The sequence below is a fragment of the Nocardia sp. NBC_00511 genome (assembly GCF_045161165.1).
GTDB lineage: Bacteria > Actinomycetota > Actinomycetes > Mycobacteriales > Mycobacteriaceae > Nocardia.
Genome location: NZ_CP107849.1, coordinates 2,585,973 through 3,043,982, shown reverse-complemented (window position 1 = coordinate 3,043,982; position 458,010 = coordinate 2,585,973). Strand labels below are relative to the sequence as shown.

Here is a 458,010-nt window from a genome sequence, read left to right as displayed (position 1 = left end):
GCACGCGCGCGGCCTGCAGCAACGACGCGGTGATCGCCTCGGCGCGGGTTGCCTGCTCCGCGGCGGTCTCCTTGGGCAGCTTGTAGGCGCTGCCGACCGCGGTGAAGGCGGCGGCATCGGCGTCGGCCAGCGCCAGCGAACGTTCGCGCGCGGCGTCGGCGGCCTCGATGATCCGGTCGATGACCGGCCGATTGTCCGCGTCCTTGGCTCGGGTGGTGTAGCGCGCCACCATCGCCACCAGCGCCGCGCCCTGCGCCGCGTGCAGCGCGGCGACCGCGCCACCGCCGGGCGCGGGCACCTTGGCGGCCAGCTCGTCCAGGTACCCCCGCAGCGTCGAGTCACCGAAGGTGGTGGTGTCCTGAGTCATGAGGGGTGGCCTCCCTTGGCAGTACGCGGAATTCGTGCGATTTCGCCGCCTACCGTAGCCGTTCGTCGACTCCGCGCCGTAACCCGGTCGCTGTCGGTATGCCAATAGTGGGTAAGGTCCCGCACATGCGTATCGGACTGTCGATCAACTACACCGACGGCTTCAAGGAGATCGCCGCCGAGGTCGCCGACCTCGAGCGGGCGGGCCTCGACATCGTCTTCGTGCCGGAGGCGTATTCGTTCGACGCGGTGTCCGCGCTCGGCTACCTGGCCGCGAAGACCGAACGGGTGCAGCTGGCCTCGGGCATCCTGCAGCTCTACACCCGCACGCCCACGCTGACCGCGATGACCGCGGCCGGTTTGGACTACGTCTCCGACGGCCGGTTCATCCTGGGCCTGGGCGCGTCGGGCCCGCAGGTGATCGAGGGCTTCCACGGCGTGCCCTACGACGCCCCCATCGGCCGAACCCGTGAGGCGCTGGAGATCTGCCGGCAGGTCTGGAAGCGCGAGCGCGTCCAGTACCAGGGCAAGTACTACCAGGTCCCGCTGCCCGAGGGGCAGGGCACCGGCCTGGGCAAGCCGCTCAAGCTGATCAATCACCCTGTGCGCGAGAACATTCCGGTGCTGCTGGCCGCGCTCGGCCCCAAGAACGTGGAGCTGGCCGCCGAGGTCGCCGAGGGCTGGCAGCCCATCTTCTTCCTGCCGGAGAAGGCCGACGCGGTCTGGGGTGAATCGGTGAAAGCCGGTCTGGCCAAGCGTGATCCGGCCCGCGGTGACCTCGAGATCTTCGCCGGTCCGGCCCTGGCCATCGGCGACAATGTCGACAGCTGGCGTGACGGCGTCAAGCCGCACCTCGCGCTCTACATCGGCGGCATGGGCGCCAAGGGCAAGAACTTCTACCACGCACTGGCCACCAAGTACGGGTACGGCAAGGAAGCCGACCGCATCCAGGAGCTGTACCTGGAAGGCCGAAAGGAAGAGGCCGCCAAGGTGGTTCCGGACGATCTGGTCCGCGATATCAACCTGATCGGTTCGGCCGGATTCGTGAAGGAGCGCGTGCAGGCCTTCCGCGAGGCCGGTGTCACCGTGCTGAACGTGGTGCCGATGGCCGGTACCCCGGCCGAGCGCGTGAAGCTCATCGAGCAGCTGCGCGAACTCGTCTAGTAGACACCGCGAAACGACAACGAGCCCGGGCGCGCAGCAAGCGCCCGGGCTCGTTGTCTGCTGTCAGCGCAAGGCGGCCAGCGCCTCCTCGAGGGTGGTGTGCAGTGCGAAGACCTGATCGAGGCTGGTCACTTTCAACTGCCTGCTGGTGGCGGGGCCGTCGGCCACCACCGCGATACGGGTGCCGCCGGCGCGTTTGTGCGCGCCGACCAGTACCGCCATGCCCGCGGACGCCAGGAAGCTGACCGCGGACAGATCGATGACGAGCGCGGCGGGTTTACCACCCAGGGCCGCGTCGACCGCGTTCTCCAACGCGGGGGCGGTCGCCAGATCGACGTCGCCGGCCACGGTGAGCACGGTCGCCTCATCGCGTTCGGTGACCGAGGTGGTCATCGTGTCGGCGAATGGATAGCCGTCTCCGGAAGTGTTGGTCACGTTTGTTAAATCTGCCATGATCCGTCCGTTCGCGCTGCATCGTCGGCCACATCGGTACTGGTTCGGTAACCGGCACTGTCATGAAAACCCCGGATACCGTGCCACTTCGGTGTTTCGGAAGAAGTCTGCCGAAAACGTGTCGGCAGGCGGTGATTCACACCCGTCCGGCCGCCGAGAATGAAACGGCCGGTAGTCTCACCGACATTCGGACCCGGGTGCCCGGTCCGGAACTGTCGATGTCGAGTTCCTCGGTGAGCGCCCGCATCATGGTGATGCCCCGGCCCCGATGCCCGGGATCGATCGGTTGCGGTCGCCACGCACCGGTATCGGTCACCTCGACGGTCAGCGTATCCACTTCGCATTCCGCGCTGATCCGCACATGTGCGGGCGTACCGTCGAGGTACGCGTGCTCGATGCTGTTGCTACAGGCCTCGTTCGCGGCCGCCACCAGATCCACCGCGGTGTCGTGCGGCACCGCCGCGGCCGCCAGCCACGAGCGCAGCGCGCGCCGGATTCCGGACAGTTCGTGCGCCTGCGCGGGCACCTCGAGCCGCAGCGATTTCGGCGGTTGCCGATAGACCACCAGGGCCACATCGTCGTCGTAGCCGCCCTCGGGCCGTAGTCGCGACAGCACGGAATCGGCCACCTCGCGCGGCAATCGGCCTGCGAGGCCGGTCAATTCGTCGGCGAGTTCGATGAAGCGGTCCCCGATATCGACGCCGCGCTGCTCGACCAGACCATCGGTGAACAGCACCAGCGTCGAACCCGGAGCCATCGCGGTGGTGGCCTCGGGCCGTCGCGGAATGTCGAAGGTGGCCAGCGGAACCGCGCGCCCGCCTTCGAGAAGCCTGCCGCGCGTATTGGGTTCGGCCAGCACCGGCGGCATGTGCCCGGCATTGGAGTAGCGCACCAGTCCGCGCACCGGATCCAGGATGGCGGCGCACACGGTGGTGCACATGGCCCCCGGAATCCGTGCTGCCACCGCGTCGAGTTCGGCCAGCAGCTGGGCCGGACCCGCGCCACGCAGCAGCAATGCCCGTGCGGCCGTGCGCAATTGACCCATCACCACCGCGGCCGACAGTCCACGTCCGACGCAGTCGCCGACGACCACGCCGATGGTGCCGTCCTCGAGGCGCACCACGTCGTACCAGTCGCCGCCGATCTCCAGCGGCGGCAGCGCGGGCTCGTAGTGCACCGAGAACCGCGGCGGCAGTTCGATCGGCCCGAGCATGGCGCGCTGCAAAGTCAGTGAGGTGGAACGGGCTTGGTCGAAGTTGCGGGCCCGCTGCACCGCCAGGCTCAGATGCCCGACCAGCAGCGAGAACAGCGCCCAGTCGCCGGGCGCGATCACCCGCGGCGCCGCGAACCGCAGCCACAGCGCCGAATCCCCGCTCTCACCGAGCGGCGCGACGATGCCCTCGGAACTGGTGGTGCCCTCGGGAATCGCGAACATGGTGCGCCCCGGCTGCAACCGTGCCCGATCCAGCAGCGCCCGCGCCCGCGCGTCCAGCACCTGCCGCGATTCCGCACCGTCGGCCGGAAGATCTTCGGACACATACAGTTCCGGCCCGGTGTGGCGGTTGGGCCACACCGACACCACCGCGGCCTCCGCGCCCACGGTGCGCCGCAGCTCCTCGAGCCCGATGGTCAGCACCTCGACCACACTGGTGGCCGCGCCGACCGCCGTCGCCAGCCGCGACACCGCCTGATCACGTGCCTGCGCATCGTGTTCGGCGGTGACGTCGCGCAGCGTGCCGACGAAAATCCGTTCGCCGTTCTCGGGTTTCACCAGCGAACTGGTCGACACCGCCAGCCACAGCTGCCGTCCGTCGCGATGCTTGATCGGCGTGACGAACCGGGACGCGTCGGTGCCCAGCGCCGGATAGCGCGGGGCGTTCGGAATCGTCCACGGGTGGGGGAGTTGGTAGGGCAGCCCGTCGGGCCCGTACCCGGTCAGCGCCCCGAACGCCGAGTTCACCTCGACCAGCGTGCCCTGCGAATCGACGACGAAGAATCCGTCCTGCAGCGACTCCACCAGCGCGGTGCGGAACACGTCGCGGCCCGCGAGATCCTCCGCGCGCGAACGCTCCTGCTCGTAGCGCCGGTTGCCGTCGAGGAACCCGCGCGTCGCCACATCCAGTGCCGCCATGGTCTGCAGCAGGAATTCCAGGGCCGCCTCGGAGCGGTCGGTGCCGTCGGGCACCGGCAGCACGCCGTCGCTCTCCAGCAGCCGGAAGTGATGCTCGGTCAGATCCAGGATGCTGACGCCCTCGACGAGGGCGCGGCGGCCCAGTTCGAAACCCTCGGCGAGGGTGATCTGATTGGGCGCGCGCAGATGCAGGCGGAGCGCGGCGGCGTACGCCTCGCGGAACGCCGCCAGCACCGTGCTCACGCCATGGCCCGTTCGCCCGGATTCGCTGTCATCACTTGGCCCCTGGAACTGGTTGTGCGGCATGGGAATGCCCGCGGTGGCGGGCGGCCAGCACCAGGGCGTCGTCGGTGTCCTTGGCGTGCCGGGCCAGGACGTCGGCGGTGATCTCGGCGGTTGATTTGCCCAGATCGATATCGTCGGCGAAATTGCTGGTGATGCCGTCGGTGGACATCAGCAGCAGGTCGCCGGGGCGCACCGGCACGGTCTGCGGTGACAGGTTCGGCGGCAGCAGATAGCCGACGATGCCACCGCCCAGCAGCGCGGTGGCACGAATGGCGGGTTTGCCCGGAGCCGCGGCGACGATGCGCGATTCGACATTGCCGACGCCCAGCCAGTGCACCCGGTCGCGAGAATCGAAGAGCGCCAGCGACACTGCCGCACCGCGGGTGTCGGACATGGCGCGATGGCACAGCAGCAACAGCACATCCAGCGGCTCGGCTCGATTCTCCGACAGCACCTGGGCCGCGCGGTCGGAGGCGTCGGCGGCGGCGGCGCCGTGGCCGAGACCGTCGAGGACCGCGAAGAGCACCGAACCACCACCCGCGTCGAGGATCACCGACCGATCACCCGAAACCCGTTGTCCGGGAAGCGCGCGCCCAGCGACGGCCCACTCGACCGCGCCGATGAAGCCGTCCTCACGCACCGGTGGGCACCCACTTCCACATTTCGACCAGCGTGCCCTGGCCCGGGCTCGAGGTGATCTCCATGCCGTCCATCAGGCGCTTGGCACCCGGAAGTCCAAGTCCCAGACCACGTCCCGTGGAGTAGCCGTCCTCCATGGCCCGCACGATGTCGATGATGCCGGGGCCCTTGTCCTGGGCCTGCACCACCATCGATCGGCGACCCTCGCGATCGGCGATCGCGAGCCGGATCTCCCCGGTGCCCGCGTAACTCGTGATGTTGCGCGCCACTTCGGAAATGGCGGTCGCGATCATGGTGCGATCAGAGAGCGAGAAGCCGAGTTTGCTTGCCAACTCCAGCCCCGCTTGCCGAGCGGTCACGATGTCGTTGGACACGTTCACCGCGATCACCAAGTCGTCAGCGGCCACGATCACGACTGTTTCTTTGGCCGCGATTGAGGATCTTCCAGTTGAGCCAGGCCAGCCCTTCTTCCAGATCCAGTGCGGTGTGCATGTCTTCGAAGGTGAGCCCGAGTTGCACCATGGCGAACGCGACTTCGGGCTGTAGGCCCACGATGACCGTCTCCGCACCGCGCAGCTTGGTCATGTGGGCGATGGTACGCAGCGAGCGCGCGGCGAAGGAGTCCATCACGTCGATCGCGGTGACGTCGACAATGATGCCCTGCGCGCGATAGCGGCTGACATAGGTCATCAGATCGTCTTGCAGGCGTTCGGTATCCGCGTCGGTGAGAGCTGACTGCACCGACGCGATAAGGAAGGTGCCCTGCTTCAGAATGGGTACCGGCATCTGCCCCGCCCTGGTTACCTTGCGTCGCGATCGGTGACGCGCGACACCTCGTAGCCGAGCAGGCGCTCGGCTTCTTCGATGCCACCCTGGAGGTCGCCGACCGCGTTCATCTTCGACAGATCCAGCCCGATGGTGACCAGGGTAAGCGCGATCTCGGACGACAGGCCGGTAATGATGACATTCGCACCCATCAGTCCGGAGGCGTCGACGGTCTGCACCAGGTGGTTGGCCACCGTGGAGTCGATCGCGGGCACACCGGTGATGTCGATGACGACCACCTTCGCACGGTTCGCTCGGATCGCGCGCAGTAGCTGCTCGGTCAGCTGCCGAGCGCGCTGCGAGTCCAGCACACCGATGATCGGGAGGATGAGCAACTGCTCACGCACCTGCAGCACCGGCGTCGAGAGTTCTCGAATCGCCTCCTGCTGCTGGCGGATAACGCGTTCGCGCTCCTGCACGAAGGACACGGCCACGGTGTTGGCGATGCGGTTGGCGGCCGGTTCGTAGGCGTCGAGAACCAGCTTCAGCAACTCGAAGTCGGTCTGGTACTTCTCGAAGAGGCTGCGTGCCAGCACGTCTCGCAGCAGGAGCACGATGCCGACGACCTCGTCGGTCTCGACTCCTCTGGGAATGATGCGTTCGGACAGGTCGCGGGCGTAGGCCTGCAGGGCTTCGACGCTACCGGTCTCGAGGACCTCGACGTAGTTGTCGTAGACGGAGGTGGCTTCGGAGAAGATTTCCTCGGGCGTCATGGCGGTGAGCAGCTGGGCATCGGTGATGCGGCGGGCCCACTCCTCGCGCAACTCGGTGCGATTCTGTCGCAGGTGCTCGACCAGCTGCGGGAGCAGGTTGTCGACGGGACCCGCGGGCAGCGAATCCGTCGAGAGACCGATGGACACGTCGGACATGGAAATTCCTGCCCCTTTCACTAAGGCCAGGTCGGGTGCTCACTTCAGGTCCGGTCAGCCGACCGTGCGCTCGGTGCCGACTACCGTCGGAAGCCGTTGCCGAGCCTAGTCTTACCCACTACCCCGTGGGTGCCAAACCAAACCGAGGTGGGCCGCCTTTTCCTCACGCGGTCGGCTCCTCGCGCGACTCCGGTCGCCGGTGGTGTGCCAGCAGCGTGTCGTAGATGTCGGCGAGGGCATCGAGCTGACTGCGATCGAGGACGTCGATCATGTGCCGCCGCACGCTGTCCACGTGTGCGGGAGCGGCGGAATCGAGCACCTGCGCGCCCTTTTGGGTGAGTACCGCGGCGGTGCGCCGGGCATCGTCGGGAATCGATTCCCGGGCGACCAGCCCGCGCTTCTCCATTCGCGTGATCTGATGGGAGAGTCGGCTCTGCGACCACTCCAGCACCGCGGCGAGCGCGGCGAAACTGCGCCGATGATCGGGCGCGTCGGCCAGCCGGGCCAGCACGGTGTATTCCACGTAGGTGAGGTTGGCCTCGCGTAGCGAATCACGTCCCACCGCCGCGGCGATGAGGTCGCGGGTGAACACGAATCCCAGCCACGCACGCATCTCGACATCGTCGAGCCAACGGGTTTCGATCACGGTTCCACTCCCGGAGTCTGATCCCATGCTAAGTCCTCCCCACCTCCGACAATCGCATCATGCACAGGTAACACCTGCTCGGTTGAAGGTGCAACCTGCGAAGTTCGCAACGTGGATGCGAACACGTCCCCTGCGCGCTAGCGCTGCCTGCCGGTCGGCCGGTGGGGCCCGCTCGGTACAGTCACTCTGCTTGAACCGTCGGCTGACAGCCCCCAGCCCTGCTCGAGGAGTGCGATTCGTGACCGCGCCTGACTTCCTGTATTCGGATCTGCTGCCCATCGGCAAGGACGAGACGCCGTACCGGCTGCTCACCACCGAGGGTGTGAGCACGTTCGAGGCCGGTGGCCGGACCTTCCTGCAGGTCGATCCCGAAGTGCTGCGGCTGCTCACCGCCGAGGCGATGCACGACATCAGCCACTACCTGCGGCCCGCGCACCTGCAGCAGCTGCGCAAGATCATCGACGATCCGGAGTCCAGCGGCAACGATCGCTTCGTGGCGCTGGATCTGCTCAAGAACGTGAACATCTCCGCGGGCGGCATCCTGCCCATGTGCCAGGACACCGGCACCGCCATCGTGATGGGCAAGAAGTCCGAGGGTGTGCTCACCGGAGCCGATGACGCGGAATGGATTTCGCGCGGCGTGTTCGACGCCTACACCAAGCTGAACCTGCGCTACTCGCAGCTCGCCCCGATCACCATGTGGGACGAGAAGAACACCGGCAACAACCTGCCCGCGCAGATCGAGTTGTATTCGCAGGCAGGCGATCCCGCACAGCCGTCCTACAAGTTCCTCTACATGGCCAAGGGTGGCGGTTCGGCCAACAAGTCGTTCCTGTACCAGGAGACCAAGGCCGTCCTGAACCCCGACCGCATGCTGGAGTTCCTGGACGAGAAGATCCGCTCGCTGGGCACCGCGGCCTGCCCGCCGTACCACCTTGCGGTCGTGATCGGCGGCACCTCGGCCGAATTCGCTTTGAAGACAGCCAAATACGCCTCCGCGCACTACCTCGACAACCTGCCCACCGAGGGGTCGATGGCCGCGCACGGCTTCCGCGATCTGGAGCTCGAGGAGCAGGTCTTCAAGCTGACCCAGTCCTTCGGCATCGGCGCGCAGTTCGGCGGCAAGTACTTCTGCCACGACGTCCGCGTCATCCGCCTGCCCCGCCACGGCGCGTCCTGCCCGGTCGCCATCGCCGTCTCCTGCTCGGCCGACCGTCAGGCACTGGCCAAGATCACCCCCGAGGGTGTGTTCCTCGAGCAGCTGGAACGTGAACCGGCGCAGTACCTTCCGGAGCAGACCGACTCCATCCTCGGCGGCGACGTGGTCCAGATCGACCTCAACCGCCCGATGGCCGACATCCGCGCCGAACTCTCCAAGTACCCGGTGAAGACCCGCCTGTCGCTGACCGGCCCGCTGGTGGTGGCGCGCGACATCGCGCACGCCAAGATCAAGGAGCGCCTGGACGCGGGCGAGCCCATGCCGCAGTACCTGCGCGACATGGCCGTCTACTACGCCGGTCCCGCCAAGACCCCCGACGGCTACGCCTCGGGCTCCTTCGGTCCCACCACCGCCGGCCGCATGGACTCCTACGTCGATCAGTTCCAGGCCGCGGGCGGCTCGCACGTGATGCTGGCCAAGGGCAACCGCTCCGCGCAGGTGACCAAGGCGTGCAAGGAGCACGGCGGCTTCTACCTGGGTTCCATCGGCGGCCCCGCCGCCCGCCTGGCCCTGGACTGCATCAAGTCCGTCGAGGTGCTCGAATACGCCGAGCTGGGTATGGAAGCCGTCTGGAAGATCGAGGTCGAGGACTTCCCCGCCTTCATCGTCGTCGACGACAAGGGCAACGACTTCTTCGCCGAAACCTCGAAGCCGATCGCCCTGCGCGTGCGCGAGCGATCCAAGGAACGCGTCTGACCCGGACGACCCAGGAGACGAACGGATGCGAGTGGTGAGCGAACGCGGAACTCCGGCAAGGCATACCGGTGCCCGCCGGGTAGCGGCGTGGGCGGTACTGGCCAGCGCAGGTCTGGCCGGTGGCTCCCTGGCCGCCGCTCACCCCGCCCGCGCCGACCTCGCACCCGCGACCACCGCCGGACCCGGCTCGGCCGTCAACGGTGAGGGCGTCCCCACCGCCAAGGCCATCGCCGCGGGCACCGAGGGCCTCGACCCGCGCCTGGCCGCCGCCTACTCCGCGGCGGCCTCGCAGGCGTACGCCGAGGGTGTCTCGCTGTCGATCACCTCCGGCTATCGCACTCCCGCCGAACAGGAATCGCTGTGGGAGGACGGCATCAACACCTACGGCAGCCCCGAGGCGGCGCGCCGCTGGGTGCTGCCGCCCGGAGAATCCACCCATGTGACCGGTCAAGCCATCGACGTCGGCCCGCAGGAGGGCGCGGCGTGGCTGGAGGACCGGGGCAACCACTGGGGCCTGTGCCGCATGTACGACAACGAATGGTGGCACTTCGAACTCGCCACCGTCCCCGACGGCTCCTGCCCCGCCCGTCTGCCCGACGCCAGCATGCGCTGAGGTCGGACCCTGCGCCGACCGCTAGCCGTCGGAATCCGCTGCGTCGCTCCAGGTTTCATCGCCGCTCATCGGTCGCAGCCAGGCCACCAGTGCGGTGCGGTCGTCGTGCGAGTCGCGACGGCGATAGCGCAGGGCGTCGATCATGCGATGGGCCCCACAGGGTTCGGTCCAGCGGGCGGCCAGCCAGGCTCGGGTCTGCGGAGATTCGGTGATGTCTTCCGCGAGACCATCGGTGGTCAGGACCAGCGCTCCGCAATACCGCATCGCCGCCGTGGCCACCTGGATGATGTCGCGCGGATTCGGATGCGGCAGTGGCGATTCCACGATATTGCTCGGCTCCTCGCGGTCGACCTCGGCGAAGACCGGGGTGTATTCGGCGTCGTCGAGCAGGTAGGCCGCCGTGTCACCGGCCCGCGCGAACAGCATCGGCCCGCCGTCGGCGGTGAGTGGCAACCGGCACAGCAGCAGCGTCGTGTGTAGGTCGGACGGATGCCAGCCGGGCAGCTGCGCCCGCTGGATCCCGATCAGCTGGATGTTCGCGTATTCGATGGCTCGGACCAGTGTTTCGGTGCCGTCCGTCACCGCGTCGGCGTGCGTGATGGCGGCCGCCTGCGAACAGCACAGTCGCGCCAGCAGTTCCGCGCCGACCTGCGCGGTGCACGGCCGGTATCCGAGCCCGTCGGTGACCGCGAGGATCAGCGCCGACCCGTCCTGTGCGGGCATGAAGAAGTAGGAGTCCTGCGCGGTGGTGCCCTCGGACTGATGGATCGTCCCCGCGATGCTGGCCGCGGCGACCCACCGGTCGCGCAGTTCGCCACCGTCGGCACGAACACTGGGCAGCGCGAACGGCAGCCCCGACATGATCGGCAACGGCTGCGCCGCAGGGCCTTCGCCGATGGCGGGTGCGTCGGTGGCCAGTTCTCGCGGGCTCGGCAGCGGTTCGCGGGTCTCGAAAGGCTCCGGGAAGCCGATCGGTTCGGGCGGCGCGAGGTCGACCGGGCATTCGTGGATCACGGTGTCCAGATGGTGTTTTCCCCAGGAGAACATCAACGCACCACCACGGCACGGGTGTTTGCTTCGCACATACCGAATATCACGATCTCGGCGGCCGTTCGGTTGCGGCCGGAACGTGATCCTGCGCTGCGGACAGGAAATGTCGGCGGGCGTTCGACATTCGCGAACGATGGTGAATCCGGCACGGCGGGTATCGCTTTCGAGAAGGGAGATCGGTTGCCCGGCATGGCATGCCGGGCGCCATGAACGCTAGTTTCGACGGCCCGGGTGAACCACGCGGTAAGCCCTGTTGACGGCCTGTTCGGCCAGCTCCCGGGCGTGCGATGGGAATTCCGGTCCGGAAACCGCCGGACGCGCGTCACCGCCGTCTGCGGTAGCAGGCTTCCGCGGCTCGCTGCAGCCACATCTTCGATTCCCAGCGCAGCGAGGACCGCTCCAGCAGGATCGCGAGCGCGTACATGGCTTGCGGCTGCCCGAGTTCGGCCGCGCGCCGCCACCACCCTTCGGCTTCGTGCAGCCGCCCGCTCTGCCGCAGCAGCTCCCCGAGGTTGAACATGGCGTCCGGGTCGCCCTTCTCGGCCGCCCGCTCCCACCAGGTGTGGGCTTCCCACCGCTCGTCGCGTCGATACAGCGTGATCGCCAGATCGTTCATGGCCTCGACCTGACCGGCGGTGGCCTCCCGTCGAAGATCTTCCAATTCCATTGCGCAGCGCCTCCTCTCGCCTCGGCCGGGGCGATGCGGTGACATCGCGTGCCGGTCGTCTACGACGCTAGGTTCCGCTGCCTTTCGAGAGCTATCGGAATCCTTAAAAGCGCGCACATCCGCGCTGCTCAGCGACTCGGGCGCGCTTTCCGGACCGGACCTAGCCGAGTGGCCGGTCGAGCTGGAAGAACCGACTGCTGCGCACACTGCCGTCTCGCCGCACCAGCGTGTCCTGGCGGACTCCCAGATCGGTCGCACCCAGTTTCAGGATCGCTGCCGCCGACCGGCCATTGCGTTCATCGGTCCGGAATCGGATCCACTGCGCGTCCTGCGCGAACAGCTCCTGGATCATCAGTGCTTTCACGATGGAGTTCACTCCGGTACCCCACACCGCCGGATCGAACTGTGTCGCACCGATTTCCACGCCCTGGGATGCGGAAGCGTCGAACAGCAGAGATGTCATCCCGACAACTCTCCCACCCTGCCGCACCGTGAACGCCGCCCGCTGCATCCCCGCCGCCGGACCCCGCACCAGCCCATCGAGCTCGTCCGCATCCTGCGGCAGCTGCCTCGGAATGTGTTCCCACACCCGCTCATCCCGCAACGCCTCGAACAACTCCACCGCATCGGCGGGGGAGTACGGCCGCACCGACACGTCCCCACCTTCGAACCCTGTTTCGGGCACGCGCACAGGCCAAATCACTCGACCATCCTTGCATCCGCTGACATTTCGCTGCCCTTCGCCACGTGTCGATAGTGTGGAGCCCGGATGTTTCAACGGAAGGGATGCGATGACGTCGAACGAGGAACTAACCGGTCGCACATATGTGGTCACCGGTTCCGCCTCGGGTATCGGCGCGGCGACCGCAACCCTGCTCCGCGCGCGAGGAGCCGAAGTGATCGGCTGCGACCTGGACAATGCCGAAGTCCACGCCGACATCTCCAACCCCGAGGGCCGCATTTCCCTGATCGACCAGATCACCGCGCACGGCCGCATCGACGCGGTGCTCGCGATCGCGGGCGGCGGCAGAACCGGCCTGCTCCAATCGAACTACTTCGGCACCGTCGCCACCCTGGAAGGCCTCCGCCCCCTCCTCGCCCGCGGCAACGCCCCACGCGCGGTAGCCGTCTCCTCGACCTCCTCCCTCGCCCCGGCCGACGACCGCATCGTCCAGGCCTGCCTCGACGGCGACGAGCCCACCGCCATCGCCCACCTGGAAACCCACGCTCCGATGGACGGTTACGGCATCGCCAAACGAGCCCTGAACCGCTGGATCCGCCGATCCGCCCCCACTCCGGACTGGGCAGGCTCGGGCATCGCCTTGAACGCGGTCGCTCCCGGCGTCGTAGACACCCCGGCAGCCGCCTGGATCCTCGCCGATGAAGAGGTTCGGCAAGCCATCGAAACCACGGCCCCACAACCATTCGGCGGGTTCCCGGGCAAACCGGAATGGGTTGCGTCGGTTCTGTGCTGGTTGACCAGTCCTGAAAACCAGTTCGTCACAGGGCAAATCATTTTCGCTGACGGGGGTGCGGAAGCGAAACTCATCGGCGACCACCATTGGCAATGAATCCAGGTTCTGAACGTGAGTCCGAAGATGGCTGTCATCGCTGGTTGAGAAACGTTGAATAGTCTTATCTAACAACGGAATTGGGCTATTCTACTTTGCTATTGAGGAGTAGAATGGGGGTATGAATTCGGGGGAATCATCCAACATGAGCGGTATGGCCGACCTGGTCGCCGCGGTGAATGTTGTCGCCTCCACCGATTTCACTCACTTCTCCGAGGATGAGCTCACGGAGTTCTTGCAGCAGTGTGAGATGTGCAAGCGTGTGTTGTCGGCGATGGATTCCCGCCTGATCATCGAAGTCTCCGACCGGTCGATGCCGCAGACTTCGGGTGCGGGTGGGGTGGTGCGGTACCTGCGGGATACGTTGCGGCTCACGAAATACGACGCCACCTGCCGCGTGAAGGTCACCGAACAGGTCGGTGAATTCCGGGACCCCACAGGACATCTGCGCGAGCCAGCGTTGGCGGCTACCGCGCACGCCTACGAGATCGGCGAGATCTCCCGCGACCATGTTCGCAACATCATCGAAGTCCTGCACCAGCTGCCCGACGCGGTCGACGCCGAAACGCGTACCGAGGTCGAGACGCAGTTGCTGGATTACTCGCGTGAGGGCTGGCCCGACGACCTCCCGCGCATCGGTCGCGAGATCACCGCGCGCCTGGATCCCGACGGTTCTTTGACTACCGATGCGGATCGTAAGCGTATGCGGGGCCTCATAATTGGACGTCAGCGCGCCGACGGGATGTCGTGGGTGCAGGGCTGGATCCTGCCCACAGTACGAACGGTGTGGGACGTCATCATTTCGAAGTACGCGCGCCCGGGTGTGTGCAACCTCGATGATCCCGAGAGCCCGAACTTGTTCTACGGCAAGGTCGACAAGGCTGTGCTCGAGGCTGCTGCGCGTCGCGATACTCGTACCGCAGCGATGCGTATTCATGACGCGTTGGCGATGATCCTGAACCCGGACATCGATGCCGCCAAGCTCGGCAAGCACCGCGGCCTTCCGGTCCAGGCGGTCATCACCATGAGCCTCGAGGATCTGGAGAACGCGGCAGGGATCGCCAATACCGCGACCGGTACGCAGCTTTCGATCAACGAAGCCTTGAAGATGGCGGCGGGCACCAAGCCGATTCTGGCGATCTTCGACCGTCACGGCATGCCGCTGCACCTGCGTCGCGCTCGCCGCCTGGCAAGCTCCGCCCAGCGTCTCGCCCTTATTGCCTCCGAGAAGGGTTGTACGCGACCGGGTTGCGACGCACCACCGAGCATGTGCGCCGTGCATCACGTCACCGACTGGGCAAAAGGCGGACCCACCGACCTGCGGAACCTGACTCTTGCCTGCGATCACTGCCATGCGTTGGTGAATGACGGCCCGAACGGCTGGAAAACCGTGGTGATGGGAAAGGATTCCCCGTTCGCTGGTCGGACCGGGTGGATCGAGCCTGTGCAGGTCGATCCGACGCAGACTCCACGCGTGAATCATCTCCATCACCGGGCGGAGCAGATCGCGCAGTCGGTGGCACGTAGCCAGAATCGGCGCGCACGCCTGGCGTATCAAGCGCGCATCGCCCACCGCGCACCCGAATAGCGGGCAGCCGCATCTCGGCCCGCCACATCCACCACAGCATTCCTCGTGCTGAAGGCTGCCCGCTGCACGGCCTGACACTGCTCATGTCCGAGCCCCGCCGTATCAAGGTCAGGGAGCTCTCACCGTGAAATTATGTCCGGTTCACCACGGTGAGAGCTCCCTGACCTTGGTTCGGGGCGGGAGGTCTCCAATGCGAGAGTGGCTGGGGCTTTTGTCTTTTCGGGTTTGTCTTGAAGGGTGATGCGTGCAGTCCGTGGGCTGGGACCGAGGGTCACGGCTCCCAAGTCGCGTCAGCCAAAGTCCGGTAGGGCAGGCGAGGTAACCACGCTGAACTAAATCTCTGAGCCTGCATTGTGAACCGGTGATGGGTTTATCCAAGGGTAGGAGGGAGAGCCTCATCCAGCGACTATCACGTCCTCCGCTACGAGAGCAGAACCTCATCCCACCGTCTAGGACCCAACCAGTCACTGTCTTGCCAACGAGAGTTCACCTAGGCCGGTATCCATTGGGATGCAAACGACCGGAGACCAGGTCAGCGATGGTGCAACAGGTAATGAAGATCAACCCGGTGGTCTGGATGTCCGGAATCGGCAGCTGATCAGTCATGTCCGGGTATTGAGGGGTTCAACTGGTAACCGTACCGTCGCGATCAGAGGTGCACGGCGGACGGAGATGTGATGCTGGAACCGCGACTTCGAACCATGTGGCTGGCCAATGCGGCGAGCGGCGCGGCGGCGGTGGCCGTGCGTGCTCCGCGCCCGGTGTTCGCCACCGAATCCTGGCGTGGCGACCGCGATACCGTGGTGGCGTCGGATCTGGAAGTGGTGACGGTGACCGATCGTTCGGCCATCATCACCTGGACCACGCGCTCCCGCAACCGGGCGGGGAGGTTGCGTCCCGCGCCCGCCGATACCGAGGTGCGGATCCGGCCCGCTGACGGCCGCGGGGCTATGCGGACCGCCTTCTACGAGGCGCGGGAGACACCGTTCCACTATGCCGAGATCGACGGGCTGGAAGCCGGGCGGAGCTACCGGTTCGAGGCGTATTCGCAGGGGAGAAGGGCGGTTCCGGCCCGCACCCTGGTGACCAGAAGGTCCGGTACACCTGAATCCACCGGTGTGTTCACGACTTTGACGCCACCACCCGGGCGGCTGTTGCGGGTGCTGGCGCTGGCCAACGACGTTCATTTCGGTGAGACCGTGAGTGGACTGTGGGTTGCAGGGGTTTTCGAAGGTCTGCGCCACGACAGTGAGCAGTATCCGGAACTCATGGTGCGGTCGATGCTCGCGGAGCTGCGCCGACCCGACCGGGGGGCGGACCACCTGATCGTTGCGGGCGATCTGACCGATTCCGGAACCGCCGAGCAGTCGCGTGGCGTACGGCAGCTGTTCGACGAGTGGGGCACGCTGGGCCGGGACTACTTCGTATGCAGGGGAAATCACGATGTGCGTCCGCCCGAGGAACCCGATCACTGGGGTGCGGTGTTCCACGAGCGGGAACGGCTGGTCGAGTACTTCGCCGGTGGGCTGCGGCTGATCGGCCTGGACACCACGCGTGCGCGTGGCGCGGGTGGCACGCTCACACCGCCGCAGCTGGCGCATCTGCGTGAGCTACTGCGTGGCGAACCCGATCGGCCGACAATGATTTTCGGGCACCACCCGGTGACCCGGCATGCGGCGGTGAGCAATCCGGGCGGACCGGGCTTCGTGCTCGACCGCACCAACGCCGCCGCCCTGCATGCCATGTATCAGTCCGCGCCGGGAGTGTTCCTGCACCACAGCGGGCATACGCACCGGAATCGCCTGAGTCGTCCGGATTCCGGTACGGGCGTGGAGTTCCTCGAGGTCGCGGCGGCCAAGGAGTATCCGGGCGGGTACACGCTGCTGCGCATCTACGAGGGCGGCTACATGGTGAACTTCCACAAGACGCGGGCTGATGCGGCGCTGCGCTGGAGCACCCGAACTCGCAGTCAGTACATGGGCATGCATCCGGACCATTCGCTGGGCAGCTTCGCGGACCGCAATCACGTTGTGCGCAGGGACTTCTCAGGACTGCGAGCGGAGCGCCCCGCGCGTTGAAGCGCGACACGCGGGACGCGGGGGTCGAATGTCCGGGCAATGCGACCACAATGCCGGTGCCGTTGGGCATACTCCCTGGTGCGAGTGTGCACATTCCTAGCAACGGAGGCATGGGTGGCCAGGCAAGGCAGGCAGAACCGTTCGACCCACGGCACGCTCAGACAGCAACGTCCGCCCGTCCGTCCCGCGCCTCGCCGTCCCGCCGCCCGCGACACCGTCGCCTCCACCGGGTGGCTCATCGTCGAACTGCCCACCGCAGTGCTTTTGGCGGTTTTCGTGGGCACCGGCTGGCTCGGCTATGTCCAGCACGCGGGCACCCCGGCGCAACCGCGTTCCGCCGTCGTGGTCCCCGCGGGCCCCAGCGGGCACTGACGCCGCTTTCCGGCCCCGGACAGCAAACAACCCGGTCCAGCATCGCTGGGCCGGGTTGCGTTGTGCTGAGGGGTCTTTGCGACGTCAGTCGTCGAGACCGCTGCCGTTGCGGGAGCGGGAGGCGGCGCGGGCGCGGCGGCGGGCGGCCTGGAGCTCTGCGAGTTCCTGCTCGAGCGTCTCGGCGATCCGGAACTGGCCGGTGTCGTAGACGTTGAGCGGCGGGCCCGGATCGGTCAGATCGGCGAGCGGCGACTTCTCGTCCTCTTCGGTGACCTTGCGGCCCTTGGCCGTTGCCGAGGTTCGATTGTCCTTCTCGACCGGCTTGGCCGGTTCCTTGCGCGGCGCTTCGTCCGCCTCGACAACCGGGCCCGGTTCGGGCTGACGCGGCTTATCTGCCTCGATCGGAGCCGCGGGCAGTGCGGGTGTAGAAGTCTGCACGTGGGCCTGTGTGGGCACGTGAGACGGTCGGGTAGGGAAAGTGACCACCGTCGGCATGTTCCGCCGAAGCTGTTCACCGGGATCGGGCAGATCCCGAATCTGGTCGGTGGCGCGGACGATGGCCAGGCCGTAGCGTCCGGACGCGGCATTGTGGATCAGCAGTGCCACGCCGATCATGACCGGTGCGATCGCGTGCACGGCCGCGTCGTACCAATCGCTGGTGCGGGCATAGGGATACGTGTTCAAGACGACCGTCAGGCTCAGCAACGCCATCTCGGCGACCACGACCTGCCTGCGGCTGTCGATCACACCCCACTCGGCCACCTTGTTGGTGCCGATCATGATGATCACGAGGCAGACACTGATCATGCCTTCGAGCAGATAGCTGAACCAGTAGAGCGGATCTCCGGGCCCGCCGGGCGCGATGTTGTGCTGCACGTTGACCGCGGACCACAGCATGCCGGCCGCGACCACGCCGGCGAGCGCGCGCTGCGACCACGCCCGATGCTTGTACAACGACGCCAATTTGGCGTGTGGGCTCGATTCTCGCCGTTGTGCGGCGATCGCCTTGCGGGCGAGCAGCAAGTCGCGAATGTCGGCCTTCTCAATCTCTTCGGTGGTCTGCCGGGCACGGTCGGCGGCGCCCGCCGCGGCCTCGGCCTGCTTCCAGCGCTGCGCGCGTTCCTGCTCGCGAATGCGTTCGGCTAGGTCGCGTTCGGCGACGAGCTCGTTCTCCGACAGCGCGTCGGTGAGGGCGGGATCGTATTGGTATGCCAGCCGACCCCGAGCTCTCTCGACCCGCTGCGCCAGCTGAGTGACGTCGTCCTCGCGGGAGTGTTCAATCGTCACATGGACCCCCGTCCAAGGAGTTTCGGTGGCTCACAGATGATTCCGGTAGGGATCGGCACGGAGACTATTTCTAGTCCATACACGGCCAAGTGCGAAACTGTTGATTAGCCAATGGTCCAATCCTTACGGCGCGCCGCCCTGCGACACGCGGAATCTAGTGTGTGTCGGGGCAGTACGGCAGACCGCTCGGACGACCTGTCCAGTGGGATTGCCGAACCGGCTGACTGCAACAGGTTTCGGTGCGGAAACCCGGACATACCCCATGAAACACGCGTGGTCGCGGCCGAATCGAAGATCGACACGGCCCGCCGCGTGAGTGAGTCCGCCCGGGCCTGCGGCGCGTCGACCGGTCGTGAATCAGCCGCTATGGGACACATGGGATCGACGGACGTTTCGTAGCGTGACGGTCGCGTCCGTATCCACCCCCGAATGTCAGCTCGTCAGTTCGAGTTCCTCGTCGAGCGGGATCGCACCCTCCAGGCCGTGCGGGAGGCGGCGGCGGTTGGGGGAGCCGAGGGCGGTGGTGAGGTCGGTGCCGTCGTGTTCGGCGAGCAGGTCGGCGGAGTCCCAGACCAGCAGGGTGGCGCTGACGGTGTTCTCGGCGGCGGAGTGGGCCAGATCGTAGTGGGCGCAGGCGGGGACGTGGGGGTAGGTGATCCAGAGGTCGTAACCGGTCATGAACAGGTCGAGGTCGAATTGCACGGAGAGGCCGAGCAGTTCGCTGCGGCCGTTGTCGTCGACACCGGCGAACGCCTCGTCCAGGGCCAGCAGGCGGGGGGCCTGCGGGTCCGCGGAATCGAGCATGACGTGCGCGGCGGCGAAGAGCGGAAGGTGCAGGGAGACCGACTGTTCGCCGCCGGAGAGGGCGCTGTGGCGGGCCACCGTGAGGCGGTCCTCGCTGCCGTCGGCGTTCACGATGGTGAACGAGAAGGTGCGCCAGGTGCGGTAATCGAGGGTGGCGGCGAGGATTTCGGGGAACGAGCGCTCCGGGTGGGCGGTGCGGGCGGTGCGGATCTCGGCGGCGAAATAGGCGCGGATGGTGGCGAGGTCCTCGGGCGTGAGATCCGCCGAATCCCGGTCCAGCAGTTTGCAGACCGCGCGGGCGGGCTCCGACAGGTTGTCGGCCAGCACCCAGTGCACGCCGATGGTGTTGCCCGAGGACATGCGGCGCTGCTTCATCTCGGCACCCATGCGGGAGATGAGTTCGCGTGCGTCCGAGGTGCGTTCGTGGATCTGCTGGGCCAGCCCGGTCAGCAGCGCGTCCTCCAGGATGCGGCGCTCGGCATCGGTCAGCAGCAGCTCCTGATCGCGGCGCGCCCCGCCGATGCGCTCGGCGAAATCGGCCAGCGCGGACAGGCCGTGATCGTCGTGCACCTGCACCACGGTGAGACCGTCGGCGGCATCCCAGTGCAGGCGGTAATCCTGGCGGGCGGCGGTCAGGGCGGCGTCGAACTCCTGCAGGGCGGTGGTGACCGCGCTGCGGGTCGTCTTGCGGGCCGCCTCACCGGCACGCACCGAAGCCGTTGCGGCGGCCAGGTTCTCGAACAGGGCGGCCACCTCGGCGGGCAGCACGGTCGGCTCCTGCTCCGGATCGCTGTTCTCGATGCGGTAGAGCAGCTGCTCGGGCGTGGACCAGGCGGCGTCGCTGCTGGGCCAGCGGCTCTCGGCGGGCGCGCCCAGCAGGCTCAGCAGATCCGGGCGGGCGTAGGGGGCCAGATGCCGGACGTCGGCGAGCAATTCGGTGAGCGCGATACCGAGGGCGTCGTGGGCGGCGCGATGCGCGCCCTCGGCCGCGCCGACACCCTCGATCGCCTCGTGGGCGGCCTTGCGGGCCGCCTTCTGCTCGGCGCGGGCGGCGTCGATCTTCTCGCGGGCCAGTTCGAGTTCCCGGTCGATGTCGGCGGCACCGGCGCCGAGGGCCTCGCGCAGCATCTCCAGTTTGCGTTGCTGCTCTTCGTATCCCGAGCTCGCGGCCTCGGCCTCCTCGGCGAACGCCTCGGCGAGATCCTTGGATTCGTCGAGGCGGTCGCCGGCCTCGCGGGCGCGCTCGTGCTCACGCTGGTGGTCGCCGCGCAGGCGCAGCAGGGCGGTGCCCGCGTTCTCGAAATGCCGTACCGCGGCGGCCAGCGCGTCGAGTTCGGCCGGATCGCGGGGCGCCTTGTGATCGGCGGCGATGGCGCGAACCTTCTTGTCGGCGGCGGAGTATTCGGCGACCGCCTGATCCAGATCGCGTTCGGACTGTCCGGCCGCCTCGGCGCGGGAGCGCAGCATGCCCGCGGCCTCCGAGACCGCGCGCAGCGCGGCGGTGACGGCGGTGGCGCGCGGAAGTGCCTTGGCGGCAGTCGAAATGCGGGCCAGCTCGGCGGTGGCGGCCTGTTCGGCGGATTGGGCGGACTCGGCCTCGGTTTCGGCGGTCGCGATGGCCTCGGCCAGTTCGGCGAGGCGCAGTTCACGGCGGCGGGCGCGCGCGGTGGTGCCGATGAATTCGGCGTCGGGCTTGTGATGGCGGCCGACCTGTACGCCGAGGCGGTAGCGGCCGTCGGTGGCGATGGCCGTATCGCCCTCGGTGCCCACGGGCTGTGCGGCGGCACCGGTCACCGGGTTCGCGAGTCCCGCTGCGCTGTCAGCGGATTCACCAGCGGTGGACTTCCCCGACTTCGGTGCGGCGGTTTCCACCAGGGCGATGCTGGCGAGTACCTCTGACACGGTCTTGCGCGGCACCTTCAGGGTCGTGGTGTCGTCCTCCACGACCAGCACGTCGGCCAGGGTCGGGCCCGACGGGCGCTGCTGCGGCGGCAGTGGCACCAGGAACTGCTCGGAAGCATGCTGCGGCAGTTCGGCTTCCGCGCATACCCAGGCGTCGAGGAGATTGGCCGCCTGCAACGCGGCTTCGACTCCGGCGGCCACATCCGGTGCGATGTGGTCGGCGAAGCGCACCAGCTGCCACAGTGGGGCTCCGGCGCGCGGGCCACGCACATCGGTGCGACCCGCGAAAGCCGGTGGCGCGTCGTCGTGTTCGGCGGCCACCTGTTCGCGTTCGGTGCGCAGTTCGGCGGCGCGTGCGGTGGCCTGGGCGGCCCGCAGCTTGGACTCCTGGCGGTCGGTGCGGATCGTCTCGGTGAGCGGCTCGCTACGCTCGGCGAGGACCTCGGCGGGGGTGAGCGGTGCGGCGGCATGGTCCTGCGCCGCAGCTGTGGTGGTGGGCTCGGTGCCCGTGCGGTCGAGGGCGTCGTTGAGCGCCTCGAAGAGGCCGTCCTGAACCGGGGCGTAGACCGCGCGATGCTGCTGCCACCAGTCGCGCAGGGCGGCAGCGGTTTCCGAGCGTGCCAGTGCCACCGCGGCTTCGGTTTCGGCGAGTTCGGCGGCGGCGGATTCGCGCAGTTCGGTGGCGCGCTGGCCTGCTCGTTCGGCGCGGGTGCGTTCGGCGGCGGCCTGGTCGACCAGGGTGAGGGCGCGGCGGACGGCGCGGACGTCGGCGTCACGCTCCTCGGCGTGCGAGCGGACGGTTGTGGTGAGGTGGTCGGCGCGGGCCTGTTCGGGCAGGGCGGTCCAGTTGATACCGGCTTCCTCTGCGACGGAACGCAATTCGTCCTCGCCGCGGGCCAGGGCGGAGGCGGCGTTGCTGACGGCGGCGCGGGCGCGCTCGGATTCCTCCAGGCGCTGATCCACGGTTTGGCGGGATTTCATCGCCTTGTCGCGGTGCACGGCGGAGGAGGTTTCCAGGCGGCGCACGGCGTCGGCGAGGTCGTCGAGCTGCTGCTTGCCCTCGTAAGCGCTGGAGCGCTGCAGGGTTTCGCGATCGGAGAGGGCCTGCTCGTAGGAGCGGTCGGCGTCGTCAGCGCGGGTCTCGGCGGTGGCGCGGTCGGTGTCGCGGCGTTTGCGCAGGGCGGCGGCCGCGTGCAGGGCGGTTCCGGCGTGGGTGACCGCGTCCAGGCGGGTGCGGACCTGGTCGGCATCCGTTTTCGCTTGCACGGCAAGGTATTTGCGGTAGACGCCGACGAACGCCTTGGTGGCGGAGTCGGCTTGGATCAGGCCCTCGAGGGTGCGGCCCACCTCCTCCATATCGCTGAAGGAGCGGGCGGCGTCGAGGATGAGCTGTTCGTCGAGGGGCCGCAGGCCGTCGGTCAGGGCCTGCGAGAGTCCGCGCGGGTCCAGGTTCTTGGCCAGCTGTGGACGGCGCAGTGTCAGAATCAGATTGATCAGCTGGTCGTAGCGCTGCTGACCGAGCCCGAACATGCGGCTGTCGATGGCGGCCCGGTATTCCACCGGCCGGTCCACGATGGTGTCCGACCCTATCTGCTCGGCCAGCTGCTTGCGAGTCAGTGGCCGGTCGTCGGGGCCCAGCAGTGAGAAGTCCACGCCCACTCGGCCGTCGGCGACGAAATACCAGCGGGTGACCTTGTCGTTGGAGCGGGTGGCGCGCATGCCGATGCCGATGGTCACCGTTTCCGGCGCGTCCCAGCTGCCGCGCGCGAACTCCATCCACACGTACGAGTAGGCCGATTCCTGCTTGCGGTAGAGCAGGTTCGACTTCATGGTGCGCTCTTCACCCGCGAACGGGTTGAGTCGCCGTGGCTCGATGCGCCCGTCGAAGACGAACGGGAACAGCACCTCGAGGGCCTTGGTCTTGCCGGAACCGTTGGGTCCGCGCAGCACCAGACGCCCGTCGGCGAAGCAGAACTCCTGGTCGCGGTAGTCCCACAGGTTGACGATGCCCGCGCGGGTGGGGACGAAGCGCACTCCACCGTGAATGTCGTCGGCCATCAGTTCCCCGATCCCTTCGCTGTCGAGCTGCCTACTGCGGCGACTTCGCCGACTTCCGTTGGAGAGATGAACAATTCGGTTTCCGCGCGGGTTCGGATGGTGACGATGGCGCCGCGGTAGCGGGCCAGCGCGGGCAGGATCAGCAGCCCGTTCTCGACCGGTTCGACCAGGCGCAGCCGCTGCAGCAGCGATACCGCCTCGCCGGTGAGGCCGGGCACGTCGGCCTGCCATTGGGCGGCGAAGGTATTGCCGTAGCGGCCGGTCAGCATTCGCACGGTGTCACCGACCCAGGACGACTCCACGAACGGGTACCGGGTGATCTCCGGCTCGGTCTCGGACTCCTCGTCCTCCTCGGCAATCCCGAAGGCCGCCACCGGATCCGCCAGCGGCGCGAACACCGAGGCGGACGGGATGGCACCGTCGAGTTGTTCGACCAGATCGGTGAAGGGCCGGTCCGGACGCGGCATCCTTGTCACCGGATCGTCGAGATCCAGTACCAGGTCGGCGATTTCACCGGCCAGCAGCAGCGCCACCTGGGCGAGGGTGCCGGTGCCGGGGAAGCGGACGTCGGAGAGCCTGCCCGAACTGTCGATCAGCGCGACACCTTCCGCGCGGCGCTCGGCGCGCAGGCCGGTCACGTACTCGACCTCGGCGACGAGTTTCTCCTGCGCCAGCAGTCCGCGCTCCGGCTCGCCGAGTTCGTCGGCGTACACCACCGGTTGTTCCACCAGTGCGCGGCGCACCTTGCGGGCGGCCAATGCCATTGCGGGGGAGCGGGTGTCGGCTCCGCCCGCCTCCTCGCCCAGCAGTCCGGTGACACTGTTGAGATGCTGTAGCGCCCGGGGCGGCCGGAACAGCGCGAACACCACGGCCCGATCGATGTCGTAGAGGGCTTCACCGGCTTCCGGATCGCTCGCCCAGCCACCCGCGTCACCGTCGGCGAGGGTCACCGCGCCGCGCGCGGCCAGCCAGCCGACGGCGTCGACGAACGCGTCGCGGTCCGCGGCCCGATCCGGTGCGAGTTCGAGGCCGTCGACGCGCTCGGTGTAGGAGGCGACCTGATCGGCCAACTCCGACAAGGTGATCTGATCTCCGGCGCGACCCAGCGCGGCCAGGCTCAGGGCCAGGTAGGCGTAGCGCCGACGGTCGAAGAGGCGGTCGCCGGTGGTGCGGGCCGGGCGGCCGCTGTCGAGCACGTCCAGCACCGGGAACAGGCGCGCGGTGGTCTCGGTGACCTCGAGGCGGTAGCCGAACAGGTCGGCCAGATCCTCGCGCAGTTCGGTGGCCCAGCGCCGCAGCAGCGGCAGCGCGATGCGGTCGGGATAGGTCGCGGTCACCAGGTGGTTGGCCAGGATCACCCGGGCGGCCCGCTGGTAGCTGTCGAGGGCGAGGGAATCGATGCGGCGCGCGTGCATCAGCTCCCGCCCTTCCGGCGCAGCGCGGCGGTCTCGCGCACGTCGAGTCGCCGATTATTGAGGTGGAGAACGCCTTTGGCGGTGCGCACCAGCGTGGAACCCGCGCATTCGGAGACCGTGAGGGTGACGCCGTTGTCGGAACCGCTGGTGCCCGGGACGCGGCCGCTGACCGGCACCCACGCGGTCGAGGCGGCGTCGAGGAGCTTGAGCAGCACCTCTGTCTCGCCCTCGTCGAGTTCGCGCTCGTGCAGATCGGCGGCGGCCAGCGAGCGTGCCGCCTGGGCGCGGGCTCGCTGCGTGTCCAGCTGCACCTGCCGCAGCCTGCGGATCCCGGCGTCGTTGCGTTGCAGCCGGGCGGGTGCGCCGGGGGTGGGTGGGCGGCCGGTCTCGGCGAGGGTGCGCGCGATCTCCAGAGGCGGTGCGTCCCACCAGGATCGGATGGCCGGGATCACATCGGCGTCGGGGTGGTGCATGGCCAGGTGCCGGGGGCGGCCCAGGCCGAAGACGGCGTCGTAGAGGGCGTGTGCGGCGTCGGCGCTGGGGGTGGCGGTGAACCAGCCCGCCAGATGCCGCAGTGCCGATTCGCGGCTGACGCCGCCCTTGCGGGTCTCGGTCACTCGGCGCAGCAGCGAGAGCACCGCGGCGATGGCGCTCATGGTGGCCTCGCGCAGCCGGTCGCATTCGGTGATCGAGCTCTCGCCGTCGCTGATGAACCAGGCCCGCAGTCCCTGCCATCGGGCCCGCCAATCCGCTTCGCGCTCAGCGGGACTCAGCAGGAAGCGCTCGTCGCAGCGGGCGGCGCGTTCGATCAGTTCGTCGACGCCGGTGTCCTCGACCTCGTGGATGGCGGTGGCCAGGCGTGGGGCGAAACGGGCGAGGTCCATGGAGAATTCGCGCATGTGTGCGAGCAGTGCGTCCTTGTGCGCGAGGAACGCCTCCGGGGTGGCCTCGGTGATGCGGACCAGGTCGCCGAGGGTGAGGTAGAAGTGCGCGGCCCGGTCGGCGAGATCCGACAGTGCGCGGTCGAGGCGGTTGAGCACCCGGTAGACGCGGGGTGCGTCGGCGCCTTTGTTGGCCTCGGCGAGGGTGTGCAGATCGGCGAGTAGTTCGGGCAGCACCAGGCGGGAGAGCGCGGCTTCGTCGAGGCGGGCCTCCAGCACATCCGAAACTGCCCGATATGCCTGATATCCCGCCTGCGAGAACTGATAGACGAAGTGCCGGTTGCGGTATTCGGCCAGGGTGGCGGCCCGGGTGCCGTCGTAGCTGCGCTCGAGGACGGACCACTGGTGCAGCTGCTCGAGCAGCGGGCCCACCTCGGTGGCCGTCAATTGTGGTGCGCCCGGGCAACGTTCGAGCGTCGCCGCGACATCCGAGGCGTGCAGCAGCACCACATAGGCCGCCCGCGCCGTGTCGAAGGCCCGCAACACCCACAGGTAGTCGGCCCGTTTCTCGGCCGTGGCGAAGGAGAACAACCGCAGCCGTTCCGAGTGCGGAAACTCCTCGGACCCGGCCCGGCTCGGGTCGGGCAGCAATCCGTCAGCGGACTCGGTCACCGGGAGAAGGTTAGTACTCCCCGCCGACCGGTTCGGAATCGTGCCGAGTGTCGGCGCGCCCGATACCGGCCCCGGCGACCGAATCGCACCGTCAGCGCGCGGGTCAGTTGCCGAGCGCGGCCAGGCCCGCCTGCGCGAACTTCTCGTCCTGCGTGCCGCTGGGCGCACCCGCGACCCCGATACCGGCGATCGGGGCACCACCCTTGGCGGTCACCGGGGTGCCGCCCGCGAGGAACAGCGTGCCCGGAATGTCGGCCAGGTGCGGGGTGGTGCTCAACCGGTCGGCCAGCTGCGAGGTGGGCGCGTTCCAGGAGACCGCGGTGAAGGCCTTCTGCTGCGCGGACTGATACGACTGCGGCCCGGCGCCGTCACCGCGCAGCACCACCACCGTGTTGCCGTCGCGATCGACCACCGCCACGGTCACGTGCTGGTTGTCCTTGCCCGCGGCGTCGAGTGCGGCCTGTGCGGCCTTGGTCGCGGCGGCGATGGTGAGATGGGTGCTTTGCTGCAGGTTCGTGTTCGCGATATCGGCGACGACCGGGGTCTTGCTGCCCGGATCCGGGTCCTGGGCGTTCACCGACACCACGCAGATGACGCCCGCCGCGACCACGGCGGCCGCCGCGCCGCCGATGATCAGCTTCTTGCGGGGAGAGGTGGGCTGCTCGGTCATGACGGATCCTCCGGGTTCCTGGGCGTGAAAGCTGTTCTCGCTGTTCGTCATCCACCTTGCTGCGCGTTGGGAGCCGGGACATCGGCGTACCGGGTGCGAATCGGCGGGCGGTCCGGGGGACGCGGGTATCAGCCGATCGGATGACCCGGGCGGGTGGGTGAGCACGGCAGAATGAGGGTGTTTGCCGGACCGATGCCGCCGAGGAGGTGCCCGCATGCCGTCGTCCCCGCCCACCGACACCCGCCTGCTCGGCACCCTGGTGCACAGCGCCTTCTACGTGCTGCTGGCCGCGTCGCTGCTGCGATTCCTGCTACGGCACCACGACAATCCGCGCGCACCGTGGGTGATCGGACTCTCGCTGGGGCTGGCGCTGCTGTACGCGGTGAGCGAGGTGCGTGCCTCGCGGCGGCTGCTGTGGTTCGCGCTGCTGGTCAGCGGGTGGGCCGTACTCGTCCTGCTCGCACCCAGTTTCGCCTGGTGCGCGGTGCCGTTGCTGTACACGGGGTTGCGCCTGCTGCCGCTGCGCGTCGCGCTGGCGCTGGTGACCGGACTGACCGCGCTGGTCGTCTACGCGCAGGTGAGACTCGCAGGCTGGGCCGACCCGAATCTGCTGCTCGCGCCGCCCGCGGTCGCGGCGCTGACCACCGCGCTGTTCGTGGGACTGCGGCGGCAGAACGAACGCCAGGCCGCCCTCATCGCGGATCTGCGCGCCACCCGCGCCGACCTGGCCGCCACCGAACGCCGCGCGGGCGCCCTCGCCGAACGCCAGCGGCTGGCCATGGAAATTCACGACACCCTCGCGCAGGGGCTGTCGAGTCAGCGCATGCTGTTGCAGGCCGCCGACCGGATCTGGGACAGCGACCCGGCGACCGCGCGTCGGCATGTGCGCAGTGCCACGGCGGGGGCCGAACGTGATCTCGCCGAAGCCCGGCGATTCGTAAGTGATCTGGCCCCAATGGATTTGGCGAGCGGCGGCTCGTTGGCGGCCGCGCTGTCCGCTCTGGCCGAACGGGAGAGCGGGGATGCGCTGCGGGTCGGCGTGCACATCGAAGGACAGTCGTCGGAGCTGCCCGGTGGTGTGGAGGCGGCTCTGCTGCGCATCGCGCAGGGTGCGCTCGCCAATGCTCGCGAGCATGCCGACGCCACCGCCGTGACCCTCACCCTCACCGACCTAGGTGACCGGCTCGTGCTCGACATCGCCGACGACGGAAGGGGTTTCACGCCAGACCGGCTCGTCGTCACCGGGCATCGCGGCCACGGTCTGCCCGCCATGCGGGCGCGGCTGCGGCAGCTGGGCGGCACCCTCACCATCGAGTCCGCGCCCGGTGACGGCACCGTCGTGTCGGCCGCGGTGCCGTTGGAGCGGATATGAAAGCGACTGTGCGCCTGGTGATCTGCGATGACCACGCGGTCGTGCGTGCGGGTCTGCGCGCCCTGCTGGGCAGTGCGCCGGACATCGACGTGATCGCCGAGGCGGGCAGCGGACCCGAGGTGGTCGCGCTCGCCGAACGGCTGCGACCGGACCTGGTGCTGATGGACCTGCAGCTCGGCGGCGAGATGGACGGTATCGAAGCCACCCGCCGCATCGCGGCGTTCGCCGACCCCGCGCCGTATGTGCTGGTGCTGACCACCTTCGACACCGACGCCGACATCACCCGGGCCATCGCGGCCGGAGCGACCGGGTACCTGCTCAAGGCCGAGCGGCCCGAGGACCTCTTCGCCGCCATTCACGCTGCGGCACAGGGTCGTACGGCGCTGTCGCCGCCGGTCGCCGACCGAGTCATGCAGCGGATGCGCAATCCGCAACCGGCGCTGACGGCCCGGGAGACCGACATCCTCGGCCAGTTGGCGGGTGGGCTGGGCAATCGTGAGATCGCCCGTACCTTGCACGTGAGCGAGGCGACGGTCAAGACCCACCTGGGCCGCATCTACGACAAGCTGGGCGTCGACACTCGCGCCGCGGCGGTCACCGTGGCGCACGAACGGCGTTTGCTGGGTTAGCGGGTCGACCCCGCACCACGGTTGCCCGGACTTCACCCGAATCGGGTGAGCCCGCACCGGGGTGCGGTGGATCAGACTGCGGGCATGGCTCGCTCGTATTTCTCACCCGGCGACGGATGTCCACCACTGCGCTCCGATCCATGCAATGATCGCCATTGCTGATCATTTGCTGTAAGCGGAACGCAATGGCGGAACCGGACAGGTGGTGACAGTGGTCGACCACGGCCAGGACAGCGACACAGCGGGCGGATCCGGTGGCGAACCGGAGCCCGTCCCGCTCGACTACCGCTTCACCCTCGCCAATGAGCGGACCTTCCTGGCGTGGATTCGTACCGCACTCGGCCTGCTGGCCGCCGGTGTCGCCGTGCACACCCTGGTCCAGCCTTTCCATCACGCTGGAGTGCGGCGCACCCTGTCGCTGAGCTGCATCGTGCTGGCGATCCTGCTGGCGGCGGGCGCGTACACGCACTGGCGTGACGTCGAAGAGCGGATGGGCAAGGGTGAACCGCTGCGCAACACCATATTGGTGCCGGTGCTCGCGGCCGGTATCGCGGTCGTCTCGGTATTCGCGGCCGTCGCGACGGTGTGGCCGTGACCGCGCCGCCCACCTATCCCGCCGAGCGCACCGCGCTGGCCTGGCGACGCACCGCACTGGCCGCCATGGGCACCGCGGCGCTGTTCGTCAATCACGCGGCCACCAGCGGCTGGCATCAGGCGGCCATCGCCCCGGCCGTCGGCGCGATCGTGCTGCTGTTCATCGCCGGGATCAGCTTCCGGCGCAATCATTCGCTGCACCACGGCAATTGGGGGCACGGCCCGGTGGTGGTGGTGACGACGGTCGCCGTGCTGGTGGTGACCGTGGTGGCCTTCGTCATCGGCTGCACGGATCCCGTTGGGCACCAAATCTTCTCGACCCTGAACACATTCCCGAATACGTCGGAGCTCCCGGCGGCAACAGGAGGTTGACAGTGAGTGCGGTAACCGAACCGAGCAAGTTCATCATCGAGCAGAACGAGCGCGCCGCCAAGGAGCTGCCGTTCGCCGACACCGCCGATCAGGAGGCCGTCGACCGGGGCTTCATCGCGGCGCTGGAACCCGGTGTGGTGAAGAACGCGGCCGGAAAGGTGGTCTGGGACAACGACTCCTACAGCTTCCTGCAGGGCAGCTGCCCGTCCTCGGTGCACCCCAGCCTGTGGCGGCAGTGCGGGCTGGTCATCAGGCAGGGGCTCTACGAGGTGACCTCGGGCATCTACCAGATCCGTGGCCTGGACCTGTCCAATATGACGATCATCGAGGGCGAGACCGGTGTGATCGTCATCGACCCGCTGATCTCGAAGGAGACCGCCGCGGCCGGGTTGGAGCTGTACTTCGCGCATCGCGGCCGCAAGCCGGTGACCGGGCTGATCTACACCCATTCGCACGGCGACCATTTCGGTGGGGCCATGGGTGTGATCACCGTCGAAGACGCCGAGTCCGGCCGAGTCCCGGTGATCGCGCCCGCCGGATTCCTCGAGCACGCGGTCGCCGAGAACGTCTACGCCGGAACCGCGATGGGCAGGCGCGCCCTGTACATGTACGGCGCCGAACTGCCGCGCGGCCCCAAGGGCCAGATCGGTGCGGGCCTGGGCCAGACCACCTCGCTCGGTGAGATCACCTTGATCGCACCGACTCTCGATGTCACCCACACCGGGCAGGAGGAGACGGTCGACGGGGTGCGCATCGTCTTCCAGATCACCCCCGGCACCGAGGCGCCCTCGGAGATGAACTTCCACTTCCCGGACCATCGCGCGCTGTGCATGGCCGAGAACTCCACGCACACCCTGCACAATCTGCTGACCCTGCGCGGCGCGCTGGTACGCGACCCGCACGTGTGGGCGAGCTACCTCACCGAGTCGATCCTGCTCTACGGGCGCGAGTCCGACGTGGTCTTCGCCTCCCACCACTGGCCCACCTGGGGCACCGAGACCCTGGTGGAATACCTGGAGCTGCAACGGGATCTGTACGGCTACCTGCACGACCAGACCCTGCGCCGGTTGAACCAGGGCTACGTCGGCGCCGAGATCGCCGAGATGATCGAGCTGCCGCCGGCGCTCACCGAGGTCTGGCACACGCACGGGTACTACGGGTCGGTCAGCCACAATGTGAAGGCCATCTACCAGCGCTACATGGGCTGGTTCGACGGCAACCCGGCACACCTGTGGGAGCATCCGCCGGTCGAGGGCGCCAAGCGGCACGTGGAATTCATGGGCGGCGCCGACGAGGTGCTGCGGCGGGCGCGGGAGTATTTCGATCGCGGCGACTACCGCTGGGTGGTGCAGGTGGTCAACTATGTGATCTTCGCGGACCCGGACAACAAGGCCGCCAAGGAACTTCAGGCCGACGCCTTCGAACAGCTGGCCTTCGGCGCGGAGAACGCGCCGTGGCGCAACTTCTTCCTCTCCGGCGCCTACGAGCTGCGCAACGGTAAGTTCCCACCGCAGGTCGTGGCCGGATCCCCGAGCATGGTGGCGGCGCTGACCGTCGACCAGGTCTTCGACGCGCTGTCGCTGCGGATCGACGGACCCAAGGCGTGGCACGAGAAGGCCGTCAGCGATTGGCATTTCACCGACGAGAACCGGGTGCACCGGCTGGAATTGCGCAACGGACTGCTGGTGCACTACGACCGTCGCGACGGCGACAAGCTGCCGCCCGCGGACGTCACCTTCACCCTGACCCGGCCCGCCATGATCGGGGTACTGCTGGGTGGTCAGGATTTGAAGGCCGCCGCGCAGGCCGGAAAGATCTCGATCGACGGTGACGTACAGGCTTTCGCGAAGTTGACCACGCTGTTCGACGAGCCGGACATGAACTTCGACATCGTCACCCCCTAACCACCCCTGACGACGCTGGGCCCGGCCGGAAATCGGCCGGGCCCAGCGCTTTTCGCGACCACCTACATCAGGCCGCGGTGAACTCGTCCAGGCGCGGCTGAGCATAGCCAGGTAATTGCCTGATTCCATGGACCGATTCGCATCTCACCCGTTTCGGGTGATTGCAGGCGTCGACCGGCTCGATAGCTTGGAAGTCGCCGAAGAAGTCCGAAAATGGAGTGGAGCTCGAATGAATTTCCCGCTGATCAACCTCGGCTCGGCCACCCTGGATCTGGCCGAGACGATCACCTCGATCACCGCGCAGGTGACCTACATCCTGCAGTCCTGGGGCAGCGCGTAGCGATATCCCGAGTCCCCGCCTCGATCCGCCCTGCCCGGTGGTGATCGAGGCGGGCGGGCCGGTGTGACGGACCCTCATCCCGTCGCACCGGCCCTTTTTCGTGTCGGCAGGGCGGGTTCGGATCGTCAGAGCAGGCCGGTGCGTCGTGCCTGATCGAGCGCCTCGGTGCGGGTGCTGGTCCCCAATTTGCCGTAGATGCCCCGCATGTGGGTCTTCACGGTGTTGATGGAGACGCCCAGATCGTCGGCGATCTGCTGGGTGGTGCGGCCGGACGGAAGTTGTTTGAGCACCGTGAGTTCCGTGGTGGTCAGCCCCGGATGGGCGGTGGCGCACTCGCGTTCGCGCCGTGCCGCCGGGTGCAGGCGGATTCGGTCGGCGAAGGCGTCGTCGTGGCCGAAACGACCGCTGAAGGTGGCGAGCAGGTCCAATGCGGCGGGCACCTCGACGAAGGGGCGGATCAGGTGCTCGGGTTCCGCGCAGGACAGGGCGGTCGCCATCGCCTCGTAGGCCTTGAGCGAATTGCCCAGGGCCGCATGGGAGGTCGCCTCGAGTAGTCGGGCCAGCACCGTCATCATCGGATTGAGCCCGGCCGCCGGCACGAGCAGCGGACCGGTCAACACCAGTGCCGAGCGCGCCTTGTTCACCGCCTGCGCCAGTGCCGCCTCGCACAGTGTCACCGCGGCGAGGTCGCCCGCCACCTGCCTGGCCTCCTCGATCAGGTGAGCGGCGGGGCGGCTGTCCGGAATCCGCAGCAGCGTCCACACGGCCTGCACCAGCAGTCCCTGGATGAGCGGCGGATGCGAACGATGCAGCAGCATCGACATGCTGTGCCGCAGACCCTGCGCGGCCGCGTACCGATCCGTGGCGGTATCGAAGGCGAGCAGCTGGGTCACCACATGTTCGTGACTGTCCGGGCCGAATTTCCCGCGCCGGGCATACCCGGCCAGCTCGGTGGCGAAGAACTGAATACCCTTGTCGTCGCCCTGCATTCGGGCGGCCAGCGCGGTCATGACGACCGCCTGCAGCGCGTCGTGCGAGTCGAGCAGTCGGTGTTCGGCGGCGATGTCGAGGGCGCGTTGCGCGCGTTCGCGCATGGCTGCCACCCGGCCCTCCACCGCCGACACCACGGCGAGCCGGACCGTCGAGCGCAGCGCGAGCCGGGCGTGGCGGGCGGGTTCGGCCAGCGTCGACGCGCGATGCAGTCGCTGCTCACCGTCCGCGCTCGCACCCCGCATGAGCAGCAGCATGGCGTCCTGCACGGCCGCGTAGGCGTCGATATCCGGATTGCCGGTCGGAGTGGAGTTTTCGACCGGACCCGACTGGTCGAGCCGGCCGCCGGTGTGCACCGCCAGCTCCACCGACACCGCGCGGCGCATGGTGCGCAACCAGTCCGCGGGCACACAGGAGCTGGGTTCGGGCACTCCGTGTGGTGAATGCTGTTCGGCGAGAGCGAGATAGGCGGTGGCTGTGCTGTTTTCTTCCCGCGACAGGGCATCGAGTGCGCGTAGCAGCCGGATGTAGGGGTCGACGGCGAGCATCGGATCGGCCCGATCGAGCTGCGCGAACAGGGCCGGTCCGGAGCCGTCCAGTACCAGGCCGAGCGCGTTGTCGCGCAGGAACATTCGCCTGGGACCCGGGCCGGGAACGTCGAGCAGGTGGGGGAGGGCAGCGAGTGGGCGGCCCACGGCGGTGCACCAGCGTGCCGTGGTCAGTCGCAGCACGGTGAGCGCGGTCTCGTCGAGGCGGCGGGCCTCGGTGCGCAGGCAGGCCAGCAGCTGCGGGTGATGGGTGAACCACAGTGCGCCGTCGCGGGACTCGCGGGCGAGTGGGATGTGGTGGCGGTCCAGCTCGTCGAGGAACGGCCGGGCCGGACGGCCGATGAGCTGATCGGCGAGCTGTTCGGTGAAGGCGTCCGGAACGGCGGTGCGCGTGAGGAATCGACGCTGTGGCGCGGGCAGATCGGCGAGTACTTCGGTGGAGAGGAAGACGGATACCGGATGCGGTGGCAACGCCAGCACCGCCAGGCCGGTGGTGTGATCGTCCGGATATTCGGCCAGGGCGCGGCCCGCCATCCGCACCAGTGCGGGCCAGCCCTGAGTCAGCGCCGTTACCGTCGCCAGCTGGCGGGCGTCGAGGCGACAGCCGTGCTGGGCGCAGACCTCGCGGACCTCGGCGGGGGTCAGCGCGAGTTCGCGTGGCCCGAAACGTCGCATCCGCCCGCGCATTTCGAGGTCGTGCCACTGCGGCGGCAGGTCCTTGCGGGTGGAGATCACCACGGTCAGCGTGGGCGGCGCGTGCCGGACCAGATGGTCGAGTTCGGCGAGCGAACCGGGGTCGGTGATGCGGTGCGCATCCTCGAGCACGAGCATCGTGCGGGCGGTGCTCGCGGCCAGGTCGTCGAGCAGCCGAGCGGCGGGACGGCTTCCGGTGGCGGGCGGCAGTCCGAGGTCGTGGCGCAGCGCGGTCCAAGAGTGCTGTGCGGCAACTGGATCGCCCGGTACGAGCCGGGCGACGCGGAGGGCGGGATCGGTGGAACGCAGCCGGTCGGTCCAGTCGTTCAGCAGTACGGATTTGCCGCTTCCGGCCGGGGCCGACAGCAGGATCACGCCTCCGCGGTGCGCGGCCTCGTCCAGGTGACGCAGTAGCCGCTCGCGGTGCAGCGTGGGAAATACGAGTGGGGTCTGCTCCGGTGTCGTCGAGCGGTCCGGTCCTGCGGACGGGAAGTCGTGCTGTCCCGCGGTGCTCATCGATCCTCCTGCGTCGAAAACTGCGGCTGTGCGACAGCCGACTGCAGCAACGTAGCGGCAACTAATCTGGAAAAGGTGCATTTCGGGCAGTCGAGTCATCCGCGAGGGCTGCGGCGGACCGGGTTCGGACGCGCGGGAGCCACTGGGGCAGTGCCCGATTCGCGAGGGTGAGAGCTCGCGACGTCGTCGTGCGCCGCGTCAGTGCGGCAGCGTCAGGATGGCGCTCAGGGCCCGGCGGACCGCCTCGGAGGCGGCGCTCGCGGACATGCCGCGGCGGTCCACCAGGTGATGGCGGTAGGGCCAGCCCGCGGTGGCGTCGATCATGTCGAGCAGGTGGTCGCCTTCGTCGCGGGCCAGCTCGGCCGCGAACACCTGACTCAGGCCGTCGCGAATGCGCTTGTCGGTCAATCGCATTCGCTCGTCGACCGGGGGCGTGCGCAGCGATTCGACCAGGCCCAGCACGCGCGGTTCGCGTTGCAGGGTGAAGATCGCCTCGCCCTGGCGCACCACCGCGTCGATGCGCTCATCGAGGGGCAGCTGCGGATCGACGTCGGCGATCAGCGTCTCGACCTGGGCGGACTGCTGATCGACCGCGGCGGTGAGCAGGGCGATGCGGGTGGGGAAGTGCACGAAGATGCTGCGCTCGGACACGCCCGCGCGCTCGGCGATGGTGCGGGTGGTCGGGTCGAAATCGCCCTCGTGCACCGCTGAGAGCAGGCCCTCGATGATGGCCCGGTGGGTCTGCTCGGGATTGCGTCGTCGCCGGGGAGCGCCGCTCTTGCCGTCGCCGGTGGCGGTGCCCGCGCCGATGACTCTGCCCTCGCTCATGAGAGGAATCCGATCACATCGAGCCGCGGCGTGTGCGCGCGGGCTCCGGGGCTGGGTGGGTGAGGTCACCCGATCAGTATATTGCAGTGAGACTGCAATAGTGATTAAGTGTGTTCCACTAGGCAGCGACGCGATGGCTAACCATCCGCAACGCGCTGCCGGTCATGTCAACCGTATGGAGACAGGAGAGCGCTGATGACCGACGAGGACCTCACCAACCACGGGGACGACCGCAAGCCCGGCGGATTCACGGTGTCGCGACGCGGAGTGTTCGGAGTCGGCGCTGTCGCGCTGGCGGCGGTCGGTGTGGGTGCGGCGGTCGCGGGCTGCGATTCGGACACCTCCTCGGGGACCGAGGCCGAGGAGACCACCAAGGCGCAGGCCGACCCCAGCGCACAGATCGTCGATCAGCAGCGGCAGGTGCGCTCCGCGCTGCCCTTCTCCGACACCCAGGACTTCGCCGACACCGACCGGGGTTTCATCGCGAAACTCGAACCGGGCGTGGTGAAGGACGACAAAGGAAATGTGGTGTGGGACGACGAGTCCTACGGCTTCCTGTCGGGCACCTGCCCGAACTCGGTCAACCCCTCGCTGTGGCGGCAGGGGCAGCTGGTGGTGAAACAGGGCCTCTACGAAGTGGTTCCGGGCATCTACCAGATCCGCGGCCTGGATCTGTCGAACATGACCATCATCGAGGGTAAGACCGGCATCGTCGTCATCGATCCGCTGATCTCGGTCGAGACCGCCGAGGCGGGGCTCGCGCTGTATCGCGCGCACCGCGGGGACAGGCCGGTCACCGGCATGATCTACACCCACTCGCACGTCGATCACTTCGGCGGCGCGATGGGCGTCATCACCACCGAAGACGCTGCCTCCGGGCGGATTCCGGTGATCGCGCCGCAGGGGTTCATGGAGCACGCGGTCGAGGAGAACATCTTCGCGGGCACCGCCATGGCGCGGCGCTCGGCCTACATGTACGGCGCGCAACTGCCGCGTGGTGAGAAGGGCCAGGTCGGCGCCGGTCTGGGCATGACCACCTCGGTCGGCACCATCAGCCTGATCCCGCCCAACAAGGACGTCACCCACACCGGGCAGGAGGAGGTCGTCGACGGCGTGCGGGTGATCTTCCAGATCACGCCGGGCACCGAGGCGCCCTCGGAGATGAACTTCTACTTCCCGGACTTCCGGGCGATGTGCATGGCGGAGAATGCGACTCACACGCTGCACAACCTGCTCACCCTGCGCGGGGCGCTGGTGCGGGACGCGCACGTCTGGTCGCAGTATCTGACCGAGACCATCAATATGTTCGCGGGCATCTCGGATGTGGCGTTCGCCTCGCACCACTGGCCGACCTGGGGCGGCGACAAACTCACCGAATGGTTGTCGCTGCAACGGGATACGTACGCCTACCTGCACGATCAGACGCTGCGCATGCTCAATCAGGGCTACACCGGCATCGAGATCGCGGAGATCATCCAGATGCCGCCCACCATCGAGCAGAAGTGGTACAACCACGGCTACTACGGCTCGGTCAGTCACGACGTGAAGGCCATCTACCAGCGCTACATGGGCTGGTTCGACGGCAACCCGGCGCATCTGTGGGAGCATCCCCCGGTCGAGTCCGGCAAGCGGCACGTGGACGCCATGGGCGGTGCGAACGGGGTGCTGAAGGTCGCGCGCAAGGCCTACTCCGACGGTGACTACCGTTGGTGCGTACAGGTTCTCAACTACCTGATCTTCGCCGAGCCCGACAATCAGAAGGCGAAGATGTTGCAGGCCAGCGCCTTCGAGCAGCTGGGCTACGGTTCCGAGAACGGCACCTGGCGCAACTTCTACCTCTCCGGGGCCTACGAGCTGCGCAACGGGACCTTCGGTACGCCCACGAAGGCCAACTCCGCCAGCATGATCAGCGCCCTGAGCGTCGATCAGGTCTTCGACTCGGCGGCCTTCCTGATCAACGGGCCCAAGGCGTGGGATCTGCACCTGGTCAACGACTGGGTCATCAGCGACCAGAACCGGACCTACCGCACCGAGCTACGCAACGGTGTGCTCATCCACTACGTGGTGCCCGCGGACTTCAAGGGCCAAGCGCCCGACGCCACCTTCACGCTCTCGCGACTGGAGCTGATCGCCACCATGACCGGCGCGAAGGACATCGTGAAGGAAATCCAGTCCGGCGCAATCAAAGTCAGTGGCGATCCGACCAAGCTGGCGCAGCTGAAGACCGTGATGGACAAGCCGGACCCGAACTTCAACATCGTCACACCGTGAGATGTTGACCCAGCCGTCGCGGCGTGACGATGTCCCCCCTCCCGTCACGCCGCGACGACCCATCGCCGTCAGCGTGCGCGGCGGGTGATCCGCTCGGTCTGCTGTTCGGACTGGGCGGCCACCGCGGATCGCTCGACGGTCATCAGGCTCTCGGAGTGGTGCTCCTCGTGGTACTTCGCCGCACCGCCATTGATGCCGAACAGCCGCTTGCTCCACAGCAGCCAGATCACCGCGACCAGGTTGACCAGCAGCGCGCCCACCCGCAACACCGTCACCTTCTCGGTGAGCTCGTAGATCTCCAGGGGCAGGAAGATCGAGGTCGCGATGACGGCGAAGTACTCACCCCAGCGCTTGACCAGCCACAGGCCCACCGCCTCGATCAATTCGATTGCGGCGTAGGCGAACAGGCCGACCGCGATCCAGGTCAGCACATTCGGCGAGAGCGTGAACGCCTTGTCGATGGTGTGAATGATCTTCGAGTGATCGGGATTCCAGCCCAGCTGATCGGCCAGCTGCCGGATCAGCGGCAGGTCCTTGTCCCAGTTCTGCTTCCAATCACCCTGGGCGCTGCGCAGTTTCAGCGCGCCCGCGCCCAGCAGGATGAACACGATGCCGCGGATGACCCGCTCGGCGGCCAGCAGCCGCATGATGACGCGGTCGCGCAGTAGGCGGCCGCGCGGCACCTCGGGGGCGTCGTCGGCCGGTCCGGTGCGCCGTGGTTCGCCGGGCACGAAGTCGCCGCAGCGCAGGCAGCGCCAGGATTCTCCGGCCGGGGTGGCGACGTGGAGGCGTGCCGCGAGCTCGGGCTCGGTCGGGGCGTAGGTCTCGTGCCCTCGGGCAGCGCAGGTCCACAGACTGAAGTCCATGCGCTGGAGCGTATCCTTTTCAGCCCGCCGCGAGCGCGCGCAACTGGTCGAGATAGCTCCGGGTCCGCGGATCGCCCGGGTAGCGCTCGATCATTTCGCGGGCGGCCTCCCCGGCCACCCACATGAGCGAGGGCAGCGAGCGGCGCTTACCGGCGAAGGCCCGCATACCCTCGTCGACTGCGAGCTCCAGATTGCGATCGCGCACCGCGACCACCGCCAGGGTCAGATGCGCCTCGGAGACCCGCATGGGTTTGCGGATGCTGCCGTCGGGGCGGGTGGCGGCCGCTATCACCTGGCGGGCATAGCTTTCCGCGAGCCGGTCGTCGCCCGCGGCACGGCAGCAGTCCATGGCGTAGAAGTCGAATTTGCCCGGGTCGACCACGAAGTGGTTGTCCAGGTTGGCCGGGTGCTCGATGGTGTCGAGGATCGAACGGCCCTGGGCGAGCGCGATTTCCACCTGGTGGCGGTCGCCGAGCCGGGCCCAGGCCTTGGCGCGCTGGGCGGCGAGCTGGACGCCGACGCCGAGCCGGTCGGTGGTGGCGTGGGCGGCCTCGGCGGCGTCGATGGCGCCACGGTAGTTGGCCTGGGTCAAGGCGAACCAAGCGGCCATTTCGGCTCCCCACCCGATGATTTCGGGGTGGTCGGCCTCGTGGCCGAGGGACAGTGCGGCGCGGCGGGTGGCCTCGGCGGCGGTGCGCCAGCCGAGGTCGTAATCAACGCAACCGACCAGTAGGGCAACCCATCCCGCCAAAACCAGGACCTCCCGGTGCTGTCCCAGAGTCAGACGGCCGTCCAGCAGCGAGGTGATGCGGCGCAGCCACGCGGTGCCCTCGGCATGCAATTCGTGCGGGTCGGCACACGGATACTCCGAACACAGACGGTCGGCGGTGATCCGAATGGCGTCCAGTGTCGCGGCCGAAACATCCGACATACGAAGCCGTCCGATGAACTCGAGGGTGTCCATGCCGGTGGCGGAAAGCATTTCGTCGTCCCGATTGGGCCGCGCCTTGGGAAAGAAAGCGGCCGTGACGGTGTCGAATGCCGCCGCGATGATCGGGGCGTAGAAATCGTCGGGGCGGGACTCACCGGATTCCCAGCGCCGCCAGTTGCGCAGCAGAGTGCTGTCGGTGGGGAGATTGTGGCTCGATTTGGACCGCATGGCCCGAACCGCGTCGGCTTGAGACCACCCCCGAGCGTCACGTTCGGCTCGCATTCGGACAGCCCAGACAGGTCGATCGTCAGCGGCGGACACGCTCTGTAGTATCTCACCAGTTAACGCCGGATGGACCCGGATAGGGCATCTGGATGTCAGTGGGTTGACATCTGCAATTGCATTCGCGAGAACGCCATGCTGGTGACCGGGCACACTTCAAGACAGCGGTCCCCAATCCAACGGAGGTTCGGGTGGAAGCGTTGATCTATGGGTACGTGCGTGATGATCTGACCGACGGTCGTAGCGAAGAGCTGGAGAACGCCATGTGCGGCCTCGCTCAGTCCGCCGGTCTGTGCTTCGCGGCCACGTTCCATGAATCGACTCCCGGCGACGGCACCGCATTCGCGGAGCTGACCGCCGAACTCAAGCGTGCCGATGCCCACCATGTGGTGGTCCCGTCGCTCGATCATCTTGCCGGGCAGACGATCCCGCGTGATCTGCTCATCGCCAAGCTGGTGCACGAAGCGTCCGCGCAAGTCTGGACGGTCGACCACTAGCACCGAGGTAGCCCGCCTGCTGGCTACCTCGATAGGCACTGTGGCTGCCCGGAAACAGTTGTCGCACCTGCGTTCGTGAACGCAGGTGCGACAAGGTTTTCGGGACAATTCGGGACATTCCTCCCGAAAGTGACAGTGCTACAGGCGAAATCCGCTAGAGGCCGAATCCGCCCCGGCCGCGCCGGCGCAGATACTTCTCGAATTCGGCGGCGATGGCATCGCCGTCGATCTTCGCCATGGCGTCGTTCAGGTCGACCTCGGCATCGCCGCGCTCCTCGAGGGAACGGACATACTCCGCGATTTCCTCATCGCCCGCGGTCATTTCGTTGACCGCGCCCTCCCACTCCTCGGACTGCTCGGGCAGCGCACCGAGGGGGACCTCCACATCGAGCACGTCCTCGACCCGGTGCAGCAGCGCGATGATGGCCTTCGGGTTCGGCGGCTGAGAGACGTAGTGCGGCACCGCCGCCCAGAACGAAATGGCCGGAACACCCGCTCGCACACAGGCATCCTGGAGCACCCCGGTAATACCGGTCGGTCCCTCGTAGCGGGTCTGCTCGAGATTGAAGCGCTCGGCGGCTTCCTTGTTGTATGCGGTACCTGTCACCGGAACCGGACGCGTATGCGGGGTATCGGCCAGTAAAGCGCCGAGGATCACCACCGTCGTCACGCCGAGCTGCTCGACGAATTCCAGGATGTCGTTGCAGAAACTGCGCCAGCGCATGTTCGGCTCGACCCCGCGCAACAGCACCACGTCCCGGTCGCTGCCGGGCGGCGAGCAGACCGACAGCATGGCCGAGGGCCACGCGATCTCCCGGGTCACTCCATCCACCTGGCGCACCGTCGGGCGGTTGACCTGATAGTCGTAGTAGTCCTCGGAATCGAGCTCGGCCAGCGGCTGCGCGTCCCAGATCAGTTCCAGATGCTCGACCGCCCCACTGGCGGCGTCGGCGGCATCGTTCCAGCCTTCGAAGGCGGCCACGAGCACCGGATCCCGCAGCGTAGGCAGGTCCGATTCGGGTGGCACCGGGGATTCACTGGCGTTCACCCGGTCAGCCTACGGTGTGGGCTGCACATGCGTATCAGCGACGCGCAATCGCGCGGTGCACGCGGAATTCAGCTTGTCGCAGGCTCCCACTACTCTTGAGTACATGTCTGTACGCAGCCGCGCCGAATTCGACACCACCCTACTGGACACGCTCAGACGGCGTGTTGTCATCGGGGACGGTGCGATGGGCACGATGCTGCAGGCCGCGGATCTCACGCTCGACGATTTCCGTGGCCTCGAAGGATGCAACGAGATCCTCAACGAGACCCGCCCGGACGTGCTGCGGCACATCCACCGCGCCTATTTCGAGGCCGGGGCGGACGCCGTGGAGACCAACACCTTCGGCTGCAACCTGCCCAACCTGGCCGACTACGACATCTCCGACCGCATTCGCGACCTGTCCGAGCGGGGCACCCGCCTCGCCCGCGAAGTAGCCGACGAGATGGGACCGTCGGCCGACGGCACCCCCCGCTACGTGCTGGGTTCCATGGGTCCGGGCACCAAGCTGCCCACCCTGGGCCACGCTCCCTATGTCTCCCTGCGCGATGCCTACGCCGAGGCCGCGCTCGGCATGCTCGACGGTGGCGCCGACGCCATCCTCATCGAGACCTGCCAGGACCTGCTGCAGGTCAAGGCCGCGATCACCGGTAGCCACCACGCCATGACCAAGGCCGGTCGCCGGATCCCGATCATCACCCACGTGACCGTGGAGACCACCGGCACCATGCTGGTCGGTTCGGAGATCGGGGCGGCGCTGACCGCGCTCGAGAACCTCGGCATCGACATGATCGGGTTGAACTGCGCCACCGGCCCGGACGAGATGAGCGAGCATCTGCGCCATCTGTCCAAGCACGCGCAGTTGCCGGTCTCGGTGATGCCGAACGCCGGTCTGCCGGTGCTCGGTGCCAAGGGCGCGGAATACCCGCTCTCGGCCGAGGGCCTGGCGATCGCGCTCAGCCAGTTCGTGTCCGAGTTCGGGCTGTCGATGGTCGGTGGCTGCTGTGGCACCACCCCCGAGCACATCCGGCAGGTGGCCGCCGCGGTGCGCGAGGTCGAACGGGCCAAGCGCACGCCGCTGCACGAGCCGAGCGTGTCCTCCATCTACTCCGCGGTGCCGTTCGAGCAGGACGCCTCGATCATGATGATCGGCGAGCGCACGAATGCCAACGGCTCCAAGGCTTTCCGCGAGGCCATGCTGGCCGAGGACTGGCAGAAGTGCCTGGACATCGCCAAGGACCAGACCCGCGACGGCGCCCACATGCTGGACCTGTGCGTCGACTACGTGGGACGCGACGGCGCCAAGGACATGCGGGAGCTGGCCTCGCGGCTGGCCACGGCGTCCACGCTGCCGATCATGCTGGACTCCACCGAAACCCCGGTGCTGAAGGCCGGTCTGGAGCATCTGGGCGGCCGCTGCGCGGTCAACTCGGTGAACTACGAGGACGGCGCGGGCCCGGATTCGCGCTTCCAGCAGACCATGCGGCTGGTGTCGGAACACGGTGCGGCCGTGGTCGCGCTGACCATCGACGAGGAGGGCCAGGCGCGCACCGCCGAGCACAAGGTGGCGATCGCCGAGCGGCTCATCGAGGACATCACCACCAACTGGGGCCTCGAAGAGTCCGACATCATCATCGACACGCTGACCTTCACCCTGGGTACCGGTCAGGAGGAGTCGCGCAAGGACGGCATCGAAACCATCGAGGCCATCCGGCAACTCAAGCGCAAGCACCCGAATGTGCAGACGACGCTGGGGCTTTCGAATATCTCCTTCGGTCTGAACCCGGCCGCCCGGCAGGTGCTCAACTCGGTGTTCATGAACGAATGCGTCGAGGCCGGACTGGATTCGGCGATCGTGCACGCCTCCAAGATCCTGCCCATGGCGCGCATCCAGGAGGAGCAGCGCCAGACCGCGCTGGATCTGGTCTACGACCGCCGCACCGAGGACTACGACCCGCTGCAGAAGCTGATGGAGCTGTTCGAGGGCGTCTCGACGGCCTCGTCCAAGGCGTCGCGTGCCGAGGAGCTGGCGGCGCTGCCGCTGTTCGAGCGGCTGGCGCGGCGCATCGTCGACGGTGAGCGCAACGGCCTCGAGGCCGACCTCGACGAGGCCATGAAAGAGGTTCCGCCGCTGCGGATCATCAACGAGACCCTGCTGTCGGGCATGAAGACGGTCGGTGAGCTGTTCGGGTCCGGGCAGATGCAGCTGCCGTTCGTGCTGCAATCCGCGGAGGTCATGAAGACCGCTGTGGCGCATCTGGAACCGCACATGGAGGCCACCGACGACTCCGGCAAAGGTCGCATCGTGCTGGCCACCGTCAAGGGTGACGTGCACGACATCGGCAAGAACCTGGTCGACATCATCCTGTCCAACAATGGCTACGAGGTCGTGAATCTCGGTATCAAGCAACCGATTTCGGCGATCCTGGATGCCGCGGTGGACAAGAAGGCCGACGTCATCGGCATGTCCGGGCTGCTGGTGAAGTCCACGGTGGTGATGAAGGAGAACCTCGAGGAGATGAACACCCGCGGTGTCGCGGAGCAGTTCCCGGTACTCCTCGGCGGTGCGGCGCTGACTCGCGGCTACGTGGAGAACGATCTCACCGACGTGTACGCCGGTGATGTGCACTACGCCCGCGACGCCTTCGAGGGCCTGAACCTGATGGACCAGATCATGACCCGCAAGCGCGGTGGCGGTCTGGATCCGGATTCGCCGGAGGCCATCGCCGAGCGCGAGAAGACCGCCGAGCGCAAGGCCCGCCACGAGCGCTCCAAGCGGATCGCCGAGCAGCGCAAGGCCACCGAGAAGCCGGTGGAGGTGCCCGCGCGCTCGGATGTGGCGGTGGAGGCCGTGGTGCCGGTGCCGCCGTTCTGGGGCAGCCGGATCGTCAAGGGCCTGTCGGTGAGCGAGTACTCGGGGCTGCTCGACGAACGGGCGCTGTTCCTGGGTCAGTGGGGGTTGCGCGGTCAGCGCGGCGGTGAGGGACCCTCCTACGAGGAGCTGGTGGAGACCGAAGGCCGTCCGCGGCTGCGGTATTGGCTCGACCGGCTCATCGCCGAAGGTGTTTTGCAGCACGCCGCGGTGGTGTACGGCTACTTCCCGGCCGTCTCCGAGGGTGACGATGTGATTGTTCTCACCGAGCCGAAACCCGATGCGCCGGAACGCTTCCGGTTCACATTCCCGCGCCAGCAGCGCGACCGGTTCCTGTGCATCGCGGATTTCATTCGCTCGCGCGAACTGGCCGTGCAGACCGGTCAGGTCGATGTGATGCCGTTCCAGCTGGTCACCATGGGTCAGCCGATCGCCGATTTCGCCAATGTGCTCTTCGCCGAGGACAACTACCGCGACTACCTGGAGGTGCACGGTATCGGTGTGCAGCTCACCGAGGCGCTCGCGGAGTTCTGGCACCGGCGCATCCGCGAAGAACTGACCCTGGAAGGACATTCGGTCGCCGAGTCCGATCCCGCCGATGTGCTGGATTACTTCAAACTCGGATACCGTGGCGCTCGGTACTCCTTCGGCTACGGGGCCTGCCCCACCTTGGAGGATCGGGCCAAACTCGTGGACCTGCTCGAGGCCGGACGGATCGGAGTGGTGCTGTCGGAGGAACTGCAGCTGCATCCGGAGCAGTCGACGGATGCTTTCGTGCTGCTGCACCCCGAAGCGAAGTACTTCAACGCTTAGAATTTCCAAGAGGTTTCCGGGCTTTCGCGCAGAGTTGCAGGGTGCTCGGCGCGAAAGCCAGCAGGAGGGGCACCACCACATGAGCTCAGACCGGTTGATTGCGGGGCGGTACCGGCTAACGGATCCGATCGGCACCGGTGCGATGGGGGTCGTGTGGCGCGCGACCGACGTGCGATTGCGGCGCACGGTCGCGGTCAAGCAGTTGCTGCTGACCCCGGGGCTGACCCGGGCGCAGGCCGTCGAGGCGCGGATGCGGGCGATGCGTGAGGGGCGCATCGCGGCGCGACTGCATCATCCCAACGCCGTCACCGTGTTCGACGTCGCCGACGAGGACGGCCAGCCCTGGCTGGTCATGGAATACGTCGACGCGTTGAGCCTGGCGGCGATCATGCGGGAGAAGGGGCCGTTGGATCCGGTCGAGGTCGGCCGGATCGGGGCCAAGGTCGCCGAGGCCATGGCTGCGGCGCACAAGGCCGGGATCGTGCATCGGGATGTCAAGCCCGCCAACATTCTGGTGGCCGACGACGGCACCGTGAAGATCACCGACTTCGGCATCTCGCGGGCCACCGGCGACGTCACCGTCACCTCGACCGGCTTCCTGGCGGGCACGCCCGCCTACCTGTCGCCGGAGGTGGCGCGCGGCGAGAACCCGGAACCGTCCTCGGATGTGTTCGCGCTGGGCTCAACGCTTTTCGCGGCCGTCGAGGGCAAGCCGCCGTTCGGTGAGGGCGACAATCCCCTCGCGGTCCTGCATTCGGTGGCGCGCGCCAAGGTGCCGCAGCCGAAGCGCGCCGGTGCGCTCGGGCCGGTGCTGATGGATCTGCTGGCCGCCGAGGCGGACGACCGGCCGACCATGGAGCAGGCGGCCGAACGATTGCAGGCCGTCGCCGAGGGGCGGGCGCCGCTGGTGTCGGTGCAGGCCACCAAGGTGCTGCCGTCGGTGGAACCCGGTGCGGCCGCGGCCGCCGCCGCTGCGGCGGACAAGACGACGGTCATCTCGACCGGTGGTACCGGTGTGCCGGGTAACGCGGACGACGCGACCATGCACGTCGATATGGCGAAGCCGGCGGCCGGTTCGGGTGGCGCACCGCCGCCCACCGGGACTTCCGGACTGAAAACCGGTGGTGCGGACCGTGATCCGCGACAGCGCGTGCTGATCGCGGCCGGGGTGGTGGGTGCGCTGGTCGTGGCGGTGCTGCTCGCGGTGGTGCTGAGCCGTGGCGGCGACAGCAACAATCAACCGGTGGCGGCCAGTCCGGCCAGTTCGGTGGCGAGCCCGGCCACCACACCGTCGGCCGGGGGCTCGACCCAGTCCGGTGGCGGAACCGACGCCGGTGGTCAGCAGCCCGCCCGCACCGGTGACACCGGTGCGGCGACCCAGGCTCCGACGACCGCGCCGTCCTCGTCGGCACCGAGTAGCAGTGCCGCGCCGAGCAGTTCGGCACGGCCGAGCACCACGACCCCGGTGCCTCCGACCACCACGACGGTTCCGCCCGCTCCGGCGGCGGCGGTGTCGGTGGCCTCGTTCGTGCAGGGCTACTACGGGATGCTGCCCGGCAATGTGGGTGGCGCCTGGGGGATGCTCTCGCCCGGCTACCAGGCCTCCACCGGCGGCTACAACTCGTACGCGGAGTTCTGGAACAGCGTGTCTTCGGTGAGCGTCGGCGGCGTCACCCAGCAGGGTGACAATCGCGCGGTGGCGAACCTCACCTACCACCTCAAGAACGGTCAGACCACCAGCGAAAACCGTTGGGTGCAGGTCGATTCGTCCAGCGGCCGGCCGTTGATCGCGGCCTCCGGCGTCTGATTCGGGCCGCGTGCACGCGAAGGCGTGCACCGGCACCGATAGGGTGAACACCGGTTCAGACCGGTGTGTGCGCCCCGACGGGCGCCGGAAGGAGTGACGGCGCGGTGGCGCGGTTGGATGCGGTGTTGTGGGACATGGACGGCACGCTGCTGGACTCGGAGAAGCTCTGGGATCTGGCACTGCGTGAACTCGCGGGCGAGCTCGGATCGGAGCTGACCGACGGTGTCCGGCACGCGTTGATCGGCGCGTCCGGGCCCAACGCCATGCAGATCCTCTTCCGCGGGCTGGGGCTCGAGCCCACCGAGGCGGCCACCACGGCGGCGTCGGACTGGATGGAGCAGCGGGTCACCGAACTGTTCCACGGGCCGGTGCCGTGGCGGCCGGGCGCGCGCGAAGCCCTCGAGACCTTGCGCGCGGCGGGTGTGCCGATGGCCCTGGTGACCAATACCAAACGGTCGCTGACCGAATTCGGGCTCGACACCATCGGCCGGGAGTTCTTCGGGGCCACCGTGTGCGCCGACGAGGTCCCCGAGGGCAAGCCCGCCCCCGACCTGTATCTGCGCGCCGCCGAGTTGCTCGGGGTCGCACCGGAACACGCTGTGGCCATCGAGGATTCGCCGACCGGCGCGATCGCGGCGCAGGCGGCCGGATGCACGCTGCTGGTCGTGCCGTGTGAGGTCGCGGTGCCCGACGCCCCGGGCCGCACCTTCCGCGACAGCCTCGTCGGTCTCACCCTCGAGGATCTGCACGACCTGATCCGGGTCCGCGCCGCGTCCTGATCCGGCGGTCTCAGACCGTCTTTCGATAGTGCTCGGCGATCTCGTCGGAGGTGGTCACCCAGATGCCCGGATGGTTGACGACGTAGTCGAGGGCCTCGTCGAGGTAGCGGTGCCGGAAGGCCTGACCGGTGACGAACGGGTGCAGGGCCAGGGCCAGCACCCGTCCGCTGTCGGCGGAATCGGCGTAGAGCTGATCGACCTGATCCTTGACCATGCGCACGAAGTCGGGTCCGGTCAGGCCTTTGCTGACGAAGATGCCGATGTCGTTGAGTTCCACCGAATACGGAAGGCTCAGCATGCCGGGCACATTCAGGCGGTAGGGCTGATCGTCGTTGGTCCAGTCGAGCACGTAGTCCAGGCCGAGTTCGGCCAATAGCGCCGGGGTGTCGAAGGTTTCGGTGAGGCCGGGTCCCATCCAGCCGCGCGGCCGCTGCCCGGTGGCCTTCTCGATGGTGGTGACGATCTCGCGCAGGGCCGTGCGCTCCTGCTCGAGCGGCAATCCGGTGTGCAGATGGCTGTTGCTGCTGCCGTGCGCGAGCCATGCCCAGTCGCGGTCGCGCCCGGCCTGGATGATCTGCGGATACCGCTCGGCCGCATCGGAGTTCAGCAGGGCGCTGGCGCGGATGCCGTGCTTGTCGAAGAGTTCGAGCTGCCGCCAGAAGCCGACGCGTGGGCCGTAGTCGCGCCAGCCGTAGTTCAGCGCGTCGGGGGTCAGGCCGGTAGTGCCCTCGTAGATGGCGGTCCCCGGCAGATCGACGTAGAAGTGCTCGATATTGAGCCCGACGTAGAAGGCGACGCGTTTGCCGTCGGGCCAGTGGATGGCGGGACGCTCGGTGATGGGGGAGTAGTCGTAGAGGGTCTGGTCTGTGCTCATGTCGCTATGCTCGAACCTTCACATACGTGTGAAGGTCAACCGAGAGTCGTTGTGAGGTGGGACATATGAGGATCGGCGAGCTGTCCGAGCGCACCGATATCGCCCCGCGGCTGCTGCGCTACTACGAGGATCAGGGGTTGATCCGGGTGGGGCGGCTGGCCAACGGCTACCGCGATTACGACGAACGGCTGGTCGATCAGGTCGTGCACATTCGCGGTCTGCTCGATGCCGGGCTGCCGACCCGCATCATCAGGCAGATCCTGCCCTGTCTCGAGGACCCGTCCGATATCCACTTCGCCGATGCCACACCGGAGATCATCGGGACGCTCGAGCAGCAGCGGGATCGGATGAGCAGGCGCATCGAGCTGCTGACCCGCAATCGCGACGCCATGACCGGGTATCTGGATTCGCTGCGCGGGTGCATGCGGGGCTGAGCGGTTCCCATTCGTCCAAGGCGGCGGGCGTTCGATCGCCTAACCTGCGGGTATGGACAATGCGCTGAAGTCGTTGCGGGCGCTGTGCACGGCGCTGCCGGAGGTGAGTGAGCGGCTCAGTCACGGAGAGCCGACGTGGTTCGTGCGCGGCAAGAAGGTGTTCGTCATGTTCGCCGACCACCACCACGACGATCGGCTCGGATTCTGGTGCCCGGCACCGGCCGGAGTGCAGCAGGAGTTGGTGGCCGCCGCGCCGGAGCAGTTCTTCCGGCCGCCCTATGTCGGGCATCGCGGGTGGCTGGGGGTGTATCTCGATGTGGCGGTGGATTGGGCGGAGATCGCCGAGATCGTCACTGACGCCTACCGGATGGTCGCTCCGAAAACGCTTGTCGCCCAACTCGACAGCCCGGGCACCGGTCCGGTGAGTACACCGGACCGGTGACACCTCGTCCGCGTCAGCGCAGCGGACCGAAGAAATCGCGCAGATCCCGCGCCAGCGTCGCCGGATCCTCCATGGCCGGAAAGTGCAGGCCGCGTTCGAATTCCGACCAGTGCGCACCGGGCGGGGCCGGGACCACCCGGCGGACCGTCTCGTCCGCGCCGAAGATCGCGAAGCCGTGCGGGACGGTGGCGGGGACGCCCCAGTCGGTGGAGTGCGACTGCTCGTAGAGGGTGTGGGCGGCCGAGGCTCCGGAACCAGTGAACCAGTACAGGCTGACCGTGGTCAGCAGTTGATCGCGGTCGATGGGCAGGTCGGTCCAGGTTTCGAATTTCTCGGCGATCCACGCCAATTGCAGCAGCGGGGAGTCGGTGAGGCCGTAGCCGATGGTCTGGGGGCGGCTGTTCTGGATGGCGAGATAGCCGGAGCCATCGCGGCGGAAGCTGTTCATCCGGTCGAGGATCAGCTTGTCGACGGGATCGTTGGGGTCGAGACCGTCGGCGAGGCCGGGCAGGAAGGTCGCGACATTGGCGGCGGTGCGCGGGTCGGTCACCACGTGCACGCCGGTCACGTGTTCGCCGTCGAGGCCCGCGACCATGCCGGAGACGCCGCTGCCGACATCGCCGCCGTGCACGCCGTAGCGGTCGTAGCCCAGACGGGCCATCAGCTCGATCCAGGCGCGGGCGGTGCGGCCCATCGACCAGCCGACATCCGAGAGCGGGGTGGACAGGGCATACCCGGGCAGCGAGGGGGCGATCACGTGGAAGGCCTGGCCCGCGGCGGGATTCACCAGCAGGTCGATCAGGCCCAGGAACTCGGCGACCGAACTGGGGAAGCCGTGGGTGAGCAGCAGCGGCTGCGCGTCCGGGTGTTCGGAGCGCACGTGCAGGAAGTGGATGTGCTGGCCGTCGATCTCGGTGGTGAACTGCGGGAAGGTGTTGAACGCGGCTTCCTGGGCGCGCCAATCGAATTCGGTGCGCCAGTAGTCGGCGAGTTCGCGCAGCTCGGCTTCCGGGATACCGCGCTCCCAGCCGGTGCCGGGCAGCTGGGTGGCCCAGCGGGCATGCGCCAGGCGGTCGTGCAGGTAGTCCAGGTCGGACTGCGGAATGTCGAGGCGGAAGGGGCGGATGTCGCTGCTCATGGCTTCAAGGTAGAAGCCATCGCGGAAAGGTTCGTTCCGCGATCGGCGGCTACGATCGGGAAATGTTGGAGACATCGGCCCGGCTGCTGCGCCTGCTGTCGCTGCTGCAGTCCCGCCGGGACTGGACCGGACCCGAACTGGCACAGCGACTGCAGGTCACCGGACGCACCATCCGCAACGACATGGAGCGACTGCGTGAACTCGGCTATCCGGTGCAAGCCCGGTCGGGCGTCGACGGCGGCTATCGGCTCGGGGCGGGCGGCACCCTGCCGCCGCTGCTGCTCGACGATGACGAGGCGGTCGCGGTGGCGGTCGGATTGCGCACGGCGGCAAGTGGATCCATCGCCGGGATCGAGGAGACGTCACTGCGGGCCCTCACCAAACTGCAGCAGATCCTGCCCTCGCGGCTGCGGCACCGGGTGAGCGCCTTCCAGCACACGCTGCCGGTACCCGCCCGCGGCCCACGCGTGCACCCGGACGTGCTGACCGCCGTGGGCGCGGCCTGCCGTGACCACGAGCGGTTGCGATTCGACTACCGGACCCACTCCGGGGCGGCGGCCCGGCGTTCGGTGGAACCGTATCGCCTGGTCAGCAACCGGCAGCGCTGGTATCTGCTGGCCTGGGATCTCGACCGCGACGACTGGCGGACCTTCCGGGTCGATCGGATGGATCCCCGCCTACCGGCCGGGCCGCGCTTCCCGCCCCGGCCACTGCCGCCCGATGCCGAGATCATGATCCGGGTGGAACGCGGGGTGGGGGAGGCCACCTGGCGATTCCGGGCGCGCGTCATCGTCCACGCCTCCGCCGCCCATGTCCGCGAACGCATTCCGATTCCGGTCGACGTCGAGGAACTGGCCGCCGACCGCTGCGCGTTCGAGCCCGGCTCGGATCATCCGGCGCAACTGGCGCTCTACCTCGGCATGCTGGAGGCCGACTTCGAGATCGTCGACTCGCCGGAACTCGTTGCCGCGCTGCGGGTGCTGATCGAACGTTACGGGCGCGCGGTCGGCGACTGAGTCATCGGCGGAAATGGTCGTCGAGCACCGGCACCGGATCCAGGTCCGAGATCGCGTGCCCCGCAGCGCGGTGGTCGGTGAGGTCCTTGCCGTCGCGCGCCTGCACCACCCGCACTTCGCCCACCGAATCACTCAGTGACCGCGCGACTTTGGCGGCATGGCGGTAGCCGGGAGCGTCTCGGTCGGCGACGACCCATACTCGCCGCGCGCCCTCGAACCAGCGGGCGTGGTCCGGGTGCCAGGCGTTCGCGCCCCCGGCATTGCAGGTGGCGGTGAGGCCAGCGTCGGTCGCGGTGAGCACGTCCGCCTCGCCCTCGCAGACATAGATGTCGTGTCCGGCGCGCACCGCCTCGAGCAGCTCGGGCAGGCGGAACGGGAGGTGCCCGAAACCGCCGGGCTCCCAACCGGAATCGGTGCGCCGATACTGGAAGAAGGACTTCACATAGCCCTGCCGATGCAGCGCGACCTCACGAATCACGCACCCGGCGGATCGCCCGTCCGGATGCCGGTACAGATAGGTGGCCGCCTGCCGCGGCGGTTTGATCCGCGGCCCGGGATCGGGTTTGTGCACCGACAGCGCCAGCCCGGCCGCGAGGATCGCTCGATCCGCCAGCGCGAGTTCGGTTGCGCCACTGCGCTCGCCGGCGCCGCGGCGGGCGCCGGGCACATCGAACAGATCCCGTACGCCCAGGCCGAGCCGTTCGAGGATCTCCTCGTCCGGGCAGCCCGCGAAACACCGCACGATCGTGCGCTGCCGCGACGGGTTGTAGACGACGCCGAGCGACGGATGATGCCGCCGCCCGTCACCCTCGTGCACCGGACACAGGTACCGCACCCAGTCGCCGCTGCGCCGCCCCGGGCCCGACACTCGATCGAGCGCCGCGGTGATGGTGTCCCACGATCGATCGGTACCCATGCCGCAGTCCTCTCACCTCCGGTATACCCCGGTGAGCGGGGTCGGCACAGTGCGCGAATCGAGCTGTGGCCCAACCGGAATGCGCCGGAAATGCGGGTCGTGGCCGCCTGGTGTTCGTGGTCCCGATGCTGGCGAATAGCGTTCCCGCGCTGACGGATTCGCGGGCGAGATGCCGTCGCAAGCGCGTGCGGTGGCGCGCACGGCGTGTCGCGCTGATGGATCCGCTGGGACCGATCCTGGATCGCGGCGCCGGGAGCCACGCCGTTGCGGGGCCCGGCGATGGGGGATCGGGCTCGGGTGAGGGTCGGCCGGGTGGGAATAACGGCTGGTCCCGGTGCCGCGGACCGGCACGTCGGTTTGCGGGGAGGACGGTCGGTATCACATCAATATTCTTGGCACACAGGAAAAGTGAGTATTCACAATCAGGCGACATCCCGGGCGTGTCGGTCGGTTTTGCGGCAAGAATGAGCGACATGGTTGCGGCTGAGGATGGGTTGAACTCGGGCGGGACGGTGCCGGGGGTGGATCTGGAGCGGTATCCGCTCGACGAGCCCGGCGGCGAGCGATGGGTGGCGGCCGTGGCGGTCGCACGTGCGGCCCTCGGCGAAGACGGCTGCTGTGTGCTGCCGGGGTTCATTCGCCCGGATCTGTTGGGCACCTTGCGTTCCGAGGGCGCGGAGCTGGCGCCGCGGGCGTACTACACGGTGGAGCAGGTCAACGCCTACAACATTCCCCTCGACACCGAATTGCCGCCCGCTCATCCGGGTCGCATCGTGCTCGAGCGCGGAAACGCCTTCGTGGCAAGGGATCTCATTCCGGCCGAGGCGCTGATCCATCAGCTCTACACCGATACCCGCTTCCAGCGGTTCGTCGCCGACTGCTTCGGCCTCGACGAACTGCACGTGTACACCGATCCGCTGGCGGGGCTGTGCCTCAACGTGGTCGCACCCGGAATGTCGCACCCCTGGCATTTCGACACCAACGAGTTCACCGTCAGCATGCTCACCCAGGAGCCCGAAGCCGGAGGCGTGTTCGAGTACTGCCCGAACATCCGCTCGCGCAGCGCGGAGCACCTCGGGGACGTGCGCGCGGTGCTCACCGGCGACGGCGAACCGTTCGTGCGCCGCCTGGCGCTGCGGCCGGGGGATCTGCAGTTGTTCCAGGGGAGATTCTCGTTGCACCGGGTCGCGCCCGTAGCCGGTGCGGTGCAACGGCATTCGGCGATCTTCGCCTACAGCGACACGGCCGGGGTGATCGGCACCGCCGAACGCTCCCGGCAGCTGTTCGGGCGGGTATTGCCGCAACACCTGGTCGCCGGCGCGGTGCGCGGCGACCGTCTGCTCGACTGAGAGGGGACCAGCGCGTGCCGGTTTCGTTGCACAGCTCCACCGGAAAAGCCTCGTTCGATCACATCTACGACCGGTCCGATCCACGCGAATATTACGCGCGCATGGCCGAATTGGACTATCGGATACCGGAATTGGCGAAACCGCATTTTCAGCGACTGCTCGCCGAATATCGGACCGCCACCGGAATCGCCGCCCCCACCGTCCTGGATATCGGCTGCTCCTACGGCGTCAACGCCGCGCTGCTGCGGCTGGACGTGGATATGGCGGAATTGGCCGGGCACTATCAGGGCCGTGCCGATGACGACACCGCCGGACTGATCGAGCGGGATCAGCGATTGCTGGCCGGATCCGACCGGTTGCCGGGCGTGCGGTTCCTCGGCATGGACGCCTCCGGACCCGCCCTGGACTACGCGCGGGCCGCCGGATTCCTCGACGACACCGTGCACGCCGACCTGGAGTCCGCGGACCCGACCGACGCGCAGCGCCGTACGCTCGCCGAGGCCGACCTGGTCATCTCCACGGGCTGTGTCGGTTACATCAGTGACCGCACGCTGCTGCGGGTCGCGCAGGCGCACGGCGGAAAACTGCCGTGGATGGCGCATTTCGTGCTGCGCATGTTCGACTTCGATCCGATCGCCACCCGGCTGGCCGCGCTCGGCTATCAGACCGAACTCGCCGACGGATTCTTCGAACAGCGCCGCTTCGCCTCCGGCGATGAACGGGAGCGAGTGCTGAACACGCTGCGGGACAAGGGGATCGACACCGAGGGCTACGAATCAGAAGGCTGGCTCTACGCGCGCCTGTACCTCTCGCGCCCGGACGGGGCCGAGGCCGTCGAGCAGTGAGGCTGGGAATACCCCGGACGAACGCTGTGAACCCGTGCTTACCGAATCGCCGGGTGAATCCAAACGACATGTGGGATTCACCTGAAACCGCCCCCGATATTGTTACCGTGATTCGGTGGGTCCAGCGAAGATCGTAATTGTCGGCGGTGGTTTCGCGGGTGTCGAGTGCGCCCGCTATCTGGAGCGTCATCTGCGCCCGGACGAAGCCTTTGTCCAATTGGTCACTCCCGATGCCGGATTGCTGTATCTGCCGCTGCTACCGCAGGTCGCCTCGGGCACACTCAATCCACGCTCGGTCTCGGTGTCGCTGCGGCGGGTGCTGCGGCGCACCGAGGTGGTGCCCGGCATGGTGATCGGCGTGGACTCCGGGCTGCGGCAGGTCATCGTGCGGCGGCCCTCGGGCGGCGAACTGGCCCTGGACTACGACCAGCTGATCCTGGCCGCGGGCAGCATCACCCGCATCCAGGACGTGCCCGGCCTGCACGAGCACGGGTTCGGGATGAAGACCCTCTCGGAGGCCATGTACCTGCGCGACCACGTGCTGCGGCAGTTGGACGTGGCGGCGGTGCGCGGCGAGGAGGACGACGACCGCGAGCGGCTCAACTTCGTCACCATCGGCGCGGGCTACGCGGGCACCGAGACCACCGCGGTGCTCAACAAGGTGTGCCAGGCCGCGGCCAAGCGATACTTCCCACGCCTGGAATCGAGCATGGTGCGCTGGCATCTGGTCACCCACGGCGACCGGATCATGCCCGAACTCGGCCCGCGCCTGGGCGCGGAGGCGAAAAGGATTCTGGCCGAACGCGGTATCGAGCTGATCTCCGGCGCGTCCGCCCAGGAGGTGACCGCGCGCGGCGTGCTGCTGACCAACGGCCGGTTCATCCCGACCCGCACCGTGCTGTGGACCGCGGGCGTGGCCCCCAGCCCGCTGGCGGGGCACCTGGGCGCGGCTACCGCCAAGGGCCGCATCATCGCCGAGGCCGACCTGAGTGTGCCCGGCCTACAGGGCGTGTGGGCGATCGGTGACGCGGCCGCGGTGCCGGACCTGGCCGACGGCGGCGACGGCTGCATCTGCGCTCCCACCGCGCAGCACGCCATTCGCCAGGGCCGTCATCTGGCGCGCAATCTGCTGGCCACGCTGCGTGGCGAACCGATCGCGCCCTACCACCATCCCGACCTCGGCATGGTGGTCGATCTGGGCGGCAAGGACGCGCTGGCGCGACCGCTGGGCATCGGATTGCGGGGCATCCCAGCACAATTCGTGGCCCGCAGCTATCACCTGATGGCGTTGCGCACCGTCGTCGCGCGGGCGCGGGTGGCCTTCGACTGGGGCGTGCACGGGCTGTTCGGTGACGACTTCCTGCGCATCGGCTACGGCGACTACGACCAGCACACCATCGGCGGGTTCGAGCAGACCGGATGCTATCTCGGCAACGACGAGGTGCCGCTGCTGCTCAAGGCCCTGAGCGAGACCGGGGAAGCCGACCCGGTGTAGCTTCGCGACCCGCCGCGAGCCGTCCACCCTACCCGCATGAAAACTGTTGTGGTGCAGCAAAACAGTGTCTGAGGTCGGTTTCGCGCGAACGCTGGCGCGCAAGCGGGTCGATGGTGAGAATGGGGGCTGTGTCCGCGACGGGGGGCGGACACACGTGTGCAAAATCCAGGCTGCCCGAAACTCCATCGACCACGAGGACAATCCTTGAGCGACAGCACCTTTGCCTACGATGAGCAGCTGCCCCGCGTGCCCCTGCCCACCCTGGAGGAAAGCTGCACCCGCTTCCTGCACTGGAGCGCGCCCCTGCTCACCTCCGACGAGTACGCCGCCACCGCGGCCACCGTCGAGGACCTCTTGCGCCCCGACAGTCCGGCCCGCGTCCTGCACGCCGACCTGGAGCGCTACAACGAGACGCCGGGCGTCGGCAGCTGGCTCGACGAGTTCTGGCCCTCGCGCTACCTCGGCCGTCGTGACCGAATCGCGTTGAACGCCAACTTCTTCTTCCTCTTCCGCGACGACACCGCGCTGGCCACCTCCACCAGCGCCGACCAGAGCGAACGCGCCGCCGCCCTCACCGCGGCCGCCGTGAACTACAAGCTGCGCCTGGACCGCGAGGAGATCCCGCCCGCCACCCAGCGCGGCACCCGACTCAATATGGCGCAGAACAAGTTCCTGTTCTCCGAGACCCGCATCCCGGGTGCGCCGCAGGACACCGTGCGGGTGCCCTACAGCGCGGACTGGCCCGGCCACTCCGAGGCCCGCCACATCGTGGTCTTCTACCGCGGCAACATGTTCCGGATGGACGTCATCGGCCCCGGCGGCGCACCGTACACCGTCGAGGACCTGACCGCCGGCCTGCAGGCGCTGATGAAGGCCGGGACCCGCCGCGCCGCCACCAATGCCGCGCCCGGACACCTCACCACCCTGGCTCGCGCCGACTGGGCCCCGGTCTACGCCGCACTGCGCCCGGCCAACTCCGCCGCCTTCGAGACCATCGAGACCGCGCTGTTCTGCGTCTGCCTCGAGGACTTCGCGCCCCGCGACACCCACCACGCATGCGATCAGCTCCTGCACGGCGACAGCGGCAATCGCTGGTTCGACAAGGCGGTGTCGTTCATCGTCTTCGCCGACGGCACCTCGGGCATCAATGTCGAGCACTGCGGCCTGGACGGCACCACCATCCTGTCGTTCGTGGACACCCTGCTCGAGGCCCCGGTCACCGCGCACACCGAGCAGTCCGGCGCACAGCCGCAGGGCCTGCCCGCCGCGGAACCGATCGACTTCCTGCTCGGCCCCGAGTCCAAGACCGAGATCGCAACCGCCGCAGCCTCGTTCGCGCAGTTCGCCGCCGACACCGCCACCACCACGGTGTCCTTCGACTTCGGCACCGCGCGCGCCAAGCAGCTCGGCATCTCCCCGGATGCCCTGGCGCAGTTGAGCTATCAGCTCGCGCACCGGCGCAGCAAGGGCATCACCGGCGCCACCTACGAATCCATCGCCACCCGCCAGTTCCGCAACGGCCGCACCGAGGCCATGCGCGTGGTGACCCAGGAAATGCTGGATTTCGTTGCCGCCGTCGAGGATTCGGCCGTCGACCGGGACGGCAAGCTGGCCGCCCTGCGCACCGCCGCCGAGGCCCACGTGCGCCGCGCCCAGGAATGCCAGCGCGGCGAGGCGCCCGAACAGCATCTGTGGGAACTGCAGTGGATCCAGCGTCGCCGCGGCGAGGAGCTCGGCGCGACCGAGCCGATGGCCTTCTTCGACAGCCCCGGCTGGATCATCTCCCGCGACGACTACCTGAGCACCAGCTCGGCCCCGTCGGTCAATATCGAGTTCTTCGGATTCGGGTCCACCAGCCCGAAATGCATCGGCATCGCCTACGTGCTGCTGCCCCAGCGTTTCAACCTGTATCTCGCCACGCCCAAGCACGTGGCGCAGCAGATGCACGAGTTCGCTGAGCAGCTGCGCATCGCCGTGGCCGAACTCACGGGGCTGCTGGGCGGGTAGCGCAACCCGCCACCGTACAACCGATTGCGGGGAGTGTGCGCTCGTCTGAGAGAATGACTCCCCGTGAAATCTTTCGAAGCCCTGTTCGCCGAGCTGCAGGATCGTGCCGCCAATCGCCCCGAGGGGTCCGGCACCGTCGCCGCGTTGGACGCCGGCGTGCATGCGCAGGGCAAGAAGGTCTTGGAGGAGGCCGGCGAGGTTTGGATCGCCGCCGAATATCAGAGTGATGCCGAGCTCTCCGAGGAGATCTCGCAGCTGCTCTATTGGGTGCAGGTCCTGATGGTGGGCCGCGGTCTGCGGCTCGAGGACGTCTACCGACATCTGTGATGCGCCGATTCACCGCACAGCCTGTGCGGCCGATGTCCGCCCGTCCACCGTCGTCTCGTCCTCCCACCCGTCCCGAAAGGACCCCCTATGCTTCGCGTCGCCGTCCCCAATAAGGGCGCACTGTCCGAATCCGCCGTCGCCATCCTGTCCGAGGCGGGCTACCGCAAGCGCAGCGATGCCCGCGACCTGACCGTGCTGGACACGGCCAACCAGGTCGAGTTCTACTTCCTGCGGCCCAAGGACATCGCGATCTACGTCGGTTCCGGCGAGCTGGATCTCGGCATCACCGGTCGCGATCTGGCGCTGGATTCCGGTGCGCCCGTTCAAGAACGGCTTCCCCTGGGCTTCGGGCGCTCCACCTTCCGCTTCGCGGCTCCCGCCGGGCAGGAGTGGAAGGTCGCCGACCTCTACGACAAGCGCATCGCCACCTCCTACCCGAATCTGGTGCTCACCGAACTGGCCAAGCACGGCATCGAGGCCGAGGTCATCCGTCTCGACGGCGCGGTCGAGATCTCCATCCAGCTCGGCGTCGCCGACGCCATCGCCGATGTGGTCGGCTCGGGCCGCACGCTGCGCCAGCACAACCTGGTCGCCTTCGGCGACTCGCTGTGCGACTCGGAGGGTGTGCTGATCGAGGCCAAGGGCGCCGACCAGCGCGACAAGGCCCGCAACCAGCTCGTCGCCCGCGTGCAGGGCGTGGTCTTCGCCCAGCAGTACCTGATGCTGGACTACGACTGCCCCAAGGACCTGCTGGACGCCGCGGTGCGGATCACGCCGGGCCTGGAGTCGCCGACCATCGCCCCGCTGACCGATCCGGACTGGGTCGCGGTGCGGGCGCTGGTCCCGCGCAAGAACGGCAACGAGCTGATGGACCAGCTCGCCGATCTCGGCGCGAAGGCCATCCTCGCCACCGACATCCGGTCCTGCCGCGCGTTCTAGGCCTTCCCGCTACGGTGCGACCGGATCTGATTCGGTCGCACCGGACGGGAAAGGCGGTGTGGTGCCGCCGAATTCGGGGCACAGCGCCTTGAATTCGCAGTAGCCGCACATCCAGCTGCGACTCGGCGGGAAGTCCCCGGTCTCGGCGGCGGTCACGATGGCCGCCCACAGGGCCGACAGGATCCGCTCGAAACGCAGCAGCTCCTCGGCGTCCGGCTCATAGCTGAGGGTCACCCCGTCGGCCAGATACATCAGGCGTAGCTCGGCGGGCGCGGCGCCCAGCGTGCGCAGCAGGACCAGCGCGTAGAACTTCAACTGGAACAGCGCCCGGGTCTCGTAGGCCGGGCCGGGCGCTTTACCGGTTTTGTAGTCGATGACGTGCAGGGCCCCGTCGGCGGCGCGGTCGATGCGGTCCACGATGCCGCGCAGCGGAGTGCCGTCGGGCAGTTCGGTCTCGAGGAAGGTCTCGCAGGACTGCGGGTCGAATCCGGCCGGATCCTCGAGCTGGAAGTAGACGTCGAGCAGCTTGCTCGCCTCGGCCAGGAAGGCGGCCAGATCCTCATCGGGGATCAGGCCCTCGACCTCGGGGCGGGACTCGCGCACGCTCGCCCACGCGGGTTCGATCAGGGCCTGCGCGGCGGCCGGGTCGCGCTCGGTGGCGGGCAGGCCGAAGAGGGCCTCCAGCACGGCGTGCACCAGGGTGCCGCGCACGGCCACCCGCGAGGGGGCCTCCGGGATCCGATCGATGACGCGCAGGCGGTATTTCAACGGACACTGCTTGAAATCGATTGCGCGCGAAGGGGACAATGCGGGACCGCGCGGACCGAACCGCGCGGTCTCCGGGGTAGTGATCGCGGTAACCGACATACCTGGCAGGCTAAACGCAAGCACCGACAAGGTGCATGCGAATCCGCAGCAGCAACAACCACGCAGAACGGAGCTTCATGACGGGCAGACGCACCGGCCCTTTCCAGATCGGTGACCGGGTCCAGCTGACCGACGCCAAGGGACGCAAGTTCACGGTGATCCTGGAGGCCGGCAAGGAGTTCCACACCCACGCCGGCCACATCGCCCACGACGACCTGATCGGCTCGGACGAGGGCTGCGTGGTGAACTCCGCCAAGAACACCCCCTACCTGGCGTTGCGCCCGCTGCTGACCGACTACGTGCTGTCCATGCCGCGCGGCGCGGCGGTCATCTACCCCAAGGACTCCGCGCAGATCGTGCACGAGGGCGACATGTTCCCCGGCGCGCGGGTGCTCGAGGCCGGTGCGGGCTCGGGCGCGCTGACCTGCTCGCTGCTGCGGGCGGTCGGACCCGAGGGCAAGGTCATCTCCTGGGAGATCCGCGAGGACCACGCCGAGCACGCGGTCAAGAATGTCGAGCGCTTCTTCGGCGAACGTCCCGCGAACTGGGAACTCACCCTCGGTGATGTCGCCGATTACGCGGGCGAGCAGGTCGACCGAGTGGTGCTGGACATGCTCAAGCCGTGGGACGTGCTCGACGCCGTCGCCAAGGCGCTGATCCCCGGCGGTGTGTTCCTGGCCTACGTCGCCACCACCACCCAGCTCTCGGAGGTGGTCGAGGGCCTGCGCCGGCAGGGCTGCTGGACCGAGCCGCACGCCTGGGAGTCCATGGTGCGGCCGTGGCACGTGGTCGGGCTGGCGGTGCGTCCCGAGCACCGCATGCAGGGCCACACCGCGTTCCTGGTGAGCGCGCGCCGCCTGGCCGACGGCTTCACCGCGCCGCGTCCGCAGCGGCGGCCCTCCAAGGGCTGAACCGGTCCTCGAAACGGCCGCGCGAAGATATATTTCGCGACCCGGATCGCGCACGACGAAACGCACCCCCGCCCGAATGGGCAGGGGTGCGTTCGGTTTTCGAGGATCTCAGGCGAGCACTGTCAGCAGGGGGCCTTGCCCATGGCCAGGATGGTGCAGGCGGTGCCCTCGGAGAGCTGCCAGCCCGCGTCGGTGTGCTGCCAGCTCATCGGGACGCCGGGCATGGTGCCGTGCGGGGAGACGATGGCGACGCTGGCGTCGGCGGCATCGCCGTTGGCCCGCACGTCCGAGACGTTCCAGCCGATGGTGCCGTAGTTGGCCAGGCCCTGATTCATCTTGTCCAGGTTCGCGGTCCGCGCGCCGCCGTTGACCATGAGCCCGGCCTTGTCCGCCGACGAGACCGTCGGATCGGTGAAGCGGGTGAGCGTGTTCTGCAGTTCCTCGGTGCTGGGGGCGGGGGTGTCGGCGTGGGCCAGACCCGCTCCGGACAGCAGCGCAGTGGTCGTGGCGAGGACGGTCAGGCAGGTGCGGGCGGAGCGAACGAACATGGGACGAAAGACCTTTCGAGGTGCTGAGGTGGGCTTACTGACAGGCGGCGCGGGCCATGCCGAGGATGGTGCAGGCGCCGGCGTCCGACAGCTTCCAGGCGCTGTCGGTGTACTGGAAGCTCATCGGGACGTCGGGCATGGTGCCGTGCGGCGAGGTGACCGAGACCTTGGCGTCGGCCTTGGTGCCGTCCTGCTTGATTTCACCGACGGCGAACCCGACCTGGTAATGAGCAAGTCCCTGGTTCATGGTGTCGATATTTCCGAGACGCTTGTCGCCGTCGACGACTAACTTGGCTTTGTCGGCAGCCGGTTTGGCCGGGTCGGCGAAGGCCGTGAGGACGCTCTGCAGGGTGTCGGCGGTCGGCGCGGGCGCGGTGACGGCGGCGGCCGAACTGGTGGTGGTGCTGCCCTTGGCGTCGGAGGAACTCTTGTCGTCGGAGCTGCATCCGGCCAGGGATGCCGTAACGGCCGCCACGGCGGCGACGGTAGCCACGGAAACACGAAGCGTCCGCGTGGCGTTGCGCATACCAGAAGTCCGGCAGGTGGGAAGGAGCATCAACGGCGCCTTTCGGCTCGGGCCGGCGATTAACTCGCCGGTAATAGGTTAGGGCAGGCTAACATGTCGGTCCGGCCAACTGGCCGCAGCCTAGATGTGATCACGACGAAACCATGTCGGAAAGCGGGAACGGTTATCGCCCGGTAGCGTTGATAGACCGGGACTGGGAGGAGCAGCATTATGAGCCCCAACGAACATTCGGATTCGGCCGCCTGGAGGGAACTCGAGGCAGTCCGAGCCGAGTCGGCTGCACTCCGGAGGCAACTCGCCGACACGCCGGATCGCACACGGGAATTGGAAGCGCGCGTCGATTCGCTGACGATTCGCAACACCAAACTGATGGATACCCTCAAGGAAGCGCGTCAGCAACTCGTCGCGCTCCGTGAGGAAGTGGATCGCCTGGGCCAGCCACCCTCCGGCTACGGCATCCTCATCGGCGTGTACGACGATCAGACGGTCGATGTGTTCACTTCCGGGCGCAAGATGCGGCTGACGTGTTCACCGAATATCGACACCACCACCCTCACCTACGGTCAGACCGTGCGTCTCAACGAAGCGCTGACCGTCGTCGAGGCCGGTAATTTCGATGCCATCGGTGAACTCGGCACGCTGCGCGAGATTCTCGACGACGGGCGTCGTGCCCTGGTCGTCGGGCACGCCGACGAGGAGCGGGTGGTGTGGCTGTCCGGGCCGCTGTCCGCGCTGGTCGACGTCGACAATCTCGACGATCCGGATCGCCCCATTCGCAAACTGCGGCCGGGTGATTCGCTGCTGGTCGACTCCAAGGCCGGCTTCGCGTTCGAGCGCATCCCCAAGGCCGAGGTCGAAGACCTCGTGCTCGAGGAAGTGCCGGATGTCGACTACGAGGACATCGGCGGCCTGACCCGTCAGATCGAGCAGATCCGCGACGCGGTGGAACTGCCCTTCCTGCACAAGGATCTGTTCCGCGAGTACGCGCTGCGCCCGCCCAAGGGCGTGCTGCTCTACGGCCCTCCCGGCTGCGGTAAGACATTGATCGCCAAGGCCGTTGCCAACTCCCTGGCGAAGAAGATCGCCGAGGCACGTGGCGAGGACGCCAAGGAGGCGAAGTCCTTCTTCCTCAATATCAAGGGTCCCGAACTGCTCAACAAGTTCGTGGGCGAGACCGAGCGTCACATTCGGATCATCTTCCAGCGGGCACGCGAGAAGGCCTCCGAGGGCACCCCGGTGATCGTGTTCTTCGACGAGATGGATTCCATCTTCCGCACCCGCGGTTCGGGCGTCTCCTCCGATGTGGAGACCACCGTTGTGCCGCAGTTGCTTTCGGAGATCGACGGCGTCGAGGGCCTGGAGAACGTGATCGTGATCGGTGCCTCCAACCGCGAGGACATGATCGACCCCGCGATCCTGCGGCCCGGCCGCCTGGACGTGAAGATCAAGATCGAGCGCCCGGATGCCGAAGCGGCACAGGACATCTTCTCCAAGTACCTCACGGAGACGCTGCCCCTGCACTCGGAGGACATCGCGGAGTTCGACGGCGACCGCGGCAAGTGCGTGCAGGCAACCATCGAGCGTGTGGTGGATCGCATGTACGCCGAGAGCGACGACAACCGCTTCCTGGAGGTCACCTACGCCAACGGTGACAAGGAGGTCCTGTACTTCAAGGACTTCAACTCCGGCGCCATGATCCAGAACATCGTGGACCGGGCCAAGAAGTACGCCATCAAGTCGGTCCTCGAGACCGGCACCCCGGGTCTGCGCATCCAGCATCTCTACGATTCGATCGTGGACGAGTTCTCCGAGAACGAGGACCTGCCCAACACCACGAATCCCGATGACTGGGCTCGCATCTCGGGCAAGAAGGGCGAGCGGATCGTCTACATCCGCACGCTGGTCACGGGCAAGAACGCCAGTGCCAGCCGCGCCATCGACACGGAATCCAACACGGGTCAATACCTGTAGAGGTCTTCTGGTGAATCGGGCGAGCGGATCGTCTACATCCGGCTGCGTCCGATTCACGGGCAAGAACGCCAGTGCCAGCCGCGCCATCGACACCGAGTCGAACACCGGCCAGTACCTGTAAGGCCGATACGCGAAGGGCCCGTCTCCTTTTGGAGGCGGGCCCTTTCGCATGGCGTGAATCGGGGTGCGGCGGATCAGCTTCCGGGGACGAAGCCCGGGTAGACCCAGTGGCTGACGCCGCCGCCGGGGGCGAGGTAGCCGGTCACGTTGGGGTAGTTCATCGGAAGTCGCTTCAGCTGATGCGGATTGCCGTCGGCGTCGGCCTGGAAGCAGCTGGTGGCCACGCCGTGGAAGCCGGAGCACACGATGCGGGTGCTGTTGCCGTACGGGGAGGTCAGCCGGGCACGATCCACCAGGGGATTCCAGTAGTCGAGATCGGCCGGGGTGAGGAAGTCGTGCGCCTCGTAGACGTAGATGGCGCTGTTGGGCTGCTGCACCGGCCATTCGTCGGCGTGGGCCGCGCCCGCGCCGAGGGCGAGTGCGGCGCCGGCGGCCGCGGTGAGCGCGGCGGCGGTGGTGAATCGGGTGATGCGTCGGGCGTTGGTTTTCACGGTCCCCTCCACAGAACGTCGATTGATGTCGGTCATCGATCAGTCCATCGGTTCCGCCGCGGTTGCTGTGACCTACCTGTGAATTATGTGACGCGACTCACTGTCCATCCGCTGTTTCCGGCGTCGCGCCCGCTACCCGGGGTGGCTGTTATAGTCCGATGAGAGTTGGTGCGGCACGGTCATTTTCATAGCGGTGTCGTGGGAGGGTGGGGGAAGACCGGTGGATATCGCCGACGGTAGCGCCTTCGCGGGCTACCGCGTCGAGCGCACACTCGGATCCGGTGGGATGGGCACGGTGTACCTGGCCCGGCATCCGCGGCTGCCGCGCTCGGACGCGTTGAAGGTGCTCTCGGCCGAAAGATCGAGCGGTGAGCGGTTCCGCACCGCGTTCCTCTACGAGGCCGAAGTGGCCGCGCGGCTGCGGCATCCGAACCTGGTCGCCGTGCACGACCGGGGCGAATACGACGGGCGACTGTGGATCGCCATGCAGTACGTGCCCGGCACCGATCTGTCCGGGCTGCTGCGCCGCGGCGGAGCGCTCGAACCCGCACGTGCCGTGCACATTCTGACCGAGGTCGCGCGTGGACTCGACGAACTGCACCGGGCGGGACTGCTGCACCGTGACGTGAAGCCCGGCAATATCCTCATCGCCGAGGAGCCCGGCCGGCTCGATCGAGTGCTGGTGACGGACTTCGGGATCGCGCGCCGTGCAGACGAATCCGCCGCGGCCGAGGGCGGATTCACCGGGACGCTGGCCTATGCCGCGCCCGAACAGCTCGACGACGGCGCGATCGACCGGCGGGCCGACGTGTACGCGCTGGGCTGCACGCTGTTTCAGATGCTCACCGGGTCGTTGCCGTTTCCGCGTGAGACGCCCGGCTCATTGATCTACGCGCATCTACAGGAGGAACCGCCGCGACCCTCGGCAGTGAATCCGACGGTACCGGCGGCCTTCGACGCGATCGTGCTGCGGGCGCTGGCGAAGCGTCCGGACGACAGGTACGCCGAATGCGGTGAGTTGGCGGCAGCGGCACAGGCGGCATTGCGGGATCCGGTGGTGTCCGCCCCGGTCGCCGCGAAACGGTTCGGTCGCCGCCGTATCGCGGTGGCGGCGGTGGCGTTCGTGACGGTGGCGGCTGCCCTCGTCGCCGGTGCGCTGACCTGGGGTGGGCGCTCCGGAGGTTCGTCGGCGACACCGAACCGCCCGATCACCGGCACCGTCGAACCGGCCGAATGGGGCGCGTACGCGTATGTCGCCGAGGCCTTTCCGGATCTGCTGCCCGCCACGCCGTTCGGTGGCGGCTATCAGGAGCTGACCGGGTGCTTCGCCTCGGATTTCACCGACAAGAGTGGGCGGGCGGTGCCGATCGGGACGTCGGTGGCGGTCCCGGATGTGTACTGCATCGGTGATGCCGATCCGGTCTTCTCGCTGATTCTGGTCTGCAACGCCGACCGCAAGCCGATGACCCCGGACTTCTCCGTGGCCAAGGTGGAGGGTGACGAAAAGTGGTCCCGGCCTTCGGGTTCCGGGCATCTGTACTGGGGCACCGGAGCGTTGACCCTTTCGGGCGGCGGCAGCCTGGCGATCGACGACCGTGCGCTGGGCGTGCTCGATCTGTACTTCGATGACCCGGGACGCAGTTTCTGCCGGATCGAGGTGTACGGGAATACCCAGACCGGAGCCGAACTGCGCGCGAAATGGTGGCCCGATGCGCCGTTGTAGAACCCTCGTGCTGCTGCGGGCGAGCTTGGCGGCGGTACTGCTGCTCGGTGCGACAGGCTGTGTGGTGCGCGGACATTCGGTGCCCCAGTATCCCGATCCGCAGGCCCTGGATGTGGGGAAGTACAGCAGCCGTCCGCTCGACGAACCGCCCGGCAACGACAAGTACGGCCGTGTCGTCGAGGCGGCGCGGTTGGCCGAAGCGTTGATCGACCCCACCGAAGCCGATGCGGCGTTGCAGTATTCGGTGGCCTCCGACGGCGTCTACCTGCTCTCCACACCGGCCAAGGCGACGCTGCTGCTTGCCGCGCCGGTGCGGGCGGTACTGGACCGGGAGGGCATGGTGACCGGTGCGGCGGTCGGCGGCACCGATGTCGACCCGGGCTACAGCGGTCCGGTGACGGGCGCCTCCCGAGTGCTGTCGATGATGGTGCTGCGGTTCCCCGACGCTGCGGCCGCGGCGCGGGCGGCGACCGCGATCGATGCCGCGGACGCCGCGGTCAACCCGGACAATGTGTCGGTGGCGATCCCGGGTTACCCGGCGGCGCACGCACATTGGCGGCCGAGCGTGCCCACCCTGGCGGCGACCGTCGCGGACGGCGTCTACGTGCTGAGTTCGATCGCCGGTCACACCTCCACCGATGTGGCGGCGCTGACCGGCCTGGTGCGCAAGGGTTTCGACGCGCAGCTGCCGCGCCTGCGGGATTTCGTTCCCACGCCCGCCGACCGGGTGGCGAGCCTGTCCCTGGATCGGGAGGGCATGCTGCGGCGGCTGGTTCCGGAGGCCCCGGGCCGCTGGCCGTATCCCAAGGTGATCGTGAATGTCCCGCAGCGCGACGCGGTCTGGACCTCGGTGATCCGCGCTGAGGGTGTGGTGTTCGGGCCGCGCGCGGCGCGGCTGTGGAACGGTCATTCGGCGGCCGATCCGCCGATCGAACTGGAGGCCGTCAACGGCGCGACCCAGCTGTTGCGCATGCCGACCAGCGCCGCGGCGCGCCATGCGCTCGAGAAGTTCGACACCAGGCGCTCGACGGGGTCCACACGTCCGGTGTCCGGTCCGCAGGGAGTACCCGACGCGCTGTGCGCGGAGCACACCTCCATCCCCGAGGGCGAACCGAGCCGCTTCCTGTGCGAGGTGATCTACGGGAAGTACCTGGCGCGGATGCAGGGCAGTCAGCTGCACAATCTGCAGCAGCGGCTGACCGCGCAGTACGGCCTGCTGGTGAACGGCGACAGCTGATGACAGCGCCGCTGGCACCGGGTGAGATCTTCGCCGGATATCGCATCGAACGCGTCCTCGGGCACGGTGATCGGGGCGCGGTGTATCTGGCCGCGCATCCGCGGCTGCCCCGCTTTGTCGCGCTCAAGGTGCTCTCACCCGTGCACAGTGGCGATTTCGAGTTCAGTGCCCGCTTCATTCGCGGTGCCGAACTGGTGGCGCGGCTCGAGCATCCGGCCATCGTGCCGGTGCACGATCGCGGGTTCGAGCGCGGATGCCTGTGGATGGCCATGGGATTCGTCGACGGCGTCGACGCCGGGGAATTGATTCGACGCCATCCGGACGGAGTGGACCCGCGGACGGCGGTCCACATCGTCACCGAGGTGGCGCACGGTCTGGACGAGGCGCACCGGCGCGGACTACTGCACCGCAGCGTCCGGCCGAGCAACATCTTGCTGGAACCCGTTGCCGGGCAACCGGATCGGGTGTTCATCTCTGATTTCGGCATCGCCCGGCAGACCACCTCCACCGAGGCGCTGACCGAGGCGGGCACGCTGGTGACGAGCCTGGCGCACGGTGCGCCGGAGTTGCTCGCGGGCGGCGACCTCGACGGCCGGGTCGACGTCTACGCGCTGGGGTGCACCCTCTACGAATTGCTCACCGGGACACCGCCGTTCCCGGCCTCGAGCCCCGCGGCCGCGGTCCGGGCGCACCTGACCGAGCCGCCGCCACGGCCCAGTGCGCGGCGTCCCGGGCTGCCGCTCGCGATGGACGCCGTGATCGCCGTGGCGCTGGCCAAGGATCGTGATGACCGCTTCGCATCGTGTGGTGCGCTGGCCGCGGCCGCCACCGCCGCGCTCGACGGCACGACAATGCCGGTGCCGCGAAGTCGTCGGCGGTTCGGCAGGCGGACCGCCGTCGCGCTGGCGGTGGCAGTGGTCGCGGCTGTCGCGGTCACGGCCACGACTCTGCTCGTGGGGCAGGGCAATTCACCCGCCCCGGCGGCAACCTCGGTGAGCGCCTCCCCGAATCCTGTCGTCGCGGACACCCGGAATGCGTGGGGCGCTTACGAATTCATGGTCCAAACGTTCCCGACCCTCTTGCCCGCGGATCCGTTGTCCACCGGATTTCAGGGCGTCCGCTGTGTGGTGATCAACAGTGACGGTGGCCGCGTCGAACCCACCTCCACTCCGGGCGCGCTGGCGGGTATGCGCTGCGCGGGCAACGGCAACCCGTTGGACTGGCTGTTCATCTACTGCAATACCGACCGCAGCCCCGCCACACTTCCCGCAGACTCCGAAATGTCCGCGGTACTCGGCGACCAGCGCTGGCAGCGTGCGACCGGGTCCGGCCGCCTGCGCTGGGGCAACGACATCGGTCTCTACGGTCAGCCCACCGGCAATATGGACATTCAATTCGACAATCCCGCACAGAGTTTCTGCCGCATGGTGGCGGCGGGCGGCGCGACCGGCCAGGACCTCTTCGACCGCTGGTGGCCGACCGCCCCGCTGTGACTCACCCGTTGAGGGGCCGGTCCTCGGTCCAGTCGACGGTCAGCAGGCGTTCCTGGAAGCGCCACTCGGCATCGTCCTGGACGAAGGTGTCCTGGTAGCGGATCCGCATGACGAAGATCCGCGGTCCGGTATCGGTGTCGTAGACATGTGAAGCGGTGCAATAGGTTTCGCCGCGAATGGGGTCGGCGGCGAGGTCGAGCAGCTGATTGGCCACCACATGCTGGGTGACGCGATACCGGTCCAGGGATTTCATCGTCGCGGCGATGTCGTCGCGCCCACGCACGGTGGTCGGCGGCCGATCGGCCCACTGAATGACGAGCGCGCCGTCGGCGGTGAACAGTCCGGCGATGTCGGCGTCGCGCCGACGGTCCGCGTAGGAGGCGTAGAGCTCGACGAGTTCACGTAGAGCCGGTCGGGTTTCGAGATGATCCACGCCTCCAGTACTACTCCCCGGCAGCGGTGGCATGCCGCGCGGCAGGTCGGTGGGGATGCGGGTGCTATCCGCGCCGGACCCGCCGATAGGTCGGTTCCGCGAGTGCGGCGGTGGCCAATTGGCGTGCCACCTCGGCGATGTCGTTGACGGGTAGTGCGGCGACGGTGATCCGCAGGTGGTCGGTGAGGGGGTGGTCGGTGGCCTCGAAGGGGCCGCCGGGGGCGGCTTTGATGCCTGCGGCGGCCAGGGAGATCATGGCGGCGTTCTCGTCGGCGACCGGGAACCAGAGGTTGATGCCGTCGCCTCGGGTGAGGTGGATGCCGTGGCGGGACAGGGCTTTTCGGAGGGCTTCGGCCTTGCCCCGGTAGACGGCTCGGGCGTGGGCGACGGTGGCGATGGCGGTGTCGTCGGTGAGCATGTGCAGCAGGACGCGCTGTAGCAGGCGGCTGGACCAGCCGGGGCCGAGCATGCGGCGTTCGATTGCGGGGTCGAGGAATTCGGCGGGGCCGCCCGCGACGGCCAGGCGCAGGTCCGCACCGTGGGATTTGGAGTAGGAGCGGATGTGGACGGTGCGGGCGGGGAGGCGGGCGGCCAGGGAACGCAGGGGGGAGTGGGCGATGCCCGCGCTGTGGTCGTCTTCGAGGATGAGGGGGGTGGATCCGGCGACGACCGCGGCGTCGGCGAGGACATCGGCCAGGGCGCGGACGCGCTGGGGGGTGAGGGACGCGCCGGTCGGGTTCTGGGCTCGGGGTTGCAGCAGGATCAGGGCGGGGGAGGTGGCGGCGAGGGCGACCGCCAGACGGTCGGGGAGCATGCCGGAATCGTCGAGTTCGACGGGGACCGCCCGAGCGCCCAGGCGGGCGAGCAGGTCGAGAAACGGTGGGAAGCACGGGTCTTCGACGACCACGGCGTCACCGAGGCGGACGTGGGCGCCCAGCAGGCGGTCGACGGCGTCGAGCGCGCCGTCGAAGACGGTGAAGCGTTCGGCGCGGGCGGGCCAGTCGGCGCGGACGGCCGCCTCGAGTTCGGGGAGGACGGCCTCACCGAGATAGGTGGCGGACAGGTCGTCGAGGTACCCGTCCGCGGCGAGGGCGCGCAGGGCGGCCGTCAGATCCGGGAGCAGCGCCGGATCGGGGGTGCCGCGTGCGAGGTCGATGCGAAAAGCGCTGTCGGAGTGCGGATGTAGCCGCTGGTAGCGGCTGGCGGCGGGCGCGGACGGCGGGTGCGGGGTGTTCTCGACGAAGGTGCCCGCGCGGCCGCGCGCCACGATGGCACCCGCTCCGGCCAGGGCCCGCCACGCCTGGGTGACCGTCACGGGGGAGACCTTCAGTTCGCGGGCGACCTCGCGGACGGTGGGCAGCCGGGAACCGGGTGGCAGTGTGCCCGCCCGGATGAGGTGGCTGACAGCTGCCGCGATGCCCGCCGCGGTGCGGTCGTGGGCGGCGGTGGCGATCGCGGCGGTGTCGTCGTTCCCGGCCGCGTGCGGTGCTCCGAGTTCGCTGGTCACTGGCTCATTGTGCGTTCGATGGTGGGGCGGGTCCGAGGGGCGTGCGCGGAGATTTACGGTCACGAAACCGTTTCGTCCGTCTTGTAACACAAGTGAATTCGTTTCCCGTGCAGTATGACAAAGCATGGGAATCGTTCGAGCGGCGCTGGTGCAGACGAACTGGACCGGTGACAAAGAGTCAATGATCAAGGCGCATGAGGACTATGCGCGGCAGGCGGCGGCGGCCGGGGCCAAGGTGATCTGCTTTCAGGAGCTGTTCTACGGGCCGTATTTCTGCCAACTGCAGGACACGAAATTCTACGACTACGCCGAATCGGTGCCGGGGCCCACGGTGGACCGGTTCGCGGCGCTGGCCCGGGAACTCGGGCTGGTGATGGTGCTGCCGGTGTACGAGCAGGAGCAGCCGGGGCTGCTGTACAACACGGCCGCGGTGATCGACGCCGACGGCACGTACCTCGGCAAGTACCGCAAGCATCACATTCCGCACGTGAACGGGTTCTGGGAGAAGTTCTACTTCCGGCCCGGCAATCTGGGCTGGCCGGTATTCGATACGGCGGTCGGGCGGATCGGCGTATACATCTGCTACGACCGGCATTTCCCGGAGGGCTGGCGGGCGCTGGGGCTGGCGGGCGCGGAGATCGTGTTCAATCCGTCGGCGACCTCGCGCGGGCTGTCGAGTTATCTGTGGAAGCTGGAGCAGCCCGCCTCGGCGGTGGCCAACGAGTACTTCATCGGCGCGATCAACCGGGTCGGCATCGAGGAGTACGGCGACGACGACTTCTACGGCACCAGCTACTTCGTCGACCCCGAAGGCAAGTTCGTGGGTGACGTCGCCTCCGACACCGCACCCGAACTCGTGGTCCGCGACCTCGACATGGATCTCATCAAGGTGGTGCGCGACCGCTGGGCGTTCTACCGCGACCGCCGTCCGGACGCCTACGGGAAGCTGGTCGAGCCGTGAGCCGCACCTTCATCCGCGGCGGAATCGTGGTGTCCGCCACCGGATCTCAACTCCTCGACGTCCTCATCGACGGTGAGACCATCGCTGCGGTGCTGCAACCGGGTTCGACGGCCCTAGGCGTCGACCTCGCCGCTGCCGCCGACACCGTCATCGACGCCACCGGCAAATACGTGGTCCCCGGCGGCGTCGACGGGCACACCCACATGCAGATGCCGTTCGGCGGCACCGAGGCCAGCGACACCTTCGAGACCGGCACCCGGGCCGCGGCCTGGGGCGGCACCACCACCATCGTCGACTTCGCCATTCAGAAGCCGGGGGAGCGGGTGCAGGACAGCCACGCGCTGTGGCAGCAGAAGGCCGCCGGGAAATGCGCCATCGACTACGGCCTGCATCAGATCGTCGGATCGGTCGACGACGAAGCACTGAAGGGCATGCGCGAATTGGTGTCCGAGGGGGTGAGCAGCTTCAAGCTGTTCATGGCGTATCCGGGCGTCTTCTACTCCGACGACGGCCAGATCCTGCGCGCCATGCAGACCGCCGGGGACCTCGGTGCACTGCTGATGATGCACGCCGAGAACGGCATCGCCATCGATGTGCTTGTCGCACAGGCGGTGTCACGTGGCGAAACCGCGCCGTACTACCACGGTGTCACGCGCCCTTGGCAATTGGAGGAGGAGGCCACCCATCGCGCCATCATGCTGGCACAGGTGACGGGTGCGCCGCTGTACATCGTGCACGTCTCGGCGAAGCAGGCTCTCGAGCAGATCGCGCACGCACGCGGCAAGGGGCAGAACGTCTTCGGTGAGACCTGCCCGCAATACCTTTATCTGTCACTGGAAGAGAATCTGGGCGCGCCGGGATTCGAAGGCGCGAAATGGGTGTGCTCCACGCCGCTGCGTGCCCGCGCCGAAGGTCATCAGGACGAGCTGTGGCGCTACATCCGCACCGGCGACGTCACCACCGTGGCCACCGACCACTGCCCGTTCTGCATGAAGGACCAGAAGGATATGGGCGTAGGGGATTTCAGCAAGATCCCCAATGGTATCGGCGGCGTCGAACACCGGATGGACCTGATGTTCCAGGGCGTCAAGGACGGCCGCATCTCACTCGAGAAATGGGTGGAGGTGTGCTGCACCGCGCCCGCGCGCATGTTCGGCATGTATCCGCGCAAGGGCGTGATCAGTCCGGGCGCGGACGCGGACGTGGTGATCTACGACCCCAACGGGCACACCAGCATCGGGCTCGGCAAGACCCATCACATGAACATGGACTACTCGGCCTATGAGGGCTACGAGATCGACGGGCACGTCGACACCGTGCTATCGCGTGGCCGGGTCATCGTCGAGGGCGGCGACTACCTCGGCGCGGCCGGGCACGGCCGGTTCGTGAAACGCGGACTGTCGCAGAACCTGCTCTGAATCCGAACCAACGACGGGAGAGTACCGCATGGACATCGGTGTGGTGCTGCAGTGCACGCCGCCCGCCTCGCGGGTGGTCGAGCTGGCGAGAATCGCCGAGACGCACGGGTTCTCGCACGTGTGGACCTTCGACTCGCATCTGCTGTGGCAGGAGCCGTACGTCATCTACAGTCAGATCCTCGCCGCGACCCGCAAGGTCGCGGTGGGGCCGATGGTGACCAACCCGTCCACCCGGGACTGGACGGTCACCGCGTCGACCTTCGCGACCCTCAACGACATGTTCGGCAATCGCACCGTGTGCGGGATCGGGCGCGGCGACTCGGCCGTGCGCACCCTGGGCGGGCGGCCCGCCACCATCGCGACCCTGCGCGAATCCATCACCGTCATCAGGGAATTGGGCAACGGCCGCAGTGCGCAGGTGGGCGACACCGTGATCCGGTTCCCGTGGGCGGTGGACTCGCGGCTGCCGGTGTGGGTGGCCGGATACGGGCCGCGCGCACTGGATCTCACCGGGGAGGTGGCCGACGGATTCATCCTGCAACTCGCCGACCCCGACATCACCGCCTGGACCGTCGCGCGCGTGCGGGCGGCGGCCGAACGCGCCGGACGCGACCCGAAGGACGTCACCATCTGCGTGGCCGCGCCCGCCTACATCACCGACGGCAGCGCGGCGGGCCTGGAACACGCCCGCGAGCAATGCCGTTGGTTCGGCGGCATGGTCGGCAACCACGTCGCCGACATCGTCGGCCGCTACGGCGCGGACAGTGACGTGCCCAAGGCACTCACCGACTACATCGCGGGCCGTCAGGGCTACGACTACAACGAGCACGGCCGGGCCGGAAACACCCACGCCGCGTTCGTGCCCGACGAGATCGTCGACCGCTTCTGCCTGCTCGGCACGCCCGATCAGCATCTGACGCGGTTGCGTGAACTCGAGGCGATGGGCGTCGACCAGTTCGCGGTGTATCTACAGCACGACGCCAAGACCTCCACTCTCGAGGCGTACGGCGAATCCGTCCTGCCTCGGCTCGCGCATCCGGTCGACGCGACGGTGACCGCGTCGTGACAGTGGGATCCACCGTTCGCCGCATACGCTTTCGCGGCTGGGAGCTGCTGTATCCGGTCGCGGCCTTCGTCTTGCTGATCGCCGTCTGGGAACTGGTGAAGGCGCTCGTGCCCGCCGGCGGCGTCAGCATCGGGCAGCAGCGGATCCTGCCGCGCACCACCGATGGCGCGCTGCCGCATGCCTGGGCCGTCGTCACCGTGCTGGGGGAGCGCGACGGTAAGACCACCGTGGGCGCGACCCTGCTGCGGACGGCGGGCTTCACCCTCGAATTGGCGCTGCTGGCCCTGGTTCTCGGCACGGTGGTCGGGATGGCTCTGGCCGTGCTGATGCAGCGGTTCTCCTGGGTGGAGCGCGGGCTGCTGCCGTATGTGATCGTCTCGCAGACGGTTCCGCTGATCGCCCTGGCTCCGCTGGTCGCGGGCTGGGGCGGGCGGGTCGTGATCGCGGGCCGACCGTGGCAGCCGTGGATGAGCATCGTGGTGATCGCCGCCTACCTGGTGTTCTTCCCGGTCGCCATCGGCACGCTGCGCGGGCTGCAGTCTCCGGCACGGGCTTCGGTGGAGCTGCTGCACAGTTGTGCCGCCGGATGGTGGGCCACGCTGCTGCACCTGAGGTTGCCCGCCGCGGTGCCGCACCTGCTGCCCGCGCTGCGGCTGGGGGCGGCCGCGGCGGTGGTCGGCAGTGTGGTCGCGGAGATCTCCACCGGGACGGCGGGTGGGATCGGCCGTCAGATCATCGTGTTCTCCCAGCAGTCCACCGGCAATGCCGCCCGGTTGTACGCGGCCGTGGTGGCGGCCGCCCTACTCGGGCTGGTGCTCACCGGCCTGGTGTCGCTGGCCGAGGTGGGGCTGCGCCGCTACAGCCGTCCCGGTCACACCGCGGCAGGCGCTCGGTGAGCACAGTTCTACCCGCTCTACCCGGAGGTGTATCGGTGACCGTCCAGCCCATCCCCGCTGTCGAATTGGCCGGGGTCGGAAAGATTTTCAGCGCCGGTGCGGTCACCGCGCTCGCGGACATCGGGCTCACCGTGGCCGCCGGTGAATTCGTCTCGCTGATCGGACCGTCCGGCTGCGGCAAGTCCACGCTGCTGCGGATCATCGCCGACTTGGAACAGCCCAGCGCGGGAACCGTTGTGGTGCACGGCAAGACGGCCCGCCAAGCGCGCCTCGACCAGGATTACGGCATCGCCTTCCAGCAGGCGGGACTGCTGGACTGGCGCACCGTGCAGGAGAACGTCGAACTGCCGCTGCAACTGCACGGCGTCGCGAAACGCGAACGCCGGGCGCGCAGTGCGGAACTCCTCGAGATCACCGGTCTCACCGACTTCGCGCGCCGCTTTCCGGCCGAACTCTCCGGTGGGATGCAGCAGCGCGTCGCCATCGCGCGCGCTCTGGCCCGCAAACCGCCACTGCTGCTGATGGACGAACCCTTCGGCGCACTCGACGAGATGACCCGCGAACGCATGCAGGGTGAACTGCTGCGCATCGCCGAGGAGACCGGCGCGGCAGTCGTTTTCGTGACCCACTCCATCCCCGAGGCGGTGTTCCTCTCCGACCGGGTGGTCGTCATGTCCCCGCGTCCGGGCCGCGTCACCGCCGTCCTCGACACCGGCGGCTGGGATCGCGCCGCCGAGGAGGACGTGCGCTCCACCGACGCCTTCTTCAGTGCGGTGGCCGCCGTGCGCGCCGCCCTGCACGAGGGGCCCGGCACCGTCGCGAAAACCACTGCGGGACAGGACCTCCGATGAACCGGATAGCGCGGAGCTGGCTGCCGCCGGTGCTCTTCGGCGTGATCCTGCTGCTGCTGTGGCAGGTGCTCACCGTCGCCGCGGGCGTCCCGTCGTTCCTGCTGCCCGCACCCAGCGATATCGCGAAAGCCTTCGGCGACAACCACACCGCCATCACCGAGGCCGCCGTCGCCACCGGCAAGAACGCCCTGGCCGGACTGCTGGCCGGAGCCGTGCTCGGCATCGCCGCGGCCATCCTGGCGGTCCGATTCCGGGTGGTCGACGGCGTTCTCGGCGCGCTCGCCACCGGTGCGGCCGCGGTGCCGATCGTGGCGCTGGCGCCGCTGCTGAACTCCATGTACTCCACCACCACCGATCTGCCGCGGCGCGTGGTGGCCACGATCGTGGTGTTCTTCCCCGTCTTCGTCAGCACCGCACGCGGATTGCGTCAGGTGCCGCGCGTGCACACCGACCTGATGACCGCCTACGCCGCCAGCGGCTGGCAGATCACCCGCACCGTGCGGCTGCCCGCCGCGCTGCCGTACCTGTTCACCGGGCTGCGCATCGCCGCTCCCGGCGCGGTGATCGCCGCCCTGATCGCCGAATACTTCGGCGGCCTGCAACACGGTCTGGGCAGCCGCATCACCTCCGCCGCCGCCAATACCGCCTATCCGCGCGCCTGGGCGTATGTCGTCGCCGCCATGATCCTCGGCCTGCTGTTCCTGACCGCCGTCGTCGCGCTGGAACAGCTGACCCGCAGACCCCGCACCATCCTTGGGAGATCGAAATGAGAAACACCACCGCAAGATTCCGCGTCCGAGCCTGTCTGGCCGCCGCCGTCCTGGTGGCGGCGGCGGTGACCGGATGCAGCACGACGAGTTCGACGACCACGTCCGACGGGCTCACCAAGGTCAAACTGCAGTTGCAGTGGTTCAAGCAGGGGCAGTTCGCCGGATATCTGGCGGCGGTCGATCAGGGCTTCTACAAGGAGCAGGGCCTCGACGTCGAAATCCTCGACGGCGGAACCGATATCGTGCCGCAGACGGTGCTGGCGCAGGGGCAGGCCGACTACGCCATCGCGTGGGTGCCCAAGGCCCTCGCCTCGCGCGAGGCCGGGGCGGGCATCACCGACGTCGCCCAGATCTACCAGCGCTCGGGCACCAAGCAGGTCTCGTTCAAGACCGCGAACATCAACAGCTCGGCCGACCTGAAGGGCAAGAAGGTCGGAAACTGGGGCTACGGCAATGAATTCGAGCTGTTCGCGGGGATGACCAAGGCCGGACTCGATCCCGCCAAGGACGTCACCCTGGTGCAGCAGCAGTTCGATATGAACGCATTCCTGTCCCACGACATCGACGCCGCCCAGGCCATGTCCTACAACGAATACGCGCAGCTGCTCGAGGTGAAGAACCCGGCCACCGGAAAGCTCTACACCCCGGCCGATTTCGCCACCATCGACTGGAACGACCAGGGTGTGGCCATGCTGCAGGACGCCATCTGGGCCAACACCGAGAAGCTGAAGGACAGCAAATACGCCGACCAGACGGTGAAGTTCGTCGCGGCCTCGCTCAAAGGCTGGGCGTTCTGCCGCGACAATCTCGACAAGTGCCGCGATATCACCGTGGCCGCGGGTTCCACGCTGGGCGACAGCCATCAGCGGTGGCAGATCAACGAGGTCGACAAGCTGATCTGGCCGTCGCCCAACGGGATCGGCATGATCGACAAGGCAGCCTGGGACCGCACGGTGCAGATCGCGGAGACCACCAAAAATCAGGAGGGCAAGACCGTCCTGACCAAGACGCCGGATGCCGACGCGTACAGCGTCGAGTACGTGACCAAGGCTCTGGACCTGTTGAAATCCCAGAATATCGATGTCACGGGCAATTCCTTTGCGCCGCAGACGGTGTCGCTGACGGAGGGCGGCAAGTAGCCGCCCTCCTCGATCGGCCGATCAGCCCTGGGCGGCGGAGACGCTGTCCAGGGTTACGTCCGCGGCGGGAGTGCCGTCGCCGGAACCGTCCACCACACCGGCGGCGGCGATGTTCTGCAGCACGTCCATTCCGGCGGTGATCTTGCCGAACGGGGTGTAGTTGGCGGGCAGCGAGGAATCCCGGTACACCAGGAAGAACTGGCTGCCATTGGTGTTCGGACCGGCATTGGCCATGGCCACGGTGCCCGCGGGATACGTTGCGCCCGCGAGGTTCTCGTCACCGAAGGCGTAGCCCGGGCCGCCGGTGCCCTTGGCGGTCGGGTCACCGCACTGCAGCACGAAGATGCCCTGCGTGGTCAGCCGATGGCACTTGGTGTGATCGAAATACTGCTGTCCGGCCAGGAATACGAACGAGTTCACGGTGTGCGGGGCGCGCGCGGCGTCCAGACTCAGGGCGATGTCACCGCAATTGCTGTGCAGCGTGGCGTTGTAGGCGGCACCGGTGTCGATCGACATGCCGGGCTCGGACTGCCACTGCATGCCGTTGGGCTGGGCGGGGGCGGCCGACGAGCAGCCGGGCACGGTGTCGTGCCGGGGCGCGGGGGTGGCCTGGGCGCGTCCGGAGATCAGCACGGTGAGCGCCAATCCCGCGGCGAGCAGGCCGATCCGCCGTAGTGCCTTGCGGTCCAACCGGATTCGGCGGGAGGTGCGGGCGTCATCGGCGTGCGGTCGCTGATCGGTGCTCACAGGCGGGGTGCTCCTTCGGCCGGAATGGCGGGACGGACCTTGCGGTCGGCATCATTGCACCTGCGGGCCGCGCGCGCCACGAGTTGGCCGGAACCGAGCGCCCGACGCGCCCGGATCCCACCTATGCGCCGAGCCGGGCGCGGGTCCGGTCGTTGATCTCATCGGTGCGGGACGAGTGCTGCCGCAGACCCGCAACCTTGGAGCATTCGTCGCCCGGGCGGGCTCGTCGGCCGTAATCGTGATGCAGCTCACAGTTGTGCGTAATGTATATAAGTGCTGCTGGAACACGTTCTAGTTCAGTTTTTCTGATGGAAGTCTGAGATTTTCCTGTTGAAACGGTCTCCGGGAGAATCTGAAGCATGCATTATTCACTCGTCTACATTGAACACCTGATGATGAGGAGTGGCACGTGACCGGATCCGCCGAAGATTTCCTGGCCCAGGTCTTGATCAAGACCATTCAAGGCCTGTTCTCGGGTAGCGGCGGTGGCCAGGGTAGCTCCGGCACCGGCGCCTGATACGCCTGTAGAACAGAACAGCCCATCGAATCGCGCGGGATTCGATGGGCTGTTCGCTGTTTCGGGGTCCGGCCTCAGCGCAGTAGATCGGGGATCATGGTGCGGGTGTCGGGGACGAAGGGCCAGGACGGATCTTCGAGGTGGGAGCGGAGTTCCTCGTCGGTCCACCACCAGCCGTCGGCGATCTCCTCGGGCTGATGGATGATCGGGCCGTCGTAGCGCAACTCGTAGGCGAACAGATGGCAGCGCATCGGCCGGTCGGCCCAGACCCCGTTCCAGGAGCCACTGGCCAGGGGCAGGGGGCGCTCGTCGCGGGGGCCCAGGATGATGCCGAGTTCCTCGCCCAGTTCGCGGACCGCGGCCTCTCCGGGATCCTCGCCGGGGCCCAGGACGCCACCGGCGAGGCAGTCGTGCATGCCCGCGAACACCGACTTGGTATCGGTGCGGCGGTGCACGTAGACGCGGGAGCCGTCACGGGAGCGGACCAGGACGCCCGCGCTGGCGTGCCAGATGCCCTGCGCGTAGACCACCGAGCGCTCCTCGACACCGATCTCGCGACCTGTCGCGTCGTACACCGCGATCATCTCCGCCATGCCGACAGCGCTCCTCTCCTCGGTGCTTCAGCCTCGCACAGCACCCGCCTACGGGTACGCCGGGATCCGGAAAATGATCCCCGCTGGGTCGGCGGATACGGCCGAATGGACTCCGCGAGGTCGAGCGCACCTCGGCGATGCCGCCCGGTCCCGACCACCGCGGCGTAGCCTCAGGGACGCAACCGTTTTCGTCAGGGAGGACGAGACCATGCCGCTGCCCCGAACACTCGCGAAGATCAACCGAAGGATCAGCAATCCGGTGCTCGGCGTGATGGCCCGCCTCGCACCGGGATTCGGGATCGTGATCCACCGGGGCCGGAAGTCGGGGCGGGTGTATCGATCCCCGGTCATGGTGTTCGCGCGCGGCGACGGCTATCGCATCGCCCTCACCTACGGCCGGGATGTGGACTGGCTCAAGAACATTCGCGCGGCGGGCACCTTCGAATTCGAGACCCGGGGGCGCACCGTCGAGCTGACCGAACCGGTGGTGGGGGAGGACGCCTCCGCGGGCTGGGCGCCGCCGGTGGTGCGGCAGGTGCTGGTGGCGCTGTCGGCGCCCTACTACGTGCAGGCCCGCCGCCTACCCTGACCGCCCGCGCCGCTGCCCAGTGTCAGTGCGGCGTCAGGCGGATGATCACCGTGCCCTGCTGCCAGCTCTGGTACGCGTCGGCACGATTCGGCGTGCCGTCGGCGTCCCGGGTGATTCCGGCGAACTTGGCCCACTGCCGGTTGTCGCGCGCGATCGCCTCCGCCAGTGTCACCACGGTCTCGCTGTCGCTGATCACCTCGGCGTCCGCGGTGAAGCGCGGCCCACCCGTCGACACCTGGACCGGAACATCCTTGCGGATATTGCGCGCCCACGGATGCATGGCCGTGCCGATCAGCAGATTGCCCTCGTGCCGGGTGTAGGCCAGGGGAATGTTGTACTCCTTGCCGGACTTGCGCCCGACCACGGTCAGCACCAGCAGGCTCTTGCCGACCTGACCCGACAGCACCGGCACTCGCAACAGCGTGCGAACGAACCGGTTGAGCAGGCCCTGATAGGGGCGGATGGCCTCGGGGCCGGAGGTGGTGGGGGTGCCGTACGGGTTGGGTGCGGGCTGCTGTTCGGTCATGGCGTCGCTCCTGAATCGAAATGCTTTGCACCACAGCTTGATAGACATCGAGTCTAGGTCGCTGCCGGGATCCGGTGCGGGCACGCGGTAGATTCGCCTGGTCCGCAGCACGACCAGCCGTCCAGGAGCGCGTGTTGACCGATGTGGTGGATAGCCCGGCCCCGCCGGAACGATCCGGGCGGCAGACGGTCGACGACCGGCCGCCGATGGCGTGGCGAGCGGTGGCGGCGGTGGTCGTCCCCGCCGCGATCGTCCTGATTCTCTCCGCGAGCCGCTACGGCTACTTCGGTGACGAGCTGTACTTCCTGTCGGCCGGGCGGCGACCCTCCTTCGGCTACGCCGACCAGGGACCCGTGCTGCCGCTGCTGACCCGGTTGATGGACCTGCTCGCGCCCGGCTCGTTCCTGGTGTTGCGGTTGCCCGCGGTGGCGCTGACGGTGCTGGCGATCGTGCTGTGCGCCATGCTCGCCCGTGAATTCGGTGGCGGGCGCTGGGCGCAGGTGCTGGCGGCGGCGGGGTACGCCACCTCGCCGTTCCTGCTGTTGCAGGGTGCGATGCTCACCACGAATGCCGTCGATACCGCGCTGTGGGCGATCATCACCTGGCTGGTGGTGCGCTGGGTGCGGACCCGTGACGATCGACTGCTGCTGGCCGCCGCGCTGGTCACCGCGATCGACATGCAGGTGAAGTGGCTGATCCCGTTCTTCTGGATCGCGGTCGCGGCCAGCAGCATGGTGCTCGGGCCGCGCGAGCTGGTGCGGCGGCCACTGCTGTGGGCGGGCGGGGTGATCGTGGTGGTGGCCACCATTCCGGAACTGCTGTGGCAGCGCGAGCATTCGTGGCCGCAGATAGAGATGGGCCGGGTGATCGGCGACGAGCAGGGCATTCTCGGCGGGCGGCTGCTGTTCGTGCCCATGTCGGTGAGCCTGGCCGGATATCTGGGCGCGCTGTTGCTGCTGTGGGGGCTGGCGGTGCTGCTGCTGTCGCAGACGTTGCGGCCCTACCGGTTTCTCGGTGTCACGCTACTGCTGCTGTACGCGGCGTTCCTGATCACCGGCGGCCGGATCTACTATGCGGCGGGCATGTACGCGGTGATGATCGCGGCGGGCGCGGTCGGACTGGTGGCGACGGCGACGCGGGCGGCACCGCGATGGCGCACCGCGCTGACGGCGGGAACGATCGTATTGACGGTCGGGGCAACGGTTTTCACGCTCTATTCGACCCCGTGGCGGCCCGCCGACGAGGTGCGCCCGCCCAAGGACGATGCCGAGGCGGCCATCAATATCGGCACCTACGGCTCCTTCGGCTGGCACGAACTCACCGACGAGGTCGAACGCGTCTACGACGGCCTCACTCCGCCGGAGCGCGAGCACGCCGTCATCATCGCCGACACCTATTGGCAGGCAGCGGCTCTCGACCAGTTCGGTCGCGCGCACCTGCCGCCGATCTACAGTCCCAGCCGCGGCTTCGGCTACTTCGGCACGCCACCGGACGACGCGTCGGTGATGCTGGCGGTGGGTGGTTACGAGGCGGCGTGGCGCAGCCAGTACGAGCACGTCGACCCGGTCGGCAAGGTCGACACCCGCCTCGGTTTCCAGGGCAACACCCAGGGCGTCACCATCTGGAAGTGCTCGGGCCTGAAGAAATCGTGGACGCGGGAGTGGCCGCACTGGATGCATCTGTGAGCGCGGGACGCAGTCGCCGGACCGTGGCGGCGGTGCCCTCACCGAGCTGGAAGCGTTCCACCGCCGCCGCCAATTCCGGTAGCCGCGCGGTCAATTCGTCGCGCAGCGCGCCCTGCACCTCGAGCTGACCGAGCACCCCGATGGTGGCCAGGATGGTGCGGCCGATCGGAATGTACTGCGGCGGCGCGGTGAGCTGGCGGCCCACATTCGACAGCCGCGGTTCGATGACGCGCTGTACCTGTTTGCGCAGAAACGCCTGGGTGAGGTGAACCTCGCGCTGATGGAACAGATCGCGGATCGGAGCGATCATGGTCACCAGGGCCGCGATGTCGAGGTCGCGTTCGGGGCGCACGAAGCCGTGCCGCCGCAGCGCCGTTTCCAGATCGGCGTCGGTGCCGTTGAGCGCGGCATCACCGATATCGCCTGCCAGGACCGGGAATTCGAGCGGGAACGGCGAGCACGCGCCGAAGTCGACGACGCCCAGGCGCCCGTCGCGCAGGATCCGGAAATTGCCGGGGTGCGGATCGGTGTAGACCAGGCCGGTGCGCGCGAAACTCGACATGACGAACCGGGTCACCAGCAGCCCCACCCGACTTCGCTCGGCCGGAGCGCCGGAGGCGATGATCCGGTTGAGCGGGATGCCGTCGAGCCATTCGCCGACCAGCACGTCGCCCTGCTGCGCCACCACGTCCGGGACCACGAAATCCGGATCGTCGGCGAAGGCGGCCGCGAAGATGCGCTGGGTGGCGGCCTCTTTCGTGTAGTCGAGTTCCTCGATGATGCAGGCGGCGAACTCCTCGGCGAGTCCGCGAGTATCCGCGTCGGGTGCGAAAACCTTTGCCAGGGGCGCCATCCGGCGAATCTGCTCGAGGTCGGAGCGGACCGCCTCGCGGGCTCCGGGATACATCAGCTTCACCGCGACCCGGCGGCCGTCGGACCAGGTGGCCCGATGGACCTGGCCCACCGAGGCGGCGGCCGCGGCGCGAGGTTCGAACTCGGCGAACAGGTTTCGCCAATCGGGGCCCAGACTCGTGGCCATGGCGTCGGCGACCGCACCGGGCAGCATGGCCGGGACAGAATCCTGCAATCGGCTCAACGCCTCGCGATATGGTTCGCCGAGCTCGGGCGGCAGGGCGAGTTCGTAGAGGGCCAGCACCTGTCCGAGTTTGGCCGCGCAGCCCTTGAGCTCGCCGAGCACCTCGAACATGTGCTGGGCGGTGCGCGCCTGGATATCCAATTCCACGTCGCGCGAAGCGGTTCCGAACGCCCGTCGCCCGATGCCGCCGACGCGGCGCGCGGCGTAGGCGACCGGCAGGGCGGTGATCTTGGCATTGCGGACGGCGGTGCGAGTCGGCGGCAGTCCGTCCGGCTCGGTCCGGCGGCGGCGTGGTCGACGTGGCTCACCCTGGCGCGGTTCGGGCATCGATGTCCTCCGAATTCCGGGGGTGTCTCAGTGTGTTCGCCGAGTGACCCAGTGTGGCATGCCGTCGATCTTCCTGGGTAGGTCAGAAACCGGCATCGGGCGTGTCATTTTCGGGTAAATGGCCCATTTACAATGCCAGCAAACTGTCTCAGACTGTTCCTGACGCAAAGGAGCGGATGATCATGAAAGAGCCCATCGGCGCGGTGGCCCTGCGCCCGCGCGAGGTAGCCTTCGACTTCTCCGCCACCCCGCTGCACTGGATACCCGGTGAACCCGTCGCCTCCCACGCCATCTCCGGGCTCAACCTGATCCTGCCGCTCGGCGAGCGCGGCTTCGTCGAAATGTTCCGCCGCGCACTGCCTTACGTCACCGACGAGGACCTGCGCGAGCAGATGATCGGCTTCATGGGACAGGAGGCCGTGCACGCCGAATCCCACGATCGGGTGATCTGGGAATTCCTGCGACGGCACGGCATCGACCCCGCGCCCATCCTCGCCGAGGCCGAATACCTCTTCGACCGGGCCATCGTGCGCCTGGACACGCTCCCACCGCAGCTGCGCCACCGGGTGGTCGCCCAGATGCTGGCCGTCATCGCCGGACTCGAGCACTTCACCGCGCTCGGCGGCGACTGGCTGCTCAACCAGGACTTCGAAGCCCTCGACGCCGATCCGGCACTGACCGATCTGTTCCGCTGGCACGGTGCCGAGGAGGTCGAGCATCGCAGTGTGGCCTGGAACGTGGCCCGCTACTTCGGGGCACGGCGGCCGCGACTGGTCACCATCTATCTCGGGACCAGTGTGGGATTGCCCGCCGGGCTGGTGGCCATCGCCTGGTGGCTGGTGCGCAAGGACGTGAGTCTGCCGAACCTCGGACCGGTGCAGGTGTTGCGGGAGATCAACAGCGCGATGCGGCGTGGCGTGCTGCCCCGCTGGGGTTTGATCGGCGAGGGTTTCAGGTCGTTCATCCGTCCCGGCTACGACCCGGCCGACACCGGCGACACCGCGCAGGCGCTGCGGTATCTGGCCAAGTCCCCGGCCGCCAAGCTGGCGCACGCCTCATGACCGAGGCCCCCGCGTCACCCACCCTCGAGGGTCGGATCGCCGAGCTGCGCGGGCGCGGTGTGCCGCCCGCGTTCTGGGCGCCGCTGCGCCGCGATCCGCTGTTGATGGTCGCCGACAAGCTGATCGCGCCGGGCGCGCGGATCCTGGCGCTGCTCTCACCACGCGGTATGCCACGCGAAACCTACGGCCACGCCCGCGAACTGGTACTGGTCGATCGCGAACCGGTGGCCGCCGACGCGGACGTGGTGAGCTTCGTGTTCGCGCATCCGCGTGGCGCGGTGCTGCGGACGTGGTGGCCCGGCGCGCACCTGGACGTGGTGCTGCCGTCGGGGCGTATGCGCCAGTACTCGCTGTGCGGCGACCCGGACGACCCGTTCCACTATCGGATCGCGGTGCGCCGGATTCCGGGCGGCAGTGGATCGATCGAGCTGCACGAGGAGCTGCGACCGGGTATGCGAGTGGGTTTTCGAGGACCGCGAAACGCGTTCCCGCTCAGCCTGACCGGTCACCTCGGCACGTCACCGCGGCTGCGGTTCGTGGCGGGCGGCATCGGCATCACCCCGATCCTGGGCATGGTCCGCGCCGCCGATCGGGCCGGCGCGGACTGGTCACTGATCTACACCGGCCGCCACCGCGACTCACTGCCCTTCCTCGACGAGCTCGCCGGCTACGGCGACCGGGTCACTGTGCGCACCGACGACATCGACGGCCTGCCCACCGGGGAAGACCTGGTGCCGCAACCGGATTCGGAGCTCGCGGTCTACGTGTGCGGGCCGCCCGCGCTACTGGACGTGGTGGCCGCCCGGGTGGCTCACGTCCCCGGTCTGGAATTCCATCACGAGCGGTTCGCGCCGCCGCCGATCGTGGACGGGCAGCCGTTCACCGTCCAATGGGGCGGCGGCGGACCGGTGCTGGAGGTGCCCGCCGATCGCAGCGTGCTCTCGGTGGTCGCCGAGACCGACCCCGCCGTGTCCTACTCCTGCCGCCAGGGGTTCTGCGCCACCTGCAAGGTTCGGGTGCTCGCCGGGACGGTCGAGCACCGCGACACCGTCCTCGACGCCGCCCAGCGCGCCCAGGGCGACATGTTGATCTGCGTCTCCCGCGGCCTGCCCGGACAGCGGCTGGTACTCGACGCGGGACCGGCCAGGCGAGCGGACACCGTCGGCTGAAAGAGCTGGGCGCGGCGGGGTTTCCGCGCTCTCATACTGCCGTCGTGCGGGTGCTGGGGGCTCGCGCGGCGGAGTGCGGGGGAACGGCCGCGGCGTCGGCGGGGACGTCGCGGCCGGTGTCCGTCAGTGGGTCAGGCTCGCGCGGGCGATGGCGAAGCGGGTGAGGCTCGGCGGGGTCAGACGGGAGCCGTAGTAGGCCAGCCAGGCCTCGGGGGTCACCGGGACCACCGCCCGATTGTGCTGCACCGCACGCACTATCGCGGTGGCCACCTTGGACGGGGGATAGCTGCGCAGCCGGTAGAGGGTGTCGAAGAGCTGCTGGCGGGCCTGCTCACGGTCGGCGGTGACGCCCGAGAACTCGGTGGTGCGAACGATATTGGTGTGCACGATGCCCGGGCACACCGTGGTGACGCCGATCCCGTCGGCGGCCAGTTCGGCGCGCAGGCAGTCGGAGAAGGTGAAAACGGCGGCCTTGCTGGTGGAATAGGCGCTGAAACCCTGCTGCGGACTGTAGGCGGCCATGCTGGACACGTTCACGATGTGCCCGCCCAGACCGCGTTCGGCCATCAGCGTGCCGAAGGCGCGCGAACCGTGCACGACGCCGTTGAAGTTGATGTCCATGACGCGTTCGAAGCTCTCGGGCGGAGTCTTCAGGAACGGGGCGGCCTGCCCGATACCCGCGTTGTTGACCACGATGTCGGGGACGCCGTGCACCGCCGCCACCTCCGCGGCGTGCGCGGTGACCGCGGCCCGATCGGCGACGTCGAGGGCGTAAGGGTAGGCGGCACCGCCGGATTCGGCGATGAGGGCGGCGGTGTCGCGGGCGGCGTCCCGGTCGATATCGGAGACGACGACCTCGGCTCCGGCGCGCGCGAACGCCAGGGCGGTCTCGCGGCCGATACCCGAACCGGCTCCGGTGACGACCACCAGGTGATCGTCGAAAGGCCGACCGGACGGGCGGCCGACCTCGGCGCGGCGCAGTTCCCGGGCCGGTTCCTGCCCCGAGACCGCGTCGACGAGTTGGATCGCGGCCTGCGCCAGCACCCGCGGATGCGAATACGGCACCCAGTGACCGGCCTTCAGGTCTCGTCGCCACAGCCGCTGCGTCCACTCGGCCTCGTCGTCGAAGACCGCGGGCCGCACCGCCGGATCGTAGGCGGGCACGATCAATTGCACGGGCACCCTGGTGTGCCGATCCCGAGCCGAGAACACCTTCCCGACAACGAGATTCGCGCGGTAGATCTGCAACCCGGCGGCGGCGTCGGCGGTGAAGGTGTCACCGAGGGTGACCTGCTCGACCGGCGTGCCCTGGGCCAGGCGCAGGCCGAGCCGGAAGGTCCGCTCGGTGAGGCCGCCGCGCACCAGGGCGGGGGTGAAGGGGGCCATGAACGCGAATTGGTAGGCGACCGAGGCCAGCTGGGCCAGCGGCGCGACCAGATTGCGTGGGGTGGGACGGGCGAAGCGGCGGCGCGCCCAGCGTCCGGCGTGATCGAGGTTGGGGCCCGACACCGAGGTGAACGAGGCGATGCGCTGCTCGGCGTCGGGTTCGGTGACGGCCTCCCAGACCGTCACCGAACCCCAGTCGTGCGCCATCACGTGCACGGGGGCGTCGGGGCTCATCGCGTCGGCGACGGCGCGGAAGTCGGTGGCCAGCTCCGCGATCCGGAAGGCCCGGTAGTCCTGCGGATCGGTGGACGCACCGTGGCCGCGCGAGTCGTAGCGCACGATGTGGAACCGGTCGATGAGATGCGGAATCACGTTGTCCCACAGCCGATGCGAGTCCGGCCAGCCGTGCACCAGCACGATGGTCGGCCCGTCCGGGACGCCCTGCTCGTAGACGGCGATGTCGATCTCACCGTTGCGGACGGTGGAGCGCCGGGGCTCGGAGATCACCTGCGGCTCGGCCGGTTTCGACCGTCGGGGTGTTCTCTTGGGCCGATCGGTGTCGGTGTTGCTGTCGGTGCGCGGCGCCATTGCAGCTCCTCTGTCTCGGACAGTTGGACGAACTCAGCTTGATATGCCCGAGCGAAGCTGTCAATGGCGACCAATAGTGCTTCAGAATCCCCTTAATAGACTGACTGAGACGGCATTGCTAGTGCTGGAAGGAACCGGCCGGTGCCAGCGGCACCACCAGGCTCGACGGGAATACCGAATTCTTCTGGATCTGCTGCGAGGTGCCCAGCATCCGACCCAGATCCGCCGGGTTCGGAATCGTCGACGGGAAGGTGCCGGAGGTGATCCGCAACCGCAGCGCATGCCCCGCCTCGAGCCGATGGAACGCCGGACGAATCTTGATATCCATCCGCACCACCGCGCCCGGGGCGAGCAGCTGCTCGTTCTCCTTCAGCACGGTGTGCTCCGGGGCGTACACGGTGCCGTCGTCCGACTTCCAGGTCTTGGCGTCGTCGAGGGTGCGCTGACTGGCCAATTGCGCACCGCCGGTGATGTTCACGGCCGTGCCGTCGGGCGCGACATCGTCGAGCCACACCTGGAAGGCGGCATCGGTTCCGGTCGAGGACGCGTACAGCGAGACACTCGACGGCCCGGCCAGCACGGTCGGCTCGGTGACCGCATCCGTGGTGTAGGCCAGCCCGGCGGTCGGGCCCTGCACCCATTCGGTGCACGGATTGGAGACGGTGAAGATTCGGAACACGAAATCGAGCAGGCCCGCGGTGTACTGGCCCAGCGTCTCGCGATTGCAGATGGTGTCGATCCCGGTGTAGCTCAACTGATCCGACGCGTCGGCGACCGACGGCTTGTCGGCGACCAGCCGGTTACCGTCGAAGTAGCGCTGCTGGATGGCGGCCTGCTCGAACGGGTAGCGCGCGGTGTCGGCGGCATTGTTGTTCGCGTCGATCACGTGCAGCGGGGTGGGGGTCTCGTCGACGCCGTTGTGAATGTCCTTGAGCCAGCGGTCGAACCACGCCAGGGTGATCTGATCGGTGTCCATGCGTGAGCCGGGACCCAGGCCCAGACCGACGTGATACCAAGGGCCCATGAGCAATTGGTAGCGCCCGTCCGCCTGCTGGTCGGGAGCCATCGGCGCGAACTGGTCGCGCCCGGCCGCCAGATTCTGCAGTTGCGCGTAATTGCGCACCGCGCCTTCCTGATACAGGTCCCACCAGCCGTCCACCTGGTACATGGCGATGCCCCGGTCGACCAGATTGTGCAGGTCGGTCTCGAAGCGGCGGTCCTTCCAGAAGTCGTTGTCGTAGGCGGTCGCGCCACCGGTGTAGGCGTCGAACAGCAGCTTGACCGTGCTGGTGTCCGCTCCGACAAGGGCTTTCAGGTGATCGCCGAGGGATTGCAGGAAGGTCTGCGGCGTCACCACGGCGGTCAGGAACGGGCCGATGAGGCTCAGATACGGGACCATCAGCGAGATGACGGTCAGCAGCAGCGGGCTCATCATGCCGTCGTGGTTGAGCACCTCGTCGAAGATGTTGTTGGGCACCGCGAACGGGACGATCGCCTTCAACGGCGAATCGGGGCCGACGGTCTCCGCGGTCCGCATCGCCGACAAACCCGGGAACGAATACCCGTACATGCCGACCATGCCATTGGATCCGGGCAGTTTCGCCGCCCAGTCCACCAGCTCCGACCCGTCGTGGCCGTCCTGCTGCGACGCCGGACTCCACGCACCGGTCGAGCCACCCGTGCCGCGCACATCCGCGGTCACCTCGATATAGCCGTGGCGCACCAGCACGTCCTGCATGCTGGTGGCCTGGTTGATGATTCGACGCGCGTCCTTCAACTGATCGGGCAGCTGAATGTGCAGATCGTCGATGACGCCGGTGATGGCCGCGACCAGCGCGCTCGTCACCGCGCCGTAGGTGGTGAAGTTGACGATCACCGGGAACTCGCCGGTGGCGCGCTGCCCGGTGGCCGGATCGGTCGGATACCGCACCTCGGCCTGCAACTGGGCACCGTCCGACATCGGAACCACCTGCCCCAGTTGATATCCCACGCCGTAGGGGGCGGGCGTCTGCTGATATCCGGCGGGCAGGCCGAAATTCTCGGGGGCGTCGGGCACCGGTCCGAAGACCGGCGCGGCCCCGGCGGGCAAGGCGGCGGAGACGGTCATGGCCAGGACGGAGAAACCGGCGATGGCCAGCGGCGCGAAACGGCATCGACGCGGCCGGGACTTCCTACTCAACGATCTACCTCTGCGGATGGTCGGGGGCCGCTGCGGCAGCGCCGAATTCGTCGAACCGCGCGACCTCGTCGTCGGAATTCAGCACACCGCACAGGGGCCCGGGCGCACCACTGGCAATCGCCAAGAGTGTGACCGGGGCCATTGTGCACAAGACCAAAAACCTGGGTCTGTGCGCAGTCGAGGCGTGCCGTGCCCGGATTACGGTGCGAAGGAGGCGGATTCGAGGCGGCGCGCGATGCGGGCCGCGGACAGTGTCATCGCGTCGGTCGGACGATGCGGGTCCAGTGCGGTCAGCTCGTGCACGCGCGCCAGCCGATAGGTGACCGTATTACGGTGGATATTGAGCAGCCGGGCCGTCGCCAGCTGGTTGAACCCGGTGTCGACGAACACCGCCAGGGTCTCCGCGAGCAGCGGCTGCGTGTCGAGCGGGGCGAGCACGGCGGCCAGCCCGGCGCGCGCGGGACCGCCTGCGGCGACCGTGTATTCGAACATCAGATCCGGACGGCGGCACAGCACCTGCGAACGATCCAGGCAGCGGCCGAGTTCGGCGAGCACCCGGGCCTCGGCGAACACCTCCGGCACCGCTGCCCGGCAGTCGGCGGTGGCGACGCCGACCCAGAACGGGGCGGGTGTCACGCCGCGTGCCGGCTCGGCCGGCGGGGTGGTCTGGCCGACCGCGAGCCGCGGCGCGATCAGCGGACCGCCCTGGGTGGGCAGTCGGCCGCTGAGCGAGGCGAGGGTTGCGCTGCCGTCGTCGCCGGGATGCAGCGGCAGCAGCGCGGTCCAGCCGCCGCTGTCCAGGCGCAGGAACACGCCCGGAATGGCCTCGATGCGATGGCGCAGTTCGCTGGTGTCGCTGCCGCGGGCCGCGCCCAGGCGGAAGACCGCGACCAGGAACGCGTCCGGCACCGAGATCGCCGGTTCATCGGCCCATTCGATCGGGTCGTGCCCGGTGAGCAGGGCGTCGGCGATGGCGCGGCGGCGTTCGAGCAGCTCCCACCGCGGATCGTGGGCCCGCTGCACGCAGGCGGTCGCGATCCGGGTGGTGAGCAGCGTGATGTATTGCAGCAGCGCCAGCGCGGCATCGTTGAGCAGGTCGCGTTCGGCCTCGGTGGCGGCGGTCGTCTTCAGGCGCGACCAGATGTACTGGGCCCCGATGCTGTAGCGGCCGAGCACCTCTTCCAGGGGTTCCCCGTCGCGGACCCGGCCCAGCGCGATCTCCACCACCTCGTGGGTCTCTTCGGGTGTCGGCACCCGCCCCGAGCGCACGAAGTCGAAGAACAGATCCACATTGAGCTTGGTGCCGCGCTCGAAACCGGTGGCCACCAACGGTTCCGGCAGCGTTCGATAGGGCGGCACGGAGGCCGGGATGTCGTCCCGTGCCACTACCGCACGCCGATACAGCTCCTCGAGCGCCCGGTCCCGCAATCGCGCCTGCATAACTCTCCTACTACCCGTACAGCGACTCGATAGTAGCGGCGTAGTTGATAGCTATCGGTTTGCGCCTCAGTTTTCCGGTGGCCGTCAGGTTGTCGGAGCCCGGGGTCCAGACGTCCGGCAGCACCGCGAACCGCTTGATCTGCTCGACCCGCGAGAGCTTGGCGTTCGCCGCGTCGACGCCTTCCTGCAGGCTGGCGAGCACGGCCGGATCCGCGGCCAGCGCGGGCAGGCTCCGATCGGTTAGCTGGTGACGCTCCGCGAAGGCGGCCGCCAGATCGGGGTCCAGACAGATGAGCGCGGTGTTGTAGGAGCGGCCCTCACCGATGGCCACCACCGTGCCCGCCAGCGGTGTGCTCTCGGTGACGGTGTTCTCGATATTGGTCGGCGACATGTTCTTGCCCGCCGCGTTGATGATGAGTTCCTTCTTGCGATCGACGATCTTGAGGAAGCCCTCGTCGTCGAGTTCGCCGATATCGCCGGTGTGCAGCCAGCCGTCGGCGTCGAGGGTCTCGGCGGTCTTGTCGGGGGCGTTGCGGTAGCCGCGCATCACCATCTTGCCGCGCACCAGGACCTCACCGTCCTCCGCGATGCGGACCTCCGCGCCGGGTAGCGGGCGGCCGACCGTGCCGATCTTGATGCGGTCGGGGCGGTCGACGGTCGCGCCCGCGGTGCATTCGGTCATGCCGTAGCCCTCGCACAGCGGCAGGCCCAGGCCGAGGAAGAACTCGTGGGTGTCCTTCGGGATGGGTGCGGATCCGGTGACCGCGATGCGGATGCGATCCATGCCCAGCTGTTCACGAATGGTCTTGAGCACCAGGCGATCTGCCAGGAGGTACTGCGCGGCTTCGAACGGGTTGAGGCGGCTGCCGTCGGACTGTGCGCGCGCCCGGGCCCGCCCGGTGCGGATCGCCCAATCGATGAGCAGCCGTTTGACCGGGCTGGATTCGGCGGCGAAGCGCTCCTCGAGGGCGGCCTTCACCTTCACCCACACGCGTGGCACGCCCAGGAACACCGACGGCCGTACCTGGGCCAGCGCGCCCGCGACCTGCTTGAGATCCGGGCAGGTGGTGATCTCCGCGCCGGTCAGCATCGAAAGATAGTGCGCGAACCAGCGATTGGCGGCGTGCGCGTCCGGCAGGTACGACACCACCCGGTCGGCGGGGGAGCCGCCGCCGAATTCGTCCACCACGCGGGCGTTCTCGATGAAGTTGGTGTGCGTGAGCTCGACGCCCTTGGGTGGTCCGGTGGTGCCGGAGGTGTAGACGATGGTGAGCAGACCTTCCGGATCCACCGCGCGCCAGGTGGCCTCGAAGTCGAAGCCGTCGGCCGGGTTGTTCTCGATGTCGGCGATCGAGACGCACCCCGCAGGCGCCTCGTCCACACAGATCACGTGGTCGACCGTGACACCTTGTGCCGCAGCCTTTTCCACCGCTTCGAGCACCTGCGGTGCGAACTGGCGTTCACAGATGATGGCCTTGTTGCCCGCGTTGCCGAACTGGTACACCAGCAGATCCACCGGGTTGGTGTTGTACACCGAGAACGGTGTCGCGCCGGTGTGCAGGATCGCGGTGTCGCACAGGTGGAATTCGGGCCGGTTGGTCATCATCAACGCCACGGTGTCGCTCGGGCCGATCCCCAGTCCGGCCAGGCCCGCGGCCAGGGTGCGCACCCGGGCGCCGTATTCGCGCCAGGTGATGGCGACCGTGCCGTCGAGGGTGCGTAGCGCACCGTGATCCGGGTAGGCGGCCACCTTGGCCTGGAACGCCTCGCACATGGTGCGCGGGGCGGTCCCCGCAGCGGTTGATGAACTCACGGGTACAGCACACAGCACAAAGGACACGGCGGTCCACTGGCAATGGAGAAGATCTGTATCCGCCGATTTGTGCATAGTGACAAGGTGGGGTGGGTGCCCGGTCGGACCGGGCGGGCGCGGCGGCCCGCGGATGGTTCGGCTTGCCGGACAACCGGATTCGAGTCCGCCGGTCATGCATGAGACGTATCGTCGATACCACGAACAGGACCGCCGGACCCCGACCGGGCCGTCCGATCGGGTAGGCGTGCGCGCGAACGAGGAGCAGCCGTGATCACCCCTACCACCAGCGGAGTGCAGGACTTCATCGACCGGCAGGAAGTCGAATACGTCGACATCAGGTTCTGCGATGTGCCCGGCATCCAGCAGCATTTCTCGGTGCCCGCGAGCATGTTCGGCGACGACCTCGTCGACAACGGCCTCGCCTTCGACGGCTCCTCGGTGCGCGGCTTCCAGGCCATCCACGAATCCGACATGCTGCTGCTGCCGGACCTGCGCACCGCCCGGCTGGATCCGTTCCGGGCCGCCAAGACCCTCAATATCAGCTGCTTCGTGCATGATCCGCACACCCGCGCCGCCTACAGCCGCGACCCGCGCAATGTGGCGCGCAAGGCCGAGGAATATCTGCGCTCCACGCAGTTGGCCGATACCGCGTACTTCGGTCCGGAAGCCGAGTTCTACATCTTCGACTCGGTGCGCTACGACACCACCATGAACGGGGCCTTCTACGAGGTGGATTCGGTGTCGGCGGACTGGAACACCGGGAAATTGCGCAATGCCGACGGCACCCTCAACCGCGGCTACAAGATCCGGCCCAAGGGCGGGTACTTCCCGGTCGCGCCCTACGACGCCGACGTGGATCTGCGCGACCGCATGTGCACCAACCTGCAGAACGCCGGATTCGAACTGGAGAAGGGGCATCACGAGGTCGGCACCGCCGGACAGGCCGAGATCAACTACCGGTTCAACACGCTGCTCGCGGCCGCCGACGACCTGATGCTCTACAAGTACATCATCAAGAACACGGCCTGGGAGGGCGGCAAGACCGTCACCTTCATGCCCAAACCGCTGTTCGGCGACAACGGTTCCGGCATGCACGTGCACCAGTCGCTGTGGCGCGACGGTACGCCGCTGTTCTATGACGAGGCCGGATACGCCGGGCTCAGCGACCTGGCGCGGCACTACATCGGCGGACTGCTGCATCACGCGCCGTCGCTGCTGGCCTTCACCAACCCGACCGTGAACTCCTACAAGCGCCTGGTCCCCGGCTATGAGGCGCCGGTGAATCTGGTCTACAGCCAGCGCAATCGGTCCGCGGCCGTGCGAATTCCGGTGACCGGGGCCAGCGCTCAGGCCAAACGCCTCGAATTCCGTTGTCCGGACTCCTCGGGCAACCCGTACCTGTCCTTCGCCGCGATGATGATGGCGGGCCTGGACGGCATCACCAACAAGATGGAGCCCGCGCTCCCGGTCGACAAGGACCTCTACGAACTCACCCCCGAGGAGAGCGCCGAGGTCACCCAGACGCCCGGCAGCCTCGATCAGGTCATCGACCGCCTCGAGGCCGACCACGAATACCTCACGCAGGGCGGCGTTTTCACCGAGGACCTGATCGAGACCTGGATCCGCATCAAACGCGACAACGAGATCGCCGAGATCAATGTCCGCCCGCACCCCTACGAATTCGAGCTGTACTTCGACGTGTAGACACTCGCGGGCGCGGGATCGCACCGGTCGCGCATCGGCGAGCGACAGCGCAGTACCATCCGGGGACGAGCGGGGGCCGAATCCGAGGGTACGGCGGGGCCGAGGAGGCGACGATGGTCGATCAGCGCGGCAGTACACGGCACGGCAGCTACGGCGTCGACGCGCCACCGGTGGTGATGGGACTCGCATCCGCCATGGTCGTCTGTATCGCGGGCATTGTCGTGTCCGCGTTCAGCGGGATCGACTGGCTGGCAGGGCTGTTCACGCTCGGCGCGGTGTGGAGTGTGGGCCAGCTCGGGCTCTACCTGCACGCCACCCGGCGCGGGAAGTTCGCGGTCTGGAATGAGCTGTTGGACGAACTCGCGTTGCGCGGCGACGAACGGGTGCTCGATCTCGGCTGCGGCCGGGGCGCGGTACTGCTCGCCGCCGCGCGGCGGCTGCCCACCGGCGAGGCGGTCGGCATCGATCTGTGGCGCAGCGTCGACCAGTCCGGCAATGCCGAGGAGGTCACCCGGCGCAATGCGGAGGCCGAGGGCGTCAGCGACCGCGTCGAACTGCTCACCGGCGACATCACCGCACTACCGTTCCCGGACAACAGCTTCGACGTGGTCGTGTCGAGCCTGGTCATCCACAATATCGGCGTACCGGACGCCCGGATCGCCGCTGTCACCGAAGCCCTGCGGGTGCTGAAACCCGGTGGGCGGCTGCGCATCGCCGACATCCAGCACACCGATGAATACGAGACCCGGGTGGTGGAACTGAAGGCCACCGACGTCGCGCTGCGGCCGCTGGGCTGGCGGATGTGGTGGGGCGGGCCGTGGATGCCGACCCGCCTCGTCACCGCCACGAAAGCCGCCGAGCGGTGACGGTCAGGCCGCGTCGGGACGTTGACCGCCGGAGGCGATCGTGAGGATGTCCTTGTTGCCGTCGGCCCAGGTGGCGGTCATGGTGACAGTGCTTATCCGCCAGGTGTTCTCGATCAGGGTCAGCCCGATGCGGTAGGTGCCGCCCAGCGTCCAGCGCGGGGAACCGAAGGTGTTGGCCAGCAGATGGATCGCCTGGAAGACGGCGGTCAGTTCGGCGCGGTCGCCGTCGACGGTCACCAGGTGGTTGCCCAGCAAATGCTGGGTGGCGTCGAAGGAACCGATGAGCTTCTCCCAGTCGGCGCGGATCTGGCCGGGGGTGACGGTGGCGGGGGAGCCGCCCCAGATGCTGGTGTAGTCGAGGGTCACCTCATCGGCGAAGACCGACTCGAAGGTGTCCCAATCGCGAATGTCGATGTACCAGAACAGGCGGGTGGCGGCGTCGATGATGTCGGCGCGCTGCTGGGCGGTGGCGGTCATGTCAGTTCTCCTGTGCTGCGGTGGAATTGGTGACGGGAAGCAGGTCGCGTTCGGCGAAGACCTGGCGGGCGACGGTCATCGCGGTGAGTACGCGCGGGAAGCCGGTGTAGGGGAGGGCCTGCAGGATCGCCTCGACGAGCTCGCCGGGTGTGACACCGGCCCGCAGCGCCGACCCGAGGTGGGCTTCCAGCTGCGGCCGGGTGTCGCCGAGGGCGACCAGGGCGCCGAGGATCACCAGCTCCCGGCGTCCCGCATCCAGGCCGGGGCGGGAATGGATGTCGCCGTAGGCGAATTCGACGGCGAAGCGGTGCAGATCCGGGGCGATGTCGGCGAGCTCGTCGTAGACGCGGGCACGCACTCCGCCCGGCCCGCCGAGTTCGGCCTGCCGCGCCGCCCCGAGGCGGTAGCGTTCGTTCATACGAGCAAGCCTGCCGCGTGCGCGTCGCCGTAACCAGCGCACGCGGTGCCTCGTACTGCCAGGGCCACCCACGACCACGCTGTGCCAGACTGGCCGCCATGGCGGTGCGTGAGGATCTGGCGGAATTCCTGAAATCCCGGCGCGCCCGCATCGATCCCCGCGACACCGGGCTGCCGCCTTCGGGAATGCGGCGGGTACCCGGGTTGCGGCGCTCCGAGCTCGCCCACCTGGCCGGAATCAGCGCCGAGTACTACCAGCGCCTCGAGCAACGCCGCGCCGCCAACCCCTCCGGTGAGGTGCTCGACGCGCTGGCCGTCGCGCTGCGGCTCAACACCGTCGAAAGCGACCACCTGCGCACGCTGGCGCATCCGGCTCGCGGCGGCGACACCGCGGCCACGGCCGCGCGACCGGAACTGTTGCGGATGCTCGACCTCATCGACAAGGCGCCCGCCCTGGTCATCACCGATCTGTTCGACGTGCTGGCCGCGAATGCGCTGGCGCACTACGTATTCGGTGACATGGCGCACGAGAACATGGCGCGCGCACTGTTCTTCGAGCCCGAGGCGCGAGAGTTCTACCGGGAGTGGCCCGAGGTCGCCGCCGCCACCGTCGCCCAGCTGCGCCGCGTCGCCGGACGCTACCCGGGCGACCCGGCCACGCAGGCGATCGTCGACGAACTCGCCAGCGGCAGTGTCGAATTCGCGGAGCTGTGGCGCGCCGGGGATGTCGAGCTGCGGACCTTCGGCGGCAAGCTCATCGACCATCCGCACTCGGGCGAGCTTCGTTTCAGCTACGAGAACCTCGAACTGCCCGGCGATCCGCGCCAGCGCATCATCACCTTCACGCCCGAGCCCGGCACCCTCCTGCCGACGCTGTAGCGCCCTTTACCTCACGCGTAATCGCTTCTGTGCCGCGCAACGAACAAGCTTGGTACATGAGCGAATACGACAACATTGCACAGCGCTACATCGACACCTGGAACGAGCAGGACGCGGGCAAGCGCCGCGCTCTGATCGACGAGCTGTACACCGCCGATGTGGCTTTCACCGACCCGCTGGTCGAACTCACCGGCACCGACGCGATCGACGCGATGGTCGCGGGCGCACAGCAGCAGTTCGCCGGACTGAACTTCGGGCTCGGCCCGGTCGACGGGCATCACGACATCGCGCGATTCACCTGGACTCTCGGCGCGCCGGGCTCCGACCCGTTGGTGGTCGGCTTCGATGTCATTACATTGGTGGACGGACGGATCAGCCGGGTCCTGGGCTTCCTGGACAAGGTTCCGGCCTGAGTCGTGAGCAGGTAGCGGTGCGGGCGAGACGCGAGAATCGCCCGCACCGAGCCATGTTCACGATCGGGTGCGGGAATGTGGTTGTGACGCAACGTGCCACGCGATAGACGTCGTGGGTCATGTGGGGTGGCATCAAACTATGACGTTTACCTCACTGCCCGCGCGTGGCAGGTGAGCGGCCATACGATCCGGGGCTGACATATGCGGGAAGGCGAGTAGGCCATGGATCGAAATGCGTTCGTCGAGGTGATGAACGAGGCGAGCGGCATGCTGGAAGCCGGGCTGGCCGAGGAGGCGCTGACCCGACTGACGGCGTTCGACGACACCCTCACCGACGCGCCCGACCCCAAGGACTACGGCTGGATCGTGTCCTACCGCTTCCGGGCCGCCTTCGCGGCCGGCGATTTCGCGCAGGCCCTCAACCTGGCCACCCACGGGCCCGCCCGCTTCCCCGCCGACATCCCGCCCGCCACCCTGGCCACCATGTACTCCATGGCCGTGGAGGCCGCCACCCAGCAGGGGCAGGCCGACGCCGCCGTCACCATGGCCGACCGCTGCCTGGAACTGCGGCGCGGCAACGGCGATCACGCCGAGGTCCTGATGGCCGCCATGACGGCCTGCACACTGCTCGGCGATATCGAACGCCACGATCTGGCCGGCCGCTACGCGCAGCTGCTGATCGCCGAGGGCGTCGGCCACGACGACTACCGCGGCTACGGCTACTACGCGCTGTGTGCCGCCATCGAACAGGGCGTCGGCGGGCATCTGGTCGACACGTTGCGCGCGGGCCGCGAATGGCTCGAGAGCCAGGACAACGAATTCGCCCGGGTGGCACTGGAATACCTGGAGAACGCCCCCGCTCTGCAGAACCCGCACGGACCACCAGCCGCCCCGGCCCCGATCGAACCTCCGCCGCTGCCACCCGAATTCGTGGTGCCGCCGGTGGCCAACCCGAACGCCGTGGATCCGCTGCTGGTCAACCTGGACCTGGCCGATCCGCTCGGCACCAGCCTCACCGTGAGCGACCCGCCCGCCGCGCAAACCCAGTACCTGCGCGTGGGAGACGGTGCGCCGCAGGTGGTCACCGCGCCTGGGCAGCCGCCCGCCCAGCAGGTCGCGGGCGGCGAGACCGCCGACGCGCTGATGGACGCCAACCGGCCGGGCATCGCGGCGGCCGCCTATCGCGCGCTGGTCGACGACGCGGTCGCCTCCGGATCGCCGGATCCGCTGATCATGGGCAAGTCCGTGTTGGGGCTGCTGACCGCGCTCATCTTCGACAATCGGGTCGGGGAGGCGCACGCGGTCTGGATCGACGAGCAGAGCCCCACTCACCTGGGCGTGTGGTCGCTCGAGAACGGCCAGACCTCGGTGCACGACGCCATTGCCTACAACCTGGTCGCGGCCTTCCTGCACTCGCTGAGCACCGGCGACCGCAATGCCTCCAACCACGCCGTCGACAGCCTGATGGCGCGAAACCTGGAATGGGCCTACGAGAACGACCCCCAGGTGGTACCCGCCATGATCAATACCTGGCGGCGGCACCTCTACGAGATCCACGAGGGCGACCCCGGCCCCGAATACCGCTGGCAGCTCACCCAGGCCGAACAGCGCTGGGGCGGGCCGATTTCCGACGGCGGCCTGTACTGGCTGCGCCCCTACCGCTGGGTCGTGGACTGGGTCTGAACCGCCGCGCCTAGGCTACGAACCATGGCAGCGACGGAAATCTGGCACAACCAGCAGTGCTCCAAGAGCCGGGCGGCGAAGGCCGTGCTCGACGGCAGCGGCAGCGACTATGTCGAACGCCGCTACCTCGACAACCCGCCCAGCGCGGCCGAAATCCGCGACGCGCTGGCCAAACTCGGCCTCGAACCCTGGCAGATCACCCGCACCGCCGAGGCGGAAGCCAAGGAACTCGGCGTGTCCAAGTGGGGAAAGACCCCCGCCGACCGCGAACAGTGGATCGAAGCCCTCGCCGCTCACCCGCGACTCATCCAGCGCCCCATCGTCTTCACCGATGACGGCCGGGCGTATGTGGCGCGCGACGACGAAACCCTCGACCGACTGCGCTGATTGTCTGGCGTGGCCCTGCGCGGCACAGGTCGCGCAAGGCCTGGGATCACGGGGAGACCGCTGACGAGTGGCCCCGATGGCGGGTGGGCGATCGGAAGTGTCGGCGCTGAGGCGTTTCCGGAATCCGAATTCGGCGAACCGCACGACCGCGGGCCGCACGCCGACCGTCAGTGCAACGCGAAGACCGGGAATCCCGGTGCGATGGCGATCAATTCGGCATCGGTGCTGTTCTTGGTGATGCCCTCGAAGAAACGGCCGACTTCCCAGCCCCAGCGGTCCAGGTAGGCGCGCAGCAGCGGGAGCTTGTCGGCGTCGGGAACCTCGGTGGCGGTGAAGGTTTCGCTCTTGCGGCCCAGGCGCAGTTCGCCGGTGCCCGCGACGCGCAGGTTGCGCACCCACTGGGTGTGGCCGCGCGGGGCGACCAGGTAGCGGTCCCCGTCGACGGTCAGCAGGTTGACCAGGGTGGTGCGCCATTCGCCGGATTTGCGGCCGCGCACGGCCAGTAGGCGGGAGCCGGCGACGCTGATGCCCAGGCGCGGGATCCAGTTGGCGATGCGGTTCATGATCGGGTCCAGGCCGGTGGGACCGAGGTAGCGGGTGGCGGCGGTGTTGGGGTCCATGGCGGTTGCTCCTAATCTTCGAGAGCGGTGCTCTCTGTTGCGACCAGTGTGCTCGCAGCGCGACGCGACTGTCAAGAGCAGTGCTCTCGATATTTGTCGGTGATCCGAAACGTGGCACACTGGCCGCATGAGCGTGCCCCGCACCGCCCGCGCCCGGGCCCGAGCCGAGATCACCCGTGAGATCACCGACGCCGCCCGGCGGCAACTCGCCGAATCCGGCGCACCCGCCCTGTCGCTGCGTGCCATCGCCCGCGAACTGGGCATGGTGTCCTCGGCGCTCTACCGCTACTTCCCGAGTCGCGACGAACTGCTCACCACGCTGATCATCGACGCGTACAACGCCCTCGGGGACGCAGTCGACGCGGCCGTGGACGCGGCCGGGACGCCGCGCGCGCAGTGGCGGGCCATCTCGAACGCGGTGCGGCAGTGGGCAACCGAGCATCCGCACGAATACGCGCTCATCTACGGCTCGCCGGTACCGGGCTACCAGGCGCCGGAGAGCACCATCGGCCCGGCATCGAGGGCGGGCATCGCGGCGCTCACCATCGTCCACCGTGCTTGGGAGAGTGGACAACTCGTCGAACCCGACGACAGTCTGACCCCGGAGCTGGCGGCCCAGTCCGCCGCCATCGCCACTGTGATCGCGCCCGGCCTGCCGCAGGTCGTGGTGGCCCGGGTCTTCATCGCCTTCACCCAGCTCTTCGGCGCGGTCACCTTCGAACTGTTCGGGCAACTGAACAACAGCATGGATCCGGCGGGCCCGTTCTTCGCCTACGCGGTCGACACCCTGGCCGACCTCATCGGGCTGCCCGCCTAGCCGCACGCCCGAAAGCCGAGAACAGCTCGGCTACAACGGGAACGGTGGGGTACCGACGCCGACGATGCGCAGATTTCCCCACGGGTCGCGTTCCTGCAGGGTGCCCGGCGCGGGCGCGCTGCCCGGCACGGTCAGAAAGACCTGTCCGCGACCGGGTTCCGGCAACTCGATCCCCTCGACCGCCGAAACCCTGCCGTACCAGTGGAATTGGCCGTCGGTCGGATCCATATGCCCGGTCAGCGCCACCCGGACCGCCACCTCCGCGCCCGGCGCGTCCAGCAGCGCCGGGCCCGAATAGTCCGGGGCGGGTGCGGGTTCGGTGGATCGGTCCGGGACGCGGGTACTGCTTCGCCGCCCGCGTCCGAACCTCACAGCAGCCCCTGGCGCTGCCAGATGCGCTTGCCGACGGCCCCCATCAGCCCCTGCTTCTCCAGGAACGCACCGAGATTCGCCGCGCCCAGTCCGAGCGCCCGCTTGGAATGCGGATTGGCGCGCGCCATCCGGCGGGCCGCCCGCCCGTCCTCGACGCCCGCGCGAGCGTACATGTGCCAGTTGGTCATCAAGTGCACGAACAGCGGGGCGGCGAAGGCCACGCACAACCGGGTGTACCGCAGTTCGGCCTGCGACATGGTCGGCACCCGGTGCGCCAGCGCATCCCGGGCGAACCCGATGTGGCGGGCCTCCTCGGTGACGTGAATGCGCATGGCGCGCGCCACCAGTGGCTGTAGTTCGGGATCGTCGAGGGTGCGCCGCTGTAGCGCGTCGAAGATCTCCTCGCCGACCAGTGCGCCCACCCACACCATCGAGCCGCGCAGAAACAGTTGCAGCGCACTGATGGTCAGGCGCTCATAGCGGTTGGGCCAGTACGGCCGGGCCTCGATGCGGTCGATGAGCTTGCCGAACATCATCATGTGGCGGCACTCGTCGCCCATCTCGGTGAGGGTGTAGTGCGCGTGCCGCGAGGTCGGGTCGCCGTTCATGAGTTCGCGCAGCAGCAGCCGGTTGAGCAGGTTCTCGAACCAGATGCCCACCGAGAGCACATTGGCCAGTTCCTGCCGCGATAGTTCGCGGCGCTGCTCGTGGGTCATGGATTCCCAGAGCGGGGTGCCGTAGAGCGAGACCACCTCGGGCGGCAGGAAGAGTTTGTCGGGATCGAGGGCGGCGTCCCAGTCCAGGTCGACGACCGGGTCGTAGGACTTCTTCACCGATCCGATCAGCAGGCGGTGTGCCAAGGGCTCCCTGGAGGTGACGGCGTTGTCGCCCATGGCAGCTCCTGACTCTTTTAGTGATACAGGCTGTTACACTCAGATTAGTGGTACACGCTGTATCGGTCAATGATCGGATGGGTATCGTGAGCCGGGTGACCGGGACCAGACGCAGAGAAGTGGAACCGGCGCGCCCCGCCGCCGACGGCCGCAGCACCCGCTGGAACGGCCACAAGGCCCGCCGCCGCGCCGACATGCTCGACGCCGCGCTCACGGTCATCGAGGACAACGGCACCGAGATCTCCGTGCAGCAGATCGCCGACCGCCTGCACGTCCCGCGCCCGGTCGTCTACCGGCACTTCGACGGCCGCGCCGATCTCGACGACGCCATCCGCCGCCACATCCTCGACGCGCTGCTCGCCGAACTGCTACCCCGGCTCAGCCCCGACGGCACCGTGCGCGACGCCGTGCGCGGCGCGGTCGGCACCTATGTCGGCTGGGTGGCGCGGCACCCCAACCTGCACCGCTTCCTTTCGGCCGGGGATCCGCCCGGCGATGCCGCACTGGCCGGGGCCCGCGACCGTATCGGCGGACGGCTGGCCGATCTGTTCGCCGACGCCCTCGAACGGTTCGGCATCGATCGAAACCGCGCCCGCCCCATGGCCTTCGGCATGGTGGGCTTCGTCGACGGGGTCGTCAACAGCTGGCGCGCGGTGCCCACACTCAATTCCGAGCAGGTCGAGGGCATACTCACCGAGTCCGTGCTGTCGTTGCTGGAGGGCAATGCCCGTAGTCTGGACGTGCCGCTGAGCCGCGACACCGTCGTCGCCGAACTGCTCTCACGCACCGAGGCGGCACGGGCGTGACCACCGCACCGAGGATTCCGATGGCCCCGCGCTCACTCGCCTGCCTACTGCTGCTCGCCGGATCGGCCGCGGTGGCGCTGGCCCCGGTCGCGTCGGCCGACGAGGACGTGGCGCTGCCCGCCGGTCTGCACTGCGATGTCCTGGACTGCACCAACGACACCGACACCACCTACACGGTGTCGGGCTACATGTGGTGCGAGAGCAGTGACGCCGACGGCAACGGCGGGGGATCCTCGCAACAGGATCCGTTCACCGACAAGGTCCCGGCGCACAGCCGATACCGGCTGTCGAGCTGCACCAGCGGCGAATCCCCGTATCTGCGCCGCATCGACTCGGTGAACTAGCCGCGCGCCAGCGCTCGATAGCCGCTGTGCCACAGCCATTCCACCGGGCCGCGCTCGAAACGCCGTAGCCACAGGTGTGCGAAGACCAGCATGAGCGCGCACACCAGCAGATAGATCCCCACCGTGAACGGCACCCGGGCATCGGCCGAGACCCGAGTCGTCAACCCGAGACCCCAGCCGTAGCAGAGGAATCCGGACACCAGGTTCTGTAGGACGTAGCAGCTCAACGCCATTCGGCCGACCTCGGCGAAGCGGCGGGCCGGGAAACCCGGTGCGGGGCGACGCGTGTAGAACTCCGCGACCAGCGCCAGGATGCCGAGCGAGACCAGCGGGGCGGTGCCGTAGCGGGTCAGCAGGATCAGATCCCCGCCGGTCATCCCGGCGACCAGGTCGATCGGCGCGGCCACCGCGAAGCCGAGCACCATGAGGCGCTTGCGGATTCGCGCACCCGAGGGTTCGAACACCCCGGCGCGAAACAGCCGCGCGCCCAGCAGGAACAGGGCGATCGACATCGGGAAGATGAACAGCGGCTCCAGGCGGAACACCAGCAGGTGCTCCCAGCGGAAGGCCACCAGATCCCAGAACGAGCCGTCCGCATAGGGATTCGGATCCAGTGGTTTGCGGGGCGTCGAATCACCCTGCGGCGCAGCGACTATGACGACCGCGATGAAGGTCAGCATCGCGATGTGAATGCTCGCGGCCACGATCAGCCAGACCCGCTGCGCCCGCGGGCCCGTCGCCAGCACGAACGCCACCACCAGGCCGGTCACGGCATAGCCGGTCAGCACATCGAATTCGGCGACCAGGAAGAAGTTCAGCACGCCGTCGAGCAGCAGCAGTGCGGCGCGAATCGGGTAGCCGCCCGGCCACGCTCGGCCCGCGCGCGCCGCCGATCGCTGCTGAATAGCCAGTCCGATACCGAACATGATGGTGAGCAGACCCAGGAACTTGCCCTGCGCCAACTGCTGCAGGAACCGCTCGACCCACAGCCACACCCCGTGCGGTGCGTCACTGTGTGCCACGTAGCCCAGCAGGCCTTCGCCATTGGTGAAGATCCAGATATTGGTGCCCAGCGTGCCCAGGATGGCGATCCCGCGCAGCACGTCCAGGGCGGGCAGCCGCGACGAACGCACTTCGGCGGGAACGGGATCCGTGATCGATTCGACCATTCGGTCATTGTCGCGTCACCGCTGGTGGGAGCGGATCGCCCGCGCGGCTGATACCGCGTGCGACTCGCGAATGACCCCAACCCGGACAGTCCACCCGCGTAGGGGTGTGTCCTTCGCCTAGGCTCGAGGCATGCAGCGCATCATCGGAATCGAGGTCGAGTACGGCATTTCGACGCCGACCGAGCCGTCGGCCAACCCGATTCTCACCTCCACCCAGGCGGTGCTCGCCTACGCCGCGGCCGAGGGCGTGCCGCGCGCCAAGCGCACACGCTGGGACTACGAGGTGGAATCACCGTTGCGCGACGCGCGCGGATTCGATCTCGGACGGCTCAACGGGCCCGCCCCGGTGATCGACGCCGACGAGGTCGGGGCGGCGAACATGATCCTCACCAACGGGGCTCGCCTCTACGTCGACCACGCCCACCCCGAATACTCCGCGCCCGAGGTGACCGACCCCCTCGACGCGGTCATCTGGGACAAGGCCGGCGAACGGGTGATGGAGGCCGCCGCCCGCTACGCCTCGAGCGTGCCGGGCGCACCGCGGATGCAGCTCTACAAGAACAACGTCGACGGCAAGGGCGCCTCCTACGGCACCCACGAGAACTACCTGATGAGCCGCGACACCCCGTTCAACCAGATCATCACCGGGCTCACCCCGTTCTTCGCCTCCCGGCAGGTGATCTGCGGTTCCGGGCGGGTCGGGATCGGGCAGTCCGGCGACACCGCGGGCTTCCAGCTCTCGCAGCGCTCGGACTACATCGAGGTCGAGGTCGGCCTGGAGACCACGCTCAAGCGCGGCATCATCAACACCCGCGACGAGCCGCACGCCGACGCCGACAAGTACCGCCGCCTGCACGTCATCATCGGCGACGCGAACCTGGCCGAATGGTCCACCTACCTCAAGGTCGGCACCACCGCGCTGGTGCTGGACCTGATCGAGGCGGGCGAGGACCTCTCGGATCTGCAGCTGGCGCGCCCGGTCACCGCCGTGCACACCATCAGCCACGACCCGACCCTGCGCGCCACCGTCGCGCTCGCAGACGGCCGCGAACTGACCGGCCTTGCGCTGCAACGCATCTACCTCGATCGGGTCGACAAGTTCATGAGCCGCACCGGAGTCGAGGACGCCCGCGTCACCGACGTCATCGAGAAGTGGGCGCACGTCCTGGATCTGCTCGAGCGTGATCCGCTGGAATGCGCCGATCTGCTCGACTGGCCCGCGAAACTCCGTCTGCTGGAAGGCATGCGCAGCCGCGAGGGCCTGTCCTGGGCCGCCCCCAAGCTGCACCTGGTCGACCTGCAGTACTCGGATGTCCGCCTGGACAAGGGCCTCTACAACCGCCTGGTGGCCCGCGGCTCCATGCAGCGCCTGACCACCGAACAGCAGGTCACCGACGCGATGACCAACCCGCCGACCGACACCCGCGCCTACTTCCGCGGCGAGTGCCTGCGCCGCTTCGGCGCGGATATCGCTGCGGCGAGCTGGGATTCGGTTATCTTCGACCTCGGCGGCGACTCGCTGGTGCGCATCCCCACCCTGGAACCGCGCCGCGGCACCAAATCCCACGTCGGCAAGCTCCTCGACGGCGTCAAGACCGCCTCTGAACTGGTCGAGCAGCTCACCCACTAGGCAGGTGAGAGGGGCACGGAGGCTGAACTCCGTGCCCCTTTTTCGTGTCCGCGACATGGCTGCCGGGAGATCGCGGGAACAGCACAATGATGTTTAATCCGGCATGTTGTCGCCGGTGATGGGTACTGTTGGGGCTACGAGCATCGGGTCTTCTCCGGTGCTCGCCGATGATCACAGAGGAGGTCGGCTGCTATGGCACAAGAGCAGACCAAGCGCGCCGGTGGCGGCGACGAGGATGAGGGCCCGGTCGGAGACGGCGCTGCCGGACAGGAGCGGCGCGAGAAGCTCGCGGAGGAGACCGACGACCTGCTCGACGAAATCGACGACGTGCTGGAGGAGAACGCGGAGGACTTCGTCCGCGCATACGTGCAGAAGGGCGGCCAGTGACCCAAGGTGACCCCCTGCGGCTCCAGTTGGGGTTCGCCCAATCCTCCTTCTCCGAATACCTGCGGTTGCACGCTCCGGAACTGTTGCCGGGCAACGACTTCCGCTCCGTCGGCACGCGCCCTAATCCGGGCGTGCCGTCGGATATCGCTCCGCACGGCACCACCATCGTCGCGGTCTCCTACCGCGGCGGTGTGCTGATCGCCGGTGATCGCCGGGCCACCATGGGCAACCTGCTGGCCAGCCGCGACATCGAGAAGGTGTACATCACCGACACCTTCTCCGCGGCGGGCATCGCGGGCACCGCGGGCATGGCGATCGAGATGATCCGCCTGTTCGCGGTGGAGCTCGAGTACTACGAGAAGATCGAGGGCGTCCCCCTCACCTTCGACGGCAAGTCCAACAAGCTGTCGAAGATGGTGCGCGACAACCTTCCTGCGGCGTTGCAGGGCCTGGCCGTGGTGCCGTTGCTGGTCGGTTTCGATCCGGATCAACTCGATCAGGACAAAGCCGGCCGCATCGTCTCCTACGACGTGGTCGGCGGACGCAGCGAGGAGCGTTTCGGGTACACCGCGGTGGGGTCGGGTTCACTGTTCGCCAAATCGTCGCTGAAGAAGACCTACACCCGCGGGCTCGATCAGAGCCGGGCGTTGCGGATCGCCATCGAGTCGCTGTTCGACGCGGCCGACGACGACACCGCCACCGGCGGGCCCGACACCATGCGCAATATCTACCCGACCGCCATCGTGATCGACGCGGACGGCTCCGAGGAAGTCTCTCGCGAGCGGCTCGAGGAGATCACGCGGGCCATGGTGCAGGAGCGGGCCGCCCAGGCGGCGGAAGGGATCGGCGAAGCATGACTCTGCCGTATTACGCGTCGGCCGAACAGATCATGCGCGACAAGACCGAACTTGCGCGCAAGGGCATCGCACGCGGCCGCAGTGTCGTGGTGCTGGTGTACGACAAGGGTGTGGTGTTCGTGGCCGAGAATCCCTCGGCCACACTGCACAAGGTCAGTGAGCTCTACGACCGGGTGGGTTTCGCCGCGGTCGGCAAGTACAACGAGTTCGAGGCGCTGCGTCGCGGCGGCATCCTGCAGGCGGATCTGCGTGGGTACCAGTTCGATCGGCGTGACGTCACCGGCCGCTTCCTGGCCAACCTGTACGCCCAATCCCTGGGCACCATCTTCACCGACCAGCTCAAGCCCTACGAGGTGGAGATCTGTGTCGCGGAGGTGGGATACCCACAGCAGGACTCGAACTCGGTGCTGTACCGGATCAACTTCGACGGATCCATCGTCGACGAACGGGAATTCGTGGTGATGGGCGGCAACACCGACCCGATCGTCACCGCGCTCAAGGGTTCCTACCAGTCCGGCCTGGATCTGCACGGCGCCGTCACCCTCGCGCTGGCCGCGCTGCAGAAGGCAGTGCCGGAGGGCGACAAGGACAAACGCGCGGTGGGCGTCTCCTCGCTGGAGGTGGCAACCCTCGAGCAAGGCCGTCCGCGCCGGGCGTTCCGTCGCATTCAGGGTGCGGCCCTGCAGGAACTGGTGACCGGCAAGGTTCCCAGCGCCTCCGCGGCCGCCGAAGCCGACAAGCCGTCGGGCGGGGACCCGTCCTAGGGCCCGAGCAGATCCCGCTATTCGGGATAAGGCGCCTTTGCACTCGCTATAGCAGAGTGCAAAGGCGCCTTGCTTTTTCGCTGGCTACGGTGCGTGCAGCGTTGCAGCCACTGCTAAATCGTTGTGAATACGTTTGCACAAGCTGTCTCACAGCGCCCTTACCGGGGACTTCAGCGCTGTAATGTCGATAGGGTGCAGCGACGAATCATGGGGATCGAAACCGAATTCGGGGTGACGTGCACCTTTCACGGTCACCGTCGGTTGAGTCCTGACGAGGTGGCCCGGTACTTGTTCCGCCGGGTAGTTTCCTGGGGCCGTAGTTCTAACGTGTTCCTCCGCAACGGTGCCCGGCTCTACCTTGATGTCGGTTCCCATCCGGAGTACGCGACGGCCGAGTGCGACAGCTTGGTGCAGCTGGTCACTCATGACCGAGCCGGTGAGCGGGTGCTCGAAGATCTGCTCATAGACGCCGAGCAACGCTTGGCGGAGGAGGGTATCGGCGGCGATATCTACCTGTTCAAGAACAACACCGACTCCGCCGGAAACTCCTACGGCTGCCACGAGAACTTCCTCGTGGTGCGCGCGGGCGAGTTCTCCCGGATCTCGGATGTGCTGCTGCCCTTCCTGGTTACCCGTCAGCTGATCTGCGGGGCCGGCAAGATCCTGCAGACGCCCAAGGCCGCCACGTTCTGTCTATCGCAGCGCGCCGAGCACATCTGGGAGGGCGTCTCCTCGGCGACCACCCGCTCGCGCCCGATCATCAACACGCGTGACGAGCCGCACGCCGACGCCGAGAAGTATCGGCGCCTGCACGTGATCGTCGGCGACTCCAACATGGCCGAGCCGAGCACCATGCTCAAGGTGGGGTCGGCGTCGCTGGTGCTGGAGATGATCGAGGCGGGCGTCGCGTTCCGAGACTTCGCTCTGGACAACCCGATTCGCGCCATCCGTGAGGTCTCCCACGATCTCACCGGTCGCCGTCCGGTGCGGCTGGCGGGCGGCCGGCAGGCCTCCGCGCTCGAGATCCAGCGCGAGTACTACGCCCGCGCCGTGGAGCATCTCCGCAACCGCGACCGCGACCCGCAGGTCGATGCCGTGGTGGATCTGTGGGGCCGCACCCTGGATGCCGTCGAGGCGCAGGATTTCGCCAAGGTGGACACCGAGATCGACTGGATCATCAAGCGCAAGCTGTTCCAGCGCTACCAGGACCGCTACAGCATGGAGCTGTCCGATCCCAAGATCGCGCAGCTGGATCTGGCCTATCACGACATCAAGCGCGGCCGCGGCGTCTTCGACCTGCTGGCCCGCAAGGGTCTGGCCAAGCGCATCACCGAGGACGAGGCGGTCGACGCGGCGGTCACCACGCCGCCGCAGACCACGCGCGCCAAGCTGCGCGGTGATTTCATCACCGCCGCCCAGGAGGCGGGCCGCGACTTCACCGTCGACTGGGTCCACCTCAAGCTCAACGATCAGGCCCAGCGCACGGTGCTCTGCAAGGACCCGTTCCGCTCGGTCGACGAGCGCGTGGATCGGCTCATCGCCTCCATGTGAGTGGTAGCCGAAGGCTCGTAGCAGGCCGTGTACCCGTGGGGTGCACGGCCTGTTTCGTCACCGCCGTCGCGGGAAGTCTGTGAGTTTCGGGTACCGCCGCGCCACACGGCGCCGACGCGCCCATTACTCTCTACGGGGTGGCGATATCCAAGGTCGAGCGGTTGATGAATCTGGTTATCGCGCTGCTGTCCACCCGGCAGTTCCTGACCGCGGAGCGGATCCGCGAATCGGTTGCCGGTTACGAGGATTCCGCGAGCGACGAGGCGTTCAGCCGGATGTTCGAGCGGGACAAGAACGAGCTGCGCGATCTGGGCATTCCGCTGGAAATCGGTGCGGTGAGCCGGTATTCGAGCGTCGAGGGCTACCGCATCAACCGGGATGCCTACGAGCTGCCCGATATCGACCTGACCAGCGCGGAAGCCGCCGCGGTCGCGGTCGCGGTGCAGCTGTGGGAGTCCCCGGAGCTGGCGGCCGCCGCCGAGAGCGGGGTGCTGAAGCTGCGCGCGGCCGGGGTGCACGTGGAGCCGGACGCCGCGGTGTCGGCGGTGCCCGCGGTCCCGGCGCGCACCCGCGGTTCGGAGCCGGTGCTCGGCAAGCTGCTCGCCGCCATCGACGCCGGTCGGTCGGTGACCTTCAATCACCGTCAGTCACACGGGGATCCGGTGGAGCGGGATGTGCAGCCGTGGGGTGTGGTCACCCATCACGGCCGCTGGTATCTGGTCGGGCACGACAACGCGCGCGACGCGCAGCGGGTGTTCCGGATCTCCCGCATCGACGAGGACGTCACCGAGTACGGCCCCGCCAACGAGGTGCACAAGCCGGAGGGCCTGGACCTGCGCGCGGTGGTCGCGGAGGTGACCGCGCAGACGCCGATCACCGGGTCGGCGACGGTGTGGGTGGCCGACGGCCGCGGTCAGGAGATCCGCCGGCTGGGCCCGATCATGGAGGAGCGGTCGCTGGGCGGTCGCCAGGGTTCGATCGTGGAGGTGCCCATCCGTTCGCGGGACTGGCTGGCCCGGCTGATCACCGGTCTCGGTGCCGACGCGCTGGTGCTGGCCCCGGTTGAATTGCGCGACAATGTGATCGCGCGCTTGAAGTCGGTGCTGGAGCGGACGGAGGTGTCGGCATGAACGCGCGAGCGTCGGAGGGTGCCAAGGAGCGCCGGGGGAGTGCGACGGCGTCGAGCCGGTTGTCGACCCGGCTGGCGCGGCTGCTCAACATGGTCCCGTATTTCCAGGCCAATCCGGGCATCAGCGCGGCGGAGGCGGCGGCCCAGCTGGGTGTGTCCACCAAGCAGCTGATGACCGACCTGAACCAGCTGTGGATGTGCGGACTGCCCGGGTACGGTCCCGGTGACCTGATCGATCTGTCGTTCTCCGAGGAGAGCATCGAGGTCACCTTCTCCGCGGGCATCGACCGGCCGCTGCGGCTGACCTCCCTGGAGGCGACCGCGCTGCTGGTGGCGTTGCGTTCGATCGCCGACCTACCCGGCATGGTGGATCCGTCCGCGGCGCAGTCGGCGACCGCGAAGATCGAATCCGCCATCTCCGGAAGGGAATTCGAGGGTCCGATCCTGCCGGTCCCGGTCGAGGCGCCCGCCGTGGCGACCGTCCGGTCCGCACTCGCGCGCGAGCATGCCCTGCGCCTGGTCTACTACTCGGCCAGCCGCGACGTGGTCTCCGAGCGGGTGGTCGATCCCATCCGAATCGTGCTGGTGGACAACAACAGCTACCTGCAGGCGTGGTGCCGCCAGGCCGAGGGCGTGCGGCTGTTCCGCCTGGATCGCATCGACGAGGCCACCGAGCTCGACGAGCCCGCGCGCCCGCCCGCCGAGGCCGCCGCCGACGAGACCGCGGCCCTGGACCTGTTCGTCGATGATCCCGCGGTTCCGTTGGCGCGCCTGCTGATTCGCCCCGACTACGCCTGGGTGCTCGAGCAGTACCCGATGCACCGGGTCACCGCGCACGCCGACGGCAGCGTGGAGGCCACCATGCGCTTCGCCACCCTGGACTGGATGGCCCGGCTGCTGCTCGGTTTCGGGGCGGGCGTGACCGTGCTCGGCCCGCCCGAACTGGTCACCGGCGTGCGGGAACGTTCGGGGTCGGCGCTGGCCGCCTATTCCGTGCTGGCCGAGGAGGTCGGTACCGCTTGAGTTTCCGCGTACAGGTGCTGGGGGCGGGCAGCATCGGAATCTACGTGGGGGGCAGGCTGGCCGCGGCCGGTGCGGAGGTCACGTTCGTCGGCCGACCGCGCGTACTGGACGAGATCAACGCCAACGGGTTGCGGCTCACCGATCTCGACGGCGGTGACGTCCGGGTCAAGCCCGCGGCGTTCCGGACCGCGACCGAGCCGACCGGAGACGCCGACCTGGTGCTCGTCACCGTGAAGTCCGCGGCCACCGCGAGCGCGGCCGCCGAACTCGCGGGCCTGGTGAAACCCGGGACCGTGGTGATCAGCCTGCAGAACGGCATCGGCAACGACACCGTCATCCGCGAGGTGCTGCCGTCCTGCGTGGTGCTGGCGGGCATGGTGATGTTCAACGTGGTCCAGCACGGGCAGGGCCACTTCCATCGCGGTACCGCCGGGATCGTGGAGGTCGCCGACGATCCGGTGCTCAATCGGTTCGCCCCGGTGTTCGGCAAGTCGGGCCTGGTGTTCGAGCGGCACGCGGATCTGCTGCCGATCCAGTGGGCGAAACTGCTGCTGAATCTCAACAATCCGATCAACGCGCTCTCGGGCCGCCCGCTGCGCGAGGAGCTGGGTTCGCGCGACTACCGGCGTTGCCTTTCGCTCGCTCAGCTCGAGGCGCTCGCGGTGATGGATCGCGCACGCATCCGCCCGGCGCGACTGACGCCACTCCCCCCGACGGTGATGGCCCGGCTGCTGGCCGCACCCGACGGGCTGTTCCGCCGGGTCGCGGCGAAGGTGCTGGCAGTCGATCCGGTGGCGCGCTCCTCGATGGCCGATGACCTGGCCGCGGGCCGCAAAACCGAAATCCCTTGGCTGTGCGGTGAAATCGTGACCCTGGGAACCATGGTAGGAATACCCACACCGGTGAACCAACGGCTCGTCGAACTCGTGACAGCTGCGGAGAACGGTGACCGCCGCACCTGGTCGGGCGCGGAATTGCTGGATCAGCTCACGACCGCCGCACGTGTCGGTGCGACGAACGAGGGTTGACAACAAGGTTGGCCGTATGCGGGTCCGGTAGCATCGGACCCACCACAGTCTTTGGAGGTAAAGAATGACAGGCGCCATCAGCCCGTGGCACTTGCTGATCGTTGTGCTGATCTTTTTGCTGTTCTTCGGCTCGAAGCGCATGCCCGACGCGGCCCGTAGTCTGGGTCGCTCGATGCGGATCTTCAAGACCGAGGTCAGCCAGATGCAGAGCGAGGGCAAGTCGGGCGAGGCCGCTCCGGAGGCCCAGGCTCAGCCGCAGCAGCAGCCTCCCGCGCAGCTGCCGCCCGCTCAGCCGGTGCAGCCGGCCGCCCCGCTGCCGAACGACCAGCAGAAGGCCTAGACAGCAACCAGGTTCCCGGGGTGAGCTCCGCTCATCCCGGGTGAGGCGTTGTCCGGGTCCGGGGCGCTCGCGGGCTGCCCCTTCTTCGTTGGCCGCAAGGCGGAGGCAGTCACACTCACATGCGCATCCCGTTCGATCCCCGGCGCAGTAAGCGCCGCGTCAACCCCGACGGCACCATGTCGTTGGTCGACCACCTGCAGGAGTTGCGGCGGCGCTTGCTGATCGCGCTGGCCTGGGTGGCGGTCGGAACCCTGTTCGGGTTCTTCTGGTACTCGCATTCAATTTTCGGGATCGACAGCCTCGGCGAGATCCTGCGCGGTCCCTACTGCGATCTGCCCGCGTCCTCGCGCGCGAATCTGAGCGCCGACGGGTCGTGCAAGTTGCTCGCGACCGCGCCCTTCGAGCAGTTCACCCTGCGCTTGAAGGTGGGCACCACCGCGGGCATCGTGGCGGCCTCGCCGTTCTGGCTGTATCAGCTGTGGGCGTTCATCACCCCCGGCCTGTACGCCAAGGAGCGCAAGTACGCGGTGTCGTTCGTGGCGGCGGGCGCGGCCCTGTTCGTCACCGGCGCGGTGCTCGCGTACTGGGTTGTGGCCCATGCCCTCAGCTTCCTGCTGACCATCGGCAACAACGTGCAGATCACCGCGCTCAGCGGTGGGCAGTACTTCAGTTTCATCATCAAGCTGCTGGTGATCTTCGGCGTCAGCTTCGAAACCCCTTTGCTGATAGTCGGTTTGAACTTCCTGGGCGTGCTCACCTATGAGCGGCTCACGAAGTGGCGGCGCGGCTTGATCTTCGGCCTGTTCATCTTCGCGGCCATCGTGACCCCGCAGGACCCGATCTCCATGCTGGCGCTGGCGCTGGCGTTGACGGTGCTGTTCGAGATCGCGGTCCAGTTCGCGCGGATCAACGACAAACGCAAGGCGCGCAACGCCGCCGAGTGGTCGAACCTGGCCGACGACGAGGCGTCACCGCTCGGCGAACAGCCCGGCGGCGTGGACGCGCCGGACCCGGTCGAGCGTCCGGAGCCGGTGAGCGCGACACCCGTGGAGAAAACAACGCGAGGCATGTCGGATTACTCCGATACCCTCTGACCGTGGCATCCAAGTCGCTTGCTGGCGAATTGGCGGCATTCGCCGCCGAACTGAAATTCGAGCTCGATCCGTTTCAGCGGCAGTCGTGTGAGGCGCTCGAGAGCGGGCACAGCGTGCTCGTCTGCGCGCCCACCGGCGCCGGTAAGACCGTGGTCGGTGAGTTCGCGGTCCATCTGGCGCTGGCCTCGGGCGGAAAGTGTTTCTACACCACGCCGATCAAGGCCCTGTCGAACCAGAAGTTCGCGGATCTGACGGCGCGCTACGGTCGCGAGACGGTCGGCCTGCTCACCGGTGACCAGTCCATCAACTCCGATGCCCCGGTGGTCGTGATGACCACCGAGGTGCTGCGCAACATGCTCTACGCGAGTTCGGATGCGCTGCGCGGGCTTTCGTACGTGGTGATGGACGAGGTGCACTACCTGGCCGACCGCTTCCGCGGCGCGGTGTGGGAGGAGGTCATCCTGCACCTGCCGCCGGAGGTGCGCCTGGTCAGCCTGTCGGCGACGGTCTCCAATGCCGAGGAGTTCGGCGCCTGGATGGAGACGGTGCGCGGGGACACCGCGGTGATCGTGGACGAGACGCGGCCGGTGCCGCTCTCGCAGCACGTGATGGTGGGGCGGCGGCTGTTCGACCTGTTCGACGCGAAGTCCAATGACGCGCGCGTGGTGGTGGACGAGGACCTGCAGCGCTATATCAAGCATCGCGAATCCACTGACCGGATGGACAATTGGGCGGTGCCGGGGCGGGGTGGGCGCGGCGGTCAGCGGCGTTCGTTCCGGCCGATGCCGCGTCCGGAGGTGATCGCCCGCCTCGACGACGAAGGGTTGCTGCCCGCGATCACCTTCATCTTCAGCCGCGCGGGTTGTGATGGGGCACTGGCACAGTGCGTGCGATCGCGGCTGGATCTGTCCCGGGCGGAGGATCGCGAGGAGCTCGACGCGATCATCGAACGGCACACCGGGGATCTGCCGCGCAGCGACCTCGAGGTGCTCGGCTACTGGGAGTGGCGCGAGGGCCTGCACCGTGGTTTCGCCGCGCATCACGCGGGCATGCTGCCCGCCTTCCGGCACACGGTCGAGGAACTGTTCGTGCGCGGTATGGTGCGGGCGGTATTCGCCACGGAGACACTGGCTCTGGGCATCAACATGCCCGCGCGCACGGTGGTGCTGGAGCGGCTGGTGAAGTTCAACGGCGAGAGCCACGCGGAACTGACGCCGGGGGAGTACACGCAGCTCACCGGGCGCGCGGGGCGGCGCGGCATCGATGTCGAGGGGCATGCGGTGGTGCTGTGGCAGCCGGAGGTCGACACCAGTGCGGTGGCGGGTCTGGCCTCCACCCGGACCTTCCCGCTGCGCAGTTCGTTCAAGCCGGGCTACAACATGTCGATCAATCTGGTCGATCGCGTAGGTGTGGTGGAGTCGCGGGCACTGCTGGAGCGGTCCTTCGCCCAGTTCCAGGCCGACCGGTCGGTCGTGGGTCTGGTGCGCGGCATCGAACGCAACGAGGCACAGCAGCGCAAACTGCGCTCGCAGCTCGGTGACGAGAGCTTCTTCGAATACATCCAACTGCGCGAACGCATTCGCGAACGCGAACGCAGCCTGGAACGCCAGGGCCGCACCGATCGCCGCCAGGCCGCGGTGACGGCGTTGAGCGCGCTGCGCCGCGGTGACGTGGTGGCGATCCCGTCCGGCCGCCGACAGGGACTGGCGGTGGTGCTGGAACCCGATATGACGCCGGGTGATCCGCGTCCGCTGGTGCTCACCGAGGACAAGTGGGCGGGCCGGGTCTCGGCCGCGGACTTCCCGGTGCCCGCGGAATCGCTGGGCCGCCTGCGGTTGCCCAAGCACGTCGACCATCGCACCGCGCGGGTGCGTCGGGATCTGGCCTCTGCCTTGCGCAGCACCGGGCTCACCGCACCGCGCCACGGCCGGGTCAGCGCCAAGTCCAAGGCCGCCGACGATCGCGATCTGCAGACCCTGCGCCGGGCCCTGCGCAACCATCCGGCACACGCGCGCCCGGATCGAGAACAGTTGGCGCGCATCGGTGAACGCTACAACCGCCTCGAACGCGAGACCGAGCATCTGCGCGAGCAGGTCGCGTCCACCACCAACTCCCTCGCCCGCACCTTCGACCGCATCCTGGCCCTGCTCGAGGAGCGCGGGTACGTCGCCGACGGTGAGGTGACCGCCGACGGCCGCCGCCTGGCGCGCATCTACGCGGAGACGGATCTGGTTGTGGCCGAAAGCCTTCGGCAGGGGTTGTGGCGCGGTCTGGGTCCCGCGGAACTGGCGGCCGCGGTGTCGATCCTGGTGTTCGAATCCCGCCAGGAGGGCGGATACCTGGGTGCTTCGGGCCCGACCGAACCGATTCGCCGCGCGGTCGACGCCAGTATCGGGGTGTGGACGAAGTTGCGCGCCGACGAATCCCGCCACCGGGTCGCGCCCACCCGCGAACCCGACCTCGGTTTCGTCACAGGGATCTACACCTGGGCGCGCGGCGACGACCTCGCCGATGCCCTGATGGCCAGCGGTGATCGCGGAAACCCGCTGTCCGCGGGCGATTTCGTGCGCTGGTGCCGACAGGTCATCGATCTGCTCGACCAGATCCACAGCACCGCCGACGATGTCGAGGTGGCGGGGACCGCGGCCAAGGCGGTGCGGGCCATCCGGCGGGGTGTCGTCGCCGTGGACGCGGCGTAGTAGAAACGACTGTGCTTTGATTCTTTGATGTACCGACCGCAGTGGGGACACGGCGTGATCCCGCTCGGGGGGCTAGCGTGAGGACAACGAATTTGCGAGTGGAGGCAAGCACATGAGCGGCCCGTACGGACCGAACGACGCCCCTGGTCAGGGGGACGGACGCAACGATCCGACGCAGCAGTGGGGTGGCGGTCAGCCCGCGCCCGGCGGCGCCGGTGCTCAGCAGTGGGGTGGTCAGCCGCCCGCGCAGCCGACCACGCAGTGGGGTGACCAGCAGCAGCCCGGGCAGCAGCCCTGGGGTCAGAGTCAGCCACAGCAGCCGCAGCAGCAGTGGGGACAGAGTCAGCCGCAGTGGCAGCAGCCCGGCCAGCCCGAATGGGGCCAGCAGCAGCCGCAGCCGCAGGCCGGTCAGCAGTGGGGGCAGAGTCAGCCGCAGTGGCCGCAGCAGGGTCAACCCGGTGCGCAGGACTGGAGTCAGCAGCAGCCGGGTCAGCCCGGTCAGCAGTGGCCGCAGCCCGCGCAGCCTGCCGGTGGCAAGAAGAAGACCGGCCTGTTCATCGGCATCGGCGCCATCGTGGTGCTGGTGCTGGCCGGCGTCGTGGCCGGTGTGGTCTGGCTGACCAGCAAGGATCAGCTGGACAACAGCGCCGTGCAGTCCGGTGTGCAGAAGGTGCTCAAGGATTCCTACGGCATCGACGATGTCCAGAACGTGAGCTGCCCGTCGGGCCAGAAAGTCCAGGTGGACAAGACTTTCGACTGCACCCTGAAGGTCGGCGGCGACGCCAAGAAGGTCACCATCAAGATCACCAAGGATGACGGCACCTACGAGGTCGGCCGTCCCAGCTGATCGCATAGCTGCAACGCAACGGCCCGGTCACGAGAACACCATCGTGACCGGGCCGTTGTGTTGCGAAGCGCCCCTGGATGATTGCTCTACGGTCGCGTCCTCAGGCGTGTGCATGTCGCGGTGAAGGATCCGGTAGGGCGTACGCTTGGGGCGTTCGTGATCAATCGAGGCCCCGGGGTGTGCGATGAGGTTATTGGCGAATGCAATCTTTGGTAGCGGATTGGTAGCGGTCGTTGCCGGCGCGCCTGCGGCAATGCCCGCAGCGCAGGCTGATCCACCTGCCCCGGTGGTGGAGGACTGCATAACAGGCCATGCGACCGTCCAACCCTCCAGAATGTTGATTGCCTGTGGCGATGGTGGGATTACGGTGACCGACATCGCCTGGACGAGCTGGGGGCCGGAGCGCGCCGAAGGAACCGGCACCGAGCATCGTGTCATTTGCCAGCCCAATTGCGCTGCCGGACACGAGATTACGTTCGGATCGCACATCACTCTGCGCAAGGCGACCGATCCTGGTCCCTACTTCTCGGAAGTTGTGGTCACCGACGAGAACGGCAATCCCGAAGTCTGGCCAAGGATTGCCCCGCGCTGACCGGATGCCGTACCCACCCAGCAACTCAGGTTCGAGGCGAGGCGGCTTCGCTGGAAGTCCTGCGCGAGTGCACGCTCAGCGCTTGGCCATTGCGGTGAGTAACCGTTTGACCGGGCTCTCGGCGTTGTAGGCGACGGCCAGTTCGGCCAATCGGTCCGGATCCGCCGGGGTGGCGGGCAGGAGGTCGGGGCCGGACATGTCGATCTTGGCGTCGCGGACCACCCGGACCACGGGGGCGGCGGCCTTCAAATAGTCGTCCGCCGCAACGAGTTTCGCGCGTACGCCCTTGGCGAGGTCGGAGTCCGGGTCGGCCGCGGCGGCGCGCAGTGCCTCCACCGATCCGAAGCGGGTGATGAGCTGGGCGGCGGATTTGTCGCCGACGCCCGCGACACCCGGCAGGCCGTCTGAGGCGTCACCGCGCAGGGTGGCCATATCGGCGTAGGCCGGGCCCGCGTTCTCCTGCGGCACACCGTATTTGGTGGATACCTCGGCGGGGCCCCACAGCTCCGCCTTCGACAGTCCGCGCCCGACATAGAAGACCCGCACCGCTGGAGTGGGCGTATCCCGTACCAGCTGAAGCAGATCGCGGTCACCGCTGACCACGATGACCTCGCTGTCGCGTTCGACGGTGGCCAGGGTGCCGATCACGTCGTCGGCCTCGAGACCCTCGGCGCCCGCGGTGGCGATGCCCGCGGCCGCGAGCACCTCCATGATCATGTCCACCTGTGGGGTGAGGGTGTCGGGCACTTCTTCGGCCACGACCCCGTCCACCACGTCAGCCTCCTCGGCGACGCGATGCGCCTTGTAGGAGGGCAGCAGGTCGACACGGAACTGCGGGCGCCAATCCAGATCCAGGCACACCACCAGGCGGCTCGGCGCATGCTGTTTGACCAGCGCCGCGATCATGTCGGTGAAGCCGCGCAGCGCGTTGACGGGTCGCCCGTCGGGGGCGGTGATCTTCTCCGGGATGGCGTAGAACGCCCGGAACCACAGGCTGGCCCCATCGAGCAGCAGCAGCGGACCGGCGGCAGGGTTGCTCATAGCCCACGACCCTACCGGGACCGGCCGACAGTCCCGGGTATGACGGTTGCGAACCTCTCGGGTGGCTGGAGGGTGGCTGAGGGACCGGGTAACGTCGGTCGGCATGAGCTCTCATGACGAGTCACGGTTCGCGGCGGAGGTCTACGGGGCGCGCTTGGAGCGGGCGGCGGAGTTGGCGCGCAACGCGCACCTGGACGCACTGCTCTGCACGCCGGGCTCCGACCTGCAGTTTCTCATCGGTTCCCGGGCGCAGTCGTTCGAGCGGCTGACGTGTCTGGTGGTGCCCGCCAGCGGTGAGACGCCGTCGGTGGTGATTCCGAAGATGGAGCTGGCGCAGTTGAAGGGCTCTGCCGCCGGTGAGCTGGGTTTGCAGGTGGTGGACTGGGTGGACGGGGTGGACCCGTACCGTCTGGTCAGGAATGTGCTCAATGCCGGTGCGCGCGTGGCGGTTACCGAGGTGATGCCCGCGCTGCACCTGCTGCCGATCGCCGATCAGTTCGGTTCGCTGCCGGTGTCGGCCACCCCGCTGCTGCGCGAACTGCGAATGCGCAAGGACCCCAGCGAGATCGAGGCGCTGCGCCGGGCCGGTGCGGCCATCGACCGGGTGCACGCGCGCATGGGCGAATTCCTGCGCCCGGGCCGCACCGAGGCGGAGGTGGGCGCGGACATCGCGGCCGCCCTGGTCGAAGAGGGCCACACCGAAGCCGAATTCGTGATCGTGGGCAGCGGCCCGCACGGTGCGGACCCGCACCATATGGTCTCGGCGCGGGTGATCGAGCCCGACGATGTGGTGGTCATCGATATCGGTGGCCCGGTGGAGCCCGGCTACTTCTCCGACTCCACCCGCACCTATGTGCTCGGTGAGCCGAGTGCTGAAGTCGCCGAACAGTTCTCGGTGCTCGAGCGTGCGCAGGCCGCCGCGGTGGCCGCGGTCCGTCCGGGCGTCACCGCGGAGTCCATCGACGCCGCCGCGCGCGACGTGCTGGCCGCGGCCGGTCTCGCCGACTACTTCGTGCATCGCACCGGTCACGGCATCGGACTGTCGGTGCACGAGGAGCCGTACATCGTGTCGGGCAACGATATCGCGTTGCAGCAGGGCATGGCGTTCAGCATCGAGCCGGGCATCTACTTCCCGGGCCAGTGGGGCGCGCGCATCGAGGACATCGTGATCGTCACCGAGGACGGCCGTGAATCGGTGAACAACCGTCCGCACGGACTGACCCGGCTGTAGTCGGCAGCAGCCGGGGCGGGGACTGGTCGGCTCGATGTCGGTTGCGGCAGCGCGTTTTTTCGAGGCCGCGGGTCGAGTCGCGACGGCTGGTGACATCGAACATTCGCTGTCACCGCCCGTGGAGTCGGCCCGCGTCGGAACGCCGGGGAGTCCGATCGCCGTAGTAGATGCGGCGCTCTCAGTCCTCCCCGAAAGTGGCCGCGTAGCGCCAGAATTCGTGCAGGCAGGTGTCGGGTTCGGGGCTGTCCATGCCGACCTGGGTGAGCAGGATCGCGACGGTGCCGGTGCTGGGAGTCAGGTGGGCGCTGGTGCCGGTGCCGCCGACCCAGCCGTAACGGCCGGGCACATTCCAGGGATCGGTGCGCGTGATGTCGACCGCGCCGCCGAAGCCCCAGCCTTGACCCTCGAGGAACAGCTCGCCGAAGGCTCGGTGCGCCGGCTCGGTGTGGTCGGTGGTCATCAGCCGGATGGAGTTGGCGGACAACAGTTTCCGTCCATCCGAGGTGACGCCGTCGGCGAGCAGCAGATCGGCGAAGCGCAGCCAGTCACCGGCGGTTCCGGCCAGGCCGCCGCTGCCGAGCGGGAACGCGGGCAGGGTGGCCCACTGTCCTTCGGGGCCGTCGGCGAGTTCCAGGCCGTTCGCGCTCCGGCGGTAGTAGCTGGTGAAGCGGGAGCGCCGGTCGGGCGTGACGACGAACCCGGTGTCGCTCATGCCGAGCGGCTCGAAGATCCGTTCCGCCAGGAAGTCGGGCAGAGACTGCCCGGAAGCGCGCACGATCAGCGCCCCTTGCAGTACCGAGCAGGTGTCGTATAGCCAGGCGGTGCCGGGCTGGCTCAACAGCGGGACGCGGGCCAGGTCGGCCAGCCACTCGTCCATCGGCGGGAAGCTCTGCACCTCGCGTCCGTCGCGCTGGACCGGGAACAGCGCCTGCACGGCGGGCAGGTCGAAGTCGGAGGCGAACCCGTATCCGGCCTGCGCGCTGAGCAGATCGAACACGGTGATCGGCCGATGCGCGGGCGCCAGTTCGTCGATCGGGCCGCCGGGCGTGCGCACGACCATCGGATGCGCGAGCTCGGGCAACCACGGGGCGATCGGATCGTGCAGCCCGAAGACCCCGTCCTCGATGAGCATCAGCAGCGCGGCGGCGGTGACGGGTTTGGTGATCGAGGCCCACCGGAAGATCGAATCCGCGGTCATCGGCACGGCGCCGTCCGCGTGCGCGACCCCGACGGCTGCGATCTCGCGCCGATCGCCGCGGGCGAGGAGCCCCACCGCGCCGGGCACGGCGCCCCGATCGACCTGCGCCTGCAGTACTTCTCGAAGTCCGGACATGCTCGCACCTCTCTCGTCACCGTTGTCAGCAAGGACGGTGTGGCGGCCCGGAATTCATCGGTGCCCGCGAATCGGGCCCCGCGCGAACGACTTCCGAGCGGTTCAGTGCCCGGGCGCGGCCACCCCGGGCTTGAAGACGCTGCTGGCCAGCACTCGTTTCACGGTGATGGCGATGACCACGCGGGTCGGGTTCTCCCGGGGCTGCCGGTAGCGTCCCGCGTAGCGCTCGACGGCGTCGGCGACCGAGTCCGGATCCTCGAGGATGGTGGCGGGTCCCTCGAGGGTGAGCCAGCGCGGTCCGTCGACCTGGCTCACGGCGGCGTAGCCGGAGCGGCGCACATTGTTGACCTTCACCGACCCGTTGTTGGTGATGACGCGGGCGATCCCGGCCTCGGGATCCCAGGTGAATCCGACGGCGACCACGTGCGGGGTGCCGTCGGCCCGCAGGGTGCTGAGGGTGGCGAGGTGGCGTTCGGTGACGAATTCGGCGGCGGCGGGCGACAGCTCGGGGTGCGCGGCGGTGCTGGTCATGTCCTCGACGCTAGCAATCGGGTGGACAAGCCGATCGGGCGCACAGGCGGGGTGGGGGTGAGTGGCACACTGTGGGCCATGGGTTTCGGATCGCGGGACGTCGATGCGGGTGTCGTGCTGGTGCTGGGTGGGCGCAGTGAGATCGGGCTGGAGGTGGCGCGGCGGCTGTCTCCGGGACGGACGGTGATTCTGGCGGCGCGCCGCAGTGACGAGTTACAGGAGCAGGCACGCGAGCTGGTGATCGCGGAGGCGGCCGCGGTGCACTGCGTCGAGTTCGATGCCGACGATCTGACCGGTCATCGGCCGTTGCTGGAGAAGCTGATCGCCGAGCACGGACGCATCGGCGTGGCGGTGGTGGCGTTCGGGATCCTGGGCGATCAGGCTCGGGCGGAAGCGGATTCGGCGCACGCGGTGGAGATCGTGCAGACCGATTTCGTGGCGCAGGTCAGTGTGCTGACCACCCTGGCCAACCTGCTGCGCGAGCAGGGCGACGGCCAGATCGTGGTGTTCAGTTCGATCGCCGGGGTGCGGGTGCGCCGCGCCAACTATGTGTACGGGTCGGCGAAGATGGGCCTGGACGGTTTCGCGTCCGGTCTGCAGATGGCATTGCACGGCAGCGGAGTTCACCTGCTGATGGTGCGCTCGGGTTTCGTGATCGGCCGGATGACGGCGGGTATGGCGCCCGCGCCGCTGTCGAGCACCCCGGACCAGGTCGCCGACGCGGTGGTGTCGGGCCTCTACCGCCGAGTGCGGGATGTGGCGGTGCCGCGTCGAATCCGTTTGCTGTTCCTGGCTATTCGCTATGTCCCGTATTCGCTGTGGCGTCGGGCACCGCGATGACGGGCACGTCCGGAGTGTCGGAACCGATCCTCGTGGTGGGGATCGGGGCCGACGGCTGGGACGGTCTGAGTGGCTCCGCGCGACGCGGTATCGCGGCGAGCGAGGTACTGCTCGGCTCCGCAAGACAATTGGCGCTGATCCCGCAGGATGGCACCGCCGCGGCGCGGGTCGCGTGGCCGACTCCGCTGGTGCCCGCCCTGCCCGGTCTGCTCGAGCAGTACTCCGCTCGGCGGCTGTGCGTGCTGGGCAGCGGCGACCCGATGTTCTTCGGCATCGGTGTGACGCTGTCCAAACTGGTTGGGGCACAGGCGCTGCGCGTGATCCCGCAGCCGTCGTCGGTGTCGCTGGCCTGTGCGCGGCTGGGTTGGGCGCTACAGGAGACACCCGTGGTGAGCGCGGTGGGCCGCCCGGTCGAGACGGTGCTCCCGGAGTTGGCGCACGGGCGCAGGATCCTGGTCTTGAGCGCGGACGAGCACACGCCGGTCGTGCTGGCGGAACTGCTGGCGCGCAATGGGTTCGGTGAATCAGGGCTGACGGTCCTCGAGCAGCTGGGCGGGCCGGGGGAGCGGGTGCTGACGGGCACTGCCGCACACTGGCCGCAGGTGCCCGGAGACCCGTTGAACCTCATCGCGATCGACGCGGTCGCCGACTCGACGGTCCCGCGCCTGACCCGGCTGCCCGGTCTGCCGGACGACGCGTACGCCGGTGACGGTCAGCTCACCAAGTCCGAAGTGCGCGCCCTGACCCTGTCGGCGCTGGCCCCGGCACCGGGTGAGCTGCTGTGGGACGTCGGTGGTGGTTCGGGCACCATCGCCATCGAATGGTGTCGCACCGACCCTGCCTGCCGCGCGGTCACCTTCGAGCGAATCGAGCCCCGCCGCAAGCAGATCGCCGAGAACGCGACCGCCCTCGGCGTCCCCGGCGTGCGGGTCCTCGGTCCCGCCCCGGAATCCTTCGCCGAGCTGCCCGCCCCGGACGCGCTGTTTCTCGGTGGCGGCCTCACCCAGCCCGGCATGGTCGAGGCCTGCTGGGAGCGGTTGCGCCCCGGCGGCCGCCTGGTCGCGAACGCGGTCACCGCCGAATCCGAGTCGCTGCTACTGCAATTGACGGCCCGTCACGGCGGCACGCTGCGCCGCTTCCAGATCTACCGGGCCGAGGCCTTGGGCGGCTTCACTTCGTGGCGCCCGCAGCTCCCGGTCGTCCAGTGGTCGGTCGTGAAGTCCGACTGACGTTCTGCCACAACGATGTTCGCCCGCCTCGGCACCCTCAGTGCTGACGCGGTGCGAGCATCCGCTGCAACAGCGTCTGCAACCGCCGCTGTTCGGCGACCGTGAGTTCCGCCGTCATCGGCGCGAAGAGCCCGTCGATCTGATCCCGCAGCCCGTTGATCAGTGTCCGCCCCGCGTCGGTGAGCACGATGTCGACCGCACGCCCGTCCTGTGGATGCGGTTCGCGCCGTAGCAGCCCGCGCTTCTCCGCGCGGCTGACGAGCCCGGTCATGGTCGATTTCTCCAGCCCGAGATGCTCGGCCAGCGCGGTGATGCCCGCGCGGGTGTCGCGCAGGATCCCGAGTACCCGCACCTGGGTCAGCGACAGGTCGTGCTCCGCGCCGATTCGATTCAGCATGGCCGTGGTCACAAAAGTGCTGTGTACCAGGGTGTCGACCAGGCTGTCCTGTTCGTTCGCGCCGGTCGGTGTGGGTTCGGTCATATCGGAAGCATAGTTGACCTGGTTCGTAATGCCAACTAATCTAGTTCGTAATACCAACCAGTTGAAGCTGTCGATCAGGAGTCCGCCATGAAGGCCGCAGTAGTTTCCGCATTCGATTCCGTGCCCGCCTACCAGGATTTCGACGAACCCGTCGCATCGTCGGAGGTCGAGCAGATCGTCGAGGTGATCGCCGCGGGTCTGCACCCGCGCGTCCGCTCTCAGGCCGATGGCACGCACTACACCAGCACCGATGAGCTGCCGCTGGTCCCCGGTATCGACGGAGTCGGGAGAACCGCCGACGGATCGCTGCGCTACTTCGTGCTGCCCGACACCGTCCTGGGTTCCATGGCCGAACGCACCCTCATCGATGTACGCCGCAGCATCGCGCTCCCCGAGACCGTCGACCCGATCGCGGTGGCCGCCGCGATGAATCCGGCCATGTCGTCGTGGGTGGCACTGCGGCAACGGATTTCGTTCCAGCCCGGCCAGAGCGTCCTGATTCTCGGCGCGACCGGCAATGCGGGCCGGATGGCGGTGCAGGTGGCGAAACTTTTCGGCGCGGACCGCATCGTGGCGGCCGCACGCGATACCGCACGGCTGGCCGAACTGCCCGAACTGGGAGCCACCGACACGGTGCGCCTGGGTGATGCGACCGCCCTGGGCAAGACCGCCGCCGACGTCGACGTGGTGATCGACTATCTCTGGGGCGATCCGACCGCGGCAGCGATGGCCGCCCTCGTCACCCAGCGCCCCGATCGCGCAAAGCCGTTGTCCTGGATGCAGATCGGCTCGGTCGCGGGCGCCACCGCCCCCATCCCCTCGGCCGCACTGCGAGCATCCCGATTGCAGATCGTCGGCAGCGGTCAGGGTTCGGTCGGCACCCGGGAGATCCTCGCCGAGCTCCCGGCGCTGGCCACCGAAATCGGCCGGGGCACTTTCGATATCGACGCACAACCGGTCCCACTGTCGGAGGTGGAGACGGCCTGGTCGGAGTCGGCGCACACCACCCGCCGGATCGTGCTGACCCCGGAACTCACGCCCCGCGCGTGAGTCCCGGGGTGGCGATCAGGCGACGACCTCGTTGAGTTTGCCGGTGGCGACGTCGAAGACGAACCCGCGCAGCGAGGTGGTGGCGGTGACGAACGGGCTGGCCTCGATGCGCCGAATCGACTGCCGCACATCCTCGTCGAGGTCCGGGAAGGCCTCCGCCGACCAGGCCGGTTTGATCCCGGTGTCGTTCTGGATGGCGCGTTTGAAATCGTCGTCGGTGAAGGTGAGCATCCCGCAGTCGGTGTGGTGAATGAGGATGATCTCGGTGGTGCCCAGCAGCCGCTGGCTGATGGCCAGTGAGCGCACCTCGTCGTCGGTGACCACACCGCCCGCATTGCGGATCACATGTGCCTCACCGTCTTTCAGGCCGAGGATGCGGTACACGTCGAGCCGGGCGTCCATGCACGCGACCACGGCGACGTGCTTGCTGGGCGGTAGGGGTAGCGGCCCGGCGAACCCGCTCGCGTATTCGGCATTGTTGGCCAGGTAGTCGTCGGTGGCGGACATGGTCGCTCCTTCTCCGAGGGGTGGTGAAGACATGCACATGTGCGCATCGACCGTGGTCGCAAAGGCCGTCCGGGGCAAGGTATCGGCGCACCGTGAGGCTAACGGTGGACGCGGTCGAGGATGATCAGCGGCGTGAGGTAGTGCTCGGTGACGACGCCGCCCAGCTCGTGCACCGTGTCGGCGGCCTCCGACACCTCCTCGCCGGTCCAGTTGCTGAAGGTGGTGAACAGTGCGCGGGTCTGCTCGGTGTCCAGGTCGATCACCCACCGGAAATGCTCGATCCGGCGGACCACGAAATGTCCGGTCGCGATCAGCCGCCGCGCCCACATCTCGGTGTCGAGTTCGGTGGACGCGTGCCGCCCGGCCTGGTCGTCGCGGCGCGCGGTGATGGCGGCGACGCGCTCCCGGAAAGTGCTGACGGGCATGGAAGGATCGCCGAAGACATTGCGCCACACCGCGAAACGGCCCCCAGGCCGTAACGCTCGATGCACCTTCGGCAGCACCGTGTCGAGATCGAACCAGTGCACCGACGTCGCCGCGACGGCCAGATCGAAACTCGCGTCCGGCAGTGTCACGGCTTCGGCGGTGGCGACCCGCACCTCGGCACTCGGCCAGTGCGCGCGCAGCCGTGCGGCGAGCCGAGCGCCGGGCTCGACCGCCGTGACCTGCGCTCCGGCCGGCAGCATCGGTCCGGTGGCCAGTCCGGTTCCGGCCCCCAGTTCCAGCACCCGGGTGCCCACGCCCAGTAGGTGTTCCTCGCGCAGGCAGGTCCACAGCGCGTCCGGATATGGCGGCCGGGCCTGGTCGTAGAGCGCCGCGTGTGCCTCGAAGTGCATGGGATCCGGCATCCGGGGGAGTCTACGAGCCCAGGAACTTCCCAGGTGGACTGGAGGTGGGCGACAAGTTCGGGGACGAGGCTTCAGGGCATGACAGAGCTCGCGATCGCGCCCCGCGGGGCGGAAGACATCGAAATGTTCGGCACTACACCGGTTTTGGATGTGGTGATCCCCGTCTACAACGAGGAGCGGGATCTCGGGGTGTGCGTGCAGCGACTGAACCGGTACCTGGCGGACGGTTTCCCGTTCTCCAGCCGGATCACCATCGCCGACAACGCCAGCACCGACGCCACCCTGCAGGTCGCCGAATTGCTGGCGGAGGAGTTCGACCGGGTACGGGTGGTGCACCTCGATCAGAAGGGTCGCGGCCGTGCGCTGCGGACGTCCTGGCTGGGTTCGGACGCCGCCGTGGTCGCCTACATGGACGTGGATCTCTCGACCGATCTCAACGGCCTGCTGCCGCTGGTCGCGCCGCTGGTGTCGGGTCATTCGGACCTGGCGATCGGCACGCGCCTGGACCGTCGCTCCCGGGTGGTGCGCGGACCCAAGCGCGAGTTCATCTCCCGCTCCTACAACCGGATCCTGAAAATGTCTCTGCACGCGTCGTTCTCGGACGCGCAGTGCGGTTTCAAGGCGATCCGCACCGATGTGGGCCGCCGGGTGCTGCCGCTGGTGGCCGACAACGAATGGTTCTTCGACACCGAACTGCTGGTGCTGGGTCAGCGGGCGGGGTTGCGCATTCACGAGGTGCCGGTGGACTGGATCGACGATCCCGACAGCCGGGTGGACATCGTGGACACGATTCGCAAGGACCTGCTGGGGATTCGCCGCATGCGCCGGGCGTTCGCGGCGGGCGCGCTGCCCGTGGACGAGTTGCGCCGCACCATCGGCCGCGCCCCGCTGGCCACGGTTTCCCGGCTGTCCGCCGCTGTCTGATCGCTGCCGGACGCTCACAGGAAACGTTCAGCGGGCGCAAAGGTTCGGTGGTGGAACCGGGCACAGGATTGACGCCATGAGGAAGACATCCGGGACGAGCCGCCGATGAGTGTGCGCGAGAGCGTGGGCCGGCGGGTGTCCTCGGTGCCGCTGCGGATCGGTTTGGTCGTGGCAATGGTGGCACTGGCGGCGGTGGTGTTGGTGGCGTCGGGTTTCGCTGTGACATCGGCCTTGTCGAGATCGTTGACCACGCGCACCGACGAGCAGCTCTACGACGCGGCGCGCACCTGGGGCAAACCGCAGGCCATGAAGCAGGTGACGGCGGCGGACGGGCGCACCCACTGGGTGCCCGCGGACGGCACGCCCGTCTCCCCGGATCTGGTGAAGTCGGCGACCGAACAGCCGCGCAGATTCTACGAATTGCGCACTGCCCCAAGCGGTCAGGTGTATTTCGAGTTGACCAGTGATCGCGACAATTCCATTCCGGACCTGTCGGGCCGCACCGCGACCTCCCCGATCACCGTCGATTCGGTGGACGGCTCCTCGCCCGGCTGGCGAGTGCTCAGCACCACCAACAAGTACGGCACCACCACTATCGGCATGTCGCTGGCCGACAATCAGCAGACGGTCTCGCATCTGATCCTGTTCGAATCCGGTACGGGTTTCACGGCTTTGGTGCTGTTGACCGTCGGCGGCTACCTGATCGTGCGGCGCGGTCTGCGCCCGCTGCGGCAGGTGGAGGAGACGGCCGCCGCGATCGCGGGCGGTGATCTGCATCGCCGAGTTCCGGTGCGCGGCATCGATACCGAGGTCGATCACCTGGCGCGCTCGCTCAACGAGATGCTGGTGCAGATCCAGCACGGGGTGGTGGCCACGGAGGCTTCGGAGGAGGCCGCGCGGCGTTCGGAGGCCAAGATGCGGCAGTTCGTCGCCGACGCCAGCCACGAACTGCGTACCCCGCTCACCACGATTCGCGGGTTCGCGGAGCTGTATCGGCAAGGGGCGAGCAAGGATCCGTCGATGCTGCTGGCCCGCATCGAGGCCGAGGCGGCCCGGATGGGCCTGCTGGTGGAGGATCTGCTCATGCTGGCGCGGCTGGACGCCAAGCGCCCGCTGGCCCGGAAACCGGTGGACCTGTTGACGATCGCCGGTGACGCCGTGCACAACGCGCAGGCCGTGGCCGCCCATCAGACCGACGGCAGCACCCGGTCCATCCGGCTCGAGGTGTCGCCCGGTGAGGGGACGTTGCAGATCATCGGCGACGAGGCGCGGCTGCGTCAGGTGCTGGCCAATTTGCTCGGCAACGCGCTGACCCACACGCCCGCGGGTACGCCGATCACGGTGCGGCTCACCCCGAGTGTGGACGAGGTGCGCCTGGATGTCTGCGACGAGGGCCCGGGGCTTTCGGAGGAGGCCGCGGCGCGAGTCTTCGAACGCTTCTATCGCACCGACGCCTCGCGGGCTCGGGCCAGTGGTGGCAGCGGACTGGGTCTGTCGATCGTGCAGGCCCTGGTCGCCGCGCACGAGGGCACGGTGAGTGTGAGCAGTGAACCCGGCCAGGGTGCGACGTTCACGGTGACCCTGCCGCGGCAGTCGGTCGAACCCGAGGTGGGGTACGCGAAGATAGGACAGTGACCAACCAGACCGCTCGCCCCGTGCCGCCGCCCGCCAGTGCGTCGATTCTCGTGCTGACCCTGGCACATCGGGTCGAAGCCGAATTGGGCGCGGCGTTGGCACCGCTGAATCTGACGGTCGCCCGGCTCGCGCTGCTCGGTCATATCGCGAGCGTGCCGGGCGCGTCGTTCAGCGATCTGGCCCGCTTGGGTGCGATCAGCGTGCAGAGCGTGCACGCCGCGGTGAAGGCGATGGTGGCCGCGGAGCTGGTGCGCGATCGCACGGCGCGGGCGGGCTCGGCGTCGACCATCGAGCTGACGGCCAAGGGCCGCAGGCTGTTGCGATCCGCGGAGGTGGTGGTCGCCGAGGTGGACGAGCGATTGTTCGGGCCGGACGCCGATCCCTTCCAGCATCGGGTCGGTAGCGCCATCGTGGCCGCCTTCATGAACCGAAACGTCTCCTGATCCCCGGTTTCCGCGAGTGCGGTGACGTTTCCCACAACCTTCAACAAGGCTGAAGCTCGAGCCCTAAGCTTCAGCTTGACTGAAGGGTGGACGCTGTTCATGGACAAGGCATTGCTGTCGATACACGTGCTGGCCGGAATCATCTTCGTGGGCGGTTCTGCCGTCGCCGCGAGCCTGTTTCCGCGCTACGCGCCCCTGGCGACCGTCGGCGAGGCCGTCGACACCGAACGAAATCCGGCCGTGGCCAAGGCATTTCACCGCATCACCGGCAGCTATGCGGTACTGGCGCTGAGCGTCCCGGTGATCGGCATGATCCTGGCCGCGATCCAGGGCCGGATGGGTGAAATCTGGATCACCCTGGCCATGGTGCTCACCTTCGCCGCCGGTGGCCTGCTGGCCGCGTTCATCCACCCGATCCAGCGCGAGGCCCTCGACCGCCCGGACGACGGCACCCGACTGCGCAGGCTGAGCATGCTGGCGGGCATCTACAACCTGCTGTGGGCCGTGGTCGTCGTCCTCATGATCGTGCGCCCCGGCGCGCACTGACGACGGTCACGCCGCCGGGCAGCCGAACAGCACCGCCTCCATCAGGCGAATCACCCACTGGCGCGGGCAGATTCGATCGTGGTCGCCGAAGACGCGCACGTAGTCGACGACCAGGCCGAGGGCGGCGTGCACGAGAATGCTCGCCTCGACCGGTGAGAGCCCCGGCCGGGCCGCGGCGAGCAAAGCGGCCCATTCGGTGACCACCAGGCGTTGCACGGCACGCAGCGTCGCGCGCTCGGCATCGGAGACATGGCCGAATTCCGAGAAGTAGACGAAGGTGAGGTCGCGTTCGTCGAAGGCCCCCGCCACGTACATGTCGACGAGTTTGCGCAAAGCCTCACCGGGCCCGGCGGATTCGGCGGTGGTGGGGCCGATGACGGCGGACATGCGGTCGGCGGCCCGGCGGAACGCGGCGGTGAGCAGGTCGGCCTTGCCCCGGTAGTAGCGGTAGACCGCCGACGCCGAGGGCAGCCCCGCCGCTACCGCGATGTCCTCGACGCTCACATTCGGGTAGCCGTGCGCGGCGAAGAGCCGAATCGCGTTGTGCAGCAGCAGTTCGTGCTTGAGCGCGGGTGGATGCTCCACTGCGCGCGGCGGCGCGGGCGGTCCCGCCGAGGCGGGCAGCTCCACCTCCACCAGTGCCCAGCAGGTCGAATTCAACAGGGCGGTCAGCGTTTTCGCGGCCAGCGCGATGCGATGGTCGCCGAGGCTGCTCACCGTGGACAGGATCGCGACCGCCCGCACCCGGCAGTCGGCGGCGTCGAGCCACGGCCGGTACTCGGCGATGAGCGTGCCGAGCATGGCGATGGCGGTGGCGAAACACTCGTCCACCGTGTGTTTGTCGGCGCTGTCGAGGTAGCGGGCCTCCCAGCGGGCCAGCCCGGTGGTCTGTCGGTTGGTGAGGGTATCGGCGATGATGGCGTCGATGGCGTGCCCGAGCCGCTCACGCGGTGTCGCGGCCGCGGTGCTCTCCGGCAGCGTCACCGCGGCCACGGTCAAGCGGCCCAACCGCAGCAGTTCGCTCGCGAACAGTGCGTACTTGCTCGGATAGTGCCGGTAGAGCGCGGTGGAGGTGATGCCCAGCTGCGCCGCGATGTCCTCCATGCTGACCCGGTGATAGCCGAGCGCCGCGAACTCGGCCGCCGAGACCGCCGCGATCTGGGCGCGCCGGTTCTTGGGGCGGCGGCGCACCGCCCCCGCACCCGATTCGGGGACGGGCGGTTTCGCGGTGCGGCTCACTGCTGCGGCTGCTGCGCCAGTGGCGAATTCACCTTGTTCACCAGCCAGCCGTGCCCGGATCGTTCCATCCGCATCACCATCGACAGCTGTCCCGGTGCGGGCTTGCCCTGGGTGCCCACACTGGTGATGGTCTGCCCGATCACCACGATCGCCTCCGCGGAATTCTCGTCCCCGCTGCGCAGCGCGCACTGCACGTCGGTCGCCTTGGATACCACCTGCCCCTGCGTGAGCACGTCGCGCAGATCCTTACTGGTGGAGTCGAACTGCTTGCGCCAGTCCCCGGTCGCCCCGTCGAGCACGGCGGTGAAATACGCGTCGAGGTTCTTGGCGTCGTAGGTGGCCAGCACCGGCGCGTACTTGCAGGCGGCGTCGCGGGCCTCGTTCTGCGCCTCGAGGATGCGCTGGTTGTGGTGATCGCGCTGATAGAACACCACACTCGAGGCGATGGAGGCCACCAGCGCCAGGACCACGACGACGCCCAGCAGCAGTCGCGCTCGCGGTCCGGACGCCCGTGAGGTCAGGCTCGGCAGCGGGATCCGCCGCGACTTCTTGTCGCCCGCAGCCGCATTCGGCGACAGGGCATCCCCCGGAACGGGGACCTTGTCCGATTCCGCCGCCGACGCGGTCGTGAATTCGGTGACAGCCGTGTCGTTCTCGGTGTCCGCGGAGGCGTCTTGCGTGGTGCAGTCCTCGGCTTCGAGATCCGCCGATGGTGTTGCCGGGCTGACCGTTCGGGGTCGCTTCACGGCCACCGGTGCAGTCTTGCCGTCGCTGGTCCCGGTGTTCTCGGACTTCGCGCCGAGGGTTTCGGTATCGGTGTTGTCGACGTCGGTGTCGCTCATGGGTTTTCTCCTACCGGGGGATGGGCTGGGATAGTTCGTTGCCGGTGACGCCCGGCGGGGCGGAAGCGCCGTTGTCCGGGATGTCGGGGCGGGGCGCGTTGGCGGAGCCGCGGATCTGGATGGCGGGATCGCTTGTCACGCAGTAGTTGTAGAGCCGTATCCGGTCGTCGGTCTGGACATTGGTGGGTACGACCGGGATGGTGTCGTAGTCGCAGGTGGGGCGCGGCCAGGGATCGACGAGGGTGTAGTACGCGCCGTCGTGAGCGGGGACGCCGAGCGCCTCGGTGCCGACCCGCAGCGCCGGGAACAGCGCGGCGATGGCCGGTGCGCGCAGCTTGGCGGCCTTGGTGACGGCGACGAAGTTGGTGACCAGGTCGGTGATCGGGTCCTGGGTGTCGGTGATGAATCCGCCCAGCGTGGCGAGCTGGCCGGGCCCCTGCTGCAACAGTTTCCGCAGTTCCTGGTCGGCGGAGGCGAACTGGTCGAACAGCACGCTGCCCGCCTTGGTGAGGGTGCCGAGGTCGGGTTGCGCGTGCTGGGTGGTGCCCGCGACGACCTCGAGGTTCTCGATGAGCTGCCGGGTCTGCGGCAGCAGGTCGTCGAGCCCGTTCATGGCGTGGCTGACGCCGGAGATCATGTTGCGCAACCGATCCGGGCCACCAGCGAGGGCTTTGTCGAGTTCGTCGATGATGACGTTCAACCGGTCCGGGTTCATCCCGCCGATCAGGTCGCTGAGGTTGGTGAACACCGATTGGATCGGCACCGGCACGCTGGTCTGCGCCCGCGTCACCGTCGCCCCGTCGTGAAGGTAGGGGCCGGTGTCGGAGTCGGGCCGGAAGTCCAGGTACTGCTCACCGGCCGCCGAGAGCCGTCCGACGGCGACGGTGCCGCCCACCGGGATTCGGGCACTGTCGTCGATGCGCGCGATGGCGGCGACCCCGTCGCCGGACACCCTCACATCGGTGACCTTGCCGACCCGGCTGCCCCGGAAGTTGACGTCGTTGCCGGGCAGCAGTCCACCGGACCCGGTGAGTTCGATGGTGACGTCGTAGGTGTGCGGCAGCGGATCGAACCGCAGCACCGCGCCCCCGATGTATCCGCAGCCCAGCACCAGCACCGCGATCAGGCCCAGATTGGCGATGGCGATGCGCCGGGCGAGCACCCAGCGCCACAGCGGCGAGTTCATCGCGTGCCTCCCTGATCGTTGCTCGGCTGTCCCGAATCCGGTTGCGGCGCAGCGGGTTGCGTGGCACCAGGGGTCTGCGGCGGGCTGGTGAGCCGCCCGAACACCTTCTCGAGCACCTGCTGCAGGCTGCCCGCGAACTGCCCGACGTCCCCGAGCTGCGGCCAGCGGCTGCCACTGGGATCGGTCAGCGCGCCGATGCTGAGGTAGGACACGGTCGCCGCGACCGCGAGGGCGGGCCCGCGCAGGCTGGCCATCAGTGACGGGTAGATGCCGTGCAGTCCGTCGAGCGCCCCGGTGAGCTGATCACTCTGCGCGAACCCGGACATCAGCGCCTGAATGCTGTTGAACAGGCTCACGAAATCCCCACCGGTGGTGTTGGAGAAGTCGCCGAGCGCGTCGGTGGTGGTGGCGATCTTGGTGAGCAGATCCACGATCTGCTGGTTGTTCTCGCTGACCAATCCCAGCAGCGCCGGAAAGCTGTCGGCGGCCGCCCCGAGTTCGGCCTTGCGCCGGGCCAATTCGCCCGACAGGCCGTTCAATCCGGTCAGCACCGCGTCGATGTCCCCGGTGCGCTGGTTGAGTGCCCCGATGGTCCCGGTCAGCTCGGTGATGAGGTGCGAGAGTTCTGGTGCGCGCCCGGCGAACATGGAGTTCATCTGGGTGGTGATCTTGGCGGCCTGGTTGATGCCGCCGCCGTTGAGCAGCAGCGAGATCGACATCATGAGTTGTTCGACCGAGGCCCCGGCGGCGGTGTGGTCGGTGCCGATGGTGTCGCCGTCGTGCAGCGGTTCCCCGGCCTCCTGCGCCGAGGGCAGGGTCATGGCCACGAACATGTCGCCCAGCGGAGTCGCCTGCCGCAGTTCGACGGTGGTGCCCTTGGGCAGCCGGATGTCGTCGCGGATGAGCATGCGCACGTCGGCCAGGAAGTTGGTGGTCCTGATGGCGGTGACGACGCCGATATCGGTGCCGCCGATCTTGACGTGTGCGTGGTCGGGCAGGTTGAGGGCGTCGGTGAAGGCGGCGTGCACGGTGTAGCCGGGCCCGCCGATGCCGGGTTTGGGCAGCGGCAGGCTGTCGACGGTGACCGCGCAGCCCGACGCGGTGACCAGTGTGACCGCGGCGAGCAGCCCGCCGATCGTGCTTGTGCGGAGTCTCATTTGGCGTTCGTCATTCCCAGAAGTGCTGCGGTGAGCCCGAAGTCGGGTCCGAAGTCGGCGATCTTGCCGGTTCGGCAGCCGTCGAGCCGCAGCTGGATGCGTTCACAGAAGGTGGACAGCGCCTCGCTGTCGAGCAGTGATTTGTCCAGCAGCGCGTGCAGGCGCAGCGCCTGGTCGTCCTTGCTGGTGGCATTGGCGAGGTTCTGGAACATGAGCGGTCCGACGTCCACGATCTCGGTGAGTCCCCGGGCGTTGGCGCGCATCTGGGCGGTGATGGCGACGAAGCGGGTCAGCGCCCCGGCCAGTTGATCCCTGTTCTGCCCGACCAGGCTCGCGGTGTTGGTGACGAAGTCGTCGAGTTGGGTCAGCACCGCCTGGATGCCGGGCGCCTGCTGCCCGAGCAGGTCGACCAGTTCGGTGAGCCGCCCGCTGAAGTCACGCACGGTCTGATCGTTGGTGGCGATCACCTGCGTGATGTCGTTGAGTTTGATGATGGTGTTGGAGATCTGGTCCTTGTTGGCGAAGGTGACCTCGAACGCCGACGACAGTGCGTCGAGGGTGTCGCGCAGCTTGTCGCCATTGCCGTTCAACAGCGGGAACAGCACTCGGCTGGCCATCGGCCCGCTCTGGTTGTCGCCCTTGAGCGCCGCGCCGAGCTGGGAGAAGTTCGCCAGGATCCGATCCAGTTCGACGGGAACCCTGGTGCGCTGCAACGGAATATAGGCGTGGTCGGACAGGGCGGGCCCGTCGCCGGTGTAGGCGGGGGCGAGCTCCACGTGCCGATTGGTGATCAGCTGCGGATTCACCAGTGCCGCGACGGCATCGGCGGGGATCTTGACGCTCTTGTCCAGCGACATCACCACCTGCACGTAGCTGCCCTTCGGCGTCACCGAGGTGACTGACCCGATCGGAACCCCCAGTACCGCAACCTCGTTGCCCGCGTAGAGTCCCGCGACGTTCTCGAAGTCGGCGGTCACGGTCATGCGGGCCCCGAGGTACTGCTCGGGCAGTGCGGTCAAGGTGTCGGGCAGCAGTCCGCAGCCCGCGGTGAGCAGCATGGCCCCGGTGACGGCGGCCAGTTTGAGTCGGATACGCAGTTTCATCACTTGCATCCCGCCACGGCCTGCGCGAAGCACAGCCAGTTGTCGGGAAACAGCCACGGCGCGTACACGTTTCCGTACGGCCCGTCCCCGAGCACATTGTTGAACTGCCGCAGTGTCACCGGCATCACCTGGTAGAGCCGGTCGAGGTTGCCCTTGTTCTTGGTCAGCCCCTCCGACATGGTGTTGAGGTCGCCGATCAGCGGCGCGAGCTGGTTGTTGTTCTCCAACCCCATCTGCTGCAACAGTTTCGACAGCGACGCCACATTGTCGAGCAGCTGTTTGAGCAGCGCCTGGCGCTGCTGCACCGCGTTGCCGATGGCCTCACCGCGGGTGAGCAGCAACAGCACGCTGTTCTGATTGTCCGACGCCAGCTGCGAGACCGTGTCCATGCCCTTGAGCAGCGTGTCCACTTCGTCGCGGCGATCGTTGATCACCTTGGCCAGCGCTCCCACACTGTCGAGGGCCTGCACGGTCAGCTGCGGCGAATCGCCCATCTGCTGATCCACCAGATCCAGGGCTTGGCGCAGCTTCTGCGGATCGAGCCGTTCGATGCGATCGAAGGACTGTTTGTACTGCGGGTCCTGCACCACCTTGCCCAGGTTGTAGGGCACGGCGGTGTGATCGAGCTTGATCCGATCGCCGGGCAGCGATTTGCCTTGGCCCGGTGTGAGTTCCACGTGCAGCCGCCCCAGGATGGTCGACATCTTGATGGCCGCGCGCGCGTCGTCGCCGAGCTTGATGTCGTCGTGCACCTTCATGGCCACCAGTACCTTGCCGTTGTCGAGCGCGACCGCACTGACCTGCCCGACCTCGATGCCGGACACGTCGACGGTCGCACCCGGCCGCAGCCCGGCGGCCTGTTCGAACTCGGCGTGAATGGTCTTGTCGCCCAGCCGAGCCTGTTGCAGCACGGTCGAGCCGACCAGCAGCAGCACCACGAATCCGGCCGCGAACAGTCCCAATCGCAGATATCGGTTGGCCAGGAATCCGGGGTAGCGGATCCGCGGCCGTCGTCGCGTCACGGGCTTCGTCATCGGCACACCTCCGAATGGGAATTGCCGCCGACCTGGTTGAACAGACCGGGCGGGAAGAGCACACCCCACAGCGACACATCGAGGCTGCAGATGTAGGCATTGCCGTAGGTGCCGTAGCTGGAGAACCGCGCCACCCCGTTGAGCACGACGGGCAGCTCCACGGCCGCCTTGTCCAGGGACGCCCCGTTGAGCAGCAGCAGCGCGACACCGGCTCCGGCATCGGTCTGCGCCTTCGCGATTCCCGGCTGCACCGCGGCGACCACGTTCACCAGCGAGTCGGTGGCCGTGGCCACCCGCTCCACCGACGACTTCAACGCGGTGCCCTGCGAATACAACGCCTCGGTGAGCGAACGCGCCTGCGTGATCAGCGTTTCCAGCTCGTTGCTGCGATGCGCGAGCCCGGCGATGACGCTGCTGAGATTGCCGACCACCTCGCCGAGGATCTGATCACGCTGCCCGAAGGTGCTCGCCAGCTGGGCGGCCTGGGTGACCAGCGCGCTGAGCGACACCCCGTTGCCCTGTAGCGCCTGGATCAGCGTCTCGGACAGCGAATTGATCTGATCGGGTTGCAGCACACTGAACAACGGCTCGAAACCCGACAGCAGCGAGGACACGTCGAAGGACGGTTCGGTGCGTTCGATCGGGATCTGACCGTCGGCGGGCAGCGGTGCGCCCGCGTCCTTACCGGCGACCAGTGCGACGTAGCGCTGCCCGATCAGGTTCTGGTATCGCACCAGCGCCTTGGTGGAGGTGGTCGGATGCTGATCGTCCTGCAACCGGAAGTCCACGCGGGCGCGATAGCCGTCGCCGAAGGCGATCTTGTCGACGCGCCCCACCCGCACGCCCGCCATCCGCACGTCGTCCCCGATCCGCAGACCGAGCACGTCGGAGAAGACAGCCGAATAGTGGTGCGTGCCACCGGACACCGAGCGCTGCAATGTCGACCAGATGGTGTAGGTCAGCAGCATCGCCACCACGGCGAAGATGCTGAAGCCCGCGAGGGCCTTCCCGGATTTCACTTGGTGGCCTCCGCATCGGTCGGGACGAGGTACCCACCGGCGAGGACGGGTGAGAGCAGCAGCAGCTGCGCCATATTCGGGGTGCCGCCGACGACCGCGGCGACCGCCGCGTCACCGGTGAGCCCGGCGGGCTGCGCCGGAGTCGACGGTGAGGTGTCCGCCGCGGGCGCGGTGACGCCGGGTATCGCGGGCAGTCCCGGAATGGACGGCAGTGCGGGCACCACCGGGAGCCCCGGTATCGCGGGCAGGGCAGGCGTCGCGGCGGCGGGCGCGGGACCTGCCGCATCGAGCCATTTGGGCAGCATCTGCTCCGGGAACTGTTGCGCCGGAGCGGTTTCCGGCACCGTCGAGCCCCCGCAGCGCGGCCCCGTCAGCTCCCCGTAGTGCGGGCAGTCCGGCGCGGTGTACTGCTGGAACGGCGTGAACGACACGTTCATCTTCCACACCATCTGCTGGTGCGGGCCGAAGCTGAACACGCCCTGCAACCGCTGCAGCGCGGTATTGAGATTGGCGATGGCGTACGGGATCGCCTGCGGATCCTGCGCGAGACTGCCGAAGAGCTGGTTGAGCCCCGACACCAGGAACTTCCCGGAGTCCGGATTGCGGGCGAACAGCCCGTTCACGGTGTCGACCGTGTGCCCGCCGCTGGTCAGCAGGTTCACCAGCGCGGCACGCTGTTCGGTGAGCGTGCGCGCGGTGGTCACCGACTTGGCCAGCGTCCCGACCAGATCCGGCGCGGAGGCGCTCAGCGCGGACGCGGCCCGCCCCAGATTGCCGAGCAGATCGCCGATCCCGTCGATATCGCGCACCTCGGTGACCCAGTGGTCGAGGCGCTCGATGGTCGAACCGGGTACCCGCGCGGACGGATCCAGTGCCGCCGACAGTGTCGAGAGCACCCGGCCCAGCTTCTCGGGCTGGATATTGGTGAGCACATTGCGCAGCACGTTGAGCGTGGTCTGCAACTGGACGGTCGCGGCGCTGGTGTCCTCGGGAATGGTCGCCCCCGAGTGCAGGGTATCGCGGGTCGGCGTGGTGTCGACCAGTTCGATCGCCGTCACGCCGAAGATGTTGTTCGGGATCACCCGCGCCGCCACCGACGCCGGAATCGTGCCCGCCACAACGGGTTTCAGGGCGAGCGAGGCGCGCTGGCTCTCGCCCTTGGCGACCACCGTCACGTCCTCGACGCGCCCGACCAGCATGCCGCGGAACTTCACGTCGGCGTGCGCGGGCAGGCCGTCGCCGGTGCTGGTGAGCACGGCGGTGACCGACACCTTGTCCTCGAAGCGCCCGGTGTAGCGCAGTGACAGCAGATACAGCAGCAGCGCCACCACGGTGATCATGGCCAGTCCGGCCTGGGTGAGCTGGCGGGGCGTGGGCCCGCGCCCGCTGGGATCGAGCAGCATGTGATCCCCCCTATCCCGAGATCCGGAATCCGGGGTCGACGCCCCAGATCGCAAGGGTCAGAAACAGATTCGTGAAGACCATGACGACGATGACCATCTTGATCGCGCGTCCGGCCGCCACCCCGACGCCTTCGGGCCCGCCGGTCGCGACGAAGCCGTAGTAGCACTGGATGAACGTCGAGATCAGCACGAAGACAACGACTTTCAGCAGTGACCAGAACACGTCCGGGCCCAGCAGGAACTGGAAGAAGTAGTGGTCGTAGGTGCCGGCGGTGGTGCCGCCCAGGAACAGCACCGACAGCTTGGTCGCCAGGTACGCCGTCGCCAGTCCCACGCTGTAGAGCGGGATGATGGTCAGCGTGGCCGCGATCATCCGCGTGCTGACCAGGTACGGAAGCGGCCGGATGGCAATGGATTCCAGCGCGTCGATCTCCTCGGAGATGCGCATGGACCCCAGCTGCGCGGTGCACCGGCAGCCCGCCTGGATCGCGAACGCCAGGGTGGCGATGATCGGGGCGAGCTCACGCGTGGTGGCGAAGCCGGAGATCGCGCCGGTCAGCGGGCTCATGGTGAGCAGGTTCAACGCCGTGAACGACTCCATGCCGACGGTGATGCCGCCGAATCCGCACAGCGCCACCACCACCCCGATGGTGCCGCCGCCCACGAACAGGGAGCCGTTGCCGAACGCGACATCCGCGGTCAGCCGCAGCACCTCCTGCCGATAGTGCTTGAGCACGAACGGAATCGCGAACAGCGCCCGGAAGAACGTGATGACCTGATGTCCGAGGCGCTGATTGGCCCGCATCGGCGCGGCGGCCACATTCGCGGCCATGCGCACGGGTTTGAGGGCCGGGGGAGTGTAGGTGCTGCTCATCTCAGACCACCTTCGTCGGCAGCAGCGTGTTGTAGAGCTGGGTGAGCCCGACATTGGTGGCGAACAGCATCAGCGCCGAGGACACCACCGCCGAGTTCACCGCATTGGCGACCCCGCCCGGGCCGCCGTGCGCGTGCAGCCCGATATCGCAGGCGATGACCGCGGTCAGCAGTCCGAAGATGGCCGCCTTCACCAGCGCCACCACCAGATCGTTGGCGACCGCGAAGGACGCGAACGAGCCGATGAACGAGCCCGGCGTGCCCGACTGGGCGTACACGTTGAACACGTAAGCCGTTGCGAAGCCCACGAATACGATGAATCCGCACAGCAGCATGCTCACCAGCACCGCGGCCGCCAGGCGCGGGGCCACCAGCCGGCGGATCGGGTCGACGCCCATCACCATCATGGCGTCGATCTCCTCGCGAATGGTGCGCGAACCCAGGTCGGCGGTGATGGCCGAACCGACCGCGCCCGCGATCATCAGCGAGGTGACCAGCGGCGCGCCCTGACGGATGATGCCCAGCCCCGCGACCGCGCCGATGAAGGTGGTCGCGCCGACCTGATTGACCAGCGCGCCCACCTGCAGCGACACCACCACCGCGATCGGAATGGCGACCAGCACCGTCGGCGCGGCCGACACATTGGTCATGAACGCGCACTGCTTGATGAATTCCTGATAGGGGAACCGGCGGCGCAGAATCGAGACGATCAGCTGCCGCAGCGCCTCCCGCCCCAGATCCACCTGCCGGCCCAGGGTTTCCAGCGAGCGCTGCGGGTGGCGCTGCCACAGTCCGCGCAGGCTCGCGCCGATCCGGTCGAGTTCGCCGAGTTCCGGCGGGGACGGTTTGTCGAGTGTCGTCATCAGGACAGGTCCTCGAGGGTGTGTTGCAGCGCGACCAGCCCCGCGCCGAGGACCGCGATCCCGGCGGCCAGCACACACAGCACCGCCAGCCAGAGTGCTACGCGCAGAACAGGATTGACTTCCATACGCCCACCGAGAATCTTCACCCCGATCACCAGGATGTCGATGAGCCAGACCAGCGCCATCATCTACGTCATGCACACATTCGAGAAGGTGAGCACCGGCCAGCACACGATCGACCCCAGGAACGACATGACCACGTCGATGCCGTGTAGCTGCTTCAGATGCGAAGTGTGGGTGAGGGTCCAGACGATCCCGATCAGCCCGTAGGGGATGGCGAGAATGATGAGCGTGCCCAGGAACTCGGACACCTTCATCTCGTAGCTGAGTATTCGATCCAGGCGTTGGAGCATGTCGCGTCGGTCCTTTCAGGTCCTTGCCCGGCGCTCCCCGGCAGCCGGCCGCAGCAGCGTATGTTACTCACCATTCCTCAGAATGAAAGCAGTTTCGGAAAATCTTGCAGATGCGGCTGAGTTGCTGTCCTGACCCGCAGGAAGCAGCGTTGACCGACCGCGACGCTGCGCTATAAGTTATGGATGGTTCTCGTCAATGGAGAGAGGTAACCATGACCGCTGCGGCTGAACTCACCGTCGAGCAGACTCGCATCCACATCCCCGGCGTGCACCGCGCCGAGACCAAGCGGCCGCCGAAACTCGAAGACGCACTGGACTTCTGGCAGTTCTCCGGCGCCGCGGCCAATGTCGCCATGCAGATGACCCGTCCGGGTGTCGGCCACGGGGTGGCGGGTAGCAAGGTGGAATCCGGTGCGCTCATGGTGCATCCGTGGAAACGGTTGCGCACCACCGCCTCCTACCTCGCGGTCGCCATCCTCGGCACCCCGGAGGAGAAGGTGGCCTTCCGGGAGGCCGTGGACGCGGTGCATCGCAAGGTGCACTCCGATCCCGGTGCGGCGGTGAGATACAACGCCTTCGACCGCAACCTGCAACTGTGGGTCGCGGCCTGCCTCTACATCGGCTTCGAGGACTCCTACCAGCTGCTCAACGGCCGGATGAACGCCGAACAGGCCGAGGCGTTCTACTCGACCTCGGCCACCCTCGGCACCACGCTGCAGGTCACCGCCGACATGTGGCCCGCCACCCGCGCCGAATTCGACCTGTACTGGAACGACGCCTGCCGCCAGGTCGTCGCCGACGATCTGATTCGCGGCTATATCGACGACCTGCTGCACCTGCGGATGATCACCTGGTGGCTGCGCGTCGTATTCGGCGGCCTGCTGCGGTTTCTCACCGTCGGTTACCTGCCGCCGTATTTCCGTGAACAGCTCGGGGTGGCATGGAGCGCCGCCGATCAGCGCCGCTTCGAACACCTCTTCCTGTTCGTGGGATTCGTGAATCGGTTCATTCCCCGGTTCCTGCGCACCGCGGGGACCCGCTCGATGATGGCCGATGTGCGACGTCGTCTGCACAAGCATCGCGAATTGGTCTGAGGCGGGACGCAATTCGACGAGAACGGCCCCCGGCGCAATTCGCCGGGGGCCGTCGTCGGGTGCGGTCAGTTCGAGTACTGCGAGGTGGAGTCGTCGTTGGTGTCGTCCGAGCTGGTCACGGAATTGGCGAAGCCGGAAAGGATTCCGATGATCAGCATGACGATCATCAGAATTCGCGCGCCCTGCGAGATGAACAGCGGCCGCGTCGGCGAGGCCAGCGGAACCGTTCCCGGCGGCGGTTCGGGACCGTCGCCGAAAACGCCCTTCAGGTAGGTCGGGGAGAGCATGTAGAAATATGTGTCCACCCGCAGCTGAATCCGCAGTATCGCGGCGGTCGCCTCGAAGATGGTGCGCGGCATGCGGCCGGTGATCAGCACGATCAGCCAGAGAATCAGCGAGATGAACGCCCAGCCGGACATGAACCAACTCGTCAGCGCCAGAATCGGGATGGCCAGGAAGAGCCGGAACAGCACCGCGGCCCGATTCAGTTCGGTCGGCGGCGGGAACCAGGTCCGCACCGGGTAATCGGCGGCGATGTCGAGGCTGAAGGGCGGATAGACGTCCACCATCAACATCAAATAGCCCGATACCCGAGCCAGATACGCGATATACGAGCGCAGGAAATCGCCGCACCATTGTGGCAACCTCCCGGTGAACAGTGCCCCGAACCAACCGCAGAGGGCGACGAAGAAGGTCGCGATACTCAGTGCCCACAGCACCACCAGATGCGGAATCGCCAGGATGAGCCGCAGCAGCACCGTCCATCGGCGCTGCTGCGGGGGTGGAAATACATCCAGTTCCGCCGAGAGCTCCCGCTCGGCGCCAAAGCCACCGGTCTGATCCATGATATCTGCCTCGCCTTCCCGATCGCACCGGAGAAATCTCCTCTCCGGTGACGATATTCAGGATCGGCAATTACCTGGCATCACGACGCGCCGGAAACGGTCACATTCCGCTCAGCTGCGCGGGTTCACCGTGCAGGGCATAGGCGAGTTCGGCGAGCTGACCCAGCGTGCAATCGAGATCGTCGTAGCCGCGCTGCTCGAGCGCCTTGGTCACCGTCTTGGTGATCAACGGGCCGGTAAAGGCGATACCGGCGGTTACAGTTGTTCCGGTGTCCGACGGCTGGAGGTGATAGGTGAAATCGCAACGGACACCGTCCTGTCCGAATCCCTGCAGTGCGACATGGGTGGGCGCGTCGAGGGTCTTCACCGTCCACGCCACCTCCTCGGTCATGCCGTGCAGCAGGATTTCCGAGACCAGTGTCGAACCCTCGGTGAGGCATTCGGGCGGGCGGCCGATGAAGTCGTGATGGATTCCGAACCAGTGCTCCCAGGTGGTGGGGGAGATGATGGTTCGGAACAGCGCCTCCGGGGTTCCCGGGACGTCCTTGCTGAGAACTATGGCTCCCACTGTGTTCCTTCAAGTCCTTTGAGCTGGCATCGAGTATTCGGCCGGGTACCGGCAACCGCGTCCCTGAGGCGCCGATGACCAAGTGGCCGTACGTGATTCGGTACGAGTGTGAATGCCGTGCGCGGGCGGTTCGGCCCGGCGGGCGACGCTAGCGCGCGGGTCGCGGTAGGTGGCGCGAGGCGCGGCGCGACAGGTGGCGTAGTGGGCGACCGAATAGTCGTGAGATCAAGGGGAAGTAACCCTTCGGGTGCACAGGTGAGGTCGGAAATGGTGCCTATTCCTTGCGCCGACTGCCTCACAAGCGCTTCCCCCGCGCCGACGCGGTTGATCTTGGCATACGGAAAACCATTGCACAACACCGGGATAAAACCAGGTGAACCCTGATGTTGCAAATGAAATTTCATTCGCAAGAAAATCGGCGATCGGGGGTGGCGCGGGTACCGAATCCCGCTGAGTGCAATGGGTCCGGGTGGTCATACGGTTCGCTAACGTTCTTGTTCGACCATGCTGTAAAGGAGGGTGGCAAGTGACCGCTGAATCGACGATCGACACCGACCCCGCGCTGCACCCGCTCGACGACCCGGTTCGGGAGTCGTTGCGGGGCCAGCACTCTCGCTTCGCCCAGTGGGTGGGGCGGATCGGCCGCTACGATCCGGAGGTCGCGCGCTTCATCGGCCACCCGCGGACCTTCGCCGACCGCGACTGGGACGACCTGGCCACCGTCCTGGGCCCGGGCGGTGCGACCGCGCTGCGCGGCCTGGACTTCGTGCCGCCCGCCGACTGGACGGTGCTCGACAGCTTCGGCTCGGTGCAGATGGACGGCAGCGCGCTGCGCGTGGCCGCCGATCCGGAGCTCGAAATCCTCACCGCCGCCGATGTTCCCGAGATTCTCGCGCTGATCGCCCGCACCGATCCGGGACCGTTCACTGCCCGCACCATCGAGCTGGGCACCTACCTCGGCGTGCGGGTGGACGGTCGACTGGTGGCGATGTCCGGTGAGCGCATGCACCCGCCGGGCTGGACCGAGATCAGCGCCGTGTGCACCGACGCCGAATTCCGCGGCCGCGGTTACGCTTCCCGGCTGATCCGCGCCGTCGGCGCGGGCATCCGCGCGCGCGGCGAGATTCCGTTCCTGCACGCCCGCGCCGAGAACACCACTGCCATCAGCCTTTACGAAACGCTCGGGTTCACCATTCGCAAGCGTTCCGGGCTCACGTTCGTGCAAGCCCCGGGCTCGGCCGCGTAGGTGCTACCCCGGCGTCGGGCCGCAGCCGGTCAGCACAGCACGGTGCAGGCCAGCGATGTACGTGACGTGGTCGAGAGTTTCTGGTAGCGAGCCACCATCGCCGAGGCCCCGTGTCAGTGCGTCGGGGACGGAACGTCGATCACGCGGGCGGTGTCGGCGTCCGCCCAGGTCGCCGGGGGCGGGCCATAGGTGTTGTGCGCGTTGGTGATCACCGAGTTGGCCAGGGCGCGGTTGCCGACCGCGCCGATCACCGCGCCGATGCCGGCGGGCAGGGTGCGGCCGAAGACCAGGACGCCGCGCTTGACGATGAACTGCACGATGAAGCGTTTGGCCATCGCGTTGTCGATGGAGCGCACGATCGGGAGGTGGTCGGCGACCGCGGTGGCCCAGTCGCGGGCGGACTGACTGGCGTTCTTGCCCAGCAGTTCCGCGCCGCTCTCGCCGAGCACCACACCCACCACCAGCGCCCGGCGGCGCTTGGGGGAGATCGACTCGAAACCGTGCACGGTGCCCACCGACACCGCGTACAGCGCGGACGCCTCCAGGAAGAACACCGATTCCACACCGCTGACGGCCAATCCGATCAGCGTGCCCACCCCGGGCACCGCGGCGCTGAGGCCCGCGATGGTGCCGCTGGCGGTGACCAGCACCTTGTAGCGGGTGGCGAGGGCCTGGGCGATGTCGTCGGGCGTGCGCTCGGGATGCTTGCGCCGCAGCCGGTCGACGTACCTCGACGCCAGTGGCACCTGCACATTGGTGCCGCCGCGCAACACCAACTCGACCGACTTCTGCACCGCCCGTTCGAACATTCGCCCGCTCCTTCCGCGACCCCGGTGATGCGGCCGCCCCGGTGACGATTCCCCGCCGTTCGCGAATGAAACCGGACCAATAGGTCTTCGGACGACGATATTCAGCGACCACGGCCGCCCGGTATGCGACGCGCCGCGTCGGCGGGAGTGAATTCGGCCGCAGCCGACCACGACACGTGCGCGACGCCTCAGCGCGCGTCGACGGTCGCGGGTTTCCAGCCGAAGGCCGGGGCGATCGACTCGACGGTGTCGTGCAGGATCTGCTCGTAGTCCTCGCGGTGGAATTCGTAGGGCAGCTCCAGCCGCAGCTCGCTCGTCCGCGCGAGCACCGGATCCGCGTGCAGCCGTTCGATGATCTCCTCGGAGGTGCCGACGATATCCGGGGCGAACAGGATGCGGCGCTCCCCGCGCGGGGCCAGGGTGCGCTCGTGCCGGGACGCCGCGTACGCCCGATAGCGTTCGCGGGTCGCCCGATCGGCGCTGTCGAGCGGCACGATGACCCGGCCGACCGCGACCCGGCCCGGGCGCGCGGAATCCACCCGCCCGCGGTATTCGTCGATCAAAGTCAGTTGCGCGGTGGCGAAGTCGTCGCTGTGCTCGCCGGTCACGATATTGCCGCTGAGCAGATTGAGGCCGTGCGTACCGGCCCAGCGCACCGAGCGGCCGCTGCCGCCGCCGTACCAGAGCCGGTCGACGAGACCGGGACTGTGCGGTTGCAGCCGGGGCCGCTGGGTATTGCCGGGGGACTGGATGACGGTGTCCGCGTCGCCCAGGAAGTCGCCGCGCAGATTGTCGATGAGCCGTTCGATGCGGCCGTGTGACAGGTCGTAGCTGCGCCAATCGCCGTCGAAGACCAGGTCGCCGATCAGCTCGGCGTGCGGCGGTGTGCCCGCGCTGAAACCCGGTTGCAGGCGGCCCTTGGAGAGCACATCGGCCAGTGAGAGGTCCTCCGCGAGCCGGAACGGGCTCTCGTAGCCGATCGGAATCACGGCCGCGCCCAACTCGATTCGACCGGTGCGCTGCGCGGCCGCGGCCAGGAACACCGCCGCCGACCCGACACCGTGCTCGAGATGCCGCTGCCGGATCCAGCCGCCGTCGAATCCGAGCCGCTCGCCGTATTCGAACAGCCGCAGGGTGTCCTCGAGTCCGGTGTACGGATCGTCGTCGAGGAAGTTGCCCGGGGTCAGGAACGACACGGTCGTGAACTGTGCTGCCACGGTGCCGGATTCAACCGAAACCGGGCGTCGGTGCCCAGGTTTGGGATCGGCCGGAATGTAAATAGCGGGCGGCGGGACCCGGCAGACGTGATCGAATCACGGTGATTTCCATGTCGTGGAATCGAATTTGCCCGGCGGCGGCCCACTTCGCACAGTGAGGCGGCATCGCACCCCCGTGCGGTCACCGACCTCCCGAGAGCGTGAACCGTCTTGCCCGTGTCTGTCCGAGCCGCCCGATGACCACCGACGCACCCCCGTCACTGCGACCGCTGCTGCTCACCGTCTACGTCCCCGCCGCCGCGTACGGGCTCGGCATGGGAGCCGCCGCCCCGGTCATGACGCTGACCGCACTCGACCTCGGGGCGTCGCCCGCCGTCGCCGGGCTGACCGTCGCGCTGGTCGGACTCGGCCAGGTGCTCGGAGATATCCCCGCCGGTCAGGTCGTTTCCCGGCTGGGCGAACGGGTTTCGATCATCGCCGCCAGCAGCGCGGGCGTGCTCGGCGTGCTGCTGTGCCTGTGTGCGCGCAATGTGCCGATGCTGTGCGCGGGACTCACCGTGGTCGGACTGTCCAACGCGATCTGGGGTCTGGCGCGCATGAGCTACCTGTCGGAGGTGATTCCGTTCGAGCGCCGAGCGCGGGCCATGTCACTGTTCGGCGGAGCCATGCGCTTCGGCTTCTTCCTCGGCCCGATCCTCGGGGCGCTGGCCATAACCGGATTCGGTGCGCGCGGCGGGTTTCTCGTGCAGTTGATCGCCATCGTGATCGCCGGATACCTGATGGCGCGACTGCCGGATCCGCAGGTCGGGGCGGCGGGGGCGGTGGTGCGGCCGCCGCTGTCGCTGCTGGAGATCGGCCGCGCGCATCACACGCTGCTGTTCACCCTCGGTGCCGGATCGCTGCTGATGGGAGCCGCCCGCGCCTGCCGCGACGCCGTGCTGCCGCTGTGGGCCGACCACCTGGGTGTCGGCGCGGCCACCGCCAGCCTCATCTACGGGATCGGTGCGGGACTGGACGTGCTGTGCGCATACCCGGCCGGGCATGTCATGGACCGCTTCGGCAGACGGTTCATCGCGGTCCCGTCGCTGACCATCCTCGCTCTCGGGTATTTCCTTGTGCCGCTGACACATTCGGCGCTGACACTGGGCCTGGCGGCCGTGGTGCTGGGCATCGGCAACGGGATCGGCAACGGGGTCATCATGACCATCGGTGCGGATATCGCACCCGTCGCCACTCGTGCGGAATTCCTGGCCGCGTGGCGGCTCACCCACGACGGCGGCTACTTCGCGGGACCCCTCGCCGTCAGCGGGCTGGCCGCAGCCGGGCCGCTGTCGGTCGCGGTGCTCGCGGTCGGCGGGCTCGCGCTGCTGGGCGCGGCGGCGATGGGACGCTATATCCCCGTGTACATTCCGTGGCCCGCCCGCCCCGGTCCGGGTTCAGGAGATCCCGTCGCCGATCGTGCGCAACCCCAGCTCGACCAGGCGGGATAGCTCGGCGACATCGAGATCGCCACGCGCGAACCAGGTTTCGGTGGCGGTGAACATGACCGCGCTGACGCACTGCGCGGTGATCGAGATCCGGTAGGCCTCGTCGGACACCGCGGCCGCGCCGGTGCGCTCGAGCAGAAACTGTTCGATCTCGCGCGCGAACTCGGCCTGCACCGTCTTGATGTGTGCCTGTACCAGCTCCTGTTCCAGATGTTCGCTGCGCAGCACCGCGAGCTGATGCAGGGCCGCGTCATAGGGGAACGACTCCACCGCGATCCGCACCGACGCGGTCACCGGTTCGCCGGGCGGCCGTACCGACAGCGCCTGACGGAACCAGCCCAGCCGCGCGTCGTAGTCGGCGAACAGGATGTGCTGTTTGGACGGAAAGTGCCGGTAGAAGGTGCGTTCGGTGACGCCCGCGTCGGCGGCGATATCCGCGATCGAGGTGGCGTCCACGCCGTGCTCGAGGAAACGCGCCAGCGCCGCGTGCTGGAGCGCGGCGCGGGTGCGCTCGGCCTTGGTGGCGGTGGTCGCGGCGGGCATGAACCGCATTCTAGGTAGCCGGATCCTGCCCGGCCTCGTCCAGGGCGCTGTGCGCGGCGTTGTATCCGGGAATGAACGACACCGCCGGACCGCCCTGACAGCCCGCACTGCCCAGATACAGGCCCGTCACCGGCAGCGGCAGATCCCGGAAACCGGTGGGGCCCGGGCGATTGGGGCCCATCTGCTCCGGATGCACCAGGCCGTGGCAGTAGTCGCCGCCCGGCGCGCCGAACATGCGATCCATGTGCCGGGGCGTGAACACGATCTGACGGCTGATCACCTCGGCGAAATTCGGTGCCAGCGTGGAGATTCGGGCGATCACCCGCTGCGCCATCTCGGCCTTGAGCCGGCCGTACTGCTCGCGGTCGTCGGTGATCGGGAACCACAGCGCGAACGCGGAGGCGGCATGCTTGCCCGCGGGCGCGACCGCCGGATCGTGCACCGAGGGCAGTTGCAGGATCACCGCCGGTTCCTGCGGCACCTCACCACGCCTGCACTGCTCCCACTGCTGCTGCAACTCCTCGGGCGTGCTGTGGATGCCGATCGCCGACTGCATGACCGGATCATTGAGCACCGCATAGGGTTCGGCGAATTCCGGGATGGCGTCGAGGGCGAAATGCATCTGCAGATAGCTGCCGCGATGATCGGTGCGCGCGAGCCGCGATCGCAGATCCGTCGCCGCCACCGCCGGGTCCAGCAGCTGTCCGACGGTGAGATCCGGTGCGATGCAGGACACCACGATCGGGGCGGTGATCTGCTCGCCGTCGGCGGTGCGCACCCCGGTGACCCGGGAGCCGTCGGTGTCGATGCGCGCCACCGGCGTCCGCAACCTGACCGTGCCGCCCGCCTTCTCGAAGCGCTCACGCAGATGCGTGGTGAGCGCGCCGATGCCGCCCTGGATCTTGCGCATCAGGGTGCCGTCGCCCTCCGGGGTGGCCAGGCCGAACGCCAATGCCATTGCGGTGCCCGGTGTTTCGGGGCCGCGGAAGGTCATGTTCAGGCCCAGGAACGACATCATGCCGCGCAGGGCGCGGGTGCGGTCGTTGTCGGGGACGTAGCGGTCCAGGACCTCGGACAGTGAGCCGAACAGCATCTCCGAGATGGCGGAGCGCTCGAATTCGTTTGTCGCGCAGGCGAACATCTCGTCGATGGTCTTGGGTTCGCGGCGCACTTCGAAACGGCCCAGCGCGCGGGCCGGGGCCTGTGCCCAGGCCATCAGCCCCGCCATGCCGGTCAGCACGTCCAGGCCGTGTACGCCGTTGACGTGCTCGACGAGCTTCATCGGGTCGGTGTAGTAGATGAACGGCGGGTCACCGCGACCGAGTGTGGAGACCGACATGACCTCCAGGGGCACCGTCGGAACGGTGTCGAGCCCGAGTTCGGCGCTCAGGCGCGCGGAGGTCGGGAACTGTTCGGAACCGGCGATCTCGAAGCGGTATCCGTCGATCAGTTCGACGGTCGAGGCCATGCCGCCGGCGTAGTGGTTGGCTTCCAGGCACAGGGTTCGCAGTCCGGCCTGCTGCAGGATCGCGGCCGCCGCGAGTCCGTTGTGCCCGGCACCGATCACGATGGCGTCATAGTCCGACATGAGCCGAACGGTCCCACCGCGTCCGTAAAATGTCAACAGTGACAAAATGAATGCGAAAACTGTCATATCTGACGTAAGCCGGTCCTAGAATCCGCCCATGTACGCGCTCAGCCTCATCGTTCACGCGATTCTCGGGATCGCGGTCACCGCCTGGATCATCAGCCTGAACCGCACCGTGTTCACCGCCGCCCGCCCCCGCGTCACCGCCCTCGAACTCGCCTACTGGGCAATCGGTTTCGCCTCGGTGATCCTGGGCTGGTACTTCAATATCCGCTTCGTGCTCGAATACCACCACGCCGGAAGCAATCCGCTGTGGGGACCGGGCTCGAGCTGGACCCAGTACGTCTACCTCATGTTCCCGAACTGGGCCGCCGACTCCGCCTCCCAGGATTACGTCTTCCTCAACGTGCTGATCCTGCCGCTCATGTCGATCGCGGGCGGCCTGCGCAAAGGCTTCCCGAAACCGTGGCTGTTCTTCGTCAGCAGCCTGTTCACCAGCGCCGCTTTCGGTTTCGTGCTCTACCTGATCGTCGCCGAACGCCATCGGCGAGTCCCCTCGGCGAGTCGAGCCTGAACCCGGCGACAACTCCGTCCTCGTCCGCTACACCAGCTGACCCGAATACCCTTGGTCCCGAGGCGGTCTGGCGCTCGACGGCGTGCCGCCCCACCGTCCGTTCAACGGCACAGGAGGACCGAGTATGACGACCATCATCGGTGGCGGGATCGCCGGAATCGCACTCGCCGCGGCCTTGGCTCGCGCGCAGCACAAAGTCAGCCTTTTCGAGCGGCGGGACGCCGAGAACAGCGGTGGCGGTGGCGCTTTCCTGTTCCTCGACCAGCGTGGTCATGACGCCCTGATCGGACTCGGGGTGGATATCGCCGAACTGCATGCGGCCTCGCACGCGATCACCGGTCTGGACTATCGGAACAGTGCCGGGGTGAAGAGTGCGCGGCCGGACGCGGGCCATCGGTTCTGGCTGCGCCGCAACCTGATCGCCGTTCTGACGCGATTCCTGGACGGTTCGGGCGCGGAAGTCCATCGGGGCGCGGCGATTACCGGGCTCACCGTGTCCGATAGCGCCGGTCTGCTGCATCTCGACGGCGGGGAATCGATCGCGATCGCCGACGGATTGATCATCGGCGCGGACGGCATCGACTCGGCGGTCCGCGCACACCTCGAACCGGCCCGCCGCCCCACCTACTCCGGAGACGTCGTGCTGTACGGCATGACCACCACCCGACTGAATCTCGAGACCGTGCCCGACGTCCTGCACTTCTACGCCGAAGTCGGCCCCGAAGGTCCCGGCAGCACCTTCGGCCACGTCTGGTCACCGGCCGACGACACCACCGCACTGTGGTTCCTGCGCATCCCGCGCTCCCCGCTCGAGCGCGATGACCTGGGCCTGCGCCCGGTCGACGAATGGGCCACCACGATCCTGGACGCCGCCCCGAACAACCGGCAGCTCCTGGAAACGCTGCTCTCACACACCGATTCGATCCACGTCTCCAATGCCCGCGACGTGCTCCTGGACAACGCCGCCCAGCCCGCAGGACGAACCCTGCTCATCGGCGACGCCGACCACGCGATCACCCCGGCAGCCGGCATCGGCGCGCGCGACGCTGCCGAAGACGCCCACGCCGTCTTCCAGGCCATCCGCGCCGACAGCGACCCGGCCGCCGCCATGACCGCCCGCCGCACCCAAATCCTCACCGACCGCGCCAACGCCCGCCGCACCACACCCCGCCCCCGCCCCTGACCACCCGCCCCGGAACCGGCTTATGCGCGGAATGCGGAGTTCTGGATCGGGATTGTTCGTGACGGGGTGGATCCGTATCAGGTCGAGGTGACCGATCCGGCTCTGCTCGACGTGATCGGGGATGTGGCCGGGATGGTTGTGCTGGATGCCGGATGTGGGGGGTGGGGACTTCGCTGTCGACGAGTATTTCGGGGTTCGCACCGTGGAACAGCCGTTCTCGGTGGCGGGGCAGCGGTCTCCGGCTGCTTCGGTGCAGCAATTCCACTCGCTCGAGGCCTATATCGGGATGTTGACGGCGGCCGGTTTCGTTGTGACGGGGCTGTGGGAGCCGCATCCGAGCCAGGCTCAGCGACAACAGAATTCGTGGTGGGACGACAACTTCGTGCGCCCGCTGTTCCTGCTGGTCGAGTGCGGTTTGCGCGGGTGAATCGGGGCCCGCGCGGGCGGGCGGCTGTTTGGAGGTGGGGTGGGCGGGTAGGGCGGGGATGGGTCGTTGGATGGCCCTTGGATCCGCCCTCTATGGAAGGAAACGCGATGAGCGCAACCGACAAGGCGAAGAACAAGGCCGAGGAACTGGCCGGTAAGGCCCGCGAGAAGCTGGGGCAGGTCACCGGGGACTCCGAGCAGGAGAACAAGGGGAAGGCCGACCAGGCCAAGTCCAACCTGAAGGATGCGGGCGAGAAGGTGAAGGACGCCTTCCGCGACTGACATTCGCGTCAGCGGTTGCCGGGGTGCCGAGTAGGGTGCCCCGGCACCGCCGTGTCAGCGGGTGCGGCCCAGGAGGTGGCGCAGGCAGGATTCGAGGTCCTCGTCGCGGAAGGGGTGGGCGGCCGCGGTGAGACGGGTCGGCTGGACGCGCTGACTCGCGGCGGCCAGTTCGGCTACGCCTTCGCGGCCGAGCAGGAGAGCGGGGCCGAAGCGGGGGATCGGAAGGATCGCGGGGCGGTGCAGGACGCGGGCCAGGGTGCGGGTGTAGTCGCGGTTGCGAACCGGTTGGGGGGCAACGGCATTCACCGCACCGGTCAGGTTCGTGTCCCAGAGTGCCCGGTGGTAGATGTCGACCAGGTCGTCGATGCCGATCCAGGGCAGCCACTGGCGGCCGTTGCCGATCGCGCCACCGAGCCCGGCGGCGAACAGCGGGCGTAGTAGACGCAGGGTGCCGCCGCGCGGTGACTGCACGATGCCGGTGCGCACCCGCACCACGCGCGTCGCGGGGGAGGCGGCGGTATTCGCGGCGGCTTCCCAGTCCGCCACCACATCGGCGAGGAATCCGGTTCCGCGCGAATCGATTTCGGTGAGGATCTCGTCGCCGCGATCCGCGCCGTAGTAGCCGATCGCGGACGCGCACACGAACGTGGGCACGCCGGTCGCCTTGGCGAGTGCCGCCAGCCGCGCGGTCGGGCCGATCCGGCTGTCGGCGATGGCGCGCTTGTGGGCGGCGGTGAACCGGCCCGCGATCGACGCACCCGCCAGATGCACGACCGCGTCGACGTCGTCCAGCAGATCCGCCGCCGGTGCGTCCGGATCCCATTGACGCTCATCGGGATTCGACGGCGCGTGCCGGACCAGGCGGATCACCCGGTGCCCGCCGGTGGTCAGGAACGCCGTCAGCGCCGACCCGACGAGTCCCGACGCGCCGGTGACGGCGATCGTCGACTTCTCGAATCCGCGCTCGGCCGCCTGGCCGTGAGCTGCGAGATCATCGGTGAGCTGCCGATACCGGTAGTCGAACATCGGCCGCAACAGCATCGCGGGAACGGGAGTGTCCACCCGATCCACGACCCGGGTGTGCCCGTCGTCGACCGCCTCGAATTCGTGGGTGTGCCGCCACGGCAACAGCCGCCCCACCGGCATCGACGCCAAACCGTCGACCGCGGTCCGATCCACGAACCGTTGCGGCGGATCGAAATCCGCAGCGCTGTGCTGCGCCACCCAGCGCAACCCGCCCGGCAAGCGAAGCACCGCGCGCCCGTCGGCCAATGACCCGGCCTCGGACTCGATGCTCGCGGACATCCAGGGTGGGGCGAGGCGGCTGAACGCGCCGGGCCTGCGAAACCACTCGAACACTTCCGCCCGAGGTACCGCGATGGTGCTCGAACATTCGATGCTCACCAGTCCACTGTAGGCGCGATCGCCCCGATTGCATCGAATGCGCATCGGAAACACTTGTCGGCGCGGCGAAATCACCACACTCACCGGACCGGCGTCAGCGGGTCGCCTCGACCATGTCGATAACCTCTGCGGCGGTGGCGGTTTCGCCGAGTTTGGGGAAGACGCGTTCGACGCTGTGGCGGTGGGCGTCGGAGTCGGGATCGCTCATGGCGTCGGTGGCCAGCACCACGTGATAGCCGTGGTCGGATCCGGCGCGCGCCGTCGATTCGACGCCGGAACTGGTCGCGATGCCCGCCAGCACGATCTGGGTCACGCCCAGGTCCCGCAGCAGGGTGTCGAGGCCGGTGTCGTGGAAGGCGCTGCGGCGCCGCTTGGTGATCAGGTGATCCGAGGGTTGGACATCGAGCTCGTCGATGAGATCGGCCCAGCCTGCGGGCAATTCCGTGCCGCCCGCGAATCGGGTGGATTCGGTGCGGCCGGGGGCTCGGCCGGTCACGTTGACCAGGACGACAGGCAGTTCGTGGCGACGGAACTCGGCCGCCAGCCGCGCCGAACGCTCGACGATGCCCGCGACGGCCGGATCGGTCTGGGAGGCGACGATGCCCTGCTGTAGATCGATCACGATGAGCGCCGAGGCGGGGTCGATTGTGCTGAGTGCCATGGCTTTTCCTTCGCTGGTGGTCGGGTCGAGCTGGGTGGTTTCGGCGGGACGCGGGGTGCCGGTCCCGCGCAGCAGAGAGGCGATCGCGGCCAGCAGGGCGAGCACCGCGCCGAAGGCGAACACGATGACCAGGCCCGAGTGGAACGGCCCGGAGATCAGGGTCGGGAAGAACTCGCGTCCGGTCAGCGTCTGCTGCTGCTCGGTCGTCAATTGGTTCAGGGCCCCACTGGGTTCCAGTAGCGTCTGGACCGGATTCACCCCGAGTTGCGCCGCGAACAGCGACGACACCGGAGGCAGATTGCCGACCTGGGCGGCCACGTCGGCGGGCACACCGTGCTGCCGCAAACCGTCGGTGAGCGTGTGCGGCAGGCTGCTGGCCAGCCCGGCGATCATGAGCGAGAAGAACACTCCGATCGACACCGCCGTACCGGAATTCTGGAACGTGGAGCGCATTCCGGAGGCCACACCGCGCGAGCGGGCGGGCACACTCCCCATGATCGAGGACGAATTGGGGGAGGCGAACATGCCGCTGGCGATCCCGTTGAGCGCGATCAACACCGCGAAGATCCAGTAGCTGAAGTTGATCGGCAGCAGCATCAATCCCAGGAAGCTGGCCCCGAACAGCAGCGCTCCACCGCTGGCCAGCCCGCGTGAACCGAGGCGATCGGACAGATACCCGGAAACCGGTCCGGCAGCCAGGAATCCGGCGGTCAGCGGCAGCATGAAGATGCCCGCCCACAGTGGGGTGTCGGCATAGTCGTAGCCGTGCAGTGGTAGCCAGATGCCCTGTAGCCAGATGATCAGCACGAACTGCATGCCGCCGCGCCCGATCGAGATGGCCAGGCCCGCCAGATTGCCGAAAGTGAAAGCGCGCGAACGAAACAGGCTCAACTGGATCATCGGCGCGGCCACCCGGTTCTCGATCGCGACGAAGGCGGCGAGCAAGGCCAGTCCGCCGATGATCAATCCGTCGACCAGCGGGTTGGTCCAGCCCATGGTGTGCCCGCCGTAGGGCTGCAGTCCGAAGGTGACCGCGATCAGGATCGCGCTGAGGCCCACCGCGAAGGTGATGTTGCCCCACCAGTCGATGCGACCGCCCGACCGTTTGCCGGTCTCGCGCAGGGTGCGGTAGGCCCACAGCGTGAAGAACACGCCCACCGGCACATTCACCCAGAACACCGCGCGCCAGTCCCAGGCCGACAGCAGCCCGCCCGCGACCAGTCCGATGAACATGCCGCCGAGCCCAGCGACCTGGTTGACGCCCAGCGCGAACCCGCGCTGCTCCTGCGGGAACGCGTCGGTGAGGATCGCGGCCGAATTCGCTGTCAGCATCGACCCGCCGACCGCCTGCAACACCCGCCAGCCGATCAACCACATGGCCGCGTGCCCGCCGTCGAACGGGTCCACCGACAGCAGGATCGAGGCGAAGGTGAAGACCGCGAATCCGGAGTTGTAGATCTTGACCCGCCCGTACATATCGCCCAGACGGCCGACTGTGACCACCAATACCGCCTGGACCAGCCGGTATCCCATGATCATCCACAGCAGGTAGGCGATATTGCCCGGTGCCAGGGGATCGAGGTGGATGCCCCGGAAGATCGAGGGCAGCGCGATCAGCACGATGGAGCCGTCGAGCGCGGACATGAAGACCGCGGCGGTGGTATTGGTCAGCGCCGTCCACTTGTACCGGTCGCCGGGCTTGCCGGAAGCGGTGGGTGCGGGTCTGTCCGTCATCAGGTTGGTGCTCATTGTTCCCCGGTCAGATGTGCTGGGCCAGACGCTCCAATAGCGTTGCGGCGGAGGCGAGTTGCTGCATCTCCTGTGCCGAGAAGGTGCCACTGGTGAGGGCTTCGGCGACGAGCTCGGTGCGCGCGTTGCGCTTGTCGCGAAGCGCTTGGTGACCGGCGTCGCTGACGGTCAGCACGACGCGTCTCCCGTCGTCCGGATCCGGCCGCCGTTCGATCAGCCCGCGCTCGCGCAGGGCGGCCACCGTCGACCCCATCGACTGGGCGGTGACCTGGAGTTCGCGCGCGAGTGCCGACGACGTGGACGGTCCCGACCGGCCCAGCTGCGCCAGCGCGGCCCGCTCGGGCATGGTGAGTTCCCCCGGCGCCGGCGTCTGACGAATCCGCCGCACGAGCAGGGTGACACCCGCGAGCAGTGCCGCGGCGACCTCCGCGGGGTCCAGATCAGCATCCATGATGGTAAGGCTAACTGATAAGTCTGCCTTAGTAAATATCGGGGAATTGCTCGAGGTGTCGGTACAGTGCCAACGCCAGGACGCCGCCCGCCGCTCAGGATTCGGGTGGGCCGAGCAGGTCCCAGCGGTTGCCGGAGATGTCGAGGAAGACGGCTACCTGTCCGTAGGGCTCGGTGCGTGGGGTGGTCACGAAATGCACACCGGCGGCGGTCAATCGGTGGTGGGATGTCGTGAAATCCGGGACTCGGAGGAAGAAGCCGACGCGTCCGGCGGCCTGGTTGCCGACGGATTGACGTTGGCGGTCGCCATCGGCCTGGGCGAGCAGGATGCCGGTGGTCGCGCCCGGGGGTCGCACGACCACCCAGCGTTTGGGCCGTCCATCGTTCGTCAGGGACGGGGAATCTTCGATCAGATCGAAACCCAGTGTCGTGACGAAGAATTCGATGGCGGCGTCGTATTCGTCGACGATGATCGTGACCAATTCCAGGTGCACGCGTCGAGCGTAGTCCGGCCCGCTGGTCGGTGGGCCGCAGTTGTCGGCACGGATCGCTCGCGGGCTACTCCCGTGCGCTCAGTTCGGGGCGATCGCGAGGGTTTGAGCCAGGAACGGCCAGGACGTGTGGAGGTCGTCCTCCCAGTAGCCCCAGGAATGGGTGCCGACCGGGCGCTCGTCCACCGTCACGGGGATGGACAGCTCGTGCAGGCGGTTGGTGAGGTTGGTGGTGCAATAGTGCACGGCGGCCTCGATCGGACCGCCGATGCCGATCTGCACGGGCAGCGGGATGCGGCCCTCGGCCACCCGGCGGTCGGACGGAGTGTCGTGCGGGGCGGCCGCGATGCCGGTGCCCGAACTCAGGTAGAGGGCGGTGCCGCGCAGGCGATCGGCGTTGAGCAGGGGGTCGTTGGCGCGCCACAGCGGCCCGTCGAGTGGGCCCCACATGTTTTCGATGCTGTTGCCGCCGCCCCAGTTCTCGACGGTGATGCGCACGAACTCCTGCCCGACCGGGTCCGAGGTCTGCGCGCAGCCGCTGTAGGACGCGACACCGGCCCAGAATCCGGGCTTGGCGATGGCGAGGTTCAGCACCGAGGTGCCGCTCATCGACACCCCCGCCGCGGCGCGAGTTCCATTGGCGCCCAGCCACTCTTCGATCACCGGGGGCAGTTCCTCGTCGAGGAACGTCTGCCATTTGCTGACTCCCAGCACCGGATCCGGGCGCACCCAGTCGGTGTAGTAGGAGCTCGCGCCGCCCATCGGATTCACCACATTGACGTCCTTGCCGCGCAGGAACGCCATCGCGTCGGTCTGCGAGTCCCAGCCGCTGCCGTTCGGCCCGCCCTGAGATCCGTTGAGCAGGTACAGGGTCGGGCGATTCGCCGTCGCGGCGTGGATCACCTCGAGGTCGATGTCCTTGTCCATCGAGGGGGAGTGCACCGCGACCATATCGGTGCGATCGTCGATGGGATGCGCGGAGACCACGCGGGCGGTATCCGGTGCGGCCGCGGCGGGACCGGCGGCCGCCGCCAGTCCGCCCGAGGCGACGATCAGGGCCAGCGCCCACCGTACGACTGTGTCGATTCTCGATCTGCTCGCGTCCACCCTCATCGCCTTTCGGAAATCGGGCAGCGCGGAATCGCGCCGCCGATCCGAAGATTCGTGTTCCTCGCGTCGGCGGTTTGGTCCGGATCGAGAAAGTCAGTGCGCAGACTCGACGTACGCCTTCAGATTTTCGAGGGTTTTGCGCATGCCCTCGCGGTTCGTGTCGCCGCGCGTCCAGCCTGCGAGCAGCCAATACACGCGCAGCGGCAGGGACTTGTGCAGGTGGAAGGATTCGGTGACGAGCGTCCCCTCGGCATTGGATTCGAAGAGGTAGCGCCAGGTATTGATCTCCATACCGCCGGGCCCGACCACGGTGAAGGCGAATTCGCGGCCCGGGTCCGCAGCGATCACCCGGCACACGGTCGAATACTTCAGCCCCCACCCGTTGCGATTCACGTGCCCGCGGAACTTCGCACCGACCACCGGCCCGGTGGCGCGCCCCACCCACTCCGCACCGTACGTCTCGGGGCTGAAGCGCCCGATAGCGGTGACATCGCTGACCAGTTCCCAGATCCGCTCCGCCGGAGCGGCCATCTGGAGGGTGACTTCGTCCTGCACGAGGGTCACCCTACGTCAGCAGGCCGAACGGTCGGTACCAGCAGTGCGGCTCGGCGACAGCCGCATTCGCGAGTGATCATCACCGGGTGCGAGCCCGCGCCGCGTGCGGGCGTGCACCAGGCGCACTTTCGCTCGGATCGAACGAACGCGGGTACGTCTGCCGAGCGGATATCGGTGGGCGGCGGCGCGATCGGACAGTTGTGGACATCGGGCGCCACGGTGCAGTCGCTGCCTTCTCCGGGCCGTTGTCGAAATCTCTGCTGCAGCAGAAGAATCCGTGAACCTTCTCGGTAACTCGTTCGGCAATCGCGGTCGGTGAGTCGGATGGCCGGAGGTCCACCTCAGGCCGACGGGTAGGGCGGGGCGACACCTCAGCCCCAACGCGGAACCGGGGCCTGCTGCGGCGGGTGCGCGCCCGGCCGGGATTTGACCAGTGCGATCCGGGTGCCCGTGTCGGCACGTCCGGCATCGGGAAGCGGGCGATGGGTCGGGCGCGCCTGACAGCCTCGGTACCGGAGTGTGTAGCGGACCCGAACAGGACGGCCAGACCCTCGGCAACTATGGTCAGAAGATTCCCGAAGCGTGAACGCACAGCCCACTCGGCCCGGCACGATCGGAGAAATCGCATGCGAGCGACCTACATGTACGGCGCCGGTGACGTCCGCGTCATCGACGTGCCCGACCCGGTCATCCAACACCAGACCGACGCGGTGGTCCGAGTGGTCCGCAGCTGCATCTGCGGTTCGGATCTGCATCCGTACCACAACATGTCGGCGACGCCCCGGGGCAGTTCCATGGGCCACGAGTTCGTCGGGATCGTCGAAGACGTCGGTCGCGAGGTGAGCACGGTGCGCAAGGGCGACTTCGTCATCGCGCCGTTCGCGTGGTCGGACGGCACCTGCGATTTCTGCCGCGAAGGGTTGCAGACCTCGTGTCGGCACGGTGGGTTCTGGAACTCGGGCGATGTGCGTGGTGGCCAGGCCGAAGCCGTGCGCGTGCCGCTCGCGGACGGCACCCTCGTCGCCGTCGCGGTCGAGGAGTCCTCGCCCCTGGTTCCATCGCTGCTCACACTTTCCGACGTCTACGGGACCGGCTATCACGCGGCGGTCAAGGCGCGGGTCGGCGCCGGGACGACGGTCACGGTGATCGGTGACGGCGCGGTCGGGTTGATGGCGGTGCTGTCCGCCGAACAGCTTGGCGCGCAACAGATCATCCTGATGGGTCGGCACAAGGATCGCACCGACCTGGGGCGCGAATTCGGTGCCACCGACGTCGTGTCCGCACGTGGTGAGGAGGGGATCGCGGCCGTGCGCGAACTGACTCGCGGCGACGGCACCCACGTGGTCATCGAAGCCGTGGGTCACATGCCCGCCTACGAGCAGGCCATCGGAGTGGTACGACCGGGCGGTGTCATCAGTCGCGTCGGCGTACCCCAATATGCCTCTGCCCCAGTCGGATTCGGAACCCTGTTCGGGCCGAACATCACGCTGACCGGCGGTCCGGCCCCCGCTCGTGCCTACATCGACACCCTGCTCCCCGGAGTGCTCGACGGCAGCGTGAACCCCGGCAAGGTCTTCGACCGGGAAATTCCGCTGGCCGACGCCGCCGAGGGCTATCGCGCCATGGACGACCGCGAAGCCCTGAAGGTACTCGTTCGGCCGTAGCTGGTCGTCACGGTGTGAGTGCGATTCTGCCGAATACCTCGCCGGTTTCCATCTTCTGGTGCGCCAGTACGGCCTGTGTCAGGGAAAGTTGCTCGTGCACAACCGCTTCCAGCTCACCCCGGGCCGCGGCGGCGAACAGTTCGGCGGTCGCGGCACGGCGGGCGGGCATGGGGACGGTGTCGGCGCTGAAGGTCGCGAAGGACATCGACCTGCGGAAGCCCGCGATCATCGCGGTGCCGAAGTCCGCGGGTGGCAGGCCTGCCATCACACCGGCAACCACCATGCGGCCGTTCGGTTCGAGTCGATCGAAGAAGGACGGCAGGTCCGCACCGGCGACGATGTCGACGATGACGTCGTAGCGGTCGGGGGCGTCCTGCGCGCTGCGGCCGACGCGGTCGAGCACATGGGTCGCGCCGAGCTTGCGCAGCTTCTCGCCGCGCTCGGCCGATGACGTCGTGACCGCGACCGCACCGGCGCCGCCGCGCGCGGCGAGCTGGACCGCCATGACTCCGATGCCACCGCCCGCGCCACGCACCAGCACCGACTCGCCGGGCGCGAAATGCGCATGGCGCAAAGCGAACTGGGCCACCGGACCCGAGGTGCCGAGTGTCACCGCCGCGACCGCCGACAGGTGCTTCGGGAGAGGGACGAGTGCCTCGGCCGAGACGGCGACGCGCTCGGTGTAGCCGCCGCCCTCACCGGTGAACGCCCACACGCGCTGACCGATCCATTCCGTGTCGACACCCGCACCGACCTCGGTCACGATGCCCGCGACCTCTTGGCCGGGGATGTGACCGGGCGTGACGCCGTAGGCGGCCAGCGCGCCGCTACGGATCAGGGCATCGACCCCGCCGACGCCGATCGCCTCGGTCGTGATCACCACCTGCCCGGCCGCCGGAGTCGGGTCCGGGAGTTCGACCACGGCGAGGACCTCGGGACCTCCGAACGCCGTGACTGTGACTGCACGCATTGGTTTCTCCGTGTTCTGTTCGATCGGGTCGGACCAAACGGACGGTAACGGACACCCCCGTCCGTTTAGCTAAAGTGAGAGCGGTGACCACCCGTTTGCCTCACACCCTGCGTTCGGATGCCCGCGACAACCGCGAACGCATCCTCGATCAGGCGCGGGCGGTGTTCGTCGCCGAAGGCCTCGAGGTGCCGATGCGGGAGATCGCCCGCCGCGCCGAGGTCGGGCCCGCCACCCTCTACCGCCACTTCCCGACCAAGGAGCTGCTGGTCGCCGCCGCGTTCACCGACCAGATGCTGGCCTGCCGCACCCTGGTCGACGAGGGGCTGGCCGATCCTGATCCCTGGCAAGGCTTCTGCCACACCGTCGAGCAGCTCTGTGAACTGCAAGCACGAGACCACGGCTTCACCGCGGCCTTCATGGCCGCCTACCCGCACGCGATGGACTTCACCGCGATCCGCACCGCCTCGATCACCGGCGCCGCCGAACTGATCCGCCGCGCCAAGGCCACCGGGCGCCTGCGCGCCGATGTCGGGATCGACGACCTCATCCTGATGATCATGGCCAACAACGGGATCAACGCGGGGACACAGGCTGCACGCCTGGCGGCCTCCCGTCGTTTCGCCGCCCTGATGATTCAAGCGTTTCGAGCGTCACCGGCGGCCGTGCCACTGCCGCCGGTGCCACGATTGGCGCCCGCGATGCCGCGCCGACCCGGCAGGTGAATTACCTGACTGCCGTGTGCGATCGGGGCTCGGCGCGCAGGTGGTGGGACCACGAGGACACGGTGGCTACGGCCGTCGCGGTGGTACACAGCAGAGTCGCCCAGCACAGCGGATTCGTCGAATGATGCCCCGCGAACGACAGTAGGACACCGGTGGTCAGCGCGATGCAGAAGGTGGCCGAAAGGCGTTGTGTCAGTTGTAGGAACGACGCCGCGACACCGTGCAGCGACGGTGGTGAGAATGCGAGGGTGACCGCGCGCAGCGGCGGTTCCACGAGACCACCGGCGGCACCCACGGCGATCTGGAACGCCGAGATGATCAGGAACAGCGTCCATCCGTCGCTGTAGAGCGCGGCGAGCGCGCTCGCCAGCAGACCTGCGGTTTGCAGGAACAGCCCGCCGCTGATCATCGTCGGAGCGTGCGTCACGAAGCGCCGCCGACCCCAGCGCGTCGCCACGATCCGCGCGAGGGCGGACGGGATCAGCGACACCGCGATGACGAGTGCGGGCAGATCACACACTTGAAGGAAGTAGATGGTCTTGACGGTGGTGAACGCCAGCGCGGCCCCGAACCACAGCGCCGCCACCGCATTTCCGGTCACGAAGCCGCGCGAGCGCATCAGCTCGGGCGCGAACAACGCCAGCTTGCCGCGTCGGGTGTACCCGCGCTCCCACAGCACCAGGCCGACGACCAGCAGCGCGCACCCCGCCGACACCGCCGCGATCATGAGACCCGGTAGACCCGGATCGATGACCGGGATCGTCACGCCCACTACGAGCACTCCCAGCATGGCGATCGCGGGCAGATCCAAATCGGTGCGGTGACGCACCCGAGGAGCTCGCGGCAGACCCCGGGCACCGAGCACGATCGTCACGACGACGAAGGGGACGGGCAGCAATAGTATTGCCCGCCAGGCCGATTCGGCCGGCAGTGACCACAGCATCAGCCCGGCCAACAGCGGACCCGCGATGGCGGCCCACGCTCCGGCCGCGGTGTAACCGGCCAGCGCTCGCAGTCGAGACGGTCCGGTGAACGCGTCCTGGATCACGGCGAGCACCTGGGCGCTGATCACCCCGGCCCCGAAACCCTGGACGAGACGTCCGCCGATCACCGACCAGGCTGCGCCCGCGGTCGCCGACACGACCGCGCCGACCAGGAACAGCACCAGACCGGCGATGAACAGTCCACGGCGGCCGTAGAGATCGCCGAGCCGACCCGCCGGAGCGAGGCCGAGACCGAACATCAGGGAGTAGGACGCGAGAAACCATTGGATGTCGGAGTCGGTCAGGTCCAGAGTGGACTGCACACTCGGCGCGGTGAAAGCGATCACCGCACCGTCGAGCAGCGTCGCGAACCCCGCGCCGAAACATGACCACAGGGCCGAATTCCGCTGGTAGATCGCGGTCGGTCCGACAGGCACGGCTTCTGCATGACCGCTTTCCGATCTCGACTCGACAGACAGGGGTTCGGTGTCTGTCATCGAGGGACCGGTGCGGTCCGCTGAACGCAATTCATCCGACGATCGTGCTGGCCGGTATCGCATCGGCAACAGACTTACGCTCGCGATGATCCGCAGGGAATCGCGGCCGGCGAACGTTCGTCGAGGCCGGATCGGGCGAGTAGCTGTCGCGGCAGCATCGTCCAAATCGGCTGAGGGGTAGGCAGAGTCGGTGGTGGCCGGTAGATGCCGGGACTGTCGGCGTTCGGCCTGACCCGGACGTGCGGTTGGCGGCGGCTAGCCTGTTCGAGTGACGACTACCGAGTTGCCCTTCGGGTCCTGGCCGACCTCCACCACGTCCAAGAGCGTCGTGAGCGCCGCGGTGCGCCTCGGTGAGGTGCGGGTGGACGGGGGCGAGGTGTACTGGTCGGAGGGGCGACCCACCGAAGGCGGGCGGACCCAGATCGTGCGGCGCGCGGCCGACGGGACACGCACCGACCTGCTGCCGGAGGGGATGGACGCCCGCACGGCGATCCACGAATACGGCGGCGCCGCATGGTGGGTGCGTGCCGGGGTGCTCTACTTCGTCAACTGGGCCGACCAGCGGTTGTACCGACTCGAGCGGGGCGGGGTTCCGGCCGCGTTGAGCCCGGAGCCCGCGGTGCGACGCGGGGACCGTTACGGCGATGGCGCTTTCGGCCCGGACGGCACCACCATGGTGGCGGTCCGGGAGAGCCACCCGGCCGGTGGACGGGGCGCGATCGATGTGCGTAACGAGATCGTGCGGCTGTCGGCTGATCGGCCTTCGCAGCCGGAGGTGCTGGTCAGCGGACCGGATTTCGTTGCCGCACCGCGAGTGAGCCCGGACGGGGGACTGCTCGCGGTGGTCGCGTGGGATCACCCGTCGATGCCGTGGGACGACACCGTGCTGCGGGTGCGTGAGCTGGCGACCGGTACGGACACCGTCATCGCGGGTGGTCCGGGGGAGTCGGTGCAGGAACCGCGCTGGCAGGACGACGGGTCGCTGCTGTTCCTTTCCGACCGCAACGGGTGGTGGAATCTCTACCGGTGGACGCCCGGCGGCAGCGTCGAGGCCGTCATCGAGATGGCTGCCGAAATCGGCATGCCCGCATGGCAATTGGGCTCGGCGCGCTACGTCGTGCTCGAGGACCGGAGCATCGTGTTCGCCCGTTGGCGCGACGGCTACGACGGACTCGCGGTGCGTCGCCCGGACGGGTCGGTCACCGATCTCGAGCTGCCCTTCTCGGCGCTCGTCACGATCGAGCGAGCCGACGAGAACGCCGTGGTCGTGGTGGCGGGCGCACCCACTGCCGAACTCGGCATCTACCGCATCGAATTCGGCGGTGCGACCCACCTCGTCGAAACCCTACGTGCGCCACGCGATCTCGGTCTCGAATCCGCCGAAGTGTCGGTACCCGAGCCGATCTCGTTCCCATCGACGGATCGATCAGGTGCGCCACGCACGGCACACGCCCTGTTCTACCCGCCCGCCAGCACCCGATACCGCGGCGGCGATGCGGAACTGCCGCCACTGCTGGTGATGATCCACGGCGGCCCGACCTCACAGGCACTGCCCGTGCTGTCGCCGAGCACCCAGTACTGGACCAGCCGCGGCTTCGCCGTCGTGGACGTCAATTACGGCGGCTCCACCGGCTACGGCCGCGCCTACCGCGAACTGTTGCGCGACGCCTGGGGCGTCGTCGACGTAGCCGACTGCATCGCCGCCGCCCGATGGCTCGCGGACAACGGCCGCGTCGACCCCCATCGCCTCGCCATCCGAGGCGGCTCGGCGGGCGGTTACACCACCCTCGCCGCACTGGCTCGAACCGACACCCCCTTCGCCGCGGGCGCCGACCACTACGGAGTCGCCGACCTCGAGGCCCTCGCCGCCGAGACCCACAAATTCGAGAGCCGCTACCTCGACGGCCTGATCGGTGAATACCCCGCCCAGAAGGATCTTTATCGAGAGCGCTCCCCGATTCACCACGTCGATCGCTTCCGCAGCCCCCTCATCGTTTTGCAGGGCAGCGACGATCCAGTAGTCCCGCCCAATCAGTCCCAGATGATCGTCGACGCCTTACGAGAACGACAGATCCCGGTCGCCTATGTCCTTTTCGAAGGGGAACAGCACGGGTTCCGACGGGCGGAGAACATCCGCAGAGCATTGGACTCCGAATTGAGTTTCTACGGACAGGTATTCGGATTCGACCTCCCCGCCGGGGAAGCCATCGATCCGGTCACCGTCGAGAACCTCCCGGGCGGCCGAGGGTAGCGGCAAGCAGGTGTCAACTTTCGACAATTCCGTCGGGACCGTTCGGTTCAATTCGATCCGTACTGTGCTACAGGTGAATTCAGTACCGTGTGGGCAGTGCCGGGCGTACCATCGACAGGCCAACGACAGTTGATGCGTTGGCAGAGAGTCCAGATCGATGCCGAAAGGCTCAGTACGATGAAGACGTTGCGTATCGTGTACTCAATCTTGTTCCGCCGCTTCGCTGGTCCGCGGGCCATCGCCGGTAGTTCCGGTCCGTGGCAGGAGACCAACCCCAATATGCAGTACAACTGACAGGACTCACGTCGCGATTCGGACGCGGAGCCAAGTGGGCATCTACGCTCGGTGGACATGTCTGCATGTCGACGGAATGCAGGACATCATCGTTCATGGTCCGCGTTTCGGTTCGACATACCGGATGCCGAGGGGTCTCGCTACGGGTTCTCTCCTTCCGTTGCTGTTGGGATTGAGAGCGTCCGAATATCGGGATCCCTTGGTGGACCCTGCTTCCCGCATTGCTCTGGTCGGTTGTGCGGAGACGACAGCGAGTGTTGGATGGTTCATCCGGTTCTTGTATTTGCTCTTTCATCGCCACCGAACATTGTTGTCGATCAGCCGTGCAATGCGCTTGTCTCGCTGGATGGCCCGGGTCGGTTCGAAACACCCGGCCTGGGGGCCTGAGGATGTCGGCAATGCGGTGATGGCCGTGGAACAGTCGCTCGGAACTTCCGATTGTTATCCCCGGGCGTTGATCACCTCCTTTTTGTGTATGACGGTGCCACTCGATTGTGAAGTAGCGGTCGGTATCCTTTCGCCCACCACGAAAATGCACGCCTGGTGCTCGGTCGACGGTGTCGTACCCTACGAGCCTCGTTCCGAGCACTGGATCTACAGTCCTTTGATCGTGTTCGGATCCTGTTGAGGCGCTCCGCAGTTCCCTCGGGTCCCGGCGAACCGTCGCAGTTCGTCGAGGGCGACATGACGATGGACGTGCGGGCGGGCGTAGCAGCCCGTCGCACAGTGGCCCAAGGTGTGCCGCTCTACTACCTCAGCTTGTTCGAGGACGAGATAGATGAACGGCTGGAGGGCTTCCTCTCCGCTGCCGGGAGTCTGTCGGGCGGAGGCATGGCGCAGCACCCGTTCGCACTCGAGCCCACCGACGCCGTGGTCATCGCGGCGCACGACGGGACCTTCCACGTTCGGCGGGGTGGGGCATCGAACTTCCCCCTGTACTGGACATGCGTGCAGAAGGCGCTGGTCCTGAGTACGACACTTCCGATCGATTCGGCGCGACGACTGTCCGTCTCAGGGCTTCTGGCATCGGTCGCGGTTGTCTCGGTTGCGAATCAGAATGAACCGAATCTTTCCGAGTGCACACCGTTGGCTGGTTGGTTCCGTTGTCGGCGAGGGGCAGTGACCCACCTGTCGGCACCTGCTGGCTCGCTCTCGGAACGGCCGGTGGACTTCGCTTCCGGTGAGGTTGTGGCGCTCGATCGCGGCCGACTTATCGCAGCATTGCGATCAGCTGCGGGCGCATTCGGTGAGCGCCAGGCGATTCGTCCGCGTGCGTTGCTCGAGCTCTCGGGCGGATTCGACAGCACGATCGCTGCCGTGGGCGCGCGCGCTCACGGTGTAGATCTGTTCGGCGTGTCGGAGTCGATGCCGTTCTACGAATTCAGATTCGAGGAAGGGATTCAAGACTCGGTCGCGAACATCCTCGGAATCACTCGCGTATGTATCGATGGCACAAAGCATTTCGTCTATGCTCCCACTGATTGGCGACCACGGCTCGACGAGCCTTCGATCGGGGTCCTCCGGCTCAAACGCGATCTCACCGTTGCCCGTGTCGCGTTGCAGGAAGGCATTGATCGCATCATCGTCGGTCATGGTGGCGACCAGCTGTTCGCCGAGGAGCTTCTCGATCGCGAACGCTCGCCGCGCCCACTGAACCCGGGGGCGTTTTCGGACGCTGCCTGGCGCCGGATCCAGCGCACCGTGGAGACTGCGCGTCTCGACCCCTTGATGAAGCGAAGCACGTTGACGTTCTCGCACAGTTCCCAATTCGATGTCGCCTTCAAGGAAAAGTTCGGCATCACAACGCGTTCGCCGTTCACCGATGTCGCCTGGATCAGATGTGGCCTGGCCTGGGCCCGCCTATCGGACCGTTCGGGCCCGGATAAGACGATCCTCGCCGAGGCGTTCGCGTCCGATCTGCCCGAGGCTGTCACTCATCGCCGCGGCAAGGTTCCTTGGGACGGCGTGACCTCGCGTGGCTACGCGGCCCACAAAGACCACATCCTTGCCGAACTCGATCGAGGGCACGCCCCACTGGAGCGAATCGGATTCAACCTGCGTTGGCTACATCGCCGCGTCCAGCAACTGGCCGACGGGACGAAGTCGACCTCTGACCGTGACGACAAGGAGATCATCGCCAGTTATGCACTGGCGCACTGGCTGAACAGTTGGGGGATCGTGGATGCGTCGGATTGCTTCTGGGCCGAGTGATGCCACCGTGCAGTCGGGAAGGTTGCTCGGTCTCAGGTGGTAGCCGGACCGAGGCCCACCCTCTCGCCGCTTCGGATACGACCGGCCCGAGGCGGCCTCCGGCGGAAGCCGCGGCGCCTCCGCTAAGGTCCTCCCCGGCACGACTACATCAGTTCGATCGAAAGGCAGTTGTCATGGCACGCAAGGTCATCGTCGAGATGGTGGATGACTTCGACGGCGAGTCCATCGCGGAGGAGACGGTGTTGTTCGCGGTCGACGGCGTGGACTATGAAATCGACCTGTCCGCGTTGAACGCGGCGGCGTTGCGTGGGCAGTTCGAACGGTGGACTGCGCATGCGAGCAAGGTCGGTCGAACCACGAAGGGTAAGGCCGCCGCTGCGAAGGGCGCTCCGGCCGTCGACCGGGAGCAGAGCCGAGCCATCCGGGACTGGGCCCGGGCCAACGGATTCGACGTGTCCGCTCGCGGACGCGTCGCCGTAGAGGTTATCGAGGCGTACAACAAGGCCGACGCCGCGTAACGAGCAGCGGCCGCCCGAATCCGCGTGACTGCGGGTTCGGGCGGTGCGGCAGTGCGCCCCGGGTCTACGCGGGCGCCAGGGGGACGGTGCCAGCTGTCGCTGGATCCCGGGCGAGTTCGTCCAACGAGGAAACGCCGTCGAAGTAGGAACGGGTCCAGTCCGTGGTCAGCCTCGCCACGGTGGTGGCGTTCACGGGTTGTGGTACGCCGCAGGCCAATTCACCGACCAGGTCGGAGCTTTCGCCTTCGGCGTCGGTGTGTTCGCCGGTGGGGAGCAGGACGCCGGTGAAGGTCCGGTGCAGTAGGGTCCGCACGGCGGTGGTGCCGCTCGCGAGGGCGTTGCAGGCCGATGGCGGACCGGAGATCGAGAGAATCGGCAGCCCGGTCGGGTCGAGGTCGGTGAGGGCTGTCGCGGTGTTGTCGCCCAGGAACGATTGCACCGGATCGAGCAGCACCAGTCCGCGCAGTCCGGTCCAGGCGACGGGGGAGTCGGTGTGCAGGCGGTGGGCCACGTATTCGATCGCCTCCGCCCCGGCCGAATGGCCGATGAACACGAACCGATCCGGGATAGCGGGTGCGGTGCGCCCGGCGCTGGCGGCGGCGGTGCCCAGGCTGGTGGCCAGGGGCCCGGTGGGGTCGTTCGCGGTGGCGAACAGGCCCGCGACCTGATCGAGGAACGCGGTGTTGTCACCGAGGTTCTGCAGGGTGCAGCCGTGGACGTCGAGGAACGGCAGGCTCGGCGTGAACACGAGATATCCGGCGTCGGAAAGGGATCGGGCGAGGGCGGCCACATTGCCCGAGGCGCGGGCGAAGCCGTGTTGCAGCCACACCAGACCGCGAGGTCGACCGCTGGGCAGATACCAGTCGGCCTCCTGGTGGAGTTCGCCACCGGCGCAGGGCAGGTCGATCGAGGCGGGCAGCCGGACGGTGTCGGCCGCGGCGGGTGTGATGGCGGTGAGGCTCGCCGCGCACGCGGCGGCGAGGACGGTCAAGGTGGCGGCTCTCAGGCCCATGGTGACTCCAAATGCGTTGCCGGGACGGCCTCGCGATCTTGCTCTCGACGGCTTCGTGGCGACGATATGCGCTGGACAGTGCAATATGGTTGCCGCTATGTTTCCTTCATCGAAACAGTGTTTCGATGCTAGAGGCCGGTGGCCCCCGCCGTGGCCGAATCGGAAACGAGGTCCTCCCTTGCGATCCGCGCTCTACGTTCCGGGCAATCGCCCGGAGTTGTTCGACAAGGCGCTCGCCGGACCCGCGGACGTTGTGCTGCTCGACCTCGAGGACTCGGTTCCATTGGCGCAGAAGGAGTTCGCGCGCGCCGAGGTCGCCGCGTGGCTGCGCGGGCTCGTGGTCGACCGGCCGCGCATCTGGGTGCGCGTCAACCCGGGTGACCTCGCGCCCGCCGACCTGCGCGCCGCCGCGGTGCCGGCGGTGGCGGCGGTCTGCCTGGCGAAAACCGATTCGCCGCAACAGGTTCGGGCGGCCGTGGCAATCCTGGACCAGGGTGGGTCGGGCGCTCACATCCAGATCTGCCCGCTGCTGGAAAGCGCTGTCGCTGTCCTCGAGGCTCGTGCCATCGCCACCGTGCCGCGGGTGGCCCGCCTGCAACTGGGCGAAGCGGATCTGTGTGCCGACACCGGCATCGAGCCGGACGCCGAGCGCACCGAACTGCTGGCCGTCCGAACGCAGATCGTGCTGGCGAGCGCCGCGGCGGGCATCGCGTCGCCGCTGGCGCCGGTGAGTACCGACTTCCGTGACCTCGACGCACTGCGGAGGTCGACGCGCGCACTGGCCCGGCTCGGCTTTCGGGGGCGTGCCTGTGTGCACCCTGCGCAGATCCCCGTCGTCAACGACGTGTTCACGCCCACCGCCGCGGAGCTGGCGCGCGCCCGAGACTTACTGTCGCGCTTCCACTCCGCGACCGACGGCATCGCCCTCGACGACCGTGGGCGCATGGTGGACGAGGCGGTCGTGCGCCGCGCGCGTCGGCTCCTGGCCGACGCACCGCACGTACCGAACTGAGGATTCATCGGCGAGGTCACGTGGGCCGGTGCACGGCGTCGGTTGGAGCGCTCAGTGATTGCGCAGCAGTGTGCCCGCGCCGTCGATCCGATCTTCGAAACCGTGCTCGCGCAACGCGTGCCACAGCGTGGCGGCGTTGATGGCGATGACCGGCTTACCGAGTTCGCGTTCCAGTTCGTCGGCCTGGGCGACGAACGAGAGGTTGGTGCCGACCTGCACGATGGCCTCGACGCCGGGAGAGTCGAGTTCGGCGATGACCTCGCGCAGGCGGGCCCGGCCGACCTTCGCGATGTCCATCGCGGTGGGGCAGCGCAGGCCGGTGATGGCGGCCACCTGGAATCCGGCCTCGGTGAAGAAGCGGCCGACCTCCCGGTCGGCGATGGGCTGGTAGGGGGAGAAGACCGCGATGCGGCGGCAGCCGAGGTCGTGCAGTGCCGCGCGGCAGGAGCTCGCGCCGGTGGTGACCGGCAGGCCGGTCCGGTCCCGTAGCCGCTGCTCGAAGGCCGCGTTGCCTTCGACTCCGCCCCAGAAGGTTTCGGCCGACATGCCCATGACCATGCGGTCGGGCTCGGCGGTGAGAGCGTCGCGGACGGCGGTGTCGATGGACGCCCGGATCTGCCCCAGCAGTGCCTGGAAGTCGTTGTCATCGCCCATGGCCGGGTTCGGGATGTACATCGAGCCCGCGCGGTAGGCGATGCCGGGCAGCCCTGCCCGCCAGTAGTCGTGCTCGACAACGGTGTTCGTGCTGGGCACGATGACGCCGAAGACGGCGCGGGCTCCTACGGCGTTGGTCATCGGATTCCTCTGTGGTGCCTGGTATTCGGTGGGGAAACGATCAGCGGGCACGAATGGCGTGGCGTGACAGCGCATCCGCGACCGCGCGGTGTGCGCGCTCCCGGTCGGCGGCACGATCCAGCAGCAGCGCGTCGACCAGCAGCGGGGACACGATGGCCGAGGCGATCTCCTCGACCCGGGCGTCGTCCTCGACGCCCACCGCGCGCACCGCCGCGTGGAAGGGTGCGAGCAGGTCGGTGACGTAGCGCTGCCGCAGCTCGGCGCAGGCCGGATCGGTCACCGCGGCGGTGACCAGGGCACGCAGGAACGCGGCAACGGGCTTGTCGCGCAAACGATCACACAGCAGGTCGACCTCGGTGTGCAGGTCGGCGACCGGGTCGGCGGTGGGCTCGACGGCGGCGTGCGGGGCGACGGCGATGAGGGCGGCCAGGAAGTCGCGAGGAGTGGGCCAGTGCCGGTAGATGGTGGTGCGCGCGACTCCCGTGATGCCGTGCAGTCGTTGCGGAGTCAACGCCGCCGCGCCCTCGGTGAGGATCAGCTCGAGTGCGGCGGTGAGCACGATCTCGACGGTGTCGGTGGCGGGCCCGGCCGGGCGTCCTGGTCTGGTCACGAGAATAAACGATACATCTTGTTTTGGATATTGATAAGCACTACATTCTGTATCGGAAACACTGTTCCCGCAGGAGGATTCATGCGACCGCACGTAGAGCTCATCGATGAAAAAGACCTGATCTGGCACCTCGCGGAATTCCAGCACGCCACCGGAACCGCCGAACAGCGCAATCTGAGCTACGACGAGGAGGACGGGTCGGCCTCGCTGAAGGTCCGCTTCACCAGCGACTGGTCGCGGCCCGCAGGGGTGCACACCGCCGCGACCGAATGGCTGGTGCTGTCGGGCCGAGTGACGGTGGGCGACACCGAACTCGGTCCCGAAGGCTTCTGGATCGCTCCGATCGGAGTCCTGACCCCCGAGATCCGGGTCGCCGCCGACACCGAGATCCTGCTGTTCCGGGAGGGCGGTGGCTGGGGTTTCGAGCCCGCGGACGCCGATCGCGAATTCGTCCGTCCCGACCAGAGATTCGTGGTCCTCGACTCCGCCGCCATGCCGTGGATCGACGTCAAGGACGGCAGCCCGATGCGTTTCGACCTGGGCGGCACCCCGGTTCCCGGCCTGTACATCAAACTGCTGCACCGCGACGAGAAGACCGGCTTCTACAGCCGCCTGATCAAGGCCAAGCCCGGCTGGCGCGAGGTCCCCCTCGCCCACCACCCGTGCAGCGAGGAGGCCTACTGTCTCGACGGCGGCTTCGAATACAACTTCGGCACCATGTGGCCCGGCACCTACTTCTGGCGCCCCCCGTTCATCCGCCACGGTGACTTCACCGCCGACGCCGAACGCGGCTGCACCTGGATCGTGCGCTCCGACGCCGACCTGGTCGACTGGTACACCGACAACGCCAAGGTCGTCGCGACCGGTAACCCCACCAACTGGGGCGAGGGCTACCCGAACACGCTGGGCCCCAAGCTGATTACCCCCGTGCGGTCGAAATCGGTCGGCGAGTGGGCGGATCCGACCCATCAGTAGTCCGTCAGTGAACACCCGGGCCGGGATCCGGCCCGGGTGGATCGGATGGGTCAGTGGTCGCGCAGTAGTGCGCCCGCACCCTCGACGCGGTCGGTGATTCCGTTGTCGCGCAAGGCCATCCACCAGGTGGCGGCGTTGATGGCGAGGACCGGTTTGGCGAGCCAGCGTTCGGCCTCGTCGGCGAGGCGGACCATGGACAGGTTGGTGCCGCACTGAACGAGGGCGTCCACACCGTCGCCGTCGACATCGAGCAGTGCCGCGCGCAGGTCGTTTTCGGTGACATGGGCGATGGAGACGGCGGTCGGGCAGCGCAGGCCGCTGATGGCTTTCACCTCGAAGCCGAGTTCGCCGAAGAAGCGGACTACGTTCTCGTCACCGACGGGCTGATACGGCGTGACGACGCCGATTCGCTTGGCGCCGTACAGTTCCAGGGCGCGGCGGCAGGCTTCGGCGCCGGTGGCGACTTCGAGGCCGGCTGCCTCGTGGATTTGGCGCACGAAGCGGCGATTGCCCTCGACGCCGCCCCAGAAGGTTTCCGCGGACATGCCCATGACCATGTAGTCCGGTTCGCAGGTCAGGACTCGTTCGCAGGTGGCGACGAGTTCGGCGCGGATCTGGTCGAGCAAGCGTCCCATGCCCGCGTCGTCGCTCATGTTCTGGTCGCGAATGTGGATGCGGCCGAAGTGGGCGGTGACGCCGGGTACTCCCATGCGGGCGAAGTCCGGTTCGACGACGGTGTTGGTGGAGGGGGCGAGTACGCCGAACTTGGCGCGCCAGCCCAGCACGTCTGGCATGAAAGTTCCCCTTGCTCAGGCGGATTCGGGTGAGTCGAAAAGGTCACGGCGGCGGAAGGGAGCGGCGGCGAAGCGGCGCATCACCTTGCCGGTGGTGAGCCAGGCGACGTGGGCGCCGTTGCGGGTCTGGGTCAGGGCCTGGTCGGCGAGCCACGGGGCGACGGTGTCGACGTGGTCGGCCAGAATATTGAAGACCTTGCGCGCCTTGGCCAGTTCGGCGTCGTCACCGTAGCCGTGGGTGAGCAGATCGGTGACGACCATGCCCGGACTCAGCAGGCCGACCGACACCTGAGCGGGCACCTCGTCGGCCAGGCCCTTCGTGAGATAGGTGACAGCGCGTTTGGTGGCCCCGTATCCGGTCAGCCCGGCCACCGAGCGGCCGTCGCTGCCGAGGCCCTCCATGTTCCAGACGTGCCCGCCGCCGGATTCTGCCATGCCCGCGATCGCGACCGCGCAGCCGTTGATGACGCCGATCAGGTTGGTGTCCACCACTTTTCGGGTCTCTGATTCGGTCAGTGACCAGAGTGGGGCGCGCCGGTGGGAGACGCCCGCGTTGTTGATCCAGACATGCACCGGTCCGAAACGGTCCACGGTGGCGTCCCACAGTTCGCTCAGCTGGACGCGGTCGGAGGTGTCGGCGGGCTGTACCAGGACGGTTCCGGTCAACTCCGCACGCAACTTCTCGATGCGGTCGAGGTCGGTGCCGCACACCGCCACCCGATGCCCGCCCGCCAGTAGCGCGCGTGCCATACCCAGCCCGATTCCGCGAGTGCCGCCGGTGATGACGACCGTGCGTTTCGCGGTACTCACGCCCGCTCCAAGACGCCGTGCATGACCACGGCCAGGCGATTGTGGTCGAAGAGCTGGTAGACGACCGCCAGCGTCGAGCCCGATCCCATGCCGGGTTCGGCGTCGATCATGAATTCCCGGCCCACCAGCCGCCGTCCGTCGGTCTGATGCAGTCGTACGAAATGGGCACGGCCATAGGCCGATCCGTTGCCCCACACATCGGGTCCCTCGTGGAAGGAGCGTGCGCCGTCGCGGCGCACGGTGAACCGCGTGTCGGATTCGACGACCCCCGACATGGTCAGGTGGTGCTCGGCGGTGAGCAGGCTCAGCGGATCGATGGTCAGTTCCATGCGGGTCTTACCGATGTTCACCTGATCGGCCGTCCACAGCTCGAGATCGCCGGCATAGCGGGTCTCGTCCTTGGTGGGCACGGTGAAAGGCACCGCGCCGCAACGAGTTTCGGTGGCGATGCGCTCGTCCACCAGGTTCGGATCCCGGGTGTACACGCCGTTGAACACCCCGATGACAGCGGGACCCTGATACAGGACCGAGGAGTACGCCTGGGTGTCGTCGATGGTCTGATTCCAGGTCTCGAGCGACACCTGCCAGCCGGGGCCGTAGTAATTGGCATCCACGAAACCCCCGTAGGGCTGGCCGGATCCGTAGAAGTCGGGGCCGGTGTAGATGCGGTCGCCGTCGGAATCGATGACACCGAAGGCGAACGGTGCGCCCAGCGCGAAGCGACCGGCCAGCCTGCCACCCCCGGTGAGTCCGCCGTCCATGTAGTAGGTGGTCTCACCGTGGTCGAACACCGAGGAGCGGCGGATGTCCTCGAACCCCAGCCACACGCCCTCGGCGTCGAACAGGGAGGGCCGTCCCACCCATTCCCCGGCGATGCGCTGCTGGAACGCGCTCGGTGCGGTGTCGGTGCTCATGCTTGCAGTTCCCGTCGCACGCGCTCGGCCTGTTCGGCCCCGAGCAGCCGGGTGACCTGTGTCCAGACCGGATCCACCTGCGGGCTGAACAGATTGGCCCGGTTGGCGGCATCGCGGGCGGGCAGATCGGTGTGCACGGCGGGCACCCCCTTGTCGACGAGGGCGAGCCAGTGCCGCAGGTAGGCGTCTACGGTGCCGCCGAGTGCGCCGAAGGCGGTTTCGGTGGCGCGGCACACCACCATCCACGGCGACATCATGGCTCGCTGGCGCGGTCCGACGGCCGCTGGAGAGACCCCGTCGGTCAACCAGGCTGCCTCGAGCAACGGGGTCAACGGCAGGAACGCCGCGTCCAGGTACTCCAGGTGCACGGCCAGGTCCGCGCGCGGGATGAGGTCGAGGTGCATGGCGTAGTACTCGCCGCCGTAGACCGAGTCGAGGGTGAAATGCGGTACGGCGGATTCCTTCCCGGTGAAGGCGAAGATCATGTGGCTGTCGAGCCCGATGGGCGGCACCACCAGATCGACGGTCACCGCCTTGTCGATCGGGCCGCCGCGCAGCACGCGCAGCCGCCCCACCGGGTCCGGTGACATGGCGCTGGTCAGCGCCACATCCTCGGTGATGCTCAATCCCAGTGCGCTGGACAGTGTTTCGAGAGTGCGCTCACTCAGGGTCGCGGGCAGAGACATGCGGTTGTCCTCCATTGCGCGCCTTGTGTACCCAGGCGCTGGCCAGTTCGGGGTTGTCGCGGCGGCCGGGTGAGGCGATGACGGTGGCGGTGCGCCGCGGTCCGTCGCCGGTGATGATGTCGTCGCCGCCCACCCACCAGCCGTCCTTGATCAGCTGGGCGCGCCGACGCCGGTAGGCGACCTGTAGGGAGTCGCTGCGCACGTGCAGTTCGTCGGAGAGATCGAACGGAAGCAGCTCCGGCCGTTGGGATTCCACCACCGGACGGTCCTGCAGCAGGATCTTCTCGATGCGTTTGCGGGTATTGGCGTCGGCCCAGCCGCCGGTGAAGAAGTTGCGGAAGCCGAGGATCTTGACCAGCGTGCGGTCCTGGGATAGCGGGATATTGAAGTCGTAGAGGATCAGGTCCCCGATCGGCAGCCGGACGTGCAGCTTCACGATGTTGGGCAGGTACCAGGCGTTGGTGACGGTGACGAATTCCGGGCGCGGCTTGCCCCGGAACAGCAGCCCCCACAGGCCCTTGGGTGGCGGTGGACTCAACTCGATGTCGGCTTCGGCCGACCAATCGGTCTGCCGCACCCGGAAATCCGGGATCTCCGGCTTGTCGGGATTGCCGAACGCGGTGCCGTGCACGAACGGCGTGTGCGAGGCGTCGGCCACGTTCTCGAAGGTGCGCTCGTAGTTGGCGTCGACGACCATCTCGTACTCGACCGCCCGGAAGGTCGGATCGTCCCACTGCGGGATCTCCGGGATCGGCGGCCGCTGCTGCTCGGGCAGATCACCGAGGTAGGCCCAGATCATCCCGTGGCGTTCGAGGGTCGGGTACGCGTCGACGCGGGCCTTGCGTGGAATCGTGCGTTCGGGTGCGTTGGCGGGGATGCGCACGCAGACGCCGTCGGCGTCGTACTGCCAGCCGTGATACGGACACGTGATGCAATCCCCGGTGACCGTGCCCATCGACAGCGCGCCGCCGCGATGCACGCACAGATCCGAAAGACAGGTCACCGCCCCGGCTTCGGTGCGGTAGAGGACGAAATCCTGGCCCAGGCAGGTGACCCTGCGGGGTTCGCGGCCGACCCGGTCGGCGAATTCGAGTGCGTACCAGAAGTTCTTGAGCAATGCGATCTCCTCAACGCCGCTTGATCAGCATGCCGTCGTCGAAGGCCGCCAGCTCGTCGCGTGCGGTCGCCGACTCGCGCAGATGCGCGCGCAGGAACAGGGTCGTCAGATGGGCGAAACGGGCCAGCGCGTCGGTGGTCGACTCGCCGTCGAGGAAGGCGCGTGCCGCGGTGGGGTCGGCGTCCGCGATGCCGAAGTGGTTGGCGCCGGGCACCACCGCCAGCAGGTGCTCGCCGTCGGGCAGCGCCTCGGTGAACGTGCGCTCGACCGGGTCGGGCCGATCCTCGCCCTCGCCGTAGCGGTCGGCGCTGCCTCGAATGACACCGTCGTTGGTGCCCACCCCCAGTAGCACCGGGCACTCCACCTGGGCGGGCAGCACCGTGCCGGGATCCCAACCGAGCATGGTGGCCACCAGAGTGTGTGCACCCCAGGCGAATACGGCCCGCACGTGGGGGAAGAACCGGGCGGACTGCAACACCACGGTGCCGCCCGCGGAGTGCCCGCCCAGTGCGATCCGGGTGAGATCGAGCGCGCCGCGCAGGGGTTCGGTCTCGTTGAGTTCGGCGAGCGCGTCGAGGATGGCGGAAATGGTGGGGCAGGTGGGCCGGGTGCCGTAGGCGTCGGGTCGCGCGGCGGCCAGGTCGACGCCGGGGGTCAGGCCGCGCTGCCCGCCGAACAGGTCGGCCACCCGATCGAAAGTCACCACCACGAAGCCGGATTCGGCGATGGCGGAGGCGAATCGGCGATAGGAGTCCTGCCCGACATTGACTCCGGACAGGAACAGCACCACCGGGTAGGGGGCTGCCGTGGCATCGGGTGCGAACACGCCGGTGAGGCGTTCGGCGTCGTCGCCGGTGACGGTGGCCGGGTAGTAGACCTTGAGGTGCGCGGTGTCGAACGGCGCGTCGCCGTCGGTGCGGACCGACCACCACAGGGAACGGATCACGGTGGCGCTCATGCGGATCCCTCCGGCCTCGGCAGCACGCGGTCTCCGCCCCACAGGGCGCGGACCAGACGCTGGGTGAGGTCGGGCCCGAACATGCGCTCGGCCATGACATTCGCCGGATCGCGCTCGGCGATATTGCGGCGCACGCGCAGATCCCGTGCGGCGAGGCCGGCGCGTTCACCCTCGGGAACCACCTCGGCCGTCTCGACCCAGCCCAGCCACTGCTCGACCTTCGCGGTGAGCAGTTCGGCGACGGTGTCGAGGTTGGGCCGGGTGGGTGGGAACGAATAGCAGTAGGCGGTGGGAGACAGGCTGGCTCGGATGAATCCGGTTCGGCTGGTGAACCAGGTGAAGTCCGGATGGTCCTGCTTGAACGTGAGCCACGGCTCGTCGGCCTCGGTGTAGTAGGCGTCGAAATAGTCGCCGTCGCCGACCAGATCACCGCGCGGGACGCCGTCGACGTAAAACCAGCCCTCGGGCCACAGCAGCAACGCCGAACCCAGATGCGGCACTCGCACCTGGGGGCCCAGCCAGGCGGTCAGGTGCAGGTTCACGAAACCCGTTGCCGGATCACCGATCCAGGAGTGCACCAGCCAGTCGATCTCGGGTCCGGTGTAGGCGGCCAGACTGCCCGACGGGCCGGAGTCGCCGGTGCCGTAGGAATCCAGGTCCGCGGTGGAGGGATCGCGGGTGAGCTCGAATCGTGATTCGATTCGCGACTTCAGCCCCGACAGCAGCCGCTGCCATTCCTGGAAGGTCTCGGTCACATCGATTCTGGGATGCTCGTCGACCATCTGCTCGACGTGCTGGAGGGTTTCCTTCATGGCAGCTCCGGTTCGGTTGTCGCGGTGGCGGGTTCGCGCGTGAGGGACACGGTGGCGGCCCGGGGTCGTCCGGCCACCAGATCGGTGCCGCGCGAGACCGAGCGGTTGACGGCCTGGGCCGGGCGGACGGTCGCGTGCAGGCGGTCGGCGCCGGGGGGCGCCGAGGTCACCTCCGGATGGCTGATCAGGCCGGTGAACGGGCCCTGCCAGGCGGTCCACAGTGTGAAGTCGGGGCTGAGGGCGTAGACGTCAGCAGTGAGGCCGCCCGTGGAATCCAGTCCTGCGGCAACGAGATTGAGCCGGTTCTCGGCCGCGCGCTCGGTCAGCCCGAGTCGCCGCTCCCACTGCTCCTGCGGTGAATTCACGACCGCGACCACGTCGGCGTCCTGAATCGCGGCCAGGCGGAAGGTCTCCGGGAAGAGGGTGTCTTCGCCGATCACCAGTGCGATCCGGCCCCACGGTAGATCGAATACCTCGACCCGGGAGCCCAACTCGGTGAGCCAGGTGTAGCGGTGGCTGCGGTGCAGTTGTGCCTGACGGCCGATCACGCCGTCGGCGCTGATGAGCAGGCCGACATGGGAATTGCCGTCGCGCACGGTCAGCACCGCGTGCGACGAGGTGCCGTCGAGTGCCGCCGCGACCGTGGGGACGGTGAGCTGGTGGGCGCGCGCCTGGGCCGTGAGTTCGGGCAACACGATCAGTTGTGCTCCCGCTGCGGCGGTCTCGGCGATCAGATCGGAGTCGGGCAGGGTGACGGCGACGTGCAGCGTGTCCGTTGCGGAGGTATCGCGGGTAGCGGACCGGGTCAGCAGCGGGGCGTAGACGCGAGGCCGACGGGCCCCGAGTACGTCGAGACCGTCGGTGCGCGTCTTGTCGTCGGCGCGCGCGATGTCGATGTCCGCGACCACGAGTGCCTCACCGGCGGGTGGGGCCTTGGCGACGGTGACGCCGTCCGGGGCGACGATCTGGCTCTCGCCCGCACCGTGCAGGCGGTCCGCGGGCACGCCGAGCCGGGCCGCGATGTCGGGCAGGCGGTCCTCGGGCAGCAGCGGACCGACCTTGTTCGCGGCGATCACCCAGACCCTGTTCTCCGCGGCGCGCACCGGAATGTGCAGGCTCGCTTCATCGGTCGCGAAGGAGTTGAGGCTGTTGAGCAGCACCTGGGCCCCGCGCACCGCCAGCGAGCGAGCGACCTCGAAGACCACGCCCTCCATGCAGGCGTACATGCCGAGGCGGCCCAGTGCGGTGTCGACGACCTCGGAATCGGTGTCGCCGCAGTCGAGATGGTCGTTCTCCGCACCCATGAGGATCTGCTTGTCGGACTCGCCGAGCAGGGTTCCATCGGGACCGAAGAGCAGGCCGGTACCGGTGGTGCGACCGTCGGGACGGGCGAGGGTGACGCCGATCTTGAGGTACATCCGATGCCGCGCGGCGCGTCGCGCGATGGCGGTGAGGAAGGAGTCGCCGGTCCGGCAGGCCATTCGGCGCGCATGAGAGCGGTTGTCGTACCACGATAGGTGGTTACAGAACTCCGGCAGTACCAGCAGTTCGACTCCGACCGATGCGGCGGCGTCGATCATCCGCAGGCATGTTTCGAGATTGACCGCGACATCGGTACCGGCGGCGAGCTGGGCGGCGGCGACTCGCGTCATGGGCCCGAACCTCCTGAGTGCCAACCGTTTCGTTGTTCGAAACAGCGTTTCCATTTGTGATTCTGTACCGGTGTCCGGGATCTGTCCAGTGGGCGGTCGAGATTTCCGCGACGGCGCTCGATGCGCACCCAAAAGTCGCTGTTTCCAGGCTGTTACGTGGTCGTTTGCGCTTGACACCTGCCGTTGGCGCGGGTTCAATATGGCAACTGCGAAACCGCGTTTCCTTCTGCGAAACGCGTGTTGGAGGTGAGGGATGGCGACATCGAGCGCATCCACCGGAAACCGGTCCACATTGCGGTCGTCACCGCCGTTCGGCATCCACTTGCTCTCCGGCCGACCGGGATCGTGGCCGGTGCTGATCGGCGCGGCCGCGGCGGGACCGATGGCGGCGACGGAGATCGCGTTGCTGAGCAAGCCGCTCGGCGGAGCGACCGGGTTGCCGGGCGCGGTGGTGGGATACGCCGGGTTGACCGCACTGGCCCTCGCCGCCGCGACGGTGCTGCCGGCCTGGCGTTGGCGACTCGCCGCCACCGGGCGGCGCGCGGGATTCGCGGCGATCATCGCGGGCCTGGGATTGCTTGTGGCAGCGGTGGTTCCGGCGGTCGGCGCGTTCACCGCCGGGCTGCTGGCGACCGGGATCGGAGCGGGTCCGCTACTGCTCGCGGCTCGCGCCGCCACGCGTGTGCGCGCCTTCCATGTCGCCATGTCGGCAGGCGCTCTCGCCGGTGCCCTCGCGGCCGCGCTGCTCGTCGAGCATCCCCGGCTGGCATTGCTCACGGCGGCGAGCGTGGCCGTGGCGGCAGGTCTGGTTGCGGCAGCTGCCGATCCGGGCCTGGACGCTGGATTCGACGGTGGCATCCGGGCGTGCGCCAGGCGGCTCGGCCGATACTCGAGTACTTACGGCGCACTCGGTTTCGCTGTGGGAGCGACCGTGCTTCCGGCCCTGCACCTGCTGCTGTTTCGCTGGAACGTGCTCGACGCCGACCAGCCCGCCTACCTCGCCGCCGCTTTGGTCCCAGCGCCCCTGGCGGCGACGCTGATCGGATACGGTCGCCCCGACCCGGCGCTGTCGCTGATTCTGGCGGCGGGCGGGCTGCTACTGGTGGCGACGGCTCCGGGAGCCTGGCAGACCGCCCTCGGTGTGGCGGTCACCGTCACAGCTGCGGTGCGAGCCACCGCCGTGACGGATTCGGCACTGCGCGAACAGATTCCGTACGGCCAACGAGGCTGCTGGGCTGCCGTGACCGGTACTGCCCTGGCTCTCGGCGGCTTCGGTGGGTTCGCCGCCACGGCGGGGTTGGCACGCGTGTGGGGGACCGGTTCGGCGCTGACCTTGCTGGCGATCGTGGTGCTCGCCGCCGCGGTGGCGACCCTTCGACCATCGGCCGCCGGTCACGCGGACGTCGATCCGACGATGACACAACAGCTCTCGGACGAAGGAGAACCACGATGATGCGCGCGTTCGTGTGCGGAGGTGTGCTGGCCGGCGCGATGCTCGGCCCGGCCGGACCCGCGATCGCCGATTCCGGCACGCCCGCCGCACTCCAGCTCAGTGCCAGCGCCGATCTGCGTGAAGGGCAGCGAGTGACCGTGGGCGGCACGGGTTTCCAGCCCGGGCTCGCGGCGGTGGCGGTGGGATTGTGCAAGCAGGGATTCACCAACGGAATCAAGGACTGTGATCTCGACGGTGGCGCGACCTTCGTCAATATCGCCCCCGACGGGACGTTCCGGACCCTCACCCTCACCCTGCACACGCGATTCAAGGACATCGACTGCCTGCGTCAGCAGTGCGTCGTAGCCGCCGCACCGTTGCCGGGCACCGAACCGGCGGCCGTCATCGCGGCCAACTCCGCCGCCACCGCGATGGCTTTCGCCGGTGCGCAATTCACCCCGAGCGGTCCTGCCGTGGTCACCGCGGCGGTGCCGGCGTCCGCCGATACGCGCGGCCCGTCCACCCCGCTGTGGTCGGCGACCGCGGGCCTGCTCGTCATCGTCGCCGCAATCGCTATCGCCGATCGGCGACGGCTCTAGATAAATCCAAGGAGAACAACATGTTTCGATACACACTCCGGCTGAGCGCGGTGCTCACCGGCCTGACCGCGATCGCCATGTTCGGCGGTGCCACCGCCCAGGCGGCCTCGGTGCAGGTGAGTCAATCCGGCGGGGTGGCCGCCGGGCAGAGCGTCAGCGTCTCGGTGAGTGGTCTCGCGCCGAACCTCGCCTCGGTCGCGGTCGGGCAGTGCAAGGCGCAGATCTCCGGTCCCTCGGACTGCAATCTGGGTGGCTCGCTGCTGGGAACGGCTGACGGGCAAGGCAATTGGCAGGCCGGGAGCGTCAGCCTGGTGGGCTCGGTCGGCGGCGTGGACTGTACCGCGGCGTCGGGCGCGTGCGTCATCGCCGTCACCAGCCTGACCGACCCGAACAATATCCTGGCCTCGGTGCCGCTGAGTTTCGGATAAGAAAGCCATGATGCGCAACCTCTTCCGGGGTATCGCGGGCGCGGCGGTCACGGCCGCCGCGCTGCTGGCGACGGCGCCGTCGGCCGCCGCCGAGCCCGCCCTGCACCCGAGCCCGGCCGGTGACGTCACCGTGGGCCAGACGATCACCATCTCCCTCGACGGGCTGCCGCCGAACCTGCCCACCGTCGCTGTCGGACAATGCAAACCGGCGGTGGTGGCCCCGACCGACTGCAATCTGAGCGGCTCCCTGCTCGGCACCGCTGATGCCCAGGGCGTCTGGCAACCCGGCCAGCGCGGCCGCACCATCGTGCTGACCGCCTCCGTCGGCAGCCTCGACTGCACCGCCGCGCCGGGAGCCTGCACCCTCGCGGTCACCAGCCTCACCGACCCGAGCCACATCCTGACCTCCGTGCCACTGGTTTTCGGGCATCCGGACGCCACGAAATCCACCCAGGCCCCGGCCGCCGCCGCGAAGTCTTCCAGCGACAACGGCACTGTCTATCTGATCGTCGGAGCGGTCGTCGTGGTGGTGCTCGTCGTTGCGGGGGTGATCGTGATGTCGTACCGGCGCCGCACCAGACAGGGGTGAGTTCGCCCGGACGTCTCGGCGAGAGGAGGCCGACGACGGGCTACACCCCGCCCACCGCGACAGACAGCGTCGGCCAGCAATTGGGCGACGCTGTCTGTCGTAGCGGCCGTGGACGATGCCGCGGTCGCATCGATCAGTGTGGTTGCGCGAGTCCCGATTTCGACGGCCCGATTTCCCGTCGTTCCGCTGTTGATCGTCGAGTATGGATCAGCGCGCGGGCGGGTAGGCGCGGGCGGGCATGCCGGTGCCGCCGGGGCGGAAGGCGGCGGGGGAGTGGATGACAGTGGGCCGCGTGTATTCGCGTAGGCCCTCTTCCGCGTATTCGCGGCCGTACCCGCTGTTCTTGATGCCGCCGAAGGGGGCGCGCAGGGACATGCCGGTGCGGTTGTGGGTGTTGATGAAGGTGAATCCGGCCTCGACGCGGGTGGCGAAGGCGAAGGCGCGATCCTCGTCGGCGGACCAGACCGAGGCGGCCAGACCCAGGTCGGAATCGTTTGCCCGGGAGAGGACTTCGTCCTCGGTGCGGTAGGTGAGAAACGGCACGGCGGGGCCGAACTGCTCGGTGCGGACCAGTGGGGCGTCATCCGAGAGACCCACGGCGAGCACCGGATCGATGAAGTAGCCCTCGCCCCGGGGACCCTCGGCCAAGGTGATGATGTCCGCGCCACGGGTGGCGGAGTCGGAGATCAGCGCGGCGAGGCGGGCCGCGGCCGCGCGGGTCACGACCGGGCCCATGGTGACCGCGTCGTCGAGTGGATCGCCGACGCGCAGGATGCGGTGGGCGGCAGCCTGATAGGCGTCGAGGAATTCCCCGGCCCGCCGGTGCGGGACATACAGTCGTTTGGCGGCCATGCAGACCTGGCCCGCCGTCGCGAAGGAGGCGAGGACGAGGCGTTCGTAATCGTCCGAGGTGAGCGCGAAGTCGTCGAGGAACACCGCCGGATCGTTGCCGCCCAGCTCGAGAACGACGGGCTTGAGCGCCTGTCCGGCCGCCGCGGCAATGGCGCGCCCGGCCGCGTCACCGCCCGTGAAGGCGACCTTGCCGACCAGCGGGTGCGCGATGAGGGCCTGCACCAGCTCCGGGCCCCCGTGAACCACCGTGGTCTCCGGCAGCAGCTGCGCCACCCGGGTCACGGTCAGCGGAGCGAGCGGGGAAGGCTTGAGAAGCACGGTGTTTCCGGCCGCGAGTGCGGGGCCGAGTTTGAGCAGCGACAGGATGATCGGGGCGTTCCACGGGGTGATGGCGGTGACGACCCCGTAGGGCTCGGGGGTGATGGTGAGCCGCCCGTGAGCGTCGTCGGCCTCGGTGGCCACGTACACCGCCGTCGCTCGATCGCAGACCCAGCGCAGATAGGTGGCGGCGAAACCGATTTCGCCCCGGCAGTCCGCCACCGGCTTGCCGGTTTCCCGCGCCAGCAGCTCCGCCAATTCGGCGACGTCGTCGGCGAGTGCGTCGGCCGCCCCCCGCAGCCGGGCCAGCCGCTCGGCCAGCGGCCGCGCCGACCACTGCCGGAATCGTCGATCTGCTTCCCGCACAATGACATCCACTGCCTGCGGCGGCGTGATCGGCACCGAGCCGACGAGTTCGGACGGGTGGGCCGGATTCTCGCGGTGAATTCTCACGCCGTCGTCTCCAGCGAATCCATCAGACACGCCCGGCGTAGATAGGCCCGTGTCGCGACTGGATCGGCCGCCAATTCTCGCAGCTGGCGGCGGTATTCGTCGTCATGCCCGTGCAGCCGCGCCCAGTTGGCGCGGCTGGCGGCCTGGACATGGTCCACGGCAACGGTGCGACGAGTGCGGGCCGCCTGGTCCAGCACCCCCACCGGTGCACCCGCGAGCACCTCGGCCAGCGCGGTGGCCATGCGTACCGCGTCATGAATGCCGCTGTTCATGCCGAGTCCGCCGAGCGGATTGTTCACGTGCGCGGCATCACCCATGAGCAGTACGCGTCCGTCGCGGAAGTGTGAGGTCACCCGTTCGTGCACGCGGTAGAGGGACGCGTGTGCGAGACGCCACGGGCGGCCGAGGTCGGCGACCGCGGTCAAACGATCAGGGAGCCTGCGCAATTCGTGGTCGTCCGGGGTGTCACCGGGGGTGGGCAGCAGCACTCGCCAGTGGTCGGGGGTGCGCAGCAGCACCAGCCATTCGTGCGGATCGAACACGTAGTTGATGGGCGCGATGCCGGGCAGCGCCGCGGTGAGATCCTCGGCGACGGAGGCGACCAGGAATCGTTCGGGGTAGGTGGTGCCGGTGAAGTCGGCCCCGAGGCTGCGGCGGACCGCCGAATGAGCGCCGTCCGCGCCGATCAGCCAGTCACAGTGGACGATTCCCCGCGAGGTCGTGACGGCCACGCCGGGCCCCCGGGGCGAGACGTCCGAAACCGCGTGGGAGAACCGCACCTCGGCGGTATCGGGCAGGGCGTCCAGCAGGATGGGCGTGAGCTTGCTCTGCTCACACTGCACGCGATACGGGAACGCGGTGTCGTCGGCCAGGACCTCCAGATTCAGCGTGGCGATGGCGTCGCCGCCGCGCTCGCGATACTGGAAGGTCTCGGCGACCAGGCCCTTGCGGAGCAGCGCGTCCACGACCCCGAGGTCACGCAGCATCTCGAGCGTCGGCGGATGGAACGTCGAGGCCCGTGACTCCGCGGCCAGTCCCGGTTCCTGTTCCAGCACAACGACATCGACACCACGCCGGGCCAGTACCAGCGCGGCGGTCAGTCCGACCGGCCCGGCCCCGGCGATGGCGACGGTGCTCATGAAGTGTGCAGGGCGAAACGCCCCTCGACGCCGACCACCCGGGCCCCGGTGAAGAACCGCAAGGTCTCCGCGGTGCCCTCCTCCCCGAGACCGGAGATGCCCCACGCCGCACGCGGGGTCATGAGGTGCATGCTCATGATCGAGGACCCGTTCACCTTCACCTCACCCGCGCGGATGCGGCGGGCCACCGCCAGCGCGAATTCGGTATCGGCCCCGCACACATAGGCTTCCAGCCCGTAGGGCACGGCATTGGCCAACCGGGCCACATCCTCGACCCGGTCATAGGCGATCACTCCGGCGACCGGTCCGAACACCTCCTCGGGCAGGTCGCCCTCGACAAGCGTGGGTGCGAAGTAGTTTCCGGACTCCGGCAAATCGCCGAAGCTGTGTTTGTCGCGATGCTCGACCGCCGCGCGCACGACGCTCCGGTGCCGCGAATGCACCAGGGGCCCGAAATCGGTGTCCCGATCCAGCGGCGGACCCACCCGGAGGGCCTCGAGGCGTTTGCCGATCGCCTCGAGGAATTCCGTTCGCCGCGAACGGGGAACGATCAGCCGGCCCAGCGCGCGACACCACTGCCCGTTGAGCGTGGTCAACAGCTCGCAGGCCATGCGGGCGGCGATGTCGAGATCCGCGTCCGGCAGCACCACCAGTGGATTGTTGCCGCCCAACTCCAGTTGACACGGACGGAACAGTGGTGCGGACGCGGTGGCCACCGCTCGTCCGCCCGGCACCCCTCCGGTGAAGGACAGAGCTTTGATGCGAGGGTCGAGCACCAGTTGCGCCCCGGTGCGGGCGTCGCCCTGCACCAGCTGGAACATGCCCGCCGGAACATGTTCGGCGACCACCTCGGCCAGTATCACCGCACTGTAGGGCGCCAGCTCGCTGACCTTGAGGATCACCGGGCACCCGGCAGCGAGCGCGTTGGCGACCTTGTGCGCGGCCATCGGCGCGGGCGCGTTCCACGGCACCAGGCACAGGGCCGGACCCAGAGGCAGTCGGTGGACCTCCACACCGTCGCGGTCGTCACGCCGTGCTCCGGCGCGAATCAGCCCGGCCGCCAACCGGAACGAGGCCGAGACGATCGCGCTCAGCGGCTCGGTCTGCCGGATGGGCACGCCGGTGGCGAAGGCGTCGAGAGCGGCCAGCTGTTCCAGTCGTGCCTCGAGCGCGTCGGCGATGGCATCGAGAGTGTCGGCTTCGAGCCGCGCGGTGGTGCGGTCGGCGACGCGAAGCGCGCGCTCGACGCGGTCCGCGGTGGTCGCCACGGCGCGAGCCACCGGCAGCCCGGTCGCCGGATCCTCCAGTGCCACACCGATATCCACACTCGGCGTACCCCATTCGCCGTCGACGAGATCACGGATCTCCGGCAGCCTCATCGCGCGGCCTCCGGGGCGGTCGCGAACAGGTCGTTGGCGCGGGCCTCGGTGACGATGCGGGCGACCTCGAGCATGCCGCGTTCGGCCGGGAAGGTCATCACCAGTCCCATGGCGAGATCGCGCAGCGCGCGCCCGGCGAAGCCGTTCATGGACGCCGCCGAGGTGCCCCCGGCCTTCAGCGCGCCCAGTGCCACTTGGAAACACGCCTCGGTGACCGCGCCTTTGCCCAGCCGCCACTGCGTGAACACCTCCGATTTGGCCTTGAACGGTGGTTCGGCGGTCTCGATGGCGAGCTGGTAGCGCAGCCACAGATACGCGGTCTGCAGGCTGCGGGTCATCTCCCCGAACAGCACCTGGTGCACCGGCGAGGAGGCGATCGGGTCACCGGTGTCGGCGAAGGTCTTCGTCGTTGTGGCAGTGAGGATTTCGTCGTAGGCGCGCTGTGCGCAGCCGGTGTAGACCGCGGCGATGGCGAGCTGGTTGCCCACGAAGCTGCCCCGGCTCATGGTCAGCATTCTGGTGAAAGCACCCGGTACGCCGAGCGCTTCGTCGTCGGGGACGAACACGTCGTCGAGGCGGATGCCGTTGTTGGCGGTGGCGCGCATACCCAGCCCGTCCCACGGGGCGCGGATGCTGACGCCGGCGGCGTCGCGCGGCACGAAGAAGGTGGCCAGGCCCTCGGCGGTGTCATAGCCCTCCAGTTTGGCCGAGGTGAGGTAGTAGTCGGCGATTCCGGTGGCGCAGCCGAAGGACTTCTCGCCCTTCAGCATCCAGCCGCCGTCCACCTTGCGCGCGGTGGTGGCGATGGTGATGTTGGCGCCGGCGGTCTTGACCGATTCGGAGGCGAAGTTGGCCAGCCACACGCCCGCGCCCATGCGGATGAGCACCTTCTCCGCGAAGGCGCGCACCACGGGAACCTCGGTGTCGTCGAACAATCCCGCGTCGATGGCCTCGAGGGGCAACAGTCCGCGCGAAGCGCTGGTGTTGTGGAAGAAGTAGGCCAGCGCGGTGGAGGGGCACGCGGTACCCATGGCGTAGGTCGCGGCGGCCAGGTCGCGCAGCGTGCCGCCGAGGCCACCGAACTTCTCCGGAACCACCAGGCCGAGCAGTCCGGCCTCGCGCAGCAGCCCGACGTGTCCGGCCGGGAAAGTGGCGGTACGGTCGGCCTCCTCGGCGGCGGCTCGCAATGCGGGCAGGACGGATTCGACACGTTCGGCGCGTTCGCGTTCGGCGCTGGTCATGTCCTCGACGAGTCGTTGTCCGATCATCGGGCGATCCCCTCGTGATAAGTGCGGTCGTGATAGATGAGCGGGGCGGCCGGACGCGGCGTGGCGGCGTCCTGGACCAGCCCGAGGACGATGGTGTGGTCACCGGCCGGATAACAGGCCGCCACAACGCAATCCACCCAGGCCACGGCGTCGTCCAGCACGGCCGCGCCGGTCGTGGCGTGGCCCCAGCGGCCCACGGCGAAACGATCCGCGGTGGCCGGGCCGGCGAAGCGGCGGCCGATGTCCTCGTGGTCGCTGCCGAGCATATTGACCGCGAAAACGCCGCTCTGCCTGATCATTCGGCAGGTGGTGCCGTCCGATAGCACGCATACCGAGACGAGTGGTGGATCCAGCGCCACACTGGTGAACGAGCTGGCGGTCATGCCGTGGTGCCCGCCGCCGTCGGCGCGGGTGGTGACCACGACGACTCCGGTCGCCCACTGCGACAGCACCGTACGGAGATACTGCGGTTCCATGCTCTACTCCGTTTCGGTAGTGGAAACGCTGTTACGCACAAGGTAACGCCGTGCTGGGTGCCACGCAAGTGGAACGAAGGGTGATGGTGTTTCGCATGGGGAAATTCGACCCTTAGAATGGCGGCGTGCCCGAAACCGAATCCGACACTCAGAGCCGGTCCATCGCCGCGGTCGAGCGCGCCATGGACGTGCTGCTGCTCTTCGGCCGCAGCGGTCGTCCCGACCTCGGTGTCACCGAGATCGCCAATGAGCTCGGCATCACCAAAGCCGCTGTGCACCGCATCCTTACAGCGCTGCGCAGCCGCGACCTGATCACCCTGGAGCCCACCACCCGCCGCTACGCGCTCGGGCATGCCGCGATGGCGCTCGGGCGCGCCTATCTGGCGCGCACCGACCTGCGGGTGATGGCCGGTCCGGAACTGCGCCGACTGGCCACCCTGACCGGGGAGACCGCGACACTGTCCATCCGGCGCGGCGATACCCGCATGTATGTCGATCAGGTGGTGCCGGATCAGGAACTGCGCATGGAAGTGGCGCTGGGACAACCGTATCCGCTGCACGCCGGGAGTTCCTCCAAGGTGATCCTGGCCAATCTGCGCGCCGAGGAGATCGACGAATACCTCAAACGCCATGAGCTGGCGGCGTTCACCGCCGCCACCATCACCGCGCAGCGCGCGCTGCGCACCGAGCTGGCGGCGGTCCGCAAGCGCGGTTACGCGATGTCGTTGGGAGAACGGCAGATCGGCGCGGCGTCCATCGCCGCGCCCATCCTCGACCACGACGGCGGGGTGGTCGCCGCCGTGAGCGTGTGCGGGCCGCTCTCACGTTTCGAACCGCACATCCCCGAGTACGTGCCGATGCTGCTCAAGGCGGCGGGAGCGCTCTCGACCCAACTCGGTTACACGGGATGAGGATCGGCCGGGTCACAGGTGTGCGCCCGGCTTGAACACGCCCAGCGCCGCGGCGGCGAGCACGCTGCCCCAGATCACCCACACGTACGGTAGGCAGCCGTCGACACTGCGGCGCAGGACGGCCTCCGCCTCGGTGCCCGAGCCCTCGGCCTGCATCCGGCCGAAGGCGGGACCGAAGGGGCGCAATGTGATCCGGATGCCGAGACCGGCGGCGATGGCGGCGCAGTAGAGCAGGATCTTGCCGCCCAGCCAGCGTGGATCGGTGGTGACGCCGAACGGGTCGCGGGCGACGAGGGTGTAGGCCCCGGCCGTCGCCATGCCCGCGATCACCGCCAGCCGAATGGTCAAGTCGCCGCGATACACCCAGGTGATGCGGCCGTGGGTGCGGTGCGCCACGATCGCCAGTGTCAGCCATACCGCGGCGAACAGCCACACCGATGTCACCAGCCACCAGGGAAACAGCGCGATCCCGAAGGCATGCGCGCCGTGCGGGGCGGCCGCCATGAGAGTGACTCCGCTGGGCAGGAACAGCACCAGGCAGATCTTCGGTCCGAGATCGAGTCCGCTCATGATCGCCAGCGCTGTCGCGCGGGCGGGTGGAGTCAGCCGCGGGTCGATCACGAATCGGCTGGAGTAGAAGACACCGAGGTCTCCACCCAGCCAGAAAACGAACAGCACCAGGTGCAGCAGTATCAACCAGCCGTAGTGGTGTTGGCCCATGATTACCCAATCGAGACAGCGAAAGAGTGTGCGGCACCACAGGAGCCGACTCTCTCGAGGATGAGATCCGCACGCAGACGCGACATCACGTCGTCGAATCGGAGCGCAGGATCGACGCCGCGGCGGCGAGGTCGATGACATCGGCGTATTTCGCGTCGAGGTCGAGCAGGTTGGCTTCGTGCAGACGTGGATCGCGGTCGCCGCACGCGTCGGCGACGACCAGTGGCCGCAAGCCGTTCTGCATGGCGTCGGTGGCGGTGGCGCGGACGCAACCGCTGGTGGTCAGGCCGGTGACGAGCACGGTGTCCACGCCCTGGGCGACCAGCGTCGCGGCCAGCGAGGTCCCGTGGAAGGCGCTGGCGTACTGCTTGGTCACCACCACCTCGCCCGGCGCGGGCGCGGGGTCGTCGAGGAAGTCGGCGAGCGGGTGGCCTTCCTCGAAGACGCTCAGCGCCGGTACTTTTCGTCGGAACAGTCCGCCGTCCGCACTGCCGGGCCGGAAGCTGACGCGGGTGAACACGACGGGTCGGCCGACCGCGCGGGCGAGCGCGACGAGATCCGAGATGGCGCGTACCGCGTCCTCCACCGGTGCGCGCAGTGGCGATCCGTCGGTGAGATAGGCCGCGCAGACGTCGATCACCAACACGGCGGGTCGCTCACCCGCGCCGATTCGGGCGGCGAAGCCGTGACGGCGATAGTCCTCGGCCAGGTCGGACATGCGATCCCTCTCAGACGATGCCGTGGCCGGACAGCTCGGCGAGCTTGTCGGGTCCCAGCCCCAGCAGTCGCCCGTAGACCTCGGCGTTGTGCTCGCCGAGTTCCGGGCCGAGATGCCGCACGCTGCCCGGTGTTTCGCTCAGCTTGGGGAAGACGTTCTGCATGGGGAACTCACCCAGATCCGGGTGTGCCAGCCGCACGATGGCCTCGCGCGCGGCGAAATGCGGGTCGGCGAACATGTCGCGCGCCGTGTAGATGCGGCCCGCGGGCACACCCGCCGCATGCAGGGTGTCGAGCAACTCGTCGGCGGATCCGCCGCGGGTCCAGTCGGCGATGATGTCGTCGAGTTCGGTCATGTGCTCCCCGCGCGCGGAATGGCTGGCGAAGCGTGCGGTGGTGACGAGCTCGGGCTGTTTCATGGCGTCCGCGAGCCGGGCGAAGACGGTGTCCTGATTGGCCGCGATGAGGATCATTTCGCCACCGGCGGTGGGATACACGTTGCTGGGGGAGACGTTGGGCAGTACCGATCCGGTGCGTTCGCGCTGGTGGTCGGTGATATGCCATTCCGGGAGCAGGGATTCCATCATCGCCAGCACCGCCTCGTAGATGGCCGAGTCGACAATCTGACCGCGTCCGGTGCGCTGGCGGTGGTGTACCGCGGCCAGCGTGCCGATGGTGGCGAAGACCGCCGCCAGCGAATCACCAAGGGAGATGCCGGTTCTGGCGGGTGGCTGCCCGAAATCGCCGGTGGTGTAGCGGATTCCGCCCATCGCCTCGCCGATGGAGCCGAATCCGGCGCGCGGGGCGTAGGGTCCGCTCTGGCCGTACCCGGTGACGCGGGTGAGGATGAGTCCCGGGTTGGCGGCGCGCAGGGTGTCGTAATCCAGGCCCCAGCGTTCCAGGGTGCCGGGCCGGAAGTTCTCCACCACGATGTCGGCGCTCGCGATCAGATCCCGCGCCATCGCCTGCCCCTCGGGTGTGCGCAGGTTGCAGGTGACCGATTTCTTGTTGCGCGCCACCACCGGCCACCACAGTGAGCGGCCGTGCGGCTTCTCTCGCCCCCACTCCCGCATGGGGTCGCCCCGGCCGGGTGATTCGAGTTTGATCACCTCCGCGCCGAAGTCGCCCAGCAGCTGTCCGCAGAACGGACCGGCCAGCAGTTGACCCATTTCGATGACCCGCAGATCGGCCAGTGGTCCGGATGCGGGCGTGCTGTCGTCTGCCATGTGGCCTACTCCGTTTCTGCACGGTTGCCGGGCCGAATCGTGTCGCGACGCCCGGAAGAATGGATACAATGTATCCCGTAGCGAAACGGCGAGCAAGATCAGGGAACGCATTGCGGCCTGACCCGCCGAACCCCAAGGCATTACGGAGGATTCGTGGATATCACCCTCGTCGAAGTCGCACCCCGGGACGGATTGCAGAACGAATCCCGGTTGGTCAGCACCGCCGACAAGATCGGGCTGATCACCCGCGCCGCCGACGCCGGTGTGCGACGCGTCGAAGCGGTGAGCTTCGTCAACCCCGCCCGGGTCCCGCAGCTGGCCGACGCCGAAGCCGTCATGGCCGGGGTGCCCCGCACCGACGGAATGTCCTATGCCGGACTGGTATTCAACGAACGCGGCCTCGATCGCGCGCTCGCGGCGGGCGTCCACGAGATCAACGTGGTGGTGGTCGCGACCGACACCTTCAGTCGCCGCAATCAGGGCTGTAGCACCGCCGAGGGCATCGCCCGCTGGAAATTGCTCGCCGACCGCGCCGCCCACGCGGGCCTGTGGCGCACCGTCACCATCGCCGCCGCCTTCGGCTGTCCCTTCGAAGGGGAAGTATCCGAACACCGGGTGCTCGACCTCATCGACCGCGTCGCCGAGTTCGGCCCCGACGAGATCGCCCTGGCCGACACCATCGGTGTCGGCACCCCCGACCGGGTTCGCCGCCTGGTCACCGGCCTGGTCGGCGCGGCCCCGAACGTGCTGCCGCGCTGCCACTTCCACAACACCCGCAATACCGGCTACGCCAATGCGGTGGCCGCACTCGAATCCGGCGTCCGCGTCCTCGACGCGAGCATCGGCGGAATCGGCGGCTGCCCCTTCGCCCCCGCCGCCACCGGCAATATCGCCACCGAAGACCTGCTCTACACCCTCGACCGAATGGGCATCGACACCGGCGTACGCATCGAGCCGGTGATCGAAACCGCCCACTGGCTCGGCGGCGTGCTCGGCACACCCGTTCCCGCGCTCCTGGGCCGTGCGGGCATCTTCCCGGATCCGGGTGCGGCACAGCGTTAACGGGCCGTGACTGGCCCGGCCGCCCGCGCAAAGATCACCCCGGGGTTCGCTACCCGGGGGTGGTTACGGTGAGCTTGCTCAGCGGTGCGAGCAGGTGTTGCAGGTTCGGCGCGGCGGCCAGGCTGTAGGCGCACTCGCTGAGGTGGTCTGCGGTCGCGGGGTCGAGGACCGGGGCGGTGTTGAGGCGGAACTTCAGGGCTAGTTCGGTCTCGGACAAGGGATTGCCGGGGGCGCCGCGGTTGACCTCTACCCGTTCGGTGAGGGTGCGGCCGTCGTGTAGGTGTGCGGTGAGGACGGCGGGGAATTGGTGCGGGAAGATGGCGTCGCTGCGGGTGTCGGGGATGCAGCGGACCCGGGCGGCCAGGGCGAGGCGGTGAGGGTCGCGGGCGGCGGTATCGGTGAAGTCTTCGTGGAAGACTCCGAGGCCGCCACCGCCGGTGAGGGCGGCCGCCACCGTGTATGGGCCGGAAAACGCGGCGTGGTAGCCGGATTCGGGGCGGGCCTTGAGTTCGGGTGGGAAGCCGATGGTGCGTAGCGCTGCCGCCGGTGCGCCCAGTTCGAGTTCGGCGATGTGCTCGGGGCGCAAGCCTTGCGCGCGCAGTCGCAAGGCCGCGTCGATACCGGCGTGGGTGAAGTGATTGCACGGGTAGGGCTTGAAGCACACCTCCTGAACCAGCCAGCGCTGCCCGAGCTCGCTGGTGAGTGCGGTCGGATCGGCGCGATCGCCGCAAAAGGCCCGCAGCAGGCCGAATCTGCCTTCGAAGACGGTGGGTGGGCCGGTGAGGCCGGTGCGGGCCAGGCCCGCGGCCGTCACTGCCGCGTGTGCGGCCCAGCCGCAGTGCACGCGCTTGACCGTGCCGCCGGTGCGGTTGGCCTCGAGCAGGCCCGAACCCATGCTCGCGGCGATGCCCATGGCGTGCGCGATGCCGTCGGCGTCGAGACCGGAGAGCATGGCGACCGCCGCCGCGCCGCCGACCGCTCCGCAGATGGCGGTGGCGTGCAGGCCGCGTTCGAAGAAGATCGAATTACGCAGTGCCGCATCGTATCCGGCCATTCCGGCGCGGACGGTGATCTCGATGCCGATGGTCACCGCGTCCAGTACCGCCGCGCCGCTCGCGCCCCGGGATTCGGCGACCGCCAACACAGCTGGGATCACCGAGGCCGAGGGATGCAGCACCGAGGGCAGGTGGGTGTCGTCGAAATCCAGGGCGTGCGCGAGCGTTCCGCCCAGTAGTGCCGCGTTCGGTGCGGGTAGTCCGCCCGGTAGGCCGAGTGCGGTGGCTCCGGCGTGCCCGCCCCATTCGGCGACCAGCGTGCGCACGGCCACCGCCGGTGGACTGTCGAGTGCGGCCAGGCTGTTGCCGAGTACATCCAGTACCCGCCGCGCGGCGTCGGCCCGCAACTCCGGGCCGACGCCGTGGGTACGCACTCCGGCGGCGAATTCGGCCAACCGGGCGACGATCGTCTGCTCGCTCATCGGCTGACCGCCGCGAGCGGGCGCACCGGCGAACCGGTGCCGCCGACGATGCGCAGCGGCGCGAGGACGAACACGAACTCCGACCGTCCCGCCGCGGCAAGCTCTTCCAAGGCCAAGTGCTCGAGGATATGAATCCCCGAGTCCACCAGCAGCAGTCGGTGCACGGGCAGCACGCTGTGCCCGGCTCCGGGCCGGATGCACTCGTAGGCGGTGGTGTCCGCGCCGGTGGCGACGACACCGCGTGCGGACAGCCAGCGCGCCGCGTCGGTTCCCGCTCCCGGAACCCCGGAGTTCGCGCCCAGATAGGCGTCGCGATGATCGAACAGCCGCGACCATCCGGTGCGAATCAATGCCACGTCACCGGATTCCGGTTCGGCTCCGGCCATTTCGGCCGCGCACTCCAGATCCCGCGCGGTGATCTCGTAGCCGCCCGGCAAGGTTTCCACCTCGTGCACGGCCGCCACATCCAGCAGCACACCGCGGCACAGCAAACCCGGCAGGTGCTCGGCCCCGTGCCGGGTGAACGCGCCGCCGCGCTGGGCCGCCGCCGCGTCCACGCCCCCGTGCAACAGTCCGTCGTGACTGACATGACTCAGCGCGTCGATATGGGTGCCGACGTGGCCGCCGGTCACGATGATCTCGTTGGCCGCCGAACCACCGTCGGCGCGCACCATATCGCCGTGGCGGCGAACGAGAGTCATCCGGAAGCCCGGGTGATTGGGGGAGCAGGGCATGCCGGTGAAGAAGGGTTGACCCAGCTCGATCAACTCGACACCACGAGATATGGCGTCCAGCAACGTATCTCGTGGGTTCATCGGACCACTCCCCGCTCGCGCAGCCGGTCCAGCCCGGCCTCGTCGATCCCGTAACCGGCGAGCACCTCGGCGGTGTGCGCCCCCAGCGGTGGCCCGGTCCACCGAATCCGCCCGGGCGTCTCCGACAGCCGGAACAGGATGTTCTGCATGCGGATCGGACCCAGTTCCGGATCCTCGAGGGTGATGATGGCCTCCAGGGCGCGGAACTGGGGATCGGCGAGAATGTCGGCGGCGGTGTAGATCGGCGCGACCGCCGCCTCCGCCTTCTCGAAGGCGTCCACCACGTCCGCGGTGTCTCGCCGCGAAATCCATTCGCCGACAGCGGCATCGAGTTCATCGGCGTGCGCGGCGCGCCCGGTGCCGTCGCCGAACCAGGGGTGCTCGATGAATTCGGGGCGTCCCACCAAGCGCATGACCCGCTCGGCGATGGACTGGGCGCTGGTGGACACCGCGACCCAGCCACCGTCGGCGGTGCGGTAGATATTGCGCGGGGCATTGTTGACCGAGCGATTGCCGGTGCGCGGCGGCAGCTGCCCGAGCTGGTCGTACGCCAGGATGTGCGGGCCCAGCACGGTCAGGATCGGTTCCACGATCGACAGGTCGATCTGCTGTCCGTGCCCGTCGCGATCGCGGGCCCGCAACGCGGTCATGATCGCGAAAGCCGCAGTGAGGGCCGCGATCCCGTCCGCGAGCCCGAAGGGCGGAAGCGTGGGCGGACCGTCCGGTTCACCGGTCATGGCCGCGAAGCCGCTCATGGCCTCGGCCAGGGTGCCGAAGCCGGGGCGACGCGCGTACGGGCCGATCTGCCCGAAACCGGTGACCCGGGCCAGCACCAGACGCGGATTGAGTTCCCGCAGTACGTCATAGCCCAGGCCCCAGCGCTCCAGGGTGCCCGGTCGGAAGTTCTCGATCACCACATCGGCGTCGGCGGCCATCCGGCGGAACAGGTCCTGGCCCTCGGGCGTGCCCAGGTAGAGCGTCACCGACTTCTTGCCGCGCCCCAGCATCTTCCACCACAGGCCGATGCCGTCGCGGTGTGCGCCGTGCCCGCGCACCGGGTCGCCGTTGGGATGTTCGATCTTGACCACCTCGGCGCCGAAGTCGGCGAGCAGGGTCGCCGCCAGCGGTCCGGCGAACAGTGTCGCCGCATCGAGGACGCGGATTCCGGTGAGTGGTCCCGACATCGCCAAACTCCTAACAGCCGAGCATGTTTCCCTCATCGAAACATAAAGTAGCACTGATCCGATTGACTGGCTGCAAATACTGCTGCCATGATCGCCTTGCTGCTAAAGGTGTTTCGCACAGAGAAACTGGAGTGAGTCATGGCGGAGACCGATCTGCTGATCCGGAACGCCCGCGTCGTGCGCCCGGAAGGCCACCCCGGCAACGATCCCGAACCGCTCGACATCGCCGTCACCGACGGGGTCATCACCGGTATCGGTTCCGGCCTCGCGGCGGGGCGGTCCACCGAAATCGTCGACGCCCATGGGCTGCTGGCATTCCCCGGCGTGGTTGATGCCCACCAACATTGGGGCATCTACTCCGAGTTGTCCGCCGACGCCGAGACCGAGAGCCGGGCCTGCGCGCAGGGCGGCGTGACCACCTCGCTGAGCTACCTGCGCACCGGTCGCTACTACCTCAACCGCGGCGGGTCCTACCGGGACTTCGTGCCCGAGGTACTCGACCGAATCGCCGGGCGTTCCTACGTCGATCACGCCATTCACCTGGCCCCGATGACGCGCGAGCACATCGACGAAATCCCGTACCTGGTGGAGGAATTCGGCATCACCTCGTTCAAGATCTTCATGTTCTACGGTGGCCACGGCCTGCACGGGCGCTCCGGTGATCAGGCCGAGTTTCTGATGATCCCGCCGGATGAGCGCTACGACCTGGCCCACTTCGAGTTCGTGATGCGCGGCCTGCGGCGTGCCCGGGAACACTACGGCGATGTCGTGACCCTCTCGCTGCACTGCGAGACCGCCGAGATCATGGCCGCGTACACCGAACTCGTCGAGCGCGAGGGCACACTGACCGGTCTGCGCGCCTACAGCGCCTCCCGGCCACCGCATTCCGAGGGCCTGGCCATCGCCATGGCCTCCTATCTCGCTCACGAGACCGGCTTTCCGGCAATCAACCTGCTGCACCTGTCCTCCGCGAAGGCAGTGGATGCGGCCCTGCGCATGGCGAAAGCCTTCCCGCACATCGACTTCCGTCGCGAGGTGACCATCGGCCACCTGCTCGCCGACGTCGACACCGCGCACGGCATCGGCGGCAAGGTCAACCCGCCGCTGCGCGAGCGCGCGGACGTCGAAGCGCTGTGGCGGCACCTGCTCGCCGGCGAGATCGATTGGGTCGTCAGCGATCACGCGTGCTGCCGAACCGAACAGAAGTTCGGCGCAGACACCGACGACGTGTTCCTGGCGAAGTCGGGTTTCGGCGGAGCCGAATACCTGCTGCCGGGCCTCGTCGGCGAGGGCATCGAACGCGGACTGCCGCTGACCCGGATCGCCGAGATCACCGCCGCCAACCCCGCCCGCCGCTACGGGCTGACCGGCAAAGGAGTCCTCGAGGCGGGCTACGACGCCGACATCGCGCTCGTCGACCCGGATTCGCGCTGGACCGTCCACGCCACCGACTCCGAGTCCGCCCAGCAGTACACCCCTTTCGAAGGCTTCGAGATGAGCGCACGAGTCACCGATGTCTTCTTGCGTGGCAAGCGGATCCTGCACGGCGGCAGCGTGGTCGGCGAGCCAACCGGCCGATACCTCCGCCGCGCGGGTCGCTGATTCCCGCGGTGATAGTGCTCGGCGTCGATGTCGGGCAGCGGCTTGCCGGTGGCCCCCAGTCACGCACGACCGGGCAACTTTCGAGACACCGGGGCGACCCATGTCGCATATAGGACAGGTGACAGTCATCGTGCCGGTGCGCAATTGGGCCACTCGGATGATGTGAGTGGCTCCTTCCGGCGGTATATCGACGGGGCGGGCCGTATACCTGCCGTGGTCGACAACTCCGAGGCCATCGAGGAGCTCGCACCGGACAATTCGCGAGCGGAACAGGAATCCGGAGTGCCAGCGAAGCATTCAGAATGAAACGTCGCTCGGTCAACGGTAGGGTGACCGGCGGTGATCCGGTTGTTGCCGGATCCGGCTCTAACTCTATTGGGAGATCCATGAAGTACAGGAAATTTGCCGCTACCGCTGTTTTGGCCATTGCCGCTACCGGCGTGGCCGCCGGCACCGCCTACGCCGATCCGGCTCCGGTCGTGCAGCAGCAGACCTCGCAGGTGAAGGGGTCGCAGCAGGGTGTGGATTACACCGTGCAGCTGGCCAACGCGACCAACGGGATCATCACCCAGGTGACCGGCGGGAAGTTCGGGCTGTCGGAGGACGGCAAGTCCGTCGTGTTGAAGAACGACGCCGGGACGACCGTTACCCAGGTCGCGCTGGCGGGCGTGCTGCAGGGGCAGCACATCGATCTCAACGCCGCGGTCGACAATGACGGGACCCAGCTGACGCTGACCCCGGTGACCGCTCCGATCGTCACCGCCAAGGACATCAGCTCGCAGGACTGGTTCTTCTCCGAGCTGCAGCACGCCGCGCTGGGTGGCGTCATCGGCGCCATCATCGGCACCTTCTTCTTCGGCATCGGCCTGCCGTTCGGTGCGCTCATCGGACTGCTCGTCGCGGGCGGACAGCCGCTGATCGACTCGGGCTCGGCCTACTTCGGCGGACAGCCCTGAAAACCCTAGTTCTCGGCGGTACCCGGGAAGCCCGGGAGTTCGCCGCCATCGCTTCCGGGGAGCGGGGATTCGAGATCGTCTCCTCGCTCGCCGGGCGCGTGCGCGAACCCGTCCTCCCGGAGGGCGAGGTTCGCGTGGGGGGATTCGGGGGAGTCGACGGGCTGCGGGAGTGGCTGGCCGACAATGGGATTGAGGCCGTCATCGACGCGACTCACCCCTTCGCGGGCGGGATCACCGCCCATGCCGCCGCTGCGGCCGCTGACCTCGAGCTGCCGCTGCTGCACCTGCGTCGGCCGGGCTGGCACGAACGTGCGGGCGATGACTGGCATCGTGTTGCGGATCTGGCGACCGCGGCGAAATCGCTTGCCGGGCTGGGCGATCGGACACTGCTCACCATCGGCCGCCAGGGCGTCGCGGCCTTCTCGGCCAATCCGGGCTGGTTCCTGATCCGCGCGATCGATCCGCCCGAGGGTGCGCTCCCCGCGGCGTACGAGCTTTTGCTGGCGCGCGGACCGTTCAGCGTCACGGACGAAACGGCCCTGTTGACCGCCCATCGCATCGACGTTCTCGTCACCAAGGACAGTGGCGGCGCGCTCACCGAAGCCAAACTCCACGCCGCCCGCGCCCTGCACCTTCCGGTCGTCATGATCGACCGGCCCCCGTTGCCGCCCGGCGCGCGCACCGTGGAAACCGTTGCCGCCGCATGGGATTGGCTGCGCGCCCGCGGCTGACCGTTCAGGACAGGCGGCTGGTGGCTTCCAACAGTTCGGGGAGTCGGTCGAACCACTCGAGGACGGCGCGTTCGTAGCGGATGCCGAAATCCAGGGTGGCGCGTTCGAAGGGGGACATGCGCTGCTCGTCGTGGCCGGACAGGTAGCCGGTCAGACGTTGTTCGTGCACACCGCGATTCGCGGCGATGATGCGTTGCAGGCGCAGCGGGTCGACGAATTCGCCGAAGGACAGCGTCAGCAGCAGCGGGACGCGGATGGTCTCCGCGCCGGGGTCGCGGGCGATCCATTCGGCGAAGGCCTCGCGACCTTCCTCGGTGATGCGGTAGGGGGTGCGGTCGCGTGCGCCCGCCTCGCCCTTCTCGACCAGGCCGAGCTGGTGCATGGTGGCCAGCTCGCGGTAGACCTGGGACTGGGTGATGGTCCAGAAGTCGCCGATGCGGTCCTGGGCGACCGCGACCAGGTCCCAGCCGGACAGTTCGCCCTGGTGTAGGAAGCCGAGTAAGGACGCGGCCGTCGAGTTGAGCGGGCGTCGGGTCTTTTCTACAGCCACCACACACTCCTTCAGTTCCGTGAACCGACCGAGCAATATTCCACTTTGGAATATGGGTCTTCCGGAATACTAGCCCGCGTAGCGGCGCGAGGTGAACACCCGGGGTCCACCGGCCGCGTCGAACACCGTCGTGGTGGAGGCGCCCACGATCAGCAGGGTGCGCATATCGACCTGCTCGGGATCCAGTTCGCCCAGCGTCACCACCCGCACCGACTCGGTCGGACCGCCCACATCGCGGCCGATCACCACGGGTGTCTCCGGCTTGCGATGCTCGAGCACCAGCTCCCGCATCGCCGCCACCTGCCAGGTGCGCTGCGAGGACGCCGGGTTGTACACGGCGAACGCCATATCCGCCGATGCCACCGCCGCGATCCGCGCGGCCACCGTCTCCCACGGCTTGAGCCGATCCGACAGCGAGATCATCGCGAAGTCGTGCCCCAGCGGAGCACCCATCCGGCTGGCCACGGCACTGGCCGCAGTCACCCCCGGCAGCACTCGCACCGGCACGTCGCGCCACTGCGGATCCGAGGACTCCTCGATCACCGCGGCCGCCATCGCGAACACGCCCGGGTCGCCGGACGACACCACGACCACCTTCGCGCCCGCCTTGGCCAGATCCAAAGCCATTCCGGCGCGCTCGGATTCGACCCGGTTGTCGCTGGCGTGCCGCCGCTGCCCGGCCCGCTCCGGCACCCGGTTCACGTAGGTCGTGTACCCGACGATGTCGGTCGCCTCGGCCAGCGCCCGCGCAACTTCCGGCGTCGTCCACTCGGCATCGCCGGGGCCCAATCCCACCACGACGACCTCGCCGCGTGAGTCGGGCTGTGCCGCAGCTGATTCCGGGCCCACGGTGGCTGCGGGCGCAGCGACGGGTTCGATGCTGGGGCGTGCACTCGTCTTGCTGGAGGCATCCGTCGACTCGGATGCCTTGTCGGTCAAAGAGATCCGATTGGTCGGGGTCGGGCCCGGGACGATGGTGATCGCGAAGTACGGGACATCGGCGTCATCGACGTCCGCGGCGCGCAGTACCCGCTGGCGGGTGGAGCTGGCGCGTTCGACGTAGTAGGCGTCGGCGAGGCGACCGGAGTCGGAAAGAGCCTGGCGGACACCGGGATAGGTGCGGCCGAGCTTCATGATGGCGGCGGCCTCGGTGGAGCGCAGGCGCTCGGTGAGTTCGTCGACGGGCAGCGTGCCGGGCAGGATGGTGAGGACCTGATCGTGCTCGACCAGGGGGGTGCCCAGGGCCGCGGAGGCGGCGCTGACCGAGGTGACGCCGGGGATGATCTCGGTGTCGAAGCGGTCGGCGAGGCGGCGATGCATGTGCATGTACGAGCTGTAGAACAGCGGGTCACCGGCGGCGAGCAAGGCGACGCTGCGTCCGGCGGCCAGGTGCTCGGCCAGTACCGCGGCGGCCTGCTCGTAGAACTCGTCGATCGCACCCTGGTAGCCGCCCGGGTGATCGGTGGTCTCGGTGGTGACCGGGTAGACGAGGTGCTCCTCGAGCTGGCCCGCGCGCATGTACGGTGCGGCGATGGCGCGGGAGATGCTGCGTCCGTGCCGGGCGCTGTGGAAGGCGATCACGTCGGCTGCGCCGATGACCCGCGCCGCCTTCACCGTCACCAGTTCCGGATCGCCGGGACCCAGCCCGACACCCCAGAGCTTGCTCATTCTTGTTCGCTCGCAATCGCATTGAGGGCGGCGGCGGTGATGGCGCTGCCGCCGCGCCGACCCCGCACCGTCAGGAATTCGACCCCGCCGTATTCGGCGAGGGCCTGCTTGGATTCGGCGGCCCCGATGAAGCCGACCGGGATCCCGAGGATGGCGGCGGGTCGTGGCGCTCCGGCGTCGAGCATGTCGAGCAGATGGAACAGCGCGGTCGGCGCGTTGCCGATCGCCACCACCGCGCCGTCCAGGCGGTCGCGCCAGAGTTCCAGGGCCGCAGCGGATCTGGTGTTGTCCATGCTGGCGGCCAGGTCCGGCACCCGCGGGTCGCCGAGCAGGCAGAGCACGTCGTTGTCGGCGGGCAGCCGCTTGCGGGTCACGCCCGAGGCGACCATGTTGGCGTCGCACAGGATCGGCGCTCCGGCGCGCAGCGCGGCCCGGGCGCGCGCCACCACCTCGGTGCTGAACTCGATGTCCGCGGCCAGGTCGACCTGCCCGCACGCGTGGATCATTCGCACCACGACCTGCGACACGTCCGCGGGGAAGCGCTGTAATTCCGCTTCGGCCCGGATGGTCGCGAACGAGCGCCGATAGATCTCGGCCCCGTCGGTGAGGTAGCTGGTACGCACGTCGGACATGGGCTCCACCCTAGGTTTCGCCGTCGGGACGCCGCGGGGCGGGTAGTGCGCCCGGCCACACCGACCGGTCCGTAGCAGGCGCGGGTCAGGTGCGCGGACGCTCGAGCAGCCGGGACATGACGATATTGCTGCGGGTGCGCCCGACCCGCGCGTTCTCCCGGATCCGCTCCACCGTGGCCTCGATCTCGGCCATATCGGTGGCCATCACGTGCACCAGCGCATCCGCCTCACCGGCGATCGTCCACACACCCACCACCTGCGGGATCGGTTCCAGGCTGCGGCGCAATTCAGCGGGAGAGATGTTGTCGCGGTAGAAGACCTCGACGTAGGCCTCGGTGCGCCAGCCGAGCGCGGCCGGATTGACCACCGCGGTGAAACCGGTGATCTGCCCGCCTGCCACCATCTTGTCGACGCGGCGCTTCACCGCGGGCGCGGACAATCCGATCACGGCCCCGATGTCCTGGAACGAGGCGCGGGCGTGCTCGAGCAGATGAGCGAGGATACGCCGGTCGAGATCGTCCACGGTCGTCCTTCCGCCGAGACACGCGATGCGGGTCGAGACGCAACGAATCGCCGCTGGAAAGCCAATTGACGCAACGATTCGCTCTTTCGAGCGCAACGGTACGCCATTTATCTTCGGGACAACCCGGTCCACGCCGCTTCCGAGGGAGTCTCGTTGACGTCTATCGCCACCCTTCCGGTTCAGGAATCCGCCCGCCGTCCGGTGTCACGCCGGTATCTGATGTGCCGCCCCGAACACTTCGAAGTCACCTACGCCATCAACCCGTGGATGGACACCGCCGAGCCCGTCGATCGCGCGCTGGCGCTGGCCCAGTGGGACGCGTTGCGCGCCGCGTACGAGGCGCACGGCCATCGGGTCGAGGTCATCGACCCCGTCGCGGGTCTGCCCGATATGGTCTTCGCCGCCAATGGTGGTCTGGCCATCGGCGACCGGGCGCTCTCGGCCCGCTTCGCCAATCCCGAACGCGCGGACGAAGGTCCGGCGTATCACCGCTGGCTGTCCGCGCAACGGTTCGCCGATGTCGCCGCGGCCCGCGAAACCAATGAGGGCGAAGGCGATTTCGCGATCACGCCGACCCGCATCCTGGCCGGCACCGGCTTCCGCAGCGCGCGCGGCGCCCACCAGGAGGTGGCGGACTTCTTCGAAATGCCGGTCGTCTCACTGGATCTCGTCGACCCGCGCTTCTACCACCTCGACACCGCCCTGATGGTGCTCGGCGACACCATCGCCTACTACCCGGCCGCCTTCAGCGGCCCCAGCGCCCGCCTGCTCGCCCAGCTCTACCCGGATGCGATCATCGCCACCGACGAGGACGCGAACGTGCTGGGCCTCAACGGCGTCTGCGACGGCTACCACGTCTTCATGACCGACCGCGCCACCGAACTGACCGCACGACTGCGTGAGCGCGGCTACGACCCGGTCGGCATCGACCTGTCCGAACTGCTGAAGTCCGGTGGCAGCGTCAAGTGCTGCACCATGGAATTCCATCGCCGCGGACAGGATTGACCGGCGTCATCGGTGCGTCGACGACATGGCGGGCTGCGTGGGCTGGGGTGAAGTGGGCCTATTCCTGCAATCTGATGCGCTCTCCGTCAGGAAACTGACTGCGGGAGGCGGTGATTGCAGGAATAGGCCCATGCCGCGAGGAGAACGCGCCACCGAGGCGGGCCGCTCTGTCATCGGGGCGTGGGTCGGGCGGGCTATTCGGCGGAGACTATGCGGTAGCCGTCGGTGGTGGCGATGACGTCGGTGACCCGGCCCTTGGGGCGGCCGCAGCGGCGGTCGCAGCCGGACCAGTGCTGACGGCCGGCGGCTACCACCTCGGTGGCGTCGAGGCCCTCCTGCACGGATTGGGCTGTGCCGGTGGGTATCACGCGGTCGGAGTCGACGGCCGCGGCGACGTCGGCGCGAACGTCGGTGTGGGATTTGGCGCAACCGGGCATGCCCGCGCAGGCGGTGACAGCCAGCCAGGGGGAGCTGGCGTCGAAGATCAGGCCCATGGGGGCGAGGACTCGGACGACCTGTTCGGCGGTCCATTCGTCCATATCGGTGATGACCAGGCTGCGCCACGGGGTGAGGTAGACCGGACGTTCGACGGCGGCGATGAATTCCGCGGTGCGGGCGGGGAGGGAACCCAGGGGGACGCCCGCGCCCAGGCTGACCCGGTCGTCGGATTGGGTGAGCCAGCCGATCGGAATGTCGTGCTGCGCGGCCGGTTCGACGGTATCGGTCGATGTGGCCAGGCCGGGCCGGGTGGTCAGCAGGTGTTCGGTGAGTCGGGCGGTGCCGTCCGGGATTTCGTGCAACCGCCACTGGCCGTCGCGTAGTTCGAGGAAGCCGTGTGCGGCGGCGAGCATGAGATCGACGGCGTCGGCGGGCGGCACCCGCACTCCGCTGTCGCCGCCCGCGAGCAGCAACGCGTAGGTGTTCTCGTCGAGGGCGTGCACGCCGATGTCGCCGCCGAGGCCGCTCACGTCGCCGCGGCCGTCGTCGAGGGTGAACAGCACCCGGCCCGGCAACTGGGCGAGGCGGTCGTCCGCGCGCAGTCCCGCGTCCAGAGCGGGAACCAGCGGATGCACGTCGGTCCAGCCGCCGACCCGGCCGGACAGCGGGGAGGCCACGATGTTGCGCACCCGCTCGTGCGTGGCGCTGGGCAGCAGGCCGACCGCCGCCAGTCGCTCACCGAGCGCGGCGGCGTCACGCACCTGCCGGAACTGCACATTGCCCCGCGAGGTGAGTTCGATACTGCCGTCGCTCAATTCGACGGCGGCCTCGGCGAGGGTCTGCAACTGGGTGGGGGAGAGGTGGCCGCCGGGCACCCGGATGCGGGCGAGCGGGCCGTCGGCGGCCTCGTGCAGGCGCAGCACGCCCGGGCAGGAATCAGGATCGGATCGCGTCATGACCAGCCCAGCCTACGACCGTGGAGCAGACGGCGATCGCGTGCATCAGCGACATGTATCCCTATCTAGAGATATTGCAATCTGAGCATGAATTGCACGCCTTTTGGAGTGCGGTCGGGCTTCGTGGAAGAGATCAAAACCGCAATGACGTGACGAGGCCATGAAAAAGGCCGCCACCCAGGGATTTCCGCGAGTCGGGGGACTGCGGGGCCGGGTGGCGGCGGTGTCGGACGGGTCGAGTCAGCGGGCCCGGCGGGGTTCGATGTGTTTGGGGAGTCCGCGGCGGCGCGCGAACGCCGGGCTGGTTTCCCAGGTGTCGTTGAGCAGGTTGGGGACGTTGTGGTGTTCGGTGTGGTCGCGGCGCACGGTCGTGGTCATGACCGTGATGCCGAAGAGGACGGTGGCCGCGCAGATGATGCCCGCGAGCATCGCCCACTGGGTGTGACCGGAGCCGGCGGCGGTGAGAGCCATTGCCAGCGTTGCGAAAGCAACCAAGGCGCAAAAGTATCCTGACCAGGCAGCAAAGCGGTTCCGCCTGACCCATCCTGGAGTGGTTGGCATACCGGCAGCGTACGCGTCGGCAGGTCGGCCGCCCAGCTTCTCGGACGAGCCTTTGCCGCACTGTGATCCGGGCGCGCGGACGCGCGGCGAGGGCGCGATACGCAGGTCCCGGGTGCGGCGCGATAGCATCGGCGCGCTCGTCGAACGGAAGAAAACCGGTGCAATTCCGGTGCGGTCGCGCCACTGTGACAGTCAGACCTTCCCGTCGAGCGACCAACCGTGCTGGGCGCGTCACCCGAGGAAGGCCGTAACCCTGTGATTCTGCTGCTGTCCACGTCCGATACCGACCTGCTGAGCGCGCGTGCCAGCGGCGCCGACTACCGGCTCGCGAACCCCGCGCGTCTGCTGCCGGCGGATCTGCCCGGCCTGCTGACCGGCGCCGATCTGGTGATCGTGCGCATCCTCGGCGGCAAACGGGCCTGGGAAGAGGGTCTGGAGACGGTGCGCGCCAGCGGGATTCCGCTGGTCGCCCTGGGCGGCGAGATCGCACCCGACGCCGAGCTCATGGAGTGCTCCACGGTGCCCGGCGGTGTGGCCGCCGACGCGCACAACTATCTGGCCGCGGGCGGGCCCCGCAATCTGCGCGCGCTGCACAACTTCCTGTCCGACACGGTGCTGCTCACCGGGCACGGATTCGAGCCGCCGGTGGATACGCCCAGCTGGGGTGAGCTGGAACGGGATTCGCGCGAGCTGCCCGCCGACGCGCCGACCGTGGCGGTCGTCTACTACCGGGCCCAGCATCTGGCCGGGAACACCGGCTACATCGACGCGCTGTGTGCGGCCGTGGAGGACAAGGGTGCTCACGCGGTGCCGGTGTTCTGTGCCTCGCTGCGCACCGCCGAACCCGACCTGCTGGCTCGGCTGCGGACCGCCGACGCCCTCGTGGTGACCGTGCTGGCCGCGGGTGGCACCAAGCCCGCGACCGCGTCTGCGGGCGGCGATGACGAGGCCTGGGATGTGGGCGCGCTCGCCGATCTGGATGTGCCGATCCTGCAGGGGTTGTGCCTGACGAGTGGTCGCGAGCAGTGGGCGGCCAACGACGACGGTCTCTCGCCGCTGGATGTCGCGACCCAGGTGGCGGTCCCGGAGTTCGACGGGCGCATCATCACGGTCCCGTTCTCGTTCAAGGAGTTCGACGCCGACGGGCTGTCCACCTATGTCGCGGACACCGAGCGGGCGGCGCGGGTCGCCGGGATCGCGGTGCGGTACGCGCGGCTGCGGCATATTCCGGCCGAGCACAAGAAGGTCGCGCTGATGCTGTCGGCGTACCCGACCAAGCATGCGCGCATCGGCAATGCCGTCGGCCTCGACACCCCGGCCAGCGCCATCCGGCTGCTCACCGAAATGCGCAGTGTCGGATACGATCTGGGTGTCGAGGGCGAGATCCCCGGCCTGGAGCAGGGTGATGGTGACGCGCTGATCCACGCGCTCATCGCCGCGGGTGGGCAGGACCCGGACTGGCTCAGTGCCGAACAGCTGGAAGGCAATCCGATCCGCATCGGCGCGGACCTCTACAGCAGCTGGTTCGAGACGCTGCCGGACGACCTGCGCGAGAGCGTGATCGAGGCGTGGGGGCCGCCGCCGGGCGAACTGTACGTCGACCGCTCGGCCGACCCCAAGGGCGAGATCGTCATCGCCGCACTGCGTTTCGGCAATGTGGTGCTGATCGTGCAGCCGCCGCGCGGGTTCGGTGAGAACCCCGTCGCCATCTACCACGACCCGGATCTGCCGCCGAGCCACCACTATCTGGCCGCCTACCGCTGGCTGGCCGCGCCGGAGGGTTTCGCCGCCGACGCCATCGTGCATCTGGGTAAGCACGGCAACCTGGAATGGCTACCCGGCAAGACGCTCGGCATGTCCGCGTCCTGCGGCACCGACGCGGCGCTCGGTGATCTGCCGCTGATCTATCCGTTCCTGGTCAACGATCCGGGCGAGGGCACCCAGGCCAAGCGGCGCGCGCACGCCACCCTGGTCGATCACCTGATCCCGCCGATGGCGCGCGCCGAAACCTACGGTGACATCTCGCGTTTGGAGCAGCTGCTCGACGAGCACGCCAATATCTCGGCGCTAGACCCGGGCAAGCTGCCCGCCATCCGCCAGCAGATCTGGACGCTGATGCGGGCCGCCAAGATGGACCACGATCTGGGGCTTGCCGAACGCCCGGACGAGGAAGTCTTCGACGACATGCTGCTGCACGTCGACGGCTGGCTGTGCGAGATCAAGGACGTGCAGATCCGCGACGGACTGCACATCCTCGGGCAGGCGCCCGAGGGTGAGTCCGAGGTCGATCTGGTGCTGGCCATGCTGCGTGCCCGGCAGCTGTGGGGTGGCGAGGTCAATGTGCCGGGGCTGCGAGAAGCGTTGGGGCTCAGCGAAGCCGGGGACGAGTCCCGCGAGCGGGTGGACGGCTTCGAGAAGCTGGCGCGCGAACTGGTGATGACCATGCAGGAGGTCGACTGGGATGTCGACTCCATCGACGCGGTCACCGAGACCATGCTCGGCGGGGAGCTCGCTGCCGACGCCGGGATCTCCGATGTGCCCGCGCGACTGGGTGACGTGCGCCGGGTGCTGGGCTTCGCGGCGACCGAGGTGGTGCCGCGGCTGCGGCAGACCGGCATCGAGATCGCGCGAATCCTGCACGCGCTCAACGGTGGTTTCATTCCGGCGGGGCCCAGTGGGTCGCCGCTGCGCGGACTGATCAATGTGCTGCCGACCGGGCGCAACTTCTACTCGGTGGATCCCAAGGCGGTGCCGTCGCGGCTGGCCTGGGAGACCGGGCAGGCGATGGCGGAATCGCTGCTGGACCGGTATCGGGCCGACCACGGCGAATACCCGCGCTCGGTGGGGCTTTCGGTGTGGGGGACTTCGGCCATGCGGACCTCCGGTGACGATATCGCCGAGGTGTTCGCGCTGCTGGGCGTGCGGCCGGTGTGGGACGAGGCGAGTCGTCGCGTCACGCGGTTGGAGGCGATCTCGCTCGAGGAGCTGGGCCGTCCGCGCATCGACGTGACAGTGCGGATCAGTGGATTCTTCCGCGACGCGTTCCCGCATGTGCTGGCGTTGCTGGATGACGCGGTGCGCTTGGTCGCCGGACTCGACGAGCCCGCCGAATCCAATTACGTGCGCGCGCACAGTCAGTCGGATCTGGCCGAGCACGGTGACGAACGCCGGGCCACCACGCGGATCTTCGGCTCCAAGCCGGGCACCTACGGTGCCGGACTGTTGCAGTTGATCGACTCCAAGAGCTGGCGTACGGACGACGATCTCGCGCAGGTCTACACCGCGTGGGGTGGGTTCGCCTACGGGCGTGATCTCGACGGCGCTCCGGCCGCCGACGATATGCGCACGGCGTACCGGCGAATCGCGGTGGCGGCCAAGAACACCGACACCCGCGAGCACGATATCGCCGACTCCGACGACTACTTCCAGTACCACGGCGGCATGGTCGCGGCGGTGCGCGCGCTCACCGGCAAGAACCCCGAGGCGTACATCGGCGACAGCACCCGACCGGACGCGGTGCGCACCCGCACGCTGTCGGAGGAGACGGCACGGGTGTTCCGGGCGCGCGTGGTGAACCCGCGCTGGCTCGAGGCGATGCGCCGCCACGGCTACAAGGGGGCGTTCGAAATGGCCGCCACCGTCGACTATCTGTTCGGCTATGACGCGACCACGAATGTGGTGGCCGACTGGATGTACGAAAAGCTGGCCGAGAGCTACGTTTTCGACGATACCAATCGCAAGTTCATGGAGCAGTCGAATCCGTGGGCGCTGCACGGGATCGCGGAACGACTGCTGGAAGCCGCGGAACGCAAACTCTGGGAGCAGCCCGAGACCGAGACCCTCGATCGGCTGCGGCAGATTTATCTGGAGACCGAAGGCGAACTGGAATAAGGGAATTCCGGATAGCGGCGGTGTGTCGGGGTCGAACGCGCAGGACAACAGCGGACAACCCCGGCACCTGGGTCTTCCGCGTGGGCGTGTCTGTGAGGATCATAAGAATGATCCCGGCGTCGTATTCGGGGAGACACCGGGTCACCCAATGAGATTGTTGGGGTCGATAATTCGATTTGGATTCCCCGATTCGCCGCGTCCCGAGTACGCGCAATCGACCTGTCGTCTTCCGGCGTTTCCGGTGAAGCGCCTATTCGACCATGCGGTGAATCGGCACTTCTAGTACAGGGAACCGTCATGAGAATTGCCAGGATCGCCGCCACTGCCGTACTTTCCGTCGCCACCCTCTGTATTGCCGCCGCCACCGCCCAGGGCGAACCCGCCGTCACCACACCGGGAATCAGCGGTGTGGACCGGGGCGTCGGCTATTCCATCGCCTTGGCGCCGGATCGTTCCGCCGTCACCACCACGCTCACCGCCGGGCATTTCGAGCTGGCGGGCAACACCGTCGAGATCATCGCGCCGACGGGGGAGACCCTCGCGTCACTGCCGCTGGCGTATCAGGCCGCCGATCGCAGTCTCGAAGTCGTACCCGCTGTCAGCGGTGACGGCACCACATTGACTGTGCGACCGTCGAATCCGACCGAGGTCGCGGCCCCGAACGCGGATATCTCGGCGTTGCAGAATGTCGCCAACGCCGGATCGATCGTGGCCGGAGCCGTGATCGGCTGCATTGTCGGCGCGGTGATCGGCGTCTTCTTCTTCGTGGTCGGAGCCATCATCGGCTGCGGCGTCGGTGGACTGCTCGGCGCGATCATCGCCGGCGACCAACCCTGACCTCGCGAAGGGTCGCCACAGCGGCCGCCGGACCGGTCCCCGTCGGTTCGGCGGTTCCGCTGTGGTGAAAAGTGTTCAGGCAGGCGAGATTTCGAGTCCGATGGTGCCGGTCGCGCCGCGCCGGAGCTTGCTCGTGGTCACCACCAGCCAGCCCTGGATGCCGTAGCGCTTCTTCACCAGCTCGCGCGTCCGCTCGGATCCGGCGGCGTCCAGCACGACGGCGGTGCCGTTGAACACCTCCCCGCGCGTCTTGCCCCGCACATCGCACGCCTGCAGGGTGACCTGCGGGTTACGGCGGACGCGCTTGACCTTCCAGCTGTCGGTGACGGTCCAGACATACAGCTTTCCGCTGTCGAGTGCCGCCCACACCGGCGTGCCCACCGGCGTGCCGTCCTTCTTGAAGGTGGTCAGCTGTACATAGTTCGCGGTGCCCGCGGGCCCGAACGGATTGTCCACGCCCGCAGCCTATCGGCTGTCCCGCCCGCGAGCGCGATCACGCGCCCCGGCCGGGCCTGATCCGTCAGCCCGAGAAGCCCTGACCTCGGGGCGATTGCGGCCCGCGCAACTGGTAGCCCACCAATCCCCGACGCTCGCAATTGATTTGGTGGTCGATGGGATTTATGCAGCGGGGTGAGGGGATTTCAGGCGGGGGTGGCGGCGACAATGCGGAGGGCTATGGCGGCGTAGTCGGCGCCTATTTCGTCGGGGGTGCGGCGGTAGTCGGGGCGGTACCAGCGGGAGGTGTCGACTATCAGGGAGAGGAGGGCGAGGGTGGTGGAGGTGGGGTCGGGGACGGTGAAGGCGCCCTCGGTGGCGCCTCGGGTGACCAGGTCGCGGATCAGGCGGTGGATGCCGGATTGGATGGTGGTTACTTCGGCGCGGTGGTCGGGGGTGAGGTCGGTGAGGTGGTGCAGGACCACGCGGACCGAGGCGGCGTGTTCGGCGTGCCAGACGGTGAGGTCGCGGACGGCGGCGGCGAGGTGGTCGGCGGGGGTGCCGGGGCCGGTCGAGGCGGCGGCGGCGACCTGTTCGGTCAGGCGCATCGAGGAGACCGAGATGCGGTAGAGCACCTCTTCCTTCGAACCGAAGTGGACGTAGAGGCCGGCGGGGCTCAGGCCCGCGCGGGCGGCGATGTCGCGGGTGGTGGTGGCGTGGAAGCCGCGCTCGGAGAAGGCGTCGATCGCCGCCAGGAAGATCCGGCGCTGGCCCTCGGGAAAGCGCCGCTGGGTGAGCTCCAGATTCGCCACGGCGGCAGTGCCCTGCCCGCTGTCCCCCGCGATCGGCGCTGCGTCTTCGGTAGCCATCGAATGAGTATCTCCCAGAGGGTCTTTCACCCTCGCACCGGAGGGCGGCAAGATCGCCGCCCGGGACCACGACGTTTGCCGGAACGCCCGGCACGGCCGGTGGTGAGCCGGGCGGCGGCCCGGCTCGTCGGTGCTCAGGCGGGCTTGGCCTGCGGCAACGGGGTGTTGATCGTCGAGTAGTACTGCACGGCCGCGCCGACCGCGACCGGCAGCGTCACCAGCAGTGCGCCGCCGACGGTGCCCAGTGCGGAAATGGCGGCCGCCCCGGCCAGGCAGCCGACGGCCGCCGCGGGCAGGAACGCGAAGATGCCGCCGATGATGCCGGTGGCCAGGGTCGCGCCACCACCGGCGATGAGGCCGCCCGCCAGGCAGCCGATCGCCGCGCCGCCGACGGCTCCGGTCGCGGTACCAAGGGCCGCGCCGGTGAGGATGGTGCTGGTCAAGCGCTGCCAGGCCAGCGCCTCACGCTGCGCACCGTCGTCGAGGGCGATGGGCTGATACGCGGCGTGGGCGAGATCGAAGCGCGGGGTCAGGGTGGCGGTGTGATCGGCGATGTCGGCGGTCACCGGGAACACGAAATCGTCCACGCGGAAAGACAATTCGGTGCCCGCGAGCAGTGAGCCGTCGGCCGCCTCGATCTTGAAGACGCCATTGTCGACCCGCATCGAGCCCGCGTCGGTGCGCACCACCGCGCTGCCGTCCGCGGTGGCTGCGGCGGTGAAACGCACCGGTGCCGGGTCGGCGGCCGGGGTGGCGTTGGCGGTGCCGCAGCCGAGCACGGCGGTGCCGATCAGCAGGGCGGAGGTGGCGGCGATCTTGCTCATCAACGGTCCTTCACGAGCCTGCACCTGGGGTCAGGTGGCGACGTCCGGGCCGCTGCCGCAGCGAGTGCGGCGTGGTCCCGGTCACATGTAGACTAAGCGGGCGCTTAGTGAGGCCAGACATTAACCGGCCCGCCGCGCTGTGGTCAAGGCCACATCGTGAATTTTCTGGTCATGAGAGGAATCGATCGCAGCGGATCATCGCGAACGTATCCGCCACCGTGTGTCACGCGGCAATGGCGGCCGGGCCAGTCGAGCCGGCGGGTGCGGAAACCCGAAGTGCCGTCGGTGTTTCCGTACTCAGACGACGCGGGTCAGTACTTTTGCGCCGTCCTCGGTGACGGCCACCGTGTGCTCGCTGTGAGCGGTACGGGAACCGTCGGCCGAGCGGATGGTCCAACCGTCCGGATCGGTAACTATCTTATTGCTGCCTCGGGTGAGCCAGGGCTCGATGGCGATGGTGAGACCCGGCCGCAGCCGGAAACCGCGTCCGGGCCGCCCGATATTGGGGATGTGCGGGTCCTCGTGCATGGTCCGGCCCAGGCCGTGGCCGCCGAATTCGGTGTTCACGTGGTAACCGCCCGCGTGGGCGACCGCACCGATGGCCGCCGAGAGATCGCCGATGGTGTTGCCGGGTAGCGCGACCGCGATCGCCGCGTCCAGGGCCTCCTCGGTGGTGCGCACCAGGCGGACGTCCTCCGGGTCGGGGGTGCCGACGATGACGGTGGTGGCGGAATCGGCGACCCAGCCGTCGATGCTCACCGCCAGGTCCATGCTCAGCACGTCGCCCTCGGCCAGGGTGTAGTCGAACGGAAGTCCGTGCAGCACGGCATCGTTGACCGACAGGCAGACGGTATTGCGGAACGGGCCACGCCCGAACGAAGGTGCGTAGTCCCAATAGCAGGACACCGCCCCGCGCTCCTTTATGCGGGCGCGCACCACGGCCTCGAGGTCCAGTAGGTTCACGCCGACGCGCGCGGCCTCGCGCAGTTCGGCCAGGACTCCGCCGACGAATTGGCCGGTCACTCGCATGCGTTCGATTTCGGCCGGGCTCTTGAGCTCCACCATGGCAACCATCCTCCGTATGTTGGTATTTTAATACCGACCGTAGCGGTTGCGGTATTTTTATACCAAACGTAGGGTGGCGGGCATGGTCCGACTGCCCCTCACCGCCGCCCAGCTCGAGTCCGGCCGCCGCCTGGGGTCCGCGCTGCGGACCGCCCGCGCCGACCGGGAGCTCGTCGAGGTCGCCGTGGCCGCGGGCATCTCGCCGGAGACCCTGCGCAAGATCGAGTCCGGACGCCTGCCCACCCCGGCCTTCGGCACCGTCGTCGCCCTGAGTCGCGCGCTCGGTCTTCCGCTCGAGGAGCTCGCCGAGATCTGCCAGCCCGACGCGTCGCGTCAGCGCTCGGCGTCCTGAGCGGTCAGTCCGGGCTCAACTCGATCGGCACCGCGATCACGTCCACCATCGCGCCGTTGCGCAGCACCGTCACCGGTAGTGAACGGCCGATGGCGTCGGCGAACAACTGCCGCTGAATACCCTGCGCGTCGCGGATCTCCGTGCGCGCGATGCTGAGGATCAGATCCCCGCGCCGCAGCCCGGCATGTTCGGCCGGGCCGCCGCGCACCACCTCCATGATCCGCAATCCCGCGTTCTGCCCGGTCTTCTCGGCCACCGCCGTGGGCAGGGGCGCCGGCACGCCCACCACGCCGAGGTAGGCGCGGCGCACCCGGCCCTCGTTGAGCAGGGTGCTGATGATGCGCCGGGTGGTGGCGTTGATCGGAATGGCCAGTCCCAGGCCGATTCCGGCGACGGCGGTATTGATCCCGACCACCCGTCCGGCCGAATCGGCCAGCGCGCCACCGGAATTGCCCGGGTTGAGAGCGGCGTCGGTCTGGATGACGTCCTCGATCACGCGGGCGGCGCGCCGATTGCCCACCGGCACCGATCGACCCAGGGCGCTGACCACCCCGGCCGTCACCGACCCGGCCAGCCCGAGCGGACTGCCCACCGCGACCACCAGTTGCCCGACCACCAGGCGGTCGGCGTCGCCGAGTTCGACCGCGACGGGCGCGCTGCCACGGGCGCGCAGCACCGCCAGATCCGAGAGCAGGTCCACACCCACCACGTCGAACCGGGTTTCGGCACCGTCGGAGTAGATCACCGTGCCGCTGTCGGCCTGCCCGACCACGTGCGCGTTGGTGAGCAGGAACCCGTCGTCGGTGAACACCACGCCCGAACCGCCGCCGCGCCGCGTCTGCACGCTGGCCACATGCGGTGTCACCGATTTCGCGACGGCGATCACCGTGCGTGAGTAGGAATCCAGCGCCGCCGCGTCCGGGGTACCGAAGCCGGGCGGCGCGGAGGTCTCGTCATCCACGACGACCACCGTCCCGATTACATGATTACTGTGCTGTCCTCCCAGAATGCGCGCGGTACGACCCGCGCGACAACCCGTTCGCCGACAGCGCAACCCACCAGGGTCAGCGAATCCGGTAGTGCAGGTGGGTGACTCGGGTGCCGAGCTGCACGTCCGGATCCCGCAGCACGATCGGCGCACCGGCGACCGGGCCCAGCAGCGGCACGCCGGCGCCGAGGATGACCGGGGCGAGATCCACCCAGAGTTCGTCGAGCAGATCGGCTTCCAGGAACTGCCGCGCCATCTCCCCGCCCGCGACGCCGACCATCTTGTCGCCCGCGATCTCGGTGGCCGCGTCGAGCGCCTCCTTGATGCCGCCGACGAAGGTGAACGGCGCGTCCGGATGCGCGGCGACCCACTCGTCGGCGTCGCGGTGGGTGACCACCACGATCGGCTTGTCGGAAGGATGGGTGCCGCCCCAGCCGTCCGTCAGGTCGAACAGCCGCCGCCCGACTACGAAAACGCCGGTGGCATCGAGGTATTTGCGGAAATACGCCAGATCGCTCTCGGTCATCACGAAGGGGATCTCCGGATGGGTGCTCGCGTATTCGTGATCACCCGCGGAGTACCAGGCGAACAGATGCTCGAACCCGCTCTCGTTCGGCCCGGCGATGAACCCGTCCAGCGACATCGTCGCGCCCGCTGCCACCTTGCTCATTTCAGGAACTCCTTCAGTGTGGGGACGAAGCGCTTGGCTTTGACCTGATGGGTCTGCTTCGGCAACTCGACGGTGTGGGCGTCCGGAATCGTCTGTCCCAGTGCGGTATTGCCGTCGCGCATCCACTGCGGGCTCTTGGAGCCGTAGTAGACGGTGGTGGGGACGGTGACGAAGTCGTAGCGTCCGGCCGGGATGGGGGATCCGGTGAGGGCGTCGCCCATGAACCGGTTGTCGTAGGTCAGCGTCGGTGCGGTGCGCTCGAGCTTCGAATAGCCGGGCATCAGCGGGAACAGCGCCACGATCAGGGAATTGAGGCCGATGCCGGTGTGCATGAAGTACTTGATGGCACCGCTGTTGTCGCCCGCGTCGATGAAATCCTGTATCCGCCGGTGGTAGTCGGCCGGGACGGGCGTGCGCGCGGAATCATCGATGACGAGCGGGAATTCGTAGAGCGCGAGTTTGTGTACGGCCAGCCCGGAGCGCACGGCCGCCAGCACCAGCGGCACGCCGGAGGAGAAGGCGCACAGGCTGACCGGCTCTCCGGCCTCGGCGGCCACGGCCTCGAGGTCCTCGATCTCGCGCTGCGGATCGTAGGGCTGGGTGTCGCCGCTCTCGCCGCGCCCGCGCCGGTCGTAGAAGTAGACGGTGTAGTTGTCGGCGAGCTCGGTCGCGACGGGACGGCACGGCCCCATATCGCGGGTGCAGAACGCGCCGTCGACCAGCACGACGGCGGGGCCGCTGCCGATCTTCTCGTAGGTGATGGTGGTGCCGTCTTTGGAAACAACGGTGGAAATGGTCATTAGAGATTCCTTGTGTCCAACCAATGCGGTAAGGCGTCTAGCTGTGTAGACGGTGCAGACACGAAGAAATCATCGTCTCGGCCGTGCGATCGCGGCGGAAATCCGCTGCCCCCGAATGTCGGGGCAGCCGAAGCGGGTTTCGCGCCTTTCGTCGATTCGGTCCAGCGTGCGCTAGGTGGCCTGGCTGACCGAGGACATGTGGAAGTCGGGGATGCGCAGGGCGGGCATGGCGGTGCGGGTGAACCAGTCCTTCCACTCGCGCGGCAGGGCGATCTCCGTGCGGCCCGCCTCCGAGACACGGCGCAGCAGATCCAGGGGACTCTCGTTGAAGCGGAAGTTGTTGACCGCGCCGGTGACTTCGCCGTTCTCGACGAGGTAGACGCCGTCGCGGGTGAGGCCGGTGAGCAGCAGGGTGGCGGGGTCGACCTCGCGGATGTACCAGAGGCAGGTCAGCAGCAGACCGCGTTCGGTGGCGGCGATCATGTCCGGCAGTGAGGCGTCGGAACCGCCTGTCATGAGCAGGTTTTCGCCGGGGACGGTGACGGGGGCGTCGAATTCGGCGGCGGTGGCGCGCGGGTAGACGAGGGATTCGATGACGCCGTCGCGGACCCAGTCGGTGCGTCGCGCGGTGAGGCCGTTGTCGAAGACCGACAGCGATTCCGAGGACGAGGGGGTCGCCACGAACGGGCGGTATTCGAGGCCGGAGGCCGACGGGTCGGAGTAGAGGGTGAGCGGAATCGTGCCGAGTCGCTCGCCGATTCGGGTGCCGCCCGCGCGGGCGAAGGCGGTGTGGCCCTCGTGCGCGCCGCGACCCTCCATGCTCCACGCCAGGTAGATCATGAGATCGGCGACCGCGGACGGCGGCAGCAGCGTCTCGTAGCGGCCCGCGGGCAGTTCGACGCGGCGCTTGCTCCAGTCCAGGCGGCGCGCGAGTTCTCCGAGCAGACCCGCGGTGTCGACGTCGGCGAAATCGGTGGTGCCGGTACCGACCCAGGCGCTGGCCAATTCGGCGCCGGTGCCGCGCTTTCCGTTGATCTCCACCGACCCGGTCGGCTGCACCCAGCGTCGCCGCACTCCGGTGGAGGTGCCCAGCCAGGTGGAATGCATCTGGTGGTGTGCGAACCCGTAGAGCTGATCGGAGCCGTCGAACCCGGCCGCCAGATCGCCTGCCAGCCCGGTGAATACGCCGATGTCGGTGGTGGCCGGGTCACCGGCCCAGTCCAGCAGCCGGTCGAGGGTGTCGGCGCCGACCGCGTCGGGGTCCAGCAGCGGTACCGCGTCGCGCGCGGGTTCCGCGGTGCGCGCGGCCTCCTCGCTGGCGCGGACCACGTAGTCGATGTCGGCGGGATCCACGCTCGTGGAACTGACGCTGCCGACGCGCGCGACGTTGGGCCCGTCGCGGAACACCGAGATCACCACCCAGTCCCGCGACACCGCGGAACCGTTGGTGGTCATGGAGTTTCCGGCCCAGCGCAGCGACGCCTCGTGCACGTCGGTGACGATCACCATGGCCTCGTCGGCGCGCGAGGACCGCAGCGCACGATCGACGACCTCGGGGGCGGGGAGCACACTCACCGTGTCGATCCTTTCCTACTGTCCGGCTTCGGCGCGGGTATTGAGAATGTTGACGCCGCGCACCAGCACCGAGGGGCAGCCGTGCGAGACCGCCGCCACCTGACCGGGTTGCGCCTTGCCGCAGTTGAACGCGCCACCGAGCACCCAGGTCGAGGGGCCGCCGAGCGCCTCCATCGAACCCCAGAAATCGGTGGTGGTGGCCTGGTAGGCGACATCGCGCAGCTGACCGGCCAGCTCCCCGTTGCGGATTCGGAAGAACCGCTGGCCGGTGAACTGGAAGTTGTAGCGCTGCATATCGATCGACCAGGACTTGTCGCCGAGGATGTAGATGCCGTCCTCGACCCGGGAGATCAGTTCCGCGGTGCTGGTGTCGCGCACCGGATCCGGTTGCAGTGACACATTGGCCATCCGCTGGATCGGGACGTGATGCGCGGAGTCGGCGTAGGAGCAGCCGTTGGAACGTTCCAGGCCCAGCCGGGGCGCGAAGGAGCGGTCGAGCTGGTAGCCGACCAGGATGCCGTCGCGCACCAGATCCCACTGCTGCCCGGCCACGCCCTCGTCGTCCCAGCCGACGCTGGCCAGCCCGTGGCGCTGGGTGCGGTCACCGGTGACGTGCATGATCGGGGTGCCGTACTTCAGGGTGCCGAGCTGATCGGGGGTGGCGAAAGAGGTCCCGGCGTAGGCGGATTCGTAGCCGATGGCGCGGTCGTACTCGGTGGCGTGCCCGATGGACTCGTGAATGGTCAGCCACAGATTGGTGGGGTCGATGACCAGGTCTGTGGGTCCGGCGGTCACGGTGGGGGCCTTCACCTTCTCCGCGAGCCACTCCGGGATGCGCGCGAGTTCGCCCGCCCAGTCCCAGGTTCCGTCCGCGCCGGTCACGTACTCCCAGCCGCGCCCGGCCGGCGCCGCCAGGGTGCGCATGGATTCGAACACGCCCGCCGCGGGATCGACGGTGATGGCCTCGATCTGGGGGTGCAGGCGCACCCGCTGCTGGGTGATGCGGGAGCCGAGACTGTCGGCGTAGAAGGTCTGCTCCTTGACCTGCAGCACCGCGGCCGTCACATGGTCGACGCCGTCGGAGGCCTGCAACCGCTGCGAATAGTCCAGCAGCAGCGCCACTTTCTCCGGGGTCGGCACCGCGAACGGGTCGACGGCGTATTCGGAGACGTACTGGACGTCGTCGTAGCGCGGTTCGGGAGCCAGCGCGACCTGCTCACGATTCAAGGCCCGCAGCGTGCGTGCCACGGTGACCGCGCGCTGCGCCACCTCGGCGGCGGTGGTGGTGGTGAGGTCGGCGTGCGAGGCGAAACCCCAGGTGCCGTCGACGATCACCCGCACCGCGAACCCGAGATCGGTGCTGTCGGACACCGATTCGACGCGGCCGTCACGTAATCGGATGGACTGCTGCACGAGTCGATGTACGCGCAGATCCGCGTATTCGGCCCCGGCCGCGCGGGCCGCGGACAGCGCGGCGTCGGCGAGCGCGCCCAGCGGCAGCGCGCGGAACTGCTCGTCCACGACCTTGGTTGCGATGCTCACCCGCTCCACGCTAAAGGTCGACACGCCGGAGGTTCAACAATCCACGCGGGCAGAAGGAAATTCACAGGCCGCAATAGTGCACACGCTGCAACGATGCGTGAAGTGTCAAGACGCACACCATGAAACGCCGCGCACAACCGCTGTACATGCCACGTTTTGCTCGCGAGATGCCGTACTGTCCGTCCGCGTGCCGCCATCCGCACTCCGCGATCGCAAACGGGAACGCACCCGCCGAGCCCTGCTCGAAGCCGCCGTCGAACAATTCGAGAGCAAAGGCTACGAGGCGACCACCGTCGCCGATATAGCCGCCGCCGCCGAAGTCGGCACCCGGACCTTCTTCAACTACTTCGCCAGCAAGGAAGAACTGCTCTTCCCCGAACCCGATGAACGGGTGCAGGCCGCGGTGCGCGCCATCGCCAGCCGCAGACCCGGTGAACTGCCGGTCGAGGTGTTGCTGCGGGCCCTGCGCGCCGCCGGTGACAATCCGGGCGATCACCTCGGTGACACCCTGGCCGCGCGGATCGCCGTACTGCGAGCCCAGGTTTCGCGCACGGTGCCCGCCGTCTCCGGTCGCGCCGCCTACGCGCAGCTCGCCTCCCAGCAGGAGATCGCGCGTCAGCTGCGTACCGCCTTCCCCGACGACCTCGACGATGTCGGCGCGGCCGCGCTGGTCGGCGCGGTGGTGGGCGCGGTGTCGGGTGCGCTGACCGTGCTGTTCCAGCGGCCCGGACTCGGGGACGGTGAAGCGCTGCAACGCAAGATCCAGGAGACCACCTCGAAGGTGCTGGCGCCGTGGCTGGTTCGGCCCGCCGTGGAAGCGGCCACCGAGAGCGTCGGGGAGCAGACGGCGCTACTACCGGAGCCGCTACGCACGGAGCCCGAATACATTCCGATCGCCACCGTGCACCGGCTGGACGGCGTATACGTCTGAACCGGGACCGGCTAGGCGAACTGTTGCCAGCCCAGCCGAATCACCATGGCGAACACCACCACCAGCAGCACGATGCGCACGAAACCCGCGCCCTTGGCCAGTGCCATGCGTGAACCCACCACGGAGCCCGCCACATTGGCGACCGCCATCGACAGGCCCAGGCCCCACAGCACGTGACCGGTGCTGGCCAGGAAGACCAGCGAGCCGAAGTTCGAACCACAGTTGATGACCTTCGCCATCGCGGCGGCGCGCACGAACTCGGTGCCGAGCATGGTGGCGAAGGTGATGATCAGGAACGTCCCGGTGCCCGGCCCGAGAATGCCGTCGTAGAGGCCGATCAGGCCGGCGGCGAGGGCGACCACCAGGATCGTCTTGCGCCGGGTCGGGGCGTGGGTGGCCATGGTGACGCCGATCGACGGGCGCAGGGTGACGAAGATCGCCACCCCGACCAGCACCACCATCACGATCGGCACGAAGTACTTCTTGTCGATGAGCCCGACCGCCGCCGACCCGCAGGCGGCCGCGATCGCCGCGATCAGCGCGCCCGGTAGCAGGACCTTCCAGCGCATCGGCACCTTGCGGGCGAAGGTGATCACGGCGGCGCTGGTGCCGGAGAACGCGGCGATCTTGTTGGTGCCCAGGGCGGTTTGCGGTACCAGGCCGGGCAGCACCACGAACAGGGTGGGCAGCACGATCAGCCCACCACCGCCCACCACCGCGTCGACCCAGCCGGCCGCCGTCGCCGCGGTCAGCAAGACCGCCCAGTCCGCAAGGCTCACCCGACGACCCAACCAGAAGCCGACAACTGCAGGCAAACCGTAGGGTGGTGTCGTGCGCCGGTTCAGTTTGTGGCTGCGTGGCAAGCCCGTGATCACCGATTCGATGGTGGCGCTCATGCTGCTCACCATCGATGTCCTCGCCTTGTCCACCAGTCAGCACAAGGCCACCTACCTGGTGATGAGCTTTCTGCTCCCGATCCCGGTGGTCTTCCGCCGCACCCACCCGCGGGCCGCCGCGGTGGCCATGGCCGCCACCTCGATGACCGCGTCGCTGGTGCACTGGTCGGTCGGTGATCCGGCGGTGCATCCGGCGCTGCTCGGGCTGGGCGTCATGCTCTACACGCTGGTCGCGTACGTGGGCCGCCGCGAAGGACTCTGGTACCTGGGCGTGCTGCTGATCGACAGCCTGGTGTCGGCGGCCGCGATCGGCGCGCCCAGTGCCACCGATGCCGCCTTCACCGTCCTCTACTACGCACTGTGCTGGGCCCTGGCCGAATTCGTCGGCGCCCGCCACGCCTACGACGCCGAGGTCGCCGCCCGGCTGGTGGTCGCCGACTACGACCGCGAACGCCGCTCCCACGACGCCGTCGCCGCCGAACGCACCCGCATCGCGCGCGAACTGCACGATGTGGTCGCGCACGCGGTCAGCGTGATCATCGTGCAGGCCGACGGCGCCCGCTACGCGCTGCGCCACAATCCCGACACTGCCGAACAGGCGCTGTCCACCATCGCCGGAACCGGTCGCGACGCCCTGCGCGAACTGCGCCGTACCGTCGAACTGCTGCGCACCGACCATGCGCCCGAACAACTTCCGCAGCACGGCACCGCGGGCATCGCCAAGGTGGTCGATCTGATGCGCAACGCGGGCCTCGAGGTCAGCCTGGAACTGTCCGGCGAAATCGATTCCGTCACGCCCGAAGTCAGCCTCGGCATTCACCGCATCGTGCAGGAATCGCTGACCAACACGCTGCGACACGCGGGCCCCGACCCGCACGCCGAGGTCCGGGTCGTGCGGGGTGACACCGACGTTCTCATCGAGGTCGTCGACGGTGGGGTGCGTCCGGTCGTGCCCCGCACCGAACCGGCGACCTGCCCGGATCGTGGCGTCGCGCCCCGCACGCTGACCGCACCGCTGCCCACCGCGGGCATCGTGGGCAGCGGTCTCGGGCTGGTCGGTATGCGCGAACGCATCGCGGTACTCGGCGGCACCCTGTCGACCGGGCGAAACCCGCAGGGCGGCTGGACCGTCCACGCCACCATTCCCCTCGACCGTGACGGGTTCGACTAGGCGCGGACCGCACGCCGGTGCAGGGTCATGGTCAGGCCGCCGCGCGGGCGCAGAGTGGTCCAGCCCTGTTCGCGGACCCGCACGCCGGGCAGCGGGTCGAGGCGGAATCGCTGGGCCAGTGCGGCGGTGAGCAGCGTGGTCTCGGCGGTGGCGAATTGCGCGCCGATGCAGACGCGGCGGCCGCCGCCGAACGGGAGATACGCGCCGCGCGGGCGGGCCGGGCCCGCACCCGGCAGGAAACGCGCCGGGTCGAAACGCAGTGGATCCGGCCAGATCTCGGGGTCGCGGTGCAGCAGATGGGTGAGCACCACCACGATCGTTCCGGCCGGGATGAACCGGCCGGAGAGCTCGTCGTCGCGAGTGGCGGTGCGCATCGAGAGGTAGACCGGGGGATGGATGCGCAGGGCCTCGGCGAAACAGGCTCGCGTCCACGGCAATCGGTCCAGGTCGGACACCTCCGGGTCGCATCCGTCCAGCACCTCGTCGAGTTCGTCGAAGAGGCGTTGGCGGGCTTGCGGATTCGCGCCCAGCAGATGCCACATCCAGGTCAGGCCGGTCGCGGTGGTCTCGTGCCCGGCGGCCAGGAAGGTCTGCGACTGTTCGAGTATCTCGGAGATCGGCAGGGGTGCGCCGGTGAGTTCGTCGCGGGCCGACAGCAGCCGGGCCAGGAAGTCGTCACCGGGCGCCGACGGGTCGGCGGCGCGGCGGCGCAACACCTCTCGCATGAACTCGTCGGCCTCGGCCAGACCGTGCCGGATGCGCACCGAACGCCAGTGCAGGCGTGCCGCGCGGCCCAGCGTCATGCCCGGCAGCGCCTGTGCGCCCCAGGTGACGGGTGAATTGCCGACCAGCAGCATGTCGCGCAGGATGCGCTCGACCACCACTCCCAAACGGGCGCTGTCGGTGTCGTTGAGGGCGACACCGAACATGGTGCGGGCGGCGATATCCAGGGTCACCTGCATCATCTCGTGCGCGACATCCACCCGGTCGCCGTCGCCGTAGCGTTCCCAGCGCTGCCGCTGCGCCAGCACCCGCTGGCGCATCAGCGGGATCAGCGGGGCCACGCCGCGTTTGGCGAACAGCGGGTTGAGCATCGCGCGGTCGCGTTGCCAGCGCGCGCCACGGCTGGTGACCAGACCGGCGCGCAAACCCAGTGCGGGAATGTCGTATTCGGGGCCCTTGACGTACACGTCCTGGCGGCCGACCAGCACCCGGTCGGCGTCGGCGGCCCGGTCCACGAACACCAGGCGCGTGCCCGGAGCCGAGAGCCGCACGGGGGAGCCGACTTCGAACAGCGTGGTCAGCGCGGGCACGATATCGCGGCGAGCGCGCAGCAGGAATCCCGGTAGCGCGGTCAGCGGCAGCGTCGGTGGCTGCGGCAGCGAGTCCGGCGGCAATGCGGCTGTGGGCTGCGGGGATTCGGTGATCGGAGGTGTCATCGCGTCACTCCTGAGGGTGCCCGGAGACGCTCCAGCGCGGGTCCGGATCACTCTCGACGGTAGACAGTATTGGCTATTTTGTCTATGAGGGTTGGGGTGCGTCGCTGCCCGATCGCAGCAGAGGCAACAGGAACCGACGCGCGAAATCCTCTGCGCCGCCCGGTGAATCGAGATCGAACACGCTCGATGGGGCGAGGATGAACGTGTGGTGCAGGCGAACGGCGAACTCCGCGAACTCTTCCGGCGTCACATCCGCTCGCAGGTCCTGCGGGCGCGCCCAGCCCACGATCTCGTGCCGCCCCCGCGCGATGGCCGGAGCCTCGCCGAAGATGTACGGCAGCAGGATCTGCGGATTCAGCCGCAGCACCGACTCGAGCGTCCGATGCCGTCGCAGCATTCGATGCGCCTGCGCGAACCCGTGCACCACCCGCTGCTCGACGCTCGCGTCACCCGCGGTGGCCTCGGACAACTCGGCGAAGAAGCGGTCGAGTTCCAACCGCACCGCCGCCCCGATCAATGCCTGCCGCCCCGGAAAATGCAGATACAGCGTGGCGCGCGCCAGCCCGGCCCGCGCCGCGATGTCGTCCATCGACAGCTTGCCCAGCCCGGTCTCGGCCGCCCACTCGGCGGCCGCATGCAGAATCCGGTCGCGGGTACGCGGATCGCGCTCGCCCGAATCCGCTTCGCGGGCGCGCGTATCCGAGGTGCGGCCTCGGGGATTTCGACTCACCTCGCCACCGTAGCGGCGCGGCGGCGGCACGCCACGGGGTGCGGGGGCGCTGCCCGAATCGGCCGACCGATAGGTTGGAGCCCGTGCCGATCACCGTTCTAGTTGTCGATGACCAGGAACTCATGCGGGCGGGGTTGCGGATGGTGCTGGGCGCCCACCCCGATATCGAAGTGGTGGGGGAGGCCGAGAACGGGGCCACCGCGATCACCCGCACCGCGGAACTGCGGCCCGACGTGGTGCTGATGGATGTGCGGATGCCGGTGACCGACGGGGTCACCGCGACCGCGCGGATCATCGAATCCGGGTGCGGCAGCCGGGTTCTGGTGATGACCACCTTCGATCTCGACGAGCACGCGCTCGGCGCGCTGCGGGCCGGGGCGAGCGGGTTCCTGCTCAAGGACACCCCGCCGGAGGATCTGATCTCCGCGATCCGCAGTGTCGCGGCCGGGGACGCCGTGGTCTCACCGAAGGTGACCAAGCGGCTGCTGGATCGGCTCATCGCCGAGGATCCGGCCGCCGGACGCGACCCGGGCATCCTGGATGTGCTCACCGCGCGCGAACGTGAGGTGCTCGAGCACATCGCCGCCGGACGCTCCAACGCCGAGATCGCCGCGGCCCTGTTCCTGTCCGAGGCCACCGTGAAAACGCACGTCGGCCGGGTCCTCACCAAACTCGGCCTGCGCGACCGGGTCCAGGCCGTGGTACTGGCCTACGAGACCGGGCTGGTCCGGCCCGGCAACGCCTGAGGATGTGACGGGCGACGCAGGCGGGAGAAAAATCGGGGGATCGTGCGTTGGGGTGGGTAGATCGATCGAAAGGATCGCGTGATGCCTGCCCTTCTGTTCGTCGCCTACTTCGTCGCCGAGATCGCCACGCTGGTGGCGGTCGGTCACCTCATCGGGGTGTTCCCGACGATCCTGCTGTTGCTGGCGGGGTCGGCGGTGGGCCTGGTGCTGGTGCGTTCGCAGGGTCGCCGGGTGTTCGAGGGATTCCGCCGCGCCTCGCGCGGTGAGCTCGACCCGAGCACCGCCGTCGCCGACGGCGCCCTGGTCACCGCGGGCGCGGTACTGATGTTCGTGCCCGGTCTGCTCACCACCGCGCTCGGCCTGCTGGCCCTGATTCCGTTCACCCGCTTCCTGTTCCGCCCGGTCGTGGCCGCCTTCGCGGCGCGACGACTCAACCGGGTCGCCACCGTGGTCGGCCCGTACGGCTACCGCAATGTCGTGGTCGACCCCGACGGTGAAGTGATCGACGCCACCGTCGTCACCGAGTACTACGACGACGGTCAGGGCAGCGCGCACCGCATGATCGACCCGCGCTGAGCCGAACGCGACCACCGGCCCCCGATCACCGTCCATGCGGTGACGGGGGCCGGACGCGTATCGGGCAGACTGGCGACTCGTGAGTACCCAGTTGCTTGTCGGCGGTCATATCTACAGCTCGAGTAATCCCGACGCCACGGCCATGGCCGTGACCGACGGGACCGTGGTGTGGGTGGGCCTGGACCGGCCGGGCCGCGCACTGCACCCGGACGCCGAGATCATCGAGCTGGACGGGGCGTTCGTCGCTCCCGGCTTCGTGGACCCGCACGTGCACGTCACCGCGCTGGGACTGAAGCTCACGGGACTCGATCTGACACAGGCGCGTTCGCTCGCCGAGTGCCTGGACGCGGTGACCGCCTACGCCGCCGCCGAATCCGACGGGGTGATCCTCGGCGAAGGCTGGGACGAAACCCGCTGGGCCGAGGGACGACCGCCCACTCGCGAGGAGATCGACGCCGCCGCACCCGGGCGCGCGGTGTATCTGGCTCGCGTGGACGCACATTCGGCCGTCGCGTCCACCGCGCTGCTCGAGCTGGTGCCCGGCATCACCGAGGCGACCGGGTTCACCCGCGGTGAACCGCTGCGCGCCGATGCCCACCATCGCGTGCGCGGCGCGGCCCTGGGCGCACTGGATCGCTCGCGGCGCGATGCCGCCCGCCGCGCGGCCCTGGACTCGGCCGCCGCCAATGGCATTGTGGCCGTGCACGAATGCGCGGGCCCGGAGATCTCCGGCGTCGAGGACGTGCGCGAACTCCTCGAATTCGAGCACGGGGTCGAGGTGCGCGCGTACTGGGGACAGGCCGTCCGCACCACCGACGAAGCCCGCACCCTGGTGAAGGAGCTGGGTGTGCACGCGCTCGGCGGTGACCTGTTCGTGGACGGCGCGCTCGGCTCGCACACCGCGTGGCTGCGCGCCCCCTACACCGACCGCGACACCTCCGGCACCTCCTACCTCGACGCCGACACCGTCGCCGCACACGTGCTGGCCTGCACCGAAGCCGGAATCCAGACCGGATTCCACGTTATCGGCGACGCCGCCATGGACGCGGTGATCAACGGATTCGAGCGCGCCGTCGGCGAACTCGGCGGACCGGCCATCGCCTCCCGCGGCCATCGCCTCGAGCATGCCGAGATGATCGACCCCGACCAGATCGCGAAACTCGCCGCCTGGGGCGTGATCGCCAGTGTCCAACCGGGATTCGACGCCGCCTGGGGCGGCCCCGACGGCATGTACGCCACCCGCCTGGGCGCCGACCGCGCCGCCACCCTGAACCCGTTCGCCGCCCTGGCCTCCGCGGGCGTCTCCCTGGCCATCGGCTCCGACGCCCCCGTCACCGCCCTCGCCCCCTGGGAAGCGTTGCGCGCCGCCGTGAATCACCGCACCCCCGGCCACCGGATCTCCCCGCGCGCCGCCTTCGCCGCCGCCACCCGCGGCGCCTGGCGCGCCGGTGGTGTCCGAGACGGTGTCGCCGGCACCCTGGTCCCCGGCGCCCCCGCCTCCTACGCCATCTGGGACGCCCGCGAACTGGTCGTCGCCGCGGCCGCCGACACCGTGCAGCGCTGGTCCACCGACCCCCGCTCCCGCGTCCCCGGCCTGCCGCCCCTGACCGCCGACGCCGAACTCCCACGCTGCCTGCGCACCGTGCACCGCGGGACCACCATCCATGAGGCCTGAGCCCACCCCCGAAACGGACTCCACCGCAAAGGTTCCCCGATGACCGACCCCACCCGCCCCGCGACCACCGACAGTGACGGCAGTGCCGCAGTCTCAGCGGATACGGCCACCGCCGTCGAGAACTCGGCTGTGCGCCAGGCGAATACCGAGATAGCCGACAACCACGCCATCGGAACGACGTCCGCCTCGGACGCGGAAAAGACTGAGGACGAAGCCGTTTCGTCGGACCGCACCGACGGGCCGGGCGGATTCGTCGCGCGGCTGATCGGGTTCGCAATGCGGCGGCCCGGGGTGACGCGGATGGTCGCGGCGGTGGTGGCCGGGTTGCTGATTTTCGCCAGCTTTCCGCCTCGGACGTTGTGGTTTCTCGCGCCGGTGGGGATCGCGGTACTGACCCTCGCGGTGCGTGGAACACGTAAGGCGCGTGGGGGATTCGGGATCGGGTTCGTGGCGGGGCTGGCGTTCTTCCTGCCGCTGCTGCCGTGGACGGGGATCTATGTGGGGCCCGCGCCGTGGCTGGCGTTGTCGGCCGTGTGCGCGGTGTATGTGGGGTTGTTCGGGGTTTTGGCGCGGCTGGTGGGGCGGTTGCCGGGGTGGCCGCTGTGGGTGGCGGCGATGTGGTCGTTGACGGAGTGGGGGCGGTCGAGTTTTCCGTTCGGTGGATTCCCGTGGGGCAGGCTGGCTTTCGGGCAGGCCGACGGGTGGTATCTGCCGTACGCGATGGTGGGTGGCGCGCCGCTGATGAGTTTCGCGGTGGCGCTGACGGGGACCGGGCTGGCGGCGCTCGCGGTGAGTCTGCACCGGCGGTGGGGGGTTAGCCCGGAAGTGGCGGCGGTCACGTCGGATTCGCCCAGATGGGGGGCGTTGCGTCTCACATCCTGGAATCGGATTGTTGCTGCGGCAATGCTTGTGGCTATAGTTCCGATCACCGGAGTGATCCTCCGGACCGCGCTGCCCGGCCCGGAGGACGGCAACCGGCCGATCACGGTCGCCGCCATCCAGGGCAGCGTGCCGCGGCTGGGACTGGACTTCAACGCCCAGCGCCGCGCGGTTCTCGACAATCACGTCGCCCGCACCGAGGAACTGGCCCGCGATATCGCGGCCGGCCGGGCGCGGCAGCCGGACGTGGTGATCTGGCCGGAGAACTCCTCCGATATCGATCCGCTCCGCAATGACGATGCGGCCCAGGAGATCTCGCAGGCGTCGGTGGATGTGAAGGCTCCCATCCTGGTCGGCGCGGTCCTGGTCAACAGTGACGGCACCAACACCAATGCGGTGATGGTGTGGAACGGTTTCGCCGGTCCGGGGGAGCGGCACGACAAGAAGATCATCCAGCCCTTCGGTGAATACCTGCCCTATCGCGACTTCTTCCGGCATTTCTCGCAATATGCCGACCGCGCAGGCTATTTCGTGCCCGGCACCGGCGACGGCGTGGTGCACGCGCGGCCCGACAGCGGCGGCCCGGCGGTCCCGATCGGCGTAGCCACCTGCTACGAGGTGGTTTTCGACCGCGCCTTCCAGGAGGCGGTGCGCGCGGGCGCGCAGATCCTGACGGTGCCGTCGAACAACGCCACCTTCGGCCGCAGCGAGATGACCTATCAGCAACTGGCCATGTCGCGGGTGCGCGCGGTGGAGCACGGTCGCGCCGTGGTGGTTTCGGTGACCACCGGGGTGAGCGCCATGATCACCGCCGATGGCGCCATTCAGCAGCAAACTCCGCAGTTCGTCCCGGCGGCACTGGTGGCCACGCTGCCGCTGCGCACGGACACGACACTCGCGACGCGGTTAGGCCCCGCGCCGGAAGTGGTTTTGTGTATTCTGGCCGCGGCTGGCGCTGGCGCAGCCGTGATTCGACGGATGAAGACCTCTGCGCGGTGATCCCGGCAGTGACGTCCGTCACTAGCCGGGTAATCTTCCGGCGCGAATGACGCGGGTACGTAGACGAGGGCCGTCCCGCTGCGGCGATGAAAATTCGCCTGATAGTTGCCAATTGCTACAGAAGTGTCCGGTTAGTCCGATTCTGTGCGGTTCCAGTACGCGAGTAATGCGACAATCGCGAGGTTTGCTGTGCGGTAACTAATCCAAAAATATGCTCCGCCAACGCTGTTCGTTGCGGGCAACTCGAGATCACCACCGATCCGATCGGCGGGATGCTCCGAATCATAGGGCGTGGATCACGTCCTACGGCTCGCGCATGCGCGCGAACGCCGAGGTGATCGCATTTTCGGGGCTCGGGGAGTTGCGTCAACAGCGGCAGAACGGAGTGTTTGATGAGTTCATTGGCCACCGATCGTGTCGACCAATGTTCATCTGGGGAATTCTCGGCTCAACCTTTCGCGCTCTCTCCCGCGCAATCGGCACTCTGGTACGCACAGCGCATCCGGCCCGACATTCCTCTCACCATCGCGCAGTACGTGGAGATCCACGGCGATCTGGATGTCGGCCGTCTGCTGTACGCCATCGAGCGGTTCGGTGCGGAAAGCGAAGTGGGCCAGGTCCGGCTGCTGGAGATCGATGGGATCCCGCACCAGGTGGTCGATCCCACCGCGCGCCCCGGCTGGGCGCGCCTGGACATGCGAGATGAACCCGATCCGCGCGCCGCGGCTCGGGCCTGGATGAACGAGCACGCGAGCTCACCCATCGATATCGAGCACGACACACTCACCATCAATGTGGTGCTGCGCGTCGGGGATTCGGACTGGATGTGGTACACCCGCGGCCACCACATAGTCATCGACGGGTACGGCGCGATGAACGCCACCACCCGCGCGGCGGAGATATATACGGCCCTGGAGAACCACACCGAACCGGTGATCTCCCGCGCCACCCCGCTGGCCACCATCTACGCGGACGAGAATCGCTACCGCGACACCACCCGTTTCGTCTCCGACCGCGACTACTGGCTCGAACAGCTGGCGGGCGCGGGCGAGCCGATCACGCTGTCCGGCAATGCCATCGCCATCTCCGACGCCGGCCGACGCCGCGCCACCGCGGTGCTGGCCCCGCACGTTGAGACCGCGATCTCCGAGGCCGCCACCGCCTTCGGCTCCAACAGTTCCGCCCTGTTCGTGGCCGCGCTGGCCGGTTACGTGCGTGCGGTCACCGGCACCCAGGACGTGGTGCTGAGTCTGCCGGTGTCCGCGCGCACCACCGTCGCGCTGCGGCGTTCGGCGGGCGTGGTGTCCAATGTGGTGCCGATCCGGGTGCAGTTCACCGGTTCCGACACCGTCGCCGACGCCGTGCGCGCGGTAGAACTGCAGATCACCGGGGCGCTGCGCCATCAGCGCTACCGCAGCGACGACATCCGCCGCGACTGCGGGTACTCCCGTGACGCGCGCGGATTCTTCGGCCCGATGGTCAATCTCATGCTGTTCCACAGCGAATTGAACTTCGGCAGCCTGGTCGGCTCGCTCAACGTGCTGTCCACCGGCCCGGTCGAGGACCTCTCGATCAACCTCTACAACGGGGTCGGCAACCGCACCCACATCGATTTCGAGGCCAACCCGCGCCTCTACGGCGACACCGAACTCTCGATGCACCACGGCCGTTTCCTGGACTACCTGGAGCGTTTCGTGTCCTCGGCCCCCGAGACCGTGGTCGCGGACATGCCGGTGCTGACCGACGTGGAGCGCGAACGTGTGCTCCTGGAATGGAATTCGACCCAGGTGGCCCGCCAGGAGGGCACCCTGGCCGGACTGTTCGCCGACCGTGCCGCCATGTGCCCGAGCCGGGTCGCCCTCGACTTCGAGGGCAGCACGCTGACCTACGCCGCGTTCGACGAGCGGGCCAACCGGCTCGCCCGCGAACTCATCACGCGCGGTGCGGGTCCCGACACCCTGGTCGGCCTCGGCATGCGCCGCAGCCTGGAACTGCTGATCGGCATGTACGCGGTCATCAAGTCCGGTGCCGCCTACCTGCCGCTGGATCCCGATCATCCGGCCGACCGCATCGAGGCCGTGATCAGCCAGGCCCGGCCCTTGTGCGTGCTCACCACCGCGCGCGACGAGCTCGAATTGCCCACCGGGACAACCCGGTTCGACATCGACACCGCGGATCTCTCCGCGCACAGCGGCCGCCCGGTCACCGACGCGGACCGGTGCGCCTCGCTGCGCCCGGACCATCAGGCGTACGTGCTGTTCACCTCCGGCTCCACCGGAAAACCCAAGGGCGTCGGCGTCACCCACGCCGCCATCGTCAACCGCCTGCGCTGGATGCAGCACGCCTACCCGCTGGATTCCAGCGATGTGGTGCTGCAGAAGACCCCCGCCACCTTCGACGTGTCGGTGTGGGAGTTCTTCTGGCCGTTGCAGATCGGCGCGCGCCTGGTCATCGCCGCTCCCGACGGTCACCGCGATCCCGGCTACCTGGCCCGGATCATCGCCGAGAAGGCCGTCACCACGGCGCATTTCGTGCCGTCCATGCTGTCGGTGTTCCTCACCGACACCGATGTGCGCGGCTGCACCGGCCTCGAGCGGGTGTTCTGCTCCGGTGAGGCGTTGCCCGCCGCCACCGTCGCGGAATTCCATGCCGCGCTGGGCACCGGGCCGCAGTCGCCGCAACTGCACAACCTGTACGGGCCCACCGAGGCCGCCGTCGACGTCACCGCCTGGCACTGCCAGCCCGGCGACACCGACGTGCCGATCGGCTCACCGATCTGGAACACCCGCACCTATGTGCTCGACGCGCGGCTGCAACCGGTCGCGCCCGGTGTCGTGGGCGAGCTCTATCTGGCGGGTGTGCAGCTGGCCCGCGGCTACCTGGGCCGCCCGGCGCTGACCGGCGACCGCTTCGTCGCCGACCCGTTCACGCCCGGCACCCGCATGTACCGCACCGGCGACCTGGTGCGCTGGCGGGTCAGCGAGTACTCCGGCGTGCTGGAGTACCTGGGCCGCAGCGACTTCCAGGTGAAGGTGCGCGGTCTGCGCATCGAACTCGGCGAGATCGAGGCCGCCCTGCTCACCGATCCGCGGATCGCGCGCGCGGTCTGTGTGGCCCGCCGCGGCCGCGGCGGGGACGAACTCGTCGCCTACGCGGTGGCCGGACCCGGCGTCGAAGGTCTCGACGCGCAGGAGCTGACCGCCGGACTGCGCCGCATCCTGCCCGGCTACATGGTGCCCGCGGTGCTGATGGTGCTCGACGAACTACCGTTGAGCGCCAACGGAAAAGTTGATCGCAAGGCCCTGCCCGAGCCGGTCGCCGGAGCGCGCCGCCCGGCCCGGCCCGTCGCCGAACCCACCACCGAGGTCGAGCACCGGCTCACCGAGATCTTCGCCGATGTGCTGGGCACCGACGAATTCGATGTGCAGGACAGCTTCTTCGACCTCGGCGGCAACTCGCTGACCGCGGCCCGGGCCGTGGCCCGGGTGAACGCCGCGCTGAGTGTCTCGCTCACCATTCGCGACCTGTTCGAATCGGCCACCGTGACCGCGCTGGCGGCCCGGGTGTCCGGCGCGCAGGGCGAGGCCGCCTCACCCGCCCTGGTGGCGGGCCCACGGCCACAGCACATTCCGCTGTCCCTCGCACAGCAGCGGCTCTGGATCCTCAACCGTTTCGCCGAGCACGCCGCCGCCTACAACATGCCGCTCGCGGTGGAAATCACCGGGCCGCTGGACATTCCGGCACTGCGGGCCGGTCTGGTCGACGTGCTCCACCGGCACGAGAGCCTGCGCACCACCTTCCCCGACAGCACCGACGGGCCCTGCCAGCTGGTGCATCCGGCCGCGGAGATCCCGCTCACCCTCGACCCGATCGACGCCACCGGCACCGACGTGGTCGCCCTGGCCACCGAATTCGCCGGCTACGCCTTCGATCTGCGCAGCCAGTCGCCGGTGCGGGTGGCGCTCTACGCCACCGGACCCGGCCGCTACCTGTTCCTGATGGTGCTGCACCACATCAGCGGTGACGGCTGGTCGATCGCACCGCTGACCCGCGACATCATGTCCGCGGTCGCGGCCCGCACCGCGGGCGCGGCACCGGAGTGGACGCCGCTGCCGGTGCAGTACGCCGACTTCGCGCTCTGGCAGCGTGAACTGCTCGGTGACGAGGCCGACCCGGCCAGCGCCCTGGCCCGGCAGCTCGCCTACTGGCGGGCCGCCCTCGCGGACCTGCCCGACCAGTTGGACCTGCCGCTGGATCGGCCGCGCCCGCGCCAGCGCTCCACCGAAGGCGGCCGGGTCGAGTTCGACATCCCGGCCGAGGTGCGTCGCGCCCTGGCCGCGGTGGCCGCCGAACGCGGGGTCAGCACCTTCATGGTGTTGCACGCCGCGCTCGCGACCGTGCTCGCGCGCCTGTGCAATACGCCTGATATCGCCATCGGCACCCCGATCGCCGGACGCAGCGACCCGGCGCTGGAAGAGCTGGTCGGCATGTTCGTCAACACCCTGGTGCTGCGCACCCGGGTGGATCCGGCCGCCGGATTCGACCGCATGCTCACCGAGGTCCGCGACACCGACCTCAATGCCTTCGCCAATGCCGACGTGCCGTTCGAACGGCTCGTCGAGGTGGTCAATCCGGAGCGGTCCGCCGCCCGGCACCCGCTGTTCCAGGTGATGCTGTCCTACGACTCCAGCCCGGAACTGCGGATCGACCTGCCCGGCGTCGACGCCACCGTGATGCCGCTGGCCAGCGATATCGCCAAGTTCGACCTGCAACTGACCGTGCACGAACCGATCGGCGCACCGGACGCCGGATTCACCGCCGAATTCGGTTACGCCGCGGACGTATTCGATCGCAGCACGGTCGAGGCCATCGCCCGCCGCTTCGGAGCGGTACTGGCCGCGGCCGTCGCGAATCCGGCCACCCCGGTCGGCGACCTGCCACTGCTGGACGCCCGCGAAACCGCGAAACTGGTGCCCATCACCGGTTCCCCGGCCGAGCCCGCGCTCTCGCTGGCCGGGCTGCTCACCGGCACCGCCGAACGCATGCCCGACGCCGTCGCGGTGCGCTACCAGGGCATCGACACCAGCTACCGGGAACTCGACGAACGCTCCAACCGCCTGGCCCGGGTGCTGATCGAACACGGCGCGGGCCCCGAGGTGGTCGTGGCGATCGCGTTGCCGCGCAGCCTCGACAGCATCCTCGCCATCTGGTCGGTCGCGAAAACCGGTGCGGCGTATGTGCCCGTCGACCCGGACTATCCGCCCGACCGCATCGCGCACATGCTCACCGACTCCGGCGCCATGCTCGGCATCACCAATGCCGAACGGCGCGAGGACATGCCGGATTGGCCCGGCAGCCGCGGGCGGCATCGCAAGAACTACGTGGACTGGCTGCTGCTGGGCTCGGACGAACTGAGCCAGGAGTGCGAGCGGTTCCCGCAGGCCCCGGTCACCGACACCGACCGGCATCATCCGCTGCGCACCGGCGGGCCCGCCTACCTCATCTACACCTCCGGCTCCACCGGCACACCCAAGGCCGTCGTCGTCACCAACGCCGGTCTGGCCTCACTGGCCAACGAGCAGACGCACCTGTTCCGGGTCACCGATTCGGCTCGGACACTGCACTTCTCGTCGCCGAGCTTCGATGCGTCGGTGCTGGAACTGCTGCTCGGATTCGCCGCGGGCGCGACCCTCGTCATCGCACCCGCGGGCATCTACGGCGGCGTCGAGCTGGCGCGGTTGCTGCGGGAGGAACACGTCACCCACGCGTTCGTCACCCCGGCGGCCCTGGCCACCGTGCCCACCGCGGACCTGCCGGAACTCGAGGCGGTCATCGTCGGTGGCGAAGCCTGCCCCGAAGAGCTCGTAACCCTGTGGACCGCAGCGGATTCGCGGCCCGGGCACCCGGCGCGACGCATGCACAACATGTACGGGCCGTCGGAGGCGACCGTCGCCGCCACCGCCACCGGACCGATGCTCGCCGGGCAGCCGGTGCCGATCGGCCTGCCGGTGCGCGGGATGCGACTGTTCGTCCTCGACTCGCGGCTGCACCCGGTGCCGCCGGGGGTCGCGGGGGAGCTGTACCTGTCGGGTCCCGGCCTGGCGCGCGGCTATCTGGGCCGTTTGGCCCTTACCGCACAACGCTTCCCGGCCAACCCGCACGGTCGTCGCGGTGAGCGCATGTACCGCACCGGTGACCTCGTCGTCGCCGACACCGCAGGACAGCTGCGCTTCCTGGGACGCGCCGACGATCAGATCAAGATCCGCGGCTTCCGCATCGAACTGCGCGAGATCGACCATGTGCTGGCCGCGCACGAGGGAGTCTCGTTCGCGCTCACCATGGTTCACCAGGACGAGCGCGGCATCCCGCGCCTGATCGCCTACGTGACCGCCGACGCCGGGATCGATCCGGCCGACGTGCTCGAGACCGCTCGCGGCCGACTGCCCGCCTACATGGTGCCCGCCGCCGTCAGCGTGCTGGACGCCATGCCGGTCACCCCGTCGGGCAAACTCGACCGCAAGGCGCTGCCCGCACCGGAATTCGTGGCCGCGGCACCCACCCGCGCTCCCGAGACGGAGATGGAACAGCAGGTCGCGCTGGTGTTCGGCGCGGTCCTGGGCGCGGGTTCGCCCGGCGCGGAGGACAACTTCTTCGAGATCGGCGGCAACTCGCTGCTGGCCACCCGCCTGACGGCGGCCCTGCACACCGAGTTCGGGGTCGAACTGCCGGTGCGGGCCATCTTCGAGGCGCCGACGGTGGCGGGTCTGGCGACCCTGCTCGCGGAAGCGCCCCGGACGCAAAGGGTGGCGCTGGCTGTGCGAACCCCGCGCCCGGAGCGCGTGCCACTGTCGCTGCCGCAGCAGCGACTGTGGTTCCTCAATCGATATTCCCCCGAATCCAGTGCCTACAACATCGCATTCGTGCTTCGAATCGACGGCGATCCGGACATCGACGCGCTGCGCGACGCCCTCGCCGACGTCGTGGAACGGCACGAGGTACTGCGCACCGTCTTCCCCGAAGACGACCAGGGGGCTTACCAGCGGGTGCTCGACACCGCCCGCTGCCTGCCCGCCCTCGACGTCGTCGAGACCGACGACGTCGGTGCGCGCACCACCCTGCGCTCGCTGGCGCGCCGCGGCTTCGACCTCACCAGGGAGATCCCGCTGCGAATGGCGTTGCTGCGCACCGGCAACCACCGCCACCTGCTCGGCATCGCGCTGCACCACATCGCCGCCGACGGCTGGTCGCTGGGCCCGCTCACCCGGGACCTGGCGGTCGCCTACGCCGCCCGCCACGGCGGCGCGGCACCCACCTGGGCGCCACTTCCGGTGCAGTACGCGGACTTCAGCCTCTGGCAGCGCGAACTGCTCGGCGCGGACTCCGACACCGAGAGCGCCGCCGCGGTACAGCTCGCCTACTGGCGCACCGCGCTGGCCGACCTGCCCGAGGAACTGCCGCTGCCCTACGACCGGCCGCGCCCGGCCGAACCCACCCAGCGGGCCGGGACCGTGCGCTTCGAGGTGCCGGAAGCCTTGCAGCGCAAGCTCGCCGAACTCGCCCGCGCCCACGGCGTCAGCCTGTTCATGGTGTTGCGCTCCACCCTCGCGGTACTGCTGCGCACCGTCACCGGCGGCCGCGACGTGGTCATCGGCACCCCGGTCGCCGGACGCACCGACACCCGCCTCGACGACCTGGTCGGCATGTTCGTCAATACGCTGATCCTGCGTTCGGACGTGGACCCGGACCGCAGCTTCGCCGAACTGCTGCAGGCCGACCGCGACACCGAGCTCGCCGCCATGGCGCACGCCGAAGTGCCCTACGAGCGGGTCGTCGAGGAACTGGGCAACGACAACCAGCGCCGCTACGGTGCGGGACCGCTGCTGCAGGTCGCGCTGACCGTGCAGGACACGCCCGTGCCCGCACTGCGGCTGCCCGGATTGTCGCTGCAGGCCGAGGAACTCGATATCGCGCTGGCCAAGTTCGATCTCGAACTGCGGGTGATGCCCGGCCTCGCACCGTACGACCGCGTCTTCGAATTCGTCTACGCCGCCGAACTGTTCGACCAGCCGACCATCCACACGCTGGCCGAACGGCTGCTGCGGGTCTTCGACGCCGTCGCCGCCGGACCCCGCATCCGGGTCCGCGACATCGACGCCCGCACCGAATACGAACGCGAGATGTTCAGTCCCGCCTGGGGACCCGCCCCGGAACCGCAGTGCAGCCTGGCGGCCTGCTTCGCCGCCACCGCGCACCTCAACGCCGATCGGGTGTTCCTGCGCTTCGACGACACCGAACTCACCTACCTCGAGTCCGACGTCTACTCGAACCGCTTGGCGCGGGCCCTGATCGACCGTGGCCTCGGCCCCGGCGACCGGGTGGCGCTGGGTCTGACCCGCTCGGTCGAATCGGTGCTGGCCGCGCTCGCCGTCGCCAAGAGCGGTGCCGCGTTCGTACCGGTCGACCCCAACTATCCGGCGGATCGGGTGCGGCACATGCTCACCGACTCCGGCTGCCGGGTCGGCATCAGCATGACCGAGCACGCCGACGACCTCTACGCCGCCGGTGGCGACCACCGCGTCGACTGGCTGCTGCTCGACGACGCCGAACTGCTCGAGGAGCTCGAGGTCCTCGACGACGGGTCGATCACCGACGCCGACCGCACCACCACGCTGTGGACCGCGGACCTGGCCTACGTGATCTACACCTCCGGATCCACCGGAAAACCCAAGGGCGTCACCGTCACCCACGGTGGCCTGTCCGCCTTCGCCGACGAACTGCGCGATCGCATGCGGGTCGACCGCGACTCACGCACCATGCACTTCTCCTCGCCGAGCTTCGACGCCGCCATCTTCGACCTGCTGCTGGCCGTCGGCTCCGGGGCAACCATGGTCATCGTCCCGCCCGACATCTACGGCGGCGACGAACTGGCCGCGCTGATGGACCGCGAGGAGATCAGCCACACCTTCCTCACCCCGGCCGCCCTGTCCACCCTGGACCGGGACCGCTGGGCACTGCCGCACCTGCGCGCCATCATGGTCGGCGGCGAGGCCTGCGGGCCGGAACTGGTGGCGCGCTGGGCACCCGGCCGCATGATGTTCAACGGCTACGGTCCGACCGAGACCACCGTGGTGGTCAGCATCGCCGGACCGATGACCCCCGGCGTGCCGGTCACCATCGGCAACCTGGTGCGCGGCGCGCGCGCCGTGGTCCTCGACGAACGGCTGCGGCCGGTGCCCGTCGGCGTGCCCGGCGAGCTCTACGTCGGCGGACAGGGCACGGCGCGTGGCTATTTCGACCGGCTGGGCCTCACCGCCGCCCGGTTCGTGGCCGACCCGTACGGGCCCGCGGGCACCCGGCTCTACCGCACCGGTGATGTGGTGCGCTGGAACCCGGCCGGTGAACTCGTGTACCTGGGACGCAGCGACCATCAGGTGAAGGTGCGCGGATTCCGCATCGAACTCGGCGAGATCGACGCCGTGCTGGCCGCGCACCCCGCGAACCGCTTCGCGCACACCGAAGTCCGCGATATCGCCGGAGCCAAGCGCATCGTGTCGTTCGTGCTGCCGCTGGAAGGCGGACAGCCCGACGTCGAGGAACTGCGCGCGCACTGCGCCAAACACCTGCCCGCGCACATGGTTCCGAGCGCCATCACCCTGCTCGACCACATCCCGCTCACCCCGGTCGGCAAGCTCGACCGTGACGCTTTGCCGCAGCCCCAGATTGCGGTGGTCGTTGTGTCACGTGACCCGGAGACCGACACCGAGCGACTCGTCGCCGAGGTGATGGGCGAGCTCGTCGGCCTCGACGCGCTCGGCGCCGACGACAGCTTCTTCGAGATCGGCGGAAACTCGCTGCTGGCCACCCAATTGGTGGCCCGGCTGGCCAACGCCACCGGTGTCCGGGTCGAGGTGCGGGCCGTGTTCGCCGCACCCACCGTGGCCGGGTTGGCCGCCGCCCTCGACGCTGGCTCCGCGTCGGCGGATCTGCGGCCCGCGCCGCGCAAACGGACCCGCCCCGACCGAATCCCGCTCTCGGCGGCACAGCGCAGACTGTGGTTCCTCGAGCAGTTCAACTCCGCCGGTGAGGCCGGAGAAGCCCTGGGCGCGTACAACGTTCCCGTCGCGCTGCGCCTGCACGGCGAACTGGACGTGCAGGCACTGCGTGCGGCCCTGCACGATGTGCAGCTGCGGCACGAAACGCTGCGCACCGTGTTCCCCGAGATCGACGGCGAACCCTGCCAGCTGATCCTGGAACCGGGCGAAGCCGCGGTCTCGCTGCCGGTGCGGACCGTGACCGCCGCCGATGTGCCCGGTGAGATCCGCCGGGTCACCGCGGGCGGATTCGATTTGGCCACCAGCGTTCCGCTGCGCGCCGCACTGCTGCGCCTCAGCGATTCGGCCAGGCCCGCCGACAACGGCGGCGACGGCAATATGGCAGTGAGTGCACGCCGACCCGTCGCCCTCGAACACGTACTGGTGCTCGTGGTGCACCACATCGCCATGGACGGCTGGTCACTGCAGCCGCTGGCCGGCGATGTGGCCGCCGCCTACCGGGCGCGCACCGGCGGGAAGGCTCCGGAATGGCCCGAACTGCCCATCCAGTACGCCGATTACACGCTGTGGCAGCAGGATGTGCTCGGGCACGAGAGCGAACCGGACTCCGTCATCAGCCGTCAGCTCGACTACTGGCGGCGCGCCCTCGACGGCATCCCCGAGCTGCTGTCAGTGCCCGCCGACCGGCCGCGCCCGCCGGTGCCCAGCTACCGGGGCGGCACCGTCGAATGCACCCTCGACGCGTTCACGCATCGCGAATTGCAGATGCTGGCAGGCGAACACGGCGTCACCATGTTCATGGTGCTGCACGCGGCACTGGTGGCACTGTTGCATCGACTGACCGCCGGTGACGACATCACCGTCGGCACCCCGATCGCCGGACGCGGGCATCCCGCCCTCGACCGCATGATCGGCATGTTCGTCGGAACCCTGGTGCTGCGCACCCGCATCGAGAGCGGCGCCGCGTTCGGCGACCTGCTGCACGCGGTCCGCGACACCGACCTGGAAGCCTTCGCGCACGCCGACGTGCCGTTCGAGCGCCTCGTCGAGGTGATCGATCCGGTGCGCTCGCAAGCCCATCACCCGATGTTCCAGGTGATGCTGTCGGTGCAGAACCAGCCGGTGCGGGTGCTCGAACTGCCCGGCCTGCGCATCGAAGCCGACGACGCCGATCCGGGCATCGCCAAGTTCGATCTGCAGTTCACGCTGACCGAATCCTGGACGCCCGCACGCGAACCCGACGGCATCACGGTGTCGGTCAACTATGCCGCCGACCTGTTCGACGAGCCGACCGCGCAGCGCCTGGCCCACCGATTCGTGCGACTGCTCGGCGCGGCCGCCGCCAATCCGGCCGTCGCCGTGGGTGATCTGGAACTGCTCGACTCCCGCGAATGGTCGGCGCTGGCACCGGTGCGCGGCAGCGAACCCGGGCTGCCCATCACCTTCCCCGAGGTGTTCGAGGCCGCCGCCAACCTCAACCGGCAGGCCATCGCCGTGCGGGCGGCGGGCACCCAGATCTCCTACGACGCCCTCGACCGCTGGACCAACCGGCTGGCCCGGGTGCTCATCGGCTACGGGGTCGGCCCGGAAACCCTGGTCGCCATGGGTATTCCGCGCTCGGCGGAATCGGTGGCGGTGATGCTGGCCATCGCCAAGGCGGGTGCGGCCTTCGTCCCCGTCGACCCGAACTATCCCGAACAGCGCATCAGCCACATGCTGCTGGACTCCGGTGCGGCCGTCGGCATCACACTGTCGACCTACCGCGAGCGCATGCCCGACGGCGCGAACTGGACCGTGCTGGACGCGCCGTCGTTCCGGCGGCGCGTGCTCGCCACCACCGACGGTCCGATCAGCGACAGCGAACGCCTGCTGCCGCTGCGCATGGACAACCCGGCCTACGTCATCTACACCTCCGGCTCCACCGGTATCCCCAAGGGTGTGGTCGTCACGCACGGCGGTCTGTCCAACTTCGCCGCCGAGACCGCGCACCGTTTCGACGTCGGCCCCGGCTGCCGGGTACTGCATTTCGCCACACCGAGTTTCGACGCCGCCATGCTGGATCTGCTGCTCGCCCTCGGCGGCGCGGCCACCCTGGTGATCACGCCGCCCGGCGTGGTCGGTGGCGAGGAGCTCGGGCAGGTGTTCATCGAGGAGGGCATCACGCATGCCTTCATCACCACCTCCGCGCTGGGCACCGTCGACCCGACCGGCGTCACCGCGCTGCGGCACGTCCTGGTCGGTGGCGAGGCACTGCCGCCGGACCTGGTCACCCGCTGGGCTCCCGGCCGCAAGCTCTACAACGTGTACGGGCCCACCGAGACCACCATCGTCACCGTGATCTCGCAGCCCATGACACCGGGCGGGCCGATCACCATCGGCGGACCCATCCGCGGGGTCGGCGCGGCGGTGCTCGACGGCCGCATGCACCCGGCGCCCGGCGGCGTCACCGGCGAATTGCATTTGGCCGGTGCGGCTCTGGCCCGCGGCTACCTGCGGCGGCCCGGTCTCACCGCACAGCGGTTCGTGGCCAACCCGTTCGGCAAGCCGGGTGAGCGCATGTACCGCACCGGCGATCTGGTGCGCTGGGTCGAACGCGGCGGCCGCGCTCGGGATCTGGAGTACGTGGGTCGCACCGACCACCAGGTCAAGATTCGCGGGTTCCGCATCGAACTCGGTGAGATCGACTCGGCGCTGGCCAAACACGCCGCCGTCAAGTTCGCCACCACCATCGGGCATCGCACCCCGGCCGGAACCACGGCGCTGGTCGCCTACGTGGAGCCGCGCCCCGGTACCGCGCCGACGGCGGCCGAGCTGACCGCGCATGTGGCCGAGTTGGTGCCCAATTACATGGTGCCGCAGTCGATCATGCTGCTGGATCGACTGCCGCTCTCACCGGTCGGCAAGCTCGACCGAAAAGCATTGCCGGAACCGGTCTTCGCGGCCAGCGAGGGCTACCGGGCGCCGGAAACCGCTGCGGAAGAGGCATTGTGCGCCGCCTTCGCTGAGGTGCTCGGCATCGAACGGGTCGGCGCGGACGACGGGTTCTTCGAACTGGGCGGCAACTCGCTGCTGGCCACCAAGGTGGTGGCGCAGCTGCGCGGCGCGGGCATCGACCTGCCGGTGCAGGCCATGTTCGGGGACTCCAGCCCGGCTGCCATCGCACGCCGTCTCGCCGACGCCAAGGGTGACGCCGGAGCCGCGCTGGCCGCGGCGCTGGGTGCGGTGCTGCCGCTGCGCCCGATCACCGATGCGGCGGTGCCGCCGCTGTTCTGCGTGCACCCCGCGATCGGTCTGTCCTGGTGCTTCGCCGGACTGCTCTCGCAGCTGCCGCACGAACGCCCGGTGTACGGCTTACAGGCCCCGCACGTGGCCGGTGAGGAAAGCCACCGGTCCATCCACGAGGCCGCGAAATACTATGTGGCACACATGAAGTCGGTGCAGCCGCATGGTCCCTACCATGTGCTGGGCTGGTCGCTGGGCGGGCTCATCGCCCACGAGGTGGCGGTGCAGCTGCAGGAGGGTGGCGACGAGGTCGCGCTGCTGGGCCTGATGGACAGCTACCAGCTGTCGGATCAGTGGCTCGAACACGCGGTGCCCAGCGTGGCCTCCATCGTCGCCGAATTCGGCAGCGACCTGCTCGGCGGCGACGCCGACATCGATCCGCGCCTGACCCTGCACGACGCCGCGGAACTGCTGCGCGGGCGTTCCGGCCCGTTCGCGGCGCTCACGGTGGACCACATGGAACGGCTCTACACCGGGTACGTCAACGGCGCCGAACAGGCACACGACTTCACCCCCCGCGTCTTCGACGGCGACCTGCTGTTCTTCACCGCCGCCGACGACGAGATCAACCGCGCCGACCCCGACCGCTGCGCGGCGGCCTGGGCCCCGCACGTCACCGGCGCGGTGCACGACCAGCTGGTGCGCTGCACACACGCGGGCATGACGACACCCGAATCGCTGGCCGTCATCGGGCCGGTACTGCGGGATCACTTGACGGACCTGGAAGCCCGGGCCGGACGGGAGGGGACACGATGAGTCTCGCGGTCGAAATCGAAGGACTGGTCAAGTATTACGGCAAGGTCCGGGTGCTCGACGGGATCGACCTGGAGATCCCGTCCGGCACCGTGATGGGCCTGCTCGGCCCCAACGGCGCCGGCAAGACCACCACGGTGCGGGTGGTCACCACCCTGCTGAGCCCGAGCGCCGGGCGCATTCACGTTGCGGGCGTGGACGTTCTGAAGCATCCGGCCCGGGCGCGCACCCGGCTCGGCCTGTCGGGGCAGTACGCCGCCGTCGACGCCAACCTGACCGGATTCGAGAATCTGCGCATGGTGGCCCGGCTCTACGGGATGAACCACAAGCAGGCCGGGGACCGCGCCGCCGAACTACTCGGCGCGCTCGGCCTCGAACACGCGGCCGGGCGCCGAGCGGGCACCTACTCCGGCGGTATGGCGCGCCGCCTCGACCTCGCCGGTGCGCTGGTGTGCAAGCCGCCGGTGGTGGTGCTCGACGAACCGACCACCGGCCTGGATCCCCGTGGCCGCCTGGACATGTGGCGGGTCATCGGCGAACTCGTCGACGACGGCACCACCGTGCTGCTCACCACGCAGTACCTCGAGGAAGCCGACCTGCTCGCCGACCGCATCACCGTGATCGATCGCGGGCGGGTCATCGCCCGCGGGTCGGCCGATGAACTCAAGACCTCCATCGGCGGTGACAAACTCACCGTCACCCTCGCCGCCGGGCAGGACCCCGCGCCCGCCCGGCGGGTGCTGGCCGGGGTCGGCATCGGCGAACCCCAGACCACCGAGATCGCCGACCAGCTGGCCGTTGTCGTCGGCGACGGCACCCGCACCATGGTCGAGGCGCTGCGTCGCCTCGACGACGCGGGAGTCTGCGTCCTCGACGCGGGCGTGCACCGGCCCAGCCTCGACGACGTATTCCTCTCCCTCACCGGCAAACCCGGTGAACGCCTCCCCACCGTCCCCGCCACCGAATCAGTGCAAGAGGAGATCCTGTCGTGACCACCGTTCCCGCCGTTCCCGCCGCGCCCCCTGCGCCGCCCGCGGTGACCGAGCCCGGTCGTGAACGAGCGGCGGGCCCGATGCTGCTGTTACCGCGCGTGATTCGCGACAGCGCCATCGTCGCCTACCGCAACCTGCTGACCATCCTGCGGGTGCCGACCCTGCTGGTGTCGGCCACCATCCAGCCGCTGATGTTCGTGTTCCTGTTCGCCTACGTCTTCGGCGCGTCACTCGGCGGCGGCGAGTACCGGGAATTCCTGCTCGCCGGAATCTTCACGCAGACAGTCGCTTTCAACGCCGCGTTCACCACCGTCGGCCTGGCCAACGACCTGCACAAGGGCATCATCGACCGGATGCGAACGCTGCCCATGTCGCGGCTGGCGGTGCTGATGGGCCGCACCCTGTCCGATCTGGTGGTCAACTTCCTGGCCCTGGCGGTCATGGTGGCGTGCGGCTACTGCGTGGGCTGGCGGATCAACGGCTCCATCGCCGACGCCGTGCTCGCCTTCGCGGTGATCCTGCTGTTCGCGTTCGCCATGTCCTGGGTGGGCGCGATCACCGGCCTGATCTCGCCGAGTGTCGAGGTGGCCCAAAGTGCCGGGCTCATCTGGCTTTTCCCGCTCACCTTCATCTCCTCGGCGTTCATCTCGGGGGAGACCCTGCCCGGCCCGCTGCGCGGCGTCGCCGCCTGGAACCCGATCACGGCGGTCTCGGCGGCGGGCCGCAAGCTCTTCGTCAACGGCTCCCCGCCGTCGTTCACCCCCGCCACCGGCTGGCCCGCCACCCACTGCGTCGAATACTCGGTGCTGTGCTCGATCGCCATCCTCGCCGTGGCCGTCCCGCTGGCCCTGCTGCAGTACCGCAAGGTCGCCAGCCACTGACCGCCGATACACAAAAGTCCCCCGCACCGAATTCGGTGCGGGGGACCTCGGCATGTGTGGAGCCGATCAGCCGCGGCGGCGGCTCTTGATCAGATCCATGCGCTCCTGCAGCAGTTCCTCGAGCTCTTCCTTGCTGCGACGCTCGAGCAGCATGTCCCAGTGGGTGCGCGGGGGCTTGACCTTCTTGGGCTCCTGGGTGGTGCCCTCGAGCAGGATGCCCTCCTGCCCGTTGCGGCACAGCCAGGTGGGGGGAATCTCGGCGTCGTCCGCGAAGGGGACGTCGAACTCCTCGCCGTTCTCGGTGCGGTACCGCGCCATCCGACGTGGCGCCAGGTCGTGGTCGCGGTCGGTCTCGTAGCTCACCGCTCCGAGTCGAGAGCCCCGGAGTACGCGATCTGCCATGGGTGCGGTCCCTTCTCGCCTGTCGGCAATGTTCTACATCAGTGTCACTTGCAACTTGCTGATACTGGATCAACGTCGCTGCGTAAGTTTCGGTTCCCGTGGGGAGAACCGTTCCATCCTACTCTTTGCCGACGGTCCCCTCCGCCCCACCCGCGTCGCCTGCGCTCCGCAGTCCGAGTCGCGCACGCGACGCGCCGTGAACCACTGCCGTTTCGGCGTGCCCGGTGTGTGCCGGGGCATGTCCATGACTAAGGTGACGGACCATGTCTCGCCGCGTGCTGTCCTGCTGCAGTTGGTGTGGGAGGGAGATCGCCGAATCCGAAATCGGACGCCGCCGTCGGTACTGCCGGCAATCGTGCCGTCAGCGTGCGTACGAACATCGAAACAGCGTGAAGGGCACCGGCATTCCCGATGACGCCGTGGTGCTCAGCGCGCAGGAGGTGGCGGATCTGTCCGACCGCTGGTTCGCGGCCCGCTGTGCGGCCGAGGACGTCGCCACCGCGGTCTCCGAAGGCGCGGAAATGATCGAACTGGCCGATCTCACCGCGACATTGGTGGCACTGACGCGTGAGGCGGAACGACTGCGCTGACCGCCGTGGGCGCGAAAGCGGGTGTCGCGGTGGCGAATCGGTACACCAGCGCGACACCGGCGGCCGTGACCGCCAGCAGGATGCCCAGCGCGGTCAGCGTCGCGGCATCGGGCGCGGTGACCGGTTGCCCGCGCAGCGCCTGCCACGCCAGCACCCCGACCAGTCCGGCATAGGCCAGCGCCAGCACCCCGATCAGCCGGGCACGCGTGCGTTCGGTGCGCAGCCACGGCACGCGCGGGGCCAGCCATCCCAGCACGAAGGCGGCCACGATCAGCGCCTGGATGCCGTGCAGGCCGACGAAGTGCGGGATGCGCAGATCGCCGCCGACCGTGCTCCAGTGCGTCACCGGCAGGCCCGGGCCGCCGTCGCGCACCAGCGGCTGACCATGGATGACGGTGTGCCCGGCCGCGAGGTCGACCGGGTGTCCGTAGGCGTCGGTGGTCTGCTGCTTGCCGGTGAAGCCCATCAGATAGCCGAGCCCCATCCCGACCACGGCGATGCCGAGCCCCGCGCGAATGGCGCGGGAGGTGGGCGCGTCGGTGACCCGCTGCCACGAAAGCGTCACCGCGATCACCAGATTCGCCAGAAACAGGCCCGGCACCCCGGTCATGAACACCAGCTGTCCGATGTGGTTGACGGAGTCGGTCTGATCGTTGAAGTGACTGAACGTCCCGCGCGCGGCCTGCAGCACGATGAACCCGACATCCAGGACGGCGGTGGCGGCGAACATCGTCCCCATCCACCAGGTCAGCCGCTGCCCGCGATGCGGGAACGACAGCAGCCAGGCCAGGGTCCCGGTGTAGAGGGTGAAGGCGAACGCGAACTTCAGCGGTTTCAGCCACACCGATTCGTGCAGCAGGATGCGGCCGTCGAAGGCCATGGCGCACAGGCAGAATACGGCCAGCGCGGTCATGGCGGCGGTGGCGACGAGCAGGGGGCGATGCGGTCGCCGGGCGGTGAGCGGTCCGGGGGCGAGGGGAGCGCGCGGTGTCATAGCGGTGACGCTAGGAGCGTGCCCGGCTCGGCCACGTCCCCCTGCGGTGCCGATCGCGGTCTCATACCCGGGTATGACAACAGCCCCGGCGGTATGAGCCGGGGCTGTGTTCGGGGTCCGCCGAAGCGGTTGTGGCGCAAGCCGATCCGAGTGCCCCTCATCGGCCTCCGGTGCGGCGGTGGTGCGCTCGCGGGTCAGCCGACGGGCATACCGCGCTGTTCGAGCCACGGCAGCGGATCGACCTGCACGCCCGGGCTGGTGTGCACCTCGTAGTGCAGGTGCGGTCCGGTGGAGTAGCCGCGGCTGCCGACGGTGGCGATCAGATCGCCCGCGCGCAGCTGCTGGCCGACCTGCACCAGGATGTCCTGCATGTGGCCGTAGACGCCGATGGTGCCGTCGTCCTGCTGCACCCGCACCCACAGGCCGAACCCGGAGGCCGGGCCCGCCTCGATGACGGTGCCGTCGGTGACGGCCGCGATCGGCGCGCCGAAGCCGTCGCCGAAGTCGATCCCGGCGTGCATGGCGCCCCAGCGCATGCCGAAGCCGGAGGTGAGCGGTCCGGCGACGGGCCGCACGGTCTTGGGGCGGGCCTGCTCGGCGGTGAGCCCGGCCAGGAAGTCGAGGACCTCCTGCGGCACGAACTGCGGCATCTGGGCCTCGCGCGGGGTGAAGGCGGTGAAGTCGGCGGTGTGCTGCGCGGCGACGGTGGTGATGTCGTCGCTGGCGGAGACGCGGGCGGCAGTCGGGTCGGCGGCGGCGAGCACTCCCATGGAGGCGCCGATGACGGCGGTGACGGCCACCGCGCGAGTTGCGGCCGACCGGGACCGGGTGGCCCGAGCGAATCGGGATAACGGAACGGTTACGGACATGTCTCGAACGTACGAGATGTTATAACCAGTTGAGAAACCGTGTGGGGACCGTCACTTCGCCGTGAAACGCCAGTTCGGCGGTTACGGCCAGGTAACGACACGCAGGTAATTTCCGGATGACCTAGGCGAGACGTGCCAAGCGGTGTATTGACCCCGAGATCATCTCGCGGGCACACTCGTTAAGTGCCCACTAACGGAGTTCAAGTGCTGCGCGCGCTCGCCGACAACACCCGCCGCGCCGTCTTCGAAGCCCTCCCGCAGGGTCCGCGCGCGGTCGGCGACCTGGCCGCCGACCTCGGCATCACCAGCTCGGCGGTCTCCCAGCATCTCAAAGTCCTGCGCGAAGCCCGCCTGGTCATGATGCAGCCCGACGGCAACCGCCGCCTCTACTCCCTGGACCCGCGCGGCCTCGCCGATGCCCGCGACTACCTCGAACAGTTCTGGCCCAGCGCGATAGCCGCCTACTCCGCCGCCCTCTCGGCCGCCCGCACCGACCTCTCCCCGGACAACTGACGCAATCGGTCTGGTGTCACTGCTGTTCGGCGGAGTTGTCCGGTCCCTGGTCTGGGACCAGACGGCCGTTCTGGTCGTACCACTGGCGGGTGACCGGGTCTCGGGTCCAGCCTTCGAACTCGGTGCCTTCGTGATCGTTGCTGAATCGGCCCCCGAACCCGGGCGTCGTGCCGTCGGGTGCGGGGGGCGCGGTGCGACGGCGGTTCTCGAACTCTTCGAACATGCGATCCGCCGCTGCCAGCTCCTCGTCGGAGGGCACCAATCCGAGCTGTTCGGATTCCTCGGCGCTGTAGAAGAGTTTGCCGCCGAACTTCTCCGGCATGATTTCCTACCTCTCCACCATCTTGATGACCGTCCGGCCGGTTGCCGGGTCGAAGATCTTGGATCGTACGAAAAAGTCTGTGCCCGAAGGGAACAGGACTTCATCCGGGGTTCCGTACTGTGAATAGTTCCGTCCGGTCTTGCTCAGGATCTGGAACTCCACATCCGAGTTCAGCACAGTCAGCTCGTTGACTCCGGCCGGATTGGTACTCGACGAGGTGAACCCCAGCTCTGTGGTCGTCTTGCCCGGCTCGTACCGAGCCAACTCCTCGGGCGTGAGGTTGGTGTGCCGCATCACCGGGCCCTCATGGGCGGGCAGCTTGCCCAGCGCCTCATTCAACGCGTCGATCTGGCGCTGCTGTTCGGCTGTGGGCGGGACGTCGCCGCGCAGTACCCGGGTCAGGCTGGTGCCGCGAGTGTCGCTGGGTCCCTGAAGTAGCACCTGACGGTCGGCGGCGGTGAGCTTGCTGTCCGCCGTTGCGGCGGCGCGGACATTGTCGCCGAGTCTGGTGATCGCCCGCAGATCCTGGGTGTGTCCGGCGATATCCTGTTCGAGCTTGATTCCGGCTTCGAGCTTCTTCTTGCCTTTCCAGGCGTCGATGATCAGCCGGATCGGTCGCGCGAAGCGGGCGGCGATCTCGACGACCCGGGCGCTGGCCACCGCGGCCCCGATGCCGAAGGTGATCAGGCTGGCGGCGATGCCGATGGCCGCGGTGATCGCGACCTCTTTCAACAGTTCGCGACCGAGCTCCTCGAGCTTGGCCTTCAGATCGTCGCGCAGCGCGCCCAGTGACGTGGAGTGATCCCGGCACGCGGTCGCCAGGGTGGTGAACACCGCGGGCACCGCGTCGGCGGAGGCTTTGAGTTTGCGCAGATCCGATTCGATGAAATCGAGCTCGGGAGAAGCGATCTCGTCGAACAGGCCGGTGATCCGGTCCAGTTCGCCCGCCAGACCCGCGACCGCGGGCAGGGTCTGCAACTGTGTCCACACGTCGGCGACGGCCGCGAGTTTCGCGGTGTCGCCGTTGGGCACGGTGATGCCCACCTTCTCCGCGAGCGCGACCGCGTCGTCGAGCCCGTTGGACGGTCCGCCCGCCGAGGGCAGCGGGACCCGGCACAGGTAGACGGCGGGCGTGGGTGCGGGCGGTGGTGGCGGGGGTGGGCTGTCGATGCCGTATATGGAGGCGTGTTCGGCCGCGGCGTGGTTGTAGCCGAGGTTGCGCAGCACGTCGGCGTAGGAGTCCATGGCTCCGGCCAGGGTGGTGGCCAGATCCAGGGCGTCGGCGGCGTGCTGGTCGTAGGAGTCCGCCCATTTGGTGGCCTCGCTGTAGGTGCCCGCCATGTGTGCGCCCGCGGTCAGCGCCTGCCAGTGGCCGTCGACGCCGCTGAAGAAGTCGGCGGCCGCGGTGTGCAGGGCGTCGGCGGCGTCGTAGAACACCGTCGGTGCGATCGCGAGGGCCGAGGTCACCGCGTCACCGTCCGAGGATGCGCAGGTTGGTGGCGACGGCGTCGGTGTAGTTGCGGTGTGCGGCCGCGGCGGCGGCGCGCATGGCCTCGATGCCCTCGGCCGCCTCGCCTGCCGCGGCGAGCCACTGCCGGTGCGCTTCGGCGTGCCGGTCGGCGGCGGGTCCGCTCCAATTCGTGTGTGCCGCCGCGATACGCGAGTCCACCCCGGCCAGTGAGTCGTCGAGGAAGCCGCGCAGGGCGGCGATGCGCGCGGTCACCTGTTCGAGGTGCGCGAGGTCGACGCGGTAGCTGTAGTCGCTCAAAGTCTTTGCTGTCCTTGGGAGTTCGTGGTCAGGGCAGATCGAGAGAGCTCTGCCGGCTGCCGATCGCCGCGGCGTTGGCGTCGTCGAGTTCGGTGTAGGACGCCGCAGCCACGCCCAACAGTTCGGCCATGGTGTCGAGGGCTTTCAGGACGTCGACCGCGCCCCTGCGGGTCTCCTCCCAGCCCTCGCCGTAGGCGTTGGCCGCCGCTCCGGTCCAGCCCGACAGCAACGATCGCACCTCGGAATCGGCGGAACGCACACCGTCCAGCAGATTCTGAGCAGTCTGTTGTACGAACGTGCCCGTGTCGCCGACTTCGGCCGGAACCACCGCGAACCCGCCACCGGCCGCAGCCACCACAGCGCATCTCCTCCCGAATCCACCCGAATTCGCACTACTGGCAATCCAGCAGCAAGCTCGAACGCACAGGATTTCACGAGCCGAGCCCGCGGTGTCAGGCGGCCCGGCCTGTCGGGGCCGCCGACGCGCCGCCGGGTTGCGGCACCGGCCGACCGCCATCGAGGATGGGTTTGTGCTGGACTACGACGACGAGGCCACCGTGTACGACCGCACGCGGGGTGGGGTGCCGCGGGCGCGGGCGGCGGCGGGCGCGTTGAACGGGCTGCTTCCCGCGGGCGGTGTGGTGCTGGATCTGGCTGTCGGAACCGGCATCGTCGCAGGGGAATTGGCGAGGTTGGGGCATCGGGTGATCGGACTCGACCTGTCGCGCGGGATGCTCGAGCGTGCGGCTCTACGGCTGCCCGGACGGGTGCTGCGGGCGGATGCGACCGCGCTCCCGATCGCCAGTGGCAGTGTCGACGCGGTCACCGCGGTCTGGTTGCTGCACCTGCTCGACGATCCCGAACCGGTGGTCACCGAGGTGGCCCGGGTGCTGCGGCCCGGTGGACTGTTGCTGACCACCGTCGACAAGAACGCGGCGATGCGGGTGGCGGCGGGTGCGCCGCCGCAGGCTCGGGAGCTGCCGTCGGACAGCTGTTCCCGGCTCACCGCGCTCGGTGCGCGATACGGCCTCCGATTGGCTGCCGCCACTTCATTTCTCGGCCACGGCCAAGGGCAGCCCGGACACGACGATCCGAACTATCCGGTGCTGGGATTGCGACGCGACGGTCCGGGCGGCATCGGACAGTAGCGGGTGAGTGCGGATTCCCGTGGACATCGACTCCGGGGCGAGGTCTGCGGGGATCGCGGGTTATCCGACGCGGCGGTAGGTCGGTTGACTGCGGCGGTCCAGGCCGGTGCCCGGCCAGGGGCGTTTGCGTAGTTGCTTGTCGATGGCGTTGATCACCTCGGGCACACCGATTTTCAGCAGACCCGGATCGATGCTCTGCGCGTCGGGGTCGCCGATCTGCCCGGCCCACAGCACGGCGTGGCGGCCCAGCAGATGCGGTGGCGGGCCGCTGCGGCTGGGCGGGGTGGGCCCGAACAGCAGCACCGTGCGGGTGCCGAAAGCCGTTGCGAGATGGGCGACTCCGGTGTCACCGGACACGACAAGGTCGGCTTCGGCGACGGTGGCGGCCAATTCGATGAGGTTCTGCTGTCCGGCGAGCACGCGGTCCAGGGACAAGCCCGCGCGGGCGGCGACGGAGAGCGCGGTCTCGCGTTCGGATTCGTCACCGGTCAGCACCACTTCGCGGGCCTGCACCAGCAGATGCCGGACCACGGCGGCGAAGCGGTCGGCGGGCCAGCGCCGCGCGGGAGAGCCCGCGCCGATGTGCACGACCACGCAGTCGCGGTGGCTGGTGGTGGCGACCGGCGGCACCAGTCCCAGATTGCGGCGGTCGGCGGTGATGCCCTCGGATTCGAGTAGATGACACCAGCGTTCGACGTCGTGCATGTCGGTGTCCCACTCGGGACCGCTCAGCTCGGGGAAGGCCGAATTGCGGTAGGTGAGGATGCGGTCGGGGCGGGTGCGGACCAGCTGGCCCAGCGCGTCGGCGGTGCCGTCGAGGTTGACGGCGAGCGCGGGCTTCTCGCCGTCCCAGCGCACCCCGAGCGGGTCGACCACGGGCACCATCTCGTCGACCGAGGCGATGAGATCGACGATCGGTTTCAGGCGATGGGGTGCGGCCAGTGCGATGTGGTCGTCGGGCCGGGCCCGTCGCAGTGCGCGCAGCGCGGGTACCGCGGTGAGCAGGTCACCGAGCCCGCGTGCCCGCAGCACTAGTACAACCGCCACCTGAACTCTCCTAGCCGGCCACACTGCCCACGACGCGACGACCCTCCAGGACACATGAGAAGAGCCATTGGATCCGGGTTACCCGGCCCGCAGCGCTGCGAAACCCGCTACGCAGGGCCATCAGCTGCGGATTCGCGAGGTACTACCGGTTGTCGTTGTGACCGGTTCGTCCACTAGCGTGTGCAGTCATGACCTTCGTCTACAACCTCATGGTGACCGCCCATCTGCTGGGTATGGCGGCCGTCGTCGGCGGGTATGTCGCCGGGCAGCCGCGAGTGTCCGAGCTCATGGTGTGGGGTGCGCGGATCCAGATCCTGACCGGCATCGTGCTGGTCGGTATGGCCGAGTCGATCCACTCGCTCGGCAAGGACCCGAACATGCCGAAGATCATCACCAAACTCGTTGTCGCCGTACTGGTCGCGGCGTTCGCGGAAATGGGTCGCGCGGATGCCAAGCGCGGCAAGGACGTCGCGTGGATGACGCACGCCGCGGGCGGGCTGGCGATCCTCAACGTGTTCATCGCGGTGCTCTGGCACTGAGCCGGTCCTCGACCAGCCGTGCCGGAGTTTCGCGCGCGGCTTGGCGGGCAAGGTTTTTCGCGAGATCGGCGGCGACGACCGCATGCCCGGCCATGGTCAGGTGGATGCGGTCGGCGCTGAGCCAGTTCTCGCGCAGCCGCGCCGGGTGATCCCAGAATTCGGTGAGAACGGAGTCGTGGCGGTGCGCCACCCGCCGCACCGCGTCCGCGAATCCGGCGAACAGCGGCCGGAAGCGGGACATGCGGCCGGTGAAGGCGTCGGCGAGGGTGAACATCGACAGGCGCGCACCGGTGTCGGCGATGACCCGGGCACACAGGTCGTCGAGGGCGGCCTCGACGTCGTCGAGATTCGCGTCGCGTACGAAAAGGTCGTTGCCGCCGCAACTTACGTGCACCAGATCCGGCTGGAACTCGGTGAGGGCGTTCATCTGCTGGTCGGCGACCTCGGCGATGAGTGCCCCCATGCGGCCGGTATTGAGGTAGGCGGCCTCCGGGTGCGCGGCGGTCAGCCAGCGCCCCAGCCGATGCGCCCACGGCACGGTGTCGTAGCCCGGCCACGGGTCGCCGGTGCCCTCGGCGGTGGAATCGCCGATCACCGCCAGCCGCCGCCACGGCACGGCCGCGAGCATTTCCGTTGCGGCAGCGGCGGACAGGGTGAACGGGTCGATGGCTTCGATGCTCATGCGAGGGACTCCTGACTGCGGACGGGCAGGGCGGCGAGCACGGCGGTCGCGACCGCGATGGCGCCGCACACGGCGAACAGGGTGTGGAAAGCGGTCAGCGGCTGCCCGGGATTGGCGGCGAAGACCGCGGCCAGGATCGCGACCCCGAGTGCGCCACCGGATTGGCGGGCAGTGAGATTCATGCCGACCCCGGCCGCGAAGCGCTGCGGCGGCAGTGAGCGCGCGGCCGCGGTGCCCAGCACGGTGATCAGAATCCCGATGCCGCCGCCGCCGAGAATTCCGGCGGGCACCCACGCCGACCACAGCGCGGGCGTGCCGTTCCAGGCGTCGGTGGCCATGTAGAAGGTGGAGGCCGCGAACATCAGCGCCCCGAGGACGCCGAGCCACCGCTGGGCGGCGACCGGTGTGCGCCCGGCGATCACCGCGGTCACCATGGACGCGATCGCGCCGACGGTCATGGCCGCCGCCGATTGCAGGACGCTGTAGTGCCAGACGCTGTCGAGCCACAGCGGCCCGGCCAGCAACCACGCGAACATGCTGGCGCCGAACACGAATGCGGTCGCGTTGACCAGTGCGTAGCGGTGGCTGCGCCACAGTCCGACCGCGATGGCCGGTCGCGCGTGCCGCCCCGATCGCCACAGCGCCAGGCCCAGCAGTGCGAGTCCGGCGAGCCCGCACACCAGGGTGCGCCAGTCGCCCCAACCCCACTGCTGGCCCTGGGTGACCGCCGCGACGATCGCCCCGATGCCGAGTGCCGTGGCGGCCGTGCCGAGCAGATCGGGCAACCCGTCACCGTGACGGATGTCGCGGCGGGTGAGCGTCCACCCGGCCACGATCAGCAGCAGGCAGATCGGCACATTGATGACGAAAACCGAACGCCAGCCGAACCAATCGACCAGTGCGCCACCGACTGCGGGCCCGACGGTGGCGGCGAAGCCACCGGCAGCGGTCCACCCGGCCATGGCGACGCCGATGCGTTCGGGCGCGGTCACGCTCAACACCACGCCGAGTCCGGCGGGTATCAGGAACGCCGCGGTCGCACCCTGGAGCAGTCGTGCGGCGATGAGCCAGTCCGCGCCGGGCGCGAGCGCGCACAGCAGCGAGGTGAGCGCGAATCCGGCCAGGGCGTAGAGGAATACGCGGCCCCGCCCGAGCGCGTCCGCCAATTGTCCGGCGGGAGTGAGGAATGCGGCGAAGGCGACCGCATAGCCGCTGACCACCCAGGTCAGCGTGCTGGGTGCGGTGTGCGGGTAGTCGCGGGTGATTTCGGGGAAGGCGATATTGACCACGGAGAGATCGAGAAACGCGACGAATGCGGCACCGCAGGCGACCAGCAGCGCGCGCCGGGCCGCGCTGGACCCGGGTGTTTCAGGGCTCGTGGAAGGTGTTGCGGGTGAGTTGGTTTCGCGCTCCGGGTGGGGTGGGGAGATGTCGTGGCGGGCGGTGACGTCGGTCATGGCAGCGCTTTCGACGTAGCTGAATCGGAATGAAACTGTACGCACGATCGTGCGTATTGTTGAAAAGTACGACCGATCGTGCGTTTATGCAAGACCTGGTGCGAAGATGGAGGAGTGAGCGACGTGCAGCAGCCTGCCGAGCAGGAGATTTCCGATCAGCGTCTGCTGAAGGGCGCCCGAGCCCGCGCGACCATCGCCCGGCACGCCGCCGAGGTCGCCTCGGTCGAGGGGCTGACCGGGCTGAGTCTCGGTCGGCTGGCCGGCGACCTCGGCGTCAGCAAGTCCGGGGTGGCCACCCTGTTCGGAACCAAGGAGAACCTGCAACTGGCCGCGGTTCAGTCCGCCCGCGAGCTGTTCATCGAACACGTGGTCCGCCCCGCGCTGAGCCAACCGCGTGGCATGCCGCGCCTGACCGCGCTACTCGACCACTGGTTCGACTACCTCGCCGAACCCTGCCTGCCGGGCGGTTGCTTCCGCGGGGCCAGCGTCCCGGAATTCGACAGCCGCCCGGGCCCGGTGCGCGACGCCCTGGCCGCCGACCGAGCGGACTGGTTCGCCGTCCTGGAGAAGGAAATCGGCCGTGCGCAGGAGCAGGGCTACGCCACCGGACACGACCCGCATGCCCTGGCCTTCCAGTTCGAAGCCCTGATGGCGGCCGCGAACCTCGCCACCCGCATGGGCGATGAGACCGCGCTGGGCACCGCGCGCACCATCATCGACGGGTTGACCGGGGCGAAGTCATAATCGGTTGCCCTCGTGCAAGTGTGCATCGAATGCGTGAATGCGCCTCCGGCGCAGGCGGTTTCACGTGAAGCCGACGCGCGCGTCGCCTCCGGCGTGTCGGATGGTCGGGTCAGGCGGAGCGGGGGGCGTACATGATCAGGGCGACGCCGAGCACGCAGACCAGGGCGCCGGTGATGTCCCAGCGGTCGGGGCGGAAGCCGTCGAAGGCCATGCCCCACAACAGGGATCCGGCGACGAACACGCCACCGTAGGCGGCGAGGATGCGGCCGAAGGTGGCGTCCGGTTGCAGGGTGGCGACGAAGCCGTAGAGGCCGAGGGCGATCACACCCGCGCCCATCCAGGCCCAGCCGCGATGCTCGCGCACCCCCTGCCAGATGAGCCAGGCCCCGCCGATTTCGGCGACGGCGGCGAGCCCGAACAGCACGATCGATCGCAGGACGGTCATGGGGATCAACCCTAGAGGTGGAGAGATTGCGACCGGTCGAACCACCCCGGGGGTGGTCCGACCGGTCCGGATAGCTAGTTGTCCGTGGACTTCTCGAACAATTGCTGCCCGAGGTATCCGCCGGGGCCGGGCACGCCGGGCGGGATCGCGAAGACCGCCGAACCGACCGGTGTCGTCCACTGGTTGAGGGCGTCGAACTCCGCGAGGCGCTGCTGCACGGGTAGGTACTGGGCGTCGATGTCGCGGTGGAACGTCGCGAACAGGAGTCCCGAATTCGACAGCTGCCCGGGTGCGGGCGCGTCGTCGTAGTTGAAGCCGCGGCGCAGGAACCGTTCTCCGTCGTGCGCGTGGTGGGCGCGCGCGATGTGCGAGGACGGCGGAATGAGCGGGATGCCGTACTGGTCGGTCACCGTGAAATCGGGTTCGTCGAATTCACCGCCGCCCGACAGTGGCGCACCGGTGTTCACGGTGCGGCCCACGGTGATCGCGCGCCCGTCCTTGTCGAGTTCGTCCCAGGTCTCGAGGTTCATGGCGATGCGCCGCAACACCATCGAGGTGCCGCCCGCCAGCCACCGCTGTGCCGCGCCGTCGTCCCACACCAGACGCTCGAAATCCGGTGTGCCCGGGACGATGTTGACGGTGCCGTCCACCGAACCCATCAGATTGCGCATGGTCTGGCCTTTGGCGGCATTGCGGAAACCGCGCTGCACCCAGCGCACGCCGACGAGGGATTTCACATGCTTGGACAGCACCCGCACGGCGTGCGAGACCGTGGTGGCCTCGTCGGCGCAGATCTGCAGCAGCAGATGCGCACCGGTGTAGGCGGGGTCGAGGCGGTCGATGCTGTAGGCGGGCAACGGTTTCAGCCATGCCGGTCGTTGTGCGTCGAGCCCGGCGACAGCGAACACTTCGGGTCCGAAGCCGACGGTCACGGTCAGTCGAGCCGGGCGCAGCGCCAATTCCGGTTCGGTGTCGGCGAGCGCGGGCCTGCCCTGGGTCAGTCGCACGGCATCGTCGGTCCAGATCTTCAGCAGTCCGATGATGTCGTCACGATCGGTGCCCGGATGCAGGTCGAACCCGACGAACGCGGCATGCCCGGGTGGATCGGTGGCGATGCCCGCCTGATGCTGACCGTAGAACTCGACCGTCTCGGCCGCCGGATCGCGGTCGTGTTCGCGGTGGGCGAGAGTGGCCGCGCCCCAGCCGATCCCGGCGGCCCCGGCCACTCCGGCAGCAGCCGCGCCGCCGCCGAGCAAGCGTCGCCGGGACAGTCGAGCCGAACGCGGCCGCTCGGGTCGCGGAGGCTCGGGTCGCTGCTGTTCGGCTGCGGCGGAAGGCTGTTCGGCCGGGGCGGAAGGCGAGTGCTCAGCCACCGTGGTTGGCGTTGTCGCCGGAGGGTGCGTAGTTCTCCTGACCGCCCGCGAAGTCGCGGACCTGCGCGGTGACGGTAGTGGTCGACCCGTCGGAGAAGGTCAGCGTGATGGGCGTTTCCGCGCCGGTGCGCAGCGGCGCCTCGAGCCCCATGAACATCAGATGCTCGCCGCCGGGTTGCAGGGTCGCGCGGCCGTGCGCGGGGATGGTGATGCCACCGGCCTTGGGGCGCATCTGCTTCTCGCCCGCCCCGTCGGGCACGACCTCGTGGATTTCGACGGTCGCCGAGGCCGGGCTGGCGGCGGCGACCAGGTTGACCGGTTGGTCGCCCTTGTTCTCGAGGGTGCCGAACGCGGCGGACATGCCGGAGTCGGCGGCCTTGATCCACTGATCACTCATGCTGACCTGGCTGGCGGCCCGCGCGGGTGTGCTCGAGGTGTTCGACGACGAACAGGCCACCGGCAGCAGTGCCAGGGTGGAAACGGCGGCAACCGCGCCGACGCGGTGCGCGAAACCTCCGGTGCGCGAACGCCGGACACGACTGCGGGGGAACTGGGACATGAGGTATCTCCGATTCTCGGGAGCGGGGGAGGACACCCCGTACTCCGGGCGCGGTGAAACCTGGTGCGCGGCACACACTGTCGTGCCGAGGATGCGCGGTATTACGCCCGAGCGAGGTGTGAGAGCAGCGGAGCGTTTCGGGGCGGGCCGCGACGGCCCAGACCCGGGGTGACCAGCAGACGCCGCACCTCGGCGCGATCGTCGCGGGTACGCGGTGTGAAAGGTCCGGCCGTCGGTCGCAGCGCTTCGGCCAATGCCAGCATGAACCGCCGCACGCTGGTGATCGCGCGGCGCAACCCCACCTCGGCGGCCCGAATGGCCAGTGCGCCGAGCGGAATCGCCACCAGGTGTGCCACCAGCATCGACGGCGACGAGGCGTGATGGTGATGCCCCGGCGACATCGACAGCGTGAGATGCCCGATGGTCTGCCCGGCGGCCAGCATGCCCATCACCGAGACGAGTCCCGGCCGGGCAGCCCGCACGGCCACGACGACCCCGATCAGCGTGCACGCGGCCAGCAGCAGAGCCAATGCGGACCCGTCGAGCCCGCTCGCGCCACCGCCGAGGCCGTGCGCGAGAATCGCCACCGCACCGGAAGCCGCGCCGACGGCAGCGCCGCGCAGGCGCGCGGTGTGATCCGTCGATGAGCGCACCCGGACATGCTACGACGCGGCGTCGTGGGCGGAGTTTCCAGGTGGTAGCGCCGGGGTCTCCACACAATCTTCACAATCGGCGCGAACCATCTCCACGGCCGTTGCCTAGTGTCACCTGCATGGAACACAGTCCGTCGCGCACCGCCGCCGCCGGGAGTCCGGCGCCCCGGCGCATTCTCGTGGTCGAGGACGAGCCGACCATCGCGGAATCCATCGCGGCCCGGCTGCGCGCCGAAGGTTACGCGGTCGACATCGCCCACGACGGTCCCGCCGCCGTAGCGGCCGAGGCCGCGAGCGATCCGGACCTGGTGGTGCTGGATGTGATGCTGCCCGGATTCGACGGCCTGGAGGTGTGCCGTCGCATTCAGGCGCGGCGTCCGGTGCCGGTGCTCATGCTCACCGCCCGCACCGACGAGACCGACATGCTGATCGGGCTCGGCGTCGGCGCGGACGACTATCTGACCAAACCGTTCTCGATGCGGGTGCTGGCCGCGCGCGTGCACGCCCTGCTGCGGCGGATCGAGCGCAGTGCCGCGCCGGGGGCCGCGATCGTCGTCGGGGATCTGCGCATCGACACCGATCAGCGCCGTGTCTGGCGCGGTGAGGACGAAACCCAGCTCACCCCACTGGAATTCGAGCTGCTGGTGCATCTGGCGCGGCGGCCGCGCACGGTGCTGGCCCGCGAACGGCTGCTCAGCGAGGTGTGGGGGTGGGCCGACGCGTCCGGCACCCGCGCGGTCGACAGTCACGTGAAAGCGTTGCGCCGCAAGCTCGGCGCGGACCTGATCCGCACCGTGCACGGTGTCGGCTACGCCTTGGAGACCCGATGACCGCCGAACTCGACAGCCCGGCGGCGGGCCGCTTCGATCGCCTGCGCGCGATCCCCTTGCGGTGGCCGCGTCCGCTGGACCGGGTGCGTTCGATCAAACTCAAGCTCGCGATCCTCATGCTGGTGTCGGGTGCGGTCGCGTTCGGATATTTCGCGTTGCGGATCGGCTGGCTGCCGCAGAACACCACCCTCGCCGCCATGCTGATCGCCCTGTTCACCTCGCAGGTGCTCGCGCACGGGATGACGCTGCCGCTGCGGGAGATGACCGCCGCCGCCAAACGCATGGCGCAGGGCGACTATTCGCGGCGGGTGCGCGCCACCTCCCGCGACGAGGTGGGGCAGCTGGCCGAAGCGTTCAACCAGATGGCCGCCGACCTGGCCGCCGCCGATCAGCAGCGGCGCGAGTTCATCGCCAATGTCTCGCACGAATTGCGCACGCCCATCACGGCTTTGGGGGCGGTGCTGGAGAACCTGGTCGACGGCGTGTCGCAACCGGATCCGGCGACCCTGCGCACCGCGCTCGCCCAGACCGAACGACTCAGCCTGCTGGTGAGTGAACTGCTGGCGCTGTCGAGCGTGGAAGCCGGTGCGGTGGCGCTGGATCGGGAACGCTTCGCCCTCGAGCCACTGCTGAAGGAGGTGGTCGCCGAGGCCGAGGTGATGGCCGCCGCCGTCGACCGTCCGGTCCGCTTCACCATCGCCGTCACCGGAGCGGGCCTGACCGTGGACGCGGATCGTGCCCGCCTGCACCAGGTGCTGCTCAATCTCCTCGACAACGCCACCCGCCACGGTCCAGCTTCCGGCGAGGTCCGCATCGAGGCCCGCCCCGACCGCACCGGCCTCGTCATCGATGTCGCCGACGACGGACCCGGCATCCCCTTCGCCGACCGCGCCCGCGTCTTCGAACGCTTCACCCGCGGCATGCCCACCTCCGGCGGGGGCACCGGGCTGGGCTTGGCCATCGCCCGCTGGATCGTCGAACTGCACGGCGGCAGCATCGCGGTCGCCGACCCTGGTTCCCGCATCCGCGTCACCTTGCCCGCAACCTGATCCGGCTCCCGGCGTTCCGCGCCGGATGAGCTGCCCGACAACAACTTTCCGAATAGTTCCTCGCAGATGCCCGGTGCGCCTCGCGCACCCGGGATGATCCCGCATACCTTCCGGAGGTTCCGTCATGCCCGAAAGACCCCCAGTCACTTCCGAAACAGACACCACCGCAACCTTTTCCGACCCATATCCGGGACCGGATGACGTCCCGGTCTACCGCCCGTACCCGATGCGCCTCCAGCCGATGCGGCCTGCACCGCGCTCCGCCCGCATCGCACTGGTACCCGGTGTCCTGTCCGCCACCCTCGCCACCGGTGTAGTCGCCGCTTTCCTCGTACCCGTCGACCGCCCGGGCCTGGGTTGGCTACTGACCGGACTGGCCACCGCAGGCGCTGTGTACATGGTCGACCGCCACGCCCGCCGCGCGACCTCCACCACGAATGAAATGGACGGCAGCGAGGCCGCAGCGGACGAAGCCACATTCGATTCGACTGGCGCGCAACGCCACACCGATGATGCGCCCGATACCCAATTGATGGGACAGCGTCGGGCCAGTGACGAGCCCGACACGGTGGCGGTCGGAACAGGCCGTGGCTGTGATGGGCCCGCCGCCGTGACCGTTGTTCAGGGGCACGGTGGTGACGAGTTCGACATCGTGACCGCCGACGATGAGGCAGCCTCCACGGCTGTCGGTCCGAGCGGTGTCGGGACCACTGATCCGGGCGGATTCGATGATGAGTCGGACACCGACGCCGCGCGGTCTGCGAATTCGGATGGTGAGGTTGCCGCACCGGCCGGTGTGTGGCTGGATGCGCGCAGCCGCGCCCTGCTGGGGCGGATCTGGTGGGCGGGACTGGCCTTGGCCCTGCTGGGCGTCGGCGTGATCCGCGGCGCGCCTTGGCTTTTCGTGCTGTGTGTCCTCGTCGCCGGTGTCACGGGATCGCTGGCCGTGGTGGGGAAACGGTCGATGTACGGGCTGCTGTTCGACGCGCTGATCGTGCCGTTCGCGGCGACCACCGTGCTGCCGTGGCTGGCTGGCGGGGTGCGCCGGGCGCGCGGCTGGTCGGCGGAGGGTTCGCGGCGACTGTGGTGGTCGCTGGCGGTTACGGCGGGACTGCTGCTGGTGTTCGTGCCACTGCTGGCCGGAGCCGACCCGGTGTTCGCCGACCTGGTGAACGGACTGGTACCGCGGGTGGACGCGGCCGCGCTGACCCGCTGGTCGCTGGTGTTCGTCATCGCCGGGCTGGGCACGGCCGGAGCGCTCTATGTGCTGGCCGGGCCGCCGCCGGTCGCGGAGGGCGCGGGTTCGATGCTGGGACAGCGGGTTCGACGGTTCTCACAGCTGGAGTGGGGTATCCCGGTGGCGGCGCTGATCGTGGTGTTCGCCGCGTTCCTGGGCACCCAGATGGCCGTGCTGTTCGGCGGTGACGGCTACGTGCAGCGCACCGCCGGTCTCACCTACGCCGAGTACGCCCGCAGTGGTTTCTGGCAGTTGTCGATCGTGAGCCTGCTGGCGTTGGCGGTGATCGCGGCGGTTCTCGGTTTCGCCGCCCAGGTGGTGAGCGCGGAACGGGTCCGCCTGCGGTTCGCGGTGGCCATCCTCAGTGTCCTGACCCTGGTGATCGTGGCCTCGGCGCTGCATCGTATGTGGACCTATCAGCAGGCGTACGGGTTCACGGTGCTGCGGGTGCTGGTCTCGGTGGCCGAGGTGTGGATCGCGGTGGTGTACCTGCTGGTGCTGGCCAGCCTGGTACGCCTGGATCGCCGCTGGGTGCCGCGTGCGGCGCTCGGCGCGGCCGCCGCCACCCTGCTCGTACTGGCCGTGCTGAACCCGGAACAGTATGTGGCGGAACGCAATATCGCCCGCTGGCAGTCCGGCAGGTCCCTGGACGCGGACTACCTCGGCACCCTGTCCACCGATGTCCTTCCGGCCATCGACCGGCTGCCCCCCGCCGAACGCGACGAGATCGCCACAGCTGTCCGCGCCCGCCTCACCCCCGACACCTGGTATTCCTGGAACCTTTCCCGGGCCCGCGCGCACTGACCCCGATCACCCGGTGGGGAGGGTGGCGCGGACGGCGAGGCCGACCAGCTAACGCAGCGAAAGTCCCTGCGCGACTACCGTTCCTGGCCGGCCACGCGGACCGGTCCCAGTCCCAGCTCCCGCAGCAGCAGGATGCGCTGCAACCGGACCAGGGCTCCGGCGTCGTAGTAGCGCATGCCGTTGGCTCCGGTCCGGCTGGGCGTGAGCAGACCGGTCTGGCCGTAGTGGCGCAGGGTGCGGCTGGTGGTGCCCGCGGCCTTCGCCAATTCCTCGATGGACCATTCCTGTTCGTTCACGCTCACCAGCGTGCGGGTTGACGCCGCGTCAATGTCAACACCCGGTCCGGGATGGCCGGGCTTGTCGGGGGCGGGTGCCAGACTCGGGGCATGCGATGGGCGGTGGCGGAGACGGCGGACGGTGCCGTGCGGCTGTGCCCGTTGGACCGTGACGGACGACCGGCGGGCCCGGTGCTGCGGGAGGCATCGCTGGTGGAGGCGGTGCGGGCGCGGCCGGAGGTGGAGCGGTGGGTGTGGCGCTCGACGGCGGAGGTGTATCGGCCGCTGCTGGCAGCGGGGGTGCGGGTGGCGCGCTGCTACGACGTGGAGGCGGCCGAGTCGCTGCTGATCGGACACGAGGAGGGGCAGGCCGGGCAGGCCCGGTCACTGGCGGCCGCCTGGGCGCGACTACGCGGGCTGCCGGTGCCCGCGGATCCGCCGCTGCGCGCCGCGGAGACCCAGCCGTCGCTGTTCGAGTCCGGGCCGGTGCCGCTGCCCGCGGGCACCGACGAATTCGACGCGCTGCTCGAGGTGTACGCGGGCCAATTGCGACGCACCGCGCGCGCCGAGCATCCCGACCGGATGCGGTTGCTGCTGGCGGCCGAGTCGGCGGGGATGCTGGTGGCGGCGGAGATGTCGCTGGCCGGAATCCCGTGGCGGGCCGATGTACATCGCGATCTCCTCGAAGAGCTACTGGGGGAACGGTTTCCGGGCGGGATGGAGCCGCGGCGGATGGCGGAGCTGGCCGATCAGGTGTCGGCGGCGTTCGGCACCCGGGTGCGGCCGGACCTGCCGCAGGAGATCGTCAAGGCGTTCGGGCGCGTCGGCATCGAACTGGCCTCGACGCGGAAATGGGAATTGCAGCGGGTCGAGCATCCGGCGGTGGGACCGCTACTGGAGTACAAGTCGCTCTACCGGGTCTACACCGCGCACGGCTGGTCGTGGCTGGCGCAGTGGGTGCACGACGGCCGCTTCCGGCCCGAATATCTGCCCGGCGGCACCGTTTCGGGTCGTTGGACCACCAATGGTGGTGGGGCACTACAGATCCCGAAGGTGATCCGCCGCGCCATCCGCGCCGATCCGGGCTGGCGGCTCGTAGTCGCTGACGCCGCGCAGATGGAGCCGCGGGTGCTGGCCGCCATCTCGCGGGATCGCGGCCTGATGGAGGTGGCCGGGCGCGGCGACGACCTGTACGCGGACCTGGCCGCGCGCGCCTTCGGCAGTGATCGCGCCCAGGCCAAGATCGCCATGCTGGGTGCGATCTACGGGCAGACCTCCGGGGACGCCCTCACCCATATGGCCGAGCTGCGCCGCCGCTTCCCGGCCGCCATGGCCTACGTCGACGATGCCGCGCACGCCGGTGAGGAGGGCCGCCTGGTGCGCACCTGGCTGGGTCGCACCTGCCCGCCCGGCACCGTCACGGGCTTCGAGGAGGACGAACCGCACGCCCTGCCGCGCAATGGTTTCGGCACCACTTCCGCGGCCCGCGCCCGTGGCCGCTTCACCCGCAATTTCGTCGTCCAGGGCAGTGCCGCCGACTGGGCGCTGCTGCTGCTTGCGGGTATCCGCACCACGTTGACGCAGGCCGACCTGCGTGCCGAACTGGTGTTCTTCCAGCACGACGAGGTGATCGTGCACTGCCCAGAGGAGGAGGCCGCCACGGTGGTGGAGGCGATCACCGCTGCCGCCGACACCGCGGGCGAACTCGCGTTCGGCCGGACCCCGGTGCGCTTCGCGTTCACGACCGCCGTGGTCGAGTGCTACTGGGACGCGAAGTAATCCACCGGATTCGATTGCGCCCCGGTCAGGGGACTACGACCGGCTCCCAGGTGCGTCCCGAGTCCTGAGTGGTGAGCAACGTGCTCGGGTCGTCGTGACTGCCCTTGCCGATGACCACGAAACCGGTTGTGGCGGAAACGAATTCGCCCTGCGAGATCTTGGCTTCCGGATCGGGCGCGGTGTAGGTGCTGGTCCAGGTGGTGCCGCCGTCACTGGAGGTGAGCAGCTGATTGTCGATGGCGGCCACCAGATGGGTGGTGTCGGCGGCGATCAGGGTGGAGGAGCGCGGAATGCTCGGCCACACCTGCCCGGTCTCGGTGAAGGTGACACCGCCGTCGCGGGAGGTCATCAGATGCGAGGTGGCCGGTTCGTCCTCGTAGGAGCCGGTGCGGCCGCACAGTGCGACCAGTCGGCTCTCGGTGATGGCATGCCAGGAGGCAGGACCGTTGTGCCCGCACGGCGGCGTCCACTGCGCCCAGGTGTCGCCCACCAGCCGTGATCCGGTCACGCCGCGATTGTCGATCACCAGCCACGAGCGTTCGCCTGCCGCGGTGAACACCGGGGACGGGACGGGCCCGCCGCCGGTGGTGAACGCGCCGGTGCTGGTGGTGGACCAGGTTTCGCTGTCGAGCGGGCTCGACATCATGACCACGGCCTTGTTGTCGGAGCCCATACCGGTGACGTGCACGGCGTCGGAGGAGAACGACAGCGTCCAGTGCTTGCCGAAACTGCGCAACCCGACGTCGACCGGATGCCAGGCGGCGCCGCCGTCGTGCGTGGAGTACAGCTGATCGTCGACGGTGATCCAGCCGTTGTGGCGGTCGGTGAAGGTCAGCGACACGAGGTTGGCCGCGGTGCTGTCGCGCAGTGGCGCCGGCAGGCTGAGCTGCTTCCAGGTCTGCCCGCCGTCGGTGGTGTGCTGCAGGGTGCGGCAGTTGGCACTGGTGCACGGGAAGGTGCGCCCGAGCACCCAGCCCTCGTCGGCGGTGGCGAAGGTGAACGAATCGGGTTGGAAGCCGACCGGATTCGGGGCGGCGGTGGTGGGCGGTGGCGGGCTCGACTCCGGGGCCGGGGTGGCGCTACCGGACGCGGCGGCCGCGGTGGACGGCGACGCGCTCGCGGAGTCGTGGTCCTGGATGGTGAGTCCGGCGACGAGCGCGGCCGCCAGCACCGGCGCCCCGACTGCGGCCAGACCTGCGATAACGACCGGATCAGTCCGCAACCCCACTGGCCGGGTCTCCCTTCGACACACTGCCGGGCCGGTTCCCGGGAGGTTCACCCGGGCTGCCCTGTGACACAACGGGATCGAGTATGCCCGGTGCCGATTCGAATCGCCCAACCGGATCCGGGGCGGGCGATTCGGGCATACGGCACGAGTCGCGTGGTCTCAGCCGCGCAGCCGCCGCACCAGGCCCAACGCGGTCTCGCGCAGCTCCTCGACCGATTCGGCGACATACATCAGATCGACGAAGAAGTGCTCGAATCCGGTTTCGGCGGCGACGGATTCGATGGTGCTCGCGACGAGTTCCGCATCGGTGCCCGCGGCGACGTTCACCCGCACGATGGTGTCGATGTCGCGCGGGTCGCGTCCGGCGGTCTCGGCGGCCTGATCGATGACTGCCCGCAGCTTCAGCAGCTGCTTGCCCCACCCGGGCGGACCCGGCACCGGCACCACCGGCAACCATCCGTCCCCGCGTGCCCCGATGCGCGCCAGCCCCGGCGGCGTGAACGACCCCAGGTGAATCGGCGGCCGCCGCACCGGCTTCAACTCACTGCGATGCCGCGGCACCGTCACATACTTGCCGCGATACTCGGCCGGATCCTCGGTCCAGATGGCATGCAGCGCATCGAGTGTCTCGTCCAGGCGCGCACCCCGGTGCGTGAACGGCACCCCCGCCGCCTCGTACTCCTCCGGCGACCACCCGATCCCGAGCCCGGCGATCAACCGCCCGCCACTGACCACGTCGATACTGGTCAGCGACCGGGCCAGCAGGGCAGGCCGATGCAGCGGCGCGATGAGCACATTGGTCCCCAATGTCACCCGCTCGGTGACCGCGGCCGCGATGCCCAGCACCACGAACGGGTCGAGCACCGAATCGAATTCGACGGGAATGGTGTCCTTCCCGGCGTACCCGACCTTGGGGTCGGTGGCCGCGATCAACCGTTCCCCGACCCACAGACTGTCGGCCCCGGCCTGCTCGAGCGCGGTGGCGTATTGCGCGACCTGTGCCGCCTGCCGCGCCTGCGGACCGTACTGCGGAAGCGAGAACCCGAGTTTCATCCTTCCGGTGATACCAGAACCCGACCCCGCCGCGCCCATCCACCCGTGACCTGCGCGGTATGCGCGCCGGGTCGGGGCTGCGCAGGATGGGCGGGATGGGAGAACACAAGAACCGGATGCTGGCCGGAAACCTCTACCGGGACAACGATCCAGAACTGGTCGCCGAACGCCGCCACTGTCAACGCCTGCTGGACACGTTCAACGCCACCGGCGCCGACGAGGAGACACACCGCAGGGTGCTGCTCGAGGATCTGCTCGGCGAGATCGGCCCGGGCTCCTGGATCATGCCGCGCCTGCAATGCGACTATGGCTATCTGATCCGGCTGGGCCGCAACAGTTTCCTCAACTACGACGCGATCCTGATGGATTGCGCCCCCATCACCATCGGCGACGATGTCTCCATCGGCCCGCGCGCCCAGCTGCTGACCGCCCTGCACCCGATGGCCGATCACGGGTTGCGCCGGGAGCGCTGGGAATCGGCGGCCCCGATCACGATCGGCGACAATGTCTGGCTCGGTGGCGGCGTCATCGTGTGCGCCGGGGTGACGATCGGGGCGAACACGGTGGTCGGCGCGGGCAGCGTGGTCACTCGCGACCTGCCCGAAAAGGTTTTCGCCGCAGGCAATCCCGCGCGCGTCATCCGCTCGCTGTGAGCATCTCGCGGGTTATGCGCTGAGCCCGGTCAATTCGGCGCAGGCGCGGTGCAGGCGGGTGGCGGCGGCATCGTCCTGGGCGGCGGGGGAGGGGGCCCGGACCCGGTTGTGCTGGAAGTAGCAGCCGGTGACGGGGGCGACGTCGGGGGAGGTGGCGAGATAGGTGAGGGCGCGGCCGCCCTCCTCGGGGGTGATCATGAGCAGCCGTTTGCCGACGGCCAGTGCCGGGCGTGCGAACCAGGGCGCCGAGTTCCAGATATCGGTGGCCACGATGCCGGGGTGGAAGGCGTTGGCGGTCACGCCGGTTCCGGTCAGCCGCCGCGAGAGTTCCCGCACGTACAGGACGTTGGCGAGTTTGGCGCGCCCGTAGGCGGTGTTGGGACTGTAGCCGTGCCGCAGTTGCAGGTCCTCGAAGTCCAGGGCGGTGCCGTAGTGCATGACCGAGGAGGTGAACAGGATGCGCGCGGGCGCGCCATCGCGCAGCAGGTCGAGTAACAATTCGGTGAGCAGGAACCCGGCGAGATGGTTGACCGCGAACGTCGCTTCGAGCCCATCCCCGGTCTCGGTGCGGCGGGTATGGAACGCTCCGGCATTGTTGGCCAGGACATCGAGGCGGTCGTAGCGGGCGTGCAGGGTGTCGGCGAGGCGGCGGACCGAATCCAGTGCGCTCAGATCGCATTGCAGGGCGTCGACTTCTCCGCGCCCGGCCGCACGCACCAGATCGACTGCGGCGGCGAGCTTTTCGGGATTGCGGCCGACCAGCACCAGATGATTTCCGGTGGCGGCGAGCTGTTGCGCGGCGGCCAGGCCGATTCCCGACGTCGCCCCCGTGATCAGCATGGTCTTCATGCCCTGCCAGCCTGCCATATCGCGCTGCGGCTGTCTCGGGTCCGGGGGTGTGATCGTGATTCGGATTTCGTGAATGACACTGTCGCGCAACGGATCAGCATCGTTGTCCGGGTGCACGAACGCGGGGGTCCGGAATGGTGCGCGCTGCCAGGTGACAGACCGCCGCCGGTCCCGTACTGTCCCAGACAGTAGGTCGGCGTGCTGGCTGACCTCAGCGGCAAAGGAGCCGGGCCATGGCGCAACCCCTCGACACGACGGCACTCCCGGGCATCCGCCCCGCCCTGCCGCCCGCCGCCCGCTTCGACATCGGCCCCGCCCGATACCCGCGGGTGCACATCCGGCGCGGCATCGGAATCCGGCTCGCCGACGGCACCATCCTCTCCGCCGACATCACCCGGCCCGCCGACGCCACCGGAACACCCGTCGACACCCCGCTGCCCGCCGTCATCACCCTGACCCCCTACAACAAGACCCTGATGACCCGCGCCAACCCGCTCATCGACGCGGTCTCCACCATCGCCCCGCTCGTCTACCGCCTGGTGCCGCCGTCGCCGCACGGTCGCGCGGGCGGTCGCGAAATGCTGCGCGCCCTCGGTGGCGGCGCGCTCGAATCCATCCGCGCCAACCGCACTCTCATCGCCCGCGGCTACGTGCACGTCGCCGTCGACGTGCGCGGCACCGGCACCTCCACCGGCCGCCTCGAGATGATGTCCGAACGCGAACAAGCCGACCACCTCGAAGTGCTGCGCTGGGTGCGCGAACAACCGTGGTGCGACGGCGATCTCGCCATGACCGGCATCTCCTACCTCGCGATGACCGCCCTGCAGACCGCCGGGCGCGCGCCCGAGGGCCTCAAAGCCGTCTTCGCCCTCGTCGGCTCCGAGGACCCCACCCGCGACCTGATGCTCACCGGCGGTGCGCAATCCACCTTCAGCCTCGCCTGGCTCGCGGCCGTCAACGGCAGCAAATGGTTGCCGTCCATCCCCGGCCTGGTGAAAACCGGTGCCGCCGGGCACTTCCTGCGTGACCGCCTCGCCAGCCCGTTCACCCGCTTCACCGATATCGCCGGCGCGCTCGTCGACGACCGGCATCCGCAGCACTACTACGACGCCGACGCCCGCGCCCGCCGCCCCCGGCTGGAGCAGTTCACGGCCGCCACCTGGATTCATGCCGGCTGGCACGACGTGTTCGCGCGCTCCGGCCCCGCCCTGCACCAGCGCCTCCGATTGCCCACGGGCGCGGCCCAACTCGTCATCGAGGACAGCTATCACGTGGGCCCCGGCACCGGCTTCGGCAGCGCCGAACACCCGCAGCGCCTCGACGAACTGCAATGCGCCTTCTTCGACCGCTGGGTCAAAGGCATCGACAACGGCATCGACGCCTACGGTCCGGTCACCGTGCGCCAGCTGGGCGGAGACTGGGTCGGCCGAGACGCCTACCCGCATCCGGCGGCCCGGCCGCACCACTGGTACCTCTCGGCGCGCACGAGCGGCGCGGCACCGCATGCCGCCACCGACGGCTCGCTGCGGTCGGAGCCCGACCGGCGCCCGACCCGAATCCGGTTGCCGCGCAAGCGTCCGGGCATCGCCTCGCAGACCACGACCTGGATGATGTGCGGGCTGCCCGCCTTCCTCGGCAACCGCTGGTCCATCGACGACCGCGCCCACGAGGCCGCCGCCGTCACCTTCACCAGCGACGCCCTCGACCACGACCTGCTGCTGTCGGGCCCACTCAACCTGCACCTGAACGTGAACGCCGCGGGCACCGAAGCCTTCTGGGCGGTCACCGTCTGCGACGTCGCCCCCGACGGCGCGTCCAGCGTCATCGCTCGCGGCGCGCTGCGTTCCACCCGCCGTGCCGTCGACGAAACCACCAGCGGCTACCACGACGGCGAACTGCTCACCCCCGACCATCCCCTCACCGCCGAATCCGTTCTCCCGGTGAAACCCGGTGTGCCACACGAACTCGACATCGACCTCACTCCCACCGAGGCTGTCCTGCGCCACGGCCACCGCCTGCGCGTCGCCGTCGCCCGCACCAGCTGGCCCCGCTACTTCCTCACCCCGGCCGTCACCCGCCACATCAAAGGTCAGGACATCCTCCTGGACCCGGACCACCCCAGCCGCCTCACCTTCCTGGCGACACCACTGGCCACGGCCGCCACCCGCGAGACCGCCTGAGCGGCACAGTCACCGCGAATGCCTCGAATTCTCGGCCATGACCCGACAGGTAATGGTTTCGCGTACTCCGCCTTCGTACGATCAGGACATGCGTACACAAACGGCCGGTGATCTGCTGCGGCACTGGCGCACCACCCGCAGGCTCAGTCAGCTCGAGCTCGCGGGCCGCGCCGAGACCTCCACCCGTCACCTCAGCTTCATCGAAACCGGCCGTGCCACCCCCAGTCGCCAGATGCTGCTGCACCTGTCCGACGAACTCGAAATCCCACTGCGCGAACGCAATCGGATGCTGCTGGCCGCCGGATACGCCCCCGTCTACACCGAACCGGAACTCGACACCCCCGCCATGGAACCCGTCCGCAACGCCGTCCGCCAGATCCTCACCGGCTACGAACCGCACCCCGCGCTCGCCGTCGACGCCGGCTGGAACATGATCGACGCCAATGCCGGTATCGCCCTGTTCCTGGAGGGTGTCGATCCGCGACTGCTCGAGGGGCCCGTCAACGCGCTACGGCTGAGCCTGCATCCCGGCGGCCTCGCCCCGCGCATCATCAACCTCCCCGAATGGCGTGGACATCTCTTCGAACGCCTGCAACGACAGATCGACGTCAGCGGCGCACCCGAACTCATCGCCCTGCTGCAGGAACTGCGCGCCTACCCCGGCGGCGAGGAATCACCCGGCCTGCCCGAGCCCGATCAGGCCGTGGTCCCGCTGCGCCTGCGCCTCGACGGTCACGACCTCGCATTCCTCAGCATCACAACGGTTTTCGGCACCCCGATGAACGTCACCGTCGCCGAGATCGCCCTGGAAGCCTTCTTCCCCGCCGACGCCGCCACCGCGACCCTGCTGCGCGAACGCATCGCGGTCCCCGCCGACTAGTCGGTCCGCAACCGGTGGGGGATACCCCACAATGAGACCCCATGGACGTGTCCGCGCACCTGGCCCACTTGACCGGCGTCCCCACCGCCCGGCTCCGGCATTTCGGACACCGCCACGCGTGGAATCTCTACCAGGCCGAATTGTCGGATGGCCGTGATGTTTTCGTCAAAGTCGCGGACACGAATCCAGATTCGGTGACCGGCACGCGAGCGGGTTCGGACGTGGAGACATCCCTCGACTCGGTATCCGCAGCGACAGACGGATCGGAGTCGGAGGGCATCGCATCGGGTGACGCGGCATCGGATGCGATGTCGGGTGGCTCGAAGCCCGGCGCGATAACGACCGGTGTCCTGGAGGCGGAGGCGGCCGGGCTGCATTGGCTGGCCGACAGCGGCATCGACATCGTCCCGCCCGTGCTCGCGGCGGACTCCACCATGCTCGTACTGCCGTGGCTGTCCACCGAATCCGCCACTGCCGATGCCGCGGAGAAACTCGGTCGCGACCTGGCCGCCTTGCATGCCACGGGCGTGTCCTCTTACGGCGCGTCGTGGCCCGGCTTCATCGCGACGCTACCCCTCGACAACACGATCACCACGGGGGAGTGGGGGAGCTGGTACGCCGACTACCGCCTGGCGCCCTACCTGCGCACCGCCGCCCCGATCCTCGGCCGCGACGGCACCCGCTTGATCGAACGCGTCATGGACCGCATCGACCACCTCGCCGGACCACCCGAGCCGCCCAGCCGCATCCACGGCGACCTCTGGTCCGGCAACATCCTCTGGTCTGCCGATCGCGCGATGCTGATCGACCCCGCCGCCCACGGCGGCCACCGCGAAACCGACCTGGCCATGCTCGCTCTGTTCGGCGCGCCGCATCTGGACCGGATACGCGCCGCCTACGACGAGGCGACCCCGCTGGGTTCCGGCTGGCGGCAACGCATTCCACTACATCAACTTCACCCGTTGCTCGTGCACGTGGTGCTGTTCGGCGACTCCTACCGGGGGATGGCCCTGTCCGCGGCGGCCGCCGCGTTGTCGGGGTAGGGGGCTCGAGCCGAGGGCCGCTGCGGCTGATCGGGGATCAGTGGCCGAGCTGAGGAACTTCCGTCGGTGCGCACCCGGCACGGTCCATCATAAAAAATATGTACATGGAAATATGCGAATCTAAACATGTGTTTCCGCCCTTTTGGTGGTCCCGCCCGGCCCGTGGCCAAAAGGAAGAACAACCGCCCTTGATGGGGAAGGGTCCACCTGGTTCGTGTCAGGTGGTCGGATAGCGTCGGTGGGGTGGAGTTGCAGCGGATTCATCACGTCGCGATCATCGCCTCGGACTACGAGAAGTCGAAGGCGTTCTACACCGAGATCCTCGGGTTGCGGGTGATCGCGGAGCACTATCGGGCCGAAAGGCGTTCCTACAAGCTGGATCTGGCGTTGCCGGATGGTGGGCAGCTCGAGCTGTTCTCGTTCCCGGATCCGCCCGCGCGGCCGTCGCGGCCGGAGGCGGCGGGGGCGCGGCATCTGGCGTTCGTGGTGGCGGATGTGGCTGCGGCGCTGGCGGAGCTGTCGGCGCGGGGTGTGGCGGTGCAGGAGGTCCGGGTCGACGAGTACACGGGCAAGCGTTTCGCGTTCTTCGCCGACCCCGATGAGCTGCCGCTCGAGCTGTACGAAGCGTGAGGTGAGCGGGGTGGGGGCGGGTGGGTGAACGGTGAAGCGGGGAGCCGCGTTTCGATGCCGCTCGGTCGCGGTGATTCGGGCTCCCATACGATGGGTCGCATGACCAAAGTGCTTCTGAAGACCTCCGCCGGGGACATCACCCTGGACCTCGATGAGGCCAAGGCGCCCAAGACCGTCGCGAACTTCGTGGACTACGTCAAGGCGGGCCACTACGCGAACACCGTGTTCCATCGGGTGATCCCGAGCTTCATGATCCAGGGTGGCGGCCTGACCGAGAACATGCAGCAGAAGCCGGCCCCGAATCAGGTCGAGAACGAGGGCAGCAACGGCCTCAAGAACGACAAGTACACCGTCGCCATGGCGCGTACCTCGGCTCCGCATTCGGCCAGCGCGCAGTTCTTCATCAACACCGCCGACAACGGTTTCCTGAACTACCCGGGCCAGGACGGCTTCGGTTACGCGGTGTTCGGCAAGGTTGTCGACGGCATCGATGTCGTGGACGCGATCGAGAAGGTGCGCACCGGCAGCAAGTCCGGCCACCAGGACGTGCCGACCGAGGCGATCACCATCCTGTCCGCCGAGCTGGTCTGATCCGCTTTTCGGTATCGACAGTTCAACGGCCCGGAACCTAGAGGTTCCGGGCCGTTGTCGTTGTCGGAGTGGATGTTTCGCGGTTCAGGCGTCCAGCACGCGGACGTCGCGCTGTACTACGGGTGCTTGCACCGACCAGGGGAAGTTGATCCAGCGGTCGGTGCGCTTCCACACGTATTCGCAGTCCACTTCGGAGTGCGGTTTCTGGTAGATGACCGCGCAGCGGACTTCGGCGACGTGGTCGGAGCAGAAGTCGCGCACCAGTTTGAGGGTTTTGCCGGTGTCGGCGACGTCGTCGGCGACCAGGACGGTGGCGCCGGTGAGGTCGACGGCGCTGGGTACCGGTGGCAGCATGACCGGTAGGTCGAGGCGTTGGTCGACTCCGGTGTAGAACTCGACGTTCATGACGTGGAGGTTCTTGACGTCGAGGGCGTAGCCGAGGGATCCGGCGACGAACAGGCCGCCGCGGGCGATGGAGAGGATCAGGTCGGGTTCGAATCCGTCGTCGGCGATCTCCTGGGCGAGTTCTCGCCCGGCGGTGCCGAACAGGTCCCAGGTCAGTTCCTCACGATCGCTCATGCTCGACTCCGTTTCTCGCTGCGTCACCGGTCATCGGATTCTACGAGGCGGGCTCAGGGCTGGTGGGTGATGGTGTACCAGAGCAGGGCGAGGGTGCCGAGGGCGAAGATCGGTACCAGCACCAGGGTTTCGACCTTGTTGCCGGTGCGGTCGATGATCGGGACGCGGGTGCGGATCTGCAGTGGCCACAGCAGGCGGCAGCCGCGGTCGGTGAGGCAGTCGCCGATGAGGTGGGCCAGGGCGCCGAGGCCGACGGAGAACGGCAGCCAGAGGGGTTTGTCGCTGATCCAGTGGTCGATGACGAAGGTGCCGCAGACGGCGAGGATGACGACGGTGACCCAGGATTTGGGTCCGTCGCCGCTGGGGGCGAAGTTGAGGGCCTTGATGGCGAGGGCGAGCAGGAAGAACACCAGGGCGAGGGTGAAGTAGCGGCCGAGCCAGTGTTCGCCGGCCCAGGTGCCGTAGGTGATGGCGGCGACGAAGGCGAAGGAGTGGGTGGCGTGGCGGTGGCCGCCGGAGATTTTCGAGATGCCTTTGCACGCGTAGTGCGAAACCGGGCCCAGCACATGCGAAATGGTGCCGTTGGGGTGGTCGGCGTCGGGCAGCAGTGCGGCGCCCGCGGTGAGGAAGGTGCCCATCACCAGGTCTACGGCGCGTATCGACCCGGATTCCACTGCGGGATAGGTCAAGACGGTGAACGGTAGCGCCGCGGCGGCCGCTGACCAGGCGAGGGCTCCGCTGGTCGCATGTGAATGTCCTAGCACCGACTGAAGATTAGCGGATGTCATAGATCGTTCTCGCAGGTTGGGCTGTGAGTTCAGGGACGTTGCCGCGCAGGCGATTCCGGTGACGGGCTGGGGTGGGTGTGAAAACGGTTGCCGCGCAGTCGGTCTGGGTGTCCACCTGTTGCTGAGCGGCGGTTGTGGTGGCCCGTGTGCGGCCGCCGACGGGGCTGAAATAGTCTCGGGTGGATTGCGCTTTCCGCTCAGAGAGGAACGGACATGTCGGTAGCGTCCGCGGTGAAGGATCAGATCCAGCAGATCGGTGGGGGATTCATGTTCTCCCGGGAAGCTCGGGCCTTCGCCGACGAGACCGGGGTGCCGGGCTTCCTGCCCGTCTACACGCGGGGTCGCGGCGGTGTGCTGGGTGAGGTCGACGCCGATGTGGTGACGGCGGCGTTCGGGTTCTTCCGCCCGCAGACGGTGCGTACGGCGTGGGAGTCGACCGCGCACATCCCGGCGGCCGAGGCGGCGGTGCGGTATCTGGGGGTCTGTCAGGATTTCGGTCGGCGTCGTCTGGCTGATTTCGCGCAGGCCGATCGGCTCGCGGAACTGCTGGGCGCGGTGGTGGCCGCGGCGGATCCGGTGTCGGCGCCGCTGTTCGCGGGCTGGCGTGCGCTGCCGCGTGCCGGCGATGGTCCGGGCTTGGCGTTGCAGTTGATCCAGACGCTGCGGGAACTGCGTGGCGGTCTGCATCTGGTCGGCGTGCTCGGCAGTGGTCTGACGCCGGTGCAGGCGGTGCTGATCGCGGGGTCGCCGCTGGAGTCGGGGCCCGAGCATGCTCGTAGTTTCGGGTGGCCGGAACCGTATGAGGAGATCACCGCGGAGCTCAAGGGTCGTTGGATGCAGGCGGAGTCGATCACCGAGGATCTCATCGCCCCCGCGTTCGCGGTGTTGGACGACAACGAGGGCGATGAGCTGGTGAAGCTGCTGGATGCCGCTCAGGCGGCGGTGTTCGGCGGTCGCTGAGTTCGCCTCAGCGGTGCAGGAATTCGAGGGTGACGCGTTCGAAGGCCTCCTGGGCCTCGTACATCACCCAGTGCCCGCATTTGGGGAACACGTGCAGTTCGGCATGCGGGATCTGCCGTAGCGGTATGAGCGCCATGTCGGTGGGGCATTGGCGGTCATCGGCGCCCCAGGTGAGCAGGACCGGGCTCTTGACCTTGTGCAGCATCGACCAGTACGGCGGGGTGGGGGAGTTCTCCATGAACTGCTGTTGCAGGGCAAGGGCTTGCGAGCCGTACATGGCTTTGAGGCTGTGTTGGGCGTCGGGTTCGCTGGCGGCGGTCCAGCGTTCCTCGACGAGGTCGTCGGTGATCATCTTGGGGTCGTAGATCATGCAGCGCAGCCAGCGCAGCAGGCCTTCGCGGCTGGGGTCGTCGGCGAATTCCGACAGCAGCCGGGTGCCTTCGCTGGGGTTGGCCGAGAGCAGGCTGTGTCCGACGCCGCCGATGGCGATGAGCTTCTCGACGCGCTGCGGGTGGGCGATGGCGACGTTGACGGCGACGACGCCGCCCATCGAGTTGCCCAGCAGGGCGGCGGAATCCAGGCCGAGGGCGTCCATGAAGCGGATGACCGAGTCCACGGCGGTGAGTACGGGATGCCCCGGCACCGGGTCGCTGACGCCGAAGCCGGGGAATTCCAGTACGTAGCAGTGGAAGTGCTCGGCGTAGAACCCGAGGTTGCCGCGGAAGTTGCGCCAGCCGTTGACGCCGATGCCGGAGCCGTGCAGCAGGATCAGGGGCGGGCCGTCGCCGGCCTCGTGGTAGCGCAGGACACCTTTGTCGGTGCTGATTTCTCGTTGTGTGCCTTCGTATGTGACGTCCACACCATCACACTAGAACACGTTTCAATTCGAGATATCTCTGCATGCGGACATACGCATGTGCCGACTCGTCCTCGCGTACCCCGAAACACAAAGAGCCTGCCCGGAACTCAGAAGGCGAACTGGTTGCCGTAGGCGGAGTTCTGCAGGAACCCGTCGGTGGTGGCGACCGAGGCGGTCACGAACGGCACCGCGGTGACCGGTGAGGCGCAGCGCGCGACATTGAGCGGCGTGCGCTGATGCGCGATGCGGTAGGGGAAGCTGGTGGTGGAATCGAGGGTGGCGGTCGCGGTGGTCAGCGTGGTGACCTGGCCGGGAATCAGGGTGGCGGTGAGGGATTCGCTGAGTCCGGCGGTGCCCGAGAGGCTCGGCGCGATGCTCACCGACGGCGGCGCGCCCAGGGTGATCGAGGGGGTGATGCCCGCGGTGCCGCTCTGGTTGGGGCTGATGCCGACGGTGATGCCGCTGGAGAGGTCGACGCCGCAGCCGACGATGTAGCCGACCGCGACGGTTCCGGCGGTGACCGCGGCGGGTGCGACCTCGACGCTGTAGCGTCCGGCGACCTGTACGGCGTGCGAGAACGGAACTCCGCCGGGGGCTTGATCTCCCGCGCCGGTGGTGTCGGTGTCGGTGACGCTCACGGTGAGTGTGGTGCCCCCGTCGGACTGCAGCGTGCTCGATTGTCCTTGCGCGGCAATCGCGGTGGGTGCCAGCGCGGTGGGGGTGAAGGCGCTGCCGCCGGCGATGACGGTGGTGAGCAAGGCGTATCGAGTGGCGCGGTGTCGCATGTGAAGCCAGCTTTCGTCGGTTCTCGGTGGTGCTATGGCGCGGGTCACTCTGGACCTGCTAATGACAATGGTTATCATTACGGCCATGACTGTGGACCGTCAAGCACTGCGGCCGACCGGGTTTCGTGTGTTCTTGATCGCACGCGCCGCGGTCTGGATCGCCGGTGGCGTCTCGGCGGTGGCGCTGCCACTGCTGGTGTTCGAGCACACCGGCGACCCGGCACTGGTCGCCGCACTGACCGCTGTGGAGGCGCTGCCGTATCTGGCCGTCGGGTTGATCGCGGGCGCACTCGGTGATCGGTATCCGCCGGGACGGCTTGCGGCACTGTGCTGTCTGGTGTGCGCGCTGGCGGGCGGCTCGATCCCCCTGAGCGCCGCCCTGGGACTGCTGAGCATCGGGCACGTGTTCGCGGTGGCGATCGTGGTGAACACCGCCCTGGTGTTCTTCGACGCCGCCACCTTCGCCGCGCTACCGGCCCTGGTGAGCACGGAGGCGCTGCCGCACGCGTTCTCGACCTCCACCGGCGTGTACAGCGTGATCCGCATGGCGATCCCCGGCGCGGGTGGCGTACTGGCCGCGCTGATCACCCCCACCTACGCGCTGCTGGCGGACACGGTGATGATGCTGTGCGCCGCAGCCCTGTTCGCGCGCATGGCGATCCCGACCCCGACACGCGCCACACCGGATGCCTCGGTACTCGCCGATATCGGTGCGGGCCTGCGCTTCATCGCCCGCACCCCGATCGTGCGCGCGCTGACCGCCCTGGGCGTCGGCAACGCGATCGCCGAGGGCATCGTGATGGGACTACTGGTCGTGACCGTCGTCGAGGTCCATCGCGGTGGCACGGGAGGCGCGGTGGGACTGGCCTATTCGATGCTCGCGGCAGGTGGACTCGCGGGCAGCGTGCTACTGCCGCGCCTGACCGCACTGCCGGTGCGCGCGGTCGCGGTCGGTGGCTTGCTCTCGGCGGCGGTCGCGGTGGCCGGATGGGTGTGGGCTGCGACGCTGTGGGCCGGGCTCGCGGCACTGGCGGTGTATCAGTGTGCGGCGATGGTGGTGATCCTCAACGGGGTCTCGGTGCGCGCGCAACGCACGCCCGGGCAGTTGCAGTCGCGGGTGAACACCACCGCGCGCATGCTCGCCTGGGGCGGGCAGCCACTCGGCGCGCTGGGTGCGGGAGCGGTGGTGGGCGCGTGGGGTATTCGCGCCACCGTATGCCTGGCGATCCCGATCCTGGTGGCGACCGCGATCGCCGGGGCACTCGTGCCGATGGGGCCGGCGGCGGCTGGGCGGGACCCCATACCGGACGAGCGGCGGCGCGCAGTCGACGAGGCCGCGGTGACCCGTACGGCCGGTGAGGGTTCGGGCCGATGCTGAACGAGCGGATCGCGGCGGCGGCCCGGGTGCACCGGACACTGTCGGGCCTGCCCGAGACAGACTGTGTCGCACGCCGTCCCGGGCACTGCTCGACACACCTCGATGCGACGGCACCGAGCATCGTGCTGCCGCCGCGTCGAGGGTTGGGGTCCGAAGCGCTGGATGTGGTGCTGGCGCGGCGGCGTTCGGTGCATCGGTTCGCGGGACCCCTGGCCGTAGCGGAGTTGTCGGATGTGCTGGGGCATGCGTGCGGGGCGCAGCAGCGGCGCTTGACACGGGCCGGGGGTGAGCATGTGTTCATGACGGCGCCGAGTGCGGGCGGATTGGCCTCGATCGATGTGTGCGTGGTGGATCTGGCCGGGTCGGCGGTACCTGCCGGGGTGTACCGGTATGAGCGGATCCGCCACGAGCTGAACCTGTTTCGGGCCGCTCCGCGGGTGCCGGAGTTCGCGGCGCTGCTGACTCAGCCCGAGTTCGTGCAGTTCACGACGACGTTGGTGATCCTGGTGGCGCGCATGGATCGCACGATGGGCAAGTATCCGCTGCGGCACTACCGGACATTGCACGTGGATGCCGGTGTGGTGGCACAGAATCTGTATCTGGCCTCGACGGCGGTGGGGACGGGCTGCTGCGCGATCGCGGGATTCCATGACGACGCGATGGCTGAACTGCTGGGTACGCCCGAGAGCGCGTTCCCGGTTCTGGTGGTCGCTCTCGGGCGGGTGTGAGGGGTCAGTGCGGTAGCGGCAGGGTGCGCCGGACGGTGCCGCCGAGGGCGGCGGCCAGGCGGGTGCCGCCCAGGAACGGGAGTCCGGCAGCGGAATTGGAGTACAGGCCCGGGGCGATGACGCGTACGACGCGCATGCCGGTGGGTGCGATGTCGGCGGTGGTGAGATCGCAGCGGATCGCGGAGATGCCGTGCGCGGTGAAGCGCTGCAGGACGGCGTCTGTCGTGGCGGGCACGGCGTCGGCGTCGAGGTCGGTCATGGATCGGGTTGTGGTGCACACGGAGTCGAGGGCGCTCAGGAATCGTGCCTGCATGCTCGGGTCGAGGTAGAGCTGGAGATGGCAGCCGTAGTCGACGGCCTTGACGTGGTTGGGGCCGTAACCGTCGGCGTAGTCGCGCTCGGCGCGCCACGGCAGCAGGGGGCTGCGCGGGTCGGCGGCGGCGCGCATGTAGGGGCCGGTGGGGTCGTCGTATTCGCGCACGAAGCGTTGCAGTTGCAGGGCTTCGGCGAGGGCTTTGCGGGCGGCGGCGGTCGCGGTCGGTCGGGCGGCGGTGCCCATGGTGAGGTAGCCGTCGAGCTGGTCGTGCAGTAGTGCGCCGACGACGGGGACACCGAATTCGTTGGGGAACAACAGGAATCGCGGCCGCATGCGTTCACCGATCGGGTCGGTGAGGGCGGTGATCGTGGGGCCGGGGGCCAGGTCGGGCAGCGGCTGGTGGGTGTGCCAGGCCAACGCCATGGCGTCGCGTTCGAGGAGTTCGTAGAGGGCGGCGCGGGTGGCGAAGTCGAGGTCGGGTCCGGCGGCGAGACCGGCCTGGATGATCGGGTTGGTGTGGCGCAGGCCGCGCGCGGTGACCGCGTGCAGGTAGGACACCCACACCAGGTCGGCGGGCACCAGCTGCTCGGTGCCGTTGACCAGGTCGGTGCCGGTGGTCCATTCGCGTGGCAGGTCCGCGGTGAGGGGATGGAACGCGAAGCCGGGCCGCTCGTACTGTTCGGTGGCGAACAGCGCGACCTTGCGCAGATCGAGCATCCGGTGGCCGAGCGCACCCAGCTCGCGGGCCGAGCCTCGGATGAGGCCGGGCGGCACCAGGTTTCCGCAGTAGCGTTCGACGGCCTCTCCGATGGCGGCGTGACGGGCGGCGTCGGGATCGTCGAAGGCGCAGCCGCCGCCCGCGGAGTCGACCGGCCACGGCCCGAAACGCCGGGTGTCGGCCAGCGCCGAGTCGAACAGGTGGAAGCCGGGCGGGAACAACTGCGGCGCGGTGACGGGGGTGAGGCGGCGGATGATGCCGGTGCGGTCGTCGAGCAGAGCCGAGGTCATGGAGGTCCTCACACGTGGGGGATCGGATGCGGGTAGATGGTGTCCTCGGTGAGGCGGCGGTCGGTGAAACCCAGCCGCCGTGGCATCTCGTAGAGGCGGGTGCCACCCAGGTACGGGAACGCGGCGGGGGCGTTGCCGTAGGTGCCGGGCACGATCACCCGCACCACGGTACGCCCGGCCGCGGCGACATCGGCGGTGGTGAGATCCACCGAATAGGCCGAGAACCCTTGCGCGGCAAGGTCATCGAGATAGGTGCGCAGCGGGTCGCTGGTGTCGGCGCGCGGTAGCGCCGACAGCTCCACCGCGTCGCCGCCCGCACGCAACCGGTCCAGGGGTGTGCCCTGATGGCGCGGGTCGAGGTAGTACTGGGCGAGGGTGGGCAGGTCGATCATGTCGCGCAGGTCGGGGCGGAAGTCGTGGTGGTAGGCGCGATCGGCGCGATACGGGCGGAAGGTGTGCGGGTGGAAGTCGCCGCGCGCCACCGCCTGCCACAGCGCGGAGTCCGGATCGGCGACCTCGCTGGTGAGTTCGTACATGGCGTAGCACTCGACCAGGGCCTTGGCGGCGGCCTCGCGCGGGTCGGCTTTACAGGCGCTGCCGAACGCGATCATGGCGTGCTCCCGGTTGTGCATGAAGCAGGCCAGCACCGGGGGCGCGAATTGCGAAGGGATCCACAGCATGCGGGTGGCGATCTCGCCGCGATATCCGGTGTCGAACCCGGTGACCGGGCGCGCCGGGCCGCCCGCGGCCCACCACAGGGTGGCGGCGTCACGTTCGATGATCTCTTCGAGGGCGGAGCGTTCGGCGTGCGCGCGATCGGCTCCGGCGGCGATCCCGGCGTAGCAGACCGAATTGGTGGGCGGCTCGCTGCTGCGGGGGCCGGTGAAGTAGTTGAGGTAGGCCAGTGCGGCCGGCACGAGAACCGGTGCGCCGGTGTGCAGATCACGTCCGGGCACCCAGGCCGTGACATGGTCGCGGGTCATGGGGGTGAACGGGAAACCGGGCGTCGCGTACTGGGCGGGACTGTAGAGCGCCACGGTGTCCGGATCCAGTGCGGCGCGGCCATCCAGTCGCAGCTGCCGCCAGGAGGCGCGGATCAGGGTGTCGGGGACGGCGTTTCCGCAGTAGCGTTCCACCGCCTCCCCCAAAGCGGCCAGCCGAGCGCGTTCGTGGTCGCCGAGGGCGGCACCGAATCCGTAGCGGTCGGCCCGGAATTCACCGAAGCGCCCGGTGTCGGCCAGCCGCGCGCTCGCGCCGACCCAGTGCGGGGGTGCGTGCGGACTCGGCGCGAAGGAGTGCAGGGCGGTCACGATGCCGGTGCGGGCATCCAGCAGTGGGTCGCCGGGCAGCGGTGAGCTCACCGAGGGCATGGGTCAGCCTTTCGCGAGAGGGAATTGCAGCCGGGTCGCGCCCAGCTGCACGGTATGCGTGGCCGGGGCGAGAGTGGTTGCGCGGTAACGGTTCTCGTCGGTCTGCGGATGGCGGGCCAGGGCCGGGAACCAGCCGCCGGTCAGCAGCAGCGTCAACGTGGAGGTCGTCGGGATCTCCACGGCCACCGGCGAAAAGGTGAGGGTGACGCGGTGGCGGCCCGCGGGGAGGCTGGCCGCGGTGTCGGCGAGCACGAATTCGGTGCCGTCGGCGGTGGTTTCGATCAGCAACGCGACCCGGTCGGCGGGCACGGGGGCGCTGGTGACCAGGTGCAGCACCGGTGTGCCGATGACGCGCAGCGGTGTGTGCTGTCGCGGGAGGGTGAAACGCAGGGTGTCGCCGCGGGTGCCGGGGGTGTGGGCGTGGCCGGGCAGGCTGCTGGGATACGGGTCTCGCGGGTCGTAGCGGTAGTCGCGGGTGACACCGACGACGGCGCTGTCGGTGAGGGTGCCGTCGGGGGCGGGCCACAGACAGGTCGGTGCGCTCGACGGCCAGGACTGCCAGCCACTCGCGCCGATCGGATACAGCGATTCACCGGTGGGCGGGTCCGCGTCGAGGAGATCGCGCACCCACTGCACCTGGATGCGGCCCAGTGGCAGTCGGGAATCGGGGCCGTGGTGACGGTCGCCGACGGTCGCGGTGTGCGGAGACGACAGGGCGTGCGCCCACGGGCCGACGATCAAACGCCGGGGTGGACGCTGTGGCGCGTCCGCGCCCACCTGCCGCCACTGATCGAGGGTGGCGGGCAGGAACGGGTCGTACCAGCCGCCGACATGCAGGCTCGCAATGCTCAACGCGCGCAAGGACTCCGCATCGACTACTTCGGGCTGCCACGGGTGTTCGGCGGGGTCGTCGGAGACCACCGGCCACCACTGTCGTGCCTCGAATCCCAGATGCGCGCCCAGTTCACGGATCGGAAGCCGGTGATACAGGCCGGGATCGGCGGCCAGGGCGGCGGCGGGCAGCGCGGTGCGGCTGATCGGGCCCTGCCCGTGTTCGCTCCACCAGGTGAGGTGTTCGGCCAGGCGCAGGATGCCCGCGGTGTGGTTGACGGCGTGAATACCGGTCGCGGGCACCATCGAGATCACCCCGTGCACGCGACCGATGCCTTCCAGGGCCAGCGCCCACGCGGTCCACGCCGCGTAGGAGGCGCCCACGGCCACCACGTGATCCGGTGTCCACGGTTGGTGTGCCAGCCAGGTGAGCAGGGCGGTGGCGTCGGCGCGTTCGTGCGCGTAGGGCTGCCAGATTCCGGTGGAGCCGTAGCGGCCGCGCACATCCTGGATCAGTGCCGCGATCCCGGCGCGCGCCCACCCGAGCCCGTCGCGGCGCAACGCGGCCCGATCGTAGGGGGTGCGCACGATCACCAGCGCGTGCGCGTCCTGGGGCAGATACAGGTCGGTGGCCAGCACACTGCCGTCGGCGGCGGGCACCCGCAGATCGGTGTCGATTATCATGCGCTGCCGGAAACCATTGCGCCGCTGAGGAATTCGCTGCTGTCGAAAGGTAGGGCGGCGGTCGAGGGCAGTGGTAGCACCGGATGACGGGTGAGGTGGCCGCTGCCGGGATGAAACACCAGCTGCCGACCCTCGGACGGTAGCTCGTCGCCGCGCAGCAGGGCATCGAGATCCAGGGCCAGCAATCCGGCGGCCACCGCGGCCGCGGCGGCATCCGGGCGCGGGCGGTGCGCGTCGGGGGTGTCGCCGTGCCGCCACAGGGCGGCGAGCTCGTCCGGGGTGAGGCTGGCGGCCAGCAACCGGCCGCGAGTGTCACGGTAGGAGGCGGTGCGCGCGGGCAGCGTGCACGGGCCGAGGACGAGACTGTCACCCTCGCAATAGCCTCGATGCCAGGCCGTCGCGGTCTCGGCGCAGCGGGCATCGAGACGCTGCCAGCGGGTATCGGGCAACACCGTCGCACAGGCGGCGACCGCGTCGCACCCTGAGAGCTCGGCGGTCAGGGCATCGCCACGAATGACACTGTGGCCCAACGTGATCAACAGACTTTCCAGCGCGTCGGCGAGGATGTTGTCGCCGTCGAGCAGCACTCGACCGGAACGCACGGGCCGGTGGGCACGGTCGACGAGTACGCCCCGGGCCAGTAACTGCTCGGCGAGCTCACCGGGCACACCATCCAGTGCGGTGCGCTCTGCGGTGCCCGCGCGTACGGCGGTGATCAGTGCGGCGATCACCTCGGGGGGACCGCCCAGGCGCAGGAAGCGGCCATCGGGGCGGGCGATGAGCCACTGCGCGCGGTCATCGGCGAAAACCTGGTAGCCGTCGGCGAAGTCGAGCACTGCGGTGTCCTTTCGGGGGCGTGCGCCCGGACGAGTCCGGGCGCACGCGTTCACGGAGGGAAAACGAGCGAAGGATCAGGCCTCGTCGAAGGCGAACGGGTTCTGCACCAGCGCATGAGTTCCCGGCGCCTGCGGGGCCGCCAGCGACTGCGCGGACTCGACCTCGTCGAACGCGAACGGGTTCTGCACCAGGGCGTGGGTGCCCGGCGCCTGCGGGGCCGCCAGATGCGATTCGGCCTGGGAATCGGTGAACGAGAACAGCTCGGACATGAACTTCTCCTTCCGCTAATGGAAACGGTTTCCATTAGCGGTCGTCAAGGTAGTGACCGGCGCGGAGTGCGGGCAATGGATTGGCCGGGAATGAGACCCAGGCGACAGGTCGGGGTTGGTTGTGAAGCGGGTCACCGGTACTGGCGGCTGCCACGCTCATCGTCTATTGATAATGATTGTCAATAATCCGGTGGTGGGTCGGCCGGACCTCCACCCCGGCAGCATCGAGAGAGGCGACTATGGCGTGGCCTGCGGCCTTGCGGCCCGGCACCTCCACCGACACCCGTCCCCACGGGGCTTCACACACCGAACCTGCACGCGGCCAAGGTGATTCGGGCACAGCGGTAGCGGACGCGGTGATCGCGAAGGACGGTGTGATCGAGAAGAACGGCAGCCGACGCCCCACGTGGCGATTCCTGTTCAACGGTCTGTCGCGTCGCCGCGCTGGCTCGCGGCCCGAGTCCGGGCGGCCTGCGCGCACCGGCGACGGCTACCGCATCACCCGCACCGGCTATCCGATGCTGTTGCTGGCGCTGATCATCACCCTGGCCGCCGCGATCCTGGCCGGACTGTGCGCGGGCGCGGCCCCGATCGCCCCGAACCAGGTGTGGCAGAGCGTGTGCCATCACGTCACCGGCCTGGGACCCGGGGCCACAGACCTCATCGACGACCACATCGTGTGGACCCAGCGCGCACCACGCACCCTGGCCGCCGCACTCGTGGGAGCCAGCCTCGCCGCCGCCGGAGCACTGCTGCAGACCCTGGTGCGCAATCCGCTGGCCGAGCCCTACATCCTCGGTGCGTCCGCGGGCGCCTCGGTCGGGGCCGTCGCCGTGGTCACCCTCGGTGCCGGTAGCGCCTACGCCGCCCGCCTGCTGCCGTTCGCGGCCTTCGCCGGAGCCCTGCTCGCGCTGCTGCTGGCCCTGCTCGTCGGCCGCCGCCACGGCATACTCGCCCCGGGACGGCTGCTGCTGGCCGGGGTCGCGGTCGGCTACCTGCTGCAAGCCCTCACCAGCTATCTGCAGATCCGCGCCACCCCCGATCAGCTTGCGGCCGTGATGTTCTGGCTGCTCGGCTCTCTGTCGGGCGTGCACTGGCAGCAGCTGACGATCGTCACCGCCCTGGCCGTAGCCGGGCTCGGGTGGGCACTGGCCCGCGCGCGCACCGCCAACCGGCTGCTGCTCAGCGATGACGCGAGCGCCTCCCTCGGTGTCGATGTCACCCGGGTACGCATCGAACTGCTGGTGGTGGCGGCGCTGCTCACCGGGGCGGCGGTGGCATTGGCGGGCAGTGTCGGATTCGTGGGGCTCATCGTGCCGCACACGCTGCGACTGCTCATCGGCTCCAACCATCGGCTGCTGCTACCGGCCGCCATTCCCGCCGGGGCCGCGTTCCTGACCCTCGTCGACGCCGCCGGCCGTGAAATGTCGAATACCGAACTGCCGCTGGGCATTCTGACCGCCTTCCTCGGTGTGCCGTTCCTGCTGTGGCTGGTGCGCCGCGAACCCGAACGGAGCTGACCGCGCGTGCAGGTCACCGTCACCGGCCTCGACGCCCACCTCGGTGAGGTCCCCATCGTCACCGGCGTCGACCTCGACATCCCCACCGGCGGATTCGTCGGCATCCTCGGACCCAACGGCAGCGGCAAATCGACCCTGCTGCGCACCCTCTACCGGGCCCTGCGCCCCACCGGTGGCGTGGTCCGCGTCGGCGGGGACGACGTCTGGAACCGGCTCAGCGCCCGGCACGCCGCCGCCCGGGTCGCGGCCATGGTGCAGCACAACGACAACAACCTCGACCTCACCGTGCGCGAAGTGACCGCCCTCGGCGGCAGCGCACTGGTGAGCCGGCAGTTGGCCAACGTCGGGCTCGCCCACAAGGCCGACGCGCGCTTTTCGACCCTCTCGGGCGGGGAGAAGCAACGCGTGCACCTGGCGCGCGCACTGTGCCAACAACCGAGAGTGCTGGTGCTCGACGAACCCACCAACCATCTCGACCTGCGCCACCAGATCGAATTGCTCGACCACATCGAAGGATTGGCGCTGACCACCATCATGGTCACCCACGACCTCAACGTCGCCGCCCGCTACTGCGAGCACGCCTACCTGATGCGCGCCGGCCGCATCGCCGCCGCCGGGGCGCTCACCGACGTGCTGTCGGTCGAGACCATCGCCGAGGTGTTCGGGGTGGCCGCCGAGATCGGCGTCAACACCCGCACCGGACGACCCAGCTACACCTTCTCCGCACTGCGAACCGACCAGGGAGCCCCAGCGTGAACCTCACCGCGACACTGCCACGACGGCTGGCCCTGCTGTGCGGGATCGGCCTGCTCGCCGCCGCCTGCACCGCACCCGGCCCGAATTCCGACACCGCCGCCGCCATCCAGGTGCACAATGCCGGGCGCACACTGAGTTTCGCGCGGCCACCACAGCACATCGTGTCGCTGTATCCGGGAATGACCGACACGCTCATCCGGCTCGGTGTCGCCGATCGCGTCATCGCACAGGCCGGGACCGACTACGCGCCGTACGCCCCCGACGTGGCCACCGCCGCCTCGGCGATTCGGGTGCTGTCGGGATCGGAGACCACCGGGGAGGCACTGCTGGCCACACATCCCGACCTCGTGGTCGCCGATCAGGAATACCACTTCGACGGCACACGACTACCCGGCCGCGACGAACTCGCGAGTGTCGGGATCGCGGTGTACATCAATCAGGCACTGTGGGAACCCCACAAGCTCGACGCCACCATCTCCGGCAGCCTCGATGACCTGACCGATCTGGGGACCGTGCTCGGGGTGACCGACACCGCACGCGCACTGCGTGACCGGCTCGACGCCCGGCTGCGTGCCGCGACCGCGAAAGCCGCTGCGCTACCGCGGTATTCGGTGCTGGAGGTGACGCTGTACGCCGATCAGGTCTACAGCCATGCCGGGGGACTCTACGGCGACATCCTCGACGCCGCGCACCTGCGCAACCTGGTGACCCGGCAGGAGATGGATCCCGGCGACTACAGCGCGCAACTCGCGGTGGAGGCGCTGCTGCCACGGCAGCCCGAGGTCGTCGTCTACAGCTATCGCAGCAACGAGGAACGCGCGGGGATCGAGGCGCGACTGCGCACCCTGTTCGCGGCCACCCCGGCCGGGCGAGCGCACCGGTTCATCGGGCTGCCCGAGACCGCGACCGCCGGGGGTGAATCCAGTGTCGCGGGGCTGGAACAGCTCGTCGAGGCGCTCGCCACGCAGTAGGGGGCCACCGCACAGATTCTAACATGCAGACATACGCATGTATTGATGTTATCTTCGGGGGTATGACCACAGCAGCAGCCAACACTCGGCCACCTCGCGCCGACAGCGCGCACGGACACGGACTGCTCGGCCCACGCGCCGAAATGGTCGCCGCCATCGCCTCCGGTGTCACCTACACCGGCGGCATGGTGAGCAAATACCTCCTCGACACACCCGGCTGGCTACCGGCGAGCCTGTTCGCGGCCACCTACCTGCTCGGCGGGTTCTTCACCGTGCGCTCGGCGATCGACACCGTGCGCCGCGGCCGCTTCGAAGTCGACTTCCTGATGCTCGCCGCCGCCGCCGGAGCCGCCGCGGTCGGCAAATGGGCCGAAGGCTCGGTACTGCTGTTCCTGTTCAGCCTCGGGCACGCCCTCGAGGAATACGCCATGAGCCGCGCGCAACGCTCCATCGCCGCCCTGGGCGAACTCACGCCGCGCACCGCGCTCGTACGCCGTGGCAGCGACGTCGAGGAGATCGACATCGACGAGCTGCGCATCGGCGATACCGTTGTGGTGCTGCCCAATTCGCGACTCAGCGCCGACGGGGTCGTGGTCGCCGGAGTCAGCGCCGTCGACGAATCCTCGGTCACCGGGGAGAGCATGCCGGTCGACAAACAACCCGTCGCCGACCGCCAACAGGCACTCAGTGGGCGTGGCGCGGTCACTGAAGCCCATCGGGTGTTCGCGGGCACCCTCAACGGCTCCGGGGCTCTCGACGTGGTGGTGACCGCTCGCGCCGAGGACTCCACCCTGGCACGCGTGATCGCCATGGTCCGGGACGCCGACACCCAGAAATCACCCACCCAGCGCTTCATCGACCGCTTCCAACTCTGGTACGTGCCCGCCGTCATCGCCGGAGTGCTCGCGGTCATCGGCGTCGGAATGGTCGCCGGGTCCGAACCCTTCGCCGAGAGCTTCTATCGCGGCATGGTCGTGCTCGTCGCCGCCAGCCCGTGTGCCCTGGCGATCGCCACCCCCAGTGCCGTACTGGCCGCAGTCGCGCGCGCCGCACAGGCCGGGGTACTCGCCAAGGGAGGTGGGCCGCTGGAATCACTGGGGCGAGTCACCTCGATCGCCTTCGACAAGACCGGCACCCTCACCTGGGGGCAACCGCGCGTCACCGACCTCGTGCCCGTGCGCGAGAGCCTGCGCGACCGACTGATCACCACCGTGGTCGCCGTGGAATCCTTCAGCGACCACCCCCTCGCCGCCGCCATCACCCGCGACCTCGCCCAGCAGGCACCCGCGGGAACCGAAAACACTGCGACACAAGTCAATTCGGTGACCGGGCGCGGCGTGACCGCACTCGTCGACGGACGCGCGGTCGAGATCGGCAACACCACCATGTTCACCGAACTCGACAGCGACGGCATCCCCGACGACATCGCCGCCACCGTCGAACACCTGCACAGCCTCGGACGCACCACCATGATCGTGCGCGACGGCGGCGTCTACCTCGGCGTACTCGGCGTGATGGACACCCCGCGCGCGGAAGCCGCACCCGTCATCGCCCAACTACGCGCCCTCGGCATCCACGACATGGTCGTGCTGTCCGGGGACAACCAGCGTGTCGCCGACGCCGTCGCCGACGGGCTCGGCCTCGACGCCGCCCACGGCGGACTGCTCCCGCAGGACAAGGTCGCCATGATCGGGCAGTTGAACGCCCGCGGCGGCACCGCCATGGTCGGCGACGGCGTCAACGACGCACCCGCCATGGTCAACGCCTCGGTCGGCATCGCCATGGGTGCCGGCGGCTCCGCGGTCGCCCTCGAAACCGCCGACGTCGCGTTGATGACCGACGACATCGGACGACTCCCGTTCGCCGTCGCCCTGAGCCGCGCCACCGCCGCCATCATTCGCCAGAACCTCACCGTCGCCCTGCTCATCGTCGCCGCCCTCGTCCCGGCCACCCTGCTCGGATTGCCCATCGGGCCCGCGGTATTCATCCACGAAGGCTCCACGCTGCTCGTCGTCGGCAACGCGCTGCGGCTGCTGCGCTTCCGTCGCGGCCAGGAGCACGCGGGCATCGCTCACGAGAACCGCCCGGCCTGAACCACATTCGCGGCATGGACTCCCCGGGGCATTCACCCCGGGGAGTTTCACGCGTTCGCCGACCGATCCGTGACGTGACCGCAGCACGCCGCGAGGTGGTGGTGGCGTGCCGGTGGGCGTAGCGTCCGCTAGGAGTGGGATTCGCGACGGGGAGCCTGGATCCGGCGGCAGCGGTGACGGTTTCGGGGTCACCGCGACCCCACCCCCGGCCACCCGTCTCGAATCCCGCGCCGTACTACCGGAGTCTGGCCGCACGCCCGCCACCCCTGGCATGATCTGCGCAACGGGGAAAGGGGACCCATGGCCACCGCCACCACGCACCGAATTGCCCGGCTGCGCAACCTCATCGAACATCCACGCACCGGCGCCGCCGAACGCGCCGCCGCCCAACGGCTGCTCGACCGCATCACCACTCACACCCGCGAAACCATCACCGTCGGCGACCGCAGCTACGGGGCCCGCCACGATCGACCCGGCCGCCACGCCAGCCTCGCGCGCATCGCGGAAATGATCAGCGAGGACATCGCACTGGCCCGACTGCTCACCGGCGACACCGGCCTGGACGACGAGGTCTCGGGGGACGCCGAGTATGTGGCGGGCGAGCAGACAGTGGGGGAGATGGTGCTGCCGGACGTGTTGCGCGACGCCCCCGCCTCGATACGGTTCACCGTCGAAACACCCTACGACGCGGGCATTGTGATCGTCGTGGACGCCGTGCCCTCGCACTGGGGCTGGCACGACGGCCTCGAAACCCCGGCCCTGCGCGCCCTGAGCGCGGCACTGGTGGAGTTGATGAACGCCTACAACCACGACGGCAGCGACATCTCGCGTCGCTTCGTCGGCAGCGTGAAAGTGAGCACGGCAGGGCGCTAGCGCGCGACACCACCGCCCGACGCGGCGACACCGATCGCGGGGAAATCGATCGCGACCCTGAAACACGTACTGCCCCCGAACCTTTCGATTCGAGGGCAGTACGCGGTGCAACTATCCGATCACGCTCAGACCAGGTCGAAACGGTCGAGCTCGTTGACCTTCACCCAGGCCGCGACGAAGTCGGCGACGAACTTGGCCTTCGAGTCGTCCTCGGCATACACCTCGGCCAGCGCCCGCAGCTGCGAGTTCGAACCGAACACCAGGTCCACGCGGCTGGCGGTCCACTTGGGTGCGCCGGAGACGCGGTCGACGCCCACGTAGGTGCCGTCATCGGCAGAGGCCGGCGACCACTTGGTGGTCATGTCGAGCAGGTTGACGAAGAAGTCGGTGCTCAGCGCGCCCGGGTTCTGGGTGAACACGCCCAGCGCGGACTGCTTGTGGTTGGCGCCCAGCACGCGCAGGCCACCCACGAGCACCGTCATCTCCGGCGCCGACAGGGTCAGCAGGTTGGCCTTGTCCAGCAGCAGGTACTCCGCCGGAATCGAGGCCGACTTGCCCACGAAGTTGCGGAAGCCGTCGGCGGCGGGCTCGAGCGCGGCGAAGGACTCCACGTCGGTCTGCTCCTGAGTGGCGTCGGCACGACCGGCACGGAACGGCACGGTCACCTCGAAACCGGCTGCCTGCGCGGCCTTTTCGACACCGACGTTACCGGCCAGCACCACCACGTCCGCGAAGGACACCGGCTTGCCGAAACCAGTCTGGATGCCCTCGAGCACCCGGATGACCTGAGCCAGCTCATCGGGCTCGTTGGCCTCCCAGCCGGCCTGCGGCTGCAGGCGCAGACGGCCGCCGTTGACGCCACCGCGCATATCCGAACCACGGAACGACGACGCCGCCGCCCACGCGGTCGACACCAGCTGCGCCACACTCAGACCCGACTCGGCGATCTTCGCCTTGAGCGCCGCGGCGTCCGCGTCGGAGATCAGCTCGTGATCGACCGCCGGGATCGGGTCCTGCCACAGCAGGGTCTCCGCGGGCACCTCGGCGCCCAGGTAACGGACCTTGGGGCCCATGTCACGGTGGGTGAGCTTGTACCAGGCCTTGGCGAACTCGTCGGCGAGCTCCTGCGGGTTGGCCAGCCAGCGCCGCGTGATCTGCTCGTAGACCGGGTCGATGCGCATCGACAGGTCGGTGGTGAGCATGGTCGGACGGTGCTTCTTACCCGACTCGAACGCGTCGGGGATGATTTCGTCGCTGGTCTTGGCGACCCACTGGTTGGCGCCGGCGGGGGACTTGCTCAGCTCCCACTCGTAGCCGTAGAGGGTCTCGAGGAACGAGTTGTCCCACTGCGTCGGGGTCGGGGTCCAGGTGACCTCCAGACCCGAGGTGATCGAATCCTTGCCGACACCGGTGCCGAAGGACGACTTCCAGCCCAGACCCTGCTCCTCGAGCGGAGCGGCCTCCGGCTCGGGGCCGACGTGATCGGCCGGGCCGGCACCGTGGGTCTTGCCGAAGGTGTGCCCGCCGACGATCAGCGCGGCGGTCTCGACATCGTTCATCGCCATGCGCGCGAAGGTCTCGCGGATGTCGATGGCCGCGGCCAGCGGATCCGGATTGCCGTTGGGGCCTTCGGGATTGACGTAGATCAGACCCATCTGCACCGCCGCGAGCGGGTTCTCCAGGTCACGCTTGCCGGTGTAGCGCTGATCGCCGCCGAGCCAGGTGTGCTCGGGGCCCCAGTACACGTCCTCCTCGGGCTCCCACTGATCGACGCGACCGCCACCGAAGCCGAAGGTCTCGAAACCCATGTCCTCGAGCGCCACATTGCCCGCGTAGACGATGAGGTCGGCCCACGACAGCTTCTTGCCGTACTTCTTCTTCACCGGCCACAGCAGCCGGCGCGCCTTGTCGAGGGAGGCGTTGTCGGGCCAGGAGTTCAGCGGAGCGAAACGCTGCATGCCCGCACCGGCGCCACCACGGCCGTCGCTGACGCGGTAGGTGCCGGCGGCATGCCAGGACATGCGGATGAAGAACGGGCCGTAGTGGCCGAAGTCCGCGGGCCACCAGTCCTGCGAGGTGTGCATGACCTCGACGATGTCGGCCTTGACCGCACCCAGATCCAGCGTCTTGAACTCCGCGGCGTAGTCGTAGCCCTCATCCATGGGGTTGGCGACGGCCGGGTTCTTCTGCAGGATCTTCAGGTTGAGCTGGTTGGGCCACCAGTCACGGTTGCTGCCGCCCTCGGTGGGGGGACGAAGCCGCTCGTGCGCGACGGGGCAACCCCCGGCGGCGGGTTCGGTCTGGGCTTCTCCGATGGGCGGGTGGTCTTCAGGCACGATGTGTCCTTTCATGAGGGAGTGATCGGGCTGGGATCACGGGTTTGTGATCGTCATTCGGCAGCGTTCGCCGAGCAGTCGGGGCACAGGCCCCAATAGATGACCTCGGCCTCGTCGAGTGCGAAACCGTTGTCGTTGGAGGCGGTCAGGCAGGGGGCATCACCCACGGCGCAGTCGACGTCGGCGATCACACCGCACGAACGGCACACCACATGGTGGTGGTTGTCGCCGACGCGGGTCTCGTACAGGGCGACGGACCCCATGGGCTGTATCCGTCGCACCAGGCCCGCCGTGGTCAACGCGCGCAGCACGTCGTACACGGCCTGATGTGATACCCCACCCAGCGTTTCCCGGACGTGACCGAGCACGGTGTCGGTATCGGAGTGGGGGTGGTGGTGCACCGCGGTCAGCACCGCCAGGCGCGGTGCGGTCACACGCAAAGCGGCCCCGCGCAACATGCGCTCGAAATCCGTAGGCGTGGGCACGGACGCCACTCTGCCCGTTTTTCTGGAATCAATCAAGTCTTCAGCGCGCTTGAAAACTCCGATACGGTGCATCCGGTGAGCACCCCGCGCCGCGCCAACCGCGGACCCGCCGCCGCCGCCGACAACCGCGCCGCCCTGCTCGCCGCCGCCCGCACCACCTTCGCCGAACACGGACTCGACGCACCCCTGAGCCTCGTCGCGCGCACCGCAGGAGTGGGGCAGGGGAGTCTCTACCGGCACTTCCCCAACCGGGAAGCGATCATCGTGGCCGTCTTCGAGGAGAATATCGGGCAACTCGAAGACCTGGTGGCGAATCACGAATCCACCCTCGATGAACTCCTCGATCAGATATACACGCAGCTCACCGGGGCGGTCGGGCTGTTCGAATTCCTGCAACCCGCCGACAGTTCCGACCCGCGACTGAGCGCGGTCATCACCCGTATGCACGCGCTGCTGGCCACCGAACTCGCCGACGATACCCATCGCGGCAGCATCCGCGCCGACGTCACCGCAGGGGATATCTTCCTGGCCGTCGGCATGCTGGGGGCGCTGCTGAACAAGACCCCCGAAGCCGAGCGTGCGCGCGTCGCGCAGCGGTCCTGGGCACTGCTGCTGCGGGCACTGCGGCACTGAAAGATTCTGGATCCCAGCGGATTCGGACCCTTGACGAATCCGCGTGAACCCGTACAAACTACCAACCGGTAACCGGACAACAGTGTCCGGTTCAGCTCGCACCGGGAACACATGTGAACAAAGCACGCACGATCGCCCCGATGATGTCAGCGATCGCCGCCCTCTCCCTCGCCTTCGCCGCCACCACCAGCGCGCCACCCGCGCACGCCACGGCCCCCGACAGCTTCTACGACTACCAGGGCGATACCGCACTCGACGACCTCGCACCCGGCACCATCCTGGCCACCCGCACCCTCAGCTACCACCTCGCCGGCATCCCCACCCCCATCACCGCCATCCAACTGCTCTACCGCAGCACCGACGCCCAAGACCGCGCCAGCGCCGCCGTCACCTCCGTACTGCTGCCGCCCGGGGGAGTAGACCCCGCCAAAGCCGTTGCCTATCAAAGCTTCTACGACTCACTCAACCCCGAACACGGACCCTCGCGCGCCATCGCCGGCGACGTCAGCTTCGGCGGCATGGTCAACACCTCGGAAGCCATCCTCGTCGCCGACATCATCAGCCGCGGCTACACCGTCATCATCGCCGACACCGAAGGCCCGCAAGCAGACTTCGCCGCCGGACCCGAATACGGCATGACCACCCTCGACGGCATCCGCGCCGCCACCCACTCGGTCGATACCGGCCTCGACGAGCAGACCCGCATCGGCCTGGTCGGCTACTCCGGCGGCGCCATCGCCACCGACTGGGCCGCCGCGCTGGCACCCACCTACGCACCCGACATCAACAACCGCCTCGTCGGCGCCACCGAAGGGGGAGTGCTGGTCAACCCCGCCCACAACCTGCGCTACGTCAGCGGCAGCATCGGCTGGTCGGGCGTCGCCGCCATGGCCATCCTCGGCGTCGCCCGCTCCTACGACATCGACTTCACCCCCTACCTCAGCGACTACGGCAGCGGGCTCGTGGCACGCCTGCACGACGCCTCCATCGCCAACGTACTGTTCGAATACCCCGGCCTCACCTGGGCGCAACTCGTCAAACCCGAATACGCCGACCCCAACACCGTTGCGCCCCTGGTCGATTCGGTCCCCAAAGTCAACCTCGGCACCGCCCCCACCCCGACCATCCCGCTCTACATCGCCCAGGGCGCCGGCGGCGAACTCGAAGGCAGCGACGGCAGCAAACCCACCGTCGGCCGCGGCGACGGCGTCATGGTCGCCGGCGACGTGCGCGCCCTCGCCCAGCACTACTGCGACACCGGAAACCCCCTGGTCGAATACCACCAGTACGACGCCCTGAGCCACGTCCCCAGCATGCTCGCCTGGATCCCCAGCGTCATGCCCTGGATCGACGCCCGCTTCGCCGGACAGCCCGCCGACACCAGCTGCGGCGCCATCGCCCCCGGCAACCCGCTGACGCCCGACCTCTAGCCGACACATCCAGCCAACATTGCACCGCTACGCTGAAACCCACGGCGTATCCCGGCGACATCGACCCGGGCCGGATCGATGTCGGCGAAGCCATCGAAAAGGCCGGTAAACCCGAACAATTCGAGGTGGCTGCCCATGAGCGAACGAGAACGCGATGTGACCCACAAAGTCCGCGCCCTGTTCGGACCCCGAACCGCCCTGTCCTCGTTCACCGAATTCCCCTCCGGAGCCATCAGCCTGCTACTGCGCTGGCCAGGACACTTCGCCGTCATCCAAGGCAAAGACAACGACTGGGGCCTGTCCATCGACATCCCGGAGGGGGAGACCTACACCGGCCCCGACCGCACATTCACCTGCCTCGACGACGCGTTGCGCGCCGCGCACGCGATGAAGGTCGGGGACGCCCCCGCAAAGGCCAGCGGCGACCCTCAGAGCTCGATCACCGATCGAGTCTCTGAGGCCTGATCAAGGACACCCGATCAGCGAATCCAGCTCCACACCCAGGTGCGCGCAGTGGCATCAGCGCCGTCTTGACGGTTGAGCTGTTGTGGCTGTCGGCTTTTGGCGGATGCGGCCCGCCACGTCAATGCCACAAGTACGGCCGCAATCACTATGAGCACAACGCCGGTGACCATTTTGTCTCCCCCCAGGACAGCCGGTTCGGCTGTACATTCGCGGAACCGCGTCCGCATCCCTTGCAATCATCACTCTCGATCGGCTTCGCCGCAACGATCTCCAGCACCGACATTGCTTGCACCGCAGTGATTCTCACGACTGTAGCCCTCGCCACCGACTCGGCATTCGACCGCAGCAAGCATGCTCGTGGCGATGACCCGGTCCATTTTCGTGGCCATTCTGCGCCGGTTTGTACACCCGGGCAGCCAGGCGTGAGCCGTAGAAGGTGACCGTCGAACGGCCGGGTCGCCGCGTTGAGGAATCTTCAGTTCGCGCGGGCAGCGCTGGCGTGGTCGCAGGCATCGCGCTGACAGATACCTTGAGACACAACTGCGCTGCGACGAATCCCAGAAACGGTGAGACCGGACATCAGGAGACCGGGATGGATGGTCAGAACCACGATGGGGACGGTCACGCTGACACAACCTGACATAATGTTGATTATCGGCGCACTTACCGGGACATCAAGATCAACTTAATCGCTTGTGGCACATCGGTATTCGTGCGCTTTCGGTGTGTGGCAGGCGGCTGCCTAGGTCCCCTGCGGTCTCGTGGAATGTGTGTACGTGGTGCTTGGCTGGCGGTAACTCTCGATAAGTGGAAATTCTTGCCCAGGTGCCTCCTGGGTGGAAATTTTCCTGTTTGAGGCTGTTGGCTCGATTTTGCGGTTCGGCCGGTTCTTGGCCGGCGCTCCCCTGGCATCCCGACCACCCCTCAATACGTCACAGTGACGTATTGAGGGGTGGTCGGTGGTCGCTGCTCGGCATGGTCAACGGCGGTCATTGGTGTCAGGGAGTTGAACGGGCGGTCGGGATTCGATGATCTTGCTCTCTGATATGTGCGGGAATGTCCATCTCGTCTACGGTGACGTGCGGACCGGTCGGCGGGACTGGAAATCGCCGATGTGGATGCCGCGCCAGGCGGTCCGGGCGACGGATTGGTCGGCTCGGGTGGCGACGACGTTGGCGATCGAATGAAACGTGCGCGCAAGGGTTTTCATGGGGTGGTGCTGGCCTGCGGTGTCGGAGGTCGCCGGTACTCCCCTGCCCCTCCCCTCCGTCGATGTACCGTTGATACGTCACTGTGACGATTTATTTGTGATGCGCCGGAACCGAACTCGTCGATCCCGCATCGGCTGCGGGTCGATGCGCGCAAATCCCCACGCGGGACCCGTCTCGCGCCTTACCGTCTGAGAAGGCTTTGGTGGTGAGTGGATCGAGATGTGATGAGCGAAGCGAAGACCTCCCCGGCCGCGTTCCAGGCGACCGCGGCCATCGACCCGGATGCGATCGCGGTGCGGTCCATCGGTGGTGAGCAGGCCCTCACGTGGCGGGAGTATGCCGAGCAGGTGCGGGAGGTGGCGGCCGGGCTGAGTGCGTTGGGGGTCGGGCGTGGGGACACGGTGGCGTTCATGATGGGCAACCGGGTGGATTTCTATCCGCTGGAGGTGGGGGCGCAGCACACGGGGGCGACGTCGTTCTCGGTGTACAACACGCTCTCGGCCGAACAGTTGCAGTATGTGTTCGCCAATGCGGGCAATCGGGTGGTGATCTGCGAAGCGCAGTACGTGGACAAGGTGCGCGCCAGCGGGATTCCGATGCAGACCATCGTGTGCGTGGACGCGCCCGCGCCGGGCACGTTGACGGTGGCGCAGCTCAAACAGTTGGGGCGGCGTGACTTCGATTTCGACGCCACCTGGCAGGCCGTCACCGGTGACGACATCGTGACGCTGTGCTACACCTCCGGGACCACCGGTAATCCGAAGGGCGTGGAGATCTCGCACGCCAACCTGGCTTTCGAATGCCATGCGTACGCGTCGGTGATGTCGGTGGAGCCGGGTGATCGCATCACCTCGTTCCTGCCGACCGCGCATATGGCCGACCGGGTCACCAACCTGTATCTGCATGAGTTCTACGGCACGCAGATCACCGTGGTGCCGGATCGGGCGTTGCTGTCGGCGGCGCTGCTGGACGTGCATCCCACCATCTGGGGCGCGGTGCCGCGGGTGTGGGAGAAACTCAAAGCGGCCGTGGAGTATTCGGTCGCGGGCGAACCGGATGCGGCGCGCAAGGCGGCGTTGACGTGGGCGTTGCAGGTGGCCGCACGGAAGGCCGACGCGCAGTTGGCGGGTGTGGCGTTGGATGATCTGCAGGCCGCGGAGTGGGCGAAGGCGGATGCGGCGGTGCTGGGTCCGTTGCGCGCGAAACTGGGCCTGGATCAACTCAAGTGGGCGTTGTCGGGGGCCGCGCCGATTCCGGCGGAAACGCTCGCGTTCTTCTTCGGGTTGGGGATTCCGATCTCGGAGGTGTGGGGCATGTCGGAGCTGACCTGCATCGTGAGTGTCTCTCCCCCGGATCAGGCGCGACTGGGCACGGTGGGGCGGCTGCTGCCGGGCCTGGAATCCAAGATCGCGGAGGATGGTGAGTTCCTGGTGCGCGGGCCGCTGGTGATGCGCGAATACCGGGGCGAGCCGCAGAAGACGGCGGATGCGCTGGATGGCGAGGGCTGGCTGCACACCGGTGACATCATCACCGAGGATGCCGACGGGTATCTGCGGGTGGTGGATCGCAAGAAGGAACTGATCATCAATTCCGCGGGAAAGAACATGTCCCCGGCCAATATCGAGAACACCATCAAGGCCGCGACGCCGCTGATCGGGACACTGGCGGCGATCGGTGACAGTTGCCCGTACAACACGGCGTTGATCGTGCTGGACGCGGAGTCGGTGGGGCCGTATGCGGCGCAGCATCAGCTCGGGGATGCCTCGGCGGCGGCGTTGGCGGCGGATGCGGGGGTGATCGCGGAGATCGCGCGGGGGGTCGCGGCGGGGAACGCGCGGTTGTCGCGGGTCGAGCAGATCAAGCGGTTCACGATTCTGTCGACGTTCTGGGAGCCCGGTGGTGACGAGGTGACGTTGACGATGAAGCTGCGCCGTAAGCCGATCGCGGCGAAGTATGCCGCGGAGATCTCGCGCATGTATGCCGAGACGCGGCCCGAGGGTGTGCACGAGCCGGTGGCGGAGGTCGCGCCGATCGTGTCCTGAGCTGCGCGGCAGTCGTTTTCACGCAGTGTGACGTAGCGGGTCGGCGCACGCCCTCGATAACAGAGCATGTGCTCTGTTATCGTGAGGTGTGCCCAGGCCCCGCATCCACGATCCCGACGTCGTGCTCGACGCCGCGGAAACCCTCGCGGTACGGTCCGGCCCGGCTGCGGTCACCATCCGCGCCGTCGCCACCGCCACCGGCATCTCCAACGGCGCGCTCTATCACAGCTTCGGGTCACGAGCAGAACTGTTGAGCCGCACCTGGATTCGCGCTGCTCGCCGCTTCCTGGCATTGCAGGCCGACCTGGTCGACGATGCCGGAGCGGCCATCGACGCGGTCCTCGCCGCCGCCGACGCGCCAGCCGAATTCGCGGCGCGCTACCCGGCCTCGACGCAACTGTTCTTCCGGGTGCGCCGCACCGACCTGCTCGGCGACGACCTGCCCGAGAATCTGCGCGCCGAACTCGACGCCCCGCAACGCGAACTCGTCGGCCTGATGAAAACCCTCGCCCGCCGACTGTGGGAGCGTGCCGACGCGGCCGCGGTGGACACCCTCACCATCTGCCTGGTCGACCTGCCGACAGCGATCCTGCTCGACCGCGACCGCCTGGCCAACCCCGTGGCACGCCGTCAACTGAGCGCCGCCGTGCGTGCCGTCCTCGATATCGGACCGCCCGACCTCGAGGACACTGCACCCTCTCGATAAAGCTCCACCTCCGCGATAAGGAACCGCCATGCCGACTCTCACCCATCACGACAAGATCGCCGTCCTCGACCTCGGCGGCGACGAGAACCGCTTCTCCCCCACCTACCTCACCGAGGTCGACGCCCTGCTCGACACCGTGCTCAGCGACGGCAGCCAAGCGTTGATCACCACCGCCAGCGGCAAGTTCTACTCCAACGGCCTGGATCTGGACTGGCTCTCGGCCAACAGTGAACGCGCGGAATGGTATGTGGCGCAGGTGCAGTCGCTGCTGGCCCGCATGCTGACCTTCGCGCTGCCGACGGTGGCCGCACTGCCCGGGCACGCGTTCGGCGCGGGCGCGATGCTCGCGGTCGCGCACGACTTCCGGGTGATGCGCGAGGATCGCGGCTACTTCTGCTTCCCCGAAGCCGATATCCGCATCCCGTTCACCCGGGGCATGGCCGCGCTCATCCAGGGCAAGCTCACCCCGAAGTCGGCGATCGCCTCCATGACCACCGGGCGGCGCTTCGGTGGGCCCGACGCGCTGGCCTACGACCTGGTCGACGCCATCGCCGAGCAGGCCGCGGTCCTCGAGACCGCGATCTCGATCGTGACGCCGCTGGGTGCCAAAGACCAGGGCACCCTCGGCGCGATCAAGACCGTCATGTTCGCCGACGCCGTCACCGCACTCACCAACCCCTGAACGGGGCCCTCAGCGGGTGGACTCGATCGCGAACACCGCCAACCGGACACGGTTGTCGGTGCCGGTCTTGTCCATCAACTGCGCCAGATGCTTCTTGACCGTGCTCACCCCCAGATGCAGGCGCTCGGCGATCTCCTGATTGCCGAACCCGTCACCGACGAGAGCCAGCACCTCGCGTTCACGTGGGGTGAGTTCGACTGCGGGCGGGCGGGATCGGTTCGGGGTGGTGATCGCGCGATCCACCAGCCGCCGCAACAGGGACGGGGAGAACAACAGTTCGCCGTCCATGGTGCGGCGCATCGCCTCCACCAGCTGCTGCGGGTCGGTGTCCTTGACCAGGTAGCCGCTGGCTCCGGCGGCCAGGGCGGGATACAGGTGTTCGTCGTCGTCGAAGGTGGTCAACACCAGCACCTTCGAGGCGGATCCGGCCGCCAGGATCTGCCGGGTCGCCTCCACCCCGTCCATGCCGGGCATGCGCAGATCCATCAGCACCAGATCCGGGGACAACGCCGCGGCCGCGCGCACCGCCGCCACCCCGTCGGCGGCCTCCCCCACCACCTCGACATCGGCCGTCGCCTCCACCAACATCCGCAACCCGGCACGCACCAGCCGCTGATCGTCGACCAGCAAAACCCGGATCATGACGGCCTCCTGACGGGATACGACACCGGGTGATCCTCGCATTCGCCAAGTGGCACAACCGGTTGCGACAGTGCGGGATCGGGTGATGGCATCGGCGAGGTGCTCGAGTACTGGACCGGATCGTGGCCTGGTGGTGTAGGTACGGCGGCGGGCGGTACGGGAATCGGTGCCGCACCGTCGGTGTGCACGGTCGTCACCGGGGGTGTGGTCGCGGCCCGACGGTGTTCGGTGTGGACTTCCGGTCTCGCCGAGGGGAGGTCGGCCGGAAGCCGTGCCTCGACAACCCAATCGCGGCCGTGCGCGGTGGCGGTGACCGTGCCGCCCGCGAGATGGGCGCGCTCGCGCATCCCGACGACACCGTGGCCCGCCCGCGTGCTCGCACCCGGGGCGACGGTGTTGGTGATGCGGAGGGTGACGCCGGAACTGTTGTGTGCCAGCAGGATCGGGACCGGGTGGGTGCGGTCGGCGTACTTCATGACATTGGTCAGCGACTCCTGCACCAGACGCAGCAAGGTCAGGCGGCCGATCGCGTCGAGGCCCTCGAGGTCGGGGGCGATATCGGCGTGCACGGTGAAACCGCCCTGGCGCACGCGATCCACCGCACTGAGGATCTCCGCGCGCACCACCTGCGCGTCCAGTATTGGGACCGCGCCGAGGGCCGGATCACGCAGGGCGGCCAGTAGGCGGCGGATATCGGTGAGCGCACCGGAGGCGGTGTCGCCGACATCGTCGAAGACCTCGCGCACGCGCGGGTCGGGGTCGGTGAGCACCTGACGGGCGACCTTGACGCGCAACACGATCGAGGCCATATGGTGCGCGACCAAGTCGTGCAATTCGCGGGCCAGGGCGATGCGTTCCTCGGTGCGGGCACGCGTGTCGGCGTCGGCGGCGCGCGCCCGCAGGCTCGCGGTGAGTTGGCGTTGCCCACGCAGATACAAGCCCAGCAGCAGTGGCAGTCCGACATAGGCGCACGCCTCGACCAGGGTCGCGCCGCGCCAGAACGTCGGCGAATGTCCACCCCAGTGTCCGACTATCCACGCCAGCGCCCAGGCTGCGGTCGCGATCACCGTTGCCCGTGGCCCACGACGTGTCACCGCCTCCACCAACGCGACCGCGCCCAGATACGGCACCAGCTCCGAGGGGCCCCACGCTTCGATCACGAACAGCGGCAGTGCCAGTGCCGAGATCGTCAGCGACAGTTCGAACGGGTAGCGGCCGCCGACCGCGAACAGCACGGTGGTCGCGACAGCAAGCAGCCAGTAAACGATCGGGACCCGGTATTCGCCCGGGAACGTGCTCGCCGCCAGCAGTGCCGGGGTCAGCACCAGCGGCAGCACGCGCGCGGCTTTCCAGCGGTCGGCGGGAACACGGAGGTCGATCACGGTTCCCACGGTAGAGACTCGCGACAGGCGTCGCCGCAGGTGGGTCGCGGATAGCACAGAGGTTGCCCGGCCACAAGGGTCCGCAGGACCCGACCGACGGTCCGAAGGCGAACCCGTGGGAGGGGGTGCGGTGCTCGCGCGCCGATCAGGCTGGGAAGCGACCATATTCGACCCGAGGAGCCCTCCCCCGTGATCTCGCGCCGCCGCCTGCTCGCCACCGCCGCCGCCCTGCCCCTGGCGCTGAGCGCCGGCGCCGCCTGCGCACGCCCGACGACACGCACCGCCACGGGTGCGACCCGGGCGCTGCCTATCCCGCCTTTGGCCGCAGGAGCCCTCGGCGCGGACGGAGTGCGGCGCTTCACCCTGACCGCGCAAACCGGCAACAGCGAGATCAAACCCGGAATCTCCACTCCCACATGGGGATACAACGGTTCGATGCTGGGGCCGACACTGCGGGCGCGGCGCGGGGAAACCGTCGAGGTCCACGTGCGCAACACGCTGCCCGAAGCCACCAGCGTGCACTGGCACGGCATGCACGTACCCGCCGCCAGCGACGGCGGACCACACCAGATGATCGCGCCGGGCGGGGAATGGACGCCCTTGTGGCGCATCGAGCAGCCCGCCGCCACCCTCTGGTATCACCCGCACCCGCACGGCGTGACCGAAGCCCACGTCTACCGCGGCCTGGCCGGACTGTTCGTGCTCGACGACGACACCAGCGCCACGCTCGGCCTGCCCGGCGACTACGGCCGCGACGACATCCCCCTCGTCATCCAGGACCGCCGCTTCACCGCCGACGGGCACCTCGACGAAACCCTGCCCAGCAGTTACGGATTGCTCGGCGACACCCTCATCGTCAACGGCGCGACCGCCGCCCACCATCAGCTGCCCGGCCGCCGCGCGCGCCTGCGCCTGCTCAACGGCTCCTCGAGCCGAGTGCTCAACCTCGGCTTCGCCGACAATCGCGAGTTCGCACTCATCGCCACCGACGGCGGGCTGCTGAGCGGTCCCGTCCCGCTGCGACGCATCCAACTCAGCCCCGGCGAACGCGCCGACATCGTCGTCGACCTCGCCGCCGCCGAAAACCTCACCCTGCGTGCCTTTCCCGTCGACCTGCGCGCCGGCATCGACCGCCCCGAACGTTTCGGCTTCGACGACACCTTCGAGGTCCTGACCTTGCGCGCGGCCACCACCGCCGATCCGGCACCCGCCCTGTCCGCCGTCCTGACCGTCATCGAACCGCTCGCCGCCACACTGCCGGTCACCCGCACCTTCGACCTCAAATGGTTCAAGATCAACGGCGCGGGCATGGACATGAACCGCATCGATCTGACCATCCCCACCGGAGCCACCGAGGTCTGGCAGGTCCGCAACCTCGAGGACTGGCCCCACAACTTCCATGTCCACGACGTCCAATTCCAGATCCGCAGCATCGACGCCACCCCGCCACCGGCGGCCTTGTCGGGCTGGAAGGACACCGTCTACACCGAACCCTCCCGCACCTACGAACTCGCCATGCGCTTCACCGGACCCGCCGACCCCGCCCACCCGTACATGTACCACTGCCACCTGCTGCACCATGAGGACAAAGGCATGATGGGCCAATTCCTCATCCTCGACCCCGGCCAGCAACCCACCTTCACCCCGACACCTATGGCAGACATGCACGACATGCCGCAAATGGGTGACATGCCCGGCATGGGATCCGGCCCGCACGGCCACTGAACCCGCACACGACCGTCACTCCGACACCGCACCGATTCGATGAACGGTGCGCCGCAGCGCCACTCGCGGACCGGTGCATCATCGGGCAGGCGAGACCCCGTGGCGATCTGTGCGGTGACCGGATAGGTGCGAGCGCCGAGCGTGTTCTCACTGCGCGTCGTGTACGGCCTTCAGGTGTGAAACGAGCTGTGCGGCGACCTCATTGGGGCGTTCGGCCTGTAGGAAGTGCCCGCAGTCGGCTAGCTGCGCGTGCTGCACGCCCGCATGCTGTGCCAGCACCCGCTGCAGATCCGGGGACATGCAGCCGTCGCGCAGTCCGGCCAACGCCAGTGTCGGTAGCGGCGGCGGGGTCGCCATCACGGTGCGCGAGAATTCGCGAGTCGCGCTGCGCTGCACCGTGAACAGTGAGCGGTAGTAGCGGGTCGCCGCCCAGCCGCAGTCGATGTCCGCGAAAACGGCGGCGGTAGGCGCGAACTCGGCCTCGGAGAACTCCCAACCCGGCGACCAGCGCCGCCACAGGGCGCGCACGAACGCCGCGTCGTTGCGAGCCAGCAGCCGAGGCGAGAACCCCGACTGCATCACCGGGATATAGGACGACAGCAGCGCCTGCCGGGGCAGATAGCGCACGAGACCGGGCGCGAACCCGCCACCGAACGGGGGAATCGCCAGCAGCGCCAGCGAATCCCAGCGCCCCGGCTGCTGTTTCGCCGCGATCATCGACGCGAACGCACCCCAGTCGTGCCCGACCAGATGGGTGTGCCGTGCGGCGAGCAGCTCCTGCCAGGCCGAGACATCCCCGGCCACAGCCATCAGGTCATAGCGTGCACTCCGGGACGCCGAACCCGGGGTGTATCCGCGCAGCCACGGAGTGAGCACCTGAAACCCGGCCGCCACCAACAGGGGTGCGACCCCGTCCCAGGTATGCGGGGTGTCGGGGAACCCGTGTAGCGCGATCACCAACGGCGCATCGGCGCGACCGTAATGCAACGCCGACAACTCCAGGCCATCTCGGCGCATCGTGAGCGTGCGGACATCGGGAGCAACAGGCATCGGGACTCACTTTCCGACGGTGGCCGACAGACCACCTCACAACATGTTCTTGCCGAACGAGATACGAGCTCACCGCGCCGCAGTCCCGAGCAGACCCGGCCGGGCGGTAGCGAATTCGAAAGATCCAGTGACCCGAGTTCGGCGCGTATGCGACCAGGGGCCCGGTGCGAGCGATTCCCGGGGCTTGCCTGAGCAACCCACTCGCACCCGGCCGCGACTCAGCGAGCAGGGCACGGCCCATGAATTCGGCGCGGGCTCGCATACCGCGCAGGCCTCCCGGACACCACGCGCGCGCCACAGCACGCGGGCGGTGTCCGATCGCATCACTGCGCGCTACCTGCCCTGCCAGACTGCGGGGCGTTTCTCGACGAAGGCCCGCATGCCCTCGCCCGCGTCCAAGGAGGTGAGTGCGGCCGCGGCAACCTGGCCCTGCTTGTCGAACGCTTCGGCGACCGACCAATCCGGGGCCTGCTCGATGATCTGCTTGCTGGCATCGATACTCAGCGGGGCATTCACGGCGATGCGTTCAGCCAGTGCCAGTGCGGTTTCCAGCGCATGGCCGGGAGCCGCGACCTCGTTGATCAGCCCGATCTCGGCGGCACGGGTCGCGCTGATCGGATCACCGGTCAACGCCAACTCCATCGCCAGCGCCCGCGGTAGCCGCTGCGACAGGCGCAGCACACCGCCACCGACCGCGACCAGACCGCGTTTGACCTCGGGGATACCGAAGGTCGAATCGCTCGCGGCGACAATCAGATCCGCAGTCAACGCCAGCTCACAGCCACCCGCCAACGCCGGACCCTCCACCGCGGCGATCAACGGTTTACGCGGCGGCTGCGACACGATGCCGAGAATGCCGCGCTTCTCCGTCACCGGCACCTCACCACGCGCGGCGGCCTTGAGATCCATTCCCGCACTGAAATAGCCACCCGCACCCGTCAACACCGCGATGCGGGCATTCGGATCGGCCTCGTAAGCGTCGATCGCACGCTCCAACCCCAACGCCGTAGCCAGATTGATCGCATTGCGCGCCTGCGGCCGATTGATCGTGATGATCATGACGTGACCGCGACGCTCGATCAGCACCGGAGCCGCAGGCGGCGCAGGCAACTCCACCCGCGCGACACCGGCCGCGCTCAATGCCTGATCGCCCACGACATCGGAGGCCTCCAGATCGAGTGTTTCCGCATCGGTCGACGTAAGCGCTTCGGCGACAACCCCACCCTCGTGCACCTCACCGGCCTGGGGTGTATCGGTTGCCTCGGTTGCCTCGGTTGCCTCGGTTGCCTCGGAGGTCGCGGAGGTCGCGGACTGCTCCGGCGTGGATGTTGTGGGTTTACCCCCCGACGTTGTCACCGCGGCTGCTGTCGCGTCCGAAGGCGTGGGCAGTTCGGCGGCAGGTGCGGCCGTGGTCTCCGAGACAGCGCTCGACGGTGCGGAAACGGCTGCGGGGATGAGGGAATCAGTGGTGACGGTGACCGGGACACCCAGCCAGTCTTCGACGGTGAGGGCCGAGAGCAGGGCAGGGTCGGTGCTGCGCAGCACCACTCGCTCACCCTTCGGGGTCAGCAGGCTGACGATCGCCGCCTCCGGGGTGTTGGTGCGGTCGTACGGGAGGGTGTAGGCCTCCACCACCGCCTCACCCTCGTAACCGGTGCGGGCCGGGCGAGTGGGGGGATGCTCGATGACCGGAGTGAGATGGCGGTAGGGGGCGCTGGGCGGGGTGGCGGAGTAGACGCCGACCGCGTGCTTGGTCAGATACCAGCCCAGAGAGGTTGCCAGACCGAAGGATTCGGGGTCCTCACGCAGCCGCGCCACCAGGGTGGCGACCGCGTGGCCGCCATAGTTGTTGCCGGGGCCGCCACCGAAGGTGAGGCCGCCGGTCACCGTCAACGGGCGCTTCGGGTCGTCGGCGGGCAGACCGAGCTCACGGGCGGCGATCTGCACCGCGACCGGGAAGCAGGCGTACAGGTCGACGTGGGTGAGGTCCTCGGCGGTGATACCGGTGTGGTCGAAGACCGCCGCGCCCAGGGCCCGAATGGCCGGGGAAGCGGCCAGTTCGGTGCGTTCGGTGACGAACCAGTCGTCGGTGCCCGAGGCGCCCGCGTGCAGGAACACCCACTTGTCCTGCGGGATCCCGGCGGCTTCCGCGGCGGCGGCACTGGTCACGATGATGCCCGAGGCCATATCGACGGTCAGATTGGCGCATTCGAGTTTGGTGTACGGCGCGGAGATCATGCGGTTGGCTTCCGAGACCGTGGCAATCTCGGCGGCCGAGAACTCCTGCGGCTGCCACGCATTCGGGTTCGCCGCCGCCACCGCCGAGAACCGCGACCACAGCTCCGAGACCGCGGCGGCGTGCTCGGCGAGGGTGCGGCCCAGACGGTGACGGTTGGCAGACTCCAGCAGCGCGTACATGTTGATCGGGGCTTGCAACCCGGCCGCGGACTCCGCGGCATTGTTGGCGGGCTTGTCGATACCGACGGTGCGCGTGGGTCGCAGTACGCTGTTCTGCACCGGCCACTGCACGTCGATGCCCGAACGCTGCGCCAATGCCTGCGTGGCACCGGCTTCCGCGCCCGTCACCAGCACCACCTCGTAGTCACCGGCGGCGATCGCGGCGGCGGCCTCATTGAGCAGCAACTGGCCGCCGTCACCACCGAAGGGGCTCGACTGCACCGTATCGGCGTCGCGCGCACCCACTTCCGAAGCCACCAGCGCACCGAGATCGCGGTACTGCCACGACGTGGGCGCCACCGAGAACACCGCGTCCGCGCGCGCCAGCAGCGCGTCCCCGGCGCCGGAATCGAGGGCCGCGGCGCGCAACGCGCGCACCGCCAAGGTCGCTGGATCCACATACGCCGGATCGGGGGTGCGATCCACGACCTGCCCGACACCCACCAGCACCGGGGTCGTCGGCGCCAACACGACGCCGGAAGCCCGGTGCCGCACCGCCTTCGGGGCGGCCTTGCCCGGCACGGTGCGGGCCGCGCCGATCGCGGCGGGCAGGCTCGCCAGCGAATCACGCAGCGAATCACCCAGGCCGCGCGCCACTGTCGCACCCAGCGGGCCCTCGATCGGCTGCCCGGCCAACCCGGCATCCAGATAGACACGTGAGCCGGAACCGTTGGGGGCGACCGTGATCCACAACCCCAGCGTCAAACCCTGCGGGCCAGTACCGCGCAACGCCAGCCCGCCGTCGCCGACCTCGGTGACCATCCAGCGCAGATCCGCGGGAATCCCCATGAATTTCGCGATCTGCGTGAACTCCACACCCAGCGCGGCCGGACCCGGCGGGTCCCCACGCCAGCCGGTGTGGAAACCCACCCACTCCGGAAGCCGTTGCAGCTGCACCAGATACGCCAGCACCGACGCCGGGGCCAGGTCGAGATCCTCTTCGGCGTGCGCGCTACGCGGATACGCCGACAAACCTTCGGGCAGTACTCGATCGGTGGCGTCGGGCAGCACCGGGTCGGGGGTGTGACCGGCGAATCCCGCGATCAGCTCACGCACGATACGCGGATCGCGGCGCACACTGCCCAGCAGTTGACCCCCGGCCCGCAACTGCGCGCGCACGTTGCCGTCCCTGTCGAGCGCACTGCGCCCCTGCTCGACCATTGCCCGGAAACGTCCCAGACCCGGCACCATCGTCACGGTCAAACCTCCTCGATGAGGGTTCACAACACCAACCGAACCTCACGCTATCGGCCGGTCATGGCCCACGGGAAGGGCGACAGCGGGTTCGCACCCCAAGAATCCCGATTCACTACTGCACCTTCCCGCCTACGCTGCGTAAGCGTAGACTTACGGTTCGTGGGGACTTACCCAAGCGCCGCTCTGGACGCCCTCGGCGATCCGACCCGGCGCGCCATCTTCGAACGCCTCGGCCGCGCGCCCGCCGCCGTCGGTGAACTCGCCGCCGAACTACCCGTCTCGCGCCCGGCGGTCTCCCAGCACCTCAAGGTCCTCAAGCAGGCCGGACTCGTGCGTGACGAAGCCATCGGCACTCGCCGCGTCTACCACCTCGACCCCGACGGCATCGACGCCCTGCGCGCGTACTTCACCCAGTTCTGGTCGACAGCCCTGTCGGCGTTCCGCGACGAGATCAATAGCCACGACAGCACCCGGGAGCAGCCATGACCCAACCCAGCGACCACACGACGCCCGACAGCACGAACACCGATGACGCCGTGCGCCTCGAGATCACCGTCGACGCACCGATCGACACCGCCTTCACCGTGTTCACCACCGGCATCAACAGTTGGTGGCCGCGCGAACACCACATCGGCTCCGGCACTTTCGACGAGGCCGTGGTGGAACCTCGGGTCGGCGGGCGACTGCTCACCCGGGAGACCGACGGCACCGAATGCCCGTGGGGCACCGTGCTGGTGTGGCAACCACCGACCCACTTCGCGTTCTCCTGGGACATCGCCCTGGACTGGACCGCCGAAACCGATCCGCAGCGCAGCAGCCGCGTCGAGGTCACCTTCACCGCCCTCGACGACACCCACACGCGGGTCACCCTCGTGCACTGCGACTTCGACAAGCACGGGCCCGGCTGGCAATCCATGCGCACCGCGGTCGCCTCCGACGGCGGCTGGCCCGCCCTGCAGGACAACTACGCCAAAGCCGCCGCCGCTCAGAGCACCCGGGTGAACCACACCTGATCACGCACCGGCACCCCATCGACCTCGAGGCCGTCGCGGTACCCGGCCTCAGGGGTGAACACATCCGCCACCACCCGTGTCATGCGGAATCCGCAGCGTTGATAGAACCGTAGATTGCCGATATCGGCCGTCGCGGTGGCTACTTCCACCCGGCGCACACCGGCCGTCGCGGCGGCATCAACGACCTGTTCGATGAGCCGCCGTCCGATCCCGGAACCCCGAAACGGTTGCGCCACCGCCGTATTGAGGATCTCCCAGACCGATCCGTCACCGGTCGCGGCGGCCTGGGCGTGGCCGAGGACCGACCCGTCGCCGTCGCGCGCCACCCACACGCGCCCGCGTTCGAGATACCCGGCCAGCGCCGATTCGGAATCCTCGGCCAGCCGAAACGACCACGCGATCTCCGCGCGCGCCCCGGAGAACTCCTCGAAACGCACATTCCCCAGATACGGGCCGTCGGTGGCGATCGGCGGTACGAAGATCACCATCCAGCCGTCGGGATCCAGCACCGCGAACGCCCCCAACGCCACCCAGTACGGATTGTCCGGAACCACCTCGGACACACCGTGATCGGCCAGCCGCTTACGAACCCCGCTCTCGCCCTCGCGCAAATACAGCACCAGCGCATCCTCGGGATCGGGAACCCGTGTCGGCGTCTCATCCTCGAGCCGCACCAACTCCAATTGCGCCGAGGCATCCGGCAACCCGAACACGAACCCGCTGTACTCGGCGTGATCGGCGAACGCGAACAACTGCGATAGCCCCACCACCTCGCGATAGAACCCCGCACACTCGAGCAACCGGTCGGTGGCCCGCGCGAACCGCGCCGCACTCAACGCCACCGCCGCGGATTCACTCTCGGAAACTCCCACTACGACTCCTCACCCACGCCCGACAACACCGTGCTCCAGGATGCCCGCCTCCACGCCATCGCTCCACGGAAATTCATGGTTCGCACCCCGCCGACCCGCGCGAGCGGCCGTCGTCAGTGTCGATATTGATGAGTGGATGGCAGGTTCTGACGATTCGCGCGACCACATCCGCCGTCTCATCGGCTGTGCTCAGCGACTTCCAGCAGCAGTAGCGGCACGCTGCGAGCAGAGGCCCGCGAGAAACTGGTGAAACAGCATCGGGCCGCACCGAATGCACGATGCGGCCCGATGAGCGAAGAAATCAGAGCTCGATGCCGAGCAGAGCGTCGACCGCGTCACGGATCAGGCCCGGCGCGGTGGTGTCCGGGCCGTCGTAGGTGAGCGCCTGCTGAACCCACGCGTCCACGGCCGCAATCGCTTTGGGGGTGTCGAGGTCATCGGCCAGGTGCTGACGCAGCCGCGCCACGGTGTCGGTGGCGTCCGGGGCGGAGGTCAGGGCGGCCGCTTCACGCCAGCGCGCCAGCCGCGAGAGCGCTTCGGCCAGAACAGCATCCGACCATTCGCGATCGGCACGGTAGTGACCGGCGAACAAGCCCAGGCGGATCGCGGCCGGGTCGGTGCCCGCACGCCGCAGCGTCGAGACGAACACCAGATTGCCGCGCGACTTCGACATCTTCTCGCCATCGAGGCCGATCAACCCCGCGTGCACATAGTGCCGCGCGAAACGACGGCCCTTGACCAGGGCTTCGGCGTGCGCGGAAGAGTATTCGTGGTGCGGGTAGATCAGATCCGAGCCGCCACCCTGGATATCGAACTCGGTGCCGATGCGGTTGAACGCGATCGCCGAACACTCGATGTGCCAGCCGGGACGGCCCGCCCCGAACGGTGCCGGCCACGACGGTTCACCCGCACGTTCGGCACGCCACAGCAGCGCGTCGATCGGGTCGCGTTTGCCCGCGCGGTCCGGGTCGCCGCCGCGTTCGGCGAACAACCGTTCCATGGTGGCGCGGTCGTAGCCGGACTCGTAGCCGAACTGCTCGGTCGCGTCGTGACGGAAGTAGACATCCGGGTACTGCGGGTCCTCGACGATGTAGGCCGCACCCGAAGCGAGGAGCTTGTCGACGAGGTCCACGACCTCCTGCACCGATTCGATGGCGCCGATGTAGTCGCGCGGCGGGATCACCCGCAGCGCGGCCATGTCCTCGCGGAACAGGTTGATCTCGCGGGTGCCCAGTTCACGCCAGTCGATGCCGTCGCGGGCGGCACGCTCGAACAGCGGATCGTCGACGTCGGTGGTGTTCTGCACGTAGTGCACGTCGTGCCCGGCGTCGCGCCAGATCCGGTTGACCAAATCGAAGCTGAGGTAGGTGGCGGCGTGCCCGAGGTGGGTGGCGTCGTAGGGGGTGATGCCACAGACGTACATCGTCGCCGTCGCACCCGGGGTGACCGGGCGCACCTGCTTGTCGGCGGTGTCGAACAAACGCAACGCTGGTCCGGATCCGGGGACGGTCGGGACAGCGGTATCGGACCAGGACTGCATGGATCGAGGTTAACGCCGCGATCGCGGGCCGCCCGCGCCACCCCCGCCCCGACGTGGCGCACCGCACTCACCCGAACCGGCCGACCAGGACTCTAGTCCGGCGCGCAGGCATGTCAACGGTTGCAATCAGGAGAAACCGAACGTCGCGCCCCCACAAGCGTTCCCGCACGCCACGACGCGGCGCTGTTGGTGGCGCGAGCGTAGCAGGGGATGCGCTACGCCCCGGCGGCGAGGGGCTGGACCACTCGCGGCCGCGGCGGCGTCGAATTCAGAACGCGGGCCAGGGAATCGGACGCTGCGAGCTCGGCAACGGCATCACCGGATGATCCAGCAGGGCACGCGCACGCGCGCCCAGCGCCTCGATCTCGGCGTCGGTGATCAACTCCGCCAGCCGCTCACCGAGCTCACCGGGCAGCGCCTTCACCAAAACCGTGATGTCGGTGAGCAATTCGTCGGCGATCGGCTCCCCGGCCCACCCCCACAGCACGGTGCGCAGCTTCGGCTCGGTGTGCAGACAGATCCCGTGATCGACCCCGTAGACGCGCCCGTCGAGACCGTCGAGGGCATGCCCGCCCTTGCGGTCGGCATTGTTGATCAGCACATCCAGCACCGCCATGCGATGCAGGCGCGGATCCTCGGCGTGGATCAGCGACACCGGATGCCCCGCGGGATCCAAGGCGCGCAACACCTCCCGAAACCCCTCGGGCACCTGCCCGGCCGGGCACAGATCCACCAGATCCGGGCCGTCACCGTCCTCGACGGTCTCGATCCAGCGCTGCACCATGCCCGGACCCAAAGGCCCGTCACGCAACACGGTTTCGGGGATCACCTCCCAGCCCAGCGCCGCGCACACCTGATAGGAGGCCACCTCACGCCCGGCCAGGGTGCCGTCCGGGAAATCCCACAGCGGGCGTTCCCCGCGAATCGGCTTGTAGACCACCCGCAGGTCGGCACCGTCGGCCTCGCAGACCAGGGTGATATTGCTGGCGGTGGTGACCTGCCCGATGACCGTCAGATCCGCGGTACGCAGCGGGTCGGCGGACATCGCCTCACTCCTCGAGATCGGTGGCGCCGAAGATCTCGCCACGCTTGTAGCCGTTGGTGCGCACACACATGTGCCCGGCCGCCGAGAGCGGCTCCCCGCACAGCGGACACGGTGGCCGCCCCGCCGCGATCACCCGGGTCGACCGTAGGGCGAACTCCCGCGCCTGGATCGGGGTCAAAAACACCCGCACCGCGTCGGGACCCTCCTCGGTGTCATCGAGCACCACCGATTCGTCGACCTCGGTCTCGGTGATCGCCAGCAACTCCACCACGACCGCGTTCGCGTCGGCATCCCAGCCCAAACCCATGGTGCCGACCCGGAATTCGGCATCGATCGGGACGATCAACGGCGCCACATCGGCGACCTCGGCGGCCTGTGGCGGCACCGTGGTGCCGAAGCGGCGCGCCACCTCGTCGAGCAACAGACCCATCCGATCGGCCAGCACCTTCACCTGCTGCTTCTCGAGCAGCACGCTGATCACCCGCGGCTCCTGCACCGCCTGCAGGTAGAAAGCGCGGTCGCCCGGCTCGCCGACGGTGCCGGCGATGAAACGATCGGGGGTGCGGAAGATATGGATTGCACGGCTCATGGCACCTCCTGACAGCTCGTCACACTATGAATCGGGGCGTTCCGCGTCCCCATTACCCGTACTCCCGGTGGTACCCGTTTCGCCGCCGGGCACCGGCCCGGTACGCGATTCGCCGCCGGTTCGCGGTGAAATCGCCGCCAAACCAGAGAGATCCGGTCCGGTGTCGTTCACTCGCCACACGTACGGGGCGGTCGGGGTGTATCGGACGACGCTCAGCGACGCCGGTTCCACCACGATCCGCTGGAAACCATCGAGATGAATGCCGAACGCGTCCGCGATCACCGACTTGATGACATCGCCGTGCGTGCACGCCACCCACAACACATCGGTACCATGCCGCTGCGCGAACTGACGATCTCGTTCGCGGATAGCGGAAACCGCGCGAAACTGTACCTGCGCCAAGCCTTCCCCCGAGGGGAATACCGCCGCCGAGGCGTGGCGCTGCACGACCTTCCACAGCGGTTCGGTCACCAGGTCGGCCAGTGCCTTGCCGGTCCAGTCGCCGTAATCGACCTCGAGTAGTCGTTCGTCGGGTTCGGGTTCCAGACCGAGTTTGTCGGCCAGCGGGGCGACGGTGCGCTGGCAGCGCAGCAGCGGCGAGCACACGATGTGCTCGATGGGCAGCGACCCCAGCCTCGAGACCAGCCCCTGGGCCTGCTCACGGCCCCGGTCGGTCAGATCGACGCCCGCGCTGCGGCCGGCCAGGGTGCGAGCGGTATTCGACGTGGACACGCCGTGCCGCAACAGGATCACCGTCACCGGCACAGCCTACTGGCTCAGGTCGCCGACACGACTCCGGCGGTCAGCAGTCCCAGCATCGTCACACCCAGCACGATGCGATAGCCGACGAACCAATCCAGCGAGTGCCGCGTCACGAACTTCAACAGCCACGCCACCGACGCGTACCCGACGCCGAAGGAGATCAACGTCGCCACCAACAGTTGCGGACCCGACGCGTTGAGGCCCTCACCGGCGGGTTCGAAGGCGTCGGGCAGGCTGAACAGGCCCGAGGCCAGCACCGCGGGAATCGCGAGCAGGAACGAGAAGCGCACGGCCGCCGCGCGTGTCAGCCCACAGAACAGGCCCGCCGAACTCGTCGCACCCGAGCGGGACACGCCGGGAATCAGCGCCAGGCACTGCGCCAGACCCATGATCAGGCCATCGCGTGTGGTGAGCAGCTCGATGGGACGCTGGCGGGTACCGAAACGTTTGCCCGAGTAGTACTCCGCGGCCGCGATCACCAGCGCGAACACGATCAGCATGATCGAGATCAGCCACAGATTGCGTGCGCCGGTACGGATTTGGTCCTTGAACAACAGGCCCAGCACACCGATCGGGACGGTGGCGATGATCACATACCAGCCGACCCGGTAGTCCAGCAGCCGCTGCGTATCGGGATCCGGGCCGTGCGCGAAGGAACCGTCGGCGTTCACCACCGGCAGCTGCGTGGTCGGACGTTCGCTCAGGGGCACCGAATCCCGTTGCGGCGCGGCCACCTTCGACCACATCGTGGTGCACCAGGCCACCAGGATGCGCCAGATGTCCTTGGCGAAATACACCAGCACCGCCGCCTCGGTACCCAGTTGGGTGACCGCGGTGAAGGAGGCGCCCGCGTCGTCACCGAAGAACACCGCCGACACGATCCGCAGGTGCGCGGAGGAGGAGATCGGCAGGAATTCGGTCAAACCCTGCACCAGGCCCAGTATCAGCGCCTGCACCCACGTCATCGACTCGCCCACACATCCTCCAGTCTCGAATCCTCGCCCACCGGTGGACAATTCGCCCAGACCGGGTACCGCTCGCCGAGCCCGTGCCACGCTGCCGCCGCAACACGGCAGCGACCCTACCGGGCACCCGCGGTAAATCGGACATTTATCGGCGGACCTGCGACGACATCACGACAAAATGGGCGAAACGCCGACGTGGCGGAGGACGGCGCGCGCGAATCCGCCACGGGCGGCGCGAAGTTGGCCCGCGCCACCCGCTACAGCCGTGAATCCTGACCCGTCCGACACGAATTCAGCCCGACCCGCCGACACCGCCGCGGGCCGTAGCCGGGCAGATGCGACAGGTGCGCCTAGGCTGACGCGTGTGACGAAAGTGCAAGCGCGGTGATGGAACAGCGGACCGTCGGCCGCAGCGGACTGCGAGTCTCCCGGCTGGGACTGGCCACCCACACCTGGGGCAGAGAAACCGACGCCGACGACGCCGCGGCGCAACTGGTCGCCTTCGCCGAAGCCGGCGGCACCCTCGTGGACACCTCACCCGCCTACGGTGACGGCGCCGCCCAGCGCATCCTCGGCCAACTCGTGCGCGAAGTCGGCCGCGACGACCTGGTGCTGTCCGGAACCGCCGGGCACACACCGGTACTCGCCGACGCCGCCTCCCCGGCCCCGGCGCCACTGCGCTGGAAAGTCGACGCCTCCCGGCGCACCATGATGCGCCAACTCGACACCACCCTGACGCTGCTGGGCACCGACCACCTCGACCTGTGGTCGATCAGCGCCTGGGACCCGCACACCCCCCTCGAGGAGATCGCCGACACCCTGCGCTGGGCGGTGCGCACGGGACGCGTGCGCTACGCCGGAGCCCGCGGCTTCGACGGCTGGCAGCTGGCCACCCTCGCCGCGGCCGCGCCCCTGACCGCCACCCAGATCCCGTACTCGCTATTGGCACGCTCGGTCGAACACGAATTCGTGCCCGCCGCACAGCATCACGGCATCGGCGTCGTCGCCACCGCACCTCTGGCGGGAGGCATCCTCACCGGCAAATACCGCCACGGCGTACCCGCGGACTCCCGCGGCGCCGACGAGGCCACCGCCGCGGAGATCATCGCCGGACTCGACGACCGCGCCACCCGCGTCGTGGACGCCGTGCTGACGGCCGCCGACGGACTGGGCACCTCACCCTTGGCGGTGGCGCTGGCCTGGATCCGCGATCAACCCGGCGTCGCCTCGATGCTGGTGGGAGCCCGCGATATCGGGCAGCTCACCGGGATCCTGGCCGCCGAAACCCTCGAGCTGCCACGCGCCATCGCCGCAGCACTCGGAGACGTGAGCGCACGCACAGAATGAGCCAGGCTAGCCTTGCCTGCATGAGGTGTCTCGTGAGTGCCCGAACCGCCGCCCGCCCGCTGCTGATCATGCTGGTGGGACTCGGCCTGGTCGCGGGCCTCACCGCCTGCGGGTCGAGCACCACCACCAGCAGCAGCGTGCACGGACCCGTCACCGCCGACGTCGGCAACCTCGACCCGGTGCCCGTCGGCGCCGAACCCACCCCGGTCCTGCCCGCCACCGTCAAATCCTTCGACGGCAGCAACGTCACCATCACCGATGCCAGCCGCATCATCGCCGCCGACCGCTACGGCACCCTCGCCCAGACCGTCGTCGCCCTCGGACTGCGCTCGAAACTGGTGGGCCGCTCCAACTCCGCGGCCTTCCCCGCCGTCAAGGACCTGCCCACCGTCTCGAGCGGCGGCGGCACGTTGAGCGTGGAATCGGTTGCGGCACTGCGGCCCACGGTGTTCCTCACCGACACCACCGCCGTCACCCCCGCGCTGCGCGATCAACTCGGGGCACTGGGCATCACGGTCGTCTACTTCGACCCGCAACGCACCATGGCCGGCGTCGTCCCGCAGATCCAGGCCGTCGCCGCCGCCCTCGGCGTCCCCGACGCGGGCAAAGCGTTGGCGCAGCGCACCAATGACGAGATCACCGCGGCCACCAACTCGGTACCCGAACAGCACGCCAAACCCAAGATCGCGTTCCTGTACCTGCGCAGCACCGCCATCACCATGATCGCCGGACCCGGCTCCGGCGCCGACTCGCTCATCGCGGCCATCGGCGGCATCGACGCCGGCACCGCCTCGGGCATCACCCAGGACTTCCTGCCCATCACCAGCGAAGCCATGATCGCCGCCGCCCCCGACGCGTTTCTGCTCATGAGCGACGGGCTGGCCTCCGTCGGCGGCATCGACGGCCTCGAGAAGATCCCGGGCGTCGCGCAGACCCCCGCCGGAAAAGACCGCCGCGTCGTCGACATGTCCGACGCTGTGCTGCTGTCCTTCGGCCCCAACACCGGCCGCGTCGTCGCCGCCCTCGTCAAGGCCCTCTACGGCCCGACCACCGCATGACCGACCCGATCCACCCCGCACGAACGGCTGCCCCACACCAGAATTCGACATCTGGGGCAGCGACCGGCCACCGCGATGAGCGAGCAGACGCCGGAGCCGCAGCGTCGCCCGCCGAATCCGGTACCGCCGCAGCACACTCCACGCGAACCGTGTCGACCGGCACCGCCTCGAACTCCGCCACCGCACCGGCGGTCGAGGGCAGCGCCGAGCGCGACACCCTCGCCGCCGCGAGCGGATCGTCCGCGAAAGCCGTTGCCGCGCAGACCGTGGCGGCCGCCGAGACAGCCGAGCCCGGCCACGACACCGGCACGGCACGCCCGCGACGCTGGTCGCGCACCGCGCTGATCTTCGCCGGCGCACTGGCCGCACTGGTCGTGCTGGCCATGATCTCCGCGGCCATCGGACAGGTGCCCACCAGCCCGGCCGAAGTGGCGGGCAGCGTGTTTCACCGCATGGGCCTGGACTGGGGGCCGATGCCCAAACACCCCGCCGGATACGTGACGCTGTGGGAAGTGCGCTTCCCGCGCGTCGTGCTCGCCATGCTCGTCGGGGCCGCACTCGCCACCGCCGGAGCCCTGCTGCAGGGCGTGTTCGCCAACCCGCTGGCCGAACCCGGCGTCATCGGCGTCTCGGCCGGAGCCGCGGTCGGCGCGGGCACCGTGATCGTGGTCGGTGGCGCGTTCGCGGCGGCCTGGTCGGTGGCGGCGGGCGCGTTCGTCGCCGGACTGGCCACCACGCTGCTGGTGTATCTGCTCTCGCGTTCCAACGGGCGCACCGAAGTGGTGACGTTGATCCTCACCGGTGTCGCCATCAACGCCTTCGCCGGTGGCCTGATCTCGTTCCTGCTGTTCAAGGCGTCCCCGGCCGCGCGCGATCAGATCGTGTTCTGGCAGATGGGTTCCCTCAACGGCGCCACCTGGCAGGCGGTCAACGTGGTGTGGCCACTGGCCCTGATCGGCATCCTCGCCGCGATCTGGATGGCGCCACGCCTGGACCTGCTGGCCCTCGGGGAATCCGCGGCCCGGCATCTGGGCGTGAACGTGGAACGGTTGCGGCGCAACACCATTGTCGTGGTCGCCGTGCTGGCCACCGCGGGCGTGTCGTTCACCGGGATCATCCTGTTCGTCGGACTGATCGTGCCGCACCTGGTGCGCATGGTCGTCGGCCCCGGACACCGCGTGCTGATCCCGCTCTCGGCGATCGTCGGCGCGCTCGTGCTGGTCGCCGCCGACATCGGTGCGCGCGCCCTGGTGCACAACGCCGACCTGCCACTGGGCATGATCACCTCGCTGGTGGGTGGGCCGTTCTTCTTCTGGCTGCTGCGACGCACCCGGTCGCGATCGGGAGGCTGGGCATGAGCGGCCTGCGCGACACCCTGGCAACGGTTTTCGGCCACAACCAGCACCTGCCACCACCCGCCGAACCCGGCACCGTCACCCTGCGCGCCCGCGACGTCAGCGCCGAACGCGGCGGACGCGGCGTCCTCGACGGTGTCGACTTCCAGGTCATCGCCGGGCAGATCGTGGCCCTCGTCGGCCCCAACGGCGCGGGCAAATCCACGCTGCTGGCCGCCCTCGCCGGAGAACTCGACCTCACCGGCGGCAGCATCGAACTCGACGGACACGCCCTCAGCCACTGGACCCACCTCGACATGGCACGCCGACGCGCGGTCCTGCCGCAATCGCACACCGTCGGATTCCCGTTCAGCGCGCGCGAAGTCGTCGCCATGGGCCGCTCCCCGTGGGCGCGCACCCCACGCCAGGACCACGACGAGACCCACATCGCCACCGCCATGGCCGCCACCGACGTCACCCGCTTCGCCACCCGCCCGTTCCCGGCCCTCTCCGGCGGTGAACGCGCCCGCGTCGCACTGGCCCGGGTACTCGCCCAGGACACCGCGACACTGCTGCTCGACGAACCCACGGCCGCACTCGATCTCGGGCACCAGGAACAGGTACTGCGCCTGGCACGCGAACGCGCCAGTGCCGGAGCGGCAGTGGTGGTGGTGCTGCACGATCTCGGTGTCGCCGCCGCCTACGCCGACCGCGTCGCCGTCCTGGAAGACGGGCGCATCGCCGCCGACGGGCCGCCGCGAGACATCCTCACCACCGAACTGCTCACCCGCGTCTACCAGCATCCCGTGGACGTGTTCGACCATCCGGTGACCGGCGCGCAACTGGTGCTACCACTGCGCGGTTGAACGAGCCGTGCAGGCGAATGTGTCTGCACGGCAGGTGTTCAGAGTTCCTGCTGACCCCAGGCCAGCCGCAGCGCACCGTTGACCAGCCAGATCACGAACAACACGATCCCGGCCACCGGCGTCCACGCGAACCCCAGCAGCACCGCCGCGGCCCCGAACCACAGCACCTCCAACAGGATTCGCTTCCAGCCCTTCAGCGGGATCCGCGCGTCCTTGGCCGCCCCGAACACCGCCCACACCGTCACGAACACCGCCACCGCGATGATCGCCGCCAGAATCCGCACTATCACCGGCGTGGACAGGTGCAACCCCCACGCGATCGCCGAACCCAGCACACACAGTTCCAGCAGGAACATGACCAGCAGGTTCGCGCCCTTGAGCACGTTCATCGCCACACCAACTTCAATACCGCAGGAGTCAACAGCATGCGGATCACCGTGGCGTCCAACACCAGCGCGGCGATCATGCCGTAGGCAATGTATTTCATCAACACCAGATCCGAGAACCCGAACGCCCCGGTCACCACGATGAGAATCGCTGCCGCGGAAGTGATCACGCCACCGGTGTGCGCGATGCCGTAGCGGATCGCCTCCGGCGCGTCGGCACCCGCCGCCCGCGCCTCGGCCATTCGTGATTGCAGGAACACCTCATAGTCGGTCGACAGACCGAACAGCACCGTCACGATCAACACCAGCACCGCGAACATCAGCGGGCCCGGCGTGAAATCGAACAGACCCGCCCCGTGCCCCTCCACGAACACCCACGTCAGAACCCCCAGTGTCGCACCGAGACTCAACGCGCTCATCGCGACCGCCTTGATCGCCAGCACCAGCGACCGGAACGCCAGATACATCAACCCGACCGCCGCCACGATCAGAATCAACGCCAGCAACGGCAGACCCTTGATCAAGCCCTGGATGCTGTCGCGCTCCAGCGCGGGCACCCCGGCCACCATCACCTTCACCCCGTCCGGGGCGGGAATCGCGCGCAGTTCCGCCATCACATGATCGGCGTCACGCTTGTCCTTCAGGCCGCTGGCCAGCACCGTCACCTGATCCTTGGTCGGTGCGGCCGGATCGAACGGCCCGGTCATCTGCGCGGCGGTCACCTGGTTGGCGGCGTAGCGGATATCGGAGAGCTGCTGCGGATTCGCGCCCACCACAACCAGTTTCAACGGATCGGTGCGGAACTGCGGGAACATCCGGTCGAAGTCCTGCTGCGCCACCCGCGCCGGATTGTCCGACGCCAGATAGCGTTCGCTCAAACCACCGAACTCGATATGGCGAAACGGCAGGATCAACGTCAGCAGCACCAGCACCACCGGCACGATCACCCGCCACGGCTTGGCCATCGCGAACAACGCCAGCCGCGAGAAGAACCCGGCATCGACCTGCTCGGCGGTGCGGATACTGGCCAGCCGATGCCAGCCCCACAGATCGATACGCTCGCCCACGATCGACAACGTCGCCGGCAACGCCGTCACCGACAGCACCGCCGCCAGCAGCACCGAGGAAATGCCTCCGAGGGGCACCGAACGCAGCACCCCGTTGGGGTAGATGAACAACGCGCCCAGACTCACCGCGATGATCGCCGCCGAGAACAACACCGTGCGCCCCGCGGTGGCCACCGTGCGCGCGCTCGCCTCCTCGACACTGCGCCCCGCCGCCAACTCCTCACGAAACCGTGTCACCGCGAACAAGCCGTAGTCGATGGCCAGCCCGAGACTCACCAAAGTGACCACCGCCGAAGCGAATACGTTGACCTGCAGATAGTTGGTGAGCAGCCGCATGATGCCCTGACTGCCCAGAATCGTCATCCCGCCGATCAGCACCGGCAGCAGCGCACCCACCACCCCGCCGAACACGAAATACAGCAGGATCGCCACCAGCGGCAACGCGATCAACTCGGCGCGATGAATGTCCTCCTGCATGCCGGTGTTGATGCCCTCGACCACCGGCTGCATCCCCGCCAACTGCACCGTGGTGCCACCCGGGCCGGAACCCGGTGCGCCCGCGTGCAATTGGGACTTGATCGCCATGTAGTTGTTGACCGTGTCGGTGCCGCCCTCACCGCGCAACCCGATACTGGCGAAGGCGTGCGTGCGCGAAGCGTCGGCGAACTGACCCATCAGCGCGCCGTCGAAATACGAGTCGATCTTGAGGATGCGGTCGGGATTGTCGGTGCGCAGCCGCGTCAACTCCGCGGCGACCGCACCGCGCACCTGCTCGTCATCGAGGGTGGCGCCCGGTGGGGCGGTGTAGACGGCGATCAGATCGGCGTCGGTGTCACGCCCGAAGGTCGAGTCCGCCAGCTTGGAGGCCGCCACCGACTGGCTCGACTCGTCGAACCAGCCCTCCTGCGTGAGATGGGCACCCAGATCGCGTCCGTAGAACCCCGACACCGCGACGGTCACCACGAATATCGCGAACACCGCATACCGGAAGCGGTGGATCAGACGCCCCCACCGCAGGGATCCGGCCTCGAGCATCAGCCGCAGGCCGCGGTCTTGTAGTCGGCCGAGCGCAGAATCCCGCACAGGTCGGTGCGCGAGATCTTCCAGTGCCCGTCCTGATCCACGAAATGCACCACCGTGGTGCGCACATTGCTGCCCGAACCATCCTTGTCCAGGCTCAACGTCGCGGTCAGGGTGCCGTCGTGATTGTCGAAGACGGGATCGCGCACCCCGTAGACGGCGTGCGGATTGTCCTGCAGCGCTTTGTACATATCGGGGATGGCGTCCTTGAACGCCTGGCCGTCCTCGATGAGCGCGGTGCGTTCGCTGTCGGGCAGATTCGGGTCCAGGGCGGACTTGATCTGCGCGTCCAGCTGCGCGGCGGTCGGGATCGGCGGCCGGTTGGCGCTGCTCGAGGCCACCACCGCCGAGGACGCGCTCAACGCCGCGTAGGCCGAGGAGCGGGCCGCGGCCACCGAGGACTCGTCGTCGGAGCTCCCGCACGCGGCGACGCTCGTGGCGAGCACGGTGAACAGGAGCGCGGCGGCGGCCGGTCGTCGAAGTCGCATCAACATCCTCGGGTCCTCGAACTGCGGTTGTGTGCCGACAGTCTGTCATGCGGTGCGCGCCAGCAGGATTCCTGTGTCACAGACACCCGAGTTCGGGTCCCTCAGATGCCGTCGATGACCGCGCTCAACCGGCCCAGCAGCGCACGCACGGTCGTCGCCTCGCGCGGCTGTGTCGCCGCGACCGCGGCCGGGATCAGATCGCGCACCAGCGCCACCACGCTGCGTTCGTCGTCGAGATCGATATCGGTGACCCGCGCGACCGCCACCGCTTCGACATCCTCGGGGCCTGGTACCGCGGCATCGAGGTCGGGGCGATAGATCTCCAAGGTGAGTGTCGCGCGGTTGGTGCGGAAGGCGAAGGAGCGCCCGTCGGCGGTGACACCGAACCCGTGCGCGTAACGACCCACGGTGACGTCTTCGACGGTGAAGCCCGGAAGGTGGTCGGCTGCCAACAGATCTCCCTGATAAACGCGCTGTGCTTCCACGGTAACCGCCACCGCCGACAGCGATGACGAACACCCATGTCACATCATGCAAACGTGCACGGGATGCAACCCGGAGTACCCCGCCGCCGCACCCGCAATCTCGCCGCCACGCGGGCGCGAACACCCCCGCCTACCGGGCATACCGGCCCGCCATGGTCAGATTGGAGAGCACGCATGATTTCGTCGGTCAGTTAAGGAGTTCGCTGCATGCGCCGTCGCGGCTGGATCCGGTCGGCCCTGGTGGGCGCGGCCGCGGTCACCCTACTGGCCGGGTGTTCCTCCCAGGAGAACAACTCCGACAACGTCACCCGGGAACCGGCCGCCCCCGCCGCCGCCCCCGCTCTCACCGCCACCCCCGCCGGGCAGGTCAGCCCCAGCACCGCGATCACCGCACTGATCAGCGAACCGGCCACCGGCAAGGTGGCCGCCGCCACCACCGTCGACGGCAAAGCGGTGCTGCGCCTGCTCGACCCGGCCACCGGCAAATCCAGCGATATCGCGCTGCCCGCCGCACCCGCCTCGCTGAGCCTGGGCAAGCCCGGGGAGATCCTGGCCGCCGAACCCGCCACGGTACTGCGCGTGGACGCCGCCAGCGGCGCGATCACCCCGATCAAGGTCGACGGGGACGTGCACGCGGTCGCGCTGCGCGCCGACGGCTCCCTGGTCATCGGACTGGCCAACGGCAAGGTATTGCTCACCGACGCCGAAGGTGCTGTGCGCCACACCATTACGGGCCTGTCGTCCGCGGACGCCATCGACGCCTCCGACGATCAGGTGGTGGTGCTCGACCGCCGCCAGACCTCCATCACCCAGCTCGACCTGCGCGACAACAAGCTCGGGCTGTCGCTGCGCACCGGCGACGGCGCCACCTCCATGATCGGCGACCACTTCGGCCGCCGCCTCGTCGCCGACACCGCCGGAGCCGAACTGCTGGTCTACACCGCCGAACCCTTGGTCCTGCACCAGCGTTTCCCGGTAGGCTTTTCGCCCTACGCACTCGCCTACGATCAGCGGTCCGAGACCGCGTGGGTGACGCTGACAGGCAGTAACGAAGTCGTCGGCTTCGACCTGTCGACGGGTATACCGGTAGAGGTGGGGCGCTACCCGACGGTGCGCCAGCCCAACGCGGTGACCATCGACAGCCGCACCGGTGACATGTTCGTGGGATCCGCGACCGGCGACGGTCTGCAGCGGATCGGCGCGGACCAGCGGAAGAGAGGGCAATGATGGCTCGGGCCTCGGCGCACCGCATGCGCACTTCACCGCCAGGCTGGGAGGAATCCAGCGACGACGAATGGGAATACGTGCCGCTGCGGCTACCGCCCGGCGTCACCCGCGTCAGCGCCACCCTGCGCCTGTCCATCCACGCCGAATACGGCGGCTGGGAACTCTCGCGCGTACGCGCCTACACCGACGGCAGTCGTCGAGTGTTGTTGCGCCGCCGCAAGACTCCGCAACTATCCCCGACACCCGAGGCGGTGATGTAACCCGTATGGCCCCGCGAAAAAGTCCGGGCGAGCGACTCTACGCTCTGCTTTTGAAGGTGATGTTCCTGCTCCCGCCGGAGCGCATCCACCACCTGGCCTTCGCCGCCATGACCCTGGCCACCCGGTTCACCCCGGGTCGCCGGGCGTCGAGCGCCCTGCTCGTGGCCGACGACCCGATCCTGCGCACCCGCGTGTTCGGCGTGGATTTCCCCGCGCCTCTGGGTCTGGCCGCCGGCTTCGACAAGAACGCCGACGGCGTCGACGCGTGGGGCCCCCTCGGGTTCGGCTACGCCGAGATCGGCACCGTCACCGCAGCGGCGCAGCCGGGTAACCCCGCGCCGCGACTGTTCCGGCTGCCGGCCGATCGCGCCCTGATCAACCGTATGGGCTTCAACAACTTCGGTGCCGCCGCCGCGGCCGATCACCTCGCGCGCCGCCTGCCCGGTGGCGTGCCGATCGGGGCGAACATCGGCAAGACCAAGGTCGTCGAACCCGAGGACGCCGCAGACGATTACGCGATCAGCGCCAAACTGCTGGGCCCGCTGGCCGACTTCATGGTCGTCAACGTCAGCTCGCCCAACACCCCGGGCCTGCGTGACCTGCAGGCGGTCACCTCGCTGCGGCCCATCCTGCAGGCGGTGCAGCAATCGGTGAGCGTGCCGGTGCTGGTCAAGATCGCCCCGGATCTGTCCGACGAGGATATCGACGCCGTCGCCGACCTCGCCGTCGAGCTGGGCCTGGCCGGAATCGTGGCCACCAACACCACCATTCGCCGCGACGGCCTGGCCACCCCCGCGGCCACCGTGGAACCGATCGGGGCGGGCGGGCTGTCGGGTCCGCCGGTGGCCGACCGCTCCCTCGAGGTGCTGCGCCGCCTCTACGCCCGCGTCGGTGATCAGTTGACGCTGATCTCGGCGGGCGGCATCGAAACCGCCGACCAGGCCTTCGAACGCGTGCTGGCCGGGGCCTCGCTGCTGCAGGGCTACACCGGGTTCATTTACGGTGGTCCGTTCTGGGCCAAGCGCATTCATCGCGGCCTGGCCGCGAAACTGCGTGCGCACGGCTACACGAATCTGGCCGAGGCGGTCGGCGCGGAGCACAAGACCCGCGCCTGACCGGCTGTCGCACTCGGCGCCGCGCAGCTCAACCCCACCGATGCCGGGTGCGCGCCCCCACCGGCGCCGGTCGCGCGATCCCGCGCACCCGGCCCTCGAACAGGGCGGCGCTGATCCCGAAATCGAGTGCGCCGTGCTCGGATTCGGTGCCGGACGCCAGGTCTCGGCCGGGCTCGCCGTCCGCGCTGGCGGCGACGGTGGTGCTGTGCAGGCGTTCGGCCAGCCGTTGCGCCAGCAGGATCACCGCGCGTTCGACCCCGATGCCGATGCGCGCGGCCAGCGTCGCGGCGCTGCTGTGCGCGCCCTCGTCGAAGACGGCGTCCGGATCGGAGAGCACTTCATCCAATTCCATTCCCGCGTACGCCTGTTCGCGGGTCAGTGGCCGCCGCGGCAGCCAGCTCAACCGCCACACCCCCGTGCCAGTACCCGGTACCCGGAACGCGTATTCCGGGCTCAGGTCGCTGGTCATCTCCCGGGCGGTGATGTCGATCGTCACAAGGTCCTCCCTCGGGTCGTGCACGCGCGCCGCGGGATCTCCGCGCCTGCGCGCCGAACGGTCGCCTGTCGCGGCTGCTGTGACCACGCCGGGCAGTTGCATCCCTCATCGAGTCTTCACCCCTCATCGGGTTCCGGACAGTCGGTATTTCATGTCGATCCCGACCAGTCCGTTTTGTGCGGATTCCGCTACCGCGCTCTCCTTCCCAGCACCCGCGCCCGCGCCTCCTCGAGGCTCACCCCCAGCTCCTGCGCGCTGACATGCGCGCGCACCGCCAGGATCGCGTCCTGCTGACGGTGATTGCCGGAGAAGATCTCCGCCAGCTCCATCCCCGCCAAAGCCTGACCGCGCGACACCCGCCGCTCGGGTAGCCAGCTCACTTTCCACTCGACCTCCCACCCTGCCACCCGCTGCGCCGCTTCGGGAGTGAGATCACTGGTCATCTGCCAATCGGAGTAGAAAATCGTCACGCTCCCTCCCCCCGATCGCGCCTACGCTGCTGCAAAACGGCCATGACGTGCGCCACGGTCGTGTCCAGCTGCCTTGCGAGCAGTTCGGCCGATTCGTCCGGTTCGCTCCCGGCGCTGCACAATTCGGTCAGCGCCAACGCCGCACACGCCTGCTCGCGGGTCAGTAGCGGCGCCGGCCGCCAGCTCAGCTCCCACGCCGGTTCGGCGCGCCCGGCCAGCCGCCGCGCCCACTCGGGGCTGACGCTGCAGGTAATCGATCGACTGCTCTCATAGATCACGACGAGTCTCCAGTGGTGTGGACGTCGTCGCCCGGTGAGACAGCCTGCTGAACAAATGCCGCAACCGGCCGATCGCGATGGGACCGATCGGCCGGGCTGTCGCTGCCGGAGCCCGGAATGCGGGGTGGCGGGGACGACGGGCGGGTGGTGGACGGGGGCGCCGCGCTGGTGCGCGGCTAACGAGCGCCGGCTTCGACGTCGCGCTCGGACTCGGGTTCACCGGCCGCTGCGCGCGGGCCACGGCGGAGACGTCGGATCAGGCGTATCGCTCCGGTCACCAGGACCTCCCGAACTGTCTGGCGGGTGCGAAGATTCGCTGTGTCCAGAATGGCATTTGCCAGTCCTGACGGCAATTGCCGCTTGTGACAAGGGAATTGCCAGATCTGCTGTCAGATAAACCAGTCCGGCGGTACCGTTGGTAGCGAATGATGAGAAACCCTGCTCCCGGAAGAAGCGAGTCGGCCTCGGCCGCGCAGAATTCCGGTGTCGCCATCGTGTGCGAGCTGCTCATGCGCTTGCGCAAACGCTCCGGGTTGAGCCGGAAGCTACTGGGCGGCACCGAAATCGAAGTCGAACCGCTGCTGCGGCAACCCGCCGTCGCCCACCACGCCGAACGCGCGTCGCTCAGCCCCGAGGACGCGGTGCTGCAACTGCTGCCGCGCTTGGCCCAGCAGCTACCGCCCACCGAACGCCTCATCGTCGACGCCGAACTGAATCTGGGCCTGCTGCGCGCCGATCCACCCTCCGACCTCGACCTCGCCGGGCTCTACGCCGACGACCTCGGCGCGCGCCGCGCCGCGCTGCTGGCGCAATGGCATCGCCTGCACTCCGCCCTCGGCGATCACCAGGCCGGAAAACCCCCGTCGGTCAGCACCTTGCGCGCCAACCACGAACGCCCCGCCTTCGCCGCCCTGGCCGAACTGCTCGTCGCGCGCGCCCCCACCTTCACCGGCGGCCTGACCGTGGTCGGCGACGCGGTGATGGACCACCTCTACGCCGTGGAAGTGCTGCCCGGCAGCGGTGACACCGTCTGGGGCGACCTCAAACGCCAACCCGGCGGCAAGGGCCTCAACCGCGCCGTCGCCGGCGCCGAACTCGGCCTCGACACCCGCCTGGTGTGCGCGCTCGGCGACGACGAGGAAGGCCGCACCATCCTCGGATTCCTCAAGACCCACCAGGTCGACACCCGCCTCGTCGGCGTGGTCCCCGCCATCCGCACCCCGGTGACCGCCGTGCTCATGCCGCAGGAGGGCCGCCCCGGCACCATCCCGTCCAAGGACGAACGCCTGACTCTGCTTGCGCGCGAACACGATCAGGTCAGCCTGCACAACGCGCTGACCCAGGCCGAAGCCGTGGTGGTGACCTTCGAACAATCCGCGCAGATGGTGCAGTGGGTGCTCAACACCGTGCGCGCCGTCGCGGCACCCCGACCGTGGGTGCTGGTCAGTGCCGCACCGACACTGGCGGATCCGGGACATCTGCGCAAGGACATGACCGGGGTCGACTACCTCGTGGGTACGCCCCGGGAACTGAGCCGCCTGATCTCGGTCGGTGACGCGGCACTCGATGCGGTGGCCCGGGATCTGCTCACTACCGGGGTGCGTGCGGTCTGCGCCATCGATGGCTACACCTGCCGGGTCTGGACTGGTGAAAACGAGTTCAGCATCGACGAATTCGCCGGTTTCACCGCGGACTCCGCGGGTACCTACGCGCCGTTCGTGGTGGCGCTGGCTCATCGGCTCATCCGCACCCACCGGTCAGCGGCGCGCGCCGACTTCGTGTGGGCGACCGCGGCCATGGTGGTCGCCGGCGGCGCGGGTGCCCAACCCGTCGAAGGTCGGGGACGAATCCGCGAGTACGGGCGGCCCGGTGCGATAACCGCCGCGGCCATCGACCGGGTGGTCGCTCGGATTCCGGGCGCCTTCTAGCGAGTTTCCGGCGACCTGCCGCCGCCGCGAATTCGATGCACGGCTCGCCCCGCGTGACTCACGTCACCATCCAGTAGCGTGCTGCCGTGACTTCTACCGTCGATCAGCCGGGCACCCACCCGGCAAAGGTGCGGACCGCCCTGATCACCCTGCCTCGTCTGCGGACCGGCCGGGGACGATCGGACGCGCTGGTCTCGCCGGTGGCGCAGAGCGCCACCCCGCCCGCCGAGACGCGTCTCGCGCCGCCGAACCTCACCGTCGCCGAGTTCGCCGCCGATACCCGGCATCTGCTCACCCGCCGTGGGCTGCAACTGTCGGTGCGCGTCGCCGAATTCGACGACGGCAGCGGCTGTGCGGTACTCGTCGGGGACCCCGAACGGCACCGTAATCCGTTGGTGCGCATCCATTCTCGCTGCCTCTACGGTGATGCCTTCGACTCCGAGGACTGCGACTGCGGGCCCGAACTCGAACTGGCCCTCGACAAGATCCAAGCCGCGGGCGCCGGAGTGGTGCTGTATCTCGAACAAGAAGGCCGCGGGGCCGGGCTGACGGTGAAGGCGCAGGGCCTGCGGCTGAGCGAGCGTGCGGGTATCGACACCTTCGATAGCTATGCCCGGTTGGGCTTCGACCACGACTTGCGCAGCTTCGCCTACGCCGCGCAGTTCCTCACCGGCGTACTGGGGCTCTCGCGAATCCGGCTGCTGACCAACAATCCACGCAAGGCGCACACCCTGGCCGAGCACGGCCTGCACGTCGACACCGAGGCGCTGCCCACCACCCCGCGCAATCGCCGCGCCCTGCGCTATCTGGAGTCCAAGCGGCGCAAGGCAGCACACCGTCTGCCCTCGCGTGGTGCGTGGCGCCTCGAGATCTGGGGTGTTCGCCTCGGGATCGCCGCGTTGGCGCTCAGCGGTGTCGGCGCGATCCTCCTGCTCGCGCGCGAACTGCTGATCATCCACGAATTGCTGGTCCTCGCCGTCGTTTTCACCCACCCGGTGGCGCGTGCGGCGCGATTGCGGGTGCGCATGCTCACGCATCGACTCGGTGAGCAATCGTTGCGGCGGTGACGTGTCTGAGCCACCACCTCCTGACCGGTTTGTCCGTTGTAGCCCGCGACACAGTCGTGAATTTCTGGCTACGATGAGTGAGCCGCGCCACAGACGGCGCGTGGCCATCGCGTGATCGGGTTGGTCGTTCTCTCGGACGTCGGGTTCGCGCGGGTGGGTGCGCGCGGGGTGGCGGGTGAAGCGAGAGGCAATCGGGAAAAGGGATATGACGACTGATATCGGGTACGTGCACGCATCGGGGAAGACGGTTCACACGATTCCGGAGGCATTCCAGCAAACGCTGACACTGCGGCCCGCGCAGGTGGCGTTGCGGACGGTGGGGGGAACGCGCCAGGTCACCTGGCGTGAGTACGGGGAGCAGGTGCGCAGCATCGCGGCCGGGTTGGCCGGCCTGGGTGTCGGGCGCGGAGACACGGTCGCGATCATGCTGACCAACCGGCCGGAGTTCAATCTGGTCGACACCGCCGCCCTGCACCTGGGCGCGACCCCGTTCTCCATCTACAACACCAGTTCCGCCGAGCAGATCAACCATCTGTTCACCAATGCCGAGAACCGCATCGTCATCACCGAACCGGTCTTCCTCGAAGCGGTACGCGGCGCCGGTGTCGAACTGGAACACATTGTGCTGGTGGAGGGTTCGGCCGCCGGAACGATCAGCCTCGCCGAGGTGCAGGCCGCACCGGCCGCCGACTTCGATTTCGACGCCACCTGGCAGGCCGTGCGGCCCGGCGATATCGCCACCCTCATCTACACCTCCGGCACCACCGGCCCGTCCAAGGGTGTGGAGCTCACCCACTCCAATGTGGTCGCCCAGATCGTGGGCCTGGTGGCGGGCCCGCTCACCGTCGGTCTCGACGATCGCTCGGTGTCGTATCTGCCCGCCGCGCACGTGGCCGACCGCATCTCCGGGCACTGCGCGAACCTGTTCACCGGCGTGCAGATGACCTGCGTGCCGGATCCCCGCGAGATCGCCGCCGCCCTGCCCGATGCCCGCCCGACCGCGTTCTTCGGGGTGCCGCGGGTGTGGCAGAAGATCAAGGCCGGCATCGACGCGAAGCTGGCCACCGAGTCCAGCCCGGTCAAGAAGGCCCTCGCGGGCTGGGCGATCGGAGTGGGCGCGCAGGCCGCGCGCGCCGATCTCGCCGGCACCGGGCGAGGCCCGCTGCTGGACCTGCAGCACAAGCTCGCCGACGTGCTGGTGCTCTCGAAGTTGCGGCACGCCTTGGGTTTCGACGAGCTCAAGGTCGCCGCCTCCGGAGCCGCGGCGATCCCGCCGGAGACCCTGGAATACATGCTGGGTCTCGGCTTCACCGTCACCGAGGTGTGGGGCATGTCGGAGACCTCCGGCGTCGGCACCTACACGCCACTGGACAAGCCCAAGCCCGGCACCGTCGGAATCCCCATGGCCGGGGTGGAGATCCGCCTCGGTGAGGACGGTGAACTGCTGCTGCGCGGCGGCATCGTGACCGGCGGCTACCGCAAGATGCCCGACAAGACCGCCGAGGCCATCGACGGTGACGGCTGGCTGCACACCGGCGACGTCGCCACCATCGACGGCGACGGGTATGTCACCATCGTCGACCGCAAGAAGGAACTGATCATCACCGAGGCGGGAAAGAACCTGTCTCCCACCAATATCGAGAACACCGTGAAGGCGGTGTCCTCGCTGGTCGGTCAGGTGGTGGCGATCGGTGAGGCCAAGCCGTTCATCTCCGCGCTGATCGTGCTGGACCCCGACACCGCCGTGGTGCGCGCCAAGGCGCTCGGTATCCCGGACGCGGATCTGAAGACGCTGTCCGCGCATCCGGACATCATCGCCGAGATCAAGGCCACCGTCGCCGCCGCCAACACCAAACTCGCGCGCGTCGAGCAGATCAAGCGCTTCACCCTGCTCGCCGACAACTGGGAACCCGGCAGCGACGAGCTGACCCCGACGCTCAAGCTCAAGCGCAACCCGATCTCCGCCAAGTACGGCACCGAGATCGCCTCGCTCTACCTCAACCCCGCGCCCGAGGGCGTGATCAACCTGGGCTGAACGCTCTGAACGCGTTGTGGGCCCGGACCTTTCGTCCGGGCCCACACTCGTCTCCGCTCAGCCGCGCCGTACCGGGTGACGCAGAATCGTGCGCATCCCGGAGTCCTGGGTGCGACGCGGATCGGTCAGATAGATCTCGTGGTGGCGACCGTTCATGAGCAACCCCTCGGCGTCCATGAAAGCGGCCATGCGCGCGAGGGTTTCGGGTTCGTCCGCATACGGTCCGCGATGCATGACCTGCACACACTCGCCCTCGGACAGTTCTTCGAACACCGCGCCGGAGATCATGTCGGCGCTCACCGAGTCCGGCATCCGGATCATCATCGTCCAATGCCATTGCTCGCGCGGCACACTCAACGGCGGCTGATCGGACTCCACCCACCACAGCCCCTCGAGTTTGGGCACCACGAAATCCGTGCCCGCCGCCTTGGCGATCTTCTTGGCCCCGTAGGCGGCCCGGTACACCGCCGCCACCGCCTCGCTGTACCGCTCACCCAGTGGCGCGCCCGAACCGGTCGCGGTCACATACCGGTGGACCGGGAAGGTGCGCACTACCGGTTCGCCGGGGGCGTCGTAGTAGGGCTTGTCGGTGCGGGCCAGATCCAATTTCACTGCTGTCTCCTCACGGTCGGCTGCCGTCGAGCATGCGGTCTCCCGTGGCCGGAGGGTCAAGCCCGTGCGGACGCGGTCCGCGCCAGGCGGGTGAGCTGCGCGCTCATCGCCTCGGCGACCCGACCCATCTGGGCGTGACTGTGCTCGGCCGTGTCGTATTCCACCTGAATGGTGAGCCGCGCGCCCACGGTGAAGATCGTCATCTTCGGTGGCATGCCCGCGGCCATGGCGAACACCTCGTCACGCACGAACTGCAGTGTCGCGGGCATCGAATGTGCCGGCAGGCGGCCCATATTCGACAGCGCGATCGCCGGAGCGGCGTCGAGCACCGCGGCGATGGACGCCTCCAGCGGCCGCTGCGAGGCCCGCATGAACAGCGCCGGGAAACGCCCGTCCAGTAGCTGACGCAGCATCGCGTCGGCCTGCACCGCGAGAGCGATCGGATCGGAATCATGGTCCACCACAGCCGCAGTCCCGGCCCCGGAAGCACAGTTCAGGACCGTCGACACCGGCACCCGCGGCGTGAGTTCCGGGCGCAGATCCACCGCGTGCCCGCACATCAGCGCCACCGGCCCGCTCGCGGGCACCTCGCCACGCACCGCGCTCAGCGCCGCCCCGGTCAGCAGGCTGTTGACCGAGATGCGGTGTCCGCGAGCGACAGTCACCAGTTCCGCGGTGTGGCGGGCGTCGAGTTCGATGCGCCGCAACGCCAGCCGCCCATTGGGGTCGCCGATCCCGTCGCCGTCGAGCGGCAGGGCGTGCGGGGCGTCGCCGGGCTGCCCGGCCATCGCCCGCACCTGATCGAGGAACCCGTCGACCTCGGCGTCGCTGGTGACCGCCGCGAGCAGCGTGTCGACACCGTCGATCAGGTCGCGATCGGAATCCATCGGCGGCAGCGGGGTTCCCGCCAAGTGTGCGCTGTACCGCTGCCAAAGTTCCTCGAGCAGTGCGAAACCCGAGCGGCCGTCACTGATGCCGTGGTGGACGATCAGTACCAGGCGGGTCTGCTCGCGCCCGCGCAGCAGCACCGCGCGCAGCAATCCGTTCGACCAGTCCGGGCGCGAGTTCACCAGCCGCCAATATTCGTCGAGTTCACCGTCGAGCACCCGCAACGGGGGCCGGTACCCCGCGTCGACCTCGAAACGGGTCGCGTCGGGGCTCAGGCGGCTGCGCAGCAGCACATGCCCGGCGGCGAGTTCACCGAGCACCCGCCGCAGCATCGCCACGTCGACCTCACCGCGCACGGTGGTGCCGACGAACAGCGGCATACCGCCGATCGGCACGCTGCCCAGGCGGGTGTTCTCGGTGAAGTAGCCGGTCTCGAACGGGGACAGAACGCGGGTCTGAGTCATGGCGAGCTCGAGCTTTCGTGTGGCGGAGCGGGGAGAACTCGACCATACATGTGTTTCAAACAGGTGTTCAAAACAAATGTTTGAAACACATGTCACAAACGCGTGTATGAACCCCTTGCTACCCTGACCGGGTGGGAACCCGAGAAGACCTCCTGGCCGCGACCAAGCAGTGCCTGGCCGAACGCGGCTACGCCCGCACCACCGTGCGCGACATCGTCGCCGCCTCCGGTGCCAACCTCGCCGCCATCAACTACCACTTCGGCACCCGCGACAACCTGCTGCACCAGGCCATGCTCGAATCCACCGGCACCGCGGTCCAGGCCCTCCTCGACGCTCTTCCGCCCGCCGACACCGATCCGGCCCAACGCCTGAACGCCTTCTGGCACAAGCTCATCGGTTCCTTCGCCACCGACCGCCCGCTGTGGGCCGCCAATATCGAATCCAGTGCCCAGGCCCTGCACTCCCCCGCGCTGCGCACCGAGACCGCCGACAAACAAGCCGAAGCCAGGGAAGGTCTCACCCACGCCCTCGGCAACGGCGACCCCGCCGCCGGTGCCGTCTTGCAAACCCTCATCGGCGGCCTGCTGGTCCAGCACCTCATCGACCCCGACCGCGCCCCGACCCCCGAAACCCTCGCCACCGGGCTGCGCGCCCTCGCCGATCAGCTTGCCCCGCAATGAGAATGGCGCTCCGTCGCTGAGCGTGAGGAGCGCGCCGAGACCGATCCGGAGGTGAGCACATGGGAATCGACTACAGCTACGAGGTGTACGTGCATCGCGATTCCGCGCGGGCACTGCTGGAAACCGTGAAAGCGCACTGCTTCCAGTGGCGGGGACAGTTCACCCTCGTCGAATTCCCGGACGGCACGGTGGAGATGCCGTGCACTCCGGACCGGAAAGCGCTGTGGCCCCGAGCGATTCGCTCGGGGCCACAGCGCACATCACCTGACCGCTACTTCTGCTCGTGCGTGCCGATCAGCGTCGCGCGGCCGATGGCGTTCATGAACAGGTTGAAGCCCAGATAGGCCGGGGACGCGGATTCGTCGACCTCGAGGCGCTCGACGCCCACAGCGTGTACGACCACGAAGTATCGGTGATGCCCGTGTCCGGCGGGCGGGAACGCGCCCGTGTACTGGTGCAGCCCAGCATCATTGCGCAGGTGGATCGCACCGGCGGGCAGGCTGCCGCCCGCGCTGGCCTGACCGGTCTCCAGGCTGGTGGTGGTGACCGGCACATTGGCCACGACCCAGTGCCAGAAACCCGACGCGGTCGGTGCGTCCGGGTCGTACATGCTGATCGCGAAACTCTTGGTCTCGGCGGGGAATCCGGACCAGCTCAGCTGCGGGGAGATGTCGTTGCCGCCCGCACCGCCCAGCGCGCTGACCTGATCGAGGTGCAGGGGTTTGCCGTCGCTGATGTCGGCGGAGGTGAGGGTGAACTCGGGCAGCTGCGGCAGTGGCGCGTACGGGTTGTACGAATAATCGGGCACGAGCAGTCCTTTCGAATCGTCAGCTGTGCAACAGGAAGTGTTCCAGCACACGGGTGCCGAATTCGAGGGATTCCACCGGAACCCGCTCGTCGACCCCGTGGAACAGGGCGGTGAAGTCCAGCTCGGGCGGCAACTGCAGGGGTGCGAACCCGAAGCAGCGAATCCCCAACTTGGCGAACGCTTTCGCGTCGGTGCCACCCGAGAGCATGTAGGGCACGGTGCGTCCGGCCGGGTCGTGGGCGAGGATGGCGTCGTTCATGGCGTCGACGAGATGCCCGTCGAAGGTGGTCTCGTAGGAGTCGAGCTTGGTGATCCACTCGCGCTCCACATCGGGCCCGATCAGCGCGTCGACCTCACGCTCGAATTCGGCCTGCCGTCCCGGCACCACGCGGCAGTCCACGACCGCCTCGGCGGTCTGCGGGATCACGTTGGCCTTGTATCCGGCATTGAGCATGGTCGGGTTGGCGGTGTCGCGCAGGGTCGCGCCGATGATGCGCGAGATGGTGCCCAGTTTCGCCAGCTGACCTTCGATTCCCGGTGCGGCGGGATCGAATTCGAGCCCGGACTCCTCGGCGACCGCGGCCAGGAACTCGGCCACCGAATCGGAGACGACCAGCGGGAAGGTGTGGGTGCCCAGCCGGGCGACCGCCTGCGCCAGGATGGTGACCGCGTTGTCCTCGTGCAGGAACGACCCGTGCCCGGCGCGCGCCTTGGCGCGCAACCGCATCCAGCCCAGGCCCTTCTCTGCGGTCTCGACCAGATACAGCCGCCGCTCGCTGCCATCGGGTTTGGGCACGGTCAGCGAGAACCCGCCGACCTCGCCGACCGCCTCGGTGATGCCTTCGAACAGTTCGGGGCGATGCTCCACGAGCCACTGCGAACCCCAGCGACCACCGTTCTCCTCATCGGCCAGGAACGCCCACACGATGTCACGCGGGGGCACCGTGCCCTCGATCTTGAACTGCCGGGCGATGGCCAGCATCATGCCGACCATGTCCTTCATGTCGATCGCGCCGCGCCCCCACACGTAACCGTCCTGCACCGCGCCGGAGAACGGGTGCACACTCCAGTCGGCGGCCTCGGCGGGCACCACGTCCAGATGCCCGTGCATCAGCAGCGCCCCGCGCGAGGAATCCGCGCCTTTCAAGCGGGCGAAGACGTTGCCGCGGCCGGGCGCGCCGGATTCGACGTATTCGGTGGTGTACCCGGCCTCCTGCAGCTGTTGTGCCACCCACTGCGCGCATTCCTGCTCGCCCTTGGTGGTTTCGAGTTCGCCGGTATTGGAGGTGTCGAACCGGATCAGCGTGCTGACCAGGTCCACCACTTCCGAGACGGCGCGAGAGGTGCGGGTTTCGGCGGTTTCGGACACGTCACTTTCCTACCACCTTCGGGCGGGTGCCCGGTGCGCCGCGGTCGGGCACGGGACCCGCGGTGCAGGTGGGCGCGGGCGGGCGGGGTTGGAATCAGCCGTCGCGCAAGGCTTCCCGTGCTGCGGGCGGCCAGCTCAGCGCTGCAATCGCATGGTCGTGGTGAGGGTGGTCAGCAGGGTGTCGAGGCGTTGATCGGCGATGCGGCGTTCGAGGACCTCCGGATCCAGCCGCGTCGATACGGCCCACAGTTCCCCGATGTGCACCTGCACGTCGACGTCGGTGGCCGCCAGCAGCCACAGCAGCGGCGCCCACAGCCGCGCCGCCTGTGCGAGCGCGGGCAGCATGATCAGCGTCGAGGGATCCAGTCCCAGCAGTCGCGCCCCGGCCCGGCGTCGCGCCTCGGCGGGCGTGCGGGCCAGTGGTTCGAGCACCCCGCGCCACACCGCGAGGTCGCTGCTGCCGTCCACGGCGGCGATCAACTGGTCGGACACGTCGGCCAGCACCGGGTTGAGTGCCAGGCGGGTGAGCGCGTCGGGACCGAGCTGCCCGAGGAACCGCAGCATGTCCGCGGTCGCGTCGGCGCTGAGGAAGGTGCCGATCAGATCGGCGATGGCCGAAGGCGGTGCGACGTCGAAGAGGATGTCGCCGACCTCCGCGACCACCTCCGGACTACATCGGGTGAACACCGACAATGCGGCCAGCCGTAATTCCTTGGAGCCGTTGATGACCGTCTCGAGCAGCCGCGGCAATCTCTGCCGAGAACCCGCGAGCAGTTGGCGCACCACCGCGTCGATGGCGCTGGCCTCATAGGCATACGACGCCGAGAGGATCAGCCCCTCGTCGTCGGGCACGCCTTCCTCGACGGCGCGCACGAGTTCGGGTGTGGCATAGGCCAGGAACGGTCCGGCGGTGATGTGGTCGCGGCGGCGCAGCAGCTCGTTGACGATGGCCACCACCGGTGCGGGCGGCGCGTCGTCGGCGAGCTGCCCGACGGTGCGCGGATCCAGATAGGGCGCGCAGTCCGCGGCGTAGGCGGTGTCCATGCGCAGCAGCGCTTCGACGGCCTTGGCCGGATATTGCACGCCGATCGCCCCGGCCGCACGCCCGGTCATGGTCGCCGGGACCAGTCGCTGCACGATCGGCAGCGAAATACTCAACGGAATGATGGGGACGAGTTTGGCGATCCGTTCGAAAATAGGGGTGTGCTGATCGAAGAGTTTGCCCGACATGCGTTGCTGCAGTTCGTGCAAGCGGTGCGGGCCGAGTTTCTCGAGGTGGGCGAGGCGTTCGACGGGGACGTGCAATGTTCTGGCCAACAGGATGAGCTGCGCTCGTATCACCAGATCTGTCATGAGAACAGCCGCGTGGTTGTCCGGTGGCAAACCGCGAATTCGGCTGTGGCGGACATGCGTTCCCCGTTTCCCCGGGCAATCAACGACCGACCGCCCGATGTCGATCGCCCATCATAGAGGTGACATCGGGACCAAAAGTAGAAAAAGTGCAGAGTCCCTGTACACCGTTAGGATGCGGCCATGAGTCAACCCGCGGGGTGGTACCCCGAGCGTCCAGGATCGAATGTGCTGCGCTGGTGGGACGGCAGCCAGTGGACGAATCACACACAGCCCCAAGCACAGACACCGCCGCAACCGCAGCAACCGGTGCGGCCGCCGGCCCCGCAGCACCAGCAGCCGCAGCCGCCCAAGCCCGCGCAACCCTACGGGCAGCAGGCACAGCAGCGGTACGCGCCGCAGCAGGGACAGCCCTCTTCGCAGCAGGGCCCGTACCCGCCGCAGACCGGTGCCGGACCGTGGGAGCTCGAGATCGGCGGCCCGGTGAATCCGGCCGATGTGCAGCGTCAGGTGCAGCAGCAGGCGGGGATCGCCCCGGCGGGTTCCGGTGGCGGGACCCTGTTCACCGAGCCGGTGCTGGTGGTGAACCAGAAGGTCAAGTTGATCGAAATGGTCAACGAGTACGCGGTTTTCGATCAGCACGGCCGCCAGATCGGCGCGGTCGCCGAGATCGGGCAGAGCGCGCTGAAGAAGGCCGTGCGCTTCCTGTCCAGCTACGACCAGTATCTGACGCACAAGCTCGAGATCCGTGACGCGCACGGGCAGCCGTTGATGCGGATCACGCGCCCGGCCAAGGTGTTCAAGTCGAAGTTCCTGCTCGAGCACGGCAACGGTTCCCCGATCGGGGAGATCCATCAGGACAACATGATCGGCAAGATCAACTTCTCGTTCCTGGTGAACGGCCAGAAGATCGGCGGGATTCGCGCCGAGAACTGGCGGGCCTGGAACTTCGCCATCCACGATCACACCGGTCAGGAGGTCGCCCGCATCACCAAGACGTGGGAGGGCCTGCTCAAGACCATGTTCACCACCGCCGACAACTACGTGGTGCAGATCCATCGCCCGCTGCCGCAGCCGCTGCTGTCGATGGTCGTCGCCTCGGGCCTGGCCATCGACACCGCGCTCAAACAGGATCAGCGCGGCTGGAACTGAGCGCGCAAGCTCCGCGCAAGCCGGTGCAAGAGCCCGGCAATCGGCCATCGCCACAGTGAATCCCATGAACGAGACACGCGATGTGGTGGTGGTCGGTGCCGGGCCGGTCGGTTTGATGCTGGCGTGCGAACTGCGCCTGGCCGGAGTGGACGTGCTGGTCGTGGAGCGCCGCACCGAACCGGATATGACGGCCAAGGCCGGTGCGATCAATGTGCCGACCGCCCAGGCCCTCGACCGGCGTGGACTGCTGCCGGAGATGATCGAGACCCAGCAACGTGCCCTGGACAAGATGGCCGCGATCTTCGGTGGCGCGAGTGTGCCGCAGGCGCCGCGCCGCAAACCCGCGGGCGCGCATTTCGCGGGGATCATGCTGTGGGACGACAATGTCGACGTCACCGACCCGGCGTTCGCCGATGTCGGTCCGGCCGCCGAATACCGTTTCATCGACCAGCAGGCCATCGAGGCGATGCTGACGCGTCGCGCCGCCGAACTGGGTGTGCCGGTGCGCCGCGGCGTCGAGGTGACCGGGTTCGTCGACGACGGTGTCGGTGTCACCGTCGACTGCGGTGCACGAAAGGTGCGCGCCGCCTGGCTGATCGGATGCGACGGCGGCCGCAGCGGTATCCGCAAGCGGGCCGGGTTCGATTTCCCCGGCCTGGATCCGGAGATCACCGGCCATCAGGCGATCGTCGAGATGACCGGTGCGGAGAACGTCCCGCTGGGCTGGCATGCCACCCCCACCGGCGTCTACGTCAACGGACCCATGCCCGGCCGTTTCCTGACCGTCGAATTCGACGGCCCGCCCGCCGATCGCGACGCACCGGTCACCGCCGCCGAACTCGAGGCCAGCTTCGAGGCCGTCACCGGCGTGAAAGTCTCCATCAGCCAGGTGCTTTCGGCGACCCGCTTCACCGACAACACCCGCCAGAGCTCCGACTACCGCCGCGGCCGCGTGCTGCTGGCGGGCGACGCCGCCCACGTGCACTCCCCCTTCGGCGGCCAGGGCCTCAACCTGGGCATCGGCGACGCGGTGAATCTGGGCTGGAAACTGGCCGCCGTGATCCGCGGCCGGTCCCCGGAAGCGTTGCTGGACACCTACACTCGCGAACGCCACCCGATCGGGGAGTGGGTGCTGGACTGGACGCGCGCGCAGATCGCGATCATGCGCACCGACCCGCGCAGCCGTGCCATGCGCGCGGTCACCGAACAGCTCCTCGACACGCGTGACGCCACCACCGCGGTGTTCAAGAAGCTCTCCGGTGTCCTGCACCGCTACGACCTCGGCGATGCCCATCCGCTCGTCGGTGCCGTCACCCCCGACCTGGAATTGGCCGACGGCACGCGCCTGGCCGAACACTTCGGTGACGGCAACGCGGTGCTGTTGGATCTCACCGAATCCGCCACCGTGCGCGAAGCCGCCGCCGCGTGGGATGGCCGGGTGCGGGTGGTGACGGTGAAACTGGCGCAGCCGCGCGAACTTTCGGCCCTGCTGATCCGTCCCGACGGTGTTGTCGCCTGGGCCGCGGACTCCGCTGGGGTCGATGGCCTGTCCGCAGCCCTCGAACGTTGGTTCGGCGCCCCCGCGCACTGATCCGGTCGGCGTCGCCCCAGGTCGCGGTGGACGGGTCCCGGTGTGGGCGTTGGGCTCGAGACGGGAGGCGCAATCAGGCTGCGCTGGTGAACATTCCGTTGACCGGGCCGTTGGTGGGGGCCGAGAGCGTATCGAGGCGCTCGGCGAGTTCGGCCGGGAGCGCGATCTCGGTGAGGTTCTCCTCGAGCTGCTCGACGGTGCGCGGGCCGATCAGCGTCGAGGCGATGCCCGCTCGACCGGCCACCCACGCCAGCGCGACGGCGACCGCGCTGGTCTCCAATTTGGCTGCGACGCGCGCTACTTCGTCGGCGATGCCGAGATTGCGCTCGGTGAGCAGGTCTCCGGCCCACCGGTGGGCCATCGGCACCGGAGAAGCCAGCAGCCGGTCGAGCCGACTACCCGCCGGGCGCGATCCCCGATAGCGGCCGGTGAGCACCCCCGAGCCCAGCGGGCTCCACGCGGTGACGCCGAGCCCGTGTCGGTGGGAGGTGGGCAGGATCTCCGCCTCGATCGTGCGCGCCACCAGCGAGTACTGCGCCTGCAGCGCGGTGAACGGGGTGCCACCGGCACGCTGTGCGGCCCACTGTGATTCGACGATCTGCGCGGCGGTGAAGTTGGAGCAGCCCAGATACCGGACCTTCCCGGAGCGCACGAAACCGTCCAGCGTGGCCATGGTCTCCTCGATCGGCGTGTCCGGGTCCCACTGGTGGCAGTAGTACAGGTCGATGTGGTCGGTGCCCAGCCGCCGCAGGCTCGCCTCGAGCGCGCGGGTCAGATGCCCGCGCGACAACCCGCGCTGGTTGGGGCCGTCGCCCTGGGGCAGAAAGGCTTTCGTGGAGATGACCACCTGGTCGCGGCGGTCCTTCACGGCGCGGCCGATGATCTGCTCGGATTCGCCGGAGGTGTAGCCGTCGGCGGTGTCGATCAGGTTGTGTCCGGCGGCCAGGAACCGGTCGACGATGCGCCGCGCCTGCGTCTCGTCGCAGCTGGCGAAGTAGGCCGAGTCGCCGAAGTTCATGGCGCCCAGGCTGATCGGTGAGATCTTCAGTCCGGATGCGCCCAAGGTCGTGTACTGCACGAGGGTGTCCTCCCCATTGGCTAGAATCGGAATCGTGATTCCGCTTAGAAAATACGGAATGCAGATTCCGCTTGTCAATGGATGTGTCTCGTGACAGGCGAACGAGTGCTGCGCGCCGACGCCCGCCGCAATCGCGCCCGCCTGCTCGAGGTGGCCGAATCGGTGTTCGCGACGCAGGGTGTGGAGGTGCCGATCGAGGAGGTGGCGCGCACCGCGGGGGTCGGGGTCGGCACCGTCTACCGGCATTTCCCGACCAAGAAGGATCTCGTCGAAGCGATCGTCATCGACCGCATGGGCCGGTTGGTGCATCGCGCGCGAACCCTTGCCGCCCAACCGGATTCGCCGGACGCGCTGTTCGAGGTCGTGGACTGGATCGTGGCCGAGGTCGCGGTGAAAAAGCACCTCGAAGCCGCGAGTACAACACCCGGCGCACCGAAGTCCGAGGCCCTCGAGGCCAGCGCCGCCGACCTGCGTGCGGTGTTGTCGGAGTTGCTCGCCACCGGGCAGGCCGGTGGCGCGGTGCGCGGCGATATCGAACTCTCCGACGTGCTGATGGCGCTCTACGGGCTGAGTGCCGCCGCCGAACACTACGGCTGGGATGCCTCGCGCCGACACCGCGCGATCGGCCTCGCCTTCGAGGGGCTGCGGCCGCGCGATCAGTCCCTCGCACGCTGAGCGTCGGCGCGATCGGTGACCCCTCTGCGGTCCGCTGAGCGGGACCGGCGTTTCCGGGGCGAACGCCGGGCTGGGACCGTTCGCCGGGAGAGGGAAGGACGGTGCGGTCATGGTCGAAGCGGCAACACAGTGGGATCTCGACGCGGAGGTGGTGGTGGTCGGTTTCGGTGGCGCGGGATGCGCCGCCGCGATCGCCGCCCACGACGCCGGGGCGCGAGTGCTGGTGCTGGACAAGGAATCCGATGCCCGCGCCGGTGGCAGCACGCGCGTCTCCGGCGCGGTCTGGTTCGACAACCAGGACCCCGAGCGCGCCGCGGTTTACCTGCGCAGCCTCAGCGCGGGCCGACCCATCCCCGAACCGGTAGTCGAGGCGTGGGCCGACGAAACCGCCCGCAACACCGAATGGATGCGCGGGCTGGGCATTCCGGTCGCTCTCGCGGTCCCCGCACCGCCGGAGTATCCCGAACTCGACGGCAGCGACGTCATGCGCGGCTGGATCGGTGTCGAGGGCCGCATGGGCGACGGCCTGCTGTGGGCGGCACTGTCACAGGCGGTACGTGATCGCGGCATCGAGGTGCGCCTGGAAACCCCTGCGCGCGAACTGATCACGGCCGACGGCGAGGTGCGCGGCGTGCTGGCCACCACCGCCGACGGCACACCGCTGCGCGTACGGGCCCGCCGTGGCGTCATCCTCGCCACCGGCGGTTTCGAAGGCAATCCGGACATGGTGCGTGACCACCTGCGCCTCACCGACCCCGTGGTGTGGGGCACTCCCGCCGCGACCGGCGACGGCCTGCGGATGGCGGTGAAGGCCGGTGCCGACCTGTGGCACATGTCCAACATGATGACCCTGCCCGGCCTGCGCGCCCCCGGCTTCGAATCCGGTTTCTACACCGCATTCCCCGCCACCAACAGCTTCATCTACCTGGGCCTCGACGGCCGCCGCCTGTGCAACGAACGAGTAGCCCTCGCCCACGGCCACGCCCGCCTCAACGGCTCCTACCAACTGTTCCCCACCACCCCCATGCACATCGTCTTCGACGAATCCGCCCGCCGCGCAGGCCCGATCGTCCCCGGCCGCGACAGGCTGGCCGTCAGCTGGGCCGCCCTCATCGAGGGCTACGACTGGAGCGCTGACAACTCCGCCGAGATCGACAAAGGCTGGATCCACCGCGCCGACACCCTCCCCGAACTGGCCGCCCTACTCAACGTCGACCCGGAAACCCTCATCACCACCGTCGCCCGCTACAACGCCGCCTGCGAGGCGGGCCACGACGACCAATTCGGCCGCCCCGCCCGCACTCTCGCCCCAGTCTCCGAACCGCCCTACTACGCGTTCACCAGCGCCCCACTCCTGGCCTGGAGCAACGGCGGCCCCCGCCGCAACGAAAACGCCCAAGTCCTCGACCCTTTCGGCCAGGTGATCCCCGCCCTCTACGCCGCAGGCAACGTCAGCTCCACCTACTCCTGGTGCAAAGACGGCGGCTTCCACATAGCCGACGCCCTAGCCTTCGGCCGCATCGCCGGAACCCACGCCGCCACCCAGTAGCCGCAAACGAGGCCGGTTCCGGTGAATGAACCGGCCTCAGCGCGAGAGCTGTCCCCCGGCACACAAACCCGCCGGTGTGCCGCGCAACCAGCACGGCTCGAAATGCTCCAGCGACATCAGGTGATCCCACTCCCGGGAGATCCGCCCCATCAATTCCTCTGCATCACCTGACCATTCGAGAAAGTCCACCGAATCGGCTGCACTGTTGGACAACGCCCCCACCCGCATCAGCCCCTCGCCGAGCAGATACATGCAGATCTCCAATGATCTGCACCGCACGACCGCCGGATCCGGTGCGCCCTCACCCCTCCACCACTCGTGGGTCGACTCCTCGACCAGCCCATGTAGAACCGTCAGCGCCACATAGTCCGACAGACTCTGATAGAGGACCTCCGCCACAACCGAATCCGACAGCGAGACCGGACCTGCGACCTCAGCGGGAAGATGCCATCCTGTCACCGTGCAGGACTTTCGAGGTCTTCGATCTCCGGAATGCAGGGCGACAAGAATTGATCGGACGCATCACTGATCGCTCCCCGCCGCATGACCCTCACCTGGAATTCGTTGCCCCGACCATGCGGATCCTCATCGTCGCGAACATAGAGCAGCCCATACGAGCCCGCAGCCACCAGACCGATCCGCCGAAACACCTCCACCACAGTCTCCCCCTGCCCACCACGATGATTCGTGAACCCAGCCAATTGAACCTGCGTCATCCCATTGACCGTCCGTATATCGACAAGCCCCGGCAACGATGCGAGCGCACCCAATTCCCCCTCCACCCGCCGAACAGCGTCATCCGCCGCAGCTTCATCCTCGTCCCCGGCGGAACTCTGAACCGTCACCCACCCGTGGTACTCGAACACTCTGTCTCCTGTGTAATCAGTCGAAAAGCCGCGGGTATCCGACAGCGGCGAAGGATCAATCCGGGATTATCTGGATCAACTCGGAGTCGGGCCAAAGGGTCGGTGGTTCATCGGTAACCCATGCGTATTCGATTCCGGAAACATGACCGGCGTCGATCCAGATCAGGATTTCACCTTCGAACGCCTCGAGATTCGGAACGTAGGCAGCCACCGACAGCGGCCCGTCCGGAACGTCGGCTCCCGCGTTCGAGCATTGCGGTCGAAGGTCCAGGACCCAATCGGCCTCATTGCGAACCAGCGCACCTTGCAAATCCTCGACCAGGTTCTCCCACCCGGTCACCCCCGACGATTCGATGATCGCAGCGGCCAATCGACGCTCAGGCTCACCGATTTCGCGCCAATCTCCCCGGTCCTCTCCCATGCGTCCGGAGGCTACCAGTGGCGCTGCCACTCCTTCGGCGACCGTCAGCGCCACGTTCGCGTTCGATCCGGGCCGCTATGGCGGCGACACTCCATTCGCCGGGCCGTGGCGGATGCACCCATGTCCGCACTGTGGTCACCGGCAAGACCACGGCGCTGCCGGTGACCAGGCCGACGAGGAATGGCAGCCAGATGGCGGTCATAGCGCACCTCCTTCCTGGTCGGTCTCAAACCTGCTGGCCTCGAAGTTCTTTCGGGTGCGGGGCGACGGAGTCAGGAATGCGCCGCGTGCGGGCAGTGAGATCGTGGGCGAGGTCGGCGTAGGCGAGAGCGAGTTCGGCCAGCCGCCTCCATGCGTAATGGGACCTGCATTCGGAGACCGAACCGTCCAGGGTGTTGTGCGCATCGACCGAGAAGCGAGCCAAACGGTCGACAACCATGCCGAGAGTCTCGGTGTGCAGAGCCGCCGCCGCGAGTGGACGGGGCAGGTTCTGTGCTGTCCAGCGATCGATATCGTGGATCAATCGTGCACGACCACAGTCGATTTCGAGGAGTTCCGCCGGTTCCGCACGGTGCCGAGCTTCGTGCAGTCCGGCCAGTTCATACGCGGCTTCCAGCAGCGGATGCTGATGGATGACGGTGCCCGAGCAGGCATTCAGCAGCAGATCCTTCGACGGTAGCCCGGTTGTCATCGGTCGCTCCCCCTCAGCTATTCGCGTTCGTGGGATCAGTAGACACCTGCGGCAATAGAATTGGAACGTCGAAACTAGTAATTCGAGAGATTCAACTGGAAAACCAGTATGGAACAATCAGTTTGGAGCTTCCCGGATAGCGAGGCTAACGAAATGGCTGGGTCAACTCTCCCGCTCAGGGCTATGGGTCGCCTTCTCCGAGGTCATCGGATGCATGCTGGCAAGAGTCAATTGGCTGCCGGACTGCATATCGAGATTTCGCCGCAGACTCTCGGCCGAATGGAGGACGGACAGAAGATAAAGATCTCGACCGTCCAGATTGGTTCGCTGCTCGACTTTTATGCGATAGGTGAGCCCAGCCCGGAGCGCTCTGAAATCCTCGGATTGTGGGATGAGGTCAAACAGGAGATTCGGGTAGCCAAACGTAGCGGATCGTCGGCAGGTTGGTGGCGGGCCTACTCCGACCAGTATGCGTACCACTTCGACCAGTACCTGGCACTGGAAGCCACCGCCTGCGGCATCACCGTCTTCCAGCTGGCGCTGATCCCTGGTCTGTTGCAACACCCGGACTACCGGCGTGCCATGATCCGAATCGCTGATCCAGAGCTGTCAGCAGTCGACATCGAACGTCGACTCGAGCTGGCCGCACGTAGGCAGTCGATGCTGACTGAGCGAGCCGACACAGTCGGCATGAAATGCCTACTGTCAGAAGCGGTTCTGGGGCACCGGCCAGGTGGCCGGGAGGTCATGGCCGCGCAGTGTCGATTCCTGGCCGAGTTGACGACCAGGCCGAACATCGCCCTGAGAATCGTGCCCTCGGATGCCGACGGTCATCTCGGGCTGGTCGTTCAGTCGTTCACCCTGCTGGAGTTTCCGCCCCTGTCAAGTCGCAATCTGACCGAGCCACCGGTCGTCTACGTAGAGGGCTACGAGGGCGCGCTGTACCTGGAGCACAGCAGCGTGATCGAACGTCATCGACGAGCGATCGCGAACATAGAGCAGGTAGCGTTGAGTGAAAGCGATACCAAGCAGCTGTTTTCGAGGTTCGCAGAGGAGTTCGGGACGTGATCGATCTATCCGGCGCGCGGTGGTTCAAGTCCAGCAAGAGTCCTAACGCTGATACGTGTGTCGAGATCGCGCATCTGTCGGCTGAGGCTGTCGGCGTGCGCGATTCGAAGGATCCGGGTGGGCCGGTGTTGGTGTTCTCGGGCGGTCAGTGGGATGCATTCCTCGCCAGTGACGTTTGGCGGGGCTGAGCGTTAGACGGCGTGGACGCGGTCTGCGCCGATGCGGGCGATGCGGCGGGTGCCCCAGGCTCCGAGGGCTGTCAGGGCCGTGTTCAGGGCTTCGCCTTCTTCGGTGAGTGAGTACTCCACGCGGGGTGGGATTTCGGGGAAGAGTTCGCGGTGGGTGATGCCGTCTTCGGTGAGTTCTCGGAGTTGCTGGTTGAGCATTTTTTCCGAGACGCCGGGGAGGGCGCGGCGGAGTTCGCCGAAGCGGCGGGTGCCGCGTTCGTGGAGTTCCCAGAGGATCAGAGACTTCCATTTGCCGCCGACCACGTCCATGGCGGCGTCGATGCCGCAGAAGTAGGGGCCGGAACGTTTGTCGTGCACGGGTACCTTTCTGAGCTGGAGACACACCTTTTGGTCAGTGTCTGAGCGAAAAGTGCGTACTTGCAGGGCAACACCGGGGAGGGCAGCCTCGATTCCAGCGCGCGCTGAGACAGTCGAATCGAGGCGAGAGGTATTCCAGCATGACGAACACGCAGTATCCGGCGGTGACCGTGCTCGGGTTGGGGGCGATGGGGTCCGCGATCGCGGCGACCCTGGTGAAAGCCGGTGTGGAGACCACAGTCTGGAATCGCACGCCGGGCAGGGATGCGGAGCTGGTGGCGGGCGGAGCGGTGGCGGCGGGTACGGTCGCCGAGGCGGTGGCAGGTGCGAATCTGGTGATTGCCGTGCTGTTGGATCATGCCTCGGTGCACGAGCAACTCGATCCGGTGGCGGCCGCGCTGGCGGGCACCCGGTTGATCAATCTCACCAGTACGACGCCGGAGCAGTCGCGGGAGTTGGCGGGGTGGGCGTCGGATCACGGGATCGATTTCCTCGATGGCGGAATCATGGCGGTACCGGCCATGATCGGTGGCCCGGCCGCGAGCGTTCTCTACAGCGGCTCACGCACCGTTTTCGACACCGACCGCGAGATCCTCGAGCTGCTCGGCGGCGCAGAGTATTTCGACGATGATCCCGGAACCGCCGCATTGCTGGACTTCGCGCTGCTTTCGGCGATGTACACGATGTTCGGTGGCTTCTTCCAGGCCGCGGCGATGGTGTCGACCGCTGGCATCTCGGCCGAGCAATTCGCGCCGCGCGCGACCGCCTGGATTGCCGCGATGGCGCAGCAGTTGCCGGGATTCGCCCGCAATATCGACACCGGCGAGTACACGGAACACGTTGTGCAGGACCTGCGTTTCACGAAATCCGCACTCGATGCCATTCGAGCCGCCGCACACGACGCGGGCGTCTCCTCCGAACCCGTGGATGCGCTCGCGACTCTCGTGGATCGCCAGATCACAGCCGGTCATGGTGCTGCCGCATTCGATCGCATCACCTTGGAACTGCGCGCGGTGCACTGAACGCAAACGGTGTTCGGCTCCACCGGCATAATCCGTTGGGGCCGAACACCGTTCACGTCACCTACTGCGTCAACTGCAATGTTGCAGTCAATGTCGACAATTGGTCGCCGAGCGCCAGATCGGCGATGCGCTGTTCGATCTCGTTGCGCTCCAAGACCGGTAACGCCGACCACAGCTCGCCGACGCGTGACTGCGCATCCGGTTCGGCAACCGCCAGGACCTTCAACAGCGGCGGCCACAGGTGCCCGGTGCTCGCCACGGTCGGGAGTTGCGTGAGTGTCGCGGAGTCGAAATGCGAGATCGCGGCACCAACACGGCGGGCAATCGACGGTTCGGCGCGCTCGATCAGTTCGAGCAGCCCACGCCATACCGCGGGCTCGGTCGACTCGCTGACCGCCGCCGCCAGCGCGTCGATCGATTCCGGTTCGGCGAGAATCGAGTTGGCGGCCAGCAGATCCAACGCCGAGGGGCTCAGGTGGGCGACGAAACGCAGGGTCTCGGACACCGCGTCACCGGCGAGGAAGGTGGCGACCAGGTCACCGATCTCATCGGCGGAGCCCAGATCGAACAGGATGTCACCGATCGCCTCGATGACGTCGAGGTCGCAGCGGGAGAACACCGACAGCGCCGCGAGCCGCAGCTCCTTGGACCCGGACAGGATGGTGCGCACCAGTTTCGGCATGCGCCGCCCCTCACCGGCGAGCAGATGCCGCACGATGACGCTGATGTTCTCCCCGGAGTACGAGTACGACGCCGAGCGGATCAGCCCCTCGTCGTCGTGCACGTCCGTCTCGACAGCGTGCACGAGCTCCGGTGTCGCATAGGCCAGGAACGGCCCGGCGGTCACATAGTCGCCACGCTTCAACAGCTCGTTGATGATCCGCATGACCGGTTTCACCGGTGCGATATCGGCGAGCTGCCCGACACTGTGCGGATCCATGTACGGCGCGGCCGCCGCGGCATACGCGGGGTCGAGCATGCCGACCGCCTCGGCGGCCTTGCGCGGATGATCCACCCCGATCGCGCCCGCCGCGCGCCCGGCCATCACCGGCGGCACCATCCGCTGCACGATCGGCATCGAAATGGTCAGCGGGATGATCGGCACCAGCAGCGACAGCCGCGAGAAGATCGCAGTGTGTTGATCGAAGATGACTTTCGCGAGGCGTTCCTGCAGTTCGTGCAGGTGCGCCGCGCCGAGTCGTTCCAGATGCCCGAGCTGTTCCTCGGGCACGTGCAGAGTCCGCGAGAGCAGGGTGATCTGCGCGCGGGTCACCAGGTCGCTCATCGTGTCACCCGAGCTTGTTGCCGAACATGATCTTCTTGGCCGCGGTGCTCAACGGCCACGGCAGCGCCCCGACCGTCTTGTCGACGGCCTCGACCATGGCTGCGGTCTCGGTGCGCTGCGCCTGCTGGAAGACCGTCAGCAGGTCGGCGGTCTCCTGCTCCGAGAGTAGGTCGAGAGCGGGCAGCGGCCCACCCAGCTGCTGCTCGAGTTCGCCTCTGGCTGCCATTGATTGGTCCCCGATCTCCGGAATGACCCGGATCACCCCTTTTTGCTATACCAAGGTGTACCAAGATCGTTGGCAGTGCGCCAGCCCCGAAAACGTGGTCCTACGGGCGAGATACGGTACGGCTCACCCCAGATCGGCGGCGATCAGGTCGGCGGCGCGCAACGCGAACGCCATGATCGTCACCTGCGGATTGACGCCCAGCGAGGTCGGGATCACCGACCCGTCGACGACATACAACCCGGTCGTCCCGAACACCCGATGCTCGAAATCCACCACCGCACCTCGCGCGTCCGCACCCATGCGCGCGGTGCCCAGCGGATGCGGGCCCATCATGCGGAACTGCCGGGGACTCAACGACACTTCGGCGACCGTGCGTGCCTGATCGAGAGTCCGGATCGGCGGTGTCCCCGCGATCGGCAACGCCACCTGCTCCGCACCGCCGTGCAGGAACAGCTCCGCCAGCGTCGCGCACGCGTACTGCAACGCAGACTGCACACGCGGGGACACGCTGTAGCGCACCAGAGTCCGCCCGCCCGGACCGTGATGCACACTGCCGGTCCCGGTGTCGCGCACCATCGCCCCGAACTGTTCGGTGTGCGCCCACCGGTTCATCCACTCACTGAGCCGCGCCCCGTGGAACGGCAACACCGCGGCCGCGAACTGCGGTGGAATCGCGACCCCTTCGAAGGTGACGAGGTCATCCTCCGGTGCACGCACGTGATACCCCTGCGGAATCTGATCCCAGGGCGCCCCGGCGGACGGCATCAACGCGACCGCCCCCAGCGACGGATGCACCGACAGGTTCCGGCCCAGCGCGGGCAGCGTGATCCCATTGCGCCGCAGCAACAGTGGCGTCATCAATGTCCCGGTCGCGGCCACCACCGCCCGCGCCCGCACCTCGAGAGTCCGTGGGGCGCCGTGGGCGTCCTGACCTTCGGCCAGCACCCCGGTCGCACGCCCACCCGACATCAGGATCCGCGTCACGGTCAGATTCGTGAACAGCTGCGCGCCACCCTTCAACGCGCGCGGCACCCAGCTGACATTGCTGCTGCGTTTGGCATCGGTCGGGCATCCATAGACGCACTGCCCCTGCCCATCACAGCCGACCGCGTTGCGCGGCAAAGGCCCGTGCGCCGCACCGAGCACATCCGCCCCGTGCCCGATGATCTGCGCGACCCGCCCCAGATAGCGCGGATCGGCTGCGGTGATACCCAATTCGGCCTCGACCTCGTCGAGATACGGCTTGAACCGCTCCGGTTCGAAGTCCGACGGGAACCCGGCCTCGAGCCATTCCCGCAGCACCGCGTCGGGCGTGCGGAACGCGGTCCCGGAGTTGATGGCGGTGGTGCCACCCACCAGGCGCCCCGTGCTGATGCCCAGCACCGAATTGCCGACCGCCAGGTTGTATCCGCCGTCGCGCCAATACTTCTGCGTCCGCTCCCCCAGATCACCCTGGAATTGCGCGCGCCGCGCGTACTCACCCTCCTCGACCATCACCACACCGAGCCCCTGCTCGGTCAGCCGCGCCGCGACCGCTGCCCCACCCGCGCCGGTGCCGATGACCACCACGTCACAGTCCACGCTGTCGTGTCCGGGCAGCCCGTCGGGGGTGGTGACATTGGCCATCCAGCCCGGCTGCTGCTCGAGCAACGAGGAGCGATAGTCGGGCGCACCGATCGCGTCGAGATAGCGCCGGTCACTGAAATGTGCGATCCGCACCGGTGTTTCGACCGCGTCCACGGCGTGCCGCAGCGTGGCGCTGTGGCGGGCGGCCTCGAGCACCGCACCCCGTTCAGCCGTCGGCAACGCCGAGAACGACTTGCGATGCGAGGCGCGCGCGGCGGCGTCCAGCCCGCGCACCGCGACCTTCAACCCCGACTGCATCAGCGGAGTCATATGCCCGACATAGCTTTCGATCCGATCCACGGTGCCCTCATCGACCGGCGGCACCACCCCGTCGGCCACGATCAGCGCCTCGGCCAGCGCCCGCACCGTCGCGCGCTGGTGCGCGCCGAACGCGCTGACCGGATGACTGCCGTCGGCCAGATCGTCACGCAGCGACGTCCACGGCTGGAACGAGCGCAGGAAACTCGGATAGTCGTTGGCGAAGAACTGCATTCGCCCGTGCGCGATCTCCTCACCTTCCCGATACAGGGTGGCGTCGAGATTGGTGAGGCTGGCGTGGGCGCCGCGCAGCCAGCGCACATCCTTGTGTCCGCTCAACCGCCACCCGCGACCCTCGTCGTCGCGGAACTCGAGTTCGTAGCGCATGAGCCGCTTGGTGACCGGCAACGCCACCAGGGTCCCGGTGACCGCGGCCCCGTCGGCCCACGGGATCGCGCGGATGGTGCCGGTCAAATGCGAGCGGCCATTGGTGACGAACCCGAGCGCCCGCCCGGATTCGCACCGCAGATCGACCGCCACGTGATGGGCGTGCCCGGCGGCGTCGTGCAGTTCGCCGCGCATCGTCTCGAAGAAGGTCAATGGCATATCGGGGTGCTCTCGCTCAGACGATCGGGGAAACCGCGGCAACCGGCTGCGGGACAAGGAATTCCAGTGCGCCCCCGTGCGGGCTGCGCAGCTCGAACGCATTGCCGTCGACCGGCGCGACATGCGCGCTGACCGCCGCGGTCTTGGAGTTGAGGCAGTAGCTCGTCGCGCGCGCCGGATTGCGGTAGGCCAGGCACACCATCTGCTCGGGTTCGGCACTCATTTGCAGCGTCGCGGTGCCGTGCCGGCCACGCATGCGCAGACTCCACTGCGGGAATTCCAGGTGAGGCTCCTGCCGCCACAGATCGACGACACGGTCGAAGCGGTACTCCTGCTCACCGCGACGGATCACCATCATCGAGATCAGCGGCGTCACTTTGCCGCCCACCCGGGTGCGCCCTGAGGCCGCCTCCAGCACCGCGAACGGCGACCCGTCGCGAACGTCGGTGAAAACGCAATGCCCCCAAGCGTATTCGGGACTGTGCTCGCGCCCCCAGTTGTGGCCCTGCATGCCGTGCCAGCCGGTCAGATCCCACTGTTCCTCACCCCAGCGCACCTGCCCCAGGCACGCCGCGACCGGGAACGGGGTGACGAGCTTGTTGCTGGGGACCGGGCTGCCCAGCAGCCGATCGGTGGGCAGCATCGACAGCGGCTCACCCCCGCCGGCGGGCTTGCTGAACGCGAGATCCCAGCTCACCGTCTGCGATTGATCCGACAGCGTCCCCGCGGTCGTGCCGCCCCGCCCGGTCAGCGACATCGACAGCGGGCCCAGGCTCAAGTCCTGTCCCAACGCGTGCGCCTCGAATCGCGCTGCCTCCAAAGGCATGTCGAGACACCACGCATGGGTGCGCTTGCCGTCGAACACACTGCACCAGGCCTGCGCGATCGCGGTGCCGTCGCGGGCGGTGAGGATCGTGGCCTTGATCCACACCGCACGCGGCGACTGCGGATCGTTGGCGCGCACGAACCACGATTCGACGTGATCGGTACCGGGTCGCAGGCGCGGGTTGTTCCAGGCGATGGCGGTCATATCCGGTGTGGTCCTCACAGTTTCGGGCGACGGCTGAGCATGCCGAGCAGTAGTTGTCCGGCCCGCCCGTATCCGAGCAGGCGACCGGCGGCGTGCGGAGCCAGCAGGCTCGCGCCCAGCGCCCGCATGGCGTCCTCGAGTTCGGGACCGTAGGGATACCACCAGGGCCGTTTGGGTCCGAACGCCGGACCCCGCGGCAGGTCGATGACCTGCGTCCAGCTGGTGTCCAGCAGCGCGTCCACCCCGTGCGAGCGCCCGAATCCCGACAGCCCGACCCCACCCCAAGGCAGCTCCGGCGTCGAATACAGCGTCGCCGCAACATCATTGATCGCGACCGCACCCGCCCGCAGCCGCGCTGCCAGTGCTCGCGCGCGTGGGACATCGGCGGAGAACACGCTGGCGGTGAGCCCGTACTCGCTCGCGTTGTGCAGGGCGAGGGCGTGCTCGTCGTCCTTGAACGCCGCCACCGCGACCACCGGACCGAACGTCTCCTCCTGCCACACCACCGATTCGGTCACCGTGTCGCCACTGATCACCGCGGGCGCACACCGCCGATTCGGCAACGGCGCGCCACCACTGACATCCAGACCGCACTCGGCAGCGGCCTCCAGATGCCGACGCCAAATCCGCTGCTGCCGTTCATCGATGGCGGGTGCCAGATCCCGGCGGGTGTCGATACGCCGCAGCTTGTCGTCGAGGCGAGCCACGAACACGTCGTGCAGGCTCTCGTGCACCAGCACCCGCTCGATCGAACAGCAGGCCTGCCCGCCATTGAAGGTCGCACCCCACGCCACAGCCGAGGTCGTGAACTCGAGGTCCGCGTCGTCGAGCACGATCGCGGCATCCACCCCGCCCAACTCCAGACCCACCGGAATCGGGAAGCGGGCCGCCGCGGCCATCACCGCGCGCCCGGTCGCCACCGAGCCGGTGAACAACACCTTGTCGGGCTGTCCCGCAACGAGTTCCGCACCGAGCGAGCCGTCACCGACGGCGAGCTGCAACACCCCGGACGGCAGCCCGGTCGCCGCAATCACCTCGACCAACGCCTCAGCGACTCCCGGCGTGAGCTCGGAAGGCTTGAGAATGACCGCGTTCCCGGCGATCAACGCGGGCAGCACCTGGCTGAACGGGATCAGGAACGGCAGATTCCACGGCGCGATGGCCACCACCACGCCGTACGGGCGATGCACCCGAATCGCCTTGCGATACGGCGCGATCGGAGTCGGAATCCGCTGCGGCCCCAGCACCGCCTCGGCGGAATCGAGGTGATGGCGTGCCAGCGCGATCGCCGGAACCAGCTCATGAGCGACGGCTTCCGCACGCGGCTTACCGTTCTCCCCGCTGATCACCGCCGTGAGCCGCTCGAGATTGTCGAACAACAACTGCGGCAGCCCCGCGAGCACCGCCACCCGGTCGGCGACACTGCGCGCACCCCATGCCGCCTGCACCGCCCGTGCCCGCTCCAGGAGTTCCAGCGCGGACAACTGATCGTCGCGCTCGCCGAGCGTCGCTCCCGCGGCGCGACTCTTCGTCGACGAATCGGCGACCGAACCCGTGTCCTGGTGCCCGTCGGGCGGTGGCGCACCAGTGTGTTCGTCGGGAACCTCGGGCTCCGGGGGCCGAAGGGTCATGCGCGTACCGCCTTGTCGAGAACATCAGCAGGTCCTGGCCAGGTGGCCAAGTGGTCAGACCAATAGTAGCGAGAGGTTCGCGAAAGACAAGACCGGTTTTCGGGCTAGTCGCGGGCCTGCGCGTTGCCCAGCAGGGTATTGAAGGCGGTCGCCGCCAGCGCCAGCAGCTCATCGCCCGCGGTCCGGGCCGCCTGCTCATCCCCCTGGATCACCGCATCGGCCAGCGCCCGATAGCGGTCCAGACTGCTCACCTCGTCGGCCATCACCCCGGCGAGCACCTGCACCGCGGGCTCGTACACCGCCCGCAGATCGTTGTAGAGCAGCCGGTACACGATGGAATCCGAGCCATCCACCAGATGATCCCAGAACGCCAGCGCCCGCAACTGCTGTCCGACCGGATCCCGTTCCGCCGCAAGCGCTTCCAACGCATCGTTGAGCACGTCGGCCAACCCGGGCCCGCCTCGCCTGGCCGCCATCCCCGCCACCTCGCGCCCGATCACCTGCCGCGTCTCGAGCACCGAGCGCACCACCGCCTGGTCGATCCCGCTGCCGCGCACCAGCAGTCGCGGCAACATCTCCAGCCCGGCATGCCGCCGATAGTCCTGCACGGTCGTCGACCCACCCTGCCGTACCTCCACCAAGCCGGTGTGTGCCAAGCGCTGCAATGCCTCCCGCACGGTCGGCCGCGACACCCCCAGCGTTTCCGCCAGTGCCCGCTCCGCGGGCAGCGTCGACCCAGGCGCCAACTCCCCGTCCAGCACCTCCCCGACGAGCTGCTCGAAAACCGTATCCGGCACCGTGCGACGATCGATCCGCTTGAAGGCCATGCCTCGCACGCTATGACCAGTCAGCAAACAGGTCAAGCGGCCAGACCAGTCACGGACCTCGGTCCGCCCCGAGACCACCACCGGTGCTCGCCGTTCCTGATCACCGGGTGTCAGTCGCTGAGCTGGCCCGGACTCGGCACCGGGACCGCCGCGTTCAGTGTTCGCGAATCCCACTGTGCCGGGTTGGAGGGTGGTTCGCGCGGTTTTACGCGGGTGTTCATGTGGCGTTGGCACCGGGGGTGCCGCCGGTAACCCGGTGCCCTGCACGATCGGCCCGTGCGCATCGTTCAGCTTGCGAATTTCTACGGGCCGCGCTCAGGGGGTTTGCGCACCGCACTGCATCATCTCGGTGCGGGATACGTGGCCGCCGGGCACGAGGTGGTGCTGATCGTGCCAGGTCCGCGCCGCGACGAGGAACTGCTCGCGTCGGGGGTACTGCGAATCACGGTGCCCGCGCCCGCGATTCCCTGGGCCGGCGGATATCGGGCCGCGGAACCCAGGCGTGTCGCCGACACCCTGGCGGGGTTGCGCCCGGATGTGCTCGAGGTGTCGGATCGGTTGACACTGCGCGGTTTCGGGCGCTGGGCGCGCCGCCGCGACATCGCCGGGGTGATGATCTCCCATGAACGCCTCGACCGGCTGCTCGGTCAGGTGCTGCCCGGCCCCGCCGCCCGCCGGGCCGCCGACGTCGCCAACCGCCGCACCGCCCAGAACTACGACATCGTGGTCTGCACAACACAATTCGCGCGCGAGGAATTCGAACGCATCGACGTGGAGAACGTCGAACTGGTCCCGCTCGGTGTCGACCTGGACATGTTCCGCCCCGACCGCCACGACACCCGCCTGCGCACCGACCTGGCCGCCTCCGAATACCCGCTGCTGGTGCACTGCGGCCGCCTCTCGGTCGAGAAACGCGTCGACCGCAGCATCGCCGCCGTGAGCGCCCTGCGCCGCCGTGGCGTCGACGCCCGGCTGATCGTCGCCGGTGATGGCCCCCGCCGCGAAGCCCTCGAACGCCGTGCCCGCCTCATCCCACCCCTGGCCGACGGCCGCCCCACCGTTCACTTCGCCGGATTCATCGACGACAGAACCACTCTCGCCACCCTGCTGGCCACCGCCGACGTCTCCCTGGCCCCCGGCCCCCACGAAACCTTCGGCCTCGCCGCCCTCGAAGCCCTCGCCGCCGGAACGCCCGTGGTCGCCAGCCGCTCCTCCGCCCTCGCCGACATCGTCACCGGCGACTGCGGCGCGGTAGCCGCCGACCATCCCCGCGCCTTCGCCGAAGCCGTCACCGACGTCCTCTCGCGCCCGCAGGCCGACCGCCGCCGAGCCGCCCGCACCCGCGCCGAGCAATTCACCTGGCCCGCAGCCGTTTCCGGCATGCTGGACCTGCTCGCTACCCGCTGATCAAGACTGCCGACCGGCAGCGGCCCTGCGGCTGTTAAGAATTCGACAAGTGGGTGCGGCGAGAGTGCTGCGCATGGTTGGTAGTCGCGGCGGCGTGCTGGAAATGGTCGGGGGCATCGCAGGTGCAGTCGGAGGGGCGGTAGCGGGTTTCCTCTACCCGATGGCGATCATCGTGCTTCAGCGAGATCTGGAAATCACCGATCCGCACCGACCCGCGACCGCCACGCCGGACGGGCCCGTCGAGTACGGCGTGGGGTCGGTCGGCTACTGGGCGAGCTGGATCGCGACGTTCGCCGCGATACTCGCGATCGGGGTCCTGGGGTCGAAGTATCGGCGAACACGCACTGCCGCCGTGCCCGCGACCGTGGTGTTCGCGTGCGTATCCGTGCCGTTGTCCCTGCTGTTCATCGCCTTCGACTTCGGTGGTGCACCGCATCCGAGTTGATCGGACGGACAGCGGCAGCGACTTCGATGCGGTGACAGCTCAGTCGCGAGTGGGGTCCGGCTGCCAGGGCAGGTAGTCGCGCCCTTCGGTCGCGGCGGCGGATTTGGCGGAGTTGAGCTGATACGGGGTGATGCCGCCGGGCTGCCAGGGGCCGACCGAGCCCGCGGAGATGGCGGTGGCGGCCTTGGGAACCAGCCCGATCTCGTTGCGGATCACCGTGATCGGACGTTCGGCCAGGGAGAACCAGTCCAGGTCCAGGAAGTCGTGGCTGCCCTGGGTCAGCGCGCCGCGACGCATGGCATCGCCCAGGCGGCCCGCCATGCCGGTGGTGCTGAGGTGGCCCGCGTCGGCTTCGAACAGGCCCGCGCCCGCGCGCAGGTAACCGGTCTCGAACAGCGAGATGACCATCGCCAGCAGACTGAAGGCGCGCGGATCGTCGTTGGCGCGCGCCATGAACGCGAACACCTCGATCTCGTTCTCGAGGGTGGTGCCGTATCCGGCGAGCACGTGCACCCAATCATGCTGGGCCAGTAGCGGCGGCGCGGATCCGGGCTTGCCGGGGGTGACGAAACCGCGATCGCGGTAGAAGTCGGCGACACCGCGCCCGAGCGTGCCGACGGGCAGCTCCCACAGTTGCGCCCAGCGGCCCGCGAGCACCGGATCGTTGTCGACCGCGCCCCAGGACGTGTCGAGCCCGACGGTGTGCAGGGCATCCAGTCGCGGCGCGGCCATGCCGCCCAGGTAGCCGTTGCGATCGAAGTCGACCGCGGCCAGATCCACCGCGCCCTCGGCGTACTCGCGCGCGACGGTGATCATGTCGTCGTCGACACCGAGCGCGTCGGCGTACTCGCGCAACCGGTTCGCCACCGATTCCGGCAGCGGCCGCACCACCAGCGCGGCCAGCAGCATGGTCTGCACGACTCGTTCGCGGAAGATCCGATTGCGCCGGGCAAGCCCGCTCGCGTACTCCGCGGCCCCGATCGGCGTCAGCTCCGCCAACTCCACCGGATGCCCGGTCATCGACAGGAACATCGCGGGAATCAGCAACTCCTGCAGCGGCGTCAGCCCGGTCTCGCTGGTCACCGCGGTGACCACCCCTCGCGCCACCAGCCGCACCTCCGCGGCGTCCGGCGCCGTGAGCAGCACATCCTCCATGTCGCACAGCCTCCCGATCGATCATGGCCCCGCGGCCAAAGCTCCATTCTGGCCGGGAACGGCGGCCCGCGCCCGCCGGTTTCACTGCTGGCGTAGCCGTGGCCGGGTCGCAGCGAAAATGTTTGCCAGCAGCCGGAATTCACCCCGGGGTAACGAAATCGGCCGTGCAGCTGCACGCGACGAATCGGGCATTTGAATTTCGAATGAACAGCGGCTGTGTCGCCCGGATGTTTCCGTGTCCACCCCCGAGACTGTGGGGGTGAGCGCTGAGCTTCTGGTTTTGTTGATCGTGATCGTCACCGCGTTGGCATTCGATTTCACCAACGGGTTTCACGACACTGCGAATGCGATGGCCACCTCCATTGCGACCGGAGCCCTCGGACCTCGGACGGCGGTGGCCCTATCGGCCGCGCTGAACCTGGTCGGGGCTTTCCTGTCGGTGGAAGTCGCCAAAACTGTGTCCGGTGGCCTGCTGAATATCAGCGGTGTGCACCATATGGCCCTGCTGCACATTGTGTTCGCGGGGCTCGTCGGCGGGATTCTCTGGAATCTGATGACCTGGTTGCTGGGTATTCCGTCGAGTTCCTCCCATGCCCTTTTCGGTGGTCTGATCGGTGCCGCGGTCGCGGCGCTCGGCGCCAGCGGAGTTATCTGGACCGGCGATCAGAAGACCGGGGTGATCAGCAAGATCATCATTCCGGCCGTGCTGGCCCCCTTCGTCGCCGCCCTGGTCGCCGCGCTGGGCACCTACGCGGTCTACTGGCTGACTCGCCGCTCGGAAAAGGGCAAGGTCTCCACCGGATTCCGCTGGGGCCAGATCGGTTCGGCCTCCCTGGTCTCCCTGGCCCACGGCACCAACGACGCCCAGAAGACGATGGGCGTCATCTTCATGGCGCTGGTCGCCCACGGCACCTACACCGGTAACGACGACATCCCGATCTGGGTGAAGGTCTGCTGCGCACTGGCGATTGCGGCGGGCACCTACCTCGGCGGCTGGCGCATCATCCGGACCCTGGGCAAGGGCCTCGTCGAGATCGATTCACCACAGGGCTTCGCGGCCGAATCCTCCTCGGCGGCAATCATTCTCACCTCGGCGCAGTTCGGTCTGCCGCTCTCGACCACGCAGACCGCGACCGGTTCCATCCTGGGCACCGGCCTGGGCAAGCCGGGCGCGGAGGTGCGCTGGGGCGTCATGGGCCGCATGGCCACCGCCTGGCTGGTCACCCTGCCGCTGGCCGGTGTGGTCGGCGCGGTGTGCTGGTTCATCGCCGATCTGGGCGGCAGCCTGCTGGGTGTGCTGATCGTGCTGGCCATCCTGATCGCGGCCTCCACCTGGATGTACCTGCGGTCGCGCAAGAACCCGATCGACACCAACAACGTCAACGCCGAATGGGAGGGCGGGCTCACCCCGGCCGACCAGCCGGACGAGAACGCTCGCGCGGCGGCCTGAGGAGCATCGGACCAATGAACACCTTCAACGCCATCGCCAAGTCCCTCGGCGAAGTGACGCTGATCGCGCTCGTGCTGGGCGTCGGTGTCCCGGTGATCGTGGCGACCGGAATCCGTTTCTGGGCACCGGAAACGGTCGGCGCGGACGGCGGCACGGCCACCGTGCCCGCCAACCGCAACGCGGTGACCAATGCCATCGCCTACGTGCTGTTCGCGGTCGCCCTGGTCATCGTGGCTGCCGGAATCCTGTACGTCGCAAAGGATTTCATCAGCCACACCTTCGATATCCAACTGTTCGGCGCCAAGCCCCCGAAGAAGTGAGTTATGACGACCAACCGCTCGATCCTCTCCGTCGTACTGGACTGGCTGCGCGCGGGCTACCCGCACGGTGTGCCGCGTGAAGACTATGTGGCCCTGTTCGCGGTGCTGCACCGTAAGCTGACCGACACCGAGGTCGACGAGGTGATCGAGCAGTTGCTCGCCTCCGACGGCGTCGTCGACAACGCGGCCATCGAGCACGCCATCGCGGCGCTCGCGCACGAGAAGCCCGGCGCGGACGACGTGAACCGGGTCGCTGCCCGGCTCGCCGCCGGTGGCTGGCCGCTCGGCCATCCGTCGGAGGCGTGAGAAACCCGCTGGCGCTGTAGAACCGGAGTCCGATGGACCTGTCCGAACTGCTCGCCCGGATAGTCGGCTGGTTGCGTGCCGGCTATCCGCAGGGTGTGCCCGACACCGACTACCTGCCGCTGCTGGCGGTGCTGGCACGGCGGTTGTCGGAAACCGAAGTGCGCCAGGTGGCCGACGCGCTGATGCTCGAGGGCGCACTGCCCGCCGACCGCGCCGACGCCGGGGTCGGTATCACCAAGGTGACCGACGAGATGCCGCGTGAGGCCGACCTCGAGCGGGTGCGCGAGCACCTGCGCGCGGGCGGCTGGCCGGTCGACGACACCTGGCCCGAATCGCAGCCGTGAGGTCACTCGGCGGCGTCGAATATGTTTCGACGAGCACCGCCGAGTGACCACTCGCTCCGAAATAATGAACAGTCTTTTCGCCCACTGAAGAATCTTCTTCAGCCCTGTGGCGATCATTCCGCAGAATATTCCATACTTCGCTGCGAGTGGTGGCGGTCACGCCCCCCGACCGGATCGAACGAAGCGAGGACTGCGGACATGAAAATCGGGATCCCCCGCGAGGTGAAGAACCACGAGTACCGCGTGGCGTGCACGCCCGCGGGCGTGCACGAGCTGGTCGCTCGCGGCCACGAGGTGTTCGTGGAGGCCGGTGCGGGCATCGGGTCCACCTTCGAGGACGACGCCTACCGCTTCGCGGGCGCGCGGATCCTGGCCACCGCCGACGAGGTGTGGGGCATCGCCGAACTGATCCTCAAGGTGAAAGAGCCTGTCGCCGAGGAATATCCGCGCCTGCGCGACGGCCAGGTGCTGTTCACCTACCTGCATCTGGCGGCCTCGCGCGAATGCACCGACGCGCTGCTGGCCTCCGGCATCACCTCCATCGCCTACGAAACCGTCACCGCCCGTGACGGTTCGCTGCCGCTGCTGGCGCCGATGAGCGAGGTCGCCGGACGCCTGGCCCCGCAGGCGGGCGCCTATCACCTGATGCGCAACGGCGGCGGCCGCGGCGTGCTGATGGGTGGCGTGCCCGGCGTGCGTCCCGCCTCGGTGGTGGTGCTCGGCGCGGGCGTCTCCGGCCGCAACGCCATCGCCGTCGCGCACGGCATGCACGCCGACGTCACCGTGCTGGACCTCAACATCACCCGCCTGCGCGAGATCGACGACCTGTATCACGGTCAGGTGCGCACGGTCATGTCCAACCGCCTCGAGGTGGAGAACCTGGTCCGTGAGGCCGACCTGGTCATCGGCGCGGTCCTGGTGCCCGGCGCGAAGGCCCCCACCCTGGTCTCCAACGACCTTGTCGCACAGATGAAGTCGGGTTCGGTCCTCGTCGACATCGCCATCGACCAGGGCGGCTGCTTCGCCGACTCGCACGCCACCACCCACGCCGACCCGACCTACCGGGTCCACGACTCCCTGTTCTACTGCGTCGCCAACATGCCCGGCGCGGTCCCGCACACCTCGACCGTCGCCCTCACCAACGCCACCCTCCCCTACGCGGTCGCCCTGGCCGACAAGGGCTGGCGCGACGCGGTCGCCGCCGACGCGGGCCTGGCCGCCGGTCTGAGCACCCACCGCGGCGAACTGCTCTCCGAATCGGTTGCCGCGGCACACGGTTACGCCGCCCACCCGCTGGCGGCCTGAAACCCCGGGCCGCCGGACCTCACTACCGGCGGCCCGGTCCCGACCGCGCGTTCCGAGGGAATGCGCGGCACGGTCCTTCTCCGGGATGCCCCGCAGGTCACCGGGGAAGGACCGTTCGCACTCAAGGCGTGAGCCGAGGCCCCGGCCGCAGATGATCGAAGATCAGAATCGTCTCGGTCGACGACACCGCCGGATGCGCACTGAGATGCTCGAGCACGAATTCCCGCAACTCCCCCGAATCCGCGGTGGCCACATGAATCAGGTAATCATCCGCGCCCGCGATGAAGTACACATTCTCCACCTGCCGCAAAGCCCCCATCTGCGCCCCGAACTCGGCCAGATGACTGCGCGCCGAGGAATGCACCCGCACCGCGATCATCGCCTGCAGATCCCGCCCCACCGCCGCCGGATCGATATCGGCATGAAACCCGCGGATCACGCCTTGCTCGACGAGCGCCCGCACCCGCCCCAAACACGTGGAAGGCGCGATCCCCGCCGCAGCCGCCAACGCATTGTTGGTCATCCGCCCGTCGCGCGATAGCGCATCGAGCAGCACTCGATCGATGGCATCGAGCGGGACCGCGGCCCGCGCACCCGAAGCACTGGATACTGAAGAAACTCTCTTCATAAAGGAAATCTACCGAAATTCCTTCGCACCTGAGCCCAATATCCCCCGAATATTCATCACCTTCGCTCCCCGCCTCGACCGCTGACTACCCTCATCGCATGGGTACCTATTGGCACGCAGTCACCCCGCCGCCCGTCGCCTGACCGGGCGCATCGACTGACCTCCCTCTCCCGTTCCGGCTGACTCTCGCAGCAGTCCGGGCTTCGGCATGCGCCCGTTTCGATTCCTCCCCATCGGAATTCGACGACGGAGAACTCCACCGTGCCCAATCGCACCCTTTCCCAACCTGTTTCGTCCACCGCCGCGTCCGTCCGTACCGGGACCGCCGCGATCCTGTCCGCCTCGATCTTGTGGGGCAGCACCGGCACCGCGGCTTCGCTGGCCCCGCCCGGTATCTCCGCCGCCGCCATCGGTGCGACCGGTCTGGCAGGAGGGGGTCTCCTGCTGTGTGTCACCGGCCGCCGTAATCGTCCGCACTACCGACCTTCCGAACGATGGCTGCTCGTGCTCGGCGCCTGCGCGGTAGCCGGATATCCCGTCACGTTCTACCCTGCGGTGGCGCGCACCGGCGTCGCGGTCGCCACTGTCGTCGCACTCGGCAGTGCGCCGGTATTCGCGGGCCTGCTGGCCTGGTGCACCGGTCGTGGTCGTCCGTCTCCCCGCTGGTGCGTGGCGACCCTGCTGGCCGTAAGTGGTTGTGCCGCACTGGTCGCCGGGCCCGAACTCAGCGACTCGAACGCGATGATCGACCTCCGCGGCGTAGCGCTCGCGTCCTGCGCCGGGCTCACCTACGCGGTGTACTCGCGCCTCGGCGGCACGCTCATCAGCCGCGGGCATGCCTCGAATTCGGTCATGGGCACGATGTTCGGCATCGCCGCGGTGCTGGTGCTGCCGGTCGTCGCGGGTTCGAACCCGATGTGGCTGAGCACGTTCCGAGGTGCGGCCGTGGCCGTGCACCTGGCGGTCCTCACCACGTTCCTCGCCTACCGCCTCTTCGGATACGGCCTGCGCCACACGAGCGTCGAGACGGCCACCACGCTGACCCTGGCCGAACCGGCTGTGGCCGCTGTACTGGGCGTGACGGTCGTCGGCGAACGACTTCCGCTGCTGTCCTGGGCGGGCATGGCGATTCTGGCTGCGGCATTGTCGCTGCTGACTTTCCGGCGGCGAACCCGGAAGCCCAGCACGGACGTCGTTGCCGAGGCTTCCGGACCGCGCCGGTAGCCTCAGCGGTCCGGCGTCACTGCCGCCCGGTGACACCGGCGCCGACGGTGTTGGCGGCACGGAAGTTACGGCCCAACTCGGGCCCACGCTGGATGTAATGCCGGAACACGTAGAACAGTGGCCGCCACGCGTCGACGCGGATGTGCCGCAGGTCGTCCTCGACGATGTCGGGGTGTGCGTGCACTCGCAGCAGCTGGGCTTCCACTACACCGAGTCCGAGTTCGCCTGCGGGCCGCACCGTTCGCGCACGACATTCCACTTGCAGCGGGCACTCGGCCACCCGCATCGCCGTCACCAGGTCGGCCGGGCGCGGGGTGAGCCCGGCCGCGGTGAACTTGTCACGCTCGGTGCGAAACTGCTCCGCCTTGTGCGGCGGCACCGGATCCGCGCCCGTGAGCGGGGCCAGCCTTTCGACCTGCGGCCACAGATCCTCGCTGGGGTAGTTGAGTACGAAGTCGGGGCGATCGGTGAGGTTGCGATAGCTCTGTCCGGCGGTCTGCAAACCGAGCATCACGGTTTCGCCGATCGTCCACACGGAGGACATCGGGGCCAGATTGGTTGTGCCGTCCGCGTTTTCCGTCGAAATCAGCACCGCGAGACTGCCGGGGTAGAACACGGGGGGTTTGATCACACAGCTGTCGGTCATGTCGCCAACCTTCGCCCACCGACATATCGGGCGCCGCCGATATGTCCGGGTCCTACACTGCGGCCATGCGTAGCGTGGGGCTGGCCGAGCTGGCCAAGGTATTGGCCGACCCGACTCGGGCGGCGATGTGCGTGGCATTGCTGGACGGTGGCACCTGGACGGTGGGTGCGCTGGGCCGGGTCGCGGGCGTATCCCCGTCCGCGGCAAGCGAACAGGTGGCCCGGCTGACCGAGGCAGGTTTCGTGACGACTGTCCGTCGGGGCCGCTACCGCCACATTCGGCTGGCAGGCCAGCAGGTGGCCGAACTGGTGGAGCAACTCAACAAGCATGCCGATCACCAGCTCCCGACCAGCCTGCGAGAAAGCTTGCGCGCCAGCCGGTTCGCGTACGCGCGGACCTGCTACGACCACCTTGCCGGGGTGGTCGGCGTGGCGCTGCGCGACGGCATGGTCCGGACCGGGCTCATCGATGACCGCGCGGGGCTGGCGGTCACCGACTCGGGCCGGGACGCGATGACCGCGCTGGGCGTACCGTTGCCGACCGTCGATTCCCGTCCGGTGCTACGCGACTGCCTGGACTGGACCGAACGCCGTCAGCATCTGAGCGGGGCGCTCCCGGCCGCGTTCCTGGAACACGCGCTGGCCCGAGGCTGGGTATCGCGCCGAACAGATCGAGTACTGCAGATCCACCCGAGCGCCGCGGCCCCATTCGCGACGCTCGGAGTGAACCTGGACGCACTCGACAGCTCAGGCAATCGGCCGTCGAACGATCGGAATTGATTGCGGCTCAGGGGGTTTCGGCGGCACCCGCTGTCGCGGCCGGGCGGGCCAGGCGGGAGTGGTTGCGCGAGTAGCCGAAGTAGACGCAGAGGCCGACGATCAGCCAGACCGCGAAGCGGACCCAGGTCTCCCAGGGCAGCGACCAGATCAGGTAGATGGAGAAGCCGATGCCGACGACGGGCACCACCGGCATCAAAGGCAGGCGGAATTCCCGGGGTTCGTCGGGGCGGGTGTAGCGCATCACGATCACCGAGACGCTGACGACGATGAAGGCCATCAGGATGCCGATATTGGTGAGTTCGGCGACGGTGTTGATGGGGAGCAGGCCCGCCAGGATCGCTGAGCCGAAGCCGACGATCCAGGTGACGCGGGTCGGAACCTTGCGGGTGGGATGGGTTTTCGCGAACCAGGCGGGGAGCAGGCCGTCGCGGCTCATGGCGAACCAGACGCGGGTGACGCCCAGCATGAAGGTGAGCACGACGGTGATGATGCCGACGATCGCGCCGACGGCGATGATGTTGGCGACGCCGGGCATGCCCACGGATTTGAATGCCGTGGAGAAGCCGCTGGTGGGGCTGATCTCCGTGTACTTCTGCATGCCGGTGAGCACCAGCGTCGCCAGCACGTAGAGCACCATGGCGATGGCCAGGGAGTAGATGATCGCCTTGGGCAGATGCTTTTTCGCCTCGGTGGATTCCTCGGCGGCGGTGCTCATGGCGTCGTAGCCGAACACCGCGAAGAACACGGTCGCCGCACCCGTCCACACCGCGGCGACACCGTGCGGGAAGTAGGGGCTGTAGTTCGCGCTGTCGATCTTGAAGACGCCGAGCACGATGATCAGCAGCACGATCGCCACCTTGATGCCCACCGCGACCGTCTCGAACCGGCCCACACTGCGGATCCCGCGCGACAGGATGAACGCGCTGCCCAGACAGAACAGCATCGCGAAAACATCGACCACATGCCCGTCGCCGGTGCCGGAGGCCCCGAGCATCCAGTGCGGCAACGTGATTCCGATCTGATCCAGCAGGAAATTGAAATAGCCGGAGACCCCGATCGCGACCACCGCCGCCACCGCCACATACTCGAGCAGCAGATCCCAGCCGATGAACCACCCCGCCAGCTCACCCAGCGACACATACCCGTAGGTGTAGGCCGAGCCCGCCTTCGGCACCATGCCCGCGAATTCCGCGTAGCACAGTGCCGCACACGCACTGGCGAATCCGGCGATCAGGAACGACACGAGCACCGAGGGGCCGGTCGTATTGTGCGCGACCGACCCGGCCAGCGCGAAGATGCCCGCGCCGATGATGCCGCCGACCCCGATCGCGGTCAGCTGCCACAGCCCGAGATGCTTGGACAGCTGCTGATCGGTGGGTGTGTCGTCCTCGATCTCGGCGATCGGTTTGCGGCGCAGGATCTGTCCGCGCACTTCCGCGAGGGACATGCGGCCTCCTTCGGTTCCCCCGCGCACCGCCACGATGCAGTAACGCAGGTCACATTTCGAGCTGGCTCAGCTAATCCGACCACGACCGGTGTCGGGATCGGGCGGTTGGTTAAATAAAGTTCAGAAACCTTGTCCTAGCGGCTCAGTTCGCCGCCTCGGCGCGCCGCGGACGCAGCGCGCGCAGGAAGAAGGCGAGATTGGCCGGACGCTCGGCCAGCCGCCGCATGAAATAGCCGTACCACTGATCGCCGTAGGGCACGTACGTGCGCAGATGCGCGCCATCGGCGACGAGACGCTGCTGTTCGTCGTCGCGGATCCCGTAGAGCATCTGGTACTCGTATTCATCGGGTTTGCGCCGCGTGGCACGCACCGCGCGCTCGGCGGCGGCGAGCATCAGCGGATCATGCGTGGCCACCATCGGGTAGCCCTGCCCGCGCATCAGCACGTCGAGACAGCGCAGATACGACGCGTCCACCTCGTCTCGGTGCTGATAGGCGACCTCCGCGGGCTCGCGATACGCGCCCTTGCACAACCGGATTCGCGATCCCGGCCCGGACATGTCGCGACAGTCGCCCTCGGTGCGCAGCAGGTAGGCCTGCAAAACCGTTCCGACCCAGGCAAAGTCCGCACGCAGCTCGCGCACGATCGACAGGGTGGAATCGGTGGTGGTGTGGTCCTCGGCGTCCACGGTCACCCATACCCCGGCCGCCTGTGCCGTCGTGCAGATCTGCCGGGCATGTTCGAGGGCGATCGCCGCTCCGTCACGTGGCAGCGACTGCCCCAGCGCGGAGAGCTTCAGCGAAACCTCCAGCGGCCGCACCGCTTCCCGCGCTTCGGGCAGTTCAGCCAGCATCGCCAACAACGCCAGATAGTGCGAGACAGTGGTCCGCGCCTGCTCGAGGTCGGTGGTGTCCTCACCCAGATAGTCGATGCTGACGTAACGACCGCTCGCCAGCAGCTCGCTGGTCGCGGCCTGCGCCTGTGACTCGGATTCCCCAGGCACGAAGCGCCCCACCAGCTTTCGGGTCGAGTGCAGTCCCGTCACGGTGTGCTTCACGCGTGGCGACCGGGACGCGGCCAGCAGCGCCGGACGCAAGACGGTGGTGAACATCAGCGGGCCTCCCTGCCGGTCACGTCGCTCTGCTGGTGCGGATACCGATGGTCGGTCGGCGGCACGAAGGTCTCCTTGATGGTGCGTGCCGAGGTCCAGCGCAACAGGTTCTGTGCCGAACCGGCCTTGTCATTGGTGCCCGAGGCGCGCGAACCACCGAACGGCTGCTGCCCGACCACCGCGCCACTGGGCTTGTCGTTGATATAGAAATTGCCTGCCGCGAACCGCAATCGGTCACTCGCGTGTGCGATGGCGGCCCGATCCTGCGCGATCACCGCGCCGGTGAGCCCGTAGGCGGCACCTCGATCGACCAGATCCAACGCGGTGTCGAATCCGCCGGGCACGCTGTCGTCGTAGACGTGCACGGCCAGGATCGGCCCGAAGTATTCGGTCCGGAACGCCTCGTCGGTGGGATCCTCCCCCAGCAGCACGGTCGGTTCGACGAAATAGCCGACACTGTCGTCGGCGGTTCCGCCGGTCAGCACGGTCAGGCTCGGCGTTGCCTTGGCGCGGGCGAGCGCGTCCGCATTGCGGTCGAACGCACGCCGATCGATCAGCGCCCCACCGAAATTGGTGAAATCGGTGACGTCGCCGTAGCGCAGCGCCGACACCTCGGCCAGGAAATCCCCCGACAGCGCCGCCCACACCGACTTCGGCACGAACGCCCGCGAGGCCGCCGAACACTTCTGCCCCTGATAGTCGAACGCGCCGCGAATCAGCGCCGTACTGAGCACCTTCGGATCCGCCGACGGATGCGCGAGCACGAAATCCTTGCCGCCGGTCTCCCCGACCAGCCGCGGATAGGTGTCGTACCCGGCGATATTGGCGGCCACCTCCTGCCACAGTCGCTGGAACGTCTCGGTGGAGCCGGTGAAGTGGATGCCCGCCAGCCGCCGATCGGCCAGCACCACCTCCGACACCTCCGGACCGTGCCCGTGCACCAGATTGATCACCCCGGGCGGCAACCCCGCCGCCTCGAGCAACCGCATCGTCCAATGCGCCGAAAGTGCCTGCGTGGGTGCGGGTTTCCACACCACGGTATTGCCCATCAGCGTGGGCGCGGTCGGCAGATTGCCGGCGATGGCGGTGAAATTGAACGGCGTGACCGCGTAGACGAACCCTTCCAGCGGCCGATACTCGACCCGATTCCACACCCCCGGCGACGACACCGGCTGCTCGGCGAGAATCCCGCGCGCGAAATGCACGTTGAACCTCCAGAAGTCGGCGAGCTCGCAGGGCGCGTCGATCTCGGCCTGATAGGCGGTCTTGGACTGCCCGAGCATCGTCGCGGCCGCGATCGTTTCCCGCCACGGCCCCGACAGCAGATCCGCCGCCCGCAGGAACACCGCCGCGCGCTCGTCGAACGACAGCGCCCGCCACCCCGGCCCCGCGGCGTGCGCCGCCTCGATCGCATCGGTCACGTCCCGGGCTGTGGCGACGGTGATCGTGCCCAGCACCGCGTCGTGCCGATGCGGCTGCACCACTTTCACCTGCGCACCGGGGCTGCGTCGCTCGCGCCCGCCGATCACATGCGGGATCTCCACGGCCGTGGCGGCCAATTCGATCAGTGCGGCCTGTAGCCGGGCGCGCTCGGGTGTGCCCGGCGCGAAGGTGCCCACCGGTTCGTTCACCGGGTGCGGTGCGACCGTGACGGCGTCCATGACTTCCTCCTGACGATTCCAGAACCCGGGCGCTCGCGGGTGTGGCCCGGATCACGCGAACAGCGAGCCCGAGTCAACTCCGAATCCGCCCACAAGGATTGGTCCGGTCGGACAAAATGGGCCCGACATTGTTGTACGTTCGAATGAACGGCCGCACCATCGGATCGGAGACCAGCCCCATGGCCAGCGACAACCCACACCCGCCCGCCGGTGGGCTGCCCGTGGTTGGCGATCGTCCGGGAATTCCACTGCGGGAGTTGCTGATTGTCCTCGGCTCGACGCTGGTGGATCTGCTCGACGAGCCCGCCGGCGACGAGGTGGTGATCAGGTCGGTCGCGTTGGTCGACGGCTCGGATCTGGCAGCCGAGAGCGGTTCACGGGCACCCGGATCGGATCTCTACCTGCATGTCGGAGTCACTGATTCGGAAGCGGCGCACTGGTTGCGGGACCTGGCACACCGGCCGACCCGGCAGCGGCCGCGCGCGGTGCTGTCCAAGACCGCGAGGCAGTCCCCCGCACTGCGGCAGGCGGCGCGGGAGGTTGGAGTCGCGGTGGTGGCCGTGCATCCGCAGGCGCGCTGGGGCCAGGTGTATCCGCTGATTCGCGGGATGCTCGATCGTGGCGGGCACGACGGCGGGGAGCACGATCTGCTGGCCGCCGACACCGACCTGTTCGGCCTGGCGCAGACCGTGGCGCGCAACGCGGGCGGCATGGTGACCGTCGAGGACGCGCACTCTCGGGTGCTGGCCTACTCCGCCTCCAACGACGCCGCCGACCGACTGCGGATCCAATCGATCCTCGGACGGGAGGGCCCGCGCGAATACCTGCGCATCCTGCAGCGGTGGGGCGTGTTCGATCGATTGCGCAACTCCGATGAAGTGATCGACCTGCCCGCGCACCCCGAACTCGACATCAAACACCGGCTGGCCGTTGGCATCCGGCGTCCCGGCGCGGACTCCACGGTGCTCGGCACCATCTGGTTGCAGGAGGGCGAGCAGCCCTTCGCGCCGGAAGCCGCCGAGGTGCTGCGTGGTGCGGCGGCCATCGCGGCGCGCATCATCTCCCGCACCCTCGACGCGCCCTCGACCGAGGCCCTGCTGGTGCAACGACTCTTCGGCGCGCGTGGCAGCGGTGTCGACGTTCCGTCGCTGGCGGGCGCGCTGAATATCCCGATGAACGGCCCGGCAGCGGTCATCGGGTTCGCGATCAGCGGCACCCCGCTCACCGACCCCCTCCGCGCCGCCCTCGGTAGCGCACTTCGCCTGCGTGCGAGCGCTTTCCGCGGCGACTCGCTCTCGGCCTCGATCGGCGACCGCGCCTACGTGCTGCTCCCGCACTACCAGTCCGCCCGTGCGGTGACCGCCTGGACCCGGCAGCTGGTGGAGCGCCTGGAATCCGGCGGCATCCCGAACCTGCGGGCCGCCATCGCGATTCCGGTCGCCGACCTCACCCAGGTGGCGCGCGCTCGCGGAGAGGTGGACCGTGTCCTCGACAGCACCGCCGCCACCTACCCGCGCGACCGGGTCACCACCCTCGCCGAATCCCGCACCGCCGTACTGCTCGGCGAGATCCTCGACCTGATCGCCGCCCGCCCGGAACTGCACGATCCGCGTCTGACCGCCCTGTTCGACTACGATCGCGGCCACGCGGCGAGCCTGTGTGAGAGCGCCGAACACTATCTGCGCCACCACGGCGACGTCCGCGCGGCCGCCGAAGCCCTGCGCATCCACCCGAATACGTTGCGCTACCGGCTGCGTCGCGTGCAGGACATCACCGGCATCGACCTCGAGGATCCGGCCGATCGCCTGCTGCTGGAACTGCAACTCGCCCGGCATCGCCGCACGACGAGCGACACCGAAGGGTGAAATAGCGTGCTCCGCAGAGGCTTTCGTCGGAATGGTGCGCTGAGGTGGTTCAGTGCCCCGGCGTGGTGCAGCCCGGCGGCACCAGCTTCCCGGCCAGCAGATCCTCGATCCAGAACCCGGTCAATGGAATCGAGAGCGCCCCGGCGATGAAATGCTCGCCCGGCATCGGCTGCAGCCGCACCCGCGCGCCCTTCGCGCACCACTCGTTGTAGAGATTGCGCGCCCCGGAGTACGGAATCCAGATCTCGTTGACCCCGTGGAACAGGAACACCGGCGCGTTCGGAGCCACCCCGCCCGGCCGATTCTCAGCCAGAATCCGTTGCACCATCGGCAGATTCATCGGATCCGGCACATTGGTGAGCTGAGCGATCCGCACCGGCGCGACCACCCCCAGCGCGCCTTCCTGCCCGATGCAGATATCGCGGAACACCCGCGCGAGCCGCCAGCCGTTCTCATTGAGCAGCCCCAGCAGCTCCGGATACTCCCGCGCCAATCCGAGCGTGGCGGCCAGCAGCACGCCCGAGGCGAAGTTCACGCCGTTCATGGAAGCCAGCAGCAGTTGATAATCCACGGGCCCGCCGCCGATCATCGACCCGGCCAACCGGATCTCCGGCGCGTACGTCCCGGCCAGCTGCGCCGCCCAACTGGTCGCGATCGCACCACCGGAGTACCCGGTGAGCACCACCGGAGTCGCCGGCCCGAGTCCCGGCATGGGCGCGCTGATCGCCGCCCGGATCGAGTCGAGCACCGCGTGCCCGCCCATCAGACCGGCCGCGTACGCCTGCTTCGGTCCCTGATGGTCCGGCACGATCACCGCCCACCCGCGGGCCAGCAGCAACTGGATCGACAGGAAGTCCGCGGACACCCCGCTGGTGAGCTCCTTGGACGGCGCGCACCCGTTGCCGAGCGAGGAGATCGGAATATTGAACGAGATCAGCGGCCGCGATCCCGCCCCTTTCCAGGGCGCGTGCGGGATCAGCAGCGTGGTCACCACGGCCGCCGGGAAGTCATGGGAGTCGCTGGAGCGCACCAGCAGTTGCAGCACCCGCGCGGTGGGAAACAGCCCACCGGCGGAGCGCGCGGACAGCACCGCGCCGAGCGGCTTCTGCTCGAATCCCGGTGGCGGCGTGTAGAACTTGTCGCTCGGCGGCGTCGGCAGGATGCTCATCGGATCGTGCATCGCCGACGCCTGATCCGCGGGCGGGTCGGCATACGCGGTCACCGGTAGCAGCGCTGTCGCCAGCGCCGCGAAAAGCCATACCCGAAGCGTCCGGATACCTGCCACGGTCGGTCATGCTGTCACCCCGAAGGGCGTCCGTTTCGGATTTCGCCCGGCGCGGCGAGCCCCGGACCTGCTGCGATCGCCTCCCGGTGTGACGCCTCAGCCGTCGTGCACCGCGATCAGGCCCGGAATCACCCCGACATACGCCGTTCCGTTCGGACCGATCGCGATGCCCGAATAGTTGTTGTTGAACCCCGGCCCGGTCCCGACCAACTGCTTGAACACCGTCGCCCCGGTGCGGAAGTCCAGTGCCGTGAAATACCAGGGATCGCTGACCTCGTCACCCTTGGTGTACGTGTAGACCAGCCCGGTCGCCAGCGACAGCTTGGGCACCACGGTCGGCGCGGCCTCGGTGCTGTTGGCCCACACCTGATGGCAGCCGTTGCCGTCGGCATCGATGTCGATGCGCGCGAACCCGGGCGTGGTGGTCTTGCCCAGCAACGTCGCCTCCGGCCCGGTGTAGCCGTAGTTGTTCTCCACGATCAACGCGTTCCCGGCACTGATCAATGAGTTCTCGGTGTCGCTGGCTCCGGCGCCGAACACCGGCACCGCGCACACCTGCCGCTGGGCGGCGTGCGGATCGGTGCGGTAGACAACGACATTCATCGGATCCGCGTTGTCGGTGATGGCCACATAGCCACCCGACAGGATGGTCGGTGTGGTGCCGGTGCCGTCGTCGACCTGACCGGGCTTGTGCTGGCCGCTGTTGGCGTAGGTGGTGCGCCAGGTGACGGTCGGCGCACCATCGGTCCCGGCATCGAAGCGCAGCAGCTCCCGATTGGTGGCGATGTACACGTCGCCGTCGTTGCCGACCGCGAAGGAGTTCTCGATCTCCCCGTCCGCGCCATTGCCGAGCCGGATCACGTGCGCCACACCGGTATTCAGATCCAGCGTGCCGACCACGCCGTCGGTGCGGGCGACGAACCACAGCAGCCCGTTGCTGTCGGGCAGCGCCGAGTTGAACGTCTCCCCCGCCCGCAACTGCCCGCTCAGGTCGTAATCGTGGACGAGGGTGAACCCGTCCGCGCCCGGATTCTCGGCGAACACCCGGATGTGCCCGTCGCGCGAGGCGACCACCGCACGATCCTGATTGTCGAGATAGAAGTACGCCCCGCCGGTGAAGTTGCCGAACGCGCCGGGCTTCAGGAACGCTCCCGGATCACCGGGCAATGCGGTGCGGCCCAGCACATTCAGGCTCACCGGATCGAGCAGATACAGCGCCGGAGCCGGCCCGATGCAGGTGGTGACCAGCCGCCCGGCCCGATCGAAGGTGATCGACCCACACTCGCCGCCGATCACCGCCGACACCACCTGCGGTGAATGCCCGAGCGGTCCCGGCCGGGTGTTGGTATTGCTCATCCACCCGTCGTCGTGGATCCCGGAGCTGCCGTTGGAGGCCAGATACGGATGCTGCGGCACCGGCGGCACATCGGTGATCGGTTGCGCGACAGCCGGATTGCCGAGGAACCCGGGCGGCGTCGCGGGCACGGCCGGAATCGGGACGGCGGCAGCGGTACCGGCCACAGCGGCGAACAGCCCGGCGCTCGCGCCTGCGACCAGGCCGCTGCGGGAACGTTGCCCACTCACGTAGTACTCCTGAAGGTCTCTGAGGTCATGACGGGGTGAACCCGCCGGAAAATCTCTGTTCGCACGCTATTTCGCGCCGATACCGTCGCGCAGGAAGTCGGAGAGCTGCTCACCGAACGGTTTCGAGGTCTGCGTGTTGTAGTCGTTCCAGCCGTCCTGCTGCGCCTGGGCCAGGTAGGAGGGTAGCGGTTCGTGCAGTTCGGCGACCGCCTCGTCGTGCAGGCGGCTCATGGAGTCGCGCAGCGCGCCACCGACCGCGGCGCTGTTGTCGAGCTCGAGCCGGCCGCCGTCGGTCGAATAGTCGTAGAGCTCGTACTCTTCCGCGTGCGCCGGATCGATGTCCGAGGAGCCCTGCACCCACTGCGAGTAGCGCACGAACTTCGCATCGGCGGTCCGCACCGCGATCACGTGACCGGGCGCGTCGTCGTTGAACCGGACCGCGGCCTCCTCGATGGAATGCTCGTCGGTGGTGTGCAGCACCCACGGCCGGCCCGCGGCACCGGGATCGGCTGCGACAGCGGCGATATCGTGTCGCCGCGCCAGATGCGCGTACCGGTCGTCACTACGCCAGCCATTGCCGCCGGTGCCGATGGTCAGCAGCAGCGGGGCCAGATCGATGCTCGAGGTCAGCTGATCGCGGGTGCCCGGGGCCGGGGTGAGACGGCCACGCGGATCGTGCACGAACAGCGGCACCCGGATGGCCTCGTCGTAGGCGCCGCCACCCTTGCCGTGCAGTCCGTGCGATCCGGCGTAGTCGCCGTGATCGGAGGTGAACACCACCACCGTGTTGTCGGCGACCTCGGGCCGGGTCGCCAATTCGGTGAGCACCCGCCCGATCTGGGTGTCGACCTGCTGCTGGAACCACAGGTACAGATTGCGCATGTCGATCCACTCCTGATCGGCGCCCGGCGTCCCGTACGGGGCCAGCCCGAACGTCGCCGCCGACACCTCGACCAGGGCCTTCTGTAGTCGCGGTTTGCGCGACAGCTGATCGAGGGTCTCGAAATTGCCGGGCAGATCGTTGATCCAGCGCGGAATGTTGTTGAACGCCAACGTCCGTCGCGTCCAGCGCGGCCACCACTGGATGTCGTGCGGGTTCACCAGCGACACCGTCGTGCACCAGGGGCCCTGCGCGGCATCGGTATTGAACCAGTCGACGAACTGATCGACGATCCGCCCGTCCATCTGCAAGCCCTGCTCGGGCGCGCCGTTCGGCGACGGGTAGGTGCCGCCGTCGAAGCCGTAGCGGTCCAGGCCACCCGGAGTGGTGTCGGCGAAGTGCCCCAGATGCCATTTGCCGTACCAGCTGGTGCGATACCCCTGCTCACGCAGCATCGACCCCCACGTCGGGAAGCCCACCGCCAGCTCCGACTGCGAGGTCGCCAGGCACCCGGTCTGATGCGAATACAGCCCGGTCACCAGCGCACCACGCGAGGGCGTGCAGTCGTTGGCCGCGGTGTAGTGCTGCTGGAACGACACCGACTTGTTCCGCAGCGCCGCGATATTCGGCAGGATGGTGTCCAGCACCGACTGCTCGGGAAACCACATCGGGCTGCGCATCTCGTCGACCAGGACGACGAGGATATTGGGTTTGCCCGGATGGTTGTCCATGCGCTGCTGCGCGTGCGCGACCGGACCGGTGGCGGCGACCGCGGCGGCGGTGGCCGTGGCGGCCGCACCGGTGCCGAAGAACCCTCTCCTGCTGATCATTTCGCGGATCCTCCAGTGCTGTCGGGGGTGGCGGCGATGAAGTCGAGCACCACGGTGGCGAGCTGCGGGCCGCGGTCCTCCTGCAGGAAGTGACCGCCGCCGACGATGGTGGTATGCGCCTGTCCGGCCGCGCCGGGCACCTTGTCCTGGAAGACGCGGTAGCCGCCCGCGGTGATCTTGTCCTCGTCGGAGAAGGCGGTCACCACCGGTATCCGCAAGCGCGACAGGCGTTCCCACGCCTGCCGGTTGGCTGGGGCCGCCGGATCGTCCGGGCTCGTCGGGACCAGGGTCGGGAAGATGCGTGCCCCCGCCTTGTAGCTCTCGTCCGGGAACGGGGCGTCGTATCCGGCGATCACCTCCGGCGGCAGCGGGGTGCGGCAGCCGCCCGCGACGATCGCGCCGACCGGGAACTGCGGAGCCGTCTGCGAGAACTTCTGCCAGGCGGCGAAGGCGTCGGTCAGGGCGGTGTCGCCGGTCGGCAGGCCGGTATTGGCGACCACGATGCGGGCGAAACGCTCCTCGTGCTCGGCGAGCAACCGCAACCCGATCAACCCGCCCCAGTCCTGGCACACCAGGGTGATCGCCGAGAGGTCCAGGTGGTCGAAGAGCGCCTCGCGCATCCATTCGACGTGGCGGGCGTAGGTGTAGTCGGCGGTCTCGGTGGGCTTGTCGCTGCGCCCGAAGCCGATCAGATCCGGTGCGACACAGCGCTTTCCGGCGGCCACCAGGATCGGGATCAGGCTGCGGTACAGGAAGCTCCAGGACGGTTCGCCGTGCAGCAGCAGCACGACCTCCCCGTCGCGGGGCCCCTCGTCGAGGTAGTGGACCCGCAGCCGGGTGCCGTCGCCGTCCCCGGCCGCGACCTCCACGTAGTTCGGCTGGAACGGGAAGTCGGGGAGGTCGGCGAACCGCTCGTCCGGTGTCCGCAATGCGTGCATGGGCCGACCCTAAATGTTTTTGCACGGCGCGTGCAACTTTTATCTCGCGTTGTTAGGGTGGTCCACGATGGACGGACGCACCGCACGGGCGGCAAGAAACCGTCAGGCGGTCCTCGAAGCCGCGCTGGCGCTGATCGAAGAGGGCACCCTGCAACCCACCGCGCAGGCGGTCGCCGAACGGGCCGGGGTCGCGACCCGATCGGTGTATCACCACTTCAGCGATCTGGAATCGCTGTATCTGGATGCGGCGCAAACCCAGATCGCCCGGCACTGGGTACTGCTGCTGCAACCGGTGAGCGGCGACCTGCCCGCCCGTCTCGACGCCGTCATCACGCTGCGCGCCGAACTCTTCGAACGCGTCGCCGGGATTCGCCGCGCCGCCCTGCTGCGCGAACACGAATCCGTCGTCCTCTCGGAACGATTGGGTGAAAGCCGTGCCGCCCTGCGCGCTCACCTCCGCCAACACCTCCCCGAACTCGAAACGCTGTCCCCACCCGTGCGCGAAGCCGCCTACTCCCTGACCTCCTGGGAGAACTGGGATGTCCTGCGCCGCCACCAGAACCTCTCCGTCCCCGCGGCCCATGCCGCCGTGGTCGCGGTCCTCACCGCCCTACTGCACTGATCTCCCGCATTCCCCCGAAGAATCGAGCCACCCCATGGCCACCGTCCCCAACCTCGAGCAGTTCGCCCACTTCGCCGCCGCCACCGACGACTCCCCCGTGGTCATGCTCAACCTGATCAAGTTCTCCGACCGCACCGAATACGCCGCCTACGGCGCGGCAGTGCTCACCCTGGTCGCCCACCAGGGCGGTCGCCTGCTCTGGCACGGCGAACCCCGCCAAACCCTCATCGGCGAAGCCGACTGGGACTACGTCGCCCTGGTCGAATACCCCGACCGAAAAGCTTTCCTCAATATGGTCACCACCCCCGAATACCAACGCATCCACCAGCATCGGGAAGCGGGCATTGCCCACACCGTCCTGCTGGCGTGCGACGCCCTGGCCGTGGCCTGACCCGCGTATCCGAATTCTTCTGACGGCGCGGGATTCCCGATTCCGGAGCTGCGGCGGGCTACAGTACGCGCCGTATCCGACGGAGCTTCATCGGCAGAGGAAAGTGGTTGTCATGAACGGGCGTTCAGCGTTCGGTGCGCGCATGGTATTCGTCCTGGGCTGCGTGCTGGCCGGTGCGGGGACAACGATTCCCGCGGCGATCGCGGAACCCGATGCGCAATCACGCCCGCTGGGCTGTGTTCCCGAGATCGGGACGCTGCAGCTGATTCCGCCGCTGCCCGGACTGTTCCTGCCGCTGCCGAGTATCAAAGGGCCGTCGGAGTTCGATGATCTCCCGGCTGCGCCCGCCGGACTGGAATTTCCGCCGAGCATCGAATTGCGGGACATCACACAGGGATTCAATGATGTCGTCGAGGTGGTGCTGCGGGACGGTGCGCTGTACGCGCGGCCACGGAATTCCGGTGGGCCGTGGCGGGCGGTGGCGGCACCCGACTGTTTGAACGGGCAGATCGTGGCAATGTCGTTGAACAACAACATGCTGGTCGCGGCGGATGCGAACGGGTGGATCTACTCGCTCGACAATCTGCTGTCGGGGCCGATGCTGTGGAACTGGACCTACTCCTACGGGGCACCCATCTGGTTGTGGCCGGGTGATCGGGTCGCGGCGGCGGACCGGAATGCGCAGACCTGGGCGATCAGCCATCGCATGTCGACGAGTTTCGATGACGCGCAAGGGTATCGGCATCCGACCACGGCGGGGCTGGTCGAATTGGTCAGCCTCACCGGCGACGGGTCGCGCATCGTGTATCAGGATCCGTGGTTGCCGCCGGATCGCAGTTATGAGATCGGGGGCCCGTTGAACGGGCGGTTCATTTCCGAATCGCTGTCGGTGTCGGGGTCGGTCACCTTCGTCATGAACCGCTACGGCGACATGTTCACTCGCAAATACGATCTGGATATGGCCGGGTCGAACCACATTCCGGGCCGCTACACCTGGCAGGAACAGGGACCGAAACCCTCCGCGCCCAACCAATTGGTGGAACGCGTCGACCCGCAGTACGCCGCCATTTCGCTGCCCGCCCAGGATTGGATCGCGCAGCCGAAGATTCCTGGCGACATCACCGGCCGCCTTTCCATCCACGACAGCGGCCCGGCCGTCGAGAACCGCGAACTCCGCGTCGAAGGCCGCCACAACGGTGCCACCGGATACTGGTTCAAGGATCTCGCGGCACCCGACTGGCAGTTCACGGTGACGAATCAGCCACTACAGCAGCCTGTTCTGGCCGCGAACCCGAATATCGATCAGTCCTCGCTCACCCTGGCCCCGGAAAGCGAACTGTCCTTCCGTGGCGCACTCCCGGCCGGCTGGACCCTCACCATCGACCATTTCGATTGGGCCCAAACCAAACACGCCGTCACCCTCACCTCCCCCACCGGCCGCGACTACCCCATCGCCCTCTACACCACCGACGAACTGCGCCTGCTCCCGCGCGGCGCCGGCCTCGACCAGAATCCGCGCGGCCTCGAAGGCGCACTCGACCTGCGCCCCGCCGACCCCCGCAACCCGGACAACGCCGAACTCGGCGGGTTCATCGACACCACGTTGAACGGCCAGCAGATCTACGAGGTGACGGTCGACGCCACCGACGCCCGGCTGGCCATCAACCCGCTCGGCAGCGTCCTCGGGAGGGTATAGCGCGACCGGATGCTCGTGTCACGTGTTGAAACCCTTGCGTGACATGAGCATCCGGGCCTGGCAGGTGGATGCGCAGGGGCACGATCAGTTCTGCGCGGTGAGGGCGTCCTTGTTGGCGTGCACCCAGCTCGTGTAGTCGCCCGGCGTGCGGCCGGTGATGTCGAAAACTGTTGGCAGCACTGCGGATTCGTCGAGACCGCCGTGGGCGTAGAAGTTCATGAACGCGTCGGCGTAGGAGGCGGGCATCTGGGTGAGCATCTCGGCGTAACTCTCGTCGTCGCTCAACGCGACCACGTGCAGCGGTCGCGCCAGTTCGGCGGCGAGGATCTCGACCTGCTCGCCGGCGCTCAACGGCTGCGGCCCGCTCAACGTGTACACCCGCCCGGAGTGCTCGGCACCGACCAGTGCCGCCGCCGCGACCGCCCCGATATCCGCCGGATCGATGACCGCCGTACGGATCCCGGCGAACTGCAACCGCAGCTCGTCGCCCGCCCGCAACTGCGGCAGCCACCGGAACGTGTTGGACATGAACGACGCCGGACGCAGGATGGTCGCAGGCAGTCCCGACGCCGCCACCAGGTCCTCGGCGCCCGCCATCATCGCGGTCACCGCATTGCTGGTATCCCGCGAACCCGCCGACCCGCCCGAAAGCTGCACCACCCGTGCGACTCCCGCCCGCGCGGCCGCAGCCAGCAGTTCGGCGTTGCCGCGATAGCCGGGCAGCAGGAACACGCCCTCCACTCCGTCGAGCAGCGGCACCAAGGTCTCGGGGGCGTCGAGATCACCCGCGACGAGCTCGGTCCCCGCCGCCAGATGTGCCGTACCCGGATCACGCACCACGGCACGCACCGGGTGTCCCCCGGCGCGCAGGGCGCTCACGACCTCGGACCCGACATTGCCGGTCGCGCCGGTAACCAAGTACATCGTCATCTCCTCATCGGTCGAAATCCCGCCCCCAGAAGCTTCCGACGTCACGGCGAACCTTTCAAGCCCGGATCGAGCCCGCATCGTGCGGTCGCGTCGCACGATGCCCCGGCCCGGCTACGACATGCGGCCGCCGAGATCGCGGCCCGCTGATGCCAGCTGTCGTGCGAATTTCGTGGTGGCGCTGACGGTTTCGCTGTGGGGCCACACGGTGCGCAGGGTGAACGGCGGCAGCCCGGTCACCGGGACCAGGGTCGCGCGGCCGCGAATCGATTCCCACGCGGGCGAATTCGGCAGGCATCGGAAGGTCAGATGAGCTGCCGACCGTTCCAAGGCCGTCTCGTAGACCCGATCCAGGTGCCGGGTGGTGACCGTGGTGCGGGTGATCGGCAGCCCGGCCGGGGTGCGTTCGGGTACCCATTCGGTCCGGATCGTGGTCGCCAGCTCCGGATTCACCAGCAGGTGATCGGCGAGCTCCTCGACATCCACGCTGGTGCGCCCGGCCAGCGGATGCGCCAGCGACACCAGCAGCGCGGCCTCCGAACGGCAGATCTGCGGCCCGGTCCGCAGGTATCGGTTACCGATCGCACTGTGCTGCGGTGGCAGCCACAGGACCGCGATATCCAGATCGTGGTCGGACTGCTCGTCCCACAGATACAGGTCGTCGATTCCGTGGCGCAGCCACACCACCGGCCGCCCCGAACCCAGCTGAGGGCAGCGCTGCGCCAACAGGTTCCGAATGTGCTCCGGCAGGCTCGCCGGATATCCGGCCCGCGCCGGACGGTTGGCGACGCCGACCGACCGCCGCGCCTCCAGCAATCCGGCCGACAGGCTGCGCAGCGCGGGCCGCCACTCGGCCAGCAACTGCTCACCGACGGTCGTCAACCGCACGGTGCGGCTGGTGCGCTGAAACAGCACCCCGCCGACTCGGCGTTCCAGTGCCCGCACCGCCTGACTCACATTGGACGGTGACCGATGCAGTCGATCGGCCGCACGCCCGAAATGAAGTTCCTCGGCGACGGCGATGAAGGCCTCGATCTCACGCATTTCCAGCACAGCTTCGAATCTCCCTGTCGTCGCGCTCAACTAGCAGCGCGTCGCATCCACGAGCACGGCCCGCCCGAACAGTCGCACCAACTGTTCGGCGTATCCGCCGAGCTCACTCTCCATTCCGGTCGCGTACCGGATGCCCGCCGCGTCGATCGCGGCCCGAATCGTCACCGCCATCACGTGGGTGTCGAAATCCCCGAACTCCCCCGCCTGCTGCCCACCGAGCAGCAGTGCGTGCATCCCCGCCACCGCGCCCGCCGAGGACACCGCGTCGACCAGCGACACTCCCCCCGCGGTACGCGCGAAATTCCGGATCTCCGTCAACGCCCGCAACTGCTGCGGGTGTTGGCACAGGAACTCCAGATTCGACGTGATGTACGTCGACACCCGCCCCCAATATTCACCCTCCGCCGCGATCCGCGGCGTCATGAATTGCACTGCGGTCTCGACGATCTGCTCGACCACAGCGGCCATCAGATCGTCCTTGCCGTCGAAGTGATACGAGATCAGCCGCGTGCTGCTGATCTCCGCGGTATCCGCGATCTTCGCGAACGACGTTCCGGCGTACCCGAATTCTGCGAGCGCGCAGATGGACGCCTGCACGATCTGCGCCCGTCGCGCCGACGCCGCAGGACTGACCCGCTCACTTCTTACCGGCACAGGCAGAAAAGTTACTCAATCAGGTAAGGGGAGGCAACTCCTGGTCGCCGCGGAATCCGAGCGGGGTGATGCCGACGCGCTGCCGAAAGTACTTGGAGAAATTGGACGCATCCTCGAAACCCAGGTCCGCGGCGATGCGGGCCACCGGGTCGGCGCCGTGTACCAGCAGCCGCTTGGCCTCGAGCACGATGCGCTCGTCGATGAGTTGCTTGGCGCTCAGGCCCGCGTTCTCCCGCGCCAGCCGATTCAGTGTCCTGGTCGAATAGCCCAGGCGCGTCGCGTAATCCGACACCTGATGCCAGCTGGTGAAGCGGGTCTCGAGTTCCTCGCGAAACCAGACGAAGGCCTCCCGCGTCGGTGCGCGATGACGGTCGGCGTCGGTGGGCGCGGCCAGCATGAGCAGCAGCAGCGCCCCGGCGAGCAGGCGGGCCCGCGCCGCGTCACCGATCTCGCTGCCGCCGCGACTGTTCGGCGTGTAGCCGGACCCGAACAGCGCGTCCAACGCGATCGCGGCGGGATGCCCGGCGAGGGCGGCGGCGGGCCAGTGCCCGGGGGTGAGGATATCGGCGGCCCGAATCCGTTCGCGGGCCTGGGAATCCACCACGGCCGGGGTGAAAAGCACCACCGGGCCCTCGATCTCGGCGATCGCACCCCACTGATGCACCTGCCCCGCCCGAATCCACAGCACGTCACCCGGCCCGAGCCCGTAGTCGGTGAAGTCGACCCGATGCCGGGCCCGGCCCGTCTCGACCCGGTAGAGCAGATCGAAATCCAGCCGCTGCGGGGTGCGGAATTCCGCGAGCCCGCCGCGCTCGCGGATACCGGCCAGTGAGTTGAGCTCGATCTCGCCGACCACGCCCACGGGTGGCGCGTAGCGCACGGGCCGGATGGCCGGATCGACGGTGTGTCCCATTTTCACCATGATATGTCCCGGGTGCACCGTGAAAAACCCAGTAGGCGACCATAGATTTCATGTCATAGCAGCAACCCATGACCAGACAGGGAGAACGCAATGACCGCACTCGACTACCGGATCTTCGACGCCGCCGATTCCTCGTTGAACAAGACCAGCGTGCTGGTGACCGGCCCCGCCGAAGCCCTCGTGGTGGACGCCGGATTCACCCGCGCCGACGGGCACCGCATCGTCGCCGAGGTCCTCGACTCCGGCAAACGCCTCACCACCGTGCTGGTCACCGCCGGTGATCCGGACTTCTACTTCGGCGCGGAGGTCATCGCCGACGCCTTCCCCGACGCCCGGTTCCTCGCCCCCGCTGACGTCATCGACCACATCGCGCACAGCTACGAGGGCAAGCTGCAGGCCTGGGCCCACCTCGGCGCGAACCTGCCCACCCGGCTGGTCGAGCTCACCGCCCTGACTTCGGACACGGTCACCGTGGACGGCGTAGCCCTGGAAATCCGCCGCGGCAGCGACACTCTCGGCGACCGCTCCTGGTATGTGTACGAACCCGTCGGCCGCGCCCTGCTCGGCGGGGTGCTGCTGTTCGAAGGCCTGCACGTGTGGACCGCCGACAGCGCCACCACCGGGCAGCGCTCCGCCTGGATCCAGGCACTCGACGACCTCGAGGCCCTGAACCCCGCATTCGTGGTCGCCGGGCATCGCCTCGCCGCCACCCCGACCGACCTCACCGCCATCCGCCACACCCGCGAATACCTGCGGTTCTTCGAGAAGACCGTGGCCGACGCCCCCGACGCCGCCACCGCCGAATCCACCCTGCTCGCCGCCTACCCCGACGCCGGGCTGCGCATCGCCGCCAACCTCGGCACCAAGGTCGCCAAGGGGGAAATGACATGGGGCTGAACCAATTCGACGACTCCCCGGCCGCGGTCGTGCGCCGCCAATACCTCGCCTCCGCCGCCGGCGACCTGGCCGCACTGCGCGAAACCCTCGCCCCCGACGTGGAATGGACCGAGATGGCGGGATTCCCGCTCGCCGGCACCTATCGCACACCCGAGGGCGTGACGACCGCCGTGATGGAACGCCTCGGCAAAGACTGGAAAGGCTGGATCGCACACGACGACACCTACGTCGTGGACGGTGAGAACGTCGTCGTGCTGGCCCGCTACACCGCCACCCACCGCGCGACCGGAAATCCGCTGAATGTGCGTGTGGCCCACCACTTCACGGTTCGCGGCGGCCTGATCGTCCGCTTCGAGCAATTCGTCGACACCGCCCTGGTTCGCGATGCTGCCACCGCCGGAGCGGAGATCCGTCCATAATCACGGACGTACCGCCACCGGCATGACCGACCCATCCGATCAGAAGCGAGGCACCATGAGCGCCGCCAACACCGTATTGATCACGGGAACCTCCTCGGGCATCGGACTGGAGGCCGCGGTCGCCGCGGCGCGGTCCGGCTGGCAGACGATAGCCACCATGCGCGACCCCGCCCGGGCCACCGCGCTGCTCGAAGCGGCCGATGCGGCAGGAGTGGCGGGACTGGTACGGGTGGAAGCGCTGGATGTGACCGATCCGGAGTCCGTGCAGCGCTGCGTGAAAACGGTGATCGCCGACTACGGCCGCCTGGACGCCGTGGTGAACAACGCCGGCGCCGGATTCGTCGGCCCGATCGAGCAGACCGGACTGGCGCCGGTGCGGAATGTCATGGAGGTCAACTACTTCGGTGTCGTCGCGGTGACGCATGCCGCGATGCCGCACCTGCGTGAAGCACACGGGCGGCTGATCACCGTGACGAGCGTCGGCGGCGTGATCGGCCAGCCCTTCAACGAGGCATACTGTGCGGCCAAGTTCGCCGTCGAGGGATTCATGGAATCGCTCGCCCCGGTCGCCGCCACCGTCGGAGTGAAGGTCACCGTGATCGAACCGGGCGCGGTGGCAAGCGAATTCATCGCCAGCCAGAACCTCGACATTCCCGCCCTGCTGGCCGCCGCCGGACCCTACGCACCGGCCATGCAGGCCTACATCAAACGCACACAGGGCGCCTTCAGCAACGCCCAGACCGCCGCCGACGCCGCGAAGTCCATCATTCAAGCCCTCACCGCCGAAGAACCTCCGTTCCGAATCCAAACCTCTTCCTGGGCAAGAGGATTCATCTCCACCAAGCTCGGCGACCTCGACGGCGCCGCCGTACAGATGGTCACCTCGAGCTGGGTCGCCGACGACGCCCACTGAGTTCCCTCGCTCCGTAGTGCTCGGTGCGGGGTCAGAGCGCTACGGGGGTCAGGACGGTGCGATCGAACGGGCCACCGTGTGCGGCGGCGTGGGCGATCGCGGCGTCGATCTCGTCGAGACCGAAGGTGGTCAGGTGTTCGGCCGCTAGGTCGAGGGCACCGGCTGCGATCAAGCGGATCATGCCGATGTTCGCCGTCCGGGGTTGCATCCACTGTCCGCGCACCGTGATCGAGTTGCGCATCAGCCACGGATACGGGAGTTCGAGGTCGCTGCCGCCCAGCATTCCGACGCCACCCATCAGCACGACCCGGCCGGATTCGCGCACGGTCATGGCGGCCGCGCGCACGGCGGTGGCGGGTGCCTGCGGCGGCAGGAGGTCTATCGCGATATCTACCGGGCCACCGGCTGTTTCGAGCATGGCAGCGCGGTCGTAGTCCGCGTCGCCGGTCAGTTCCACGGTCCGCACCCGCGGTCCGAAGCGGTCGGCGAGCAGTTTCAGCGCGGCGAGGTTGCGGCCCGGGGCGATGACCCGGCCCGCCCCCATCGCGAGCCCGACCGCGACCGCGCTGCTGCCGAAATTCCCGGTCGCCCCGCTCACGAGCAAGGCCTCACCGGCCGCGAGTTCACCGGCGAGCAGCCCGCCGTACGGTACGAGATGCACCCCGAGCGCGGCCCAGCGCGCCGGATCCACCCCGATATCCTCCGGCAGCCGGTACACGTTCTCGGCGGGAACCCGCATCAGTTCGGCGAACGGCCCGTCGTGCCAGTGTCGTGCCAGCCGCGCACCGCCTTCCCCGCGAGAAGACCAGCCCTGCAACGTGATATCCGGGGTGAGCGCCTCGTCACGGGAACGCACCAGCGGATCGCACCACACCAGGTCCCCGACGCGCACGGTCGTCGCATCGGATCCGATCCCGACCACCCGTCCGACACCGCCGACCCCGGGGACGACCGGCGGTTCGAGTGGGTATTGCCTTGCGCCGCTGAAGATCTCGGCCGTGTAGGGCAGCACGCAGGTGGCGAGCACCTCGACCACGACCCCACCTTCGCCCGCCACGGGATCGGCCACCTCCCGCACCGTGAGCGGGCTGCCGAACGCTGTTAAAACCGCTGCTCTCATGTCCATGACCTCCTCTGTGTTCCGCCTCGACGCTACGAGCGCGAACACCATGCGGGAAGCGAAGATCTCGCACACCTGGTATGCGTAATAGGCATGGACCTGTCGAGCACGAACCTGCGAGTCCTGCGCCAGGTGGCCGAATCCGGCAGCTTCACCGCCGCCGCGACCCACCTCGGCTACACCCAGTCGGCGGTCTCGCGCCAGGCGGCAGCACTCGAACGAGCCGCGGGCAGGGCCCTGTTCGAGCGGCGACCCGACGGCGTGCGCCTCACCCCGGCAGGCCTGGGCCTGTTGCGCCACGGCCGCGCGATCCTCGACGCCCTCGACGCCGCCGAACGTGACCTCACCGGCGCCACCCCGCAGACCTCGGTCGTGCGCCTCGGACTGTTCCTCAGCGCGGGCGCGGCCGTCCTGCCCACCGTCCTCACCCGCCTCGCCACCACGGACCCCCTGATCCAGGTCACCACCCGCGAGGGCTCCTCCCCCGGATTGGTGCGCGCCCTGCGCGCGGGCTCGATCGATCTCGCGGTGCTGGCGTCGCGCCCGCCCTTCCGACCACCCGGCGAAGACACCCCCCACCTGCACATCGACACCCTCGCCGACACCGAACTACTCCTCGCCGCCGCGACCACCGGCCAATTCGCCGGTCGCACTTCGATACACGTCGACGAACTGGCCGACGCCGCCTGGATCGGCACCCCGTCCACCGTCGCCGAACCTCTACTCGGCGTATGGCCCGGTCTCCCCGGCCGACCCCGCATCCTCCACAGCACCCGCGACTGGCTGACAAAACTCCACCTGGTCGCCTCGGGTTTCGGCATCACAACGGTCCCGGCCCGCCTGGCACCACTCCTCCCGCCCGGCATCACCCTGCTCAGAGTCGACGGCACCGCACCTGAACTCCGCCGAGTTCTGCTGGCGCGCTTGCCCGGCCGACCCACGGCGGGTATCCGAGCCGTCGCGCGTGCTGTCGCCGAAGCCATCTAGCCGAAGCGAGCGCTCAACGGCTGAGCACGGTGGCGGCATTGTGGTCGAGCACGCGGGCGGCGTCCTCGGTCGACAGCGCGTCCTGGATCGAGGTCACCGCGCGGCGCAGCAGATCGCCGCTCTGGTACGGAAAGTCGGTGCCGAGGACGAGACGGTCGGCGCCGAAGGACGCGGCGGCGGCGCGCAGCGCGGGCACGTGTCCGTGGCTGACGGTGTCGAACCACATGCGGCGCACGGCCAGGCTCGGCTTCTCCGGAGTATCGGGCGACTCCCACAGGTACTGGTTGTCGGCCCGCTGCAACAGCATCGGCAGTGCTCCACCCAGGTGTGAGAGCACAATTCGGATCCGGGGATAGCGCGCGGGGATACCCGCCAGGATCAGCTGCATGGCGGCGATGGTGTCCTCCATCGGCGCGCCCACCATCCATCGCATGTGATGCTCGGCGATCAGCGGGGTGCACGCGTCGTGGCCGGAGGGGTGGATGTAGAGCACGCTCGCGCGGCGGTCGAGTTCCTCGAACACCGGGGTGAAGAGCGGGTCGGCCAGGGATCGGCCGAGGATGTCGGTGGTCACCGCGACTCCGGCCATCCCGAGATCGTCCAGTCCGCGCGACATTTCGGCCAGTGCGGCATCGATGTGCGGCAAGGGCAGTGCGACGAAGGCCGAGAACCGGGAGGAGCGCTGCCGCACAATGTCGGCATAGAGGTCATTGGCGACGCGGGCGGCGTGCACGGCGTGATCGGCGTTCTCGAAATGCGGGCTCTGCGGGGTGACCGACAGCACCTGATGCTCGATACCGGCCGAATCATTGAGCGCGAAACGCGATTCCAGCTCCGCGGCCGTGTCGCCCGCACCCATCCCGCGCTGGGTGGCGGTATCGGTGCGCCCGTAGGAGTCGAGCAGGTCGAGGTAGTCTTCGCTCCACAGGTGAGCGTGGATGTCGATGCGCATGAGTGCTCCTTGGGTATGACGTGAATAGGCTGACCTGAACGTAAGAGCCGCAGCGAGACCGGGGTGGGACCCGACGCGCCGCGATGGGGACCGGGAACGCCGAATCATCCATGTGGAACGACCTTTCGGCCCCCCTGGAAAAGGGGGCGACCCACCCCATTGCGTACCCTCCGGTCTCATGTTCGAAGGGACCATCCCCGTCCGCACCGCCGCACTGGTGCACGCCGCCGCACGGAACGCCGGAGTTCCGCGCGCTCAACTCGCCGCGATCCCGGAACTGGATACCGGCCTCTTCCACGACGGGCTGCTCAGGATTCCCTCCCGATCCGTGTGGCAGGCATGGGAACTCCTCGACGCCGTCGGTGGGCCGCAGGCCGGACAATTCGTGTCCGCCATGGCAGCGCGGGGCACCCTCGGGGTCTGGGACTATCTCTTCTCGAGCGCACCCACCCTCGCCGCGAGCCTGCGGACCGTGGTGGAACTGTGGCCGGTCGTCGCCAACCCCAACCACGGGAACGCCGTCATCGAAGACGGACGGCTGCTGACCGTGCACGACACCGCCGCGCTGGCACCGGAGAATGTCATTCCGGCCCACGAGATGTTCTCGCTGTCGCTGGTACTGCGGCGCATGCGCGAGGCCACCGAGCAGCGACTCGACCCCGTGCGAGTCACCTTCACCCAGTCCCCGCCCCGCAGTCACCGACACCTCATCGACGAGTTCGGCACCGCGCGAATCGAATTCGACGCTCCCGCCTCGACGCTGGTCTTCATCGACGCCGACCGCCTGCCCACCTCCGGTGACCCACACGTCGCCCGGATCCACCGCCACTACGCGCAACTGCAGCTGGCATCGTTCCGGGTCCACTGTGACGGCAACGAGCTACGCCGAGCGATCCGCGAAATGCTCACCCGCGGCGAGTCCGATCTCCACGCTGTCGCTCGGCATCTTTCGATCAGCCCGCGCACACTTCAGCGCCGTCTGCAGGAGCAGGGGACCTCCTGGCGGGACGAACTCGATGCTGTCCGCTACGAATACGCGACCCACCTGCTGCGCGACACCGACCTCACCGTCGACTGCGTCGCCGCGCGCCTCGCGTACACCGACGCCCGCACCTTCCGACGTGCCTTCGCTCGATGGAAAGGAATGTCTCCCGGCGTCTTCCGTCGAACGCATCGCGACACTTGCCGCTGATCAGCCACGAGTCAGATGATCAGCCGACTGTTGATCGCGGTGTTCACCGCTCAGCGGGCAGGAATTTGTCGAGCGCGTCGGCCACGAGGCCGGGCTGCTCCAGGGTCTGCTGGTGCGGCGTGCCCGGCAGCACCTGGAACGTGGCGCCCGAGATGCGCTCGGCGATACCGGACATGATCTCCGGGGTGCAGGAGGCATCCTTCTCACCCGACAGCACCAGGACCGGCTTGCCGAAGTCGGTCAGCTTGCCCTGAACATCCATGTCCGCGAACGCATTCCAGGCCGCGACCCAGTCCTCGGGGGTGAAACGCAGAATGCGTTCGCGTGCGTACCGCACACCCCACGTGTTCGCCGCCAGCGCCGCCGGAGTGAACCACCGGGTCAGTGTGGGCTCCAATTGTGCCGGGATACCGTCGATCTCGGCCGACCGTGCCCGGAATCGGAACGCCTCGGTGAACGGATAGTCGGTAGTGCCCAGCAGCGCCAGCGAATCGACCCGCTCAGGATTGCGCACCGCCAGCTCCTGAGCCACACCGCCACCCATCGACAACCCCACCACGTGCGCGGTCTCGAGCCCCAGATTGTCCATCAACGCCACCACATCGTCGGCCATCGTCGACATGGTGAACGGCCGCGGTGAACCGGCCGCCGCGCCGTGTCCGCGCAGGTTGTAGGCGAACACCCGCCGTCCGACCGCCAGCCGCGCCATGACGGGTTCCCACATACGCCAGTCGATTCCGAACGACCCCGACAGCACCACCGCCGGACCGCTCTCCCCCGCCGACGCGACCAGCGTCTCATGGTCACTGGCCCGCACCCGCCGCACCAGCGGCGAGCGGGTACCGACCACCTGATCGATCACTTCGAGGGCGTGCAGCGCGCGAGGAAATCCCGCGTACGCGGAAACATGCTCGGCCAACGCCCGCAACTCCGAGGGATGCCAGCCATGCCCCAGGGCCGCACGAACATGCCCGGCCAACTTGTCATCCGCCCCACCGATGGCCGCGATCATCGCCACCGTCGCCAACTCCCGATCCGCGCGCGCCAATTCCGGTCGGGCGAGTGGACCGGCGAACACCGATTCGATCATCGTCTCGTACATTTCCGGCGATGCCGCCCGCACCGCGGCCAATCTCTCGCCCGGCTCCCCACCGATCAATTCCCGATACTCACGAACACCCAACTCGTGGCGGTCCATCCGAAGATTCCTTCCCGAAGAAGACAGTGGACCCGACGCTAGTTCTCGTACACCGCTCCGCGACGGGACAATTCACGCCACTGTGGGGACAGCTACTCCCATCCCGTCCGCTCGGAAATGCGCCGACACCCGTTAGATCTGTTTCACCGCCGAATCCGTCAGGCGAACTGCCCGTGCATCTCCCAGATCAATACCTCACTGGATTCGAGCGCCGTGACCGATTGCCCACCGGTACCGGTCAGCCGAACCACGTCACCCTGATCCAGGCCCCCGACACCTTCGAAGTCGACCTGCCCCCGCGCGACGAACACGTGACCGAACGGGGCGTCCGGGATCGCCACCGTCGATCCCGGCTCCAGCCGTGCGACATGAAACGCCGCGTACCTGTTGTGCAGCGTGATCGCGGTCTCGTCGCGGTGCCGGCGCATCCCGGAAGCGACAGTGACGAGGGAGTTCCGCGCGAGCTCCCCGGCAATATCCATCTCCTGATACCCGGGTACAAGCCCGGATTCGTCCGGCGGCAGCCACATCTGCACCACATGCAGAGCGGGCTTCTCGTACCTTCCCGCCCCATTCTTCTCCGAGTGCATGATCCCGGTCCCCGCAGTCATCCGCTGCGCCAACCCCGGCTGGATGATCCCGGAGTTCCCAGCCGAATCCTGATGCACCACACTGCCTTCCAACACCCAGGTGATGATCTCGGTATCCCGATGCTGATGGGTATCGAATCCCTCACCCGGATCAACGAAATCCTCGTTGTGCACCATCAGCAGTCCGTGCGCGTTCCCGGCAAGGTCGAAATTGCCAGTGGACGGGAACGATTGCCGCGACCGCAGCCATTCGTTGTTCCAGTGATACCGATCCGCACTGCGGATCACCCTGACCGTCTCTTCCGACATCGAGAACCGCCTCTCCGCGCGTTGCCGCACGTACAAGCGCCCCCGCCGACGACCTATTCCCTCCGGGTAAATGGCTGCGGGCGTTACTCGCCTACATAGTCGACGAACGCCGCGAAGATCTGCCGCATGGTCGCTTGACTGATCACACCTATGGGCTCGGTGAACCAGGACATCGGTATCACCTTCGGCCAGTAGACCTGGACCGCGGCACCCGGGAGCGGATCGAGATCACCGAGCGGCACGATCAAACTGAACGCGGAAGGTTCGAGATCGTCGTCGATGCGGTCGAGAATCGGGAGCACCAGCGCAGTGGACATTGCGCGGTTGGCGCCGTCATTGGAGATCACGACCACCCGGTCGCCCGATATCGCCGACGGTCGGTCACGGCCACTGATGCCGGGCAGGTAGGAGCGGATCTCGCCGCGCTGAGCCGCCACCTACCGCTCCGTTTCGCGTACCTGCCCCATCGCCGCCTGTTGTAGTTCGAGATCAGCCAACGCGCGGGCCTCGACATCGTTGCCACGCCGCCGTTCCCACTCGGTGACCGCCTGCCCAGCCAAGTACATCAGCTCGTGCCGCGCGGCCCGCTCCATGAAGGAGCTGATGTTCCCGTTGGAAACCTCCCGCACCCGGTCGAGAACATGCTCGTCGATGGTGATCGAGGTATTGGCCTTCATACCACGAACTCTACCAGCGCCAGGTGCGGTCGAGACGAGTTTCCAAGCCCGTCAGCGCTCGGCCTGGGAATTAGGACGACGGGGTCGGGCGTCGAAGATGTTGGACCGCAATGGAATCCAGGTTGGACCGCGGTTCTGGCGCTGAGGAATTCAGCAAACTTCTCGAGACTGCGCTCGAACTCGGCCATCGTGGCGAATCCGGAATCCGGCGGTCGACTTGGGCTCTCTCGATATAAAAACAGGCCCCGTTGTTGAGAAACGGGGCCTGATCTGCAGTGTGTCCGGAGGGGGACTTGAACCCCCACGCCCTAATACGGGCACTAGCACCTCAAGCTAGCGCGTCTGCCATTCCGCCACCCGGACCGGTGTGCTCAGCAAGGTTATCGGATCGGATCGTTTGGACCAAATCGGCCCGTGTCCTGCGAGTTCTGTGCGGACGCGGGCTCGAAGAGGTGGTGGTGGGAGTGGTTGCCGCCGGGCCGAAATCGCGCCCGGCAGGCCACCCCCCGAACTTAAACCTTCAATGCCTCCAGCAGCGCGGCGCGCTGACGGGAGCCCAGGCCGCCGATGCGACGGTCGGCCGGGATCTCGGCCTCGTCCATCAGCTTGGCCGCCTTGACCGGGCCGATCCCCGGCAGTGCCTTGATGACCGCCGCCACCTTCGTCTTCTTGACCAAGTCCTCGTTGTCAGCACGCTTGAGGACTTCGGAGAGGCTGACCGACCCCTGCTTGACCTGCGCGATGAGCTCAGAGCGGGCCTTACGAACCGCGGCCGCCTTGGCCAGCGCCTCGGAGCGTTGTTCGGGGGTCATGGTGGGCAGAGCCATATGTCCTTACCTTTCACTCGTTCGCTGGTACGTCGGCGTCGATTCAACATGACACCAGGCCCGCTGCAAGTACGACACACCGCGCGGACGTGGCCGACACGTCGAGCGACCGGCGAAATCGGCCTCTTCGGCGCAGGTCAAACGACCAGAAGTTTGCTGAAACGGTCCGCCTGGCAAATCCACGACTCCGCAGCCGCGATCGGTATTACGGTGGGCGCGACCATCACGGCGGGACCTGCGGAAGGCGGGCAGATGACGGGGTCGTACACCTATGCCGGAGCGATGACAATCGAGCCGACCCTGGCGGACCGATACGACAGCACCGAGCCCGTGACCTGGAACGGAGCTCAGGTCTACCCCCTGCATTCGGAGTCGATCGGCGCGTGTCCCGCGACCGTCACCCTCAATCTGCGCACCACCTCGCCGCGTTCGGGGGTGCGCGGACTCGGGATCGGGCTGTCGGTCGAGCGCGGGCATGTGTTGCTGGGTGGCCGCCGGTTGCGGGGGGTTGACGTCTGGAGTGACGCCATGTCCGGCGGTATCGACCTGCGAATCGCCCCGAGCGGACCCGCCGCGATCACGCTCACCCCGGTCTGGGTCGACGACACCGACACCACGGTCTCCTGGTCGGGCAACTACGGCATGCTCATCACCCGCGAACGCACCGGCCTGGTGCTGCACTGCAGCAGCGGCGTCGGCCCGCCCGACTTCGGTGAACTGGTGGTCGAGCTGTCCACCGCGCTCACCCCGCCGCCCCCGGAACCGCCCGCCGACGCGGGCCGCTACCAGCAGGCGCTCTACGACCTGGCCGTCGCCATGCACGGCCGCGGCGACGAGGGGCAGGCCTGCGAACTGTGGACGCAGGCAGCCACATTCGGGCACCTGGGCGCCTGCTACGACCTGGGCGTGATCCACTTCCGGCGCGGCAACTTCACCGACGCCGAATACTGGTGGCGCAGCGCGGCGACCCACGGTGACGCCCGGGCCATGGCCGGGCTGGCCGAGGCGCTGACCCGGCTGGGCAATCACAGCGAGGCGCGGGTGTGGCGAGCCGCATCGGCCGCCGAATCCGTGCACTGAATTGCAGGCGCTGCGAATCCGCATGGGATGCAAGCGCGCTCACGTTGCGCGCCGCGAAAGGCGCACCGGCCCAGGCTGTTCACCGGAAACCCGTGCGCCCTCCGCGACACCGTCACGCCACGGGGGCCGGGGCGTTCTTGTAGCGGCGCAGGTACTCCCCCGTCAATGACACTTCGTCACTGAGCAATTCGGCGGGCGTTCCGGTGAACACGACCTCACCGCCGTTCTTGCCGCCGTCCGGCCCGAGGTCGATCACCCAGTCGGCATGCGCGACCACATCCAGGTTGTGCTCGATCACGATAACGGTATTGCCGCGCTCGACGAGCCCGTCCATCAGCGTCAGCAAAGTGTCGACATCCGACATGTGCAATCCGGTGGTGGGTTCGTCCAGCACGTACACGGTCCCGCTGTTCTGCAACTGGGTGGCCAGCTTGATGCGCTGACGTTCCCCGCCGGACAGCGTGCTCATGGCCTGCCCGAGGCTCAGATAGTTCAGCCCGACCTCGTTCATGGTGCGCAACTTGGCATTCAACGCCTTTTCCGAAAAGAACTCGACTGCCTCTTCGGCCGAGAGTTCCAGCACGTCGGCAATCGACTTGCCGCGCAACGTGAGCGCGAGTACCCGCTCGGAAAACCTGCGCCCGTCACAGGATTCGCAGTGCGTGGTGACCGGATCCATGTAGGCGATCTCGGTGATGATCGCGCCGCGGCCGCCGCATTCGGTGCACGCGCCGTCGGAGTTGAAGCTGAACAGGCTCGCCGGTTCCCCGGTCGCCTTGGCGAACAGCTTGCGGATCGGATCCATCAACCCCAGGTAGGTGGCGGGCGTGGAGCGGGAGGAAGCGGCGATGGCGGACTGATCCACGAACACCGATTCCGGGTAGCGAGGCATGAATTCGTCACGAATGAGACTGCTCTTACCCGAGCCCGCGACCCCGGTGACAACGGTCAGGATCCCGGTGGGAATGCCGATGGTGACGTTCTTCAGGTTGTGCGCGCTGGCCCCGGCGACGGTCAATTCGCCGGTGGCGGCCCGGAACTCGTCCTTGACGCGGAATGCTCGCCGCAGTCCCTGCCCGGTCAAGGTGTCGGCTCGCTGCAGGTCGGCGAAGCTGCCGGTGAACATCACCTCTCCCCCGTGTACGCCCGCGCGCGGCCCCACATCCACGATGTGGTCGGCGATGCGGATGACGTCGGGATCGTGCTCGACCACCAGCACCGTGTTCCCCTTGTCCCGCAGGGCTTCCAGCATCCGGTTGAGCCGCCCCACGTCGCGTGGATGCAGTCCCACGCTGGGCTCGTCGAAGATGTAGGTCATCCCGACCAGCGTGCTGCCCAGGTGTTTAATCATCTTGAGTCGCTGCCCCTCACCGCCGGACAGGGTCGAGGTGGCGCGGTCGAGGCTCAGGTAGCCGAGCCCGATGTCGGCGACCCGCTCCAGCGCGATCCGGGTGGCGTCGGCGAGGCCGTGCGCGGCCGGGTCGGTGATCTCGGCGAGCACCTCGATCAGGTCGCTGACCTGTGCCCGCGACCAGTCCGCGATGGTGCGCCCATTGATCTTGGTGGCCAGCGCTTTCGGATTGAGCCGCGCCCCGTCGCAGGCCGGACAGACGCCCTCGGTGAGGAATTTCTGGATCTGCTCGCGGGTCTTCTCCGACAGTCCCGAGGTGTCGCGGTTGAGTCGGGTCCGGGTGAATTTGTCGGCGACGCCTTCGTAATTCGCGTTCCAGGTGCCTTTCGCGAAAGCCAGTTCCACTTTGCCGCCACTGCCGTGCAGCAGTTCATGCCATTCCACGGGGGTGTAGTCGGCGAGTTTCTTGTCGGCGTCGAATCGCCCCGAGTTGGCGTACATCTGCCAGTCGCCGCTGCCGACGTTGTAGCCCGGCAACAACAGCGCGCCCTCGTTGAGCGATTTCGTCTTGTCCACCAGCTTGTCCGGGTCGGCGGTGATGGCCATGCCGAGTCCGTCGCAGTCGGGGCACATGCCCTGCGGGGTGTTGAAGGAGTAGTCGTACACCAGTCCGGTCGAGGGAGATCCGAAGCGTGCGAACATGGCTCGGATCAGCGCGTAGATGTCGGTCATGGTGCCGACCGTGGAGCGCGGTCCGCCGCCGACCGCCTTCTGGTCGATGATGACCGGCGCGGTGAGGTTTTCGATGGCCTCGGCGTGCGGGCGTTCGTAGCGCGGCAGGAAGTTGAGGATGAACGCGGGAAAGGTGGCGTACAGCTGCCGCTGCGATTCGACGGCGATGGTGTCGAAGACAATCGAGGACTTGCCGGATCCGGAGACCCCGGTGAAGACGGTGATCTTGTTCTTGGGTAGCTCGATCGAAATGTTGCGCAGGTTGTGCTCGCGGGCGCCGAGGACCCGAATTGTTTCGGCGGAAGCGATGGACATACCGCCACCATGCCATTGCGTACCCCCGAAATGTGCGGGGAATTGTGACGCAACTCACACTGATTTCGGGCAAATCTCCGGGTTGAACCCCGATTGCCGGACGATGGCGGCCATCTACAGTGGCGGTCGACCGCACGGCGGCCAGCGCTGCGCACGACCCCGAGGAATACATGAACAAGACCGCCCGATGGACGGCCGTGGCGGCCGCCGCTCTCGCCGTGACCCTGTCGACCGGCTGCTCCGAGGTTCAGTCCGCCCTCAACAAGGGCGGCGACACCAAGTGCAGCGACTACCTCGCCCAGAAGGCCGACGATCAGCGCGTCACCATCACCAAGTTCATCAAGCAGCAGACCGGCAACGACAACGAGCCCGCCGGCACCCAGGTCGACCTGTCGATGGCCGCAGTCCAGGGCCTGTGCGCCGTCCAGGCCAACAAGGACACCCCGATCAAGAACGCCGACCTCGCGGGCATCCTGATCAAGAAGTAGCCGCCCCGCGCAGCCCATTTCGCCTGGCCCAGCCCCGATTTCACTTTCCGGTAAGGCCTCGGCTAATGTTTGTGCCGCACCCCGGTCCGGGTGGCGGAATGGCAGACGCGCTAGCTTGAGGTGCTAGTGCCCGTATTAGGGCGTGGGGGTTCAAGTCCCCCTCCGGACACTCGAGAGCCCCGAATCCTCTGCATCGCAGAGGATTCGGGGCTTTTTCGGGTACCCACGTGTATCACGCCGCAGTGCTGTTCCATGCCATACCGCAGTATGACATTCAACGAGATTCCTGCCGATAGCTTCGAATCATCAGCCCCCGCAGTGATTTCCGGTCGACGGTGGCTTCGCCGATTCAGCTCTCAGGAAGATCTATGACGACCTCTGCCTTGGTTCCCGAGCCTGCTCCGCCGTCATCGCGACGCGGTGACGGTGATTACGCTCGCCTGCTGCGCCGTATTTCCGAGGCGGGACTGATGGATCGCCGTCCCGGCTACTACGTCATCCGCCTGAGCCTGGTCGGGATCGCGTTCGTGGGCGGCTGGGTGGCGTTCGCCCTCGTCGGCGACTCGTGGTGGACACTCGCGGTCGCCGCGTTCATGGCCGTGACGTTCGCGCAGGTCGCACTGGTCATGCACGATGTGGCGCACCGTCAGGTGTTTCGCAAGCGCCGCCCGACGGAGATCGTCGGCCGAGTCGTCGGCAACGCCGGCATCGGCCTGGGGTACGGCTGGTGGCAGGACAAGCACACTCGCCACCACGCCAACCCGAATCACGAGGACCTCGACCCCGATGTCGCACCCGACATCCTGGTCTGGTCGCAACGCCAAGCCCGAGCCAGTCGCGGTGCGGCTCGAATCATCGGGCGCGCGCAGGGATTCCTGTTCTTCCCCCTCCTGCTGCTCGAGGGCTTCAACCTGCACATAGCCGGCTTCCGCGCCCTCGGAAAACGATCGATCAAACATCGCCGCCTGGAAGCCGCCCTGCTCTTCCTGCACGTATTCGCCTACCTGGCAGCCCTGTTCGCGGTCCTTCCCGCAGACAAGGCCATCGCCTTCCTGCTCGTCCACCAGGCCCTGTTCGGCCTCTACATGGGTTGCATCTTCGCTCCCAACCACAAGGGCATGCCCACCCTGACCGGCGACGCCCGCCCCGACTACCTCCGCCGCCAAGTCCTCACCTCGCGCAACGTCCGAGGCGGCCTCCTCACCGACGTCGCCCTCGGCGGTCTCAACTACCAGATCGAGCACCACCTCTTCCCCAGCATGCCGACCCCGAACCTGCGCCACGCCCGGTTGATCGTCCGCTCCTATTGCGCCGAGATCGGCGTCGCCTACCACGAGACCGGACTGATCTCCTCCTACCGTGAGGCGCTCATACACCTCCACCACGTCGGCGAACCTCTCAGAGCCGCCGCCCGCTGAATGCCTGGCCCACAAGGTGGGCTGGCAGAGACGTAGACCGGCGCGTGAATCCTTGACACAAAAGAGGATTCACGCGCTCTGCTGATGCAGCCGCATGAGACGCCGCGCCCAGAGCTCCCGGATCGCCACTGCCGCCAGGATCACCACTACGGCCGGGATCGGTGTGAGGAAGAAGCTCTGATGCCCGCGGGGCATTGCGTACCAGATCAGGGCGGCAGACGCGAATGGCACTGCCACAGTGATGATTCCGGTGATCACCCGCCGCATTGCCACCGCCTCGACCAGTGCGGCGAGAACCAGCAGACAGAACGGGACGAAGGTCAGGCCCGGGGTGATGTCGAATCCGTCGAAGGGGAGATAGTCCGCGTATCGGCGCGGCGCGCCGGCGGTATGCCCGTGGATTATCCAGCCGACGTCGGAATCTTCGACTTCGCCGGACCAGGGGATGCCGCCCGCGACCATGGTTGCGGCGATGAAGGCCCACCAGAAGATGGTTGCGGAGGTATGTGCTGCGCGAAATACCCGGTCGCGAGTCATGAATCGCAACCCTAGAGCATTCCGAATGCTGATTCGGTGTCGGTTGCCTCACGTGCCCTTCACCGGCGCAGCGGCATGACAAATATCTCCGATCTCTTCATTCCAGACGGGCGGCAGGGCAGAATTTCATCGCACAGTGATTGTTCAGCAAACTTCTCTAGCGAGCCGAACGGACGGTGTTGATATGACTGCACGACGGTGGGTTGTCGGTGGTGGGGTGGCGATCGGTGCGGCTGCCGCGGTGGTGAGCGCTGGATTCGCGGGGGCGGCCGAATGGCATCCGAATCCGGGCGACGGCTATGTGAATGTCGACCTCGATCACAATGAGACCGCGTTCCTGGCGAATACCGGGATTCCCGACTGGATCGACCAAACCTCCACGCCGCCCAATCAATTCGTGGACCCGGCCTGGTACTCGAACAATCAGCCCTTCCAGGATTCGAACGGTCAGTGGTACAGCAGTTACTCCTTCGCTGAGCTGTGGCGGGAAGCGGGTGCACGCCCGGACGGCTCGGTCAGTCTGTGGCTCACCGATCCGGCCCGCTACGACGGCAAGACGGTGCAGATGCGCCAGTACTGAATCCGGTCGACGTGCGCCCGGCTGTGAATCTGTCCGGCTTCCGATGACTTTCGCTCCGCGGCCGCCTCTATATCAGTAGAAGGTGGCCGGTCAGAAGGAGTAGGACATGTTGTTGGAGAGCAAGAACGTCGTCGTTTACGGTGCGGGTGGGGCGGTCGGCGGTGCGGTCGCCCGTGCTTTCGCGGAGGAAGGGGCGCGGGTCTTCCTGACCGGTCGCGACCTCGAGCGCGTCAACTCCGTCGCCAAGGAGATCTCCGCCGCGGGCGGTGCCGCCGAGACCGCATTGGTCGACGCGCTGGATGAGCAGTCCGTGACCGAACACCTCGACCGCCTGGTCGCCGAGTCCGGGCGGATCGACGTGTCGTTCAACGCGATCGGGATCTCACCGCGAGGTTTGCAGGGCATCCCGTTCGCCGATCTGCCGGTCGAGGACTTCCTGCGCCCGGTCACCACCTACGCGCAGGCGCACTTCGTGACCGCGAAATCGGCTGCGCGGCACATGATCCCGCAGGGTTCGGGCGTGATCATGATGCACACCCCGGAACCCGCCCGGGCGAGCATGCCCCTGGTCGGCGGCATGAGCGTCGGCTGGGCGGCGATGGAGGCCCTCAACCGCGCGCTGTCGGCCGAGTGGGCTCAGCACGGTGTGCGCTCGATCTGCCTGCGTACCACCGGCATGGTCGAGACGCCGGTGATCGACGTGGTGTTCGGGCTGCACGCCGACGCGCTGGGCATCCCCAAAGACCAATTCACCGCCGCCGTCAGCGCCATGTCCCATCGCAAACGGCCGACCACACTGGCCGAGCTGGCGTCGGTCGCGGCCTTCCTCGCCTCCGACCGGGCATCCGCCATGACCGGCACCGTCGCCAACCTGACCGGCGGAATCATCGTCGACTGACAACGCCCGGCGAAGGAGCACAGCAATGAACGATCTACTCGCGAGCGCGGTGGCCGCGCACGGTGGTCAGGACCGATGGAACCGAATCCGCGCCATTCGAGTCGACGCATCCATAACCGGCGCGTTCTGGCAGATGAAGGGAAAGGCGGACGCGCTGAAGGACATTCGCTTCGAGGTCGACACCAGACACGAAAGGCTGACGATGGACTTCGTGGACCGCCGTTCGGTGTTCGAGCCCGACCGCGTCGAGCTACTGCAATTCGACGGCACGCTCATCGACGCCCGCGATGATCCGGAGCGCTCGTTCGAGGGCCACGAGTTCCAAACACCCTGGGACGCCCTGCATCTCGCATATTTCACCGGCGAAGCGCTCTGGACATATCTGAACACACCGTTCCTGTTCACACAGCCGGGGTTCGTCTGCGAGGAAATTGCGTCGATCGAATCCGACGGCGAAACCTGGCGTCGGCTGCACGTGACCTTCCCCGACCACATCAAGAGCCACACCCGTGAGCAGGTGTTCTGCTTCGGACGGGACGGCCTGCTGCGTCGCCACGACTTCGCCATCGACATCGTCGATCCAGCCACCGAATCGCAGCTCTTCGCGACCGACTACCGCGATATCGACGGCATCGTCATCCCCGCCACCCGCCGGGCCTACACCACGGTGGGCGATGAGCAGATCGTGCTGGTCGGAATCGACATGGCCGCCATCACCGTCCACTGATTCGAATCGTGTTCCATCCCAAGGACATCATCATGAGCGACGCGGACAGCGGGATCGGCGGATCATGCAACCCATGACGGAGACCACCACCGACGACCAGGACTTCGGGCGGCTGAGCGAACCGTTCCGGCGTGAGCTGCTCGCCTACTGCTACCGCATGCTCGGTTCGATCGACGACGCCGAGGAAGTGGTGCAGGACGTCTACCTCGACGCCTGGCGGGCATACGACAGGTTCGAGGGCCGGTCGTCGCTGCGCACCTGGCTCTACCGCATCGCGACCCGCGCGTGCTTCAAGGCGTTGGAGTCGAGCCGCCGCAGACCGCTGCCCGCCGATCTCGCAGCCCCCGAGACCAGTCCGGACGCCGGACTGGTCTCGGGGGCCCGAGAGGTGTCGTGGCTACAGCCGATACCCGACTTCCTGTTCACCGTTGCGCCGAGCGACCCGGCAACGGTTGTGGTGCAACGCCAGACGATGCGACTCGCCCTGGTCGGGGCACTGCAACAACTGCCACCCCGGCAACGAGCCGTGCTCATCCTGCGCGATGTCCTGGAGTGGCGGACCAGCGAGGTCGCGGATCTGCTGGAGATGACGACAGCGGCGGTCAACAGTGCGCTGCAACGTGCGCGCGCCCAGGTTCCGCTCAGCCAGGACGGTCTGACCGAATCGTCCGAGCCACGCCAGCGTGCCCTGCTCGACCGATACGTCACCGCATTCGAAACCGCCGACGTCGATCAACTCGTCGCGGTCTTGACCGAGGACGCCCGCTGGGAAATGCCGCCGATCGCAACCTGGTTCGAGGGCCGCGACACCGTCATCGCCTTCCTGGCCAGGCAGATGCCGATCATCGGTCCCGCCGAACTGGTCGCCACCGCCGCCAACGGGCAGCCCGCGTTCGCGGTGTACACCCGCGGCCCCGGCGGCATACGCCATCCACACGCGGTGCACGTATTGACCCTCACCGCAGGCGGTGTCAGCAGGATCGTCGCGTTCCACGGGTCCGCGCTGTTCCCGTTGTTCGGGCTCTGACCTGGCCATCGCGGGCTTCTGGCATGCTCGTGCTGGGAAGTGCGCCAGGACTGGGAGATTGATGATGCGGCTGAGTTCGTTGCTGGTGTTCGCGTGGTTGATCATCGGTACGGTGGCGTCGGGGCAGCGGGGGTATCTGACGCATGTGAGTCAGGAGTGCGCTGATTTCGCGACCATCGCGGTGACGGTGGTCGCGGGGCCGTTGAACTACACGGGCCTCAATCCCAAGGTGCACGACTGTGAGCTTCCGCAGCCGAGCCCGTAGGCGCCACGTTGCCGGGGCCGCCTAGCCTGGGCAGGTGGTCGACAACCAACTCGGGGAGTTTCTGCGCGCGCGACGGGCGAGTGTGCGTCCCGAGCAGATCGGGCTGGTCTCCTACGGTCGTCGCCGGGTGGCGGGGCTGCGGCGAGAGGAAGTCGCCGAGGCGGCCGGGATGAGCGCCGACTACTACACCCATCTGGAGCGTGGGCGCGAGCGACGGCCTTCGGCGCAGATGCTCGAGGCACTGAGCCGGACACTGCTGCTCTCCGATGGTCTGCGGGAACATCTCTACAGGTTGGCGGGTGTCGTCCCGGTCAGCCGCCCGGTCGAAACAGTGGACCCGGTACTGCGGCAGATGCTGGAAAACTATTCGGCGGCACCGGCATTCGTGATGAATTCGGCGATGGACATTCTCGCGACGAATGCCATGGCGGAAGCTTTCTTCTCGGCGTATCCACGCATCGACAATCTGGCACGAATGACATTCCTCGAACCGGTCAGCCGGGAGTTCTGTGTCGACTGGGTCTGGACGTGTCAGGCGATGGTCGCGGGATTCCGGCAGGCGGGCGCACTGTATCCGGACAGTGAGCGCCTGCGGGGTGTGATCGACGAACTCCTTACCGCCAGTACCGAATTCGCGGAGATCTGGCATTCCTACACGCTGTGCGCCGCGACGACCGACCCGCGAGAATTCGTGCATCCCGAGGTGGGATTGCTACGGCTGCGGTACCGATCCTTCGATGTGCGCGAGGCTCAGGGGCAACGGCTGATGCTCTATCAGCCCGAGCCCGGAGCCACCGTCGAGGCCCTGGCTCGAATGGCCGGCAGCGTCACCGCATCCCGATCCTGATCGAACGACCGCGGTGCCTGGGTGTCACGCACCCAGGCACGATCGCATCGGCCCTACCTACCATGCATGAGCCCGCCGCGAGCATGCTCGCGGCAATCCATCACCTCGTGCAGGAGAACTCGTGCCGAACCCGCGGCCCTCGGTCGGACCACGCTCGCGCAACCACTTCCGGCAGCGCGGTTTCGCCTCGTCGTGCGCCCTGGTGCTGGCACTGACCGCAGTCGCGGCGGCCGCGCCCGCGCATGCCGAATCGGCGTCCTGCGCACCCGCCACCTCGGCCACCTTCAGCAAGGCAAACGCCCCGTTTCTGGATTGGGCCGAGAATCTCGGCTTCGACGCGCAGGGCAACCTGTGGGTGTCGCGGCTGTATCGAAACGAGGTGCAGCGCTACGACTCCGCGGGCCGGGTCACCGCGACGGTGCCGGTCACCTCCCCGGGCGCGATCCGGCTGGGCCCCGATCACCAGCTCTACGTCGTCTACGGCGACAACTCGCTCAACCTGTTTCCCGGCACTCACGACGCCGGTGTCGTTCGCTTCGATCCCACTGCCGCAGCGCCGGTTCCCGAGGTGTTCGTGAGCGGGCTGTCGATGCCGAACGGCGCGGCCTTCGACGCCGCGGGCAATCTCTATGTCGCCGATACCGGTTCGGGCGTGGTCCGGGTCCGCCCCGACGCCACCATCGACGCCGACTGGACCGCGCAGGCCAGCAGGTTCGGACTCAATGGCATTGCCGTCGAGGGTGATTCGGTCTACGCCACCGTCTATCTGAGCCCGCACGGACAGATCGTGCGCATCCCGATCGACGCACCTGACCAGTCGGCCACGGTCGCTAACCTGAGCCTCTCCGACGATCTCGCGGTGGGCCCCGACGGACTTCTCTACGTGGCGACCACTGCGGGCAGTCTGGTCCGCATCGACCCTGCCACCCACAGCACCTGCACCGTGCTCACCGCCGGTCCCCTTTCAGCGGTGGCGGTATCCCCCGACGGAGACCTCATGGTCGCCACCGGCACCGGCGACGTACTGCGCGTCGATCTCGCCGAGTGACAACCGCCTGGTCACAGACCGATCAACCGCCTCTGCTCCCGAGCGCGGCATACTGAAAAGACGCAGTACCGAATTCCTCTCCGGGAGTAGTGAGATGGCAGAAAACGGGCCCTTCGGGATCGATCCGGAAGAATTCGAACGCGCTCTGCGCGAGGCCGGAATCGAATTCCGTGACCTGATCGGAAAGGCCAGCGGCTACCTCGACCGCAACACCGTGAGCACGCTGGCGTCGCTGTTCGGCCAGTTCGTGCCGCAGCCGGAGCGCACGCGGACGCCGAAGCCGGAGGAAGCCACCACCGGCGAGACCGGCAGCGGCGTCTGGGCTATCTACAGCGTCGACGACGCCAGCGAGGCCCGCGTCGAGCAGGTCTTCGCGACCGAACTCGACGCCCTGCGCGCGCATCGCGACAACACCGACGAACGCCGCCGGGTCCGATTCCTGCCCTACGGCGTTCCGACCAGCGTCCTCGACCAGCCCTGAGGCGTCCCTAGCGTGCGCGCTGCACGCGCGCCTCGTCCCAGACCGGTGTGTCGGACTCGTAAACGATTCCGTCGGAACCGAATACGAGGAACCGATCGAATTCGCGCGCGAACCAGCGGTCGTGGGTCACCGTGATCACGGTCCCCGCGAATTCGGCGATGGCCTCTTCCAACGCGTCGGCGGAGGCGAGGTCCAGGTTGTCGGTCGGCTCGTCGAGCAGCAGCATGGTGGCCCCGGACAGTTCGAGCAGCAGCACCTGCACCCGAGCCTGCTGACCGCCGGAGAGGCTGTCGAAGAGTTGCTCGGCGGCGCGAGCGAGACCGTATCGATCCAGCACCCGGCTGGCGGCTTCGCGGCCCATCCCGTTGCGATGTTCGTCGCCGCTGTGCAGGATCTCGAGCAGCGTCCGCCCGGAAAGGTCGGGCCGGGAATGGGTTTGCGCGAAATAGCCGGGGCGGACCCGCGCGCCGAGCGCGGCGACGCCGGTGTGCGGCACCGGCGCGATCTCCCGATCGCTGACCGGCAGATGCTCGACATCGGGGTCGGTGCCGCCACCCGCGAGCAGCCGCAGAAAGTGTGATTTACCGGATCCATTGGCGCCCAACACCGCAACCCGATCGCCGAACCAGATCTCGGCGTCGAACGGCCGCATCAGACCGGTCAGCTCCAGTTGCGTGCACACCAGTGCCCGCTTGCCGGTCTGCCCGCCGCGCAGCCGCACGGATATCTGCTGCCGGACCGGCACCGCTTCGGGTGGTCCGGCCGCTTCGAACTTGGCCAGCCGGGTCTGGGCGGCGTGATAGCGCGCGGCGACACCGTCGTTGAACTTCGACTTCTCCCGCAGGCGCAGCACCAGCGCCCGCAGTTTGGCGTGGTCCTCGTCCCAGCGGCGGCGCAGTTCGTCGAGTCGCGCGCTGCGATCCTCGCGGGCGCGGTGATAGTCGGCGAAGCCGCTGCCGTGAATCCACGAGGTGGCCCCGTTCACGCCGGGCTCGAGGGTCACGATCCGAGTGGCCGCATTCGCGATCAACTCGCGGTCGTGGCTGATGAACAGCACCGACTTGCTCGACCCGGCAATGGTGCGTTCCAGCCACTGCTTGCCCGGCACATCCAGGTAGTTGTCCGGCTCGTCGAGCAGCAGCACCTCATCGGGCCCGGCGAACAACGCCTCGAGCACCAGCCGCTTCTGCTCCCCGCCGCTGAGGGTCCGCACCGCCCGCCACTTGGCCCGGTCGAATTCGACTCCGAGCGCCGCCGTGGTCACCTTGTCCCAGAACGTCTCGATCTCGTACCCGCCGACGTCACCCCACCCGGTGAGCGCATGCGCATAGGCCAACTGCGTTGTCTCGTCATCGATTTCGATCATCGCGTCTTCCGCGGCATCGAGCGCCCGTGCGGCCGCCGCGACTTCCGGCGCGGCTACCGACAACAACAGATCCCGCACCGTCGACTCGTCATCGATCTGTCCGATGAACTGCCGCATGATCCCCAGCGACCCGGACCGCGCCACCGCCCCCTCATCCGGCACCAGGTCCCCCGCGACGATCCGCATCAAGGTCGTCTTCCCGGTCCCGTTGGGCCCGATCAACGCGGCCTTCACCCCATCCCCGATCCGAAAGCTCACCCCATTGAGCAGCGGTCGTCCATCCGCGAGGAAATACTCGACATCGGAAACATTCACGTGGGCCACGGGTCCACAGACAACCCCACCGGCCGGGGTTGACGCAACACGGTTTCCTTCCGCCGCGACAATTGCCCAGTGGGTGAACCAATCGGTCGGTCTGCTTGGCGGGAGTTGTTGACCCGGTTCCTCGACGAGCGAGCGCGGTATCTGCCGCACGAGAGTGAGACGTTCACCTACCCGAATCCCGGAGTCTTCGATGCCGATGAGCCGTGGTGGCGACGAGGCGCGTGTGCGCAAGGTTTGACCGGGTGATCAGGCGGCCGACCGTTCCTTCGTATGCGGAGGTGTCGGGGTTGGTGACGACGCTGGCGCCGGGCTCGTGCTCGATGTCGAACCCGATGAGCCGTGCTGGATCCATCCCGACGAATTGATCTCTATCTCGTCCCGGCCGAACCCCGCGCGCTCGACCGCGGGTCGGGTGACATGCGGTGCACCACACGATATTTGCCCGAGCACGACGCCCGAGCGGCCGTCGATCTTGTGAATCACGCTGTCGAGTAAGCGGTTTCGACTCCCAACGGCCTACCCTGCCCGCTGTCGTCCGAGGTTGCGGAGGCTACGCTCGGCGCCGCACCACTTCGATACGAAACCCCTCGGTCCGAGTGACTTGCGGTCTAGCCTGTTCGGATAGGTTTGTGTTCGATCAGGCGATTGAAGCGGTGATTGGATGAACGGAGACATCTCACTGGGCACACCGCACACTTCCCGCATTTACGACTATTTTCTCGGCGGGAAAGACAACTACGAGGTCGATCGGCAGGCCGCCGCGGAAATATTGAAGGCGTGGCCGGAGATTCGCACGGCGGCGCGCATCAATCGCGAGTTCATGCACCGCAGCACCCGGTATCTCGCCGAGCGGGGGGTGCGGCAGTTCCTGGATATCGGTACCGGGATTCCGACCGAGCCGAACCTGCATCAGATCGCCCAGGAGATCGCACCGGACAGCCGGGTGGTCTATGTCGACTTCGATCCGCTGGTGCTGGCCTACGCCCGTGCGCTGATGACGGGCACCGAGCAGGGGACGACCACCTATATCCATGGTGACGTCACCGATCCGGTGTCCATCCTGACCGCACCGGAACTGACGCAGACCCTCGACCTGAGCAAGCCGGTCGGCCTGAGCATGATCGCGCTGCTGCATTTCGTCGAGGCCGATATCAACAAGATCGTCACGACCTTCCTCGACGCGCTCGCCCCCGGCTCCTACCTCGCGATCTGCACCATCACGACCGATTTCTCGCCCGATTCGGTGGCCAGGGCGGCCGATGTCTACAAGGTCCGCAAGCTGCCCGCGCAGACCCGCACCCACGACGAGGTCGCGGGCTGGTTCTCGAGCCTGGAGCTGATCGACCCGGGTGTGGTGCCGCCGCACCGGTGGAATCTCGACGACGGCATCGAGATGCCACCCTCCTACGACGCGAAGGTCAACTGCTACTGCGCGGTGGGCCGCAAGGCCTGACCGGGTCCGCTTCGAATGCGGCCCGGGCTCAAGCCACTTCGGCCCGGCGCAGTCGTCGCCCGCTCACCGCCGCGACGGCCACCGCGCTCACCGCCAGAATTCCCACACCCCACGCCAGGTACCCGGTGTCGAACACCGCGTCCCCGAACGACGAGCTGATGCTCAACTGCGCGAACGGATGTGACGGCAGCAGCACCGCCCAGCGCGGCAGCGCCGGCCCGAGCATGTAGTCCTGTGCGATGCCGACGTCGACGAACGGGAAGAACATCATCAGCAGGATGCCGGTGACGCGGTCCAGCAGCAGCCCGACGCAGTAGCCCAGGAAGGTGAACGTCCAGCCCGCCAGCAGGTGCGCGAGGATGAACCAGCCCCAGTGTTCGGGCTGCCGCACGGCCGCCACCAGCACCAGCGCCGCGAGCGTGGCGACGGTTCCGACGGCCAGCAGGGTGCCGAGGCGCAGGATGGTGATCGCACCGAGTCGCCCGAAGTTGCGGCCCAATCGTCCATCGGGACCGTGCAATTCGATCGCGATCAGGAATCCGGCGGTGCCGCTGAAACTCACCACCGCGATCATGCCCATGTAGGCGGCATGCAGTTGCGGCATGGTGGTGGCCAGCAGCACCCGGTGACCGTGCTCCATCGCCGGAACGGCCACGTGCACGCCGCGGAACAGCCACAGACTGCTGGCCATCAGGCACAGCGGCCCGGCGACCGCGAAACCGAGCAGTGCCCGATGCCGCAGCAGGTCGACCAGCAGCAGTCGAAGTCCGTGCGCCCGGCTCGGTTTGGTGACGGCGGTCGACGCCGCCGCCCCGAAGCCCAGTTCGGGTGCTCGTGGCCGCAGCCGGAACACGGCCACGAATCCGGTGACCAGCAGCAGCGGCCACACCACGAGTGCGGCGATCTCTCCGCCGCCGAGGTGATAGCCCATCGCCGCGTATTCGGCGCTGTACCAGGGCGATAGCACCGGTTGCCACCAGGTGCCCTCGGTCATGGACGGCGCGAGCAGCGCGTCGACGATCCACAGTGAGCTGACGCAGCCGACGGCGGCGATGGCGTCGCGCGCGAAGTACGCCACGAGCTGCCCGACCAGCACGTACAGCGCGGTGTTGTAGGCGGCCGCGAGCCAGACGCCGACTCCGGTCCCGTCTTCACGGATCGCGACGAATCCAATGCTGACCAGCACCGCGAGCATCCCGACGCCGATCAACGTCGCACCGCGCGCCAGCGCCCACCGCCACGCCGAATGCTTCAGTGCCAGTACCGAATCCGCGCGCAGCGCCTCGGTGACGGTGAGGGCGCTGATCATGGCGGCGGTGATGCCCGCCGCCCACAGCCCCGACAGGATGGCGAAATGCGCGCCGTGGCCGGGCATATCGTGCATGCCGACGCCCAGCACCGAGCTGAACTTGTCGAAGGCGTCGGCGGTGAGGAACACCAGTACGGCCGGGATCACCAGGAACGCGGCCAGCACCGGCGGCTGCCGCAGCGTGGACAGCAGGGTCAATCGGGTCAGGGTCAGCATCTAGGCGGCTTCCGTGAGCAGTCCGTCGCGCAGTACCAGGCGCTGATCGAAGCGGGTCGCGTCCAGTTCCAGATGCGCCACCACGATCACCGCCCGTCCGGCTCCGCGCTGCTGGTCGATGAGCGCCCAGAAGGCTTGGTAGCTCGACAGATCGAAGGCCGCGTACGGCTCGTCGAGCACGAGCAGATCGGGTGTGCCCAGCAGGGCGAGTCCGAGGTTGAGTTTCGCGCGGGTGCCGCCGGACAACGCGCGGGACTGCACGCCCGCGAAACGCTCGAAATCCAGGGTCTTCAGCACGTCGATGCGGGTCTGCTCGACTTCCGCGGCCTCTAGCCCGCCCGCTGAGGCGTACAGCGCGAAGTGCTCGTCGACGGTGAGACGCGGGTACAGCGCCGGAATCTGCGGGCAGTAACCCACCCGCCCGGACAGCGCGATCTCACCGGAACTCGCCCGGGTCTCCCCCGCGATGATGCCCAGCAGGGTGCTCTTCCCCGACCCGTTCTCGCCGGTGATCGACACCAGCTCCCCGGCCCGCACCGTCAGCGAGACACCCTTGAGCACGTCTCCGGCCGACCGCTGATATTTCTTGCGAATGTCGGTGGCCGACACCACGGTTCGCGCTACGTCCATTGAATGCTCCCTTGCAGTCGCTGGTATCCGGAGATGTTCATGGCGTGCACCCATTCGCCGGAGTCGTAGTCGATGTCGCGGCCGGCGGTGCGTTCGGTGAGGACCTCGAGTCCGGCCAGCAGTTGCAGCCGGGCCACGTGGATGCCCAGGCAGCTGTGCGCGCCGCGACTGAATCCCAGGGCGCGCTGCGCGTTCTCGCGCGCCGGATCGAAGGTGTCGGGGTCGGTGAAGACACCCGGATCCCGGTTGGCCGCGCCGAAGAGGATCAGCACCTTGGCTCCGGCGGGGATGGTGACCCCGCCCTCGGTGACCTCGCGGGTGGTGGTGCGCCGCACGTAGTGGGTGGAGGGCGAATGCCGGATGGTCTCGTCGATGACCGCGTACGCCTGCTCCTCGGTCAGCTCGCGCCCGGTGTCGGCGGGCAGCGAACGGTCCTGGTGATACAGGATATTGGCGAACGAGCGGGCGGTGTCCTCCGCGCCGACGATGGCCATGGTCATCAGCAGCCCCATGGCCTCCGGATCGGACATGCGTTCGCCGTCGACCTCGTGGCGCAGGATGCGGCGCATGAAGGTGTCGCCGTCCTTGCGCAGGGCGTTGAGGTGCACGGCGGCCAGATAGATCATCGCGTGTTCGAGTGCCGCGTTGCCCGCGTCGGTGAAGCCGAGCACGCCGCGTTCGCGGTTGAGGTAGATCCCCATCCACTCGCGCAGGTCGGGGCGATCGGCTTCGGGGACCTCGAGCAGGGTGAGGCTGTTCTCGATCGCCCACGGCAGCAACAGGTCCTGCATGAGATCGAGCTTCGTGGCGCCGTCGAGGGCGTCGATGGCCCGCCGCATATTGCCCCGGAAGTCGTCGGCGAAATCCGCGACGGTGTTGGCGCGGAAGGCATTACCCATGAACCGCCGCAGCCGGGTGTGCTCCGGCGGATCGGTGAGGGTGAGCAGCGGGATGCCGATCGGCAATTCTTCCTCGTCGTCGAGCTGCACGCCGCGCGCCACCGAGTAGGTGATGCCGTCGGCGAGGGCGCGCACGCACAGCTCGTACTCCCCGTACATCCAGGCGTCGGCGGCCGGGGAGAACACCGGTTTCCCGGCGGCCACGATGTCGCGGTAGATCGGGTAGGGGTCGTCCATCAATTCCGCTGAGCGCGGCGTGTATTCGGTGATCATGAGGTTCTCTCTCGGTGTTCGGTCATGGGAGTCGCCGCCGGTCCGTGAACCGTTCGCGCACGCCGATCGCGGTCGCCGCGGCCTCCTGGCACGCGCAGGCCAGGGCCGCGGTCGCCATGGTGCGGTAGACCGCGAATCTGCCGAGTCCGCGCAGGAATTCGGCGAGCCGCGCGAGCGCGTCGACGACTACGGCGGTGTCGTGCCCGGCGGTGCACGGCATCACCCGAAGTTGCAGGGTGATGACCCCGCACTGCTGTGCGGCCATGCGGGTGATGGTCGCGTCGACGTGGTCGAGCATGTCCGGACGTGGGCTCGCGCCGACGGTCGCGGGTGACAGCAGCAGTCGTCCCAGCAGTCCGGAACGTCGTCCTCCGGCGAAGACCGGTGATTGCGCGGCCGCGGCGAACACGTCGTCGAGGGCGGCGGCCACTGCGGCCCGGTCGCTCGCGGGGTGGTCTTCGCCCGAGTTCAGGGCGTCCACGGCGAGTGCCGCGCCGAGCGGATTGCGGTAGTGCGTCAGGATCCAGTGCGCCAGATCCGGTGCGCGCCGGGCGAGGTCGGCGTGCACGTCGTGCGACATCATGACCGCGCCCATCGGCAGCAGCGCGTCGCTCATGGCTTTGGACAGCGCGACGATGTCCGGTCGCAGCGTGGTGCCCGCGCCGACCACGAAGTGGTTCGGATCGGCCCGCCAGAATCCGGTAAGCACCTCGTCGAAGCCGACGAGGTAGCCGGATTGCGCACGGTGGCAATCGATTTCGTCGAGCACCCGCTGCGGGATCGGCACGCACTCCAGGCCCTGCACCGGCTCCAGCCAGACCAGGGCGACATCGTCGCGTCGCAGGGCCTCCCGCAGTCCGGTCGGATCGTCGAGTGCCACATCGATGATCCGCGCCGGATAGGGCGCGAACGCGTGCTGGTCGCGGTCGCGGAAGTGGTCGCTGGTGCGGCTCATCATCAACGACAGCGCGCCCTTGCCGGAGTAGTTGCCGCGCAACGTCACCACGGTGTGGCGGCCGGGCCGCGCGCCGAGGGCGGCGAGCACCGCCAGGTCGACCGCCGATGCGCCGCTGACCGCCGGAGCCATCACCGGAAGTCCGGTGAGCCTGCCGAGGGTCGCCGTCAGCTGTTCGATGGCGTCGGAGTCCGCGCTGAGACGCGAAATGGATTCCGGGGAGCGCGTATTGTGCCCGCGAAAGGCGGGCCCGGCCCCCGAGGCCACATCGACGTACTGCCGTCCACCCGCGGTGTAGCGCACACCGTCGGCCTGTTCGAAGGTCATATTGATGCCCGCGAGGTCGATGGCGCGGGTCTGCCAGGTGTTGCCGTGCAGGCGAAGCCGGGTGCGGCGCACCAGCCGGTGGCGGCGCATCCGCTCGAGTGCGGCGTCCTCCCGGGGTGCGGTGGGTCGCAGGTCGCGCAGTGTCGCGTTGAGCAGTCGCATGGCGACGGTGTTGCCGCCGAAGGTCGACACGTGGGCGACGCAGTCCATCGGGTTGTTCCACAGTGCGAACGCCTCGCGGGTGAACGAGACGGTGCCGCAGGGCATTTCGCGTTCCACGCAGACTTCGCCGAGGAAGACGGCAGCGGCGGCGGGTGGACGGGTCGCCAGGGCGCGAAATGCCTTCGGGTCCCGCAGCACCCCGGTCGCGACGACGGCCCCATGCCGGGCGGCGGTAGCCAGTAGCGCGTCGACCGCGTCGATGTCGTTGTCCGAGAGCAGGTCTCGGACCGCGATCACCGCCGTCCACGGTTCGTCGGCGCGCTCGAGGAACTCGGCGGGCTCGGTGAGGATCGTGAGCCCGTCGTCGACGGCGTCACGCAGGCCGGGCACCGCATGGGCGTACGCGTATCGGCTGGTGGTCGTCGGATCCAGCAGCAGGATCCGGCACGGCTGCGGTCCCCCGTCGCGATTGTGCTTGTTGCGCACGAACTTCAGCACCGTGCCGAGCGCTTCCACGCCGGAGTTGACGAACACCGAATGCCACTGCACGCCGGTGGTGTCCGCGCCGCTGAGCAACCGGTGCAGCAGGTAGCAGGCCTGCGCGCCCTCGGGTGGCACATAGGTGCTGGCCAGCACCATGTTCGGCACCTTGGCGGCGACCATCACGGTGAGTGCGTCACGCACCGTGCGCTGGTCACCGTCCAGGGCCGGGCCACTGGGTGATTCAAGGCGCACAGTCTGTCACCACGTCATAGGTGACGACCTCGGCGCTGGCGGATATCGGTGCGTCGTGCGGCGACCCGTGGTGTGGATGCATCCGCCCGAACAGCGGCGAGTTCTTCCAGCTGTCATAGTCGGCCGCAGTCTCCCATTCCGTATACACCAGCCACTTCGCCCCTTCGCTCTGCGGCCGCAGCAGCCGGAACCGCAGAAACCCGCCGGCCTTCTCCAAATGCCCCTTGACCTGATCGAATCGGCTACTGATCTCGTTCTCCCGGCCATCCGGGACACCAAGGTGATTGATCGAAACAAACATGCGTCGTGAATCCTCGAAAGAATGGAATCGAAAATTGACACCACCGGTCCACGCACCTCGTTATGCGTAACCCGCAGCTCCACCTGAACGGTTGATTTGGGAACACCCCAAACCCCCAGTGCCGCAACGCCTTCAGCGTCCACCCGCGGTCACGGAGAAGTAGAACAGATTCTAGTTTGCCCTGCAACCAGAATGAGCAAATCGGTAGCTGCGATCTTCGAGACCAGAGCGGAGAATGCGCCACGGCAGGCTCCGGCAAATATTTTGCTGCGAGGATTCAATTTCGCCTGAGTAATGGTTTTCGAATGACCATGGGCGCGCACTCGGTGGGGTCGAAAACCGAGCTGCCCGGGCAGGATCCGGTGGCGGCGGCGTCGAGAACCGGACGCTCGCTGATTGCGGCGGCGCAGCGCGAGGCGCGCGATACGTCTGCGTGTGGCCGGGGCGCATCACCGGCATCGGCGCAGCTGCCGACAGCGACCCGGTCCCGGATGATCCGCGAGTAGCGGACCATCCGGGACGCTCAGGGCTGGACTAGGACAGGGCTTCGAGCAGGGCGGTGGAGTCGGCGACCGCGCCGAACACCCCGCCCTGCATGGTGACCATCTTCAGTGCGGCCTCGTGGTTGCCCGGGTCGGTGGCGCCGGTGCAGTCGGACAGGATCAGGCATTCGTAGCCGCGGTCGTTGGCGTCCCGCATGGTGGTGTGGACGCAGACGTCGGTGGTGATGCCGGTCAGGATGAGGTGGGTGATGCCGCGGGTGCGCAGCAGCAGGTCCAGGTCGGTGGCGTAGAAGGAGCCCTTGCCGGGTTTGTCGATGATGAATTCGCCCGGCAGCGGCGCGACTTCGGGGACGATCTCCCAGCCGGGTTCGCCGCGCACCAGGATGCGTCCCTGCGGTCCGGGGCTGCCGATCTCCGCGCCGATGCGCGCCGAGCGCCAGCGTTTGTTGGCCGGTAGGTCGGCGAGGTCGGGGCGATGGCCTTCCCTGGTGTGGATGATCGTCAGCCCGCTGGTCCGGGCGGCGGCGAGCACCTTGGTGGTGGGAAGCAGTCCGGCGCGGGTCAATTCGATGTCGTAGCCCATGGCCTCGACGTAACCGCCGGGGCCGCAGAAGTCGACCTGCCAGTCGATCAACAGCAGTGCCGTGCGAGCCGCGACGATGGGTCCGTCGAAGGGCCAGGTGTAGGGGTTCGCGGAAACCTGGGAGGTCATCGGGTCACCGCCCGCGGTCGTGGGGTCATCCGCAGCAGGGTGAAGAACAGTGCGCCGGTGAGCATTCCGACGATCGCCTCGGAGAGTCCCGGCGCCCACAGGTGTGCGGCCATGGCGCAGGCCGCGCCGCCCGCCCAGGCGAGGAACGGTTCGATATGCCAGGCGCGTTCGGTGCGGGTGATGCCGAAGCGGGGCAGCACCAGCAGATCCAGGATCATCACGATCCCGATCGGCGGCACCACCACCCCGAGCAGGTTGAGCCAGGTGTCGAAATGCGACCACACCCCCAGGCCGGCCAGCACGATGCCGACGATCCCGAGCACCACGGTCAGCGTCCGCATCGGCCGCCCACTGAGCTGACCCCACCCGATCGCCCCGTTGTACAGGCAGTGCGCGCACACCGATCCGAGGTTCACGAACACGAACCCGATCGCCACCGGCACCACCCACCCGCCGTGATCGACGAGAATTCCGAGGAAGTTGCCGCCGTTGGCGGCCGTGTCATGGGTGACGCCGAGCGCGACGAACACTCCGCCGACCACATTGGCGATCACGTTCGCCACCGGGAAAGCCGCTGCGGCAGCGAGGAATCCCTCCCGGCCGTTGCGCGACCACCGGGTGAAGTCCGAGGTCATGGTGCCCGAGTCGGCGAAGCAGGCGATCACCAGCGTGACGCACGCGCCGAAACTCAACGCTCCCCCACCACCGTGATACCCGAACACACTGCCGAGCGACACCGAGTTCGTCGCGAAGATCAGCGCCACCGCCGCGAGCACGAGATACAAAGGCGCGGCGACGATTCCGATCACCGACAGCGCCCGGATTCCGATCAGCGTGACGAGTACGTAGCCGACTCCGGCGAGCACGGAGGTCCAGGCCTCGTTCCAGCCGACGGTGCTGTGGATGACCGACCCGGTCAGCCCGGTCTGGAAGGCGAACCAGCCGATCACGACGGTGGCCAGGAAGGCCGCCGGAACCACCCGCCCACGTTGCCCGAAGGTCCGCGCGGCCAGTTGCGCGAAACTGCGCCCGGTGTCACCGGCGACGTAGCTGAGCGCGCCGACGTAGCCCATCAGCACCAGGTTGCCGAGCAGGATCGCCAGCATGCCGCGCCAGAAGCCCTGCGAGTACACCACCAGCCCGCCGAATACCGCGCAGGTGAGGATCATCGGGAACCCCACCCACACCGCCGACACCGACGCCAGACCGCGCCGCGCCGCGGCGGGGACGGGTTCGTTCTCGTACTCCGCCAGCACATCCGGTGTGGTGGTCGTGGATTTGTCGGGATCGAGTACGCCGGTCATCGCCCGGCCTCCTTCCATTCCAGCTGTCCGGCCTGGCTGCCGAGGAAGTGCGCGGCGACCGCGCGGGCGGCCGCCGCCTCGACGACCTCGTAGGAGTTGCCGACGTGTTCGTGCAGCAGGGTCAGTGCGCGCTCGAGCGCGCCGTCGAGGATGGCGTCGAGGATGCCGAGGTGTTCGGTGACGGTCGCGGTGACGCGCTCCTCGGTGCCGTAGTCGTAGGCGCGCACCAGCCGGATCTGGCTGTTGACGGTGGCGAGCATCCGGGTCAGCGACGGGTTTCCGGCGGCCGCGCTCAAGCGCAGATGGAAGTCCTCGTCCAGCAGCAGCACGTCGGGTCCCGGTTCGGGCGGGTTGTCGGCGTATCCGCTCCAGTCCTCGTGCAGCGCGCGCAGCCCGTCGAGGTCGTAGCGCAGCCGCGGGGAATCGATGACGCGTTGAATTCCCCTCAGTTCCAACGTGATTCGCACCTCGTAAAGGTCGCGGATGGTGGCGAGGTCGGGGATGACCGGGAAGTATCCGCCGTTGTCGTAGGTGAGCAGGCCTTCGGCGTGCAACCGGACGAGCGCTTCACGCACGGGGGTGCGCGAGGCGCCCAGCATGTCGGCGACCCGGGTTTCGACGAGCCGACCCCGCAGCGGGATGTCGCCGGACATCAACCGCCCGCGCAATTGGGTGTACACCTGGTGTCTGAGATCGGACATCGCGCCCGCAGCACGTGAATTCATGTCTGTATACACTCCTGCCGACATGTTTCGCGCTGCCGCGTCGGCCGTAAAACCCCGGTGACCGGTGATTGCCCGCAGGTTTCGCAATCCTCCCTTCCCGCCCGCTGCCCGATCGGAATGCGCGTCGACTTCGTGCCGGGCGCAGCATGTTCGTGGCGGACTGTCCCGGAACGCGATGGCTCGCCGCGCGATTCCCGCGCTGCTGACCGATAATGCTGCGCCGGAGCGTATTCCGGCGAACAGAGCGCAGGTCACCGAGGCCGTCGCGCGCCTCGGCGTCCCTGCCGCCCGCCTGCCGAGTGTGTAAGGTCGGCTCGGCAACTTCTCGCACAGGAGCACGGATCACGAATGACTAATCAACGCCCTCTGACTCCCTTCGAGCTCGCGCATTTCGATCGCGAGTCCCAGCTGGGCAACGTGCCGAAAGCCGAAGTGGCACTGTGGATCGGCACCACCGTGCGTGGGGACCTCGATCTCGACACGCTCCGCGAGGTGCTCGCCGAGTTGGCGGCCTCGCACGCGCTGCTGCACGCCGTGGCCGTCGCGGACGGCCACGGCGGTATGCGCTTCGAACTGCTCGCGGACTACCAGCCGCCGCTCGAGGTGCGGACCGGCGCGCAGGACGAGTACCTGCGGCTGATCAACAGCACCCCCGACTGGAGCACCGGCCTGTTCAAGGCGCACGTGATCAGCGACGGCGACGTGCACCGCGTGGTGATCGTGGTGCATCACGGCATCTGCGACGGTCGCTCCATGTTCCCGCTCGTCGGTGAACTGTGGGAGCGCTACAGCGCGCACCGCGCGGGTTCGCCGCTGCCGGTGTCGGATTCGGATTCCGTGCTGGTCGACGGCGTCGACGCGCAGCTGGCGGGCACCGTCACCGAGGCCGAGGTCGACGCCTTCCTCGAGCAGCTGGCGTTCATCGTGGCGGCCGGTGATCCGAATCTGGTTCCGCTGCAACTGCCTTTCGACAGCGACGGCACCGCCGACGCGCGCGGCCGTTTCGCGCTGCACACCATCGAATTGAGTCCCGAGGAAACCGCCACCGTCGTCACCGCCGCGACCGCACACGGATTCTCGGTCAACAGCCTGCTCAGCGGCGCCGCCCTCGCCGCGGTCCGCAGCGAACTCGACGCCGACGCCGGACCGGTGATGATGCTGGCCGGGCACGCGGTGGATGTGCGCGCCGAACTCTCGCCGCCGCTGCCCGGGCCGACCGTCCTCAACTGCGTGGGTGGCGTCCCCACACCGGTTTTCGCCGCCGCCGACGTGGATCCGGTGGAGCTGGCGAAGATGGTCGAGGTGGGCGTGCGCGGCGCGGTCGAGGCCCGCTTCCCGGCCCTGATCCTGCGCGCGCTGGTGCGCGGCATCGACCCGGTCGCGGCGGGCATGCCGGTGGTGCTGCCGACCCTGGGGCTGTCGAATATCGGCCGGATTCCGGCATATCCGGTGCCGGACGAGCTCGAGCTGGTCCGCAACTTCGTCTACGCCAAGGCCCCCGGCATGCCGCCCGCGATGACCATGTTCACCATCGGCGATCGCCTCACCATCCAGGTCGAGTACGACACCGTCGAGCACACCCACGAACAGCTCGGCCGGGTCACCGAGGCGATGCGCGAGCAGCTGCGTCGTCTCGCCGGTATCGAGGCGCGCTAGCGGCGACCGGTAGTCCGTGAAAGTCATTGTCAGCCGAGACAAGTGCATCGCGGCGGGCCAGTGCACCCTGCACGCCGAGGCGGTTTTCGAGCAGAGCGACGACGACGGCCTCGTCCAGCTGCTGACCGAGCGCCCCGGCCCCGAGCAGGCCGACGGGGTGCGCACGGCCGCCAAACTCTGCCCAGCGCAAGCCATCCAGATCGAGGAATAGCGGATATCCATGTCTGATACATCGACCGAATCCATCGCCGAGGCGCCCTTCTACCCCATGCCCCGTGCTGCGGGCTGCCCGTTCGCTCCCGCCCCCGAGGTGCGCGAGATCGCCACGGCCGGACCGATCTCCCGGGTACGGACCTGGGAGGACAAGGAGTACTGGCTGGTCACCGGGTTCGACGAGGCGCGGGAGCTGTTCCCGAATCCCGATGTCCACCTGGACAACCTGCACCCCGAGTTTCCGCACACCAACGCCTCGATGAAGGGGTTGGCGGCGCTGAGCCCGCGCACCATGTTCAACTCCGAGGGCGCCGAGCACGCCCGCTTCCGCCGCATGCTGGCCAAGCCGTTCACGCCCAAGCGGCTCGAGACCATGCGCCCGCTCATCCAGCAGCACGTCGACGATCGCATCGATGCCATGCTGGCGGGCGGCAATTCGGCCGACCTGGTCAAGTCCCTGGCGCTGCCGGTGCCGTCGGGCGTCATCTGTGAGCTGCTCGGCGTTCCCTACGAGGATCACGCCTTCTTCCAGCATCACACCGAGGTCGGGTTCGACAGCAACACCTCCCAGGAGGAGGCGATGCAGAACACCCTGCAGCTGCTGGACTACCTGAACAAGCTGATCGAGATCAAGACGGAGAGTCCCGCCGAGGACATGATCTCCGATATGGCCGAGCATGTGCGTGCGGGCGACCTGCAGCCGTGGGAGGCCTCGTTGCAGGCCGTGGGTTTCCTGGCCGCCGGTCACGAGACCACCGCGAACATGATCGGGCTCAGCGTGATCGCGCTGCTCGAGCAGCCCGAGCAGCTGGCGCTGATCCGTGACACCGACGATCCGAAGCTGCTGATCAACGCGGTCGACGAACTGGTGCGCTACATGAGCATCCCGCACATCGGGCTGCGGCGAGTCGCGGTGGCCGACATCGAGATCGCCGGTGAGACCATCCGCGCGGGCGACGGCATCATCTTCGATCTCGGTGCGGCGAACTGGAATCCGGAGGTCTTCCCGGATCCGGAGCGCATCGACGTGACCCGCGAGAACGCCGCGCAGAACCTCTCGTTCGGCGCCGGCCGCCACAACTGCATCGGGATCCAGCTGGCCCGCATCGAACTGGCGATCACCCTGCAGACCCTCTTCCGCCGGATTCCCGGGTTGCGGGTGACGGCCTCCTACGACGAGATCGATTTCAAGGAGGAGGCGATGGTGTACGGCATCCACCGCCTCCCCGTCGAGTGGTGACCCGGCACTGACGGCATCGGTGTCGCGGCGATCGCCGCGGCACCGAACCCGGAGATTGCGTGGGCGAATTGTCCGAATGCAGGCTGTGAATTCGCCGTGAATTCGGTTCCCGTGCGACCCGGGTGAACCGGTCGGCTCGAATGCGCCGATGTCCGGTGAACAGAACGATGGGCGTGCGTATCACCGGTCGGACACTGCGAGAGTGGGCTCGCCGGAACATCTCTCGACGCATTCACGCCACCTCGCCGGAGTGTCGGCCGGGTGGCGGGTCGATGGCGCTGTCACTACGGTGGGGCGGGCATTCGGAGCCGATGACGGGGTGATTATGGCGTTGACGACGGTTGAACAGCGGGTTGTCGCGGAACGAGAAGTGGCGCGAGGACGCGTGGTCCCGTTGAGCGTGGTGTGGGTGGCGGCCGTGCTGGGCATACTGTCCGGCTGGCATTTCATCGAACAGGTCGCCGCGGCCCCGCACGCTTTCATGCATCTGGTCGATCTGGGCACCTATCAGATCGCCGCGGAACGGGTGGTCGACGGAATTTCCGTGTACGACAATCCCTTGCGCGGACATACCCGTGGCGTCTGGGAATTCGTGTATTCACCGTTCGCCGCACTGATGTTCGTGCCGCTGGCGTGGTTGCACGGCAATGTCTTCACCTGGGTCGGCGGTCTGGGCAATTTCGCGCTGCTGGTCGCCTCGATGTGGGCGGCGCTGGATGTGCTCGGTCTGCGCCGGGATCGGCGGACCGCGGTGCTGGCGGTGTCGATCTCCGGGCTCATGCTGCTGTGCGAGCCGATTCGCGAGACCGTCACGTTCGGGCAGGTCAATATTCTGCTGATGCTGCTCGTACTGGTGGATATGGCACTGCCGGATTCCTCTCGGTGGAAGGGCGTGCTCACCGGTGTCGCCGCCGGAATCAAGCTGACCCCGGTCTTTTTCGTGCTCTATCTGCTGGTGACTCGCCGTTTCCGGGCCGCGGCCACCGCGATCGGCGCGCTCGTCGCCACCATGGTGCTGGGTGCGGTTGTGCTGCCGAAGGATTCGTGGACCTTCTGGACCGGCGCGTTCGCGGACCCGACCCGGGTGGGTGTGCCACAGAACCCGCAGAACGAATCACTGCGCGGCATGATCGCCCGCTCACTGGGCACCGGTGCCGGCATGCAATTGCTGTGGCTGGCAGGCGCTCTCGCCTTCGCAGCGGTGTGTCTGCTGCTGGCGCGGCGGCTCTCGGGGTCCGGCTATGAGCTCGCGGCGGTGTCGCTGTGCGGTGTGATCACCACGGTCGTGTCCCCCTACAGCTGGATCCATCACTGGGTGTGGCTGGCCCCCTTGCTGATCTGCCTGGCCGACCTGGCGCTGCGCGAGCGCAGCGTGCTGATCGGGGCGGGGCTGGCGGTGGCGGCGGTGGTCACCTCCGGCGGCCTGATGGACCTGGTCGGGGTGCACTACGGCAGCGTCTTCGACCTCCCCGGCCACGGCCCGTTCGCGGTCTTCGACCACAACGCCTACATCTGGCTGACCCTGGTGCTGCTGGCGGCCCTCGGGTGCCGCCCGATGCTGCGACGATTCCGTCCGCAGCGATCCGAGGGTCCGCAGCAGCACACGTCGGAACTGTCGCGACCGTCAGCGGCTACGATCCGGACTTCGTAGCCGGCTGAAGCGCACGACCAGCGGGTATCCGCGCAGTTCGGGGTCGAACGGCGCGCGGCTGGTCCGCAGTGAATCGGTGAGGCTCGCGAGGATCTGGCGGCTGAAACTGTGCTCGTCGAACGCGTCGACGGTGGTGACCACACCCGCCACCCGCACGTGCACCTGGGTGTCGTCGCAACGGAATTCACATTCGATGGCGCCACCGGGCACGGTCGACAACATCACGGCGGTGGCCACCTCATCGAGTGCCACCCGCACGTCAGTGACCACATCGATCGTGAAATCCGCTGTCAGCAATACTGTTTCGGCCACCGCACGCAGCATCGACAACTGCTTCACCTCGGCGCGCAGCCGCAGCCCGATATCTCCGGCGTGCGGTCCCATAACGCCCTGCGACCCGGCGAGCGCGGCCGCCCGGTCATGCACGAGCCCGGCGCCCGGCGCGTAACCGGCACCCTCACCTCGTGGTGACTCCTGCATATTCTCACCACCCATCGAATTCCGACTGTCGATCTCGGACCTTTCGATCTCGTCGTACCCCGCTGTGGGCGGTGAAAACCGCTGGGAATGCTTGATCTCCCGGGTTTGAGGACGGGTGCGCCGGGAACTGCGGCCGTATCACGACCTCGCCATCGGAAAGGAACACTGCATGATCGCCCTGGGGCTCATCCTGCTTCTCGCCGGGATTCTGCTCGGTATACCCATCCTCACCACCATCGGCGTCATTCTGCTGGTGGTCGGCGCTGTGCTGATGCTGCTCGGTGCGGTCGGCCGCCCGATCGGCGGGCGCAGCCACTACTACTGATTCCTCCTCTCCTGGAAAGGAATTCATGATGCTGAGACGAATCGCCCATCCGCTGCTGGCCGCCGCGTTCGTGGTGGACGGGGTCGACACCCTGCTGAATCCGGAGACGCGCGTGAAATCCGCGAACGACCTGGTGCAGCGGGGCCAGCAGGTGCTACCCGAACGCGCGGCCGCCGTCCTGCCGAACGATCCGGCCCGCCTGGTGCAGGTCACCGCGGCGGTCCGGGTCGGCGGTGGGCTCATGCTGGCCACGGGGCGGCTGCCGCGGATTTCCGCGCTGATACTGGCCGCCACCACGGTTCCAGCCACCCTCACCGAGCGGGACTTCTGGAACGAGACCGATCAGCAGCGCCGTTCCGCAAAACGCACCGCGTTCCTGCGCGATGCCGGACTGCTCGGCGGCCTGCTGATCGCCGCCGCGGATACCGGCGGGCGGCCATCGGTTGGTTGGCGGGCGCGTCGCGCGGCGGATCGACTCTCCCGCAAGGTGGGTGACAAGGGCGCCAGCCCGGTCGCCCACCTCGCGGAAGCCGTCGCCCAGCAGGCCCCGGTGGTGTGGGAGTCCTTGCGCGACAAGGGCGGTCACCTCGCCGAGGTCACCCGTGAACAGGGCGCGCAGCTGGCGGAAACCGTCCGTGACAAGGGCGGCGAGCTCGCCGAGACCGCGCGGGACCGGGGTGGCGAATTCGCCGAACTGGCCCGGGAGCGCACTCACGAGTTGGCGGACACCGCTCGTGACAAGGGCGGTGAACTGGCGGATACGGCTCGCGACCGCGGTGGCGAGCTGGCCGATCACACGCGTGGCCGGGCTCGGCGACTGGCGAAAACCGCTCGGGCCCGGCGCGATCAGGCTGCCGAGGTGGCCGCCGATCGCGGCGCTCACCTCGGTGAGCTGGCTCGCGAACGGGGCGCGCAGCTCGCGGATCGGGTGCGCGGTTAGCGTCGCAGGCACGCAAACGAAGGCCGGGCCGGGGGGAGAAATCCACCCGGCCCGGCCTTCGCGCTGTAGGTCAGCGGCTGCGGTGACTGCGGCGTCCGCCTTCTGCCTTGGCCTCGACGGGCTGCGCCTGCGCCCCCTTGCGTCCGGCCTCGCGCGGGTCGGCACCGTGCTCGGCGCCGAAGCTGCCACTGCTGGCCTTGCCGCCGCGGCGGGCCTGCTCCCGGGTGTCGGGACGATTGCCGAACTGTCCGGGATTCTTGGGGTTCGCCATTACGAGTCTCCTTCGGCGTGATCGAGTTCTTCAGGGTCACTGCTCGGAATCGGTTCGGGGCCGAACATGACGGCTTCCCACCATCCGTCGAGTGGGCTGGGGTCCGGCCATGTGGTCACCATGTTTCGTTCCTGGCGACGGTCAACGCGGCGTCGCTGCATCGGTGCGGCTCCCGCCTCGGCGAGCGCGCCGAGGGCGAACCGCGTCCTTGAGCTTCTCGCCGACATCCTTCAGGTCAGCGCGGCGCTGCAGGCGACGCCCCTCCCCTGCCATTCGGCGATCTCCGAGGGTTTCGCCCGCGAACTGCCGTACCCGTCCGCGGATCCTGTCGACCTTGTTTCGAATCTTGTTGCCACCATTCATCGTTGCGTCCTTCTGGATTGTCGATCTCTTGACCGACCTACCCGCGATATCGGTTCCGAAACAGTCACGCCGATGCGGCGTTTCGTCCCGCGTGTCGCATTCGTGTCACGAGTTGACCGGTTTCACAGGCGTTGCGGCGGGAATTCGAACAAAGTAGGTCCGAAAGCTGGAGGAGTGTCCTCGATGACGTACTACAACGGAACTCCGGAAACCTCGAAAATCCCACCCACCATCCTTGACGGAGTCGGCTGGCCCGGCTTCGCGTTGCTGTTCGCCGGGGTCGTCGCCCTGGCCTGTACCGCCGGTTCGCCCGGCGCCGATGCCGGCACGGTTGCCGGGGTCTCGATCGCGGTGATCGCCTTGCTCTCCGGCGTGTTGCGAATCACCATAGAACATGGTCGGTTTCGTCGGCAGGAGGAAACCGGCGTCTGAGTCGTGACGGCGACACCGCGGTCGTCGAATATCGCAGCACCGCGGAGGTAATCGCCGATATGAACAGTAGCGCCTATCTGATCACCAAGCTGCACCGCCTCCTGGCCGAGGACGCCCGGGTCGCGGAATCCGCAGTACAGGTCGCGATTCGCGGCCGAGTGGTGGTGCTCTCCGGTGAGGTGCGCAGCGCCGAACACCGGGAGCGCATGGAACACGTTGTGCGGCAACAACTGCCCGCACTGAGAATTCGCAACGACATTCTGGTGAGCCCGTCGCTACCCCGTGGCCGCTGACCACGGGGTACCGGTCACCACCAGGTGTCGTCGTCGTCTCCGCCGAAGATCCCGTCGGCCACCCCGTCGAGAGCTTCGGCGGCCAGGATGCCGCCACCCACACCGAGCGCGATCTGCCCGGCACCCGCGAGGAAATCGCCGATGCCCGATTCCCGCTGCGGCGCGGGCTGTCGCCGCGCCGTCTCCAACTGCTGCCGCAACAGCGTGATCTGTTGGCGCAGTTGGATGTTCTCCTGACGGAGTTGCACGATGATCTGCTCATAGTTCTGCGCGTTCATGATTCGTCCTTCGCTGGTGGTCTCCGCCGGTCATCCGGTGTGCCTACGACGATGCGGCTCGCCGCTGACAGCCCACCGATACGTCGCCGACAGGGCACCGCACGCGATAGCGCAGGATGGATCCCATGACTCATCGAGCGGATCCGACGAGGTACGACGGAACGATGCGGTATCGCCGCTGCGGCCGATCCGGACTGGATCTGCCGCTGCTGTCACTGGGTTTCTGGCACAACTTCGGTGACGATCGGCCGTATCGGACCCAGCGCGAGATTGCCCTGCGCGCCTTCGACCTGGGAATCACCCACTTCGACCTGGCCAACAACTACGGCCCGCCGTATGGGTCCGCGGAGATCAACGCGCGCCGTATCCTGCGCGAGGACCTCGCCCCCTACCGCGACGAGCTGATCATCTCCACCAAGGCGGGCTGGGACATGTGGCCCGGCCCCTACGGTCAGGGCGGCGGCTCCCGGAAATACCTGCACGCCTCCCTCGACCAGTCGCTGACCCGCCTGGGCCTCGACTATGTGGATATCTACTACTCCCACCGATTCGACCCCACCACGCCGCTCGAGGAAACCGCCACCGCCCTGGATTCGGCTGTCCGTCAAGGTAAAGCCCTCTACGTAGGTATCTCCTCCTACACCGCTGACAACGCCTCTCGCATGGCCGACCTGCTGCGCGAGCTCGGCACCCCGCTGCTGATCCATCAGCCGTCCTACTCCATGCTCAACCGCTGGATCGAAACCGAAGGCCTCCTCGACGCGGCCGCCGACCACGGTTTCGGCGTCATCGGTTTCACCGCGCTGGCCCAGGGCCTGCTCACCGGCAAATATCTCGACGGCATCCCCGAGGGTTCGCGAGCCACCCAGGGCAAGTCCTTCCAGACCGACCTGCTCACCCCCGAAATGCTCGACCGGCTGCGGAAGTTGAACGCGATCGCCGAACGCCGCAACCAGTCCCTGGCGCAACTCGCCCTGGTCTGGGCGTTGCGCGACCCGCGAGTCACCTCGCTGGTCATCGGCGCGTCCAGCACCAGCCAGCTCGAACAGAACATCGCCGCCCTCGACAACCTCGAGCTGGCATCCGACGAACTGACCGAAATCGACGCGCTGCTCGACGACGACGGAGCGGTCGACCTCTGGCGCTCGGCCCGCGAGGGCACGCTCTGAACACACCCGATGGCCGAGCCCGCGCGGGTTCGGCCATCAGGCCCCTCATCGGGAATTGGTCACTCTGCCAAGGCTTCTCGGATCAGTTCGAGGGGATGCCAGGCGGTGCGGCCGGAGCCGTGGAAGATCTGCTGACGGCAGGAGACTCCGGTGGCGGCGACGATGGTGGTCGGGGGTTCGGCGGCGAGGGCGGGCAGGAGGCGATCTTCGGCGATGGTGAGCGACAGGTCGTAGTGTTCGGATTCGAAGCCGAAGGAACCGGCCATGCCGCAGCAGCCGGAGTCGATTTCGACCACCTGTGCGCCCGGAATGCGTTGCAGCAGAGCCATGGTGGCGGCGGTGCCGACTTCGGCCTTCTGATGGCAGTGACCATGGTAAAGAATGCGGCGACCCGCGAACCGTGAGCCGGAACGCAAGCGTAGACGGCCCGCGTCGATGGCTTCGACGAGGAGTGCTTCCACCTGACGGACCCGTGCGGCAACCTCCTTCGCATCCTCCGAATCGGGTAGCAGTGCGGTGTGTTCGTCGCGGAGCATGAACACGCAGGAGGGTTCGCAGCCGACGATGGGTGAGCCTGGGACCGTGGTGTTCGCCAGTGAATCCACCAGTCCCCCGGCCTTTTTGCGAGCATCGTCGAGCAGGCCCTTGGACATGCTCGACCGGCCGCAGCAGCCGCCGGTCGCCAGCTCGACCTGCCAGCCCGCGCGTTCGAGGAGTTCGATCGCGGCCTGACCGATGTGCGGTTCGGTGTAGGTGGTGAACGAGTCGGCCAGCCAGTTCACCGTTCCCAGTGAAACGGGCGCGCCGGTGTCGCCGCGGCGGCGGAACCAGCGAATCAGGTTGGTGCGCTGGAACTCCGGGAGCGGTCGCGCGGCGGCGATGCCGAGCGTGCGATCCAGGAGACGGCGCAGGGGCAGGATTCGCCCCGGGGCGTTGGACAGCGGTGCGGTGGCTGATCCGAGCCGGTTGAGGGTGCGGATCGCGCCGAAGATCCGGGAGCGCAGCGGCGTGCCGTGGATCTCGTGATGGTGAGCGAGGGTCTCGGCCTTGAGCGTGGCCATGTCGACGCTCATCGGGCATTCGTTCTTGCACGCCTTGCACATCAGGCACAGGTCGAGGATCTCGTGCAGGCGTTCACCGCCCAGCGCCGCATGGGGGTCCGGCTCGGACAGTGCCTTGACCAGGGCGTTGGCCCGACCGCGAGTGGCGTGCTCCTCGTTGCCGGTGGCGATGTAGGACGGGCACATCACCCCCGGCCCGGCCTTGCGGCACAACCCGATGTTCATGCACCGGTCCGCCGCCCCGCGCATCCCGCCCACCACTTCGAAATTCAGCGTGGTGGTGATCGGCGGCGCGGGCGGCAGCGCATCCCGATCGCGCAGGTTGTCGGTCATGGACGGCGCGTCCACGATTTTGCCCGGGTTGAGGATGTTGCGGGGATCGAAGAGCCGCTTCACCTTTCGCATCGCCTCGTAGAGTTCGTCGCCGAAGATCTCCCGGTTGAACTCGCTGCGCGCCAGGCCGTCCCCGTGCTCGCTCGAGTTCACCCCGCCGTACTCGGCGACCAGATCCTTGACCGCCTCGGCCACCGACCGCATGCGATCCACCTGCGTCGGATCGGTGAGGTCTACGAACGGCCGAATGTGCAGGCAGCCCACCGAACAGTGCCCGTAGAACCCGGCCTCGAGCTGATGCTCGTCGAGGATCTGCTTGAAACGCCGCGTGTAGTCGGCCAGGTGCACCGGATCGACGGCGGTGTCCTCCACGAACGCCAGCGGTCGCCGCGTCCCCTCCCCGGCCGCCATCAGCAGCCCGAGACTGGACTTGCGGACCTTCAGCAGCGCCTGCTGATCGGCGGCGGTCACCGCCCGCAGCGTGTGATAGCCGTGCCCGTTGCGCCGCCACACCCGCTCGAGCCGGTCGAGCCGATCGGTCAGCTCCGCCTCGTCGTCCCCGGTGAACGACACGAACAGCAGCGCCCCCGGATCGCCGGCCAGAATCGTTGCCAGCCCGGCATATTCGACCTTCCGCCGGGACAGTTCGAGGATGGTGCGATCCATCAACTCCACCTGATGCGGATCACAGCTCAGCGCGTCGGTGGTGGCCTCGATGGCGGACTGGGTGTCGTGGAAGTGGCCGACCGCGTACACGGTGTGCGCCGGTTTGGGGATCAGATCCACCAGCGCGTGTGTGACCACCACCAGCGTCCCCTCCGCGCCCACCACGAATTTGGCTGTGTCGAACGGCTTGTCGGCCCCGTATCCGGCCAGCCGGTCGAGCCGATAGCCGCCCGCTCGCCGCCAGAACATCGGCATTCCGGCCGCGATGGCGGCCTCGTTGCCGGTGACGATCTCCGGAAGCTCCTGATAGATGCGACCTTCCAGCGTGTTCGCCGTCGCCCGCCGCTTGCGTTCCAGCTCGTCGACCGGTTCCAGCCGGGCCTTGGACCCGTCGGCGAGCACCACGTCCAACGCCCGCACATGATCGATCGTCATCCCGTAGCGCAGCGACCCGCTGCCCGCGGAATTGTTGCCGATCATCCCGCCGATGGTGGCCCGGTTGCTGGTGGAGGTGTCGGGCCCGAACATCAGCCCGTGCGCGGCGGCGGCCCGATTGAGCTGATCCTGAACCACTCCCGCCTCCACCAGTGCGGTCTGTGTCCCGGGATCGATGACGATGCGGTCCAGATGCCGGGACAGGTCAAGCACGAGCCCGGGACCCACCGTCTGCCCCGCGAGGCTGGTGCCCGCGCCCCGCGCCACGATCGGGACACCCAGGTCCGCGGCCGCCCGCACCGCGCACGCCACATCATCGGCATGCCTCGGAAACGCCACGCCGAGTGGCGTGATCGCGTACATGCTGGCATCGCGGGAGAACAGATGCCTGCTGTAGTCGTCGAAGGCGACCTCCCCCTCCAGCTGGGCCCGGAGCGCTCGTTCGAGCCGCTCACCCAGCCGTGGATCCGGTCCCTGATTCGTTGTCATCGTCATTGAAAGTCCTTGTGGTCCGATGTCATCGGCAGCAACGGCGCACGCACGGGAGCCGTGTCCACGGCGGTCGCCGCGCGCAGTCGCTTGCGCAGGGTCAGCACGAGCAGGGCGGCGATCCCGAACACGATCCCGAAGAACACCTGGGTCAGCGCGTACCCGCCGCCGCTGAGATCACTGAGCCAGCCCCCGATGTAGGGCCCGAAGAAGCTGCCCAGATTGCCGACCCCGTTGATCAACCCCATGCCCGCACCGGCAGCGGCCACCGGCGTCAGCTTGGTGACCGTCGCCCAGAACGGCCCGTACCAGGCGATGGAGGCCGCGGTGCCGAGGATCATCGCCAGCAGCACCAGCCATTTCTGTTGCGCCGACACGAGACTCGCGCCGACCAGGATCACCGAGGCGCACGCCAGCACCACCGACATGTGCGCGATATGCCCGCCGCGCCGGTCCGCGGACCGACCGACCAGGATGATCGCCGCACCCGCCGCCAGCTGCGGCAGAATCGCGATCAGCCCGACCGTCAGGTCCGTGTGGAACGCCTTCTTGAGCACGCTCGGCATCCACAGCGTCAGCCCGAGCAGTCCCATCTGCGTCAGCGTGTAGATCAGCGCGAACTGCCACACCACCGGACTGGTGAACGCCGCCTTGAAAGTGCCGCGGCTCTGCAGGGATTCACCCTCTTCGACGCGGGCCCGCTCGATGTAGTCGCGTTCCACCTGCGAGAGCCAGCTGGCCTTGGCCGGGGTGTCGCGCACCACCGCCAGCCAGGCGATCAATCCCACCACCAGCGGCGCACCGCCCTGGATCAGGAACATCCACCGCCAATCCAGGTACGTCAGAATGAATCCGGAGAACGGCGCCGCCACGATCGCCGCGATCGGCGTGTACAGCTTGAAAATGGCGAAGGCCCGGCTTCTTTCGGCGAACGGGAACCAGGCCCGGATAGTGGTCATCAGCGCGGGCTGCACGCCGCCCTCGGCGACGCCGAGCAGGAACCGCGCCAGCAGCAGCTGCCCGACGGAATGCGTGAGCCCCGAAGCCATGGCGGCCACACTCCACAGCACCATGAGAATCGCGACCCACTGTCGCGCACTCCACCGTTCGGCCATATAGCCGCCGGGAATCTGCAGCAGCAGATACCCCCAGAAGAAGATGCCGCTGGCCAGTCCCTGCTGGGCCCCGCTCAGATGCATATCCGTCTTCAGGTGTGGCAGCGCGAAACTGATGTTGGTGCGGTCGATATAACAGATCACGTAGATGAAGACGACGATCGGCAGGATATGCGTCCATCGCTTCATCTGGGACAGTCGCCGGACAGGGGAAGTCCGCTCGGTCACGACCTACCTCCTCGTAGGTTGCCGACGGATCCGTCGGCGTGTGTCGGCGTCCGGATTCCGCTGCGGAATCCGGGAAGTCGCTCGGAGCGGAGCAGTGCGAGTCGAGACCAGCAGGCCGGGGTATCCGGCCGCCCAGCGAAGAGCGAAGGGAACAGTGGAAACGTGCGGTGGGCCGTGCCGCTGGCTTTCGAACAGCGAAAACCGTTGCACCGGCTGATGTCTCACTCGGCGCGCAAGACCTCGAGGGCGTCCTGCAAACCACCCGGGTCGATGGTGACCCCGGCCAGCTCCAGGCCCATCTGCACGCCGGCCAGAGTTCCGGCCAAGGTCAGGTCGTTGAGGTCGCCGAGATGCCCGATCCGGAACACCCGCCCGGACAGCTTGCCGAGCCCGGTCCCCAGCGACATGTCGAAGCGGTCCAGGATGATTCGGCGCACCTTGTCCGCGTCGTGCGCCCCGCCTACCAGCACGGCGGTCAGCGAACTCGAGTACTCGCGTTCATCCGCGCACAGCACCTCGAGCCCCCAGCCGCGCACCGCTGCGCGGGTGGCCGCGGCGAACCGGTCGTGGCGGGTGAATACCGCGGGCAAGCCCTCTTCCTCGAGCATTACCAGCGCTTCCCGCAACCCGTAGAGCAGGTTGGTGGCCGGGGTGTACGGGAAGAATCCCTGCTCGTTGGAGTCGAGGATGGTCGACCACTCCCAGTACGAGCGCGGCAGCCGCGCGGTGCGGGACGCGGCGAGCGCCTTCTCGCTGATCGCGTTGAACCCCAACCCCGGTGGCAGCATCAACCCCTTCTGTGAGCATCCGACGGTGACGTCGACCCCCCACTGTTCGTGGCGGTAGTCGATGGACCCGAGCGAGGAAATGGTGTCGACCAGCAGCAGTGCCGGATGATTCGCGGTATCGAGGGCCGCGCGGATCTCCGGTATCCGGCTGGTGACCCCGGTCGAGGTCTCGTTGTGCACGACCGTGACCGCCGCGATCCGATGCCCGGTATCGGCGGCCAGCCGTTCGGCGAGCACCACCGGATCCGCACCGTGCCGCCAGTCGCCGGGCACGAATTCGACTGTGAGACCGAGTCGTTCGGCCATTTCCCGCCACAGTGACGCGAAATGCCCGGTCTCGAAGGCCAATACGTGATCCCCTGGCGACAGGGTGTTGACCAGGGCCGCCTCCCAGGCCCCGGTGCCGGAGGACGGATAGACGATCACCGGCGCGCTGGTCCCGAACACCGCGCGCACCCGCGGCAGCAGATCGAGGGTGAGTTCGGCGAAGTCGGGTCCGCGATGGTCGATGGTCGGCTGCGCGATGGCGCGCAGCACCCGGTCCGGGACATTGGTCGGGCCGGGGATCTGCAGGAAGTGGCGTCCGCTGTGGGCTGTCATGTGCTCGAATTTCCATTCCGTGCCGTGATATGGCACACTGTGCCGCGAAAAGGTTCAGCAAGGTTAGGGACGCACGATGAAGGAGTCGATACCTTGCGAAATGTCTTGAACACCTTGCGAGTTCTGGAGGAAGTCGCCTCGCGGCAGCCCATCGGCGTCGGCGAGCTCGCCCGGGTGCTGGATCTACCCAAGAGCACCGTGCAGCGCGCACTGGTCACCCTCGACACCGCCGGATGGATCCGGCCCGCCGCCGGTGAGGTCACCCGCTGGGCCATCACCACCAAGGCGCTCGCCGTGGGCGGACGCGCGGGCGGCGACCTGGGCATGCGCGGCACCGCCCTGCCGATCATGGAGGACCTGCGCCGCCTCACCGGCGAGACCATCCATCTCACCATCCCCGAGAACGGCAAGATGGTCCTGATCGAACGCCTCGAGACCGACAAGCCGGTCCGCACCAGCATGGCGCTGGGGCACGCGCTGCCCATGCACGCCTCCGCCAACGGCAAGGCCGTGTTGGCCTTCGCCCCGCCCGAACAGCTACGGCAGCTGCTGCTCGACGATCTCCCCCACTACACCGACACCACCATCACCGCACCCGAGGCGCTGCGCGCGGAGCTGGATCTCGTTCGGGCGCAAGGCTTCGCGGTCAATCGCGGGGAATGGCGCTCAGATGTCGGCGCGATCGCCGCCGCGGTCCTGGACGCGGAATCACGTCCGGTGGCCAGCCTCAGCGTCAACCTGCCGATCGGCCGCCTGACCGCCGAATCCGAACCGGTCTTCGCCGCCGCGGTCCGCACGGCCGCCGCCGACCTCGGCTCCCGGCTGGGCTGACCGGCTGTCACATTCGGGATCGGGTCACACCCGGAAGCGGGATACGAAGCGCCGCAGGATCTCCTGCGGCACGACGATCTCCTCCCGATGCCCCAGCAGCGTCAGATCACCGGCCTCGTCGGGCTCGAAATACCCTTCGTTGCGATAGATCGCGACCCGCAACGCGAACCCCGCGCTGTCGAGCTCGGGATGGAACTGCGTCCCGTACACCCGCTGCCCGACCCGGATCATCTGAACCGGGCATCCGGAGGTCCGGGCCAGCCACACGGCCCCCGGCGGCACATCCTGACACGCCTCCTTGTGCCCGCCGAAGGCCCGGAAGTTCTCCGGAAGCCCTTGCAGCAGTGGATCTTCGGCCGCCTGCTCGGTCAGTTCGATGGTCTGCGGCCCGGCGTTCTCGCTGTAGTGCTGCGGCCCGACTCGTCCACCGAGAGCGTCGGCGAGAACGCTCAGCCCGTAGCAGGCGCCCAGGTACGGGAAGTCCCGCCGCACGATCTCGATGAGCAGCTTCTTCAGCTCGGGTTCGAATACGCGCTGGTAGTCGTACTTGTCGGCCTCGGGATTGCTGAGGTTGCTCGGCCCGCCGCCGATGATCACGCCCCAGTACTCGTCCAGCACCAGATCCGGCAGTCCGTGATTCATCTCGATGCGCACCACCTCGTCGGGCCGCAGCCCGCCGGCGCGCAGGATGGCGTCGTATTCCTGGTCGGAGGCGGCCGGTTCCGGTCGCAGCTGCAACAGCAGACAGGGCTTGCCCATGGCACACATTGTGATCGGTCGCTTTCCGCGGGGGCGCGGCAACACGCGTTATTGACCTCTACCCGGCTCGAGGTTGCATGCTGGATCGCATGACTCGACCCGCCGACTTCTGGAATTCCGCCTACGACAATGACACCGCCCCCTGGGTGATCGGAGAACCGCAACCCGCGATCGTGGCCGTCGAGCGCGCGGGCGAGATCCAGGGCCGCATCCTCGAACCCGGTTGCGGCGCGGGTGAACACACGATTCTGCTGACCCGGCTGGGCTACGACGTGCTCGGTGTCGACCTGTCCCCCAGCGCCATCGACCAGGCCCGGGCCAACGCGGCCGCGCACGGCGTCCCGCAGGTGAACTTCGCGGTCGCCGATGCCCTGGCCCTGGGTGACGATCCGGCCTTCGCCGGGAATCCGCCCGGATCCGCGCCCGCCTTCGACACCATCGTGGACAGCGCCCTGTTCCACGTCTTCGGCACCGATCCGGAGTCGCGGGCGGCCTACGTCGCGGGCCTGCATACGGTCTGCAAGCCCGGCGGCGTCCTGCACCTGCTGGCGCTCTCGGATGCCGAACCCGGCTTCGGCCCCCGGATCAGCGATGCGGTGATTCGTGAATCCTTCACCACTGGTTGGGAATTGGAGCGCCTGGATCCGACGCGCTATCGCGGCCGCGTCACCGCGGGCGTCGCCGAGCAGGCCGCCACCCTCGCTGTCTCACCCGACGGCCTGGTCGATGTAGCGGCCTGGATCGCCCGTATCCGGCGCCTCTGAACCCCTGGCCTCGGATGATCTGTTAAGCTGCGGCTCTACTACTTCATATTGCGAATCCTAAAAGTACCTGTAACCGTCGGTTACAGGTACTTTGCTTTTCGGCCCCTTCCCCGGTCCCCGTGCCGATCCGGCAATTCCGGGAAAGCTCCGGCGCGATTCGTGAGCCACGCGCAAGATTGACTGGTTCGTCGTCCCCGAGGACGGGATCGCAACCATGGCGGCACACACCAAGCTCACGCCCGATCAGCGCAACGCGTTCCTGGCCGCCCAACTCGGTTGGACCATGGACGCTTTCGACTACTTCGTGGTGGTCTTCGTCTACGCCGATATCGCGGTCAGCTTCCACATGGCCAAGAGCGAGGTCGCGTTCATCACCACCGCGACGCTCATCATGCGGCCGGTCGGCGCGATGCTGTTCGGGCTCTGGGCCGACCGCGTCGGACGCCGGATCCCGCTGATGGTCGACGTCGGCCTGTACTCGGTGGTCGGGTTCCTGTGCGCGTTCGCACCCAACTTCACCGTGCTGGTGATCCTGCGGATGATCTACGGCCTCGGCATGGGCGGCGAATGGGGGCTGGGCGCGGCGTTGGCCATGGAGAAGATCCCCGCCGAGCGACGCGGGTTCTTCTCCGGACTGCTGCAGGAGGGCTACTCCTTCGGCTACCTGCTGGCCTCGCTGGCGTCACTGCTGATCTCGAATTGGCTGGGGCTGTCGTGGCGTTGGCTGTTCGCCCTGTCCATCGTCCCGGCCCTGATCATCCTTATCCTGCGGGCGCGGGTCCGGGAATCGGAGGTGTGGCAGTCGACGCGCGCGCAATTGCGCTCGACCCGAACATCCTTCCGCGACATCATCTCCAACCCGGTCATCGTGCGGCGCTTCGTCTACCTGGTGATCCTGATGACCGCCTTCAACTGGATGAGCCACGGCACCCAGGACGTGTACCCGACCTTCCTGTCGGCCACCCAGCACGGCGGCGCGGGCCTGTCGACGGTGACCGCCAAGTGGATCGCGGTGATCTACAACATCGGCGCGATCATCGGCGGGCTGATCTTCGGCACGCTCTCGCAGCGCTACGGCCGCCGGTACACCATAATTTTCTGCGCGCTGCTGGGTCTGCCCATCGTGCCGCTGTTCGCGTACTCGCGCACCGCGGCCATGCTGTGCCTGGGCTCGTTCCTGATCCAGGTGGCGGTGCAGGGCGCGTGGGGAGTCATCCCGGCGCATCTGACCGAGATGTCCCCCGACGCCATCCGGGGGTTCTACCCCGGCGTCACCTATCAGCTGGGCAATCTGCTCGCCTCGCTGAACCTTCCGATCCAGGAGCGATTGGCCGAATCGCGCGGCTATCCGTTCGCGCTCGCGGCGACCGCGATCCCGGTGTTCCTGGCGGTCGCGATCCTCACCGCGATCGGCAAGGAGGCCAGGGGAATTCGATTCGGCGGTGACCCACCGGCCGTCGCACCGGCCGCTCCGGAGTGAGCGACCTCATTTCTCCCGGCAGGCCACCAGCTGCGCCAGCGCCGACAGGTCGTCGGAGGTGTGGTCGGGACCCAGTGCGGCGAACGCGGTTTCGAGTGCGGTGGCGGCTCGGCCCAGGGTGCGCTGTCTGCCCCCGGCCTCCTCGATGAGGTCGGCGGCGTGGGCCGCACGCGCGGCGGTCATGGGGTGGCGGCCGTGATACATCCGGGCCAGCTCGCGCCCGGGCACGGTGCCCGACTCGAGTGCGCACACCACCGGGAACGACTGCTTGCGGTGAATCAGGTCGCTGTGCGCGGGTTTTCCGGTCACCGCCGGATCACCCCAGATGTCGATGGCGTCGTCGACGAGCTGGAAGACCAGCCCCAGTTCGCAGCCGAAGGTGTGCATGGCCGAGACCACCCGGTGGTCGGCGCCCGCGCACAGTGCGCCCAGCGCGCACGCGCAACCCAGCAGCGCACCGGTTTTCCCGGCCGCCATGTTCAGGTACTCGTCGACGGTGACGGCGTCGCGGGTCTCGAAGGCGCAGTCCTCGTACTGGCCGCGACACAGCGTGACGGTGGCGCGGGTCAGCCGGATCACCGCCTCGGCGGTGACGGTCTCGGGCACCCCGTCGCACAGGACGCCGAGTGCCAAGGCCTGCAAGGCATCTCCGAGCAGGGTCGCGTTGGTCTCGCCCCAGACCCGCCACACGGTCGCGCGGCCGTGCCGGAACGGATCGGTGTCCATCACGTCGTCGTGCACGAGGGAGAAGTTGTGCAGCAGTTCGACCGCGGCGGCGGCGTGCACCGCGTCTTCGGCACGGCCGCCGCACGCGGTGGCCGCGGCGAAGGTGAGGGCCGGGCGGAGCGCTTTACCTTGTACGCCAAGGCTTTCCGTACCGTCCGGTTCGCACCAGCCGAAGTGATATCCCGCCATCAGATCCAGCGGCCGCGCCAGCCCCCCGATCGCCGACCGGAGCACCGGTTCGATGGCCTGGCGGGCCTCGGTGAGCCGGTGCCGGGCCCGGTCTTCGACGGCGACTTCGAGTGGACTCGAGAGGGATTCCGGGACGCGCACTTGCGCGTGACCGGTCAATCCGGCGACGGACGGGCGGGAAAGCCCCCATCGACGCCTGGTCTCGGGATTCGGTCCCACGGTGATTCTGGTCGGTTTCGACGCTCGCATGTTCGGCCCCGCTCGCTCGGACACAGACGCCGCAGCCACCCGTCGGTAGCTGGGCAGCCATGCTGTGGAAGAAGCTCATGGTCCCATCGTGGGCCGAAACCTGGAGGTGGCCTGCCGGTTCCATTTCGGCAACGGCCGCGATGGGGACTCAGGTGAGAGGCAGTCCGTGCTCGAGCGCCTCTGCGGGAGCGCTCGTGTATCGGGCCGCCTGATAGTGGTAGTCGTGATTGGCGCGCACGTACAGGGTGTAGTTGTGGGCGGTGGTCAGGGTGTCCGCCCGATCCCGGCCGGTCACGCCGGCGTCCTCCAGTTCGGCCGGAAGCCGTTGCAGCGCATCCATCATGCGCCCGATGCATTCGGTGAGCATGTCGTTGACCAGTTGCAGGGCCTGCGCCCGGCTGTGGTCGTAGTGGTACTGCGCCAGCAGCACCGAGTTGTAGAGGTAGCCCGACGCCTCGTCGGAGGCGACCGACAGCACATCGTTGAACAGGCCCATGTGCTCGACGGCGGCCTCGCGCAGGCTGCGCACGGACGGCAGGTGCCGGGCGCCGGGAGCCAGATCGACACCCTCGGCGCGTTCACTGATATCGAGAAACACGTACAGTGCCACGCCGTCTCGTCGATGGGCGCGGTAGGTCTCGAGGTCGGGGAGATTGCCCGAGAGCCGTCCCACCGCCTCGGTGTAATAGGTCCAGAGCCAGTCGCGGATCTCCCCTCGCACGCTTTCGCGCCACTCGACCGACCGGTTGCGGCACAGTCGTTCCCACAGATCCGCGAAGGCGACCGCGAGTACGCCGGAAGGTGGTGTGCTGCCGTCCAATACGGCGTTGAGCGCGATGACGGCGGTCAAACAGCGCTGTGGATCCGGGATTTCGATGTCGAACTGGTCATCGACCACGAAAGCCCATGCGGTGTACTGGCTCAGCAGCGTGAGCTCGTCCACGTCGGCCCGCGGGCACCACAGTGCGTACATGCGCGCGGGTCTGGTGCGTTCCATGCGGCGGCGGGTCAATTCGGTTGGCACCAGGTCGAATGCTTCCAACCAGGCCCAGGTGGCCGCCTCCGCGTCGATCTCGGTGGGGTTGAGCCCCTCCGGGTCGAACGGCATGAAGAAATCAATTGCTTCCATACGAAACTACCTATCCCCCAGCCATTTTACCCACCATATCGTAAGCATCACGACATTTCGGGCATGTTCACCCGCATCAGGGGTCCCACTCACCAGGATTTTGCGGGCTGGTCGGTCGTCAGTCTGGCAGCGGGACCAGTCGCTGCGCCGAATCGAACAGGCTGCGCTGCGCCACCCGGGTGGCCGCCAGCGCCGCCAAAGTCGTTGCCGCGAGCAACATGTACATCACCACGATCTGATAGCGGATGGCGGTGAGCGGATCCACCCCTGCCAGAATCAATCCCGTCATCGCGCCCGGCAGGCTGATCAAACCGACCACCTTGGTGGAATCGATAGCAGGGATCAGCGCGGTCCGCAATGCGGAGCGCTGATTCGGCAGGAACGACTCGTGTGCCGAAAGCCCCAGCGCCAGTCGGGCTTCCACGGCATCGCGGGCGCGGCGGGCGTCTTCCACCAAGCGGCGCAGCGCGATTCCCGTCGATTGCATGGCCGAGGACACGATCATGCCGCCCACCGGAACCACCACCCGCGCGTGCGTGGAGATGATGCCCAGCGCGATCAGCGAACCCAGCGTGATGATCGAACCGAACGCCACCCCGATGGTCGCCGAGCGCCACGCTCGCGGCAGCCCGGCCCCGCGCCGACCCGCGACCCGTCCGGCGATCACGATCATCAGCGCCACCCAGCCCAGCGCGCCCGGCAAACCGGTGTGCCGGAACAGGATCAGCAGGATCGCGCCGACCGCGATCAATTGCACACCCGCCCGCGCCGCGGCGATCAGCAGTTCGCGGGTGAGATGCAGGCGCTGCCGGTAGGCGATGAGCGCCGCGAGAGCCACCAGCACCAGTGAGGCGCTGACCCCGGTCCAATCCGGTACCGCGAGATCGGCGGTCATCGCTGATTCCCCGCATCCGCGGCGCGCGTCAGGCGGCCCGCCGTCAACGTCCAGACCTCGTCGGAGACCTCAGCCACGAAACCCGGATCGTGGCTCACCAGCACCACGCTGCCACCGGTCGCCACGTGTCCGCGAATCAGCAGGGCGATCGCCGCCGCGGAGTCGCCGTCCAGGGCCGAGGTCGGCTCGTCCAGCAGCAGCACTTCCGGTTCCACCGCCAGGGCCCGCGCCAGGCAAACCCGTTGCGCCTCACCGCCGGAGAGTTCCGCGCACCGCCTGGCCGCGAATCTCGCCGGTAGCCCGGCCCGTTCGAGCAGCGTCTCGACGTGCTGGGTGTCGACCGGGCGACCCACCGCGACCTCCTCGGCGACGGTGTCGGTGAGCAGTGCCGGGCGCTGCGCGACCAGACCCACACGCCGGCGCAGGGCGAGCACATCGAGATTCGCGATCGGCCGATCGTCCAGCAGCACCCGGCCGCTGTCGGGATCGGCGAACCGGTTGAGCAGCCGCAGCAGCGTCGATTTGCCCGCGCCGCTGGGCCCCACGACGGCCGCACACCGCCCGGTGGCGAAGGTCGCGTCGACGTCGACGAGAACGGGGGTGTCGCCGTGACCGAGGCTCACCCGTTCCAAAACGATGCTGGGCACCGCCCAACCATGCCTCACCGAGACGATCGAGGCAGGACGGGGTTGCCTGAAAGCACAAGATCATCCGCGCCGCCGTCCTATGCTGCGCACCGTCACCCCGAATTACCGGCACCACCCGGAGGCACCACATGCTGTCCCTACAGGAGATCTCCGACCGCATGGAAATAGCGGACCTGATGGTCCGCTATTCGCATGCCGTGGACACCCACGAGTGGGAGACCCTCGACGAAATCTTCACCCCCGACGCCCATATCGACTACACCGCCATGGGTGGACCGGCGGGCGACGTGGAATCCACCAAGAAATTCCTCGCCGCCGTGATGCCGAACTTCTCCGCTTTTCAGCACATGATCAGCAACTCGTCCATCCGGGTCGAGGGCGATCAGGCCACCGCCCGCACCATGTGCCACAACCCGATGCTGGTGACCTCCGCCGACGGCAGCACCCAGTTGATGCTGTGCGGACTCTGGTATCTCGACACCTTCGTCCGCGTCGACGGCGACTGGCGCATCCAGCAGCGGGTCGAGGAGAAGAGCTACATGTTCGTCGCGCCCGACGCGGTCCCCAAGAGCTGATCGAACAGCTCACGGTAGCCGCGCAGGGCCTGCCGCATCGCCTCGGTGTCGGCGGCATCGCCACGCGACCACTGGCTTTCGAGCTCCTCGCGGCGCCGGCCGCAGCGGTCGGTCAACTGCGCGATGGCGTCACCGACCAGTCCGTCGGCGCGGGTGACCGCGTCCTTGGGATCGTCGACGAAGCTACCCTGGACCTCGCGCCACTGCTCACGCAGCTGGCCCTGATCGGCATCGGCGAGAATGCGCCCGCCATTGCCCGCGCCGCCGTTCGGCTTGCGATCCGCCGCGTCGGCCCGCTCCGGGCGTCCCGGCGTCTGGACGTGCTGGCCCTGCGCGTGATGGGCCATCGGATCCCCGGCGATCTCCCCGCGTGGATCGAATCCCGGTGTCTGCGAGCCTCTCCCGTGCGCTTCCGGGTCGAAGCCCTGCGGCCGCGGATACTGCGGAGGGCTGTCGGGGCCCAGACCGGGCGGACGCGTCTCCGCCGCATCCAGGGCCGGATCCCGCGGCGGCTGCCCGGGAGCGGAGCTCGCCTGCCGACCGTGGGCGCCCAGGTCGACGCCTTCGGACCGCGCGGTTCGAGCTTCCGCGTCCGGCTGCTCCGGGTGATCGCCGTGCTGTGCGGGATCGACGTCCTCCGCCGCGGGCGCAATATCGTTGCGCCGGTTGAACTCTGTGGTCATGGTGCTGCCTTTCTAGTTGTTCCGGGGATTTCCGGCGGGCGCGCCGTCGAGCAGTTCGGCGAACAACGCGCGGTAGTGCACGATGGCCGTGCGCAGGTCCTCGGTGGACACCGCGCCTCCGTTGGCGTGCGCCGCGATGTCGTGCGCGGCCCGGAAATGCTCGAGCGGACGGGCGTGCTCCACCGAAAGATCCGACAGCTGCTGGTCGTAGCTCTCGCTGGGGTAGCCGCGATCGGTCATCACCTGGGTGACCAGTCGGTCCGCGGCGTCCAGGGCGCCCGGCGGATCATCGACGAACTGCTCCTGGATGTGGCCCCACTGCGCGCCGTAGCGCTGCTTCTCCGGATCGGAGAGCTCACGCAACTGCAGTTTGTCGTGCCGCTGCTTGCGGTCGAGCAGCTCGCGTTCGGCCTCCCGCCGATTCGGGGATTCCTCCACCGCCCGTTCGTATTCGGGCCCGAACCGCTGTTGCAGCTGACGGCTGCGCCGCCGCGGTCCCAACGCCACCACCAGTAGCAGCGCGACCACGACGATCACCACCAGCACGATGATGAGTGTCACTGTTGCACCCGACATTCGATCCTCCTCGCCGAGTCTGTTGTCCTGGCGACGCAATGCCTCGCAGCCGCGGCATCAAACCGGTGCGGTGGAAGTGGCCTTGGCGGACAGCGCGATCCGCTGGCACTCGATGAAATAACGCATCGACTGCCACCAATGCCGCCCGCCCGGCACAACCGCCCGTCATCATGGGTTATCGGTCGGTCCGGACGCACCGCGAGGAGTTTGCGCCATGACGAATCTGCCCGCCCCCGCCCGCCACCGTGCCGAGCTGGAGAAGGCTTGGGCGCGTTGGACGACCACCTCCGGGCGCCGGCCGGGCCTGGACATGGTGTTGCGCTCCGAGGTGGTGGCGTCCTGGGAGCGGTCGCTGCGCACGGTGGATCCGGCACGCGCTGTGGCCCCGGCCGCCGATCGCGACGAATTGGGTTCGCGCTGGGCCGAATCCCCGCTGCGCACACCGGTCACCGAGCTGGCGGGCGAATTACGGGCACTGGCCGAGGATTCCGGCCTGGTCGCCGTCGTCACCGACGAGGAGGGGACCGTGCTGTTCAGTTGCGGCGATCGATCCCTGCGCCGCAGCGCCGAATCCGTGAACCTCGCGCCGGGCGGCTGCTGGGACGAGCCCTACATGGGCACCAGCGGGGTGGCGCTGTCGCTGCACAGCGGGCGACCCGGGTCGGTGTGGGCGGCCGAGCATCTGGTCGAGGCGCTGCACGGCTGGGTCTGCTACTGCGCGCCGATCCGCGCGGCCGACGGCCGTCAGCTCGGCGTGCTGGATCTCTCGACGTACTGGGATCGTTCGCATCCGCTCATCCTCACCACGGTGCGCGCGCTGGTGTCCGCCATCGAATCCCGTTTGCACGCCGAGCAATCGCGGCCCGCCGGGCATACCCGGCTCGAGGTGCTCGGCGCGCCTCGCCTCTACAAGGAGGGCAAGCTGTTCGCCATGAGGCCGCGCCAGCTGGAGATCCTGACCCTGCTGGCCCTGGAGCCGGAGGGCTTCACGCCGGAACGCCTGCACGAGGCCGTCTACGGCGACCGGTCGGTATCGGCCAGCACGCTGAAAGCCGATGTCTCCCGGCTGCGTTCGGCCACCGACGGCCGCGTCGCCGATCGCCGCTACATGCTCACCGAACCCCTGGCCTGCGACGCGGTCGAACTGCTCGCCGCGTTGGAGGCCGGTGACCTCACCACGGCCGTGCGCGTGTATCGCGGTCCGCTGCTGGCGGATTCGGATGTGCCCGGCATCGTGCAGTGGCGCGAGCACCTCGACGTCTGTCTGCGCACCGCGGTGCTGGCCGACCACAATCCCGAGCACGCGCTGCGCTTCGGCCAGCGTTGCCCCGACGATATCGAGATCCACGAGCACGCCTTGCGGCTGCTCGCGCACGGCGACAGCAGACGGGCCGTGGCGGCGGCGCGACTGCACACCGCGCTGCGCTACTGAGTGAATCAGCAACGATTCGACAACCGGACGCCAACCTCCCGCCAACCCGGGGCGGCCATGATCTGACCCGCAGCACCTTCCGCTTCTCCCTCGAAGCCCCAGAGGGGTCCGATTCGTCATCCGGTCACGACTGTTCACCGATGCCGAAGCAGCAGTGCTGGAAGCGGCTCCGGCCCCGCTGCGCGGTAACGAACTGACCGGATGAAGGAGGGTGGCGCGGCCGGTTTCTCCGGGTCGGCCGCGCCATCGCACCACAACCGCTGCGATCCCGGTTACACCGGTGCGCGCCCCGTACCCAGCCACGCCGTGGTCGACAAGGGTGTGCCCGGCACGTAACGCTCGCTCAGGAACTCGATCATGTTCTGCTCCTGGACTTTCCAGACCGCCGGATCGGTGGCCTCGCGCGTCGCCTGCAACGGTGCGCTCCCCCGCGTCAGTTTGTCCCACAGCTCCTCGGCGCTGTCGTAGGCGAACGACTCGGCGTGCGCCCGCACCTGCACGTCGGTGAACCCGGCGGCCGACATCTCGCGCTCGAAGACCTGCGGATTCTCCAGGCTCGCCGTATTCGGCTGCGGCGCAGCGAAACCCGGAATCCCGTGTTGGAACGCCTCGAACAGCAGCGTCATCAACGGCGACTGTGCGATCGGCGCCCAACTCGACACCACCGCCATCCCGCCCGGCCGCAGTACCCTGCACAACTCCGAGAACCCCTGTGCCCGATCGGGAAAGAACATCACCCCGAACATGGAGAACGCCGCGTCGAATGTCCCCGAGGGGTACCGCAATCGCTGTCCGTCGCCCACCCCGGTCAGCACATTGCCGATCCCGCCGCGCATGATCGCCCGCCGCAATCGCAGGATCATCGCCTCGGACACATCGACGGCGCACACCTCCCGAACCCGGGGCGCGGCCAGCAGCGCCAGCACCCCGGGCCCGGTGGCCACATCGACGATCCGAGCCCGGCCACCCACCCCGGCGACCGTGAGCGCCCGTTCCGCGAACGGCCGCATCATCTCCGAGGTCAGCTCGTCATATCCCTCGGCAACCCGATCCCATCGCGTTACCGCGTCATCCGTCATGCGTACAGCGTACGAGCCCAGCCTCTTTCGTGATCCAGCGAGCTCAGCGGCCGGGCAGGAACCGGAAGCTGCGCGCGAGGGTCATCAGCAGGGGCTGCCAGCGCTCCTGCGGGAGGAAGGCGGGCGGATCCAGGTTGAGCAGGCGGGTCACCACGATGGACTGGGGCTCGGTGAACTTGAGCAGGCCGTCGGGTCCGTGGCGGCGACCGACGCCGGAGATGCCCATGCCGCCCATCGGCGCGCCGGTGCTGCCCCAGGCGGGCGCGTAGCCCTCGTCGATATTGACGGTGCCCGCGTGCAGCTTCTCGGCGATCCGCTCGCCCTCGGCCTTGCTGGCGGCCCACACGCTGGCATTGAGGCCGTACTCGGTGTCGTTGGCGCGGGCGATGGCCTCGTCGATCGAGTCGACCGGGTAGATGGAGACCAGCGGGCCGAAGGTTTCGTTGCGGCCGCACTCCATGGCGTCGGTGACGTCGGCCAGCACGGTCGGCTCGTAGAACAGCGGTCCGAGATCCGGCCGGGCATTGCCACCGGCGAGCACCTTCGCACCCTTGGAGACCGCGTCGGCGACATGCTTGGTCACCGTCTCCAACTGAGATTCGGAGATGAGGCTGCCGATATCGGTCGAGAAGTCGTATGCGGCACCGAGTTTCGCGGCCTCGACCGCGGCGACGAACTTCTCGGTGAACTCCGCCGCCACCGCGCGCTCCACGTAGAGCCGCTCGATGGAGATACAGAGCTGCCCCGCGTTCGAATAGCACGCGCGCACCGCGGCCTTGGCAACCTTGTCGAGGTTGGCGCCCTTGGCCACGATCATCGGATTCTTGCCGCCCAGCTCCGCGGAGAACCCGATCAGCCGCCGCCCGCACTGCTCGGCGAGCGTGCGCCCGGTCTCGGAGGATCCGGTGAACATCAGATAGTCGCAGGATTCGACGATGGCGGTGCCGACCACGGTCCCCGGCCCGGTGATCACCGAGAACAGATCGCGCGGCAGCCCGGCGCGGGCGAACAACTCCGCGTTGGCCAGCGACGAGTACGGCGTCTGACTGTCCGGCTTGACCACCACGGCATTACCGGCCAGCAGTGCCGGAATCGAGTCACCCACCGACAGCAGCATCGGATAGTTCCACGGCGCGATCACCCCGACCACGCCCTTGGGCACCGCCCGCACCGAAGCCCGGTTCAACACCGGGAACGCCCCCGAGACACTGTGCGGAGCCAGCAGCTGCGGCGCGACCTTGGCGAAGTACCGGGCCGCGAACATCAGCCCCATGATCTCTTCCTGAGCGGCCCACCGCGCCTTACCGGTCTCGGCCTGCACGATATCCATCAGGTACTCGCGGTTCTCCACCACCAGCGCCCGATACCGCTCGAACACCTCGGCCCGCTGCTTGGGCGTCCGCCCGGCCCACTCCGCCTGCGCCACACGCGCTTTGGCGACAGCGGTGGCGACATCCTCGGCGGTGCCGACCGGCACCGAACCCAGAGTCGCGCCACTGAACACCTCGGTGATCGCACGGGTCGCGGGGTTCTGGGTCGTATCCACGGCCGCGAACGTCCGCAGACGCTCGAAAACCGCAGCTGCCGGCACCGGCATCGTCGCCTCCTACTACAAGTTACCGTCGGGTACATCAAACGTAGCGCATGTCCCGTACGCCCGGCTCCCATTACCCGCCTCCGTACCGACCATTTCGGCCGGGCCGCGCACATATTGTGGCGACTCACAAAAAAGGAGCCCGGGCCTCGGCCCGAACTCCCCGACGACTCGCGCCACCGCTCAGCGGCGGTCGAACTCACCCGCCCGCACTCGCGCGGCGAAGGCGTCCCACACTCCGGGCGTGAACACCAGCACCGGACTCGACTCCGCGAGCTTCGAATCCCGGACGGCCACAAGGCCCCCGCTCAGGTGCGCCGCCTCGACGCACTCCCCCTGTGAACTGCTATAGCTCGATTTGAACCACTGTGCGCCGGATAGGTCGATTCTCACGGACCGTACTCCTTGGCTATGGACAGCAAGAGCTGCCGTGTTCTGTCCAGGTCCAACGCCGCCCGGCTGACCTCAGCAAAAGCGTACCTGTAGCGCTGCACCTCAGCCTCGCGTTCCAGGTAGAGGTCACCGGCGAACTCTTCCACGAATACGACCGGCGGCTCGGTCATCCCGGTCGCCGGAAGTTTCGGGAACTCCAGCAGCACAAACGAACCGACCAACGACCCGAGGTGTCCGGTGGCATCGAACGGGACTACCCGCAGCGACACATTCGAACGCTGTCCTACTTCGGCGAGACTGCGCAGTTGCTCGCCCATCACGCCGACGCCGCCCACTTGATCGCGGAGAACCATCTCCGACAGGATCACATCGAGGTGGAACTTCGGTTCGACGAGCCGGGCTTGTCGCCTGACCGCGAATTCCACGCGCTTCTCAACCTGATCGGTTGGGGCATTCGGTGTTTCGGCCCACGCAATCGCGCGCCGATAGCCGGGTGTCTGAAGCAACCCGGGGACGATTGCGAGCTTCCAGACCGACAGCTTCCGGGCGGAGTCTTCCAAGCTGACGTAATGGTCGAAGCCGACACGCATTTCGTCAGCGTATGCGCGCCACCAGGACTTCTGCGCCGATCCGATCTCCTGAGCCAAACCCAGCATCACTCTTCGCTCATCGGATGTCAGCCCGTAACTGTCTGCCCAGGTATTGATCCAGAGCTGCGATACCTTCGCCTTCAACCCATCCTCGATCCGAGCAACGGTCTGCTGCGAGGTATCGACAATTTGTGCGGCAGCGTATTTCGTGAGACCCGCTTGCTCGCGGCGCTGCGCGAGCATCCTGCCCAGCGCTCGTGCGGGAAGTGTGGAACCAGGCATGTTTAGCCTCGCTATCGAGGGTGTCTGAATTTGGAAGTGCGGAAATTGGAAGTACTCAATATGAAAGGTTGGCAGCTCTTGTCTCGCTTTGCCTGGATGGAACTTTCAGGTCCGGGCCGATTGAATTCTACTTGCAGTAGGCCCGATCTTCTATAAGAAAGTCGTCCAGTTCGAAACGCCGCTGCTCCGAAATAGATTGCGGTGCAGGGCAATTGATACTTGGGCCGATCCAGGCACGGGCTCATCTACCGAGCAGGCGGGAGCACGCAGATGACCGATCTTCCTCTGACAGACCACAGCGAATTGCCGGTGATGACAATCGGATACGCACACGTGATCATGCAGCGGCACCGGAGTTGTCCGGTGTCGGTGTGCCCGGTGAAGAATCAGGCCAAGCGGCGGTTGGTCGAGGCCCGGATCATGGTGCCCGCCGACGCTCCCCACCTCGGAGGTGGAGCGTGAGCGGCACCCATGAAATGCCCTCGCGCCCGGTGCTCGATCAACAAGAGATCGAGGCGGGCTGGCGGGACCACGAGGGATGCGCCGACGAACAGTGCAGTGCCCGTGGGTATTTCAAGGCGTTGTGGCTGTGGTTCTGCGCCAATCCCGCGCAGCACCGGCCCTATCGAGAGACTCGCCCCGGCGGGAACTCTTCGTAGGCAGGGATTGTCGAGTATTTGCCGACCACCTGACATTGCGTGCCATCGGCGCGAGCGGGGATTGCGTTAGCTTTCCGGGGCGAGAATCGTGCACGCCAGACCGATAGCCCCTGCGTTGCAGAATCCGAAGGCCGCCGATGACCGAGCCCAGCCCGTGGTTGCCCGCACCCGTTCCACAACCCGCTCCACCAGTCGCATCGCCGTCTATGGGCTCGGCGCTGCCGATACTGGTGACCATCGCCGATATCACCGTCCTACCCGGGATGATCATCACCCCTTCCGGCCAGCTCCCACTGCGCGGCGCGATCTGGACCGTATCGGACAACTCGCATCAGCAGAAGCGGATTCCGGGCTGGGTGATTGCGTTGTCCGTGCTCTTCATTCCTTTTACATGCGGTCTTAGCCTGCTGCTGTTGGGAATCTCCGAGACCGACGTCTCCGGTCATATCGAGGTCACCGTTTCCAGCGGGGGACGTTTCCATCAGACATCGGTACCGGCGACCTGGCGAGGCACGGTTTACCAGGGAGGGAGTAACTGGGCATGTCACGCAATTCGTGTCTGCGCCGCTTCTCGACCGCGGCTGGGAACTGCTCGGGTCAAGGTGCAGATCCATTCGGTCATAATTCGAGCCGCGCTGCCTTCGTGACGAGATAGCGCCGCTCGGGTTCGCTCAGTGTCCTGTGCGCTGCCGAACGGTATTGCACGGCGGCCAGTTCCAGATCGCCTGAGAGTTCCGCGAGATGCGCTTCGACTGCGGCGAAACGATGATGCTCGGCAAAGATCCGGTCGGTGCGCAGTTGCTCGAGCAACGCGAACCCGGTGGGCACGCCACGTGCCATCGCCAGGGCGACAACACGATTCAGCGTCACCATCGGATTGTCCGACATCTGGTCGAGCAAGGTGTAGAGCGCGAGAATCTGCTCCCAGTCGGTCGCGTCCGGTGTCGACGCCTCGTCGTGGACTGCCGCGATCGCGGCCTGAATCTGGTAGGGACCGGGCTTGTTTCGTGACATCGCGGCAATTACCAGCGCAACACCTTCGGCGATCTGCGCGCGGTCCCACAACGTCCGGTCCTGCTCGGCCATCGGAATCAGCATGTCACCCGGCCCGGTCCGCGCGGCACGGCGGGCGTCGGTCAGCAGCATCAGCGCGAGCAGGCCGGCGACTTCGCCGTCGCCGGGCAGGCTGCGGTGCAGCATCCGGGCGAGTCTGATGGCCTCGGTCGACAATTCGACCCGCGCAAGCACCGGCCCCGAGGTGCTCGTGTAGCC

433 protein-coding genes, 2 tRNA genes and 3 pseudogenes (2 of these 438 running past the window's edge) are annotated in these 458,010 nt (G+C 68.2%); 207 read left to right on the top strand and 231 right to left on the bottom strand.

The features are described from left to right. Positions 1-367 carry the 5' portion of a cyclodeaminase/cyclohydrolase family protein gene (locus tag OG300_RS14430; RefSeq protein ID WP_405496066.1) on the bottom strand. 272 nt of this gene lie to the left of the window's left edge, so 367 of the gene's 639 nt are visible here — the first part of the coding sequence; it begins with the start codon at positions 365-367; its stop codon lies off the left edge, out of view. Between the two features lie 125 nt (positions 368-492). Between OG300_RS14430 and OG300_RS14425 the strand changes: the two genes are divergently transcribed. Beyond that, the gene (locus OG300_RS14425) at positions 493-1,530 is read left to right on the top strand and encodes an LLM class F420-dependent oxidoreductase (protein ID WP_405496064.1); all 1,038 of its coding nucleotides are present in this window, start codon (positions 493-495) and stop codon (positions 1,528-1,530) included. 63 nt (positions 1,531-1,593) lie between these two features. Here OG300_RS14425 and OG300_RS14420 read toward each other — a convergent pair whose 3' ends face one another. From OG300_RS14420 to OG300_RS14390, 7 genes are all read right to left on the bottom strand, one after another. Then, on the bottom strand, positions 1,594-1,923 hold the full coding sequence (locus OG300_RS14420) for an STAS domain-containing protein (RefSeq protein WP_405498556.1): 330 nt from the start codon (positions 1,921-1,923) through the stop codon (positions 1,594-1,596). Between the two features lie 196 nt (positions 1,924-2,119). Next, positions 2,120-4,357 (bottom strand): SpoIIE family protein phosphatase, encoded by a 2,238-nt coding sequence (locus OG300_RS14415; protein WP_405496062.1) that lies wholly within the window; start codon positions 4,355-4,357, stop codon positions 2,120-2,122. A 31-nt stretch (positions 4,358-4,388) separates the two neighbouring features. Beyond that, positions 4,389-5,039 (bottom strand): SpoIIE family protein phosphatase, encoded by a 651-nt coding sequence (locus tag OG300_RS14410; protein WP_405496060.1) that lies wholly within the window; start codon positions 5,037-5,039, stop codon positions 4,389-4,391. Continuing rightward, the gene (locus OG300_RS14405; RefSeq protein WP_405496058.1) at positions 5,032-5,445 is read right to left on the bottom strand and encodes an ATP-binding protein; all 414 of its coding nucleotides are present in this window, start codon (positions 5,443-5,445) and stop codon (positions 5,032-5,034) included. Before OG300_RS14405 ends, OG300_RS14410 begins: the two co-directional genes overlap by 8 nt. Continuing rightward, positions 5,435-5,824, bottom strand: a complete 390-nt coding sequence (locus OG300_RS14400; RefSeq protein ID WP_405496056.1) for an STAS domain-containing protein — start codon at positions 5,822-5,824, stop codon at positions 5,435-5,437. Before OG300_RS14400 ends, OG300_RS14405 begins: the two co-directional genes overlap by 11 nt. 14 nt (positions 5,825-5,838) lie before the next feature. Next, positions 5,839-6,732 (bottom strand): STAS domain-containing protein, encoded by an 894-nt coding sequence (locus OG300_RS14395; protein WP_405496054.1) that lies wholly within the window; start codon positions 6,730-6,732, stop codon positions 5,839-5,841. Between the two features lie 163 nt (positions 6,733-6,895). Beyond that, complete coding sequence (locus OG300_RS14390) at positions 6,896-7,378, bottom strand: MarR family winged helix-turn-helix transcriptional regulator (RefSeq protein WP_405496052.1); 483 nt, start codon at positions 7,376-7,378, stop codon at positions 6,896-6,898. A gap of 238 nt (positions 7,379-7,616) precedes the next feature. Here OG300_RS14390 and OG300_RS14385 point away from each other — a divergent pair, with 238 nt between their 5' ends. Together OG300_RS14385 and OG300_RS14380 are read left to right on the top strand one after the other, a co-directional pair. Further along, entirely contained in the window at positions 7,617-9,293 is a 1,677-nt protein-coding gene (locus OG300_RS14385) for a fumarate hydratase (protein WP_405496050.1), read from the top strand. 25 nt (positions 9,294-9,318) lie between these two features. Continuing rightward, positions 9,319-9,906, top strand: coding sequence for a M15 family metallopeptidase (locus tag OG300_RS14380; protein ID WP_405496048.1), 588 nt, complete (start codon positions 9,319-9,321; stop codon positions 9,904-9,906). A gap of 21 nt (positions 9,907-9,927) precedes the next feature. Here OG300_RS14380 and OG300_RS14375 read toward each other — a convergent pair whose 3' ends face one another. The 3 genes from OG300_RS14375 to OG300_RS14365 all read right to left on the bottom strand — a co-directional run bounded on the left by OG300_RS14375 (position 9,928) and on the right by OG300_RS14365 (position 12,278). Further along, entirely contained in the window at positions 9,928-10,953 is a 1,026-nt protein-coding gene (locus OG300_RS14375) for a protein phosphatase 2C domain-containing protein (RefSeq protein ID WP_405496046.1), read from the bottom strand. A gap of 325 nt (positions 10,954-11,278) precedes the next feature. Then, positions 11,279-11,623, bottom strand: coding sequence for a tetratricopeptide repeat protein (locus OG300_RS14370; protein WP_405496044.1), 345 nt, complete (start codon positions 11,621-11,623; stop codon positions 11,279-11,281). 160 nt (positions 11,624-11,783) lie between these two features. Then, complete coding sequence (locus OG300_RS14365; protein ID WP_405496042.1) at positions 11,784-12,278, bottom strand: GNAT family N-acetyltransferase; 495 nt, start codon at positions 12,276-12,278, stop codon at positions 11,784-11,786. 136 nt (positions 12,279-12,414) lie between these two features. Here OG300_RS14365 and OG300_RS14360 point away from each other — a divergent pair, with 136 nt between their 5' ends. The 4 genes from OG300_RS14360 (at position 12,415) to OG300_RS14345 (ending at position 17,232) form a co-directional block, all read left to right on the top strand. Continuing rightward, the gene (locus tag OG300_RS14360) at positions 12,415-13,194 is read left to right on the top strand and encodes an SDR family oxidoreductase (protein ID WP_405496040.1); all 780 of its coding nucleotides are present in this window, start codon (positions 12,415-12,417) and stop codon (positions 13,192-13,194) included. A gap of 121 nt (positions 13,195-13,315) precedes the next feature. Then, positions 13,316-14,782, top strand: a complete 1,467-nt coding sequence (locus tag OG300_RS14355) for a DUF222 domain-containing protein (protein ID WP_405496038.1) — start codon at positions 13,316-13,318, stop codon at positions 14,780-14,782. 677 nt (positions 14,783-15,459) lie between these two features. Then, a complete protein-coding gene (locus tag OG300_RS14350) occupies positions 15,460-16,860 on the top strand; it encodes a metallophosphoesterase family protein (protein ID WP_405496036.1) in 1,401 nt (466 codons plus the stop codon). A gap of 114 nt (positions 16,861-16,974) precedes the next feature. Then, positions 16,975-17,232 (top strand): hypothetical protein, encoded by a 258-nt coding sequence (locus tag OG300_RS14345; protein WP_405496034.1) that lies wholly within the window; start codon positions 16,975-16,977, stop codon positions 17,230-17,232. A gap of 84 nt (positions 17,233-17,316) precedes the next feature. Here OG300_RS14345 and OG300_RS14340 read toward each other — a convergent pair whose 3' ends face one another. The 5 genes from OG300_RS14340 to OG300_RS14320 form a co-directional block, all read right to left on the bottom strand. After that, entirely contained in the window at positions 17,317-18,519 is a 1,203-nt protein-coding gene (locus OG300_RS14340; protein WP_405496032.1) for a hypothetical protein, read from the bottom strand. A 432-nt stretch (positions 18,520-18,951) separates the two neighbouring features. Next, positions 18,952-23,283 (bottom strand): SbcC/MukB-like Walker B domain-containing protein, encoded by a 4,332-nt coding sequence (locus OG300_RS14335; protein ID WP_405496030.1) that lies wholly within the window; start codon positions 23,281-23,283, stop codon positions 18,952-18,954. Next, the gene (locus OG300_RS14330) at positions 23,283-24,698 is read right to left on the bottom strand and encodes a TIGR02678 family protein (RefSeq protein ID WP_405496028.1); all 1,416 of its coding nucleotides are present in this window, start codon (positions 24,696-24,698) and stop codon (positions 23,283-23,285) included. The genes OG300_RS14335 and OG300_RS14330 overlap by 1 nt, the downstream gene beginning before the upstream one ends. Then, positions 24,698-26,176, bottom strand: a complete 1,479-nt coding sequence (locus OG300_RS14325; RefSeq protein ID WP_405498555.1) for a TIGR02677 family protein — start codon at positions 26,174-26,176, stop codon at positions 24,698-24,700. Before OG300_RS14325 ends, OG300_RS14330 begins: the two co-directional genes overlap by 1 nt. A 178-nt stretch (positions 26,177-26,354) precedes the next feature. Then, positions 26,355-26,921 (bottom strand): heme-binding protein, encoded by a 567-nt coding sequence (locus tag OG300_RS14320; RefSeq protein ID WP_405496026.1) that lies wholly within the window; start codon positions 26,919-26,921, stop codon positions 26,355-26,357. Positions 26,922-27,135: 214 nt separating this feature from the next. Here OG300_RS14320 and OG300_RS14315 point away from each other — a divergent pair, with 214 nt between their 5' ends. The 5 genes from OG300_RS14315 to OG300_RS14295 all read left to right on the top strand — a co-directional run bounded on the left by OG300_RS14315 (position 27,136) and on the right by OG300_RS14295 (position 31,792). Continuing rightward, positions 27,136-28,293, top strand: a complete 1,158-nt coding sequence (locus tag OG300_RS14315; protein ID WP_405496024.1) for a sensor histidine kinase — start codon at positions 27,136-27,138, stop codon at positions 28,291-28,293. Beyond that, entirely contained in the window at positions 28,290-28,922 is a 633-nt protein-coding gene (locus OG300_RS14310; RefSeq protein ID WP_405496022.1) for a response regulator, read from the top strand. The genes OG300_RS14315 and OG300_RS14310 overlap by 4 nt, the downstream gene beginning before the upstream one ends. 202 nt (positions 28,923-29,124) lie before the next feature. Then, positions 29,125-29,517 carry a YidH family protein gene (locus OG300_RS14305; RefSeq protein ID WP_405496020.1) on the top strand — a complete coding sequence of 131 codons (393 nt, stop codon included), beginning with the start codon at positions 29,125-29,127 and terminating at the stop codon, positions 29,515-29,517. Beyond that, complete coding sequence (locus tag OG300_RS14300; RefSeq protein WP_405496018.1) at positions 29,514-29,888, top strand: DUF202 domain-containing protein; 375 nt, start codon at positions 29,514-29,516, stop codon at positions 29,886-29,888. The genes OG300_RS14305 and OG300_RS14300 overlap by 4 nt, the downstream gene beginning before the upstream one ends. Before the next feature lie 2 nt (positions 29,889-29,890). Then, a complete protein-coding gene (locus tag OG300_RS14295; RefSeq protein WP_405496016.1) occupies positions 29,891-31,792 on the top strand; it encodes an alkyl/aryl-sulfatase in 1,902 nt (633 codons plus the stop codon). A 465-nt stretch (positions 31,793-32,257) separates the two neighbouring features. Here the strand turns inward: OG300_RS14295 and OG300_RS14290 are convergent, their stop codons facing one another. Both OG300_RS14290 and OG300_RS14285 read right to left on the bottom strand, forming a co-directional pair. Then, on the bottom strand, positions 32,258-34,879 hold the full coding sequence (locus tag OG300_RS14290) for a LuxR C-terminal-related transcriptional regulator (protein ID WP_405496014.1): 2,622 nt from the start codon (positions 34,877-34,879) through the stop codon (positions 32,258-32,260). Positions 34,880-35,077: 198 nt separating this feature from the next. Then, positions 35,078-35,707 carry a TetR/AcrR family transcriptional regulator gene (locus OG300_RS14285; RefSeq protein ID WP_405496012.1) on the bottom strand — a complete coding sequence of 210 codons (630 nt, stop codon included), beginning with the start codon at positions 35,705-35,707 and terminating at the stop codon, positions 35,078-35,080. A 195-nt stretch (positions 35,708-35,902) separates the two neighbouring features. On the opposite strand from OG300_RS14285, the gene OG300_RS14280 reads away from it, so the two are divergent. Further along, positions 35,903-37,978: an alkyl/aryl-sulfatase gene (locus tag OG300_RS14280; RefSeq protein WP_405496010.1), complete on the top strand. Its 2,076-nt coding sequence runs from the start codon at positions 35,903-35,905 to the stop codon at positions 37,976-37,978. A 68-nt stretch (positions 37,979-38,046) separates the two neighbouring features. On the opposite strand, the gene OG300_RS14275 is transcribed toward OG300_RS14280, so the two are convergent. Together OG300_RS14275 and OG300_RS14270 are read right to left on the bottom strand one after the other, a co-directional pair. Continuing rightward, positions 38,047-38,844, bottom strand: a complete 798-nt coding sequence (locus OG300_RS14275) for a DUF2127 domain-containing protein (protein WP_405496008.1) — start codon at positions 38,842-38,844, stop codon at positions 38,047-38,049. Between the two features lie 19 nt (positions 38,845-38,863). Continuing rightward, positions 38,864-40,003: an XRE family transcriptional regulator gene (locus OG300_RS14270; RefSeq protein WP_405496006.1), complete on the bottom strand. Its 1,140-nt coding sequence runs from the start codon at positions 40,001-40,003 to the stop codon at positions 38,864-38,866. A 245-nt stretch (positions 40,004-40,248) separates the two neighbouring features. Here OG300_RS14270 and OG300_RS14265 point away from each other — a divergent pair, with 245 nt between their 5' ends. After that, complete coding sequence (locus tag OG300_RS14265) at positions 40,249-40,554, top strand: hypothetical protein (protein ID WP_405496004.1); 306 nt, start codon at positions 40,249-40,251, stop codon at positions 40,552-40,554. A gap of 154 nt (positions 40,555-40,708) precedes the next feature. Here OG300_RS14265 and OG300_RS14260 read toward each other — a convergent pair whose 3' ends face one another. Continuing rightward, positions 40,709-41,602, bottom strand: a complete 894-nt coding sequence (locus OG300_RS14260; protein WP_405496002.1) for a PAC2 family protein — start codon at positions 41,600-41,602, stop codon at positions 40,709-40,711. Positions 41,603-41,705: 103 nt separating this feature from the next. On the opposite strand from OG300_RS14260, the gene metH reads away from it, so the two are divergent. From metH to OG300_RS14245, 3 genes are all read left to right on the top strand, one after another. Continuing rightward, the gene (gene metH / locus OG300_RS14255; protein ID WP_405496000.1) at positions 41,706-45,284 is read left to right on the top strand and encodes a methionine synthase; all 3,579 of its coding nucleotides are present in this window, start codon (positions 41,706-41,708) and stop codon (positions 45,282-45,284) included. Between the two features lie 79 nt (positions 45,285-45,363). Beyond that, the gene (locus OG300_RS14250; protein ID WP_405495998.1) at positions 45,364-47,091 is read left to right on the top strand and encodes a serine/threonine-protein kinase; all 1,728 of its coding nucleotides are present in this window, start codon (positions 45,364-45,366) and stop codon (positions 47,089-47,091) included. Between the two features lie 104 nt (positions 47,092-47,195). Then, positions 47,196-47,870, top strand: coding sequence for an HAD family hydrolase (locus tag OG300_RS14245; protein ID WP_405495996.1), 675 nt, complete (start codon positions 47,196-47,198; stop codon positions 47,868-47,870). 10 nt (positions 47,871-47,880) lie between these two features. Here OG300_RS14245 and OG300_RS14240 read toward each other — a convergent pair whose 3' ends face one another. Further along, positions 47,881-48,744 carry a polysaccharide deacetylase family protein gene (locus OG300_RS14240; RefSeq protein WP_405495994.1) on the bottom strand — a complete coding sequence of 288 codons (864 nt, stop codon included), beginning with the start codon at positions 48,742-48,744 and terminating at the stop codon, positions 47,881-47,883. A gap of 65 nt (positions 48,745-48,809) precedes the next feature. Here OG300_RS14240 and OG300_RS14235 point away from each other — a divergent pair, with 65 nt between their 5' ends. Continuing rightward, entirely contained in the window at positions 48,810-49,178 is a 369-nt protein-coding gene (locus tag OG300_RS14235; RefSeq protein WP_405495992.1) for a MerR family transcriptional regulator, read from the top strand. Between the two features lie 52 nt (positions 49,179-49,230). Then, complete coding sequence (locus tag OG300_RS14230; protein ID WP_405495990.1) at positions 49,231-49,620, top strand: MmcQ/YjbR family DNA-binding protein; 390 nt, start codon at positions 49,231-49,233, stop codon at positions 49,618-49,620. A 13-nt stretch (positions 49,621-49,633) separates the two neighbouring features. Here OG300_RS14230 and OG300_RS14225 read toward each other — a convergent pair whose 3' ends face one another. Further along, positions 49,634-50,758, bottom strand: a complete 1,125-nt coding sequence (locus OG300_RS14225; RefSeq protein WP_405495988.1) for an epoxide hydrolase family protein — start codon at positions 50,756-50,758, stop codon at positions 49,634-49,636. A 62-nt stretch (positions 50,759-50,820) separates the two neighbouring features. Here OG300_RS14225 and OG300_RS14220 point away from each other — a divergent pair, with 62 nt between their 5' ends. Continuing rightward, positions 50,821-51,774 carry a helix-turn-helix transcriptional regulator gene (locus tag OG300_RS14220; RefSeq protein ID WP_405495986.1) on the top strand — a complete coding sequence of 318 codons (954 nt, stop codon included), beginning with the start codon at positions 50,821-50,823 and terminating at the stop codon, positions 51,772-51,774. 1 nt (position 51,775) lies between these two features. Here the strand turns inward: OG300_RS14220 and OG300_RS14215 are convergent, their stop codons facing one another. Next, positions 51,776-52,690 carry a toprim domain-containing protein gene (locus OG300_RS14215; RefSeq protein ID WP_405495984.1) on the bottom strand — a complete coding sequence of 305 codons (915 nt, stop codon included), beginning with the start codon at positions 52,688-52,690 and terminating at the stop codon, positions 51,776-51,778. Between the two features lie 473 nt (positions 52,691-53,163). Here OG300_RS14215 and OG300_RS14210 point away from each other — a divergent pair, with 473 nt between their 5' ends. From OG300_RS14210 to hisG, 6 genes are all read left to right on the top strand, one after another. Beyond that, the gene (locus OG300_RS14210; protein ID WP_405495982.1) at positions 53,164-54,039 is read left to right on the top strand and encodes an arpA protein; all 876 of its coding nucleotides are present in this window, start codon (positions 53,164-53,166) and stop codon (positions 54,037-54,039) included. 14 nt (positions 54,040-54,053) lie between these two features. Continuing rightward, positions 54,054-54,884 (top strand): class I SAM-dependent methyltransferase, encoded by an 831-nt coding sequence (locus OG300_RS14205; RefSeq protein ID WP_405495980.1) that lies wholly within the window; start codon positions 54,054-54,056, stop codon positions 54,882-54,884. Positions 54,885-54,999: 115 nt separating this feature from the next. Beyond that, a complete protein-coding gene (locus OG300_RS14200; protein WP_405495978.1) occupies positions 55,000-56,379 on the top strand; it encodes an NAD(P)/FAD-dependent oxidoreductase in 1,380 nt (459 codons plus the stop codon). Positions 56,380-56,583: 204 nt separating this feature from the next. Further along, positions 56,584-58,386, top strand: a complete 1,803-nt coding sequence (locus OG300_RS14195) for a choline/carnitine O-acyltransferase (RefSeq protein WP_405495976.1) — start codon at positions 56,584-56,586, stop codon at positions 58,384-58,386. A 63-nt stretch (positions 58,387-58,449) separates the two neighbouring features. Then, complete coding sequence (locus tag OG300_RS14190; protein ID WP_405495974.1) at positions 58,450-58,713, top strand: phosphoribosyl-ATP diphosphatase; 264 nt, start codon at positions 58,450-58,452, stop codon at positions 58,711-58,713. A gap of 87 nt (positions 58,714-58,800) precedes the next feature. Continuing rightward, positions 58,801-59,652 (top strand): ATP phosphoribosyltransferase, encoded by an 852-nt coding sequence (gene hisG / locus OG300_RS14185; protein ID WP_405495972.1) that lies wholly within the window; start codon positions 58,801-58,803, stop codon positions 59,650-59,652. A 9-nt stretch (positions 59,653-59,661) separates the two neighbouring features. Here the strand turns inward: hisG and OG300_RS14180 are convergent, their stop codons facing one another. After that, the gene (locus OG300_RS14180) at positions 59,662-60,519 is read right to left on the bottom strand and encodes a RecB family exonuclease (protein WP_405495970.1); all 858 of its coding nucleotides are present in this window, start codon (positions 60,517-60,519) and stop codon (positions 59,662-59,664) included. A 77-nt stretch (positions 60,520-60,596) separates the two neighbouring features. On the opposite strand from OG300_RS14180, the gene OG300_RS14175 reads away from it, so the two are divergent. Then, positions 60,597-61,430: a tRNA (adenine-N1)-methyltransferase gene (locus OG300_RS14175; RefSeq protein WP_405495968.1), complete on the top strand. Its 834-nt coding sequence runs from the start codon at positions 60,597-60,599 to the stop codon at positions 61,428-61,430. A 122-nt stretch (positions 61,431-61,552) separates the two neighbouring features. Here the strand turns inward: OG300_RS14175 and OG300_RS14170 are convergent, their stop codons facing one another. After that, entirely contained in the window at positions 61,553-61,978 is a 426-nt protein-coding gene (locus tag OG300_RS14170) for a hypothetical protein (protein WP_405495966.1), read from the bottom strand. A 34-nt stretch (positions 61,979-62,012) separates the two neighbouring features. Beyond that, on the bottom strand, positions 62,013-62,471 hold the full coding sequence (locus tag OG300_RS14165; RefSeq protein WP_405495964.1) for a hypothetical protein: 459 nt from the start codon (positions 62,469-62,471) through the stop codon (positions 62,013-62,015). Positions 62,472-62,714: 243 nt separating this feature from the next. Between OG300_RS14165 and arc the strand changes: the two genes are divergently transcribed. Continuing rightward, positions 62,715-64,475, top strand: a complete 1,761-nt coding sequence (gene arc, locus OG300_RS14160) for a proteasome ATPase (RefSeq protein WP_405495962.1) — start codon at positions 62,715-62,717, stop codon at positions 64,473-64,475. Positions 64,476-64,669: 194 nt separating this feature from the next. On the opposite strand, the gene OG300_RS14155 is transcribed toward arc, so the two are convergent. Then, positions 64,670-65,086 carry a hypothetical protein gene (locus OG300_RS14155; RefSeq protein ID WP_405495960.1) on the bottom strand — a complete coding sequence of 139 codons (417 nt, stop codon included), beginning with the start codon at positions 65,084-65,086 and terminating at the stop codon, positions 64,670-64,672. 220 nt (positions 65,087-65,306) lie between these two features. Between OG300_RS14155 and OG300_RS14150 the strand changes: the two genes are divergently transcribed. From OG300_RS14150 to OG300_RS14140, 3 genes are read left to right on the top strand one after another with little or no spacing between them, the layout of a single operon-like run. Further along, positions 65,307-66,809 (top strand): serine/threonine-protein kinase, encoded by a 1,503-nt coding sequence (locus OG300_RS14150; protein WP_405495958.1) that lies wholly within the window; start codon positions 65,307-65,309, stop codon positions 66,807-66,809. Further along, positions 66,796-68,046, top strand: coding sequence for a hypothetical protein (locus tag OG300_RS14145; protein WP_405495956.1), 1,251 nt, complete (start codon positions 66,796-66,798; stop codon positions 68,044-68,046). Before OG300_RS14150 ends, OG300_RS14145 begins: the two co-directional genes overlap by 14 nt. Further along, entirely contained in the window at positions 68,046-69,539 is a 1,494-nt protein-coding gene (locus OG300_RS14140; RefSeq protein WP_405495954.1) for a serine/threonine-protein kinase, read from the top strand. The genes OG300_RS14145 and OG300_RS14140 overlap by 1 nt, the downstream gene beginning before the upstream one ends. 1 nt (position 69,540) lies before the next feature. Here OG300_RS14140 and OG300_RS14135 read toward each other — a convergent pair whose 3' ends face one another. After that, positions 69,541-69,972, bottom strand: a complete 432-nt coding sequence (locus OG300_RS14135) for a nuclear transport factor 2 family protein (protein ID WP_405495952.1) — start codon at positions 69,970-69,972, stop codon at positions 69,541-69,543. A gap of 64 nt (positions 69,973-70,036) precedes the next feature. Beyond that, positions 70,037-71,479 carry an aminotransferase class I/II-fold pyridoxal phosphate-dependent enzyme gene (locus tag OG300_RS14130; RefSeq protein WP_405495950.1) on the bottom strand — a complete coding sequence of 481 codons (1,443 nt, stop codon included), beginning with the start codon at positions 71,477-71,479 and terminating at the stop codon, positions 70,037-70,039. A 124-nt stretch (positions 71,480-71,603) separates the two neighbouring features. Between OG300_RS14130 and OG300_RS14125 the strand changes: the two genes are divergently transcribed. Genes OG300_RS14125 through OG300_RS14095 form a run of 7 tightly spaced genes read left to right on the top strand, consistent with a single transcriptional unit; the run spans position 71,604 to position 78,580 of the window. Then, complete coding sequence (locus OG300_RS14125) at positions 71,604-72,440, top strand: nitrilase-related carbon-nitrogen hydrolase (RefSeq protein WP_405495948.1); 837 nt, start codon at positions 71,604-71,606, stop codon at positions 72,438-72,440. Then, the gene (gene hydA / locus OG300_RS14120; protein ID WP_405495946.1) at positions 72,437-73,858 is read left to right on the top strand and encodes a dihydropyrimidinase; all 1,422 of its coding nucleotides are present in this window, start codon (positions 72,437-72,439) and stop codon (positions 73,856-73,858) included. The genes OG300_RS14125 and hydA overlap by 4 nt, the downstream gene beginning before the upstream one ends. Positions 73,859-73,886: 28 nt before the next feature. Beyond that, entirely contained in the window at positions 73,887-74,924 is a 1,038-nt protein-coding gene (locus OG300_RS14115) for a TIGR03842 family LLM class F420-dependent oxidoreductase (protein WP_405495944.1), read from the top strand. Continuing rightward, positions 74,921-75,820, top strand: coding sequence for an ABC transporter permease (locus OG300_RS14110; RefSeq protein WP_405495942.1), 900 nt, complete (start codon positions 74,921-74,923; stop codon positions 75,818-75,820). The genes OG300_RS14115 and OG300_RS14110 overlap by 4 nt, the downstream gene beginning before the upstream one ends. A gap of 35 nt (positions 75,821-75,855) precedes the next feature. Beyond that, on the top strand, positions 75,856-76,671 hold the full coding sequence (locus OG300_RS14105; RefSeq protein ID WP_405495940.1) for an ABC transporter ATP-binding protein: 816 nt from the start codon (positions 75,856-75,858) through the stop codon (positions 76,669-76,671). Continuing rightward, the gene (locus tag OG300_RS14100) at positions 76,668-77,441 is read left to right on the top strand and encodes an ABC transporter permease (protein WP_405495938.1); all 774 of its coding nucleotides are present in this window, start codon (positions 76,668-76,670) and stop codon (positions 77,439-77,441) included. Before OG300_RS14105 ends, OG300_RS14100 begins: the two co-directional genes overlap by 4 nt. Next, on the top strand, positions 77,438-78,580 hold the full coding sequence (locus OG300_RS14095) for an ABC transporter substrate-binding protein (protein WP_405495936.1): 1,143 nt from the start codon (positions 77,438-77,440) through the stop codon (positions 78,578-78,580). Before OG300_RS14100 ends, OG300_RS14095 begins: the two co-directional genes overlap by 4 nt. Positions 78,581-78,601: 21 nt before the next feature. On the opposite strand, the gene OG300_RS14090 is transcribed toward OG300_RS14095, so the two are convergent. Beyond that, positions 78,602-79,327 (bottom strand): peptidylprolyl isomerase, encoded by a 726-nt coding sequence (locus OG300_RS14090; protein WP_405495934.1) that lies wholly within the window; start codon positions 79,325-79,327, stop codon positions 78,602-78,604. A 591-nt stretch (positions 79,328-79,918) separates the two neighbouring features. Continuing rightward, positions 79,919-80,437, bottom strand: a complete 519-nt coding sequence (locus OG300_RS14085; protein ID WP_405495932.1) for an NUDIX domain-containing protein — start codon at positions 80,435-80,437, stop codon at positions 79,919-79,921. A gap of 208 nt (positions 80,438-80,645) precedes the next feature. Between OG300_RS14085 and OG300_RS14080 the strand changes: the two genes are divergently transcribed. Then, a complete protein-coding gene (locus OG300_RS14080) occupies positions 80,646-81,026 on the top strand; it encodes a nitroreductase family deazaflavin-dependent oxidoreductase (RefSeq protein ID WP_405495930.1) in 381 nt (126 codons plus the stop codon). A 22-nt stretch (positions 81,027-81,048) separates the two neighbouring features. Here the strand turns inward: OG300_RS14080 and OG300_RS14075 are convergent, their stop codons facing one another. Beyond that, complete coding sequence (locus OG300_RS14075) at positions 81,049-81,552, bottom strand: nitroreductase family deazaflavin-dependent oxidoreductase (protein WP_405495928.1); 504 nt, start codon at positions 81,550-81,552, stop codon at positions 81,049-81,051. Between the two features lie 143 nt (positions 81,553-81,695). On the opposite strand from OG300_RS14075, the gene OG300_RS14070 reads away from it, so the two are divergent. Continuing rightward, positions 81,696-83,237 (top strand): glycosyltransferase family 39 protein, encoded by a 1,542-nt coding sequence (locus tag OG300_RS14070; protein ID WP_405498554.1) that lies wholly within the window; start codon positions 81,696-81,698, stop codon positions 83,235-83,237. Here the strand turns inward: OG300_RS14070 and OG300_RS14065 are convergent. Beyond that, entirely contained in the window at positions 83,167-84,660 is a 1,494-nt protein-coding gene (locus tag OG300_RS14065; RefSeq protein ID WP_405495926.1) for an ABC1 kinase family protein, read from the bottom strand. The two genes, OG300_RS14070 and OG300_RS14065, sit on opposite strands and share 71 nt — an antisense overlap. A 182-nt stretch (positions 84,661-84,842) precedes the next feature. Between OG300_RS14065 and OG300_RS14060 the strand changes: the two genes are divergently transcribed. Further along, positions 84,843-85,721 carry a metal-dependent hydrolase gene (locus OG300_RS14060; protein WP_405495924.1) on the top strand — a complete coding sequence of 293 codons (879 nt, stop codon included), beginning with the start codon at positions 84,843-84,845 and terminating at the stop codon, positions 85,719-85,721. 104 nt (positions 85,722-85,825) lie between these two features. Then, on the top strand, positions 85,826-86,890 hold the full coding sequence (locus tag OG300_RS14055; protein WP_405498553.1) for a PDR/VanB family oxidoreductase: 1,065 nt from the start codon (positions 85,826-85,828) through the stop codon (positions 86,888-86,890). A 123-nt stretch (positions 86,891-87,013) separates the two neighbouring features. On the opposite strand, the gene OG300_RS14050 is transcribed toward OG300_RS14055, so the two are convergent. The 4 genes from OG300_RS14050 to OG300_RS14035 all read right to left on the bottom strand — a co-directional run bounded on the left by OG300_RS14050 (position 87,014) and on the right by OG300_RS14035 (position 94,257). Further along, positions 87,014-88,864 carry an SDR family oxidoreductase gene (locus tag OG300_RS14050; RefSeq protein ID WP_405495922.1) on the bottom strand — a complete coding sequence of 617 codons (1,851 nt, stop codon included), beginning with the start codon at positions 88,862-88,864 and terminating at the stop codon, positions 87,014-87,016. A gap of 118 nt (positions 88,865-88,982) precedes the next feature. Further along, positions 88,983-91,043 (bottom strand): CocE/NonD family hydrolase, encoded by a 2,061-nt coding sequence (locus OG300_RS14045; RefSeq protein ID WP_405495920.1) that lies wholly within the window; start codon positions 91,041-91,043, stop codon positions 88,983-88,985. A gap of 198 nt (positions 91,044-91,241) precedes the next feature. Continuing rightward, entirely contained in the window at positions 91,242-92,483 is a 1,242-nt protein-coding gene (locus OG300_RS14040; protein WP_405495918.1) for a PucR family transcriptional regulator, read from the bottom strand. A 10-nt stretch (positions 92,484-92,493) separates the two neighbouring features. Further along, positions 92,494-94,257 (bottom strand): AMP-dependent synthetase/ligase, encoded by a 1,764-nt coding sequence (locus OG300_RS14035; RefSeq protein WP_405498552.1) that lies wholly within the window; start codon positions 94,255-94,257, stop codon positions 92,494-92,496. 306 nt (positions 94,258-94,563) lie between these two features. Here OG300_RS14035 and glnA point away from each other — a divergent pair, with 306 nt between their 5' ends. Next, the gene (glnA, locus tag OG300_RS14030) at positions 94,564-96,000 is read left to right on the top strand and encodes a type I glutamate--ammonia ligase (protein ID WP_405495916.1); all 1,437 of its coding nucleotides are present in this window, start codon (positions 94,564-94,566) and stop codon (positions 95,998-96,000) included. 113 nt (positions 96,001-96,113) lie between these two features. Continuing rightward, complete coding sequence (locus OG300_RS14025; RefSeq protein WP_405495914.1) at positions 96,114-96,866, top strand: class I SAM-dependent methyltransferase; 753 nt, start codon at positions 96,114-96,116, stop codon at positions 96,864-96,866. Positions 96,867-96,869: 3 nt separating this feature from the next. On the opposite strand, the gene OG300_RS14020 is transcribed toward OG300_RS14025, so the two are convergent. Together OG300_RS14020 and OG300_RS14015 are read right to left on the bottom strand one after the other, a co-directional pair. Then, a complete protein-coding gene (locus OG300_RS14020) occupies positions 96,870-97,343 on the bottom strand; it encodes a nuclear transport factor 2 family protein (RefSeq protein WP_405495912.1) in 474 nt (157 codons plus the stop codon). A 1-nt stretch (position 97,344) separates the two neighbouring features. Then, complete coding sequence (locus OG300_RS14015; RefSeq protein WP_405495910.1) at positions 97,345-97,761, bottom strand: carboxymuconolactone decarboxylase family protein; 417 nt, start codon at positions 97,759-97,761, stop codon at positions 97,345-97,347. Positions 97,762-97,859: 98 nt separating this feature from the next. Here OG300_RS14015 and OG300_RS14010 point away from each other — a divergent pair, with 98 nt between their 5' ends. From OG300_RS14010 to OG300_RS13995, 4 genes are all read left to right on the top strand, one after another. Further along, positions 97,860-98,639, top strand: a complete 780-nt coding sequence (locus OG300_RS14010; RefSeq protein WP_405495908.1) for a helix-turn-helix domain-containing protein — start codon at positions 97,860-97,862, stop codon at positions 98,637-98,639. Between the two features lie 56 nt (positions 98,640-98,695). Beyond that, a complete protein-coding gene (locus tag OG300_RS14005; RefSeq protein WP_405495906.1) occupies positions 98,696-99,052 on the top strand; it encodes a nuclear transport factor 2 family protein in 357 nt (118 codons plus the stop codon). A gap of 222 nt (positions 99,053-99,274) precedes the next feature. Next, positions 99,275-100,735, top strand: a complete 1,461-nt coding sequence (locus tag OG300_RS14000) for a hypothetical protein (protein WP_405495904.1) — start codon at positions 99,275-99,277, stop codon at positions 100,733-100,735. A gap of 24 nt (positions 100,736-100,759) precedes the next feature. After that, on the top strand, positions 100,760-101,122 hold the full coding sequence (locus OG300_RS13995; RefSeq protein WP_405495902.1) for an arsenate reductase family protein: 363 nt from the start codon (positions 100,760-100,762) through the stop codon (positions 101,120-101,122). 167 nt (positions 101,123-101,289) lie between these two features. Here the strand turns inward: OG300_RS13995 and OG300_RS13990 are convergent, their stop codons facing one another. Then, on the bottom strand, positions 101,290-101,742 hold the full coding sequence (locus OG300_RS13990) for a nitroreductase family deazaflavin-dependent oxidoreductase (protein WP_405495900.1): 453 nt from the start codon (positions 101,740-101,742) through the stop codon (positions 101,290-101,292). Between the two features lie 127 nt (positions 101,743-101,869). On the opposite strand from OG300_RS13990, the gene OG300_RS13985 reads away from it, so the two are divergent. Next, entirely contained in the window at positions 101,870-102,559 is a 690-nt protein-coding gene (locus OG300_RS13985; protein ID WP_405495898.1) for a TetR/AcrR family transcriptional regulator, read from the top strand. A 30-nt stretch (positions 102,560-102,589) separates the two neighbouring features. On the opposite strand, the gene OG300_RS13980 is transcribed toward OG300_RS13985, so the two are convergent. Then, positions 102,590-102,931 carry a DUF4873 domain-containing protein gene (locus OG300_RS13980; protein ID WP_405495896.1) on the bottom strand — a complete coding sequence of 114 codons (342 nt, stop codon included), beginning with the start codon at positions 102,929-102,931 and terminating at the stop codon, positions 102,590-102,592. Beyond that, positions 102,928-103,824: a diiron oxygenase gene (locus OG300_RS13975; protein WP_405495894.1), complete on the bottom strand. Its 897-nt coding sequence runs from the start codon at positions 103,822-103,824 to the stop codon at positions 102,928-102,930. Before OG300_RS13975 ends, OG300_RS13980 begins: the two co-directional genes overlap by 4 nt. Positions 103,825-103,919: 95 nt before the next feature. Between OG300_RS13975 and OG300_RS13970 the strand changes: the two genes are divergently transcribed. Together OG300_RS13970 and OG300_RS13965 are read left to right on the top strand one after the other, a co-directional pair. Continuing rightward, the gene (locus OG300_RS13970) at positions 103,920-104,630 is read left to right on the top strand and encodes a TetR/AcrR family transcriptional regulator (RefSeq protein WP_405495892.1); all 711 of its coding nucleotides are present in this window, start codon (positions 103,920-103,922) and stop codon (positions 104,628-104,630) included. Continuing rightward, positions 104,627-104,974: a hypothetical protein gene (locus OG300_RS13965; protein ID WP_405495890.1), complete on the top strand. Its 348-nt coding sequence runs from the start codon at positions 104,627-104,629 to the stop codon at positions 104,972-104,974. Before OG300_RS13970 ends, OG300_RS13965 begins: the two co-directional genes overlap by 4 nt. Here OG300_RS13965 and OG300_RS13960 read toward each other — a convergent pair. Then, positions 104,971-106,143, bottom strand: a complete 1,173-nt coding sequence (locus OG300_RS13960) for a DUF418 domain-containing protein (protein WP_405495888.1) — start codon at positions 106,141-106,143, stop codon at positions 104,971-104,973. The two genes, OG300_RS13965 and OG300_RS13960, sit on opposite strands and share 4 nt — an antisense overlap. Before the next feature lie 130 nt (positions 106,144-106,273). On the opposite strand from OG300_RS13960, the gene dop reads away from it, so the two are divergent. The 13 genes from dop (at position 106,274) to OG300_RS13895 (ending at position 120,084) form a co-directional block, all read left to right on the top strand. Beyond that, complete coding sequence (gene dop, locus OG300_RS13955; RefSeq protein WP_405495886.1) at positions 106,274-107,773, top strand: depupylase/deamidase Dop; 1,500 nt, start codon at positions 106,274-106,276, stop codon at positions 107,771-107,773. A 192-nt stretch (positions 107,774-107,965) separates the two neighbouring features. Beyond that, complete coding sequence (locus OG300_RS13950) at positions 107,966-108,160, top strand: ubiquitin-like protein Pup (RefSeq protein WP_067536347.1); 195 nt, start codon at positions 107,966-107,968, stop codon at positions 108,158-108,160. Further along, positions 108,157-109,017, top strand: coding sequence for a proteasome subunit beta (gene prcB / locus OG300_RS13945; RefSeq protein ID WP_405495883.1), 861 nt, complete (start codon positions 108,157-108,159; stop codon positions 109,015-109,017). Before OG300_RS13950 ends, prcB begins: the two co-directional genes overlap by 4 nt. After that, positions 109,014-109,781, top strand: coding sequence for a proteasome subunit alpha (prcA, locus tag OG300_RS13940; RefSeq protein WP_405495881.1), 768 nt, complete (start codon positions 109,014-109,016; stop codon positions 109,779-109,781). The genes prcB and prcA overlap by 4 nt, the downstream gene beginning before the upstream one ends. Before the next feature lie 192 nt (positions 109,782-109,973). Continuing rightward, on the top strand, positions 109,974-111,332 hold the full coding sequence (gene pafA, locus OG300_RS13935; RefSeq protein ID WP_405495879.1) for a Pup--protein ligase: 1,359 nt from the start codon (positions 109,974-109,976) through the stop codon (positions 111,330-111,332). Positions 111,333-111,469: 137 nt separating this feature from the next. Next, positions 111,470-112,462 carry a helix-turn-helix transcriptional regulator gene (locus tag OG300_RS13930; RefSeq protein WP_405495877.1) on the top strand — a complete coding sequence of 331 codons (993 nt, stop codon included), beginning with the start codon at positions 111,470-111,472 and terminating at the stop codon, positions 112,460-112,462. Then, on the top strand, positions 112,459-113,484 hold the full coding sequence (locus tag OG300_RS13925; RefSeq protein WP_405495875.1) for a helix-turn-helix transcriptional regulator: 1,026 nt from the start codon (positions 112,459-112,461) through the stop codon (positions 113,482-113,484). The genes OG300_RS13930 and OG300_RS13925 overlap by 4 nt, the downstream gene beginning before the upstream one ends. Beyond that, positions 113,481-114,512: a 2-dehydropantoate 2-reductase gene (locus OG300_RS13920; protein ID WP_405495873.1), complete on the top strand. Its 1,032-nt coding sequence runs from the start codon at positions 113,481-113,483 to the stop codon at positions 114,510-114,512. The genes OG300_RS13925 and OG300_RS13920 overlap by 4 nt, the downstream gene beginning before the upstream one ends. Positions 114,513-114,576: 64 nt before the next feature. Then, positions 114,577-114,852: a Sec-independent protein translocase subunit TatA gene (gene tatA, locus OG300_RS13915; RefSeq protein WP_405495871.1), complete on the top strand. Its 276-nt coding sequence runs from the start codon at positions 114,577-114,579 to the stop codon at positions 114,850-114,852. A gap of 119 nt (positions 114,853-114,971) precedes the next feature. Further along, positions 114,972-115,946, top strand: coding sequence for a twin-arginine translocase subunit TatC (tatC, locus tag OG300_RS13910; protein ID WP_405495869.1), 975 nt, complete (start codon positions 114,972-114,974; stop codon positions 115,944-115,946). Then, positions 115,943-118,645, top strand: coding sequence for a DEAD/DEAH box helicase (locus OG300_RS13905; RefSeq protein WP_405498551.1), 2,703 nt, complete (start codon positions 115,943-115,945; stop codon positions 118,643-118,645). Before tatC ends, OG300_RS13905 begins: the two co-directional genes overlap by 4 nt. A gap of 112 nt (positions 118,646-118,757) precedes the next feature. Further along, the gene (locus OG300_RS13900) at positions 118,758-119,492 is read left to right on the top strand and encodes a DUF4333 domain-containing protein (RefSeq protein ID WP_405495867.1); all 735 of its coding nucleotides are present in this window, start codon (positions 118,758-118,760) and stop codon (positions 119,490-119,492) included. 367 nt (positions 119,493-119,859) lie between these two features. Then, the gene (locus tag OG300_RS13895) at positions 119,860-120,084 is read left to right on the top strand and encodes a hypothetical protein (RefSeq protein WP_405495865.1); all 225 of its coding nucleotides are present in this window, start codon (positions 119,860-119,862) and stop codon (positions 120,082-120,084) included. Positions 120,085-120,159: 75 nt separating this feature from the next. Here the strand turns inward: OG300_RS13895 and OG300_RS13890 are convergent, their stop codons facing one another. Continuing rightward, positions 120,160-121,125: a 5'-3' exonuclease H3TH domain-containing protein gene (locus OG300_RS13890; protein ID WP_405495863.1), complete on the bottom strand. Its 966-nt coding sequence runs from the start codon at positions 121,123-121,125 to the stop codon at positions 120,160-120,162. Between the two features lie 103 nt (positions 121,126-121,228). Here OG300_RS13890 and OG300_RS13885 point away from each other — a divergent pair, with 103 nt between their 5' ends. Next, positions 121,229-122,356, top strand: coding sequence for a M24 family metallopeptidase (locus tag OG300_RS13885; protein ID WP_405495861.1), 1,128 nt, complete (start codon positions 121,229-121,231; stop codon positions 122,354-122,356). A 178-nt stretch (positions 122,357-122,534) separates the two neighbouring features. Here the strand turns inward: OG300_RS13885 and OG300_RS13880 are convergent, their stop codons facing one another. Further along, positions 122,535-123,689 carry a serine hydrolase domain-containing protein gene (locus OG300_RS13880; RefSeq protein WP_405495859.1) on the bottom strand — a complete coding sequence of 385 codons (1,155 nt, stop codon included), beginning with the start codon at positions 123,687-123,689 and terminating at the stop codon, positions 122,535-122,537. A gap of 102 nt (positions 123,690-123,791) precedes the next feature. Next, positions 123,792-124,220 carry a PPOX class F420-dependent oxidoreductase gene (locus OG300_RS13875; protein WP_405495857.1) on the bottom strand — a complete coding sequence of 143 codons (429 nt, stop codon included), beginning with the start codon at positions 124,218-124,220 and terminating at the stop codon, positions 123,792-123,794. Between the two features lie 78 nt (positions 124,221-124,298). On the opposite strand from OG300_RS13875, the gene OG300_RS13870 reads away from it, so the two are divergent. Together OG300_RS13870 and cbiE are read left to right on the top strand one after the other, a co-directional pair. After that, the gene (locus OG300_RS13870) at positions 124,299-125,060 is read left to right on the top strand and encodes an SDR family NAD(P)-dependent oxidoreductase (protein WP_405498550.1); all 762 of its coding nucleotides are present in this window, start codon (positions 124,299-124,301) and stop codon (positions 125,058-125,060) included. Next, the gene (gene cbiE / locus OG300_RS13865; RefSeq protein WP_405495855.1) at positions 125,057-126,289 is read left to right on the top strand and encodes a precorrin-6y C5,15-methyltransferase (decarboxylating) subunit CbiE; all 1,233 of its coding nucleotides are present in this window, start codon (positions 125,057-125,059) and stop codon (positions 126,287-126,289) included. The genes OG300_RS13870 and cbiE overlap by 4 nt, the downstream gene beginning before the upstream one ends. Before the next feature lie 37 nt (positions 126,290-126,326). Here cbiE and OG300_RS13860 read toward each other — a convergent pair whose 3' ends face one another. Further along, on the bottom strand, positions 126,327-126,770 hold the full coding sequence (locus OG300_RS13860) for a MarR family winged helix-turn-helix transcriptional regulator (RefSeq protein ID WP_405495853.1): 444 nt from the start codon (positions 126,768-126,770) through the stop codon (positions 126,327-126,329). An 87-nt stretch (positions 126,771-126,857) separates the two neighbouring features. Here OG300_RS13860 and OG300_RS13855 point away from each other — a divergent pair, with 87 nt between their 5' ends. Then, positions 126,858-127,820 (top strand): zinc-binding dehydrogenase, encoded by a 963-nt coding sequence (locus OG300_RS13855; protein ID WP_405495851.1) that lies wholly within the window; start codon positions 126,858-126,860, stop codon positions 127,818-127,820. A 15-nt stretch (positions 127,821-127,835) separates the two neighbouring features. Here OG300_RS13855 and OG300_RS13850 read toward each other — a convergent pair whose 3' ends face one another. Together OG300_RS13850 and OG300_RS13845 are read right to left on the bottom strand one after the other, a co-directional pair. Next, the gene (locus OG300_RS13850) at positions 127,836-128,327 is read right to left on the bottom strand and encodes a beta-class carbonic anhydrase (protein ID WP_405495849.1); all 492 of its coding nucleotides are present in this window, start codon (positions 128,325-128,327) and stop codon (positions 127,836-127,838) included. A 98-nt stretch (positions 128,328-128,425) separates the two neighbouring features. Continuing rightward, the gene (locus OG300_RS13845; RefSeq protein ID WP_405495847.1) at positions 128,426-129,175 is read right to left on the bottom strand and encodes a class I SAM-dependent methyltransferase; all 750 of its coding nucleotides are present in this window, start codon (positions 129,173-129,175) and stop codon (positions 128,426-128,428) included. Between the two features lie 123 nt (positions 129,176-129,298). On the opposite strand from OG300_RS13845, the pseudogene OG300_RS13840 reads away from it, so the two are divergent. From OG300_RS13840 to OG300_RS13825, 4 genes and pseudogenes are all read left to right on the top strand, one after another. Next, positions 129,299-130,066 (top strand): annotated as a pseudogene (locus OG300_RS13840) (dolichyl-phosphate beta-glucosyltransferase); the annotation flags it as partial. 138 nt (positions 130,067-130,204) lie between these two features. Then, positions 130,205-131,734: a sensor histidine kinase gene (locus OG300_RS13835; RefSeq protein ID WP_405495845.1), complete on the top strand. Its 1,530-nt coding sequence runs from the start codon at positions 130,205-130,207 to the stop codon at positions 131,732-131,734. Next, complete coding sequence (locus OG300_RS13830; protein ID WP_405495843.1) at positions 131,731-132,177, top strand: MarR family winged helix-turn-helix transcriptional regulator; 447 nt, start codon at positions 131,731-131,733, stop codon at positions 132,175-132,177. Before OG300_RS13835 ends, OG300_RS13830 begins: the two co-directional genes overlap by 4 nt. Positions 132,178-132,276: 99 nt before the next feature. Then, positions 132,277-132,723, top strand: a complete 447-nt coding sequence (locus OG300_RS13825; protein WP_405495841.1) for a hypothetical protein — start codon at positions 132,277-132,279, stop codon at positions 132,721-132,723. Positions 132,724-132,729: 6 nt separating this feature from the next. Here OG300_RS13825 and OG300_RS13820 read toward each other — a convergent pair whose 3' ends face one another. Genes OG300_RS13820 through OG300_RS13765 form a run of 12 tightly spaced genes read right to left on the bottom strand, consistent with a single transcriptional unit; the run spans position 132,730 to position 143,855 of the window. After that, the gene (locus OG300_RS13820) at positions 132,730-133,962 is read right to left on the bottom strand and encodes a TetR/AcrR family transcriptional regulator (protein WP_405495839.1); all 1,233 of its coding nucleotides are present in this window, start codon (positions 133,960-133,962) and stop codon (positions 132,730-132,732) included. Next, complete coding sequence (locus OG300_RS13815; protein WP_405495837.1) at positions 133,959-134,804, bottom strand: hypothetical protein; 846 nt, start codon at positions 134,802-134,804, stop codon at positions 133,959-133,961. The genes OG300_RS13820 and OG300_RS13815 overlap by 4 nt, the downstream gene beginning before the upstream one ends. A gap of 10 nt (positions 134,805-134,814) precedes the next feature. Further along, entirely contained in the window at positions 134,815-135,990 is a 1,176-nt protein-coding gene (locus tag OG300_RS13810) for an MCE family protein (protein ID WP_405495835.1), read from the bottom strand. Then, complete coding sequence (locus OG300_RS13805; RefSeq protein WP_405495833.1) at positions 135,987-137,147, bottom strand: MlaD family protein; 1,161 nt, start codon at positions 137,145-137,147, stop codon at positions 135,987-135,989. Before OG300_RS13805 ends, OG300_RS13810 begins: the two co-directional genes overlap by 4 nt. Then, a complete protein-coding gene (locus OG300_RS13800) occupies positions 137,144-138,250 on the bottom strand; it encodes an MCE family protein (protein ID WP_405495831.1) in 1,107 nt (368 codons plus the stop codon). Before OG300_RS13800 ends, OG300_RS13805 begins: the two co-directional genes overlap by 4 nt. Beyond that, on the bottom strand, positions 138,250-139,284 hold the full coding sequence (locus OG300_RS13795) for an MlaD family protein (protein WP_405495829.1): 1,035 nt from the start codon (positions 139,282-139,284) through the stop codon (positions 138,250-138,252). Before OG300_RS13795 ends, OG300_RS13800 begins: the two co-directional genes overlap by 1 nt. Beyond that, positions 139,281-140,303: an MlaD family protein gene (locus OG300_RS13790; protein WP_405495827.1), complete on the bottom strand. Its 1,023-nt coding sequence runs from the start codon at positions 140,301-140,303 to the stop codon at positions 139,281-139,283. Before OG300_RS13790 ends, OG300_RS13795 begins: the two co-directional genes overlap by 4 nt. Beyond that, positions 140,300-141,706, bottom strand: a complete 1,407-nt coding sequence (locus tag OG300_RS13785; RefSeq protein WP_405495825.1) for an MlaD family protein — start codon at positions 141,704-141,706, stop codon at positions 140,300-140,302. The genes OG300_RS13790 and OG300_RS13785 overlap by 4 nt, the downstream gene beginning before the upstream one ends. Positions 141,707-141,716: 10 nt before the next feature. Then, on the bottom strand, positions 141,717-142,580 hold the full coding sequence (locus OG300_RS13780) for an ABC transporter permease (RefSeq protein ID WP_405495823.1): 864 nt from the start codon (positions 142,578-142,580) through the stop codon (positions 141,717-141,719). 1 nt (position 142,581) lies between these two features. Next, positions 142,582-143,442 carry an MlaE family ABC transporter permease gene (locus OG300_RS13775; RefSeq protein ID WP_405495821.1) on the bottom strand — a complete coding sequence of 287 codons (861 nt, stop codon included), beginning with the start codon at positions 143,440-143,442 and terminating at the stop codon, positions 142,582-142,584. Then, on the bottom strand, positions 143,442-143,630 hold the full coding sequence (locus OG300_RS13770; protein WP_405495819.1) for a hypothetical protein: 189 nt from the start codon (positions 143,628-143,630) through the stop codon (positions 143,442-143,444). The genes OG300_RS13775 and OG300_RS13770 overlap by 1 nt, the downstream gene beginning before the upstream one ends. Further along, positions 143,631-143,855, bottom strand: coding sequence for a hypothetical protein (locus tag OG300_RS13765; protein WP_405495817.1), 225 nt, complete (start codon positions 143,853-143,855; stop codon positions 143,631-143,633). A gap of 212 nt (positions 143,856-144,067) precedes the next feature. On the opposite strand from OG300_RS13765, the gene OG300_RS13760 reads away from it, so the two are divergent. Next, positions 144,068-144,949, top strand: a complete 882-nt coding sequence (locus tag OG300_RS13760) for an oxygenase MpaB family protein (RefSeq protein WP_405495815.1) — start codon at positions 144,068-144,070, stop codon at positions 144,947-144,949. Between the two features lie 65 nt (positions 144,950-145,014). Here OG300_RS13760 and OG300_RS13755 read toward each other — a convergent pair whose 3' ends face one another. After that, positions 145,015-145,794, bottom strand: a complete 780-nt coding sequence (locus OG300_RS13755; protein ID WP_405495813.1) for a DUF4389 domain-containing protein — start codon at positions 145,792-145,794, stop codon at positions 145,015-145,017. Positions 145,795-145,894: 100 nt separating this feature from the next. Next, positions 145,895-146,362: an SRPBCC family protein gene (locus OG300_RS13750; protein ID WP_405495811.1), complete on the bottom strand. Its 468-nt coding sequence runs from the start codon at positions 146,360-146,362 to the stop codon at positions 145,895-145,897. A gap of 526 nt (positions 146,363-146,888) precedes the next feature. On the opposite strand from OG300_RS13750, the gene OG300_RS13745 reads away from it, so the two are divergent. Then, positions 146,889-147,608, top strand: a complete 720-nt coding sequence (locus OG300_RS13745) for a GNAT family N-acetyltransferase (protein WP_405495809.1) — start codon at positions 146,889-146,891, stop codon at positions 147,606-147,608. A 113-nt stretch (positions 147,609-147,721) separates the two neighbouring features. Here the strand turns inward: OG300_RS13745 and OG300_RS13740 are convergent, their stop codons facing one another. Both OG300_RS13740 and OG300_RS13735 read right to left on the bottom strand, forming a co-directional pair. Continuing rightward, positions 147,722-148,417, bottom strand: a complete 696-nt coding sequence (locus tag OG300_RS13740; RefSeq protein WP_405495807.1) for a hypothetical protein — start codon at positions 148,415-148,417, stop codon at positions 147,722-147,724. Between the two features lie 188 nt (positions 148,418-148,605). Next, on the bottom strand, positions 148,606-149,634 hold the full coding sequence (locus OG300_RS13735) for an LLM class flavin-dependent oxidoreductase (protein WP_405495805.1): 1,029 nt from the start codon (positions 149,632-149,634) through the stop codon (positions 148,606-148,608). 236 nt (positions 149,635-149,870) lie between these two features. On the opposite strand from OG300_RS13735, the gene OG300_RS13730 reads away from it, so the two are divergent. After that, positions 149,871-151,124 carry an MFS transporter gene (locus OG300_RS13730; protein ID WP_405495803.1) on the top strand — a complete coding sequence of 418 codons (1,254 nt, stop codon included), beginning with the start codon at positions 149,871-149,873 and terminating at the stop codon, positions 151,122-151,124. Here OG300_RS13730 and OG300_RS13725 read toward each other — a convergent pair. Both OG300_RS13725 and OG300_RS13720 read right to left on the bottom strand, forming a co-directional pair. Further along, positions 151,071-151,664 (bottom strand): TetR/AcrR family transcriptional regulator, encoded by a 594-nt coding sequence (locus OG300_RS13725; protein ID WP_405495801.1) that lies wholly within the window; start codon positions 151,662-151,664, stop codon positions 151,071-151,073. The genes OG300_RS13730 and OG300_RS13725 overlap by 54 nt on opposite strands. A 10-nt stretch (positions 151,665-151,674) precedes the next feature. Continuing rightward, positions 151,675-153,252 (bottom strand): phytoene desaturase family protein, encoded by a 1,578-nt coding sequence (locus OG300_RS13720; protein WP_405495799.1) that lies wholly within the window; start codon positions 153,250-153,252, stop codon positions 151,675-151,677. A gap of 97 nt (positions 153,253-153,349) precedes the next feature. Here OG300_RS13720 and OG300_RS13715 point away from each other — a divergent pair, with 97 nt between their 5' ends. From OG300_RS13715 to OG300_RS13700, 4 genes are all read left to right on the top strand, one after another. Continuing rightward, complete coding sequence (locus tag OG300_RS13715) at positions 153,350-153,826, top strand: DUF2834 domain-containing protein (protein ID WP_405495797.1); 477 nt, start codon at positions 153,350-153,352, stop codon at positions 153,824-153,826. 124 nt (positions 153,827-153,950) lie between these two features. Beyond that, complete coding sequence (locus tag OG300_RS13710; protein ID WP_405495795.1) at positions 153,951-155,009, top strand: FAD-dependent oxidoreductase; 1,059 nt, start codon at positions 153,951-153,953, stop codon at positions 155,007-155,009. A gap of 145 nt (positions 155,010-155,154) precedes the next feature. Next, positions 155,155-155,436 carry a hypothetical protein gene (locus OG300_RS13705; protein WP_405495793.1) on the top strand — a complete coding sequence of 94 codons (282 nt, stop codon included), beginning with the start codon at positions 155,155-155,157 and terminating at the stop codon, positions 155,434-155,436. A 107-nt stretch (positions 155,437-155,543) separates the two neighbouring features. After that, positions 155,544-155,717, top strand: a complete 174-nt coding sequence (locus OG300_RS13700) for a CsbD family protein (protein WP_405495791.1) — start codon at positions 155,544-155,546, stop codon at positions 155,715-155,717. A 54-nt stretch (positions 155,718-155,771) separates the two neighbouring features. Here the strand turns inward: OG300_RS13700 and OG300_RS13695 are convergent, their stop codons facing one another. From OG300_RS13695 to OG300_RS13670, 6 genes are all read right to left on the bottom strand, one after another. Next, the gene (locus OG300_RS13695; RefSeq protein ID WP_405495789.1) at positions 155,772-157,121 is read right to left on the bottom strand and encodes a TIGR01777 family oxidoreductase; all 1,350 of its coding nucleotides are present in this window, start codon (positions 157,119-157,121) and stop codon (positions 155,772-155,774) included. A 94-nt stretch (positions 157,122-157,215) separates the two neighbouring features. Beyond that, a complete protein-coding gene (locus OG300_RS13690) occupies positions 157,216-159,516 on the bottom strand; it encodes an isochorismatase family protein (protein ID WP_405495787.1) in 2,301 nt (766 codons plus the stop codon). Positions 159,517-159,541: 25 nt separating this feature from the next. Next, positions 159,542-159,982, bottom strand: coding sequence for a MarR family winged helix-turn-helix transcriptional regulator (locus OG300_RS13685; protein WP_405495785.1), 441 nt, complete (start codon positions 159,980-159,982; stop codon positions 159,542-159,544). A gap of 94 nt (positions 159,983-160,076) precedes the next feature. Then, positions 160,077-160,475, bottom strand: a complete 399-nt coding sequence (locus OG300_RS13680) for a VOC family protein (protein WP_405495783.1) — start codon at positions 160,473-160,475, stop codon at positions 160,077-160,079. Between the two features lie 78 nt (positions 160,476-160,553). Beyond that, a complete protein-coding gene (locus tag OG300_RS13675; RefSeq protein WP_405495781.1) occupies positions 160,554-161,585 on the bottom strand; it encodes an alpha/beta hydrolase in 1,032 nt (343 codons plus the stop codon). 90 nt (positions 161,586-161,675) lie between these two features. Further along, positions 161,676-162,137: an SRPBCC family protein gene (locus OG300_RS13670; RefSeq protein WP_405495779.1), complete on the bottom strand. Its 462-nt coding sequence runs from the start codon at positions 162,135-162,137 to the stop codon at positions 161,676-161,678. A 626-nt stretch (positions 162,138-162,763) separates the two neighbouring features. Here OG300_RS13670 and OG300_RS13665 point away from each other — a divergent pair. After that, the gene (locus OG300_RS13665) at positions 162,764-163,801 is read left to right on the top strand and encodes a zinc-binding dehydrogenase (RefSeq protein WP_405495777.1); all 1,038 of its coding nucleotides are present in this window, start codon (positions 162,764-162,766) and stop codon (positions 163,799-163,801) included. A gap of 7 nt (positions 163,802-163,808) precedes the next feature. Here the strand turns inward: OG300_RS13665 and OG300_RS13660 are convergent, their stop codons facing one another. Then, positions 163,809-164,771 carry a zinc-binding dehydrogenase gene (locus OG300_RS13660; protein WP_405495775.1) on the bottom strand — a complete coding sequence of 321 codons (963 nt, stop codon included), beginning with the start codon at positions 164,769-164,771 and terminating at the stop codon, positions 163,809-163,811. Positions 164,772-164,854: 83 nt separating this feature from the next. Between OG300_RS13660 and OG300_RS13655 the strand changes: the two genes are divergently transcribed. Further along, positions 164,855-165,493 carry a TetR/AcrR family transcriptional regulator gene (locus OG300_RS13655; protein WP_405495773.1) on the top strand — a complete coding sequence of 213 codons (639 nt, stop codon included), beginning with the start codon at positions 164,855-164,857 and terminating at the stop codon, positions 165,491-165,493. A gap of 1 nt (position 165,494) precedes the next feature. Here the strand turns inward: OG300_RS13655 and OG300_RS13650 are convergent, their stop codons facing one another. After that, positions 165,495-166,913 (bottom strand): MFS transporter, encoded by a 1,419-nt coding sequence (locus tag OG300_RS13650; protein ID WP_405495771.1) that lies wholly within the window; start codon positions 166,911-166,913, stop codon positions 165,495-165,497. A 328-nt stretch (positions 166,914-167,241) separates the two neighbouring features. Here OG300_RS13650 and OG300_RS13645 point away from each other — a divergent pair, with 328 nt between their 5' ends. From OG300_RS13645 to OG300_RS13630, 4 genes are all read left to right on the top strand, one after another. Beyond that, positions 167,242-169,224, top strand: a complete 1,983-nt coding sequence (locus tag OG300_RS13645; RefSeq protein WP_405495769.1) for a S9 family peptidase — start codon at positions 167,242-167,244, stop codon at positions 169,222-169,224. Between the two features lie 370 nt (positions 169,225-169,594). Continuing rightward, the gene (locus tag OG300_RS13640) at positions 169,595-170,146 is read left to right on the top strand and encodes a lasso peptide biosynthesis B2 protein (protein ID WP_405495767.1); all 552 of its coding nucleotides are present in this window, start codon (positions 169,595-169,597) and stop codon (positions 170,144-170,146) included. 56 nt (positions 170,147-170,202) lie between these two features. After that, the gene (locus OG300_RS13635) at positions 170,203-171,729 is read left to right on the top strand and encodes a hypothetical protein (protein ID WP_405495765.1); all 1,527 of its coding nucleotides are present in this window, start codon (positions 170,203-170,205) and stop codon (positions 171,727-171,729) included. A 173-nt stretch (positions 171,730-171,902) separates the two neighbouring features. After that, positions 171,903-172,247 carry an Lsr2 family protein gene (locus tag OG300_RS13630; protein WP_405495764.1) on the top strand — a complete coding sequence of 115 codons (345 nt, stop codon included), beginning with the start codon at positions 171,903-171,905 and terminating at the stop codon, positions 172,245-172,247. Between the two features lie 64 nt (positions 172,248-172,311). Here OG300_RS13630 and OG300_RS13625 read toward each other — a convergent pair whose 3' ends face one another. Continuing rightward, complete coding sequence (locus OG300_RS13625) at positions 172,312-173,259, bottom strand: alpha/beta hydrolase (RefSeq protein WP_405495762.1); 948 nt, start codon at positions 173,257-173,259, stop codon at positions 172,312-172,314. Between the two features lie 178 nt (positions 173,260-173,437). Between OG300_RS13625 and OG300_RS13620 the strand changes: the two genes are divergently transcribed. Beyond that, positions 173,438-174,271 (top strand): HpcH/HpaI aldolase/citrate lyase family protein, encoded by an 834-nt coding sequence (locus OG300_RS13620; RefSeq protein ID WP_405495760.1) that lies wholly within the window; start codon positions 173,438-173,440, stop codon positions 174,269-174,271. A 51-nt stretch (positions 174,272-174,322) separates the two neighbouring features. Here the strand turns inward: OG300_RS13620 and OG300_RS13615 are convergent, their stop codons facing one another. Both OG300_RS13615 and OG300_RS13610 read right to left on the bottom strand, forming a co-directional pair. Then, positions 174,323-175,066, bottom strand: coding sequence for an arylmalonate decarboxylase (locus tag OG300_RS13615; RefSeq protein ID WP_405495758.1), 744 nt, complete (start codon positions 175,064-175,066; stop codon positions 174,323-174,325). A gap of 40 nt (positions 175,067-175,106) precedes the next feature. Next, entirely contained in the window at positions 175,107-175,676 is a 570-nt protein-coding gene (locus OG300_RS13610; RefSeq protein ID WP_405495756.1) for a TetR/AcrR family transcriptional regulator, read from the bottom strand. Between the two features lie 81 nt (positions 175,677-175,757). Between OG300_RS13610 and OG300_RS13605 the strand changes: the two genes are divergently transcribed. Beyond that, positions 175,758-176,651, top strand: a complete 894-nt coding sequence (locus OG300_RS13605) for a DUF4437 domain-containing protein (RefSeq protein WP_405495754.1) — start codon at positions 175,758-175,760, stop codon at positions 176,649-176,651. Between the two features lie 50 nt (positions 176,652-176,701). Here OG300_RS13605 and OG300_RS13600 read toward each other — a convergent pair whose 3' ends face one another. From OG300_RS13600 to OG300_RS13565, 8 genes are read right to left on the bottom strand one after another with little or no spacing between them, the layout of a single operon-like run. Then, positions 176,702-177,445 carry an arylmalonate decarboxylase gene (locus tag OG300_RS13600; protein ID WP_405495752.1) on the bottom strand — a complete coding sequence of 248 codons (744 nt, stop codon included), beginning with the start codon at positions 177,443-177,445 and terminating at the stop codon, positions 176,702-176,704. Between the two features lie 15 nt (positions 177,446-177,460). Continuing rightward, positions 177,461-178,255, bottom strand: a complete 795-nt coding sequence (locus OG300_RS13595) for an SDR family oxidoreductase (protein ID WP_405495750.1) — start codon at positions 178,253-178,255, stop codon at positions 177,461-177,463. After that, complete coding sequence (locus OG300_RS13590; protein ID WP_405495748.1) at positions 178,252-179,169, bottom strand: hypothetical protein; 918 nt, start codon at positions 179,167-179,169, stop codon at positions 178,252-178,254. The genes OG300_RS13595 and OG300_RS13590 overlap by 4 nt, the downstream gene beginning before the upstream one ends. Further along, the gene (locus OG300_RS13585; protein ID WP_405495746.1) at positions 179,166-179,855 is read right to left on the bottom strand and encodes a hypothetical protein; all 690 of its coding nucleotides are present in this window, start codon (positions 179,853-179,855) and stop codon (positions 179,166-179,168) included. Before OG300_RS13585 ends, OG300_RS13590 begins: the two co-directional genes overlap by 4 nt. Continuing rightward, entirely contained in the window at positions 179,830-180,972 is a 1,143-nt protein-coding gene (locus OG300_RS13580; RefSeq protein WP_405495744.1) for a Rieske 2Fe-2S domain-containing protein, read from the bottom strand. The genes OG300_RS13585 and OG300_RS13580 overlap by 26 nt, the downstream gene beginning before the upstream one ends. Positions 180,973-180,982: 10 nt before the next feature. Then, a complete protein-coding gene (locus OG300_RS13575) occupies positions 180,983-181,930 on the bottom strand; it encodes an alpha/beta hydrolase family protein (protein ID WP_405495742.1) in 948 nt (315 codons plus the stop codon). After that, the gene (locus tag OG300_RS13570; protein ID WP_405495740.1) at positions 181,927-182,742 is read right to left on the bottom strand and encodes an oxidoreductase; all 816 of its coding nucleotides are present in this window, start codon (positions 182,740-182,742) and stop codon (positions 181,927-181,929) included. The genes OG300_RS13575 and OG300_RS13570 overlap by 4 nt, the downstream gene beginning before the upstream one ends. After that, the gene (locus tag OG300_RS13565) at positions 182,739-184,394 is read right to left on the bottom strand and encodes a nitrilase-related carbon-nitrogen hydrolase (RefSeq protein WP_405495738.1); all 1,656 of its coding nucleotides are present in this window, start codon (positions 184,392-184,394) and stop codon (positions 182,739-182,741) included. The genes OG300_RS13570 and OG300_RS13565 overlap by 4 nt, the downstream gene beginning before the upstream one ends. A 253-nt stretch (positions 184,395-184,647) precedes the next feature. Here OG300_RS13565 and OG300_RS13560 point away from each other — a divergent pair, with 253 nt between their 5' ends. Genes OG300_RS13560 through OG300_RS13545 form a run of 4 tightly spaced genes read left to right on the top strand, consistent with a single transcriptional unit; the run spans position 184,648 to position 187,442 of the window. Continuing rightward, positions 184,648-185,847, top strand: a complete 1,200-nt coding sequence (locus OG300_RS13560; protein WP_405495736.1) for a hypothetical protein — start codon at positions 184,648-184,650, stop codon at positions 185,845-185,847. Then, the gene (locus OG300_RS13555; RefSeq protein WP_405495734.1) at positions 185,844-186,425 is read left to right on the top strand and encodes a GPS-CTERM domain-containing protein; all 582 of its coding nucleotides are present in this window, start codon (positions 185,844-185,846) and stop codon (positions 186,423-186,425) included. Before OG300_RS13560 ends, OG300_RS13555 begins: the two co-directional genes overlap by 4 nt. Positions 186,426-186,445: 20 nt before the next feature. Continuing rightward, positions 186,446-186,853 (top strand): neocarzinostatin apoprotein domain-containing protein, encoded by a 408-nt coding sequence (locus OG300_RS13550; RefSeq protein WP_405495732.1) that lies wholly within the window; start codon positions 186,446-186,448, stop codon positions 186,851-186,853. A 7-nt stretch (positions 186,854-186,860) separates the two neighbouring features. After that, positions 186,861-187,442, top strand: coding sequence for a neocarzinostatin apoprotein domain-containing protein (locus OG300_RS13545; RefSeq protein ID WP_405495730.1), 582 nt, complete (start codon positions 186,861-186,863; stop codon positions 187,440-187,442). Between the two features lie 207 nt (positions 187,443-187,649). Here OG300_RS13545 and OG300_RS13540 read toward each other — a convergent pair whose 3' ends face one another. From OG300_RS13540 to OG300_RS13520, 5 genes are read right to left on the bottom strand one after another with little or no spacing between them, the layout of a single operon-like run. After that, entirely contained in the window at positions 187,650-189,065 is a 1,416-nt protein-coding gene (locus tag OG300_RS13540; protein ID WP_405495728.1) for an aldehyde dehydrogenase family protein, read from the bottom strand. Then, a complete protein-coding gene (locus tag OG300_RS13535; protein ID WP_405495726.1) occupies positions 189,062-190,204 on the bottom strand; it encodes an FAD-dependent oxidoreductase in 1,143 nt (380 codons plus the stop codon). Before OG300_RS13535 ends, OG300_RS13540 begins: the two co-directional genes overlap by 4 nt. Next, positions 190,201-191,583 (bottom strand): aldehyde dehydrogenase family protein, encoded by a 1,383-nt coding sequence (locus OG300_RS13530; RefSeq protein WP_405495724.1) that lies wholly within the window; start codon positions 191,581-191,583, stop codon positions 190,201-190,203. The genes OG300_RS13535 and OG300_RS13530 overlap by 4 nt, the downstream gene beginning before the upstream one ends. After that, a complete protein-coding gene (locus OG300_RS13525) occupies positions 191,580-192,851 on the bottom strand; it encodes an acyl-CoA dehydrogenase family protein (RefSeq protein ID WP_405495722.1) in 1,272 nt (423 codons plus the stop codon). The genes OG300_RS13530 and OG300_RS13525 overlap by 4 nt, the downstream gene beginning before the upstream one ends. Then, a complete protein-coding gene (locus OG300_RS13520; protein ID WP_405495720.1) occupies positions 192,848-193,327 on the bottom strand; it encodes a flavin reductase family protein in 480 nt (159 codons plus the stop codon). The genes OG300_RS13525 and OG300_RS13520 overlap by 4 nt, the downstream gene beginning before the upstream one ends. Positions 193,328-193,452: 125 nt before the next feature. On the opposite strand from OG300_RS13520, the gene OG300_RS13515 reads away from it, so the two are divergent. Further along, positions 193,453-194,238: an IclR family transcriptional regulator gene (locus OG300_RS13515; RefSeq protein WP_405495718.1), complete on the top strand. Its 786-nt coding sequence runs from the start codon at positions 193,453-193,455 to the stop codon at positions 194,236-194,238. Positions 194,239-194,250: 12 nt separating this feature from the next. Here OG300_RS13515 and OG300_RS13510 read toward each other — a convergent pair whose 3' ends face one another. The 3 genes from OG300_RS13510 to OG300_RS13500 all read right to left on the bottom strand — a co-directional run bounded on the left by OG300_RS13510 (position 194,251) and on the right by OG300_RS13500 (position 196,901). Then, positions 194,251-194,958 carry a hypothetical protein gene (locus OG300_RS13510; protein ID WP_405495716.1) on the bottom strand — a complete coding sequence of 236 codons (708 nt, stop codon included), beginning with the start codon at positions 194,956-194,958 and terminating at the stop codon, positions 194,251-194,253. Between the two features lie 85 nt (positions 194,959-195,043). Next, positions 195,044-195,676, bottom strand: a complete 633-nt coding sequence (locus tag OG300_RS13505; RefSeq protein WP_405495714.1) for an isochorismatase family protein — start codon at positions 195,674-195,676, stop codon at positions 195,044-195,046. Between the two features lie 10 nt (positions 195,677-195,686). Then, on the bottom strand, positions 195,687-196,901 hold the full coding sequence (locus OG300_RS13500; protein ID WP_405495712.1) for a CaiB/BaiF CoA transferase family protein: 1,215 nt from the start codon (positions 196,899-196,901) through the stop codon (positions 195,687-195,689). Positions 196,902-197,054: 153 nt separating this feature from the next. Here OG300_RS13500 and OG300_RS13495 point away from each other — a divergent pair, with 153 nt between their 5' ends. Continuing rightward, on the top strand, positions 197,055-197,963 hold the full coding sequence (locus tag OG300_RS13495; protein ID WP_405495710.1) for a hydroxymethylglutaryl-CoA lyase: 909 nt from the start codon (positions 197,055-197,057) through the stop codon (positions 197,961-197,963). A gap of 49 nt (positions 197,964-198,012) precedes the next feature. Here the strand turns inward: OG300_RS13495 and OG300_RS13490 are convergent, their stop codons facing one another. The 3 genes from OG300_RS13490 to OG300_RS13480 are packed head-to-tail and all read right to left on the bottom strand — an operon-like array spanning position 198,013 to position 201,439. Next, complete coding sequence (locus tag OG300_RS13490) at positions 198,013-199,440, bottom strand: MmgE/PrpD family protein (RefSeq protein WP_405495708.1); 1,428 nt, start codon at positions 199,438-199,440, stop codon at positions 198,013-198,015. Then, the gene (locus tag OG300_RS13485; RefSeq protein WP_405495706.1) at positions 199,437-200,255 is read right to left on the bottom strand and encodes a cyclase family protein; all 819 of its coding nucleotides are present in this window, start codon (positions 200,253-200,255) and stop codon (positions 199,437-199,439) included. Before OG300_RS13485 ends, OG300_RS13490 begins: the two co-directional genes overlap by 4 nt. Next, entirely contained in the window at positions 200,252-201,439 is a 1,188-nt protein-coding gene (locus OG300_RS13480) for a CaiB/BaiF CoA transferase family protein (protein WP_405495704.1), read from the bottom strand. The genes OG300_RS13485 and OG300_RS13480 overlap by 4 nt, the downstream gene beginning before the upstream one ends. A gap of 138 nt (positions 201,440-201,577) precedes the next feature. Between OG300_RS13480 and OG300_RS13475 the strand changes: the two genes are divergently transcribed. The 3 genes from OG300_RS13475 (at position 201,578) to OG300_RS13465 (ending at position 204,728) form a co-directional block, all read left to right on the top strand. Next, a complete protein-coding gene (locus tag OG300_RS13475) occupies positions 201,578-203,041 on the top strand; it encodes a dihydroorotase (RefSeq protein WP_405495702.1) in 1,464 nt (487 codons plus the stop codon). A 386-nt stretch (positions 203,042-203,427) separates the two neighbouring features. Next, the gene (locus OG300_RS13470; RefSeq protein WP_405495700.1) at positions 203,428-203,997 is read left to right on the top strand and encodes a hypothetical protein; all 570 of its coding nucleotides are present in this window, start codon (positions 203,428-203,430) and stop codon (positions 203,995-203,997) included. Next, positions 203,994-204,728 (top strand): cobalt-precorrin-6A reductase, encoded by a 735-nt coding sequence (locus OG300_RS13465; RefSeq protein ID WP_405498549.1) that lies wholly within the window; start codon positions 203,994-203,996, stop codon positions 204,726-204,728. The genes OG300_RS13470 and OG300_RS13465 overlap by 4 nt, the downstream gene beginning before the upstream one ends. Positions 204,729-204,732: 4 nt before the next feature. Here the strand turns inward: OG300_RS13465 and OG300_RS13460 are convergent, their stop codons facing one another. From OG300_RS13460 to OG300_RS13445, 4 genes are all read right to left on the bottom strand, one after another. Then, positions 204,733-205,278 (bottom strand): PadR family transcriptional regulator, encoded by a 546-nt coding sequence (locus OG300_RS13460; protein WP_405495698.1) that lies wholly within the window; start codon positions 205,276-205,278, stop codon positions 204,733-204,735. 69 nt (positions 205,279-205,347) lie between these two features. Continuing rightward, on the bottom strand, positions 205,348-206,946 hold the full coding sequence (cobJ, locus tag OG300_RS13455) for a precorrin-3B C(17)-methyltransferase (protein WP_405495696.1): 1,599 nt from the start codon (positions 206,944-206,946) through the stop codon (positions 205,348-205,350). Beyond that, positions 206,943-207,578, bottom strand: a complete 636-nt coding sequence (locus OG300_RS13450; RefSeq protein ID WP_405495694.1) for a precorrin-8X methylmutase — start codon at positions 207,576-207,578, stop codon at positions 206,943-206,945. Before OG300_RS13450 ends, cobJ begins: the two co-directional genes overlap by 4 nt. 85 nt (positions 207,579-207,663) lie before the next feature. Then, positions 207,664-208,101 (bottom strand): Lrp/AsnC family transcriptional regulator, encoded by a 438-nt coding sequence (locus OG300_RS13445; protein ID WP_405495692.1) that lies wholly within the window; start codon positions 208,099-208,101, stop codon positions 207,664-207,666. 153 nt (positions 208,102-208,254) lie between these two features. On the opposite strand from OG300_RS13445, the gene ddaH reads away from it, so the two are divergent. Next, positions 208,255-209,106, top strand: a complete 852-nt coding sequence (gene ddaH / locus OG300_RS13440; protein WP_405495690.1) for a dimethylargininase — start codon at positions 208,255-208,257, stop codon at positions 209,104-209,106. 194 nt (positions 209,107-209,300) lie between these two features. Here ddaH and cobG read toward each other — a convergent pair whose 3' ends face one another. Together cobG and OG300_RS13430 are read right to left on the bottom strand one after the other, a co-directional pair. After that, on the bottom strand, positions 209,301-210,506 hold the full coding sequence (gene cobG, locus OG300_RS13435) for a precorrin-3B synthase (RefSeq protein ID WP_405498548.1): 1,206 nt from the start codon (positions 210,504-210,506) through the stop codon (positions 209,301-209,303). Positions 210,507-210,740: 234 nt separating this feature from the next. Next, positions 210,741-210,995: a hypothetical protein gene (locus OG300_RS13430; protein ID WP_405495688.1), complete on the bottom strand. Its 255-nt coding sequence runs from the start codon at positions 210,993-210,995 to the stop codon at positions 210,741-210,743. 321 nt (positions 210,996-211,316) lie between these two features. On the opposite strand from OG300_RS13430, the gene cobN reads away from it, so the two are divergent. Next, the gene (cobN, locus tag OG300_RS13425; protein ID WP_405495686.1) at positions 211,317-214,952 is read left to right on the top strand and encodes a cobaltochelatase subunit CobN; all 3,636 of its coding nucleotides are present in this window, start codon (positions 211,317-211,319) and stop codon (positions 214,950-214,952) included. Between the two features lie 297 nt (positions 214,953-215,249). After that, on the top strand, positions 215,250-215,789 hold the full coding sequence (locus OG300_RS13420; RefSeq protein WP_405495684.1) for a hypothetical protein: 540 nt from the start codon (positions 215,250-215,252) through the stop codon (positions 215,787-215,789). Between the two features lie 75 nt (positions 215,790-215,864). Here OG300_RS13420 and OG300_RS13415 read toward each other — a convergent pair whose 3' ends face one another. The 4 genes from OG300_RS13415 to map all read right to left on the bottom strand — a co-directional run bounded on the left by OG300_RS13415 (position 215,865) and on the right by map (position 218,982). Further along, positions 215,865-216,245 (bottom strand): PPOX class F420-dependent oxidoreductase, encoded by a 381-nt coding sequence (locus tag OG300_RS13415; protein ID WP_405495682.1) that lies wholly within the window; start codon positions 216,243-216,245, stop codon positions 215,865-215,867. 185 nt (positions 216,246-216,430) lie between these two features. After that, positions 216,431-217,093: a TetR/AcrR family transcriptional regulator gene (locus OG300_RS13410; protein WP_405495680.1), complete on the bottom strand. Its 663-nt coding sequence runs from the start codon at positions 217,091-217,093 to the stop codon at positions 216,431-216,433. Positions 217,094-217,227: 134 nt separating this feature from the next. Further along, entirely contained in the window at positions 217,228-217,917 is a 690-nt protein-coding gene (locus tag OG300_RS13405; protein ID WP_405495678.1) for a hypothetical protein, read from the bottom strand. Between the two features lie 297 nt (positions 217,918-218,214). Next, positions 218,215-218,982 carry a type I methionyl aminopeptidase gene (gene map, locus OG300_RS13400; protein WP_405495676.1) on the bottom strand — a complete coding sequence of 256 codons (768 nt, stop codon included), beginning with the start codon at positions 218,980-218,982 and terminating at the stop codon, positions 218,215-218,217. 82 nt (positions 218,983-219,064) lie between these two features. Here map and OG300_RS13395 point away from each other — a divergent pair, with 82 nt between their 5' ends. Further along, the gene (locus OG300_RS13395) at positions 219,065-219,334 is read left to right on the top strand and encodes a helix-turn-helix transcriptional regulator (RefSeq protein ID WP_405495674.1); all 270 of its coding nucleotides are present in this window, start codon (positions 219,065-219,067) and stop codon (positions 219,332-219,334) included. 4 nt (positions 219,335-219,338) lie between these two features. Here OG300_RS13395 and OG300_RS13390 read toward each other — a convergent pair whose 3' ends face one another. The 5 genes from OG300_RS13390 to OG300_RS13370 form a co-directional block, all read right to left on the bottom strand. Continuing rightward, the gene (locus OG300_RS13390; protein ID WP_405498547.1) at positions 219,339-220,295 is read right to left on the bottom strand and encodes a S1C family serine protease; all 957 of its coding nucleotides are present in this window, start codon (positions 220,293-220,295) and stop codon (positions 219,339-219,341) included. Between the two features lie 103 nt (positions 220,296-220,398). Next, entirely contained in the window at positions 220,399-220,992 is a 594-nt protein-coding gene (locus OG300_RS13385) for a dihydrofolate reductase family protein (RefSeq protein ID WP_405495672.1), read from the bottom strand. Then, complete coding sequence (locus tag OG300_RS13380) at positions 220,989-221,792, bottom strand: alpha/beta fold hydrolase (RefSeq protein ID WP_405495670.1); 804 nt, start codon at positions 221,790-221,792, stop codon at positions 220,989-220,991. Before OG300_RS13380 ends, OG300_RS13385 begins: the two co-directional genes overlap by 4 nt. Before the next feature lie 171 nt (positions 221,793-221,963). Then, positions 221,964-223,361 (bottom strand): metallopeptidase TldD-related protein, encoded by a 1,398-nt coding sequence (locus tag OG300_RS13375; RefSeq protein WP_405498546.1) that lies wholly within the window; start codon positions 223,359-223,361, stop codon positions 221,964-221,966. A 21-nt stretch (positions 223,362-223,382) separates the two neighbouring features. Further along, the gene (locus OG300_RS13370) at positions 223,383-224,909 is read right to left on the bottom strand and encodes a TldD/PmbA family protein (RefSeq protein ID WP_405495668.1); all 1,527 of its coding nucleotides are present in this window, start codon (positions 224,907-224,909) and stop codon (positions 223,383-223,385) included. Positions 224,910-225,096: 187 nt separating this feature from the next. On the opposite strand from OG300_RS13370, the gene OG300_RS13365 reads away from it, so the two are divergent. Further along, positions 225,097-225,840, top strand: coding sequence for a TetR/AcrR family transcriptional regulator (locus OG300_RS13365; RefSeq protein ID WP_405495666.1), 744 nt, complete (start codon positions 225,097-225,099; stop codon positions 225,838-225,840). Between the two features lie 11 nt (positions 225,841-225,851). On the opposite strand, the gene OG300_RS13360 is transcribed toward OG300_RS13365, so the two are convergent. Next, on the bottom strand, positions 225,852-226,619 hold the full coding sequence (locus tag OG300_RS13360) for a TSUP family transporter (protein WP_405495664.1): 768 nt from the start codon (positions 226,617-226,619) through the stop codon (positions 225,852-225,854). 52 nt (positions 226,620-226,671) lie between these two features. Here OG300_RS13360 and OG300_RS13355 point away from each other — a divergent pair, with 52 nt between their 5' ends. After that, a complete protein-coding gene (locus tag OG300_RS13355) occupies positions 226,672-227,907 on the top strand; it encodes a sensor histidine kinase (RefSeq protein WP_405495662.1) in 1,236 nt (411 codons plus the stop codon). On the opposite strand, the gene OG300_RS13350 is transcribed toward OG300_RS13355, so the two are convergent. Beyond that, positions 227,904-229,346 (bottom strand): cytochrome P450, encoded by a 1,443-nt coding sequence (locus tag OG300_RS13350; RefSeq protein ID WP_405495660.1) that lies wholly within the window; start codon positions 229,344-229,346, stop codon positions 227,904-227,906. The two genes, OG300_RS13355 and OG300_RS13350, sit on opposite strands and share 4 nt — an antisense overlap. Before the next feature lie 82 nt (positions 229,347-229,428). Further along, positions 229,429-230,076, bottom strand: a complete 648-nt coding sequence (locus OG300_RS13345; RefSeq protein WP_405495658.1) for a TetR/AcrR family transcriptional regulator — start codon at positions 230,074-230,076, stop codon at positions 229,429-229,431. Between the two features lie 83 nt (positions 230,077-230,159). Between OG300_RS13345 and OG300_RS13340 the strand changes: the two genes are divergently transcribed. From OG300_RS13340 to OG300_RS13310, 7 genes are all read left to right on the top strand, one after another. Next, on the top strand, positions 230,160-230,822 hold the full coding sequence (locus OG300_RS13340; protein ID WP_405495656.1) for a response regulator: 663 nt from the start codon (positions 230,160-230,162) through the stop codon (positions 230,820-230,822). A gap of 81 nt (positions 230,823-230,903) precedes the next feature. Further along, complete coding sequence (locus tag OG300_RS13335; RefSeq protein WP_405495654.1) at positions 230,904-231,398, top strand: FxsA family protein; 495 nt, start codon at positions 230,904-230,906, stop codon at positions 231,396-231,398. 79 nt (positions 231,399-231,477) lie between these two features. Then, complete coding sequence (locus tag OG300_RS13330) at positions 231,478-233,073, top strand: amidohydrolase (protein ID WP_405495652.1); 1,596 nt, start codon at positions 231,478-231,480, stop codon at positions 233,071-233,073. 276 nt (positions 233,074-233,349) lie between these two features. Continuing rightward, positions 233,350-234,951: an apolipoprotein N-acyltransferase gene (gene lnt, locus OG300_RS13325; protein ID WP_405498545.1), complete on the top strand. Its 1,602-nt coding sequence runs from the start codon at positions 233,350-233,352 to the stop codon at positions 234,949-234,951. A gap of 392 nt (positions 234,952-235,343) precedes the next feature. Then, positions 235,344-249,041, top strand: a complete 13,698-nt coding sequence (locus tag OG300_RS13320) for an amino acid adenylation domain-containing protein (protein WP_405495650.1) — start codon at positions 235,344-235,346, stop codon at positions 249,039-249,041. Next, complete coding sequence (locus OG300_RS13315; protein ID WP_405495648.1) at positions 249,038-250,030, top strand: ATP-binding cassette domain-containing protein; 993 nt, start codon at positions 249,038-249,040, stop codon at positions 250,028-250,030. Before OG300_RS13320 ends, OG300_RS13315 begins: the two co-directional genes overlap by 4 nt. An 80-nt stretch (positions 250,031-250,110) precedes the next feature. After that, entirely contained in the window at positions 250,111-250,911 is an 801-nt protein-coding gene (locus OG300_RS13310; protein ID WP_405498544.1) for an ABC transporter permease, read from the top strand. A 66-nt stretch (positions 250,912-250,977) separates the two neighbouring features. On the opposite strand, the gene OG300_RS13305 is transcribed toward OG300_RS13310, so the two are convergent. Further along, a complete protein-coding gene (locus OG300_RS13305; protein WP_405495646.1) occupies positions 250,978-251,313 on the bottom strand; it encodes an RNA polymerase-binding protein RbpA in 336 nt (111 codons plus the stop codon). A gap of 263 nt (positions 251,314-251,576) precedes the next feature. Between OG300_RS13305 and OG300_RS13300 the strand changes: the two genes are divergently transcribed. Continuing rightward, the gene (locus OG300_RS13300; protein ID WP_405495644.1) at positions 251,577-251,903 is read left to right on the top strand and encodes a hypothetical protein; all 327 of its coding nucleotides are present in this window, start codon (positions 251,577-251,579) and stop codon (positions 251,901-251,903) included. Here the strand turns inward: OG300_RS13300 and OG300_RS13295 are convergent. Both OG300_RS13295 and OG300_RS13290 read right to left on the bottom strand, forming a co-directional pair. Beyond that, entirely contained in the window at positions 251,854-252,897 is a 1,044-nt protein-coding gene (locus tag OG300_RS13295) for a hypothetical protein (RefSeq protein ID WP_405495642.1), read from the bottom strand. The two genes, OG300_RS13300 and OG300_RS13295, sit on opposite strands and share 50 nt — an antisense overlap. A gap of 194 nt (positions 252,898-253,091) precedes the next feature. Continuing rightward, positions 253,092-253,766 (bottom strand): M23 family metallopeptidase, encoded by a 675-nt coding sequence (locus tag OG300_RS13290; RefSeq protein WP_405495640.1) that lies wholly within the window; start codon positions 253,764-253,766, stop codon positions 253,092-253,094. Between the two features lie 183 nt (positions 253,767-253,949). Here OG300_RS13290 and OG300_RS13285 point away from each other — a divergent pair, with 183 nt between their 5' ends. Beyond that, positions 253,950-254,279, top strand: coding sequence for an ArsR/SmtB family transcription factor (locus tag OG300_RS13285; protein WP_405495638.1), 330 nt, complete (start codon positions 253,950-253,952; stop codon positions 254,277-254,279). A 16-nt stretch (positions 254,280-254,295) separates the two neighbouring features. On the opposite strand, the gene OG300_RS13280 is transcribed toward OG300_RS13285, so the two are convergent. From OG300_RS13280 to OG300_RS13265, 4 genes are read right to left on the bottom strand one after another with little or no spacing between them, the layout of a single operon-like run. Next, positions 254,296-254,601 carry a hypothetical protein gene (locus OG300_RS13280; RefSeq protein ID WP_405495636.1) on the bottom strand — a complete coding sequence of 102 codons (306 nt, stop codon included), beginning with the start codon at positions 254,599-254,601 and terminating at the stop codon, positions 254,296-254,298. 6 nt (positions 254,602-254,607) lie between these two features. After that, positions 254,608-256,068: a hypothetical protein gene (locus OG300_RS13275; RefSeq protein WP_405495634.1), complete on the bottom strand. Its 1,461-nt coding sequence runs from the start codon at positions 256,066-256,068 to the stop codon at positions 254,608-254,610. Between the two features lie 4 nt (positions 256,069-256,072). After that, positions 256,073-256,369, bottom strand: coding sequence for a WXG100 family type VII secretion target (locus OG300_RS13270; RefSeq protein ID WP_405495632.1), 297 nt, complete (start codon positions 256,367-256,369; stop codon positions 256,073-256,075). Positions 256,370-256,397: 28 nt separating this feature from the next. Continuing rightward, positions 256,398-256,727: a WXG100 family type VII secretion target gene (locus tag OG300_RS13265; RefSeq protein WP_405495630.1), complete on the bottom strand. Its 330-nt coding sequence runs from the start codon at positions 256,725-256,727 to the stop codon at positions 256,398-256,400. Between the two features lie 172 nt (positions 256,728-256,899). Here OG300_RS13265 and OG300_RS13260 point away from each other — a divergent pair, with 172 nt between their 5' ends. Continuing rightward, positions 256,900-257,517 (top strand): class I SAM-dependent methyltransferase, encoded by a 618-nt coding sequence (locus OG300_RS13260; protein WP_405495628.1) that lies wholly within the window; start codon positions 256,900-256,902, stop codon positions 257,515-257,517. A 60-nt stretch (positions 257,518-257,577) separates the two neighbouring features. Here the strand turns inward: OG300_RS13260 and OG300_RS13255 are convergent, their stop codons facing one another. After that, entirely contained in the window at positions 257,578-258,564 is a 987-nt protein-coding gene (locus OG300_RS13255; protein WP_405495626.1) for a glycosyltransferase family 9 protein, read from the bottom strand. A gap of 188 nt (positions 258,565-258,752) precedes the next feature. On the opposite strand from OG300_RS13255, the gene OG300_RS13250 reads away from it, so the two are divergent. Next, on the top strand, positions 258,753-259,103 hold the full coding sequence (locus OG300_RS13250; RefSeq protein ID WP_405495624.1) for a hypothetical protein: 351 nt from the start codon (positions 258,753-258,755) through the stop codon (positions 259,101-259,103). On the opposite strand, the gene OG300_RS13245 is transcribed toward OG300_RS13250, so the two are convergent. Beyond that, entirely contained in the window at positions 259,081-259,785 is a 705-nt protein-coding gene (locus OG300_RS13245; RefSeq protein ID WP_405495622.1) for an SGNH/GDSL hydrolase family protein, read from the bottom strand. The genes OG300_RS13250 and OG300_RS13245 overlap by 23 nt on opposite strands. After that, positions 259,782-261,242 (bottom strand): MFS transporter, encoded by a 1,461-nt coding sequence (locus OG300_RS13240; RefSeq protein ID WP_405495620.1) that lies wholly within the window; start codon positions 261,240-261,242, stop codon positions 259,782-259,784. The genes OG300_RS13245 and OG300_RS13240 overlap by 4 nt, the downstream gene beginning before the upstream one ends. A 114-nt stretch (positions 261,243-261,356) precedes the next feature. On the opposite strand from OG300_RS13240, the gene OG300_RS13235 reads away from it, so the two are divergent. Continuing rightward, positions 261,357-261,986: a TetR/AcrR family transcriptional regulator gene (locus tag OG300_RS13235; protein ID WP_405495618.1), complete on the top strand. Its 630-nt coding sequence runs from the start codon at positions 261,357-261,359 to the stop codon at positions 261,984-261,986. Between the two features lie 109 nt (positions 261,987-262,095). On the opposite strand, the gene OG300_RS13230 is transcribed toward OG300_RS13235, so the two are convergent. From OG300_RS13230 to OG300_RS13215, 4 genes are all read right to left on the bottom strand, one after another. Further along, positions 262,096-262,431, bottom strand: coding sequence for a YnfA family protein (locus tag OG300_RS13230; RefSeq protein WP_405495616.1), 336 nt, complete (start codon positions 262,429-262,431; stop codon positions 262,096-262,098). Between the two features lie 74 nt (positions 262,432-262,505). Continuing rightward, positions 262,506-263,702 (bottom strand): Dyp-type peroxidase, encoded by a 1,197-nt coding sequence (locus OG300_RS13225; RefSeq protein WP_405498543.1) that lies wholly within the window; start codon positions 263,700-263,702, stop codon positions 262,506-262,508. 94 nt (positions 263,703-263,796) lie between these two features. Then, positions 263,797-264,363 (bottom strand): copper chaperone PCu(A)C, encoded by a 567-nt coding sequence (locus OG300_RS13220; RefSeq protein ID WP_405495614.1) that lies wholly within the window; start codon positions 264,361-264,363, stop codon positions 263,797-263,799. Between the two features lie 101 nt (positions 264,364-264,464). Continuing rightward, a complete protein-coding gene (locus tag OG300_RS13215; RefSeq protein WP_405495612.1) occupies positions 264,465-265,016 on the bottom strand; it encodes a hypothetical protein in 552 nt (183 codons plus the stop codon). 119 nt (positions 265,017-265,135) lie between these two features. Here OG300_RS13215 and OG300_RS13210 point away from each other — a divergent pair, with 119 nt between their 5' ends. The 3 genes from OG300_RS13210 (at position 265,136) to OG300_RS13200 (ending at position 268,936) form a co-directional block, all read left to right on the top strand. Then, a complete protein-coding gene (locus tag OG300_RS13210) occupies positions 265,136-265,846 on the top strand; it encodes a response regulator (RefSeq protein ID WP_405495610.1) in 711 nt (236 codons plus the stop codon). Between the two features lie 116 nt (positions 265,847-265,962). Continuing rightward, a complete protein-coding gene (locus OG300_RS13205) occupies positions 265,963-266,895 on the top strand; it encodes an ATP-binding protein (protein ID WP_405498542.1) in 933 nt (310 codons plus the stop codon). Between the two features lie 241 nt (positions 266,896-267,136). Then, positions 267,137-268,936 (top strand): DUF4153 domain-containing protein, encoded by a 1,800-nt coding sequence (locus OG300_RS13200; protein WP_405495608.1) that lies wholly within the window; start codon positions 267,137-267,139, stop codon positions 268,934-268,936. Positions 268,937-269,025: 89 nt separating this feature from the next. On the opposite strand, the pseudogene OG300_RS13195 reads toward OG300_RS13200, so the two are convergent. Further along, positions 269,026-269,232, bottom strand: a pseudogene (locus OG300_RS13195) (MerR family transcriptional regulator); the annotation flags it as partial. Between the two features lie 90 nt (positions 269,233-269,322). Here OG300_RS13195 and OG300_RS13190 point away from each other — a divergent pair. Then, positions 269,323-270,990, top strand: coding sequence for a bifunctional 3'-5' exonuclease/DNA polymerase (locus OG300_RS13190; protein ID WP_405495606.1), 1,668 nt, complete (start codon positions 269,323-269,325; stop codon positions 270,988-270,990). 25 nt (positions 270,991-271,015) lie between these two features. On the opposite strand, the gene OG300_RS13185 is transcribed toward OG300_RS13190, so the two are convergent. Together OG300_RS13185 and OG300_RS13180 are read right to left on the bottom strand one after the other, a co-directional pair. After that, positions 271,016-272,218: a WD40/YVTN/BNR-like repeat-containing protein gene (locus tag OG300_RS13185; RefSeq protein WP_405495605.1), complete on the bottom strand. Its 1,203-nt coding sequence runs from the start codon at positions 272,216-272,218 to the stop codon at positions 271,016-271,018. Positions 272,219-272,377: 159 nt separating this feature from the next. Continuing rightward, complete coding sequence (locus OG300_RS13180) at positions 272,378-273,271, bottom strand: TIGR03619 family F420-dependent LLM class oxidoreductase (RefSeq protein WP_405495603.1); 894 nt, start codon at positions 273,269-273,271, stop codon at positions 272,378-272,380. Positions 273,272-273,366: 95 nt separating this feature from the next. Here OG300_RS13180 and OG300_RS13175 point away from each other — a divergent pair, with 95 nt between their 5' ends. Further along, positions 273,367-273,924, top strand: coding sequence for a sugar O-acetyltransferase (locus OG300_RS13175; protein ID WP_405495601.1), 558 nt, complete (start codon positions 273,367-273,369; stop codon positions 273,922-273,924). Between the two features lie 12 nt (positions 273,925-273,936). Here the strand turns inward: OG300_RS13175 and OG300_RS13170 are convergent, their stop codons facing one another. Further along, positions 273,937-274,863 carry an SDR family NAD(P)-dependent oxidoreductase gene (locus tag OG300_RS13170; RefSeq protein ID WP_405495599.1) on the bottom strand — a complete coding sequence of 309 codons (927 nt, stop codon included), beginning with the start codon at positions 274,861-274,863 and terminating at the stop codon, positions 273,937-273,939. 143 nt (positions 274,864-275,006) lie between these two features. Between OG300_RS13170 and OG300_RS13165 the strand changes: the two genes are divergently transcribed. The 5 genes from OG300_RS13165 (at position 275,007) to OG300_RS13145 (ending at position 280,097) form a co-directional block, all read left to right on the top strand. Beyond that, the gene (locus OG300_RS13165; protein WP_405495597.1) at positions 275,007-276,953 is read left to right on the top strand and encodes a CocE/NonD family hydrolase; all 1,947 of its coding nucleotides are present in this window, start codon (positions 275,007-275,009) and stop codon (positions 276,951-276,953) included. 88 nt (positions 276,954-277,041) lie between these two features. After that, a complete protein-coding gene (locus OG300_RS13160) occupies positions 277,042-277,833 on the top strand; it encodes a helix-turn-helix domain-containing protein (protein WP_405495595.1) in 792 nt (263 codons plus the stop codon). Between the two features lie 41 nt (positions 277,834-277,874). Then, positions 277,875-278,876, top strand: coding sequence for a fructosamine kinase family protein (locus OG300_RS13155; RefSeq protein WP_405495593.1), 1,002 nt, complete (start codon positions 277,875-277,877; stop codon positions 278,874-278,876). A gap of 243 nt (positions 278,877-279,119) precedes the next feature. Further along, positions 279,120-279,506 (top strand): VOC family protein, encoded by a 387-nt coding sequence (locus OG300_RS13150; protein WP_405495591.1) that lies wholly within the window; start codon positions 279,120-279,122, stop codon positions 279,504-279,506. Positions 279,507-279,605: 99 nt separating this feature from the next. Next, positions 279,606-280,097 carry a peptidylprolyl isomerase gene (locus tag OG300_RS13145; protein WP_405495589.1) on the top strand — a complete coding sequence of 164 codons (492 nt, stop codon included), beginning with the start codon at positions 279,606-279,608 and terminating at the stop codon, positions 280,095-280,097. Positions 280,098-280,181: 84 nt separating this feature from the next. Here the strand turns inward: OG300_RS13145 and OG300_RS13140 are convergent, their stop codons facing one another. Both OG300_RS13140 and OG300_RS13135 read right to left on the bottom strand, forming a co-directional pair. Beyond that, positions 280,182-280,676: a phosphoribosyltransferase gene (locus OG300_RS13140; RefSeq protein ID WP_405495587.1), complete on the bottom strand. Its 495-nt coding sequence runs from the start codon at positions 280,674-280,676 to the stop codon at positions 280,182-280,184. Between the two features lie 53 nt (positions 280,677-280,729). Continuing rightward, the gene (locus tag OG300_RS13135) at positions 280,730-281,464 is read right to left on the bottom strand and encodes a metal-dependent hydrolase (RefSeq protein WP_405495585.1); all 735 of its coding nucleotides are present in this window, start codon (positions 281,462-281,464) and stop codon (positions 280,730-280,732) included. A gap of 213 nt (positions 281,465-281,677) precedes the next feature. Here OG300_RS13135 and OG300_RS13130 point away from each other — a divergent pair, with 213 nt between their 5' ends. Then, complete coding sequence (locus OG300_RS13130; RefSeq protein ID WP_405495583.1) at positions 281,678-282,424, top strand: SCO6745 family protein; 747 nt, start codon at positions 281,678-281,680, stop codon at positions 282,422-282,424. A 7-nt stretch (positions 282,425-282,431) separates the two neighbouring features. Here OG300_RS13130 and OG300_RS13125 read toward each other — a convergent pair whose 3' ends face one another. Both OG300_RS13125 and OG300_RS13120 read right to left on the bottom strand, forming a co-directional pair. Then, on the bottom strand, positions 282,432-283,283 hold the full coding sequence (locus OG300_RS13125; protein WP_405495581.1) for an alpha/beta fold hydrolase: 852 nt from the start codon (positions 283,281-283,283) through the stop codon (positions 282,432-282,434). Positions 283,284-283,390: 107 nt separating this feature from the next. Then, on the bottom strand, positions 283,391-284,068 hold the full coding sequence (locus tag OG300_RS13120) for an MspA family porin (protein WP_405495579.1): 678 nt from the start codon (positions 284,066-284,068) through the stop codon (positions 283,391-283,393). A gap of 85 nt (positions 284,069-284,153) precedes the next feature. Between OG300_RS13120 and OG300_RS13115 the strand changes: the two genes are divergently transcribed. Together OG300_RS13115 and OG300_RS13110 are read left to right on the top strand one after the other, a co-directional pair. Further along, positions 284,154-285,446 (top strand): MFS transporter, encoded by a 1,293-nt coding sequence (locus OG300_RS13115; protein ID WP_405495577.1) that lies wholly within the window; start codon positions 284,154-284,156, stop codon positions 285,444-285,446. Continuing rightward, entirely contained in the window at positions 285,440-286,174 is a 735-nt protein-coding gene (locus tag OG300_RS13110; protein WP_405495575.1) for a SagB family peptide dehydrogenase, read from the top strand. The genes OG300_RS13115 and OG300_RS13110 overlap by 7 nt, the downstream gene beginning before the upstream one ends. 4 nt (positions 286,175-286,178) lie before the next feature. On the opposite strand, the gene OG300_RS13105 is transcribed toward OG300_RS13110, so the two are convergent. The 5 genes from OG300_RS13105 to OG300_RS13085 all read right to left on the bottom strand — a co-directional run bounded on the left by OG300_RS13105 (position 286,179) and on the right by OG300_RS13085 (position 291,489). Further along, complete coding sequence (locus OG300_RS13105) at positions 286,179-287,498, bottom strand: YcaO-like family protein (RefSeq protein ID WP_405495574.1); 1,320 nt, start codon at positions 287,496-287,498, stop codon at positions 286,179-286,181. A gap of 8 nt (positions 287,499-287,506) precedes the next feature. Beyond that, the gene (locus OG300_RS13100) at positions 287,507-288,868 is read right to left on the bottom strand and encodes a YcaO-like family protein (RefSeq protein ID WP_405495572.1); all 1,362 of its coding nucleotides are present in this window, start codon (positions 288,866-288,868) and stop codon (positions 287,507-287,509) included. 3 nt (positions 288,869-288,871) lie between these two features. Beyond that, positions 288,872-290,383, bottom strand: a complete 1,512-nt coding sequence (locus OG300_RS13095) for a CocE/NonD family hydrolase (RefSeq protein ID WP_405495570.1) — start codon at positions 290,381-290,383, stop codon at positions 288,872-288,874. After that, the gene (locus OG300_RS13090; protein ID WP_405495568.1) at positions 290,380-291,219 is read right to left on the bottom strand and encodes a hypothetical protein; all 840 of its coding nucleotides are present in this window, start codon (positions 291,217-291,219) and stop codon (positions 290,380-290,382) included. Before OG300_RS13090 ends, OG300_RS13095 begins: the two co-directional genes overlap by 4 nt. Positions 291,220-291,294: 75 nt before the next feature. Next, positions 291,295-291,489 (bottom strand): streptamidine-related RiPP repeat protein, encoded by a 195-nt coding sequence (locus OG300_RS13085; RefSeq protein WP_405495566.1) that lies wholly within the window; start codon positions 291,487-291,489, stop codon positions 291,295-291,297. Between the two features lie 239 nt (positions 291,490-291,728). Between OG300_RS13085 and OG300_RS13080 the strand changes: the two genes are divergently transcribed. The 5 genes from OG300_RS13080 to OG300_RS13060 all read left to right on the top strand — a co-directional run bounded on the left by OG300_RS13080 (position 291,729) and on the right by OG300_RS13060 (position 297,702). After that, on the top strand, positions 291,729-293,009 hold the full coding sequence (locus OG300_RS13080; protein WP_405495564.1) for a FecCD family ABC transporter permease: 1,281 nt from the start codon (positions 291,729-291,731) through the stop codon (positions 293,007-293,009). A 6-nt stretch (positions 293,010-293,015) separates the two neighbouring features. Next, the gene (locus tag OG300_RS13075; protein ID WP_405495562.1) at positions 293,016-293,765 is read left to right on the top strand and encodes an ABC transporter ATP-binding protein; all 750 of its coding nucleotides are present in this window, start codon (positions 293,016-293,018) and stop codon (positions 293,763-293,765) included. Continuing rightward, complete coding sequence (locus tag OG300_RS13070) at positions 293,762-294,736, top strand: ABC transporter substrate-binding protein (protein WP_405495560.1); 975 nt, start codon at positions 293,762-293,764, stop codon at positions 294,734-294,736. The genes OG300_RS13075 and OG300_RS13070 overlap by 4 nt, the downstream gene beginning before the upstream one ends. Positions 294,737-294,798: 62 nt before the next feature. Continuing rightward, positions 294,799-296,829, top strand: coding sequence for a heavy metal translocating P-type ATPase (locus tag OG300_RS13065; protein WP_405495558.1), 2,031 nt, complete (start codon positions 294,799-294,801; stop codon positions 296,827-296,829). 300 nt (positions 296,830-297,129) lie between these two features. Further along, on the top strand, positions 297,130-297,702 hold the full coding sequence (locus OG300_RS13060) for a hypothetical protein (RefSeq protein ID WP_405495556.1): 573 nt from the start codon (positions 297,130-297,132) through the stop codon (positions 297,700-297,702). A gap of 125 nt (positions 297,703-297,827) precedes the next feature. Here the strand turns inward: OG300_RS13060 and katG are convergent, their stop codons facing one another. Together katG and OG300_RS13050 are read right to left on the bottom strand one after the other, a co-directional pair. Then, positions 297,828-300,038: a catalase/peroxidase HPI gene (katG, locus tag OG300_RS13055; protein WP_405495554.1), complete on the bottom strand. Its 2,211-nt coding sequence runs from the start codon at positions 300,036-300,038 to the stop codon at positions 297,828-297,830. Between the two features lie 53 nt (positions 300,039-300,091). Continuing rightward, positions 300,092-300,496 (bottom strand): Fur family transcriptional regulator, encoded by a 405-nt coding sequence (locus OG300_RS13050; RefSeq protein ID WP_405498541.1) that lies wholly within the window; start codon positions 300,494-300,496, stop codon positions 300,092-300,094. A 102-nt stretch (positions 300,497-300,598) separates the two neighbouring features. Between OG300_RS13050 and OG300_RS13045 the strand changes: the two genes are divergently transcribed. From OG300_RS13045 to OG300_RS13020, 6 genes are all read left to right on the top strand, one after another. Then, positions 300,599-301,156, top strand: a complete 558-nt coding sequence (locus tag OG300_RS13045; protein ID WP_405495552.1) for a TetR/AcrR family transcriptional regulator — start codon at positions 300,599-300,601, stop codon at positions 301,154-301,156. Between the two features lie 140 nt (positions 301,157-301,296). Then, positions 301,297-302,586: a lipase family protein gene (locus OG300_RS13040; protein WP_405495550.1), complete on the top strand. Its 1,290-nt coding sequence runs from the start codon at positions 301,297-301,299 to the stop codon at positions 302,584-302,586. A 135-nt stretch (positions 302,587-302,721) separates the two neighbouring features. Continuing rightward, positions 302,722-303,051: a hypothetical protein gene (locus OG300_RS13035; RefSeq protein WP_405495548.1), complete on the top strand. Its 330-nt coding sequence runs from the start codon at positions 302,722-302,724 to the stop codon at positions 303,049-303,051. Between the two features lie 1,435 nt (positions 303,052-304,486). Next, complete coding sequence (gene fadD11, locus OG300_RS13030) at positions 304,487-306,304, top strand: fatty acid--CoA ligase FadD11 (protein WP_405495546.1); 1,818 nt, start codon at positions 304,487-304,489, stop codon at positions 306,302-306,304. 88 nt (positions 306,305-306,392) lie between these two features. Beyond that, on the top strand, positions 306,393-307,010 hold the full coding sequence (locus OG300_RS13025) for a TetR family transcriptional regulator (protein ID WP_405495544.1): 618 nt from the start codon (positions 306,393-306,395) through the stop codon (positions 307,008-307,010). Between the two features lie 28 nt (positions 307,011-307,038). Then, positions 307,039-307,692: an enoyl-CoA hydratase-related protein gene (locus OG300_RS13020; protein ID WP_405495542.1), complete on the top strand. Its 654-nt coding sequence runs from the start codon at positions 307,039-307,041 to the stop codon at positions 307,690-307,692. Between the two features lie 9 nt (positions 307,693-307,701). Here OG300_RS13020 and OG300_RS13015 read toward each other — a convergent pair whose 3' ends face one another. Continuing rightward, positions 307,702-308,334, bottom strand: a complete 633-nt coding sequence (locus tag OG300_RS13015; protein ID WP_405495540.1) for a response regulator — start codon at positions 308,332-308,334, stop codon at positions 307,702-307,704. Further along, positions 308,331-309,716: a sensor histidine kinase gene (locus OG300_RS13010; protein ID WP_405495538.1), complete on the bottom strand. Its 1,386-nt coding sequence runs from the start codon at positions 309,714-309,716 to the stop codon at positions 308,331-308,333. The genes OG300_RS13015 and OG300_RS13010 overlap by 4 nt, the downstream gene beginning before the upstream one ends. A gap of 189 nt (positions 309,717-309,905) precedes the next feature. On the opposite strand from OG300_RS13010, the gene OG300_RS13005 reads away from it, so the two are divergent. After that, entirely contained in the window at positions 309,906-311,441 is a 1,536-nt protein-coding gene (locus tag OG300_RS13005) for a multicopper oxidase family protein (RefSeq protein WP_405495536.1), read from the top strand. A gap of 147 nt (positions 311,442-311,588) precedes the next feature. Here OG300_RS13005 and OG300_RS13000 read toward each other — a convergent pair whose 3' ends face one another. The 3 genes and pseudogenes from OG300_RS13000 to OG300_RS12990 all read right to left on the bottom strand — a co-directional run. Then, positions 311,589-312,491, bottom strand: a complete 903-nt coding sequence (locus OG300_RS13000; RefSeq protein ID WP_405495534.1) for an alpha/beta fold hydrolase — start codon at positions 312,489-312,491, stop codon at positions 311,589-311,591. 333 nt (positions 312,492-312,824) lie between these two features. Further along, on the bottom strand, positions 312,825-313,577 hold the full coding sequence (locus tag OG300_RS12995; protein WP_405498540.1) for a crotonase/enoyl-CoA hydratase family protein: 753 nt from the start codon (positions 313,575-313,577) through the stop codon (positions 312,825-312,827). A gap of 387 nt (positions 313,578-313,964) precedes the next feature. After that, positions 313,965-316,109: pseudogene (locus tag OG300_RS12990) on the bottom strand (SRPBCC family protein); the annotation flags it as partial. A 195-nt stretch (positions 316,110-316,304) separates the two neighbouring features. Between OG300_RS12990 and OG300_RS12985 the strand changes: the two are divergent. Then, positions 316,305-316,631, top strand: coding sequence for an ArsR/SmtB family transcription factor (locus OG300_RS12985; RefSeq protein ID WP_405495532.1), 327 nt, complete (start codon positions 316,305-316,307; stop codon positions 316,629-316,631). Further along, positions 316,628-317,158 carry an SRPBCC family protein gene (locus OG300_RS12980; protein ID WP_405495530.1) on the top strand — a complete coding sequence of 177 codons (531 nt, stop codon included), beginning with the start codon at positions 316,628-316,630 and terminating at the stop codon, positions 317,156-317,158. Before OG300_RS12985 ends, OG300_RS12980 begins: the two co-directional genes overlap by 4 nt. Here the strand turns inward: OG300_RS12980 and OG300_RS12975 are convergent. The 6 genes from OG300_RS12975 to OG300_RS12950 form a co-directional block, all read right to left on the bottom strand. Then, positions 317,131-318,030 carry a GNAT family N-acetyltransferase gene (locus OG300_RS12975; protein ID WP_405495528.1) on the bottom strand — a complete coding sequence of 300 codons (900 nt, stop codon included), beginning with the start codon at positions 318,028-318,030 and terminating at the stop codon, positions 317,131-317,133. The two genes, OG300_RS12980 and OG300_RS12975, sit on opposite strands and share 28 nt — an antisense overlap. A 301-nt stretch (positions 318,031-318,331) precedes the next feature. Further along, positions 318,332-319,570 carry a cysteine--1-D-myo-inosityl 2-amino-2-deoxy-alpha-D-glucopyranoside ligase gene (gene mshC, locus OG300_RS12970; RefSeq protein ID WP_405495526.1) on the bottom strand — a complete coding sequence of 413 codons (1,239 nt, stop codon included), beginning with the start codon at positions 319,568-319,570 and terminating at the stop codon, positions 318,332-318,334. Positions 319,571-319,838: 268 nt separating this feature from the next. Next, the gene (locus OG300_RS12965) at positions 319,839-320,615 is read right to left on the bottom strand and encodes an SCO1664 family protein (protein WP_405495524.1); all 777 of its coding nucleotides are present in this window, start codon (positions 320,613-320,615) and stop codon (positions 319,839-319,841) included. Between the two features lie 4 nt (positions 320,616-320,619). Continuing rightward, entirely contained in the window at positions 320,620-321,204 is a 585-nt protein-coding gene (locus OG300_RS12960) for a DUF3090 domain-containing protein (protein ID WP_405495522.1), read from the bottom strand. Positions 321,205-321,228: 24 nt separating this feature from the next. Further along, positions 321,229-321,963: a histidine phosphatase family protein gene (locus OG300_RS12955; RefSeq protein ID WP_405495520.1), complete on the bottom strand. Its 735-nt coding sequence runs from the start codon at positions 321,961-321,963 to the stop codon at positions 321,229-321,231. A gap of 17 nt (positions 321,964-321,980) precedes the next feature. Beyond that, positions 321,981-322,943, bottom strand: a complete 963-nt coding sequence (locus OG300_RS12950) for an undecaprenyl-diphosphate phosphatase (RefSeq protein ID WP_405495518.1) — start codon at positions 322,941-322,943, stop codon at positions 321,981-321,983. 375 nt (positions 322,944-323,318) lie between these two features. Here OG300_RS12950 and OG300_RS12945 point away from each other — a divergent pair, with 375 nt between their 5' ends. From OG300_RS12945 to OG300_RS12930, 4 genes are all read left to right on the top strand, one after another. Further along, a complete protein-coding gene (locus OG300_RS12945) occupies positions 323,319-324,278 on the top strand; it encodes an aldo/keto reductase (protein ID WP_405495516.1) in 960 nt (319 codons plus the stop codon). A 20-nt stretch (positions 324,279-324,298) separates the two neighbouring features. Next, the gene (locus OG300_RS12940; protein WP_405495514.1) at positions 324,299-325,336 is read left to right on the top strand and encodes a hemin ABC transporter substrate-binding protein; all 1,038 of its coding nucleotides are present in this window, start codon (positions 324,299-324,301) and stop codon (positions 325,334-325,336) included. Positions 325,337-325,719: 383 nt separating this feature from the next. After that, positions 325,720-326,694 carry a FecCD family ABC transporter permease gene (locus OG300_RS12935; RefSeq protein WP_405498539.1) on the top strand — a complete coding sequence of 325 codons (975 nt, stop codon included), beginning with the start codon at positions 325,720-325,722 and terminating at the stop codon, positions 326,692-326,694. Further along, positions 326,691-327,536 carry a heme ABC transporter ATP-binding protein gene (locus tag OG300_RS12930; RefSeq protein WP_405495512.1) on the top strand — a complete coding sequence of 282 codons (846 nt, stop codon included), beginning with the start codon at positions 326,691-326,693 and terminating at the stop codon, positions 327,534-327,536. The genes OG300_RS12935 and OG300_RS12930 overlap by 4 nt, the downstream gene beginning before the upstream one ends. A gap of 38 nt (positions 327,537-327,574) precedes the next feature. Here OG300_RS12930 and OG300_RS12925 read toward each other — a convergent pair whose 3' ends face one another. The 4 genes from OG300_RS12925 to OG300_RS12910 all read right to left on the bottom strand — a co-directional run bounded on the left by OG300_RS12925 (position 327,575) and on the right by OG300_RS12910 (position 331,009). Then, on the bottom strand, positions 327,575-327,925 hold the full coding sequence (locus tag OG300_RS12925) for a YrdB family protein (protein ID WP_405495510.1): 351 nt from the start codon (positions 327,923-327,925) through the stop codon (positions 327,575-327,577). Then, positions 327,922-330,024 (bottom strand): MMPL family transporter, encoded by a 2,103-nt coding sequence (locus OG300_RS12920; protein ID WP_405498538.1) that lies wholly within the window; start codon positions 330,022-330,024, stop codon positions 327,922-327,924. The genes OG300_RS12925 and OG300_RS12920 overlap by 4 nt, the downstream gene beginning before the upstream one ends. Then, complete coding sequence (locus OG300_RS12915) at positions 330,024-330,557, bottom strand: hypothetical protein (RefSeq protein ID WP_405495508.1); 534 nt, start codon at positions 330,555-330,557, stop codon at positions 330,024-330,026. Before OG300_RS12915 ends, OG300_RS12920 begins: the two co-directional genes overlap by 1 nt. Before the next feature lie 101 nt (positions 330,558-330,658). Beyond that, the gene (locus tag OG300_RS12910; protein ID WP_405495506.1) at positions 330,659-331,009 is read right to left on the bottom strand and encodes a hypothetical protein; all 351 of its coding nucleotides are present in this window, start codon (positions 331,007-331,009) and stop codon (positions 330,659-330,661) included. Between the two features lie 240 nt (positions 331,010-331,249). Here OG300_RS12910 and OG300_RS12905 point away from each other — a divergent pair, with 240 nt between their 5' ends. The 3 genes from OG300_RS12905 to OG300_RS12895 are packed head-to-tail and all read left to right on the top strand — an operon-like array spanning position 331,250 to position 333,644. Continuing rightward, positions 331,250-332,269, top strand: coding sequence for a hypothetical protein (locus tag OG300_RS12905; protein WP_405495504.1), 1,020 nt, complete (start codon positions 331,250-331,252; stop codon positions 332,267-332,269). Between the two features lie 23 nt (positions 332,270-332,292). Then, entirely contained in the window at positions 332,293-332,529 is a 237-nt protein-coding gene (locus OG300_RS12900) for a DUF5703 family protein (protein WP_405495502.1), read from the top strand. A gap of 5 nt (positions 332,530-332,534) precedes the next feature. After that, positions 332,535-333,644: a quinone-dependent dihydroorotate dehydrogenase gene (locus OG300_RS12895; protein ID WP_405495500.1), complete on the top strand. Its 1,110-nt coding sequence runs from the start codon at positions 332,535-332,537 to the stop codon at positions 333,642-333,644. 28 nt (positions 333,645-333,672) lie between these two features. Here OG300_RS12895 and OG300_RS12890 read toward each other — a convergent pair whose 3' ends face one another. The 3 genes from OG300_RS12890 to OG300_RS12880 form a co-directional block, all read right to left on the bottom strand. Then, complete coding sequence (locus tag OG300_RS12890; RefSeq protein ID WP_405495498.1) at positions 333,673-334,140, bottom strand: hypothetical protein; 468 nt, start codon at positions 334,138-334,140, stop codon at positions 333,673-333,675. 188 nt (positions 334,141-334,328) lie between these two features. Further along, positions 334,329-334,610 carry a hypothetical protein gene (locus tag OG300_RS12885; protein WP_405495496.1) on the bottom strand — a complete coding sequence of 94 codons (282 nt, stop codon included), beginning with the start codon at positions 334,608-334,610 and terminating at the stop codon, positions 334,329-334,331. Beyond that, complete coding sequence (locus OG300_RS12880) at positions 334,607-334,888, bottom strand: hypothetical protein (RefSeq protein WP_405495494.1); 282 nt, start codon at positions 334,886-334,888, stop codon at positions 334,607-334,609. Before OG300_RS12880 ends, OG300_RS12885 begins: the two co-directional genes overlap by 4 nt. A 425-nt stretch (positions 334,889-335,313) precedes the next feature. Between OG300_RS12880 and OG300_RS12875 the strand changes: the two genes are divergently transcribed. The 3 genes from OG300_RS12875 (at position 335,314) to OG300_RS12865 (ending at position 339,918) form a co-directional block, all read left to right on the top strand. Next, a complete protein-coding gene (locus OG300_RS12875) occupies positions 335,314-336,816 on the top strand; it encodes a carbohydrate kinase family protein (protein WP_405495492.1) in 1,503 nt (500 codons plus the stop codon). An 86-nt stretch (positions 336,817-336,902) separates the two neighbouring features. Further along, positions 336,903-337,883, top strand: a complete 981-nt coding sequence (gene ribA, locus OG300_RS12870) for a GTP cyclohydrolase II RibA (protein ID WP_405495490.1) — start codon at positions 336,903-336,905, stop codon at positions 337,881-337,883. Positions 337,884-338,088: 205 nt separating this feature from the next. After that, positions 338,089-339,918 (top strand): AMP-dependent synthetase/ligase, encoded by a 1,830-nt coding sequence (locus tag OG300_RS12865; RefSeq protein WP_405495488.1) that lies wholly within the window; start codon positions 338,089-338,091, stop codon positions 339,916-339,918. A gap of 57 nt (positions 339,919-339,975) precedes the next feature. Here the strand turns inward: OG300_RS12865 and OG300_RS12860 are convergent, their stop codons facing one another. Both OG300_RS12860 and OG300_RS12855 read right to left on the bottom strand, forming a co-directional pair. Next, entirely contained in the window at positions 339,976-340,530 is a 555-nt protein-coding gene (locus OG300_RS12860; RefSeq protein ID WP_405495486.1) for a GyrI-like domain-containing protein, read from the bottom strand. 56 nt (positions 340,531-340,586) lie between these two features. After that, a complete protein-coding gene (locus OG300_RS12855; RefSeq protein WP_405495484.1) occupies positions 340,587-341,882 on the bottom strand; it encodes a phthiocerol/phthiodiolone dimycocerosyl transferase family protein in 1,296 nt (431 codons plus the stop codon). Between the two features lie 131 nt (positions 341,883-342,013). On the opposite strand from OG300_RS12855, the gene OG300_RS12850 reads away from it, so the two are divergent. Further along, positions 342,014-342,562 carry a TetR/AcrR family transcriptional regulator gene (locus OG300_RS12850; protein ID WP_405495482.1) on the top strand — a complete coding sequence of 183 codons (549 nt, stop codon included), beginning with the start codon at positions 342,014-342,016 and terminating at the stop codon, positions 342,560-342,562. Between the two features lie 271 nt (positions 342,563-342,833). On the opposite strand, the gene OG300_RS12845 is transcribed toward OG300_RS12850, so the two are convergent. The 3 genes from OG300_RS12845 to OG300_RS12835 all read right to left on the bottom strand — a co-directional run bounded on the left by OG300_RS12845 (position 342,834) and on the right by OG300_RS12835 (position 346,092). After that, positions 342,834-343,370 carry a YbhB/YbcL family Raf kinase inhibitor-like protein gene (locus OG300_RS12845; protein ID WP_405495480.1) on the bottom strand — a complete coding sequence of 179 codons (537 nt, stop codon included), beginning with the start codon at positions 343,368-343,370 and terminating at the stop codon, positions 342,834-342,836. Between the two features lie 19 nt (positions 343,371-343,389). After that, complete coding sequence (locus OG300_RS12840) at positions 343,390-344,739, bottom strand: M20/M25/M40 family metallo-hydrolase (protein WP_405495478.1); 1,350 nt, start codon at positions 344,737-344,739, stop codon at positions 343,390-343,392. Positions 344,740-344,874: 135 nt separating this feature from the next. Next, positions 344,875-346,092 carry a hypothetical protein gene (locus OG300_RS12835; RefSeq protein WP_405495476.1) on the bottom strand — a complete coding sequence of 406 codons (1,218 nt, stop codon included), beginning with the start codon at positions 346,090-346,092 and terminating at the stop codon, positions 344,875-344,877. A 180-nt stretch (positions 346,093-346,272) separates the two neighbouring features. On the opposite strand from OG300_RS12835, the gene OG300_RS12830 reads away from it, so the two are divergent. Together OG300_RS12830 and OG300_RS12825 are read left to right on the top strand one after the other, a co-directional pair. Beyond that, positions 346,273-347,241, top strand: a complete 969-nt coding sequence (locus tag OG300_RS12830; protein ID WP_405495474.1) for a phospholipid scramblase-related protein — start codon at positions 346,273-346,275, stop codon at positions 347,239-347,241. 64 nt (positions 347,242-347,305) lie between these two features. Beyond that, positions 347,306-348,832: an FAD-dependent oxidoreductase gene (locus OG300_RS12825; protein ID WP_405495472.1), complete on the top strand. Its 1,527-nt coding sequence runs from the start codon at positions 347,306-347,308 to the stop codon at positions 348,830-348,832. Positions 348,833-348,905: 73 nt separating this feature from the next. Here the strand turns inward: OG300_RS12825 and OG300_RS12820 are convergent, their stop codons facing one another. Next, the gene (locus OG300_RS12820) at positions 348,906-349,910 is read right to left on the bottom strand and encodes an aldo/keto reductase (RefSeq protein WP_405495470.1); all 1,005 of its coding nucleotides are present in this window, start codon (positions 349,908-349,910) and stop codon (positions 348,906-348,908) included. A gap of 90 nt (positions 349,911-350,000) precedes the next feature. On the opposite strand from OG300_RS12820, the gene OG300_RS12815 reads away from it, so the two are divergent. Next, positions 350,001-350,585 carry a TetR/AcrR family transcriptional regulator gene (locus tag OG300_RS12815; RefSeq protein ID WP_405495468.1) on the top strand — a complete coding sequence of 195 codons (585 nt, stop codon included), beginning with the start codon at positions 350,001-350,003 and terminating at the stop codon, positions 350,583-350,585. Between the two features lie 109 nt (positions 350,586-350,694). Continuing rightward, positions 350,695-352,134, top strand: a complete 1,440-nt coding sequence (locus OG300_RS12810; protein WP_405495466.1) for an FAD-dependent oxidoreductase — start codon at positions 350,695-350,697, stop codon at positions 352,132-352,134. 36 nt (positions 352,135-352,170) lie between these two features. Here OG300_RS12810 and OG300_RS12805 read toward each other — a convergent pair whose 3' ends face one another. From OG300_RS12805 to OG300_RS12790, 4 genes are all read right to left on the bottom strand, one after another. Continuing rightward, positions 352,171-352,533 carry a hypothetical protein gene (locus tag OG300_RS12805; RefSeq protein ID WP_405495464.1) on the bottom strand — a complete coding sequence of 121 codons (363 nt, stop codon included), beginning with the start codon at positions 352,531-352,533 and terminating at the stop codon, positions 352,171-352,173. Positions 352,534-352,589: 56 nt separating this feature from the next. Continuing rightward, entirely contained in the window at positions 352,590-353,000 is a 411-nt protein-coding gene (locus tag OG300_RS12800) for an Imm7 family immunity protein (RefSeq protein ID WP_405495462.1), read from the bottom strand. A 55-nt stretch (positions 353,001-353,055) separates the two neighbouring features. Continuing rightward, the gene (locus OG300_RS12795; protein WP_405495460.1) at positions 353,056-353,475 is read right to left on the bottom strand and encodes a hypothetical protein; all 420 of its coding nucleotides are present in this window, start codon (positions 353,473-353,475) and stop codon (positions 353,056-353,058) included. Between the two features lie 172 nt (positions 353,476-353,647). Beyond that, positions 353,648-354,112 carry a DUF4254 domain-containing protein gene (locus OG300_RS12790; RefSeq protein ID WP_405495458.1) on the bottom strand — a complete coding sequence of 155 codons (465 nt, stop codon included), beginning with the start codon at positions 354,110-354,112 and terminating at the stop codon, positions 353,648-353,650. Positions 354,113-354,220: 108 nt separating this feature from the next. Here OG300_RS12790 and OG300_RS12785 point away from each other — a divergent pair, with 108 nt between their 5' ends. Together OG300_RS12785 and OG300_RS12780 are read left to right on the top strand one after the other, a co-directional pair. Then, a complete protein-coding gene (locus OG300_RS12785; protein ID WP_405495456.1) occupies positions 354,221-355,180 on the top strand; it encodes a helix-turn-helix domain-containing protein in 960 nt (319 codons plus the stop codon). Beyond that, positions 355,177-355,368: a DUF397 domain-containing protein gene (locus OG300_RS12780; protein WP_405495454.1), complete on the top strand. Its 192-nt coding sequence runs from the start codon at positions 355,177-355,179 to the stop codon at positions 355,366-355,368. Before OG300_RS12785 ends, OG300_RS12780 begins: the two co-directional genes overlap by 4 nt. 3 nt (positions 355,369-355,371) lie before the next feature. Here OG300_RS12780 and OG300_RS12775 read toward each other — a convergent pair whose 3' ends face one another. After that, positions 355,372-355,677 carry a winged helix-turn-helix transcriptional regulator gene (locus OG300_RS12775; RefSeq protein WP_405498537.1) on the bottom strand — a complete coding sequence of 102 codons (306 nt, stop codon included), beginning with the start codon at positions 355,675-355,677 and terminating at the stop codon, positions 355,372-355,374. Between the two features lie 188 nt (positions 355,678-355,865). Between OG300_RS12775 and OG300_RS12770 the strand changes: the two genes are divergently transcribed. Next, positions 355,866-356,747 (top strand): NAD(P)-dependent oxidoreductase, encoded by an 882-nt coding sequence (locus tag OG300_RS12770; RefSeq protein WP_405495452.1) that lies wholly within the window; start codon positions 355,866-355,868, stop codon positions 356,745-356,747. Positions 356,748-356,808: 61 nt separating this feature from the next. On the opposite strand, the gene OG300_RS12765 is transcribed toward OG300_RS12770, so the two are convergent. The 6 genes from OG300_RS12765 to OG300_RS12740 form a co-directional block, all read right to left on the bottom strand. After that, positions 356,809-358,032, bottom strand: coding sequence for a hypothetical protein (locus tag OG300_RS12765; protein WP_405495450.1), 1,224 nt, complete (start codon positions 358,030-358,032; stop codon positions 356,809-356,811). A 4-nt stretch (positions 358,033-358,036) separates the two neighbouring features. Continuing rightward, positions 358,037-358,258 carry a hypothetical protein gene (locus OG300_RS12760; protein WP_405495448.1) on the bottom strand — a complete coding sequence of 74 codons (222 nt, stop codon included), beginning with the start codon at positions 358,256-358,258 and terminating at the stop codon, positions 358,037-358,039. 123 nt (positions 358,259-358,381) lie between these two features. Beyond that, complete coding sequence (locus OG300_RS12755) at positions 358,382-360,748, bottom strand: GMC family oxidoreductase N-terminal domain-containing protein (RefSeq protein WP_405495446.1); 2,367 nt, start codon at positions 360,746-360,748, stop codon at positions 358,382-358,384. 16 nt (positions 360,749-360,764) lie between these two features. Then, positions 360,765-361,778 (bottom strand): hypothetical protein, encoded by a 1,014-nt coding sequence (locus OG300_RS12750; RefSeq protein WP_405495444.1) that lies wholly within the window; start codon positions 361,776-361,778, stop codon positions 360,765-360,767. A gap of 14 nt (positions 361,779-361,792) precedes the next feature. Then, entirely contained in the window at positions 361,793-363,409 is a 1,617-nt protein-coding gene (locus OG300_RS12745) for an aldehyde dehydrogenase family protein (RefSeq protein WP_405495442.1), read from the bottom strand. 104 nt (positions 363,410-363,513) lie between these two features. After that, positions 363,514-364,236 carry a FadR/GntR family transcriptional regulator gene (locus OG300_RS12740; RefSeq protein WP_405495440.1) on the bottom strand — a complete coding sequence of 241 codons (723 nt, stop codon included), beginning with the start codon at positions 364,234-364,236 and terminating at the stop codon, positions 363,514-363,516. A 276-nt stretch (positions 364,237-364,512) separates the two neighbouring features. Here OG300_RS12740 and OG300_RS12735 point away from each other — a divergent pair, with 276 nt between their 5' ends. Further along, the gene (locus OG300_RS12735; protein WP_405495438.1) at positions 364,513-365,643 is read left to right on the top strand and encodes a glycosyltransferase; all 1,131 of its coding nucleotides are present in this window, start codon (positions 364,513-364,515) and stop codon (positions 365,641-365,643) included. A gap of 73 nt (positions 365,644-365,716) precedes the next feature. Beyond that, positions 365,717-366,088: a hypothetical protein gene (locus tag OG300_RS12730; protein ID WP_405495436.1), complete on the top strand. Its 372-nt coding sequence runs from the start codon at positions 365,717-365,719 to the stop codon at positions 366,086-366,088. A gap of 39 nt (positions 366,089-366,127) precedes the next feature. On the opposite strand, the gene OG300_RS12725 is transcribed toward OG300_RS12730, so the two are convergent. Continuing rightward, positions 366,128-367,243 carry a hypothetical protein gene (locus OG300_RS12725; protein WP_405495434.1) on the bottom strand — a complete coding sequence of 372 codons (1,116 nt, stop codon included), beginning with the start codon at positions 367,241-367,243 and terminating at the stop codon, positions 366,128-366,130. Between the two features lie 259 nt (positions 367,244-367,502). Here OG300_RS12725 and OG300_RS12720 point away from each other — a divergent pair, with 259 nt between their 5' ends. The 5 genes from OG300_RS12720 (at position 367,503) to ald (ending at position 370,968) form a co-directional block, all read left to right on the top strand. Beyond that, on the top strand, positions 367,503-368,693 hold the full coding sequence (locus OG300_RS12720; protein ID WP_405495432.1) for an anion permease: 1,191 nt from the start codon (positions 367,503-367,505) through the stop codon (positions 368,691-368,693). Between the two features lie 14 nt (positions 368,694-368,707). After that, entirely contained in the window at positions 368,708-369,013 is a 306-nt protein-coding gene (locus OG300_RS12715; RefSeq protein WP_405495430.1) for a hypothetical protein, read from the top strand. A 3-nt stretch (positions 369,014-369,016) separates the two neighbouring features. Beyond that, a complete protein-coding gene (locus OG300_RS12710) occupies positions 369,017-369,319 on the top strand; it encodes a DUF3349 domain-containing protein (protein WP_405495428.1) in 303 nt (100 codons plus the stop codon). Between the two features lie 32 nt (positions 369,320-369,351). Beyond that, positions 369,352-369,663: a DUF3349 domain-containing protein gene (locus OG300_RS12705; protein ID WP_405495426.1), complete on the top strand. Its 312-nt coding sequence runs from the start codon at positions 369,352-369,354 to the stop codon at positions 369,661-369,663. A 198-nt stretch (positions 369,664-369,861) separates the two neighbouring features. Beyond that, positions 369,862-370,968, top strand: a complete 1,107-nt coding sequence (gene ald, locus OG300_RS12700; protein ID WP_405495424.1) for an alanine dehydrogenase — start codon at positions 369,862-369,864, stop codon at positions 370,966-370,968. Between the two features lie 121 nt (positions 370,969-371,089). On the opposite strand, the gene OG300_RS12695 is transcribed toward ald, so the two are convergent. Further along, complete coding sequence (locus OG300_RS12695; protein WP_405495422.1) at positions 371,090-371,596, bottom strand: Lrp/AsnC family transcriptional regulator; 507 nt, start codon at positions 371,594-371,596, stop codon at positions 371,090-371,092. Between the two features lie 261 nt (positions 371,597-371,857). Between OG300_RS12695 and OG300_RS12690 the strand changes: the two genes are divergently transcribed. Beyond that, complete coding sequence (locus OG300_RS12690) at positions 371,858-372,820, top strand: DMT family transporter (RefSeq protein ID WP_405495420.1); 963 nt, start codon at positions 371,858-371,860, stop codon at positions 372,818-372,820. A 16-nt stretch (positions 372,821-372,836) separates the two neighbouring features. Here OG300_RS12690 and OG300_RS12685 read toward each other — a convergent pair whose 3' ends face one another. Further along, positions 372,837-373,466 carry a flavin reductase family protein gene (locus OG300_RS12685; protein WP_405495418.1) on the bottom strand — a complete coding sequence of 210 codons (630 nt, stop codon included), beginning with the start codon at positions 373,464-373,466 and terminating at the stop codon, positions 372,837-372,839. Between the two features lie 65 nt (positions 373,467-373,531). Here OG300_RS12685 and OG300_RS12680 point away from each other — a divergent pair, with 65 nt between their 5' ends. Beyond that, the gene (locus OG300_RS12680) at positions 373,532-374,245 is read left to right on the top strand and encodes an ArsR/SmtB family transcription factor (protein WP_405495416.1); all 714 of its coding nucleotides are present in this window, start codon (positions 373,532-373,534) and stop codon (positions 374,243-374,245) included. Between the two features lie 7 nt (positions 374,246-374,252). Here OG300_RS12680 and OG300_RS12675 read toward each other — a convergent pair whose 3' ends face one another. The 3 genes from OG300_RS12675 to pruA form a co-directional block, all read right to left on the bottom strand. After that, the gene (locus tag OG300_RS12675) at positions 374,253-375,692 is read right to left on the bottom strand and encodes an amino acid permease (protein ID WP_405495414.1); all 1,440 of its coding nucleotides are present in this window, start codon (positions 375,690-375,692) and stop codon (positions 374,253-374,255) included. Between the two features lie 142 nt (positions 375,693-375,834). Next, a complete protein-coding gene (locus OG300_RS12670; RefSeq protein WP_405495412.1) occupies positions 375,835-376,803 on the bottom strand; it encodes a proline dehydrogenase family protein in 969 nt (322 codons plus the stop codon). Further along, positions 376,803-378,464, bottom strand: coding sequence for an L-glutamate gamma-semialdehyde dehydrogenase (pruA, locus tag OG300_RS12665; RefSeq protein ID WP_405495410.1), 1,662 nt, complete (start codon positions 378,462-378,464; stop codon positions 376,803-376,805). Before pruA ends, OG300_RS12670 begins: the two co-directional genes overlap by 1 nt. 179 nt (positions 378,465-378,643) lie before the next feature. On the opposite strand from pruA, the gene OG300_RS12660 reads away from it, so the two are divergent. Beyond that, positions 378,644-380,329 (top strand): PucR family transcriptional regulator, encoded by a 1,686-nt coding sequence (locus OG300_RS12660; RefSeq protein ID WP_405495408.1) that lies wholly within the window; start codon positions 378,644-378,646, stop codon positions 380,327-380,329. 49 nt (positions 380,330-380,378) lie between these two features. Here the strand turns inward: OG300_RS12660 and OG300_RS12655 are convergent, their stop codons facing one another. The 4 genes from OG300_RS12655 to OG300_RS12640 form a co-directional block, all read right to left on the bottom strand. Further along, positions 380,379-381,614 (bottom strand): lipase family protein, encoded by a 1,236-nt coding sequence (locus OG300_RS12655; RefSeq protein WP_405495406.1) that lies wholly within the window; start codon positions 381,612-381,614, stop codon positions 380,379-380,381. 96 nt (positions 381,615-381,710) lie between these two features. After that, positions 381,711-383,198 carry a hypothetical protein gene (locus OG300_RS12650; RefSeq protein WP_405495404.1) on the bottom strand — a complete coding sequence of 496 codons (1,488 nt, stop codon included), beginning with the start codon at positions 383,196-383,198 and terminating at the stop codon, positions 381,711-381,713. A 66-nt stretch (positions 383,199-383,264) separates the two neighbouring features. Further along, complete coding sequence (locus OG300_RS12645) at positions 383,265-384,908, bottom strand: sulfatase-like hydrolase/transferase (protein WP_405495402.1); 1,644 nt, start codon at positions 384,906-384,908, stop codon at positions 383,265-383,267. Next, entirely contained in the window at positions 384,905-385,846 is a 942-nt protein-coding gene (locus tag OG300_RS12640; protein ID WP_405495400.1) for a haloalkane dehalogenase, read from the bottom strand. Before OG300_RS12640 ends, OG300_RS12645 begins: the two co-directional genes overlap by 4 nt. Positions 385,847-385,913: 67 nt before the next feature. Here OG300_RS12640 and OG300_RS12635 point away from each other — a divergent pair, with 67 nt between their 5' ends. The 3 genes from OG300_RS12635 to OG300_RS12625 all read left to right on the top strand — a co-directional run bounded on the left by OG300_RS12635 (position 385,914) and on the right by OG300_RS12625 (position 388,555). After that, entirely contained in the window at positions 385,914-386,468 is a 555-nt protein-coding gene (locus OG300_RS12635; RefSeq protein WP_405495398.1) for a TetR/AcrR family transcriptional regulator, read from the top strand. Between the two features lie 34 nt (positions 386,469-386,502). After that, positions 386,503-386,859, top strand: coding sequence for a DUF1330 domain-containing protein (locus OG300_RS12630; protein ID WP_405495396.1), 357 nt, complete (start codon positions 386,503-386,505; stop codon positions 386,857-386,859). A gap of 112 nt (positions 386,860-386,971) precedes the next feature. Continuing rightward, positions 386,972-388,555: a hypothetical protein gene (locus OG300_RS12625; RefSeq protein WP_405495394.1), complete on the top strand. Its 1,584-nt coding sequence runs from the start codon at positions 386,972-386,974 to the stop codon at positions 388,553-388,555. Between the two features lie 84 nt (positions 388,556-388,639). On the opposite strand, the gene OG300_RS12620 is transcribed toward OG300_RS12625, so the two are convergent. The 4 genes from OG300_RS12620 to OG300_RS12605 all read right to left on the bottom strand — a co-directional run bounded on the left by OG300_RS12620 (position 388,640) and on the right by OG300_RS12605 (position 392,102). Beyond that, a complete protein-coding gene (locus OG300_RS12620) occupies positions 388,640-389,479 on the bottom strand; it encodes an NmrA family NAD(P)-binding protein (protein ID WP_405495392.1) in 840 nt (279 codons plus the stop codon). Between the two features lie 117 nt (positions 389,480-389,596). After that, positions 389,597-390,526, bottom strand: a complete 930-nt coding sequence (locus OG300_RS12615) for a LysR family transcriptional regulator (RefSeq protein ID WP_405498536.1) — start codon at positions 390,524-390,526, stop codon at positions 389,597-389,599. Positions 390,527-390,565: 39 nt separating this feature from the next. Continuing rightward, positions 390,566-391,189 (bottom strand): TetR/AcrR family transcriptional regulator, encoded by a 624-nt coding sequence (locus OG300_RS12610; protein WP_405495390.1) that lies wholly within the window; start codon positions 391,187-391,189, stop codon positions 390,566-390,568. 19 nt (positions 391,190-391,208) lie between these two features. Beyond that, positions 391,209-392,102: a helix-turn-helix domain-containing protein gene (locus OG300_RS12605; protein WP_405495388.1), complete on the bottom strand. Its 894-nt coding sequence runs from the start codon at positions 392,100-392,102 to the stop codon at positions 391,209-391,211. A gap of 99 nt (positions 392,103-392,201) precedes the next feature. On the opposite strand from OG300_RS12605, the gene OG300_RS12600 reads away from it, so the two are divergent. The 3 genes from OG300_RS12600 to OG300_RS12590 are packed head-to-tail and all read left to right on the top strand — an operon-like array spanning position 392,202 to position 394,340. Continuing rightward, positions 392,202-393,008: an MBL fold metallo-hydrolase gene (locus tag OG300_RS12600; RefSeq protein ID WP_405495386.1), complete on the top strand. Its 807-nt coding sequence runs from the start codon at positions 392,202-392,204 to the stop codon at positions 393,006-393,008. After that, complete coding sequence (locus OG300_RS12595) at positions 392,999-393,427, top strand: nuclear transport factor 2 family protein (RefSeq protein ID WP_405495384.1); 429 nt, start codon at positions 392,999-393,001, stop codon at positions 393,425-393,427. Before OG300_RS12600 ends, OG300_RS12595 begins: the two co-directional genes overlap by 10 nt. A gap of 22 nt (positions 393,428-393,449) precedes the next feature. After that, the gene (locus OG300_RS12590) at positions 393,450-394,340 is read left to right on the top strand and encodes an SDR family oxidoreductase (protein WP_405495382.1); all 891 of its coding nucleotides are present in this window, start codon (positions 393,450-393,452) and stop codon (positions 394,338-394,340) included. Positions 394,341-394,371: 31 nt separating this feature from the next. Here the strand turns inward: OG300_RS12590 and OG300_RS12585 are convergent, their stop codons facing one another. Continuing rightward, the gene (locus OG300_RS12585) at positions 394,372-395,466 is read right to left on the bottom strand and encodes an alcohol dehydrogenase catalytic domain-containing protein (protein ID WP_405495380.1); all 1,095 of its coding nucleotides are present in this window, start codon (positions 395,464-395,466) and stop codon (positions 394,372-394,374) included. A gap of 87 nt (positions 395,467-395,553) precedes the next feature. Between OG300_RS12585 and OG300_RS12580 the strand changes: the two genes are divergently transcribed. Then, on the top strand, positions 395,554-396,447 hold the full coding sequence (locus OG300_RS12580) for a LysR family transcriptional regulator (RefSeq protein WP_405495378.1): 894 nt from the start codon (positions 395,554-395,556) through the stop codon (positions 396,445-396,447). Positions 396,448-396,460: 13 nt separating this feature from the next. Here OG300_RS12580 and OG300_RS12575 read toward each other — a convergent pair whose 3' ends face one another. Continuing rightward, positions 396,461-397,399, bottom strand: a complete 939-nt coding sequence (locus OG300_RS12575) for an amidohydrolase family protein (protein ID WP_405495376.1) — start codon at positions 397,397-397,399, stop codon at positions 396,461-396,463. Positions 397,400-397,577: 178 nt separating this feature from the next. Between OG300_RS12575 and OG300_RS12570 the strand changes: the two genes are divergently transcribed. Continuing rightward, positions 397,578-398,591 (top strand): helix-turn-helix domain-containing protein, encoded by a 1,014-nt coding sequence (locus OG300_RS12570; protein WP_405495374.1) that lies wholly within the window; start codon positions 397,578-397,580, stop codon positions 398,589-398,591. Positions 398,592-398,634: 43 nt separating this feature from the next. Here the strand turns inward: OG300_RS12570 and OG300_RS12565 are convergent, their stop codons facing one another. The 6 genes from OG300_RS12565 to mihF all read right to left on the bottom strand — a co-directional run bounded on the left by OG300_RS12565 (position 398,635) and on the right by mihF (position 402,192). Then, the gene (locus tag OG300_RS12565; RefSeq protein ID WP_405495372.1) at positions 398,635-399,789 is read right to left on the bottom strand and encodes an alpha/beta fold hydrolase; all 1,155 of its coding nucleotides are present in this window, start codon (positions 399,787-399,789) and stop codon (positions 398,635-398,637) included. Between the two features lie 158 nt (positions 399,790-399,947). Continuing rightward, entirely contained in the window at positions 399,948-400,688 is a 741-nt protein-coding gene (locus tag OG300_RS12560) for a pirin family protein (RefSeq protein ID WP_405495370.1), read from the bottom strand. A gap of 83 nt (positions 400,689-400,771) precedes the next feature. Next, a complete protein-coding gene (locus OG300_RS12555) occupies positions 400,772-401,125 on the bottom strand; it encodes a hypothetical protein (protein WP_405495368.1) in 354 nt (117 codons plus the stop codon). Further along, the gene (locus OG300_RS12550; RefSeq protein ID WP_405495366.1) at positions 401,126-401,365 is read right to left on the bottom strand and encodes a hypothetical protein; all 240 of its coding nucleotides are present in this window, start codon (positions 401,363-401,365) and stop codon (positions 401,126-401,128) included. It abuts the gene before it with no gap. A gap of 278 nt (positions 401,366-401,643) precedes the next feature. Then, a tRNA-Leu gene (locus OG300_RS12545) sits at positions 401,644-401,728 on the bottom strand. 149 nt (positions 401,729-401,877) lie between these two features. Then, positions 401,878-402,192 carry an integration host factor, actinobacterial type gene (gene mihF, locus OG300_RS12540; protein ID WP_405495364.1) on the bottom strand — a complete coding sequence of 105 codons (315 nt, stop codon included), beginning with the start codon at positions 402,190-402,192 and terminating at the stop codon, positions 401,878-401,880. A 252-nt stretch (positions 402,193-402,444) separates the two neighbouring features. Here mihF and OG300_RS12535 point away from each other — a divergent pair, with 252 nt between their 5' ends. Continuing rightward, on the top strand, positions 402,445-403,272 hold the full coding sequence (locus OG300_RS12535) for a tetratricopeptide repeat protein (protein ID WP_405495362.1): 828 nt from the start codon (positions 402,445-402,447) through the stop codon (positions 403,270-403,272). Positions 403,273-403,384: 112 nt separating this feature from the next. Here OG300_RS12535 and OG300_RS12530 read toward each other — a convergent pair whose 3' ends face one another. Further along, the gene (locus OG300_RS12530) at positions 403,385-405,670 is read right to left on the bottom strand and encodes an ATP-binding cassette domain-containing protein (RefSeq protein ID WP_405495360.1); all 2,286 of its coding nucleotides are present in this window, start codon (positions 405,668-405,670) and stop codon (positions 403,385-403,387) included. 170 nt (positions 405,671-405,840) lie between these two features. On the opposite strand from OG300_RS12530, the gene OG300_RS12525 reads away from it, so the two are divergent. From OG300_RS12525 to OG300_RS12515, 3 genes are all read left to right on the top strand, one after another. After that, positions 405,841-406,158 (top strand): hypothetical protein, encoded by a 318-nt coding sequence (locus tag OG300_RS12525; protein WP_405495358.1) that lies wholly within the window; start codon positions 405,841-405,843, stop codon positions 406,156-406,158. 84 nt (positions 406,159-406,242) lie between these two features. Continuing rightward, a tRNA-Leu gene (locus OG300_RS12520) sits at positions 406,243-406,327 on the top strand. Between the two features lie 199 nt (positions 406,328-406,526). Beyond that, positions 406,527-407,576 carry a fatty acid desaturase family protein gene (locus tag OG300_RS12515; RefSeq protein WP_405495356.1) on the top strand — a complete coding sequence of 350 codons (1,050 nt, stop codon included), beginning with the start codon at positions 406,527-406,529 and terminating at the stop codon, positions 407,574-407,576. A gap of 69 nt (positions 407,577-407,645) precedes the next feature. Here the strand turns inward: OG300_RS12515 and OG300_RS12510 are convergent, their stop codons facing one another. Further along, complete coding sequence (locus tag OG300_RS12510; protein ID WP_405495354.1) at positions 407,646-408,113, bottom strand: hypothetical protein; 468 nt, start codon at positions 408,111-408,113, stop codon at positions 407,646-407,648. Between the two features lie 184 nt (positions 408,114-408,297). On the opposite strand from OG300_RS12510, the gene OG300_RS12505 reads away from it, so the two are divergent. From OG300_RS12505 to OG300_RS12470, 8 genes are all read left to right on the top strand, one after another. Continuing rightward, complete coding sequence (locus tag OG300_RS12505) at positions 408,298-408,693, top strand: hypothetical protein (RefSeq protein ID WP_405495352.1); 396 nt, start codon at positions 408,298-408,300, stop codon at positions 408,691-408,693. Positions 408,694-408,799: 106 nt separating this feature from the next. After that, positions 408,800-409,591, top strand: a complete 792-nt coding sequence (locus OG300_RS12500; RefSeq protein ID WP_405495350.1) for an SDR family NAD(P)-dependent oxidoreductase — start codon at positions 408,800-408,802, stop codon at positions 409,589-409,591. 25 nt (positions 409,592-409,616) lie between these two features. Beyond that, entirely contained in the window at positions 409,617-410,318 is a 702-nt protein-coding gene (locus OG300_RS12495) for a hypothetical protein (RefSeq protein ID WP_405495348.1), read from the top strand. A gap of 73 nt (positions 410,319-410,391) precedes the next feature. Continuing rightward, positions 410,392-411,345, top strand: coding sequence for a sigma-70 family RNA polymerase sigma factor (locus OG300_RS12490; RefSeq protein WP_405495346.1), 954 nt, complete (start codon positions 410,392-410,394; stop codon positions 411,343-411,345). Between the two features lie 61 nt (positions 411,346-411,406). Continuing rightward, entirely contained in the window at positions 411,407-411,610 is a 204-nt protein-coding gene (locus OG300_RS12485) for a hypothetical protein (protein ID WP_405495344.1), read from the top strand. A 34-nt stretch (positions 411,611-411,644) separates the two neighbouring features. Further along, entirely contained in the window at positions 411,645-412,457 is an 813-nt protein-coding gene (locus OG300_RS12480; RefSeq protein ID WP_405495342.1) for a helix-turn-helix transcriptional regulator, read from the top strand. Positions 412,458-412,578: 121 nt separating this feature from the next. Beyond that, on the top strand, positions 412,579-413,505 hold the full coding sequence (locus tag OG300_RS12475) for a hypothetical protein (RefSeq protein ID WP_405495340.1): 927 nt from the start codon (positions 412,579-412,581) through the stop codon (positions 413,503-413,505). A gap of 94 nt (positions 413,506-413,599) precedes the next feature. Continuing rightward, positions 413,600-413,986, top strand: a complete 387-nt coding sequence (locus OG300_RS12470; RefSeq protein ID WP_405495338.1) for a hypothetical protein — start codon at positions 413,600-413,602, stop codon at positions 413,984-413,986. A 7-nt stretch (positions 413,987-413,993) separates the two neighbouring features. Here the strand turns inward: OG300_RS12470 and OG300_RS12465 are convergent, their stop codons facing one another. Then, complete coding sequence (locus tag OG300_RS12465) at positions 413,994-415,676, bottom strand: ABC-F family ATP-binding cassette domain-containing protein (RefSeq protein ID WP_405495336.1); 1,683 nt, start codon at positions 415,674-415,676, stop codon at positions 413,994-413,996. Between the two features lie 661 nt (positions 415,677-416,337). Between OG300_RS12465 and OG300_RS12460 the strand changes: the two genes are divergently transcribed. Then, entirely contained in the window at positions 416,338-417,129 is a 792-nt protein-coding gene (locus OG300_RS12460) for an SAM-dependent methyltransferase (protein WP_405495334.1), read from the top strand. 28 nt (positions 417,130-417,157) lie between these two features. Here the strand turns inward: OG300_RS12460 and OG300_RS12455 are convergent, their stop codons facing one another. From OG300_RS12455 to OG300_RS12420, 8 genes are all read right to left on the bottom strand, one after another. Further along, on the bottom strand, positions 417,158-418,654 hold the full coding sequence (locus OG300_RS12455) for a hypothetical protein (protein ID WP_405495332.1): 1,497 nt from the start codon (positions 418,652-418,654) through the stop codon (positions 417,158-417,160). Next, positions 418,655-419,284, bottom strand: a complete 630-nt coding sequence (locus OG300_RS12450; RefSeq protein ID WP_405495330.1) for an ATP-binding cassette domain-containing protein — start codon at positions 419,282-419,284, stop codon at positions 418,655-418,657. After that, on the bottom strand, positions 419,275-420,456 hold the full coding sequence (locus tag OG300_RS12445; RefSeq protein WP_405495328.1) for a cytochrome P450: 1,182 nt from the start codon (positions 420,454-420,456) through the stop codon (positions 419,275-419,277). The genes OG300_RS12450 and OG300_RS12445 overlap by 10 nt, the downstream gene beginning before the upstream one ends. 22 nt (positions 420,457-420,478) lie before the next feature. Next, the gene (locus tag OG300_RS12440) at positions 420,479-422,635 is read right to left on the bottom strand and encodes an aminotransferase class III-fold pyridoxal phosphate-dependent enzyme (RefSeq protein ID WP_405495326.1); all 2,157 of its coding nucleotides are present in this window, start codon (positions 422,633-422,635) and stop codon (positions 420,479-420,481) included. Next, complete coding sequence (locus OG300_RS12435; RefSeq protein ID WP_405495324.1) at positions 422,625-422,936, bottom strand: antibiotic biosynthesis monooxygenase family protein; 312 nt, start codon at positions 422,934-422,936, stop codon at positions 422,625-422,627. Before OG300_RS12435 ends, OG300_RS12440 begins: the two co-directional genes overlap by 11 nt. A 534-nt stretch (positions 422,937-423,470) precedes the next feature. After that, positions 423,471-424,151, bottom strand: coding sequence for a cysteine hydrolase family protein (locus OG300_RS12430; RefSeq protein ID WP_405495322.1), 681 nt, complete (start codon positions 424,149-424,151; stop codon positions 423,471-423,473). Then, positions 424,148-425,455, bottom strand: a complete 1,308-nt coding sequence (locus OG300_RS12425) for a purine-cytosine permease family protein (RefSeq protein ID WP_405495321.1) — start codon at positions 425,453-425,455, stop codon at positions 424,148-424,150. The genes OG300_RS12430 and OG300_RS12425 overlap by 4 nt, the downstream gene beginning before the upstream one ends. Next, the gene (locus tag OG300_RS12420) at positions 425,452-426,180 is read right to left on the bottom strand and encodes a GntR family transcriptional regulator (RefSeq protein WP_405495319.1); all 729 of its coding nucleotides are present in this window, start codon (positions 426,178-426,180) and stop codon (positions 425,452-425,454) included. Before OG300_RS12420 ends, OG300_RS12425 begins: the two co-directional genes overlap by 4 nt. A gap of 348 nt (positions 426,181-426,528) precedes the next feature. Between OG300_RS12420 and OG300_RS12415 the strand changes: the two genes are divergently transcribed. From OG300_RS12415 to OG300_RS12400, 4 genes are all read left to right on the top strand, one after another. Continuing rightward, positions 426,529-427,836, top strand: a complete 1,308-nt coding sequence (locus OG300_RS12415) for a phthiocerol/phthiodiolone dimycocerosyl transferase family protein (RefSeq protein WP_405495317.1) — start codon at positions 426,529-426,531, stop codon at positions 427,834-427,836. A 16-nt stretch (positions 427,837-427,852) separates the two neighbouring features. Further along, the gene (locus tag OG300_RS12410) at positions 427,853-428,047 is read left to right on the top strand and encodes a ferredoxin (protein WP_405495315.1); all 195 of its coding nucleotides are present in this window, start codon (positions 427,853-427,855) and stop codon (positions 428,045-428,047) included. Between the two features lie 9 nt (positions 428,048-428,056). Continuing rightward, entirely contained in the window at positions 428,057-429,289 is a 1,233-nt protein-coding gene (locus OG300_RS12405; RefSeq protein ID WP_405495313.1) for a cytochrome P450, read from the top strand. A gap of 370 nt (positions 429,290-429,659) precedes the next feature. After that, positions 429,660-430,940 carry a glycosyltransferase 87 family protein gene (locus OG300_RS12400; RefSeq protein ID WP_405495311.1) on the top strand — a complete coding sequence of 427 codons (1,281 nt, stop codon included), beginning with the start codon at positions 429,660-429,662 and terminating at the stop codon, positions 430,938-430,940. On the opposite strand, the gene OG300_RS12395 is transcribed toward OG300_RS12400, so the two are convergent. Beyond that, positions 430,914-431,420 (bottom strand): anti-sigma factor, encoded by a 507-nt coding sequence (locus tag OG300_RS12395; protein ID WP_405495309.1) that lies wholly within the window; start codon positions 431,418-431,420, stop codon positions 430,914-430,916. The genes OG300_RS12400 and OG300_RS12395 overlap by 27 nt on opposite strands. 169 nt (positions 431,421-431,589) lie before the next feature. Here OG300_RS12395 and OG300_RS12390 point away from each other — a divergent pair, with 169 nt between their 5' ends. Then, positions 431,590-431,745, top strand: a complete 156-nt coding sequence (locus OG300_RS12390) for a DUF6131 family protein (protein WP_405495307.1) — start codon at positions 431,590-431,592, stop codon at positions 431,743-431,745. A gap of 25 nt (positions 431,746-431,770) precedes the next feature. Beyond that, on the top strand, positions 431,771-432,685 hold the full coding sequence (locus OG300_RS12385; RefSeq protein ID WP_405495305.1) for a DoxX family membrane protein: 915 nt from the start codon (positions 431,771-431,773) through the stop codon (positions 432,683-432,685). 70 nt (positions 432,686-432,755) lie between these two features. Here OG300_RS12385 and OG300_RS12380 read toward each other — a convergent pair whose 3' ends face one another. Next, the gene (locus tag OG300_RS12380) at positions 432,756-432,956 is read right to left on the bottom strand and encodes a hypothetical protein (RefSeq protein ID WP_405495303.1); all 201 of its coding nucleotides are present in this window, start codon (positions 432,954-432,956) and stop codon (positions 432,756-432,758) included. Positions 432,957-433,502: 546 nt separating this feature from the next. Between OG300_RS12380 and OG300_RS12375 the strand changes: the two genes are divergently transcribed. Together OG300_RS12375 and OG300_RS12370 are read left to right on the top strand one after the other, a co-directional pair. Beyond that, positions 433,503-433,751: a hypothetical protein gene (locus OG300_RS12375; RefSeq protein ID WP_405495301.1), complete on the top strand. Its 249-nt coding sequence runs from the start codon at positions 433,503-433,505 to the stop codon at positions 433,749-433,751. Positions 433,752-433,810: 59 nt separating this feature from the next. After that, the gene (locus tag OG300_RS12370) at positions 433,811-434,044 is read left to right on the top strand and encodes a BON domain-containing protein (protein ID WP_405495299.1); all 234 of its coding nucleotides are present in this window, start codon (positions 433,811-433,813) and stop codon (positions 434,042-434,044) included. A 14-nt stretch (positions 434,045-434,058) separates the two neighbouring features. On the opposite strand, the gene OG300_RS12365 is transcribed toward OG300_RS12370, so the two are convergent. Further along, a complete protein-coding gene (locus OG300_RS12365) occupies positions 434,059-434,322 on the bottom strand; it encodes a hypothetical protein (RefSeq protein WP_405495297.1) in 264 nt (87 codons plus the stop codon). A gap of 125 nt (positions 434,323-434,447) precedes the next feature. Between OG300_RS12365 and mgrA the strand changes: the two genes are divergently transcribed. Further along, positions 434,448-435,491: an L-glyceraldehyde 3-phosphate reductase gene (gene mgrA / locus OG300_RS12360; RefSeq protein WP_405495295.1), complete on the top strand. Its 1,044-nt coding sequence runs from the start codon at positions 434,448-434,450 to the stop codon at positions 435,489-435,491. Between the two features lie 59 nt (positions 435,492-435,550). On the opposite strand, the gene OG300_RS12355 is transcribed toward mgrA, so the two are convergent. From OG300_RS12355 to OG300_RS12345, 3 genes are all read right to left on the bottom strand, one after another. Next, entirely contained in the window at positions 435,551-438,475 is a 2,925-nt protein-coding gene (locus OG300_RS12355) for an FAD-binding and (Fe-S)-binding domain-containing protein (RefSeq protein WP_405495293.1), read from the bottom strand. A 2-nt stretch (positions 438,476-438,477) separates the two neighbouring features. Then, the gene (locus OG300_RS12350) at positions 438,478-439,818 is read right to left on the bottom strand and encodes an MFS transporter (RefSeq protein ID WP_405495291.1); all 1,341 of its coding nucleotides are present in this window, start codon (positions 439,816-439,818) and stop codon (positions 438,478-438,480) included. A 221-nt stretch (positions 439,819-440,039) separates the two neighbouring features. Further along, on the bottom strand, positions 440,040-441,206 hold the full coding sequence (locus tag OG300_RS12345; protein ID WP_405495289.1) for a pyridoxal-phosphate-dependent aminotransferase family protein: 1,167 nt from the start codon (positions 441,204-441,206) through the stop codon (positions 440,040-440,042). Positions 441,207-441,299: 93 nt separating this feature from the next. Here OG300_RS12345 and OG300_RS12340 point away from each other — a divergent pair, with 93 nt between their 5' ends. Beyond that, positions 441,300-442,037: an IclR family transcriptional regulator gene (locus tag OG300_RS12340; protein WP_405495287.1), complete on the top strand. Its 738-nt coding sequence runs from the start codon at positions 441,300-441,302 to the stop codon at positions 442,035-442,037. 24 nt (positions 442,038-442,061) lie between these two features. On the opposite strand, the gene OG300_RS12335 is transcribed toward OG300_RS12340, so the two are convergent. Next, positions 442,062-442,796 carry a glutamine amidotransferase gene (locus OG300_RS12335; RefSeq protein WP_405495285.1) on the bottom strand — a complete coding sequence of 245 codons (735 nt, stop codon included), beginning with the start codon at positions 442,794-442,796 and terminating at the stop codon, positions 442,062-442,064. A gap of 89 nt (positions 442,797-442,885) precedes the next feature. Here OG300_RS12335 and OG300_RS12330 point away from each other — a divergent pair, with 89 nt between their 5' ends. Both OG300_RS12330 and OG300_RS12325 read left to right on the top strand, forming a co-directional pair. Next, on the top strand, positions 442,886-443,560 hold the full coding sequence (locus OG300_RS12330) for a class I SAM-dependent methyltransferase (RefSeq protein WP_405495283.1): 675 nt from the start codon (positions 442,886-442,888) through the stop codon (positions 443,558-443,560). Positions 443,561-443,774: 214 nt separating this feature from the next. Beyond that, a complete protein-coding gene (locus OG300_RS12325; RefSeq protein WP_405495281.1) occupies positions 443,775-445,040 on the top strand; it encodes an MFS transporter in 1,266 nt (421 codons plus the stop codon). 6 nt (positions 445,041-445,046) lie between these two features. Here the strand turns inward: OG300_RS12325 and OG300_RS12320 are convergent, their stop codons facing one another. From OG300_RS12320 to OG300_RS12305, 4 genes are all read right to left on the bottom strand, one after another. Next, a complete protein-coding gene (locus OG300_RS12320) occupies positions 445,047-446,204 on the bottom strand; it encodes a polyprenyl synthetase family protein (protein ID WP_405495279.1) in 1,158 nt (385 codons plus the stop codon). Between the two features lie 148 nt (positions 446,205-446,352). Further along, on the bottom strand, positions 446,353-447,333 hold the full coding sequence (locus tag OG300_RS12315) for a terpene synthase family protein (protein WP_405495277.1): 981 nt from the start codon (positions 447,331-447,333) through the stop codon (positions 446,353-446,355). Positions 447,334-447,451: 118 nt separating this feature from the next. Then, positions 447,452-448,228 carry an ABC transporter permease gene (locus tag OG300_RS12310; RefSeq protein WP_405495275.1) on the bottom strand — a complete coding sequence of 259 codons (777 nt, stop codon included), beginning with the start codon at positions 448,226-448,228 and terminating at the stop codon, positions 447,452-447,454. Next, positions 448,225-448,875 carry an ATP-binding cassette domain-containing protein gene (locus OG300_RS12305; protein WP_405495273.1) on the bottom strand — a complete coding sequence of 217 codons (651 nt, stop codon included), beginning with the start codon at positions 448,873-448,875 and terminating at the stop codon, positions 448,225-448,227. The genes OG300_RS12310 and OG300_RS12305 overlap by 4 nt, the downstream gene beginning before the upstream one ends. A gap of 128 nt (positions 448,876-449,003) precedes the next feature. Between OG300_RS12305 and OG300_RS12300 the strand changes: the two genes are divergently transcribed. Then, positions 449,004-449,450 carry a nuclear transport factor 2 family protein gene (locus OG300_RS12300; RefSeq protein WP_405495271.1) on the top strand — a complete coding sequence of 149 codons (447 nt, stop codon included), beginning with the start codon at positions 449,004-449,006 and terminating at the stop codon, positions 449,448-449,450. On the opposite strand, the gene OG300_RS12295 is transcribed toward OG300_RS12300, so the two are convergent. Both OG300_RS12295 and OG300_RS12290 read right to left on the bottom strand, forming a co-directional pair. Continuing rightward, positions 449,411-450,133, bottom strand: a complete 723-nt coding sequence (locus OG300_RS12295) for a hypothetical protein (RefSeq protein WP_405495269.1) — start codon at positions 450,131-450,133, stop codon at positions 449,411-449,413. The two genes, OG300_RS12300 and OG300_RS12295, sit on opposite strands and share 40 nt — an antisense overlap. A 12-nt stretch (positions 450,134-450,145) precedes the next feature. Continuing rightward, positions 450,146-450,709 (bottom strand): hypothetical protein, encoded by a 564-nt coding sequence (locus tag OG300_RS12290; RefSeq protein WP_405495267.1) that lies wholly within the window; start codon positions 450,707-450,709, stop codon positions 450,146-450,148. Between the two features lie 214 nt (positions 450,710-450,923). Here OG300_RS12290 and OG300_RS12285 point away from each other — a divergent pair, with 214 nt between their 5' ends. Beyond that, complete coding sequence (locus OG300_RS12285; protein WP_405495265.1) at positions 450,924-452,141, top strand: transcriptional regulator; 1,218 nt, start codon at positions 450,924-450,926, stop codon at positions 452,139-452,141. Between the two features lie 272 nt (positions 452,142-452,413). Here OG300_RS12285 and OG300_RS12280 read toward each other — a convergent pair whose 3' ends face one another. From OG300_RS12280 to OG300_RS12265, 4 genes are all read right to left on the bottom strand, one after another. Beyond that, positions 452,414-453,220 (bottom strand): class I SAM-dependent methyltransferase, encoded by an 807-nt coding sequence (locus OG300_RS12280; RefSeq protein WP_405495263.1) that lies wholly within the window; start codon positions 453,218-453,220, stop codon positions 452,414-452,416. A 43-nt stretch (positions 453,221-453,263) separates the two neighbouring features. Beyond that, positions 453,264-454,817 carry a succinic semialdehyde dehydrogenase gene (locus OG300_RS12275; protein WP_405495261.1) on the bottom strand — a complete coding sequence of 518 codons (1,554 nt, stop codon included), beginning with the start codon at positions 454,815-454,817 and terminating at the stop codon, positions 453,264-453,266. 180 nt (positions 454,818-454,997) lie between these two features. After that, complete coding sequence (locus tag OG300_RS12270) at positions 454,998-455,207, bottom strand: DUF397 domain-containing protein (protein ID WP_405495259.1); 210 nt, start codon at positions 455,205-455,207, stop codon at positions 454,998-455,000. Continuing rightward, on the bottom strand, positions 455,204-456,040 hold the full coding sequence (locus OG300_RS12265) for a helix-turn-helix transcriptional regulator (RefSeq protein WP_405495257.1): 837 nt from the start codon (positions 456,038-456,040) through the stop codon (positions 455,204-455,206). The genes OG300_RS12270 and OG300_RS12265 overlap by 4 nt, the downstream gene beginning before the upstream one ends. 309 nt (positions 456,041-456,349) lie before the next feature. On the opposite strand from OG300_RS12265, the gene OG300_RS12260 reads away from it, so the two are divergent. From OG300_RS12260 to OG300_RS12250, 3 genes are all read left to right on the top strand, one after another. Beyond that, complete coding sequence (locus tag OG300_RS12260) at positions 456,350-456,541, top strand: hypothetical protein (protein WP_405495255.1); 192 nt, start codon at positions 456,350-456,352, stop codon at positions 456,539-456,541. After that, positions 456,538-456,738, top strand: coding sequence for a hypothetical protein (locus OG300_RS12255; RefSeq protein WP_405495253.1), 201 nt, complete (start codon positions 456,538-456,540; stop codon positions 456,736-456,738). Before OG300_RS12260 ends, OG300_RS12255 begins: the two co-directional genes overlap by 4 nt. Positions 456,739-456,944: 206 nt before the next feature. Beyond that, on the top strand, positions 456,945-457,385 hold the full coding sequence (locus OG300_RS12250) for a hypothetical protein (protein ID WP_405495251.1): 441 nt from the start codon (positions 456,945-456,947) through the stop codon (positions 457,383-457,385). Here the strand turns inward: OG300_RS12250 and OG300_RS12245 are convergent. Next, positions 457,357-458,010, bottom strand: partial view of an RNA polymerase sigma factor gene (locus OG300_RS12245; RefSeq protein WP_405495249.1) — the 3' portion only. It continues 540 nt past the right edge of the window; 654 of the gene's 1,194 nt are visible here — the last part of the coding sequence; its start codon lies off the right edge, out of view — the gene reads right to left on this strand; it ends in the stop codon at positions 457,357-457,359. The genes OG300_RS12250 and OG300_RS12245 overlap by 29 nt on opposite strands.

What these genes read in the sequence shown, in the direction of transcription:
- OG300_RS14425 (WP_405496064.1), top strand. Translation starts at nt 493, where the DNA reads ATGCGTATCGGACTGTCGATCAACTACACCGACGGCTTCAAGGAGATC.
- OG300_RS14420 (WP_405498556.1), bottom strand. Translation starts at nt 1,923, where the DNA reads ATGACCACCTCGGTCACCGAACGCGATGAGGCGACCGTGCTCACCGTG.
- OG300_RS14400 (WP_405496056.1), bottom strand. Translation starts at nt 5,824, where the DNA reads ATGCCGGTACCCATTCTGAAGCAGGGCACCTTCCTTATCGCGTCGGTG.
- OG300_RS14395 (WP_405496054.1), bottom strand. Translation starts at nt 6,732, where the DNA reads ATGTCCGACGTGTCCATCGGTCTCTCGACGGATTCGCTGCCCGCGGGT.
- OG300_RS14380 (WP_405496048.1), top strand. Translation starts at nt 9,319, where the DNA reads ATGCGAGTGGTGAGCGAACGCGGAACTCCGGCAAGGCATACCGGTGCC.
- OG300_RS14375 (WP_405496046.1), bottom strand. Translation starts at nt 10,953, where the DNA reads ATGTTCTCCTGGGGAAAACACCATCTGGACACCGTGATCCACGAATGC.
- OG300_RS14370 (WP_405496044.1), bottom strand. Translation starts at nt 11,623, where the DNA reads ATGGAATTGGAAGATCTTCGACGGGAGGCCACCGCCGGTCAGGTCGAG.
- OG300_RS14360 (WP_405496040.1), top strand. Translation starts at nt 12,415, where the DNA reads ATGACGTCGAACGAGGAACTAACCGGTCGCACATATGTGGTCACCGGT.
- OG300_RS14355 (WP_405496038.1), top strand. Translation starts at nt 13,316, where the DNA reads ATGAATTCGGGGGAATCATCCAACATGAGCGGTATGGCCGACCTGGTC.
- OG300_RS14350 (WP_405496036.1), top strand. Translation starts at nt 15,460, where the DNA reads ATGCTGGAACCGCGACTTCGAACCATGTGGCTGGCCAATGCGGCGAGC.
- OG300_RS14335 (WP_405496030.1), bottom strand. Translation starts at nt 23,283, where the DNA reads ATGGCCGACGACATTCACGGTGGAGTGCGCTTCGTCCCCACCCGCGCG.
- OG300_RS14330 (WP_405496028.1), bottom strand. Translation starts at nt 24,698, where the DNA reads ATGCACGCGCGCCGCATCGATTCCCTCGCCCTCGACAGCTACCAGCGG.
- OG300_RS14320 (WP_405496026.1), bottom strand. Translation starts at nt 26,921, where the DNA reads ATGACCGAGCAGCCCACCTCTCCCCGCAAGAAGCTGATCATCGGCGGC.
- OG300_RS14315 (WP_405496024.1), top strand. Translation starts at nt 27,136, where the DNA reads ATGCCGTCGTCCCCGCCCACCGACACCCGCCTGCTCGGCACCCTGGTG.
- OG300_RS14310 (WP_405496022.1), top strand. Translation starts at nt 28,290, where the DNA reads ATGAAAGCGACTGTGCGCCTGGTGATCTGCGATGACCACGCGGTCGTG.
- OG300_RS14290 (WP_405496014.1), bottom strand. Translation starts at nt 34,879, where the DNA reads ATGAGCACCGCGGGACAGCACGACTTCCCGTCCGCAGGACCGGACCGC.
- OG300_RS14285 (WP_405496012.1), bottom strand. Translation starts at nt 35,707, where the DNA reads ATGAGCGAGGGCAGAGTCATCGGCGCGGGCACCGCCACCGGCGACGGC.
- OG300_RS14280 (WP_405496010.1), top strand. Translation starts at nt 35,903, where the DNA reads ATGACCGACGAGGACCTCACCAACCACGGGGACGACCGCAAGCCCGGC.
- OG300_RS14275 (WP_405496008.1), bottom strand. Translation starts at nt 38,844, where the DNA reads ATGGACTTCAGTCTGTGGACCTGCGCTGCCCGAGGGCACGAGACCTAC.
- OG300_RS14270 (WP_405496006.1), bottom strand. Translation starts at nt 40,003, where the DNA reads ATGCGGTCCAAATCGAGCCACAATCTCCCCACCGACAGCACTCTGCTG.
- metH (WP_405496000.1), top strand. Translation starts at nt 41,706, where the DNA reads ATGTCTGTACGCAGCCGCGCCGAATTCGACACCACCCTACTGGACACG.
- OG300_RS14250 (WP_405495998.1), top strand. Translation starts at nt 45,364, where the DNA reads ATGAGCTCAGACCGGTTGATTGCGGGGCGGTACCGGCTAACGGATCCG.
- OG300_RS14240 (WP_405495994.1), bottom strand. Translation starts at nt 48,744, where the DNA reads ATGAGCACAGACCAGACCCTCTACGACTACTCCCCCATCACCGAGCGT.
- OG300_RS14235 (WP_405495992.1), top strand. Translation starts at nt 48,810, where the DNA reads ATGAGGATCGGCGAGCTGTCCGAGCGCACCGATATCGCCCCGCGGCTG.
- OG300_RS14230 (WP_405495990.1), top strand. Translation starts at nt 49,231, where the DNA reads ATGGACAATGCGCTGAAGTCGTTGCGGGCGCTGTGCACGGCGCTGCCG.
- OG300_RS14225 (WP_405495988.1), bottom strand. Translation starts at nt 50,758, where the DNA reads ATGAGCAGCGACATCCGCCCCTTCCGCCTCGACATTCCGCAGTCCGAC.
- OG300_RS14220 (WP_405495986.1), top strand. Translation starts at nt 50,821, where the DNA reads ATGTTGGAGACATCGGCCCGGCTGCTGCGCCTGCTGTCGCTGCTGCAG.
- OG300_RS14215 (WP_405495984.1), bottom strand. Translation starts at nt 52,690, where the DNA reads ATGGGTACCGATCGATCGTGGGACACCATCACCGCGGCGCTCGATCGA.
- OG300_RS14210 (WP_405495982.1), top strand. Translation starts at nt 53,164, where the DNA reads ATGGTTGCGGCTGAGGATGGGTTGAACTCGGGCGGGACGGTGCCGGGG.
- hisG (WP_405495972.1), top strand. Translation starts at nt 58,801, where the DNA reads ATGCTTCGCGTCGCCGTCCCCAATAAGGGCGCACTGTCCGAATCCGCC.
- OG300_RS14180 (WP_405495970.1), bottom strand. Translation starts at nt 60,519, where the DNA reads ATGTCGGTTACCGCGATCACTACCCCGGAGACCGCGCGGTTCGGTCCG.
- OG300_RS14175 (WP_405495968.1), top strand. Translation starts at nt 60,597, where the DNA reads ATGACGGGCAGACGCACCGGCCCTTTCCAGATCGGTGACCGGGTCCAG.
- OG300_RS14170 (WP_405495966.1), bottom strand. Translation starts at nt 61,978, where the DNA reads ATGTTCGTTCGCTCCGCCCGCACCTGCCTGACCGTCCTCGCCACGACC.
- arc (WP_405495962.1), top strand. Translation starts at nt 62,715, where the DNA reads ATGAGCCCCAACGAACATTCGGATTCGGCCGCCTGGAGGGAACTCGAG.
- OG300_RS14145 (WP_405495956.1), top strand. Translation starts at nt 66,796, where the DNA reads ATGCGCCGTTGTAGAACCCTCGTGCTGCTGCGGGCGAGCTTGGCGGCG.
- OG300_RS14140 (WP_405495954.1), top strand. Translation starts at nt 68,046, where the DNA reads ATGACAGCGCCGCTGGCACCGGGTGAGATCTTCGCCGGATATCGCATC.
- OG300_RS14125 (WP_405495948.1), top strand. Translation starts at nt 71,604, where the DNA reads ATGGGAATCGTTCGAGCGGCGCTGGTGCAGACGAACTGGACCGGTGAC.
- OG300_RS14115 (WP_405495944.1), top strand. Translation starts at nt 73,887, where the DNA reads ATGGACATCGGTGTGGTGCTGCAGTGCACGCCGCCCGCCTCGCGGGTG.
- OG300_RS14100 (WP_405495938.1), top strand. Translation starts at nt 76,668, where the DNA reads ATGAACCGGATAGCGCGGAGCTGGCTGCCGCCGGTGCTCTTCGGCGTG.
- OG300_RS14095 (WP_405495936.1), top strand. Translation starts at nt 77,438, where the DNA reads ATGAGAAACACCACCGCAAGATTCCGCGTCCGAGCCTGTCTGGCCGCC.
- OG300_RS14085 (WP_405495932.1), bottom strand. Translation starts at nt 80,437, where the DNA reads ATGGCGGAGATGATCGCGGTGTACGACGCGACAGGTCGCGAGATCGGT.
- OG300_RS14080 (WP_405495930.1), top strand. Translation starts at nt 80,646, where the DNA reads ATGCCGCTGCCCCGAACACTCGCGAAGATCAACCGAAGGATCAGCAAT.
- OG300_RS14075 (WP_405495928.1), bottom strand. Translation starts at nt 81,552, where the DNA reads ATGACCGAACAGCAGCCCGCACCCAACCCGTACGGCACCCCCACCACC.
- OG300_RS14065 (WP_405495926.1), bottom strand. Translation starts at nt 84,660, where the DNA reads ATGCCCGAACCGCGCCAGGGTGAGCCACGTCGACCACGCCGCCGCCGG.
- OG300_RS14060 (WP_405495924.1), top strand. Translation starts at nt 84,843, where the DNA reads ATGAAAGAGCCCATCGGCGCGGTGGCCCTGCGCCCGCGCGAGGTAGCC.
- OG300_RS14055 (WP_405498553.1), top strand. Translation starts at nt 85,826, where the DNA reads ATGGTCGCCGACAAGCTGATCGCGCCGGGCGCGCGGATCCTGGCGCTG.
- OG300_RS14050 (WP_405495922.1), bottom strand. Translation starts at nt 88,864, where the DNA reads ATGGCGCCGCGCACCGACAGCAACACCGACACCGATCGGCCCAAGAGA.
- OG300_RS14040 (WP_405495918.1), bottom strand. Translation starts at nt 92,483, where the DNA reads ATGCAGGCGCGATTGCGGGACCGGGCGCTCGAGGAGCTGTATCGGCGT.
- OG300_RS14035 (WP_405498552.1), bottom strand. Translation starts at nt 94,257, where the DNA reads ATGTGCGAGGCGTTCCAGGCCAAGGTGGCCGCCTACCCGGATCACGGT.
- OG300_RS14025 (WP_405495914.1), top strand. Translation starts at nt 96,114, where the DNA reads ATGGTCGATCAGCGCGGCAGTACACGGCACGGCAGCTACGGCGTCGAC.
- OG300_RS14020 (WP_405495912.1), bottom strand. Translation starts at nt 97,343, where the DNA reads ATGACCGCCACCGCCCAGCAGCGCGCCGACATCATCGACGCCGCCACC.
- OG300_RS14015 (WP_405495910.1), bottom strand. Translation starts at nt 97,761, where the DNA reads ATGAACGAACGCTACCGCCTCGGGGCGGCGCGGCAGGCCGAACTCGGC.
- OG300_RS14010 (WP_405495908.1), top strand. Translation starts at nt 97,860, where the DNA reads ATGGCGGTGCGTGAGGATCTGGCGGAATTCCTGAAATCCCGGCGCGCC.
- OG300_RS14005 (WP_405495906.1), top strand. Translation starts at nt 98,696, where the DNA reads ATGAGCGAATACGACAACATTGCACAGCGCTACATCGACACCTGGAAC.
- OG300_RS14000 (WP_405495904.1), top strand. Translation starts at nt 99,275, where the DNA reads ATGGATCGAAATGCGTTCGTCGAGGTGATGAACGAGGCGAGCGGCATG.
- OG300_RS13995 (WP_405495902.1), top strand. Translation starts at nt 100,760, where the DNA reads ATGGCAGCGACGGAAATCTGGCACAACCAGCAGTGCTCCAAGAGCCGG.
- OG300_RS13990 (WP_405495900.1), bottom strand. Translation starts at nt 101,742, where the DNA reads ATGGACCCCAACACCGCCGCCACCCGCTACCTCGGTCCCACCGGCCTG.
- OG300_RS13985 (WP_405495898.1), top strand. Translation starts at nt 101,870, where the DNA reads ATGAGCGTGCCCCGCACCGCCCGCGCCCGGGCCCGAGCCGAGATCACC.
- OG300_RS13975 (WP_405495894.1), bottom strand. Translation starts at nt 103,824, where the DNA reads ATGGGCGACAACGCCGTCACCTCCAGGGAGCCCTTGGCACACCGCCTG.
- OG300_RS13960 (WP_405495888.1), bottom strand. Translation starts at nt 106,143, where the DNA reads ATGGTCGAATCGATCACGGATCCCGTTCCCGCCGAAGTGCGTTCGTCG.
- dop (WP_405495886.1), top strand. Translation starts at nt 106,274, where the DNA reads ATGCAGCGCATCATCGGAATCGAGGTCGAGTACGGCATTTCGACGCCG.
- OG300_RS13950 (WP_067536347.1), top strand. Translation starts at nt 107,966, where the DNA reads ATGGCACAAGAGCAGACCAAGCGCGCCGGTGGCGGCGACGAGGATGAG.
- prcA (WP_405495881.1), top strand. Translation starts at nt 109,014, where the DNA reads ATGACTCTGCCGTATTACGCGTCGGCCGAACAGATCATGCGCGACAAG.
- OG300_RS13925 (WP_405495875.1), top strand. Translation starts at nt 112,459, where the DNA reads ATGAACGCGCGAGCGTCGGAGGGTGCCAAGGAGCGCCGGGGGAGTGCG.
- tatA (WP_405495871.1), top strand. Translation starts at nt 114,577, where the DNA reads ATGACAGGCGCCATCAGCCCGTGGCACTTGCTGATCGTTGTGCTGATC.
- tatC (WP_405495869.1), top strand. Translation starts at nt 114,972, where the DNA reads ATGCGCATCCCGTTCGATCCCCGGCGCAGTAAGCGCCGCGTCAACCCC.
- OG300_RS13900 (WP_405495867.1), top strand. Translation starts at nt 118,758, where the DNA reads ATGAGCGGCCCGTACGGACCGAACGACGCCCCTGGTCAGGGGGACGGA.
- OG300_RS13890 (WP_405495863.1), bottom strand. Translation starts at nt 121,125, where the DNA reads ATGAGCAACCCTGCCGCCGGTCCGCTGCTGCTGCTCGATGGGGCCAGC.
- OG300_RS13885 (WP_405495861.1), top strand. Translation starts at nt 121,229, where the DNA reads ATGAGCTCTCATGACGAGTCACGGTTCGCGGCGGAGGTCTACGGGGCG.
- OG300_RS13880 (WP_405495859.1), bottom strand. Translation starts at nt 123,689, where the DNA reads ATGTCCGGACTTCGAGAAGTACTGCAGGCGCAGGTCGATCGGGGCGCC.
- OG300_RS13875 (WP_405495857.1), bottom strand. Translation starts at nt 124,220, where the DNA reads ATGACCAGCACCGCCGCGCACCCCGAGCTGTCGCCCGCCGCCGCCGAA.
- OG300_RS13870 (WP_405498550.1), top strand. Translation starts at nt 124,299, where the DNA reads ATGGGTTTCGGATCGCGGGACGTCGATGCGGGTGTCGTGCTGGTGCTG.
- cbiE (WP_405495855.1), top strand. Translation starts at nt 125,057, where the DNA reads ATGACGGGCACGTCCGGAGTGTCGGAACCGATCCTCGTGGTGGGGATC.
- OG300_RS13860 (WP_405495853.1), bottom strand. Translation starts at nt 126,770, where the DNA reads ATGACCGAACCCACACCGACCGGCGCGAACGAACAGGACAGCCTGGTC.
- OG300_RS13855 (WP_405495851.1), top strand. Translation starts at nt 126,858, where the DNA reads ATGAAGGCCGCAGTAGTTTCCGCATTCGATTCCGTGCCCGCCTACCAG.
- OG300_RS13850 (WP_405495849.1), bottom strand. Translation starts at nt 128,327, where the DNA reads ATGTCCGCCACCGACGACTACCTGGCCAACAATGCCGAATACGCGAGC.
- OG300_RS13845 (WP_405495847.1), bottom strand. Translation starts at nt 129,175, where the DNA reads ATGCCGGATCCCATGCACTTCGAGGCACACGCGGCGCTCTACGACCAG.
- OG300_RS13835 (WP_405495845.1), top strand. Translation starts at nt 130,205, where the DNA reads ATGAGTGTGCGCGAGAGCGTGGGCCGGCGGGTGTCCTCGGTGCCGCTG.
- OG300_RS13825 (WP_405495841.1), top strand. Translation starts at nt 132,277, where the DNA reads ATGGACAAGGCATTGCTGTCGATACACGTGCTGGCCGGAATCATCTTC.
- OG300_RS13815 (WP_405495837.1), bottom strand. Translation starts at nt 134,804, where the DNA reads ATGAGCGACACCGACGTCGACAACACCGATACCGAAACCCTCGGCGCG.
- OG300_RS13810 (WP_405495835.1), bottom strand. Translation starts at nt 135,990, where the DNA reads ATGAACTCGCCGCTGTGGCGCTGGGTGCTCGCCCGGCGCATCGCCATC.
- OG300_RS13805 (WP_405495833.1), bottom strand. Translation starts at nt 137,147, where the DNA reads ATGAGACTCCGCACAAGCACGATCGGCGGGCTGCTCGCCGCGGTCACA.
- OG300_RS13800 (WP_405495831.1), bottom strand. Translation starts at nt 138,250, where the DNA reads ATGAAACTGCGTATCCGACTCAAACTGGCCGCCGTCACCGGGGCCATG.
- OG300_RS13795 (WP_405495829.1), bottom strand. Translation starts at nt 139,284, where the DNA reads ATGACGAAGCCCGTGACGCGACGACGGCCGCGGATCCGCTACCCCGGA.
- OG300_RS13785 (WP_405495825.1), bottom strand. Translation starts at nt 141,706, where the DNA reads ATGCTGCTCGATCCCAGCGGGCGCGGGCCCACGCCCCGCCAGCTCACC.
- OG300_RS13780 (WP_405495823.1), bottom strand. Translation starts at nt 142,580, where the DNA reads ATGAGCAGCACCTACACTCCCCCGGCCCTCAAACCCGTGCGCATGGCC.
- OG300_RS13775 (WP_405495821.1), bottom strand. Translation starts at nt 143,442, where the DNA reads ATGACGACACTCGACAAACCGTCCCCGCCGGAACTCGGCGAACTCGAC.
- OG300_RS13770 (WP_405495819.1), bottom strand. Translation starts at nt 143,630, where the DNA reads ATGATGGCGCTGGTCTGGCTCATCGACATCCTGGTGATCGGGGTGAAG.
- OG300_RS13765 (WP_405495817.1), bottom strand. Translation starts at nt 143,855, where the DNA reads ATGCTCCAACGCCTGGATCGAATACTCAGCTACGAGATGAAGGTGTCC.
- OG300_RS13760 (WP_405495815.1), top strand. Translation starts at nt 144,068, where the DNA reads ATGACCGCTGCGGCTGAACTCACCGTCGAGCAGACTCGCATCCACATC.
- OG300_RS13755 (WP_405495813.1), bottom strand. Translation starts at nt 145,794, where the DNA reads ATGGATCAGACCGGTGGCTTTGGCGCCGAGCGGGAGCTCTCGGCGGAA.
- OG300_RS13740 (WP_405495807.1), bottom strand. Translation starts at nt 148,417, where the DNA reads ATGTTCGAACGGGCGGTGCAGAAGTCGGTCGAGTTGGTGTTGCGCGGC.
- OG300_RS13730 (WP_405495803.1), top strand. Translation starts at nt 149,871, where the DNA reads ATGACCACCGACGCACCCCCGTCACTGCGACCGCTGCTGCTCACCGTC.
- OG300_RS13725 (WP_405495801.1), bottom strand. Translation starts at nt 151,664, where the DNA reads ATGCCCGCCGCGACCACCGCCACCAAGGCCGAGCGCACCCGCGCCGCG.
- OG300_RS13720 (WP_405495799.1), bottom strand. Translation starts at nt 153,252, where the DNA reads ATGTCGGACTATGACGCCATCGTGATCGGTGCCGGGCACAACGGACTC.
- OG300_RS13715 (WP_405495797.1), top strand. Translation starts at nt 153,350, where the DNA reads ATGTACGCGCTCAGCCTCATCGTTCACGCGATTCTCGGGATCGCGGTC.
- OG300_RS13710 (WP_405495795.1), top strand. Translation starts at nt 153,951, where the DNA reads ATGACGACCATCATCGGTGGCGGGATCGCCGGAATCGCACTCGCCGCG.
- OG300_RS13705 (WP_405495793.1), top strand. Translation starts at nt 155,155, where the DNA reads ATGCCGGATGTGGGGGGTGGGGACTTCGCTGTCGACGAGTATTTCGGG.
- OG300_RS13700 (WP_405495791.1), top strand. Translation starts at nt 155,544, where the DNA reads ATGAGCGCAACCGACAAGGCGAAGAACAAGGCCGAGGAACTGGCCGGT.
- OG300_RS13690 (WP_405495787.1), bottom strand. Translation starts at nt 159,516, where the DNA reads ATGACGGACAGACCCGCACCCACCGCTTCCGGCAAGCCCGGCGACCGG.
- OG300_RS13685 (WP_405495785.1), bottom strand. Translation starts at nt 159,982, where the DNA reads ATGGATGCTGATCTGGACCCCGCGGAGGTCGCCGCGGCACTGCTCGCG.
- OG300_RS13675 (WP_405495781.1), bottom strand. Translation starts at nt 161,585, where the DNA reads ATGAGGGTGGACGCGAGCAGATCGAGAATCGACACAGTCGTACGGTGG.
- OG300_RS13665 (WP_405495777.1), top strand. Translation starts at nt 162,764, where the DNA reads ATGCGAGCGACCTACATGTACGGCGCCGGTGACGTCCGCGTCATCGAC.
- OG300_RS13660 (WP_405495775.1), bottom strand. Translation starts at nt 164,771, where the DNA reads ATGCGTGCAGTCACAGTCACGGCGTTCGGAGGTCCCGAGGTCCTCGCC.
- OG300_RS13640 (WP_405495767.1), top strand. Translation starts at nt 169,595, where the DNA reads ATGCAGGACATCATCGTTCATGGTCCGCGTTTCGGTTCGACATACCGG.
- OG300_RS13635 (WP_405495765.1), top strand. Translation starts at nt 170,203, where the DNA reads ATGACGATGGACGTGCGGGCGGGCGTAGCAGCCCGTCGCACAGTGGCC.
- OG300_RS13630 (WP_405495764.1), top strand. Translation starts at nt 171,903, where the DNA reads ATGGCACGCAAGGTCATCGTCGAGATGGTGGATGACTTCGACGGCGAG.
- OG300_RS13625 (WP_405495762.1), bottom strand. Translation starts at nt 173,259, where the DNA reads ATGGGCCTGAGAGCCGCCACCTTGACCGTCCTCGCCGCCGCGTGCGCG.
- OG300_RS13615 (WP_405495758.1), bottom strand. Translation starts at nt 175,066, where the DNA reads ATGACCAACGCCGTAGGAGCCCGCGCCGTCTTCGGCGTCATCGTGCCC.
- OG300_RS13605 (WP_405495754.1), top strand. Translation starts at nt 175,758, where the DNA reads ATGCGACCGCACGTAGAGCTCATCGATGAAAAAGACCTGATCTGGCAC.
- OG300_RS13600 (WP_405495752.1), bottom strand. Translation starts at nt 177,445, where the DNA reads ATGCCAGACGTGCTGGGCTGGCGCGCCAAGTTCGGCGTACTCGCCCCC.
- OG300_RS13590 (WP_405495748.1), bottom strand. Translation starts at nt 179,169, where the DNA reads ATGAGCACCGACACCGCACCGAGCGCGTTCCAGCAGCGCATCGCCGGG.
- OG300_RS13585 (WP_405495746.1), bottom strand. Translation starts at nt 179,855, where the DNA reads ATGTCTCTGCCCGCGACCCTGAGTGAGCGCACTCTCGAAACACTGTCC.
- OG300_RS13575 (WP_405495742.1), bottom strand. Translation starts at nt 181,930, where the DNA reads ATGAGCGCCACCGTGATCCGTTCCCTGTGGTGGTCGGTCCGCACCGAC.
- OG300_RS13570 (WP_405495740.1), bottom strand. Translation starts at nt 182,742, where the DNA reads ATGAAGGAAACCCTCCAGCACGTCGAGCAGATGGTCGACGAGCATCCC.
- OG300_RS13565 (WP_405495738.1), bottom strand. Translation starts at nt 184,394, where the DNA reads ATGACGCGAGTCGCCGCCGCCCAGCTCGCCGCCGGTACCGATGTCGCG.
- OG300_RS13560 (WP_405495736.1), top strand. Translation starts at nt 184,648, where the DNA reads ATGGCGACATCGAGCGCATCCACCGGAAACCGGTCCACATTGCGGTCG.
- OG300_RS13555 (WP_405495734.1), top strand. Translation starts at nt 185,844, where the DNA reads ATGATGCGCGCGTTCGTGTGCGGAGGTGTGCTGGCCGGCGCGATGCTC.
- OG300_RS13550 (WP_405495732.1), top strand. Translation starts at nt 186,446, where the DNA reads ATGTTTCGATACACACTCCGGCTGAGCGCGGTGCTCACCGGCCTGACC.
- OG300_RS13545 (WP_405495730.1), top strand. Translation starts at nt 186,861, where the DNA reads ATGATGCGCAACCTCTTCCGGGGTATCGCGGGCGCGGCGGTCACGGCC.
- OG300_RS13535 (WP_405495726.1), bottom strand. Translation starts at nt 190,204, where the DNA reads ATGAGCACCGTCGCCATCGCCGGGGCCGGGCCGGTCGGACTGACCGCC.
- OG300_RS13530 (WP_405495724.1), bottom strand. Translation starts at nt 191,583, where the DNA reads ATGAGGCTGCCGGAGATCCGTGATCTCGTCGACGGCGAATGGGGTACG.
- OG300_RS13525 (WP_405495722.1), bottom strand. Translation starts at nt 192,851, where the DNA reads ATGATCGGACAACGACTCGTCGAGGACATGACCAGCGCCGAACGCGAA.
- OG300_RS13520 (WP_405495720.1), bottom strand. Translation starts at nt 193,327, where the DNA reads ATGGAACCGCAGTATCTCCGTACGGTGCTGTCGCAGTGGGCGACCGGA.
- OG300_RS13510 (WP_405495716.1), bottom strand. Translation starts at nt 194,958, where the DNA reads ATGGGCCAACACCACTACGGCTGGTTGATACTGCTGCACCTGGTGCTG.
- OG300_RS13505 (WP_405495714.1), bottom strand. Translation starts at nt 195,676, where the DNA reads ATGTCCGACCTGGCCGAGGACTATCGCCGTCACGGCTTCGCCGCCCGA.
- OG300_RS13500 (WP_405495712.1), bottom strand. Translation starts at nt 196,901, where the DNA reads ATGGCAGACGACAGCACGCCCGCATCCGGACCACTGGCCGATCTGCGG.
- OG300_RS13490 (WP_405495708.1), bottom strand. Translation starts at nt 199,440, where the DNA reads ATGAGCGAGCAGACGATCGTCGCCCGGTTGGCCGAATTCGCCGCCGGA.
- OG300_RS13485 (WP_405495706.1), bottom strand. Translation starts at nt 200,255, where the DNA reads ATGAACCCACGAGATACGTTGCTGGACGCCATATCTCGTGGTGTCGAG.
- OG300_RS13480 (WP_405495704.1), bottom strand. Translation starts at nt 201,439, where the DNA reads ATGTCGGGACCACTCACCGGAATCCGCGTCCTCGATGCGGCGACACTG.
- OG300_RS13475 (WP_405495702.1), top strand. Translation starts at nt 201,578, where the DNA reads ATGGCGGAGACCGATCTGCTGATCCGGAACGCCCGCGTCGTGCGCCCG.
- OG300_RS13470 (WP_405495700.1), top strand. Translation starts at nt 203,428, where the DNA reads ATGAAGTACAGGAAATTTGCCGCTACCGCTGTTTTGGCCATTGCCGCT.
- cobJ (WP_405495696.1), bottom strand. Translation starts at nt 206,946, where the DNA reads ATGAGCAAGCTCTGGGGTGTCGGGCTGGGTCCCGGCGATCCGGAACTG.
- OG300_RS13450 (WP_405495694.1), bottom strand. Translation starts at nt 207,578, where the DNA reads ATGTCCGACGTGCGTACCAGCTACCTCACCGACGGGGCCGAGATCTAT.
- OG300_RS13420 (WP_405495684.1), top strand. Translation starts at nt 215,250, where the DNA reads ATGAGAATTGCCAGGATCGCCGCCACTGCCGTACTTTCCGTCGCCACC.
- OG300_RS13410 (WP_405495680.1), bottom strand. Translation starts at nt 217,093, where the DNA reads ATGGCTACCGAAGACGCAGCGCCGATCGCGGGGGACAGCGGGCAGGGC.
- OG300_RS13405 (WP_405495678.1), bottom strand. Translation starts at nt 217,917, where the DNA reads ATGAGCAAGATCGCCGCCACCTCCGCCCTGCTGATCGGCACCGCCGTG.
- map (WP_405495676.1), bottom strand. Translation starts at nt 218,982, where the DNA reads ATGGTGGAGCTCAAGAGCCCGGCCGAAATCGAACGCATGCGAGTGACC.
- OG300_RS13395 (WP_405495674.1), top strand. Translation starts at nt 219,065, where the DNA reads ATGGTCCGACTGCCCCTCACCGCCGCCCAGCTCGAGTCCGGCCGCCGC.
- OG300_RS13385 (WP_405495672.1), bottom strand. Translation starts at nt 220,992, where the DNA reads ATGAGCAAGGTGGCAGCGGGCGCGACGATGTCGCTGGACGGGTTCATC.
- OG300_RS13380 (WP_405495670.1), bottom strand. Translation starts at nt 221,792, where the DNA reads ATGACCATTTCCACCGTTGTTTCCAAAGACGGCACCACCATCACCTAC.
- OG300_RS13350 (WP_405495660.1), bottom strand. Translation starts at nt 229,346, where the DNA reads ATGACACCTCCGATCACCGAATCCCCGCAGCCCACAGCCGCATTGCCG.
- OG300_RS13335 (WP_405495654.1), top strand. Translation starts at nt 230,904, where the DNA reads ATGCCTGCCCTTCTGTTCGTCGCCTACTTCGTCGCCGAGATCGCCACG.
- lnt (WP_405498545.1), top strand. Translation starts at nt 233,350, where the DNA reads ATGCGGCGGCCCGGGGTGACGCGGATGGTCGCGGCGGTGGTGGCCGGG.
- OG300_RS13320 (WP_405495650.1), top strand. Translation starts at nt 235,344, where the DNA reads ATGAGTTCATTGGCCACCGATCGTGTCGACCAATGTTCATCTGGGGAA.
- OG300_RS13315 (WP_405495648.1), top strand. Translation starts at nt 249,038, where the DNA reads ATGAGTCTCGCGGTCGAAATCGAAGGACTGGTCAAGTATTACGGCAAG.
- OG300_RS13310 (WP_405498544.1), top strand. Translation starts at nt 250,111, where the DNA reads ATGCTGCTGTTACCGCGCGTGATTCGCGACAGCGCCATCGTCGCCTAC.
- OG300_RS13305 (WP_405495646.1), bottom strand. Translation starts at nt 251,313, where the DNA reads ATGGCAGATCGCGTACTCCGGGGCTCTCGACTCGGAGCGGTGAGCTAC.
- OG300_RS13300 (WP_405495644.1), top strand. Translation starts at nt 251,577, where the DNA reads ATGTCTCGCCGCGTGCTGTCCTGCTGCAGTTGGTGTGGGAGGGAGATC.
- OG300_RS13295 (WP_405495642.1), bottom strand. Translation starts at nt 252,897, where the DNA reads ATGACACCGCGCGCTCCCCTCGCCCCCGGACCGCTCACCGCCCGGCGA.
- OG300_RS13290 (WP_405495640.1), bottom strand. Translation starts at nt 253,766, where the DNA reads ATGTCCGTAACCGTTCCGTTATCCCGATTCGCTCGGGCCACCCGGTCC.
- OG300_RS13280 (WP_405495636.1), bottom strand. Translation starts at nt 254,601, where the DNA reads ATGCCGGAGAAGTTCGGCGGCAAACTCTTCTACAGCGCCGAGGAATCC.
- OG300_RS13250 (WP_405495624.1), top strand. Translation starts at nt 258,753, where the DNA reads ATGACCTTCGTCTACAACCTCATGGTGACCGCCCATCTGCTGGGTATG.
- OG300_RS13245 (WP_405495622.1), bottom strand. Translation starts at nt 259,785, where the DNA reads ATGAGCATCGAAGCCATCGACCCGTTCACCCTGTCCGCCGCTGCCGCA.
- OG300_RS13240 (WP_405495620.1), bottom strand. Translation starts at nt 261,242, where the DNA reads ATGACCGACGTCACCGCCCGCCACGACATCTCCCCACCCCACCCGGAG.
- OG300_RS13230 (WP_405495616.1), bottom strand. Translation starts at nt 262,431, where the DNA reads ATGACCGTCCTGCGATCGATCGTGCTGTTCGGGCTCGCCGCCGTCGCC.
- OG300_RS13220 (WP_405495614.1), bottom strand. Translation starts at nt 264,363, where the DNA reads ATGTCCCAGTTCCCCCGCAGTCGTGTCCGGCGTTCGCGCACCGGAGGT.
- OG300_RS13210 (WP_405495610.1), top strand. Translation starts at nt 265,136, where the DNA reads ATGGAACACAGTCCGTCGCGCACCGCCGCCGCCGGGAGTCCGGCGCCC.
- OG300_RS13205 (WP_405498542.1), top strand. Translation starts at nt 265,963, where the DNA reads ATGCTGGTGTCGGGTGCGGTCGCGTTCGGATATTTCGCGTTGCGGATC.
- OG300_RS13200 (WP_405495608.1), top strand. Translation starts at nt 267,137, where the DNA reads ATGCGGCCTGCACCGCGCTCCGCCCGCATCGCACTGGTACCCGGTGTC.
- OG300_RS13190 (WP_405495606.1), top strand. Translation starts at nt 269,323, where the DNA reads ATGCGATGGGCGGTGGCGGAGACGGCGGACGGTGCCGTGCGGCTGTGC.
- OG300_RS13180 (WP_405495603.1), bottom strand. Translation starts at nt 273,271, where the DNA reads ATGAAACTCGGGTTCTCGCTTCCGCAGTACGGTCCGCAGGCGCGGCAG.
- OG300_RS13175 (WP_405495601.1), top strand. Translation starts at nt 273,367, where the DNA reads ATGGGAGAACACAAGAACCGGATGCTGGCCGGAAACCTCTACCGGGAC.
- OG300_RS13165 (WP_405495597.1), top strand. Translation starts at nt 275,007, where the DNA reads ATGGCGCAACCCCTCGACACGACGGCACTCCCGGGCATCCGCCCCGCC.
- OG300_RS13160 (WP_405495595.1), top strand. Translation starts at nt 277,042, where the DNA reads ATGCGTACACAAACGGCCGGTGATCTGCTGCGGCACTGGCGCACCACC.
- OG300_RS13155 (WP_405495593.1), top strand. Translation starts at nt 277,875, where the DNA reads ATGGACGTGTCCGCGCACCTGGCCCACTTGACCGGCGTCCCCACCGCC.
- OG300_RS13145 (WP_405495589.1), top strand. Translation starts at nt 279,606, where the DNA reads ATGACCAAAGTGCTTCTGAAGACCTCCGCCGGGGACATCACCCTGGAC.
- OG300_RS13140 (WP_405495587.1), bottom strand. Translation starts at nt 280,676, where the DNA reads ATGAGCGATCGTGAGGAACTGACCTGGGACCTGTTCGGCACCGCCGGG.
- OG300_RS13135 (WP_405495585.1), bottom strand. Translation starts at nt 281,464, where the DNA reads ATGACATCCGCTAATCTTCAGTCGGTGCTAGGACATTCACATGCGACC.
- OG300_RS13130 (WP_405495583.1), top strand. Translation starts at nt 281,678, where the DNA reads ATGTCGGTAGCGTCCGCGGTGAAGGATCAGATCCAGCAGATCGGTGGG.
- OG300_RS13120 (WP_405495579.1), bottom strand. Translation starts at nt 284,068, where the DNA reads ATGCGACACCGCGCCACTCGATACGCCTTGCTCACCACCGTCATCGCC.
- OG300_RS13115 (WP_405495577.1), top strand. Translation starts at nt 284,154, where the DNA reads ATGACTGTGGACCGTCAAGCACTGCGGCCGACCGGGTTTCGTGTGTTC.
- OG300_RS13110 (WP_405495575.1), top strand. Translation starts at nt 285,440, where the DNA reads ATGCTGAACGAGCGGATCGCGGCGGCGGCCCGGGTGCACCGGACACTG.
- OG300_RS13105 (WP_405495574.1), bottom strand. Translation starts at nt 287,498, where the DNA reads ATGACCTCGGCTCTGCTCGACGACCGCACCGGCATCATCCGCCGCCTC.
- OG300_RS13100 (WP_405495572.1), bottom strand. Translation starts at nt 288,868, where the DNA reads ATGCCCTCGGTGAGCTCACCGCTGCCCGGCGACCCACTGCTGGATGCC.
- OG300_RS13095 (WP_405495570.1), bottom strand. Translation starts at nt 290,383, where the DNA reads ATGATAATCGACACCGATCTGCGGGTGCCCGCCGCCGACGGCAGTGTG.
- OG300_RS13085 (WP_405495566.1), bottom strand. Translation starts at nt 291,489, where the DNA reads ATGTCCGAGCTGTTCTCGTTCACCGATTCCCAGGCCGAATCGCATCTG.
- OG300_RS13080 (WP_405495564.1), top strand. Translation starts at nt 291,729, where the DNA reads ATGGCGTGGCCTGCGGCCTTGCGGCCCGGCACCTCCACCGACACCCGT.
- OG300_RS13065 (WP_405495558.1), top strand. Translation starts at nt 294,799, where the DNA reads ATGACCACAGCAGCAGCCAACACTCGGCCACCTCGCGCCGACAGCGCG.
- OG300_RS13060 (WP_405495556.1), top strand. Translation starts at nt 297,130, where the DNA reads ATGGCCACCGCCACCACGCACCGAATTGCCCGGCTGCGCAACCTCATC.
- OG300_RS13050 (WP_405498541.1), bottom strand. Translation starts at nt 300,496, where the DNA reads ATGTTGCGCGGGGCCGCTTTGCGTGTGACCGCACCGCGCCTGGCGGTG.
- OG300_RS13040 (WP_405495550.1), top strand. Translation starts at nt 301,297, where the DNA reads ATGATGTCAGCGATCGCCGCCCTCTCCCTCGCCTTCGCCGCCACCACC.
- OG300_RS13035 (WP_405495548.1), top strand. Translation starts at nt 302,722, where the DNA reads ATGAGCGAACGAGAACGCGATGTGACCCACAAAGTCCGCGCCCTGTTC.
- fadD11 (WP_405495546.1), top strand. Translation starts at nt 304,487, where the DNA reads ATGAGCGAAGCGAAGACCTCCCCGGCCGCGTTCCAGGCGACCGCGGCC.
- OG300_RS13020 (WP_405495542.1), top strand. Translation starts at nt 307,039, where the DNA reads ATGCCGACTCTCACCCATCACGACAAGATCGCCGTCCTCGACCTCGGC.
- OG300_RS13015 (WP_405495540.1), bottom strand. Translation starts at nt 308,334, where the DNA reads ATGATCCGGGTTTTGCTGGTCGACGATCAGCGGCTGGTGCGTGCCGGG.
- OG300_RS13000 (WP_405495534.1), bottom strand. Translation starts at nt 312,491, where the DNA reads ATGCCTGTTGCTCCCGATGTCCGCACGCTCACGATGCGCCGAGATGGC.
- OG300_RS12980 (WP_405495530.1), top strand. Translation starts at nt 316,628, where the DNA reads ATGACCCAACCCAGCGACCACACGACGCCCGACAGCACGAACACCGAT.
- mshC (WP_405495526.1), bottom strand. Translation starts at nt 319,570, where the DNA reads ATGCAGTCCTGGTCCGATACCGCTGTCCCGACCGTCCCCGGATCCGGA.
- OG300_RS12965 (WP_405495524.1), bottom strand. Translation starts at nt 320,615, where the DNA reads ATGTCCGCCGACCCGCTGCGTACCGCGGATCTGACGGTCATCGGGCAG.
- OG300_RS12960 (WP_405495522.1), bottom strand. Translation starts at nt 321,204, where the DNA reads ATGAGCCGTGCAATCCATATCTTCCGCACCCCCGATCGTTTCATCGCC.
- OG300_RS12945 (WP_405495516.1), top strand. Translation starts at nt 323,319, where the DNA reads ATGGAACAGCGGACCGTCGGCCGCAGCGGACTGCGAGTCTCCCGGCTG.
- OG300_RS12940 (WP_405495514.1), top strand. Translation starts at nt 324,299, where the DNA reads ATGAGGTGTCTCGTGAGTGCCCGAACCGCCGCCCGCCCGCTGCTGATC.
- OG300_RS12935 (WP_405498539.1), top strand. Translation starts at nt 325,720, where the DNA reads ATGATCTCCGCGGCCATCGGACAGGTGCCCACCAGCCCGGCCGAAGTG.
- OG300_RS12930 (WP_405495512.1), top strand. Translation starts at nt 326,691, where the DNA reads ATGAGCGGCCTGCGCGACACCCTGGCAACGGTTTTCGGCCACAACCAG.
- OG300_RS12925 (WP_405495510.1), bottom strand. Translation starts at nt 327,925, where the DNA reads ATGAACGTGCTCAAGGGCGCGAACCTGCTGGTCATGTTCCTGCTGGAA.
- OG300_RS12920 (WP_405498538.1), bottom strand. Translation starts at nt 330,024, where the DNA reads ATGCTCGAGGCCGGATCCCTGCGGTGGGGGCGTCTGATCCACCGCTTC.
- OG300_RS12915 (WP_405495508.1), bottom strand. Translation starts at nt 330,557, where the DNA reads ATGCGACTTCGACGACCGGCCGCCGCCGCGCTCCTGTTCACCGTGCTC.
- OG300_RS12905 (WP_405495504.1), top strand. Translation starts at nt 331,250, where the DNA reads ATGCGCCGTCGCGGCTGGATCCGGTCGGCCCTGGTGGGCGCGGCCGCG.
- OG300_RS12900 (WP_405495502.1), top strand. Translation starts at nt 332,293, where the DNA reads ATGCGCACTTCACCGCCAGGCTGGGAGGAATCCAGCGACGACGAATGG.
- OG300_RS12895 (WP_405495500.1), top strand. Translation starts at nt 332,535, where the DNA reads ATGGCCCCGCGAAAAAGTCCGGGCGAGCGACTCTACGCTCTGCTTTTG.
- OG300_RS12875 (WP_405495492.1), top strand. Translation starts at nt 335,314, where the DNA reads ATGATGAGAAACCCTGCTCCCGGAAGAAGCGAGTCGGCCTCGGCCGCG.
- OG300_RS12865 (WP_405495488.1), top strand. Translation starts at nt 338,089, where the DNA reads ATGACGACTGATATCGGGTACGTGCACGCATCGGGGAAGACGGTTCAC.
- OG300_RS12855 (WP_405495484.1), bottom strand. Translation starts at nt 341,882, where the DNA reads ATGACTCAGACCCGCGTTCTGTCCCCGTTCGAGACCGGCTACTTCACC.
- OG300_RS12835 (WP_405495476.1), bottom strand. Translation starts at nt 346,092, where the DNA reads ATGACAGATCTGGTGATACGAGCGCAGCTCATCCTGTTGGCCAGAACA.
- OG300_RS12830 (WP_405495474.1), top strand. Translation starts at nt 346,273, where the DNA reads ATGAGTCAACCCGCGGGGTGGTACCCCGAGCGTCCAGGATCGAATGTG.
- OG300_RS12825 (WP_405495472.1), top strand. Translation starts at nt 347,306, where the DNA reads ATGAACGAGACACGCGATGTGGTGGTGGTCGGTGCCGGGCCGGTCGGT.
- OG300_RS12810 (WP_405495466.1), top strand. Translation starts at nt 350,695, where the DNA reads ATGGTCGAAGCGGCAACACAGTGGGATCTCGACGCGGAGGTGGTGGTG.
- OG300_RS12790 (WP_405495458.1), bottom strand. Translation starts at nt 354,112, where the DNA reads ATGACAACCGGGCTACCGTCGAAGGATCTGCTGCTGAATGCCTGCTCG.
- OG300_RS12785 (WP_405495456.1), top strand. Translation starts at nt 354,221, where the DNA reads ATGGAACAATCAGTTTGGAGCTTCCCGGATAGCGAGGCTAACGAAATG.
- OG300_RS12775 (WP_405498537.1), bottom strand. Translation starts at nt 355,677, where the DNA reads ATGGACGTGGTCGGCGGCAAATGGAAGTCTCTGATCCTCTGGGAACTC.
- OG300_RS12770 (WP_405495452.1), top strand. Translation starts at nt 355,866, where the DNA reads ATGACGAACACGCAGTATCCGGCGGTGACCGTGCTCGGGTTGGGGGCG.
- OG300_RS12765 (WP_405495450.1), bottom strand. Translation starts at nt 358,032, where the DNA reads ATGAGCGACCTGGTGACCCGCGCGCAGATCACCCTGCTCTCGCGGACT.
- OG300_RS12760 (WP_405495448.1), bottom strand. Translation starts at nt 358,258, where the DNA reads ATGGCAGCCAGAGGCGAACTCGAGCAGCAGCTGGGTGGGCCGCTGCCC.
- OG300_RS12755 (WP_405495446.1), bottom strand. Translation starts at nt 360,748, where the DNA reads ATGCCATTGACCTTCTTCGAGACGATGCGCGGCGAACTGCACGACGCC.
- OG300_RS12750 (WP_405495444.1), bottom strand. Translation starts at nt 361,778, where the DNA reads ATGACCGCCATCGCCTGGAACAACCCGCGCCTGCGACCCGGTACCGAT.
- OG300_RS12745 (WP_405495442.1), bottom strand. Translation starts at nt 363,409, where the DNA reads ATGACCCTTCGGCCCCCGGAGCCCGAGGTTCCCGACGAACACACTGGT.
- OG300_RS12740 (WP_405495440.1), bottom strand. Translation starts at nt 364,236, where the DNA reads ATGGCCTTCAAGCGGATCGATCGTCGCACGGTGCCGGATACGGTTTTC.
- OG300_RS12730 (WP_405495436.1), top strand. Translation starts at nt 365,717, where the DNA reads ATGGTTGGTAGTCGCGGCGGCGTGCTGGAAATGGTCGGGGGCATCGCA.
- OG300_RS12725 (WP_405495434.1), bottom strand. Translation starts at nt 367,243, where the DNA reads ATGGAGGATGTGCTGCTCACGGCGCCGGACGCCGCGGAGGTGCGGCTG.
- OG300_RS12715 (WP_405495430.1), top strand. Translation starts at nt 368,708, where the DNA reads ATGAACACCTTCAACGCCATCGCCAAGTCCCTCGGCGAAGTGACGCTG.
- OG300_RS12710 (WP_405495428.1), top strand. Translation starts at nt 369,017, where the DNA reads ATGACGACCAACCGCTCGATCCTCTCCGTCGTACTGGACTGGCTGCGC.
- OG300_RS12705 (WP_405495426.1), top strand. Translation starts at nt 369,352, where the DNA reads ATGGACCTGTCCGAACTGCTCGCCCGGATAGTCGGCTGGTTGCGTGCC.
- ald (WP_405495424.1), top strand. Translation starts at nt 369,862, where the DNA reads ATGAAAATCGGGATCCCCCGCGAGGTGAAGAACCACGAGTACCGCGTG.
- OG300_RS12695 (WP_405495422.1), bottom strand. Translation starts at nt 371,596, where the DNA reads ATGAAGAGAGTTTCTTCAGTATCCAGTGCTTCGGGTGCGCGGGCCGCG.
- OG300_RS12685 (WP_405495418.1), bottom strand. Translation starts at nt 373,466, where the DNA reads ATGACCGACAGCTGTGTGATCAAACCCCCCGTGTTCTACCCCGGCAGT.
- OG300_RS12680 (WP_405495416.1), top strand. Translation starts at nt 373,532, where the DNA reads ATGCGTAGCGTGGGGCTGGCCGAGCTGGCCAAGGTATTGGCCGACCCG.
- OG300_RS12675 (WP_405495414.1), bottom strand. Translation starts at nt 375,692, where the DNA reads ATGTCCCTCGCGGAAGTGCGCGGACAGATCCTGCGCCGCAAACCGATC.
- OG300_RS12670 (WP_405495412.1), bottom strand. Translation starts at nt 376,803, where the DNA reads ATGTTCACCACCGTCTTGCGTCCGGCGCTGCTGGCCGCGTCCCGGTCG.
- pruA (WP_405495410.1), bottom strand. Translation starts at nt 378,464, where the DNA reads ATGGACGCCGTCACGGTCGCACCGCACCCGGTGAACGAACCGGTGGGC.
- OG300_RS12660 (WP_405495408.1), top strand. Translation starts at nt 378,644, where the DNA reads ATGGCCAGCGACAACCCACACCCGCCCGCCGGTGGGCTGCCCGTGGTT.
- OG300_RS12645 (WP_405495402.1), bottom strand. Translation starts at nt 384,908, where the DNA reads ATGATCAGCAGGAGAGGGTTCTTCGGCACCGGTGCGGCCGCCACGGCC.
- OG300_RS12640 (WP_405495400.1), bottom strand. Translation starts at nt 385,846, where the DNA reads ATGCACGCATTGCGGACACCGGACGAGCGGTTCGCCGACCTCCCCGAC.
- OG300_RS12635 (WP_405495398.1), top strand. Translation starts at nt 385,914, where the DNA reads ATGGACGGACGCACCGCACGGGCGGCAAGAAACCGTCAGGCGGTCCTC.
- OG300_RS12630 (WP_405495396.1), top strand. Translation starts at nt 386,503, where the DNA reads ATGGCCACCGTCCCCAACCTCGAGCAGTTCGCCCACTTCGCCGCCGCC.
- OG300_RS12625 (WP_405495394.1), top strand. Translation starts at nt 386,972, where the DNA reads ATGAACGGGCGTTCAGCGTTCGGTGCGCGCATGGTATTCGTCCTGGGC.
- OG300_RS12620 (WP_405495392.1), bottom strand. Translation starts at nt 389,479, where the DNA reads ATGTACTTGGTTACCGGCGCGACCGGCAATGTCGGGTCCGAGGTCGTG.
- OG300_RS12615 (WP_405498536.1), bottom strand. Translation starts at nt 390,526, where the DNA reads ATGCGTGAGATCGAGGCCTTCATCGCCGTCGCCGAGGAACTTCATTTC.
- OG300_RS12605 (WP_405495388.1), bottom strand. Translation starts at nt 392,102, where the DNA reads ATGGGACACACCGTCGATCCGGCCATCCGGCCCGTGCGCTACGCGCCA.
- OG300_RS12600 (WP_405495386.1), top strand. Translation starts at nt 392,202, where the DNA reads ATGACCGCACTCGACTACCGGATCTTCGACGCCGCCGATTCCTCGTTG.
- OG300_RS12595 (WP_405495384.1), top strand. Translation starts at nt 392,999, where the DNA reads ATGGGGCTGAACCAATTCGACGACTCCCCGGCCGCGGTCGTGCGCCGC.
- OG300_RS12590 (WP_405495382.1), top strand. Translation starts at nt 393,450, where the DNA reads ATGACCGACCCATCCGATCAGAAGCGAGGCACCATGAGCGCCGCCAAC.
- OG300_RS12585 (WP_405495380.1), bottom strand. Translation starts at nt 395,466, where the DNA reads ATGGACATGAGAGCAGCGGTTTTAACAGCGTTCGGCAGCCCGCTCACG.
- OG300_RS12580 (WP_405495378.1), top strand. Translation starts at nt 395,554, where the DNA reads ATGGACCTGTCGAGCACGAACCTGCGAGTCCTGCGCCAGGTGGCCGAA.
- OG300_RS12575 (WP_405495376.1), bottom strand. Translation starts at nt 397,399, where the DNA reads ATGCGCATCGACATCCACGCTCACCTGTGGAGCGAAGACTACCTCGAC.
- OG300_RS12570 (WP_405495374.1), top strand. Translation starts at nt 397,578, where the DNA reads ATGTTCGAAGGGACCATCCCCGTCCGCACCGCCGCACTGGTGCACGCC.
- OG300_RS12565 (WP_405495372.1), bottom strand. Translation starts at nt 399,789, where the DNA reads ATGGACCGCCACGAGTTGGGTGTTCGTGAGTATCGGGAATTGATCGGT.
- OG300_RS12560 (WP_405495370.1), bottom strand. Translation starts at nt 400,688, where the DNA reads ATGTCGGAAGAGACGGTCAGGGTGATCCGCAGTGCGGATCGGTATCAC.
- OG300_RS12550 (WP_405495366.1), bottom strand. Translation starts at nt 401,365, where the DNA reads ATGAAGGCCAATACCTCGATCACCATCGACGAGCATGTTCTCGACCGG.
- mihF (WP_405495364.1), bottom strand. Translation starts at nt 402,192, where the DNA reads ATGGCTCTGCCCACCATGACCCCCGAACAACGCTCCGAGGCGCTGGCC.
- OG300_RS12535 (WP_405495362.1), top strand. Translation starts at nt 402,445, where the DNA reads ATGACGGGGTCGTACACCTATGCCGGAGCGATGACAATCGAGCCGACC.
- OG300_RS12530 (WP_405495360.1), bottom strand. Translation starts at nt 405,670, where the DNA reads ATGTCCATCGCTTCCGCCGAAACAATTCGGGTCCTCGGCGCCCGCGAG.
- OG300_RS12525 (WP_405495358.1), top strand. Translation starts at nt 405,841, where the DNA reads ATGAACAAGACCGCCCGATGGACGGCCGTGGCGGCCGCCGCTCTCGCC.
- OG300_RS12515 (WP_405495356.1), top strand. Translation starts at nt 406,527, where the DNA reads ATGACGACCTCTGCCTTGGTTCCCGAGCCTGCTCCGCCGTCATCGCGA.
- OG300_RS12510 (WP_405495354.1), bottom strand. Translation starts at nt 408,113, where the DNA reads ATGACTCGCGACCGGGTATTTCGCGCAGCACATACCTCCGCAACCATC.
- OG300_RS12505 (WP_405495352.1), top strand. Translation starts at nt 408,298, where the DNA reads ATGACTGCACGACGGTGGGTTGTCGGTGGTGGGGTGGCGATCGGTGCG.
- OG300_RS12500 (WP_405495350.1), top strand. Translation starts at nt 408,800, where the DNA reads ATGTTGTTGGAGAGCAAGAACGTCGTCGTTTACGGTGCGGGTGGGGCG.
- OG300_RS12495 (WP_405495348.1), top strand. Translation starts at nt 409,617, where the DNA reads ATGAACGATCTACTCGCGAGCGCGGTGGCCGCGCACGGTGGTCAGGAC.
- OG300_RS12490 (WP_405495346.1), top strand. Translation starts at nt 410,392, where the DNA reads ATGACGGAGACCACCACCGACGACCAGGACTTCGGGCGGCTGAGCGAA.
- OG300_RS12485 (WP_405495344.1), top strand. Translation starts at nt 411,407, where the DNA reads ATGATGCGGCTGAGTTCGTTGCTGGTGTTCGCGTGGTTGATCATCGGT.
- OG300_RS12470 (WP_405495338.1), top strand. Translation starts at nt 413,600, where the DNA reads ATGGCAGAAAACGGGCCCTTCGGGATCGATCCGGAAGAATTCGAACGC.
- OG300_RS12460 (WP_405495334.1), top strand. Translation starts at nt 416,338, where the DNA reads ATGAACGGAGACATCTCACTGGGCACACCGCACACTTCCCGCATTTAC.
- OG300_RS12455 (WP_405495332.1), bottom strand. Translation starts at nt 418,654, where the DNA reads ATGCTGACCCTGACCCGATTGACCCTGCTGTCCACGCTGCGGCAGCCG.
- OG300_RS12450 (WP_405495330.1), bottom strand. Translation starts at nt 419,284, where the DNA reads ATGGACGTAGCGCGAACCGTGGTGTCGGCCACCGACATTCGCAAGAAA.
- OG300_RS12445 (WP_405495328.1), bottom strand. Translation starts at nt 420,456, where the DNA reads ATGATCACCGAATACACGCCGCGCTCAGCGGAATTGATGGACGACCCC.
- OG300_RS12435 (WP_405495324.1), bottom strand. Translation starts at nt 422,936, where the DNA reads ATGTTTGTTTCGATCAATCACCTTGGTGTCCCGGATGGCCGGGAGAAC.
- OG300_RS12430 (WP_405495322.1), bottom strand. Translation starts at nt 424,151, where the DNA reads ATGACCTCCCAGGTTTCCGCGAACCCCTACACCTGGCCCTTCGACGGA.
- OG300_RS12425 (WP_405495321.1), bottom strand. Translation starts at nt 425,455, where the DNA reads ATGACCGGCGTACTCGATCCCGACAAATCCACGACCACCACACCGGAT.
- OG300_RS12420 (WP_405495319.1), bottom strand. Translation starts at nt 426,180, where the DNA reads ATGAATTCACGTGCTGCGGGCGCGATGTCCGATCTCAGACACCAGGTG.
- OG300_RS12415 (WP_405495317.1), top strand. Translation starts at nt 426,529, where the DNA reads ATGACTAATCAACGCCCTCTGACTCCCTTCGAGCTCGCGCATTTCGAT.
- OG300_RS12405 (WP_405495313.1), top strand. Translation starts at nt 428,057, where the DNA reads ATGTCTGATACATCGACCGAATCCATCGCCGAGGCGCCCTTCTACCCC.
- OG300_RS12395 (WP_405495309.1), bottom strand. Translation starts at nt 431,420, where the DNA reads ATGCAGGAGTCACCACGAGGTGAGGGTGCCGGTTACGCGCCGGGCGCC.
- OG300_RS12390 (WP_405495307.1), top strand. Translation starts at nt 431,590, where the DNA reads ATGATCGCCCTGGGGCTCATCCTGCTTCTCGCCGGGATTCTGCTCGGT.
- OG300_RS12385 (WP_405495305.1), top strand. Translation starts at nt 431,771, where the DNA reads ATGATGCTGAGACGAATCGCCCATCCGCTGCTGGCCGCCGCGTTCGTG.
- OG300_RS12380 (WP_405495303.1), bottom strand. Translation starts at nt 432,956, where the DNA reads ATGGCGAACCCCAAGAATCCCGGACAGTTCGGCAATCGTCCCGACACC.
- OG300_RS12375 (WP_405495301.1), top strand. Translation starts at nt 433,503, where the DNA reads ATGACGTACTACAACGGAACTCCGGAAACCTCGAAAATCCCACCCACC.
- OG300_RS12370 (WP_405495299.1), top strand. Translation starts at nt 433,811, where the DNA reads ATGAACAGTAGCGCCTATCTGATCACCAAGCTGCACCGCCTCCTGGCC.
- OG300_RS12365 (WP_405495297.1), bottom strand. Translation starts at nt 434,322, where the DNA reads ATGAACGCGCAGAACTATGAGCAGATCATCGTGCAACTCCGTCAGGAG.
- mgrA (WP_405495295.1), top strand. Translation starts at nt 434,448, where the DNA reads ATGACTCATCGAGCGGATCCGACGAGGTACGACGGAACGATGCGGTAT.
- OG300_RS12355 (WP_405495293.1), bottom strand. Translation starts at nt 438,475, where the DNA reads ATGACAACGAATCAGGGACCGGATCCACGGCTGGGTGAGCGGCTCGAA.
- OG300_RS12345 (WP_405495289.1), bottom strand. Translation starts at nt 441,206, where the DNA reads ATGACAGCCCACAGCGGACGCCACTTCCTGCAGATCCCCGGCCCGACC.
- OG300_RS12335 (WP_405495285.1), bottom strand. Translation starts at nt 442,796, where the DNA reads ATGGGCAAGCCCTGTCTGCTGTTGCAGCTGCGACCGGAACCGGCCGCC.
- OG300_RS12330 (WP_405495283.1), top strand. Translation starts at nt 442,886, where the DNA reads ATGACTCGACCCGCCGACTTCTGGAATTCCGCCTACGACAATGACACC.
- OG300_RS12325 (WP_405495281.1), top strand. Translation starts at nt 443,775, where the DNA reads ATGGCGGCACACACCAAGCTCACGCCCGATCAGCGCAACGCGTTCCTG.
- OG300_RS12320 (WP_405495279.1), bottom strand. Translation starts at nt 446,204, where the DNA reads ATGCGAGCGTCGAAACCGACCAGAATCACCGTGGGACCGAATCCCGAG.
- OG300_RS12315 (WP_405495277.1), bottom strand. Translation starts at nt 447,333, where the DNA reads ATGGAAGCAATTGATTTCTTCATGCCGTTCGACCCGGAGGGGCTCAAC.
- OG300_RS12310 (WP_405495275.1), bottom strand. Translation starts at nt 448,228, where the DNA reads ATGACCGCCGATCTCGCGGTACCGGATTGGACCGGGGTCAGCGCCTCA.
- OG300_RS12300 (WP_405495271.1), top strand. Translation starts at nt 449,004, where the DNA reads ATGCTGTCCCTACAGGAGATCTCCGACCGCATGGAAATAGCGGACCTG.
- OG300_RS12295 (WP_405495269.1), bottom strand. Translation starts at nt 450,133, where the DNA reads ATGACCACAGAGTTCAACCGGCGCAACGATATTGCGCCCGCGGCGGAG.
- OG300_RS12290 (WP_405495267.1), bottom strand. Translation starts at nt 450,709, where the DNA reads ATGTCGGGTGCAACAGTGACACTCATCATCGTGCTGGTGGTGATCGTC.
- OG300_RS12285 (WP_405495265.1), top strand. Translation starts at nt 450,924, where the DNA reads ATGACGAATCTGCCCGCCCCCGCCCGCCACCGTGCCGAGCTGGAGAAG.
- OG300_RS12280 (WP_405495263.1), bottom strand. Translation starts at nt 453,220, where the DNA reads ATGACGGATGACGCGGTAACGCGATGGGATCGGGTTGCCGAGGGATAT.
- OG300_RS12275 (WP_405495261.1), bottom strand. Translation starts at nt 454,817, where the DNA reads ATGCCGGTGCCGGCAGCTGCGGTTTTCGAGCGTCTGCGGACGTTCGCG.
- OG300_RS12265 (WP_405495257.1), bottom strand. Translation starts at nt 456,040, where the DNA reads ATGCTCGCGCAGCGCCGCGAGCAAGCGGGTCTCACGAAATACGCTGCC.
- OG300_RS12260 (WP_405495255.1), top strand. Translation starts at nt 456,350, where the DNA reads ATGACCGATCTTCCTCTGACAGACCACAGCGAATTGCCGGTGATGACA.
- OG300_RS12250 (WP_405495251.1), top strand. Translation starts at nt 456,945, where the DNA reads ATGGGCTCGGCGCTGCCGATACTGGTGACCATCGCCGATATCACCGTC.